This window comes from Streptomyces sp. NBC_00984 (genome assembly GCF_045162475.1).
Taxonomy (GTDB): Bacteria; Actinomycetota; Actinomycetes; order Streptomycetales; family Streptomycetaceae; genus Streptomyces.
Window position 1 is genome coordinate 3,497,190 of sequence record NZ_CP108734.1, and the last position, 454,519, is coordinate 3,951,708.

Annotated in this window: 416 protein-coding genes, 4 tRNA genes, 8 pseudogenes, 1 CRISPR repeat array and 1 riboswitch (1 of these 430 running past the window's edge); of the genes and pseudogenes, 168 read left to right on the forward strand and 260 right to left on the reverse strand. The window is 70.6% G+C overall.

What is annotated here, in order from left to right:
* A CRISPR array of direct repeats spans positions 1 to 18; the repeat unit is 29 nt (it extends 1,536 nt beyond the left edge of the window).
* Between the two features lie 43 nt (positions 19 to 61).
* Positions 62 to 1,015 carry a LysR family transcriptional regulator gene (locus OG520_RS15180; protein ID WP_406013522.1) on the reverse strand — a complete coding sequence of 318 codons (954 nt, stop codon included), beginning with the start codon at positions 1,013 to 1,015 and terminating at the stop codon, positions 62 to 64.
* A 62-nt stretch (positions 1,016 to 1,077) separates the two neighbouring features.
* Between OG520_RS15180 and OG520_RS15185 the strand changes: the two genes are divergently transcribed.
* From OG520_RS15185 to OG520_RS15200, 4 genes are all read left to right on the forward strand, one after another.
* Positions 1,078 to 2,400, forward strand: a complete 1,323-nt coding sequence (locus tag OG520_RS15185) for an MFS transporter (protein ID WP_406013523.1) — start codon at positions 1,078 to 1,080, stop codon at positions 2,398 to 2,400.
* Between the two features lie 85 nt (positions 2,401 to 2,485).
* Positions 2,486 to 3,202, forward strand: coding sequence for a L,D-transpeptidase family protein (locus OG520_RS15190; protein ID WP_406013524.1), 717 nt, complete (start codon positions 2,486 to 2,488; stop codon positions 3,200 to 3,202).
* Between the two features lie 64 nt (positions 3,203 to 3,266).
* Positions 3,267 to 4,298, forward strand: a complete 1,032-nt coding sequence (locus OG520_RS15195; protein ID WP_406013525.1) for a sigma-70 family RNA polymerase sigma factor — start codon at positions 3,267 to 3,269, stop codon at positions 4,296 to 4,298.
* 34 nt (positions 4,299 to 4,332) lie between these two features.
* Positions 4,333 to 4,626, forward strand: coding sequence for a hypothetical protein (locus OG520_RS15200; RefSeq protein WP_406013526.1), 294 nt, complete (start codon positions 4,333 to 4,335; stop codon positions 4,624 to 4,626).
* 30 nt (positions 4,627 to 4,656) lie between these two features.
* Here the strand turns inward: OG520_RS15200 and OG520_RS15205 are convergent, their stop codons facing one another.
* Positions 4,657 to 5,049: an STAS domain-containing protein gene (locus OG520_RS15205; protein ID WP_406013527.1), complete on the reverse strand. Its 393-nt coding sequence runs from the start codon at positions 5,047 to 5,049 to the stop codon at positions 4,657 to 4,659.
* A gap of 263 nt (positions 5,050 to 5,312) precedes the next feature.
* Between OG520_RS15205 and OG520_RS15210 the strand changes: the two genes are divergently transcribed.
* The gene (locus tag OG520_RS15210) at positions 5,313 to 8,633 is read left to right on the forward strand and encodes a S8 family peptidase (protein ID WP_406013528.1); all 3,321 of its coding nucleotides are present in this window, start codon (positions 5,313 to 5,315) and stop codon (positions 8,631 to 8,633) included.
* Positions 8,634 to 8,745: 112 nt separating this feature from the next.
* Here the strand turns inward: OG520_RS15210 and OG520_RS15215 are convergent.
* The 14 genes and pseudogenes from OG520_RS15215 to OG520_RS15280 all read right to left on the reverse strand — a co-directional run bounded on the left by OG520_RS15215 (position 8,746) and on the right by OG520_RS15280 (position 25,398).
* Positions 8,746 to 9,236 (reverse strand): annotated as a pseudogene (locus OG520_RS15215) (Uma2 family endonuclease).
* Positions 9,237 to 9,334: 98 nt separating this feature from the next.
* Entirely contained in the window at positions 9,335 to 10,612 is a 1,278-nt protein-coding gene (locus tag OG520_RS15220; RefSeq protein ID WP_406013529.1) for a thymidine phosphorylase, read from the reverse strand.
* Positions 10,613 to 10,744: 132 nt separating this feature from the next.
* On the reverse strand, positions 10,745 to 11,143 hold the full coding sequence (locus tag OG520_RS15225) for a cytidine deaminase (protein ID WP_266415187.1): 399 nt from the start codon (positions 11,141 to 11,143) through the stop codon (positions 10,745 to 10,747).
* Entirely contained in the window at positions 11,140 to 12,429 is a 1,290-nt protein-coding gene (locus OG520_RS15230) for an ABC transporter permease (RefSeq protein WP_406013530.1), read from the reverse strand. The genes OG520_RS15225 and OG520_RS15230 overlap by 4 nt, the downstream gene beginning before the upstream one ends.
* Complete coding sequence (locus tag OG520_RS15235; RefSeq protein WP_406013531.1) at positions 12,426 to 13,541, reverse strand: ABC transporter permease; 1,116 nt, start codon at positions 13,539 to 13,541, stop codon at positions 12,426 to 12,428. The genes OG520_RS15230 and OG520_RS15235 overlap by 4 nt, the downstream gene beginning before the upstream one ends.
* Positions 13,538 to 15,181, reverse strand: a complete 1,644-nt coding sequence (locus OG520_RS15240) for an ABC transporter ATP-binding protein (protein WP_406013532.1) — start codon at positions 15,179 to 15,181, stop codon at positions 13,538 to 13,540. Before OG520_RS15240 ends, OG520_RS15235 begins: the two co-directional genes overlap by 4 nt.
* 248 nt (positions 15,182 to 15,429) lie before the next feature.
* A complete protein-coding gene (locus OG520_RS15245; RefSeq protein ID WP_406013533.1) occupies positions 15,430 to 16,470 on the reverse strand; it encodes a BMP family protein in 1,041 nt (346 codons plus the stop codon).
* 138 nt (positions 16,471 to 16,608) lie between these two features.
* Entirely contained in the window at positions 16,609 to 17,835 is a 1,227-nt protein-coding gene (locus OG520_RS15250) for an amidohydrolase (protein WP_406016489.1), read from the reverse strand.
* Positions 17,836 to 18,033: 198 nt separating this feature from the next.
* Positions 18,034 to 18,666, reverse strand: coding sequence for a hypothetical protein (locus OG520_RS15255; protein ID WP_406013534.1), 633 nt, complete (start codon positions 18,664 to 18,666; stop codon positions 18,034 to 18,036).
* Between the two features lie 840 nt (positions 18,667 to 19,506).
* Positions 19,507 to 20,427, reverse strand: a complete 921-nt coding sequence (locus tag OG520_RS15260) for a LamG domain-containing protein (protein WP_406013535.1) — start codon at positions 20,425 to 20,427, stop codon at positions 19,507 to 19,509.
* Between the two features lie 311 nt (positions 20,428 to 20,738).
* Positions 20,739 to 21,794 (reverse strand): hypothetical protein, encoded by a 1,056-nt coding sequence (locus OG520_RS15265; protein ID WP_266415200.1) that lies wholly within the window; start codon positions 21,792 to 21,794, stop codon positions 20,739 to 20,741.
* Between the two features lie 11 nt (positions 21,795 to 21,805).
* Complete coding sequence (locus tag OG520_RS15270; RefSeq protein WP_406013536.1) at positions 21,806 to 22,741, reverse strand: N-acetylneuraminate synthase family protein; 936 nt, start codon at positions 22,739 to 22,741, stop codon at positions 21,806 to 21,808.
* 51 nt (positions 22,742 to 22,792) lie between these two features.
* Positions 22,793 to 24,028: a cytidylyltransferase domain-containing protein gene (locus OG520_RS15275; protein WP_399327360.1), complete on the reverse strand. Its 1,236-nt coding sequence runs from the start codon at positions 24,026 to 24,028 to the stop codon at positions 22,793 to 22,795.
* Positions 24,029 to 24,048: 20 nt separating this feature from the next.
* Complete coding sequence (locus OG520_RS15280) at positions 24,049 to 25,398, reverse strand: DUF6716 putative glycosyltransferase (RefSeq protein ID WP_406013537.1); 1,350 nt, start codon at positions 25,396 to 25,398, stop codon at positions 24,049 to 24,051.
* A 209-nt stretch (positions 25,399 to 25,607) separates the two neighbouring features.
* Between OG520_RS15280 and OG520_RS15285 the strand changes: the two genes are divergently transcribed.
* Both OG520_RS15285 and OG520_RS15290 read left to right on the forward strand, forming a co-directional pair.
* A complete protein-coding gene (locus OG520_RS15285; RefSeq protein ID WP_406013538.1) occupies positions 25,608 to 26,594 on the forward strand; it encodes a glycosyltransferase family 2 protein in 987 nt (328 codons plus the stop codon).
* Positions 26,591 to 27,976, forward strand: a complete 1,386-nt coding sequence (locus OG520_RS15290) for a polysialyltransferase family glycosyltransferase (protein WP_266415210.1) — start codon at positions 26,591 to 26,593, stop codon at positions 27,974 to 27,976. Before OG520_RS15285 ends, OG520_RS15290 begins: the two co-directional genes overlap by 4 nt.
* Before the next feature lie 84 nt (positions 27,977 to 28,060).
* On the opposite strand, the gene OG520_RS15295 is transcribed toward OG520_RS15290, so the two are convergent.
* From OG520_RS15295 to OG520_RS15315, 5 genes are all read right to left on the reverse strand, one after another.
* A complete protein-coding gene (locus OG520_RS15295) occupies positions 28,061 to 30,472 on the reverse strand; it encodes a glycosyltransferase (protein ID WP_406013539.1) in 2,412 nt (803 codons plus the stop codon).
* The gene (locus OG520_RS15300) at positions 30,469 to 31,986 is read right to left on the reverse strand and encodes a hypothetical protein (protein ID WP_406013540.1); all 1,518 of its coding nucleotides are present in this window, start codon (positions 31,984 to 31,986) and stop codon (positions 30,469 to 30,471) included. The genes OG520_RS15295 and OG520_RS15300 overlap by 4 nt, the downstream gene beginning before the upstream one ends.
* A 220-nt stretch (positions 31,987 to 32,206) precedes the next feature.
* On the reverse strand, positions 32,207 to 32,872 hold the full coding sequence (gene leuE / locus OG520_RS15305) for a leucine efflux protein LeuE (protein ID WP_399327350.1): 666 nt from the start codon (positions 32,870 to 32,872) through the stop codon (positions 32,207 to 32,209).
* A 61-nt stretch (positions 32,873 to 32,933) separates the two neighbouring features.
* Positions 32,934 to 33,545, reverse strand: a complete 612-nt coding sequence (locus OG520_RS15310) for a Uma2 family endonuclease (protein ID WP_399327348.1) — start codon at positions 33,543 to 33,545, stop codon at positions 32,934 to 32,936.
* 89 nt (positions 33,546 to 33,634) lie between these two features.
* On the reverse strand, positions 33,635 to 35,215 hold the full coding sequence (locus tag OG520_RS15315; RefSeq protein WP_399327346.1) for a methylmalonyl-CoA mutase: 1,581 nt from the start codon (positions 35,213 to 35,215) through the stop codon (positions 33,635 to 33,637).
* A 230-nt stretch (positions 35,216 to 35,445) separates the two neighbouring features.
* Between OG520_RS15315 and OG520_RS15320 the strand changes: the two genes are divergently transcribed.
* Entirely contained in the window at positions 35,446 to 36,378 is a 933-nt protein-coding gene (locus OG520_RS15320) for a L,D-transpeptidase family protein (RefSeq protein ID WP_406013541.1), read from the forward strand.
* 215 nt (positions 36,379 to 36,593) lie between these two features.
* On the opposite strand, the gene OG520_RS15325 is transcribed toward OG520_RS15320, so the two are convergent.
* The gene (locus OG520_RS15325) at positions 36,594 to 37,715 is read right to left on the reverse strand and encodes a hypothetical protein (protein WP_406013542.1); all 1,122 of its coding nucleotides are present in this window, start codon (positions 37,713 to 37,715) and stop codon (positions 36,594 to 36,596) included.
* The gene (locus OG520_RS15330; RefSeq protein ID WP_406013543.1) at positions 37,715 to 38,491 is read right to left on the reverse strand and encodes an RNA polymerase sigma factor; all 777 of its coding nucleotides are present in this window, start codon (positions 38,489 to 38,491) and stop codon (positions 37,715 to 37,717) included. Before OG520_RS15330 ends, OG520_RS15325 begins: the two co-directional genes overlap by 1 nt.
* 677 nt (positions 38,492 to 39,168) lie before the next feature.
* Here OG520_RS15330 and OG520_RS15335 point away from each other — a divergent pair.
* Genes OG520_RS15335 through OG520_RS15345 form a run of 3 tightly spaced genes read left to right on the forward strand, consistent with a single transcriptional unit; the run spans position 39,169 to position 51,166 of the window.
* The gene (locus tag OG520_RS15335) at positions 39,169 to 40,422 is read left to right on the forward strand and encodes an MFS transporter (protein WP_406013544.1); all 1,254 of its coding nucleotides are present in this window, start codon (positions 39,169 to 39,171) and stop codon (positions 40,420 to 40,422) included.
* Positions 40,422 to 43,892 carry a type I polyketide synthase gene (locus OG520_RS15340; RefSeq protein ID WP_406013545.1) on the forward strand — a complete coding sequence of 1,157 codons (3,471 nt, stop codon included), beginning with the start codon at positions 40,422 to 40,424 and terminating at the stop codon, positions 43,890 to 43,892. The genes OG520_RS15335 and OG520_RS15340 overlap by 1 nt, the downstream gene beginning before the upstream one ends.
* Positions 43,889 to 51,166 carry a MupA/Atu3671 family FMN-dependent luciferase-like monooxygenase gene (locus tag OG520_RS15345; RefSeq protein WP_406013546.1) on the forward strand — a complete coding sequence of 2,426 codons (7,278 nt, stop codon included), beginning with the start codon at positions 43,889 to 43,891 and terminating at the stop codon, positions 51,164 to 51,166. Before OG520_RS15340 ends, OG520_RS15345 begins: the two co-directional genes overlap by 4 nt.
* A gap of 363 nt (positions 51,167 to 51,529) precedes the next feature.
* On the opposite strand, the gene OG520_RS15350 is transcribed toward OG520_RS15345, so the two are convergent.
* Together OG520_RS15350 and OG520_RS15355 are read right to left on the reverse strand one after the other, a co-directional pair.
* On the reverse strand, positions 51,530 to 52,360 hold the full coding sequence (locus OG520_RS15350; protein WP_406013547.1) for a DUF4328 domain-containing protein: 831 nt from the start codon (positions 52,358 to 52,360) through the stop codon (positions 51,530 to 51,532).
* A gap of 114 nt (positions 52,361 to 52,474) precedes the next feature.
* Positions 52,475 to 54,082 (reverse strand): beta-N-acetylhexosaminidase, encoded by a 1,608-nt coding sequence (locus OG520_RS15355; RefSeq protein ID WP_406013548.1) that lies wholly within the window; start codon positions 54,080 to 54,082, stop codon positions 52,475 to 52,477.
* A gap of 297 nt (positions 54,083 to 54,379) precedes the next feature.
* Between OG520_RS15355 and OG520_RS15360 the strand changes: the two genes are divergently transcribed.
* The 7 genes from OG520_RS15360 to OG520_RS15390 all read left to right on the forward strand — a co-directional run bounded on the left by OG520_RS15360 (position 54,380) and on the right by OG520_RS15390 (position 59,571).
* Positions 54,380 to 54,898, forward strand: a complete 519-nt coding sequence (locus OG520_RS15360; protein WP_399327781.1) for a 2-oxo-4-hydroxy-4-carboxy-5-ureidoimidazoline decarboxylase — start codon at positions 54,380 to 54,382, stop codon at positions 54,896 to 54,898.
* A 206-nt stretch (positions 54,899 to 55,104) separates the two neighbouring features.
* Positions 55,105 to 55,485: a succinate dehydrogenase, cytochrome b556 subunit gene (gene sdhC, locus OG520_RS15365; RefSeq protein WP_072486591.1), complete on the forward strand. Its 381-nt coding sequence runs from the start codon at positions 55,105 to 55,107 to the stop codon at positions 55,483 to 55,485.
* A 5-nt stretch (positions 55,486 to 55,490) separates the two neighbouring features.
* Entirely contained in the window at positions 55,491 to 55,967 is a 477-nt protein-coding gene (locus tag OG520_RS15370) for a succinate dehydrogenase hydrophobic membrane anchor subunit (protein ID WP_124716825.1), read from the forward strand.
* Between the two features lie 29 nt (positions 55,968 to 55,996).
* A complete protein-coding gene (gene sdhA / locus OG520_RS15375; RefSeq protein ID WP_266415232.1) occupies positions 55,997 to 57,751 on the forward strand; it encodes a succinate dehydrogenase flavoprotein subunit in 1,755 nt (584 codons plus the stop codon).
* Positions 57,751 to 58,509, forward strand: a complete 759-nt coding sequence (locus OG520_RS15380) for a succinate dehydrogenase iron-sulfur subunit (protein WP_406013549.1) — start codon at positions 57,751 to 57,753, stop codon at positions 58,507 to 58,509. The genes sdhA and OG520_RS15380 overlap by 1 nt, the downstream gene beginning before the upstream one ends.
* A 177-nt stretch (positions 58,510 to 58,686) precedes the next feature.
* Positions 58,687 to 59,286 (forward strand): hypothetical protein, encoded by a 600-nt coding sequence (locus tag OG520_RS15385; RefSeq protein WP_399327327.1) that lies wholly within the window; start codon positions 58,687 to 58,689, stop codon positions 59,284 to 59,286.
* A 129-nt stretch (positions 59,287 to 59,415) separates the two neighbouring features.
* Positions 59,416 to 59,571, forward strand: a complete 156-nt coding sequence (locus OG520_RS15390) for a hypothetical protein (protein WP_406013550.1) — start codon at positions 59,416 to 59,418, stop codon at positions 59,569 to 59,571.
* 11 nt (positions 59,572 to 59,582) lie between these two features.
* On the opposite strand, the gene OG520_RS15395 is transcribed toward OG520_RS15390, so the two are convergent.
* The gene (locus OG520_RS15395; protein WP_406013551.1) at positions 59,583 to 60,092 is read right to left on the reverse strand and encodes a MarR family winged helix-turn-helix transcriptional regulator; all 510 of its coding nucleotides are present in this window, start codon (positions 60,090 to 60,092) and stop codon (positions 59,583 to 59,585) included.
* A gap of 88 nt (positions 60,093 to 60,180) precedes the next feature.
* Between OG520_RS15395 and OG520_RS15400 the strand changes: the two genes are divergently transcribed.
* The 4 genes from OG520_RS15400 (at position 60,181) to OG520_RS15415 (ending at position 63,104) form a co-directional block, all read left to right on the forward strand.
* On the forward strand, positions 60,181 to 61,407 hold the full coding sequence (locus OG520_RS15400) for an MFS transporter (protein ID WP_406013552.1): 1,227 nt from the start codon (positions 60,181 to 60,183) through the stop codon (positions 61,405 to 61,407).
* A 67-nt stretch (positions 61,408 to 61,474) separates the two neighbouring features.
* Positions 61,475 to 61,906 carry a hypothetical protein gene (locus OG520_RS15405; RefSeq protein ID WP_266415238.1) on the forward strand — a complete coding sequence of 144 codons (432 nt, stop codon included), beginning with the start codon at positions 61,475 to 61,477 and terminating at the stop codon, positions 61,904 to 61,906.
* Positions 61,907 to 61,911: 5 nt separating this feature from the next.
* Positions 61,912 to 62,346: a thiol-disulfide oxidoreductase DCC family protein gene (locus tag OG520_RS15410; RefSeq protein WP_406013553.1), complete on the forward strand. Its 435-nt coding sequence runs from the start codon at positions 61,912 to 61,914 to the stop codon at positions 62,344 to 62,346.
* A 23-nt stretch (positions 62,347 to 62,369) separates the two neighbouring features.
* Positions 62,370 to 63,104: a TetR family transcriptional regulator gene (locus OG520_RS15415; protein ID WP_399327320.1), complete on the forward strand. Its 735-nt coding sequence runs from the start codon at positions 62,370 to 62,372 to the stop codon at positions 63,102 to 63,104.
* Positions 63,105 to 63,227: 123 nt separating this feature from the next.
* Here OG520_RS15415 and OG520_RS15420 read toward each other — a convergent pair whose 3' ends face one another.
* The 3 genes from OG520_RS15420 to OG520_RS15430 all read right to left on the reverse strand — a co-directional run bounded on the left by OG520_RS15420 (position 63,228) and on the right by OG520_RS15430 (position 66,641).
* A complete protein-coding gene (locus tag OG520_RS15420) occupies positions 63,228 to 64,784 on the reverse strand; it encodes an ABC transporter substrate-binding protein (protein WP_406013554.1) in 1,557 nt (518 codons plus the stop codon).
* Positions 64,785 to 64,971: 187 nt separating this feature from the next.
* Positions 64,972 to 66,342 (reverse strand): metallophosphoesterase, encoded by a 1,371-nt coding sequence (locus tag OG520_RS15425; RefSeq protein ID WP_406016490.1) that lies wholly within the window; start codon positions 66,340 to 66,342, stop codon positions 64,972 to 64,974.
* A 53-nt stretch (positions 66,343 to 66,395) separates the two neighbouring features.
* Positions 66,396 to 66,641 carry an SCO4848 family membrane protein gene (locus OG520_RS15430; RefSeq protein ID WP_093549020.1) on the reverse strand — a complete coding sequence of 82 codons (246 nt, stop codon included), beginning with the start codon at positions 66,639 to 66,641 and terminating at the stop codon, positions 66,396 to 66,398.
* Between the two features lie 121 nt (positions 66,642 to 66,762).
* Here OG520_RS15430 and OG520_RS15435 point away from each other — a divergent pair, with 121 nt between their 5' ends.
* Entirely contained in the window at positions 66,763 to 68,016 is a 1,254-nt protein-coding gene (locus OG520_RS15435; protein WP_399327316.1) for a D-alanyl-D-alanine carboxypeptidase family protein, read from the forward strand.
* Here OG520_RS15435 and OG520_RS15440 read toward each other — a convergent pair.
* Entirely contained in the window at positions 67,964 to 68,893 is a 930-nt protein-coding gene (locus tag OG520_RS15440) for a YihY/virulence factor BrkB family protein (protein WP_406013555.1), read from the reverse strand. The two genes, OG520_RS15435 and OG520_RS15440, sit on opposite strands and share 53 nt — an antisense overlap.
* A 142-nt stretch (positions 68,894 to 69,035) precedes the next feature.
* Between OG520_RS15440 and OG520_RS15445 the strand changes: the two genes are divergently transcribed.
* Together OG520_RS15445 and OG520_RS15450 are read left to right on the forward strand one after the other, a co-directional pair.
* On the forward strand, positions 69,036 to 70,385 hold the full coding sequence (locus tag OG520_RS15445; RefSeq protein ID WP_399327312.1) for an FAD-binding protein: 1,350 nt from the start codon (positions 69,036 to 69,038) through the stop codon (positions 70,383 to 70,385).
* 64 nt (positions 70,386 to 70,449) lie between these two features.
* Entirely contained in the window at positions 70,450 to 71,319 is an 870-nt protein-coding gene (locus tag OG520_RS15450) for an SDR family NAD(P)-dependent oxidoreductase (RefSeq protein ID WP_406013556.1), read from the forward strand.
* A gap of 51 nt (positions 71,320 to 71,370) precedes the next feature.
* Here the strand turns inward: OG520_RS15450 and OG520_RS15455 are convergent, their stop codons facing one another.
* Together OG520_RS15455 and trpS are read right to left on the reverse strand one after the other, a co-directional pair.
* On the reverse strand, positions 71,371 to 71,958 hold the full coding sequence (locus tag OG520_RS15455) for a 2'-5' RNA ligase family protein (RefSeq protein WP_399327308.1): 588 nt from the start codon (positions 71,956 to 71,958) through the stop codon (positions 71,371 to 71,373).
* A 112-nt stretch (positions 71,959 to 72,070) separates the two neighbouring features.
* Positions 72,071 to 73,084 (reverse strand): tryptophan--tRNA ligase, encoded by a 1,014-nt coding sequence (gene trpS, locus OG520_RS15460; protein ID WP_107408268.1) that lies wholly within the window; start codon positions 73,082 to 73,084, stop codon positions 72,071 to 72,073.
* Positions 73,085 to 73,224: 140 nt separating this feature from the next.
* Here trpS and rocD point away from each other — a divergent pair, with 140 nt between their 5' ends.
* Together rocD and OG520_RS15470 are read left to right on the forward strand one after the other, a co-directional pair.
* Entirely contained in the window at positions 73,225 to 74,430 is a 1,206-nt protein-coding gene (rocD, locus tag OG520_RS15465; protein WP_406013557.1) for an ornithine--oxo-acid transaminase, read from the forward strand.
* A gap of 67 nt (positions 74,431 to 74,497) precedes the next feature.
* A complete protein-coding gene (locus OG520_RS15470; protein WP_406013558.1) occupies positions 74,498 to 75,295 on the forward strand; it encodes an SMI1/KNR4 family protein in 798 nt (265 codons plus the stop codon).
* On the opposite strand, the gene OG520_RS15475 is transcribed toward OG520_RS15470, so the two are convergent.
* Both OG520_RS15475 and OG520_RS15480 read right to left on the reverse strand, forming a co-directional pair.
* Positions 75,285 to 76,466 (reverse strand): glutathionylspermidine synthase family protein, encoded by a 1,182-nt coding sequence (locus OG520_RS15475; RefSeq protein ID WP_406013559.1) that lies wholly within the window; start codon positions 76,464 to 76,466, stop codon positions 75,285 to 75,287. The two genes, OG520_RS15470 and OG520_RS15475, sit on opposite strands and share 11 nt — an antisense overlap.
* A gap of 5 nt (positions 76,467 to 76,471) precedes the next feature.
* Positions 76,472 to 76,747 carry a hypothetical protein gene (locus OG520_RS15480; RefSeq protein WP_406013560.1) on the reverse strand — a complete coding sequence of 92 codons (276 nt, stop codon included), beginning with the start codon at positions 76,745 to 76,747 and terminating at the stop codon, positions 76,472 to 76,474.
* 126 nt (positions 76,748 to 76,873) lie between these two features.
* Between OG520_RS15480 and OG520_RS15485 the strand changes: the two genes are divergently transcribed.
* The gene (locus OG520_RS15485) at positions 76,874 to 77,737 is read left to right on the forward strand and encodes a hypothetical protein (protein WP_406016491.1); all 864 of its coding nucleotides are present in this window, start codon (positions 76,874 to 76,876) and stop codon (positions 77,735 to 77,737) included.
* Positions 77,738 to 77,741: 4 nt separating this feature from the next.
* Here the strand turns inward: OG520_RS15485 and OG520_RS15490 are convergent, their stop codons facing one another.
* Entirely contained in the window at positions 77,742 to 79,145 is a 1,404-nt protein-coding gene (locus OG520_RS15490) for a PLP-dependent aminotransferase family protein (RefSeq protein ID WP_406013561.1), read from the reverse strand.
* A 47-nt stretch (positions 79,146 to 79,192) separates the two neighbouring features.
* Between OG520_RS15490 and OG520_RS15495 the strand changes: the two genes are divergently transcribed.
* Together OG520_RS15495 and OG520_RS15500 are read left to right on the forward strand one after the other, a co-directional pair.
* Complete coding sequence (locus OG520_RS15495) at positions 79,193 to 79,708, forward strand: carboxymuconolactone decarboxylase family protein (protein WP_406013562.1); 516 nt, start codon at positions 79,193 to 79,195, stop codon at positions 79,706 to 79,708.
* A 76-nt stretch (positions 79,709 to 79,784) separates the two neighbouring features.
* Positions 79,785 to 80,522: an isocitrate lyase/phosphoenolpyruvate mutase family protein gene (locus tag OG520_RS15500; RefSeq protein WP_406013563.1), complete on the forward strand. Its 738-nt coding sequence runs from the start codon at positions 79,785 to 79,787 to the stop codon at positions 80,520 to 80,522.
* A 239-nt stretch (positions 80,523 to 80,761) separates the two neighbouring features.
* Here OG520_RS15500 and OG520_RS15505 read toward each other — a convergent pair whose 3' ends face one another.
* From OG520_RS15505 to OG520_RS15520, 4 genes are all read right to left on the reverse strand, one after another.
* Positions 80,762 to 82,138: a B12-binding domain-containing radical SAM protein gene (locus tag OG520_RS15505; RefSeq protein ID WP_399327292.1), complete on the reverse strand. Its 1,377-nt coding sequence runs from the start codon at positions 82,136 to 82,138 to the stop codon at positions 80,762 to 80,764.
* Positions 82,139 to 82,259: 121 nt separating this feature from the next.
* Complete coding sequence (locus OG520_RS15510) at positions 82,260 to 83,249, reverse strand: malate dehydrogenase (protein WP_399327290.1); 990 nt, start codon at positions 83,247 to 83,249, stop codon at positions 82,260 to 82,262.
* Between the two features lie 569 nt (positions 83,250 to 83,818).
* The gene (locus OG520_RS15515; protein WP_399327288.1) at positions 83,819 to 84,478 is read right to left on the reverse strand and encodes a DUF3017 domain-containing protein; all 660 of its coding nucleotides are present in this window, start codon (positions 84,476 to 84,478) and stop codon (positions 83,819 to 83,821) included.
* Between the two features lie 29 nt (positions 84,479 to 84,507).
* Positions 84,508 to 85,371, reverse strand: a complete 864-nt coding sequence (locus tag OG520_RS15520; RefSeq protein WP_266415279.1) for a bifunctional methylenetetrahydrofolate dehydrogenase/methenyltetrahydrofolate cyclohydrolase — start codon at positions 85,369 to 85,371, stop codon at positions 84,508 to 84,510.
* A 226-nt stretch (positions 85,372 to 85,597) separates the two neighbouring features.
* On the opposite strand from OG520_RS15520, the gene OG520_RS15525 reads away from it, so the two are divergent.
* Complete coding sequence (locus OG520_RS15525; RefSeq protein ID WP_266415281.1) at positions 85,598 to 86,374, forward strand: RDD family protein; 777 nt, start codon at positions 85,598 to 85,600, stop codon at positions 86,372 to 86,374.
* Between the two features lie 113 nt (positions 86,375 to 86,487).
* Here the strand turns inward: OG520_RS15525 and purH are convergent, their stop codons facing one another.
* On the reverse strand, positions 86,488 to 88,041 hold the full coding sequence (purH, locus tag OG520_RS15530) for a bifunctional phosphoribosylaminoimidazolecarboxamide formyltransferase/IMP cyclohydrolase (RefSeq protein WP_406013564.1): 1,554 nt from the start codon (positions 88,039 to 88,041) through the stop codon (positions 86,488 to 86,490).
* On the reverse strand, positions 88,028 to 88,684 hold the full coding sequence (gene purN, locus OG520_RS15535; protein WP_385325118.1) for a phosphoribosylglycinamide formyltransferase: 657 nt from the start codon (positions 88,682 to 88,684) through the stop codon (positions 88,028 to 88,030). Before purN ends, purH begins: the two co-directional genes overlap by 14 nt.
* A 319-nt stretch (positions 88,685 to 89,003) precedes the next feature.
* Between purN and OG520_RS15540 the strand changes: the two genes are divergently transcribed.
* Entirely contained in the window at positions 89,004 to 89,900 is an 897-nt protein-coding gene (locus OG520_RS15540; protein ID WP_406013565.1) for a hypothetical protein, read from the forward strand.
* Here OG520_RS15540 and OG520_RS15545 read toward each other — a convergent pair.
* Positions 89,890 to 91,590, reverse strand: a complete 1,701-nt coding sequence (locus tag OG520_RS15545) for a DUF6350 family protein (RefSeq protein WP_406013566.1) — start codon at positions 91,588 to 91,590, stop codon at positions 89,890 to 89,892. The two genes, OG520_RS15540 and OG520_RS15545, sit on opposite strands and share 11 nt — an antisense overlap.
* Positions 91,591 to 91,715: 125 nt before the next feature.
* Between OG520_RS15545 and OG520_RS15550 the strand changes: the two genes are divergently transcribed.
* The gene (locus tag OG520_RS15550; RefSeq protein WP_406013567.1) at positions 91,716 to 93,089 is read left to right on the forward strand and encodes a helix-turn-helix domain-containing protein; all 1,374 of its coding nucleotides are present in this window, start codon (positions 91,716 to 91,718) and stop codon (positions 93,087 to 93,089) included.
* 139 nt (positions 93,090 to 93,228) lie between these two features.
* Here the strand turns inward: OG520_RS15550 and sucD are convergent, their stop codons facing one another.
* The 6 genes from sucD to OG520_RS15580 form a co-directional block, all read right to left on the reverse strand.
* Positions 93,229 to 94,113 (reverse strand): succinate--CoA ligase subunit alpha, encoded by an 885-nt coding sequence (gene sucD / locus OG520_RS15555; protein WP_406013568.1) that lies wholly within the window; start codon positions 94,111 to 94,113, stop codon positions 93,229 to 93,231.
* Between the two features lie 21 nt (positions 94,114 to 94,134).
* Positions 94,135 to 95,316, reverse strand: coding sequence for an ADP-forming succinate--CoA ligase subunit beta (gene sucC / locus OG520_RS15560; RefSeq protein WP_072486624.1), 1,182 nt, complete (start codon positions 95,314 to 95,316; stop codon positions 94,135 to 94,137).
* A gap of 241 nt (positions 95,317 to 95,557) precedes the next feature.
* The gene (locus tag OG520_RS15565; RefSeq protein WP_406013569.1) at positions 95,558 to 96,814 is read right to left on the reverse strand and encodes a VWA domain-containing protein; all 1,257 of its coding nucleotides are present in this window, start codon (positions 96,812 to 96,814) and stop codon (positions 95,558 to 95,560) included.
* On the reverse strand, positions 96,811 to 99,291 hold the full coding sequence (locus OG520_RS15570) for a DUF5682 family protein (protein ID WP_406013570.1): 2,481 nt from the start codon (positions 99,289 to 99,291) through the stop codon (positions 96,811 to 96,813). The genes OG520_RS15565 and OG520_RS15570 overlap by 4 nt, the downstream gene beginning before the upstream one ends.
* The gene (locus OG520_RS15575) at positions 99,288 to 100,400 is read right to left on the reverse strand and encodes an AAA family ATPase (protein WP_406013571.1); all 1,113 of its coding nucleotides are present in this window, start codon (positions 100,398 to 100,400) and stop codon (positions 99,288 to 99,290) included. Before OG520_RS15575 ends, OG520_RS15570 begins: the two co-directional genes overlap by 4 nt.
* Positions 100,401 to 100,511: 111 nt before the next feature.
* A complete protein-coding gene (locus tag OG520_RS15580) occupies positions 100,512 to 100,958 on the reverse strand; it encodes a hypothetical protein (RefSeq protein WP_406013572.1) in 447 nt (148 codons plus the stop codon).
* Positions 100,959 to 101,090: 132 nt separating this feature from the next.
* Between OG520_RS15580 and OG520_RS15585 the strand changes: the two genes are divergently transcribed.
* The gene (locus tag OG520_RS15585) at positions 101,091 to 102,500 is read left to right on the forward strand and encodes an SWIM zinc finger family protein (protein ID WP_406013573.1); all 1,410 of its coding nucleotides are present in this window, start codon (positions 101,091 to 101,093) and stop codon (positions 102,498 to 102,500) included.
* A gap of 22 nt (positions 102,501 to 102,522) precedes the next feature.
* Positions 102,523 to 104,115, forward strand: coding sequence for a DUF5691 domain-containing protein (locus tag OG520_RS15590; protein WP_406013574.1), 1,593 nt, complete (start codon positions 102,523 to 102,525; stop codon positions 104,113 to 104,115).
* A 306-nt stretch (positions 104,116 to 104,421) separates the two neighbouring features.
* On the opposite strand, the gene OG520_RS15595 is transcribed toward OG520_RS15590, so the two are convergent.
* The gene (locus tag OG520_RS15595; protein WP_266415302.1) at positions 104,422 to 104,835 is read right to left on the reverse strand and encodes a cobalamin B12-binding domain-containing protein; all 414 of its coding nucleotides are present in this window, start codon (positions 104,833 to 104,835) and stop codon (positions 104,422 to 104,424) included.
* A gap of 329 nt (positions 104,836 to 105,164) precedes the next feature.
* Here OG520_RS15595 and OG520_RS15600 point away from each other — a divergent pair, with 329 nt between their 5' ends.
* Positions 105,165 to 106,091 carry an esterase/lipase family protein gene (locus OG520_RS15600; RefSeq protein ID WP_406013575.1) on the forward strand — a complete coding sequence of 309 codons (927 nt, stop codon included), beginning with the start codon at positions 105,165 to 105,167 and terminating at the stop codon, positions 106,089 to 106,091.
* 233 nt (positions 106,092 to 106,324) lie between these two features.
* Positions 106,325 to 107,833, forward strand: coding sequence for a M23 family metallopeptidase (locus OG520_RS15605; protein ID WP_406013576.1), 1,509 nt, complete (start codon positions 106,325 to 106,327; stop codon positions 107,831 to 107,833).
* A gap of 47 nt (positions 107,834 to 107,880) precedes the next feature.
* Here the strand turns inward: OG520_RS15605 and pcrA are convergent, their stop codons facing one another.
* Complete coding sequence (gene pcrA / locus OG520_RS15610; protein WP_406013577.1) at positions 107,881 to 110,355, reverse strand: DNA helicase PcrA; 2,475 nt, start codon at positions 110,353 to 110,355, stop codon at positions 107,881 to 107,883.
* Between the two features lie 246 nt (positions 110,356 to 110,601).
* Positions 110,602 to 110,768: riboswitch (cyclic di-AMP (ydaO/yuaA leader) on the forward strand.
* A gap of 163 nt (positions 110,769 to 110,931) precedes the next feature.
* On the opposite strand from pcrA, the gene OG520_RS15615 reads away from it, so the two are divergent.
* Positions 110,932 to 112,083 carry an NlpC/P60 family protein gene (locus OG520_RS15615; protein ID WP_406013578.1) on the forward strand — a complete coding sequence of 384 codons (1,152 nt, stop codon included), beginning with the start codon at positions 110,932 to 110,934 and terminating at the stop codon, positions 112,081 to 112,083.
* Between the two features lie 67 nt (positions 112,084 to 112,150).
* Here the strand turns inward: OG520_RS15615 and OG520_RS15620 are convergent, their stop codons facing one another.
* Positions 112,151 to 112,504 (reverse strand): hypothetical protein, encoded by a 354-nt coding sequence (locus tag OG520_RS15620; RefSeq protein ID WP_406013579.1) that lies wholly within the window; start codon positions 112,502 to 112,504, stop codon positions 112,151 to 112,153.
* Positions 112,505 to 112,818: 314 nt separating this feature from the next.
* Between OG520_RS15620 and OG520_RS15625 the strand changes: the two genes are divergently transcribed.
* On the forward strand, positions 112,819 to 113,868 hold the full coding sequence (locus tag OG520_RS15625; RefSeq protein ID WP_406013580.1) for an NlpC/P60 family protein: 1,050 nt from the start codon (positions 112,819 to 112,821) through the stop codon (positions 113,866 to 113,868).
* A gap of 107 nt (positions 113,869 to 113,975) precedes the next feature.
* Positions 113,976 to 114,737, forward strand: coding sequence for a GNAT family N-acetyltransferase (locus OG520_RS15630; protein ID WP_406013581.1), 762 nt, complete (start codon positions 113,976 to 113,978; stop codon positions 114,735 to 114,737).
* Positions 114,738 to 114,803: 66 nt separating this feature from the next.
* Here the strand turns inward: OG520_RS15630 and OG520_RS15635 are convergent, their stop codons facing one another.
* Positions 114,804 to 115,502 carry a LuxR C-terminal-related transcriptional regulator gene (locus tag OG520_RS15635; protein WP_399327253.1) on the reverse strand — a complete coding sequence of 233 codons (699 nt, stop codon included), beginning with the start codon at positions 115,500 to 115,502 and terminating at the stop codon, positions 114,804 to 114,806.
* Positions 115,486 to 116,784: a PspC domain-containing protein gene (locus OG520_RS15640; protein ID WP_385325143.1), complete on the reverse strand. Its 1,299-nt coding sequence runs from the start codon at positions 116,782 to 116,784 to the stop codon at positions 115,486 to 115,488. The genes OG520_RS15635 and OG520_RS15640 overlap by 17 nt, the downstream gene beginning before the upstream one ends.
* A 195-nt stretch (positions 116,785 to 116,979) precedes the next feature.
* Between OG520_RS15640 and OG520_RS15645 the strand changes: the two genes are divergently transcribed.
* Entirely contained in the window at positions 116,980 to 118,317 is a 1,338-nt protein-coding gene (locus OG520_RS15645; protein WP_406013582.1) for a PspC domain-containing protein, read from the forward strand.
* Here the strand turns inward: OG520_RS15645 and OG520_RS15650 are convergent.
* The 5 genes from OG520_RS15650 to guaA form a co-directional block, all read right to left on the reverse strand.
* Positions 118,312 to 118,458, reverse strand: a complete 147-nt coding sequence (locus OG520_RS15650) for a hypothetical protein (RefSeq protein ID WP_323180084.1) — start codon at positions 118,456 to 118,458, stop codon at positions 118,312 to 118,314. The genes OG520_RS15645 and OG520_RS15650 overlap by 6 nt on opposite strands.
* A 15-nt stretch (positions 118,459 to 118,473) precedes the next feature.
* On the reverse strand, positions 118,474 to 118,983 hold the full coding sequence (locus OG520_RS15655) for a DoxX family protein (protein ID WP_406013583.1): 510 nt from the start codon (positions 118,981 to 118,983) through the stop codon (positions 118,474 to 118,476).
* 124 nt (positions 118,984 to 119,107) lie between these two features.
* Positions 119,108 to 120,376, reverse strand: a complete 1,269-nt coding sequence (locus OG520_RS15660) for a hypothetical protein (protein ID WP_406013584.1) — start codon at positions 120,374 to 120,376, stop codon at positions 119,108 to 119,110.
* Between the two features lie 113 nt (positions 120,377 to 120,489).
* A complete protein-coding gene (locus tag OG520_RS15665) occupies positions 120,490 to 121,260 on the reverse strand; it encodes a class II aldolase/adducin family protein (RefSeq protein WP_406013585.1) in 771 nt (256 codons plus the stop codon).
* Positions 121,261 to 121,578: 318 nt separating this feature from the next.
* Positions 121,579 to 123,174: a glutamine-hydrolyzing GMP synthase gene (guaA, locus tag OG520_RS15670; RefSeq protein ID WP_406013586.1), complete on the reverse strand. Its 1,596-nt coding sequence runs from the start codon at positions 123,172 to 123,174 to the stop codon at positions 121,579 to 121,581.
* A gap of 358 nt (positions 123,175 to 123,532) precedes the next feature.
* Here guaA and OG520_RS15675 point away from each other — a divergent pair, with 358 nt between their 5' ends.
* From OG520_RS15675 to OG520_RS15685, 3 genes and pseudogenes are all read left to right on the forward strand, one after another.
* Entirely contained in the window at positions 123,533 to 123,850 is a 318-nt protein-coding gene (locus tag OG520_RS15675) for a chorismate mutase (protein WP_406013587.1), read from the forward strand.
* 620 nt (positions 123,851 to 124,470) lie between these two features.
* Positions 124,471 to 125,648, forward strand: a pseudogene (locus tag OG520_RS15680) (IS30 family transposase).
* Between the two features lie 277 nt (positions 125,649 to 125,925).
* On the forward strand, positions 125,926 to 126,963 hold the full coding sequence (locus tag OG520_RS15685; protein WP_406013588.1) for an LAETG motif-containing sortase-dependent surface protein: 1,038 nt from the start codon (positions 125,926 to 125,928) through the stop codon (positions 126,961 to 126,963).
* 180 nt (positions 126,964 to 127,143) lie between these two features.
* Here the strand turns inward: OG520_RS15685 and OG520_RS15690 are convergent, their stop codons facing one another.
* The 5 genes from OG520_RS15690 to OG520_RS15710 form a co-directional block, all read right to left on the reverse strand.
* Entirely contained in the window at positions 127,144 to 128,973 is a 1,830-nt protein-coding gene (locus OG520_RS15690; protein WP_406013589.1) for a GMC oxidoreductase, read from the reverse strand.
* 49 nt (positions 128,974 to 129,022) lie between these two features.
* Complete coding sequence (locus tag OG520_RS15695; protein ID WP_406013590.1) at positions 129,023 to 130,651, reverse strand: succinic semialdehyde dehydrogenase; 1,629 nt, start codon at positions 130,649 to 130,651, stop codon at positions 129,023 to 129,025.
* A gap of 140 nt (positions 130,652 to 130,791) precedes the next feature.
* Positions 130,792 to 132,465, reverse strand: a complete 1,674-nt coding sequence (locus OG520_RS15700) for a serine/threonine-protein kinase (RefSeq protein WP_406013591.1) — start codon at positions 132,463 to 132,465, stop codon at positions 130,792 to 130,794.
* 130 nt (positions 132,466 to 132,595) lie between these two features.
* The gene (locus OG520_RS15705; RefSeq protein WP_406013592.1) at positions 132,596 to 135,541 is read right to left on the reverse strand and encodes a protein kinase; all 2,946 of its coding nucleotides are present in this window, start codon (positions 135,539 to 135,541) and stop codon (positions 132,596 to 132,598) included.
* A 182-nt stretch (positions 135,542 to 135,723) separates the two neighbouring features.
* Positions 135,724 to 137,739: a serine/threonine-protein kinase gene (locus OG520_RS15710; RefSeq protein WP_406013593.1), complete on the reverse strand. Its 2,016-nt coding sequence runs from the start codon at positions 137,737 to 137,739 to the stop codon at positions 135,724 to 135,726.
* 120 nt (positions 137,740 to 137,859) lie between these two features.
* Between OG520_RS15710 and OG520_RS15715 the strand changes: the two genes are divergently transcribed.
* A complete protein-coding gene (locus OG520_RS15715; RefSeq protein WP_406013594.1) occupies positions 137,860 to 138,948 on the forward strand; it encodes a serine hydrolase domain-containing protein in 1,089 nt (362 codons plus the stop codon).
* A gap of 8 nt (positions 138,949 to 138,956) precedes the next feature.
* On the opposite strand, the gene OG520_RS15720 is transcribed toward OG520_RS15715, so the two are convergent.
* Positions 138,957 to 140,663, reverse strand: a complete 1,707-nt coding sequence (locus tag OG520_RS15720) for a glycerol-3-phosphate dehydrogenase/oxidase (RefSeq protein ID WP_399327227.1) — start codon at positions 140,661 to 140,663, stop codon at positions 138,957 to 138,959.
* A 261-nt stretch (positions 140,664 to 140,924) separates the two neighbouring features.
* Between OG520_RS15720 and OG520_RS15725 the strand changes: the two genes are divergently transcribed.
* Both OG520_RS15725 and OG520_RS15730 read left to right on the forward strand, forming a co-directional pair.
* Positions 140,925 to 142,187: a nucleotide sugar dehydrogenase gene (locus OG520_RS15725; RefSeq protein ID WP_399327225.1), complete on the forward strand. Its 1,263-nt coding sequence runs from the start codon at positions 140,925 to 140,927 to the stop codon at positions 142,185 to 142,187.
* A 105-nt stretch (positions 142,188 to 142,292) separates the two neighbouring features.
* Positions 142,293 to 142,865: a hypothetical protein gene (locus OG520_RS15730; RefSeq protein WP_406013595.1), complete on the forward strand. Its 573-nt coding sequence runs from the start codon at positions 142,293 to 142,295 to the stop codon at positions 142,863 to 142,865.
* A gap of 78 nt (positions 142,866 to 142,943) precedes the next feature.
* Here the strand turns inward: OG520_RS15730 and OG520_RS15735 are convergent, their stop codons facing one another.
* The 4 genes from OG520_RS15735 to OG520_RS15750 all read right to left on the reverse strand — a co-directional run bounded on the left by OG520_RS15735 (position 142,944) and on the right by OG520_RS15750 (position 147,303).
* Positions 142,944 to 144,068 carry a GuaB3 family IMP dehydrogenase-related protein gene (locus tag OG520_RS15735; protein WP_072486665.1) on the reverse strand — a complete coding sequence of 375 codons (1,125 nt, stop codon included), beginning with the start codon at positions 144,066 to 144,068 and terminating at the stop codon, positions 142,944 to 142,946.
* A gap of 104 nt (positions 144,069 to 144,172) precedes the next feature.
* Positions 144,173 to 145,678, reverse strand: coding sequence for an IMP dehydrogenase (gene guaB / locus OG520_RS15740; protein ID WP_266415361.1), 1,506 nt, complete (start codon positions 145,676 to 145,678; stop codon positions 144,173 to 144,175).
* A 140-nt stretch (positions 145,679 to 145,818) separates the two neighbouring features.
* On the reverse strand, positions 145,819 to 146,394 hold the full coding sequence (locus tag OG520_RS15745; protein WP_072486721.1) for a sigma-70 family RNA polymerase sigma factor: 576 nt from the start codon (positions 146,392 to 146,394) through the stop codon (positions 145,819 to 145,821).
* A gap of 297 nt (positions 146,395 to 146,691) precedes the next feature.
* Positions 146,692 to 147,303 carry a response regulator transcription factor gene (locus OG520_RS15750; RefSeq protein WP_003948568.1) on the reverse strand — a complete coding sequence of 204 codons (612 nt, stop codon included), beginning with the start codon at positions 147,301 to 147,303 and terminating at the stop codon, positions 146,692 to 146,694.
* A 412-nt stretch (positions 147,304 to 147,715) separates the two neighbouring features.
* Between OG520_RS15750 and OG520_RS15755 the strand changes: the two genes are divergently transcribed.
* A complete protein-coding gene (locus tag OG520_RS15755) occupies positions 147,716 to 148,051 on the forward strand; it encodes a WhiB family transcriptional regulator (protein ID WP_124716892.1) in 336 nt (111 codons plus the stop codon).
* Positions 148,052 to 148,134: 83 nt separating this feature from the next.
* Here the strand turns inward: OG520_RS15755 and OG520_RS15760 are convergent, their stop codons facing one another.
* Positions 148,135 to 149,025 carry a LysR family transcriptional regulator gene (locus OG520_RS15760; protein ID WP_399327222.1) on the reverse strand — a complete coding sequence of 297 codons (891 nt, stop codon included), beginning with the start codon at positions 149,023 to 149,025 and terminating at the stop codon, positions 148,135 to 148,137.
* A gap of 107 nt (positions 149,026 to 149,132) precedes the next feature.
* Between OG520_RS15760 and OG520_RS15765 the strand changes: the two genes are divergently transcribed.
* Together OG520_RS15765 and OG520_RS15770 are read left to right on the forward strand one after the other, a co-directional pair.
* Positions 149,133 to 149,807 (forward strand): MOSC domain-containing protein, encoded by a 675-nt coding sequence (locus OG520_RS15765; protein ID WP_406016492.1) that lies wholly within the window; start codon positions 149,133 to 149,135, stop codon positions 149,805 to 149,807.
* Between the two features lie 35 nt (positions 149,808 to 149,842).
* Positions 149,843 to 150,616: an SDR family oxidoreductase gene (locus OG520_RS15770; RefSeq protein WP_093540714.1), complete on the forward strand. Its 774-nt coding sequence runs from the start codon at positions 149,843 to 149,845 to the stop codon at positions 150,614 to 150,616.
* Between the two features lie 8 nt (positions 150,617 to 150,624).
* On the opposite strand, the gene OG520_RS15775 is transcribed toward OG520_RS15770, so the two are convergent.
* The gene (locus OG520_RS15775; protein WP_406013596.1) at positions 150,625 to 152,154 is read right to left on the reverse strand and encodes a right-handed parallel beta-helix repeat-containing protein; all 1,530 of its coding nucleotides are present in this window, start codon (positions 152,152 to 152,154) and stop codon (positions 150,625 to 150,627) included.
* A gap of 283 nt (positions 152,155 to 152,437) precedes the next feature.
* Between OG520_RS15775 and OG520_RS15780 the strand changes: the two genes are divergently transcribed.
* The 6 genes and pseudogenes from OG520_RS15780 (at position 152,438) to OG520_RS15805 (ending at position 159,343) form a co-directional block, all read left to right on the forward strand.
* Positions 152,438 to 153,529: a substrate-binding domain-containing protein gene (locus tag OG520_RS15780; protein WP_406013597.1), complete on the forward strand. Its 1,092-nt coding sequence runs from the start codon at positions 152,438 to 152,440 to the stop codon at positions 153,527 to 153,529.
* Positions 153,530 to 153,734: 205 nt separating this feature from the next.
* A complete protein-coding gene (locus tag OG520_RS15785; RefSeq protein ID WP_399327216.1) occupies positions 153,735 to 155,063 on the forward strand; it encodes an ABC transporter substrate-binding protein in 1,329 nt (442 codons plus the stop codon).
* Entirely contained in the window at positions 155,063 to 155,956 is an 894-nt protein-coding gene (locus tag OG520_RS15790) for a carbohydrate ABC transporter permease (protein WP_266415378.1), read from the forward strand. Before OG520_RS15785 ends, OG520_RS15790 begins: the two co-directional genes overlap by 1 nt.
* Entirely contained in the window at positions 155,953 to 156,807 is an 855-nt protein-coding gene (locus OG520_RS15795) for a carbohydrate ABC transporter permease (protein WP_326767266.1), read from the forward strand. Before OG520_RS15790 ends, OG520_RS15795 begins: the two co-directional genes overlap by 4 nt.
* A gap of 36 nt (positions 156,808 to 156,843) precedes the next feature.
* Positions 156,844 to 157,872, forward strand: coding sequence for a hydroxyacid dehydrogenase (locus OG520_RS15800; protein WP_406013598.1), 1,029 nt, complete (start codon positions 156,844 to 156,846; stop codon positions 157,870 to 157,872).
* A 293-nt stretch (positions 157,873 to 158,165) separates the two neighbouring features.
* Positions 158,166 to 159,343, forward strand: a pseudogene (locus OG520_RS15805) (IS30 family transposase).
* Between the two features lie 84 nt (positions 159,344 to 159,427).
* Here OG520_RS15805 and groL read toward each other — a convergent pair.
* Positions 159,428 to 161,053, reverse strand: a complete 1,626-nt coding sequence (gene groL / locus OG520_RS15810; RefSeq protein ID WP_399327210.1) for a chaperonin GroEL — start codon at positions 161,051 to 161,053, stop codon at positions 159,428 to 159,430.
* A gap of 98 nt (positions 161,054 to 161,151) precedes the next feature.
* Positions 161,152 to 161,460 carry a co-chaperone GroES gene (groES, locus tag OG520_RS15815; RefSeq protein ID WP_093540722.1) on the reverse strand — a complete coding sequence of 103 codons (309 nt, stop codon included), beginning with the start codon at positions 161,458 to 161,460 and terminating at the stop codon, positions 161,152 to 161,154.
* A gap of 434 nt (positions 161,461 to 161,894) precedes the next feature.
* On the opposite strand from groES, the gene OG520_RS15820 reads away from it, so the two are divergent.
* Positions 161,895 to 162,116, forward strand: a complete 222-nt coding sequence (locus OG520_RS15820) for a hypothetical protein (RefSeq protein ID WP_406013599.1) — start codon at positions 161,895 to 161,897, stop codon at positions 162,114 to 162,116.
* A 166-nt stretch (positions 162,117 to 162,282) separates the two neighbouring features.
* Here the strand turns inward: OG520_RS15820 and OG520_RS15825 are convergent, their stop codons facing one another.
* Positions 162,283 to 163,275, reverse strand: coding sequence for a polysaccharide deacetylase family protein (locus tag OG520_RS15825; protein ID WP_406013600.1), 993 nt, complete (start codon positions 163,273 to 163,275; stop codon positions 162,283 to 162,285).
* A gap of 136 nt (positions 163,276 to 163,411) precedes the next feature.
* Between OG520_RS15825 and OG520_RS15830 the strand changes: the two genes are divergently transcribed.
* Positions 163,412 to 164,665, forward strand: a complete 1,254-nt coding sequence (locus OG520_RS15830; RefSeq protein WP_406013601.1) for a THUMP-like domain-containing protein — start codon at positions 163,412 to 163,414, stop codon at positions 164,663 to 164,665.
* 15 nt (positions 164,666 to 164,680) lie between these two features.
* On the opposite strand, the gene OG520_RS15835 is transcribed toward OG520_RS15830, so the two are convergent.
* The 6 genes from OG520_RS15835 to OG520_RS15860 form a co-directional block, all read right to left on the reverse strand.
* Positions 164,681 to 165,046: a hypothetical protein gene (locus tag OG520_RS15835; RefSeq protein WP_406013602.1), complete on the reverse strand. Its 366-nt coding sequence runs from the start codon at positions 165,044 to 165,046 to the stop codon at positions 164,681 to 164,683.
* A gap of 50 nt (positions 165,047 to 165,096) precedes the next feature.
* Complete coding sequence (locus OG520_RS15840) at positions 165,097 to 165,762, reverse strand: hypothetical protein (protein WP_406013603.1); 666 nt, start codon at positions 165,760 to 165,762, stop codon at positions 165,097 to 165,099.
* Positions 165,763 to 165,793: 31 nt separating this feature from the next.
* Positions 165,794 to 166,258, reverse strand: a complete 465-nt coding sequence (locus tag OG520_RS15845) for a VOC family protein (RefSeq protein ID WP_399327200.1) — start codon at positions 166,256 to 166,258, stop codon at positions 165,794 to 165,796.
* Between the two features lie 62 nt (positions 166,259 to 166,320).
* Complete coding sequence (locus OG520_RS15850) at positions 166,321 to 167,586, reverse strand: RNA polymerase sigma factor (protein ID WP_406013604.1); 1,266 nt, start codon at positions 167,584 to 167,586, stop codon at positions 166,321 to 166,323.
* 62 nt (positions 167,587 to 167,648) lie between these two features.
* Complete coding sequence (locus OG520_RS15855) at positions 167,649 to 168,014, reverse strand: YciI family protein (protein WP_389973605.1); 366 nt, start codon at positions 168,012 to 168,014, stop codon at positions 167,649 to 167,651.
* 42 nt (positions 168,015 to 168,056) lie between these two features.
* Complete coding sequence (locus OG520_RS15860; protein WP_406013605.1) at positions 168,057 to 169,589, reverse strand: MFS transporter; 1,533 nt, start codon at positions 169,587 to 169,589, stop codon at positions 168,057 to 168,059.
* Between the two features lie 224 nt (positions 169,590 to 169,813).
* Here OG520_RS15860 and OG520_RS15865 point away from each other — a divergent pair, with 224 nt between their 5' ends.
* Positions 169,814 to 170,476 carry a TetR/AcrR family transcriptional regulator gene (locus tag OG520_RS15865; protein WP_406016493.1) on the forward strand — a complete coding sequence of 221 codons (663 nt, stop codon included), beginning with the start codon at positions 169,814 to 169,816 and terminating at the stop codon, positions 170,474 to 170,476.
* 57 nt (positions 170,477 to 170,533) lie between these two features.
* Here the strand turns inward: OG520_RS15865 and OG520_RS15870 are convergent, their stop codons facing one another.
* From OG520_RS15870 to tsaB, 4 genes are read right to left on the reverse strand one after another with little or no spacing between them, the layout of a single operon-like run.
* The gene (locus OG520_RS15870) at positions 170,534 to 170,812 is read right to left on the reverse strand and encodes a hypothetical protein (RefSeq protein ID WP_406013606.1); all 279 of its coding nucleotides are present in this window, start codon (positions 170,810 to 170,812) and stop codon (positions 170,534 to 170,536) included.
* Entirely contained in the window at positions 170,809 to 171,915 is a 1,107-nt protein-coding gene (gene tsaD / locus OG520_RS15875) for a tRNA (adenosine(37)-N6)-threonylcarbamoyltransferase complex transferase subunit TsaD (protein WP_266415409.1), read from the reverse strand. Before tsaD ends, OG520_RS15870 begins: the two co-directional genes overlap by 4 nt.
* The gene (gene rimI, locus OG520_RS15880) at positions 171,915 to 172,418 is read right to left on the reverse strand and encodes a ribosomal protein S18-alanine N-acetyltransferase (RefSeq protein ID WP_406013607.1); all 504 of its coding nucleotides are present in this window, start codon (positions 172,416 to 172,418) and stop codon (positions 171,915 to 171,917) included. The genes tsaD and rimI overlap by 1 nt, the downstream gene beginning before the upstream one ends.
* Positions 172,415 to 173,062 carry a tRNA (adenosine(37)-N6)-threonylcarbamoyltransferase complex dimerization subunit type 1 TsaB gene (gene tsaB / locus OG520_RS15885; RefSeq protein ID WP_406013608.1) on the reverse strand — a complete coding sequence of 216 codons (648 nt, stop codon included), beginning with the start codon at positions 173,060 to 173,062 and terminating at the stop codon, positions 172,415 to 172,417. The genes rimI and tsaB overlap by 4 nt, the downstream gene beginning before the upstream one ends.
* A gap of 168 nt (positions 173,063 to 173,230) precedes the next feature.
* Here tsaB and OG520_RS15890 point away from each other — a divergent pair, with 168 nt between their 5' ends.
* Entirely contained in the window at positions 173,231 to 173,791 is a 561-nt protein-coding gene (locus OG520_RS15890; RefSeq protein WP_406013609.1) for a L,D-transpeptidase, read from the forward strand.
* Positions 173,792 to 173,856: 65 nt separating this feature from the next.
* On the opposite strand, the gene OG520_RS15895 is transcribed toward OG520_RS15890, so the two are convergent.
* The 8 genes from OG520_RS15895 to glmS form a co-directional block, all read right to left on the reverse strand.
* Positions 173,857 to 174,045 (reverse strand): hypothetical protein, encoded by a 189-nt coding sequence (locus tag OG520_RS15895; RefSeq protein WP_406013610.1) that lies wholly within the window; start codon positions 174,043 to 174,045, stop codon positions 173,857 to 173,859.
* 130 nt (positions 174,046 to 174,175) lie between these two features.
* Positions 174,176 to 174,706, reverse strand: coding sequence for a tRNA (adenosine(37)-N6)-threonylcarbamoyltransferase complex ATPase subunit type 1 TsaE (gene tsaE / locus OG520_RS15900; protein ID WP_406013611.1), 531 nt, complete (start codon positions 174,704 to 174,706; stop codon positions 174,176 to 174,178).
* Positions 174,675 to 175,931: an alpha/beta fold hydrolase gene (locus OG520_RS15905; protein ID WP_406013612.1), complete on the reverse strand. Its 1,257-nt coding sequence runs from the start codon at positions 175,929 to 175,931 to the stop codon at positions 174,675 to 174,677. Before OG520_RS15905 ends, tsaE begins: the two co-directional genes overlap by 32 nt.
* A gap of 93 nt (positions 175,932 to 176,024) precedes the next feature.
* Positions 176,025 to 177,179, reverse strand: a complete 1,155-nt coding sequence (alr, locus tag OG520_RS15910) for an alanine racemase (protein ID WP_406013613.1) — start codon at positions 177,177 to 177,179, stop codon at positions 176,025 to 176,027.
* A 97-nt stretch (positions 177,180 to 177,276) separates the two neighbouring features.
* Complete coding sequence (locus OG520_RS15915; protein ID WP_399327181.1) at positions 177,277 to 177,660, reverse strand: DUF488 domain-containing protein; 384 nt, start codon at positions 177,658 to 177,660, stop codon at positions 177,277 to 177,279.
* A 51-nt stretch (positions 177,661 to 177,711) separates the two neighbouring features.
* A complete protein-coding gene (locus OG520_RS15920) occupies positions 177,712 to 179,163 on the reverse strand; it encodes an NAD(P)H-hydrate dehydratase (protein ID WP_406013614.1) in 1,452 nt (483 codons plus the stop codon).
* Between the two features lie 4 nt (positions 179,164 to 179,167).
* Positions 179,168 to 179,536, reverse strand: a complete 369-nt coding sequence (locus OG520_RS15925) for a holo-ACP synthase (RefSeq protein ID WP_399327177.1) — start codon at positions 179,534 to 179,536, stop codon at positions 179,168 to 179,170.
* A gap of 20 nt (positions 179,537 to 179,556) precedes the next feature.
* Positions 179,557 to 181,404 (reverse strand): glutamine--fructose-6-phosphate transaminase (isomerizing), encoded by a 1,848-nt coding sequence (glmS, locus tag OG520_RS15930; RefSeq protein WP_406013615.1) that lies wholly within the window; start codon positions 181,402 to 181,404, stop codon positions 179,557 to 179,559.
* Between the two features lie 245 nt (positions 181,405 to 181,649).
* Between glmS and OG520_RS15935 the strand changes: the two genes are divergently transcribed.
* The 4 genes from OG520_RS15935 (at position 181,650) to OG520_RS15950 (ending at position 185,562) form a co-directional block, all read left to right on the forward strand.
* On the forward strand, positions 181,650 to 182,252 hold the full coding sequence (locus OG520_RS15935) for an RNA polymerase sigma factor (protein WP_399327174.1): 603 nt from the start codon (positions 181,650 to 181,652) through the stop codon (positions 182,250 to 182,252).
* On the forward strand, positions 182,240 to 183,223 hold the full coding sequence (locus OG520_RS15940; protein ID WP_406013616.1) for a CU044_5270 family protein: 984 nt from the start codon (positions 182,240 to 182,242) through the stop codon (positions 183,221 to 183,223). Before OG520_RS15935 ends, OG520_RS15940 begins: the two co-directional genes overlap by 13 nt.
* Positions 183,224 to 183,555: 332 nt before the next feature.
* Entirely contained in the window at positions 183,556 to 184,551 is a 996-nt protein-coding gene (coaA, locus tag OG520_RS15945; protein ID WP_266415438.1) for a type I pantothenate kinase, read from the forward strand.
* Positions 184,552 to 184,587: 36 nt separating this feature from the next.
* Positions 184,588 to 185,562, forward strand: coding sequence for a DUF389 domain-containing protein (locus tag OG520_RS15950; RefSeq protein ID WP_406016494.1), 975 nt, complete (start codon positions 184,588 to 184,590; stop codon positions 185,560 to 185,562).
* Between the two features lie 3 nt (positions 185,563 to 185,565).
* On the opposite strand, the gene glmM is transcribed toward OG520_RS15950, so the two are convergent.
* From glmM to OG520_RS15970, 4 genes are all read right to left on the reverse strand, one after another.
* Positions 185,566 to 186,924: a phosphoglucosamine mutase gene (glmM, locus tag OG520_RS15955; RefSeq protein WP_399327169.1), complete on the reverse strand. Its 1,359-nt coding sequence runs from the start codon at positions 186,922 to 186,924 to the stop codon at positions 185,566 to 185,568.
* Positions 186,925 to 187,094: 170 nt separating this feature from the next.
* The gene (gene rpsI / locus OG520_RS15960; RefSeq protein WP_030914197.1) at positions 187,095 to 187,622 is read right to left on the reverse strand and encodes a 30S ribosomal protein S9; all 528 of its coding nucleotides are present in this window, start codon (positions 187,620 to 187,622) and stop codon (positions 187,095 to 187,097) included.
* A gap of 44 nt (positions 187,623 to 187,666) precedes the next feature.
* Entirely contained in the window at positions 187,667 to 188,110 is a 444-nt protein-coding gene (gene rplM / locus OG520_RS15965; RefSeq protein WP_072486702.1) for a 50S ribosomal protein L13, read from the reverse strand.
* A 339-nt stretch (positions 188,111 to 188,449) separates the two neighbouring features.
* The gene (locus OG520_RS15970) at positions 188,450 to 190,078 is read right to left on the reverse strand and encodes an ABC-F family ATP-binding cassette domain-containing protein (protein ID WP_385325554.1); all 1,629 of its coding nucleotides are present in this window, start codon (positions 190,076 to 190,078) and stop codon (positions 188,450 to 188,452) included.
* A gap of 58 nt (positions 190,079 to 190,136) precedes the next feature.
* Here OG520_RS15970 and OG520_RS15975 point away from each other — a divergent pair, with 58 nt between their 5' ends.
* Together OG520_RS15975 and OG520_RS15980 are read left to right on the forward strand one after the other, a co-directional pair.
* Entirely contained in the window at positions 190,137 to 190,988 is an 852-nt protein-coding gene (locus OG520_RS15975) for a hypothetical protein (RefSeq protein ID WP_406013617.1), read from the forward strand.
* A gap of 17 nt (positions 190,989 to 191,005) precedes the next feature.
* A complete protein-coding gene (locus OG520_RS15980) occupies positions 191,006 to 192,898 on the forward strand; it encodes a hypothetical protein (protein WP_406013618.1) in 1,893 nt (630 codons plus the stop codon).
* A 5-nt stretch (positions 192,899 to 192,903) separates the two neighbouring features.
* Here OG520_RS15980 and truA read toward each other — a convergent pair whose 3' ends face one another.
* From truA to rpsJ, 32 genes are all read right to left on the reverse strand, one after another.
* The gene (gene truA / locus OG520_RS15985; protein ID WP_399327163.1) at positions 192,904 to 193,758 is read right to left on the reverse strand and encodes a tRNA pseudouridine(38-40) synthase TruA; all 855 of its coding nucleotides are present in this window, start codon (positions 193,756 to 193,758) and stop codon (positions 192,904 to 192,906) included.
* A 97-nt stretch (positions 193,759 to 193,855) separates the two neighbouring features.
* A complete protein-coding gene (gene rplQ / locus OG520_RS15990; RefSeq protein WP_124716932.1) occupies positions 193,856 to 194,356 on the reverse strand; it encodes a 50S ribosomal protein L17 in 501 nt (166 codons plus the stop codon).
* A 254-nt stretch (positions 194,357 to 194,610) separates the two neighbouring features.
* Entirely contained in the window at positions 194,611 to 195,633 is a 1,023-nt protein-coding gene (locus OG520_RS15995) for a DNA-directed RNA polymerase subunit alpha (protein WP_024755423.1), read from the reverse strand.
* A 107-nt stretch (positions 195,634 to 195,740) separates the two neighbouring features.
* Positions 195,741 to 196,367, reverse strand: a complete 627-nt coding sequence (gene rpsD / locus OG520_RS16000; RefSeq protein ID WP_093897256.1) for a 30S ribosomal protein S4 — start codon at positions 196,365 to 196,367, stop codon at positions 195,741 to 195,743.
* Between the two features lie 31 nt (positions 196,368 to 196,398).
* Complete coding sequence (rpsK, locus tag OG520_RS16005; protein WP_006376016.1) at positions 196,399 to 196,803, reverse strand: 30S ribosomal protein S11; 405 nt, start codon at positions 196,801 to 196,803, stop codon at positions 196,399 to 196,401.
* A gap of 105 nt (positions 196,804 to 196,908) precedes the next feature.
* Positions 196,909 to 197,289, reverse strand: a complete 381-nt coding sequence (gene rpsM, locus OG520_RS16010) for a 30S ribosomal protein S13 (RefSeq protein WP_014047799.1) — start codon at positions 197,287 to 197,289, stop codon at positions 196,909 to 196,911.
* 194 nt (positions 197,290 to 197,483) lie between these two features.
* Complete coding sequence (gene rpmJ, locus OG520_RS16015; protein WP_003956441.1) at positions 197,484 to 197,597, reverse strand: 50S ribosomal protein L36; 114 nt, start codon at positions 197,595 to 197,597, stop codon at positions 197,484 to 197,486.
* A 60-nt stretch (positions 197,598 to 197,657) separates the two neighbouring features.
* Positions 197,658 to 197,879: a translation initiation factor IF-1 gene (infA, locus tag OG520_RS16020; RefSeq protein ID WP_003956442.1), complete on the reverse strand. Its 222-nt coding sequence runs from the start codon at positions 197,877 to 197,879 to the stop codon at positions 197,658 to 197,660.
* Between the two features lie 448 nt (positions 197,880 to 198,327).
* Positions 198,328 to 199,164 (reverse strand): type I methionyl aminopeptidase, encoded by an 837-nt coding sequence (map, locus tag OG520_RS16025; RefSeq protein WP_406013619.1) that lies wholly within the window; start codon positions 199,162 to 199,164, stop codon positions 198,328 to 198,330.
* 138 nt (positions 199,165 to 199,302) lie between these two features.
* Positions 199,303 to 199,959 carry an adenylate kinase gene (locus OG520_RS16030; RefSeq protein ID WP_266415462.1) on the reverse strand — a complete coding sequence of 219 codons (657 nt, stop codon included), beginning with the start codon at positions 199,957 to 199,959 and terminating at the stop codon, positions 199,303 to 199,305.
* Complete coding sequence (secY, locus tag OG520_RS16035; RefSeq protein ID WP_406013620.1) at positions 199,959 to 201,278, reverse strand: preprotein translocase subunit SecY; 1,320 nt, start codon at positions 201,276 to 201,278, stop codon at positions 199,959 to 199,961. Before secY ends, OG520_RS16030 begins: the two co-directional genes overlap by 1 nt.
* Positions 201,279 to 201,492: 214 nt before the next feature.
* Positions 201,493 to 201,948 (reverse strand): 50S ribosomal protein L15, encoded by a 456-nt coding sequence (gene rplO / locus OG520_RS16040; RefSeq protein ID WP_018550610.1) that lies wholly within the window; start codon positions 201,946 to 201,948, stop codon positions 201,493 to 201,495.
* 1 nt (position 201,949) lies between these two features.
* Complete coding sequence (rpmD, locus tag OG520_RS16045; protein ID WP_018550611.1) at positions 201,950 to 202,132, reverse strand: 50S ribosomal protein L30; 183 nt, start codon at positions 202,130 to 202,132, stop codon at positions 201,950 to 201,952.
* Positions 202,132 to 202,737 carry a 30S ribosomal protein S5 gene (gene rpsE / locus OG520_RS16050; protein ID WP_030914151.1) on the reverse strand — a complete coding sequence of 202 codons (606 nt, stop codon included), beginning with the start codon at positions 202,735 to 202,737 and terminating at the stop codon, positions 202,132 to 202,134. Before rpsE ends, rpmD begins: the two co-directional genes overlap by 1 nt.
* Before the next feature lie 46 nt (positions 202,738 to 202,783).
* Complete coding sequence (gene rplR / locus OG520_RS16055) at positions 202,784 to 203,167, reverse strand: 50S ribosomal protein L18 (protein ID WP_093540756.1); 384 nt, start codon at positions 203,165 to 203,167, stop codon at positions 202,784 to 202,786.
* Between the two features lie 2 nt (positions 203,168 to 203,169).
* Complete coding sequence (gene rplF, locus OG520_RS16060; protein WP_406013621.1) at positions 203,170 to 203,709, reverse strand: 50S ribosomal protein L6; 540 nt, start codon at positions 203,707 to 203,709, stop codon at positions 203,170 to 203,172.
* A 21-nt stretch (positions 203,710 to 203,730) separates the two neighbouring features.
* Entirely contained in the window at positions 203,731 to 204,129 is a 399-nt protein-coding gene (gene rpsH / locus OG520_RS16065) for a 30S ribosomal protein S8 (RefSeq protein ID WP_124716936.1), read from the reverse strand.
* Positions 204,130 to 204,353: 224 nt separating this feature from the next.
* Positions 204,354 to 204,539 carry a type Z 30S ribosomal protein S14 gene (locus OG520_RS16070; RefSeq protein ID WP_003948630.1) on the reverse strand — a complete coding sequence of 62 codons (186 nt, stop codon included), beginning with the start codon at positions 204,537 to 204,539 and terminating at the stop codon, positions 204,354 to 204,356.
* A 2-nt stretch (positions 204,540 to 204,541) separates the two neighbouring features.
* Complete coding sequence (rplE, locus tag OG520_RS16075; RefSeq protein WP_093897251.1) at positions 204,542 to 205,099, reverse strand: 50S ribosomal protein L5; 558 nt, start codon at positions 205,097 to 205,099, stop codon at positions 204,542 to 204,544.
* Positions 205,099 to 205,422: a 50S ribosomal protein L24 gene (gene rplX, locus OG520_RS16080; protein ID WP_003966949.1), complete on the reverse strand. Its 324-nt coding sequence runs from the start codon at positions 205,420 to 205,422 to the stop codon at positions 205,099 to 205,101. Before rplX ends, rplE begins: the two co-directional genes overlap by 1 nt.
* A 2-nt stretch (positions 205,423 to 205,424) precedes the next feature.
* On the reverse strand, positions 205,425 to 205,793 hold the full coding sequence (gene rplN, locus OG520_RS16085) for a 50S ribosomal protein L14 (protein WP_003966950.1): 369 nt from the start codon (positions 205,791 to 205,793) through the stop codon (positions 205,425 to 205,427).
* Positions 205,794 to 205,899: 106 nt separating this feature from the next.
* Positions 205,900 to 206,184 (reverse strand): 30S ribosomal protein S17, encoded by a 285-nt coding sequence (gene rpsQ, locus OG520_RS16090; protein WP_030977953.1) that lies wholly within the window; start codon positions 206,182 to 206,184, stop codon positions 205,900 to 205,902.
* Positions 206,184 to 206,408, reverse strand: coding sequence for a 50S ribosomal protein L29 (rpmC, locus tag OG520_RS16095; protein ID WP_124716937.1), 225 nt, complete (start codon positions 206,406 to 206,408; stop codon positions 206,184 to 206,186). Before rpmC ends, rpsQ begins: the two co-directional genes overlap by 1 nt.
* Positions 206,408 to 206,827, reverse strand: a complete 420-nt coding sequence (gene rplP, locus OG520_RS16100; RefSeq protein ID WP_014047785.1) for a 50S ribosomal protein L16 — start codon at positions 206,825 to 206,827, stop codon at positions 206,408 to 206,410. Before rplP ends, rpmC begins: the two co-directional genes overlap by 1 nt.
* A 5-nt stretch (positions 206,828 to 206,832) precedes the next feature.
* The gene (rpsC, locus tag OG520_RS16105) at positions 206,833 to 207,675 is read right to left on the reverse strand and encodes a 30S ribosomal protein S3 (RefSeq protein ID WP_093540760.1); all 843 of its coding nucleotides are present in this window, start codon (positions 207,673 to 207,675) and stop codon (positions 206,833 to 206,835) included.
* Positions 207,675 to 208,022, reverse strand: a complete 348-nt coding sequence (gene rplV / locus OG520_RS16110) for a 50S ribosomal protein L22 (protein WP_073733141.1) — start codon at positions 208,020 to 208,022, stop codon at positions 207,675 to 207,677. Before rplV ends, rpsC begins: the two co-directional genes overlap by 1 nt.
* A 42-nt stretch (positions 208,023 to 208,064) precedes the next feature.
* On the reverse strand, positions 208,065 to 208,346 hold the full coding sequence (rpsS, locus tag OG520_RS16115; RefSeq protein ID WP_023539342.1) for a 30S ribosomal protein S19: 282 nt from the start codon (positions 208,344 to 208,346) through the stop codon (positions 208,065 to 208,067).
* A gap of 12 nt (positions 208,347 to 208,358) precedes the next feature.
* On the reverse strand, positions 208,359 to 209,195 hold the full coding sequence (gene rplB, locus OG520_RS16120) for a 50S ribosomal protein L2 (RefSeq protein WP_266415473.1): 837 nt from the start codon (positions 209,193 to 209,195) through the stop codon (positions 208,359 to 208,361).
* A gap of 39 nt (positions 209,196 to 209,234) precedes the next feature.
* Complete coding sequence (gene rplW, locus OG520_RS16125) at positions 209,235 to 209,558, reverse strand: 50S ribosomal protein L23 (RefSeq protein WP_014154589.1); 324 nt, start codon at positions 209,556 to 209,558, stop codon at positions 209,235 to 209,237.
* On the reverse strand, positions 209,558 to 210,208 hold the full coding sequence (gene rplD / locus OG520_RS16130; protein ID WP_072485541.1) for a 50S ribosomal protein L4: 651 nt from the start codon (positions 210,206 to 210,208) through the stop codon (positions 209,558 to 209,560). The genes rplW and rplD overlap by 1 nt, the downstream gene beginning before the upstream one ends.
* Positions 210,209 to 210,212: 4 nt before the next feature.
* Complete coding sequence (gene rplC / locus OG520_RS16135; protein ID WP_072485542.1) at positions 210,213 to 210,857, reverse strand: 50S ribosomal protein L3; 645 nt, start codon at positions 210,855 to 210,857, stop codon at positions 210,213 to 210,215.
* A 13-nt stretch (positions 210,858 to 210,870) separates the two neighbouring features.
* Complete coding sequence (rpsJ, locus tag OG520_RS16140) at positions 210,871 to 211,179, reverse strand: 30S ribosomal protein S10 (RefSeq protein WP_003948644.1); 309 nt, start codon at positions 211,177 to 211,179, stop codon at positions 210,871 to 210,873.
* Between the two features lie 509 nt (positions 211,180 to 211,688).
* On the opposite strand from rpsJ, the gene OG520_RS16145 reads away from it, so the two are divergent.
* Both OG520_RS16145 and OG520_RS16150 read left to right on the forward strand, forming a co-directional pair.
* On the forward strand, positions 211,689 to 213,359 hold the full coding sequence (locus OG520_RS16145) for an RNA ligase family protein (protein WP_406013622.1): 1,671 nt from the start codon (positions 211,689 to 211,691) through the stop codon (positions 213,357 to 213,359).
* Between the two features lie 200 nt (positions 213,360 to 213,559).
* The gene (locus tag OG520_RS16150; RefSeq protein ID WP_406013623.1) at positions 213,560 to 215,821 is read left to right on the forward strand and encodes a poly(A) polymerase; all 2,262 of its coding nucleotides are present in this window, start codon (positions 213,560 to 213,562) and stop codon (positions 215,819 to 215,821) included.
* 136 nt (positions 215,822 to 215,957) lie between these two features.
* Here the strand turns inward: OG520_RS16150 and OG520_RS16155 are convergent, their stop codons facing one another.
* Positions 215,958 to 216,167: a DUF397 domain-containing protein gene (locus OG520_RS16155; RefSeq protein ID WP_266415483.1), complete on the reverse strand. Its 210-nt coding sequence runs from the start codon at positions 216,165 to 216,167 to the stop codon at positions 215,958 to 215,960.
* Complete coding sequence (locus OG520_RS16160) at positions 216,164 to 217,042, reverse strand: helix-turn-helix domain-containing protein (RefSeq protein WP_406013624.1); 879 nt, start codon at positions 217,040 to 217,042, stop codon at positions 216,164 to 216,166. The genes OG520_RS16155 and OG520_RS16160 overlap by 4 nt, the downstream gene beginning before the upstream one ends.
* Before the next feature lie 164 nt (positions 217,043 to 217,206).
* Between OG520_RS16160 and OG520_RS16165 the strand changes: the two genes are divergently transcribed.
* The 3 genes and pseudogenes from OG520_RS16165 to OG520_RS16175 all read left to right on the forward strand — a co-directional run bounded on the left by OG520_RS16165 (position 217,207) and on the right by OG520_RS16175 (position 218,452).
* Positions 217,207 to 217,710 carry an ATP-binding protein gene (locus OG520_RS16165; protein WP_406013625.1) on the forward strand — a complete coding sequence of 168 codons (504 nt, stop codon included), beginning with the start codon at positions 217,207 to 217,209 and terminating at the stop codon, positions 217,708 to 217,710.
* A gap of 204 nt (positions 217,711 to 217,914) precedes the next feature.
* Positions 217,915 to 218,103: pseudogene (locus OG520_RS16170) on the forward strand (helix-turn-helix domain-containing protein); the annotation flags it as partial.
* 46 nt (positions 218,104 to 218,149) lie between these two features.
* Entirely contained in the window at positions 218,150 to 218,452 is a 303-nt protein-coding gene (locus tag OG520_RS16175; protein ID WP_406013626.1) for a hypothetical protein, read from the forward strand.
* Positions 218,453 to 218,593: 141 nt separating this feature from the next.
* Here the strand turns inward: OG520_RS16175 and OG520_RS16180 are convergent, their stop codons facing one another.
* The 6 genes from OG520_RS16180 to OG520_RS16205 form a co-directional block, all read right to left on the reverse strand.
* Positions 218,594 to 219,544, reverse strand: coding sequence for a reverse transcriptase family protein (locus OG520_RS16180; RefSeq protein WP_406013627.1), 951 nt, complete (start codon positions 219,542 to 219,544; stop codon positions 218,594 to 218,596).
* Between the two features lie 321 nt (positions 219,545 to 219,865).
* Complete coding sequence (locus OG520_RS16185; RefSeq protein WP_406013628.1) at positions 219,866 to 220,222, reverse strand: hypothetical protein; 357 nt, start codon at positions 220,220 to 220,222, stop codon at positions 219,866 to 219,868.
* Between the two features lie 30 nt (positions 220,223 to 220,252).
* Entirely contained in the window at positions 220,253 to 220,723 is a 471-nt protein-coding gene (locus tag OG520_RS16190) for a hypothetical protein (RefSeq protein WP_406013629.1), read from the reverse strand.
* Positions 220,723 to 221,184, reverse strand: coding sequence for a Panacea domain-containing protein (locus OG520_RS16195; protein ID WP_376625373.1), 462 nt, complete (start codon positions 221,182 to 221,184; stop codon positions 220,723 to 220,725). Before OG520_RS16195 ends, OG520_RS16190 begins: the two co-directional genes overlap by 1 nt.
* Positions 221,185 to 221,333: 149 nt before the next feature.
* A complete protein-coding gene (locus tag OG520_RS16200) occupies positions 221,334 to 222,017 on the reverse strand; it encodes a hypothetical protein (protein WP_406013630.1) in 684 nt (227 codons plus the stop codon).
* 474 nt (positions 222,018 to 222,491) lie between these two features.
* Positions 222,492 to 222,749, reverse strand: coding sequence for a hypothetical protein (locus OG520_RS16205; protein ID WP_406013631.1), 258 nt, complete (start codon positions 222,747 to 222,749; stop codon positions 222,492 to 222,494).
* A 63-nt stretch (positions 222,750 to 222,812) separates the two neighbouring features.
* Between OG520_RS16205 and drmC the strand changes: the two genes are divergently transcribed.
* The 3 genes from drmC (at position 222,813) to OG520_RS16220 (ending at position 226,340) form a co-directional block, all read left to right on the forward strand.
* On the forward strand, positions 222,813 to 223,553 hold the full coding sequence (drmC, locus tag OG520_RS16210) for a DISARM system phospholipase D-like protein DrmC (protein WP_406013632.1): 741 nt from the start codon (positions 222,813 to 222,815) through the stop codon (positions 223,551 to 223,553).
* 59 nt (positions 223,554 to 223,612) lie between these two features.
* The gene (locus OG520_RS16215) at positions 223,613 to 224,071 is read left to right on the forward strand and encodes a GNAT family N-acetyltransferase (protein WP_406013633.1); all 459 of its coding nucleotides are present in this window, start codon (positions 223,613 to 223,615) and stop codon (positions 224,069 to 224,071) included.
* 220 nt (positions 224,072 to 224,291) lie between these two features.
* The gene (locus OG520_RS16220; protein WP_406016495.1) at positions 224,292 to 226,340 is read left to right on the forward strand and encodes a PIG-L family deacetylase; all 2,049 of its coding nucleotides are present in this window, start codon (positions 224,292 to 224,294) and stop codon (positions 226,338 to 226,340) included.
* A 148-nt stretch (positions 226,341 to 226,488) separates the two neighbouring features.
* On the opposite strand, the gene tuf is transcribed toward OG520_RS16220, so the two are convergent.
* The 14 genes from tuf to OG520_RS16290 form a co-directional block, all read right to left on the reverse strand.
* On the reverse strand, positions 226,489 to 227,682 hold the full coding sequence (gene tuf / locus OG520_RS16225) for an elongation factor Tu (protein ID WP_266415496.1): 1,194 nt from the start codon (positions 227,680 to 227,682) through the stop codon (positions 226,489 to 226,491).
* Between the two features lie 160 nt (positions 227,683 to 227,842).
* Positions 227,843 to 229,972 (reverse strand): elongation factor G, encoded by a 2,130-nt coding sequence (gene fusA / locus OG520_RS16230; protein ID WP_399327146.1) that lies wholly within the window; start codon positions 229,970 to 229,972, stop codon positions 227,843 to 227,845.
* 38 nt (positions 229,973 to 230,010) lie between these two features.
* Positions 230,011 to 230,481, reverse strand: coding sequence for a 30S ribosomal protein S7 (gene rpsG, locus OG520_RS16235; protein ID WP_007445917.1), 471 nt, complete (start codon positions 230,479 to 230,481; stop codon positions 230,011 to 230,013).
* A 2-nt stretch (positions 230,482 to 230,483) separates the two neighbouring features.
* Positions 230,484 to 230,855 carry a 30S ribosomal protein S12 gene (rpsL, locus tag OG520_RS16240; protein WP_003948652.1) on the reverse strand — a complete coding sequence of 124 codons (372 nt, stop codon included), beginning with the start codon at positions 230,853 to 230,855 and terminating at the stop codon, positions 230,484 to 230,486.
* 456 nt (positions 230,856 to 231,311) lie between these two features.
* Positions 231,312 to 235,211, reverse strand: a complete 3,900-nt coding sequence (locus OG520_RS16245; RefSeq protein WP_093540768.1) for a DNA-directed RNA polymerase subunit beta' — start codon at positions 235,209 to 235,211, stop codon at positions 231,312 to 231,314.
* Between the two features lie 129 nt (positions 235,212 to 235,340).
* Positions 235,341 to 238,826: a DNA-directed RNA polymerase subunit beta gene (rpoB, locus tag OG520_RS16250; protein ID WP_399327143.1), complete on the reverse strand. Its 3,486-nt coding sequence runs from the start codon at positions 238,824 to 238,826 to the stop codon at positions 235,341 to 235,343.
* A 619-nt stretch (positions 238,827 to 239,445) separates the two neighbouring features.
* Positions 239,446 to 239,829 (reverse strand): 50S ribosomal protein L7/L12, encoded by a 384-nt coding sequence (gene rplL, locus OG520_RS16255; RefSeq protein WP_116511090.1) that lies wholly within the window; start codon positions 239,827 to 239,829, stop codon positions 239,446 to 239,448.
* Between the two features lie 111 nt (positions 239,830 to 239,940).
* On the reverse strand, positions 239,941 to 240,471 hold the full coding sequence (rplJ, locus tag OG520_RS16260; RefSeq protein ID WP_399327141.1) for a 50S ribosomal protein L10: 531 nt from the start codon (positions 240,469 to 240,471) through the stop codon (positions 239,941 to 239,943).
* Positions 240,472 to 240,746: 275 nt separating this feature from the next.
* Positions 240,747 to 241,649 (reverse strand): hypothetical protein, encoded by a 903-nt coding sequence (locus OG520_RS16265; RefSeq protein ID WP_399327139.1) that lies wholly within the window; start codon positions 241,647 to 241,649, stop codon positions 240,747 to 240,749.
* A gap of 162 nt (positions 241,650 to 241,811) precedes the next feature.
* Complete coding sequence (gene rplA / locus OG520_RS16270; RefSeq protein WP_266415520.1) at positions 241,812 to 242,534, reverse strand: 50S ribosomal protein L1; 723 nt, start codon at positions 242,532 to 242,534, stop codon at positions 241,812 to 241,814.
* Positions 242,535 to 242,616: 82 nt separating this feature from the next.
* On the reverse strand, positions 242,617 to 243,051 hold the full coding sequence (gene rplK / locus OG520_RS16275) for a 50S ribosomal protein L11 (RefSeq protein ID WP_006126872.1): 435 nt from the start codon (positions 243,049 to 243,051) through the stop codon (positions 242,617 to 242,619).
* Positions 243,052 to 243,227: 176 nt separating this feature from the next.
* Positions 243,228 to 244,124 carry a transcription termination/antitermination protein NusG gene (gene nusG, locus OG520_RS16280; protein ID WP_399327136.1) on the reverse strand — a complete coding sequence of 299 codons (897 nt, stop codon included), beginning with the start codon at positions 244,122 to 244,124 and terminating at the stop codon, positions 243,228 to 243,230.
* Between the two features lie 73 nt (positions 244,125 to 244,197).
* Positions 244,198 to 244,485: a preprotein translocase subunit SecE gene (gene secE, locus OG520_RS16285; RefSeq protein ID WP_093540775.1), complete on the reverse strand. Its 288-nt coding sequence runs from the start codon at positions 244,483 to 244,485 to the stop codon at positions 244,198 to 244,200.
* A gap of 106 nt (positions 244,486 to 244,591) precedes the next feature.
* A tRNA-Trp gene (locus tag OG520_RS16290) sits at positions 244,592 to 244,664 on the reverse strand.
* Positions 244,665 to 244,889: 225 nt separating this feature from the next.
* Here OG520_RS16290 and OG520_RS16295 point away from each other — a divergent pair.
* Together OG520_RS16295 and OG520_RS16300 are read left to right on the forward strand one after the other, a co-directional pair.
* On the forward strand, positions 244,890 to 246,116 hold the full coding sequence (locus OG520_RS16295) for a pyridoxal phosphate-dependent aminotransferase (protein WP_406013634.1): 1,227 nt from the start codon (positions 244,890 to 244,892) through the stop codon (positions 246,114 to 246,116).
* A gap of 121 nt (positions 246,117 to 246,237) precedes the next feature.
* Positions 246,238 to 247,260: an adenosine deaminase gene (locus OG520_RS16300; RefSeq protein WP_406013635.1), complete on the forward strand. Its 1,023-nt coding sequence runs from the start codon at positions 246,238 to 246,240 to the stop codon at positions 247,258 to 247,260.
* Between the two features lie 21 nt (positions 247,261 to 247,281).
* Here the strand turns inward: OG520_RS16300 and OG520_RS16305 are convergent, their stop codons facing one another.
* Positions 247,282 to 247,887, reverse strand: coding sequence for a TetR/AcrR family transcriptional regulator (locus OG520_RS16305; protein WP_399327128.1), 606 nt, complete (start codon positions 247,885 to 247,887; stop codon positions 247,282 to 247,284).
* An 87-nt stretch (positions 247,888 to 247,974) separates the two neighbouring features.
* On the opposite strand from OG520_RS16305, the gene OG520_RS16310 reads away from it, so the two are divergent.
* Positions 247,975 to 248,610: an NAD(P)-dependent oxidoreductase gene (locus OG520_RS16310; protein ID WP_406013636.1), complete on the forward strand. Its 636-nt coding sequence runs from the start codon at positions 247,975 to 247,977 to the stop codon at positions 248,608 to 248,610.
* A 12-nt stretch (positions 248,611 to 248,622) separates the two neighbouring features.
* On the opposite strand, the gene OG520_RS16315 is transcribed toward OG520_RS16310, so the two are convergent.
* From OG520_RS16315 to OG520_RS16350, 8 genes are all read right to left on the reverse strand, one after another.
* The gene (locus tag OG520_RS16315) at positions 248,623 to 249,678 is read right to left on the reverse strand and encodes a UDP-N-acetylmuramate dehydrogenase (RefSeq protein ID WP_399327123.1); all 1,056 of its coding nucleotides are present in this window, start codon (positions 249,676 to 249,678) and stop codon (positions 248,623 to 248,625) included.
* A 124-nt stretch (positions 249,679 to 249,802) separates the two neighbouring features.
* On the reverse strand, positions 249,803 to 251,233 hold the full coding sequence (locus OG520_RS16320) for an MFS transporter (protein WP_406013637.1): 1,431 nt from the start codon (positions 251,231 to 251,233) through the stop codon (positions 249,803 to 249,805).
* A gap of 75 nt (positions 251,234 to 251,308) precedes the next feature.
* Positions 251,309 to 251,857, reverse strand: coding sequence for a TetR/AcrR family transcriptional regulator (locus tag OG520_RS16325; protein WP_399327119.1), 549 nt, complete (start codon positions 251,855 to 251,857; stop codon positions 251,309 to 251,311).
* Between the two features lie 128 nt (positions 251,858 to 251,985).
* Complete coding sequence (locus OG520_RS16330) at positions 251,986 to 252,414, reverse strand: MaoC family dehydratase (RefSeq protein WP_406013638.1); 429 nt, start codon at positions 252,412 to 252,414, stop codon at positions 251,986 to 251,988.
* Positions 252,414 to 252,866: a MaoC family dehydratase N-terminal domain-containing protein gene (locus tag OG520_RS16335; RefSeq protein ID WP_389973457.1), complete on the reverse strand. Its 453-nt coding sequence runs from the start codon at positions 252,864 to 252,866 to the stop codon at positions 252,414 to 252,416. The genes OG520_RS16330 and OG520_RS16335 overlap by 1 nt, the downstream gene beginning before the upstream one ends.
* Before the next feature lie 103 nt (positions 252,867 to 252,969).
* Complete coding sequence (gene rpmG / locus OG520_RS16340) at positions 252,970 to 253,134, reverse strand: 50S ribosomal protein L33 (RefSeq protein ID WP_003956487.1); 165 nt, start codon at positions 253,132 to 253,134, stop codon at positions 252,970 to 252,972.
* A gap of 89 nt (positions 253,135 to 253,223) precedes the next feature.
* A tRNA-Met gene (locus OG520_RS16345) sits at positions 253,224 to 253,296 on the reverse strand.
* Between the two features lie 45 nt (positions 253,297 to 253,341).
* Positions 253,342 to 253,414 (reverse strand) — tRNA-Thr (locus tag OG520_RS16350).
* 302 nt (positions 253,415 to 253,716) lie between these two features.
* Between OG520_RS16350 and OG520_RS16355 the strand changes: the two genes are divergently transcribed.
* Both OG520_RS16355 and OG520_RS16360 read left to right on the forward strand, forming a co-directional pair.
* Complete coding sequence (locus OG520_RS16355) at positions 253,717 to 255,018, forward strand: amidohydrolase family protein (RefSeq protein ID WP_406013639.1); 1,302 nt, start codon at positions 253,717 to 253,719, stop codon at positions 255,016 to 255,018.
* Between the two features lie 34 nt (positions 255,019 to 255,052).
* The gene (locus OG520_RS16360) at positions 255,053 to 255,709 is read left to right on the forward strand and encodes an SDR family oxidoreductase (protein WP_266415542.1); all 657 of its coding nucleotides are present in this window, start codon (positions 255,053 to 255,055) and stop codon (positions 255,707 to 255,709) included.
* Positions 255,710 to 255,785: 76 nt separating this feature from the next.
* Here OG520_RS16360 and OG520_RS16365 read toward each other — a convergent pair whose 3' ends face one another.
* Positions 255,786 to 256,235, reverse strand: coding sequence for a DUF523 domain-containing protein (locus tag OG520_RS16365; protein ID WP_266415545.1), 450 nt, complete (start codon positions 256,233 to 256,235; stop codon positions 255,786 to 255,788).
* Between the two features lie 88 nt (positions 256,236 to 256,323).
* Positions 256,324 to 256,405 (reverse strand) — tRNA-Tyr (locus OG520_RS16370).
* Positions 256,406 to 256,782: 377 nt separating this feature from the next.
* Here OG520_RS16370 and OG520_RS16375 point away from each other — a divergent pair.
* The 3 genes from OG520_RS16375 (at position 256,783) to OG520_RS16385 (ending at position 258,646) form a co-directional block, all read left to right on the forward strand.
* Positions 256,783 to 257,271: a YajQ family cyclic di-GMP-binding protein gene (locus tag OG520_RS16375; protein WP_399327114.1), complete on the forward strand. Its 489-nt coding sequence runs from the start codon at positions 256,783 to 256,785 to the stop codon at positions 257,269 to 257,271.
* 159 nt (positions 257,272 to 257,430) lie between these two features.
* On the forward strand, positions 257,431 to 257,931 hold the full coding sequence (locus OG520_RS16380) for a methylated-DNA--[protein]-cysteine S-methyltransferase (protein WP_406013640.1): 501 nt from the start codon (positions 257,431 to 257,433) through the stop codon (positions 257,929 to 257,931).
* A gap of 1 nt (position 257,932) precedes the next feature.
* The gene (locus tag OG520_RS16385) at positions 257,933 to 258,646 is read left to right on the forward strand and encodes an alpha-ketoglutarate-dependent dioxygenase AlkB family protein (RefSeq protein ID WP_399327110.1); all 714 of its coding nucleotides are present in this window, start codon (positions 257,933 to 257,935) and stop codon (positions 258,644 to 258,646) included.
* Here the strand turns inward: OG520_RS16385 and OG520_RS16390 are convergent.
* Both OG520_RS16390 and OG520_RS16395 read right to left on the reverse strand, forming a co-directional pair.
* Positions 258,607 to 258,879 carry a GlsB/YeaQ/YmgE family stress response membrane protein gene (locus tag OG520_RS16390; protein WP_406013641.1) on the reverse strand — a complete coding sequence of 91 codons (273 nt, stop codon included), beginning with the start codon at positions 258,877 to 258,879 and terminating at the stop codon, positions 258,607 to 258,609. The genes OG520_RS16385 and OG520_RS16390 overlap by 40 nt on opposite strands.
* 106 nt (positions 258,880 to 258,985) lie before the next feature.
* Entirely contained in the window at positions 258,986 to 259,225 is a 240-nt protein-coding gene (locus OG520_RS16395; protein ID WP_399327106.1) for a hypothetical protein, read from the reverse strand.
* A 172-nt stretch (positions 259,226 to 259,397) separates the two neighbouring features.
* Here OG520_RS16395 and OG520_RS16400 point away from each other — a divergent pair, with 172 nt between their 5' ends.
* Positions 259,398 to 259,799 carry a YccF domain-containing protein gene (locus OG520_RS16400; protein WP_266415560.1) on the forward strand — a complete coding sequence of 134 codons (402 nt, stop codon included), beginning with the start codon at positions 259,398 to 259,400 and terminating at the stop codon, positions 259,797 to 259,799.
* Positions 259,800 to 260,041: 242 nt separating this feature from the next.
* On the opposite strand, the gene htpX (OG520_RS16405) is transcribed toward OG520_RS16400, so the two are convergent.
* The 12 genes from htpX (OG520_RS16405) to OG520_RS16460 form a co-directional block, all read right to left on the reverse strand.
* A complete protein-coding gene (htpX, locus tag OG520_RS16405) occupies positions 260,042 to 260,905 on the reverse strand; it encodes a zinc metalloprotease HtpX (RefSeq protein WP_406013642.1) in 864 nt (287 codons plus the stop codon).
* 216 nt (positions 260,906 to 261,121) lie between these two features.
* Positions 261,122 to 261,577 carry an MscL family protein gene (locus tag OG520_RS16410; RefSeq protein ID WP_399327104.1) on the reverse strand — a complete coding sequence of 152 codons (456 nt, stop codon included), beginning with the start codon at positions 261,575 to 261,577 and terminating at the stop codon, positions 261,122 to 261,124.
* A gap of 94 nt (positions 261,578 to 261,671) precedes the next feature.
* Positions 261,672 to 263,282 (reverse strand): NADH-quinone oxidoreductase subunit N, encoded by a 1,611-nt coding sequence (locus OG520_RS16415; protein WP_399327102.1) that lies wholly within the window; start codon positions 263,280 to 263,282, stop codon positions 261,672 to 261,674.
* The gene (locus OG520_RS16420; RefSeq protein WP_399327769.1) at positions 263,279 to 264,826 is read right to left on the reverse strand and encodes a NuoM family protein; all 1,548 of its coding nucleotides are present in this window, start codon (positions 264,824 to 264,826) and stop codon (positions 263,279 to 263,281) included. The genes OG520_RS16415 and OG520_RS16420 overlap by 4 nt, the downstream gene beginning before the upstream one ends.
* A 27-nt stretch (positions 264,827 to 264,853) precedes the next feature.
* Entirely contained in the window at positions 264,854 to 266,899 is a 2,046-nt protein-coding gene (locus tag OG520_RS16425; protein ID WP_399327100.1) for an NADH-quinone oxidoreductase subunit L, read from the reverse strand.
* A complete protein-coding gene (gene nuoK, locus OG520_RS16430; protein WP_399327098.1) occupies positions 266,896 to 267,297 on the reverse strand; it encodes an NADH-quinone oxidoreductase subunit NuoK in 402 nt (133 codons plus the stop codon). The genes OG520_RS16425 and nuoK (OG520_RS16430) overlap by 4 nt, the downstream gene beginning before the upstream one ends.
* Positions 267,297 to 267,887 (reverse strand): NADH-quinone oxidoreductase subunit J, encoded by a 591-nt coding sequence (locus OG520_RS16435; RefSeq protein ID WP_406013643.1) that lies wholly within the window; start codon positions 267,885 to 267,887, stop codon positions 267,297 to 267,299. Before OG520_RS16435 ends, nuoK (OG520_RS16430) begins: the two co-directional genes overlap by 1 nt.
* Positions 267,884 to 268,483 (reverse strand): NuoI/complex I 23 kDa subunit family protein, encoded by a 600-nt coding sequence (locus OG520_RS16440; RefSeq protein ID WP_406013644.1) that lies wholly within the window; start codon positions 268,481 to 268,483, stop codon positions 267,884 to 267,886. The genes OG520_RS16435 and OG520_RS16440 overlap by 4 nt, the downstream gene beginning before the upstream one ends.
* Positions 268,483 to 269,451 carry an NADH-quinone oxidoreductase subunit H gene (locus OG520_RS16445; RefSeq protein WP_406013645.1) on the reverse strand — a complete coding sequence of 323 codons (969 nt, stop codon included), beginning with the start codon at positions 269,449 to 269,451 and terminating at the stop codon, positions 268,483 to 268,485. Before OG520_RS16445 ends, OG520_RS16440 begins: the two co-directional genes overlap by 1 nt.
* Positions 269,448 to 270,782 carry an NADH-quinone oxidoreductase subunit C gene (locus OG520_RS16450; RefSeq protein ID WP_406013646.1) on the reverse strand — a complete coding sequence of 445 codons (1,335 nt, stop codon included), beginning with the start codon at positions 270,780 to 270,782 and terminating at the stop codon, positions 269,448 to 269,450. Before OG520_RS16450 ends, OG520_RS16445 begins: the two co-directional genes overlap by 4 nt.
* Complete coding sequence (locus OG520_RS16455) at positions 270,779 to 271,432, reverse strand: NADH-quinone oxidoreductase subunit B (protein ID WP_399327089.1); 654 nt, start codon at positions 271,430 to 271,432, stop codon at positions 270,779 to 270,781. The genes OG520_RS16450 and OG520_RS16455 overlap by 4 nt, the downstream gene beginning before the upstream one ends.
* Complete coding sequence (locus OG520_RS16460) at positions 271,423 to 271,824, reverse strand: NADH-quinone oxidoreductase subunit A (protein ID WP_189544080.1); 402 nt, start codon at positions 271,822 to 271,824, stop codon at positions 271,423 to 271,425. The genes OG520_RS16455 and OG520_RS16460 overlap by 10 nt, the downstream gene beginning before the upstream one ends.
* Before the next feature lie 170 nt (positions 271,825 to 271,994).
* Between OG520_RS16460 and OG520_RS16465 the strand changes: the two genes are divergently transcribed.
* The 6 genes from OG520_RS16465 (at position 271,995) to OG520_RS16490 (ending at position 281,047) form a co-directional block, all read left to right on the forward strand.
* Positions 271,995 to 273,212, forward strand: coding sequence for a sensor histidine kinase (locus OG520_RS16465; RefSeq protein WP_406013647.1), 1,218 nt, complete (start codon positions 271,995 to 271,997; stop codon positions 273,210 to 273,212).
* 296 nt (positions 273,213 to 273,508) lie between these two features.
* Positions 273,509 to 274,864 carry a sensor histidine kinase gene (locus OG520_RS16470; protein ID WP_406013648.1) on the forward strand — a complete coding sequence of 452 codons (1,356 nt, stop codon included), beginning with the start codon at positions 273,509 to 273,511 and terminating at the stop codon, positions 274,862 to 274,864.
* Positions 274,865 to 274,986: 122 nt separating this feature from the next.
* Positions 274,987 to 275,661 (forward strand): response regulator transcription factor, encoded by a 675-nt coding sequence (locus OG520_RS16475; RefSeq protein WP_323180027.1) that lies wholly within the window; start codon positions 274,987 to 274,989, stop codon positions 275,659 to 275,661.
* Between the two features lie 322 nt (positions 275,662 to 275,983).
* Positions 275,984 to 277,939, forward strand: a complete 1,956-nt coding sequence (locus OG520_RS16480; protein ID WP_406013649.1) for a 2-oxoacid:acceptor oxidoreductase subunit alpha — start codon at positions 275,984 to 275,986, stop codon at positions 277,937 to 277,939.
* The gene (locus tag OG520_RS16485; protein WP_406013650.1) at positions 277,932 to 278,990 is read left to right on the forward strand and encodes a 2-oxoacid:ferredoxin oxidoreductase subunit beta; all 1,059 of its coding nucleotides are present in this window, start codon (positions 277,932 to 277,934) and stop codon (positions 278,988 to 278,990) included. The genes OG520_RS16480 and OG520_RS16485 overlap by 8 nt, the downstream gene beginning before the upstream one ends.
* Before the next feature lie 101 nt (positions 278,991 to 279,091).
* Complete coding sequence (locus OG520_RS16490) at positions 279,092 to 281,047, forward strand: APC family permease (protein WP_406013651.1); 1,956 nt, start codon at positions 279,092 to 279,094, stop codon at positions 281,045 to 281,047.
* Between the two features lie 27 nt (positions 281,048 to 281,074).
* Here the strand turns inward: OG520_RS16490 and OG520_RS16495 are convergent, their stop codons facing one another.
* Positions 281,075 to 281,434 (reverse strand): winged helix-turn-helix transcriptional regulator, encoded by a 360-nt coding sequence (locus tag OG520_RS16495; RefSeq protein WP_406016496.1) that lies wholly within the window; start codon positions 281,432 to 281,434, stop codon positions 281,075 to 281,077.
* A gap of 170 nt (positions 281,435 to 281,604) precedes the next feature.
* Between OG520_RS16495 and OG520_RS16500 the strand changes: the two genes are divergently transcribed.
* From OG520_RS16500 to OG520_RS16545, 10 genes and pseudogenes are all read left to right on the forward strand, one after another.
* A complete protein-coding gene (locus OG520_RS16500; RefSeq protein WP_406013652.1) occupies positions 281,605 to 282,465 on the forward strand; it encodes an SDR family oxidoreductase in 861 nt (286 codons plus the stop codon).
* A 118-nt stretch (positions 282,466 to 282,583) separates the two neighbouring features.
* The gene (gene rarD, locus OG520_RS16505; protein WP_406013653.1) at positions 282,584 to 283,561 is read left to right on the forward strand and encodes an EamA family transporter RarD; all 978 of its coding nucleotides are present in this window, start codon (positions 282,584 to 282,586) and stop codon (positions 283,559 to 283,561) included.
* Positions 283,562 to 283,633: 72 nt separating this feature from the next.
* Positions 283,634 to 285,211, forward strand: coding sequence for an FAD-dependent monooxygenase (locus tag OG520_RS16510; RefSeq protein ID WP_406013654.1), 1,578 nt, complete (start codon positions 283,634 to 283,636; stop codon positions 285,209 to 285,211).
* Positions 285,212 to 285,574: 363 nt separating this feature from the next.
* Positions 285,575 to 286,366 (forward strand): DUF2785 domain-containing protein, encoded by a 792-nt coding sequence (locus OG520_RS16515; protein WP_406013655.1) that lies wholly within the window; start codon positions 285,575 to 285,577, stop codon positions 286,364 to 286,366.
* A 534-nt stretch (positions 286,367 to 286,900) separates the two neighbouring features.
* Positions 286,901 to 287,194, forward strand: a pseudogene (locus OG520_RS16520) (urease subunit gamma); the annotation flags it as partial.
* 204 nt (positions 287,195 to 287,398) lie between these two features.
* Positions 287,399 to 287,704: pseudogene (locus OG520_RS16525) on the forward strand (urease subunit beta); the annotation flags it as partial.
* Between the two features lie 68 nt (positions 287,705 to 287,772).
* Complete coding sequence (locus OG520_RS16530; protein ID WP_399327763.1) at positions 287,773 to 289,740, forward strand: urease subunit alpha; 1,968 nt, start codon at positions 287,773 to 287,775, stop codon at positions 289,738 to 289,740.
* Between the two features lie 112 nt (positions 289,741 to 289,852).
* Positions 289,853 to 290,527, forward strand: a complete 675-nt coding sequence (locus OG520_RS16535) for an urease accessory protein UreF (protein WP_406013656.1) — start codon at positions 289,853 to 289,855, stop codon at positions 290,525 to 290,527.
* A gap of 26 nt (positions 290,528 to 290,553) precedes the next feature.
* Positions 290,554 to 291,249 carry an urease accessory protein UreG gene (ureG, locus tag OG520_RS16540; RefSeq protein WP_399327067.1) on the forward strand — a complete coding sequence of 232 codons (696 nt, stop codon included), beginning with the start codon at positions 290,554 to 290,556 and terminating at the stop codon, positions 291,247 to 291,249.
* On the forward strand, positions 291,246 to 292,100 hold the full coding sequence (locus OG520_RS16545; RefSeq protein WP_399327065.1) for an urease accessory protein UreD: 855 nt from the start codon (positions 291,246 to 291,248) through the stop codon (positions 292,098 to 292,100). The genes ureG and OG520_RS16545 overlap by 4 nt, the downstream gene beginning before the upstream one ends.
* A gap of 43 nt (positions 292,101 to 292,143) precedes the next feature.
* Here OG520_RS16545 and OG520_RS16550 read toward each other — a convergent pair whose 3' ends face one another.
* Both OG520_RS16550 and OG520_RS16555 read right to left on the reverse strand, forming a co-directional pair.
* A complete protein-coding gene (locus OG520_RS16550) occupies positions 292,144 to 292,533 on the reverse strand; it encodes a VOC family protein (protein WP_406016497.1) in 390 nt (129 codons plus the stop codon).
* 117 nt (positions 292,534 to 292,650) lie between these two features.
* The gene (locus tag OG520_RS16555) at positions 292,651 to 293,562 is read right to left on the reverse strand and encodes a nitroreductase/quinone reductase family protein (protein WP_406013657.1); all 912 of its coding nucleotides are present in this window, start codon (positions 293,560 to 293,562) and stop codon (positions 292,651 to 292,653) included.
* Between the two features lie 467 nt (positions 293,563 to 294,029).
* Between OG520_RS16555 and OG520_RS16560 the strand changes: the two genes are divergently transcribed.
* Positions 294,030 to 294,836, forward strand: a complete 807-nt coding sequence (locus OG520_RS16560; RefSeq protein ID WP_406013658.1) for an HAD family hydrolase — start codon at positions 294,030 to 294,032, stop codon at positions 294,834 to 294,836.
* Positions 294,837 to 294,873: 37 nt separating this feature from the next.
* On the opposite strand, the gene OG520_RS16565 is transcribed toward OG520_RS16560, so the two are convergent.
* From OG520_RS16565 to OG520_RS16590, 6 genes are all read right to left on the reverse strand, one after another.
* Positions 294,874 to 295,320 (reverse strand): hypothetical protein, encoded by a 447-nt coding sequence (locus OG520_RS16565; protein ID WP_406013659.1) that lies wholly within the window; start codon positions 295,318 to 295,320, stop codon positions 294,874 to 294,876.
* Between the two features lie 62 nt (positions 295,321 to 295,382).
* Positions 295,383 to 295,976, reverse strand: a complete 594-nt coding sequence (locus OG520_RS16570; protein ID WP_399327057.1) for a TetR/AcrR family transcriptional regulator — start codon at positions 295,974 to 295,976, stop codon at positions 295,383 to 295,385.
* A 200-nt stretch (positions 295,977 to 296,176) separates the two neighbouring features.
* Entirely contained in the window at positions 296,177 to 297,064 is an 888-nt protein-coding gene (locus OG520_RS16575) for an ABC transporter permease (protein ID WP_406013660.1), read from the reverse strand.
* Positions 297,051 to 298,034, reverse strand: a complete 984-nt coding sequence (locus OG520_RS16580; RefSeq protein ID WP_406013661.1) for an ATP-binding cassette domain-containing protein — start codon at positions 298,032 to 298,034, stop codon at positions 297,051 to 297,053. The genes OG520_RS16575 and OG520_RS16580 overlap by 14 nt, the downstream gene beginning before the upstream one ends.
* Positions 298,035 to 298,136: 102 nt before the next feature.
* Positions 298,137 to 299,387, reverse strand: coding sequence for a LolA family protein (locus tag OG520_RS16585; protein WP_406013662.1), 1,251 nt, complete (start codon positions 299,385 to 299,387; stop codon positions 298,137 to 298,139).
* Between the two features lie 266 nt (positions 299,388 to 299,653).
* Positions 299,654 to 300,664 carry a polyprenyl synthetase family protein gene (locus OG520_RS16590; RefSeq protein ID WP_399327049.1) on the reverse strand — a complete coding sequence of 337 codons (1,011 nt, stop codon included), beginning with the start codon at positions 300,662 to 300,664 and terminating at the stop codon, positions 299,654 to 299,656.
* 156 nt (positions 300,665 to 300,820) lie between these two features.
* Between OG520_RS16590 and OG520_RS16595 the strand changes: the two genes are divergently transcribed.
* From OG520_RS16595 to OG520_RS16620, 6 genes and pseudogenes are all read left to right on the forward strand, one after another.
* Positions 300,821 to 302,320 carry a peptide MFS transporter gene (locus tag OG520_RS16595; RefSeq protein WP_266415625.1) on the forward strand — a complete coding sequence of 500 codons (1,500 nt, stop codon included), beginning with the start codon at positions 300,821 to 300,823 and terminating at the stop codon, positions 302,318 to 302,320.
* 9 nt (positions 302,321 to 302,329) lie between these two features.
* Complete coding sequence (locus tag OG520_RS16600; RefSeq protein WP_406013663.1) at positions 302,330 to 304,324, forward strand: CocE/NonD family hydrolase; 1,995 nt, start codon at positions 302,330 to 302,332, stop codon at positions 304,322 to 304,324.
* A gap of 140 nt (positions 304,325 to 304,464) precedes the next feature.
* The gene (fahA, locus tag OG520_RS16605) at positions 304,465 to 305,694 is read left to right on the forward strand and encodes a fumarylacetoacetase (protein ID WP_406013664.1); all 1,230 of its coding nucleotides are present in this window, start codon (positions 304,465 to 304,467) and stop codon (positions 305,692 to 305,694) included.
* Positions 305,694 to 305,825, forward strand: a pseudogene (locus OG520_RS16610) (GPP34 family phosphoprotein); the annotation flags it as partial. The gene fahA and the pseudogene OG520_RS16610, both read left to right, overlap by 1 nt.
* Before the next feature lie 134 nt (positions 305,826 to 305,959).
* Complete coding sequence (locus tag OG520_RS16615) at positions 305,960 to 306,415, forward strand: GPP34 family phosphoprotein (RefSeq protein ID WP_406013665.1); 456 nt, start codon at positions 305,960 to 305,962, stop codon at positions 306,413 to 306,415.
* Between the two features lie 139 nt (positions 306,416 to 306,554).
* Entirely contained in the window at positions 306,555 to 307,163 is a 609-nt protein-coding gene (locus OG520_RS16620) for a Uma2 family endonuclease (RefSeq protein ID WP_399327759.1), read from the forward strand.
* A gap of 26 nt (positions 307,164 to 307,189) precedes the next feature.
* Here OG520_RS16620 and recQ read toward each other — a convergent pair whose 3' ends face one another.
* From recQ to OG520_RS16695, 15 genes are all read right to left on the reverse strand, one after another.
* Positions 307,190 to 309,184, reverse strand: coding sequence for a DNA helicase RecQ (gene recQ / locus OG520_RS16625; protein ID WP_406013666.1), 1,995 nt, complete (start codon positions 309,182 to 309,184; stop codon positions 307,190 to 307,192).
* A 150-nt stretch (positions 309,185 to 309,334) separates the two neighbouring features.
* On the reverse strand, positions 309,335 to 310,999 hold the full coding sequence (gene nuoN / locus OG520_RS16630) for an NADH-quinone oxidoreductase subunit NuoN (protein ID WP_399327038.1): 1,665 nt from the start codon (positions 310,997 to 310,999) through the stop codon (positions 309,335 to 309,337).
* Complete coding sequence (locus OG520_RS16635) at positions 310,996 to 312,606, reverse strand: NADH-quinone oxidoreductase subunit M (RefSeq protein ID WP_399327036.1); 1,611 nt, start codon at positions 312,604 to 312,606, stop codon at positions 310,996 to 310,998. The genes nuoN and OG520_RS16635 overlap by 4 nt, the downstream gene beginning before the upstream one ends.
* Before the next feature lie 5 nt (positions 312,607 to 312,611).
* The gene (gene nuoL / locus OG520_RS16640; RefSeq protein WP_399327034.1) at positions 312,612 to 314,507 is read right to left on the reverse strand and encodes an NADH-quinone oxidoreductase subunit L; all 1,896 of its coding nucleotides are present in this window, start codon (positions 314,505 to 314,507) and stop codon (positions 312,612 to 312,614) included.
* 14 nt (positions 314,508 to 314,521) lie between these two features.
* Complete coding sequence (gene nuoK, locus OG520_RS16645) at positions 314,522 to 314,821, reverse strand: NADH-quinone oxidoreductase subunit NuoK (protein WP_093543641.1); 300 nt, start codon at positions 314,819 to 314,821, stop codon at positions 314,522 to 314,524.
* The gene (locus OG520_RS16650) at positions 314,818 to 315,645 is read right to left on the reverse strand and encodes an NADH-quinone oxidoreductase subunit J (RefSeq protein ID WP_406013667.1); all 828 of its coding nucleotides are present in this window, start codon (positions 315,643 to 315,645) and stop codon (positions 314,818 to 314,820) included. Before OG520_RS16650 ends, nuoK (OG520_RS16645) begins: the two co-directional genes overlap by 4 nt.
* Positions 315,642 to 316,289, reverse strand: coding sequence for an NADH-quinone oxidoreductase subunit NuoI (gene nuoI / locus OG520_RS16655; RefSeq protein ID WP_266415643.1), 648 nt, complete (start codon positions 316,287 to 316,289; stop codon positions 315,642 to 315,644). Before nuoI ends, OG520_RS16650 begins: the two co-directional genes overlap by 4 nt.
* On the reverse strand, positions 316,282 to 317,685 hold the full coding sequence (gene nuoH / locus OG520_RS16660) for an NADH-quinone oxidoreductase subunit NuoH (protein ID WP_406013668.1): 1,404 nt from the start codon (positions 317,683 to 317,685) through the stop codon (positions 316,282 to 316,284). The genes nuoI and nuoH overlap by 8 nt, the downstream gene beginning before the upstream one ends.
* Complete coding sequence (locus OG520_RS16665; protein ID WP_406013669.1) at positions 317,682 to 320,213, reverse strand: NADH-quinone oxidoreductase subunit G; 2,532 nt, start codon at positions 320,211 to 320,213, stop codon at positions 317,682 to 317,684. Before OG520_RS16665 ends, nuoH begins: the two co-directional genes overlap by 4 nt.
* Positions 320,210 to 321,592 carry an NADH-quinone oxidoreductase subunit NuoF gene (gene nuoF / locus OG520_RS16670; protein WP_385325341.1) on the reverse strand — a complete coding sequence of 461 codons (1,383 nt, stop codon included), beginning with the start codon at positions 321,590 to 321,592 and terminating at the stop codon, positions 320,210 to 320,212. The genes OG520_RS16665 and nuoF overlap by 4 nt, the downstream gene beginning before the upstream one ends.
* Positions 321,592 to 322,422, reverse strand: a complete 831-nt coding sequence (nuoE, locus tag OG520_RS16675; RefSeq protein WP_266425506.1) for an NADH-quinone oxidoreductase subunit NuoE — start codon at positions 322,420 to 322,422, stop codon at positions 321,592 to 321,594. The genes nuoF and nuoE overlap by 1 nt, the downstream gene beginning before the upstream one ends.
* Before the next feature lie 29 nt (positions 322,423 to 322,451).
* Complete coding sequence (locus OG520_RS16680; protein ID WP_406013670.1) at positions 322,452 to 323,774, reverse strand: NADH-quinone oxidoreductase subunit D; 1,323 nt, start codon at positions 323,772 to 323,774, stop codon at positions 322,452 to 322,454.
* Entirely contained in the window at positions 323,774 to 324,502 is a 729-nt protein-coding gene (locus OG520_RS16685) for an NADH-quinone oxidoreductase subunit C (protein ID WP_266415654.1), read from the reverse strand. The genes OG520_RS16680 and OG520_RS16685 overlap by 1 nt, the downstream gene beginning before the upstream one ends.
* The gene (locus tag OG520_RS16690) at positions 324,499 to 325,053 is read right to left on the reverse strand and encodes an NADH-quinone oxidoreductase subunit B family protein (RefSeq protein ID WP_030975705.1); all 555 of its coding nucleotides are present in this window, start codon (positions 325,051 to 325,053) and stop codon (positions 324,499 to 324,501) included. Before OG520_RS16690 ends, OG520_RS16685 begins: the two co-directional genes overlap by 4 nt.
* Positions 325,054 to 325,071: 18 nt before the next feature.
* On the reverse strand, positions 325,072 to 325,431 hold the full coding sequence (locus OG520_RS16695; protein ID WP_003992243.1) for an NADH-quinone oxidoreductase subunit A: 360 nt from the start codon (positions 325,429 to 325,431) through the stop codon (positions 325,072 to 325,074).
* Positions 325,432 to 326,249: 818 nt separating this feature from the next.
* Between OG520_RS16695 and OG520_RS16700 the strand changes: the two genes are divergently transcribed.
* From OG520_RS16700 to OG520_RS16710, 3 genes are all read left to right on the forward strand, one after another.
* Positions 326,250 to 327,095, forward strand: coding sequence for a C40 family peptidase (locus OG520_RS16700; protein ID WP_399327024.1), 846 nt, complete (start codon positions 326,250 to 326,252; stop codon positions 327,093 to 327,095).
* Between the two features lie 236 nt (positions 327,096 to 327,331).
* On the forward strand, positions 327,332 to 328,570 hold the full coding sequence (locus OG520_RS16705) for an MFS transporter (RefSeq protein ID WP_406013671.1): 1,239 nt from the start codon (positions 327,332 to 327,334) through the stop codon (positions 328,568 to 328,570).
* A 114-nt stretch (positions 328,571 to 328,684) separates the two neighbouring features.
* Positions 328,685 to 330,043: an acyltransferase gene (locus tag OG520_RS16710; protein WP_406013672.1), complete on the forward strand. Its 1,359-nt coding sequence runs from the start codon at positions 328,685 to 328,687 to the stop codon at positions 330,041 to 330,043.
* 36 nt (positions 330,044 to 330,079) lie between these two features.
* Here OG520_RS16710 and OG520_RS16715 read toward each other — a convergent pair whose 3' ends face one another.
* Positions 330,080 to 330,532 carry an ATP-binding protein gene (locus OG520_RS16715; RefSeq protein WP_406013673.1) on the reverse strand — a complete coding sequence of 151 codons (453 nt, stop codon included), beginning with the start codon at positions 330,530 to 330,532 and terminating at the stop codon, positions 330,080 to 330,082.
* 257 nt (positions 330,533 to 330,789) lie between these two features.
* Between OG520_RS16715 and OG520_RS16720 the strand changes: the two genes are divergently transcribed.
* From OG520_RS16720 to OG520_RS16740, 5 genes are all read left to right on the forward strand, one after another.
* Positions 330,790 to 331,638 (forward strand): helix-turn-helix domain-containing protein, encoded by an 849-nt coding sequence (locus OG520_RS16720; RefSeq protein ID WP_385325354.1) that lies wholly within the window; start codon positions 330,790 to 330,792, stop codon positions 331,636 to 331,638.
* A 10-nt stretch (positions 331,639 to 331,648) separates the two neighbouring features.
* The gene (locus OG520_RS16725; RefSeq protein WP_350983121.1) at positions 331,649 to 331,849 is read left to right on the forward strand and encodes a DUF397 domain-containing protein; all 201 of its coding nucleotides are present in this window, start codon (positions 331,649 to 331,651) and stop codon (positions 331,847 to 331,849) included.
* 221 nt (positions 331,850 to 332,070) lie between these two features.
* Positions 332,071 to 332,472, forward strand: coding sequence for a hypothetical protein (locus OG520_RS16730; RefSeq protein WP_406013674.1), 402 nt, complete (start codon positions 332,071 to 332,073; stop codon positions 332,470 to 332,472).
* Between the two features lie 66 nt (positions 332,473 to 332,538).
* A complete protein-coding gene (locus OG520_RS16735; RefSeq protein ID WP_406013675.1) occupies positions 332,539 to 333,768 on the forward strand; it encodes an MraY family glycosyltransferase in 1,230 nt (409 codons plus the stop codon).
* 165 nt (positions 333,769 to 333,933) lie between these two features.
* A complete protein-coding gene (locus OG520_RS16740) occupies positions 333,934 to 335,094 on the forward strand; it encodes an abortive phage infection protein (protein ID WP_406013676.1) in 1,161 nt (386 codons plus the stop codon).
* Positions 335,095 to 335,127: 33 nt separating this feature from the next.
* Here the strand turns inward: OG520_RS16740 and OG520_RS16745 are convergent, their stop codons facing one another.
* Positions 335,128 to 336,414 (reverse strand): geranylgeranyl reductase family protein, encoded by a 1,287-nt coding sequence (locus OG520_RS16745; RefSeq protein WP_385325366.1) that lies wholly within the window; start codon positions 336,412 to 336,414, stop codon positions 335,128 to 335,130.
* Positions 336,415 to 336,511: 97 nt separating this feature from the next.
* On the opposite strand from OG520_RS16745, the gene OG520_RS16750 reads away from it, so the two are divergent.
* A complete protein-coding gene (locus OG520_RS16750) occupies positions 336,512 to 337,036 on the forward strand; it encodes a GNAT family N-acetyltransferase (protein WP_399327009.1) in 525 nt (174 codons plus the stop codon).
* An 82-nt stretch (positions 337,037 to 337,118) separates the two neighbouring features.
* Here the strand turns inward: OG520_RS16750 and OG520_RS16755 are convergent, their stop codons facing one another.
* Positions 337,119 to 337,811, reverse strand: a complete 693-nt coding sequence (locus OG520_RS16755) for a demethylmenaquinone methyltransferase (RefSeq protein ID WP_266415680.1) — start codon at positions 337,809 to 337,811, stop codon at positions 337,119 to 337,121.
* A gap of 138 nt (positions 337,812 to 337,949) precedes the next feature.
* On the opposite strand from OG520_RS16755, the gene OG520_RS16760 reads away from it, so the two are divergent.
* Complete coding sequence (locus OG520_RS16760; protein WP_406013677.1) at positions 337,950 to 338,681, forward strand: DUF3152 domain-containing protein; 732 nt, start codon at positions 337,950 to 337,952, stop codon at positions 338,679 to 338,681.
* Between the two features lie 23 nt (positions 338,682 to 338,704).
* On the opposite strand, the gene OG520_RS16765 is transcribed toward OG520_RS16760, so the two are convergent.
* The 14 genes from OG520_RS16765 to OG520_RS16830 form a co-directional block, all read right to left on the reverse strand.
* Positions 338,705 to 339,331, reverse strand: coding sequence for a hypothetical protein (locus tag OG520_RS16765; RefSeq protein WP_385325373.1), 627 nt, complete (start codon positions 339,329 to 339,331; stop codon positions 338,705 to 338,707).
* A 7-nt stretch (positions 339,332 to 339,338) separates the two neighbouring features.
* Positions 339,339 to 340,538, reverse strand: a complete 1,200-nt coding sequence (gene mqnC, locus OG520_RS16770) for a cyclic dehypoxanthinyl futalosine synthase (RefSeq protein ID WP_385325375.1) — start codon at positions 340,536 to 340,538, stop codon at positions 339,339 to 339,341.
* 72 nt (positions 340,539 to 340,610) lie between these two features.
* Entirely contained in the window at positions 340,611 to 342,461 is a 1,851-nt protein-coding gene (locus tag OG520_RS16775) for a serine/threonine-protein kinase (RefSeq protein WP_406013678.1), read from the reverse strand.
* Positions 342,462 to 342,716: 255 nt separating this feature from the next.
* A complete protein-coding gene (locus OG520_RS16780) occupies positions 342,717 to 343,721 on the reverse strand; it encodes a prepilin peptidase (protein WP_406013679.1) in 1,005 nt (334 codons plus the stop codon).
* A gap of 3 nt (positions 343,722 to 343,724) precedes the next feature.
* On the reverse strand, positions 343,725 to 346,658 hold the full coding sequence (locus tag OG520_RS16785) for a BTAD domain-containing putative transcriptional regulator (protein WP_406013680.1): 2,934 nt from the start codon (positions 346,656 to 346,658) through the stop codon (positions 343,725 to 343,727).
* Positions 346,659 to 346,730: 72 nt separating this feature from the next.
* Entirely contained in the window at positions 346,731 to 347,198 is a 468-nt protein-coding gene (locus OG520_RS16790) for a TadE/TadG family type IV pilus assembly protein (RefSeq protein WP_398632735.1), read from the reverse strand.
* Complete coding sequence (locus tag OG520_RS16795) at positions 347,195 to 347,623, reverse strand: TadE/TadG family type IV pilus assembly protein (RefSeq protein WP_406013681.1); 429 nt, start codon at positions 347,621 to 347,623, stop codon at positions 347,195 to 347,197. The genes OG520_RS16790 and OG520_RS16795 overlap by 4 nt, the downstream gene beginning before the upstream one ends.
* 8 nt (positions 347,624 to 347,631) lie before the next feature.
* Entirely contained in the window at positions 347,632 to 348,087 is a 456-nt protein-coding gene (locus tag OG520_RS16800) for a TadE family protein (RefSeq protein WP_406013682.1), read from the reverse strand.
* A 41-nt stretch (positions 348,088 to 348,128) separates the two neighbouring features.
* A complete protein-coding gene (locus OG520_RS16805; protein ID WP_406013683.1) occupies positions 348,129 to 348,374 on the reverse strand; it encodes a hypothetical protein in 246 nt (81 codons plus the stop codon).
* A 43-nt stretch (positions 348,375 to 348,417) separates the two neighbouring features.
* Positions 348,418 to 349,350, reverse strand: a complete 933-nt coding sequence (locus OG520_RS16810; protein WP_406013684.1) for a type II secretion system F family protein — start codon at positions 349,348 to 349,350, stop codon at positions 348,418 to 348,420.
* The gene (locus OG520_RS16815) at positions 349,347 to 350,306 is read right to left on the reverse strand and encodes a type II secretion system F family protein (protein WP_406013685.1); all 960 of its coding nucleotides are present in this window, start codon (positions 350,304 to 350,306) and stop codon (positions 349,347 to 349,349) included. The genes OG520_RS16810 and OG520_RS16815 overlap by 4 nt, the downstream gene beginning before the upstream one ends.
* A 10-nt stretch (positions 350,307 to 350,316) precedes the next feature.
* A complete protein-coding gene (locus OG520_RS16820; protein ID WP_406013686.1) occupies positions 350,317 to 351,624 on the reverse strand; it encodes a CpaF family protein in 1,308 nt (435 codons plus the stop codon).
* On the reverse strand, positions 351,621 to 352,556 hold the full coding sequence (locus OG520_RS16825) for a hypothetical protein (protein ID WP_406013687.1): 936 nt from the start codon (positions 352,554 to 352,556) through the stop codon (positions 351,621 to 351,623). Before OG520_RS16825 ends, OG520_RS16820 begins: the two co-directional genes overlap by 4 nt.
* Positions 352,557 to 352,583: 27 nt before the next feature.
* A complete protein-coding gene (locus OG520_RS16830) occupies positions 352,584 to 353,282 on the reverse strand; it encodes a hypothetical protein (RefSeq protein ID WP_406013688.1) in 699 nt (232 codons plus the stop codon).
* A gap of 530 nt (positions 353,283 to 353,812) precedes the next feature.
* On the opposite strand from OG520_RS16830, the gene OG520_RS16835 reads away from it, so the two are divergent.
* The 10 genes from OG520_RS16835 (at position 353,813) to OG520_RS16880 (ending at position 365,916) form a co-directional block, all read left to right on the forward strand.
* A complete protein-coding gene (locus tag OG520_RS16835; protein ID WP_406013689.1) occupies positions 353,813 to 354,463 on the forward strand; it encodes a hypothetical protein in 651 nt (216 codons plus the stop codon).
* Positions 354,451 to 355,494: a hypothetical protein gene (locus OG520_RS16840; protein WP_406013690.1), complete on the forward strand. Its 1,044-nt coding sequence runs from the start codon at positions 354,451 to 354,453 to the stop codon at positions 355,492 to 355,494. Before OG520_RS16835 ends, OG520_RS16840 begins: the two co-directional genes overlap by 13 nt.
* Positions 355,495 to 355,582: 88 nt before the next feature.
* Positions 355,583 to 356,914, forward strand: coding sequence for a hypothetical protein (locus OG520_RS16845; protein ID WP_406013691.1), 1,332 nt, complete (start codon positions 355,583 to 355,585; stop codon positions 356,912 to 356,914).
* Complete coding sequence (locus tag OG520_RS16850) at positions 356,881 to 357,459, forward strand: hypothetical protein (protein WP_406013692.1); 579 nt, start codon at positions 356,881 to 356,883, stop codon at positions 357,457 to 357,459. Before OG520_RS16845 ends, OG520_RS16850 begins: the two co-directional genes overlap by 34 nt.
* Before the next feature lie 81 nt (positions 357,460 to 357,540).
* On the forward strand, positions 357,541 to 358,080 hold the full coding sequence (locus OG520_RS16855; protein ID WP_406013693.1) for a hypothetical protein: 540 nt from the start codon (positions 357,541 to 357,543) through the stop codon (positions 358,078 to 358,080).
* A 15-nt stretch (positions 358,081 to 358,095) separates the two neighbouring features.
* The gene (locus OG520_RS16860; RefSeq protein ID WP_406013694.1) at positions 358,096 to 358,926 is read left to right on the forward strand and encodes a hypothetical protein; all 831 of its coding nucleotides are present in this window, start codon (positions 358,096 to 358,098) and stop codon (positions 358,924 to 358,926) included.
* 26 nt (positions 358,927 to 358,952) lie between these two features.
* Positions 358,953 to 360,242, forward strand: a complete 1,290-nt coding sequence (locus OG520_RS16865; RefSeq protein ID WP_406013695.1) for a PE-PGRS family protein — start codon at positions 358,953 to 358,955, stop codon at positions 360,240 to 360,242.
* Between the two features lie 25 nt (positions 360,243 to 360,267).
* Positions 360,268 to 360,846: a hypothetical protein gene (locus tag OG520_RS16870; RefSeq protein ID WP_406013696.1), complete on the forward strand. Its 579-nt coding sequence runs from the start codon at positions 360,268 to 360,270 to the stop codon at positions 360,844 to 360,846.
* Positions 360,847 to 360,892: 46 nt separating this feature from the next.
* Positions 360,893 to 361,159: a WXG100 family type VII secretion target gene (locus OG520_RS16875; protein ID WP_406013697.1), complete on the forward strand. Its 267-nt coding sequence runs from the start codon at positions 360,893 to 360,895 to the stop codon at positions 361,157 to 361,159.
* 290 nt (positions 361,160 to 361,449) lie between these two features.
* A complete protein-coding gene (locus OG520_RS16880) occupies positions 361,450 to 365,916 on the forward strand; it encodes an FtsK/SpoIIIE domain-containing protein (protein WP_406013698.1) in 4,467 nt (1,488 codons plus the stop codon).
* A gap of 82 nt (positions 365,917 to 365,998) precedes the next feature.
* Here the strand turns inward: OG520_RS16880 and OG520_RS16885 are convergent, their stop codons facing one another.
* Both OG520_RS16885 and OG520_RS16890 read right to left on the reverse strand, forming a co-directional pair.
* Positions 365,999 to 366,283, reverse strand: coding sequence for a WXG100 family type VII secretion target (locus tag OG520_RS16885; RefSeq protein WP_266747845.1), 285 nt, complete (start codon positions 366,281 to 366,283; stop codon positions 365,999 to 366,001).
* A 1,039-nt stretch (positions 366,284 to 367,322) separates the two neighbouring features.
* Positions 367,323 to 368,201, reverse strand: coding sequence for a menaquinone biosynthetic enzyme MqnA/MqnD family protein (locus OG520_RS16890; protein WP_266415691.1), 879 nt, complete (start codon positions 368,199 to 368,201; stop codon positions 367,323 to 367,325).
* Between the two features lie 417 nt (positions 368,202 to 368,618).
* On the opposite strand from OG520_RS16890, the gene OG520_RS16895 reads away from it, so the two are divergent.
* Both OG520_RS16895 and OG520_RS16900 read left to right on the forward strand, forming a co-directional pair.
* Positions 368,619 to 368,822, forward strand: coding sequence for a cold-shock protein (locus OG520_RS16895; RefSeq protein WP_003967102.1), 204 nt, complete (start codon positions 368,619 to 368,621; stop codon positions 368,820 to 368,822).
* 193 nt (positions 368,823 to 369,015) lie between these two features.
* Positions 369,016 to 369,843 carry a MerR family transcriptional regulator gene (locus OG520_RS16900; RefSeq protein ID WP_399327003.1) on the forward strand — a complete coding sequence of 276 codons (828 nt, stop codon included), beginning with the start codon at positions 369,016 to 369,018 and terminating at the stop codon, positions 369,841 to 369,843.
* Positions 369,844 to 369,913: 70 nt separating this feature from the next.
* Here the strand turns inward: OG520_RS16900 and OG520_RS16905 are convergent, their stop codons facing one another.
* Positions 369,914 to 371,146: an amidohydrolase family protein gene (locus OG520_RS16905; RefSeq protein ID WP_406013699.1), complete on the reverse strand. Its 1,233-nt coding sequence runs from the start codon at positions 371,144 to 371,146 to the stop codon at positions 369,914 to 369,916.
* Positions 371,147 to 371,421: 275 nt separating this feature from the next.
* Between OG520_RS16905 and OG520_RS16910 the strand changes: the two genes are divergently transcribed.
* Positions 371,422 to 374,379, forward strand: coding sequence for a BTAD domain-containing putative transcriptional regulator (locus tag OG520_RS16910; protein WP_399326999.1), 2,958 nt, complete (start codon positions 371,422 to 371,424; stop codon positions 374,377 to 374,379).
* 220 nt (positions 374,380 to 374,599) lie between these two features.
* Positions 374,600 to 374,812 (forward strand): hypothetical protein, encoded by a 213-nt coding sequence (locus OG520_RS16915; RefSeq protein WP_266415699.1) that lies wholly within the window; start codon positions 374,600 to 374,602, stop codon positions 374,810 to 374,812.
* Between the two features lie 259 nt (positions 374,813 to 375,071).
* Here OG520_RS16915 and OG520_RS16920 read toward each other — a convergent pair whose 3' ends face one another.
* Positions 375,072 to 376,628 carry a FadD3 family acyl-CoA ligase gene (locus tag OG520_RS16920; RefSeq protein ID WP_406013700.1) on the reverse strand — a complete coding sequence of 519 codons (1,557 nt, stop codon included), beginning with the start codon at positions 376,626 to 376,628 and terminating at the stop codon, positions 375,072 to 375,074.
* A 91-nt stretch (positions 376,629 to 376,719) separates the two neighbouring features.
* Here OG520_RS16920 and OG520_RS16925 point away from each other — a divergent pair, with 91 nt between their 5' ends.
* From OG520_RS16925 to OG520_RS16935, 3 genes are read left to right on the forward strand one after another with little or no spacing between them, the layout of a single operon-like run.
* A complete protein-coding gene (locus OG520_RS16925) occupies positions 376,720 to 377,868 on the forward strand; it encodes a lipid-transfer protein (protein WP_266425508.1) in 1,149 nt (382 codons plus the stop codon).
* A gap of 14 nt (positions 377,869 to 377,882) precedes the next feature.
* A complete protein-coding gene (locus OG520_RS16930; protein ID WP_385325390.1) occupies positions 377,883 to 378,323 on the forward strand; it encodes a Zn-ribbon domain-containing OB-fold protein in 441 nt (146 codons plus the stop codon).
* A gap of 6 nt (positions 378,324 to 378,329) precedes the next feature.
* Positions 378,330 to 379,103, forward strand: a complete 774-nt coding sequence (locus OG520_RS16935; protein ID WP_406013701.1) for an enoyl-CoA hydratase/isomerase family protein — start codon at positions 378,330 to 378,332, stop codon at positions 379,101 to 379,103.
* Positions 379,104 to 379,154: 51 nt separating this feature from the next.
* Here OG520_RS16935 and OG520_RS16940 read toward each other — a convergent pair whose 3' ends face one another.
* Complete coding sequence (locus OG520_RS16940; RefSeq protein ID WP_406013702.1) at positions 379,155 to 379,700, reverse strand: hypothetical protein; 546 nt, start codon at positions 379,698 to 379,700, stop codon at positions 379,155 to 379,157.
* Positions 379,701 to 379,859: 159 nt separating this feature from the next.
* Here OG520_RS16940 and OG520_RS16945 point away from each other — a divergent pair, with 159 nt between their 5' ends.
* The gene (locus OG520_RS16945) at positions 379,860 to 380,525 is read left to right on the forward strand and encodes a hypothetical protein (protein WP_406013703.1); all 666 of its coding nucleotides are present in this window, start codon (positions 379,860 to 379,862) and stop codon (positions 380,523 to 380,525) included.
* A gap of 22 nt (positions 380,526 to 380,547) precedes the next feature.
* Here the strand turns inward: OG520_RS16945 and OG520_RS16950 are convergent, their stop codons facing one another.
* The gene (locus OG520_RS16950) at positions 380,548 to 382,920 is read right to left on the reverse strand and encodes a PQQ-binding-like beta-propeller repeat protein (RefSeq protein ID WP_406013704.1); all 2,373 of its coding nucleotides are present in this window, start codon (positions 382,918 to 382,920) and stop codon (positions 380,548 to 380,550) included.
* A 161-nt stretch (positions 382,921 to 383,081) separates the two neighbouring features.
* Positions 383,082 to 383,990: a VOC family protein gene (locus OG520_RS16955; RefSeq protein WP_406013705.1), complete on the reverse strand. Its 909-nt coding sequence runs from the start codon at positions 383,988 to 383,990 to the stop codon at positions 383,082 to 383,084.
* Positions 383,991 to 384,313: 323 nt separating this feature from the next.
* On the opposite strand from OG520_RS16955, the gene OG520_RS16960 reads away from it, so the two are divergent.
* Entirely contained in the window at positions 384,314 to 384,961 is a 648-nt protein-coding gene (locus tag OG520_RS16960; protein ID WP_124717053.1) for a TetR family transcriptional regulator, read from the forward strand.
* A 120-nt stretch (positions 384,962 to 385,081) separates the two neighbouring features.
* On the opposite strand, the gene OG520_RS16965 is transcribed toward OG520_RS16960, so the two are convergent.
* The gene (locus OG520_RS16965; protein WP_399326983.1) at positions 385,082 to 385,570 is read right to left on the reverse strand and encodes a nitroreductase family deazaflavin-dependent oxidoreductase; all 489 of its coding nucleotides are present in this window, start codon (positions 385,568 to 385,570) and stop codon (positions 385,082 to 385,084) included.
* Positions 385,570 to 386,847 (reverse strand): acyl-CoA dehydrogenase family protein, encoded by a 1,278-nt coding sequence (locus OG520_RS16970; RefSeq protein WP_406013706.1) that lies wholly within the window; start codon positions 386,845 to 386,847, stop codon positions 385,570 to 385,572. Before OG520_RS16970 ends, OG520_RS16965 begins: the two co-directional genes overlap by 1 nt.
* A gap of 204 nt (positions 386,848 to 387,051) precedes the next feature.
* Between OG520_RS16970 and OG520_RS16975 the strand changes: the two genes are divergently transcribed.
* Complete coding sequence (locus tag OG520_RS16975; protein ID WP_399326979.1) at positions 387,052 to 388,221, forward strand: thiolase C-terminal domain-containing protein; 1,170 nt, start codon at positions 387,052 to 387,054, stop codon at positions 388,219 to 388,221.
* A gap of 51 nt (positions 388,222 to 388,272) precedes the next feature.
* On the forward strand, positions 388,273 to 388,956 hold the full coding sequence (locus OG520_RS16980) for a pyridoxal 5'-phosphate synthase (RefSeq protein WP_406013707.1): 684 nt from the start codon (positions 388,273 to 388,275) through the stop codon (positions 388,954 to 388,956).
* A 65-nt stretch (positions 388,957 to 389,021) separates the two neighbouring features.
* Here OG520_RS16980 and OG520_RS16985 read toward each other — a convergent pair whose 3' ends face one another.
* Together OG520_RS16985 and OG520_RS16990 are read right to left on the reverse strand one after the other, a co-directional pair.
* Positions 389,022 to 389,210, reverse strand: a complete 189-nt coding sequence (locus tag OG520_RS16985) for a ferredoxin (protein WP_385325404.1) — start codon at positions 389,208 to 389,210, stop codon at positions 389,022 to 389,024.
* 98 nt (positions 389,211 to 389,308) lie between these two features.
* The gene (locus tag OG520_RS16990) at positions 389,309 to 390,505 is read right to left on the reverse strand and encodes a cytochrome P450 (RefSeq protein WP_406013708.1); all 1,197 of its coding nucleotides are present in this window, start codon (positions 390,503 to 390,505) and stop codon (positions 389,309 to 389,311) included.
* Positions 390,506 to 390,803: 298 nt separating this feature from the next.
* Here OG520_RS16990 and htpX (OG520_RS16995) point away from each other — a divergent pair, with 298 nt between their 5' ends.
* The 4 genes from htpX (OG520_RS16995) (at position 390,804) to OG520_RS17010 (ending at position 393,798) form a co-directional block, all read left to right on the forward strand.
* Positions 390,804 to 391,727, forward strand: a complete 924-nt coding sequence (gene htpX / locus OG520_RS16995) for a zinc metalloprotease HtpX (RefSeq protein ID WP_385325408.1) — start codon at positions 390,804 to 390,806, stop codon at positions 391,725 to 391,727.
* 71 nt (positions 391,728 to 391,798) lie between these two features.
* Positions 391,799 to 392,383 (forward strand): PspA-associated protein PspAB, encoded by a 585-nt coding sequence (locus tag OG520_RS17000; RefSeq protein WP_266415737.1) that lies wholly within the window; start codon positions 391,799 to 391,801, stop codon positions 392,381 to 392,383.
* 58 nt (positions 392,384 to 392,441) lie between these two features.
* The gene (locus OG520_RS17005; RefSeq protein ID WP_406013709.1) at positions 392,442 to 393,029 is read left to right on the forward strand and encodes a DUF1707 domain-containing protein; all 588 of its coding nucleotides are present in this window, start codon (positions 392,442 to 392,444) and stop codon (positions 393,027 to 393,029) included.
* Between the two features lie 73 nt (positions 393,030 to 393,102).
* On the forward strand, positions 393,103 to 393,798 hold the full coding sequence (locus OG520_RS17010; protein ID WP_406013710.1) for a hypothetical protein: 696 nt from the start codon (positions 393,103 to 393,105) through the stop codon (positions 393,796 to 393,798).
* Between the two features lie 24 nt (positions 393,799 to 393,822).
* Here OG520_RS17010 and OG520_RS17015 read toward each other — a convergent pair whose 3' ends face one another.
* Positions 393,823 to 394,242 (reverse strand): Zn-ribbon domain-containing OB-fold protein, encoded by a 420-nt coding sequence (locus OG520_RS17015; RefSeq protein ID WP_406013711.1) that lies wholly within the window; start codon positions 394,240 to 394,242, stop codon positions 393,823 to 393,825.
* Positions 394,239 to 394,691 (reverse strand): DoxX family protein, encoded by a 453-nt coding sequence (locus OG520_RS17020; RefSeq protein ID WP_406013712.1) that lies wholly within the window; start codon positions 394,689 to 394,691, stop codon positions 394,239 to 394,241. The genes OG520_RS17015 and OG520_RS17020 overlap by 4 nt, the downstream gene beginning before the upstream one ends.
* A 202-nt stretch (positions 394,692 to 394,893) precedes the next feature.
* On the opposite strand from OG520_RS17020, the gene OG520_RS17025 reads away from it, so the two are divergent.
* Positions 394,894 to 396,081, forward strand: a complete 1,188-nt coding sequence (locus tag OG520_RS17025) for a flavin-containing monooxygenase (RefSeq protein ID WP_406013713.1) — start codon at positions 394,894 to 394,896, stop codon at positions 396,079 to 396,081.
* A gap of 30 nt (positions 396,082 to 396,111) precedes the next feature.
* Here the strand turns inward: OG520_RS17025 and OG520_RS17030 are convergent, their stop codons facing one another.
* Complete coding sequence (locus OG520_RS17030) at positions 396,112 to 396,699, reverse strand: Uma2 family endonuclease (protein ID WP_406013714.1); 588 nt, start codon at positions 396,697 to 396,699, stop codon at positions 396,112 to 396,114.
* 49 nt (positions 396,700 to 396,748) lie between these two features.
* The gene (locus tag OG520_RS17035) at positions 396,749 to 397,621 is read right to left on the reverse strand and encodes a helix-turn-helix domain-containing protein (RefSeq protein WP_406013715.1); all 873 of its coding nucleotides are present in this window, start codon (positions 397,619 to 397,621) and stop codon (positions 396,749 to 396,751) included.
* Positions 397,622 to 398,316: 695 nt separating this feature from the next.
* On the opposite strand from OG520_RS17035, the gene OG520_RS17040 reads away from it, so the two are divergent.
* Positions 398,317 to 400,548, forward strand: a complete 2,232-nt coding sequence (locus OG520_RS17040; protein ID WP_406013716.1) for an acetate--CoA ligase family protein — start codon at positions 398,317 to 398,319, stop codon at positions 400,546 to 400,548.
* A gap of 94 nt (positions 400,549 to 400,642) precedes the next feature.
* Positions 400,643 to 401,473 carry an enoyl-CoA hydratase/isomerase family protein gene (locus OG520_RS17045; RefSeq protein ID WP_406013717.1) on the forward strand — a complete coding sequence of 277 codons (831 nt, stop codon included), beginning with the start codon at positions 400,643 to 400,645 and terminating at the stop codon, positions 401,471 to 401,473.
* A gap of 71 nt (positions 401,474 to 401,544) precedes the next feature.
* Here the strand turns inward: OG520_RS17045 and OG520_RS17050 are convergent, their stop codons facing one another.
* Positions 401,545 to 402,105, reverse strand: coding sequence for a Uma2 family endonuclease (locus tag OG520_RS17050; RefSeq protein WP_406013718.1), 561 nt, complete (start codon positions 402,103 to 402,105; stop codon positions 401,545 to 401,547).
* Between the two features lie 17 nt (positions 402,106 to 402,122).
* Positions 402,123 to 402,431 (reverse strand): SDR family NAD(P)-dependent oxidoreductase, encoded by a 309-nt coding sequence (locus tag OG520_RS17055; RefSeq protein WP_406016498.1) that lies wholly within the window; start codon positions 402,429 to 402,431, stop codon positions 402,123 to 402,125.
* A 34-nt stretch (positions 402,432 to 402,465) separates the two neighbouring features.
* Between OG520_RS17055 and OG520_RS17060 the strand changes: the two genes are divergently transcribed.
* A complete protein-coding gene (locus tag OG520_RS17060; RefSeq protein ID WP_406013719.1) occupies positions 402,466 to 403,956 on the forward strand; it encodes a sensor histidine kinase in 1,491 nt (496 codons plus the stop codon).
* 34 nt (positions 403,957 to 403,990) lie between these two features.
* A complete protein-coding gene (locus tag OG520_RS17065; protein ID WP_399326951.1) occupies positions 403,991 to 404,677 on the forward strand; it encodes a response regulator in 687 nt (228 codons plus the stop codon).
* A gap of 39 nt (positions 404,678 to 404,716) precedes the next feature.
* Here OG520_RS17065 and OG520_RS17070 read toward each other — a convergent pair.
* From OG520_RS17070 to OG520_RS17080, 3 genes and pseudogenes are all read right to left on the reverse strand, one after another.
* Positions 404,717 to 405,358 (reverse strand): annotated as a pseudogene (locus OG520_RS17070) (phosphatase PAP2 family protein); the annotation flags it as partial.
* 127 nt (positions 405,359 to 405,485) lie between these two features.
* A complete protein-coding gene (locus OG520_RS17075) occupies positions 405,486 to 406,169 on the reverse strand; it encodes a DUF1700 domain-containing protein (RefSeq protein ID WP_406013720.1) in 684 nt (227 codons plus the stop codon).
* Complete coding sequence (locus OG520_RS17080) at positions 406,166 to 406,552, reverse strand: PadR family transcriptional regulator (protein ID WP_389973183.1); 387 nt, start codon at positions 406,550 to 406,552, stop codon at positions 406,166 to 406,168. The genes OG520_RS17075 and OG520_RS17080 overlap by 4 nt, the downstream gene beginning before the upstream one ends.
* Before the next feature lie 109 nt (positions 406,553 to 406,661).
* Here OG520_RS17080 and OG520_RS17085 point away from each other — a divergent pair, with 109 nt between their 5' ends.
* Positions 406,662 to 407,279, forward strand: a complete 618-nt coding sequence (locus OG520_RS17085; protein ID WP_406016499.1) for a flavin reductase family protein — start codon at positions 406,662 to 406,664, stop codon at positions 407,277 to 407,279.
* Positions 407,280 to 407,325: 46 nt separating this feature from the next.
* Here OG520_RS17085 and OG520_RS17090 read toward each other — a convergent pair whose 3' ends face one another.
* Entirely contained in the window at positions 407,326 to 408,240 is a 915-nt protein-coding gene (locus OG520_RS17090) for a LysR family transcriptional regulator (protein WP_406013721.1), read from the reverse strand.
* A gap of 187 nt (positions 408,241 to 408,427) precedes the next feature.
* Between OG520_RS17090 and OG520_RS17095 the strand changes: the two genes are divergently transcribed.
* Both OG520_RS17095 and OG520_RS17100 read left to right on the forward strand, forming a co-directional pair.
* Positions 408,428 to 409,522: a M20 family metallopeptidase gene (locus OG520_RS17095; RefSeq protein WP_399327753.1), complete on the forward strand. Its 1,095-nt coding sequence runs from the start codon at positions 408,428 to 408,430 to the stop codon at positions 409,520 to 409,522.
* Positions 409,523 to 409,603: 81 nt separating this feature from the next.
* Positions 409,604 to 410,350 (forward strand): DUF6585 family protein, encoded by a 747-nt coding sequence (locus OG520_RS17100; RefSeq protein ID WP_406013722.1) that lies wholly within the window; start codon positions 409,604 to 409,606, stop codon positions 410,348 to 410,350.
* Positions 410,351 to 410,361: 11 nt separating this feature from the next.
* Here OG520_RS17100 and OG520_RS17105 read toward each other — a convergent pair whose 3' ends face one another.
* A complete protein-coding gene (locus tag OG520_RS17105; protein ID WP_406013723.1) occupies positions 410,362 to 411,705 on the reverse strand; it encodes an MFS transporter in 1,344 nt (447 codons plus the stop codon).
* A gap of 173 nt (positions 411,706 to 411,878) precedes the next feature.
* Between OG520_RS17105 and OG520_RS17110 the strand changes: the two genes are divergently transcribed.
* Positions 411,879 to 412,211: a hypothetical protein gene (locus OG520_RS17110; RefSeq protein ID WP_406013724.1), complete on the forward strand. Its 333-nt coding sequence runs from the start codon at positions 411,879 to 411,881 to the stop codon at positions 412,209 to 412,211.
* Here OG520_RS17110 and OG520_RS17115 read toward each other — a convergent pair.
* Entirely contained in the window at positions 412,168 to 412,605 is a 438-nt protein-coding gene (locus OG520_RS17115; protein WP_406013725.1) for a DUF2809 domain-containing protein, read from the reverse strand. The two genes, OG520_RS17110 and OG520_RS17115, sit on opposite strands and share 44 nt — an antisense overlap.
* Complete coding sequence (locus tag OG520_RS17120) at positions 412,602 to 413,834, reverse strand: MFS transporter (RefSeq protein WP_406016500.1); 1,233 nt, start codon at positions 413,832 to 413,834, stop codon at positions 412,602 to 412,604. The genes OG520_RS17115 and OG520_RS17120 overlap by 4 nt, the downstream gene beginning before the upstream one ends.
* 163 nt (positions 413,835 to 413,997) lie before the next feature.
* Between OG520_RS17120 and OG520_RS17125 the strand changes: the two genes are divergently transcribed.
* Positions 413,998 to 414,981, forward strand: coding sequence for a GlxA family transcriptional regulator (locus OG520_RS17125; RefSeq protein WP_406013726.1), 984 nt, complete (start codon positions 413,998 to 414,000; stop codon positions 414,979 to 414,981).
* 20 nt (positions 414,982 to 415,001) lie between these two features.
* Here OG520_RS17125 and OG520_RS17130 read toward each other — a convergent pair whose 3' ends face one another.
* From OG520_RS17130 to OG520_RS17140, 3 genes are all read right to left on the reverse strand, one after another.
* Entirely contained in the window at positions 415,002 to 416,051 is a 1,050-nt protein-coding gene (locus OG520_RS17130) for a Zn-dependent alcohol dehydrogenase (protein WP_406013727.1), read from the reverse strand.
* On the reverse strand, positions 416,048 to 417,244 hold the full coding sequence (locus tag OG520_RS17135; RefSeq protein WP_406016501.1) for an acyl-CoA dehydrogenase family protein: 1,197 nt from the start codon (positions 417,242 to 417,244) through the stop codon (positions 416,048 to 416,050). The genes OG520_RS17130 and OG520_RS17135 overlap by 4 nt, the downstream gene beginning before the upstream one ends.
* Before the next feature lie 65 nt (positions 417,245 to 417,309).
* Positions 417,310 to 418,224 carry an SDR family oxidoreductase gene (locus OG520_RS17140; RefSeq protein ID WP_406013728.1) on the reverse strand — a complete coding sequence of 305 codons (915 nt, stop codon included), beginning with the start codon at positions 418,222 to 418,224 and terminating at the stop codon, positions 417,310 to 417,312.
* A gap of 83 nt (positions 418,225 to 418,307) precedes the next feature.
* Here OG520_RS17140 and OG520_RS17145 point away from each other — a divergent pair, with 83 nt between their 5' ends.
* Positions 418,308 to 419,234 (forward strand): cyclase family protein, encoded by a 927-nt coding sequence (locus OG520_RS17145; RefSeq protein WP_399326929.1) that lies wholly within the window; start codon positions 418,308 to 418,310, stop codon positions 419,232 to 419,234.
* Positions 419,235 to 419,296: 62 nt separating this feature from the next.
* Here the strand turns inward: OG520_RS17145 and OG520_RS17150 are convergent, their stop codons facing one another.
* The 4 genes from OG520_RS17150 to OG520_RS17165 form a co-directional block, all read right to left on the reverse strand.
* Entirely contained in the window at positions 419,297 to 419,803 is a 507-nt protein-coding gene (locus OG520_RS17150; protein ID WP_406013729.1) for an ATP-binding protein, read from the reverse strand.
* 517 nt (positions 419,804 to 420,320) lie between these two features.
* Positions 420,321 to 421,274 (reverse strand): acyl-CoA dehydrogenase family protein, encoded by a 954-nt coding sequence (locus OG520_RS17155; RefSeq protein WP_406013730.1) that lies wholly within the window; start codon positions 421,272 to 421,274, stop codon positions 420,321 to 420,323.
* Between the two features lie 7 nt (positions 421,275 to 421,281).
* On the reverse strand, positions 421,282 to 422,436 hold the full coding sequence (locus tag OG520_RS17160; RefSeq protein ID WP_406013731.1) for an acyl-CoA dehydrogenase: 1,155 nt from the start codon (positions 422,434 to 422,436) through the stop codon (positions 421,282 to 421,284).
* A 7-nt stretch (positions 422,437 to 422,443) separates the two neighbouring features.
* A complete protein-coding gene (locus OG520_RS17165) occupies positions 422,444 to 423,649 on the reverse strand; it encodes an amidohydrolase family protein (protein ID WP_399326921.1) in 1,206 nt (401 codons plus the stop codon).
* 144 nt (positions 423,650 to 423,793) lie between these two features.
* Between OG520_RS17165 and OG520_RS17170 the strand changes: the two genes are divergently transcribed.
* Positions 423,794 to 425,332 (forward strand): class I adenylate-forming enzyme family protein, encoded by a 1,539-nt coding sequence (locus tag OG520_RS17170; RefSeq protein WP_406013732.1) that lies wholly within the window; start codon positions 423,794 to 423,796, stop codon positions 425,330 to 425,332.
* Positions 425,333 to 425,376: 44 nt separating this feature from the next.
* On the opposite strand, the gene OG520_RS17175 is transcribed toward OG520_RS17170, so the two are convergent.
* Both OG520_RS17175 and OG520_RS17180 read right to left on the reverse strand, forming a co-directional pair.
* Entirely contained in the window at positions 425,377 to 425,898 is a 522-nt protein-coding gene (locus OG520_RS17175) for an EF-hand domain-containing protein (protein ID WP_399326917.1), read from the reverse strand.
* A 126-nt stretch (positions 425,899 to 426,024) separates the two neighbouring features.
* The gene (locus OG520_RS17180) at positions 426,025 to 426,399 is read right to left on the reverse strand and encodes an STAS domain-containing protein (protein WP_399326915.1); all 375 of its coding nucleotides are present in this window, start codon (positions 426,397 to 426,399) and stop codon (positions 426,025 to 426,027) included.
* A gap of 279 nt (positions 426,400 to 426,678) precedes the next feature.
* On the opposite strand from OG520_RS17180, the gene OG520_RS17185 reads away from it, so the two are divergent.
* Together OG520_RS17185 and OG520_RS17190 are read left to right on the forward strand one after the other, a co-directional pair.
* Complete coding sequence (locus OG520_RS17185; protein ID WP_406013733.1) at positions 426,679 to 427,254, forward strand: RNA polymerase sigma factor; 576 nt, start codon at positions 426,679 to 426,681, stop codon at positions 427,252 to 427,254.
* Entirely contained in the window at positions 427,251 to 428,600 is a 1,350-nt protein-coding gene (locus OG520_RS17190) for a zf-HC2 domain-containing protein (RefSeq protein ID WP_399326911.1), read from the forward strand. The genes OG520_RS17185 and OG520_RS17190 overlap by 4 nt, the downstream gene beginning before the upstream one ends.
* A gap of 22 nt (positions 428,601 to 428,622) precedes the next feature.
* Here OG520_RS17190 and purU read toward each other — a convergent pair whose 3' ends face one another.
* Both purU and OG520_RS17200 read right to left on the reverse strand, forming a co-directional pair.
* Complete coding sequence (purU, locus tag OG520_RS17195; protein ID WP_406013734.1) at positions 428,623 to 429,501, reverse strand: formyltetrahydrofolate deformylase; 879 nt, start codon at positions 429,499 to 429,501, stop codon at positions 428,623 to 428,625.
* Between the two features lie 28 nt (positions 429,502 to 429,529).
* The gene (locus OG520_RS17200) at positions 429,530 to 430,033 is read right to left on the reverse strand and encodes a hypothetical protein (RefSeq protein WP_406013735.1); all 504 of its coding nucleotides are present in this window, start codon (positions 430,031 to 430,033) and stop codon (positions 429,530 to 429,532) included.
* Between the two features lie 117 nt (positions 430,034 to 430,150).
* Here OG520_RS17200 and OG520_RS17205 point away from each other — a divergent pair, with 117 nt between their 5' ends.
* On the forward strand, positions 430,151 to 431,431 hold the full coding sequence (locus tag OG520_RS17205; protein ID WP_406013736.1) for an ABC transporter substrate-binding protein: 1,281 nt from the start codon (positions 430,151 to 430,153) through the stop codon (positions 431,429 to 431,431).
* Positions 431,432 to 431,510: 79 nt separating this feature from the next.
* On the opposite strand, the gene OG520_RS17210 is transcribed toward OG520_RS17205, so the two are convergent.
* Positions 431,511 to 432,815, reverse strand: coding sequence for a hypothetical protein (locus OG520_RS17210; protein WP_406016502.1), 1,305 nt, complete (start codon positions 432,813 to 432,815; stop codon positions 431,511 to 431,513).
* A 6-nt stretch (positions 432,816 to 432,821) separates the two neighbouring features.
* Here OG520_RS17210 and OG520_RS17215 point away from each other — a divergent pair, with 6 nt between their 5' ends.
* Complete coding sequence (locus OG520_RS17215; RefSeq protein WP_406013737.1) at positions 432,822 to 433,151, forward strand: hypothetical protein; 330 nt, start codon at positions 432,822 to 432,824, stop codon at positions 433,149 to 433,151.
* Between the two features lie 167 nt (positions 433,152 to 433,318).
* Here OG520_RS17215 and OG520_RS17220 read toward each other — a convergent pair whose 3' ends face one another.
* The gene (locus tag OG520_RS17220) at positions 433,319 to 434,701 is read right to left on the reverse strand and encodes a transcriptional regulator (RefSeq protein ID WP_399326903.1); all 1,383 of its coding nucleotides are present in this window, start codon (positions 434,699 to 434,701) and stop codon (positions 433,319 to 433,321) included.
* A 353-nt stretch (positions 434,702 to 435,054) separates the two neighbouring features.
* Here OG520_RS17220 and OG520_RS17225 point away from each other — a divergent pair, with 353 nt between their 5' ends.
* Genes OG520_RS17225 through OG520_RS17235 form a run of 3 tightly spaced genes read left to right on the forward strand, consistent with a single transcriptional unit; the run spans position 435,055 to position 438,239 of the window.
* Complete coding sequence (locus OG520_RS17225) at positions 435,055 to 435,726, forward strand: bifunctional DNA primase/polymerase (protein ID WP_406016503.1); 672 nt, start codon at positions 435,055 to 435,057, stop codon at positions 435,724 to 435,726.
* A gap of 39 nt (positions 435,727 to 435,765) precedes the next feature.
* Positions 435,766 to 436,596, forward strand: coding sequence for an ABC transporter ATP-binding protein (locus OG520_RS17230; RefSeq protein ID WP_406013738.1), 831 nt, complete (start codon positions 435,766 to 435,768; stop codon positions 436,594 to 436,596).
* Positions 436,593 to 438,239: a transporter gene (locus tag OG520_RS17235; protein WP_406013739.1), complete on the forward strand. Its 1,647-nt coding sequence runs from the start codon at positions 436,593 to 436,595 to the stop codon at positions 438,237 to 438,239. Before OG520_RS17230 ends, OG520_RS17235 begins: the two co-directional genes overlap by 4 nt.
* A gap of 97 nt (positions 438,240 to 438,336) precedes the next feature.
* On the opposite strand, the gene OG520_RS17240 is transcribed toward OG520_RS17235, so the two are convergent.
* A complete protein-coding gene (locus tag OG520_RS17240; protein WP_399327744.1) occupies positions 438,337 to 439,230 on the reverse strand; it encodes an alpha/beta fold hydrolase in 894 nt (297 codons plus the stop codon).
* Positions 439,231 to 439,992: 762 nt separating this feature from the next.
* Entirely contained in the window at positions 439,993 to 440,685 is a 693-nt protein-coding gene (locus OG520_RS17245) for a metal-dependent transcriptional regulator (RefSeq protein WP_406013740.1), read from the reverse strand.
* A gap of 209 nt (positions 440,686 to 440,894) precedes the next feature.
* Between OG520_RS17245 and OG520_RS17250 the strand changes: the two genes are divergently transcribed.
* Positions 440,895 to 441,650: an SIS domain-containing protein gene (locus tag OG520_RS17250; RefSeq protein WP_406013741.1), complete on the forward strand. Its 756-nt coding sequence runs from the start codon at positions 440,895 to 440,897 to the stop codon at positions 441,648 to 441,650.
* A gap of 25 nt (positions 441,651 to 441,675) precedes the next feature.
* Here OG520_RS17250 and OG520_RS17255 read toward each other — a convergent pair whose 3' ends face one another.
* Together OG520_RS17255 and OG520_RS17260 are read right to left on the reverse strand one after the other, a co-directional pair.
* Positions 441,676 to 442,860 carry an ATP-binding protein gene (locus tag OG520_RS17255; RefSeq protein ID WP_350983210.1) on the reverse strand — a complete coding sequence of 395 codons (1,185 nt, stop codon included), beginning with the start codon at positions 442,858 to 442,860 and terminating at the stop codon, positions 441,676 to 441,678.
* A complete protein-coding gene (locus tag OG520_RS17260; protein ID WP_406013742.1) occupies positions 442,857 to 443,645 on the reverse strand; it encodes a response regulator transcription factor in 789 nt (262 codons plus the stop codon). Before OG520_RS17260 ends, OG520_RS17255 begins: the two co-directional genes overlap by 4 nt.
* Positions 443,646 to 443,772: 127 nt before the next feature.
* Between OG520_RS17260 and OG520_RS17265 the strand changes: the two genes are divergently transcribed.
* Genes OG520_RS17265 through OG520_RS17280 form a run of 4 tightly spaced genes read left to right on the forward strand, consistent with a single transcriptional unit; the run spans position 443,773 to position 447,396 of the window.
* A complete protein-coding gene (locus OG520_RS17265; protein WP_406013743.1) occupies positions 443,773 to 444,309 on the forward strand; it encodes a hypothetical protein in 537 nt (178 codons plus the stop codon).
* A 14-nt stretch (positions 444,310 to 444,323) separates the two neighbouring features.
* Positions 444,324 to 445,364 carry an efflux RND transporter periplasmic adaptor subunit gene (locus OG520_RS17270; protein ID WP_406013744.1) on the forward strand — a complete coding sequence of 347 codons (1,041 nt, stop codon included), beginning with the start codon at positions 444,324 to 444,326 and terminating at the stop codon, positions 445,362 to 445,364.
* Complete coding sequence (locus OG520_RS17275) at positions 445,361 to 446,164, forward strand: ABC transporter ATP-binding protein (RefSeq protein ID WP_406013745.1); 804 nt, start codon at positions 445,361 to 445,363, stop codon at positions 446,162 to 446,164. The genes OG520_RS17270 and OG520_RS17275 overlap by 4 nt, the downstream gene beginning before the upstream one ends.
* Positions 446,161 to 447,396, forward strand: coding sequence for an ABC transporter permease (locus OG520_RS17280; RefSeq protein WP_406013746.1), 1,236 nt, complete (start codon positions 446,161 to 446,163; stop codon positions 447,394 to 447,396). Before OG520_RS17275 ends, OG520_RS17280 begins: the two co-directional genes overlap by 4 nt.
* A 188-nt stretch (positions 447,397 to 447,584) precedes the next feature.
* Here OG520_RS17280 and OG520_RS17285 read toward each other — a convergent pair whose 3' ends face one another.
* Together OG520_RS17285 and pdxH are read right to left on the reverse strand one after the other, a co-directional pair.
* On the reverse strand, positions 447,585 to 448,940 hold the full coding sequence (locus OG520_RS17285) for a PAS domain-containing protein (protein WP_406013747.1): 1,356 nt from the start codon (positions 448,938 to 448,940) through the stop codon (positions 447,585 to 447,587).
* Between the two features lie 369 nt (positions 448,941 to 449,309).
* The gene (gene pdxH / locus OG520_RS17290) at positions 449,310 to 449,936 is read right to left on the reverse strand and encodes a pyridoxamine 5'-phosphate oxidase (RefSeq protein WP_406016504.1); all 627 of its coding nucleotides are present in this window, start codon (positions 449,934 to 449,936) and stop codon (positions 449,310 to 449,312) included.
* A 236-nt stretch (positions 449,937 to 450,172) separates the two neighbouring features.
* Here pdxH and OG520_RS17295 point away from each other — a divergent pair, with 236 nt between their 5' ends.
* Complete coding sequence (locus OG520_RS17295) at positions 450,173 to 451,282, forward strand: citrate synthase 2 (protein WP_406013748.1); 1,110 nt, start codon at positions 450,173 to 450,175, stop codon at positions 451,280 to 451,282.
* A 66-nt stretch (positions 451,283 to 451,348) separates the two neighbouring features.
* On the opposite strand, the gene OG520_RS17300 is transcribed toward OG520_RS17295, so the two are convergent.
* On the reverse strand, positions 451,349 to 451,942 hold the full coding sequence (locus OG520_RS17300) for a TetR/AcrR family transcriptional regulator (RefSeq protein ID WP_406013749.1): 594 nt from the start codon (positions 451,940 to 451,942) through the stop codon (positions 451,349 to 451,351).
* Positions 451,930 to 452,667: an enoyl-CoA hydratase family protein gene (locus OG520_RS17305; RefSeq protein WP_406013750.1), complete on the reverse strand. Its 738-nt coding sequence runs from the start codon at positions 452,665 to 452,667 to the stop codon at positions 451,930 to 451,932. Before OG520_RS17305 ends, OG520_RS17300 begins: the two co-directional genes overlap by 13 nt.
* A 263-nt stretch (positions 452,668 to 452,930) precedes the next feature.
* On the opposite strand from OG520_RS17305, the gene OG520_RS17310 reads away from it, so the two are divergent.
* Together OG520_RS17310 and OG520_RS17315 are read left to right on the forward strand one after the other, a co-directional pair.
* Positions 452,931 to 453,494 carry a GNAT family N-acetyltransferase gene (locus tag OG520_RS17310; RefSeq protein WP_406013751.1) on the forward strand — a complete coding sequence of 188 codons (564 nt, stop codon included), beginning with the start codon at positions 452,931 to 452,933 and terminating at the stop codon, positions 453,492 to 453,494.
* Positions 453,495 to 453,660: 166 nt separating this feature from the next.
* A complete protein-coding gene (locus tag OG520_RS17315) occupies positions 453,661 to 454,320 on the forward strand; it encodes a class I SAM-dependent methyltransferase (RefSeq protein ID WP_406013752.1) in 660 nt (219 codons plus the stop codon).
* The last annotated feature ends 199 nt before the right edge of the window (positions 454,321 to 454,519 follow it).

Consider the following 454,519-nt stretch of genomic DNA (forward strand, 5'->3'; position numbering starts at 1 on the left):
GCACGCGGGGGTGGTCCTACCGCGGCGGGGACGGTGGTGGCTCCGTGCGAGGGGAGCCCGGTCAGTCCGGCAGCAGATGTCCCCGCCTCGACAGCAGGAAGCGTTTGAAGGCGGCCACCGGTGGGGTGTCGGGGTGGCCGTCCAGCCAGGCGACGCCGATTTCGCGGGCTGCCCTCGGGGCCGTGACGGTGAGTTCGACGACGCCGGGGCGGGGCACGGCGGGCGGGGGGAGCAGCGCCACGCCCAGGCCGGCCGCGACCAGGCCGCGCAGGGTCTCCGCCTCCTCGCCCTCGAAGGCTACGCGGGGGGTGAAGCCCGCCTCGGTGCACAGGTCGTCGGTGATCCGGCGCAGGCCGTAGCCCGGTTCGAGGGTGACGAACTTTTCGTCGGCGGCCTCCGCGAGGCGGATACGGCGGCGGGTGGCGAGGCGGTGGTCCTCGGGGACGACGAGGCGCAGGCGCTGTTCGTCCAGGCGGCGGGCGACGAGGTCGGGGGCGTCCGGGACGGGTGAGGTGAGGCAGAGGTCCAGGCCGCCGGCTCTCAGGCGTTCGATCATCGCCTCGCCGTAGTTCTGCACGAGCTGGAAGCGGACCCGGGGGTGGTCGGCGCGGAAGGCGCGGATGAGGGCGGGGACGGTTTCCGAGCCCATGGTGTGCAGGAAGCCGAAGGCGACCTTGCCGGTGGCCGGGTCGGCGTCGGCCCGTACCGAATCGGCGGCCTTCTCGACCTCGGCGAGGGCCCGCTCGGCGGAGCCGAGGAAGGTGCGGCCCGCCGGGGTGAGCGAGACGGTACGGCCCTTGCGGGCGAACAGGGCGACTCCCAGGTCCTGTTCGAGCCTGGCCATCGCCCGCGACAGCGTCGACTGCGGGACGCCGAGCTCCTGCGCGGCGCGTGTGACGTGCTCGTGGCGGGCCACCGCCTCGAAGTGGGCCAGTCGCGGTGCGAGCACGGCGCGAATGTCTTCTTCGTAACTACTGGGTGACAGCCGGGGCTGTGAGCTGCGTTCATGCACCATGGGATTGATTATCGCCACTTCGTGCATTGGACGCATGAAACCGGAGAGCCTACTTTCGAAGCATGCCTCCTGCCAGTACCGGGGCGTCCACCCTCACCGTGGCCGCCTCGCCCCAGCCGTCCCCCGCCGCCGCCCCCGTCGCCACCGCCGGCTCCGCCGCGCCGGACCGTCTCGAACCGGGCCGCCCCGGCTACCGCCGGATGAGCTTCGCGCTCTTCGCCGCAGGTGTCGCGACGTTCGCCCTTCTCTACTCCACGCAGGCCCTGCTGCCCGCCGTCTCCGCCTCCCTCGGCGCCACGGCCGGACAGGCCAGCTGGACGGTCTCCGCGGCGACGGGCGCGCTGGCGCTGTGCGTGCTGCCGATGAGCGCGCTCTCCGAGCGGTTCGGACGGCGGCAGATGATGACCGCCTCGCTGACGGTCGCGGTACTGGTCGGGCTGCTCGTCCCCTTCGCCCCCTCGCTGGGCTGGCTGATCGCACTGCGCGCCGTCCAGGGCGCGGCACTGGCCGGGCTGCCCGCCTCCGCGATGGCGTATCTGGCCGAGGAGGTACGGCCGAAGGCACTGGTCGCCGCGATCGGGCTGTTCGTGGCCGGCAACAGCATCGGCGGCATGAGCGGCCGTATCCTCACCGGCTGGATCGCCCAGCTGTGGGGCTGGCGCGCGGCGCTCGGCGCGGTCGGGCTGCTGGCCGCGGCCTGCGCGGTCGTCTTCCACTTCATGATCCCCAGGGCACGGAACTTCACCCCGGGAACGCTGAACCCGAAGGCCCTCGCGAAGACGGTGGGCGGGCATCTCGCCGATCCGCTGCTGCGCCGGCTGTACGCGATCGGCGCGCTGTTCATGACGGTGTTCGGCGCGGTCTACACGGTGATCGGCTACCGCCTGGTGGAGGCGCCGTTCAACCTCCCGCAGGGAGTCGTCGGCTCGATCTTCCTGGTCTACCTCGTCGGTACGGTCTCCTCCGCCGCGGCCGGCCGGCTGGTCGCCCGGCTCGGCCGCCGGGGCGCGCTGTACCTGGCCGTCTCCACCACGGCCGCCGGTCTGCTGCTCTCCCTCGCCGACCAGCTGGCCGCCGTGCTCCTCGGCCTGGTCCTGATCACGGCGGGCTTCTTCGCCGGGCACGCGGTCGCCTCCTCGTCCGTGAGCCGCACCGCGACGAAGGGCCGCGCCCAGGCGTCGGCGCTCTACCAGTCCGCGTACTACCTGGGCTCCAGCGCGGGCGGCACGCTCGGCGCGGTCGCCTTCCACGCCGGGGGCTGGGCCGGGACCGTGTCGCTGGGGCTGCTCGCGGTGCTCGGCGTCGTCTCGATCACGCTGTACGGGACGCGGGCCGCCCGCGCCGAGCGGCGCCGGCTGGTTCCGGTGGCGTCCGTACAGAACTGAGACATACGGCGCACAACCTTCCACTCCCCGACGCGCGTCTAGCAGGCGGAATCACCTCACGGCGCGCGAAGGGGAGTTGGCGTACATGAGAGTCGCGGGGAACATACGGGGAGTACGGCTGCGGCGCGGGCTCGCGCTGTCGGTCGCGGGCCTGACCGCGGTACCGGCCCTGGTGCTGGCCACCGGCGGGCAGGCGCAGGCGGCGTCCTGCACGACGTCCACCGGGCCGTACCAGAAGCAGGTCGAGAAGTATCTGCACCGGCCGGTCGACGGCAAGCAGTCGGCCGCCGACTGCAAGGCGATCAGGTCGTTCCAGAGCACGTACGGGGTCACCCCCACCATCGGGTACGCGGGTCCGGTCACCTGGCGCACGATGAAGACGATCACGGCCCAGAAGGCGGCCGGCAAGAACCCGAACAAGGACAAGAAGTGCCCCACCAACAAGGGGCGCATCGCGTGCGTGGACCTGACCCGGCAGCTGAGCTGGATCCAGGACGGCAGCAAGCTGAAGTTCGGACCCGTGCCGGTACGGACCGGGCGGGACAAGTACGAGACCCGCACCGGGTCGAAGAAGATCTACTGGCGGCACATCAACCACGTCTCGTCGATCTACCACGTGTCGATGCCGTACTCGCAGTTCTTCGACGGGGGCCAGGCGTTCCACGCGGTGGGCGTGAAGATGTGGAACCCGCCGGGGTCGCACGGCTGCGTCAACATGCGTACCGCCGACGCCAAGTCGTACTGGAATCTGCTGAGGAACGGCGACGACGTCCACGTGTACGGACGCAAGCCCGGAACGTGACCGGAATCCGGGTGGTTTCGGTACTTCACACCCCCGTTGTCAGTGGCCTGCGGTAGCTTCCGGAGTGCCGAAGTGGGCGGCGTCACAGCGCAACAGGGGTGGAGCGATGAGTGATCTGACAGCGACGACGGACATCGACAGTCGTCTGGAGGGACACCGGGTCGAGCTGACCGGTTACTGCTACCGGATGCTCGGTTCGGCCTTCGAGGCGGAGGACGCGGTGCAGGACACGCTGGTGCGTGCCTGGCGCAACTTCGACAAGTTCGAGGGTCGTTCCTCGCTGCGCTCCTGGCTGTACCGCATCGCCACCAACGTCTGCCTGGACATGCTGAACGCCGGGAACAAGCGGGCCCGTCCGGTCGATCTGACGGGCCCGACGCCGCTCGCCCAGGCGGCGCTGAACCCCCTGCCGGAGAACACCTGGCTGGAGCCGATGCCGGACGGGCGCATCCTGCCGGCGGCGGCCGACCCGGCGGAGGCCGCCGTGGCGCGGGAGTCGGTGCGCCTCGCGTTCGTCGCCGCGCTCCAGCATCTGCCGCCCAAGCAGCGCGCCGTGCTGATCCTGCGCGAGGTGCTGGCCTGGAAGGCGAGCGAGGTCGCCGAGCTGCTCGACACCTCGGTCGCCTCGGTCAACAGCGCCCTCCAGCGGGCGCGAGCCACCCTCACCGACCACGAGGGCGAGGCCGCCGACGCCGCGAATCCGCTCGACGAGGAGCAGCGCAAGCTCCTTGAGCGGTACGTGGCGGCCTTCGAGGGCTACGACATGGCGGCGCTGACCGCGCTGCTCCATGAGGACGCCGTGATGACCATGCCGCCGTTCGACCTCTGGCTCCAGGGGCACGACGACATCACCGGCTTCATGCTCTCCATCGGCGCAAGCTGTGCGGGCTCCCGCCTGGTGGCGACGTCGGCGAACGGCACCCCGGCGTTCGCGCACTACAAGCCGAATCCGGACGGGCCCGGGTTCGTGCCGTGGGCGGTGCAGGTCATCGACATCTCGGACGGGGCCATCACCGGGATGCACTGCTTCCTGGACACCCCGCGCTGGTTCCCGCTCTTCGGGCTGCCGGACCATCTCGACGCCGACGCGGCGTGACGGCGGCGTGAGGCGCGGTATACGGAACGGGCTGGTGGCCGGCTGGGTGGTACTGGCGGCCGGTGGCTGGGGGCTGACCCAGTGGATGGGCGAGCCGTCCGCCACCGGCGGCCCCGGGCCCGGTTCGGCCCGGCCCTCCGGGCCGGGCGGTGAGCCGGGGCCGCAGCCCGAGTCCGCCTGCGACGACGGCATCGGCCACTCGGCCCGGCGCCCCGCCGCCACCCCGGCCCCGCTCCTCTCGGCATCGGCGCCGCCGGTCGACGGCGGGACGGCCCGGCTCACGCAGGTGGTCTGCGTACGGGCCGAGGTGGCCGGGCGCGCGGACTGAGCGGGGCGGGGCCGGGGGCGGCTCGCACGCTCAGCCCCCGCTCTCCCCCGCCTCGGCCCCCACCCCCGTTCCCGTTCCGCACCCCACGTCCACCACGTCGGCCAGCCCGACCAGGTCGAGCAGGCCCTGCAGTTCGGGCGGCACATTGCGCAGCCGCAGTCTCCTGCCGCCCGCCCGGCGCGCGACGAGCCCCAGCCGCGCTATCGCCTCGACCAGGGCCAGATCCACGTGCACGACCCCGCTCACGTCGCAGTCCACCCCCGCGTCCGGGGCACGGACTGCGCCGTCGGGGTCGTACAGCAGCGTCTCCAGCTCGGCGCAGAGTCCCGGCACCGCGGCCCTGGTGACGCGGCCGGTGACGACGAGAAGGTTCGGGGTCATGGGTTCCACATCTGGGAGACCGGTCCGGCGGCCGAAACTCATCGCTGCCCGGCCCCCGTCCTGTCCGGGCCGTCCGGCCCGGCGAACGTCCCGTTCCCGCCCGGGATCGATGAACTTCGGTCAACTCCTCTTACCTGTGCGGTTTCTGTGAACCTTCCTCGTCAATTCCCCCTCTAGGTACGTGAACCGGTCGGCACCGGCGTCCCATCGGTGCCGACTGACCAGTGGCCCCTCGGGGGCCGCCTGATTCTCCAGGGGGAGAGTTGCGCAGACACGTGAGAAACGCGTGTGTTTCGACCGTCGCCATGGCCGCCGCCGTGGCACTCGCGGCCGGGATGACCACCCCGGCCATGGCACAGCCCGGCGCCGCCCGCTCCGGCACCGCCCGCACGGTCGGCGCCGGGTCCGCCACCGGGCACGAGCTGACGCTCATCACCGGCGACCGCGTCACCGTGGACGCCAAAGGCAAGGTCGTGTCCTTCCGGGCCGCCCACGGGCGCGAACATATACCCGTGCAGCGGCAGATACGCGACGGGCACACCCTGCTCGTCCCGGCCGACGCACACCGGCTGATCAGCTCCGGCAAGCTGGACCGCCGGCTGTTCGACATCACCGAGCTGAACCGGGCGGAGAACCGCAGGGCCCAGAAGTCGGGCCTGAAGCTGATCGTCTCCTACCGGGGCGCCCAGGCCGCGACCGCCAAGGCCGAGGTCCGGAACGCGGGCTCCACCCGGGTCGACCGGACCCTGAACTCGCTGAACGCCCAGTCGGTGACCACGCCGCAGCGCGACGCCCAGGACATCTGGCAGGCAATCACCGCCAAGGCGGCGCACAGTGCGCAGCGCACCACGGCCGCCGGTATCGACCGGGTCTGGCTGGACGGCGTGCGCCGGGCAAGCCTCGACAAGAGCGTGCCGCAGATCGGCACCCCTGCCGCCTGGAAGGCCGGTTACACCGGAAAGGGCGTCAAGATCGCCGTACTGGACACCGGTGTGGACGCCACCCACCCCGATCTCCAGGGCCGGATCCTCGGCACGAAGAACTTCACCGCCTCGCCCGACACCAAGGACCGGGTCGGCCACGGCACCCACGTCTCCTCGATCGCGGCCGGTTCGGGCGCCAAGTCGGGCGGCAAGTTCAAGGGTGTGGCCCCGGACGCCAAGCTGCTGGAAGGCAAGGTGCTCGACGACGACGGCTTCGGCGACGACTCCGGCATCCTGGCAGGCATGGAGTGGGCGGTCGCGCAGGGCGCCGACATCATCAACCTGAGCCTCGGCGGCGGCGACACCCCCGAGATCGACCCGCTCGAAGCGGCGGTCAACAAGCTGTCGGCCGACCAGGGCGTCCTGTTCGCCATCGCGGCGGGCAACGAGGGCGACGCGGCCGGTACGGTCGACTCCCCGGGCAGCGCGGACGCCGCGCTGACCGTCGGCGCGGTCGACGACAAGGACCAGCTGGCCGACTTCTCCAGCCGTGGCCCGCGCATCGGCGACGGGGCGATCAAGCCCGATGTCACCGCCCCCGGCGTGGACATCACGGCGGCGGCCGCACCCGGCTCCGCCATCGACCAGGAGGTCGGGCAGAACCCGCCCGGCTACCTGACGATTTCCGGTACGTCGATGGCGACCCCGCACGTCGCGGGTGCCGCGGCGCTCCTCAAGCAGCAGCACCCGGAGTGGAAGTACGCCGAACTCAAGGGCGCGCTGACGGCCTCGACCAAGCCGGGCGCGTACACGCCGTTCGAGCAGGGCTCGGGCCGGATCGCGGTGGACCGGGCGATCACCCAGACCGTCGTCGCCGACCCGGTCTCGGTGAGCTTCGGGGTGCAGCAGTGGCCGCACACCGATGACACCCCGGTCACCAAGAAGGTGACGTACCGCAACCTCGGCACGACCGATGTCACCCTGGACCTGGCGGTCACGACCACCAACCCGAAGGGCAAGCCCGCCCCGGCCGGCTTCTTCGGCGTCGGTGCCGACAAGGTGACCGTCCCCGCGGGCGGCACCGCGGATGTGCCGCTGACCGTGAACACCAAGCTCGGTGGCACGACGGACGGCACCTACTCCGCGTACGTCGTCGCGACGGGCGGCGGCCAGAGCGTCCGCACCGCCGCCGCGGTCGAGCGGGAGATCGAGTCCTACGACCTCACGGTCAAGACCATCGGGCGCGACGGCAAGCCCGCCCAGTTCGCCGATTCCGACCTCTTCGGTCTCACCGGAAAGGCGCTCGGCCAGTGGCTCGCCCCGACGAGCACCGACGGTACGGCCAAGGTCCGGGTCCCCGCCGGCGGATACGTACTGAACACGGGCGTCACCGTCGACCCCGAGGACTACTCCAAGGGCACCGACTGGCTGGCCCAGCCGAAGCTGGACGTCACCAAGAACCTCACCGTGACGCTCGACGCGCGCAAGGCGAAGCCGGTGAACATCACCGTGCCCGCCACCGGGACGACGTCCCTGCTGGCCGCGCCCGACCTCCAGCTCACCGCCGATGAAGGCGGCTACTCCTACGGCTGGGTCCTCGACACGTACAAGAACTTCCGCACCGCGCACTTCGGCCCGAAGGTGACCGACGGTTCGCTCTCCCAGCACTGGATCGGCAGCTGGTCCAAGGGAGCCTCGACCCGGTACGACATCGTGGCCGGCGGTCCGGTGACCCAGGCGGCCACCGGTTTCGAGCGGAAGTACACCGCCGGCCAGCTGGCCAAGGTGGGTGTCTCCCTCGGCTCGCCCGCCATACGCAAGACCGGTGAATTCGCCGCCTCGGGCATGCTGCCCGACTCGGACGGCGGCTGGTCGGCCTGGTCGTTCCACAAGATCCCCGGCAATGTCACCTCCTACGTCTCCACCGCCGACAAGGTGAAGTGGAGCTTCGACTTCGAGCAGGACGGCGGAGTCGACGCGGACGGCTACCCGGTGACCGACGCGTCGTACTCCCTCGGCGCCCCGCAGTCCTTCAAGGCGGGCAAGTCCTACACGAAGAAGGTCAACACCGCGGTGTTCGGCCCCGCGGTCAGCTCCGAGTACGGCATCCTCCGTGACGGCAACGACATCGTCGGAATGCTGCCGCTGGTGGCCGACGGGCAGGGCAACATCGGTGGTTCCGACTACAGTTCGGCCACGACGGTGCTGTACCGCAACGGCAAGAAGCTCGCCCAGAACGAGGACCCGCTGCTGGGCGACACCCCGATCGCCGTTCCGTCCGCCGCCGCCGACTACCGGCTGACGACCTCGGCCCGGCGCAGCACCAAGCTGTCCCCGGTCTCCACCCGGATCGACGCGAGCTGGACCTTCCGCTCCCAGCGGACCTCGGGCCCGGTCATGCTGCCGGTCTCCACGGTGCGGTTCACGCCCAATGTCACCGCGGACAGCAAGGTCACGGCCGGCCGGACCGCTTCCGTGCCCGTGACGGTGCAGGGCGCGGCTGCCGGGAAGAACCTCAAGTCTCTGACGGTGTACGTCAGTTACGACGCCGGCAAGACCTGGAAGAAGTCCACGGTCAAGGCGGGCAAGATCTCCGTGAAGAACCCGGCCAAGGGGAAGTCCATCTCCTACCGGGCGAACGTCACGGACAAGAAGGGCAACAAGTCGTCGGTGTCGATCTACAACGCGTACTTCGGCAAGTGAGCGCATAGCCACCCCGACCGCATGACGGCGGCCCGCCGGGACGGATTCCTCCGCCCCGGCGGGCCGCTCGCGTTTCCGGACCGCACCGGGAGGACCGGCATCGCGACATCGCTCAGCTGACCGGGAAAATCCCGGTGTCCAGGTCCAGCCCGAACGGCTGGGGCAGCGTCAGCTTCTCCCCGTACTCGACCGTGTCCAGCACCCGGTAGGTGCCGCTGTCGGGCTCCCCGTAGAGCGTGGCGGTGGGGCGGCCCGAGTGCCACGGGTCGAGCAGCAGGAACAGCTCGACACCGGCCTTCGCGTATCCGTGCACCTTGCCGATGCGGTCGTGGTTGGCGTTGGCCTGCGAGGTGATCTCGACGACGAGCCGCGCCTCCTCGGCCGGGACGCGGTTGCCCGGCCCGATCACCGCTGCGTCCGGCACGACTGCAGCAGTTCCGCGGTGGTGTTGTGGTTCTTGGACGGCGGTGGCTCCACGGTGACGATCCCCTCGATGATCTGCACCTTGCAGCCCTCGGGCGCATCCGTCTCCTCCCAGATCCGGACGAGGTCGTCCCATTCCTGACCGTGGCCCGGTGCGGGCTCGACGGCGGGTGCGCTCATGGCGGTCTCCTCCTGTCGGGGCGTCACCGAGTCCAGCACGCCGAACGGGACCGGCGGCGGTCCACCGGTCCCGTTCACCCGTACGAGGAAACCGCAGGTCAGGCGATACGTTCCCGCACCACCGGGGTGGCGGTGAAGGCCGTGCCGGCCGGGGCGATGTCGTACGCGTCGGGCAGGGCCTTCAGCGCGTAGTCGAACTTCTCGGGGGTGTCGGTGTGCAGCGTGAGCAGCGGCTGTCCGGCGGTCACCACGTCGCCCGGTTTGGCGTGCAGTTCGACGCCCGCGCCCGCCTGGACCGGGTCCTCCTTGCGGGCCCGGCCCGCGCCGAGGCGCCAGGCGGCGACGCCGATGTCGTACGCGTCCAGGCGGGTCAGTACGCCGGTGGACGGGGCCGTGACCACGTGCTGCTCGCGGGCGACCGGGAGCGTGGCGTCGGGGTCGCCGCCCTGGGCGGAGATCATGCGGCGCCAGACGTCCATCGCGGAGCCGTCGGCGAGGGCCTTCTCCGGGTCGGCGTCCTTGAGCCCGGCCGCGTCCAGCATCTCGCGGGCCAGGGCGAGGGTGAGGTCGACGACGTCCTTCGGGCCGCCGCCGGCCAGCACCTCGACCGATTCGCGCACCTCCAGGGCGTTGCCCGCGGTCAGGCCCAGCGGGGTGGCCATGTCGGTGAGCAGGGCGACGGTGCGCACTCCGCTGTCGGTGCCCAGGGCGACCATGGTGGAGGCCAGTTCGCGGGCGTCCTCGATGGTCTTCATGAAGGCGCCGGAGCCGACCTTGACGTCCAGGACGAGCGCGCCGGTGCCCTCGGCGATCTTCTTGGACATGATGGAGCTGGCGATGAGCGGGATGGCCTCGACGGTGCCGGTGACGTCGCGGAGCGCGTACAGCTTCTTGTCGGCGGGGGCGAGCCCGTCACCGGCGGCGCAGATCACCGCGCCGGTGGTGTCCAGGACGTTCAGCATCTCCTCGTTGGAGAGGTGGGCGCGCCAGCCGGGGATGGACTCCAGCTTGTCCAGGGTGCCGCCGGTGTGGCCGAGGCCCCGGCCGCTGAGCTGGGGCACGGCGGCGCCGCAGGCGGCGACCAGCGGGGCGAGCGGCAGGGTGATCTTGTCGCCGACGCCGCCGGTGGAGTGCTTGTCGGTGGTGGGCCGGGAGAGCGACGCGAAGTCCATCCGCTCGCCGGAGGCGATCATCGCGGCGGTCCAGCGGGCGATCTCGGTGCGGTTCATGCCGTTCAGCAGGATCGCCATGGCCAGCGCGGACATCTGCTCGTCGGCGACCTCACCGCGGGTGTACGCGTCGATGACCCAGTCGATCTGCTCGGGGGTCAGCTCGCCTCGGTCCCGCTTGGTGCGGATGACGGAGATGGCGTCCATATCCTGGGAGTCCTTCCGGCCGGTACGTACGGTACGCAAGAGTCCCGAATGACTCTACGCGCATAGAGAGTGGAGATGGGGGTGGCCCTCCCGACGGGCGGGAGGGCCACGGTGGACGCGCTGCGGCGCCCGCTACTTCAGGTGGTCCGGGCCGAACGCCTGCGGCAGCATCTCGTCGAGCGTGCGCAGCCCGTCCGGCGTCTCCAGGACCAGCTCGGGGCCGCCGAACTCGTACAGCAGCTGCCTGCACCGGCCGCACGGCACCAGGATCTCGCCCGCCCCGTCCACGCAGGTGAAGTGGGTGAGCCTGCCGCCCCCGGTGGCGTGCAGCTGGGAGACCAGGCCGCACTCGGCGCACAGCCCGATGCCGTACGAGGCGTTCTCGACGTTGCAGCCGGACACCGTGCGGCCGTCGTCGACGCGCGCCGCGGCACCGACCGGGTAGTGCGAGTACGGGACGTACGCACGGGTCATCACGGACCGTGCGGCGCTCCGCAGCGCCGCCCAGTCGACCTCCGCGGCGGCCGTCACTTGCCCTGGCCCTTCCGGTAGCGCATGCCGTCCGCCTTCGGCATCCGCAGCCGCTGGGCGGAGAGCGAGAGGACGAGCAGCGTGACGATGTACGGGGTGGCGCTCACGAACTCGGTGGGCACCGTGTCCGTACCGAGGTACCAGACCAGCACCACGGCGGCGATGACCGCGCTGACCACGCCCTGGACGAAGCTCTTGCGGTAGAGCTTCCAGGCCGCGAGCACGGCCAGCACGACCACGAGCAGCAGGAGCAGCGCGTGGACGGACTCGCCGCCGTTGCGCAGCTGGAGCGCGTCGGCGAAGCCGAAGAGGCCGGCGCCCATGGCGAGCCCGCCGGGCCGCCAGTTGCCGAAGATCATCGCGGCGAGACCGATGTAGCCGCGGCCGCCGGTCTGGCCCTCGTTGTAGATGTGCGAGGTGACCAGCGAGAGGAAGGCACCGCCGAGGCCGGCCATGCCGCCGGAGATGATCACCGCGATGTACTTGTACGTGTAGACGTTCACGCCGAGCGACTCGGCGGCGACGGGGTTCTCGCCGCAGGAGCGCAGCCGCAGCCCGAACGAGGTCTTCCACAGCACGAAGAACGTGAGGACGAACAGGACGATGGCCAGGATCGTCAGCAGCGACACATTGGTGACCAGGCCGCCGAGCACACCGGCCAGGTCGGAGACGAAGAACCAGTGGTGCTTCTCGATGGAGTGCAGCCAGTCGGACAGGCCCGGGATCGTCACCGAGGTGATGTCGTCGGCCGGTGGGGACTGCTTCGGGCTGCCGCCCTTGGCCGCCGCCTCGCCCGAGTTGAACCAGAGCTTGGCGAAGTAGGTGGTGAAGCCGAGCGCCAGGATGTTGATGGCGATACCGGAGATGATGTGGTCGACGCCGAAGGTGACGGTCGCGACCGCGTGCAGCAGTCCGCCGAGCATGCCGCCGACGACCCCGGCCAGCACGCCGAGCCACGGGTTGGTCTGCCAGCCGGCCCAGGCGCCGAAGAAGGTGCCCAGGATCATCATGCCTTCGAGGCCGATGTTGACCACACCGGCCCGCTCGGCCCAGAGGCCGCCGAGACCGGCGAGGCCGATCGGCACGGCCATCGCGAGCGCCGCGCTGATCTGTCCCGCCGAGGTGACGTCCTGCGCGCCGGTGATGGCGCGCACCGCGGACAGCACGAGCAGGACGCCCGCGATGATCAGCAGGACGACGGGGAAGGAGAGGCGGGTGCGGCCGCCCTTGCCGCCGGAGACCTTGGGGGCCGCGGGGGGCGGGGTGGAAGTCGCCGTGGCGCTCACGCCGACACCTCCTGCTGGTCGTTGTTACGGGCGGCCTGTGCGGCGAGTTCCGCGCCGACCTTGCTCTGCTGGCGCTTGAGTCCGTAGCGGCGGACGACTTCGTAGGCGATGACGACGCACAGGACGATGACGCCCTGGATCACGCCGACGATCTCCTTGTCGTAGCCCTCGAATTCGAGCTTGCCGGTGCCGCGCTCCAGGAAGCCCCAGAGCAGCGCGCCGAGCGCGATGCCGACGGGGTGGTTGCGGCCGAGGAGGGCGATGGCGATGCCGGTGAAACCGATGCCGACCGGGAAGTCGCCGCTGTACTCGTAGCTGTCGTTGAGGAGGGTCGGCATACCGATCAGACCGGCGACGGCGCCGGAGATCAGCATCGAGGTGATGACCATCTTCTTGACGTCGACGCCACTGGCCTCGGCGGCGGAGCCGGACTGGCCGACGGTGCGCAGGTCGAAGCCGAAGCGGGTGCGCGAGAGCGTGAACCAGTAGGCGACGCCCGCGACGACCGCGACCACGATGAAGCCCCAGACGGGCGACGGGGTGGTCGGGAACTCGAAGAAGTGCGAGGACTCCGGGAGCGGCTTGGTGGAGATCTTCGTGCCGGCCTCGTCCAGGTGGCCGAGGCGGCCCTGCTGGAGGAGGTAGCCGATGACCGCGGTCGCGATGGCGTTCAGCATGATCGTCGAGACGACCTCGCTGACGCCCCGGGTGACCTTGAGGACACCGGCGATACCGGCCCACATCGCGCCGACGATCATCGCGGTGAGGATGATCAGCGGGATCTGCAGGGCGCCGGGCAGCGTCAGCGCGCCGCCGACCGCGGCGGCGAAGAAGGCGGCGAGGCGGTACTGGCCGTCGACGCCGATGTTGAAGAGGTTCATCCGGAAGCCGACGGCCACCGCGAGACCCGCGAGGTAGTACGTCGTCGCCTTGTTGAGGATGTAGACCTGGCTGTCCGACTTCATCCCGTAGTCGAACATGATGCCGAAGGCGCTGAACGGCTCCTTGCCGGTGGCGGCCAGCACGAGTGCGGTCACCAGGAAGGCGACCACGATCGCGAGTACGGGGGCCGCGATCCCCAGGAGCAGCCGCTCCTTGTCGATCTTCTTCATCGGTCCTCTCCCCCGTCCCGGGGGTCGGTGTCGGTGCTTCCGGCGCTTCCGCCTTCGGCGCTCTCGGCGCTCTCGGCGCTTCCGGCGCTCTCGGCGGGCGAGTCGTCCGGTGCCGGTGACTCGTCCGGTGCTTCCAGGTGGCCGGTGGCCGCGCCCGTCATCGCCGAGCCGAGCTCCTCCGGGGTGATGGTCGCCGGGTCGGCGTCGGCGACCAGCCGGCCGCGGTACATGACACGCAGGGTGTCGGAGAGCCCGATCAGCTCGTCCAGGTCGGCGGAGATCAGCAGCACCGCGAGGCCTTCGCGGCGCGCCTCGCGGATCTGGTCCCAGATCTGCGCCTGCGCGCCGACGTCCACGCCCCGGGTCGGGTGCGCGGCGATCAGCAGCTTGGGGTCGTGGCTCATCTCGCGGCCGACGATCAGCTTCTGCTGGTTGCCGCCGGAGAGCGAGGCGGCGGTCACGTCGATGCCGGGGGTGCGGACGTCGTACTCGCGCACGATCCGCTCGGTGTCGGCGCGGGCGCCCTTGAGGTCGAGGAACGCCCCCTTGCTGTTGGGGCGTTCGGTGACGTGGCCGAGGATGCGGTTCTCCCAGAGCGGGGCCTCCAGCAGCAGTCCGTGCCGGTGGCGGTCCTCGGGGATGACGCCCATGCCGCCCTCGCGGCGCTTGCGGGTCGGCGTGCGGGAGATGTCGTCGCCGTCGAGGGTGACCACTCCGGCGTCGAGGTGGCGCATGCCCATGATGGCGTCGACCAGTTCGGACTGGCCGTTGCCCTCGACGCCCGCGATCCCGAGGACCTCGCCCTTGTGGATGGTGAAGCCGATGCCGTCGAGGACCGAACGCACCACGCCGTCCGGGTCGGTGGCGCTCAGCCGCAACCCGTCGACGGTCAGCATCGGCACGTCGGTGACGGTCGACTCGCGGGTCTCCGGCGACGGAAGCTCACTGCCGACCATCAGCTCGGCGAGCTGCTTGGTGGTGGTGTGCTTCGGGTCGGCGGTGCCCACCGTCGTACCGCGCCGGATCACGGTGATCTCGTCGGCGACCGACAGGACCTCGCCCAGCTTGTGCGAGATGAAGATGACGGTCAGGCCCTCGGCCTTGAGCTCGCGGAGGTTGTCGAAGAGCGCGTCGACCTCCTGCGGTACGAGGACGGCGGTGGGCTCGTCGAGGATCAGGGTGCGGGCGCCGCGGTAGAGGACCTTGAGGATCTCCACGCGCTGCCGGTCGGCGACCCCGAGGTCCTCGACCATGGCGTCCGGGCGGACCCCGAGACCGTACGAGTCGGAGATCTCCTTGATCTTCGCGCGGGCCCGGTCGCCGATGCCGTACAGCTTCTCGGAGCCGAGGACGACGTTCTCCAGGACGGTGAGGTAGTCGGCGAGCATGAAGTGCTGGTGCACCATGCCGATGCCGCGCGCGATGGCATCACCGGGGTTGTGGAACGAGACCTGCTCGCCGTCCACCGCGATGGTGCCCTCGTCCGGCTTCTGCATGCCGTACAGGATCTTCATCAGAGTGGACTTGCCGGCGCCGTTCTCGCCGACGAGGGCGTGGACGGTGCCACGGCGCACGGTGATGTCGATGTCGTGGTTGGCCACGACCCCGGGGAACCGCTTGGTGATGCCGCGGAGCTCCACGGCATGGGGACTGCTGGACGCGTTGATGGCGCACTCTCCTTGGCAGGAGCGGAGGGCGGAGGCGGTGGGAGCGTGAAAGGTATCGCGCCCGGCGGACGCTACGCGCGTAGCGCCACCGAATCGTTGGCCACCTGATGACAGGTCGCGGACCGTGTGCGTACGGCTACGGCAAGGCAGCCGGGCCGGTACGTGAAATCGGGGCCCGAGTGAAGCCGAAGCGGCTCACCCGGGCCCCGATCGACGGTGGATCAGGTCGTGGTCTTGACCTTGATGGTGCCGTCGGCGATCTTCTTCTTCGCCTCGTCGAGCTTGGCCTGGATGTCCTTCAGGTGGTCACCCGTGGTGGTCAGGCTGACGCCGTCCTTGGCCAGGGTGTACGTCTGCGTGCCGGCCAGCGGCTTGCCGTCCTTGACGGACTTGACCAGGTCGTAGACGCCGCCGTCGACGTTCTTGACGACGGAGGTCATGATCGTGTCCTTGTACTTCGCCAGGGACGGGTCGAGAGCCTGGTCGGAGTCGACGCCGATGGACCAGGCGCCCTTCTTGCCCGCGACGGCCTCGATCGAACCGGCACCCGAGCCGCCCGCGGCGGCGAAGATGACGTCGGCGCCCTTGTCGAGCATGCCCTTGGCGGCGGCCGAGCCCTTGTCGGGGCTGCCGAAGCCGGACAGGTCCGAACCGGTGGACAGGTACTGGACCTGCACCTTGGCCTTCGGGTTCGTGTCCTTGACACCCTGCTGGAAGCCCGCGGCGAACTTCTTGATCAGCGGAAGGTCCACACCGCCGATGAAGCCGACCTGGCCGTCCTTCGACTTCAGCGCGGCGGCGACACCGGCGAGGTAGGAGCCCTGCTCCTCGGTGAAGACGATGCTGTCGACGTTCTTGGCGCTCGCGACCGAGTCGACCAGGCCGAAGTTCACCTTCGGGTACTTGGCGGCGATCTTGTCGACCGCGTCCTTGTACGCGAAGCCGACCGCGACGACCGGGTTGTAGCCGCCCTCGGCGAGCGACTCCAGGCGCTGCTCACGGTCGGCGGGGGTCTCACCGGTCTTGGCGGTGAGCTCCTTGGTCTCGGCACCGAACTCGGACTTGGCCTTGTCCAGACCACGCGCGGCGGAGTCGTTGAACGAGTTGTCACCACGGCCGCCCACGTCGTAGGCCATGCCGATCTTCATCTTGCCCTTGTCGGAGCCGGAGCTCTCGGTGGACGACTCGCCGCACGCGGTGGCGGTGAGGGCGAGGGCCGCGGTGACGGTACACGCAGCGGTGATCTTGGATACCCGGCGCAAGGGAAGGCTCCTTCAAACCTGACCGAAGCGCCTCTTCCGGCGCTGGTTTCGCGGCGATCGTAACGCGCGTAGATGTCAGATAAAGCCCTGTACGGAAGCCGTTATCGGATCGTCGCGAACCAGAGGTGACGTGTCCGGTTACTGATGGTTGCCATCGAGCAACGCGGAGGCAGTGAACAGCTCGACGGCGACCGTGATCGCCTCCTCGTCGGCGTCGAAATCACCGCGATGCAGGTCGAGGCGGGCACTGTCGCCGGGCGTGCGGACGCCGAGCCGGGCCATGGCCCCGGGGACGTGTTCCAGGTACCAGGAGAAGTCCTCGCCGCCCAGACTCTGTTCGGTGTCCTCGATCGCATACGACCCGCGGCGCGCGGTCATCGCCGTGGCGAGCAGATCGATCACGGCGGCGTCGTTCACGACGGGCGGGACGCCCCGAACGTAGTCGATCACCGTCTTGGCGCCATACATCCCGGCCACCTCGTCGATCGCGGCGTGCACCAGGTCGGGGGCCTCCCGCCAGGCGGCCAGCTCCAGGCAGCGGACGGTGCCCGACAGTTCGGCGTGCTGCGGGATCACATTGCAGGCGTGGCCGGCCTCCAGCCGCCCCCAGGTGACGGCGAGCCCGGCCCGTGCGTCCACCCGCCGGGCCAGCAGCGCGGGCACCTCGGTGGCGACCTTGGCGGCGGCGGTGACCAGGTCGGTGGTCAGGTGCGGCCGGGCGGTGTGCCCGCCCGGACCGTCGAGCGACACCTCCAGCCGGTCGCAGGCCGAGGTGATCGCCCCCACCCGCAGCCCGATCCGCCCGACGTCCACCCTCGGGTCGCAGTGCACCCCGATGATCCGCCCGACGCCTTCCAGCGCCCCGGACAGGATCGTGTCGGGCGCCCCGCCGGGCAGCACCTCCTCGGCCGGCTGGAAGATCAGCCGCACGGGGTTCGGCAGCAGCCCCTGCCGGTCGAGATCGGCGAGCACGAGCCCCGCGCCGAGGACCGAGGTGGTGTGGATGTCGTGCCCGCACGCGTGCGCCCGGTCGGGGACGGTGGAGCGGTACGGGACGCCGGTCTTGGTGTCCGGGATGGGCAGTGCGTCGATGTCCGCGCGCAGGGCGAGCACGGGCCGCTGGTCGCCCTCCCGGCTCCCCACGTCACAGATCAGCCCCGTCCCCGTGTCCAGCACCCGGGGTTCGAGTCCGGCCTTCTCCAGCCGGGCCTTGATGGCCGCGGTGGTACGGAACTCCTGGTTGCCCAGCTCGGGGTGCATGTGCAAGTCGCGCCGGAAGGCGATCAGTTCGGCACGCAAGGCCTCGGGCAGGGTGCCGGGCAGCGCCTCGTCGCCGGGCGGCTGGGCATCGGAATCGCGGGACATCAACTGGTTCACCTGGTGAAGGGTAAGGCCCTTCACCCGTCAACTGACCATGAAACAAGAAAAGTTCAGCCACATAGACGAATAAATGACTGCGCCGTGGCGTGTGAGGTAATGGCGGCGTGGGTACACTCGCCCCCCTTTGCGCCATGCCCGACCACTCCGACCACCCAGGTCGGCCAGGTCGGCCATCGGGCGCCGTCAGGCGGAGAGCCCCCGGCGTACCGGCATCAGCGCCACCCCGAGGCAGAGGGCGCCGGCCGGCAGCAGATCCAGGCTCACGGCCATCAGCACGGTGCCCGCCAGCACCAGCACCGGCGCCCACGCCCGGACCAGGTCACGGCGGAGGAACGCGAGCAGGGTGACTAGGGCCAGCAGCCCGAGCCAGAACAGCATCGGCACCACGGTGTAGACCAACGGCATCACACCGGGCACGCCCTGCACCCGATCGAAGATCTCGCTCATGGCCTCTTTGTCCGCCGCGACGAACCCGGCCGCCAGGTCGATCACCGCCTGCACCACCACCGCCACCGTACCGAGCAGCCCGACCCCGGCGGCCACGTCGACGGCGACCCTCCTGCCGCCTCGCTCCCCGGCAAGCCTCCGCAGCCCCAGGAACACCGGCACGAAGGCGAGCACCCCGGCCAGGAACAGCAGATGCGCCAGCGACCACCACACCCCGGGCCCGTAATCACCGAGGGCACGCCCGGCCAGCCGCACCGCTCCGTACCCCGCCATCAGGACCGGTCCCACAAGGAGGGCCGCTCCGACCGTCGCCCGGCCCGTACCGGCTGTCCCGCTCTGTCGCTCCGTCGCCATCTGCATCGTTGTCATGCGCCGATGCTCGCGCCCGGCCGACCCTGCCCGCTATCGGGGCCTTCCCCCAACAAACCCTGGGCGCGGGCCACTTACGGGTCAGGGTGATCCATGACGCCCGGCTCGGGCTTGCGAGAGCCACCATCGGCGCGCGCCTCCGGATCGCGGGGGCAGGCTTGGTCCAGCGGTTGGTCCACCCGTCGGTCCGTCCCTGCGAGGCAGCCGTGGAAGCAGCTCGTCAGTACAACGTCCATGAGGCCAAGACCCACCTCTCGCGCATCCTGGAACAGGTGGCCACAGGAGAGGAAGTAGTGAAGCCGCTTCCGGCTGGCCGTCGAGTTGGTAGCCGCGCACCTCTTCGATGCGGTGCCGGGCGCGCCTGGGCCGGGAGGGGATCGCGGACATGTCGGCGGCGGCCTGCCGCATGCTCTCCCCGCCCGCATGCAGTTCCACGGCCACGGTCACCGCGTGCGCACCCATGATGGCGCGCCAGAACGAAGTGACCGGGTGGTAGTAACCCGCCGGGAGCCGCGCGGACATGGCGCGGGCTGTGTCCCAGTGTCCCCAGGCGCTCCCGCTGTCACCACGACGGGCCGCGGTGCAACCCGCCTCGAAGCGAAGGGCACCGGCGATGGCGAGGACGTCGTCGCCGGAGTCCGCCAGCAGCGGCTCCAGATGGGCGAGGGTTTCCATGGTCACGGCGTCGGCCGCGTCGAAATGCGCCGGCCCGCTGTCCCGATGGGCCTGAGCGGCGAGCCACGCGGCCACCCCCACGGTGTGCGGGTCCTCGGATTTCATGGCCGCGACCATGCCGCGCCGACCGGGTTGCTGCCCGGTCGGCGCCACCACTCGGCAACATCAACTGCCGGCCGGAACCTCAGTCGGAATGTCGAACCAGGTGTTGGCGAGATAGCTGACCTGGCTGCTGTTCAACGCTCCTTGGAAGATCCAGACGTCGTCGATCGTCCCGGCGAAGTACCCGCCTGCGGTGTTCGGCACCGCACGCCCCACCTGTACGGCCCCTTCGGCCCTGAACGTCCGCACATCGCCCACCCAGGCAACCTGGTCCCGGCAGGCGCTGTCGTCCGGCTGGCCGTCTCCGTCGTCGTCAGCACACCTGAATTCCTGGAGTATGCCGTTGACGTAGAGCCGGGCCTCCTTGGCGAAGCTGTCGTAGACCACCGTCAGGTGGTTCCAGTCACGGACATCGAAGAACTCCGTACTGCTGACCTGCCTGGTCACAGCCCCGGCACTGTCCTCATCGGGCAGTGTCAACTCCCAGCTTCCAAATCCTTCGAGACCAGTGGGATCCGGCTGGAAGCGCAGGTCGAAGGCGCTGCGCGTGTTTCCCGCAGCACTGATCACGGTCATCGGGTGGTCCGGTGACTCGGACGCCTGAACCCATGCGGTCACCGTGAAGCTCGAACTTGTGTCGACCGGCATGGCCGGGAGCTCGGCGTAGGAGTCGACACCGTTCAGCTGGAGACCACTGGCATCGATCGTCCCCGGCCCGAGCTGTGCTCCCCCGTGCAGGTTCATCGGCTGGGACTGCTCTACGGCGTCCGGAGTACTTGCGGGTGTACCGGCAGTCGTCTCCTCGAACTTCCAGCGCCCCTTGACCACCTGGCCCTGCTGGAACATCTGCGGCAGGCCGGTCGCGGGGCTCGAACCGGAGAGCTTCGACGGGGTCCTCGCCGGACTCCACCGAGCGATGGCCCCCTTGCCGTCCCCGGCGTCGCTACCGGCCGGTCCCACCGCCGTCGCCTGCGGTGCCACCACTCCTCCCACAATGAGGCTCAACGTGGCGGCGGCCACCACTCCAGCCCCTCTTCGACGACACGAGCGTCTCCACATAATCCCCACCCCATACGCGAGAAGATGAAGATTCCCCGAGTAAAGGGAATCCGGCAGGATCCTATGCAGAGGCCACGTACCCAACCAGAGGAATGTTCTGCATCAATTCGGCAGAACGAGACATATGACATGCAAGCGCTGTCACAGGGATGCGGCCGAGCCCACCCACGGGCCTTCCGCGTTCCGGGCGGGGGCTGGCAGCTGGGCGGGGCCGAGGGACGTTCGCCTGATACGTCCTACGCCTCCGTCACCGCCGTCGCCCGCCAGGGCGCCAGACGCTGTACGTCGCGGGCGGTCTCCGTGACGCCGCTCAGGAAGCCCTGGGCGCGGGGGGACGCCGTGTCGCGGAGCCATTCCGGGGCGATGTCGCAGACGGCGACCTTCACTTCGGTGCCGGCCAGGGCGAGGGGCAGGGTGTGGACGACCGTGGAGGGGAAGCTGAGGACCGTGCGGCCGATGGGGCCGCGGCGGGCGATGAGTTCCAGGGGGAGATCGGGGCGGACGATCTCCAGGCCGGTGGCGGCCTCCAGGGCGTGGAGCTTTTCGGTGGACTCGCGGCGGTGCGCGAAGTAGCGGGTCGCGCCGTGGGTGCGGGACAGGGACGCGACCGCCTCCAGGTACTGGTCCCGGTCGACCACGCCCGTCTCGACCAGCGACGTGCCGACCAGGTCCGCGCCCTTGGTGAGCAGCGGCGGGCCGAACCGGGCGCGGGTCCAGGCGAAGGTGTTGGGGGTGACTCTCACGCCGGGCGGAGCCTCGACCGGCATGGCCGTGAAGACCTCGACCGTACGGTCGGCGGACGGGGTGAAGCGGCTGCGGGCGCGGGCCGTGACCGGGGCCAGGACCAGTTCGCGCGGGCCCGAGCTGCCCTTGCGGTGCCAGCGCACCAGACGTTCGCCGCGCGCGAGCTGGGCGACGAACTCCATGGTGGCCGTACCGTCGTCGACCACGGTGAGGCGGCGGGCCCGGACCATGGTGAGCAGGAGTTGTACGTACCGGGAGAACGGGTCGCCGATGACGACGTGTTCCGCCCTGCGGACGAGTCCGGACAGCTCGCGCAGGCTCTTCAGAGGGGCGCCCGCGCCGCCGCGCGCCTCCTGCCAGCGGACGTTGACGCCCTCGTCGCGGGCCAGCTCCGCCATCCGGCGCAGCTGACCGCGCGACATCGGGTCGACCGGGGGGAGGACGACGACCGTGATGTCCGTGAGGACCCGGTCGCCGCCTCCCTCTGTGTAGGCCCACTCCAGGACGTTCAGGAGCTGGACCGGGCTCTCGACGAAGGCGAGGTTCACCGGTCGGCCCGTCAGACCGCGACCGGCTCGGCGGCCGGGGCCGCCTCGGTGCTCTCGGCGACGACGCCCGCGACCCGGCGGAGCTTCTTCATCGGGCCGAGCTCGGACTCGTACACCTTCTTGACGCCGTCGCCGAGCGAGGCCTCGATGGTGCGGATGTCACGGACGAGGCGGGTGAGGCCCTGCGGCTCGACGGAGGCGGCCTGGTCGGAGCCCCACATGGCGCGGTCGAGGGTGATGTGGCGCTCGACGAACGCGGCGCCGAGGGCGACGGCGGCGAGGGTCGTCTGGAGGCCGGTCTCGTGGCCGCTGTAGCCGATCGGGACGTTGGGGTACTCCTGCTGAAGGGTGTTGATGACCCGCAGGTTGAGCTCCTCGGCCTTGGCCGGGTACGTCGAAGTGGCGTGGCAGAGAAGGATGTTGTCCGAGCCGAGGACCTCGACCGCGTGGCGGATCTGGCGCGGGGTCGACATGCCGGTGGAGAGGATGACCGTGCGGCCGGTGGCGCGCAGGGCGCGCAGCAGCTCGTCGTCGGTGAGAGAGGCGGAGGCGACCTTGTGGGCGGGGACGTCGAACTTCTCCAGGAAGGCGACGGCCTCGGTGTCCCACGGGGAGGCGAACCAGTCGATGCCGCGCTTGGCGCAGTGCTCGGAGATGGCCTGGTACTCGGCCTCGCCGAACTCGACGCGGTGGCGGTAGTCGATGTACGTCATCCGGCCCCAGGGGGTGTCGCGCTCGATGTCCCACTGGTCGCGCGGGGTGCAGATCTCCGGGGTGCGCTTCTGGAACTTGACGGCGTCGCAGCCGGCTTCGGCGGCCACGTCGATCAGGGCGAGGGCGTTGTCGAGGTCGCCGTTGTGGTTGATGCCGATCTCGCCCGTGACGTAGACGGGGTTGCCGGGGCCGGCGGTGCGGGTGCCGAGGGTGCGCAGACGGGAGGTGCTCATGAGGTGTGTTTCCTTAGCTCGGATGACGTGGCGGGTTTGGGGGACCCGGGATCACTTGGGGGACTGGGTGGGATGCGTGGCCGTGAGGGTGGGGCCGAGCAGCCAGGCCGCGATCTCGCGGATGGCGCCGAAGCCGCCGGGGGTGGTCGTGACGGCGCGTGCGGCCGCCCGTACCGAGTCGTGGGCGTCGGCGACGGCGACGGGCCAGCCGGCGAGTGCGAAGCACGGCAGGTCGTTGACGTCGTTGCCGACGTAGAGGACGCGTTCGGGAGCGATGGACTGTTCGTCGCACCACTGCTTGAGTGCCTGGTCCTTGCGGTCGATGCCGTGCAGGACCGGGATGCGGAGCTTGTGGGCGCGGGCGGCGACGACCGGGTTCTGCTCGCTGGAGAGGATCAGCAGCGGCAGTCCGGCCTTGCGCAGGGCGGCGATGCCGAGGCCGTCGCCGCGGTGGACGGCGACGATCTCGCGTCCGTCGGCGTCGATGAGGACCCGGTCGTCGGTCTGCGTGCCGTCGAAGTCGAGGACGACCGCGTCGATGTCGTCGAGGGTGGGCAGCGGCGAGAGGTCGAGCAGCGGCGCGAGGGCGCGGGCACGGGCCAGGTCGTGCGGGTCGTCGATCTCCAGGACCCGCGCGGCGTCGGTGCGCACCAGGGCGGTGTGGCCGAAGAAGCGGTGGCGGTGGGTGCGGAAGCCTTCGGCGTTCATGGCGTACGCGGTGCCCGTTTCGAGGAGGTCCTCGGGGCGGTCCTGGCGCATCTGCCGGACGGACTTGTCGTGGTTGACGCCGTAGTTGTCCTCCTCGATCGCGCTGCCGTCGCGCCAGAGGAAGCCGTGGAAGGGGGCGACCGTGACCGCCGTGTCGGCGCCGTCGTGGGCGACCGCGGCGGCGACGCCGTCGATGTCCTCCCGTACGACGAAGGGGCTGGTGCACTGGACCAGCAGCACCACGTCGGCCGTCCGCTCGCGCATCGCCTCGTAGGCGTCCAGGGCGTGCAGCACCGCGTCCTCGCTGCTGGACTTGTCCCCGGCGATGGCCGCGGGGCGCTGGACGATGTGCAGCCGCTCGGGGGCGCCCAGCGTGTCGCCCGCGGCGCGGGCCGCGTCCGCGATGGCCGCGTCGTCGGTCGTCACGACGACGTCCGTGACCTCGCGGGAGGCCAGGCAGGCGCGTACGGCGCGGGCGATCAGCGGTACGCCGCCGACCTGGGCGAGGTTCTTGGCCGGTACGCCCTTGGATCCGCCGCGGGCGGGGATCACGGCGAGCACGGTGGGGGTCGGGGTCATCTCTGCTCCTGAAGTGGTGTTCACAGCTCGCCCATCCGTCGGATCACCGGGGCGACCCGCTGGACGCCCTGCCGGTACGCGCCGCGCGCCGCCTCCCGGACCGCTTCGCGGACCGCGCCGCGCACTCCGCCGGTCTCGCGGGGCCGTTCGGCTCCCGGCAGCGGGTGGCCGTCGGGAGCGAGGTGGTGGCGGGCGAGGATGCCGGGGAGATAGCCGGGGGCCGTGGCGGGCGTGTAGTAGGGGGCGAGGTCGGGCAGCCGGGCGGTGGCGAGCAGGGCGTCGACGCGGGCGCGGGCGTGGTCGTAGGCCGTGGCGTACGTGCCGTCGGCGGCGACGCCCTGGCCGGCCAGCCACTCCGGGTCGGGTTCCGGGCGGAAGCCCCCGTCCAGGTGGTCCCAGGAGGTGAGCAGGCCGGAGCCGATGAAGTGGTGGTTGCCCAGTGCCTCGCGGACGCCGAGGTCGCTGAGGACCGCGGTCGGGACGCGCCTGTGCAGGGACTCCAGCGCGGCGGTCGAGGAGACCGTGACCAGCAGGTCGGTGCGGTCCAGGACCTCGCCCATGTGCCCGTACACCAGGCGGAAGTTGGGCGGGAGGCCGCCGGGCAGCTTCTCGGCGAGCCGCTGGTACGGGAGTTCCTCGATGTGCGTGGTGTGCTCGCCGGGCTTGGAGCGCAGCTTCAGCAGCACCTCGCGCTCCGGGTGCAGCCTGGCGTGCTCGACCAGCCTGCGCAGCAGGTACATGCGGTCGTCGCGGGAGGCCGGTACGGAGGGCTGGGCGGCGAAGACGACGGTGTCGCGGCCCTCCTGCGGGCGGTGCGGCTCGCCGCCGAGGAACGGCAGGGCGGCCTCGGTGACGGCCGAGGCGTCGGCGCCCACTCCCTCGTACACCGCGCGGAAGCGCTCCGCGTCGTGGCGGGAGTTGGCGAGGACGACGTCGGCGCCGTGCCGCAGCAGCAGTCCGTCGGCGAGCTTCTCGTAGACGACGCCGACGTAGCCGGTGACGACGACGGGCCTGGCGGGCAGCCGCAGTGCGGCGAGTCCGTGCAGCATCGCCTGGACGGCTCCGCCGACCAGGGCGAGGACGACGACGTCGTACCCCTCGTCGCGCACGGTGTGCAGGAATTCGACGGCCGTCACCTCGCGCACCCGGCCGGCCTCGATACCGACGTCGCCGACCTCGGCGAGCTGGCGCGGGGTCGGGGTGGCCCGGCCGCGCAGCAGCAGTCCGCTGATCTCGACGCGCTGCGCCGACTCCCCGGACGCACCGGTGGTGAGGCGGCGCGCGGTGAGCGCGCCCCATTTCCACCGGGTGTCGGAGTCGGCGAGTACGGCTACCCGGAGGGCGGTCGTCTTTTCGGTACGTGGGGGCACGTCCCAGAACTTAGGAAGGCATTCCGATTCGCGGCCCAACGTGACGGCAACAGCTGGTTAACAGCCCGCCGACGCTTGGCGAATCGCCTTCACAAAGGGGACGCAATCGCCCACGATTCGACCCGGTTCATCATTCCGACATTCGCCGTTCACCCGCCGTCCCTTCCGGGGCCAAGGCAAATGACGGGCTCACGCCTAGCGTGAGACGGGTGGTTAAGCTCTCGGTCATCGTGCCGTTCTACAACGTGCAGACATACGCCCCCGACACCTTGAGAAGCCTGCGGGCCAACGCCCGCGAGGACTTCGAATTCATCCTCGTCGACGACTGTTCGACCGACGGGACCGCGGACATACTGCGCCGCGCCGAGGACGAGATTCCGGGGGTGGTCGTACGCAGACACAAGCAGAACGGCGGACTGGCCACCGCCCGTAACACCGGCCTGGACGCCGCGCGCGGCGAGTACCTCGCGTTCCTCGACGGGGACGACTGGCTAGCCCCCGGGTTCTACGCCGAACTCCTCGCCAGGACTGAGGAGTTGGGCTGCGACTTCGTCCGTACCGACCATGTCCAGGTCGAGGGCAGGAACCGCAGCGTGCACCGCGTCCCGCACGGCCGGCGCGGCGAGGTGCTGGACCCGCGGGACGCGATCCTGCCCGCCGGGCGGTCCACCTCGGTCGACTATCCGTACGCCTGGGCCGGGCTGTACCACCGGCGGCTGCTGGACCGCGGGCTGCTGCATTTCACGGACGGGCTGCGCACCGCGGAGGACCGCCCGTGGATCTGGCGGCTGCATCGCGAGGCCGATTCCTTCGCGGTGCTGGGGCTTCTCGGCATTTTCTACCGGCGCGGGGTCGCCTCTTCGCTCACGCAGATCGGCGACGTACGTCAGCTCGATTTCATTCGCTCGTTCGACCAGGTCATTCGGGAAACCGAAGAAGATCGTGACGCGCAGGTACTGCTGCCGAAAGCGGTCCGTACCTATTGCGCGATCATTTTCCACCACATGAGCTCGATCGAAAGGTTCGAACCCGCCGTGGCCCGCACACTGAAGTCCATGAGTGGAGCCGCGCTCAAGCGAATGCCGCAGCAGGTGCTCGACGACGCCCTCGACTCGATGGACGTGCAGCGCGCCACCCTGCTGCGCCGGCTGCGCCGCCGCCCGGCCACGGGCACCAAGGAGGTGGCCGCCGCGTGAACACCGCCCGGTCCCGCACCACGCAGATCTTCCTCGCCTCCACGCTCTACGGCACCGCCACCCTCGCCGCCGCGCTCGACGCGGGCTGCTTCCCGGACGCGGACCGCCGCATCCTGCTCGTCTCGAACAACGCGGCGGTGCCGGAGACGACGGCCTCCCTCGACGCGATGCCCGGGTTCGACGCGCTGCGCGGCCGGTTCGACGACGTGGTGTCGTGGAACACGACGATCGCCCCCTTCCACCCGGGCGGCTGGGCACCGCGCCCCGACGACGTACCCCTGTGGGAGCGGCATCTGCGCCTGGCCTGGGGGCTCGGCGACGACGACATCGAGCTCGCGGTCGAATCGATCCAGGTCAACCCCGCGCTGGCCGTCGCGCAGATCTTCACCGGCGCGCCGGTCGATGTGTACGCGGACGGGCTGATGAGCTACGGCCCCACCCGCAACAAGATCGACCCGCTGGTCGGTACGCGGGTGCGCCGGCTGCTCCACCTCGACCTGGTACCGGGGCTGAAGCCGCTGCTGCTCACGGAGTTCGGGGTGGCGCCGCAGATCGTGCCGACCGAGGTGTTCCTGAAGGTGCTCGGTGAGCTGGCGGACGCGCCCGCGGCCCAGGACGGCGTGCCGGCCGTGGAGGCGCCCGCGCTGCTGCTCGGCCAGTACCTCTCGGCGCTCGGGCTGATCAGCGCGGCCGAGGAGGAGAATCTGCATCTGCGGATGATGCGCGGCGCGGTCGCGCTCGGCCACACCCGGATCGTCTTCAAACCGCATCCCACGGCCCCGGCGCAGTGGTCGAGGGCGATGGGCGAGGAGGCCGGGAGGCTCGGTGCCGAGCTGACGGTGCTGGACGAGGGGGTGCTCACCGCACCGGTCCTCGCCGAGGTGCTCTACCAGCGGATGCGGCCCGCGCTGGTCGTCGGCTGCTTCTCGACGGCGCTGCTCACCGCCTCTCAGTTCTACGGGCTGCCGGTGGCCCGGGTCGGTACCGAGGTGCTGCTGGACCGGCTCGCCCCGTACGAGAACAGCAACCGCGTCCCGGTCACGCTCGTGGACGCGCTGGTGCCGGAGGTGACGGACCGGGCGGCCGTCGAGCGGGCCGGGACGGCGCTGGGCGCGGAGCCGGTGGATCCGGCGGAGCTGACCGGGCTGGTCACCGCGGTCGGGTTCGCGATGCAGCCGAGGATCTACCCGGAGCTGCGGCCCGCCGCCGAGCGGTATCTGGCCGCACACCTGGACACCACCACATGGCGCTATTTCAAGCGCAGGCGGCTGACCTCGCTGGCGCTGCCGGGGGCGGTGCCGGCGCAGCTCGCGTTCCTGCCGCGCAACGCGGTGGTGCGCCGGGTGGCACGGTCGGTGCGGCGCCGGGTGGTACGGCAGTAGGCATCGGGGGCGCGGGCGGGGCCGGATTCGGCGTCGGGGGCGGGGCCGGGCCCGGTACGGCGCCCCGCCCCGCTCCCGGCGCCGTCAGACGGGCACGCCGCCCTGGATCACCCTCAGGTCCGCCGCGTTGGCCTCGGTGACCTTCCAGAGTTCCCGCTGCCGGCCGTGCACATCGGCGACCGTGGCCGCGTGGTCGTCGAGCAGCCCGGCCGCCCGCTCGGTGAGCCGGGCCCCGAGGTGCCGGTCGTGGACCGAGATGCCCCACTCCGGACGGTCGATGTCGGCCAGGAAGTACGCCATCTTCGGGTGCGAGATCAGGCTGATGATCGGCGTACCGCAGCCGAACGGGATCATCCCCGCGTGCCCGCGCATCCCGATGACCAGCTTGGTGCGGGCGTAGGTGTCCCGGATCTCGTCGTTGCCGAAGTCGTACATCGGGATCACCGGCAGCGCGATCCCGTGTTCGCGCCGCAGGTCGAAGGCGATCCGCTCGTCGTCCAGCGAGTGGGCGACGCACCGGACCTCGGCCCGCTTGCCGAGCTCCCGCACCGCGGTCGCCATCTCGCCCAGGAAGTGCCCGTAGTCGTGCCCGAAGCGGAGCCCGGAACGGTCGTACGCGGCGTTGATCAGCACGGTGTCCTCGCGCCGCTCCGGGTCCGTCCAGCCGTCCACCAGCTGCCGGGTGACCGTGGTCGGGCAGGGCTGGAAGCGCACCTTGTCGTGGAGCGAGGCGGGCAGCAGGTCCCGGACCTTCTCGATGGAGCCGTGGTTGCGCAGCCCGAAGAACGAGGCCCGTTCGACCAGCCTGCGCAGGCTGGAGAGGAACCGGCCCCGCCCGTGCCCGTACGCCTGGCCGTCGAAGGCGTTGAAGCCGACCGCGTACACCATGACGGGGACGTCGATCCGGTCGAGCAGCTCGTCCGGGACGTTCCACTGCCAGCCGCTGTTGCCGTTGGGCGCGGTGTCCGGGATGAAGAGGCCGCCGCCGCCGATGACCAGGCCCCGGCGCTCGTTGACCCGTTCCAGCGCGGCCTCGTCGAAGAGCCGGTGGGCGTGGATGGAGTGCCACCGCCGCGGTCCGGTGTCCCGGCCGAAGGCCAGCCGTACGCTCTCGGGCAGCAGCTTGTCCCCGGCGTTGCCCTGGCGCTCCATGTAGAAGGCGACGTGGGCGAGCTGGCCGGAGGCGGGGCCCTCCACGGGGGCGGTCAGGTCCGTGGTGCGCTTGTGCATCAGCCGGTTGGCGCGGTGGGTGGGGTCGACCGCGAGGCCCTTCAGGGCGTACTCGGCCGCCTCGTCGTCGTCGCCGTGGATCCAGGAGATCTGGGCGAGGCGGGCGAAGGCGGTCGCGGCCCGGTTGGGCGAGGCGGTGGCGAGCAGCAGCCGGGCGCGGGCCTCCTCGTAGCGGGAGACGCTCATCAGGGCGTGGCCGAGCACCTCGTGCGGCCAGGACTCGTCGACGGGGATCCGGACCCGGCCCAGCAGATCGGCCGCCTCCTGGTACTCGCCGGCCGCGATGTGGGCGGCGGCGACCTTGCGGGCGGCCTCCGGGGACCCGGTGCGCAGCACGTGCGGGGTGCCGTAGTGGACCAGCAGGTCGTGGTGCTTGGCGCCGGGCAGCGCCACGTACGCGGAGTGGAACTCGGCGTCGGACAGCTCGAATTCGTGCCAGCGGTTCTCGGCCTCGCGGTAGCCGGCCTCGCCGCCCTGCCAGGGCTTGTGCCGCCCGGTGAAGTGCAGGATCGCGGTGGAGCCGGGGACCGGGAGGTCGCCGGAGAGCCGCCGCTTGACGAAGTTGTAGCGGGCGTCGAGCTGGACGAAGTCGCCGTCGAGCACGGCGTTGAGGATGCCCTGGTCGTGCTTGTCGAGTTCGTACGTGCCGGCCCGGCCGACCTCGTCGATCCTCGCGCAGAACGCGTCGCTCAGATACTCGCGCTGGATGACCAGGAGCCCGCTGTTGAGCTTGTGCTGCCCGTAGAAGAACTGCGGTACGGCGGCCAGTCCGTCGCGCAGCGCGAGCAGTTCACCCAGATCGTCGAGGACGACCATGTCGGTGTCCAGGGTGATCACGGTGTCGTAGTCGCGGACCCGGAAGATGTCGAGGATGAAGTAGGCCTTGCGAACCAGGTAGTTGTCCTGGTCGCCCTTGGCGTACGAGTCGTAGTGCTCGGCGTCGACCCGGCGGAAGTCGACGCGCGGGTGCAGCGCCCGGATCTGCGCGACGGACGCGGGGCGCAGTCCGTCGTGCAGGACGAGGAAGTCCTCGCAGACGTTCGGGTTGGAGAGGGCCAGGCTGCGCAGCAGGGCGAGGAAACCGGGCAGGTAGTTCTCGTCGACGAAGCTCGCGAAGGCGACCCGGCGCTTGCCGGTGAGTGAATTCGCGGGCGCGGGCGAGACGGGAAGGCCCGTGGCGGGGAGGACCGGGTCGGGGAGGTCCGTGGCGGGGAGGCCCGTGGCGGGGAGGCCCGTGGCGGACGGGGTCGTGGCGGTCGTCGTCATCGCAGTCGGATCCTCATGTCGGTGACGCTCTGGGCGCGTTCCATGACCCACGCCTTTTCGCTGGTGTACTCGTGCACGGAGGTGATGGGCATCCGCATCGCGCCGGGCAGGCGGTAGGCGCCGCTCTCGTAGAAGTCGAAGCCGATCAGGTCGATCCGGCTGCTGACGTCCAGGTGGTCCAGGAGCCACAGCATGTTGAACCCGGTGGTGGGGATGGCCGGCCAGACGTCGGCACCGACGCGCCCGATGTCGCGCAGCGGCCAGCGCAGCGACTCGTCGCCCAGGTACTGCTGGGCGCCCGGGACGAGGCGGTTGCGAAGGGAGTGCTTCCAGTCGCCGGAGACCCCGCCGAAGACCAGCCGGGTGTGCACCTTCTGGTCCCAGTTGAAGCCGTGCTTGTGGATGGTGGCGTGGATGTCGGTGCGCCGTCCGGTCGCCGCCGGGTCGATCCGGTACGAGTTGAAGCGGACGACCAGGTCGTAGCCGTCGATCTCGGCGCCCATCGAACTGCTGCCGACGCGCTGGGAGTTGGCGATGAGGCAGATCGACCGGCCCGCGATCCGGTTGCGGAACTCGCCGACCGTGGTCCACTCGACGCCGCCGAAGGTGGGGTCCTCGACCGGGCCGCGCATCCGGCTCCTGCGCTGTTCGGCGTAGAGGCCGACGATCTCGGTGAGCCGGGCCACGGCGACGGGGTCCGTCCCGGCCGCCTCCATGGCCAGCCCGAGGTACTGGGAGGTGGCCTCCTGGAGCTCCGTCACCGGGGCTCCGGTGCGCTCCTGGGCGAGCAGGGCGCCGACCAGCCGGGGCTCCGCCCGGTCCCGGTCGCCGCGCGCCTGGAGGGCCAGGCCCTCGGCCCAGGACTCGGTGACGGGGCGGGCGGCGTACTCGGCGGCGGCCGGGCAGTCCCGCTCCAGCCTCCGCAACAGCGCGTCCTGGAGCCGCGCGCCCGCCCGCAGCCCGACGACCTTGGCCGCGATGCCGAAGCCGTCGTCCTCGGTGAACGAGAGGTAGCGCTCGTACGCCTCGATGGCCGCGGTCTCCGCACCCATCGCCTCCAGCGTCCTGGCCCGCAGCCGCCAGCCGGCCCGGGAGCCCTTGCGCTGGGTCAGCACGGTGTCCCCGATGAGCATCGCGAGCTTCAGCTCGTCCTCGTAACCGCAGTCCAGCGCCTTGTTGCCGACCGCGAGCAGCGGGTCGAGCAGCTCGTCGGCGAGGGGCGCGGCGGAGGCCGCTCCCGCCTTGCCGGCGCGCCGCATCAGCGGGATCGAGGACCCGGCGGGCGCGGGTCCCGCGGGCTGCGCCGCGGCGTGCACGGCCAGCAGGTGGCGCAGCGCCTCCGCGAGTGCCGTACGCCGCCGGTCGAGCCCCGCCACCAGCTTGGTGCTGTGCGCGGCACAAGCCCGCAGGCACACGTCCACGTCGGTCGGGGTGACGGCGGCGGGCTGCGAGGCGGCGCTCCCGGGCGGGGCCGCGTCACGTTGCCGTGGCCAACGGGTGCGGGCTTCTCTCATGGCGCTCCAAGCGTCTGGTGCCCGTGGGGGGAGGGGGCGTATCCGGATGTGCGGTCACCTGAGCGCGCACGGGGCCCCGCTCCGTCGAGGGGCGGATGCTCGGCGCGCGTGATCGGTTCCGCGACACGCTAAGAAACCTGAGCGGCCGCCGGATGAACTCGCCCTTTCGGTACGGAGAACTGCCACCGCCCCCGGGCCGATGCGCTGCTCGGCGCGACGGTCAGACGCTGCTGAGCGAGAGCTTCGCCGCGAACCCGAGGAAGAGCAGACCGGCCGCCGAGGTGGCCCCCGCCGACAGCCGCTTGCGGCGGCGGAACGTGGCGGACAGCCGGGTGCCGCCGAATATCAGCATCGACAGATAGAGGAAGCTGGCGATCTGCAGCAGGGTGCCCAGCACCAGGAAGGACAGCGCCGGATAGGCGTAGGCGGGGTCGACGAACTGCACGAAGAACGAAATCAGAAACAGAATCGCCTTCGGGTTGAAGAGGCTGACCACCAGCGCCCGCCGGTAGGGCCGCTCCATCGCCGCCGCGACCGCGGGCCCGGCGTCCTCCTCGGTCAGCTCGGCCATCCGCCGGTGCCGCTCGCGCCACATGGTCACCGCGGCCCGCAGCATGCCGATCGCCAGCCAGGTCAGATAGCCCACACCGGCGAACTTGACGACGGCGAAGAGCACCGGCGTCGTCTGCAGCAGCGACGAGGCCCCCAGCGCGGACAAGGTCATCAGGACGGTGTCCCCGGTCCACACCCCGGCCGCCGCCACATACCCGGTCCGCACCCCGCGCCGGGCGGCGACGGAGAGCACGTACAGCGAATTCGGTCCCGGCAGCAGGACGATCAGCACCAGGCCGGCGAGATAGGTCGGAAGATCGGTGACACCCAGCATGAAACGGAGTGTCGCACGCGAGTACGACACTCCGTCCAGCGGGTTTCGGGAAGGCGCGGGGTCAGTCCTCGTCGCCGTCGAGGAGGCGGTCGACGGAGAGCTCCATCTCGACGCCGACCACGTCCGGCACGGTGAACGAGGTCCCGCGCTTGTGGTGCGCCTTGTTCTTGTACTCGCCGCCCCGGGGATCGCTGCAGAGGAGCACCAGGTCGTGCTTGCGGTCGGCCACGACGTAGACCGGAATGCCCGCCTGGGCGTAGTCCTCGACCTTGGGGCCGAGGTCGTCCGCCCAGTTGGTCGAGGTCACCTCCACGACCATGCGGAAGACGTGAGCGGCGTAGCAGTTCTTCATGACATGGGCGTCCTTGATGTCGGCCTCGACGACCGACAGGTCGGGAATCGCGTAGTCCTCCGGCCCGGAGGGCAACCACAACCCGACCCCCTGGACGAGTCTGAGCCCCACGGTGCGCGCCCGCGCACCGAACTCCTCACCGAGCCAAGACAGAGCCAGAGCGTGCGATACGTCCGCCGGTGGTGTCACAGTGAGCCTCCCCTGGAGAATCTCCACGCGATGCCCAGGCAGCGAGCGTGCGAGCTGGTCGGCTGCCTCGCCGAGCGTCAGCTCCGGCTGTTCCTGCACGCGCACCTGCTCCTCGTGCTGTATGACGGCCACGGCATCCTCCTTTCGGGGACCACTGTTCATGAGCTTATCCAGGTACACGGACATTCAGCGAGAGATCACCCGTGCGGGTACCCAGCGCCTCAGAACGCGTCCGACGGCACATGCCTCCCCCACACCTCGCGCAGCGCGTCGCACACCTCGCCCACCGTCGCCCGCGCCCTGAGCGCGTCCTTCATCGGGTAGAGGACGTTGTCCGTGCCCTCGGCGGCCTTCCGCAGCCGGGCCAGCGCCGTGTCCACCGCGTCCTGGTCGCGTCCGGCGCGGAGCTTCGCCAGGCGGGCCGCCTGCTCGGCCTCGATCGCGGGGTCGACGCGGAGCGGCTCGTACGGCTCTTCTTCGTCGAGCTGGAAGCGGTTCACACCGACCACGACGCGCTCCGCGCTGTCGGTCTCCAGGGCGATGCGGTACGCGGAGCGCTCGATCTCGCCCTTCTGGAAGCCGCGCTCGATCGCGCTGACCGCGCCGCCCATGTCCTCGATCCTGGCCATCAGCTCCAGGGCCGCGGTCTCGACGTCGTCGGTCATCCTCTCGACGACGTACGAACCGGCGAACGGGTCGACGGTCGCGGTGACGTCCGTCTCGTACGCCAGGACCTGCTGGGTGCGCAGGGCCAGGCGGGCGGACTTGTCGGTGGGGAGGGCGATGGCCTCGTCGAAGGAGTTGGTGTGCAGCGACTGCGTGCCGCCGAGGACCGCGGCCAGGCCCTGCACGGCGACGCGCACCAGATTGACCTCGGGCTGCTGGGCGGTGAGCTGGACGCCCGCGGTCTGGGTGTGGAAGCGCAGCATCAGCGACTTGGGGTTCTTCGCGCCGAACTCCTCTCTCATCACCCGGGCCCAGATCCGGCGGGCCGCACGGAACTTGGCGACCTCTTCGAGGATCGTCGTGCGGGCGACGAAGAAGAAGGAGAGACGGGGCGCGAAGTCGTCGACGTCCATGCCGGCCGCGACGGCGGTACGGACGTACTCGATGCCGTCGGCGAGGGTGAACGCGATCTCCTGCGCGGGCGAGGCCCCGGCCTCGGCCATGTGGTACCCGGAGATCGAGATGGTGTTCCACTTCGGGATCTCGGCCCGGCAGTACTTGAAGATGTCGGCGATCAGCCGCAGCGAGGGCGCCGGCGGGAAGATGTACGTGCCGCGCGCGATGTACTCCTTGAGCACATCGTTCTGGATGGTGCCGGTGAGCCTGTCCGCCGGGACCCCCTGCTCCTCGCCGACCAGTTGGTACAGCAGCAGGAGCAGCGCCGCCGGGGCGTTGATCGTCATGGACGTGGAGACCTTGTCCAGCGGGATCCCGTCGAACAGGACCCGCATGTCGTCGATCGAGTCGATCGCGACCCCGACCTTGCCGACCTCGCCGGACGCGATCGGCGCGTCGGAGTCGTGGCCCATCTGGGTGGGCAGGTCGAAGGCGACGGACAGGCCCGTCGTCCCGTTGGCGATCAGCTGCTGGTACCGGGCATTGGATTCCGTGGCCGTACCGAAACCGGCGTACTGGCGCATCGTCCACGGCCGGCCGGTATACATCGAGGGGTAGACACCGCGTGTGAAGGGGTAGGCACCCGGCTCTCCCAGCTTTTCGCCGGGGTTCCAGCCGTCGAGTGCGTCCGGCCCGTAGACCGGTTCGATGGGCAGTCCCGACTCCGACTCGCGCGTCATCTGCTGTGCCTCCCGCTGAAGCTGCTCAGTAAAGCTACTTGCTGGTAACCACGGTTCCCGCGACGGACTGTAGCGGCGGGCGCGAGACCGTTGGAGGGGCAGGGGCTGGGACCTTGCTCACAGCCCTCCCCCACGGCCCTCGCCGCCGCACTCCCCATCATGCGCGGGCTTTGGCAACCGGGCAGAGCGGGAATCCGTCCAAGGGGACACCGGACACACAGGGGGCCGAGATGATGGACAGCACCACCAGGAGCACGTCGCGCACCGAGACACGGGGCACGGCGCGGACCGGCAGGCGGGGCCGGACGGGGGCCGCGGCGGTGCTCGCCGTCCTCACCGTCACCGCGGCGGCCGGCTGCAAGGCACAGGCCACCGGCAGCGCACCGGCGGCCCCGTCGGCACCGCCGAGGGCCACGGCCACGACCACCGACGACGACAAGCCCGCCTCCCGGCCGCCGACGCCCGCCGCGTCCTCGCCGAAGGCCACCGCGTCGCCCACGCCGAAGCCCGACCCGCAGGGCACGACGCTGATGGCGAGCGGTTCCGAGAGCAAGCAGGTGCGGGAACTCCAGGCCCGGCTGCGGCAGATCGGCCACTTCGACCGCAGCCCCACCGGCTACTACGGCTCCGTCACGGTCGCCGCGGTCCAGTCCTTCCAGGGCAAGCGCGGCCTCTCCCGTACGGGCAGGACGGACACCCTCACCTGGCAGAAGCTGCTCGGCATGACGCACGAGCCGACGGCCGCCGAGCTGAATCCGCCGACCACCAAGCCGACCACCAAGCCGGCCGCCAAGCCGGACAAGCGCTGCATGACCGGCCGGGTCCTGTGCATCAGCAAGAACAGCCGGACGCTGTCATGGATGATCGACGGCCGCGTCGTGTCGTCGATGGACGTCCGCTTCGGCTCCCAGTACACGCCGACGCGCGAGGGCACCTTCTCCGTCTACTGGAAGTCCCGCCACCACGTGTCGACGATCTACCACACGGCCATGCCGTACGCGATGTTCTTCAGCGGCGGCCAGGCGGTGCACTACTCGGCGGACTTCGCGGCCCGCGGCTACAACGGGGCCTCGCACGGCTGTGTCAACGTCCGGGACGAGGGAAAGATCGCCTCGCTCTTCGCCCAGGTGAAGAACGGCGACAAGGTCGTGGTCTACGGATAGGGCCGACCGGCGGGAAGAGGAGGAGAAGGGGCGCGGACGGGACCGGGGGAACGTGTCCCGCCCGCGCCATGTGCGCTGAGCCGTAGGTACGGGGGGAACCCCGGCTCTGTGCGCTGCCGATGACCAGTCGGCTCACTCAGTACTGCGTCACGGCCTCGAAAAACGTCACACCTGGCGGTGGAGGGCTCGAAAAGGCCTGCCGCGTACGGTTCCGCTCAGCCGGTGGTCCGGGCCGAGGGCGTCAGGGAGACCGGGGTCTGCGGCGGCCGCACACCGTTGGCGAACCGGATCGACGAGGGCATGCCGGAGCCGAAGCCGCTGCCGCTGTTCCAGTTCGAGCTGCTGCCGCTGTTCCAGTTCGGACCGTCGTTGCCCTGCTCGTCGCCGTCGCCGTCGTCGCCCTGGTTGTTCTGGCCCTGGCCGGATCTCGCGATCACCCGGTCGCAGAACCGGTCCAGATTGCGGGCACCCTTCGCCAGTTCTTCGAGCTTGCGTCTGCGCTTGTCGTCCAGCTTGCCGTCGCGGTAGTCGCGGCAGGCCTTGAGCGCCTTGGCGTACCACTCGCCGGAGCCGGTTTTCCCGGAGCTCTCGGGCAGATCGCCGTTCCGGGGGCCGGCCGTGGAGCCGGTCGCGGCGCCGCCGGGCTTCCGGTCGTCGCCGCCCTTGTGCTCCTTCGCCCGGCCCGATCCGCCGGGATCCGGGTCACCGGCCGGGGTGGAGGGGGCCGCGGGGGGCGTGGAGGTGTCCGCTCTCGGGGAGGAGGACGGCGGTGGCTGCGGGGTCTCCTCCTCTGTGAGCCCCGAACCGAGCTCCTCGGGTGTCGCCGCTGCCGAGACGGAGGTGGCCGGCAGGGGTGCGTGCCCGCCGAACGGGCCGGGAAGCATCCCGGTCCCCGCCGCCACGGCCACCCCGCCGAGCGCACAGCCCGCGAGGGAGGCGACCAGACCGAAGCGGACGGGCCGGCTCCAGCGCGAGGAGCGGATACGGCGGGAGTCCCCGGACGGGACGGAGCCGACGAGCGTGGCCCCGATGCGTACCGGTTCGAGCATCTCGGCACCCGCCGGCCGGCCCGCATTCCCGGTGGCGCCCCTCGGCTGCGCGTTCGCCCGGGTCCTCGCACGCGCGGAGTGGCCGGCCGTGCGGAAGGCGGCCAGCGCCGCGGCCTCGCCGGGCAGTTCACCGGTGGCCGGGCGGGCGGTCCGTGCGGCTGCGTCCAGCGCGGCGACGAGCCTCTCGGCGTCCGTACACGATTGACCGTCGACGGGATCGACCGGCTCGCCGCGGAGCAATCTCTCCGCGGCGTCCTTGTCAAGCCATTCGTACCGCTCGTCGGCCATCACATGTCCTTCTGCGTCCACGGACGCGAATGCGTCACACCCGCCGGCGCCGCCAGACCGTTGCGGGCGGGGCGCTGGGCGGGCACCGCGTCGAGTTCCGCCGTCCGGCCCGCCGCGCTCCGGTGCGGGCCGGACGGGTCCGCCGGATCCCCCGCGGGAGCGGCGTCGTCGGAGTCGTCGGTGTCCGTTCCGCCGGGGTGGGAGTCGGTGCTGTCGGTGCTGTCGGCGTCCGTGCGCAACAGCTCGGCCAGCCGCTTCAGTCCCCGGTGCGCCGCGGTGCGTACCGCCCCCGGACGCTTGCCCAGCGTCTGCGCGGCGCTCTTCGCGTCCAGGCCCACGACCACCCGCAGCACCACGGCCTCGGCCTGGTCCTGCGGCAGCTGGGCGATGAGCGACATCGTGCGGCCGGTGGCCAGGGCCTCCATCGCCTCGCCGGCGGTGTCGGACTCGGCCGGCCGCTCGGACAGCTCCGACTCGTCGCCGCCGACCGCGGGGCGCCTGCCGCGCATCCGCAGATGGTCCAGCGCGCGGTTGCGGGCTATGCGCGCCGCCCAGCCGCGGAAGCGGTCGGCGTCGCCGCTGAACCGGTCGAGGTCGCGCGCTATCTGCAGCCAGGACTCGGACGCCACGTCCTCGGCGTCCGGCTCCCCCACCAGTGTCCGTATGTAGCCCAGCAGCCGCGGCTGCACAGCGCGGTACACAGTACGGAAGGCGTCCTCGTCCCCGTCCTGTGCCGCGAGTACCGCGGCAGTGAGCTCCGCGTCGTCCCCCAGCACTCCCTCAACCTGCCCTGCTGTCCCGAATCGCAGCTGGTCATCACTGCCGCGCCACCCTGCGCGACTCCGCACGCTACGTCCTCGGCGGGGGTCGCGTCCATGTCTTGTACAACCCGCAACATTCCCCGGACTCCTGGTGGTGTGACAGAAAACGCAGCGACGGCGCTGAATGGAGTACGGGGTCGTCCTACGGCCCCGCGGAAGACGACCGGGGCCTCTCCTGTGGGGGGTGGCGGCCCCGGTCGTCCTCGTTTTCCCCACCCCTCCCGACGCGCGCTCTTGACGTGAGCAGACCACTCACGTGGCCAACGCGTGACCAACCGCGTGGTCAACGCGCCGTCCGGTTCATCCGAGTTCCGTCAGAGCGGCGCGCCGCGCCGTCCCCGGAGCCGGCCTCCGAGCCTCCTCGACCCGACGCCTTCCGCAGGTGGACATCGCGCGCCCCGGCGAGCGCTGCCGGACATCGGCACCCGCTCCCACCGTTCTTCACCCGGAAATGTCAGCGGCTCGGTGTGAAGCCTGTGACAGACGGGCAAGGCTTGACGGAATTGGCAGGTACATGTGGCGAACCAGTGAACTCCTTGAGGGGGTGGGGTGTTGGGGGACCGGTCCAGCACATGAGGCCGGGGCAGCGGGCGATCGGCGCCAACTCCCCTCGTGGTTCCGAAAGGGTGTGCATGAAGCATTTCCGGCTGCTCGTTCTCGGTAACGGCGTTTCCGCTTACGGCAGTTATCTGAACATGGTCGCGCTGAACGTCTTCGTCTACGACGTCACCGGGAGCGCCCTGGCCGCAGGGCTCTTCATGGCGGTACGGCTGGGGACGAGCGTGGGGGCGGGGTTCGTGAGCGGGCGCCTCGTCTCGGCGTACGACCGCAAACGTCTGATCGTCGGCGCCGACCTCGGCCAGGCGCTGGCACTCCTGGCGCTGCTCCTGGCCCCGGAGGCCGGCCGGATCTCCTTGCTGTACTGCCTGGCCGTGGTCACCGGGGGCTGCTCGACGCTCTCGCAGGTCGCTCTGCGCAGCAGCATCCCGGAGATCGTGGGGGCCGAGCACCGGAGCCGCGCCAACGGTCAGCTGGTCACCGGCCGTTCCCTCGCCATGATCGCGGGCTTCGCCTCGGCGGGTGTGGTGGTGGCGCAGCTCGGGTACACGGCGGCGTTCGTCCTGGACGCGGTCACGTTCCTGTTCTCCGCGTCGGTACTGCTGATGCTGCCGATCCGCACGAGGGCCCGGACCGAGGGACCCGAGGCCGCCGAGGACGGCACGCCGAGCGCCGGTCACCATTCCGTCCGGTTGCTGTGGGCCGGCGCGCCGGTGCTGGTGGCGATGATCGCCGTGCGGGCCGTCGACGGGCTGGGATCCTCCTCGCACAACGTCGCGCTGCCCGTCTACTCCAGCCTGCTGGACCCCGATCATCCGGCCACCTTCATCAGCCAGTTCTGGGCCACGTGGGCGGTCGGCACCATCATCGCCCAGCAGGTGCTGGCCCGGCACACCCGCCGGACCGGGCGCACCTTGGGCGAGCGGGCCTTCGCGGTCGGCGCCTGCGTCATGTCAGGAGCGTTCATCGTCGTGTTCAGCGGGCTGCCCACCGTGCCGACACTCGCCACGGCACTCGTCGCCGGAGCGGCGGACGGAGTCACCGAGATCGTGTACGTGTCACGGCTCCAGGCGGTCCCCGACGAGCAGCGCGGACGCCTCTTCGGGCTCTCCGCCTCGGCCGAGAACGCCGGGTTCGGACTGGGGATGCTGATCAGCGGATCGCTGCTGGAGTCCTTGTCCCCGTTCCAGGTGGTCGCCTCCCTGCACGGCCTCGCCATCGTCCTGTGCCTCGCCCTGCTGACGCTGCTCGTGCTGCGCCGTTCCCCGGCCGGGCCCGACCGGGTGCGACAGCCCGGCAGCGACACCTTGCGCGAAGGGCGCGGCTGATGGGCGGCGGCGGGCACGACCCGCGCATCGCCGTGGTCGGGATGTCCTTCCGGCTGCCGGGGGCCGACACGCCGGAGGACCTGTGGCGCATCATCCGCAACGGCGAGGACCGCTTCACCCGCTTCACGAAGGACGAGCTGAAGGCCGCGGGCGTCCCCGAGGAGCTGTACCGGCGCGACGACTTCATCGGCGCCTCGGCCGTCCTGGACGACATCACCGGGTTCGATGCCCGGCACTTCGGGATGAGCGCCCGCGAGGCCCGCCTGACCGACCCCCAGCACCGCCTGTTCCTGGAGTGCGCGCAGCACGCCCTGGAGAACGCCGGCTACCCCGACGAGCGGGACGGAAAGCGGATCGGGGTCTATGCCAGCACCGGCTACCACCTGTACAACATGCAGTCCTATCTGCTCAACAACGTCCTGCCGAACGAGGACATCGCCGACTGGCTGGCCGGCATGCAGGTCCTGGTGGGCAACTACACCGACTTCAATGCGACCCGGGTCGCCTACCGGCTCGGTCTCACCGGCCCCGCCGTCAACGTCCAGACGGCCTGCTCCAGTTCGCTGGTGGGTGTGCACCTGGCCGCCCAGTCCCTGCTGCTGGACGAATGCGACATCGCGCTGGCCGGCGCCAGCGCGATCCATGTCCCGCAGGTCCTCGGCTACCACTATGTCAAGGGCTCGATCCTCTCCAGGACCGGCCGGCTCCGGGCGTTCGACGCGGCCGCGAACGGGACCGTCGGAGGCACCGGTGTCGTGGCCGTCGTACTGAAGCGGCTGACCCGTGCGCTCGCGGACGGCGACACCGTGCACGGCGTCATCCGTGGCTGGGGCATCTGCAACGACGGCGCCGGCAAGCAGGCGTTCGCGGCACCCAGTGCGCGGGGCCAGCAGGAAGCCGTACGCCGGGCGCTGGACCACGCGGGCGTCGGGGCGGACACCATCGGGTATCTGGAGACCCACGGCACCGGCACCCTCAAGGGCGATCCCATCGAGCTGGAAGGGGCGGGCGCGGCGTACCGGCAGGACACGGACCGGACCGGCTACTGCGCTCTCGGAGCCGTCAAGACCAACATCGGGCACCTCGACGTGGCGTCCGGACTGGCCGGTCTCGTCAAGGCCCTGCTGGTGCTCGGACACGGTGTGATCCCGCCGATCGGGGGCTTCAGCGATCCCAGTCCGCTGCTCGGGCTGGAGGACAGCCCGTTCTACGCACCCCGTGCCCTCCAGCCGTGGCCCGAGAACGGCACCCCCCGGCGGGCGGGTGTCACGTCGCTCGGGATCGGCGGCACCAACGTCCACCTGATCCTCGAGGAAGCCCCCGAACCCGTGCCGCGTTCCGCCACCGCGGCCCCACCGGACGTGCTTCTGGTCTCCGCGACGAGCCGGGAAGCCCTCGCCGACAACGTACGGTCGCTGCGCGCCGTGCTCCGCAGGCGGACCGCTCTGCCCTTGGCGGATCTCGTCACGACCGCCGCCCTCGGGCGCTCGCACGGCCGGCACCGGATCGCGGTCCGGGCAAGCACACCGTCCGCGCTGGCCGATGCTCTCGACGCCTGGCTCTCCGGCCCCGCACCGCTCGCGACCGCCGCGGGCCCCGTGTCGCCGGGGGACGCGCCCACCCGGGTGGTGTTCCAGTTCACCGGCCAGGGTTCGCTGCGCCCAGGAGCGGCGGCGGCCCTGTACGAACGGTTTCCCGTCGTGCGTGAGGTCCTCGACGCCTGCGAGGCGTGGCATCGCCGTCTCACCGGTGAACCGATGCTGGCCGGGCTCCTCACCGAGGGGGCAGGCACACCGGGGGCTGTCTGGCCGACCGCGACCGCGCAGCCGGCCCTGTTCGCCCTGCAGTGCGCCCTGGTCCGGCTGTGGGAGGAGTCGGGGGTCAGACCCTGGGCCGTGACGGGCCACAGCGTCGGTGAGTACGCGGCGCTCTTCGCGGCCGGGGCGCTGTCGCTCGCGGACGGCCTGGAACTCAGCACGCATCGGGGCCGGTTGATGCGGGATCACTGCGCGCCGGGCGCCATGGTGGCGGTAGCACTGGAGCGGGAGTCCGCCGCGGAGCTCGCCGCCTCGCGACCCGGGCTGGAGCTCGCCGTGACCAACGGGGAACGCTCCCAGGTGCTGGCCGGTCCCGTCGCGGACGTGGACCGGATGTGCGCCGTGCTCGATGACCGGGGCACCCCGTACGAACGCCTCGCGGTGGACCGGGCCTTCCACACCGCTGCCACGGAGCCGATGCTCGACGCGTTCGCAGCGGTACTGGCGAAGACCCCCTTCACACCGATACGGACCCGCTTCATCAGCTCTCTCGACGGCCGGACCCGTGAGCCCGGCTGGATGCCGGACCCGCAGCATCTGGTCCGCCATGCCCGCGAGCCGGTGCGCTACGACGCGTCGCTGCGTGCCGTCGCCGGTGAACGGCCCGACGTGCTCCTGGAGATCGGACCGCACACCACACTCAGCAGCCTGGCCCGCCGCTCCCTGCCGGCGGTGCGGGCGACTCCCTCCCTGCACCGGGACACCGGACTCACGGCGCTCTTCGGCGCCGCGGCGGCTCTGCACTGCGCGGGAGCGGATGTCCGCTGGGAGACGTTCCTGGCCGGCACCGGAGGGCGGCGCGTCCCGCTGCCCGGCTACCGATTCCAGCACCGACACCACTGGGTCGGGGCCCCACCCCGGCCCTGCGGACCCATTTCCCCGGCGAGAGAGGAACGCACCATGACATCAGAAGCGACGGAGACCAGGCACCTCCTGGACAGCATCCTCGGTGTGCTCTCCAGAACCTTCGGAGAGGACCTCACCTCGGTCCCGGCCGACACCCCGTTCTTCGATCTCGGTGCGGACTCGCTCCTCATGATCAACGCACTCCGGGAGATCGAACAGGAGCACCACGTCAAAGTCACGATGCGAGAGCTGTTCGACGAGACGGGAACGCCCCGGCTTCTCGCCGAACTCGTCGCCGCGCGGCTGCCCCGACAGCCCGGGACCGCCCCGCTGCCGGCCACCGCACCCGTCACCACGGGACCGGCGTCCGAAGAGCTGCCCGCCGCACCGCGCTTCGGTCCGGCAGCGGCCACCGCGCAGCCGTCCATCCCGCAGCCGTCCATTCCACAGCCGTACACGACGGAGCCCCCCTCCGCCGGACCTGTGGCACCGGCCACCCGGCAGCCGGCCGCCCGCGCTCCTCAACCGTTCGCCCCCACGCCGATACCCGCGTGGCACACCACACCACCCTCCCCCGGCATACCGCCGGTCCACACCGCGTCGACCAACGGCGTACCGCCGGTCGAACACGCCGTCGCGGACACCGGTTTCGTCACCCGGCAGGAGCTGCTGGAGCTGGCCCAACGGGTCCAGCAGCTGTCCCAGATCCAGCTCCAGATGCTCACCCAGCTCTCCCAGATCTCCCAGTTGCTCGCACTCCGGAGCAACGCGACGGCGGCCCTGACGAACGACGAGGTGGTCCGGTGAACGAGCAGGAGAGCCTCACGGCCGGCCTGGACCGGGACCTGGCCGCCATGGCCGGACTCGCCCAGCGCATCACCGAACAGATCGACGCCGGGCGAGCCATTGCCGACAGCGCACCACAGCCTCAGGCACACGGGCCGCGCGTGGTGATCGCCCCCGATGCCGGCATGGTCCGCTCCACCTCACCCCGCACTCAGCAAGAGCATCTGGACGACCTCGTACGCCGGTACACGGCGCGGACAGCGGCCTCCAGGCAACTCGCCCAGCGCCACCGCCGAAGACTCGCCGACAGCAGAGCGGTCGTCGGATTCCGCAGGTCGACCAAGGAGATGCTCTACCCCGTGGCGGCCCGTCGCGCGGAGGGCGCACGGATCGAGGACATCGACGGCAACAGCTATACCGACATCACCATGGGCTTCGGGGTGCTCCTCTTCGGCCACGAGCCCGGCTTCGTCCGGGAGGCCGTACGCGAACACCTCTCCCGAGGCATCCGGCTCGGCCCCCGCAGCGTCGAGACGGGCGGGGCCGCCGAGCTGCTGTGCGAACTGACCGGAATGGAACGGGTGGCCTTCGCCAACTCCGGTACGGAGGCCAACGCGGCGGCGATCCGTCTCGCCCGTGCCGCCACCGGCCGCGACCGGATCGTCACCTTCCAGGGCTCCTACCACGGTCATGCCGACCAGGTGCTGGGCCGGCTGGCCGGCCACGGTGCTCAGGAAGGGACCGTGCCCGTCTCCCGGGGCATCCCGCACAGTGCCGTCTCCGAGCTGACCGTCCTCGAATACGGCAGCGAGGAGGCCCTGCACGCGATCGAACGCGACGCGTCGCGGATCGCGGTGGTCATCGTCGAACCGGTGCAGAGCAGGCATCCCTCGCTCCAGCCGACCGCGTTCGTCCGCAGGCTGCGTGAACTGACCGCCCGTCACGGCATCGTGTTGATGTTCGACGAGATGCTGACCGGATTCCGCCCCGCCCTCCGTGGCGCGCAGGAGCTCTACGGCGTCACCCCGGATCTGGCCACCTACGGGAAGCTCCTCGGCGGCGGATTCCCCATCGGCGCGGTCGCCGGCCGCTCCGACATCATGGACGGGATCGACGGCGGCTACTGGACCTACGGGGACGACAGCGGCCCGACCGCCGACACCACCTTCTTCGGCGGCACCTACCTGCAGCACCCCGTGTCGATGACCGCGGCGCACGCCGTACTCACCCATCTGAAGGAACACAGTCCGCACCTGCAGGAACGGCTCAACGCCCGGACGACCGAACTGGCCACCGGGCTCAACGACTTCTTCGAGGCCGAGGAATTCCCCCTGCGGATGGGCTGGTTCGGCTCCCAGTTCCGCTTCGAGCACCGCGCCGACATGGAGCTCCTCTACTACCACCTGATGCTGCGGGGCGTGCATGTATGGGAGTGGCGCAACTTCTTCCTCTCCACGGCTCACACCGACGGCGACATCGAGCACGTGGCCGACGCCGTGCGGGGGTCGCTGAGGGACCTGCGGCAGGCCGGCTTCTTCCGTACTGGCAACACCCCGTCCCGGAGGCCCGCTCCCGGCCGGGCAGCCGTCACACCGGCGGCGGCCCTCCCGGTCCCGACGGCCGAAGCAGTGGCCGAAGCGGTGGCCGACGCGACCCCCGTTCCTGTGGCCGATACGCCCCCCGTTCCCGTGGCCGCCCCGGATTCCGCGGCGCTCACGACGCCGCGCCGCGCGGACTTCAGCCTCTACTTCTTCGGCGACTACCCGGACGACGGACCCGGCCCGAAGGAGGGCCGCTACGAACTGCTCATGGAGGCGGCCCGGTTCGCCGACCACCACGGGTTCGAGGCACTGTGGATGCCCGAACGGCACTTCAACTCGTTCGGCGGCCTCTTCCCGAACCCCGCCGTCCTGGCCGCGGCGCTGTCCCGGGAGACCCGGCGCATCCGCCTCAACGCCGGCTCGGTCGTGCTCCCGCTGCACGACCCGATCCGGGTGGCGGAGGAGTGGTCCATGGCGGACAACCTCTCCGGCGGACGCATCGGCCTCGGTGTCGCGAGCGGGTGGAACGCCAACGACTTCGTCTTCTTCCCCGAGCGCTTCGGGCCGCACAAGCAGGAGATGTACGACCGGCTGGAACAGGTGCGGAGCCTCTGGCGGGGCGAGCCACTGCGCCGCACCACCGGGGACGGCGAACGGGAGATCCGGCTCTTCCCGCGCCCCGTCCAGACGATGCCGCCGCTCTACACGGCGGTGGTCGCCAATCCGGAGTCGTACGAACGCGCCGCCGCGCACGACCTGGGCATCGTGACCAACCTGATGACCCAGGACATCGACCAGCTCAGGGACAACATCGCCCGCTACCGCCGGGCCCGTGCGCGGCACGGCCTCGACCCGGACGCCGGGCGGGTCGCCGTCCTGCTGCACACCTATCTCGCCGAGGAGCACGACACCGCCCGGTCCGAGGCCTTCGCACCGATGGCCCGCTACATGCAGGCCTCCCTGTCCCTGTTCAGCGGCGTCACCAACAGTCTCGGTGTCACCACCGACCTGAGATCGCTCAGCGAGGACGACCTGGACGTGGTCTTCCGGCGCGCCTACGGCCGCTACTGCGACCAACGGGCCCTGATCGGCGATGTGGACACCGTCCTGCCCGTGGTCGAGGCGGTGGTCGACGCGGGCGCGGACGAGATCGTCGCGCTGGTCGACTTCGGCGTCTCCGCTGACCAACTGCGCGCCGGTCTCCCCCGGCTGGACGCCCTCCGCCGCCGGCACCGGGAGCGACGGACACCCGACCCGGGTGCGCCCCTGTCGCCGGGCCAGGAGCGGATCTGGTTCCTGGAACGCCTGCTCCCGGGACGCACCGCCTACAACGAGGTGAAGGCGATCCGCCTGCGCGGTGCGCTCGACACCGAGGCGCTGCACACCGCGCTGCGTCGGCTCGTCGCCCGCCACGAGGGGCTGCGCACCGTCTTCCGGCAGGCCGGCGATTCGGCGGTCCAGCTGGTGCGGGAGGCCGCCGAGCCCGACTTCGACGTGGTGGACGGCACACTCCGGGCCGAGGCCGCCGTACAGGAGGCACTGGCGACGGAGAGCGCCCGCCGCTTCGACCTGGAGAACGGCCCGCTGTTCGTCAGCAGGGTCGTGCGCACCGCGGTCGACGAGCACGTGCTGGTCCTGTCCTTCCACCACATCGTGGTCGACGCGGCCTCGGCGACCGTCCTGTGCCGGGACCTCTCCGCCTTCTACCGGGCGGAGCGCGACGGCACGGAGGCCGGTCTGCCCGCACTGACCTGGAGCTACGCCCGGCACGCACGGGAACAGCGCGCGGCGGCGGACGGCCCCGACACCGCGCAGGACCTGGCCCACTGGCAGCGCGTGCTCGGCGGTGACCTGCCGGTCCTCGAACTGCCCACCGACCGCCCCCGGCCGGCGGAGATGACCTCCGAGGGCCGCGCCGTCTTCCGCTCCCTCGACCCCGGCCTGTCCGAACAGGTCAGGCAGCTGAGCCGCGGCCACCGCGCCACCCTGTTCATGACCCTGGTGGCCGGCTGGGCGGCGATGCTGCAACGGGTCACGGGGCAGGAGGACATCGTCATCGGCATCCCGGTCTCGGACCGGCCGCAGCGGGCCGAGGAGCTGATCGGCTTCTTCGTCAACACCCTCGCGCTGCGGGTCGACCTCGCCGGCGATCCCGGGTTCGCGACGCTGCTGGACCGGGTGCGTACCGCCGCACTCGACGCCTACGACCACGCGGGGACACCGTTCGAGAAGGTGGTCCGCGTGCTCGCTCCGCCCCGCAGGACGGACCGCACGCCGGTGTTCCAGGTGTGCGCCGAGTTCCAGTCGTCGGAGCCGTTCCGCCTCGACCTCCCGGGCATCGAGGCAGTCGCCCTGGACGCGGGCCCCGACAAGGCGCTGACCGACCTGACGGTCTACTTCACCGACCGGCCGGAGGGCGTTCGCTGTCATCTGGAGTACAACGCGGAGCTGTTCGAGCCGAGCACCGTCGACATGTTCTTCACGGTCTTCCGCGACCTTCTGGCCGCCGCCGTCGGCAAGCCCGGCACACCGCTGTCCCTGCTCGCGCGTACGGCGGTCGAGGGTGACGAGGTTCCGGAGGGCTGGGAACACGGCCCGGTCCGGCCGGTCGCGGACACCACCGTGCACGGCTGGATCGCCCGGCAGGCGGCAGAGCACCCCGCGCGGACCGCGGTGGTGGGCGAGGACGCCGTACTGACGTACCGGGAGCTGGACGAGCGAGCCGGCCGGCTCGCCGCCGTGCTCGCGGAACACCGGGCGGCCGGTGACCAGGAATCCTTGGTGGCGGTGTGGCTGCCACGCTCCGCGGAGCTCGTCGTGGCGCTGCTCGCCGTGCTGCGGGCCGGTTGCGCGTATGTGCCGCTCGACCCGTCGCTCGGTGCCGTCCGCGCCACGCAGGTGATCGCCGAGAGCGGCGCCCGCACGGTGATCAGCGGCGCGGACGGATCGGAGGACCTGCGGCTGCCCGGATCGGTGACCGTCGTCGCACCGGACGCCGTCCCCACGGGAGACCCCGGGCCGGGCACCCGGCCGGCAAGCGGCACCGGGGGCTCGTCCCCTTTCTCCGTCATCTACACCTCGGGCAGCACCGGCACCCCCAAGGGTGTCGTGCTCACGCACCGCGGCCTCGTGGACCTCTGCCAGTGGCACCACGAACGCTTCGCGTTCACCGGCGACGACCGGAGTGCCGTCGTGTGCAGCCAGAGCTTCGACGCCTCCCTCCTGGAGATCTGGCCGGCGCTGACGGCGGGCGGCACGATCGTCGTGGCCGGTGAGGCGGTCCGCCGCGATCCGCTCGCCCTGGCCCGGTGGTACGCGGACCAGGACATCGCCTTCAGCGTCCTGCCGACGGCCCTGGGCGAACAGGTGCTGCGCCTGCCGGTGGCCGATCAGCCCCCGCTGCGCCATCTGCTGCTGGGCGGCGAGGCGCTCCGGAGCCGCCCCGGGCCCGAGGCGCCCTACGAGACGGTGAACATCTACGGCCCGACCGAGACGACCGTGCTGTGCGTCGTCGATACGGTCTCGCCCGGGGCCGGCGGGCCTGTCCCGGACGACGGAGCGGGCCTGATCGCGATCGGGCGTCCGGTCGACAACGTGACGCTGCGCGTGGTGGACGCGTCGGACAAGCCGGTGCCCATCGGTGCGGTGGGGGAGCTCTTCGTCGGTGGTCCGGGGGTGGCCGCGGGCTATCTGCACCGGCCGGACCTCACCGAGGAGAGGTTCGCGGCCGCCCCGGAGAGCGGGGCGGAGGCCCGCTACTACCGCACGGGTGATCTGGTCCGCTGGACGGCGGACGGGCGACTCGTGTTCGTGGGCCGTACCGACGACCAGGTGAAGATCCGCGGATTCCGGATCGAGCCGGAGGAAGTGGCGCGGGTGCTGGGCCGTCTCGACGGTGTCCGCCGGGCGGCCGTCGTCGGCCTGCGCCGTGCGAACGGCGAGGCCTTCCTGGCCGCCTATGTGGTACCCACCGAGCCGGGCCGCGACAGTACGACGGAGCAACGGTCCCGCACGGACCGGTGGGCCGAAGAGCTGCACCACCACCTGCCGGAGTACATGGTGCCGCGCGCCTGGCGGGTCCTCACCGAACTGCCGCTGACCGGCAACGGCAAGTTGGACCGGACGCAGCTCCCGCCGGCCGATCCCTTCCTCCCGGCGGACGGCGAGGAGGCCGGCCGGGCCGGCGGCCCGTCGCCGGAGACCGAACCCCGCACCGCGGTGGAGAACGGACTTCGTGATCTCTGGGCGGCCGAGTTCGGTCTCACCGCGTCGGACGTCGATCCGGATGTCTCTCTCTTCGACCTGGGCGGACATTCGCTCACCGCGATGAGGCTGGTCAACCGGATCAGAGAGGCGTGGGGCATCGAATACCCGCTTTCGCGGCTCTACCAGGAGCCCACGCTGCGCGCCATGACGGAGTTCGTGCGCGGCGCCGGGTCGAGAAGAGTCGTCCGCCGGGGCCCGGCCAGCCAGCAGCAGTCGCGCTTCGCCACCCTGCACGCCCGCCACGCCAAGCCGCAGGTCTTCAACGTCGCCCTGCGGATCACCTTCTCCGGCCGGCTGGACCCCGGATCGCTCGGCACCGCACTCCAGCAGCTGACGGAACGTCATGAAGCGCTGCGCACCCGCCTGGTACGGGAGGGCCTCGGCTCCTGGCGCCAGGAAGTGCTCGAACCCCGCCCCCTCGACCTGCCCGTCGACGACCTCACCTCACGGCCGGAGCCGGAACGGCAGGCCGAGGTGCGACGGCTCGCCGAGCAGGCGGCGGAGACACCGCTCGACCTCTTCGAGGGGGACGTGCTCTCCACCCGCCTGCTGCACACCGGCGCCGAGGAGTGGGTGCTGCTGCTCGTGCTGCACCACTGCACCTGCGACGGATGGGCCCTGACCACGCTGCTGAAGGAACTCGCCGCGCTCTACCGTACGGCTGTCACCGGAGCCGGACACGGTCTGTCACCCGCGGCGCCGCAGCAGGTGGAGTACGCGCACTGGCAGGTCGCCCACGCGGCGGCGACCGGTGGGCGCCGCACGGACTACTGGCTGGAGGAACTCGCCGATGCCCCCTTCACGGCGGATCTGCCACTGGACCGGCCGAGGCCCGACACCCTCAGCGGGCGGGGCGGGGTCATCGAATTCACCGTGCCCGCCGAGGTCCGGGCCGATGTGGAACGGCTGGCCGTCCGGCGGGCGACCACGCCCTTCGTGGTGACCGCGGCGGCGCTCGGCCGGCTGCTGGCGGCGAAGGCGGAGCAGGAGGACGTGGTCATCAGCATCTCCTACGCGGGCCGGGAGAGCCGAGAGTTCGAGTCCCTGGTGGGCTGCACGGCCACCGGGTTCGCCCTGCGGGTCCGTGACGCGCGCGCCGGTTCCTTCGCGGCGCTGACGGACCGGGTCACCCGTACGACGGTCCTGGGCATGGAGCACGCCATGTCGCCGCGCCAGGTGGCGCCGGCGATGCGGGAGCGCAGGGGCGTCGAGATACCGGACGGCCTGGCCATCGGTCTGGCCTACGAGAGTTCGCTGGACACCGGGATCGAACTGCCGGGACTCACCACCACGGTGGCGGAGATCGCCCCGGCGGCGTCCCGGTCGGAGTTCATCATGGTGCTGACCCCGGCCGGGGGCGTTCTGGAGGGTGCCGTGGAGTACTCGGCCGACCTGTGGGACCGGGCAACGGTCGAGACGTGGACACGGGAGTACGTGCGGCTGCTGCGGGACGAGGTCGGGGAGGCGCTCGCCGACGGGGCGAACTGACCCCGGGCTGTCCCGGGACGACGGGGGGTGAGGGACGGCACGCGTGACCAGCCGCCGCCAGGAACAGGCAGGAACACCTGGCCGGTGGCTGGCCCACGCGGTAAACGAGAACCTCGACCCGGACGACAGAATGCCTGTTCAGAGGAACTTTTATGGCTCAGCCGGGCCAAGGGTGCTGCCTAAGGGCTGTCCCGTAATCCCTGGTGGATCAGCGTGCGGCGTCAGATGCGGTGCATCGCAAGGCGGAGGGACGCCCGAATACTGGATGTATTCGGGCGTTCCGACAACGCGGCGAGGTGCCGTAGCTGTCGTCGCACGCCCGCCAGGGATTACGGGACAGCCCTTAGGGCCGAATTGCATCGCTCAGTGGGCGCGGCCCCAGTGGGCGCGCTCCGTCGGACCCGGCGCGCTCAGCGGATACACACCGAGGGCCGCCCGCTCCCCCTGCATCCGGGTCAGCTTGCGCACGAAGAGGACGGCGAGCACCGCGGCCACGATGTCGAAGGCGTCGGTCGCCACCAACAGGCCCGTCGTGTCCAGGATTTCCTGCGGCTGCCCGGCCCCCCAGTACCGCCGGGCCGTGTACTGGCTGATGATCTGCGAGCAGACCCAGGCGCCCCACCACAGGTTCATCACGGTGGCCGGGACCGTGCGCCGGCTGCCGTCGGTGTTGGTCTGGGCGCTCGCGGTCCAGATGCCGCCCGCGATCCGGCGCGGCAGCACCAGGTTGCCGATCGGGACGAACCACGCCCCGACGGCCCAGCCGGGCCGCATCGACTGCATGCTCGGGTCGAACACCTCGGCGTTGAGCCGTACCCGCCGGAACCAGATGACGAAGACGACCCCGGTGGCCAGGTACGTCAGGGTCTGCAGCGAGCTCGCGGCCGCGTACAGATCATCCGCGAAGGTCACCGCCGCTTCGTCGTACGTCGCGAAGTCGTTCGCCAGTCCGGCCGCGAGCACGCGGCGGGTGTTCAGCCCCGCCGCCACGGCGAGCACATCGGCCACGGCGACGACCGCCAGCAGCACGACGACGGCCTTCGCGAGCCCCTCGGGCGAGCGCAGGTACTGCTGCGGCGCGAAGAAGGCCGGGGCGGGCGGCATCGGGGCCGCCGCCCCGGCCGGGCCTGCACAGAGCAGGCAGCGTCCGTCGGCGGTGACCGGCGGTCTGAGACGGCAGGTGGAGCAGAGCATGAAGTGGAACCCCCCAAGGTTCTGAGCGCGAACGCGAGAACGCGCGCCCCTCCCCGGAACGCGCGGCAAGCGGAACCTAGCCCCCGCCCACCCCGCTGTCCACGCCGATTCCGCTCAGCCCGCCCCGTCGATCCGTGCGGCCAGGGCCCGGAACCGGTCCCAGCTCAGCGTCGGCTTGCCCGGGACCCACAGCTTCTGGGCGGTCGCGCGCAGCGGCATCCGGATGCCCTGCGCCACCTGCGCCGGGGTCTGCGCCTGCGGAAGGTCGCCCCAGACCGCGAACCGGCCGCCGAGGATCTGGCCGGAGTAGCGCGCCGGGACCGGCTGGGTGCCGCGCAGGACGAGCGGGGTCCACTGTTCGTAGATCCGCTCGCCCGTCGGGTAGACGAAGTTGTTGGGCTGGCCGAGCACGTAATAGAGGAACTCGTCGTTGAGGTTCACCACGCGCCGTCCCTCGCGCAGATACTCCTCGGGCTGCCGGGCGCCGTACTCCTTGCCCGTCCAGTACTCGACCTCGATGTCCTTGTCGGCGTGGACGATCCCGTCGCGGAAGAAGCCGTCGTTCCAGGCCTTGGGCCGTTTGCCGTGCGGGCGCACCACCGCCGCGCGGTCGTTCAGCCAGCCGGTCGCCAGGTCCTTGATGCCGGCCTGTGCTCCGTACTTCTGCTGGGCGGCGCGCTGCAGCTGCGGATACGAGGCGGCCGGGTTCCGTGCCATCAGCGCGAGGTACTCGTCGGCGCCCAGATGCCAGTACGCGCCGCCGAACAGCTCGGTGTACTCGCCGAGGAGTTCGTCGATGAGCTTCGCCGAGCCCGGGTTGGAGATGTCGAGCGACCCGGGCGAGCGCGTGCCCGACACGTTGCGCAGCTGGAGGTCGGGGTGGGCCCGCAGCACCGCGCCGAGATGCCCCGGCGAGTCGATCTCCGGGACGACCTCGATGTGCAGCCGGGACGCGAGACCGACGATCCGGCGCACCTCCGCCTTGCTGAGGTGCTCCGGCGACACCACCTCGGGGTGGGTGTCGGACTCGATGCGGAAGGCCTGGTCGTCGGAGAAGTGCAGGCCGAGCTGGTTGAGCTTGAGGTCGGCCATCTCGCGCAGCCGGTCCTCGATCCAGGCGGCGGTGTAGTACTTGCGCGCGATGTCGAGGTTGAGGCCGCGCTGCGGCCGGTCGGGGCGGTCGCGCACCTCGCCCTCCGGCATCGCGCCGTCGGCGCGCACCGACTGCTTCAGGGTGCGGGTCCCGTAGAAGACCCCGGCCTGGTCGGGTCCGCTGATCCTGACCCGCCCGTCGTGGACGTCGAGGGTGTACGACTCCGGGGTGCCCTTGCCCGGGGCGAGGGCCAGCTCCACATCGCCCGCGCGGGCGGGGACGGCGCCCCGGTAGTGGATCTTCAGCTCCTTGGCCAGCAGCTGTCCCTCGTCCGCGAGCGTCCCGCTGCCGTCGGCGACGACGACCCCGCCGTCCGGGCCGGGCCGCCAGCCGGGGCCGCGGGCCGCGATGTGCTCCCGTACGGCGGGGATGGTGCGCGGGGCGGTGGAGAGCGGGTAGCTCCGGGTGGGCGAGGGGGCGGCCGAGGAGGGCGCGGGGGTGCGGGCGTCCGCCCCCTGGCCGGCGAGTCCGCTGTCGGAGCCTTCCGGCCAGACGACGACGGCGATCGTCGCGGCAGCCGCCGCGGTGAGGACCGCACCGGCCACGAGAGCGCCACGTGAGGGCGACATTGGTCAGAAACCTCCGATATTTACAGAAATAAGGCAGAAGCAGTGGGACAGCCGGGTATTCTCCTTTGATTACGGTTCATCAGGCGTTCCGTAACTCTCCCGTCCGGGTGAAGTTCGCGCTTTTGTCGGACGTCCGTTGCCCCTCCTCGCTAGCTTTGAGGCACATTCGTCTCTCTTTTCACCCCGCATCTGCCTGGTCTCATCCGCCCCTTCCCGCTCCAGGGTCACAGATGCCGTGCATCCGAGGAGCCCACGCTGTCCAGGTCCAGCGAGTCCCACGCCGGCCTCCCGGGGCAACTGCGGCAACCGGCCACCCGGACGGCCGTACCCGTCCAGAGCTCCGGAGCCGCGCACGCCCCGGGTCTCGACCGCTTCAACACCGTGCCGCCCGCCGAGGCCGAGGCGGCGCTGCTGGACTGTTGCGGAAGCCACCGCTGGGCGCAGCGGCTGACCGCCCACCGCCCCTATCCCGACCTGGACGCGCTGCTGGCCGCGGCCGACGAGGCGGGCTACGACCTGTCCCCGCCGGATCTCGCCGAGGCGCTCGCCGTCGAGGTCTCCCCCGGTCTGCACCACGCCGCGCCGCACTCCGCCCATCTCGCGCTGCGGGCCGCGCACGCCGCGTACGAGTCCCGCTTCGGCCATGTCTTCGTGATGTGCGTGGACGGACTGGAGCCGGCCGAACAGCCGGACCAGGTGCTCTCCGGGATCCGGGCCAGGCTGGGCCACGAATCCGACCAGGAACGGGTGGTCACCGCGGACGAGATGCGCCGACTCGCCCGGGGCCGCATCATCGAGCTGGTATCGGGTTCATAACGGAACGGGCTCGACGAACGGGGCGAGCAGCCTTTTCTAGCCCGTCCGTGCCTGTTTGATTGCCACTTTGATCACACCGCGGGCCCCCGCGCGAACGAACCGACAAACCGTCGCTACGATGGCCGGGGCCGGTGGACCGTACCCGGCCGGGTCAGACCGACAGTCAAGCCGGCCGACCCCAATCCCCGCTCCCGGAGGGTTCTTCCGTGCCGGCTGGAACGCTGTACCGCGGCCGGGAAGGCATGTGGTCCTGGGTGGCTCATCGAGTCACCGGTGTCCTCATTTTCTTCTTCCTGTTCGTACACGTCCTGGACACCGCTCTCGTCCGCGTCTCCCCCGAGGCCTACGACGACGTCGTGGCCACGTACAAGACGCCGATCGTCGCGCTCCTCGAATACGGCCTGGTGGCCGCCATTCTCTTCCACGCGCTGAACGGTCTCCGTATCGTCGCCGTGGACTTCTGGGCCAAGGGCCCGCGCTACCAGAAGCAGATGCTCTGGTCGGTCGTGGGCATCTGGGTCGTGCTGATGGTCGGGGCGCTGTACCCGGTCCTCGGCCACGCCGTACGCGAAGTATTCGGGAGCTGAGGCCAATGTCCACCGAGTCCTCCGCCGCGATCGGCTCCGTCGAGGGCGTCAGCCTGTACGACGTCGACAACCCGGCCCCGGTCATCGAGCCGCCGCGCAAGCGGACCGGCAAGACCCCCAAGGGTTCGCGCACCAACTTCGAGATGTACGCCTGGCTCTTCATGCGCCTGTCGGGCATCGTCCTGGTCGTCCTGGTCCTGGGCCACCTGCTGATCCAGCTGGTGCTGGACGGCGGTGTCTCCAAGATCGGCTTCGCCTTCGTGGCGGGCCGCTGGGCCTCGCCGTTCTGGCAGCTCTGGGACCTCGGGATGCTGTGGCTGGCCATGCTGCACGGCGCCAATGGTCTCCGTACGGTCATCAACGACTACGCCGAACGGGAGAACACCCGTTTCTGGCTGAAGATGCTGCTGTACACCGCCACGGTGTTCACCGTCCTGCTGGGCACGCTGGTGATCTTCACCTTCGACCCGAACATCCGCTAGGCGCCGGGCCAGAGGGACCAGAGGAAATCATGCAGATCCACAAGTACGACACCGTCATCGTCGGCGCCGGCGGCGCCGGCATGCGCGCGGCCATCGAGTCCACGAAGCGCAGCCGTACCGCCGTGCTCACGAAGCTGTACCCGACCCGCTCCCACACGGGCGCCGCGCAGGGCGGCATGGCCGCCGCGCTCGCCAACGTGGAGGAGGACAACTGGGAGTGGCACACCTTCGACACCATCAAGGGCGGCGACTACCTGGTCGACCAGGACGCCGCCGAGATCCTGGCGAAGGAGGCCATCGACGCCGTCCTCGACCTGGAGAAGATGGGCCTGCCGTTCAACCGCACGCCCGAGGGCCGCATCGACCAGCGCCGCTTCGGTGGTCACACCCGTAGCCACGGCGAGGCCCCGGTCCGCCGGTCCTGCTACGCCTCGGACCGCACCGGCCACATGATCCTCCAGACGCTGTACCAGAACTGCGTCAAGGAGGGTGTGGAGTTCTTCAACGAGTTCTACGTCCTGGACCTGCTGCTCCAGGACGTCGACGGGGTCAAGAAGTCCGCCGGCGTCGTCGCGTACGAGCTGGCGACCGGTGAGATCCACGTCTTCCAGGCGAAGTCGATCATCTTCGCGTCCGGCGGCACCGGCAAGTTCTTCAAGGTGACGTCCAACGCGCACACCCTGACCGGTGACGGTCAGGCCGCCGCCTGGCGCCGGGGCCTGCCGCTGGAGGACATGGAGTTCTTCCAGTTCCACCCGACGGGCATCTGGCGCATGGGCATCCTGCTGACGGAGGGCGCCCGCGGTGAGGGCGGCATCCTCCGCAACAAGGACGGCGAGCGCTTCATGGAGAAGTACGCGCCGGTCATGAAGGACCTCGCGTCCCGTGACGTCGTGTCCCGCTCCATCTACACGGAGATCCGTGAGGGCCGCGGCTGCGGTCCCGAGGGCGACCACGTCTACCTCGACCTCACGCACCTGCCGCCGGAGCAGCTGGACGCCAAGCTCCCGGACATCACCGAGTTCGCGCGTACGTACCTCGGCATCGAGCCCTACACGGACCCGATCCCGATCCAGCCGACCGCGCACTACGCCATGGGCGGCATCCCGACCAACGTCGAGGGCGAGGTGCTGGCCGACAACACCACCGTCGTCCCGGGCCTGTACGCCGCCGGCGAGGTCGCGTGCGTCTCCGTGCACGGCGCCAACCGGCTGGGCACCAACTCGCTGCTCGACATCAACGTCTTCGGACGCCGCTCGGGCATCGGCGCCGCCGAGTACGCGGTGAAGAACGACTTCGTCGAGCTTCCCGAGAACCCGGCGCAGATGGTCGAGGAGCAGATCGAGCGGCTGCGCAACTCGACGGGCACCGAGCGGGTCTCGGTGATCCGCACGGAGCTGCAGGAGTGCATGGACGCCAATGTGATGGTGTTCCGCACCGAGCAGACCATCAAGACGGCCGTCGACAAGATCGCCGAGCTGCGCAAGCGCTACCTCGACGTGTCCATCCAGGACAAGGGCAAGCGGTTCAACACGGACCTCCTGGAGGCCGTCGAGCTGGGCAACCTGCTCGACCTGGCCGAGGTCATGGCGACCTCCGCGCTGGCCCGCAAGGAGTCCCGCGGCGGTCACTACCGCGAGGACTACCCGAACCGCGACGACGTCAACTTCATGCGCCACACCATGGCGTACCGCGAGGTCTCGGCCGACGGCACCGAGTCGATCCGGCTCGACTACAAGCCGGTCGTCCAGACCCGCTACCAGCCGATGGAGCGTAAGTACTGATGGCAACCCCGATTCTGGACAAGGTCGAGGCGGAGTCCGCCGCCTCCCCGTACATCACGGTCACCCTCCGGATCCGCCGCTTCAACCCCGAGGTCTCCGACGAGGTCCAGTGGCAGGACTTCCAGATCTCGATCGACCCGAAGGAGCGTGTGCTCGACGCCCTTCACAAGATCAAGTGGGAGATGGACGGCACGCTGACCTTCCGTCGCTCCTGCGCGCACGGCATCTGCGGCTCCGACGCGATGCGGATCAACGGCAAGAACAGGCTCGCCTGCAAGACGCTGATCAAGGACATCAACCCGGAGAAGCCGATCACGATCGAGGCCATAAAGGGCCTCACGGTCCTCAAGGACCTCGTGGTCGACATGGACCCGTTCTTCCAGGCGTACCGCGACGTCATGCCCTTCCTCATCACCAAGGGGAACGAGCCGACCCGTGAGCGTCTGCAGTCCGCCGAGGACCGCGAGCGCTTCGACGACACCACCAAGTGCATCCTCTGCGCCGCGTGCACGTCCTCGTGCCCGGTGTTCTGGAACGACGGCCAGTACTTCGGCCCGGCGGCGATCGTCAACGCGCACCGCTTCATCTTCGACTCGCGCGACGAGGGCGGCGAGCAGCGCCTGGAGATCCTCAACGACCGTGACGGGGTGTGGCGTTGCCGCACCACCTTCAACTGCACGGACGCCTGCCCCCGTGGCATCGAGGTCACCAAGGCGATCCAGGAGGTCAAGCGGGCGCTGATCACGCGCCGCTTCTGACCCCCACCGGCACAACAGCCGCATCGAGGCCCCGTTCTCCGCAGGAACACTGCGGGGAGCGGGGCCTCTTGCTGCGCCGTCCGGGTCTTGGCGGTACGGTCGTGCGGAACCGGGCACCGGTTCGCCACCGGCGCAGCAGGGCCCGGGGCGCACAGGCTTGATCGAGAGCGGGGAACGTTGAGCGATCCGAATCCGTACGCGGACGACTCATACAAGTGGGGGCCGGCTCCCCAGCAGCCGGGCAATCCGCCCACCGTCGCGGACGGCCAGGGGAACCCCGGCCCGGCCACCCCCGCGTACGGCTACCCGCAGCCGCTGCCCGAGTCCGCGGCCCAGCCCGGCCCCGGCTACGGCTACCCCCAGGGGGTCGCGGCCCAGCCGACCATGCCCGGTCACGGCTTCCCGCAGCAGCCGGGCGCCCCGATGGGCGCCGGTATGCCGGTCCTGACGTTCGGTGACATCGCGGTCATGCAGGACCAGATCGTGACTCCGGCCGGTCCGATGCCGCTCAAGGGGGCGGTGTGGACGGCCACCGACCTGACGCGCACCGAGGAGAAGATCCCGACGGTGGGGATCGTGCTCGCGATCGTCTTCGCGCTGTTCTGTCTGGTCGGTCTGCTGTTCCTCCTGATGAAGGAGAAGCGGACGACCGGCTTCGTCCAGGTCTCGGTGACCAGTGGCGGGCGGCACCACTCGACGATGATCCCGGCGGTCGGCCCCGACACCTTCCCCATGGTGATGGCCCAGCTCAACACGGCCCGCGCGATGAGCATCTGACGGCCTTCGCCGACGGCCCGCCCCCGCCACACCGTCACCGTCGTCGCGCCGGACCGTGAACGGCTCGACGCGTACGCCTCGTCGGTCCGGGATCTCGCCGAGTCCACCCGGGCCCGGGGCCGGGAGATCGTGCTGCCGGACGGGCGGGCCGTCCCCGGCCTCGCCCTGGTGAAGGGCCGCCATCCGCGGCCGGGCGCCCGGTACGAGCGAGCCGCGGGCGGAGCCGGCGACTCCCTCGTCACCGACCCCGGCGACGCGACCGGCGCGGCCGGCCGGACGCGTTGAGCGCTCCCTGCTCAGTCCCAGGTGGCGCCGCCCCGGTCCTCGGCGACCACCATGACGCGCCGCAGCATGTCGTTGAGCAGCGTGCGTTCGTCCTTGTCGAGGACTCCGAGCAGCCGGTACTCCTCGTGGCCGAGGACGTCCATCGCGCCCAGCCAGGTCGAACGGCCCTCGTCGGTGAGTTCCACGTCGACCCGTCGGCGGTCGGTGGTGGAGGGCGTACGGCGGACGAAGCCGCGCCGCTCCAGCGCGTCCAGCCGGCCGGTGACGGAGGCGGGCGCGAGGTCGAGGTCGGCGGCGAGCTCGGAAGGGGCCGCCTTCCCGCCGCGTCCGGCCAGCTTGTGGAGCGTGTCGAACTCCTGGCGGTCCAGGTCGAAGTCGACCAGGGACTGTTCGCGTACCCGGCGCAGATGGACGGAGAGCTTCTTCATGCGGGTCACCGCGCCCTCGACATCGGGATCGAGGCCGGGAAGCACGGGCTTCCAGCGCTCCACATGTCCGTCGGTCCAGTCGCGTCGCTCCATGGGGAAAGCCTACGCCCGGCCCTCAACTACCCTTCGGAACCAGATATTTCGTTGACGAATAGTTCGGTACCGAAATAGGTTCTCGCGTATGCCGCACCCCTTGCGCACACGCGCCTTCCGCCTGCTCTTCGTCGGACGCACCCTCTCGCTCCTCGGCGACGCCGTCATCCCCACCGCCCTCTCCCTGGCCGTCTATCTGGCCACCGGCTCGACCGGGGCGCTCGCCCTGGTCCTCGGCTGCGCGATGGTCCCCAAGCTGCTCCTGCTGCCGCTGGGCGGCGTCGTGGGTGACCGCTTCAACGCCCGTACGGTCGCGCTCACCACGGATCTCGTACGGTGCGCGACCCAGCTCTTCGTCGGCGCCGAGCTGCTCGGCGGCGACCCGGCACTCTGGCAGATCGCCCTCGCCGAGGCGATCGGCGGCGCCGCCGGGGCGTTCGCGATGCCGACCGTCTCGCCGCTGATCCGCGGCACCGTGGCGGAGTCCGGGCTGCTGCGCGCCAACTCGCTGATGGCGGTCGTCGGCAGCTCCACCCGGCTCGGCGGGCCGGCCCTCGCCGGTGCGCTGGTCCTCACCGCGGGTCCGGGCTGGGCCTTCGTGCTGGACGGCGCCAGTTTCGCGGTGAGCGCCGCACTGCTGTCCGCCATCGAGGTCCGGCACATACCCATCCCCCGGCGTTCACTGTTCAGCGACCTCAAGGAGGGCTGGAGCGAGGTCCGCGGCCGTGACTGGTACTGGACGAGCCTGATCGCGCACGCCGCCTGGAACGGCGCGGCGGCCGTCCTGATGACGGTCGGACCGGCGCTCTTCGTCCGGGAGCTGGGCGGCAAGGGCGTCTGGGTCGCCCTCCTCCAGACCGGCGCGGTCGGCCTGCTCCTCGGCTCCCTGCTGGCCGGCCGGGCCCGCCCCCGCCGCCCGGTCCTGGTCGCCAACCTGGGGCTCGCCACGTACGCCCTGCCGCTCGGCCTGCTGGCCGCCCACGCACCCGTCGCGCTCACCATCGCCGCGTACGGCGTCGCCCAGGCCGGCCTCGGCTTCCTCGGCCCGGTCTGGGAGACCTCGGTCCAGTCCGCCGTACCGGCACACGCCCTGGCCCGGGTGACCTCGTACGACTGGCTGCTCTCCCTCGGCGCGATGCCGCTCGGCTACGCCCTGGCCCCGCTCGCGGCCTCGGCCTGGGGCGCCGAAGTGCCCCTGACCGTGGCCGCGGTGGCCGTCGGCGCGGCCTGCCTGGGGACGGCGGCGGTGCCGGGCGTACGGCGCTTCGGGGCGCCGGGCAGGCAGGCGGAGCACGTCGCCGCGACCCCGGCTTGAACATGTTCAAAAGTAGGTCTACAGTCCATGACAACAGCTTTTGAACGCGTTCAAGGGAGGGTGGGGCATGGACCTCACTGTTGTCGCGTATGTCATCTACCTGCTGATCAGCGTGGCGCTGACCGTCTGGGTCGCGCGCACGCTCAGCCGCAACGGCAAGGTGTTCCTCGCCGATGTGCTGCACGGGAACGAGAAACTCGCCGATGCCGTCAACCATCTGCTGGTGGTCGGCTTCTACCTGGTCAACCTGGGCTTCGTCACCCTCTACCTGAGGAACTCCGACGGCGTCACCGACGCCCGCGGGCTCTTCGAGGCACTGTCGGTGAAGCTCGGCGTCGTCCTGCTCGTCCTCGGTGTGATGCACCTCGGCAATGTCTATGTGCTCAACAAGATCCGCCGCCGCGGTCTGATGGAGCGTGAGCAGACCCCGCCCGTGGCCCCGCAGGGCTGGACGGGACCGGGCAACGGCCCGTGGGCGGCGCCCGCCCCGAGGGCCTGAGCGCCATGACGGACGGACCGGGCGGGCAGCGGCTCTCCGTCGAACGCCTCACGGTGCTGTACGACGCGCGGTGCCCGCTCTGCCTCCATCTGCGGCAGTGGCTGATGAATCAGCGTCAGCTCGTCCCGCTCGACCTCGTCCCGGCGGCCTCCGAGGAGGCACGCCGCCGCTTCCCCGGGCTCGACCACGCCGGGACGCTGGACGAGATCACGGTGGTCGGCGACCGGGGGCAGATCTACCGCGGGACCTCCGCGTGGATCGTCTGCCTCTGGGCGCTGGCCGAGCACCGGCCCAGGGCGCACTGGCTGACCACCCCGGCGGGCCGCCCGTTCGCCCGAGCCACCGTGCTCGCCGCCGCCAAGTACCGGTCCCTGACCGCACCGCCGTGCGGCGAGGGGGGCGGGGACGGCGCCTGTACGGTCCCCGGATCCGAGGGCTGACCGGGCCGGATACCCTCGGGGCTGTGGTGAAGGAAGCGAAGGACGTGAAGGAAGTCAAGGCTCCCAAGAGCGAGCAGACCCGCACACTCATCCTCGAAACGGCGCTCCGGCTCTTCCAGGAACGCGGCTACGACAAGACGACGATGCGGGCCATCGCCCAGGAGGCGGGCGTCTCCGTGGGGAACGCCTACTACTACTTCACGAACAAGGAGCACCTCGTCCAGGGCTTCTACGACCGGCTCGCCGCCGAGCACGCGGCGGCCGTGCAGCCGGTCCTGGACGGCGACCGGGACCTCGCGGTGCGCATGCGCGGGGTCCTGCTCACCTGGCTGGACGTGGCGGAGCCGTACCACCGCTTCGCCGCCCAGTTCTTCAAGAACGCCGCCGACCCGGAGAGCCCGCTCAGCCCGTTCTCGGCGGAGTCGGTCGCGGCCCGCGAGGCGGCGATCTCCATCCACCGGCGGTGCCTGGCCGGGTCGGACACCAAGACCGACCCCGAACTGGCGGAGCTGCTACCGCAGTTGATGTGGCTGATGCAGATGGGCCTGGTGCTGTACTGGGTGTACGACCGGACGGAGCACACCGCACGCAGCCGCCGCCTGGTCGAACGCTCCGCCCCGATCGGCGCCCGCGCCATCGCGCTCTCCAGGTTCCGGGTACTGCGGCCGCTGGTGCGGCAGATCCACGACGTACTGGAGGAATTCCTCCCCGGCACCGCGAAGCCCGGTGGCCGGGCCGGGTCCGGCGCATCGGACTAGGAACGCGGCGGGGCGACCGCCCGGCAGCGCCGGGGCGACCGCCCCTCGCCGGTCCGACGGTCCGCCGGGACCTCAGGACCGTCCGGCCCGATGGACCATCAGGATCTCAGGACCTCAGGGCCGTCAGATCCGCTTCAGTTCCCAGAGCCGCCAGAGACCGGTGCCGTCCGAGAGGTACTGCGAGCCGGAGACGTCCGTCGTGCTGACGACGTAGTCCTTCTTCTGCCACAGCGGGACCAGCGGCACGTCCTCGCCGACCTGTGCCTGGAGCTCCTTGAAGTCGGCCGCGGTGCGCCCGCGGTCGCTGTACTGCAGCGTGGAGCTGATCAGGCTGTCCACCTTCTTGCTGGAGTAGCCGTTGTGGAGGCTGTTGTCGCGGCCGACCAGCGGCTGGCTGAAGGTGTCGGAGTCCGGGTAGTCGGGGAGCCAGCCGACCGTGTACGCGTCGTACTTGCCGGCCGCGTACTCCTTCTGGAACTTCATCCAGTCGACGGCGTGGACCGTGACCTTGAACAGCCCGTCGGCCTCCAGCTGGCGGCGGAGCTCCGCGGTCTCCTTGGCGTACGTCTCGTCGCCGCCGCGGTAGCCGAAGCTGATGTTCAGCGGCGTCTGCACGCCGGCGTCCTTCATCAGTTTCTTGGCGCGCTCCGGGTCGAGCGAGGGGTAGGCGTCGAAGAACGGTGTGCTGTGCCCGACATAGCCCTGCGGGATCAGTGAGTAGAGCGGCTCGACCGTGCCCTTGTAGATACCGCTCACCAGCGGCCCCCGGTCGATGATCGAGGCGATGGCCTGCCGGACCCTCTTGTCGGCCAGCGGAGATCCCGGCCGGACGTTGAAGACGAGGTTGCGGATCTCGGCGCTGTCCGCCTCGGTGACGCGCAGGTCGGGGTCGCCGGGGTTCAGCTCGGCGAGCGTGGCCGGCGGCAGTTCGCGGTGCGTGACGTCGAGCTGCTTGGCCTTCCAGGCGGCCTGGAGTTCGTCCGACTTCTTGTAGTAGTGCACGGTGACCGGGACACCGGTCTTGCTCAGCGCGCCCCGGTACTGGCTGTTGGGGACCAGTTCCGCGATCTCGCCCGGCCGGTACGACTTCAGGACGTACGGCCCCGAGCCGTCGACGGTGTTCCCCTTGCGGAGCTTGTTCGGCGGGTAAGACTCGCGGTCGACGATCGAACCGGCTCCGGTGGCGAGCTTCTGCGGGAAGGTCGCGTCGCGCGAGGAGAGGTTGAACGTGATGGTGCGGCCGTCGGCCACCACGTTCTTGAGGCTCGGGAACAGGATCCACGGACCGACGTCCGTCTTGATCCTGATCATGCGCTCGATGGAGTACTTGACGTCGTCGGCCGTGATCTTCCGGCCGTTGGAGAAGGTCAGGTCGTCGCGCAGCTTGCACTGGTACGTCTGGAGCTTCTGGCCGATGAACCCGCAGCTCTCGGCGGCATCGGGTTCGGGGACGATCGCCCCGGACTTGAACGTCATGAGGGACTGGTAGATGTTGCTGTACATCGCCCAGGAACCCGCGTCGTACGCACCCGCAGGGTCGAGCGAGGTGACCACGTCGGTCGTGCCGACCGCGACCGGGTCGTTCTTCACCTCGTCCGAAGGGAGCAACTGCCAGGCGACGACGCCTGCGATGACCAAAACCGCGAGAATCGCGAGAATCCGTAGCCGGACCGACCGCATTGACGTGCTCTCCCTTACCAGCCCCACCTCGGCATTGTGCTCAGATCCGCACATCACCGCATGCTCGCGATCAGCCAATCACACGAATTTCACATCTGGAAGAGCAAAACTGTGACTCATAGCCTTTTGTTCGGCAGTTGAAACCTTGGGTGCATCTGGACGTCCGGAACCTGTCGTCGACGGAGAGTCACGCCCGGAGTGAAGCGAGCTCCACGACGGTGATGTCGGAGGGTGCACCGACCCGTACGGGCGGACCCCAGGCGCCCGCGCCCCGCGATACGTACAGCTGGGTGTCGCCGTACCGGTCGAGCCCGGCGCCCGTGGGATTGGCCAGATCTGCGAGGTAGTTGCCCGGCCAGAGCTGGCCGCCGTGGGTGTGACCGGAGAGCTGGAGGTCCACGCCGTGGGCGACGGCGTCATGGATGACGACGGGCTGATGGGCCAGGAGGACGGCGGCGCGGGTACGGTCCCGGTCACCGAGCGCGCGGTCGAAGTCGGGGCCCTGCCCCTCGCTCTCCCCGGCGATGTCATTGACGCCCGCAAGATCGAATCCGCTGATCTCGACCCGGTCGTTCTCCAGTGGGTGAAGGCCCAATTCCCTCACCTGGTCGACCCATTGGGCGGCGCCGGAGTAGTACTCGTGATTACCGGTGACGAAGAAATTCCCCTGCCGGGAACTCAGCCGGGCGAGCGGCTCCGCGGCCGGCCCGAGGTCCGCGACGGTTCCGTCGACGAGATCCCCGACGACGGCGACCAGATCCGGCTGGGTCCGGTTGATCGTGTCGACGATCCGCCGGGTGTGGGCGCGGCCGAGGATCGGACCGAGGTGGATGTCGCTGACGACGGCGATCCGGAAGCCGTGCGCGGAGCGCGGCAGTTTGGCGAGCGGGACGGTGATCCGCTTGACCCGCGGCCCGCGCAGCACCCCGTAGGTGCCGTAGCCGACCGTGCCGAGCCCCGCGGCGGCGGCGGCACCGCCGACGGCGCGGGCGACGAACAGGCGCCGCGTGGGGGCGTCGGGGCGGTGCGGGGCGGGGGCGTCGGCGACGAGGGTGGTCGGTGCGGCGGCACCGGGAACCGGTGGAGCGGAAGTCTCGGCATCCGAGGGGAGATTCGAGGAATTTGTACCGTTTGGGTGATCCGCTGGGGATGCGTCGTCCGCTGGGGATGCGTCGTCTGCTGGGGATGCGTCGTCTGCTGGGGATGCGTCGTCTGCTGGGGATGCGTCGTCCGCTGACGCCACGTCCGCGCCCTTCGCCCGGCCCGCGAGCACCCGGCGCAGAACCGGCCGTACCGCCTCCCCCACCAGCAGCGCCAGCGTCAGGTACAGCACGGCGGCCAGCCACAGATAGCCCGGCCAGGCCAGCACCCGCTGGAGCCAGAAGGGCGCACCGGTGCGGCCGGAGACCAGCGCGCCGATGCTCAGCAGGGGCAGGACGAACGCGGCCACCGTGCCGGCCGTGCGCAGGACGCCGCCTTCGGCCGTCGTGTCACCGACGAGACGGCGCCAGAGATAGCGGTGCACGCCGGCGAGCAGTGCGAGCACCACGATCACCATCACCGTGAGACCGGCCACTGCCACTTGCTCTCCCCCGCCCGTCGTACGGCCTGCTATGCGCGTTCGCGGCGCAGGGCCCTGACGCCACGGAACCCGATCACACCGACAGCCGTCCCCAGGAGAAAGGACGTGATGGCGAGCAGCAGATGCACCCAGAAGTACGCAGTCGGGTCACCCGCGTCGTCGAAGGCGAGTCCGCTGCCGTCCTTCCACAGGTTCTTGACGAAAGTGATCCAGATGAACCAGCTCCACACCCCGAAAGCGAGCAGGAACCAGGAGACGGGGCGGCTGAGCTTCATGGACTCAGTATCGCCGCCGCTCTCCGGCAAAGCCGCCCGGGGTGGGCTGTCCCGGCGGTACACCCGGCGGGTCAAGCCGTCCGCACCCATTTTCATATCTTCCCCCTGTACGTTTCCGACCGTGCCTGCTCTTAAAAAGACCGCGCTGACGGTCATCTCTGCCGCTTTGTTGTCCACTTTTGTTGTCAGCCCGGCATCGGCCGTCGACAAGGACACCTCCGACGACCAGCCGAAGCCGCCCGCGGGCATGTCCCAGGTCGGCGGCGAACTGCTGGGCCGGACCGGCACGCAGGTCAAGCTGGGACCGGACGCCCCGGTGCTGCCGAAGGACCTCACGGGCAGGTCCTGGATCGTCGCGGACGCGGAGAGCGGCCAGGTCCTCGCCTCGCACAACCCGCACTGGCGGCTGCCTCCCGCCTCCACCCTGAAGATGCTCTTCGCGGACACCGTGATGCCCGCGCTGCAGCCGAAGACCCAGAAGTACACGGTCAAGGACGAGGATCTCGCCGATCTCGGCGAGGGCAGCAGCCTGGTCGGCGTCAAGGAGAAGCTCACCTACACGGTCCACGACCTGTGGCTCGGGGTGTTCCTTCGGTCGGGCAACGACGCGGTGCATGTGCTGTCCGCGATGTACGGCGGCGTCCCCAAGACCGTCGACGCCATGCAGGCGCACGCCGAGGAGTTGCAGGCCCTCGACACGCAGGTGGTGTCGCCCGACGGGTACGACGCGCCCGACCAGGTCTCCAGCGCGTACGACCTGACGCTGTTCGCCCGCAGCGGGCTGCAGAAGGCGGACTTCCGGGAGTACTGCTCGACGGCCGAGGCGCAGTTCCCCGGCGCGGAGAAGAACGGGAAGCGCGAGAGCTTCGGCATCCAGAACACCAACAAGCTGCTCACCGGCGCGGGCGGCGTCGAGCCGTACAAGGGCATCGCGGGCGTCAAGAACGGCTACACCACGCACGCCGGCAACACCTTCACCGGCGTCGCCGAACGCAATGGCAAGGTGCTGCTCGTCACCGTCATGAACCCGTCGTCCGAAAAGCCCCACGCCGTCTACGACGAAGCCGCCGACCTCCTCGACTGGGGCTTCGACGCGAGCGGCAAGGTGACCCCGGTCGGCGAACTGGTGCCCCCGAAGTCCGCCACCACCGGCACCGGAACCGGGAAGGGCCCCGCGGCCGAGCAGGGCGAGGGCGAGGGCCAAAACGGCCCCGCGCAGACCGCGAAGGCCGCCGCGGCCGAGGGCGGCGGCGGAGGCGTCGGGATCGCGCTGGGCATCGCCGGAGGCGCCCTGGTGCTGCTGGCCGGCGCGGTGTTCCTGGTCAACCGGCGCTGGCCGCTGCCGGACCTGATGCGCCGCCTTCCTCGCCGCTGACGGCTTCGGACGCCTCCCCGGCGTCCTCGCTGTTCTGCGTCGCCGTCCAGGCGGCGCAGAACAGCAGCAGCTTCGCCGAGAAGTTGATCCACAGCAGCAGCGCGACCGGCACCCCGAAGGCGCCGTACATGCTCTTCGACGCCACGCTCTGCATATAGCTGCCGAGCAGCAGCTTGAGCAGTTCGAAACAGACCGCGCCCAGCACCCCGGCGACCAGCAGCCTGCGCCGCGGGGGCTCGACCCCGGGCAGCAGGGTCAGCAGATAGAGCAGCAGCAGGAAGCCGGCGAGCGCCCCCACGACCATGGCGGCCACCCGCAGCACCACACCGCCCGCACCCTGGTCCGAGATGCCCAGCAGATCGGCGGCCCAGCCGACGGCGACGGAGCCGACCGACGACACGGCGAACGTGGCGAGCGCCGCCCCGCCGAGGCCGAACAGCAGCCCCACGTCCTTGAGCTTGCGCAGGACCGGATTGCCCAGATCCACATCGTCCAGGCCCCAGACGGCACGCAGGCAGTCCCGCATCGAGCCGATCCAGCCGATGCCGGTGAAGAGCAGCAGCGCACCGGCCACCAGTCCGACCGTCCCCGCGTGGGTCACCAGGTTGTCGATGCCGAGCTGGTCGGAGATGCCGGGCACCTGCTCGGCGAGCTTGTCCTCGATCTTGTGGAGCTGCTCGGTGGAGAGCAGCGCGGCACCGATCGCCGCACCGACCGCGATCAGCGGGAAGAGCGCCAGAAAACTGATGAAGGTGATCGCGGCGGCCAGCCTGGCCCAGTGGACCCGCTCCAGCGTTTCGTAGGAGCGCCAGGCGTGCGTCGTCATCAGCCGGGAGACGATCGGCCCGATGACGGGGAGGTTTTTCAGCCAGTCCATGACGTACGACTACCCTCCCGGGCGCGGAAAACCGGCACCGGGCCCCGCTGCCGTACGGACTGACACATCCTCAATCACCCATTTCGGTGAGTGTTGTAACAAATACCTCGAAAGGGTTTTCTCGGGCGATACGGTCACCGTCATGTCTGTCGACACCGTGTCCCTGACCGGCTGGGGCCGCACCGCCCCGACGACCGCCCTGCGTTTCCGCCCCCGTTCGTACGAGGAGGCGGCGGCGACGGTACGCGGCTGCGGACCGCGCGGCTCCATCGCCCGGGGCCTCGGCCGGGCCCATGGCGACGCGGCCCAGAACGCGGGCGGCTCCGTCCTCGACATGACCGCGCTGAACCGGATCCGCACCGTCGACGCCGGGGCCGGACTCGTGGTCTGCGACGCCGGGGTCAGCCTGCACCGGCTGATGGAAGTCCTGCTGCCGCTCGGCTGGTTCGTCCCCGTCACGCCCACGACCCGTTACGTCACCGTGGGCGGCGCGATCGGCGCCGACATCCACGGCCACAACCAGCACCGCTCCGGCTCCTTCTCCCGGCACGTCCAGGAGCTGGAGCTGCTGACCGCCGAGGGCGAGATCCGTACGGTCCGGCCCGGCACCGGTCTCTTCGAAGCGACCGCGGGCGGCCTGGGTCTGACGGGTGTGATCCTCTCGGCCACGCTCCGGTGCCACCGCGTCACCAGCTCATGGATGTCGGTCGACACCGAACGCGCCGTCGATCTGGACGACCTGCTGGAGCGGCTCTGTGCCGGGGACCACCGCTACCGCTACTCGGCCGCCTGGATCGATCTCCGCGCCCGCGGCCGGGCGACAGGGCGCTCCGTACTCACCCGAGGGGAGCACGTACCCCGATACGCGCTCCCGGCGCACGCCCGGCGCACACCGCTCGCGTTCCGCCCGGGGCCGCTGCCGCCCGCCCCCGTCCTCGTGCCGGAAGCACTGCTCGGCGGCGCCCCGGCCACCCTCTTCAACGAGCTCCGGTACCGCGGCGCGCCCCGGTACCGGATCGGCGAACTCCAGAGGCTGGCCGCGTTCCTCCACCCCCTGGACGGCCTGCCGCAGTGGAACCGGGTCCACGGGCGGGCCGGATCCGTGCGGTACCAGTTCGTCGTCGGACCCGGTCAGGAGGAGGTGCTGCGCCGGATCGTGGGCCGGATCTCCCAGCGGCGCTGCCCGACGTCGAACGCCGTGCTCAAGCGGTTCGGCGCCGGCGACCCGGGCTGGCTGTCGTTCCCGATGCGCGGCTGGACGCTCGCCCTCGACCTGCCCGCCGCCCTGCCCGGCCTGGCCCGGTTCCTGGACTCGCTGGACGAGGAGGTGGCTGCGGCCGGCGGCCGGGTCTGCCTGGCGAAGGACTCCCGGCTCCGGCCGGAGCTGCTGACCGCGATGTATCCGAGGCTGGCCGACTTCCGGTCGCTGCGCGCCGAGCTGGACCCGGGCGGGGCCTTCCGCTCCGACCTGTCGCGCCGGCTGTCGCTCTGACCGCCGCCGCCCTCCGCCCTCCCGTTCCCACCCCCGACTCCCTACGCCTGCAAGGAGTGTTCCCGTGAAGGACGCCTTCGGAGCCCCGCAGTCCCTGCTCGTCCTCGGCGGCACCTCGGAGATCGCCCTGGCCACCGCACGGCGGCTGATCGCCCTGCGGACCCGCACCGTCCGGCTGGCCGGACGCCCCTCTCCCGCCCTCGACGCGGCCGCCGCCGAACTGCGCGCACGCGGCGCCGATGTCCGTACGGTCGACTTCGACGCCCTCGACTCCGCGTCCCACGCGACCACGCTCGGCCCGATCTTCGCCGAGGGCGACATCGACATGGTGCTGCTCGCCTTCGGCATCGCGGGCGACCAGGGGCGCGACGAGGAGGAACCGCTCTCCGCGGTCCGGGTCGCCCAGACCAACTACACGGGGGCGGTCTCCGCCGGGCTGGTGTGCGCCGGCGCGCTCCAGGCGCAGGGGCACGGCTCGCTGGTGGTGCTGTCCTCGGTGGCGGGCGAACGCGTCCGCCGCGCCGACTTCATCTACGGGTCCAGCAAGGCGGGGCTGGACGCGTTCACGCAGGGGCTGGGTGACGCGCTGCACGGGACGGGGGTGCATGTGATGGTCGTGCGCCCCGGCGTCGTACGGCCGGAGCCGGCCGCGGAAACGGTGCCGGCCGCACCAGCCACGCCACCGGCGGCCCGGGGCGGGGCGGCCCTGCTCGCGCCCTCGCGGATCACCGCGGCGCGGTCCGCCTCGGCCCGGTTCGCCTCGGCGCCGCTGGAGGCGTCGCCGCTCACCACGACGCCGGACGCGGTCGCGGAGGCCATCGTGACGGGGCTGCGGCGGCGTTCGGAGACGGTGTGGGTGCCCGGGTCGCTGCGTGCGGTGATGTCGGCGCTGCGGCATGTGCCGCGCCCGCTGTTCAGGCGGCTGCCGCTCTGAACCGGGGGCGCCGGGGCGCTCGGCCCGGTCGCCCGGTCGCCGGGGAGGTGCTCAGTGCAGGGAGGGCTCGTCCACGGAGGAGCCGCCCTGCGCGGGCACGGCGGACGCCCCGCCCCCGGCGCCGAACGGGAACTCGTTGATCTTGCGCCAGACGCTGTCCGAGCCCTGCTCGTACAGCGCGAAGGAACCGCAGGACCAGGACGCCTCGTAGTCGGCGAGCTCCGCGTACGCCCGGTCCATCGCCTCCTCGGCGATGTCGTGCGCCACGGTCACATGCGGGTGGTACGGGAACTGGAGCTCGCGCACCAGCGGCCCGGAGGCGTCCCGGACCCGCTTCTGCAGCCAGGTGCAGGCCGAGGCTCCCTCGACGACCTGGACGAAGACGACCGGCGAGAGGGGACGGAAGGTCCCGGTGCCGGACAGCCGCATCGGGAAGGGGCGGCCGCCCGTCGCGATCCGGGCGAGATGCGCCTCGATCGCGGGCAGGTCGGCCGCCTCGGCCTCGGTCGGCGGGAGAAGGGTGACGTGAGTGGGAATGCCGTACGCGGCAGGGTCCCCGAAGCTCGCGCGCCGCTCCTGGAGCAGGCTGCCGTAGGGCTCCGGGACCGCGATCGAAACGCCGAGCGTTACGGTCCCCACGTCGTCCTCCTCAATCCTCGATGATCAATGGCCTGTTTTCGGCCATCGACCGATTCGACTTCCCGTCGCCAGTGTGACGCCTGCGGCCGCGAAACCGCCAGGGTCCTTGGACTCAGTGCTTCGCGGGCAGAAAGCCCATCCGGTCGTACGTCAGGGCCAGGGTCTCGGCCGCGACGGCACGGGCCTTCTCCGCGCCCTTGGCCAGGATCGAGTCCAGCGTCTCCGGGTCGTCCAGGTATTCCTGGGTGCGGGTACGGAACGGTGTGACGAACTCGACCATGACCTCGGCGAGGTCGGTCTTGAGCGCACCGTAGCCCTTGCCCTCGTACTTCTGCTCCAGATCCGCGATACCGGTCCCGGTCAGTGTCGAGTAGATGCTCAGCAGATTGCTGACACCGGGCTTCTCGGCCCGGTCGAAGCGGATCACCGTGTCGGTGTCGGTGACCGCGCTCTTCACCTTCTTGGCGGTGGCCTTCGGCTCGTCCAGGAGGTTGATCAGGCCCTTCGGGGTCGGCGCCGACTTGCTCATCTTCGCCGACGGGTCCTGGAGGTCGTAGATCTTCGCCGTCTCCTTGAGGATGTACGGGTCCGGCACGGTGAACGTGTCGCCGTAGCTGCCGTTGAACCGCTCGGCGAGGTTGCGGGTCAGCTCCAGGTGCTGGCGCTGGTCCTCGCCGACCGGGACCTGGTCGGCCTGGTACAGCAGGATGTCGGCCACCATCAGCATCGGGTACGTGAAGAGTCCGACCGTGGTGCGGTCGGCACCCTGCTTGGCGGACTTGTCCTTGAACTGCGTCATGCGCGACGCCTCGCCGAAGCCGGTGAGGCAGTTCATGATCCAGCCGAGCTGGGCGTGCTCGGGGACATGGCTCTGGACGAAGAGCGTGCAGCGCTCCGGGTCGAGACCGGCGGCGAGGAGCTGGGCGACGGCGAGCCTGGTGTTCGCGCGCAGCTCCGCGGGGTCCTGCGGGATGGTGATCGCATGCAGGTCCACGACCATGTAGAAGGCGTCGTGGGATTCCTGCAGCGCCACCCACTGGCGGACCGCACCGAGGTAGTTGCCGAGGTGGAACGAGCCTGCGGTGGGCTGGATTCCGGAGAGCACGCGGGGGCGTTCAGAGGCCATGGAACTCATTGTCTCAGGTGCGGGCGGCGACCCCCGACCGGCCTGACGCGCCACAAAACACAGGTTTCCTCACCACGGATCCGACCGACGATACAAACTGGGCACCACCCCGCCCACGCCGCACGACGAACGGAGATCCCGTGTCTGCCACGGAAACCGCCATCGCCTCCGCCGAGGCGCACAGCGCGCACAACTACCATCCGCTGCCCGTCGTCGTCGCCACGGCGGACGGGGCCTGGATGACCGATGTCGAGGGCCGTCGCTACCTCGACATGCTCGCCGGCTACTCGGCGCTCAACTTCGGTCACGGCAACCGGCGCCTGATCGACGCCGCCAAGGCGCAGCTGGAGCGGGTGACCCTGACCTCGCGCGCCTTCCACCACGACCGGTTCGCCGACTTCTGTACGCAGCTCGCCGAGTTGTGCGGCATGGAGTCGGTGCTGCCGATGAACACGGGTGCGGAGGCCGTGGAGACCGCGGTGAAGACGGCCCGCAAGTGGGGTTACCGGGTGAAGGGCGTCCCGGACGGCATGGCGAAGATCATCGTCGCCGCCAACAACTTCCACGGCCGGACGACGACGATCATCAGCTTCTCCACGGACCAGGAGGCACGGGAGGACTTCGGCCCGTACACACCGGGGTTCGAGATCGTGCCGTACGGGGATCTCACGGCGCTCCGGGAGGCGATGACCGAGAACACCGTGGCGGTGCTCATGGAGCCGATCCAGGGCGAGGCCGGGGTGCTGGTGCCGCCGCCGGGCTATCTCCCCGGGGTGCGCGCGCTCACGCACGAGCGGAACGTGCTGTTCATCGCGGACGAGATCCAGTCGGGCCTGGGGCGGACCGGCAGGACCTTCGCCTGCGAGCACGAGGGGGTCGTGCCGGACATGTACGTGCTCGGCAAGGCGCTGGGCGGTGGTGTGGTGCCGGTGTCGGCGGTGGTCTCGTCGCAGGACGTGCTCGGGGTGTTCCGGCCCGGTGAGCACGGTTCGACGTTCGGCGGCAATCCCCTGGCCTGCGCGGTCGCGCTGGAGGTCATCGCGATGCTCCGCACCGGCGAGTTCCAGCAGCGGGCGACCGAGCTGGGCGAGCACCTGCACCAGGAGCTGCGGCTGCTGGTGGGCGGCGGCGCGGTGGAGGAGGTGCGCGGCCGCGGGCTGTGGGCGGGCGTCGACATCGCTCCGAGCCACGGCACGGGCCGGGAGATCTCCGAGAAGCTGATGGACCGCGGGGTGCTGGTCAAGGACACCCACGGCTCGACGATCCGGATCGCCCCGCCGCTGGTGATCAGCAAGGAGGACCTGGACTGGGGCCTCGAACAGCTCCGCGCCGTCCTGCGCGGCTGATCCCCGCACCCGCTCGCCGGGCAGGCCCGGGGCCTGTCCGGCGGCCCGCCCTGGCAGACTCCGTCCCGTGAGACCTGACCTGACACTGCTGCGGGACCTGGTCGAAGGGTCACCGGGCTTCGGCCGCGGGCCCGCGTCCGCCGTACCGGAGGCGCTGATCCGCGAGGCCGAGGCCCGCGTCGGCCCGCTGCCGCCGTCGTACCGCTGGTGGCTGGCCGCGTACGGCCACGGGCGGGCCGGGGACGCGGACATCGCGACGGTCGGGCCCGCCGGGTCCGCCGACGACCTGTACGAGGCCGTCACCGCCGGGTGGCGGCTGAGCGGCGACCGGCTGTGCTTCGCCGTCGAGCCGGACTGCGGCGACGACTACCACTTCGCCCTGGATCTGGCCGGGGAGGCCGGGGACGGGGAGTACCCGGTGGTCCGCCGTGACGGTACGGACGGGTGCGAGGACCCGGTGGCGGAGTCCTTCGCCGGATTCCTGGCCGTCCGGGCGGCGCGGTCGCGCGGGCTGCGGGACGGGCCCAATCCCGCGGTCGCCCGGCTGTGGCGGTCGACGCCGGGCGTACTGCTCGACAACGGCGTCCATGTCTACGGTCCGCACCTCATCGAGGAACGCAACGAGACCTTCGAGGTGGCCCGGTACGCGCCGCACTGGGTGCTGGTCGGGGACGACAGCGGGGGCGACGGATTCTTCATGCGCCGCCACGGCCGCGACCGCGCCTCCGTCCACCGGCTCGGACTGGGCGCGATCCGCGAGGACGTCGAGGCGGCGGGCGAACCGGTGACGGACGACCTGCTCGGCTGGCTGCGCGCGGGCGGGGCCCCGGCGGACCGAGGGCGGCCGGGGCCGACTAGAGGATGACGTGCGGCAGGAAGCGGGCGTACTCGTCGGTGACCGGGCCCTCCGATTCGCGGATGCCGAGACCGGCCGCCTCGTCCTCGACGACCCACGCGCCCAGCACCACACGGTTGCCGTCGAAGTCCGGCAGCGGCGCCAGCTCCTGGTAGCAGCACGGCTCGTCCCGCGGCGCCGCCGGGCTTCCCGGCTCGTGGATCGTGATCCCGGCCCCCTCGCGGCCGAGCAGCGGCTTGGCGACCCAGCCGCCCGACGCCGCGAGTTCGCGGGGACCGTCGAGGTAGGAGGGCAGCAGGTTCGGGTGGCCCGGGTAGAGCTCCCAGAGGATCGCCAGCAGCGCCTTGTTGGACAGCAGCATCTTCCAGGCGGGCTCGATCCAGCAGGTCGTGCCCGTACCGCCGCCGTTGTCGAGGGTGTCGAGCACATGCGGGCCGAACCGGTCGGTCGCCAGCCACTCCCACGGATACAGCTTGAAACAGCTCCGGATGAAACGGAACCGCTCGTCGACGAACCGCCCGCTCAGCCGGTCCCAGCCGATCTGCTCGACGGACAGCGCCTCCGTGTCGATGCCGGCCTGTGCGGCGGTCTCCCGCAGATAGGCGACCGTCATCAGGTCCTCGCCCAGCTCGTCGCCGTCGGAGTGCGCGAAGTGCAGTGGTCCCGGCGGCAGCAGGGCGGCCTGCCGTTTCCAGGCCGCCACGAGTCGTTCGTGCAGCGAGTTCCACTGGTCGGCACCCGGGAAGCGGTCCTCCATCCAGAACCACTGGGCGCTCGCGGCCTCCACGAGTGAGGTGGGGGTGTCCGCGTTGTACTCCAGCATCTTCGCCGGACCGGTGCCGTCGTAGCACAGGTCGAACCTGCCGTAGAGGGAGGGCAGTTCGGCACGGCGGTGCCAGGACCGCGCGACCAGTGCGGCCAGCCGGCGGTCGGTGATGCCGAGCTCGGCAAAGCGGTCCCGCTCCACGATGTGCGCGGCCGCTGCCAGACACATGGTGTGCAGTTCCTCGACGACGTCCTCCAGCGCCTCGACCTCGGGCAGCGAGAAGACGTAGTAGGCGCTCTCGTCCCAGTACGGGCGCAGCGATCCGTCCGGGTAGCGGGTGAGCGGGAAGACGATCCCCTGCTCCTCCACCGTGCGCTGCCAGTCGGGGCGCGGCTGCGTGGTGCGGCGTTCCATGCCGGTCAGCCGCCGCCGGTGCCCGAGCAGCCGAAGCCGCCGCGTTCGACCGCGGACTTGTTGAAACTGCCGCCCTGCACCTTGCCGTTCTTGCTGCTGCCGCCGTAGTAGTACGACCCCTTGCCGTCGCTCCTCTTGCACTCGTAGCTCGGCAGTCTGTCCTGGGTCAGCGGGTCGACACACCGCTTGTCCGGCTCCGAACCGCAGGAGGTGATCATCGCCGCGAGCATCCCCATGCCGCCGAGCACCACGGTGCTCGACCTCAGCCTGCGTGTTGCCATGTTTCCGTCTCCCCCGCCATACGAATCAAGCCAGTGTGGCCATTCGTCAGATTAAAGGGCCGCCGGGTGCGGCTGGAAGCGGGGACACCGAACGTCCCCAAGTAGAGTCCCCCTGTGCTTCTCGGGATGATCTGCGCGCTCGGCGCCGCCGTCTGCTTCGGTACCGCCTCGGTCCTCCAGGCCGTCGCCGCGCGGGCCGCCGCCGAGCCGGGGTCGGACGCGGGGGTCGATCCGGCACTGCTGCTGCGCGCCCTTCGCCAGTGGCGTTACCTCGCCGGACTCGCCCTGGACGGCTGCGGTTTCGTCCTCCAGATCGTCGCCCTGCGCTCGCTGCCGATCTACGCGGTGGGCGCCGCGCTGGCCGCGAGTCTCGCGGTGACCGCGGTGGTCGCCGCCCGGCTGCTGAAGGTGCGGCTGAGCGCCATCGAGTGGTCCGCGGTCGGCGTCGTCTGCGCCGGCCTCGGCATGCTGGGGCTCGCCTCCGGCGGTGAGGGCCACGGCACCGGTTCGGCGGCCCTGGGCCGGTGGATGCTGGGGATCGCCCTCGGCGTCCTGCTGATCGGCGCCGCGGCCGGACGCCTCCCGGACAAGCCGCGGGCGCTCGTGCTGGGTCTCGGCGCGGGATGCGGCTTCGGGGTGGTGGAGGTCACGGTCCGGCTGATCGACGACGTGTCGCCGTCGGCGCTGCTCGCCAACCCCGCCGCGTACGCGCTGCTGCTGGGCGGCGGTTCGGCGTTCCTGCTGCTCACCTCGGCCCTGCAACGCGGTTCGGTGACGACGGCGACGGCCGGCATGGTGCTCGGCGAGACGATCGGCCCGGCGCTGGTGGGCGTCGTCTGGCTCGGCGACCGCACCCGCGAGGGCCTGGAGTGGCTGGCGGTCGCCGGTTTCGTGGTGGCGGTGGCGGGCGCGCTGGCCCTGGCCCGGTTCGGCGAGGCCCCGGCGGACGCCCCGGGACCGGCCGTCCCCGAACGCATCAAGGGCGCGTAGGACCTCAGGGCAGCACCCGGCAGAGTGCGTCCAGGGCACCCGCCCAGGCGCTGTCGGTGGGTGTTCCGTAGCCGATGACCAGCGCGTCGCGGCCCGGCGGCGCCTCCGGGTGCCGGAAGCGCGAGATCCCCTCCAGTGCCAGCCCCTGCCACGCCGCCGACCGGAGCACCGACGCCTCGGTGCCCTCGGGCAGTTCGAGCACGGCGTGCAGCCCGGCCGCCATGCCGCTGATCCGGACACCGGGGGCCCGCTCCGCCAGTACCGCGACGAGCTGGTCGCGGCGGCGCCGGTAGTGCAGCCGCATCGAGCGCACATGACGGTCGTACGCGCCCGACGCGATGAACTCCGCGAGCGTCAGCTGGTCCAGCGCGCTCGACGACCAGTCGCTCATCCCCTTGGCCTCGGACACCTCCCCCACCAGCGCCTCCGGCAGCACCATCCACCCCAGGCGCAGCCCGGGTGCCAGCGACTTGCTCGTCGTGCCCAGGTGCACCACGCGTTCGGGGTCGAGGCCCTGGAGCGCGCCGACCGGCTGCCGGTCGTAGCGGAACTCGCCGTCGTAGTCGTCCTCCAGGATCAGCCCGCCCGTGCCGCGCGCCCAGTCCACGGCCGCGGCCCGCCGGTCGGGGTGGAGCGGCACCCCCGTCGGGAACTGGTGCGCGGGCGTCATCAGGACCGCGCCCACTCCGCGCAGACCGGACAGTTCCCCGGTCCTCGCCCCGAGTCCGTCGACCGGCAGGCAGGGCAGCCGCAGCCCGGCGTCCGTGAGCAGGTTCCAGTGCACGTCCAGTCCGTACGACTCGACGGCCACCTCCCGCACCCGCCGCCTGCGCAGCACCGGCCCCATCAGCTTCAGCGCCTGCACGAAACCGGCGCAGATCATGATCCGTTCCGGGTCCGCGTACACCCCGCGGGCCCGTGCCAGATAGTCGGCGAGCACGGTGCGCAGCTCGATGCGCCCGCGCGGATCGCCGTATCCGAAGGCGTCGTTGGGCGCGGCCGCCAGTGCGCGCCGGGACGCCTTGAGCCAGTCGGCGCGCGGGAACGTCGAGAGGTCGGGCGACCCGCTCAGCAGGTTGTGGGCGGGCCGGGACCACACCGCCCGCGCCCTCGTGGTCCTGGCCGCCGGGGGGCGCGGCTCGGCCCGCTGCGCCACCCGGGTGCCCGAGCCCTGCCGGGCGGTGAGCCATCCCTCGGCGACCAGTTCCGCGTAGGCGTCGGCGACGGTGTTCCGGGCGATGCCGAGGTCGGCGGCGAGGCCGCGGGACGACGGCAGCCGGGTGCCGGGCGCCAGGCGCCCCGTCCGTACGGCCTCGCGCAGGGCGTCCATGAGCCCGGCCCGCAGCCCTGACGCACCGGTCGTTTCGAGATGCAGGTCGGCACCAAAAGTGGCCCATGAATCTGTCACGGAAATGGACCATACCGTTGCGCCATCCACCCCGTAACGTTGTAGCCATGACGACGAACGACCACAGCCACCCGACGACCGGCCTCAACCCCGAGCACGCCCGGCGCATGCAGCCCTGGGCCGAGCTGGCCCCCGATGTCTACAAGGCCATGGTCCGGCTGGACGCGGCATCCCATAAGGGCCTCGACCCGGTCCTGGCGGAGCTGGTGAAGATCCGCGCCTCGCAGCTGAACCACTGCGCGTTCTGCCTCGACATGCACACCAAGGACGCGCTCGCGGCCGGTGAGTCCATCGAGCGGATCGTCCAGCTCAGCGCGTGGGAGGAGTCGCAGCACTTCTACACGCCCAAGGAGATCGCGGCCATCGCGCTGACCGAGGCGGTGACGGTGCTGACCGACGGCTTCGTGCCGGACGAGGTCTGGGAGAAGGCCGCGAAGCAGTTCGACGAGACCGAGCTCGCCCATCTCATCGCCGCGATCACGACGATCAACGCCTGGAACCGCTTCGCCGTGACCACCCGTATGGTCCCCGGTCACTACAAGCCGGGCGACATCAAGCACTGACCCGCCGGGCCTGCCGGGCCGGCCCGGCATGCTCGTACCGCGCACCCCACCGCTCGACACCCCACAGGAGCTCCGCGTGACCGCTTCCGTCCTCCGCGCCCTGCACCACGACCGCACCTCCGGCGACCCGCTGGTCGTCCCCGGCCCGTGGGACGCGGCGAGTGCCCGCGTCTTCGTCGACGCCGGCTTCCCGGCGCTGGCCACGCCCAGCGCCGGGGTCGCGGCCTCGCTCGGTTACGAGGACGGGGCGACGCCCGCCGACGAGATGTTCGCGGCCGTGGCCCGGATCGTGCGCGCCGTGCCCGCCTCCGTGCCCGTCTCGGCGGACATCGAGGCGGGTTACGGACTGGCGCCGAAGGAACTCGTGGAGCGGCTCCTGGACGCCGGAGCCGTCGGCTGCAATCTGGAGGACTCCGCCGACGGCGCCCTCCTCGACGCCCAGCGGCAGGCGGACCGGCTCGCGGAGGTGCGGGCGGTCGCGGGCGATGCGCTCTTCGTCAACGCCCGCGTCGACACGTACGTCGTCCGAGGCGTCCCCGACGGCACGGACCCGGTGACGGAGACGGTCCGCCGCGCGCTGCTGTACGTGGCGGCGGGCGCGGACTGCGTCTATCCGATCATGGCCCCGCCCGAGGCGCTGCCCGCACTGGCCGCCGCCGTCCCGGCCCCGCTCAACGCCTTGGCGCGGCCGGACGGCCCGACCCCGCGCCGGCTGGGCGAGCTGGGCGCCACCCGGATCACCTTCGGCCCCGGGCTGCAGCGCCGGGCCATGGCTGCCGTGCGCGAGATCGCGGACGAGGTGCTGAGGGGCTAGGGCCTGTCCGGCGGATCAGGGTCGGACAGGGCGCGGCGGCTGGTGTGGTGCATCGCAAGGCGCCGGAGCGTCCTAATAGCGGAGCTATTCGGACGTTTCGGCAACGCTGCGAGGTGCCGTGTCAGCCGCCGCGACCCCGGCCATGATCCGCCGGACAGGCCCTAGGGCGTGTCAGACCCCGCGAGACAGACGGGACTTCTCAAGCACGCCCTGGGCACCCGGGCCGACGTCCTGGGCGGTCAGGCCCGTCTGCCGCCGAAGGCCGCCAGGGTCCGCTCCAGCATCGGCATGGCCCGCACCACGTTGCGGGAGCGGATCAGGGCGTCCCAGGCGGGTTCGAACTTCTTCCAGCCGCCCGAGTACGCCAGGTGCCTGAGCCGTTCGTGCGTGCCCGGCTGGGCGGCCGCACCGCGCCAGATGTTGGACCACCGGTAGAAGTCGCGGTACGCACGCCAGTACCCGTCCTCCAGCTGGCGCGGGGTCATGCCCTTGGGGCGGTACACGACATGGCGGGTGTCGTAGAGGTCCCAGTCCCGGTGGACGATCCGGTCCTCCGCCTCCAGCTGCTTCCACAGACCGGTGGACGGATACGGCGTCATGATGTGGAAGGTGGCCGTCTCGATGCCCTGCTCGACGGCCCACTCCACCGTACGGTCGAAGACGTCCGGACCGTCGTGGTCGAGCCCGAAGACGAAGCTGGCGTTGACCATGACCCCGGCGTCATGGAGCCGGCGGACGGCGGCCGCGTAGTCCTTGCCGATGTTCTGGTCCTTGCGCCGCTCGGCAAGGTTCGCGCTGTTGACGGTCTCGAAGCCGACGAACAGGCTGCGCAGCCCCGCGTCCACGGCGCGCTCCAGCAGATCCGGCTGGAGGACGGACTTCACCGTCCCGGCGGCCTGCCAGAGCCGCCCCATTCCGGCCATCCCGTCGAAGAGCGCCTCGGCGAAGCGCCGGTTGCCGAGCAGATGGTCGTCGAGGAAGTACAGATGGCGGCCGGGCAGCCGCTCGATCTCGGCGAGCGCGTCGTCCACGGCCTGGGTGTAGAAGGACTTTCCGCCTTCGAAGAAGGCGTCCTTGTAACAGAAGTCGCAGTGGTGCGGGCAGCCGCGCGAGACGACGATCGAGTTCGGCACGAGGTAGAGCTGCCGCTTGATCAGGTCGCGCCGTACGGGCGGCAGTCCGGCCAGGGTGCGCAGCTTCGAGTCGTACCGGCGACCCGGCACCCCGTCGCGGAACTCCTTGAGGAAGAGCGGCCAGGTGTCCTCGCCCGGCCCGGTGAAGATCGTGTCGGCGTGGGCGGCGGCCTCGTCCGGGAGCGAGGTCACATGGAGGCCGCCCATGGCGACGTGGACGCCGCGGGCGCGGAAGTGGTCGGCGATCTCGTAGCCGCGCCGGGCGGAGGTGATGTACGGCTGGACGACCAGGAGATCGGGGCTGTCGAGCGCCTCGATGTCGACCCGCTCGACGTGTTCGTCGAGGAGCGTCACCTCGTCGTCCGCATCGAGGTACCCGGCGAGGGTCGCCAGGCCGAGCGGCGGGAAGAGCGAGTACTTGATGGGCCTGAACAGCGGGCTGGTCGCTTCTGTCAGGGCCGGAAGAATCATCGTCACGCGCATGACAGCCCAGACTCGGGAGGGGGTGCGGTCAGTTCCCGGCCGGGGCCGCGTGCCGACGCCGTCGCCCCCGGCAGCGGGTGCTGCCGGGGGCGACGGGGGTACGCGCGGAAGGGCGTACGGATCAGATCAGGCCGAGCTCGCGAACCGCGTCGCGCTCCTCGGTGAGCTCCTTCACCGACGCGTCGATGCGCGCACGGGAGAAGTCGTTGATGTCCAGGCCCTGGACGATCTCGTACGCGCCGTCCTTCGTGGTGACCGGGAAGGACGAGATGATGCCCTCGGGCACGCCGTAGGAGCCGTCCGACGGAATACCCATGGAGGTCCAGTCGCCCGCGGCGGTGCCGTTGACCCAGGTGTGCACGTGGTCGATGGCGGCGTTGGCGGCGGAGGCGGCCGAGGACGCGCCACGGGCCTCGATGATCGCGGCGCCGCGCTTGGCGACGGTCGGGATGAAGGTGTCGGCCAGCCACGCCTCGTCGTTGACGAGCTCGGCGGCGTTCTTGCCGGCGATCTCCGCGTGGAAGATGTCGGGGTACTGGGTCGCCGAGTGGTTGCCCCAGATCGTCAGCTTCTTGATGTCGGAGACGGCGGCACCGGTCTTGGCGGCCAGCTGCGAGATCGCGCGGTTGTGGTCGAGGCGGGTCATCGCGGTGAAGCGCTCGGCCGGTACGTCCGGGGCCGCGGCCTGCGCGATGAGCGCGTTGGTGTTGGCCGGGTTGCCGACGACGAGGACCTTGATGTCGTCCGCGGCGTTGTCGTTGATGGCCTTGCCCTGCGGCTTGAAGATGCCACCGTTGGCGGAGAGCAGGTCACCGCGCTCCATGCCCTTGGTACGCGGGCGGGCGCCGACGAGCAGGGCGACGTTGGCACCGTCGAACGCCTTGTTGGCGTCGTCGGTGATCTCGATGCCGCGCAGCAGCGGGAAGGCGCAGTCGTCGAGCTCCATCGCGGTGCCCTCGGCGGCCTTCAGGCCCTGCGGGATCTCCAGGAGACGCAGGTTGACCGGCACGTCCGGGCCGAGCAGGTGGCCGGAGGCGATGCGGAAGAGCAGCGCGTAGCCGATCTGGCCGGCTGCGCCGGTCACGGTGACATTCACGGGAGTGCGGGTCATGGCGATCTCCGTTAGACAGCTGGCGGTGGGGGTTCCTGGCCCCTGGTGCTGGACATCCCTGAATCTTGATGTGAAGAGATATCCAGCGATCAGGCTATCCGACCCGGAACCTCCCGGCCGCCCTGCCCCCTGTGGCACCGCACACAACCCGTCACACAGCGCTCACCCGGCCGAATCCCGGTCACCCGGGAGACGGCGGCCCGGTGGCGGCGCCCGTACGGCCTGCGGTCAGCGCCCCGGCCCGGTCAGCAGCACCACCGCGGCGAGGCGGTCGACGAGCCTGCGCAGCCGGCTGCCGCGCGCTCCTGGCCCACGCCCCGGGTCCGGATCTCCGTTGCCTGACGATCACACGGTGGCGGAATGGTCACTTCCGTGCCACAGGCCACAGGCATCCCTTGAACCGGCCTCACCCCGTCGACCAGGCTGAAGTCCGGACGGGGCAAGGCCGCTCAAGTCACCGCATTCCGGGGCGTTTACGTTCCGGTGGGCCCCGATACCGGTGTCCGTCCCTTCTCGGGGGAGGGGACGGGCACCGCTTCCGAGCGGCGCACCCGACCGTGCGGGCGGGCTCAGCGGATGGTGAAGTGGACCGCCTGTTCCAGGAACGGAATGTCCAGCCACGGCTTGGGCTGCGCCACCAGCGCGAGCATCACGATGAGGAAGCCGAGCAGCCCGTACGTCACCAGGTCGGTGAAGCGGGAACGTACCGCCAGCATGCCCACCGACGGCACCACGAGCCGCAGCACCGCGCCGCCGATGAGGGCGGCACCGATGAGCATCGTGCCGACCCGGAAGGCCTCGGCGAACGGATCGACCGCCACGATCAGCAGCCCGATCCCGGCCGTGCAGAGCACGGCGAGCAGCGGCCACTGACGGGCCGGGGCGGGTGCGTCCCCGGACGCGGCCCGGCCACCGCCCTCGGGGCGCGCGGTGTCCCGGGTGAGCGACGGAAACCGCCGCGACGGCCGCGTACCGCCTGCCGCCGCCTCACCGTCGGCGCCGTCACCGGTCGCGGCCACGGCCTGATCCGAGGCGGCCTCGCCGGAAGCCCCCTCGTCCGCGGTCTCGTGCGCCGTCCCCTTGTCGGCGGTCTCGTCCGCCGTCCCCTTGCCGGCCGTCCCCTCGTCCGCCGTCGCTTCATCCGCGCCCGGCGCGTCCGCGCGCGGCGGCACTGCGGACGGGCCGTCCGCCTCGGCGGCCGGGTCGGCCGGACTCGTACCAGCACCCATGGGGTTCCTTCCGGATCGGGTCGGCCGGCTCAGACGGCGCCGGCCGCGTCGCGCTCGGCCGCCTCGACCACGTTGACGAGCAGCTGGGCGCGGGTCATCGGGCCGACACCACCGGGGTTCGGGGAGATCCAGGCGGCGACCTCGGCCACGCCCGGGTGGACGTCCCCGACGATCTTGCCGTTCTCGTCCCGGCTGACGCCGACGTCGAGCACGGCGGCGCCCGGCTTCACGTCCTCGGGCTTGATGATGTGCGGCACCCCGGCGGCGGCGACGATGATGTCGGCCTGCCTGAGGTGGGCGGAGAGGTCACGCGTACCGGTGTGGCACTGGGTGACGGTGGCGTTCTCGGACTTACGGGTCAGCAGCAGCGGGATGGAACGGCCGATGGTGACACCGCGGCCGACGACCACGACATGTGCCCCGTTGATCTCCACGTCGTGGTGGCGGAGCAGCTGGACGACGCCCTGCGGGGTGCAGGGCAGCGGGCCCGTCTCGTTGAGCACGAGCCGGCCGAGGCTCATCGGGTGGAGGCCGTCGGCGTCCTTGGCCGGGTCCATCAGCTCCAGGACGCGGTTGGTGTCGATCCCCTTGGGGAGGGGGAGCTGCACGATGTACCCCGTGCACTCGGGGTTGGCGTTGAGCTCCCGGACGACGTCCTCGATCTCCTCCTGGGTGGCGGTGTCGGGGAGTTCGCGCTGGATGGAGCCGATGCCGACCTGGGCGCAGTCACGGTGCTTGCCGTTCACGTACCACCGGCTGCCCGGGTCGTCCCCGACGAGCAGGGTTCCCAGGCCAGGGGTGATGCCCTGTGCCTTGAGGGCCGCCACGCGGACGGTGAGATCGGACTTGATCGCGGCTGCGGTGGCCTTGCCATCGAGAATCTGGGCAGTCATGTCCCCATACTCGCGGATGACCCCGCCCGCATACCAATTCCGGGTGCCGAGGGCCGCACGAGGTTGCACTTGCGCAACATCCACCAACCGCGACTGGACAAACTTACATTCTGTTTATAACGATTATGGCCGCAGTGCCGCAGAAGTACCGGGGGGCGGACCACTGACCTTCCTTTCCTCCGTGCGGCCGCATCGTCCCCGCATGCACGTTGGAGGAACGCCCAAGATGAGTTTCGGCGACCCGAACCCGAATCCGAACAACCCGTACGGCCAGCAGCCGAACCAGCCGCCGCAGGGCCAGCCCGGTTACGGCTACCCGCAGCAGGCACCGCAGGGCGTCCCTCCGCAGCAGGGTCAGCCGGGCTACGGCTACCCGCAGCAGGGCCAGCCCCCGCAGGGGCAGCCGGGTTACGGCTACCCGCAGCAGCAGCCGGGCGGCACCCTCCAGGCCAACAACGGCTACATCAACGTCGCGGGCCTCGGCACCGTCGAGCTCGCCACGATGGGGCGCCGCCTGGGCGCGCGTGCGCTGGACGGCGTCGCGTACGGCATCCTCTACCTGATCTTCTCGGCGATCGGCGTCGCGAGCCTCGTGGGCGCCTCGAAGTCCATCGACGACTGCAGCGGCACCGAGTACGGCACCGCTGCCTACACCCAGTGCATGAACGACGCGACCGACGCCAGCGTCGGCATCGTCGCGGGCTTCTTCGGCTTCATCGCCGTGTTCGCGCTGATCGCGCTGCTCTACGAATGGCTGATGGTCTCCATCTGGGGCGCCACGCTCGGCAAGATGGTCCTCAACGTCAAGGTCGTCAAGGAGAGCACCGGCCAGGCCCCCGGTCTGGGTGCGGGCTTCATCCGCTGGATCATCCCGATGGTCGGCTCGCTCTTCTGCGGTCTCGGCACGCTGCTGGTCTACCTCTCCCCCTTCTTCGACAACTCGGGCAAGCTCCAGGGCTGGCACGACCGCGCCGGCAGCACGATCGTCATCAAGACGAAGTGAGCACGCTGAAGGTGTAACCACCCTCACCGCTTTGCGAAGGCCGCCAATTCCCCACTCGTTCCGGGGAATTGGCGGCCTTCTGTCATACCCGGGCTGCCCGGGTGCAACTCGTATCAGTGGAAGAAGTGCCGCGTACCCGTGAAGTACATCGTCACGCCCGCCTTCTTCGCGGCCTCGACCACCAGCTCGTCGCGGACCGAACCGCCCGGCTGGGCCACGGCCCTGACGCCCGCGGCGGTCAGGATCTCCAGCCCGTCCGGGAACGGGAAGAACGCGTCGGAGGCGGCGTACGATCCGCGCGCACGCTCCTCGCCCGCCCGCTCGACGGCCAGCTTCGCGGAGTCGACGCGGTTGACCTGGCCCATGCCGACGCCGACCGAGGCGCCGTCCTTGGCGAGCAGGATCGCGTTGGACTTGACCGCGCGACAGGCCTTCCACGCGAAGGCGAGCTCCTTCAGCTCGTCCGCGGTCAGGGCCTCACCGGTGGCGAGGGTCCAGTTGGCCGGGTCGTCGCCCTCGGCCTGGAGGCGGTCGGTGACCTGGAGCAGCGCGCCGCCGTCGATCGGCTTGACCTCGACCGGGGCGGTCGGGGCGTCGGGGCAGCGCAGCACGCGGATGTTCTTCTTGCGGGCCAGGATCTCGACCGCGCCGTCCTCGTACGCCGGGGCGACGATGACCTCGGTGAAGATCTCCGCGACCTGCTCGGCCATGGCGACGGTCACCGGACGGTTGACGGCGATGACACCGCCGAAGGCCGACAGCGGGTCGCAGGCGTGCGCGTTGCGGTGCGCCTCGGCGACGTCGTCGGCGATCGCGATGCCGCACGGGTTGGCGTGCTTGATGATCGCGACGCACGGCTCGGCGTGGTCGTACGCGGCCCGGCGCGCGGCGTCGGTGTCCGTGTAGTTGTTGTACGACATCTCCTTGCCGTGCAGCTGCTCCGCCTCGGCCAGGCCGCCGGCGCCGGAGGTGTACAGCGCGGCGGGCTGGTGCGGGTTCTCGCCGTACCGCAGGACGTTCTTCCGCTCGTACGTCGTGCCGAAGAAGTCGGGGAAGCCCGAGTCGTCGGCGGCGGCGTAGTCGTCCGCGAACCAGGAGGCCACGGCCACGTCGTACGCGGCGGTGTGCTGGAACGCCTCGGCGGCCAGGCGCTTGCGGGCGGTCAGGTCGAAGCCGCCCGCCTTGACCGCGGCGAGGACGTCGGCGTACCGCTCGGGGCTGGTGACGACGGCCACGGACGGGTGGTTCTTCGCGGCGGCGCGGACCATGGACGGGCCGCCGATGTCGATCTGCTCCACGCACTCGTCGGCGGAGGCGCCGGAGGCGACGGTCTCCTTGAACGGGTAGAGGTTGACGACCACCAGGTCGAACGGCTCCACGCCCAGCTCGGCGAGCTGCTCGCGGTGGGCGTCCAGACGGAGGTCGGCGAGGATGCCGGCGTGGACGCGCGGGTGCAGCGTCTTGACGCGGCCGTCGAGGCACTCGGGGAAGCCGGTGAGCTCCTCGACCTTGGCGACCGGGACCCCGGCGGCGGCGATCTTCCCGGCGGTGGAGCCGGTGGAGACGAGCTCGACACCCGCCTCGTGCAGACCGCGGGCGAGGTCCTCCAGCCCCGTCTTGTCGTAGACACTGACCAGGGCGCGGCGGATGGGCTTATTCACCGACATGACCGAGATGAACCTTTCGTCCCTCAATGCGATAGCCGTCACGGGCGAGCCGCCCCACGGCCTCGACGAGCAGCTTGCGCTCGATTTCCTTGATGCGTTCGTGGAGAGCGGCTTCGCCCTCCGCCGTGTCCTCCTCGGTCACCTCGACCACGCCCTGCGCGATGATCGGACCGGTGTCGACGCCGTCGTCGACGAAGTGGACGGTGCACCCGGTGACCTTCACGCCGTGCGCGAGCGCGTCGCGCACCCCGTGGGCACCGGGAAAGCTGGGGAGCAGGGCGGGGTGGGTGTTGATGAACCGGCCGCCGAACCGGGCGAGGAACTCCTTGCCCACGATCTTCATGAACCCCGCGGACACCACGAGGTCCGGGCGGTACCCGGCCGTCTCGGCCGCGAGTGCCGCGTCCCATTCCTCACGGGTGGCATGGTCCTTGACCCTGCACACGAAGGTCGGCAGTCCGGCGCGCTCCGCCCGTTCCAGGCCGACGATGCCGGAGCGGTCCGCGCCGACCGCGACGATCTGCGCGCCGAAGCCCTCGGGGTCGTCACCGATGGCGTCGAGCAGGGCTTGAAGGTTCGTACCCGAACCGGAGACCAGCACGACCAGGCGTGCCGGGGCGGTGGAGGGGGGCGGGGAGGCCACGGCTGGGCCCTTTCTCGCGTGGTGAAGCAGAGCGACGCTGATTTGTATGGTCGTACGAAAGAACCGAGCCCCTCGATACGGGGAACTCTACGAACCAGCCGACCGTCAGCAACGATACCGGCACCTCGGGGGACCCCCACGGGACGGGGGTGGGCGGCCGCCGGCCCGGCTCCGCGGTGGAGGAGCGGGTCCGGCTGACGGATATCGGCCGTTCGGGCCCCGCTCCCAGCTTTCGGCCCCTCCTGGCCGGGAGGTAGCGTCAGGGGACAGCGAACCGTCCGCAGGGCGGAAATGACGAGATGGGGAAGACGTTCACCACATGCCGGACCGACGCCGCCGCACCGCCTTCCGCCAGCCGCTGCCCGAGCGGACCTCACTGCTGATGCGGGAACGCCAGTCCCCCACGGGCTCTTCCTCTTCCTCCTCCTCTTCCGGCCAGGGGGACGACAACCCGTTCGCCGCGCCGCCCGAGAACCGGCCCGACCAGCCCTGGCAGCCCCGCCGCCCCTCGAACACCGGAAACGGCAACGGGAACGGCCAGGGCAACGGCGACGGCGACGGATCCCCCGAGGGCGGCTCCTCCGACGACCGGCCGGTCTGGGGCGGCCAGTGGAGCAGCCGACAGCCCGGTCGCCAGAGCGGCGGCTTCGGCGGCCGCCCCGGAGGCCAGGGCGGGCCGAACGGCCAGGGCGGGCCCGAGGGCAGCCCCGGCGGGCTGCGCTGGGACCCGACCGACCCCGCCCAGCGCCGCGCGCGCTACGCGCTGCTGTCCGGCATGTGGGCCTTCTTCTTCGCGCTCTTCGACTTCCCGGAGATCGCCCTGCTGCTCGGCGCACTCGCCGTGTACTGGGCGATCAGCTCGCTCCGGTCGAAGCCGAAGAGCGCGTCCGCCACGGCGGCCGCGGGCTCCGGCCAGGGGTCCGGCCCGGCTCGGGCCTCCGGTCCCGCCCAGGCGCCGGGTTCCGCTCCGGCGCCCGGATCCGTACGCGGCACCCCCGCGGCCCCGGGCGGCGGCAGGCAGCAGACCACGGCCGCGGTCAGCGGTCTGGTGACGGCGCTGCTCGCGCTCTCGATCGTCGCGACGACCTATACGGTGCAGCTGGTCTACCGCGACTACTACACCTGCGTGAACGACGCCCTGACCAAGGTCGGCCAGCTGTCCTGCAACGACCAGCTGCCGAAGCCGCTGGAGCCGTTCTTCGGCGTCAAGAACTAGGGTCTTCCGTCCCGGACGGCCCGGCCTCCTCCGGCCGGGCCGTCCGCTCGTGCCAGGGGCCGGTCGGCAGGAAGTCGTACGGCGCGAAGCCCTCGTCCGGGGCGGGCGTGCGGGCGGCGGGCGACGCGGCGCCGACCGCGAGGGAAGCCGCGACGGGCGCGCTCTCCGGGAAGCCCGGCGGCGGCGCGGACTCGTCTCCCGGCACCGGCACCGGCCCGGCCGCCTCGTCGCCGCCCCGGCGTCCCGAGCGCCACCACCACCGCCGACCACCACCGCTCGACTCCGGCGACGCCTCCCCGGGTTCGGACACCGGCTCCGCCTCCGCGGCCTTCCCCGGCGCCGCGGTGCCGGATGTCTCGGCCCCGTACGCCGCTTCCTCCCCCTCCGCCGTCACCGGCGCCGCGCCCACCCGCCACCACGCGACCCCGCCGCGCTCCCCCAGCCGCCAGGCCCGGAGCACCAACGCCCCGGGGACACCGATCAGCGCCGTCCACACCAGGGCCGCCGCACCCGTGAGCCACCACACCGGCCCGAACTCCGCCAGCGCCCGGGTGCCGAGCGGGCCCCCGGCCGCCGCCGCCAGGACCGCCGTGCCGGCCCCGCACCCCACCGCTGCCAGGGCGGCCGCCAGCGCGGTCTCCCGCAGGCTCCACACCTCCTCGCGTGCGGCGTTCGGGGGCGCGGCCCGCCGTACCGTGAACCAGGCGATCGTCGCCCCGGCCGCGACCGGCACCGCAAGGGCCGACCAGTTCAGGGCCGTTCCCGGGCCTTCGGCGGGCACCGCGGCCAGCAACGGGAAGCCGGGCAGCGCCGGGCGCCCCGAGAAGGCGAGCGGGGTGACCGTGGACGCCGTACCGAGGGCGAACCCCGGCCCGAGTCCGTACGCCGCGCCCCATACCGCCGCGTTCGGCACCAGCGCCAGCGCGAGCAGGAGCACCGCGACCCGGCCCGCCCAGTTGCCCGAGAGCTGGACGAACGACTGCTGGGCGGGCTGCGCATGCCACACCAGCGCCACCGCGACCAGCAGCGCCCCGCCGCCGAGCAGCACCGTCACCCCGGCCGCCGCCGACCGGCACACCGTCCCCGCGCGCTCCCGGAACCGGCTGCGCGCCAGCGCCTCGTGCAGGCTCGCCGGCGCCCAGGACGGCGGCGACCAGACCGGGCGCCCGGCCGCCGTCCAGACCCCTGCCGCCGCCGCACCCGCCACCACGACGGCCGACGGGAAGAGCAGCGACGGCGGGTGCACGGACAGCGGACCGTCCCACCCGTAGCCCGCGACAGCCGCCCCGACCAGCAGATATCCACCGACGACCATGACGAACGCGCCCACCTCGGAAAGTGCCGGACGCCCTTCGTCCGGCACCAGGGCGTCCCGCGCCGCACGGTGCACCAGCCGCACCGGGACCACGGTGAGCAGCAGCGGAACGAGGCCCACCGGGGCGGGGACCCCGCTGAGCGTGTCGGCTCTGATCAGCTCGGCGCCATGGGCGAGCAGCCAGAGCCCGGTCACCGCATGGAGCGCACCGCCGGGACTGCTGTCGGGCGTCGGGGAGCTGATCCACAGCGCCATGACGAGGACGGCGATCGAGCCCAGTCCCAGCCCGGCCGCAACCGCTCCACGCAGAAGGGCGAAGGCCAGCACGGCGGACCGGCCCTGCTCTGCCGACAACGACGGGCTGTTTTCGGTCACTTGGGTCACAGGGCAATGTTCCCAACGACACGCGCTTATTCCGCGTAACGGGCGAATGACCGCTGTGTCGCTCAATATGCGTTTATGTACTTTTCTACCCGGTGCAGCTCCACGGGGGGTCCTTCATGACGCAGGGTTTGACCGACACGGCCTCTGCTCCCCCGCTCCCTTCCCCCAAGGAGCGGCGCAGACTGCGCGAGGCGAAGTCACTGAGTGAAGAGCAGGTCGCGACGGCCGTGGGCGTCACCCGTGCGACGGTCCGGTCCTGGGAGACCGGCCGCACCACGCCCCGGGGGCGGAAACGCGAGGCATACGCCAGGCTGATCAACGGTGGCCGGACGAACCCTCAGGCCACGCCACCGAGCGCCCGGACCAAACCGGCCGCTCCGAACACCCGGCCGAAGGCCGCCGTCAAACGTGCGGCCCGCCCGACGGCACCGACGTCGGTCGCGAGGCTGTCCAAGCCGGTGACGTCCACGAAACCGCCATCGCGTCCGCCGGCCCCCGTCGAAGCCACCGGGAGCACCGCCATGGCCCCGACCGAGCCCGGCACCACCCCCGATCCGCCCGACGCCTCCGGCGCGTCCGCCACCCATGGCGCACCGATGGCAGCGGCGGCCCCCGCCTCCAATGGCGTATCCGCAATGCCCCAATCGGGCCCGGGGCCCGAAGCCGCCGGGCTCTCCCCCGCCGAGGCATTCGATGCCCTGTACCAACACTCCGCCGCCGGCCTCTTCCGCCAGACGTTTCTGCTGACCGGGCGCCGCAGCCTCTCCCGGGAGTCCGTGGCGCGGGCCTACGCGCTGGCCTGGGAGCGCTGGCCGGAGGTCGCGGTGGACCGGGACCCGGTGGGCTGGGTGCGGGCCGCCGCGTACGAGTACGCCATGTCGCCGTGGCACCGTCTGCGCCGCGCCCATCGCCGGCTCGACCCGCCGCCGGCCGAACCGGGTGCGCGCGCCCTGCTCGACGCGCTGCTCGAACTGCCGCCCTCGTACCGCCGCACCCTGCTGCTCTACGACGGCGTCGGCCTGGATCTGCCGGAGACGGCGGCGGAGACGGAGGCGAGCACCCCGGCGGCGGCGGGCCGGTTGACGAACGCCCGCGCCGCGGTCGCCGAGCGGCTGCCCGAGCTGGCGGAGTCCTCGACACCCACCGAGCAGTCGGCGCTCCTGAACGAGCGGCTCGGCGCGCTCGCGTCGGCCCAGCGCGCCGAATCGCTCCCCTCGCCCCTCGTGATCCGCACGGACAGCGAGCGCAAGGCCCAGCTGTGGACCCGGGCGGCCGTCTCCTTCACGGTGCTCATCATCGGCCTGACGCTGTTCACGCTGGCGACGGCCCCGACGCGGTACGAAACCCCGGAGTCACCCGCCCAGCAGGTCGGCGGGGTGCCTCCGCGAGGTGGTCCGCAGAAGCTGACGCCGCAGGACCTGAAGCTGCAGAAGAAGCTCCACGGCGAGCTCGTACGGGGTCCGGCACGGCTGACCCCCGAGGCCGGCTGAACGAACAGGCCCGCCGTTCCGCACGGACGCGACGGCGAAATGCAGAAACGGCGCGGGTCCGTACCCCTGATCGGGTACGGACCCGCGCCGTCTGTGCGGTGACGCGATACTGCGGTGCTGCTCCGGTGCGGTGGAGCGATCAGGCGCCGAGGATCTCGCGGGCCAGCTTGGCGGTCTCGGTCGGCGTCTTGCCGACCTTGACGCCGGCGGCCTCAAGGGCCTCCTTCTTCGCCTGGGCGGTGCCGGAGGAGCCGGAGACGATGGCGCCGGCATGGCCCATGGTCTTGCCCTCGGGGGCGGTGAAGCCCGCGACGTAGCCGACGACCGGCTTGGTGACGTTGGCCTTGATGAAGTCGGCCGCACGCTCCTCGGCGTCGCCGCCGATCTCGCCGATCATCACGATCAGGTCGGTCTCGGGGTCGGCCTCGAACGCCGCGAGGGCGTCGATGTGCGTCGTACCGATGACCGGGTCGCCACCGATGCCGACGGCGGACGAGAAGCCGATGTCACGGAGCTCGTACATCATCTGGTAGGTCAGCGTGCCGGACTTGGACACGAGACCGATGCGGCCGGGCTTGGTGATGTCGCCCGGGATGATGCCGGCGTTGGACTGGCCGGGGGTGATCAGGCCGGGGCAGTTCGGGCCGATGATCCGGGTCTTGTTGCCCTTCGAACCGGCGTACGCCCAGAAGGCGGCCGAGTCGTGGACGGCGATGCCCTCGGTGATGACGACCGCGAGGGGGATCTCGGCGTCGATCGCCTCGACGACGGCGGCCTTCGCGAAGGCCGGCGGCACGAAGAGGACGGACACGTTCGCGCCGGTCTTCTCCATCGCCTCGGCGACGGAGCCGAAGACGGGTACCTCGGTGCCGTCGATGTCGACGGAGGTGCCGGCCTTGCGCGGGTTCACGCCGCCGACGATGTTGGTGCCGTCACCGAGCATGAGCTTGGTGTGCTTCATGCCGGTGGCACCGGTCATCCCCTGGACGATGACCTTGCTGTCCTTGGTGAGGAAGATTGCCATGGTGTTGGAGTCCCTCGTCCCTTACTTCGCAGCCGCGGCGAGCTCGGCGGCCTTGTCGGCCGCGCCGTCCATGGTGTCCACGCGCTGAACCAGCGGGTGGTTGGCGTCGGAAAGGATCTTGCGACCCAGCTCCGCGTTGTTGCCGTCGAGGCGCACGACCAGCGGCTTGGTGACTTCCTCGCCCTTGGACTTGAGCAGCGCGAGCGCCTGGACGATGCCGTTGGCGACCTCGTCGCACGCGGTGATGCCACCGAAGACGTTGACGAAGACGGACTTGACGTCCGGGTCGCCGAGGATGATCTCCAGGCCGTTCGCCATGACCTCGGCGGAGGCGCCGCCACCGATGTCGAGGAAGTTGGCGGGCTTCACGTTGCCGTGGTTCTCACCGGCGTACGCGACGACGTCCAGGGTCGACATGACCAGACCGGCGCCGTTGCCGATGATGCCGACCTCGCCGTCCAGCTTGACGTAGTTGAGGTTCTTGGCCTTGGCGGCAGCCTCGAGCGGGTTGGCTGCGGCCTTGTCCTCGAGAGCCTCGTGCTCGGGCTGACGGAAGTCGGCGTTCTCGTCGAGAGACACCTTGCCGTCCAGCGCGAGGATGTCGCCGGAGGCGACCTTGGCGAGCGGGTTCACCTCGACGAGGAGCGCGTCCTCGGCGACGAAGGTGTCCCACAGCGTCACCAGGACCTCGGCGACCTTCTCTGCGACCTCGGCCGGGAACTTCGCCTGGGCGACGATCTCGCGGGCCTTCTCGATGTCGACGCCGTCGACGGCGTTGACCGGGACCTTCGCGAGGGCCTCGGGGGTCTTCTCCGCGACCTCCTCGATGTCCATGCCGCCCTGCACCGAGGCCATGGCCAGGAAGGTGCGGTTGGTGCGGTCGAGGAGGTACGAGACGTAGTACTCCTCAAGAATCTCCGGCGCGGTCTCGGCGATCATCACCTTGTGGACCGTGTGGCCCTTGATGTCCATGCCGAGGATGTCGGTCGCGCGGGCGACCGCCTCGTCGGGGGTGGCGGCCAGCTTGACGCCGCCGGCCTTGCCGCGGCCGCCGACCTTCACCTGCGCCTTGACGACCGACTTGCCGCCCAGCCGCTCGGTCGCCTCGCGGGCTGCCTCAGGCGTGTCGATGACTTCACCGGCCAGCACCGGTACACCGTGCTTGGCGAAGAGGTCCCTCGCCTGGTACTCGAACAGGTCCACGCGCGTCCGTCCCTTAATCAATGGTCTCGCGGTTCGTTTTCTGCGTGGGCGTGCCGCGAGGGGCAACGTGACTGCTCTGTCACTAGGAAGGCGCACACGGTGACCCGGGGTACGCGGCATGTCCATCTCGCAGGTTATCCCCGAGCTCCGCAGGACCCTAAATCGCAGATCACACCTGAGCGGTGATTACGGTCACAGATCGCGCCGGTGGCCGTGCGGCGGCGGGCGGAACGGCACCGTGTCACCGGTCGGCCTCCTTGTCCGGTACGGGAAGCGGCCGCTTCTCGATGGCCGCCGCCATCACCTCCGGGAAGAGGTCGGGGGTGCACGCGAAGGCCGGTGCGCCCAGAGCCCCGAGTGCCGCCGCGTGGTCGCGGTCGTAGGCGGGCGTGCCCTCGTCGGACAGCGCGAGCAGCGTCACGAACTGCACGCCGGAGGCCTTCATCGCGGCGACCCGCTTCAGCATCTCGTTGCGTATTCCGCCCTCGTAGAGGTCACTGATGAGCACGACCACGGTGTCGGCGGGGCGGGTGATCCTCGACTGGCAGTAGGCGAGCGCGCGGTTGATGTCGGTGCCGCCGCCGAGCTGGGTGCCGAAGAGTACGTCCACGGGGTCGTCGAGCTGGTCGGTGAGGTCGACCACCGCCGTGTCGAAGACGACGAGCCTGGTCCGCAGCGTCTGCATGGAGGCGAGCACGGCGCCGAAGACGGAGGCGTAGACGACGGAGGCGGCCATCGACCCCGACTGGTCGATGCAGAGGATCACGTCCTTCTTCACGGATCGGGCGGCCCGCCCGTAGCCGATGAGCCGTTCGGGGACGACGGTGCCGTACTCGGGGAGGTAGTTCTTGAGGTTGGCCCGGATGGTGCGGTCCCAGTCGATGTCGTGGTGACGGGGCCGGTTGATCTTCGCCGAACGGTCCAGCGCGCCGGTGAGCGTGGCCCGGGTGCGGGTGGCGAGCCGCTTCTCCAGATCCTCGACGACCTTGCGCACGACCGCTCTCGCGGTCTCCTTCGTCGTCTCGGGCATGGCCTTGTTGAGCGAGAGGAGCGTGCCCACGAGATGGACGTCGGCCTCGACGGCCGCCAGCATCTCCGGTTCGAGGAGCAGTGCGGCGAGACCGAGCCGGTCGATCGCGTCGCGCTGCATGACCTGGACGACGGAGCTGGGGAAGTACGTGCGGATGTCGCCGAGCCAGCGGGCCACCGAGGGAGCGGAGGCCCCGAGTCCGGCCGAGCGGCTGTTTCTGCCCCGGCTGCCGGGCGTGCCTCCGTCGCCGTACAGCGCGGTCAGCGCGCCGTCCATCGCGGCGTCGCGGCCGGTGAGGGTGCGGCCGGTGCCCTCCGCGCTGTCCGCGCCCAGGACCAGCCGCCACCGGCGCAGCCGCTCGTCGTTCGCCGGGCCGGACTGCGGGCCGGTGTGCGCCGGGGGCGGTGTGTGGGTGGGGGGTGGCGTGTGGGTCGGGTGCGGTGTGGTGCCGGCCGTGTCCGTGGTCATCCCGTTGCCCCCAGCGGTTCCTTGGCGTCCGTGGCTCTCCCGGCCTGCCCGGAAGGGGCGTCGCCGTCCGGGCCCGAATCGTGGTGCAGTCCGAGCAGCAGGCACAGCACCGGCTCGACCGCGTCGGCACGGGCCTCGTCCAGCCCCGGGCCGAATCCCGCTGTTGTCGTCCCGGATCCCGTGCCGACGCCGGTGGCTGCCGGTCCCCGGGCGGCCGGGCCTCGGCCCACGAGCTCGCCCAGGGTCCGCCGTACGCCCGCTTCGTACGCCGAGAAGGTGCGCCGCAGCAGCGGCAGTACGTCGGCGAAGAGGTCGGCGGGCACCCCGGTGAGCCAGGCGTCGACCAGGCCGAGCAGGCGCTCGTCGTGGACGAGCAGCATGCCTCCGCCGGCGGCTCCGCCGACGAACCCCTCGATCCACGCCGCGGCGTCGGCCGGGGGTGTGCCGGGCGAGAGGGCCAGGCCCATCAGCCGTGCCGCGTCGTCCTGCGCGAGCCGTCCTTCGTCGAGCAGCAGGCGGGTCGCGCGTCCCCGGATGACTCCCGCGACCGTGTCCCGGGCCGCGAGCCTGTGCAGTACGGCTGTCCAGCGCTCGCGCAGTCCGTCCGCGTCCGGGCCGGCGTTGGCCTGCGCGGCGCCGGTGAGCAGCCCGATCGCTGCGTGGACCCCGTCCATCCGGCCGCGCAGTTCGTCGGCGCCGTCGGCGTCGAGCCCGGTGCAGGCGGGTGGCAGCCCGACGCAAATCCGCTCGGCGAGCCCGGCCGCGACCTCGCCGAGTGCCGCGGTGTCCGTGGTCCGTACGTCGCCGTAGCGCAGGGTGCGGGCGAGGGCGGGCAGGGCGTCGGCGAGATGGCCCACATCGGCGTCGAGCGCGGCGCGGTCGGCGAGGGACCGCATCACGACGGGGAGCGCGTCGGGCAGTTCCGCGAGGAGGCACTGCTCGGCGAGTGCCGCGACCTCGGCGAGTGCGGTCGCCGAAGCGGCCTGCGACCTGGCCTTGGCGGTCGCCGCGGAGAGCACGGTGGTGCCCCAGGTCCCGGCCTCCGCGACCCGTACGTACAGCTCGGGTTCCCAGCGCAGCCGCCAGCTCTCCCGGAAGGTGCCGGTGCTCGCCCGGCCTTCGGCGGGCTCGCCCCAGCCGACGGCGAGGACGCGCAGCCGGTGGAGCAGTCGGCTGCGGGCCGCGTCGTTGTCCTTGCGCAGGTCGAGCTCCAACTCCCGCTCCAGCGCCTCCGGTTTGAGCCGGAGCGTGCGCTGTTGGCGGGTGAGGTCGCGCTGGAAGGGCACGGCGGGGGCGGTGTCCGGCACTTGGCCGAGGGTCTCGCCGACGATCAGCCGGTCCTGTACGAGCGCGAGCGGCACGTCGGAGCCCTCGCACATCACGGCCCGGATCGCGTCGGTCGTCTCGCCCAGTCCGGCGAGCGGGCGACCGCGCATGGCGGCGAGGCTGTCGGCGAGCCGGACGGCCTCGATGACATGGGCGGACGACACGAACCGGTCCTCGTCGCGCATGAGTCCGGCGACCTTCGTCATCCATCGCTCGATCGGGCGGTCCGGGGCGTCGAAGAGGTGTCCGTACCAGCCGGGCGAGTCGATGCCCGCCCCGTAACCGCTGTGCCGGGCGAGCCGCCGGTGCGACCAGGGCACCCAGGTCAGCTCGGCCTTGACCTTGGGCAGCCCCTTGAGCAGGGCACGGTCGGCGGCGAGTGTGGTCCTCGTACCGAGCGCGGGTACGTGCCAGGCACCGCAGACGACCGCGATGTCTTCGCCGAACTCCTTTCCGGCCTTGCGCAGTTGAATGCGCATATGGGCCTCCCGGACGGCGTCACGGGGGTGGCCGCCGTCGCCGTACACCTCGCGCAGAGCGGCCATCGCCTCGGCGAGCGCGGTGAACGGCTCCCGCGGGTCGACGGCTTCGCCGTCCCGGGTGCGGTGTTCGACGACGTCCTCCCACCAGCGCTCCGGGTCGTCGTAGCCCGCCGCCTCGGCGAGCACGCCGATGGGGTCGATCGGGGCCCGCGCGTCCGAGCCACCCGTATCGGGCGCGCCCTCCCCCTCTGCTCCGGTGTCCGCTCCTCCGCCTTCCGCGTCCCCTTCGCCGCCCCCACCGCCGTCCGCTTCGCGTTCCGCGGCCTGCGTCATGGCCAGGGAATTCGCCGCGGGCAGGTCGATGAACCGGATCGCAACGCCACGCTCAAGGGCCCAGCGAATCGCGACCCACTCGGGCGAGAACGCCGCCAGCGGCCAGAACGCCGCCTGCCCCGGGTCGTCGACGGCATGGGCGAGCAGCGCGACCGGTGGCCGCATCCGCTCGTCGGCGGCCAGCGGCAGCAATGCGTCGGCCTCCGGGGGCCCTTCGACGAGCACGGCCCGCGGGCGGGCGGCATCCAGCGCCGCGCGGACGGCGCGGGCCGAGCCCGGCCCGTGGTGCCGCACCCCCAGCAGCAGCGGTCCCGCAGGACGTTCGGCCCCGGTCATGCGGATACCTCGCGGCAGGCGCGGTAGAAGTCCTTCCACCCGTCCCGCTCCCGGACCACCGTCTCCAGATACTCCTGCCAGACCACGCGGTCGGCCGCGGGGTCGCGGACGACCGCGCCGAGGATGCCCGCCGCCACGTCGCCGGGGCGCAGCACCCCGTCACCGAAGTGCGCGGCGAGGGCCAGGCCGTTGGTGACGACGGAGATCGCCTCGGCCGTCGACAGCGTCCCCGAGGGGGACTTGAGCTTGGTGCGTCCGTCGGCGGTGACTCCGTCGCGCAGTTCCCTGAAGACGGTGACGACGCGGCGGATCTCGGCCGTGCCGTCCGGTGCGGCCGGGAGGTCGAGCGAGCGACCGATCTGGTCGACGCGCCGGGAGACGATGTCGACCTCGGCCTCGGGGGTGGCCGGCAGCGGGAGCACGACGGTGTTGAACCGTCGGCGCAACGCGCTGGACAGCTCGTTGACCCCGCGGTCGCGGTCGTTGGCGGTGGCGATGACATTGAATCCGCGGACCGCCTGGACCTCCTGCCCCAGTTCGGGGACGGGGAGCGTCTTCTCCGAAAGGATCGTGATGAGAGAGTCCTGCACATCGGCGGGGATACGGGTGAGCTCCTCGATCCGCGCGGTCATGCCGTCGGACATGGCGCGCATGAGCGGGCTGGGCACCAGGGCGTCGCGGCTGGGCCCGTGCGCGAGCAGCTGCGCGTAGTTCCACCCGTAGCGGACGGCCTCCTCCGGGGTGCCCGCCGTGCCCTGGACGAGCAGTGTCGAGTCGCCGCTGACGGCGGCGGCGAGGTGCTCCGAGACCCAGGTCTTGGCGGTGCCCGGGACGCCGAGGAGCAACAGGGCCCGGTCGGTGGCGAGCGTGGTCACGGCGACTTCGACGAGACGGCGCGGGCCCACGTACTTCGGTGTGATCACGGTGCCGTCCGGCAGTGCGCCACCGAGCAGGTAGGTGGCGACGGCCCACGGGGAAAGCATCCAACGGGCGGGCCGCGGGCGGTCGTCGGCCGCGGCGAGGGCCTTCAGCTCCTGGGCGAAGGCATCCTCGGCATGCGGTCGGAGAGCCTGTACGCCGACGGCGGCAGTGGTTTCGGACACGGTCATGGATCCCCCTCCGGATCGGTCGACCCGATGTGTTTCCCACCGTGCACCATGGCACTGACAATCGGCCCGGACCGCAGGTCGGGGCCGATTCACCGGCCACGTGCGGACAGTTCAGCCGGCCACCGGCGGGACGGCCACGCAACCGCCCGCGGCGAGCATGCCCTTGCCCTTCGCCTCCTTGATGACCTTGCCCTTGTGCGTGATCGAGCAGGAGACGTCGGCCCTGTTCTCGTCGACGGCGATCGGCATGACCGCGGGCGGCATGATCCCGCGCAGCGTGACGGTCTTCCGCCAGGGCAGGGTGGGCGACTCGACCGTCTCGATCTTCGGCTCCATGGCCCTGCCCCCGCCGCCGTGGAACTGGATCTCGTCGACGCCCGTGCCGGTGACCTCGTAGGTGACCTCGTACGTCTCGTCCACGGCCTTGTCCACCTGGTCGACGGTCTCGGAGCAGGCGGCGAGGCCCATGCCGAGGCCGAGAACGACGGCCGCACGGAGGGCGGTTCGGACGGTGTGCAGCTTACGGATGGTGCGGGCGGTGCGAACGGTGTGGCTCATCGGTTGATCCCCCGGATCGATGGGTCTGCTGCTCGCAGCGAATCGCAAAGGGGAAGTAAAGCCAAGATGCGTGCGTGACGGTGAAACAGCAGGTCAGGGCGATTGTCAGTGGTGCGCTCTACCGTCGTTCCCATGCTGCTATCTCACGGGGGAGAACCCTTGCGCACCGCCGGTCCGGTGGCGCGCTGGACGGTGGAGCAGGTACTGGCCCTCGCTCCGGACGATGCGTCACGCAAGGCGGGGAGCAAGCTCGGTTCGGCCGGTCCCTGGTCAGGCGGCGGGTGCGACGGTTCGGGGGCGGTGTGGGGGCTGTGCAAGGGGAGCGGGAGCAAGCCGTACCGGACGGTGGTCGACATCACCGGCCCCGCGTACAAGTGCAGTTGCCCCAGCCGGAAGTTCCCGTGCAAACACGCGCTGGGGCTGCTGCTGGTCTGGGCGTCGGGCGAATCGGCCCTGCCCGAGAGCGAGGTGCCGGACTGGGCCGGTGAGTGGCTGGCGGGGCGTCGTGAGCGGTCGGCCGAGAAGGCGGAGAAGGCGGAGAGGCACGCGGCGGACGGCGCCCCGGCCGCGGGCCCGGCCGATCCGGAGGCCGCCCGGCGGCGGGCCGAGCGCCGTGCCGAGCGGATCACCGGCGGCGCGCAGGAGCTGGAGGAGCGGCTGGCCGATCTGCTGCGCGGGGGGCTGGCGGCAGCCGATCAGCCGGGCTACGGGCTCTGGGAGGAGACGGCGGCCCGCATGGTCGACGCCCAGGCGCCCGGACTGGCCGCAAGAGTGCGGGAGTTGGGTTCCATCCCGGCGTCCGGTCCGGGCTGGCCGGTGCGGCTGCTGGAGGAGTGTGCGCTGCTGCATCTGCTGGACAGCGCCTGGCTGGGGATCGACCGGCTGCCGGAACCACTGGCCGCCACGGTCCGCACACGGGTGGGGCTGACGGCCCCCGCCGAGGGCCCGCCGGTCCGCGACCACTGGCTGGTGCTCGCGCAGTACGACACCCCGGACGGCAAGATCGTCGCGCGCCGCATCTGGCTGCACGGCAGGGAAACGGGCCGCACGGCGCTGCTGCTCTCCTTCGGGGCGGCCGGGCGCTCCCCCGGGTTGGCACTGCCGGTGGGCGTCACGATCGACGCCGAGCTCACGCCCTATCCGGGTGCGGGCCGGCTGCGGGCGGAGCTGGGCCGGCAGTTCGGGACGCCGTCGCCGTCCGGTACCCCTCCACCGGGTGACAGTGCAGCGTCAGCGATCGGCGCGTACGGACACGCCCTGCGGGAGGACCCCTGGCTGGACGCCTGGCCGGTGACGCTGCGCGAGGTCATACCCGTGCCGTCCGGGGACGGCTGGCAATTGGTGGACGCGGCGGGCGAAGCGGCTCTGCCCGTCGCCCCGCCGGCTCTGTCCCGGCCCGGTCTGTGGAAGCTCGTCGCGCTCTCCGGCGGCTCTCCGGTCACGGTCTTCGGCGAGTGCGGCCACCGCGGCTTCGACCCGTTCGCTGCCTGGTCCGCCGAAGCCGGTGACGATGCGGCGTCCGGGACCGTGCCGCTCATCTGACGTCGGATTCGAAGGGGGACCCATGCCCGGCACCATCACACCCGCTCCGTGGGAAGAGCTCGTCACCACGGCGCTTCTCGGCACCGACCGGCGCCCCGCGGGGGGAGACGGCGGGCCCACCGGCCTGCTGGACGCGGCGGCGCTCCACACCGTACGGCGCCGGGCGGGACTTCTGCCCGCCTGCCCCGCCGCCCGGCCCGAGCCGGCGCCCGCCGACCCGCGACCGCCGCTGCCCCCGGCCGCGCGGCGCAGACTCGCCCAGCTGCTGGCGGACCGGTCGGCATCGGGCGGCTCGGGCGGCCGGCGCGGTACGGCTCCCGATCTCACGGAGCTGATCCCGCAGTGGCTGGCCACCGCCAATCAGCAGGGCTTCCGGGCCCCGGCCGTACTGCTCCCGGCCCTGCTCGACGCGGCCAGGGCCCGTACGGACCTGCGGCCGCAGGCCCTGGCCTTCGCCGGGCCGCGCGGGCTGTGGCTGGCCGGGCTGAACCCCGAGTGGAAGTTCGCGTTGCGCGGCTCGTCCGGCGGCTCGTCGCTGCCCGGCCCGACGGAGCCGGAAGCGGTCGCCCGGCTGTGGGAGGAGGGCCTGTTCGCCGAGCGGGTCGCGCTGCTCGGGGCGGTTCGGGCACACGATCCCGCCGGAGCGCTCGCCCTGCTCGCGACCACCTGGACCACCGAGCGGGCCGAGGACCGGCTGATGTTCCTCGACTCGCTGCGCACCGGACTGTCCGCGGTGGACGAACCCTTCCTGGAACAGGCCCTCTCCGACCGCAGCCGCAATGTCCGCTCGACGGCCGCCGAACTGCTGTCCGCACTGCCGGAGTCGGCGCTCGCCGGCCGGATGGCGTCCCGCGCACTGTCCTGTGTGAGCCCGGACCTCACCGGCGACGAGGCCTCGGTCGCCGTGGAGGCACCGCACGAATGCGATGCCCCGATGGAGCGCGACGGAGTGGTGGCGGTGCCGCCGTCCGGGCGGGGTGAACGGTCGTGGTGGCTCGGCCAGTTGGTGGAGGCGACGCCGCTCGCCATCTGGCCGGGGCGGTTCGGTGGCCGCACCGCGCAGGAGATCGTCGGCCTTCCGGTCGCGGACGGCTGGGCCGAGGAACTGCACGCGGCATGGTGCCGGGCAACGGTGCGGCAACGGGACCCCGAGTGGGCCCGCGCACTGCTCGGCGCCCCCTCCGCCCCTCCGTCGAACGGTCCCGGTACGGCGTCGCTCGCCGAACGGTCGAAGCTCCTCGGCATACTCCCCGCGGCCGAACGGGCCGGCTGGGTGGCCGACTTCATCGCCGCGCACGGGCTGTCGGAGGCCTTCCAGATCCTGGGGGTCTGCCCGACGCCCTGGGCCGAACCGCTGGGCCGCGCGGTCGTCGACGCCCTGGACATCGCCCGGGACGCGGGCAGCTACCCCTGGAGCTTCAGCGGCGTGATGGGCCTCGCCGAACGCTGCCTGAACCCGGCCGAGGCGGACCGCCTGGAGGTCCTCACCACCACCCCGGACGAACCGGAGAACGCCTCACCGGGCGCGAACGGCTACTGGTCCGAGGCCTTCCAACGGCTGGTCTCCACCTTGCGGCTGCGCGCGGCGATGGACTCGGAACTGATCCTGGCCTGACGAAGAACGGCAGCGGAACGGGCCGGGACGGATCGGACCGGGACGGGTCAGCTCGGGCCGGGGCGGGACGGATCGGACCGGGACGGGTCAGCTCGGGCCGGGGCGAGTCGGATCGGACCGGGACGGGTCAGCTCGGGCCGGGGCGAGTCGGGCATCGGCCGGGCCTGCCCCTTGCCCCTGCCCCCTGCCTCGGCCGGAGAACCGGAGCCCCCGGGCCGGAACCCCGGCCGGGTCCGGGGCCGCGGCTGGTCCGGACCGAGACGGGCCCGGACCGGGACTGGCCCGCACCGGGACGGGCCCGGAGGGTCAGGCTTCCGCGGGGTGGCGAACGTTCGCGTTGACCCAGTCGACGATCGACGCTGTCGTGGCGCCCGGGGTGAAGATCTCCGCGACGCCCTGGTCCTTCAGCGGTGCGATGTCCGCCTCCGGAATGATGCCGCCGCCGAAGACCTTGATGTCCTCCGCCTCGCGCTCCTTCAACAGCTCGATCACCTTGGCGAAGAGCGTGTTGTGCGCACCGGAGAGGATCGAGAGGCCGATCGCGTCGGCGTCCTCCTGGATCGCCGTGTCCACGATCTGCTCGGGCGTCTGGTGGAGCCCGGTGTAGATGACCTCCATACCCGCGTCGCGCAACGCCCTCGCGATCACCTTGGCCCCGCGATCATGGCCGTCCAGGCCCGGCTTCGCCACCACCACACGGATCGGACCGGTCACACCCATCACTGCCTCCACATGCGTCTCCCGTGCCTGAAGGGCCAGGGATGTGAACGAACGTTATCTACAGCATCCCGCAAGCCGCCGTTTCGCGGTGGACGGGGAGGGGGAAATCACACGTGGGACATGTTCACCGGGCACCGTTCCCGCATCACGCGGCAGACCTGCCGTGCGGGACCGGCCGCCAGGGGAGCCGCTACGAGGTGGCCGTACCACCGCGCCGTCAGCCGCGCGGCACGGTGGTACGGCCTGCCCGGCCCATCCGGTCCGCCGGCCGCCTGCGCGCCGGAAACCACGGAGCCGCCTCCCCCGCTCGTCGAAGCAGGAGGTCGGCCATGAGGGTCCTGCCTTTCCTTCCCCTGACGCTGGGCCGGCTGTGTCCGTGCCCGGCCCGCCTGTCAACCGCTCTGCTGAAGGCCACCGCGCTGGAGCTGGTCGTTCTCGCCGGGCACGTGCTCCTCTACCCCACCGGCATCACGGGGGAACGACGGGCCACGCCACACCCGGCCGGACCGCACACCGCACCCCCCGGCGCCACCGCCACCGCCACCGCCCCGGCCGGAGCCTCTCCCCTCCCCGCCGAGGGCGACGAGCACCCCCCGGTCGTCCTTCTGCACGGCTTCATCGACAACCGTTCGGTCTTCGTGCTGTTGCGCCGCTCCCTCGCCCGGCACGGCCGACGTCACCTGGAATCGCTCAACTACTCACCACTGACCTGCGACATCCGCACGGCGGCCGAGTTGCTCGGGCGGCATGTCGAGGAGATCTGCGCACGCACCGGACACCACGAGGTCGACATCGTCGGACACAGCCTCGGCGGCCTGATCGCCCGCTACTACGTACAGCGACTGGGGGGTGACCAGCGGGTCCGCACCCTGGTCACCCTCGGCACACCACACGGTGGAACGGCCGTCGCCCCGCTGGCGAGCGCTCACCCCATCGTGCGGCAGATGCGTACGGGGTCCGCGCCGATCGAGGAGCTGCGCATGCCCGCGCCCGGCTGCCGTACCCGGTTCGTGAGCTTCTGGAGCGAGCTCGACCGGGTGATCGTCCCGGCCGAGGCGGCCTGCATCGACCATCCGGATCTCGACGCACAGAACGTACGCGTCACCGGGATCGGCCATCTCGCACTGCCGGTGCATCCGGCCGTCGCCGCCGCGGTCCGGCAGGCACTGGAATCCCGCGACCCGACGACCGAAACCATCGGAACCACAGGCACCGCAGGCACCACAGGCAAGGCAGGGGCCGCAGGGGCTGCATGAGCCGCACGGACCGGTGGAGACCCCACAAATAGAACGCGTTTCGAACATAGAGCCAAGGCTGTGTGCACAGTCCGTCGAAAGACGGCCGATTGCCCGTTTCCTGAGTTGCCCATGCCCGCCGAAGATTGTCGGCGTCACGTACCGCCGGGTACAGTCGCGGCCACTGCTCCCCCTGGGATCCCACCGCCGGAACCCAGAGCACAGGTCCTGCTGCCGAGGCGAGAGAGAAGTTGGTGAACGACCAGCACCCCCACGCCGGGTACGCCGGATACGACAGCGAAGCGACCGGCAACTTCGACAGCGATCCGCTCTTCGGCTCGCTCCCCGGCGGCCACGACGGCGCGTACGGCAGCGGCTACGGCGCCGGGCAGTCCGGATACAGCGGCCAGTACGACTCCACGCAGTGGGACACGGGTGCACACCCGACCACCTCGTACGACGCCTACTCCCCGTACGCCGCGCAGCCCCAGCAGCAGTACGAGGCGGGGCCGACGTACGAGACCACGGCCACCTGGACGCCCGCCGACTACGGCACGGAAGCGACCACGGCCACCACCACGTTCGCCGGCATCCCGGCCCAGGGCGGCGCCCCGGACACCACGGGTCAGTGGGACACCAGCGGCTGGCACACGAACGACCCGTGGGCCACGAGCGAAACGGCCGTATACGACAGCGGCGCGTACGACGCCACCGCCTGGAACACCGGCGCCACGCCCGAGCACGAGCAGCAAATCACGCAAACCGCGGAAACCGCACAGGTGTCGTACGAAGCGCCCCCGGCACACGAGGCGCACGGAACCTACGAGTCGTACGCCGACCTGGGCTCCTACGACCCCTACGAGCCCTATGTCAACGACAGCACGGACAGCGCGGTTGACCCGGGCGACGCAGATGACGCAGATGACTCGGGCGTCACAGGGCTCGCGGACGCCGCAGACGCCGCGCCCGGCTCGCGCCGCACCCTCAGCCGCCCCGCCACCCGCAACGGCGGAGGCAGCCGCAGCCGGCGGCGTTCCCCCGCGAAGCGTTCCGCACTCCTCACCGTCGCCATTCCCTCTGCCTGCGTGATGAGCGTGGCCGGAATCGCCGCGGCCTCCGTCGGCGGACTGGGCGGCGAGGACAAGAAGGACGACAACACCACCACGATGGCGGCGGCCGACCCCGACTCCGTCAAGCCGGTCGCGGCCAACAACAAGCTGGACACCCAGCTCGCCAACCTCAGCGCCGACGCCGAGAACTTCGCCGACCGCGCCAGCCGTACCCAGGAGCGCATCGACCTGCGGGAGCGGCAGGCCGCCGAGAAGAAGAAGCGCGAGGTGGAGGCCGCCCGCAAGGAGGCCCTGCGCCCCAAGTACGTCATGCCGGTCAAGCGGCACGGCCTCAGCGCGTACTTCGGCCAGGCGGGCGTCAACTGGATGTCCGTGCACACGGGCATCGACTTCCCCGTCCTGGAGGGCACGCCCGTGATGGCCGCGACGGACGGCACCGTGCGCACCCAGCTGAACAGCGCCTACGGGAACATGGCCATCGTCACCATGGCCGACGGGACCGAGACCTGGTACTGCCACCTCAGTGGCACCAAGATCCGCTCGGGCCCGGTCAAGGCCGGTGATGTCATCGCGTACTCGGGCGACACCGGGAACTCGACCGGCCCGCACCTGCACTTCGAGGTGCGCCCCGGTGGCGGACCGGCAGTGGACCCGCTGCCCTGGCTCCGCAGCCACGGCGTCAACCCGACCTGAGCCCAGCGGGGCGGGGGCCGCGGCCCCCGCCCACCCGCCGGCTCCGTCTACAGCTTCTCGACCGGCGCGTATCGCAGCAGCAGCTTCTTGGGCCGCTCGTCTCCGAAGTCGACCGTGGCCTTCGCCTGGTCCCCGACGCCCTCGACCGCCGTCACCGTGCCGAGCCCGAACTGGTCGTGCGTGACCCGGTCACCGACGGTCAGCGTGATCGTCGGCTTGTCCGAGGTCCGCCGGGTCGCGAAGCCCGAGGGTCCGGAGCGCGCACGCGACGCGGACAGCGACGACGTGATCCCCGAGGTCGGTCCGGCCGGAGCCGCCATCGGCCCGGTCCGCTTCCATTCCAGGTGCTGGTCCGGGATCTCCTCCAGGAACCGCGACGGCGGGTTGTACGAGGGCTGTCCCCACGCGCTGCGCATGGCGGCCCGGGTCAGATAGAGCCGCTCACGGGCCCGGGTGATGCCGACGTACGCGAGCCGCCGCTCCTCCTCCAGCTCCTTCACCTGGCCCAGCGCCCGCATGTGCGGGAAGACGCCATCCTCCATGCCGGTCAGGAAGACGACCGGGAATTCGAGGCCCTTCGCGGTGTGCAGCGTCATCAGCGTGATGACACCGGAGCCGTCCTCGTCCTCGTCGGGGATCTGGTCGGAGTCGGCGACGAGCGCGACCTTCTCCAGGAACTCGGCGAGCGTGCCCGTGCCCGTGGCCGCGGCCGCGCCCGTGCCCGCGTCCTCCTCGCCGGCCGCTCCCCGCTCCTGCTCGAATTCGAGGGCCACGGCGGCCAGTTCCTGAAGGTTCTCGATCCGGGTCTCGTCCTGCGGGTCGGTGGAGGCCTGCAGCTCGGCGAGGTAGCCGGTGCGCTCCAGGACGGCCTCCAGGACCACCGCGGGGCCCGCGCCCGACTCGACGATCGTGCGCAGCTCCTCCATCAGCGTGTTGAACCGCTTGACGGCGTTGGCCGACCGGGCCGCCATGCCGTACGCCTCGTCGACCCGGCGCAGCGCCTGCGGGAAGGTGATCTTCTCGCGCAGGGACAGCGCGTCGATCATCGCCTCGGCCCGGTCGCCGATGCCGCGCTTGGGCACATTGAGGATGCGGCGCAGCGGGACGGTGTCCTCCGGATTGGCGAGGACACGCAGGTAGGCCAGGATGTCCCGGACCTCCTTGCGCTCGTAGAAGCGCACGCCGCCGACGACCTTGTAGGGCAGGCCGACGCGGATGAAGATCTCTTCGAAGACACGGGACTGGGCGTTCGTACGGTAGAAGATCGCGACGTCGCCGGCCTTGGCGTCGCCCGCGTCGGTCAGCCGGTCGATCTCGTCGGCGACGAACTGCGCCTCGTCGTGCTCGGTGTCGGCGACGTAGCCGGTGATCCGGGCGCCGGTACCGGCGTTCGTCCAGAGGTTCTTGGGGCGGCGGCTCTCGTTGCGCTCGATGACCGCGTTGGCGGCGGACAGGATCGTCTGCGTGGAGCGGTAGTTCTGCTCCAGGAGGATCGTCGTCGCGTTCGGATAGTCCTCCTCGAACTGGAGGATGTTGCGGATGGTCGCGCCGCGGAAGGCGTAGATCGACTGGTCCGCGTCACCCACGACGCACAGCTCGGCCGGGGCGTCGCCCTCGCCCGCCGGGCCGACCAGCTCGCGTACGAGGGTGTACTGGGCGTGGTTGGTGTCCTGGTACTCGTCGACCAGGACGTGCCGGAAGCGGCGGCGGTAGTGCTCGGCGACGTCCGGGAACGCCTGGAGCAGGTGGACCGTCGTCATGATGATGTCGTCGAAGTCCAGCGCGTTGGCCTCGCGCAGCCGGGACTGGTACATCGCGTAGGCCTGGGCGAGCGTCTTCTCGAAGCCGTCCGCAGCCTGGCCGGCGAAGGTCTCCTCGTCGATCAGCTCGTTCTTCAGGTTGGAGACCTTGGCCGTGAACGACTTCGGCGGGAAGCGCTTCGGGTCGAGGTCGAGATCGCGGCAGACCAGGGCCATCAGCCGCTTGGAGTCGGCGGCGTCGTAGATCGAGAACGACGAGGTGAAACCGAGCCGCTTGGACTCGCGGCGCAGGATGCGTACGCACGCGCTGTGGAAGGTCATGACCCACATGGCGTTGGCGCGCGGCCCGACGAGCTGCTCGACCCGCTCCTTCATCTCGCCCGCGGCCTTGTTGGTGAAGGTGATCGCCAGGATCTGGCCGGGGTGCACCCCGCGCTCGGCGAGGAGGTGGGCGATCCGGTGGGTCAGCACCCGGGTCTTGCCCGAGCCGGCCCCGGCGACGATGAGCAGCGGGGATCCGGCGTGGACGACGGCGGCGCGCTGCTCGGTGTTCAGCCCGTCGAGGAGCGCCGCGGAGTCGATGACGGGGCGGTGCGCGCCGTCGCGGTAGTAGGCGTCCCTGGGCGGCGGGGGCCCGTCGAACACGCCCGCGAAGAGGTCCTCCGGCACCGCTTCGGGTGCGGAGTCCTCGGGGGGCGGCGGGGGCTCTTCCTCCGAGTGCTGGAGGCCGGCCAGGAAGCTGTCGTCAAAGAGGCTGCTCATCGCTTGTCGAGTCTAGGCCGCCGCACCGACACTCGGAGGCCGCATGACCAACCGCACACGACCGACGGCACACAAAGAGAGCGGGCACCCACCCCCCGTAAGGGAATCCGGCTACCGGCGCCCCGCTCCGGCAAGGTCACGAAAATGTATCGGGCATATCGAACATCAACCTTCACAGCGGCACCATGGGTTGGCTAGCGTGCTCGACCGGGCGGCCCGTACCCCCTTGAGGCGAACCACGCCGAGCGGGCGCCCCCGCCGAATCCGGGCTGCCCCCGCGGGAGTTCGGAACCGGGGACCCACACGCAGTACCGGGGTGAATCGGTCCTTATCCCCCACTCGGACCGTAGGGCAGCCTTCCGTTCCGCCCGAACCCGACAGCTAGGGCCTGTCCGGCGGATCAGGGTCGGACAGGGGCGCGGCGGCTGGTGCGGTGCATCGCAAGGCGCCGGAGCGTCCTAATAGCGGAGCTATTCGGACGTTTCGGCAACGCTGCGAGGTGCCGTGTCAGCCGCCGCGACCCCGGCCATGATCCGCCGGACAGGCCCTAGCCCGGTAGGCGGTCCACGGAAGGAGATGCCGGCCTTGGCGTCGCATCGCAAACCGCGCACCCGGGTGCGCACCACCGCACCGGCCGTCGGGCTCACCACGGCGGCCCTGGCGTCCGTGACCCTGCTCTCCACGCAGAGCGCCATGGCCGCCCCGGATCCGAAGCCCGGCGTCGAGGACGTCCAGAAGAAGGTCGACGACCTCTACCGGCAGGCGGGCACCGCGACCCAGCAGTACAACCAGGCGAAGGAAGCCTCCGCCGCCCAGCGCGCCAAGGTCGACGCCCTGCTGAACGACGTCGCGAAGCGCGCCGACAAGCTCAACGACGCGCGCAGGACGCTCGGCACCTACGCGGCCGCGCAGTACCGCAGCGGCTCCATCACGCCGAGCGCCACGTTCTTCCTGGCCGACGACCCGCAGTCGTACTTCGACCAGAGCCAGTTGATGGACCGGATGACCAGCCGGCAGCAGAAGGCGATCACGGACTTCCGTACGCAGCAGGCCAAGGCGTCGACGAAGCGCGCCGAAGCGGTGCGGAGCCTGGAGACGCTGACGACGACGCAGACCACACTGCGCACCAGCAAGCAGAACGTCCAGAAGAAGCTGGGCGAGGCGCGCACGCTGCTGTCGAAGCTGACCGCCGAGGAGAAGGCGCGGCTCGCGGCGATCGAGCGCAAGAAGGAGGCGGAGGCCAGGCGCAAGGCGCAGGAGCTGGCGAAGCGGCAGGCCGCCGCGAAGGCCGAGGCCGACCGCAAGGCCGAGGAGGCCGCGAAGGGGTCGGGGGGCGGTACGGGGACGGGCACCGGGACCGGCTCGGACAGCAGCGCCACCACCAAGGCGGAGAAGGTCCTCGCCTTCGCCAGGGCCCAGCTGGGCAAGCCGTACGTCTGGGGCGCGACGGGCCCGGCGTCGTACGACTGCTCCGGACTCACCCAGGCGGCGTGGAAGTCCGCGGGCGTGGACATCCCGCGGACCACGTGGGACCAGGTCAAGATCGGTACCCGGGTCGCCACGGCGGATCTGCGGCCGGGGGACCTCGTCTTCTTCTACGACGACATCAGCCACGTCGGCATCTACAAGGGCGACGGGATGATGATCCACGCGCCGAAGCCCGGGGCGAACGTGCGCGAGGAGTCGATCTACTACATGCCGATCTACGGCAGCGTGCGGCCGGCGTAGCGGCTCGCACCGTCACCCCCGGCCGTCGGACGGCCGGGGGCCGGGGGCCGGGGGCCGCACGGCGGGATCAGGTCCAGAGCGTGGCGATGAAGATGTTGAGCATCGTCAGCCCGCCCACCGCCGCGAAGGCGCCCTTGTCGGCCTTCTCGTCGTCCCGCTTGATGTAGACGAGCGCGAGGACGACGACCAGGACCAGCAGCTTGACGCCGATCTTGATGTTGTTCACGTGGTTGCCGTCGGCCTCGTTCAGCCCGACCAGCGCGACACCGGTGACCAGCATGGTCAGCGCACCGTGCAGCATCGCCGGGACGAACCGGGCCGTGCCCGCGCCCATCGCCTTCACCTGGGTCAGGAAACCGCCCAGCAGGGAGGCGATACCGATGATGTGCAGGGCGACGAAGACATGAATGAGTACGTCCATGAGGCCGCAGCCTAGCCCTGGCCATATCACCACTCGACAGGCAGGTACACCTTCCCGACCACTTCGCTCGCGCCTGCACCAATTGCCTTACTCTGGTGCAATTTTTCCGATCACTGGACGACATTGCCACGCCAAATTCAGACAATAAGCGTCATTACGACTCCTGCCCGTGCCCCGGGTTTAGCGTCCCTGATCAGGTGACCGGCTTCACCGCTGCTCCGTACGCGGACGGCGCACCGGTCGCCCCGCCGAGAGATCGGGCGGGCCCGCCGGTAGCCCCCGGCGGGCAGTCGTCAGGAAGGACGCACGCCCTCGTGGCAGCGCATCGAAAACCCAAGCAGCGCCCGTACACCGGCCCTGCTGCCCGCACCGCGGCAACCCTCGCCTTCGCCGGGGCCGCCACCGCCGCGGTACTGCCCGGACCGGCACACGCCGATCCGCAGCGCACCCCCGCCCAGGTCAAGGCCGAGGTCGACCGGCTGTACCACGACGCGGAGGTCGCCACCGAGCAGTACAACGGCGCGAAGGAGAAGGCCGCCGCCGCGGAGGACGCCGTCGACACCCTGCGCGACGAGGCCGCCCGCAGGACCGAGCGCCTCAACGCCTCGCGCGACGCGCTGGGTTCGTTCGCCGCCGCGCAGTACCGCACCGGCGGCCTCGGCACGTCCGTGCAGCTGGCGCTCTCCTCCGATCCCGACCAGTACCTGGAGCGGGCGTCGTACGTGGACCGGATCGGCGACCGCCAGGCCGCCGCGCTCAACAAGGTCCGGCGGCAGGTCGCCCGGATCGCCACACTGCGCTCGCAGGCCAAGGGAGAGCTGGCCGCACTGGCCGCCCGCCGGGCCGAACTGAAGAAGCACAAGGCGACGATCACGGCCAAGCTGGCCGACGCGCAGCGGCTCCTCGACCGGCTGAGCCCGCCCGAGCGCACCGCCTACGAGAACTCCGACCACGGATCGGCCGACGGCGCGCGTGCCGACCGGAGCACCGCGCGCGGCTCCGTCCGGGCGCCGAACGCCCGCGCCGCCGAGGCCGTCGCGTTCGCGTACGGGGCGCTCGGCAGGCCGTACGTCTGGGGCGCCACGGGCCCCTCCTCGTTCGACTGCTCCGGGCTCACCCAGGCCGCCTGGCGCTCCGCCGGTGTCTCGCTCCCGCGGACCACGTACACCCAGATCAACGCCGGCCGGCGCGTCTCCCGCTCCGAACTCGCCCCGGGCGACCTGGTGTTCTTCTACTCCGGCATCAGCCACGTCGGGCTCTACATCGGCAACGGCCAGATGATCCACGCTCCGCGCCCCGGAGCACCGGTCCGGATCGCGCCGGTCAACCACATGCCCTTCGCCGGGGCCACCCGGGTGGCATAGGCTCCCGTCTCCGATCCGGAGCAACCCGCCATCGGAGCTACCGCCTTCGGGCCGGACCGCCCTCGGACCGGCCCGCCGTCGCCCAACCGGCCGGAGGACAACCCCTCATGCCCATGGACACCGATGTCCAGAACCATGCCCGTACGCTCGCCCAGCGCTCCCCGGACCACCTCCGGGTCGGGCCCTTCACCGTGCGGTACAACCCCAACTGGTCGAACAAGTACGCCAATTACGCCATACCCGACCGGGACGCCGAGCCGACGGCCGAGGACCTCGACGCGCTGATCGCGGCGTTCCGCGAACACGACCGGCTGCCCCGGCTGGAGTTCCTGCCCGGCTCGGCGCCCGCGGTCGAACCCGCGCTGCTCGCCGCCGGGTTCACCGTCGAGAACCGGGCCCCGGTCATGGCCTGCGCGCCGGGCGACCTGCTGCCGCCGAAGCCTGTGGACTCCCTCACGATCGCCGAACCGGCCACCGAAGCGGAGTTCGCCGCCGCCGCGCTCGTCCAGCACCACGGATACGGCGAGACCGGCGAGCCCGAGGACGGCGTGGCGGAATGGCTGCGCACCGCGGCCCGGGGCGGCGGCGTCGCGGCCCTCGCCACGGTCGACGGCGTACCGGCGGGCGCGGGCGGCTGCTCCGTCCCGGTCGACGGCCTGACCGAACTGGCCGGTCTCGCCGTCGCCGACGCCTACCGCCGCCGCGGCATCGGCGCCGCGCTCTCCGCCCACCTGACCGCGACCGCCTTCGAGCGCGGCTGCCGGGTGGTGTGGCTGGAGCCGGGCGACGCCGATGTGGAGCGGATCTACGCGGGCATCGGCTACCGCAGGGTCGACGAGAAGCTGAACATCTCGCTCGACCCGACCTGACGCGCCCGCCGCCCGCCGACGGGCCGACGGGCCGAACCCGCAGGCAGGCCGAGCCCGTCGGCGGGCTCAGACCAGCCGTCGGGCGGTGGCCCACCGGGTCAGCTCGTGGCGGTTGGACAGCTGGAGCTTGCGCAGCACCGCCGAGACATGGGACTCGACCGTCTTCACCGAGATGAACAGCTGCTTGGCGATCTCCTTGTACGCGTAGCCACGGGCGATCAGCCGCAGCACCTCGCGCTCGCGCTGGGTCAGCCGGTCCAGGTCCTCGTCGACCGGCGGCGCGTCCGTGGAGGCGAAGGCGTCGAGGACGAAGCCGGCCAGCCGGGGCGAGAACACCGCGTCGCCGTCCTGGACCCGGAAGACCGAGTCCACCAGGTCGGCGCCGGTGATGGTCTTGGTGACATAGCCGCGGGCACCGCCGCGGATGACACCGATGACGTCCTCGGCGGCGTCCGACACGGACAGCGCCAGGAACCGCACCGGGTTCTCGACGGCCCCCATCAGCGGGGCGCAGCGGCGCAGCACCTCGACGCCGCCGCCGCCGGGCAGGTGGACGTCGAGGAGGACGACCTCGGGGCGGGTCGCCGTGATGACGTTGACCGCCTGGTCGACGTCGGCGGCCTCGCCGACCACCTCGACGCCGGTCTCCTCGGTGCGGCCGATCTCGGCCTGGACGCCGGTGCGGAACATCCGGTGGTCGTCGACGAGCACGACCCGTACCCGGCGCTCCGGGCCCCCGGCCGCCGCCTCAGTGGTCTTGGTCATCGCTCGCCCTCTCCATCTCCAGCTCGACTTCCGTGCCCCCGCCGGGCACCGGACGCAGCCGCGCCGTGCCGCCGTTGCGCTGCATCCGGCCGATGATTGATTCTCGTACGCCCATTCTGTCCCCCGGTACGGAGTCCAGGTCGAAACCCGGCCCCCGGTCGCGCACCGAGACGAAGACCGTGCGGCCCTCCACCTCCGCGTAGACCTGCACGGCGCCGCCCTCGCCACCGTACTTGGCGGCGTTCACCATCGCTTCGCGTGCGGCCTGCATCTGTGCGGTCAGCTTCTCGTCCAGCGGACAGTCGCCGACGACGACGACCTCCAGCGGGACGCCGTGCTTGTCCTCGACCTCGGCGGCGGCGCGCTTGACCGCTTCGGCGAGGGTCTCGGGTTCGTCGTCCTCGTCCTTGCCGGTGCCCTCGGGGTTGTACAGCCAGTTGCGCAGCTCCCGTTCCTGGGCGCGGGCGAGCCTGCGGACCTCGCCCGGGTCCTCCGCGTTGCGCTGGATCAGGGTGAGGGTGTGCAGCACCGAGTCGTGGACATGGGCGGCCACCTCGGCGCGCTCCTGCGCCCGGATGCGCATCGTGCGTTCCTCGGAGAGGTCCTGGGTCATGCGGACGAGATAGGGGCCGGCCAGCAGCGCGATGCCGGTGAGGACGGCGATGGCCGCGGTCAGGACGTTGCCGAGCTGGGCCGCGGAGCCGCGTACCACCATGAAGACGGCCAGGCCCAGGCCGACCAGGGCAACCCCGGCGAGCCCCCGGGCCAGATGCAGGACCCTGCGCCGGCTGCCGACCTCCATCCAGCGGGCGCGCCGGGCGTTGTCGGCCTGCCGCCACACCAGTACGGAACCGGCGCCGATCAGCAGCGTGGGCCAGATGTAGCGGTTGGCCCCGCTGCCCATGTCGACGTTGCCGACGAAGATCATGGCGCCGAAGACCAGCGCGATCAGGGCGAAGATCTGGCCCTTGTCGGGCTTGCGGAGCCGGCGCCCGCCGTCCGGGGCGGTCTCGAAGACCGAGCGCGGTGCCTCGACGCCGCCGACGCCGAGCGGGACGACGATCCAGAACACGGCGTAGAGCAGCGCGCCGAGGCCGTCCGCGAAGAACAGGCCGAGGAAGACGAACCGCACCCAGACGACGGGCAGTCCGAGATGCCCGGCCAGACCGCGCGCGACGCCGCCCAGCAGCCGTCCGTCGGCGCTGCGGTACAGCTTGCGCAGCGGTGGCTCCTCCGGTTCTGCGTTGCGGGAGCTGGTGGCTCGGGTCGTGGCGGCTGACATGCCCCGATCGTCACATGTCCGTGCGGGTGGCGGCATCAGGGTCGGCCCCCTAATCGACCCTGAGAGCACGGGCCCGGGGCGAGGGCCTGTCCGGCGGATCGAGGCCGGGCCTCAGGGGCCCGGCCGGCCAATATCAGGGATCGGCCAGGGTCGCCGCGGGTCCCGGACGGGCTCGCGGCCCGTCACCATGGAGCCATGACCGTTCCCCAGGACGCCTCCCCCGGTGTCGCTCCGCCCCCCGAACCGGCGCCTCTGCTGCGGCGCAGCCCGCAGCACAAGGTCGTGGCCGGGGTGTGCGGCGGGCTCGGCCGGTACTGCGACGTCGATCCGGTGATCTTCCGGATCGTGCTCGGTGTGCTGTCCGTGACCGGCGGCATCGGGCTGATCTTCTACGGCTTCGCCTGGCTGCTGGTCCCCGTGGACGGCGAGGAGGAGAACGAGGCGCGCAGGCTGCTGTCCGGCCGGGTGGAGGGGGCCTCGCTGATCGCGGTGCTGCTCGCGCTGATCGGCTGCGGTCTCTTCCTCTCCATGCTGGGCAACGGCGGCACGCTGGCGTTCTCCGCGATGCTGTCGCTCGCGGTCGTCGGCTTCGCCGTATGGACGCAGCACCGCAGGACCGCGGCGCCCGAGGACCCGCTGCATCCGGCCACCGCACAGGCCGTGGCGGACGCGCCCCCCGAGGTGAAGGCGCCGCCGTCGCCGGGCAGCCCGTCGTGGTGGCGGGACCCGATCGTCAAGGACGGAACGACGGGGCCGGTGGGCGCGGGCTATCTGTGGGGTCCGGCCGACGCTGTGCTCCCGCCCCGCGCGCCGAGCCCCGCGGGCGCCGCGCCGAAGGATCCGTTCCGCGCGCCCCGGCAGGAGGCCGGCACCAGGGGCCCGACCTCGATCGGCGGCGTGGTGTTCCTGTTCGCGCTGATCGCGGGAGGTCTGGGCACGGGGCTGAGCTGGGAGTCCCAGCCGTTCGGTACGAGTCTGCAGTTCGGCCTGGCCGGTGCGCTCGCGGTGTTCGGGCTCGGGATGCTGGTCAGCTCGTTCCTGGGCCGGACGGGGTTCGGCACGGTCATGCTGGCGATGATCACGGCCGCCCTGCTGGCGGGCGCGTCCGCGCTGCCCAAGAACATCACCACCCAGTGGGTGCGCGAGGGGTGGCGGCCCACCTCGGTGGCGGCGGTCCAGCCGCACTACCGGCTGGGCACGGGGGTGGCACGGCTGGACCTCACCGGGATCACGGTCCCGCGGGGCGACACCGTCGCGACGGAGGTGAACGTCGGGGCGGGCCGCGCCGTCGTCGTCGTACCGAAGGACGTGACGGTGAAGGTGGACGCGCGGGCGGGCGTCGGCGACATCACGCTGCCGGTCAGCCGACCGGGCGAGACCCTGTTCGGGGGGCCGCGCGAGGTGGACGTCGACGCCGAGCAGCGGGAACACCGGACGCTTCCGCCGCCCCCGGGCGGCAAACCGGCCGGAACGGTCGAGCTCACTCTCGAAGTCGGCATCGGACAGGTGGAGGTCACCCGTGCTGCGTCATGAGATCCGTCCCGGACGGGCGGTGGCGGGCGTGGTCATGCTCGCGCTGGCGGCGGGATACGCGGCGGACGCCGCGGGCGCCTGGGACGCCCCGTGGGTCTTCTTCTTCTCGCTGTTCTTCGGCGGCCTCTGGCTGGCCGCCACCGCGACCTGGGTGAACTACCTGATCCGTCGCCGTCGTGACGCGAGAAGGGCGTCCACGGAGAACGCCGCGCCCCCACCGAGCACCAGCGGCAGCCAGGCCATGAGGTAGGCCAGGTCGTTGCCGAAGTAGTACGGCGTGACCTGCCAGCTCACGGTCAGCCACAGGCTCAGCGAGATCAGCGCCCCGCCGAGCGCGGCGAGCCGGGTCCAGAGCCCGAAGAAGGTGCCGAGGCCGACGGCGAGCTCACCGATGGCGATGGCGTACCCGAAGGCTCCGGGGCTCTTCAGCGCGAGGTCGACGAGGGCCGGGATCGCGGACGAGTCGCGTACCGCGTGCATGGTCTCGCCGATGGAGTCGGGGCCGCTCGCCCGGAAGAAGGCACTGTCCGTCAGCTTGTCGAGCCCGGCGTAGATGAAGGTGACGCCGAGGAAGATCCGCAGGGGCAGCAGGGCATGCTCCCGCGCCACGTCCTTGAGCCCTCTCGACTCGCCCAGACCGCGTACGTTCGTGCCGTATCCCTGCATGTGGCTGTCCCACCTTCCGTAGACCCGTCACCAGACCATACGTACGCGGGGAACGCGCTGCTCACCCGGCGGGTCGTCCGGCCCGGTACCCGCCGTTCCCCCGGGTGGTCCCGGGCCCCGGCGGTCAGTCCGTCACGTCGATCTCGACCCGGTTCGTCTCCACTCCGGCGGCGGTCACGACCTGCACCTCCACCAGCCCCGGCTCGACCTCCACCGGAACCGGCACGGTCAGGACGCCGTCCGTCGGGTTGGCGAAGCCGCCGGTGACCGGGATCAGCGGCACATGCACATGGACCCGGCCGATGCGGACGACCATGCGGGCCAGCCGGTCCGGTGTCCCGGCGCCGGGCGGCACGAAGCCCGCGCCCCGGATCTCGATGTCGTCGCCGGTACGGACCGGCGCGTCCAGGTCCCCGGCCTCGCGGGCCCGGACCACCGAGAGGATCACCGGACGCCCGCCCTCCGCGTACTTCCCGGCGAAATAGGCGAGCGCCGAGACGGTGACCAGCAGCGCCAGGCCCCAGGGCAGGTCCGGCAGCTGCTCGGGCCGGCGGGCCAGGCGGACCGCGGCGAACAGCACGGCGACGGTGCTCACCAGCACGTACTGCACATCCGTGAAGCTGCCCCGCCCGGAGTCGTCGGTGAGCAGGTCGGCGGCGCGCGGCCGGTCGGCCCGCAGCTTCTGGAGGCGCCCCGACAGGGCCCGTACGGTCACCACCCGGCGTACGACGACGGCGACGGCGCACACCAGCGCGAGCACGGTCACCACGCCGGCGCCCCGGGCCAGGTCCAGCCCCTCGATCAGCGCGTCGCGCTCGGCGTGACCGGAGGCTCCCGCCAGCTGGAGCGCCAGGACGAGTACGGAGAAGACGGCGAGCAGCACCCAGGAGACGGCGACCGCCCGGGAGGTGGAGAGCCGGTTGTCCTCGCCGATCAGCGGGGCGAGGAGGCCGCCGCGGGCCCGGTGGACATGGGCGGCGCCGGTCAGCAGGCCGGCGGTGACGAGTCCGGCGACCAGCCCCGCCGTACGGGCGTTGGTCCAGCCCGCGCCGATGGCGGTGGCGGCCTCGCCGATGATCAGCAGGGCGACGCTGCCCCACACCACGATCAGGGTGCGCTGCCACACCCGGTACAGCCAGGCGTCGCCCGCCTCCCGGCCCCGTTCGGCGACGGTCCTGGCGGACTGGGTCAGCTCGTCCGAGACCCACTGTCGGGTCGCCGACACGGACTGCGCGACCCCGGGCGGCAGCCCCTGGCCCGCGGCGAGTTCGTCCCGCTTGGCCAGGAACGCGGCCACCGCGCGCCGGTGGCCCTCGCGCGCCCCGTGCGGGCAGTCGCCGCACGTGCAGCCGCCCCCGTGCGTGCTGCTCGCCCTCGCCTCGTCCAACGCCACTGAGAACGCCGCCCTTTCAAGCCCCGGTACAGCCAACTCGGCTGCTATTGCAGCGAATTGTGCCGTACGACAGGGCCGCGGACCGCATCGGGGCGGTCCGTCGGCGCGTATCGTCAGAATGTGCGACTGATCCGGCGCCACAGGGGCTGGTAGTTGATCCATGCCACCAGGTCGCTGCCCAGCTGGTCACGGGTGGCGACCGCGTCCCGGTGCTCGATCAGCACCGGTTTCCCGGCGGCCCGCGCGGCCAGTTGCACCTGGCAGGAGCGCTCCAGCGCGATGAACCACCAGGCGGCCGCGTCCACCGAGTCGCCGACGGTCAGCAGCCCGTGGTTGCGCAGCACGATCGCCTTGTGCCCGCCGAGCGCGGCGGCGATCCGGCGCCCCTCGTCCTCGTCGACGACGACCCCGGTGTACGCGTCGTACAGGACTGCGTCCTCGTAGAAGGCGCAGGAATCCTGGGTGATCGGCTCGATGAGCTCGCCGAGCGCGGACAGGGCCCGCCCGTGCACGGAGTGGGTGTGCGCGACGGCGACGACGTCCGGGCGGGCGCGGTGCACCTGCGCGTGGACGGCGAAGGCGGCCTGATTGACGTGGTGGCGCCCCTCGACGACCTGCCCCTCGCCGTTGGCCAGGATCAGCTCGTCCGGCGTGAGCCCGTCGAACGGGGCCCCGAAGGGGTTGACCCAGAAACAGTCGGTGAACTCCGGGTCCCGTGCGGTGATGTGGCCGGAGACGCCGTCCTCGTACCCGTACTCCCCGAACAGCCGGAGCGCCCCGGCCAGTCGTTCCTTGCGGTATGCGCGCTCGTCGGCCACGGATTCGTGGACGGGCGGCATCGCGAAGTGGAGCTGGTCCACGGGTATGGGTGTGGGCTCGGACATGGCGGCTCCTCGGGGCTCCCAGGGCGTACGTGCGCAGGCGCACGGGACCGGAAGTTACCGCCGGTTGCCGCAAGTGGCCAGGGTGTCGGGAAGGCTGCCCGCCTGTTTCTACGCCCGGCGGCCGTAGTCCTTGGTGAGGTCGACGTCCAGCTCCTCAGGAGATGCGCCGGCAGGCCGTTCTCCAGGAGTCACGTGGTCCGCATGGGAAACCTGGTCCGCGGACTCATGAAGACAAGAATCCGGCCCGCCCAGCTCATACGACGATGCCGCCGCCCAAACGAATGAGCGACGGCATCGGCATTGACCTCGCGGGAGGGGTCACTCCCACTCGATGGTGCCCGGCGGCTTGCTCGTCACGTCGAGCACGACGCGGTTGACGTCGGCGACCTCGTTGGTGATGCGGGTCGAGATCCGGGCGAGCGTCTCGTACGGCAGGCGCGACCAGTCGGCCGTCATGGCGTCCTCGGAGGAGACCGGGCGCAGGACGATCGGGTGGCCGTAGGTGCGGCCGTCGCCCTGGACGCCGACCGAGCGGACGTCGGCGAGCAGGACCACCGGGCACTGCCAGATGTCGCGGTCCAGGCCGGCCGCGGTCAGCTCCTCGCGGGCGATGGCGTCGGCCTCGCGGAGCAGGTCGAGCCGCTCCTTGGTGACCTCGCCGACGATACGGATGCCGAGGCCGGGGCCGGGGAACGGCTGGCGCTGGACGATCTCGTCCGGCAGGCCGAGCTCCTGGCCGACCATCCGGACCTCGTCCTTGAACAGCTGGCGCAGCGGCTCGACGAGCTGGAACTCGATGTCCTCGGGGAGGCCGCCCACGTTGTGGTGCGACTTGATGTTGGCGGTGCCGGTGCCGCCGCCGGACTCGACGACGTCCGGGTACAGCGTGCCCTGGACGAGGAAGGCGACTTCCTCGCCGCCGGCGGCGCCCTCGGCGACGATCTCGGCCTGGGCCTGCTCGAAGACACGGATGAACTCGCGGCCGATGATCTTCCGCTTCTGCTCGGGGTCGGAGACCCCGGCCAGCGCGGCCAGGAAGCGCTCCTCGGCGTCGACGACCTTCAGCTGGACTCCGGTGGAGGCCACGAAGTCCTTCTCGACCTGCTCGCTCTCACCCTTGCGCATCAGACCGTGGTCCACGTACACGCAGGTCAGCTGGGAGCCGATGGCCTTCTGCACGAGGGCCGCGGCGACCGCGGAGTCCACCCCGCCGGACAGACCGCAGATGGCGCGCTTGGTGCCGACCTGCTCGCGGATCAGCGCGATCTGCTCCTCGACCACATTGGTCGTGGTCCAGGTCGGCTCGATGCCGGCGCCGCGGTAGAGGAAGTGCTCCAGGACCTGCTGGCCGTGCGTGGAGTGCAGGACCTCGGGGTGGTACTGGACGCCGTAGAGCTTCTTCTCGTCGTTCTCGAAGGCGGCGACCGGCACGACGTCCGTGGACGCGGTGACGGTGAAGCCCTCGGGGGCGGCGGAACAGGCGTCGCCGTGCGACATCCAGACCGACTGCTCGGCGGGGGTGCCCTCGAAGAGCGTGGAGCCGGTCTTGGAGACGGTGAGCGGGGTACGGCCGTACTCACGGGCACCGTTGTCGTCGACGGTGCCGCCGAGCGTGGTTGCCATCAGCTGGAAGCCGTAGCACATGCCGAAGACCGGGACCCCGGCCTCGAACAGCGCACGGTCGAGGGAGGGCGCGCCCTCGGCGTACACCGAGGAGGGGCCGCCGGACAGGATGATCGCCCGGGGGTTCTTGGCCAGCATCTCGGCCACCGGCATGGTGGACGGGACGATCTCGCTGTAGACCCGGGCCTCACGGACGCGTCGGGCGATGAGCTGGGCGTACTGCGCGCCGAAGTCGACAACGAGAACCACGTCGGTGGTGGTGTCGGGGGCGGCGGGGGGTGCTGCTGGCACGGGCGGCCTTCCGGCGGTGAAGGGGGGTCTGTTTTGTCGATTCTACCGGGGTTGCGGAGTCCGCCGTCGTCCCGCCCGTACGGGGGTGCGGGGGCGGACTCCGCCGGGGCCCGGCCGGACCCGGTGTCTCAGCATCCGGGCCCCGTGTTGGCCCGCCCTCGGCAGCGGGGCCATACTGAGTTCCATGCAGCAGCACACGACCTTCGTCTTTACCTATGGCATCCGGCCCGCCGGCTGCCATGGTCGTGCTGCTTGATCCCAAGCAACGTTCCAGGCGCCCCGGGCCGAAAGGCCCGGGGCGCCTTGGCGTTACGGACCGGTCGGCCTCGGGGACCACACCCCACGAGGAGTCACCACCATGACCAGCACCGCCCCCGCGAAGACCGCCCCGGCGAAGACCACCGCCGAGAAGACCGGTGCGCACACCGAAGAGGCAGCCACGCTGATCGACGACGCGCGGTCCCGCATCGACACCCTCGACGACCGGATCATCGGACTCGTCCAGGAGCGGATGGCCGTCTCGGCGGTCATCCAGGAGGCCCGGATCACCTCCGGCGGTCGCCGGATCAGCCTCTCCCGCGAGATGGAGATCCTGGCCTCGTACCGGGACGCGCTCGGCAGGCCCGGCACCTCCCTCGCCATGACGCTGCTGGAGCTGTGCCGCGGCCGGGCGTGACGCCCCGCGGGCCGGAGGTCCCCCGGCGTATCCCAGTTCGGGCCGACTCTCACCCGTACGGCGCGTGACCGGGTCCGGCGCGGCTTCGTTGGTCCCGGTGTCCGTGCCAGCCAGGGGCGGCTCTGGAAGGAAACCACGCGTGGCTCCGCTGGAGCGTGTGGCGCACTGCAGGTGCGCCGTGGGACCGCGCCCCAGCGTGCGTGACCGGTCGGCAGGGGACAGCAGCCCGGTCACCCCAGGATACGGCCGGCTCCGGGGACGCCCGGAGCCGGCCGTATCCGGTTGAGATCCAGTCGAAACGGCCTGCGCGACGCGGGCCGCGTCCCGGCACCGACGTACGAAGGGCCCCGCCGACCGAACCCGGCGGGTTCTAGCGATCCCCGCAACACCCTGGATTTCAGGGAGTTGCGGGGATCGTGGATTTTGAGGAGTTGAAGGCGCGGTTCTTCGAGGCGCTGGACCGGGAGAACGGGAGTGTCTCGGGTGCTGCTCGGGCGGTTGGGGTGAGCCGACACACGGCGGCGGGCTGGGCGCGGAAGGCCGGCGTCCGTGGTCGTGGGAAGACGGGCACCAGTGGGCATCCGGGGCGGGCGGAGTACGACCGGCTTCGCGCGTCGGGGGTGCGACGACGGGATGCCGCGGCGCAGGTCGGGGTCCACGAGCGCACAGCCAAGGACTGGGACCGCGGGATCCGGAAGATCGGCAACGCGCGCCTGCACCCCGATGGGCGAGGGATCGACTACACAACGGGCATGACCAGCACCGTCGCCGTCACGTCGGCGCCCTCTCTTGCGGCAGTCGAAGCCGAGCTGCACCCACGGTTCCTGACGGTGGCCGAGCGGGAGTTGATCGCCGACATGCGTCGTGAGGGCCGCTCACTGCGGGCGATCGGACGGGCACCGGGCCGGCCGGCATCCACCGTCAAACGTGAGATCGATGCCCGTTGCGTCGAGGGCGTCTATCAGCCCCACCGGGCACAGCGGGCCTGGGCGAAGAGCCGGGCACGCCCCAAGCAGTCCAAGCTCGCCCACGACGGTCCGCTGCGCGAGTACGTCGCGGGCAAACTGCAGCAGCAGTGGTCACCCGAGCAGATCTGTCACGCTCTGGTCATGGAGTTCCCCGACGACGAGGGTATGCGGGTGAGTCCGGAGACGGTCTACCAGGCGATCTATGTCCAGGCCCGTGGCGGGCTGCGGCGCGAGATCGCACTCGCGCTGCGCACCGGGCGCACCCGCCGCAAGCCACACCGTGGCCCGGAGCAGCGCACTCGCCGGTTCGTCGACGAGATGGTGATGATCTCCGAGCGGCCTGCCGAGGTCGAGGACCGGGCGGTGCCCGGCCACTGGGAGGGCGATCTGATCGTCGGCCCCCGCAGCGAGAGCGCGATCGTGACGTTGGTCGAGCGTTCCACCCGCTACGTCATGCTCGGGCATCTGCCCGGCGGACACACCGCCGAGGAGGTCCGTGACGTGCTGGTGCCCTTGATCCAGACCCTGCCCGCGCACCTGCGCGGCTCGCTGACCTGGGACCAGGGCTGCGAGATGGCCGCGCACAAGCAGTTCACCGTCGCCACGGGAGTACCGGTCTACTTCTGCGATCCGCACTCCCCTGGCAGCGCGGATCGAACGAGAACACCAACGGTCTGCTGCGGCAGTACTTCCCCAAGAGCACCGACCTGTCCGTGCACAGCGCCGCAGACCTCGAACACGTCGCTCAGCAACTCAACGGCCGACCACGCAAAACGCTCGGCTGGAGAACCCCAGCCGAGCGCCTGCGTGATCTACTGACGACCGCATAGGCCATCAGGTGTTGCGAGGACCCCGAGAATCCGCCCAGCCGGTCCGCGGGGCCCTTTCCCGTGCGAGTGAGTCCGTTTCCCTTCGAAGCAGGGTCCGTTTCCCGTGGAAGCGGACGTGAGGGGCGTCACATAAAGGTTCTGTGAGCATCCGGACAACCATTGCGGCGGACCGCTGGTCAACCATGCGGAACCACCGGCCCCGCTCGTGCCCCCTCACGACGGGCCCGTCCCGAAACCCGTATCGCGCACCGCGCTACGCCGGACTTCCGAGGTCACCATGAAGCTTCGCCGCGCCCTGGCACTCGCCGCCGCCACGGCAGTCATCGCCCCTGCCGCGGTCCTGGCCGCCCCCGCCGCGTTCGCCGTGACGACGGACGGGACCGCTGCCGCCGAGGCCACCGGCTCGCCCTCACCGAGCGACTCCGGGTCCCCGGCGACCGATCCGAGCCCGTCCGCCTCCGCCTCCGAGTCCGCGTCCGCACCCGCCGGGGAGACCGGCGAGGAGACCGGCGCACCCGGTCCGGGCGAGACCTCCGAGAGCACCGGTCCGGCCCCGGGCGAGGCCGTCGGCGCGACCCCGAGTGATGCGGCGAGCGCCTCGTCGTCCGCCTCCCCGTCCGCCTCCCCGTCGGAGTCCGAGGACCCGGAGGAGCCGGCCGAGTGCGCCAAGTCCGACCTGGACATCTCCGTCAACGGCCTGCCCGGCCGGATCGCCCGGGGCAGCGGCTGGCACACGTTCAAGATGAACGTCTACAACTCCTCGAAGTCCGCCGTGAAGGAGATCGACTACTTCGCGGGCGCCTCCTCCGACAAGGCGGGCAACGACCTCTTCCGCTCGAAGCAGGTCAGCCTCCAGGCCCTCGACCCGGAGACCGACAAGTGGGTCGAGCTCAGCGAGGACGGCCGCGCGGTCGGTTACGTGGGCCAGTCCGACGAGATCCCCGCGGGGTACGAGGTCGGCATCCCGCTGCGCATCAATGTGAAGCCGACCGCCCCCGTCGGCGCCGGATTCACGCTCGGTGCCGGTCTGTACGTGGGCGACAAGGACTGCATGGGCGTCAGCGACGTCGCGTACAAGTTCAAGATCGTGGAGTCCGGCGGAAGCGGTTCGACACCGCAGACGGGCGGCAGCGCCCCAGTCCCGTCCACGAAGCCGGCCGACAACCCGACGGGCAAGGTGTCCGGCAGCCTCGCGGAGACCGGTTCGTCCTCCGCGCTGCCGGTGTTCGCCACCGCGGGCGGCGCGGCCGTGGTGCTCGGCGCGGGCGCGATGTTCATCGTGCGGCGCCGCAGGAACGGTGACGCCGGCGTGTGACGCGTCCGCTCACCGTGAGCATGGAGGGGCTGCACTCGGAGGGGGGTGCAGCCCCTCCCTGTTGTTCCGGTCCCCCTGATCCGACGATCCGATTCCGCTGTCCCGATTCCGCTGCGCCTGCTACGACTTCTACTACTCCTACGGCTGCTTCTACTACTCCTACGGCTGTTTCTTCGGCTTCTACGGCTGCTTCCTCGGCGGGACGGTCGGCAGCCCGAGGAACGGCAGCTTCAGCGCGCCGAAGGCGTCCTTCGGCACGGCCGGTGACCGCGGCTCGACCGCCGCCAGCCGTTCGTATGCCTCGCCCGGTGCCGGTCGCGGGTCCGCCTCGCCCTTGTTGGGCCAGAAGGACATGGCGCGCTCGGCCTGGGCGGTGATGGTGAGCGACGGGTTGACACCGAGGTTCGCGGAGACCGCCGAGCCGTCGACCACCGAGATGCCGGGGTGCCCGTGGAGCCGGTGGTACGGGTCGATCACCCCGTCGTCGGCGGTGGCGCCGATGGGGCAGCCGCCGAGGAAGTGCGCGGTGAGCGGGGTGCCCATCAGCTCGCCCACGTTCGAACCCGCGAAACCGTTGATCTCCTCGGCGAGCAGCGTGGCGCTGCGCGTCGCCTCCTCGATCTGGGTCGGGTTGGGCGCGCCGTGCCCCTGCCGGGCGGTGAGCAGGCCCTTCCCCATGCCGCCCGGCTTTCGGTACGTCGTCAGGGAGTTGTCGAGCGACTGCATGACGAGCCCGATGATGGTCCGTTCCGACCAGCGGCGGTTGGAGAGCGAACGCACGGCGAGGGTCGGGTGCTTGGCCATGTTGCCTAGCCAGCCGAGCACCCGTCGGCCGCCGTAGGGCACCTGGAGGATGGACATCGAGCCCATCGCGTTGGAGCCCTTGCCGTAGCGGACCGGCTCGATGTGGGTGTTCTCGTCGGGGTGGATCGAGGAGGTGATCGCGACTCCCCGGGTGAAGTCGGCCTTCGGGGTGCCGTGCTTCTTGCGATAGCGCCGGTCGCTGGTCTGCGAGCCGACGAGCGCCTCGGAGTTGGTACGGGTCAGCTCGCCGAGCCGGGCCGAGAGCCGGGGCAGCAGCCCCTTGTCCTTCATGGTGTGCAGCAGGGTCTGCGTCCCGTACGTGCCGGCCGCGACGACCACCTTGCGGGCGCGCAGCCGCGTGGGCTTCGCCTTCCTGCGGCGGTCGGTGGGAATGGTGACGACGTGGTAGCCGCCCTCCGGATCGTCGGTGATCGCGACGACGGAGGTCATCGGGTGGATGACGGCTCCGGCCTTCTCGGCGAGGTGGAGGTAGTTCTCGTTGAGGGTGTTCTTCGCGCCGTGGCGGCAGCCCGTCATGCATTCGCCGCACTCGGTGCAGGCCTTGCGGGCGGGGCCCGCGCCGCCGAAGTACGGGTCGGCGACCGTGCCGCCGGGCTTCGCCTTCGCCGTGCCGTCGGCGTCCTTGCCGTCGCCGAAGAAGACGCCGACCGGGGCGAGGTGGAAGGTGTCGCCGACCCCCATGGCCTGTGCTGCCGCCTTCAGATGGACGTCGGAGGGGGTCATCGTCGGGTTGAGCCGGACTCCGAGCATCCGCCTCGCCTGGTCGTAGTACGGCTTCAGCTCGTCCTGCCAGTCGGTGATGGCCGCCCACTGCCGGTCCTCGAAGAACGGCGCCGGGGGCACGTACAGCGTGTTGGCGTAGTTGAGCGAGCCGCCACCGACGCCCGCGCCGGCGAGCACCATCACATTGCCGAGCAGATGGACGCGCTGGATGCCGAAGAGCCCGAGGGCGGGGGCCCACAGGTAGTTCTTGAGGTCCCAGGAGTTCTTGGGGAGGGTGCCGGGGGTGAAGCGGCGGCCCGCCTCCAGCACCCCGACGCGGTACCCCTTCTCGGTCAGCCGCAGGGCCGACACCGCACCGCCGAAGCCCGAGCCGACGACGAGCACGTCGTAGTCGTAGGCGGCATCGTCGTCGGTCCTTTCCGGGGCAACGGGCCGATTCTGGGCAGGGCTGTCCTGGGACATGGCTCTCCTCGGTACGAAACGGGCGGAAGGTGCTGCGGTGCCACCGGGGTCAGCGCAGGCGGAACGCCTTCATCGCCTTGAGGCTGACGCTCATGAACGCCGCGTACTTCTCGTCGTCCATACCGAAGGACGGGGCGAGCGGAATCAGCCGCTGCTGGGCGACGGTCTGCGCCTCGGTGTACTTGAGGATGCCCTCGGAGCCGTGCCGACGGCCGAGTCCGGAGTCCTTCATGCCGCCCATCGGGGACTGCACGCTGCCGTACGCGGGGGCATACCCCTCGTTGATGTTGACCGTGCCGGTCCGCAGCCGGGCGGCGATCTGGTGGCCGCGCCTGGAGTCCTTGGTCCAGACGCTGGAGTTCAGGCCGTACGGGGTGGCGTTGGCGAGGGCGACGACCTCGTCCTCGTCGGTGAAGCGGTAGATGGAGACGACCGGGCCGAAGGTCTCCTCGTTGCAGACGGCCATCGGCGCCTCGACGCCGTCGAGGATGGTCGGCTCGTAGAACAGCGGGCCGATGTCGGGCCGGGCGACCCCGCCCGCGACGAGCCTGGCGCCCTTCTCGACGGCCTCCGCTACATGCCGGGTGACGGTCTCCAGCTGGCGCTCGCCGACCAGGGAGCCCATGTCGGCGCCGTAGGCGAGGGAGTTGCCGAGCCGCATGGCCTTCGTGCGGGCGGCGAAGCGGGCCACGAAGTCGTCGGCGACCGACTCGTGGACGTACAGCCGCTCGATGGAGATGCAGAGCTGACCGGCGGAGGAGAAGCAGGCGCGGACGGCGCCCGCGGCGGCCTTCTCCACGTCGGCGTCCTTCAGGACCAGCATGGCGTTCTTGCCGCCGAGCTCCAGCGAGACACCGACGAGCCGGGCCGCCGCGCCCTGCGCGATCTCGCGGCCGGTGCGGGTGGAGCCGGTGAACGAGACGTAGTCGGCGTGCTTGACGACCTCGGGGCCGACGACGGGTCCGTCCCCGAGGACGACCTGGAACACCTCGGCGGGCAGTCCGGCCTCGATCAGCAGGTCACGGGCCCACAGCGCGGTCAGCGCGGTCTCCGTGTCGGGCTTCATCACGACGGCGTTGCCGGAGACGAACGCGGGCAGCGCGTCGCCGACGGACAGCTCGAACGGGTAGTTCCACGGCGCGATCTGCCCGATGACGCCGCGCGGCTGGCGCAGCTCGGTGACCTTGGTGAGGGTCGGCACGACTCCGGTGTGCCGCTTCGGCCTCAGGTACGAACCGGCCCTGCGCCCGTAGTGGCGGGCCGCGACGGCGACGGCCTGCACCTCCTCGTGGGCGTGCAGCCGGGCCTTGCCGGTCTCCAGCTGGATGAGGTCGAGCACCTCGGCCTGGCGGCTGAGGACGAGGTCGTGGAAGCGGAGCAGTACGGCGGCCCTGGCGCGGACGGGCGTCGCGGCCCAGGCGGGCTGGGCCGCACGGGCCCGCTCGAAGGCGCTCGCCACGTCCTCGGGGGTGGACTCCGGCAGGTCGGCCAGCTTCTCCCCGGTGAAGGGGGTGTGGTTGGCCGTGCGGCCCGATCCGGCCACACCCCGGGTCAGCTGGGCGACCACCTCGGGAGTCACCACATCGGCGGCGGTGCGCACCCCCGCGGGGGCGGCGGCCACCGGGTTGGTGCCCAGCGGGGCTGCGGAGGTGGACGTGGAGGCCTGCGAGTCCGTCATGAGGGCGAGAGTACGTCCAGCCGCACGCTTTGGGTACCCGTGAGTAACGGGTTTTCACACTCCCCACAAACAAGCCAGTGATCACTGGCAACAAAGCCCCTGATCAGGAGCCCTGCCGTCGCAGCACGGCCCGGCGGGCCTCAGCCGGAGCTACCGGGCGCACGCCATCCGCGCAGCATCGTGTCGAACTGCGCCCGGGTCGTGTCCCAGTCGTCCGCCGGTCCCGTCATGTACATCGCGTACTCCGGACCGCTCTCCTCGCCGAAGTACATCTGGTCGATCGCGTGGCGCGGACCCGGATGGTCCTTGGTCTCGGTCCAGGTGAACTCCCAGAGCGAACCCGGCCGGTCCCGGTACGTGTTGGAGTGCAGGGTCTTGCGCTGGTAACCGGGAAGCCGTTTGGCGAGCTGCGTCTCCAGGCTCAGCATGTGCATGTACGGGTTCTCGAAGTCGGGTGCCGGGTCGATGCTGATCCGGATGTAGTGCACGCCGTTGTCCGGGGTGTAGTCGATCTGGTTGCCGTCCGCCCGGCGCTCCCAGCCGTCGGGCACGGTCAGGCTGAAGCCCTCGGGGTCGTTCACCCGGTGCCAGCCGTCGGGCACGTCCTTCGCCTTCACCTCGGGCTTGGCCGAGGGCGAGGCGCTGGGCTTCTCGGGGGCGGTGTTCGTGCGCCTGACCGTGTCGTCGCGCCCGGCGGTGCTCTCCGTCCGGTCCCCGTACTTCATCGCGGCGAGTCCCGCGCCACCGCCGACGAGCGCCGCGGCCGCGATGACCAGGACCACGGTGCGCCAGCGGCTGCGCCGGGCCGCCGGGGCGGGTGCCGGTGCGGGTGCGGGTGCGGGTGCGGCGGCCGGGGCCGGGGCCGCCGGGTGGGGCAGCTGAGTGGTCCCGGGCCCTGCCGGGCCGTCCGCGCCCAGGGAGCGCAGCACCTCGTCGGGGACGCTCTGCGTCGGCACGAACGCCTGCGCCGCCACGGGCGCGCGGCCCTCCATGGCGTCCAGCAGCATCCGTTCCGTCTCCGCAGCCGACGGACGCTCGTCCGGCTCCTTGCGCAGGAGCGCGGTGATCACGGAGGTCAGCGGGCCCGCCCGGCCGGGCGGCGGCGGCTCCTCGGCGACGACGGCCTGCATGGTGGAGATCGGGGACGTACGGCGGAACGGCGAACGCCCCTCGACCGCGGTGTAGAGCGTGGCGCCCAGCGACCACAGGTCGGACGCCGGTCCCGGGTCGCCGCCACGCACCCGCTCGGGCGCCAGGTAGTCGATGGAACCGACCAGTTCACCGGTCCGGGTGATGGTCGAGTCGCCCTCGATGGCGGCGATCCCGAAGTCGGTGAGCAGCACCTGGCCGTCCTTGGCGAGGAGCACGTTGCCGGGCTTCACGTCACGGTGCAGGACCCCCGCCCCGTGCGCGGCGCGCAGGGCGCTCAGCACATGGAGGCCGATCCTGGCGGCCTCGCGCGGCTCGACCTCGCCGGACTCCTTGGCGGCGTCGGCGAGGGACGGGCCGTCGACGTACTGCATGACGATCCAGGGCCGGTTGTCGTACTCGATCACGTCATGCACGGTGACCACGCCCGGGTGCGTGATCCGGGCAGCCGCGCGGGCCTCCTTCTGCGTGCGGGCGTGCAGCACGATCCGGTCGGCCTCGGCGACATAGAGACCGGCGGTCAACTCCTTGACCGCGACCGTGCGGTGCAGCACCTCGTCGTGGGCGCGCCAGACCTTGCCCATGCCCCCGCGCCCGAGAACCTCGCCCAGCCGGTACCTTCCGGCCAGCACCAGTCCCGTTTCCGTGCTCTGTGATCGATCCACGTATCCCCGCCCCGTTCCTCGGGTGCCAGATTACGGAGGGGATGCACGCCCACGGAACCTCGCACCGCCCACGAGACCGCACTGTGATGCTTGTCGCTCCGTCATCGACCGGGCCTTGTACGGAGAGGGTTCAGGGCGTCACGCGGTAGGAGGAGATGGCTTGTTCGTAGATGTCCGAAACCTTGTCGCGCCGGTTCTCCGGGCCGATGACCTGGATGACGTGGTAGCGGCCATCCACGACCATCACGAGATTGCGGGCGTAGACCTCGCGTCCCGACGCGTCCTGCCAGGTGAACTGGCCCTCCGCCATGGCCTGTCGTCCGACGTCGATCCGGCGCAGCCCGCTCGACCCCGACCAGCTGGAGTCGCGGAACTGCTGCAACTCCAGTTCCTTGTCGGCCTGGTACGCCAGCGGGTCGTTGCCGCCGGCCTTGACGGTGTCGCGTCCGGGGACGATCAGCAGGCTGAAGCCGTCGCTGCCGTAGCGGATCTGGCGGTCCGCGTTGGCGGGGCTGCGCTGCCAGCCCTTGAGCACGCCGACCTCGAAGCCCTCCGGGTCCTTGCGCAGGGTGTAGCCGGAGGCGAGCGCGACGGCGGAGCGGCTGGTCTGCGGCTGCTGCGCACCGGGTGATCCCGAGGACGTCGAGCCGCCGGACCCGCCGCTGCCGGGCTCCGGTGAACCGGACGCCGACGACGCCGGGCCCGTGGAACGGGCGCCCGGTTCACCGTCCGACTTGGGCATGAACATCACGGCGTACGCGATGGCCGCGACGAGGGCCAGCAGGATCAGCACCAGGAGCAGCCGCCCGAGCCGCCGCGGCGCCCGCCGCTCGCCGTCATGGGTGCGGGGCGGGGTGCGCAGTGCCTTGGGACCCTTGGGCTCACGCGGCACCCGGGGGGCCTGGGGAGGCCGGGGGGGCTGGGCGACCCGGGGGGCCTGGAAGGCATGGGAAGCCTTGGGGGCTCTTTCCGGCCCGGGTCCGTCCTGCCGGTCGGGCCTGTCCTTGGTGTGGCGGTGGCGGCCGTGGGCCGCGCTCCGGCCACGTCGTCTGCGGACCAGCTCGCCCCTGCGGCGCACGACGGGAAGCCGGGCGCTGTCGGCGGACGGCAGGGGCACGACGTCCAGACCGGCCTCGGGCTCGGGCGCCGAGCGCACCAGGGAGCGCAGCCAGCCGCTCAGCTCCTCGAAGTCCGGCCGCTCGGTGGGGTCCTGGCGCAGCAGGGACTCGACGACGGGACGCAGCGGGCCGCACTCCTCGGCGAAGGCGGGTGGTTCGCCACAGACCATCTGGACGAGCTCGGCGGCGTTCTCCTCGGGGTACGGGGCATGGCCCTGGACCGCGCGGTAGAGCAGGGCGCCGAGCGCCCAGAGGTCGGTGGAGGGGCCGATGGGCGGCGCCAGCCGCCAGTTCTCGTGGACGGGGCCGGCCTGCTCGGGCGCCCAGCGCTCGGTGACCGCGCCGACCACGGCGATCCGGGCCTGCCGGGCGCGCTCGGCGGCGAGCGGGGTGGCCGGGCCGCGGTAGGCGGAGCCGGTACGGCCGCTCCCGGCACCCTCGTCCCAGTGGCCCGGCTGTTGCTGTCGGCCGGGCCGGTGCGCGGGCAGTGCCGGAAGGTCGCCGTGGCGCCGGGCGTCGGCGCGCAGGGCGTCCTCGCCCGAACCTCCGGCGGGGACGGGGCGCCCGGATCCGGGGCCGTCGCTCCAGGAGCCGGTGAGGTGCAGCCGCCGCGCGGGTGGCCGACCGTCCTCGTCGTCGTCCTCGTCGTGAGGATCCGCTGCGTACGGGTCCTTGGTGTCCGGGTCGTCGGCGTACGGGGCGTCGGCGTACGGGGCGTCGGCGTACGGGACGTCGGCGTACGGGGCGTCGGTGGCGTGGCTCCGGCGAGCGGCCCGCTGCGGACGGCTGTGATCCGGGTCGGACGGTTCCGTGCCTTCCGGCCGTGCGGAACGCTGGACCGGCAGGCTGCCGGTGTCCTCCGCCTCGCCCGCCCCGGTGCGGCGCCGGTCCTCGCTGACGCGTGCGGCGGCGCGGGCGCCCGCGCGGTAGGCAGCGACGGCTCCGGCGCGCGCGGCCCGCAGGTGCGCGGCGTCTGCCGTTCCGTCGTCGGGGCGGTCACCGCCGCCGTACGGGTCGTCATCGCCGTACGGGTCACCGCCATACGGATCTTCGGCGTACGGATCACCGCCGTACGGTTCGTCATCGCCGTGGGAGTCGCCGTACGGTTCGTCATCGCCGTGGGAGTCGCCGGTCGCCCGGCCCGCCTCGATCGCGGCCGGGCCGCGTGAGGCCGGCACCTCGGCCGGAGGGGCGGGCGCGGACGGCATGGGCGGCGGGGGCGGTATGGCAGGCGGAGGCGGCGCGAACACCCCGGCCGGGCCCGTGCCGATCGCCGGGCGGCCGAACCCGCCCTCGTCGCCGAACCCGCCCTCGCGCCCGTGGCCGCTCTCGTGCCCGCCCTCGCGCCCGTCCTCGTCCTCGTCGAGTTGCGGTGTCGGTACGTACCCGCAGAGCGCCTCCTCCGCCGCCCCGGCCGCCAGGCCGGTCAGCACCACACGGCCGTCGTCACAGATCAGCACCGTGCGGACGGTGATGTTCCGGTGGGTCCAGCCGTGGGCGTGCAGCACCCGCAGCGCGGTCAGCACGTCGGAGCCGATCTCGGCGGCCCGGAAGGGATTGAGCGGTCGCTCCATGAGCAGGGCGGCGAGCGGGCGGGCCGCGACGAATTCGCTCACGATCCAGAGCGAACCCGCCTCGGCGAACACGTCGAAGACCTGGTCGAGCCTGGGGTGGTCGGGCACCTGCGCCGCCGCCTGTGCCGCTTCCACGGCGCGCCGGACCGCCGGGTCCGCGGGCGCGCGCACGGCCCGTCCGGTGGCCCGTCGGTCCGCCGGGCCGGGATCGTCGGCGTCGAGCACCTCGGCGTCCACCACCTCGGGCAACGGCACCTGCCGGACCAGGACTTCTTGTCCGCTGTAGGTGTCGAATGCCCGGGTCTCGACCATTTCGTACTCATCGGTCGAAGGCAGCGGAAGGCGGTAGCGGTCGGCAAGTACCCGACCCGCGTAGTCGTCCACGACGCCTCCCCAGAGCGCGCTGTCCCCCCGGCCACGAAGACCGCGTCCATCCATCAATTGCGGTCACTTACCGTGCAATTGACCTGCCGTTCCGGCTGCGTACGGTCTTCAGGCTCTCACGATACGTGGCAAGTGTCGGCCGCGCGGCTGGGTCGGCTCATCCCGGCCCTTTTCACCACGGGTCAGTCGATGGGCTTGAACGTGTCGAACGCGGTCTTGCGCAGCGTCCGGCACTCCGCGCCGTCCCACTCGTCCGCCTTGCAGCTGATCATGATCGCGTAGCCATGGCCGGCGTCGACCTTGAAGCCCCGGTTGAGCACATGGACCCGCTGGCCGTGCTGGGTGCGCTCGAACTGCCAGTCGGCGACGGTCGGGTAGCCGTTGTACTGGACCTTGTCGATGCCGAGTTGACGGAAGTCGTTGCTGCTGGCCGCGACGGCGGCCTTCGCCGCGTTCCAGGCCGCGGCCGCGTCGCCACCGGGCGAATCGGTGTAGTCGACCTGGATACGGGGAAAGCCACCGCTCACGTTGTAGATGGCACCGGAGTTGTCGCCCACCTTCTGGTCGAAGCGGAAGTCCTCGGGCATGGCGATCGTGAAGTGGAATTCCTTGTTCGTCACTGTCCGGAACCCGGCGGGCAGCGCGTCCCCCGGCTTGTCGCCCTTGTCGCTGCCCTTGTCGCTGTCCTTGCCGTTGCCCTTGTCCTCGCCCTGGCCCTGGCCCTGGTTGCCGCTCTGGTCCTGGCCCTTGCCCTTGCCCTGGTCCTTGCCGCTGCCGCTGCCGCTGCCGCTGTCCGTGGAACCACCGGTCGCCGTCGAGGGACCGGCCGAGGTCGACTTGTCGCCCTTGCCGTTGCCGTTGCTCGCGTCGTTCTCGTCGTTCCCGCCGAGCGTGAGCGCGAGGACCGTGCCGATCACGGCGAGCACGATCACGGCCGCGATGATCGCCAGGGTGCGGCGCGGGACCACATCCGTGATGGACGCCCTGGGCGGGGTGGCCGGTGACGTCGCCGGGCGCGGCGGCGGCACGACGGCGGAGGTCGCAGCCCCGCCGGCCGCGGCAGCCGCGGGCCGGGCGGGCTTAGCGGGGGTGTCCGCGCCACCGGCCGCGGGGGCGTCCGACGGAGGCGTCTTGGGCGCGGGCGGCGCGGTGACCGAGGCCGCGACGGCCGGTGCCGCCTTCGCGTTCCGTACGGAGCGCAGTGCGCCCCGCAGCCGGTCCCGCGTGCCCTCGCCCTGTTCCGCGGGGGTCGGCGTCGCCTTGGCACGGGGCCCGGCCGGAACCTTGGGCAGCGCCATGACCTGGGTGGCGTCGGCGGGCGGGGGCACCACCGGGTCCGGCTTCTCGGGGGCGTGGATCACGTCGTTGAGCAGGGCACGGGCGCCCGCGTCGTCGAGCCGCTGCTCGGGGTCCCTGGCGAGCAGGCCGTAGATGACCTCCTCCAGCGGACCGGCGTTCTTCGGCGGGTCGAGCGGTTCGGTCATCACCGCGGTCAGGGTGGCGATGGCCGACCCCTTGTCGTACGGCGGTGAGCCCTCGACGCTGGCGTACAGCAGTCCGCCGAGCGACCAGAGGTCGGCGGGCGGTCCCGGCTTGTGGCCGCGGGCACGCTCGGGCGAGATGTACGAGGGGGCGCCGACGAGCATGCCCGTCGAGGTGACCGACGGGTCGCCCTCGACCTGGGCGATACCGAAGTCGGTCAGCACGACCCGGCCGTCCTCGGCGATCAGCACGTTGGACGGCTTCACATCACGGTGCAGGATGCCCTCGCGGTGCGCCGAGCGCAGCACATCGAGGATGGCGAGGCCGACCTCGGCGGCACGCTTCGGCGTCAGCACGCCGTCCTCGCGCACCGCTTCGGCGAGGGACTTGCCCTCGATGAGCTCCATCACGATCCACGGCCGGTCGTCCTCGTCGACCACGTCGTAGACCGTCACCGCGCCGTTGTTGCGGATCCTGGCAATCGCCTTCGCCTCACGCAGCGTGCGCGTGATGAGCCGTCGCTTCTCGTCGTCGTCGATGGCCGAGGGGAACCGCAGTTCCTTGACCGCGACCGTGCGGCCCAGCGTCTCGTCGACGGCACGCCAGACCGTGCCCATACCGCCCCGGCCGAGCACCTCCCCGAGCCGGTAGCGCCCCGCAAGGAGACGTCCGTCCTTGTCCCGTTGGGGCTCCCGTGCCTGCTCCGCCTCCGACATGCGTCCCCTCTGCGATCAACCCGCCCTGGCAGAGCGTTCATTGTCCCTCACCCCGGCACCGGTCATGGTGCCGGGTCCGCAGGCCCGTCATGATGTGCCCGGAGGAAGGGAATCCCTGCCATGCCGATACTCAGGGCGTTGTTCGCCGCCCCGTTGGTGCTGGCGCTGTTCGTACTGGGAACAACGACCCCGCCCAGCGAACCACACCTCACCCCCGCAGCCACCTACCTGCCCCGGCTCGTCACCGAGGGCGGCGCTCCCACGGCGGCGCTGCTGGCCCATCGTGCCTCTTCCGCACCGTACGACACCTACCGCTCGACAGGCCCCAATGTCCGACGGGCGGACCGGTTCCGGGCGGGCAGCATCACCAAGACCTTCGTCGCCACAGTCGTGCTCCAACTCTTCCGGGAACGCAGGCTGCGGCTGACGGACACGGTCGAACGGCTGTTGCCGGGGCTGGTGCACGGCAACGGCAACGCCGGCCGCCGCATCACCCTGCGCGCCCTGCTCAGCCAGACCAGCGGCCTCTACGACTACACCGCCGCCCCATCGGCCCACCCCCTCTCCGCCACCGCGGCGGTCCGCGTCGCCCTGTCCCACCGTCCGACGGGTGCCCCCGGCCGCTACGCGTACTCCAACACCAATTACGCCGTACTCGGACTCGTCGTTCAACGGGTCACCGGACATCCCTACGCCACCGAGATCCGCAACCGCGTCATCACCCCTCTCCGTCTCACGGGCACCTCGCTCCCGGGCACCCGGACCGCTCTGCCCGTCCCGCACGGCCGCGGCTACACCCGCGATCCGGCCGACGGCAGCCTGCGCGACGCCACCGCGCTCGACCCGCGCACGGCGGGCGCGGCCGGCGAGCTGATCTCCACGCTCGACGATCTGAACCGCTTCTACGCGGCCCTGCTGGGCGGCCGTCTCCTCGCGCCCGCCCAGCTGGCGATCCTGCTGAACACCGGGGCCACGCACGGCGTCTACGGCCTGGGCATCTACCCGCAGAAGCTCTCCTGCGGCATCACCGTCTGGGGGCACAACGGCCATATCGCGGGCAGTTACGTCCGGACCGCCGCCACCCGTGACGGCAGACACACCCTGACGTACCGCATCGACACGGACACTCTGGCCGACGCGGAGCCCCTCGAATCCGCGCTGCTGGACGCGGATTTCCGCGACGGGACGCCGAAGCCCCGGAGTTCCTAGGGCGTGTTTCAGATCGGCACGATGTCCGGAGCCCCGAGCCGCGCCGCGTCGGCCGTGAGGTCGTCCGGCTGCCGCTGCGACTCCCGCTCCGCCTGCACCCGCTTCTCGTAGTGCTCGACCTCCCGGTCGATCTGCCCCTCGTCCCAGCCCAGCACCGGCGCCATCAGTTCCGCGCAGAGCCGGGCGCTGTTCGTGCCCCGGTCGAAGGTTTCGATGGAGATCCGGGTCCGGCGGGTCAGCACGTCGTCGAGATGGCGGGCCCCCTCGTGCGAGGCCGCGTAGACGATCTCGGCCTTCAGGTAGTCGTCCGCCGCGGGCAGCGGCTCCCCCAGCACCGGATCGCCGAGGATCAGCTCGAGGATCTGCTCGGTCATCGAGCCGTACCGGTTGAGCAGGTGCTCCACCCGGGCGACATGGAGGCCCGTGCGGGCCGCGATCCTCGCGCGGGCGTTCCACAGGGCCGGGTATCCCTCCGCCCCCAGCAGCGGTATCTCCTCGGTGACGCAGGCCGCCACCCGCTGGTCCAGGCCGTGCACCGCCTCGTCCACGGCGTCCTTCGCCATCACTCGGTACGTCGTGTACTTGCCGCCCGCCACGACCACGAGGCCCGGCAGCGGATGCGCCACCGTGTGCTCGCGCGAGAGCTTGCTGGTGGCATCGGACTCGCCGGCCAGCAGCGGCCGCAGCCCGGCGTAGACGCCCTGGACGTCGTCCCGGCTCAGGGGCGTGGCCAGGACCGAGTTGACGTGTTCGAGCAGGTAGTCGATATCGGCGCTGGACGCCGCCGGGTGCGCCTTGTCCAGGTCCCAGTCGGTGTCCGTCGTCCCGATGATCCAGTGCCGTCCCCATGGGATGACGAAGAGGACGGACTTCTCGGTCCGCAGGATCAGGCCGGTCGAGGAGTGGATGCGGTCCTTGGGGACGACCAGGTGAATGCCCTTGGACGCCCGGACGTGGAACTGTCCGCGCTCCCCGATCAGCGCCTGGGTGTCATCCGTCCAGACCCCGGTCGCGTTGACCACCTGCTTGGCTCTGACCTCGTACTCCCCGCCAGCCTCGACGTCCTCCACCCGGGCGCCGACGACCCGCTCGCCCTCCCGGAGGAAGCCGATCACCCGCGCGCGGTTGGCCACATGTGCGCCGTACCCGGCGGCGGTGCGCACCAGGGTCGCCACATAGCGGGCGTCGTCCATCTGCGCGTCGTAGTACTGCAAGGCGCCGACCAGGGCGTCCTTCTTCAGTGCCGGGGCGACCCGCAGGGCATGGCGGCGGGAGAGATGCCGGTGCACGGGCAGGCCGCGGCCGTGGCCCGACGACACCGACATCGCGTCGTAGAGCGCCACGCCGGAACCGGCGTAGAGCCGCTCCCAGCCCTTGTGCTGCAACGGATAGAGGAACGGCACCGGCTTCACCAGATGCGGAGCCAGCCGCTCCAGGAGCAGCCCGCGCTCCTTCAGTGCCTCCCGGACGAGCGCGAAGTCGAGCATCTCCAGATACCGCAGCCCGCCGTGGATCAGCTTGCTCGACCTGCTCGATGTGCCCGACGCCCAGTCGCGGGCCTCGACCAGGCCGGTCGAGAGTCCTCTCGTCGCCGCGTCCAGCGCCGTACCGGCGCCGACCACGCCCGCCCCCACGACCAGCACGTCCAGTTCGCGCTCGGCCATCGCGGCCAGCGCCTCGGCGCGCTCCGCAGGTCCCAGTGTCGCTGTCCTCACCGCTGCCTCCCGGGTAGATCGGGGTGGTCCGGCACGGGGACGCGACCCGACCCGGCGGTCGGGGCGGCCCGTGCCCACCTCTCGATTCTGTCCGCCGTCCACGACTTCGGCCACCGCCTGTGGACAACACCAGGACGACAGGAGGTCCGCAATGCGACATATAGGTCATATTTACGCCTAGTGTGACATTGCGCTGTCCACAGCGGTTGCGCTTTCTGCCCTCATGGTCCATAGACCGACCGGGAAGGACGGCCCATCCACATGCCCGCAGACCTCGCCGTCATCGGACTCGGCCACCTCGGCCTGCCTCTCGCCCAGGCCGCCGTGGCCGCCGGCGTGCAGACCATCGGCTACGACACCGACCCACGCGCCTGCACGGAACTCTCCGCGGGCCGCACCCCCGTCGAGGGATCGCTCACCGCCTCGGACGTCCGCCGGATGCTCTCGGGGGGTTTCCGGCCCACCACCAACCCGGCCGAACTGGGTCGGGTCCGTACCGCGGTGATCTGCGCCCCCGCCCCGCTCGGCGCCGACCGCACCCTCGACCTGACCGCCGTCGGCGACGCGGCCCGCGCGCTCGCCGCCCGGCTGCGCCCGCACACCACCGTCCTGCTGGAATCGGCCGTGCCGCCCGGCACCACCGAGAACTACCTGCTGCCGCTGCTCGAAGAGGGCTCGGGGCTGCGCGCCGGCCGCGACTTCCACCTCGCCTGCTCCCCCAGCCGCCTCGACCCCGGCAACCGGAGCCACGTCCACGCCAACACCCCCAAGGTCATCGGCGGCCTCACCCCCGCCTGCACCGAATCCGCCGCCGCCTTCTACGGCCGGCTCACCGACAAGGTCGTCCGGGCCCGCGGGCCGCGCGAGGCCGAGATGACGAAAGTCCTGGAGACCAACTTCCGGCACGTCAACATCGCCCTGGTCAACGAGATGGCTGTGCTCTGCCACGACCTCGGCGTCGACCTGTGGGACGTCATCCGGTGCGCCGAGACCAAGCCCTTCGGCTTCCAGCCGTTCCGTCCGGGCCCCGGCGTCGGCGGCCACGGCGCACCCGTCGACCCGGGCTACCTCCCGTACAACAGCCGCACCCCCGGCCACCCCCTGCGGATGGTCTCGCTCGCGCAGGAGATCAACGGCCGGATGCCGCAGTACGTGATCCAGCGCTGCGCCACCCTGCTGAACGAACACGGCAAGTCCGTGCGCGGCGCCCGGGTGCTGCTGCTCGGGGTCACCTACAAGCCCGACCTCGCCGACCAGGAGGGCTCCCCCGCCCGGGAGATCGCGACCCGGCTGATGGACATGGGCGCCCAGATCGGCTACCACGACCCGCACGTCCTGGACTGGCGGGTGCGCGAACTCCCGGTCCCGCGCGCCGACTCGCTGTACGAGGCGGCGTCGAGCGCCGACCTCACGGTGCTGCTCCAGCACCACCGGACGTACGACCTCCAGGGCCTCGCGGTGAAGGCCCAGCTCCTCCTGGACACCCGGGGCGCGACCCCGGCGGGGGCCGCACACCGGCTGTGAGAGCCCTTCCCCCGGGATTTCGGTGGGCGATGTCACAGGCTGCTGCTAGCCTGCGGCGTCACTTCTCGCACAGTCGTGCGCTTCCGTCCCAGGGGGGATACCACCATGAGCCAGCCCGTGCCGCCGTCGGACCAGCCGCAGCAGCCGTACAACGCCCAGCCCGGCGGCAACCCGTTCGCGGGCCAGCAGCCCGGCGCCCCGACGGGCAACCCCTTCGCGGGCCAGCAGCCCGGCGCCCCGTTCGGCGGCGCGCCGTTCACCCCGCCGGCCCCGGCACGCAACAACATCGGCCTCGGCCTGGTCGCCGCCGTCGTCGCGGCCGTGGTCGCCGCGGGCCTCTACGGGGCCATCATCGGCGCCACCAAGCACGAGATCGGCTACGCGGCCGTGGGTGTCGGCTTCGTCGTCGGCTTCGCGGCGGGCAAGGTCGGCGGCCGCAACCCCGTGCTGCCGGTCGTCAGCGCCGTGCTCGCGCTGGTCGCCGTCTACTTCGGCCAACTGCTCGGCGAGGCGATGATCGCGGCCAAGGAGCTCCCGGTCACCGTCTCCGAGCTGTTCTTCGACCACTTCAGCCTGCTGAACGAGGCGTGGAAGGCCGACTCCGACTTCATCTCGTACCTCTTCTTCGCCATCGCGGCGGTCGCCGCGTTCTCCGGCGCCAAGAAGGCCGCCGACTAGTCGCGGACCGCACCCCGCGCACACCGGAGGGCCCGGACCGCAGCTGCGGTCCGGGCCCTCCCGTCATGTTCGGAACACTCAGCGGCGGTGCTGCGAGTCCGCCACGGTGACCTCGACGCGCTGGAACTCCTTGAGGTCGCTGTACCCCGTCGTCGCCATCGCCCGGCGCAGCGCGCCGAAGATGTTCATCGAGCCGTCGGGGGTGTGCGAAGGACCGGTCAGGACCTCCTCGGTGGTGCCGACCGAGCCCAGGTCCACCAGCTTGCCGCGCGGCACGTCCTCGTGGACGGCCTCCATGCCCCAGTGCCGGCCGCGACCGGGCGCGTCCGTCGCACGGGCCAGCGGGGAGCCCATCATCACGGCGTCCGCGCCGCAGGCGATGGCCTTGGGCAGGTCGCCGGACCAGCCGACACCGCCGTCCGCGATCACGTGCACGTACCGGCCGCCGGACTCGTCCATGTAGTCGCGGCGGGCACCGGCCACGTCGGCGACCGCGGTCGCCATCGGGACCTGGATGCCGAAGACGTTGCGCGTGGTGTGCGCGGCGCCGCCGCCGAAGCCGACGAGGACACCGGCCGCGCCGGTACGCATCAGGTGCAGGGCGGCGGTGTACGTGGCGCAGCCGCCGACGATCACCGGGACGTCCAGCTCGTAGATGAACTGCTTGAGGTTGAGCGGCTCGGCGGCACCCGAGACGTGCTCGGCGGAGACCGTCGTGCCACGGATGACGAAGATGTCCACGCCCGCGTCGACGACGGCCTTGGAGAACTGCGCGGTGCGCTGCGGGGAGAGCGCGGCGGCGGTGACGACACCGGAGTCGCGCACCTCCTTGATGCGCTGTCCGATCAGCTCCTCCTGGATCGGGGCGGAGTAGATCTCCTGGAGGCGGCGGGTCGCCGACTCGACGGGCATCTCGGCGATCTCGTCGAGCAGCGGCTGCGGGTCGGCGTGCCGGGTCCACAGGCCCTCGAGGTTGAGGACGCCGAGACCGCCCAGCTCACCGATGCGGATCGCGGTCTGCGGGGAGACCACGGAGTCCATGGGAGCGGCCAGGAACGGCAGCTCGAAACGGTAGGCGTCGATCTGCCAGGCGATCGAGACCTCCTTCGGGTCGCGGGTACGACGGCTCGGAACGACGGCGATGTCGTCGAATGCGTACGCCCGGCGGCCGCGCTTGCCGCGCCCGATCTCGATCTCAGTCACGTGTGTGGCCTTTCCCTCTGCGTTTCAGCGCCTTCCAGTATCCCCGACATGCGCGCCAGGGGCGGCCCCGGGAGTCCCGGGGCCGCCCCTGGCACTGTCGGCGGCTACTTGCTGCGGCTGTAGTTCGGCGCCTCGACCGTCATCTGGATGTCGTGCGGGTGGCTCTCCTTGAGCCCCGCGGACGTGATGCGGACGAAGCGGCCCTTGGTCTCCATCTCGTCGATGGAGGCGGCGCCCACGTAGCCCATCGTCTGGCGAAGGCCGCCGACGAGCTGGTGCAGCACGTTGGCCAGCGGGCCGCGGTAGGGCACCTGGCCCTCGATGCCCTCGGGCACGAGCTTGTCGTCCGAGGCCACGTCGGCCTGGAAGTAGCGGTCCTTGGAGTACGAGCGGCCCTGCCCGCGGGACTGCATCGCCCCGAGGGAGCCCATGCCGCGGTACGACTTGAACTGCTTGCCGTTGATGAAGAGGAGCTCACCGGGAGACTCCTCGCAGCCCGCGAGAAGGCTGCCCAGCATGACCGTGTCGGCACCGGCGGCGAGCGCCTTGCCGATGTCGCCGGAGTACTGCAGACCGCCGTCGCCGATGACCGGCACGCCGGCCGCGCGGGCGGCGAGAGCGGCCTCGTAGATCGCGGTGACCTGCGGGACGCCGATACCGGCGACCACGCGCGTGGTGCAGATGGAGCCGGGGCCCACGCCGACCTTGACGCCGTCGACACCGGCGTCGATCAGGGCCTGCGCGCCGTCACGCGTCGCGACGTTGCCGCCGATGACGTCGACGCCGACGCTGGACTTGATCTTCGCCATCCAGTTCAGCGCGTTGCTGTTGTGTCCGTGCGAGGTGTCGACGATGAGAAAGTCCACGCCCGCCTCGGCCAGGCCCTGCGCGCGCTCCAGGGCCTCGGGGCTGGCCCCGACGGCCGCGCCGACGAGGAGGCGGCCCTCGGCGTCCTTGGCCGCGTTCGGGTACTGCTCGGCCTTCACGAAGTCCTTGACCGTGATGAGGCCCTTGAGCACGCCCGCCTCGTCGACCAGCGGAAGCTTCTCGATCTTGTGGCGGCGCAGCAGCTCCATGGCGTCGACGCCGGAGATGCCGACCTTGCCGGTCACGAGCGGCATCGGCGTCATGACCTCGCGCACCTGACGGCTGCGGTCGGACTCGAACGCCATGTCGCGGTTGGTGACGATGCCGAGCAGCTTGCCCGCCTGGTCGGTCACCGGGACGCCGCTGATGCGGAACTTGGCACACAGCGCGTCGGCCTCGGCCAGCGTCGCGTCCGGGTGCACGGTGATCGGGTCGGTCACCATGCCGGACTCGGAGCGCTTCACGAGGTCGACCTGGTTGACCTGGTCCTCGATCGACAGGTTGCGGTGCAGCACACCGACGCCGCCCTGCCGCGCCATGGCGATGGCCATGCGGGACTCGGTGACCTTGTCCATCGCCGCGGAGAGCAGCGGAATGTTCACGCGCACGTTGCGGGAGATGCGGGACGAGGTGTCGACTGCGTTGGGCAGCACCTCGGATGCGCCGGGCAGCAGCAGCACGTCGTCGTATGTCAGCCCGAGCGTCGCGAATTTCTCGGGCACTCCGTCGACGTTTGCAGTCATGACACCTTCCTCAAATGGCCTTGATCGGTGCGGATGTCCATGCTAACGGCCTCCGGGGGTGTCTCATTCCACGAGCAAGATCACCTGGAGGTTCTGTAGCTTCGTACGGAACCTTCCGTACGGACCCGACCGGGGTCCGCTCACTGCTCCGCGAGGGCCCGCAGCCTGCTCAGGGCCCGGTGCTGGGCGACCCGGACAGCGCCCGGCGACATGCCCAGCATCTGTCCGGTCTCCTCTGCGGTCAGTCCGACGGCGACCCGGAGAACGAGCAGCTCGCGCTGGTTGTCCGGGAGGTTGGCGAGGAGCTTCTTCGCCCAGGCCGCATCGCTGCTGAGCAGGGCGCGCTCCTCGGGCCCGAGCGAATCGTCCGGCCGCTCGGGCATCTCGTCGGACGGCACGGCCGTCGATCCCGGGTGCCGCATGGCGGCGCGCTGGAGATCGGCGACCTTGTGGCCCGCGATGGCGAACACGAAGGCTTCGAAGGGTCTGCCGGTGTCCTTGTAGCGCGGCAGCGCCATCAGCACCGCGACACAGACCTCCTGCGCCAGGTCCTCCACGAAGTGGCGGGCATCACCGGGCAGCCGGTTCAGCCGCGACCTGCAGTAGCGCAGCGCGAGAGGATGGACATGGGCCAGCAGATCATGGGTGGCCTGCGCATCGCCCTCGACGGCACGGTGCACCAGCGCACCGATCCCCGTCGTCTCGTCGTCGCGCATCGGACCATGGTGCCCCGGAGCCGTGTCATCCGTGCCGCCGCGTCCGTAGTTGTGCACCGAAGCGTTATGAGCGGGTGCGCCGGAAGTCATGTCCTGCGCCCTCCCCTTCCGCTCGACCGAATCGTTCCCCAGGAACTCCACATCTCAAGGATGCGGCATCGGCCGGGAAGCGTCACATACCGTCGGCGCGACGGGCTCCGCGATGGGAGCGGAACCCGTCCCGCGCACGTCGGTCACGTCGCCCCGTCCGCCGGAGCGCGGACGGGGAATCGATCGACTGCCGGCCACGGCCGGACCTCAGCGGACCAGGCCCCAGCGGAAGCCGAGCGCCACGGCGTGCGCCCGGTCCGAGGCGCCGAGCTTCTTGAACAGACGCCTGGCGTGCGTCTTCACCGTGTCCTCCGAGAGGAACAGCTCACGTCCGATCTCGGCGTTCGAACGGCCGTGGCTCATCCCTTCGAGTACTTGGATCTCACGCGCCGTGAGCGTCGGCGCCGCACCCATCTCGGCCGACCGCAGCCGGCGCGGGGCGAGCCGCCACGTCGGATCGGCCAGCGCCTGGGTGACGGTGGCGCGCAACTCCGCACGGGAGGCGTCCTTGTGCAGATAGCCGCGGGCACCGGCGGCGACCGCGAGCGCGACACCGTCCAGGTCCTCGGCGACGGTCAGCATGATGATCCTGGCCCCGGGGTCGGCGGAGAGCAGCCGCCGGACCGTCTCCACACCCCCGAGACCGGGCATGCGTACGTCCATCAGAATCAGATCCGAACGATCGGCGCCCCAGCGGCGGAGGACTTCCTCGCCGTTGGCCGCCGTCGTCACCCGCTCGACGCCGGGCACGGTCGCGACCGCGCGACGGAGCGCTTCTCGGGCAAGCGGGGAGTCGTCGCAGACGAGGACGGATGTCATGACCGTCCTCCGCAGCTGATGCGCGTCACCTTGAGCCTCCAGGCTGTTACAAGTCGTCACCTGTGCGGTTGACACTCTCGGACACCTGCCCGATCGCTTTTTTCGTCAACCGCTTCCGCCCTCTCAACGATGGTCACTCGAAAGAGTTACGGGTCGGACAAGCGGGTTCGGCACTCTACGTGAGGGGGCGTACACGGAGAAGAACGGCGCGGATCATCCATCAGTCAACCGAATCTTCACATGAAGGTATGCCCCATTTAGCGGGTTTTCTTCCCTTTTGCTGGTGTCTGTGGATAGATTCGCAATCAGTCATATTTACATCTACTTACACCGTAGATGTACGGTCGTGGGCACGGTCGATGACGGACGACAACGACGTTTCCGACTCAGCATGGTTTCGAGGGGACAAGCAATGGCAGATTTCTCCCGCCTTCCCGGACCCAACGCCGATCTATGGGACTGGCAACTGCTGGCGGCCTGCCGCGGGGTCGACAGTTCGCTGTTCTTCCACCCGGAGGGTGAGCGCGGCGCGGCACGCAGCGCCCGCGAGAACTCGGCGAAAGAGGTCTGCATGCGATGCCCGGTGCGTGCCGAGTGCGCGGCACACGCCCTGGCGGTACGAGAGCCCTACGGGGTGTGGGGCGGACTGACCGAGGACGAGCGCGAGGAGCTCATGGGACGGGCCCGCAGCCGGCTGATCGCGGCGGCGGCACCCTCGGGCGTTCCGTCCCCGTCCGGGCACGGCTGACCCGCCGCACCCGTACCGCAAATACAGAAACGTTTCCGCAATTCACCCGGCCACGACGAGGGGCCGGGTCATAGGCAGGCCGCTCAGCGGGCGGCCGCCAGGGACAGCCGGTCCAAGGTGGCCGCCACCGCCGGAACCTGGGCCAGGTCGGGCAGGGTCAGCGCGACGATCTCCCGCTCGATGGCCGGCTCCACCGTCACGGTGCACGCCCCCTTGGGACGTACCGACTCGATCGCCAGCTCCGGCAGCACGGCCACCCCGAGTCCGGCGCCGACCAGGCCGACCACCGCCGGGTAGTCGTCGGTGGCGAAGTCGATCCGTGGAGTGAAGCCCGACGCCTCGCAGACCTCCACGAGCTGACGGCGGCAGCGCGGGCAGCCCGCGATCCACGACTCCCCGGCCAGATCGGCGATGTCCACCGCGGCGGAGCGCGACAGCCGGTGGCCCTCGGGAACCAGGCCGATCAGCCGGTCGGTGAGCAGCGGGCGTACGACCAGGTCGTCCCATTCGGTGCCGGAGGCGCCGTACCGGAACGCCAGCGCGATGTCGCAGTCGCCCTCGCGCAGCATCTCGACCGAGCGCGGCGGTTCGGCCTCCACCAGCGAGACCCGGGTGCCGGGGTGGGCCTCGCGCAGTGCGGCGAGGGCGCCGGGGACCAGGGTGGAGCTGCCGCTGGGGAACGAGACGAGCCGGACCCGGCCGGCCCGCAGCCCGGCGATGGCGGCGACCTCCTCCTCGGCGGCGGTGAGGCCGGCGAGGATGCCGGAGGCGTGCCGGACGAGAGCCTCGCCGGCCTGGGTGAGCCGCATCTCGCGTCCCGTACGGATCAGCAGCGTGGTGCCCGCGGAGGCCTCCAGGGCCTTCATCTGCTGGCTGACCGCGGGCTGGGTGCAACCCAGTTCGCGAGCGGCGGCGGAGAACGAGCCGGTGGCGGCCACGGCGCGCAGGACACGGAGATGACGGGCTTCGATCACCCTTCAACCATAAGCGACTCTTGGGTTGGGTGTGAATTATTGCCGCGCATCTTTGAGGGTGGAATGGTTAGCGTCTCCGTATGACGTCCATCGAACCGGCAGAGCCGATGCGGCTGCTGACCGTGAATGCGGGACGGCCGAAGGCCGTCGACCACACCGACGCCCCCGGGGGCGTGACCGGCATCGACAAGCGGCCGGCCGACGGGCCCGTACACGTCACCGACCCCGGGCCCAAGGGGACCGGCGGCAGTGGTCTGGCCGGGGACGCGGTGTGCGATCTGCGCCATCACGGCGGCTCCGACCAGGCGGTGTACGCCTTCGCCCGCGAGGAACTCGACGTGTGGGAGCGGGAGCTCGGCCGCCCGCTGGCCAATGGTTCGTTCGGCGAGAACCTGACGACCCGCGGGCTGGACGTGAGCGGTGCGAGGATCGGCGAGCGCTGGCGCATCGGCCCGGATCTGGTGCTGGAGGTGACGTCGGGCCGGATTCCGTGCCGTACGTTCGCCGGTCATCTCGACGAGCCGCGCTGGGTCAGGCGATTCACGCAGGCGGCGGCTCCCGGCGCCTATCTGCGGGTGATCGAGCCGGGTGTGATCCGGGCCGGGGACCCGATCGAGATCGTGCACCGCCCGGACCACGACGTCACCGTGCAGATGGAGTTCCTGGCCGCGACGACCCGGCGGGACCTGCTGCCGGGGCTGCTCGCGGCGGGGGACGCACTGCATCCCGAGGCGCTGCGTGCCGCTCTGGAGTACGCCGAGAAGTCGGCGGCGGACGGCTGATCGCGGCGTGCCTGACAGGCACTAACGTGCCGCGTATGACGACTGCACTGATTACGGGCGCGACCGCGGGGATCGGTGCCGCCTTCGCGCGGCGGCTCGCGGCCGATGGGCACAACCTGGTGCTGGTGGCACGTGACACCGAGCGGCTGCGCGAGCAGGCGACCGAGCTGCACGACCGGCACGGCATCGAGGCCGAGGTACTGAGGGCCGATCTGTCCGAGGACGAGGGGATCGCCGCGGTCGAGGACCGGTTGACGGACCGCCGGCATCCGGTCGATCTGCTGGTCAACAATGCCGGGTTCGGCAACAAGGGCCACTATCTGGACGTGCCCATGGCCGATGAGCTGAAGATGCTGAAGGTGCACTGCGAGGCGGTGCTGCGGCTGACCTCGGCGGCCGCGGCCGGAATGCGGGAACGCGGCCGGGGCGGGGTGGTCAACGTGGCCTCGGTGGCGGCGTTCGTGCCGCGCGGGACGTACGGCGCGTCCAAGGCGTGGGTCGTGCAGTTCACCCAGGGCGCGGCGAAGGACCTGGCCGGTTCGGGGGTGCGGCTGATGGCGCTGTGCCCGGGGTTCGTACGGACGGAGTTCCACCAGCGGGCCGGGATGGGGACCGGCAACATTCCGGGCTGGATGTGGCTCGACGCGGACAAGCTGGTGGAGGCGGCCCTGGCGGACCTGGCACGGGGCAAGTCGGTCTCGGTCCCGGACCCGCGGTACAAGGCGTTGATGGGGCTCGTGAAGGTGACGCCGCGCGGCCTGCTCGGAGGGGTCACCTCCAAGACAGGCCGCAAGTACGGTCCTCAGTGAGCGGTCGGTTACCGCACCCCGCGGCCCGCGTAGGCGCCGATGTTGGGGGTGCCGGGCTTCAGTGCGTTGCCGAAGTAGTCCTTGCCGCCGTTGTTCTCGATGACGGCTCCGGCGGCGAGGGCGGGCGAACCCGCGCCGAGCCGGAAGTCGGCCCGGAGCTTCGGGTCGGCCGTGATGCCGCCGGGGTTCGGGCGGGTCATGTCGATGCCGTAGAAGGCGTTGTGGTCGAAGGAGAGCCCCGGGGTCGGGTTCTTGAAGGCGTAGCCGCCGGCGCCCTCGCTCACGAAGACGTTGTTGCGGATGGCCAGTTCGTGCTGGGTGGTGGCGGGGCTTCCGGCGTCGTCCTGGACGAGGTAGCCGGGGATCTGCTCCTTGTTGTGGAAGGTGTTGTTGTAGATCTCGGTGCCGAGGATCGGGCCCCAGCAGTTCTGGATGAGGCGGGCACCGTCGTCGCGGCTGACGTTGTAGCGGGCGACCGTGCCGATGGTCTTGGCGCCGCTGTACGGGCAGATCAGCAGGAAGCCGCCCTTGTTGTCGTGGCTGTAGTTGTACTGGAAGACGGTGTTCCGGGAGGCGCCGTCGGCGTCGAAGGACATCCCGTCGTGGGTGTTGCCGCCGCCCGAGACCTCGTTGTACTCGACGGTCGTGTCGTCGGTGTTGAAGGTCCAGATGCCCGCGTTGGCGGAGGGCGAGCGGAGCTGGAAGCCGTCGACCCGGTTGTGGTCGACGCGGGCGCCGCTGGTGGTGTCGAGCTTCATGCCGTCGCCGGCCAGGGACTTGAGAGTGTTGTGGTGGATGCGGACTCCGGTGCTGGGCGTCCACTCCCCCGGGTACACGTTCGGGTCCTGCTGCTGACCGACCAGATCGCGCTTGGAGAAGGTCGACTTGAAGTAGATGCCCTCGCGGTCGACGTCCTCGATGCGGTTGTTCCCGATGTCCAGACCGTCGTACCAGCTGGCCTTCGCCCTGCCCTCGACGGCGATGTGGATCGCGCTGGAGCCGGAGACCGTCTTGTAGTCGCCGCCGCGCACATCGTGGATGTAGAGGCCGGAGATGTCGAAGCCGCGGGCGACGCCGTAGTCGGTGAGACGGAGCCGGACGCCGTTGCGCTCGCTGCCGGGGTTGTCGGCGTTGGTGATCTCCAGCGCCTTGAGGTGCACGTACTGCGTGTTGGAGAGCAGGACGACATCGTGGGCACCCGCGCCGTCGAGCCTGGCGCGGGCCGGGCCGTTGCCGTAGTCGGCGATGGTGAACGGGGCGCGGGCGGAGCCGGTGCCCGTGGGGGCGAGGGTGCCGGTGCAGGTGGCGCCGCGCTTGAAGAGGAGCCGGTCACCGGGGCCGTAGGTGTGCGCGTTGGCCTCGGCGAGCGAGGTCCAGGGGTGCTGCTTGCTGCCGGAGGCACCGGCCGGGTCCGCGGCGCAGTCGACGTGGAAGGTACGGCCGGTGGGTGCGGCTTGTGCGGCGGTCTGGCCCGCGACGGTCAGGCCGCCGGCGGCCGTCAGGGCCGCGAGCGCCGCAGCAGTGACGCGATGTCTCACAATTCCTCCGTACGAACAGTCAGGGTCGGGGCGGACAGCCGGGGTGGGGGCGGGACGAGTCCGCATCGCCGGAATCCTGGACTTGGATTGATCGAACGTCAATGGATTGCGTTTGAATGATCGAAACTCCCATCGTTCGATCACGTTGGTCTAGGGTCTTTTATTTGGATCAGGCCGGCTCGCGAGCCCGGTCCGGTCCGAACGAAAGACCCTAGGGTCGGACAACGGCCCCGGCGCCGGCCGGACCGGGGGCCGGGCCACACACTGCGAGGGGACTGCTGCCGTGCGCGAAAGTGCTGCTGAACGTCATGACCGCCTGCTCGGACTGGTACGGGAACGGGGTTCGGCCCGGGTCTCGGACCTGGCCTCGCAGCTCGGCGTCTCGCCCGTGACGGCCCGCCGCGACGTGGAGGAGCTGGCCGGCCGCGGCCTCCTGGACCGGGTGCACGGATCGGTGTCCTGGCCGCAGGACGCCGCCCCGGGCACGGCCGCCGGACCCGGCTCCGCGGGCAGCGGCCTGGTCCTCGGCATGCTCGCGCCCTCGTCGACCTACTACTTCGCCGAGGTCATCCGCGGCGCCCACGAGGCCGCCGCCAGGGCCGGGGCCAGGCTCATCCTGCGGATCTCCGACTACCGGCCCCAGGAGGACCACGCCCGCACCGAGGGGCTGCTCTCCGCAGGCGCCGAAGGACTGCTGGTCGCACCCGGCTGGCAGGACCCGGGCGACCCCGCCGCGTTCGGCGACTGGATCGCCTCGCTGCCCGTGCCGACCGTACTGCTGGAGCGCAGGCCCACCGCGGGCTCCCCGCTGGACGGCCTGGACCGGGTCTGCTCGGACCATGCGCACGGTGTGCTGCTGGCCGTGCGTCACCTGGTGGATCTCGGGCACGGGGCGCCGCTGCTGATGGCCCGCGCGGACTCCCCGACCGCCGTCGCGGTGCGGTCCGGGTACGCGGAGGCCCTGGCCGTGCTCGGGCTGCGCGCACCGCAGGACGTGATCGATTCCGTACCGGCCGAACTCGCCCCGGACGCCTTCGAGCAGGCCGTGCGGGCGCTGCGCGAGGCAGTCCTCGCGGGGGTGGCGACGGCGGCGCTGATCCACAACGACGTGGACGCGATCCAGGTGGTGCAGCGGCTGGCCGAACTGGGCGTGCGGGTGCCGGAGGACCTGGCCCTGATCGCCTACGACGACGAGGTGGCGGCGCTCGCCGACACACCGCTCACGGCGGTGGCACCGCCCAAGCGCGAGGTGGGCCGGCACGCGACGGAACTGCTGGTGGAGCGGCTGGGCCAGAGCGCGGGCGCACCCCGGCGCCATCTGACGCTGCTGCCGCAGCTGAGGGTCAGGGACTCGTGCGGGGCGCGCCTCTCCTGATGGCCGTCCAGCAGGCCCGGGGGCAGATCCGGAGCAGGCGTTCCCGCAGCCCCCCGCCCCGGTTCCGCAGCGTACGCCCTGCACTTCCGTACGTAACTTATCTGATCTTTTTTCGATCAATCGATCTTTCGCTCTTGACTTCGGTCACAACTGGTCCAAGGATCACGGCCAACGCCAATGTCGCCGCCAGTTCAGGAGCCTCGCTGTGAGCCGCAGTCCGAGCAGAACGTCCCTCGCCGTAGTCGGCACCGCCACCGCCCTCGCCCTCCTCACGGCCTGTGGCGGCAGCGGCGACGACGATGCCTCCGCCGGAAGCGACGGCAAGCCCGTCAGCATCACCTTCTGGGGCTGGGCCAAGGGGTCCAAGGAGGTCGTTGACGCTTTCAACGCCTCGCACAAGAACATCAAGGTGGTGTACGAGGAGATCCCGTCCGGCAACGCGGGCGGATACGCCAAGATCTCCAACGCGGTGAAGGCGGGCAACGCCCCCGACCTGGTCTCCATCGAGTACCCGCAGCTTCCGGAGTACGTCAGTCAGGGCGCGCTCCAGGACATCGGCCAGTACTTCACCGACGACATCAAGAAGAAGCTGCTGCCGCAGGCGGTCGAGCTGACGACACTCGGCGGCAAGAACTGGGCCGTTCCGTTCGACGCCTCGCCGCAGTCCTTCTACTACCGCAAGGACCTGTTCGAGAAGTACGGCGTCGAGGTCCCCAAGACCTGGGACGAGTTCCGCAAGGCCGCCGAGAAGATCAAGAAGGCCGACAAGAAGGCCCGGATCGGCACCTTCTTCCCCGATGACCCGACCACGTTCCAGGCGATGGCCTGGCAGGCCGGCGCCCAGTGGTACAAGCCCGAGGGCGACACCTGGAAGGTCAGCACCGCCGACGCGGCCACCAACAAGGTCGCCGACTACTGGCAGGGTCTGCTCGACGACGACCTGATCCGCGCCAACGCCTCGTTCAGCCCCGAGTGGACCAACTCCCTCAAGAACGGCGGCACCGTCGGCTACCTCGGCGCGGCCTGGGGCGCGGGTGTCCTCAAGGGCACGCTGCCCGAGCAGAGCGGCAAGTGGGCCGTCGCCCCGATGCCCAGCTGGGACGGCAAGCCGGCCAGCGGCATGCTCGGCGGCTCCACCTTCGCGGTGACGAAGACCAGCAAGAAGGCCGAGGCCGCGGTCGAGTTCGCCACCTGGATGTCGACCACCGAGGAAGGCATCAAGGCCCGCATCGAGTCCGGTACATCGAGCGCCTTCCCGGCCGCGGCGGCGCTGCGCCCGGTGGCCAAGAAGTCCTTCGACGCCGGCTTCTACGGCGGCGAGGACATCTACCAGGTCTTCGAGGGCGCCGCGACGTCGATCGGCCCGAACTGGAACTGGGGCCCGACGACCGGCACGACGAACACCACCATGAAGGACCAGTTCGGCAAGGTCGCGAGCGGTGGCACCACCATCAAGGACGCCGTGAAGGCCGGGCACGACGCCACGGTCGCCGAGCTGACGAAGCGCGGTCTGAAGGTCGAGGACGCAGGCTGATGAAGCGCGCCCGGACGACCAGAGCCGCCGCCATCCTGCTGGGGCCCTTCTTCGTACTGTTCACCCTGGTGATGGTGCTGCCGATCGGTTACGCGGTCTGGCTCAGCCTGTTCACCGAGAAGCAGTCCGGACTGGGCTTCGGCGGCACCGAGACCGTCTTCAGCGGACTCGACAACTACACGGCGGCCCTGGGCGACCGGGCGTTCCGCGAGGGCTTCGGCGTACTCCTCGGATACTGCCTGTTCTACATTCCGCTGCTGCTCATCGGGGCCCTCGCCCTCGCCCTGCTGCTGGACTCCACGCTGGCCCGCGCCCGCCGGTTCTTCCAGCTCGCGCTCTTCCTGCCGCACGCCGTGCCCGGCATCATCGCCGCGCTGATCTGGGTGTACCTCTATACCCCGCAGCTCAGCCCGGTGGTCAGCGCCATGGAGTCCGGCGGGATCGGCTTCGACTTCTTCTCCCCCGAGGGCGCCCTTCCCTCCATCGTCAACATCGCCCTGTGGGAGTGGCTCGGCTACAACATGGTGATCTTCTATGCCGCGTTGCAGGCCATCGACCGCTCCGTGCTCGAAGCGGCCACGGTCGACGGGGCCGGTGCCTGGCGCACCGCGCTCAGCATCAAGGTCCCGCTGATCCGCTCCTCCCTCGTGATGGTCGCGCTGTTCACGGTCATCGGTTCGCTCCAGCTGTTCACCGAGCCGCTGATCCTCAACAAGGGGACCGGCTCCGCCGTCTCCTCCACCTGGACGCCGAACATGTACGCGTACACCGCGGCCTTCGAGCGCAACGACTACGGTCTCGCCGCGGCCGCCTCCATCCTGCTGGCGCTCACGGCCGCGCTGCTGTCCTTCGTCGTCACCCGCTTCACCGGCCGGAAGGGCAAGAAAGCATGAACTCCCCCGCCTCCCGCGGCCGCTGGATGTCGAAGACCGCCGTCAACGGCTTCCTTCTCCTCGCCGTCGTCTACATGCTCTTCCCCCTCGTCTGGCTGGTCACCGCCGCCACGAAGGACACCGGCGGCCTTCTCGCGGGCAACGCGTTCTCCTTCGAGGGCTTCAACCTCGGCGAGAACCTGTCGAACCTGGCCTCCTACGGCGACGGCATCTACTTCCGCTGGTACCTCAACAGCCTCATGTACGCGGGCGGCGGGGCGATCGTCTGCTCGCTGATCTGCGTCGCCGCGGGATACGCCTTCGACAAGTACGAATTCCGGGGCAAGGAGAAGCTCTTCGCCCTCGTGCTGATGGGTGTGCTGGTACCCACCACGGCGCTCGCCCTGCCGATGTACCTCCTGGCCTCCAAGACCGGCCTGGTCAACACCTACTGGTCCGTGCTGATCCCGGTGCTGGTCAACCCGTTCGGCGTGTATCTCGCCCGGGTGTTCAGCACCGGCTACATACCGAACGAGGCCCTGGAGGCCGCCCGTATCGACGGGGCCGGCGAGCTGCGCGTCTTCTGGTCCATCGGACTGCGCATGGTCATGCCGGGCTTCGTGACGGTCTTCCTCTTCCAGTTCACCGCGATCTGGAACAACTTCTTCCTCCCCCTCGTGATGCTCTCGGACCGCAAGCTCTTCCCGCTGAGCCTCGGGCTGTACTCCTGGAACACCAACACCCACGGCGAGCCGAGCTTCTACCCGCTCGTCGTCACCGGCTCCCTCCTCGCCGTCATCCCCCTGATCGTCGCCTTCGTCTCGCTGCAGCGGCACTGGAAGGCCGGACTGACCGCCGGCAGCGTCAAGTGACTCTCACCGCGAGCCCTGAGGAGTACGAGTTCCACCATGCCCCACGCCACTGACAACCGGCCGACGGCCCTGCTCGCGATGGGGCCCGGCATCGCCGACCGCCTTCTCGCCGACCGCCACCGCACCCGGCTGGCCGCCCTCACCCGTACCGACCCGGACTTCGTCGCCCACGACCTGGCCGACCCGACGCCCGAGGTGGCCGCCGCGCTCGCCGAGGCCGAGGTGCTGTTCACCTGCTGGGGAGCGACGCCGCTCACCACCGGGGTACTGGCATCCGCGCCCCGGCTGCGGGCCGTCGTGCACGCCGCAGGTTCCGTGAAGCACCACATCACCGACGCCTGCTGGGAACGCGGCATCGCCGTCACCTCGGCAGCCGGTGCCAACGCCCTGCCGGTCGCCGAATTCACCCTCGCCACGATCCTGTTCGCCGGCAAGCGGGTCCTGCACACCGCGCACCGCTACCGCGATCTGCGCGCCGGCCACGACTGGCTCGCGGAGCTCGACGGGGCCGGCAACTACCGCCGTACAGTCGGCATCGTCGGCGCCTCCCGCATCGGCCGGCGCGTGATCGAGCTGCTGCGCCCCTTCGACCTGGACGTGCTGCTGTACGACCCGTACGTGGACGGCGCGGAGGCGGCGCGGCTCGGGGTACGGCTCACCTCGCTCGACGAGCTGTGCGCGAGCAGCTCCGTCGTCTCGGTGCACGCTCCCCAGCTCCCGGAGACGCACCATCTGATCGGTGCGGCGCAGCTGTCCGCCATGGCGACCGGGACGACGCTGATCAACACGGCGCGGGGTTCGCTGGTCGACGAGGAGGCGCTGCTGTCCGAGCTGACGACCGGCCGGCTGCAAGCGGTGCTGGATGTGACGGACCCCGAACTCCCGCCTGCGCACTCGCCGTTGTACACCCTGCCCAATGTGCTGCTCACCCCGCACGTGGCGGGTTCGCTGGGCGACGAGCTGCACCGGATGGCCGACCAGGCGCTGGACGAGATGGAGCGCTTCGCGGCCGGTCTGCCGTTCGCGGACCCCGTGCACTCCGGCAGTCTGAGCCACTCGGCCTGAAACGCCCGAAGGCCCCCTGTCCCACCGTCGAGCGGGGCGGGTTCTAGCGATCCCCGCAACACCCTGGATTTCAGGGAGTTGCGGGGATCGTGGATTTTGAGGAGTTGAAGGCGCGGTTCTTCGAGGCGCTGGACCGGGAGAACGGGAGTGTCTCGGGTGCTGCTCGGGCGGTTGGGGTGAGCCGACACACGGCGGCGGGCTGGGCGCGGAAGGCCGGCGTCCGTGGTCGTGGGAAGACGGGCACCAGTGGGCATCCGGGGCGGGCGGAGTACGACCGGCTTCGCGCGTCGGGGGTGCGACGACGGGATGCCGCGGCGCAGGTCGGGGTCCACGAGCGCACAGCCAAGGACTGGGACCGCGGGATCCGGAAGATCGGCAACGCGCGCCTGCACCCCGATGGGCGAGGGATCGACTACACAACGGGCATGACCAGCACCGTCGCCGTCACGTCGGCGCCCTCTCTTGCGGCAGTCGAAGCCGAGCTGCACCCACGGTTCCTGACGGTGGCCGAGCGGGAGTTGATCGCCGACATGCGTCGTGAGGGCCGCTCACTGCGGGCGATCGGACGGGCACCGGGCCGGCCGGCATCCACCGTCAAACGTGAGATCGATGCCCGTTGCGTCGAGGGCGTCTATCAGCCCCACCGGGCACAGCGGGCCTGGGCGAAGAGCCGGGCACGCCCCAAGCAGTCCAAGCTCGCCCACGACGGTCCGCTGCGCGAGTACGTCGCGGGCAAACTGCAGCAGCAGTGGTCACCCGAGCAGATCTGTCACGCTCTGGTCATGGAGTTCCCCGACGACGAGGGTATGCGGGTGAGTCCGGAGACGGTCTACCAGGCGATCTATGTCCAGGCCCGTGGCGGGCTGCGGCGCGAGATCGCACTCGCGCTGCGCACCGGGCGCACCCGCCGCAAGCCACACCGTGGCCCGGAGCAGCGCACTCGCCGGTTCGTCGACGAGATGGTGATGATCTCCGAGCGGCCTGCCGAGGTCGAGGACCGGGCGGTGCCCGGCCACTGGGAGGGCGATCTGATCGTCGGCCCCCGCAGCGAGAGCGCGATCGTGACGTTGGTCGAGCGTTCCACCCGCTACGTCATGCTCGGGCATCTGCCCGGCGGACACACCGCCGAGGAGGTCCGTGACGTGCTGGTGCCCTTGATCCAGACCCTGCCCGCGCACCTGCGCGGCTCGCTGACCTGGGACCAGGGCTGCGAGATGGCCGCGCACAAGCAGTTCACCGTCGCCACGGGAGTACCGGTCTACTTCTGCGATCCGCACTCCCCTGGCAGCGCGGATCGAACGAGAACACCAACGGTCTGCTGCGGCAGTACTTCCCCAAGAGCACCGACCTGTCCGTGCACAGCGCCGCAGACCTCGAACACGTCGCTCAGCAACTCAACGGCCGACCACGCAAAACGCTCGGCTGGAGAACCCCAGCCGAGCGCCTGCGTGATCTACTGACGACCGCATAGGCCATCAGGTGTTGCGAGGACCCCGAGAATCCGCCCGGTGGGACAGGGGGCCTTCTGCGGCTGTGCGCCCTGAGCGGTCAGGCGTCAGTGCGAGTGGCCGTGACCGCCGTGGCCGGCCTCGGCCTCTTCCTCGGCCGGCTTCTCGACGACCAGGGTCTCGGTCGTGAGCAGCAGCGACGCGATGGACGCGGCGTTCTCCAGCGCGGAGCGGGTGACCTTGACCGGGTCGATGACGCCGGCCTTCACCAGGTCGCCGTACTCGCCGGTCGCGGCGTTGAAGCCCTGGCCCTTGTCGAGCTCGGAGACCTTCGAGGTGATGACGTAGCCCTCGAGGCCGGCGTTCTCGGCGATCCAGCGCAGCGGCTCGACGGCGGCGCGGCGCACGACCGCGACACCGGTGGCCTCGTCGCCGGTCTTGTCGAGGTTGCCCTCCAGGACCTTGACGGCGTGGACCAGAGCGGAGCCACCACCGGAGACGATGCCCTCCTCGACCGCGGCGCGGGTCGCGGAGATGGCGTCCTCCAGACGGTGCTTCTTCTCCTTGAGCTCCACCTCGGTGGCGGCACCGACACGGATCACGCACACGCCGCCGGCCAGCTTCGCGAGGCGCTCCTGGAGCTTCTCGCGGTCCCAGTCGGAGTCCGTGGCGTCGATCTCGGCCTTGATCTGGTTGACCCGGCCCTTGACGTCGCCGGGCTCGCCGCCGCCGTCCACGATCGTCGTGTCGTCCTTGGAGACGGTGACGCGGCGGGCGGAGCCCAGCACGTCCAGACCGGCCTGGTCGAGCTTGAGGCCGACCTCCTCGGCGATGACGGTCGCACCGGTGAGGGTGGCGATGTCGCCGAGCATGGCCTTGCGGCGGTCACCGAAGCCCGGGGCCTTCACCGCGACGGCGTTGAAGGTGCCACGGATCTTGTTGACGACGAGGGTCGACAGCGCCTCGCCCTCGACGTCCTCGGCGATGATCAGCAGCGGCTTGGAGCCACCGGCCTGGATGACCTTCTCCAGCAGCGGGAGCAGCTCCTGGATCGAGCCGATCTTGCCCTGGTGGATCAGGATGTACGGGTCGTCGAGGACGGCCTCCATACGCTCCTGGTCGGTCACCATGTACGGGGACAGGTAGCCCTTGTCGAAGGCCATGCCCTCGGTGAAGTCGAGGTCCAGACCGAAGGTGTTGGACTCCTCGACGGTGATGACACCGTCCTTGCCGACCTTGTCCATCGCGTCCGCGATGAGCTCGCCGACCTGGGTGTCCTGCGCGGAGAGCGCGGCCACGGCGGCGATGTCGGACTTGTCGTCGATCGGGCGGGCGGTCGCGAGGAGCTCCTCGGACACGGCCTTGACCGCGGCGTCGATGCCCTTCTTCAGGGCGGCCGGGGAGGCACCGGCGGCGACGTTGCGCAGACCCTCGCGGACGAGCGCCTGGGCGAGCACGGTGGCGGTGGTCGTACCGTCACCCGCGACGTCGTTGGTCTTGGTCGCCACCTCCTTCACCAGCTGGGCACCGAGGTTCTCGTACGGGTCGTCGAGCTCGACCTCGCGCGCGATGGTGACACCGTCGTTGGTGATGGTGGGAGCGCCGAACTTCTTGTCGATGACGACGTTGCGGCCCTTGGGGCCGATCGTCACCTTGACCGTGTCGGCAAGCTTGTTGACGCCGCGCTCAAGGGCGCGACGGGCGTCCTCGTCGAACTTCAGGATCTTCGCCATGGGAGCTGAGCTTTCCTCTCGAACGAACTGCGCCCCCGACCACCCGGCTGGTTATTCGCGGGGGCCAGGGGCGCAGAACAGAAGCAAACGTGGGTGAATTACTTCTCGATGATCGCGAGCACGTCGCGAGCCGAGAGGACGAGGTACTCCTCGCCGTTGTACTTCACCTCGGTGCCGCCGTACTTGCTGTACAGCACGACGTCGCCGGTCTTGACGTCGAGCGGAAGGCGCTCGCCGTTCTCGAAGCGGCCCGGTCCCACGGCCAGGACGACGCCCTCCTGGGGCTTCTCCTTGGCGGTGTCCGGAATGACCAGGCCGGAGGCCGTGGTCTGCTCGGCGTCGAGCGGCTGGACCACAATGCGGTCCTCGAGCGGCTTGATCGCAACCTTGGTGCTGGCGGTCGACACGATCCGGTCTCCCCCTTCGGAGATCTCACGGGGTAACAGTCTTGGGTGGCGACCAGGTCGATCCGTCGTCGCGGGTGCCGGACCTGCCAGTCGCACAGTACTGCTGGCACTCTCCAGTGGTGAGTGCCAGCACCGAGACTATGACCGGGATTAGCACTCGGTCAAGCGGAGTGCCAATTCGAGCAGTCGTGGCGTCGCCGCCGCGGCGCCTGCGCGGCGCCGGACACGCCGACCGGGGCACGGTCCGGACAACAGTCCGGACAACATGGGGACAACGTCCGGACGGACCGGACCGTTCCGTACGACCGTCCCGTCCTCGTCCCCGTCCTCGTCCCTGTCCTCGTCCCCGTCCCCGTCCTCGTCCTCGGCGGGATCGCCGCGGTGGTCGGCCTGTTCTCCGTCGCGCTGATCCGCGCGAACCGGCCCTGGGCGGGGTGATCCAGCTGCTGGCGGCGCTGGTGCTGTGCGTGGTGGCGGTGCTGGTCGGGCACGAGGACTACGGCCGCTCGCATCCGGCGCCCGCGTCCGCACCCGCCCCTTCGTACGATCCCGGCCGCACCGGCCACCAGCGCCTCAGCGGCGGCGACAACCGCGAGTGCCTGGACCCCGGGGGCCGACGGCACGCGATCACGACCATCGACCCCGGCTCGCCGTGATCACCGCGCGCCGTCGGGCCCGCCGCGGGCGTCCGCGGCGGGTGGTGCACCCGCTGCGCGGCCTTGCGGCCCAGCCGTTCGATCGGGTCCACCGACTGTGCGCAGCCGGTGGTGGTGAGGAGCGCACCGGCTGCCAGCAGTCCGGCCAGCAGCCGGCGCGCCCTGCTCATACGTAGTCCTCCAGCCGGGCCACGGCGTAGCCCCGGTCCGTGACGGTCTTCATGACCGCCCGGACCAGGTCGGCCATGCTGCCGTCCCATTCCGCACGGCCACGGAAGTGCGTGAGGATGATGTCGCCCGGGTGCAGGTCCTGGTCCTCCTCGCGCCACTCCATGTGGTCCGGGAACGCCTCGGCGTTCCAGAGGGGCACGGCCTTGATCCCGCAGGACTTCGCGATGCGGAGCGTGTCCCCGTTGTAGTTGCCGTACGGCGGGCGGAAGAGCCTGGGCCGCTTCCCGAACTGCTTCTCGATGATGTCCTGCTCGTCGCAGATCTCGCGCTTCTGCTCGGCGTGCGAGAGGCCGGGCAGATAGGGGTGGTTGAGCGTGTGGTTGTTGAGGGTGACGCCCAGCCGCTGCGCCTCGCCGAAGTACCCGTAGTTGTCGCTCACCTCGTAGTCGCTGAGGAACGCGCTGTACGGGATGTCCAGCTCGTCCATCATCTGCAGCAGCTCGGGGTCCTTCTCGGAACCGTCGTCCATCGTCAGGAAGACGACGCGGTCCTTGGTCGGGACGGTGGTGAAGACCGGCGGCAGCGAGTCGTCGTCGCCCTTCACCTCGAAGCCCTCGCGGGTGGTGATGCGCGGCTTCACGGCGGGCGGCCGCGGTGCGATCAGCGGCGGCCTGTCCAGCCCCCACTTCTTGGCGAGCCTCGCCCGCACGGCTGGGGTGAGCTGCGCGTTCTCATGGGCATCGCCGGGTACGCGGGCCCGGCCGGCGCCCTGTCCGGAGCCGCCCGGGTGTCCGGCGGCGGGGTTCGTGCCCGCCTCCGGGCCCGGGTTCCCGGCGGCGGGCCGCTCTCGGTGCTCGGCCTCGCCGCCCCCCTGCCCGCCGGACCCGGAGGCGCAGCCGGAGCCGACCGCGGCGACCAGGAGCGCAGCCAGGACGGCACAGGCGGGCCGGTGACCGCCGGAGCCCCGTCTCCGTTCGGAATGGGGCATGCCCGATCCACGCCACTTCGTGGTCATCTTTTCCTTTTGTCGAACAAGCCGCATGGCGCCGCATCCTGCCAGCACGTGATCGGCCTCCCGGCCCGACACCTCCACCGGGCCCGCCGGTCTACCCGGCTGGCTCACAATGGGGCGGGTGAACGCTCTCGCCCCGAACGACCCGTCCGCCGCCGACGACCGGTCCGACGCCCCCGACCCGCTCGCCGCCTTCATGGCCCTGCGCACCCCCGAGGGCGCCGCGCTCCTGGACGAGCTGCGGTCGTACGACCCCGCCCAGGAACTCGCCACCGCCACCCGGCTGCGCCGCAGCCACCCGGCCGCCCTGGTGTCGGCGGCGCTGGGACAGGCCCGGCTGCGGCAGCGGGCGGTGGCGAAGTTCGGTGCCGAGGACGCGTACCGGATGTTCTTCACGCCGAACGGCGTCGAGCAGGCGACCCGTACCTCGGTGGCCACCCATCGCGCGCGGCGGTTCGCGGCCGGCGGGGTGCGGAGCCTCGCCGACCTCTGCTGCGGGATCGGGGGCGACGCGATCGCGCTCGCGCGGGCGGGCGTATCCGTCCTCGCCGTCGACCGCGACCCGCTGACCGCCGAGGTGGCCCGCGCCAACGCCGCCGCGCTGGGCCTGGACGGTCTGATCGAGGTGCGGTGCGCCGATGTCGCCGACATCGACACCTCGCCCTACGACGCGGTTTTCGTCGACCCGGCCCGGCGCGGCGGCAGGGGCAGGATCTTCGACCCCGAGGCGTACTCGCCGCCGCTCTCCTGGGCGACCGGCGCCGCGCTCGCGGCCCCCCGTGCCGCCCTGAAGATCGCTCCGGGCATCCCGCACGAGGCGATCCCGGCGCAGGCGGAGGCCGAGTGGATCTCGGACGGCGGCGATGTGAAGGAGGCGGTGCTCTGGTTCGGCGAGGGCTTCGCGGCCGGTTCGTACCGCGCCACCGTGCTCCCGGCCCGAGCCACCCTGTGGTCCGGGACCCCGCTGCCCGCCCCGCCCGTCGGCCCGGTCGGCCGCTATCTGTACGAGCCGGACGGCGCCGTCATCCGCGCCCATCTGGTCGCCGACATCGTCGCGCGGTGCGAGGGCCGGCTGGTCGACGAGACCATCGCGTACATCACGAGCGACCGGCGGTACGAGTCCCCGTACACCTCCGGGTACGAGATCACCGACCGGCTGCCGTTCAACATGAAGAAGCTGAAGGCGCTGCTGCGGGAGCGGCAGGTGGGCGTCCTGACCGTCAAGAAGCGCGGTTCGGCGGTCGAACCGGAGGAGTTGCGCCGCCGGATGAAGCTCCAGGGGCCGAACTCCGCGACGGTCTTCCTGACCCGGGTGGCCGGAGCACCGACGATGCTGATCGGCCACCCGCTGACCGGCCCGGCCTGACCTGGCCGGCGGCCGTCAGGCGAGGTCGGTCAGATCGTCCGCGTACACCTGCGAGAGCGGCTGAGGGCCCACGTACTGCTGGCAGTTGCACTGCCCGGACTCGAAGCGGACCGGCTTCTTGGTCTCGTCCCAGGCCGTCGGCACCTCGATCCGCTCATGGCACTTGCCCTGCTTGTCGTGCTTGGCGAGATGGTACGTGCAGCCGCAGACCGGCTCCGGCGGCCTGTTCGCCGCGTCGAGGGCCAGCCGCTCCCGCTTGGACGCCTCAAGCAGTTCCAGCTTGCGGTCGTGCCGATTGCGCAGCGCCGTACGGACGTTGTCGACGGCCCATCCGAAGCCGCCCGTCCAGAAGATGATGAGCACCCACCAGTACCACTCCATGTCGCCCTCCCCCTGCGTGACCCATGTATCGGGTCAGGATAGGTCCGGGGTCAGCGGTGGGCGCCGCCTCCGACGGAGAACAGCGGTTCCGGAGCGCGCGCCCCGGCCAGTACGCGCGGCACCCAGCGCCGGTGGGCGAACGCCTTGACGAGGCCGATCAGTCCGACGATCCAGCCGGTCAGCCCGAGCCCCATGACCAGGACGGCCAGGCCGTAGGCGTTTCCGTCCAGCACGCCACTGGCCGGGACGGCGAAGCAGGTGTACAGCCCGGCCGCGCAGAGCGCGAAGGACATCAGCAGCCAGGCGAGGGAGGCGCCCGGCATCCGCAGTGCCGCGTCGCGTACCGGATCGCGGTCCAAGCCGCCCCAGGCGTCGAGCAGTCGGCGGATCCTGCGGTCGCGGCGCAGGCCCATGACGACGAGGATGACCGCGGGCACCACGCAGCCGACGCCCATGGCGGCGAGGACCACACCGATCGCGGCGCTGATGACGTCGTACGACTCCTCGAAGGTGATCAGCGCCGTGCCCAGCAGCAGCCAGCCGAGCGCGCAGAGCGCTCCCCACAGCCACAGCATCGCCAGCCGGCCCGGTGAGACATGCGCCTTCACCAACGCGCCGAGGACCGCGGCCCGGTCGGTCAGCAGGGCCTCCCGGTCGGGCCAGGAACGTATCTCCACGGGCGGTGGCGGTGGCGGCAGTTGTGCGCGGCGAGACATGGGGCAGACCCTACCGACCGCGCGGGCCGGCTCATGCGTTGCGCAGCGCCTCCAGGTCCAGCTTGCGCATGCCCATCATCGCCTTCATGGCCCGCGCGGCCCTGGCCGGGTCCGGGTCGGACAGCACCTCGTCGAACCCACGGGGAACGAGCTGCCAGGACAGGCCGTACTTGTCCTTGAGCCAGCCGCACTGCCCCTCCTCACCGTCCTTGGTGAACTCGGCCCACAGGGTGTCCACCTCTTCCTGCGAGGCACAGTCCACCGACAGCGAGATCGCCTCGGTGAAGGGGAACTGCGGGCCGCCGTTGAGCGCGGTGTACTCCTGGCCGGCCAGCCGGAACTGAACGGTCATGACCGATCCCGTCCGGCCCGGCGCGGCCTCGGGGTAGTACGTCGTCCTCAGCACCTTCGAGTCGCCGCCGAAGACGGACACGTAGTATTTCGCGGCTTCCTCGGCCTGGGTGTCGAACCACAGGAAGGTCGTGATCTTCTGCATGGTCTGCTCCTGTCGGGTGGCGCGGAAGGCTGTGCAGGGTAGACCCGTCCGGCGGCCGGAACTCATCGGCCGGCGCGGTCCGGATGCCCGGCGCGGTCCAGGAGCATCGCCCGTTCCCGTTCGTTGCGGGTCAGCCCGGCCGCCCGTACGAACTCCGCCCGCGCCTCGTCCGTGCGCCCCGTCCTGGCCAGCAGGTCCCCGCGGACGCTGGGCAGCAGGTGGTAGTCCTTGAGCGCCGGGTCGTCCGCCAGCGCGTCGGCCAGGGCGAGGCCGGCTTCCGGGCCCCGCGCCATCGAGACCGCCACGGCCCGGTTCAGTTCGACGACCGGGGACGGCGTGATCACGGCGAGGCGGTCGTAGAGGGCGGAGATGGTGGTCCAGTCGGTGTCCTCGTACGTCACCGCCCGCGCGTGGCACGCGGCGATGGCGGCCTGCACGGTGTACGGGCCGAGCCCGGCGCCCTCCTCGGTCGCCGCCACGGCCCGCTCCAGGGCGGCGATTCCGCGCCGGATCAGCAGGCGGTCCCAGCGGGCCCGGTTCTGGTCGGCGAGCAGCACCGGTGCACCGTCCGGCCCGGTCCTGGCGGCGGTGCGTGAGGCCTGGAGCTCCAGCAGTGCGGCCAGTCCGTGGACCTCGGGCTCCTGCTCCATCAGGCCGGCGAGCACCCGGACCAGCCGCAGCGCGTCCTCGCAGAGCGCCGGGCGCAGCCAGTCGTCGCCCGCGGTCGCCGCGTACCCCTCGTTGAAGATCAGGTAGATCACCTCGAGCACGGAACCGAGGCGGGCGGCGCGCTCCGGCCCGTCGGGCACCTCGAAGGGGATGCCCTCGCGGCCCAGGGTCCGTTTCGCCCGGACGATGCGCTGGGCGACGGTCGGTTCGGGGGCCAGGAACGCGCGGGCGATCTCGTCGGTGGTGAGGCCGCCGAGCAGCCGCAGGGTGAGGGCGATCCGGGCCCCGGTGGAGAGCACCGGATGACAGGCGGTGAAGATCAGCCGGAGCAGATCGTCGTCGATGTCGTCCGCCTCGGCCGGCTCGGGCGGCGGCACGTCCTCCAGGGCCCTCCCCACCTCGGCCAGCTTGCGCGCGTACGTCTCCTTGCGGCGTACGAGATCGATCGCGCGGTGTCTGGCGGTGGCCATGAGCCAGGCGCCCGGCCGGTCCGGGACACCTGACTCCGGCCACTGCTCCAGTGCGGCCACCAGGGCGTCCTGCGCGAGTTCCTCGGCGATGCCCACGTCCCGCACGATGCGGGTGACACCTGCGATGATCCGCGCGGACTCGATCCTGAAGACCGCCTCGACCGCCGCCGTCGTGCTTGCTGCCGTCACGGTCACTCATCACAGCAGCCGTGCCGGGTCGCGGCAAGCGGGGACGGTCACCCGACAGGCTCTCAGGGGCCCTGGGTGGCCTCGTCGATCTGGCGGACCTCGGAGGTCACGGTCCAGTTCTCCGGGTGGGACTGCAGGAACCGCCTGGTCCATTCCAGGGCCTCCTCCTTGTCCTTGACCTGGAGGATGGCGTAGCCGCCGACGACCTCCTTGGTCTCGGTGAAGGGCCCGTCGGTGTGGCTGAGCTTCCCGCCGGACCAGGTGACCCTGGTCCCCTGGGAGGTCGGGGTGAGCCCGGCCGTCTCCAGCATGACGCCGGCCTTGGTGATCTCCTCGAACAGGGCGCCCATGCGCTTCTCGAACTCGGGGTCCGGGGCGTCGAAGGGATTCTGCTCGTCGATGCGGATCAGCGACATGAAGCGCGGCATGGTGACTCCTAGGTCTGACGGGCGGGGGCTTTTCCCCGCCTCTCACCCCTGCGTCGAACGGGACCCGGCCGGATCGACAGTTCCTTGGAGATTCTTCTGAGAATTCTCCGGCCCGGCCACCGGAGCGGCCTCCGGGATGGTCTCCGGAGCCCCCGCCGCAGCCGTCCGCCCGCGTTCCGGGAGCAGCACCAGGGCCACCAGCGCCGCGACCGCGAGCAGCCCGGCGCAGACCCAGAACGCCGCCGAGTACCCGGCCGCCAGGTCGGCCGGACGGCCCCCGTCACCGGTGACCCGGGCGGCGACGGTGACCAGGACGGCGAGCCCCAGCGAGCCGCCCACCTGACGGGCGCTGTTCAGCAGCCCGGAGGCCATGCCCGTCTCGTCGGGCGCCACATCGGTCGTGGCCGCCGTGCCGAGCGGCACGAAGCACATCCCGATACCGATGCTGCAGACCAGGGACGGGCCGAGGATCGAGTAGAGGAAGCCGCCGTCGGCCCGCGCCGTCGCCGCGAATCCGGCCAGGCCGAGCGCGGCCAGGAAGCCGCCGAGTGCCAGCAGCCGTCCGGTGCCGAGCGACGCGACCGTACGGGTGGCGACGACCGAACCGGCGACGACGCCCGCCGAGAACGGCAGGAAGGCGATACCGGCGGCGGTCGGCCCGTAGTCGAGCACCTGCTGCATGTAGAGCGAGACGAAGTAGAACGCGGCGAACTGCCCGGAGCTCAGCAGCAGGCAGAAGAGATTCGCGGTCAGGACCGGCCGCCCCGTCAGCAGACCGGGACGGAGCAGCGGGGTGCGGGTCCGCAGCTCGACGACGACGAAGGCGATCAGCAGCAGTACGGCGGCGCCGAGCGTGCCCAGCGTCCGGGCCGACCCCCATGCGTCGGTCGATGTGCGTACGAGTCCGAGGACCAGCAGCGTCGTGCCCGCGGTGGCCAGCAGCGCTCCCGCCACGTCGAGCCGGGCACCGGTCCGGGCCGCGCCGCCCCGCAGTCCGCTGCGTACGGCCCCCACCAGCGCGAACCCCACGATCGGCACATTCACCAGCATCACCGCGCGCCAGCCCGCCGCATCGGTGAGCACCCCGCCCGCGAGCACGCCGACCGCGCCGCCCGCCGCACCCGCCATGCCCCACAGCCCCAGGGCGCGGGAGCGGGCGGGCCCGGCCGGGAAGGCCAGGGCGATCAGGGCGAAGGCGACCGGGGCGAGCGCGGCGGCACCGATCCCCTGCACCGCCCGCGCGGCGATCAGCCCGCCGGGCGACCAGGCGAGCCCGCCGGCCAGGCTCGCCGCGCCGAACAGCACCAGGCCCGCCGTCAGGATCACGCGGCTGCCGAGCAGATCGGCGAGCCGCCCGCCGAGCATCAGCAGTCCGCCGAAGGCCAGCGCGTAGGCGTTCACCACCCACAGCAGCCCCTGGGGCGTGAAGCCGAGATCACTGCGCATGTCCGGCAGCGCGACGTTCACCACCGACATGTCCAACGCCACCATGAACTGCACGATGAGAGCCACCACCAGCAGCCAACGTGTGTGCCGTGACTGTTCGTCCACGACGTTCCCTTCCCTCGCGGTCATCCGGTCGAACCATTACTATACGCGTATAGAAATTAATGGCGAGGGGGCCCGGGACGGCGCGGAAACAGCGGAACGGGGACAATGCCCGGGTGTCAGGGACAGAGAAGAAGCAGGTGCCGACGGAGAAACAGGTGCCGACGGAGAAGCAGGCGCCACCGAAGAAACAGGCGCCCGCGAAGAAACAGGCGCCGGCGGAGAAGCGGGCACCGGCGAGGAAACAGGCACTGGCGAAACGATCCGTCGGGCGGCCGCGCCGGCTCGATCCGGACGCGATGGTCGCCACCGCGCGCCGCATCATCGAGGAAGAGGGCGTGGACGCCCTGAGCATGCGGCGGGTGGCGAAGGAGCTCGGCTCCACACCGATGGCGCTCTACCACTACGTGCAGGACAAGGACGAGCTGCTGATGCTCACCCTGTCGGGCACCGCCGCCGCCTTCCCGCGCCCCGAGCTGCCCGAGGACCCGCGCGCGCGGCTGCTCGCCGTGGCCGTGCACATGCACGACATCCTGGGCCGGCTCCCGTGGGTGCTGGACATACTGGCGCTGGGCGAAGTGACCGACCGGAACGCGCTCTGGATGGTCGAGGAGATCATCGACTCGGCGCTCGCCTGCGGCCTCTCCCCCGCCCAGGCGGTACGCGCGTACCGGACGATCTGGAGTTACGTCTACGGCGACCTGATCTTCCGCCGGGCGGCCGAACGCCGCGCGCAGAACCCGCCGGGCAGGCGCTACTTCCCCGAGATGGTGACCGAGGAGGACGCGGCGACGCTGCCCCGGCTCGCCGCGATCAAGGACGAGTGGCGCGCGTACGCCGCCGACTACGAGGCGGCGGACGAACTCGACGCGATCATCCGGGGGCTGATCGACCGGGGAACCGCCACCGGCTGAGGGACCGGCCGACTGAGGGACTGGCCGGCCGGGGAGCCCGCCCCGGCCGAGGGCCGGTCAGCCGGCGTCGGGTCCGGCGTCACCCAGGGACTCGAAGCGCCAGCGGTGCACCGGGCGGGTGATCAACTCGGCTTCCGGTTCGGGGAGTTCGGGCAGCTCGTCGCCGTACGCGCCCGCCCACCAGGTGATGACCAGGACCCGGTCCTGCGGGGCGCGCAGCAGCTCGCGGCGGAGCGGCTCGCGGGCCAGCTCGGCCGAACGGGCCCGCGCCCACTCCAGGAGTTCGGCACCCCGGCCGGCCACGGCACGGGCCTCCCACATGAGGGCTACGGTCATGAGTAGAGGTTGTCCTTGCTGATCTCGTGGACGTGGTCGTGGTCGTGGTCGTGCGCATGGGCGCCGGGCACATGGGGGTCGGTCACCGGCAGCGAGGAGTCCGCGGACAGCTCCAGGTCCGAGGCCGGCCGGCCCCGGGCGACCATCTCCGCGCCCAGCGCCGCGACCATCGCGCCGTTGTCCGTGCACAGCCCGGGGCGCGGCACCCGCAGCCGGATGCCGGCCCGCTCGCACCGTTCCTCGGCCAGCGCCCGCAGCCGCGAGTTGGCCGCGACACCGCCGCCGATCATCAGGTGGTCGACGCCCTCGTCCTTGCAGGCCCGGACGGCCTTGCGGGTGAGCACGTCCACCACGGCCTCCTGGAAGGACGCCGCCACGTCCCGTACCGGCACCTCCTCGCCCGCCGCGCGCTTGGCCTCGATCCAGCGGGCCACCGAGGTCTTCAGGCCGGAGAAGGAGAAGTCGTAGACGGGGTCGCGCGAGCCGGTCAGGCCGCGCGGGAACGCGATCGCCTTCGGGTCGCCCTCCTTCGCCAGCCGGTCGATGACCGGGCCGCCGGGGAAGCCGAGGTTCAGCACCCGGGCGATCTTGTCGAAGGCCTCGCCCGCCGCGTCGTCGATGGTCGCGCCCAGCGGCCGTACGTCATTGGTGATGTCCGGCGCGAGCAGCAGCGAGGAGTGCCCGCCGCTGACCAGCAGCGCCATCGTCGGCTCGGGCAGCGGGCCGTGCTCCAGCTGGTCCACGCAGATGTGCGAGGCGAGGTGGTTCACCCCGTAGAGCGGCTTGTTGAGCGCGTACGCGTACGCCTTCGCCGCCGAGACGCCGACGAGCAGCGCGCCCGCGAGCCCGGGGCCCGCGGTGACGGAGATGCCGTCGAGGTCGCGGGCGCTGATCCCGGCCTCCTTCAGGGCGCGCTCGATGGTGGGGACCATCGCCTCCAGATGCGCGCGGGAGGCGATCTCCGGGACGACGCCGCCGAAGCGGGCGTGCGTGTCGACGCTGGACGCGACGGCGTCGGCGAGCAGCGTCGTACCCCGGACGATGCCGACGCCGGTCTCGTCGCAGGAGGTCTCGATGCCGAGTACGAGCGGTTCGTCAGCCATCAGTCAGTCTCTGTTTCTTGTACGTGTTCTTGTACGTGGAGGCGCATGACGAGTGCGTCGATGTTGCCCGGCTGGTAGTAGCCGCGACGGAAGCCGATCGGCTCGAAGCCGAAGCGTTCGTAGAGCTTCTGGGCCCGGGTGTTGTCGACGCGGACTTCGAGGAGCACCTCGGCGCACTCGAAGGCCGTGGCGTGCTTCAGCAGGTCGGTGAGGAGTTCGGAGCCGAGGCCGCCGCCCCAGTGGTCGCGGGTGACCCCGATCGTCTGCACGTCGGCGAGGTCACCGGCCGCGGCGAGGCCCGCGTAGCCGACGATCCGGCCGGTGACGGGGTCCTCGGCGACGACATAGCGGCGGGTGGCCCGCGGGCCGCGCGAGTGCGCCAGCTCGGACCAGAACATGCCGGCCGACCAGGCGTCGTCCGGGAACAGCTCGCCTTCGAGCTCCAGCACCGGGTCGATGTCCCACCAGCGCATCTCTCGCAGAAGGGCAGTCGTGGTCGTCACTTCGGAGTGACCACCTTGTAGTTCTTCGGCACCTGGGCGTCGGGCCTGCGGAGGTAGAGCGGCTGCGGCGGCAGCAGCTCCGCGCCCGCGGCGAGCCGCTCGGCGGCGAGGGCGGCCAGCGCTCCGGCACTGACGTGCTCGGGCTCCCGGGCGTCCGGGAACGCCTCGGGGTAGAGCACCGCGCCCGCGCCGACGACGGGGAGTCCGGCGAGCTGTTCGGCGATGTCGGCGGGCCGGTCGACGGCGGGCTCGGTGACCCGGGTGCGCGGGTCGTCGTACCGCGCCCAGTAGACCTCCTTGCGGCGGGCGTCCGTCGCGACGGCGAACGGGCCCTCAAGCCCGGCCCGGCCCGCGGCGTACGCGAGACCGTCCAGGGTGCAGAGCCCGTGCACGGGTACGGAGAGGGCGGAGCCGAAGGCCGCGGCGGTGACCAGGCCGACCCGGAGTCCGGTGTACGGTCCGGGGCCGACGCCGACGACCACGTCCGTCACGGCGTCGAGTCTCACACCGGCCTCGGCGAGGACCCGGTCGACGGCGGGCAGCAGCAGCTCCCCGTGCCTTCGGGCGTCGACCTGTCCGGACTCGGCGACGACGGAGGTCCCGTCATGAAGGGCGACGGTGACGGCGGGGGTTGCGGTATCCACGGCGAGCAAGAGCACGCAAACAGCCTACGGCTCCGCCGAGGGAGGCACGGCGCCCCGTACGGCGTCCCGGTGCGACCGGTCCCGGCTGCTACCGTCAGCGTGTTCACGCGGGTACGACGTAAACGCTAAACGCTTGTACGACATACGGAAGCGAAAGGGGCGCGCACGGTGTCTAGGGGCAGCTCGGGAATCGTGGCCGGGCTCACTGCGGCGGCGCTCGTCGCGGTCGGCGTCCTGGCCTTCCAGGCATCGGCGAACGCCCCCGACAACCTCGCGGCCCCCAAACCGAAGGCTTCCGCCACCGCCACCGAGCACGCGAGGCCGAAGGAGAAGTCGCGCCCGGCCGTGCTCCCCAAGGGCTCCGGCACCGGGACGCGGGTCGTGTACGCCCTGGCCGACCGCCGGGTGTGGCTCGTCGACGGGGACGGGAAGGTGACCCGGACGTTCGACGTCATGCCGAGCTCCCTGAATCCGCTCCCCGGCACCTACCGGGTGAACACCCCGCGCTCGGGAGCCCCCACCAAGGGCTCGGACGGCGTGATGATCGAGCACGTGGTGCGGTTCGCGATGGTGGACGACGTGGCCGTGGGCTTCAGCGCGGCGGTGGACGGCTCGATGGAGAGCCCGGACCCGACGCTGAAGACGGGTGGCGTGCGGATGTCCCGGGCCGACGGGGACGCGATGTGGGACTTCGCGATGGTGGGCACGAAGGTGGTCGTCGTCCGCTAGGGCCTGTCCGGCGTTTCGGCCCAGCCGTCGTTTTGTCCGGCTCTTATTTCGCCCCGCCCGGCTTTTCAGCCCGCCCGGCGTTCGAGGTCCGGCTCGGAACGGGGCGCGGGTGCGGCCGGAGCCCCGTCGTCGGTTCCGTCGTCCTCGTCCGCGGACGGCGGCGGCGTGGAGACCGCCGTGGCCGCGGCACAGGCCGCCAGCAGGTCCTTCATCGATGGCGGCGGCGGCACTTCACGTTCGGCGGACGTCGTCATGGATGCCTCCTGAGGCTCCGGTGGAAGGCGTGGTTAGGCAGACCTAACCAGCTCTCGTCATCCATGTGACCACGCCCGCACCGCCCGGCGCAACAATTTGCCGACAGCCTGTCGGAATCCGGCCCCGCGCTCAGACCTCGCGCAGTCCCGCCCAGCGCGCGCCGATCCCGATCAGTGTCACCTCGCGCCGCTCGTCGTCCGTGTCGCCGACCGTGCGGTCGATCACCACCTGCAGCCGGTCGTCGGACAGCTCCTCGACCTTGCCGTCGCCCCACTCCACGACCACCACCGACTCCGGCAGCGACACGTCGAGGTCCAGGTCCTCCATCTCGTCGAGCCCGCCGCCCAGGCGGTACGCGTCGACGTGGACCAGGGCCGGACCGCCGGTCAGCGACGGGTGGACGCGGGCGATCACGAAGGTGGGGGAGGTGACCGCGCCGCGCACGCCGAGGCCCTCGCCGAGGCCCCGGGTCAGCGTCGTCTTCCCGGCGCCGAGCTCGCCGGTGAGCATCACGAGGTCGCCGGGGAGCAGGACCGCGGCGATCCGGCGGCCGAGCGCCTGCATCTGTTCGGGGGACTCGACGGCCAGGCTCACGGTGACGGCGCCCGGCGCGGCGCCCTCGGTGGCCTCAGTCGCCAGGCTGTTGTGCGGTGCTTCCATGTCCGCCAACGTTAGCCGTTGACGGCACGGCCCCGATGCGTACCAGCAGGTCCGCCAGCCGGTCCGTGACCGTCTCGGGGTGCTCCAGCATCACCAGATGGCCGGCGTCCGGGACGATGACCAGCTCCGCGTCCGGGAGCTGGTCCGCGATGGTCTCGCTGTGCGAACTGGGCGTCACCAGGTCCTTGTCGCCCGCCAGGATCAGCACCGGGACGTCGCGGAAGGCGGGCAGCGCGCCGCTCTTGTCGTGTTCGGTGAAGGCCGGATAGAACTCGGCGACCACATCGATCGGGGTGGACTCGATGAGCCGCTCGGCGAACCGCTCGACCGCCGGATCGACGTCCCGCGAACCGAACGAGTACCGCTTGATCAGACCGGCGAAGAGATCGGCGGTCGCCCGGCGGCCCCGCTCCACCAGCTCCGCCTGGGAGCCGAGCGCCCGGAGCACCCCGGGCAGCACCCGCCGCACCGCGTTCACGCCCGCGATCGGCAGCCCGAAGTTGACCTCGCCGAGCTTCCCGCTCGATGTGCCGACGAAGGCGACGGCGGCGACCCGGTCCCTGATCAGCCGGGGGTACCGGTCGGCGAGCGCCATCATCGTCATGCCGCCCATCGAGTGCCCCACGAGCACCAGCCGCCCCTCGGGGGCAGCCGCTTCGATCACGGCCATCAGATCGCGGCCGAGCTGGTCGATGCCGATCGGGACGCCCTCTGCCTGGTCCCGGCCCCGCTCGGAACGGCCGTGGCTGCGCTGGTCCCAGTGGACGGTGCGGACCAGACCGCGCAGCGCCGCCCGCTGGAAGTGCCAGGAGTCCTGGCTGAGGCAGTAGCCGTGGCTGAAGACCACGGTGACGGGCGCGGGGTCCTTGCGGCCGAAGAGCCGGCGGCGGCGCGTGCCGGAGCAGACGGCGTCGCCCCCACTGCCCGCGGCGCCGCCCGCCCCGCCGTCCGGTTCGACCTCGTCGACCTCGTAGTACAGCTCGGTGCCGTCGTCGGCGGTGGCCCGGCCCGGCAGCCCGCGCAGCGAGCCGTACGGCCCGGTGGCGTCCAGGGCCAGCCTGGCCCTTCTGCGCATGCCCCGGCCGACCGTGAGCCGCTCGACCGCGACACCGGCGGCCGCGCCCGCCGCGATCACACCTATGGCGGCTCCCGCGATACCCGCCCGGCGCCAGCCGACCGCCGTAGCGGCCGTCGTCACCGCGTCCCCCGCGCTGATCTCGCTCACCGTGCCGCGCTCCTCGTCGGTCGTATCCGTCAGGTCAGGGCCGGTCTGTTCCGGTCGTGATCCGATCGTGCCTGGTCAGGGGCGCACGATCGGTCAGGACTCGGCCGGGGTCGCGTGCAGGTGCACGCGCGGTACGCGGGTGCCGATCCGGGTGACGATCTCGTACGCGATGGTGTCGGCGGCCTGCGCCCAGTCCTCGGCGCTCGGCTCGCCCCGGTCCCCCGGGCCGAAGAGCACCGCCTCGCTGCCCACCTCGATCTCGTCCCCGTCGAGGTCGACGACGAACTGGTCCATGGCCACCCGGCCGGCGATCCGCCGGGTGACGCCGCCGACCAGGACGGGCGCCCGGCCGGAGGCGTGGCGCGGGATGCCGTCCGCGTAGCCGACCGGCACCAGGCCCAGGGTGGTCTCGGCGGAGGTCGTGTAGTGGTGGCCGTAGCTGATGCCGTGGCCGGCCGGCACCTGCTTGACCAGGGCGATCGACGCGATGAGCGTCATGACGGGGCGCAGCCCGAAGTCGGCCGGGGTGCCCAGCTCGGGGCTGGGCGAGATGCCGTACATCGCGATCCCGGTCCGTACGAGGTCGAAGTGCGCCTCGGGGATGGTCAGCGTCGCCGGGGAGTTCGCCATGTGGCGCACCTCGGGTTCGACGCCCTCCTTCTCGGCGTGCGCCACCATGTCCCGGAACACGGCCAGCTGGGCGGCGATGGAGGGGTGGCCGGGCTCGTCGGCGCAGGCGAAGTGGGACCACAGGCCGGTGATCCGGACGGTGCCCGCGTCCTCGGCGGCGCGGGCGGCGGCGACCAGCTCCGGCCAGTCGGCGGGCTGGCAGCCGTTGCGCCCGAGGCCGGTGTCGGCCTTGAGCTGGATCCGGGCCGGGACGCCCGCGTCCGTGGCCGCGGCGACGACCTCGCGCAGGGCCCACATCCCGCTCACCGACACGTCGATGTCGGCCTCGATCGCCTCGCGCCAGGGACCACCCGGGGTCCACAGCCAGCACATCACCCGGCCGCCGAGTCCGGCGGCCCGCAGGGCGAGCGCCTCCTGCGGCGTCGCGGTGCCCAGCCAGGTCGCCCCGGCCTCCAGCGCGGCGCGGGCGCAGGGCACCGCCCCGTGCCCGTACGCGTCGGATTTGACGACGGCCATGAGTTGCGCGCCGCCCGCCCGCGCGCGCAGCACCCGCACGTTGGCGCGCAGCGCGGCGAGGTCGATCTCGGCACGGGCTCTCAAGGACGCTGTCTCGTTCATCGCGCCCAGTCTCTCAGAGGCGTACGGCAGGGCCCTCGGGCGGCGGGTCGGAAGGGGCCCGCGGCAGGGGGCGTCCGCCCGGCGCCGGGTGCGCACCTCAGTGATGGCGCAGCTCGTGTTCCAGATGGTCGACGATGACCGGGACATGGCTGTGGGGTACGTCCTTGACCGCCGTGATCAGTGTCACCGGGCCGCCCTCCCGGACCAGTTCGACCAGTTCCCGGACGGCCGCCGTGTGGACGGGGTCGGACAGTTCGGCGCGGTAGCGCTCGACGAACGCGTCGTAGCGGGTGGCGGTGCGGTCCTCGTGGTACCAGTCGCGGAGCTCGTTCGACGGGGTGATGTCCTTGAGCCACTTGTCGATCGCGGCCTTCTCCCTGGACTCGCCCCGCGGCCAGAGCCGGTCGACGAGGACGCGGGTGCCGTCGCCGTCCTCCTTCGGCTCGTACACCCGGCGTACGCGTACCTCGCTGCTGCCCACGGTCGGCCCTCCTGTCCGCTGCGGTCGGCTCCTGCGTGCGCCCAGGATCGCTCAGGCCCGTACGTCCCGCCACGCCGCCGGGATCGCCTCCGCGACGTCCTGGGCGGCGACGGGCGAGCCGTCGGAGGCGTGGCGGGCGGCGAGTCCGTGCAGATGGGCGCCGGCCGACGCGGCGTCACGCGGGGCGAGGCCCGCGGCCAGCAGGGAGCCGGTCAGTCCGGAGAGGACGTCGCCGCTGCCGGCCGTGGCCAGCCAGGAGGTGCCGGTCGGATTGACCCGTACGGGAGTGTCCGGGTCGTCGGTGGCGACCAGGGTCGTCGACCCCTTGAGCAGGACCGTGGCGCGGTAGCGGGCGGCCAGCTCCCGTACGGCGGCGAGCCGCCCCGCCTCGACCTCCTCGCGCGCCACGCCGAGCAGCGCGGCGGCCTCACCGGCGTGCGGGGTGAGCACGGTGGGCGCGGTGCGCGCGCGTACGGCACCGGCGTCCAGCAGCCGCAGCCCGTCCGCGTCCACCAGCACCGCGACGTCCGCCGCCAGCACGTCCCGGACCCCCTCGGCGGCCTCCGCGCCGTCACCGATTCCGGGCCCGACGACCCAGGCCTGCACCCGCCCCGCCTTCGACGGCGGCCCCGCGTGGACCAGCGTCTCCGGATGACGGGCGATCACCGCGTCCGCGCCCGGACCGACGTACCGCACGGCCCCCGCACCGCCCCGCAGCGCCCCGGAGACGGCCAGCACCGCCGCGCCCGGGTACCGCGCGGAACCGGCGACGATGCCGACGACCCCGCGCCGGTACTTGTCGCTCTCGGCGCCGGGGACGGGCAGCAGCGCGGCGACGTCCGCGTACTGGAGCGCCTCCAGGTCGGGTACGTCCGGCAGTTCGGGCCCGAGCCCGATGTCGACCAGGCGCAGCGCGCCGGCCCGTTCGGCGGCCGGGTCGACGAGCAGGCCCGGCTTGTACGTGCCGAAGGTGACGGTCGCGTCGGCGCGCACCGCCTCGCCGGGCACCTCGCCGGTGTCGGCCTCGACGCCGCTGGGCAGGTCGACGGCGACCAGGGGCGCGCCGGTCGCCGCGAAGGCCCGCACCAGCTCGGCGGCGCCCGGACGCAGCCCGCCCCGGCCGCCGATGCCGGTGATCCCGTCCACCACGAGATCGATGTGACCGCCCCAGGCGTCCGCGCCCTCCGCGACCCGCCCGCCGGCCGCGAGCAGGGCCGCGAGGCCGCCCTCATGGGCGCGGTCGGGCGAGGTGAGCACGGCGCGCACGCCGGCGCCCCGGCGGGCGAGCCGGGCGCCCGCGTACAGCGCGTCGCCCCCGTTGTCGCCGCTGCCGACGAGGAGGACGACCCGGGCCCCGTACACCCGGCCGCGCCGCCGCAGCACATCGGCGCAGGCCGCCGCCAGTCCCGCGGCGGCGCGCTGCATCAGCGCGCCCTCGGGCAGTCGGGCCATCAGGGCCCGCTCGGCGGCCCGTACGGTCTGAACGCTGTAGGCGGTACGCATGTGCTCAACCCTCCGCGATCACCACGGCGGACGCCACCCCCGCGTCGTGGCTGAGCGACACGTGCCAGTGCCGTACGCCCAGCTCGGCGGCGCGGGCGGCGACGGTGCCGCTGACCCGCAGCCGGGGCTGTCCGCTGTCCTCGACGTACACCTCGGCGTCCGTCCAGTGCAGTCCGCCGGGCGCGCCGAGCGCCTTCGCGAGGGCCTCCTTCGCGGCGAACCTGGCGGCGAGCGAGGCGATACCGCGCCGCTCGCCGCTGGGCAGCAGCAACTCCTGTTCCAGAAAGAGCCGGTCGGCCATCTGCGGCGTACGTTCCAGCGCCGCGTCGAACCGTTCGATCTCGGCCACGTCGATCCCGACCCCGATGATCACGCGTATTCCCTCATCCCTCGCTACTCCACGGTCACGGACTTCGCCAGATTGCGCGGCTGGTCCACGTCGTTGCCGCGGGCCGTGGCCAGTTCGCAGGCGAATACCTGCAGCGGCACGGTCGACACCAGCGGCTGGAGCAGCGTAGGCGTAATGGGGATCCGGATCAGGTGGTCGGCGTACGGGACGACCGCCTCGTCGCCCTCCTCGGCGATGACGATGGTGCGGGCACCGCGTGCCCTGATCTCCTGGATGTTCGACACGACCTTGTCGTGCAGCAACGACCGGCCGCGCGGCGACGGCACCACCACGACGACCGGGAGGCCGTCCTCGATGAGCGCGATCGGGCCGTGCTTGAGCTCACCGGCGGCGAAGCCCTCGGCGTGCATGTACGCGAGCTCCTTGAGCTTCAACGCGCCTTCCAGGGCCACGGGATAGCCGACATGGCGGCCCAGGAAGAGCACGGTGTCGTGACCGGCGAGGGAGCGGGCGAGTTCGCGTACCGGCTCCATGGTCTCCAGGACCCGTTCGACCGCGCCGGAGATCTCGGAGAGCTGGCGGATGACGGTGCGGATCTCGTCGCCCCACTTCGTCCCGCGGACCTGTCCGAGATACAGGGCGACGAGGTAGCAGGCGACCAGCTGGGTGAGGAAGGCCTTGGTGGAGGCGACGGCGACCTCGGGGCCGGCGTGCGTGTAGAGCACGGCGTCGGACTCCCGGGGGATGGTGGAGCCGTTCGTGTTGCAGATGGCGAGGACCTTCGCGCCCTGTTCGCGGGCGTGCCGCAGGGCCATCAGGGTGTCCATCGTCTCGCCGGACTGCGAGATCGCGACGACCAGGGTGCGGTGGTCGAGGATCGGGTCGCGGTAGCGGAACTCGCTGGCCAGCTCGGTCTCGCAGGGGATGCGGGTCCAGTGCTCGATGGCGTACTTGGCGATCATCCCGGAGTGAAAGGCGGTGCCGCAGGCCACGATGACGACCTTGTCGACCTCGCGCAGTTCGTACGGCGGGATGCGTACCTCGTCGAGGCGGAGCGAGCCCGAGCCGTCGATCCGTCCGAGGAGCGTGTCGGCGACCGCCCTGGGCTGTTCGGCGATCTCCTTGAGCATGAAGTAGTCGTGGCCGCCCTTCTCGGCGGCGGAGACGTCCCAGTCCACGTGGTACTCGCGGACCTCGGCGGGCCGCCCGTCGAAGTCGGTGACCGTGACCCCCTCGCGGCGCAGCTCGACCACCTGGTCCTGGCCCAGCTCGATCGCGGAGCGGGTGTGCGCGATGAACGCGGCGACGTCGGAGGCCAGGAACGACTCCCCCTCCCCCACCCCCACCACGAGCGGCGAGTTGCGCCGGGCCCCGACCACCGTGCCGGGTGCGTCCGCGTGCACGGCGACGAGGGTGAAGGCGCCGTCCAGCCGGCGGCAGACCTGCCGCATCGCCTCCGCCGGGTCGGCGCAGGAGGAGAAGGCCTCGGCGAGCAGATGGGCGACGACCTCCGTGTCGGTCTCGGAGGCCAGGTCGTGGCCGCGCTCGGCGAGTTCGGCGCGCAGGGCGGCGAAGTTCTCGATGATCCCGTTGTGCACGACGGCGACGCGGCCCGCGTTGTCGAGGTGCGGGTGGGCGTTGATGTCGGTGGGGGCGCCGTGGGTGGCCCAGCGGGTGTGTCCGATCCCGGTGGTCCCGGCCGGGAGCGGCGCCTCGGCCAGGGCCTTCTCCAGATTGACGAGCTTGCCGGCCTTCTTGGCGGCGGCCAGACCGCCGTCCGCGAGCACGGCGAGGCCCGCCGAGTCGTAGCCCCGGTACTCAAGGCGCTTGAGGCCCGCGACGACGACGTCCTGGGCCGACTGTCCACCGACGTAACCGACGATTCCGCACATATCGTTCCCTTCGTGGTCACCCGCCCCTCTTCTTCGCATCGTCGCAGAAGGGGAACGGGGCGGCAGGGAGGACGGCGTCCCGGGGGCGATCCGCCCGGTGCGCGCGCGGCGCGGCGACCGGGCGGACCCCGGCGAAGGGGCCGGGGCGGCATCGGGGGTGGCCGCCCCGCATACCCTGTGAACCTTTCCGGCCCCAGCGGGGAACAAGGGGTGACACGCCCACCCGCCGAGCCCCAGGAGCCGATGTGACCGGACCGCCGCCGGCCAGCCCCGACGACGATGCCGAGGTCATCGCGCAGTCGCTGGAGGAGCCCGAGATCTTCGCCGGACTCTACGACCGTCACGCACCGGACATCCACCGCTATGCCGCCCGCCGCCTCGGCGAGGGCGCGGCGGACGACATCACGGCGGAGACCTTCCTCATCGCCTTCCGCTCCCGGCGCCGCTACGACCGCTCCCACCGCAGCGCCCGCCCCTGGCTGTACGGCATCGCGGCCAACCTCATCGGCAAGCACCGGCGCAGCGAGGAGCGGGGGCTGCGGGCCCTGGCCCGTACCGGTCAGGACCCGGTGGCCGCCTCCTGGAGCGAGCGTTCCGACGACCGGATCGCCGCCCAGGCGCCCCTGGCCGTGGCGCTCGCCGCGCTCTCGCCCGGCGACCGGCATGTGCTGCTGCTCGTCGCCTGGGCCGACCTCGGGTACCAGGAGGTCGCCGAGGCGCTGGGCATCCCGCTCGGCACCGTGCGGTCCCGGCTCAATCGCGCCCGCCGCAAGGTCCGCGAAGCCCTCTGCACGGACCCCTCGTTCACGCCCGACGCCATGGAGCTGACCCCGTCATGGACGAAATGACCCAGCTGCGCGAGCTCCGCGCGGACGCGCCCGTTCCCGACCGTGGCGCGCTCGCCCCGGGCCGGCAGCGGCTCACCGAGGCCGCGGCCCCGGGTCGTCGCGTCCACCGCCTGCGGGCGGACTGGCGGGTCGCCGCGGTCGGCGCGGCCGCGGCGATCACCGTGGCCGCGGTGCTCGGCACCCGGCTCGGGGACGCCGTCGCGCCCGACCGCTCCGGACCCGCCTCGACCGCCGGGACCCTGCGGCTGGACAGCCCGGCCGAGGTGCTGAACCGGGCCGCCGACGCGCTGGAGAAGCAGCCGGCCGGGCCGGAGCCGCGCGACGACCAGTGGATCTACACCAGGACGACGCAGGCCGCGCGGGGCGACCGGAACGGCATGGCCGCCGGCCGCGTCACGTACGACCCCGACGACTGGGTTCCGTACGACAACTCCGCCGCGGCCAAGAACGGCAAGGACTCCGACTACAGCACGGCCCGCCGGGTCTACCGGGCCGCCGAGGCGCTGCCCGACGACCCGGCGCGGCTGCTGGCGAAGGTCCGCTCGTTCTATCCGACCGGCAACACGGCCGAGAGCCCGCCCGAGGCCGAGGCGCAGCACAGCTTCCGGGCGATGGGGCTGATGGTCCAGGCGTACCCGATCGCACCGGCCGCGCTCGCCCGCATCTACCGGGCCATGGCCACCATCCCCGGCGTGCACGTCACCGACCACCTGGTGAAGGACGCCGCCGGGCGCGAGGCCATCGCCATCACCCGGAAGGAGGACGGCGGCCACGAACAGCGGGAGATCCTGCTCAGCCCGCACGACTTCAGCTATGCCGGTCTGCGCTTCGTGGTCGCCGAGGACTACGCGTACACGCTCTCCGACGGCAAGGTGGAGGGCCAGACGTTCAAATTCAAGGCCGGGCAGATCCTCACGAGCGAAGCCCGGGTCGAAGCCGCCGTCGTCGACGCCAAGGGCGAGAAGCCCTGATGTCACGGGTGAGGCGCCCCGCCGTCACCGGGCGCCCCTGAACCGGGGCCGGTGTCCGCCACAGGGGTGCGGACACCGGCCCCCGCCGACGGCGGCAGGTGCCCCGGGGTGCATCATGGCGTCGCCGCCGACCGGCACCGATTCCGGCCGGTCGGCCGAGAACCGGGGGGTGGGGCGCATGTCCGGCGCCGAAGGGCCGGTCACGTCGCAACGTCCACCCCGGGAGAAGGTGGGCACACAGCCGTGAACGACGGCCGCATCACCCCTACCGCCCTCCCCTACGTGACCGAGCCCACCCCCCGCTCCGTTGAAACTCCCGCAACAATGAACCCGTGATCACTTCGCCGCCACGGAGCACCCACCGACGCGCCGAGCATGCGGCGACGCCGTACGTCGATCTGTCCCGCGCCGAGTGGAGCGCGCTGCGCGACAAGACGCCGCTGCCGCTGACCGCCGACGAGGTCGAGCAGCTGCGCGGGCTCGGGGACGTCATCGACCTCGACGAGGTACGCGACGTCTACCTGCCGCTCTCCCGGCTTCTCAACCTCTACGTCCAGGCCACCTCGGGTCTGCGCGGCGCCCTGAACACCTTCCTCGGGGACGCGGGGAACGGCCACGGCGAGCAGCGCGGCACCCCGTTCGTCATAGGCGTCGCGGGCAGTGTCGCGGTCGGCAAGTCCACCACCGCGCGCATCCTCCAGGCGCTGCTGGCCCGTTGGCCCGAGCATCCGCGCGTGGAGCTGGTGACCACGGACGGGTTCCTGCTGCCGATGAAGGAGCTCCAGGCCCGCGGCCTGATGTCGCGCAAGGGGTTCCCCGAGTCGTACGACCGGCGCGCCCTGACCCGTTTCGTCGCCGACATCAAGGCGGGCAAGGACGAGGTGACGGCGCCCGTCTACTCGCACCTGATCTACGACATCGTGCCGGACGAGCGGCTCACCGTACGCCGCCCCGACATCCTGATCGTCGAGGGGCTGAACGTGCTGCAGCCCGCGATGCCCGGCAAGGACGGCCGGACCAGGGTCGGTCTCGCCGACTACTTCGACTTCAGCGTGTACGTGGACGCGCGCACCGAGGACATCGAGAGCTGGTATCTCAACCGGTTCCGGAAACTGCGCGCGACCGCGTTCCAGAACCCGTTCTCGTACTTCCGCAAGTACACCCAGGTCTCCGAGGAGGAGGCCATGGAGTACGCGGCGACGATGTGGCGGACCATCAACAAGCCCAACCTGGTGGAGAATGTCGCGCCCACCCGGGGGCGTGCCACCCTGGTGCTGCGCAAGGGCCCGGACCACAAGGTCCAGCGGCTGTCCCTGCGCAAACTCTGAGCCTCTGAGTCCGCGAGCCTCCCGGGAGTGGCCCACGTGCTGCATCTGCGCCTGATCGTCCCCACCGACCGTACGGACGAGGTGCTGCACCTGCTGGACAGCACCCTCGGTACGACGCATCTCGTCGTGATGGCCGGGGCCGCCCGCAATCCGGCGGGTGACCTGGTGCTGTGCGATGTGGCCCGTGAGGCGGGTGACGAGCTGATTTCCGCGCTGCGCCGCCTCGGCATCGACGAGTCCGGTTCGATCACCGTCGAGAACATGGACCTGACGCTCTCCGCCCACGCCGACCGGGCCGAGGAGGCCGCGCCGGGCGAGGGCGCGGACGCGGTGCTGTGGGAGGAGCTGACGGAGGCGACCCACGAGGAGTCGACGTTCAGCGTCACGTACGTGGCGTTCCTCACCGTCGCGACGATGCTCGCCGCCTGCGGTGTGATGCTCGACAACGCGATCCTGATCGTGGGCGCGATGGCGGTCGGCCCGGAGTTCGGGCCGCTGGCCGGGATTTCCACCGCCCTGGTGCAGCGTGCTCCGCGACTGGCGCTGCGTTCCTTGTACGCGCTGATCGGCGGCTTCGCCCTCGCGATGGTGCTGACGGCCGGGTTCGCCTGGCTGATGGACGCCTTCGGGCTGTTCACCCGCTCGATGATCGAGGCCGACCGTCCGAACACGGCGTTCATCTGGAAGCCCGACGCGATGTCGTTCGTGGTGGCCTTCCTGGCCGGGATCGCCGGAACGCTCTCGCTCACCTCGGCGAAGTCCGGGGCGCTGATCGGGGTCGCCATCTCGGTGACGACCGTGCCGGCCGCGGCCAACGCGGCGGTGGCGTTCAGCTACAGCGACTACCACCAGATGTCGGGCTCCACCACCCAGCTGCTGGCGAACCTCGGCGGGATCGTGGTCGCGGGGACGCTGACCCTGCTGGTACAGAAGGCGCTGTGGGCGGCACACCGCCGCCGGACGGTCCTCGTCGCGAGGCCGTCCGGCGATCAGGGCCTGTCCGGCCGCTGAGCACTATCCCAGCGCGGACTTCACCACATCGGCCAGCCGCTCGGCGACAGCCCGCGCCTGCTCGATGTCGGCCGCCTCGACCATGACCCGCACCAGCGGCTCCGTGCCCGACTGGCGCAGCAGCACGCGTCCGGTGGAGCCCAGCTCGCGCTCGGCCTCGGCCACGGCCTCGGCGACCTCGGGGGAGGTCGCGACCCGGGACTTGTCGACGTCGCGGACGTTGATCAGCAGCTGCGGCAGCCGCTGCATGACCCCGGCCAGATCGGCGAGCGTACGGCCGGTGGCGGCGATCCGGGCCGCCAGCAGCAGGCCGGTCAGCGTGCCGTCGCCGGTCGTGGCGTGGTCCAGGACGATGACATGGCCGGACTGCTCGCCGCCCAGCGCGTAGCCCTCGGCCTTCATCGACTCCAGTACGTAGCGGTCGCCGACGGCGGTCTGGACGAGCTGGATGCCCTCCCGCTCCATCGCGATCTTGAAGCCGAGGTTGGACATGACGGTGCCGACCACGGTGTCCTTGCGCAGCTGTCCGGCCTCGCGCATGGCGAGGGCGAGGACGGCCAGGATCTGGTCGCCGTCGACCTCCTCGCCCGTGGCGTCCACGGCCAGGCAGCGGTCCGCGTCGCCGTCGTGCGCGATGCCGAAGTGGGCGCCGTGCTCCACGACGGCGGCCTTCAACGGCTCCAGATGGGTGGAGCCGCAGCCGTCGTTGATGTTCAGGCCGTTCGGGTCGGCACCGATCGTGACGACCTCGGCACCGGCCCGCGCGAAGGCCTCGGGCGAGACCCGGGCGGCCGCGCCGTGCGCCTCGTCGAGCACGACCTTCAGCCCGTCGAGCCGGTTCGGCAGGACCGCGACGAGGTGGGCCACGTAACGGTCGAAGCCCTCCGCGTACTCGGTGACGCGTCCCACACCGGCCCCGGTCGGGCGCTCCCACGGCTCACCGGTGCGGTGCTGCTGGTAGATCGACTCGATCCGGTCCTCCAGCTCGTCGGAGAGCTTGTGACCGCCGCGGGCGATGAACTTGACACCGTTGTCCGGCATGGAGTTGTGGCTCGCGGAGAGCATCACACCGAGGTCGGCGCCCAGCGCGCCGGTGAGGTACGCCACCGCCGGGGTGGGCAGCACACCGACGCGCAGGACGTCCACGCCGGCGCTGGCGAGACCGGCCACGACGGCGGCCTCCAGGAACTCTCCGGACGCGCGTGGGTCACGGCCCACCACGGCTGTCGGCCGGGTCCCGTCGAGAGTGCTCCCCTCGGCGAGAACATGCGCCGCAGCGACCGAGAGACCGAGCGCCAGCTCGGCCGTCAGATCCGCATTGGCGACACCGCGCACACCGTCCGTGCCGAAGAGTCGTCCCACTGGTGTCCTCCGAAGATGCTCCGAAACCGCACAACCAAATCAACCAAAGCAGCACAACAAGCCTATGAACGTCTTATGCCGTTATACGCCCGAGGGTGCCGATAAACGAACGCCCCGGCAGCACGAGGTGTGCCGCCGGGGCGAACGTGTAAAGCAGATGAGCAGGCGGATTAGCGCTTGCTGTACTGCGGGGCCTTGCGGGCCTTCTTGAGACCGGCCTTCTTGCGCTCGACCGCACGGTCGTCACGGGAGAGGAAGCCGGCCTTCTTCAGCGGGGCGCGGTTGTTGTCCACGTCCGCCTCGTTCAGCGCACGGGCCACGCCGAGGCGCAGGGCGCCGGCCTGACCCGAGACGCCGCCACCCGAGATGCGGGCGATGACGTCGTAGCGGTTGTCGAGCTCGAGCACCTTGAAGGGCTCGTTGACTTCCTGCTGGTGCACCTTGTTGGGGAAGTAGTCCTCAAGGGTGCGACCGTTGATCTTCCACTTGCCGGTGCCCGGAACGATCCGGACGCGGGCGATGGCGTTCTTCCGACGGCCAAGGCCGGCGGCGGGCTGCGGGTCGCCGAAGCGGGAGGCCAGCGACTCGCTGGTGTACTCGCCCTCGACGGGAACCTCGGACTCGAAGGTGGTCACCTCGGCGAAGACCTCTTCGCCCTCGGTGCCCTCGACGGGGTTCTCAACAGTGGTCTCGGCCACGATTCTCCTCAGATCTTTCTTTTGGTCTTAGGGGGAGGCCGGAACTACTGCGCGACCTGGGTGATCTCGAACGGGACCGGCTGCTGAGCAGCGTGCGGGTGCTGGTCGCCCGCGTAGACCTTGAGCTTCGAGAGCATCTGACGGCCCAGGCTGTTCTTGGGGATCATGCCCTTGATGGCCTTCTCGACGGCCTTCTCGGGGCTCTTGGCGAGCAGCTCGTCGTAACGGACGGAGCGCAGACCACCCGGGAACCCGGAGTGGCGGTACGCCATCTTCTGGGTCTTCTTGTTGCCGGAGAGGTGAACCTTCTCGGCGTTGATGATGATGACGAAGTCGCCCATGTCCATGTGGGGGGCGTAGATCGCCTTGTGCTTGCCGCGGAGGAGGTTCGCAGCCGTGGTGGCCAGACGACCCAGGACGATGTCCTGCGCGTCAATGATGTGCCACTGGCGCGTCACATCGCCGGGCTTGGGGCTGTACGTACGCACTTCGTAGCCTTCGCTTCTTCAGTGGATGGGGTCCAGACACATGGCACCTCTGAAGCGATCATGCAGCTGGGGCTCACAATGCCGGGGACGCTGCCCGTATGCGAGCCACTGGTAACTGCTCCAGAGAACCTACGTAAGGGCCCTACGCGTGAGAACGACGAAGCCAATACGCATAACAATTAACGAGACTACCCGCCCCGCCCCGGACGGGTCAAAACGTGTGGCCCCCGGCGGGCGGCAGCGGGGTTCCCCGGCCTGGCCGGCCCCGCTGCCGGGGCTTCCGTCCTCAATCGCCGGACGGGCTGGTTGGTGCGGGTTCCCGCGGGGGTGCGCCGCGCGCTACCGCGCCCGCTCCACCCGCCGCTCGTCCCACACCGGCTCCGTCGTCTCGCGTACGACCCCGTCCGAGCCGAACACCAGATAGCGGTCGAAGGACTTCGCGAACCACCGGTCGTGCGTGACGGCCATCACGGTCCCCTCGTACGCCTCCAGACCGTCCTGCAGCGCCTCCGCCGACTCCAGGTCCAGGTTGTCCGTCGGCTCGTCCAGCAGCAGCGCGGTCGTGCCGGCCAGCTCCAGGAGCAGGATCTGGAACCGCGCCTGCTGCCCGCCGGACAGCTTCTCGAAGGGCTGGTCACCCTGCCGTTCCAGCTCGTAGCGGCGCAGTACGGACATGGCGCCGCCCCGGTCCTTGGCGTGCTCCGTCCACAGGATCTCGACCAGCGTCTTGCCCAGCAGCTCCGGATGGGCGTGGGTCTGCGCGAAGTGCCCGGGTACGACGCGTGCCCCGAGCTTCCACTCCCCCGTGTGCGCGACCTGCTCGCCCGCGAGGAGCCGCAGGAAGTGCGACTTCCCCGATCCGTTCGAGCCGAGGACGGCGACCCGTTCCCCGTAGAAGATCTCCAGGTCGAACGGCTTCATCAGCCCGGTCAGCTCAAGGTTCTTGCAGGTCACCGCCCGTACCCCGGTCCGGCCGCCGCGCAGCCGCATCTTGATGTCCTGCTCGCGCGGCGGCTCCGGTGGCGGGCCCGCGTCCTCGAACTTCTTGAAGCGGGTCTGCATCGCCCGGTAGCGGGACGCCATGTCGGGGCTGATCGCCGCCTGCTGCCGCAGCCGGTGGACCAGCGCCTTCAGCCGGGCGTGCTCCTCCTCCCAGCGCCGCAGCAGCTCCTCGAACCGGGCGAACCGGTCCTTGCGGGCCTGGTGGTACGTGTCGAAGCCGGCGCCGTGCACCCACACGTCACTGCCGGCCGGGCTCGGCTCCACGCTGACGATCTTCTCGGCGGCCCTGGACAGCAGCTCGCGGTCGTGGGAGACGAAGAGGACCGTCTTACGGGTCTCCTTGAGCTTCTCCTCCAGCCAGCGCTTGCCGGGCACGTCGAGATAGTTGTCCGGCTCGTCGAGCAGCAGCACCTCGTCGGGACCGCGCAGCAGCGCCTCCAGCACCAGGCGCTTCTGCTCACCGCCGGACAGCGTGCGCACCTCGCGCCACTGCGCCTTCTCGTACGGGACGCCGAGCGCGGCCGTGGTGCACATGTCCCAGACGGTCTCGGCCTCGTACCCGCGGGCCTCCGCCCAGTCGCTCAGGGCCTGCGCGTACTTCATCTGCGCGGCCTCGTCGTCGACGGTGAGGATCAGCTCCTCGGCCCGGTCGACCGCCAGGGCCGCCTCCCGGATACGCGGCTGGGACACGGAGACGAGCAGGTCCCGGACCGTGCGCTCGTCGCGCACGGAGCCCACGAACTGCTGCATCACCCCGAGCCCGCCGCTCACCGAGACGGAACCGCCGTGCGGCTGGAGATCCCCGGCGAGCAGCCTGAGCAGCGTCGTCTTCCCGGCACCGTTGGCCCCCACGAGGGCGACCACGGCCCCGTCCGCCACCCGGAACGAAGCATCGCCGAGCAGCACCCGCCCGTCCGGTAGGTAGTACTCCAGGTGGCCCGCTTCAAGATGTCCCATGCACAGCATTGTCACGGCCCGCGAAGCCCTGGCCCAACCGGTTTACGTCTCCTCTAGGATTCGCCGCATGAGCTTTGGGCAAGGGGGGCCCTCCTGGGGGCCCGGGGGCACACAGACTCCGGACTGGGCAGCGCTGGCCGACGAGTCCGCCGCGCGCAACCGCCGCAAGAGGTGGCTGCTGATCGGCGGCGGCGTGCTCGCCACCGCGGCGATCGGCGCGATCGTGGCCACGGCCGTCATCTCGACCAACAAGAACAACAGCAACAACTCCGGCAAGAACGCGAGCGAGCTGCCCGCGCCGAGCGATCTGCCGAGCGACACCGCCGAGCCCGAGCCGTCCTTCTCCTCGGTGGCCCCGCCGCCCCCGCCGGACCCGAAGGACTACATCTCCGACGCGAAGAAGGACCGGGCGCCGATCACCGTCGACGCGTTCTTCCCCGGCAAGAAGCTGACGATGGGCAACCGGGTCTACGTCAAGGGCGCGACCCAGCAGACGAAGAACTGCGCCGCGACCACGAAGGGCGCCCTCGGCCCGATCCTCGTGAACAACGGCTGCGACCAGGTCGTCCGGGCCACGTACAGCAAGGACGGCGTCGCCGTCACCGTCGGCCTCGCGGTCTTCCGGACGGAAGCACAGGCGAAGAAGGCGGCCCGGCAGGCGAGCGGCAGCATCGCCACGCTGAGCGGCGCGGGCGTGCCGCCCTTCTGCCTGCCCGGATCGGTCTGCCGCCGTACCGCCAACTCCTACGGCCGCTACGCCTACTTCGCCATCAGCGGGTACACCGACGGCAAGAACGTCACCACGGCCGACAAGAACGCCTACGCCACCGGTGACGACCTGACGAACTTCACGTTCCGTCAGATCCGCCACCGCGGCGAGCTCCAGGCCTCGGCCGCGGCCACCACGCAGACCGGCTGACGGGGTACCGGGGATCCGTGCGCCTTCCATTCCTGCTCACCCTTCCCCGCGTGCTGCGCCACAGCGCGGCCATCGGCGCCGACCTGCCGCCGGACGAGGCCGTGTCCGTCGACGCGCCGGACCCCGCGCTCCGGGCCGCCCTGGCCTCGGCCGCCGACGGCGACCACGGCCCCGCCCGGGAGCTGCTCGCCGGGACCCGCGAGCACCGGCAGTGGGAGCTGAGGGACGGCTACGCGGCACGGCTCGCCGGGGCCGCCCTGCACAACCCCGGCTGGCTGGACGCCTGGCAGGCCGAACACCCCGAGGACCCGGACGCGGCCCTGGTCAGGGCGGATCTCGGCATCCACCAGGCGTGGGAGATGCGCTCCACGGAAAACACCGGGCAGGTCTCGCGCGACCGGTTCCGGGCCTTCTTCGCACTGCTGGAGGACGCCGCACCGGTGATCGGCAGAGCGGCCGAACTCAACCCCGCCGACCCCGTGCCCTGGCGCATCGCCCTGACCCACGCGCTGGGCAGCCAGGCCCCCCGCGAGGTCTTCGACGGCTACTGGGCGCAGGCCCTGGCCCGCGACCCGCACCACTACGGATGCCACACCGCCGCCCTCACCTACCTCTGCGCGAAGTGGCACGGCTCGCACACGGAGATGTTCGACTTCGCCGAGCGCGCGGCCGACACGGCCCCGCCCGGCTCGAAGCTGCACGCGCTGCCTCTGTTCGCGGCACTGGAGTACGTAGTTCGGTCCCCCGGCGCACCGCCCGGCCCCGACCCGTACGCGCCCCGCGTCACAGCCGCGGTCACCCGCGCCCTGGACCTCTCGGAGGCGTACGGACCGGGCAACCAGGAGGCGGCCGGCTTCCGCAACTGCCTGGCCCTGATGCTGCTGCGCACGGAGCGCTGGGACGAAGCCCTCGACGCCTTCCGCAGCATCGGCACCCACGCCACCGAATTCCCCTGGGCGTACTTCGGCGACGACCCGCGCCAGGAGTTCCTCGAAACCCGTTCCGGCACCCGCATCCAACTGGCGTCCCTGACACCCTTCTTCGGCCGACCCCCGCAGCCCCGCACCGCGCCGGCCCCAGCCCCCGGCGCCCCCTGCGCGGTGGCGATAGCGGTGGCCCGCCCTGCGGAGGTGGCGCAGGCGGCGCTGATGTGCGGCGTCTCGCTCCGCACCGCCCCCGCGACCGACAGGCACACCTATGTCGAGGCCGTCGCCGGGGCACGCCCCGCCAAGCGCTCGATCCTGTCCACGGAGGACCCGCTGACCACGGCGGCCGACAACTTCACCACCGGCGAGAAGTGGCCCACGCTGGTCCTGCGCCGCACCCCCGAGCGCTGCGGGCTCACGCTGTTCCTCAAGGGCAGGCCGCTGGCCGCCCACGAGTGGAACGCCACGTCCCCGGCCCCCGACCACGCCGCGGTCACCGCCACGGCCGAGGCCCTGGCCCGCGCCTTCGCCCTCCCGGACCCCCGCCCGCTGACGCACATACTCCGCTCCACCGGCAACCCGCCCCGCCACCAGTCGGACCTCCTGGCGGCCCTGGCCCTGCCCCCGCTCCCGCCGGGCTTCGGTGACCGCCCGGACGTCCTGGACACCCTGCCGGGCGCCCGGGTGCTCACCCGGCGGGGCCTGCTGGCCGGCATGCGTTCCACGATGACCACCCAGGACGGCGAGCACCCGGCGTCCCCGGACGCGTACGAGCCCCGCCGGCCGCGCTGGTGGCTGCTGCGCGTGCTGAGCCTGCTGCTGTTCACCGCGGCCTCGGTGCACGGCTGGGCGGCCCCCGACATCACCCCGTCCCTCGCGACGGCGTACACGCTCGCGGCCCTCTTCACGGCGGCCGGGCTGAGGCGCGCCTGGCGCCAACGGCGGGCACACACCGCCGCGGCGGCGACAGCGGACCGGGAGTAGACGTCTCAGCAGCAACCGCCCCCGGGGAGCGTGCGCACATTGCGCGCCTCCAGGGCGCGGGCGGCCAGCAACTCGTCGGCCGGGTAGGCCACTTCCTCCAGCGTCAGCCCGTGCGGACGCACCACGTGCACCCCGGGGTCCCGCACCCGGGCCGCCAGCACCTGGGCCGGCCACTCGGCCGGACGGCGCCCGTCCCCGACGAAGAGCGCCGCGCCGATCAGCGCGCGGACCATGTTGTGGCAGAACGCGTCCGCCTGCACGGTCGCCGTCAGGATCCCGGTCGCCCCGTCCCGTACCCAACTCAGCTTCTGCAGCGTACGGATGGTCGTCGCGCCCTCGCGCTTCTTGCAGTACGCGGCGAAGTCGTGCTCCCCGACCATCCGGGCCGCCGCCTCGTTCATCGCGGCCACGTCCAACGGCCGGTCGTGCCACAGCACATGACCGCGCAACAGCGGATCCACCCCGCCGGGACGATCGCAGACGCGGTAGGCGTACCGACGCCACAGCGCCGAGAACCGCGCGTTGAAACCGGCGGGCGCCGGCGCGATCCGCCAGATCCGCACATCGGGCGCCATCCGCCCGGCCATCCGCCGCAGCAGCTTGTCCGCGTGCTCGGCCCACACCTCGTCCGGCAGATCCACATGCGCGACCTGGCCCCGGGCGTGCACCCCGGCATCGGTCCGCCCGGCGACGGTCAGGTCGTACGTCCGCGAGGACCGCGTCACGGTCCGCAGCGCGTCCTCGATCTCGCCCTGGACGGTCCGCCTGGAGGTCTGCTTCGCCCAGCCCGAGAAGTCCTTGCCGTCGTACGCCAGGTCCAGCCGCACCCGTACGAAGCCGGGCTCCACTTCGTCACTCACCCAAGGGTCCTTTTCCGCAGCTACTCGCAGGTACATACGGAACGGGCCCGCACCGCCCCGAAGGGTGATGCGGGCCCGTCCAGTGGTCTCAGAACGCTCAGGCGTCCTTGGACTCGGCGTCGTCGGCCGGCTTGGCGTCCTCGACGGCCTCGGCCGGAGCCTCGTCCTTCTTGAGGGCGTCTTCCTTGACCGCACGCTTGGTGGCGGCCTCGGCCTCACCGGTGGCCTGCTGGGCCACGGTCAGCGCCTCGACCAGCTCGATGACCGCCATCGGGGCGTTGTCGCCACGACGGTTGCCGATCTTGGTGATGCGGGTGTAACCACCGGGGCGGTTCTCGTACCGCGGGGCGATCTCGGTGAAGAGCGTGTGCACGACGCCCTTGTCCGTGATCGACTGCAGCACCAGGCGACGGTTGTGGATGTCGCCCTTCTTCGCCTTGGTGATGAAACGCTCGGCGACCGGACGCAGGCGACGAGCCTTGGCCTCGGTCGTGGTGATGCGGCCGTGCTCGAACAGCGACTTCGCGAGGTTGTTGAGAAGAAGCTTCTCGTGCGCAGCGCTGCCGCCCAGACGGGCACCCTTGGCGGGCTGAGGCATGGTTTTTCTCCTTGTGTGCTGCACCGGCCGTATCAGGTACCGGTGTCAGTTCCCGCGCGGCGGACGCCACACGGAAGTCTTCGTCTGCCGCACGCACCCGACATCGGGCCTCAGCCCTAAAATCGAGCCCGTCCGGCGATCGAGGACAGAGCCCTCGCGCACGAGCCGAGATCAAGCCCGTCCGGCGATCGAGGACAAAGCCTCACCCCGGTCCGGGGCGCCCAGAAAACCCGGGCACCCCGGCCGGAGGCGGATCAGTACTGCTCGGTCTCCACGAAACCGGCGTCCGCGTCGTCGTCGGCGCCAAAGGCATCGGCGGCGGCGGTCGGGTCGAAGCCGGGAGGCGAGTCCTTCAGCGCGAGGCCCATACCGGCCAGCTTCGCCTTGACCTCGTCGATCGACTTCGCGCCGAAGTTGCGGATGTCGAGCAGGTCGGCCTCGGAACGAGCCACGAGCTCACCCACGGAGTGGATGCCCTCGCGCTTGAGGCAGTTGTACGAACGGACCGTGAGCTCAAGCTCCTCGATCGGCAGCGCCAGATCGGCGGCGAGCGCGGCGTCCGTCGGGGACGGGCCCATGTCGATGCCCTCGGCGTCGATGTTGAGCTCGCGCGCCAGGCCGAACAGCTCGACCAGGGTCTTACCGGCCGAAGCCATGGCGTCACGGGGACGCATGGCCTGCTTGGTCTCGACGTCGACGATCAGCTTGTCGAAGTCGGTGCGCTGCTCGACACGGGTCGCCTCGACCTTGTACGTGACCTTGAGCACCGGCGAGTAGATGGAGTCGACCGGGATACGGCCGATCTCCTGGCCCGCCTGCTTGTTCTGGACGGCGGAGACGTAGCCGCGACCGCGCTCGACGGTCAGCTCCATCTCCAGCTTGCCCTTGCCGTTGAGCGTGGCCAGGACCAGGTCCGGGTTGTGGACCTCGACACCGGCTGGCGGGGCGATGTCAGCAGCGGTGACCAGGCCGGGACCCTGCTTGCGCAGGTACATCACGACCGGCTCGTCGTGCTCCGAGGAGACGACCAGCTGCTTGATGTTGAGGATGAGGTCGGTGACGTCCTCCTTGACACCCGGCACGGTGGTGAACTCGTGCAGGACACCGTCGATCCGGATGCTGGTGACAGCAGCGCCGGGGATCGAGGAGAGGAGCGTGCGGCGAAGAGAGTTGCCGAGGGTGTAGCCGAAGCCCGGCTCCAGCGGCTCGATGACGAACCGGGAGCGGAACTCGTCAACGACCTCTTCGGTCAGCGACGGACGCTGAGCGATAAGCATGTTGCGTTCCTTCAGTCGTGGGCGCCCACTATTTGACGCCCCCAGATACCGACAAGGGTACGGGCGGCACGACCCCGAAGAGCCGTACCGCCCGGACCCACGAGCTACTACTTGGAGTAGAGCTCGACGATCAACTGCTCCTGCACCTGGGTGTCGATCACCTGGCGCTCGGGCAGGGAGTGCACGAGGATCCGCATCGTCGACGGCACGGCTTCGAGCCACGCCGGTACGGTGCGCTCGCCGGCCTCGGCCTGGGCCACCTGGAAGGGGGTCAGGGCCTTGGACTTCTGACGAACCTCGATGACGTCGTTCACGGCGACGCGGGCCGACGGAATGTCGGTCTTCGTGCCGTTCACGGCGATGTGTCCGTGACGCACCAGCTGACGGGCGTGGTCGCGGGACTTGGCGAAGCCTGCCCGGTAGACCACGTTGTCGAGGCGGGTCTCAAGGATGCGCAGAAGGTTCTCACCGGTCTTGCCGGTCTTCTGGTTCGCTTCCTTGTAGTAGTTCACGAACTGTCGTTCAAGAACACCGTAGATACGCGAGCACTTCTGCTTCTCACGAAGCTGAAGCAGGTACTCGCTGTCCTTGGTGCGCCCGCGTCCGTGCTCACCCGGGGGGTAAGGACGGATCTCGATCGGGCACTTCGCGCTCTCGCACTTGCTGCCCTTGAGGAACAGCTTCTGCTTCTCCCGACGGCAACGCTTGCAGTCGGCCCCGGTGTATCGCGCCATTTTCCAGTTGTCTCCGTTGCTTCAGACGGAATCAGACGCGGCGACGCTTGGGCGGCCGGCATCCGTTGTGCGGAGTGGGGGTGACGTCCTGGATCGAACCGACCTCCAGGCCGGTGGCCTGGAGCGAACGGATCGCGGTCTCGCGGCCGGAGCCCGGACCCTTGACGAAGACGTCAACCTTGCGCATGCCGTGCTCCTGCGCGCGGCGGGCGGCCGACTCGGCGGCCATCTGCGCGGCGAAGGGGGTGGACTTGCGCGAGCCCTTGAAGCCGACGTGGCCGGCGGAGGCCCAGGAGATCACGTTGCCCGCGGGGTCCGTGATCGAGACGATGGTGTTGTTGAACGTGCTCTTGATGTGCGCGTGGCCGTGAGCGACGTTCTTCTTTTCCTTGCGACGCACCTTCTTGGCTGCGCCCTGACGACCCTTGGGGGGCATGTCTTGACTCCAGATGGAGAGGGGAGGTGATCGGTCCTACAGCGAAGACCGCTGGTTGCTGCGGATGACCGGTGGCCCGGACGCCCGCAGTGCGTCCGCTGAGGACTACTTCTTGCCCGGCTTCTTCTTGCCGGCGATCGCGCGACGCGGGCCCTTGCGGGTACGAGCGTTCGTGCTGGTGCGCTGGCCGTGGACCGGCAGACCGCGACGGTGGCGGATGCCCTGGTAGCAGCCGATCTCGATCTTGCGGCGGATGTCGCCCTGGATCTCGCGGCGAAGGTCACCCTCGGTGCGGAGGTTGGCGTCCACGTACTCGCGGATCTTGACCAGGTCCTCTTCGGCCAGGTCACGAACGCGGGTGTTCGGGTTCACGCCGGTGGTGGCGAGGATCTCCTTGGACCGGGTGCGCCCGATACCGAAGACGTAGGTGAGGGCAACCTCCACGCGCTTTTCGCGCGGGATGTCAACACCTGAAACGCGTGCCATTCAATGGCTCCAGTTGTTAATTCGGGGGTCTTCCGCAGTGCCGCTCCCGATCGCCGACCGCTCGTGACGAGAGGTGGTACGCCCGGGTCCCCGGCCCCCGCCGGAGGTGTCGTCAGCCGAAGCTTGGACGGACTCTGCGTATGTACGTTTTACGTGCGTCGCGCGAAGTACTGCGAGATGCAGGGGGTCGTGCGTCAGCCCTGGCGCTGCTTGTGGCGCAGGTTGTCGCAGATGACCATGACCCGACCGTGACGGCGGATCACCTTGCACTTGTCGCAGATCTTCTTGACGCTCGGCTTGACCTTCATGGGATGTCAGGTTCTCCGGGTCAGTGCCGTCACCGCGCGGAAGCGGGGTGGAGGCAAGATCTACTTGTAGCGGTAGACGATCCGGCCACGCGTCAGGTCGTACGGGGAAAGCTCCACGACGACCCGGTCATCCGGAAGGATTCGGATGTAGTGCATCCGCATCTTGCCGCTGATGTGCGCGAGGACCTTGTGACCGTTCTGGAGTTCCACCTTGAACATGGCGTTCGGGAGGGACTCGATCACGGTGCCCTCAATTTCGATGGCACCTTGCTTCTTGGCCACGCTTCGCCTTTCGAATCGGCTACCTTGATCGACTTTCGGCATCGCATGCGGACACACTGATGCACGACAGCCGACGAGTCAGTCTACGTCAGCGGACCCCAAAAGACGAATCCGTCAAGTTTGCCCAACCGAGGAGATCCTTAGACCTCCACAAGCAGGCCAAATCCCCCATCGGGCCGGGCGCCGCGGTGCGCCGACTCAGCCCAGCGGGTCAGGAGCCACCTCGATGCCGACCCCTCCTCCACGCAGCCCTCGCGGGCTCGGCGCCGGAGCGCCTCACAGGCTTCGGCCGACTGCGCCCGGCTCCGCCCGGCGGTGCCGGCTCAGCCCAGCGGGTCCGGAGCCACCTCGATGCCGACCCCTCCTCCACGCAGCCCTCGCGGGCTCGGCGCCGGAGCGCCTCACAGGCTTCGGCCGGCTGCGCCCGGCTCCGCCCGGCGGTGCCGGCTCAGCCCAGCGGGTCCGGAGCCACCTCGATGCCGTACTGCGCCAGCTTCGCCTTGCCGCAGTCGGGGGCGGTCAGGACCAGGGGACCCTGCTCGGTGAGGGCGATCGAGTGCTCCCAGTGGGAGGACCAGGTGCCGTCCGTGGTGATGACGGTCCAGTCGTCCTGGAGCACCTCGGTCTGCGCCGTACCGAGCGAGACCATCGGCTCGATGGCCAGGCAGACGCCGGGGACGAGCTTGATGCCCTTGCCTCGCTTGCGGGCGACATAGTTCAGCAGGTGCGGGTCCATGTGCATCTCGGTGCCGATACCGTGGCCGCCGTAGTCCTCGATGATCCCGTACTTGCCGGTGGCGGGGCGGGGCTGGCGGCGGATGTAGGACTCGATCGCCTTCGAGATGTCGACGAGGCGGTTGTTCACCTTCATCGCGGCGATACCGGCCCACATGGACTCCTCGGTCACCCGGGAGAGCTCGACCAGCTCCGGAGCGTGACCGGTGCCGACGAAGGCCGTGTACGCGGCGTCGCCGTGCCAGCCGTCGACGATCGCGCCGGCGTCGATGGAGATGATGTCGCCGTCCTTGAGGACGGTCTTGTCGTCCGGGATGCCGTGGACGACGACCTCGTTGACCGAGGTGCAGATGGTCGCGGGGAACCCGCCGTACCCGAGGAAGTTCGACTTCGCGCCGTGATCGGCGATCACCTTGCGGGCGACCTGGTCCAGGTCGAGCGTGGTGGCGCCGGGCACCGCCGCCTCACGGGTGGCCGCGTGAATGGCAGCGACCACCAGCCCCGCCTCACGCATCTTCGCGATCTGCTCGGGGGTCTTGATCTGCACCATTGCGCGGCGCCTCTCTGCATCGGACTGCATCGAACGGTGATGTCTGCGGCGTACTCACACAACGATACGGCGCAAGCAGTCGGCCGCGGCGCCCATGGACGCCGCGGCCGACTGCACAAGTACTGCGGGTGTTTTCGCTCAGCCCTGGTCGGACTTGAGAGCCTCCATCGCCCGCTCGGTCACATCGTTGACCTTGCCGAGCGCGGAGATGGTGACCACGAGGTTCTGGGCCCGGTAGTAATCGATGATCGGCTCGGTCTGCGTGTGGTAGACCTCCAGCCGCGTACGAACCGTGTCCTCGGTGTCGTCGTCGCGCTGGTACAGCTCGCCGCCGCAGACGTCGCAGACGCCCTCGGTCTTCGGCGGGTTGTACGTCACGTGGAAGACGTGCGAGCCGTCGTTCCGGCAGATCCGGCGGCCGGCGATGCGCTTGACCACCTCGTCCTCGGGGACCTCCAGGTCCAGGACCGCGTCGAGCTTGGTGCCCTCGTCCTTCAGCATGGCGTCAAGGGCCTCGGCCTGACCCACGTTGCGCGGGAAGCCGTCCAGCAGGAAGCCGTTCTCGGCGTCCGGCTGGGACATGCGGTCCTTGGCCATCCCGATGGTGACCTCGTCCGGGACCAACTGACCCGCGTCCATGAAGGCGCGGGCCTGCTTGCCAAGGTCGGTGCCCTGGCTGATGTTGGCGCGGAAGAGATCGCCCGTGGAGATCTGCGGAATCGACAGGTTCTTGGCAAGGTACGCAGCCTGCGTTCCCTTGCCGGCACCGGGCGGCCCGACGAGGACGATTCGCATCAGCGGAGGAACCCTTCGTAATTGCGCTGCTGGAGCTGACTCTCGATCTGCTTCACGGTCTCCAGCCCCACACCCACGATGATCAGGATGCTCGTCCCGCCGAACGGGAAGTTGGCGTTCGCACCACCGAAGCCGGCCAACGCCATCGTCGGCACAAGAGCGATCAGACCCAAGTACAGCGAGCCCGGCCAAGTGATCCTGTTGAGCACGTAGCTCAGGTACTCGGCAGTAGGTCGACCAGCCCGGATACCCGGGATGAACCCACCATACTTCTTCATGTTGTCGGCGACTTCCTCGGGGTTGAACGAAATCGCCACATAGAAGAAGGCGAAGAAGACGATCAACAGGAAGTACGCCGTGATGTAGTACGGGTGGTCGCCCTTGACGAAGTTGTCCTTGATCCAGGTCGCCCAGCCCGCGGTGGAGTTGGAGAACTGGACGATCAGGGCGGGGATGTAGAGCAGCGAAGAAGCGAAGATGACGGGAATCACACCCGCCTGATTGACCTTCAGCGGAATGTACGTCGAGGTACCGCCGTACGACCTGCGGCCGATCATTCGCTTCGCGTACTGCACCGGAATGCGGCGCTGGGCCTGCTCGACGAAGACGACGAGGCCCACCATCACGAAGCCGATCAGGATGACGGTGCCGAATTCGATCCAGCCGTCGGCCAGCTTGCCGCTGGTCTTGATGGCCCACAGGGAGCCGGGGAAGCTGGCGGCGATCGAGATGAACATCAGGATCGACATGCCGTTGCCGATGCCGCGGTCGGTGATGAGCTCACCGAGCCACATGACGGCCGCGGTACCCGCGGTCATCGTGATGACCATCACGATGGTCGTGAAGATCGACTGGTTGGGGACGATCTGGTCGGCGACCGGGCAGCCGCTGAAGAGGGCGCCGCTGGTGGCGGTGGCCACCAGGCCGGTGCCCTGGAGGATGGCGAGCGCGACGGTCAGATAACGCGTGTACTGCGTGATCTTGGCCTGCCCGGACTGCCCCTCCTTCTTGAGCGCCTCGAGTCGGGGGATGACCACGGTCAGCAGCTGAAGAATGATGCTGGCCGTGATGTACGGCATGATGCCGAGCGCGAAGATCGTGATCTGCAGCAGTGCACCACCGCTGAACATGTTCACCAGGCCGAAGAGGCTGTTGTTGCCCTTGCTGGCCTGATCAACACAGGTCTGGACGTTCTCGTAGCTCACTCCGGGTACCGGGATGTGTGCCCCGAGCCGGTAGAGCACGATGATGCCGAGCGTGAAGAGCAGCTTCTTGCGCAGGTCGGGCGTCTTGAACGCCCGGGCGAACGCGGTGAGCACGGTGCCTCCTGCGACCCCCGCGCAAAGCGTAGAGGTGACGGTCTTGAGGATCGACGAATACGTAAACAGTCAAAGTCCCCGGGCGGGCGCCCAGGGGTTACCACACAACGACGCACGCCACCTTACCGGCGACCATGCCCCCCTAGGAACGACCAACCGGGGATGCCCCATATGAGAGGCATCCCCGGTCGGATGTTCAGGCCATCGAGTTGTCTCAGACGAGCTCGGTGACGGTGCCGCCCGCGGCGGCAATCTTCTCCTTGGCGGAGCCGGAGACGGCGTCAACCGAAACCTGCAGTGCCACGGAGATCTCGCCCTGTCCGAGGACCTTGACGAGGTGGTTGTTGCGCACCGCACCCTTGGCGACCAGGTCGGCCACGGTGACCTCTCCACCCTCGGGGTAGAGCGTCGCGAGCTTGTCCAGGTTCACGACCTGGTACTCGGTGCGGAACGGGTTCTTGAAGCCCTTGAGCTTCGGGAGACGCATGTGGAGGGGCATCTGCCCACCCTCGAAGCGCTCCGGAACCTGGTAACGGGCCTTCGTGCCCTTGGTACCACGACCGGCGGTCTTACCCTTGGACGCCTCACCACGACCCACACGGGTCTTGGCGGTCTTGGCGCCCGGGGCGGGCCGGAGGTCATGGGCCTTCAGCGGCTTGTTCTCCGCCATGTCAGTCGACCTCCTCAACCGTCACGAGGTGGCGGACGGTGTGCACCATTCCGCGGAACTCGGGGCGGTCCTCCTTGACAACCACGTCGTGCAGGCGCTTGAGCCCGAGCGAACGCAGGGTGTCGCGGTGGTTCTGCTTGCTGCCGATGTACGACTTCGTCTGCGTGATCTTGAGGCGAGCCATTACGCACCCGCTCCCGCACGTGCACGAAGCAGAGCCGCGGGGGCGACGTCCTCGAGCGGCAGACCACGGCGGGCCGCGATCTCCTCGGGACGCTGCAGGCCCTTGAGGGCCGCCACGGTCGCGTGCACGATGTTGATCGCATTGTCGGAGCCGAGCGACTTCGACAGGATGTCGTGAACGCCGGCGCACTCCAGAACGGCGCGCACCGGGCCACCGGCGATAACACCGGTACCGGGGGAAGCAGGCTTCAGCAGGACGACGCCCGCAGCCTTCTCGCCCTGGATCGGGTGAGGAATGGTGCCCTGGATGCGCGGAACCTTGAAGAAGTTCTTCTTGGCTTCTTCCACGCCCTTGGCGATGGCCGCGGGAACTTCCTTGGCCTTGCCGTAACCGACACCGACGGTGCCGTCACCATCGCCCACCACGACCAGCGCGGTGAAGCTGAAGCGACGACCACCCTTCACAACCTTGGCGACGCGGTTGATCGCGACAACGCGCTCAACGTACGCGGTCTTCTCGGCGGCAGCTGCGCCGCCGTCACGGCCCTTCCGGTCCCGCCGCTCGCCGCCACCGGCACCGCTTCCGCGGCGCTGGGGTCCAGCCATTGGATTTACCTCTCTCTGTTACGTCCGCTGTGCGTAGGAACCGGGCTCAGAACTTCAGACCGGCTTCACGGGCGGCGTCAGCCAGAGCGGCAATCCGCCCGGCGTACTGGTTACCACCGCGGTCAAACACGACGGCCTCGACGCCTGCGGCCTTGGCGCGCTCAGCGACCAGGGCGCCGACCTGCTTGGCCTGGGTGCTCTTGTCGCCCTCGCCACCACGGATGGAGACGTCCAGGGTCGACGCCGACGCGAGCGTGTGGCCCGCGATGTCGTCGATGACCTGGGCCACCATGTGGCGGTTGGACCGCGTCACGACCAAGCGCGGACGCTCCGGCGAACCGGAGATGTGCTTGCGGACGCGGATGTGGCGACGCTTGAGGGCGGCACGCTTGTAGGCGTCGCCCTTGGCGATCTTCACGCCGTATGCCATGGCTACTTACCAGCCTTTCCGACCTTGCGGCGGATGACCTCGCCGGCGTACTTGACGCCCTTGGCCTTGTACGGGTCAGGCTTCCGCAGCTTGCGGATCTTGGCCGCGGTCTCGCCGACCTTCTGCTTGTCGATGCCCTCGACGGAGAACTTCGTGGGGGACTCCACCTTGAAGGTGATGCCCTCCGGGGCCTCGATCAGGATCGGGTGGCTGTAGCCCAGGGCGAACTCCAGGTTGGAGCCCTTCGCCTGGACGCGGTAACCGACACCACTGATCTCGAGCGCCTTGATGTATCCCTGGGTCACACCGGTGATCATGTTCGCCACCAGCGTGCGGGACAGGCCGTGAAGGGCCTTGTTCTGACGCTCGTCGTTCGGGCGGGCGACGTTCAGAACGCCGTCCTCACCCTTGGTGACCTCGATCGGCGCGGCAACGGTGTGCGAGAGGGTGCCCTTGGGGCCCTTCACTGCGACCGTCCGGCCATCGATGGTGACGTCCACACCGGCGGGAACCTGGATGGGGAGCTTGCCGATTCGCGACATGAGCTATTCCTCCGTTCCCGACTACCAGACGTAGGCGAGGACTTCCCCACCTACGCCCTTCTTGCTGGCCTGCTGTCCGGTCAGGAGACCGTGGGACGTGGAGATGATCGCCACGCCCAGGCCGCCGAGGACCTTCGGCAGGTTGGTGGACTTTGCGTATACACGCAGACCCGGCTTCGAGATTCGCTTGATGCCGGCGATCGAGCGCTCGCGGTTCGGGCCGAACTTCAGCTCGAGGATGAGGTTCTTACCAACCTCGGCGTCCTCGACCTTCCAGCCGGTGATGAAGCCCTCCTGCTGGAGGATCTCCGCGATGTGCGACTTGATCTTGCTGTGCGGCATCGCGACATCGTCGTGGTACGCCGAGTTCGCGTTACGCAGACGCGTGAGCATGTCTGCGATGGGATCAGTCATGGTCATGAGTTGGCCTTCGGCCTCTCTCGCCGGGGTTTCCTGTATGCGCCATCCCTCTCCCCACTCAGAGGCAGGACGGGTGCGGTGCGGGGACCTACGGCGTAGTAAGTCGGTCTTGGGCGGCAGGCGCCCAACCCCACAAGCCTACGGCATGTGAGGCCGGACTCCTGCCGACCAGATGCTTACCGAGAGTCTCCGGTGATTCCCAACGCCCAAGGGGCGAAGGAGAATTACCAGGAGCTCTTGGTCACGCCCGGCAGCTCGCCACGGTGAGCCATCTCACGAAGGCACACGCGGCACAGGCCGAACTTGCGGTAGACGGAGTGGGGCCGGCCGCAGCGCTGGCAGCGGGTGTACCCGCGGACGCCGAACTTCGGCTTACGGGCGGCCTTAGCGATCAGAGCCTTCTTCGCCACGGTCAGTTCTCCTTGAACGGGAAGCCGAGGTGACGAAGGAGGGCACGACCCTCGTCGTCATTGGTCGCCGTGGTGACCACGGTGATGTCCATGCCCCGGACCCGGTCGATCTTGTCCTGGTCGATCTCGTGGAACATGACCTGCTCCGTGAGACCGAAGGTGTAGTTGCCACGGCCGTCGAACTGCTTCGGCGACAGACCACGGAAGTCACGGATACGCGGCAGCGCGAGCGACAGCGTACGGTCCAGGAACTCCCACATCCGGTCACCACGGAGGGTGACGTGGCAGCCGATCGGCTGGCCCTCGCGCAGCTTGAACTGCGCGATGGACTTGCGGGCCTTGGTGACGGCCGGCTTCTGACCGGTGATCGTGGTGAGGTCGCGCACGGCGCCGTCGATCAGCTTGGAGTCGCGGGCGGCGTCGCCCACACCCATGTTGACCACGATCTTGACCAGACCGGGGATCTGCATGACGTTCTCGAACGAGAACTCCTCACGCAGCTTGCCGGCGATTTCCTCGCGGTACTTCGTCTTCAGACGCGGAGTGGTGGTGGTAGCCATCAGATGTCCTCACCCGTCCGCTTGGCAACGCGGATCTTGTTGCCTTCGTCGTCGAAGCGGTAACCGACGCGCGTGACGACCTTGTTGCCGTCCTTCTCCACGACGAGCTGAACGTTGCTCACGTGGATGGGGGCCTCGGTCGTGACGATGCCACCGGTCTGCGAACCGCGAGCGGTCTGACCGGCCTTGGTGTGCTTCTTGACCCGGTTGACACCCTCGACGAGGACGCGGTCCTGAGCGGGGTAGGCCACGATGACCTTGCCCTGCTTGCCCTTGTCCTTACCGGTGATGACCTGAACCAGGTCGCCCTTCTTGATCTTCATGCTTACAGCACCTCCGGCGCGAGCGAGATGATCTTCATGAACTTCTTCTCGCGCAGTTCCCGGCCCACCGGGCCGAAGATGCGGGTGCCGCGGGGGTCACCGTCGTTCTTCAGAATGACGGCGGCGTTCTCGTCGAAGCGGATGTACGAGCCATCCTGACGGCGACGCTCCTTGACGGTGCGAACGATGACGGCCTTGACGACGTCACCCTTCTTCACGTTGCCACCGGGGATCGCGTCCTTGACGGTGGCGACGATGACGTCACCGATGCCCGCGTAGCGGCGACCCGAACCACCGAGAACACGGATGGTGAGGATTTCCTTCGCACCCGTGTTGTCGGCGACGCGAAGTCGCGACTCCTGCTGGATCACGTCTATCTCCTGATCGTCTGCCGGTTCCCGGCGGGGGCCACTCCGTCACCGGAGCGGGCCCCACCGAGCCTGGCGGAACTTGCCTGAGGGGAATGCCCCTCAGGAATTACTTGGCCTTCTCGAGGATCTCGACGACGCGCCACCGCTTCGTGGCGGACAGCGGCCGGGTCTCCATCAGGAGGACGCGGTCGCCGACGCCGGCGGCGTTCTGCTCGTCGTGCGCCTTGAGCTTGTTCGTACGGCGGATGACCTTGCCGTACAGCGCGTGCTTGACACGGTCCTCGACAGCGACGACGACGGTCTTGTCCATCTTGTCGCTGACGACCAGACCCTCACGGGTCTTGCGGAAACCGCGGTCGGTGTTCGTCTCAGTCACAGTCTTCTCGCTCATCAGGCGCTCTCCACCGTCTCGATGCCCAGCTCGCGCTCGCGCATCAGGGTGTAGATCCGGGCGATGTCCTTACGGACGGACTTGAGCCGACCGTGGTTCTCGAGCTGCCCGGTCGCCGCCTGGAAGCGGAGGTTGAACAGCTCTTCCTTGGCCTCGCGGAGCTTGTTGAGGAGCTCCTCGCCGCCCAGTTCGCGCAGCTCGGACGCCTTGGTACCGGCCGACATCACGACTCACCTGCCTCGCGCCGAACGATCCGGCACTTCATCGGAAGCTTGTGAGCAGCGCGGGTAAGCGCCTCACGAGCAATCTTCTCGTTCGGGTAGGACAGCTCGAACATCACCCGACCCGGCTTGACGTTCGCGATCCACCACTCGGGAGAACCCTTACCGGAACCCATGCGGGTCTCGGCCGGCTTCTTCGTCAGGGGGCGGTCCGGGTAGATGTTGATCCAGACCTTGCCGCCACGCTTGATGTGGCGGGTCATCGCGATACGAGCAGCCTCGATCTGGCGGTTCGTCACGTACGCCGGGGTCAGCGCCTGGATGCCGTACTCGCCGAACGCAACCTGCGTGCCACCCTTGGACATACCGCTGCGCTTCGGGTGGTGCTGCTTGCGGTGCTTGACCCTACGGGGGATCAGCATTTCGGTCAGGCCTCCGTTCCGGTGCTCTCGGCAGCCGGAGCGGCAGCGGCGGGAGCCTCGGCCTTGGGGGCCTCGGCAGCCGGAGCCGACTGCTGCTGCGGCTTGCGACCGCGACCGCCACGCTCGCCACCGCGGCCACCACGGCCGGCCGGGCGGTCAGCGCCGCCACGGGCCGGGCGGTTGCCGGCGCGGGCAGCGGCGTTCTCGGCGCGGACCTCGGCGATGTTCTTGACGTCGCCCTTGTAGATCCAGACCTTCACGCCGATGCGGCCGAAGGTCGTCTTGGCCTCGAAGAAGCCGTAGTCGACGTTCGCGCGGAGCGTGTGCAGGGGCACACGGCCCTCGCGGTAGAACTCCGAGCGGGACATCTCGGCGCCGCCGAGGCGGCCACCGCACTGGATCTTGATGCCCTTGGCGCCGGCCTTCATCGAGCTCTGCATGCTCTTGCGCATGGCACGACGGAAGGAGACGCGGGAGGAGAGCTGCTCGGCGACGGCCTGGGCCACCAGCTGAGCGTCCACCTCGGGGTTCTTGACCTCGAGGATGTTCAGCTGGACCTGCTTGCCGGTCAGCTTCTCCAGCTCGCCACGGATGCGGTCGGCCTCGGCGCCACGGCGACCGATGACGATGCCCGGACGGGCGGTGTGGATGTCAACGCGGACGCGGTCGCGGGTGCGCTCGATCTCGACCTTCGAGATGCCGGCCCGCTCCATGCCCTTCGTCATCATGCGACGAATGGCGACGTCTTCCTTGACGTAGTCCTTGTACAGCTTGTCGGCGTACCAACGGGACTTGAAGTCCGTGGTAATGCCGAGCCGGAACCCGTGCGGGTTTACCTTCTGGCCCATTACCGGGTTCCTTCCTTGCTGCTGACGACCACGGTGATGTGGCTGGTCCGCTTACGGATCCGGTAGGCACGGCCCTGAGCACGCGGACGGAACCGCTTCAGGGTCGGACCCTCGTCCACAAACGCCTCGCTGATGACCAGCGAAGAGGCGTCGGGGTGGTCGTAGTTGTGTGCGGCGTTGGCAATGGCGCTGTCCAGCACCTTGCCAACCGGCACGCTCGCGGCCTGCGGGGCGAAACGCAGGACCGCCTGAGCCTCCGTGGCATCCATGCCACGGATGAGGTCCACCACGCGGCGGGCCTTCATGGGCGTGACGCGGATGTACCGCGCCTGGGCCCTGGCTTCCATGGTTGTCCCTTCGGTGTGAGTCATAGTCGTTTCCACCCCGCGCTAGCGGCGCTTCGACTTCCGGTCGTCCTTGACGTGGCCGCGGAAGGTGCGAGTCGGCGAGAACTCGCCGAGCTTGTGGCCGACCATCGACTCGGTGACGAACACCGGGACGTGGATCTTGCCGTTGTGCACCGCGATGGTGTGACCCAGCATGGCCGGGATGATCATCGAGCGACGGGACCAGGTCTTGATGACGTTCTTGGTGCCTGCCTCGTTCTGTACGTCCACCTTCTTGATGAGGTGGCCGTCGACGAAGGGCCCCTTCTTGAGACTGCGCGGCATCTAAACCCGCTCCTAGCGCTTCTTGTTCGTCTTGCGGCGGCGGACGATGTACTTGTTCGATGCCTTCTTCGGCGAACGAGTACGACCCTCCTTCTGACCCCACGGCGAGACCGGGTGGCGACCACCGGAGGTCTTGCCTTCACCACCACCGTGCGGGTGGTCAACCGGGTTCATCGCGACACCGCGGACGGTCGGGCGAACACCCTTCCAGCGCATGCGGCCGGCCTTGCCCCAGTTGATGTTCGACTGCTCGGCGTTGCCGACCTCACCGATGGTGGCACGGCAGCGGGCGTCGACCAGACGGATCTCACCCGACGGCATACGAAGGTGGGCCATGGTGCCCTCCTTCGCCAGCAGCTGCACGGAGGCACCCGCGGAACGGGCGAACTTCGCGCCGCCGCCGGGCCGCAGCTCGATGGCGTGGATGGTCGTACCGACCGGGATGTTGCGCAGCGCCAGGTTGTTGCCGGGCTTGATGTCGGCGGCCGGGCCGTTCTCGACACGGTCGCCCTGCGTCAGGCCACGCGGCGCGATGATGTAGCGCTTCTCGCCGTCCGCGTAGTGCAGGAGCGCGATGCGCGCGGTGCGGTTCGGGTCGTACTCGATGTGCGCGACCTTGGCCGGCACGCCGTCCTTGTCGTGACGACGGAAGTCGATCACTCGGAAGGCGCGCTTGTGGCCACCGCCCTGGTGGCGAACGGTCACACGACCGGCGTTGTTACGGCCGCCCTTGCTGTGCAGGGGGCGGACCAGCGACTTCTCCGGCGTGGACCGCGTGATCTCGACAAAGTCGGCGACGCTGGAGCCACGACGGCCCGGGGTCGTCGGCTTGTACTTGCGGATACCCATTTCTCAGTCCTCGTCCGATTCCGGACGACTCGACCTCCGTCAGGAGGTCGGGCCGCCGAAGATGTCGATACGGTCGCCCTCGGCGAGGGTCACGATGGCGCGCTTGGTGTCAGCGCGCTTGCCGAAACCGGTCTTGGTGCGCTTGCGCTTACCCTGCCGGTTGATCGTGTTGACCCCGGTGACCTTGACCGAGAAGACCGCTTCCACGGCCTGCTTGATCTGGGTCTTGTTGGAGCCGGGCGCGACGATGAACGTGTACTTGTTCTCGTCGAGCAGCGCGTAGCTCTTCTCGGACACGACCGGCTTGACGAGAACGTCGCGCGGGTCCGAGTAGGTCTTGCTGGTAACGGTCGCCTCGCTCATCAGGCGTCGCTCCCTTCGGTCTCAGCGGTCTGGGGGCCAGACACGAAGGACTCGAGGGCGGCCTGGGTGAAGACCACGTCGTCAGAGACGATCACGTCGTACGTGTTCAGCTGGCCCGGCTCCAGGATGTGCACCTGGGGCAGGTTGCGGGCGGACAGCCACGCGGCCTCGTCGGCACGGTCGACGACCAGGAGCAGGTTCTTGCGCTCCGAGATCTTGCCGAACAGCGTCTTGGCGGCCTTCGTGGAGACTGCACCGTCGACCACGCCGGTGACGACGTGGATGCGGGAGTGGCGTGCCCGGTCGGAGAGGGCACCGCGCAGGGCGGCCGCCTTCATCTTCTTCGGGGTCCGCTGCGAGTAGTCACGCGGCTGCGGGCCGTGGACGACGCCACCGCCGGCGAACTGCGGCGCACGGGTCGAACCCTGGCGCGCGCGGCCGGTGCCCTTCTGGCGGTACGGCTTGCGGCCACCACCACGGACTTCGCCGCGGGTCTTGGTCTTGTGCGTGCCCTGACGGGCAGCTGCCAGCTGTGCGACAACGACCTGGTGGATCAGCGGAACGCTGGTCTTCGCGTCGAAGATCTCCGCGGGGAGCTCGACGGTACCGGCCTTGTCGCCTGCCGGCGAAAGGATGTCAATGGTGCTCATTACCTCAAGCCCCCTTGGCCGCGGTACGGACCAGGACGAGGCCGCCGTTCGGACCGGGGACTGCGCCCTTGATGAGGAGCAGACCCTTCTCCGCGTCAACCGCGTGGATGGTCAGGTTCTGGGTGGTGACACGCTCGTTGCCCATGCGACCCGCCATGCGCATGCCCTTGAAGACACGGCCGGGGGTGGCACAGCCACCGATGGAGCCAGGCATACGGTGCACACGGTGGGCACCGTGGGACGCCTTGCCACCCTTGAAGTTGTGACGCTTCATCACACCGGCGAAGCCCTTGCCCTTGCTCTTGCCCGTGACGTCGACCTTGACGCCGGACTCGAACACCTCGGCAGTGACTTCCTGGCCCAGCGTGTACTCGCTGGCGTCAGGGGTGCGGAGCTCCACCAGGTGGCGGCGCGGGGTCACGTCGGCCTTGGCGAAGTGGCCCTTGAGGGGCTTGTTCACCTTGCGGGGGTCGATCTCGCCGAAGGCGATCTGGACTGCCTCGTAGCCGTCGTTGTCGTTCGTGCGGACCTGGGTGACGACGCAGGGCCCGGCCTTGACGACGGTCACCGGGACGACCCGGTTGTTCTCGTCCCAGACCTGGGTCATGCCGAGCTTCTCGCCCAGGACGCCCTTAATGTTCTTAGCCATCTCGCGCGTCACCTCAGAGCTTGATCTCGATGTCGACGCCGGCCGGCAGGTCGAGACGCATCAGCGAGTCAACCGTCTTCGGCGTGGGGTCGAGGATGTCGATGAGGCGCTTGTGCGTGCGCATCTCGAAGTGCTCGCGCGAGTCCTTGTACTTGTGCGGCGACTTGATGACGCAGTACACGTTCTTCTCAGTGGGCAGCGGCACCGGGCCTGCGACCGACGCACCAGTGCGGGTCACCGTCTCGACGATCTTCTTCGCCGAGGAGTCGATGACCTCGTGGTCGTAGGCCTTGAGCCGGATGCGGATCTTCTGTCCCGCCATGGCTACTAGTAGTCCTGTCTCTCGTAACGCTCTGGAACCCGGGGGCTCTCCTGACTCCACCTCCGACCCACGCGGTCGGGCGTGTCGCATCCCCTCTACGCAGATCTCCCGAAGGATTTCCCAACCAAGGGGGTGCGGGCCCGAGGACCGCAGGACCGGGGGCGAAACACCCACCGGGCGCCTGGCCGGTGCCCCACTGACGCTTCCCGGAAGATTCCCGTACGTCCGACCCGCGAGGGATCGACGAGTACTGTGGGACTCGCTTCCGGTCCTCCCGGCGGGAGGCGCGCAGCATTGACACTCAGCCGAGCAACCTGGTCAGTGTGCCATACGGGGCGTGAGCCTGGCCAATCGGGCGGAGGATCTTACCCCCCGTGCTCGCTCGGTCAAACGCGGGCGCGCAGCGGGAGCCGTGCCGGGCGCCGCTCATCGTAATTCGGTCGAGTGTCGTACGGCCCCGCCCCTACAGTGACCGGCCGGGCAAACCGTCGTCACCAGGGGCATCGATCATGCGTACGCACTATCCGCGCACCGCGCATCTGCCCTGGTCCCCCGGAGCCACCTCGGACGACGTACGGATCGCGGACCTCTCCGCGCTGACCGGCCGCGAGGTCGTCGTCACCGAGAAGCTGGACGGCGAGAACACCACGCTCTACGCCGACGGGCTCCACGCCCGCTCCCTCGACTCCGCGCACCACCCCTCGCGGGGCTGGGTGAAGGCGCTCCAGGGGCGGGTCGGGGCGCGTATCCCCGACGGGTGGCGGGTCTGCGGCGAGAACATGTTCGCGCGCCACTCGATCCCGTACGACGGCCTGGAGAGCTTCTTCTACGGCTTCTCCGTCTGGGACGGGGAGCGCTGCCTGGGCTGGGACCGGACCGTGGCGTTCCTGCGGGGACTGGGGATACCGGTGCCGCCCGTGCTGTGGCGCGGCGTCCTCGACGCCCGTGCCGAGAAGCTGCTGCGGGCGCTGAAGCCCGACACCGGACGGCAGGAGGGGTACGTCGTCCGGCCCGTGGACGGCTTCGGCGCACCGGACTTCGGGCGCCTGGTGGCCAAGTGGGTGCGGCCAGGCCACGTGCAGACCGATACGCACTGGATGCACGCCGCCGTCGTGGAGAACGGGCTCGGCCCGGCCGCCGCCCTGTGGGCCGTACGGTCCGGAGCGCCGGTCGACGCGGCGGCCCTGGCCACCGCCACGGGCACGGACGCGGGAGACGCCGGGGCCGCCCGCGCGATGGGCGACGCCCTCGACGCACTGGGCCGGACGGGCGAGGACCGGCTGACCGGGGTGCTCGCCGCGCTGCTGCACCGTTCCCGCCGCACCGGACTCGTGCCCGCGCTGGTACCGGCGCTGGGGATGCCGCTCGCCCGCCGCGTCGCGGACCTCGTCGGACTGCACCCCGCGCTGCACCGCCCGTACCCGGACGAGGAGCGCCGCACCGGGCTGGTCCGGATGTCGTTCGCCGCCGATCTGCCACTGCTGCACGCGCTGGCCGCCACGGTGGCGGACACCACCGGGGCGCGCGAGCAGGTGGAGTGGTCGGCGCTGCACGCGGAGGGCCTGGCGGAACCGGCCGGGCTGCGGGAGGCCTTCGCGGGGCTGGACCCGGAGAGCGCCGACCGCTGCTGGGCGCAGGCCCGTGAGGCGTATGCCCTGGGCCGGGTCACCACCGCCGAGGAGGCGGTCGCCGCGACCTGGCGCTGGCGGGCCGGGGACTTCCCGCGCCTGGTCCATCTGGTCGGCCCGTCCGGCAGCGGCAAGAGCACCTTCGGGCGTGCGCTGCCCGGCGTCGACACCTACCTCTCACTCGACGATCTGCGCCTGGCCCGGGGTTCGCGCGCCGATCAGAAGGCCAACGGGGACGTGCTGCGCGAGGGGCTCGACCGGCTGGACGCGGCGCTCACGGCGGGCTCCACGGTCGTCTGGGACGCCACCTCGCTCAACGCGCACCAGCGCTCCCTGGTGCACGCGGTCGCCCGGCGCAGGGACGCGCTGCTCACCCACGCCGTGGCCCTGGTCGGCGAGGCGGAGCTGATCCGCCGCAACGGACGTCGCAGCCACCCCGTGCCGGCCGAGGTACTGACCTCGCAGCTGCACAGATTCGTGCCCCCGTACCCCGGCCAGGCGCACCGCACCTGGTACATCGGCGCGAGCGGAACCGTGGAGGACAGGGCGTAGGGCCTTCCGTCTGGATCAGGCCGGATCAGGGAGCGGGGTCCGGTGCCGTGAATCGCAAGGCGGAGGAGGGAGTCGATGGGGTCTCCCCTGCTCGAGCGGAGTCGAGAGCTTGGGGAAGGAGCCATGGCGAGTGACGACAACGCCGCGAGGCGTGGCACCGGGGCACGCGAGCCCGGCATGATCCAGACGGAAGGCCCTGAATGCGTACCAGCGAGGAGATCTACCACCGGGTCCGCTGGGACGCCCGGTTCGATCCGGCGCGCTTCGTACTGGGCGTGGCGCAGCGCGGGACCGTGCCCAAGCGGGTGCCGCTGCCCCGCTTCACGCCCGGCGGGGACATCCCCTGGCACCGGGTGCTGTTCTTCGAGGCGGACGGTGAGCTGGTGTGGGACCGGTCCTCGGGCGTGGACCGGATCGACGCGACGGACGCCGGGCGGGTGCGCGCCCCGCGCCGGCTGCCGTCCCCGTACTTCGTCTCCCGCACGCCGCACGCGTTCTCGGTGTCCGATGCCGCCTGGACGCCCGTGCCCGAGGACGCACCGGCGCCCGCCCCGGCCTCCGGCCCCCTGACACTGCTGACCTGGAACACCCTCTGGGACCGCTACGACAGCGACCGCATCGACACCGCCCGGCGCCGGCCGCTCCTGCTCGACGCCCTGCGCGCCGCGGACGCCGATGTCATCGCGCTCCAGGAGGCCGAACCCGCCCTGCTCGCGCTGCTGTTGGCGGCGCCCTGGGTCCGCGGGGGCTACACGCTCTGGGCCGACCCGGCCGGCCGGGATGTCGCCGACTGCGGTCTGCTGCTGCTCAGCAGGGTCCCGGTGCGCGAGGCGGGTCTGCACGCTCTCGGCCCGCACAAGGCGGTCGCGGCCGTCGTCGTGGAGACCGCGGAAGGACCGGTCACGGTCGCCGTCACCCATCTCAGCAGCGACCACTCGGCGAACGGCTCCGGTCGACGCGATGCCGAACTGACCGATCTGGCAACGGGGTTGGCGGCGGTCGAGGGCGATGTGGCGCTGCTCGGCGACTTCAACGACGGCGGGGACACCCCACAGGACCGGCTGGGGATGACGGACGCCTGGAGCCGGGTGCACGGCGCGGACGACCGGACGCCCACCTTCGACCCGTCGGTCAACCCGCTGGCCGCCGTCTCCTCCCTGACCGGGCGGGTGTCCCGGCTGGACCGGGTGCTGGTCCGCTCGGAGCGGCTGCGGCCCGTCTCGGCGGTGCTGCTGGGCGACGTGCCGACGCCGGACGGGCTGTACGTCTCGGACCACTTCGGGGTGCGGGTGGAGCTGGCCGCCGACGCTGCGGAGGAGGTCCGTACGGACGCCGCGGAGGAGGCGTGCGCGGCCGATGCCGTGCGCCGGGTGGCCGCCGCCCTGCCCGAAGGGCGCGTCCACCTGGCCGGCTCGCGGCGGATGGGCTGTGCGCTGCCCGGCGCGGACGTGGACCTGGTCGCGGCGCTGCCCGGTGCCGTGGATCCGCCGGGGGTACGGGAGCGGCTGGCCGCGGCCCTGCCGGACGCCGTCGGCCTGCGCGAGGTGACGGGTGCCCGCGTACCGGGGCTGCGCTTCTCGCTCGGCGGGCTCGGGGTGGACCTGGTGACCGTGGCGACGGGCGCCCTCCCCCCGGCCGAGGCGGTGGCCCGGCGCGCCGAGCTGGGCGAGGCGGCGGCCACGGCGCTCAGCGCGGTGAGCGACGCGGATGCCGTGCTCGTGGCGGCGGACCCGCACCGGGCGGCGTTCACCCGGCTCGCCCGCACGGTGAAGGCATGGGCGCGGGCGCGCGGCCTGGACTCCGCCCCGTGCGGCGGGCTGCCCGGCCTCGCCTGGTCCGTACTCGCGGCCCGTACCGCCCACGAGTCGGGCGACCTGCCACCGCTCCCCCTGCTCAGCAAGTTCTTCGCGACCTGGGCCACCTGGGACTGGGACCGCGCGGTCGACCCCGGCACGGCCGCCGGGACCGGTGGGCTCCCCGTCACCGTGCTGACCCCGACCGCCCCCGTCCGCTCCTGCACCGCACAGGTCTCCCCGGCCGGCCGCGACCTCCTCACCGAGGAGCTATTCCGCGCCTGGGAGATCCTGGAGTCCGCCGACGACACCGGCCCCGTACCGCAGCACACCCTGCTCCGCACCCCGCCGCCGCTGCACACGCAGCACACTGCCTGGGCCCTCGCCTCCGTACGGCCCGGCCCCGACGAGGGGCGGCTGCGCGGCCGCCTACTCGCCCTGGCCGCCGCCCTCGCGGAGGCGGGCGCCCCGGACTCCCGTATCTGGCCGCGCCCGCTCACCGCCGACGGCCTGGCGGGATACGTGATCGGCCTGGGCGCCACGCCGCCCGACGGGCACCGGCTTGCGGAGATCGGGGCGGAGATCCTGCGCGGCATCCCGGAAGCCACGTTGGCCCGGGTGGAACCGTCCGCTCTCCGGTCGGCCGGAGACCCGGCGTTCGCCCTCTGACGGATTGGTCGGCGTTCCTTCCCGTACCGACCCCTCCGCCCCAGGGCGGAGGACGGCATCCAGGACAGGATCTTCTGACAGCGGCGCGCCCCCGGTCCGGCATCAACCGGGCTCGGAGGCGCGAGTGCGTGTGGGATCAGTGCCCGGCGGCGTACGAGACGAAGCCCGCCCACGCACCTGAGGCGAAAGCGAGCCGGGCCCCCTGCGCGTTCTTGGAGTCGCGCACGAGCACCGCGCCCGGGGTGGACGCGACCTCGACGCAGTCACCTTCGTTGCCGTTGCTGCTGTAGCTGCTCTTGAACCAGGCCAGCTCAGAAACGTCCTGCGTGGAAGTCCTGCGGATCATGTCTCTCCCAGCACTTGCTCGATGAGGGCCAGAGTCTCCCGGGGCGTGAGAGCCTCGGCCCGGATGATGCCATACCGCAGTTCAAGGATACGGAGTTGCTTCGCGTCGGTCACCCGGCGCCCATTGAACGCCCCGTGCGAACGCCCCACCGCCGAACCGTCCTTGAACTTCAGCACTTCGATGTCCCCGTCCATGCCGGGATGCGCCTCGCGGCACGTAGGCATCACCTGGAGGGTGACATTGCGCAACTGTCCGATCTCCAGCAGACGTTCGAGTTGTCGCCGCCACTCCATTGTGCCTCCGATGGGCCGCCTGAGTGCCGACTCTTCTTGGACGAAACTGAGAGCAGGTCCGGGCGACCGCTCGAAGATCGACTGCCGCGCCATGCGCGCGGCTACCATCCGTTCCACCTCGTCCTGCGAGTACGAGGGCTGCCGAGCCTCGAACAGCGCCCGCGCGTGGCCCGGAGTCTGCAACAGCCCATGCAGGCCGTGCGCCACGTAGGCCGCAATCTCGACCGACTTCGCTTCCACGCCCGCCAGATCCCGTACCTTCTTCGGGTACCGGACCTCCGCCACGTCCTGCTTCATCGCCGCGAGCTTCCCGCCCGCGCCGAGCACCCGGTCCGCCCTGTCCAGGAACTCCGGCCGGGGGATTCGACGGCCGCCCTCCACCTTGTAGACCAGGTCCTCCCCGTACCCGATCGCGGACCCGAACTCGCCGGCCCGCAGCCCCGCCGCCTCCCGCCACGCCTTGATCTGGCGGCCCACTGCCGCGACCACCGCCACCCCCGACTCGTCATCGGGATCGACGTCCCAGCCCGGCTCGTCCGCCCCGGCGTCGCCGCGCTCCGTACCGGTCTCATCCACGCTCATCCGTGCCCCACTTCCGACGCGCTTGCCGTTCTTGGCCCAACCCCTGGTGTCCCCAGCACGTCACCCCGGACAGCCGGGACAGCACTGGACAAGCACGGGACAATCGCCGTACGTAAGGGGCTCGTTGCTGTTCACGGTACGCAGGCACGGCCACGCTGAGTGACGTGAACCAACACATCACCCGAACCGAACATTCCGCTCCCACCCGACAGTTCACCGTGTTGCTCTCCCCCACCCGCCGAGGCGCGCGGCTCGCCCGTCTCCTCGCCACGGCGCATCTGGGCAACTGGGGGATCGTCTGCGAACCGGCCGCGCACATCGTCGCCGAGCTGGCCACCAACGCCGCCGCCCACGGCCGCGTACCCGGGCGGGACTTCCAACTCGGCCTCACCGCCCACCGCGACGAGCTCCTGCGGATCGAGGTGACCGACACCCGGGGCGAGCAGCTGCCTCCCACGCCCGGTACCACGTCCGCCCCCGCCGACGACTCGGAATCCGGGCGCGGCCTGCTGATCGTCGAGGCACTCGCCGACCGGTGGGGCATCGATGTCGGGCCCGTCCCGCGCAAGACGATCTGGGCCGAACTCGACCTCGTACCGCGACCGCTCCACCGGGTCGCGGAAACCCACGACCCGGTGAGCCACGTCCTCGCGTTCCACGACGCATAAAGCTTTAAAGAACCTGGAGAAAATACCCTCCCCACCCAAACCCGACCCCGTCACTCACTCGGGTGACATGGGGCAACTGGGCTGGATTTCATACGGGTTGGCTGGCATATGCTCGCCGCGACAACTCCAGACACGCGACGGCCCCCGACCGAGATTCGCACTCTCAACCGGGGGCCTGACCACCGAGGAAGAAGACGCTTCCCGATGGATACCCCGCAGATTACCGCGCCCCCGTGCGCCCCGTCCCACGTACCCGGAGACGCCACACCGTCGTCCGGTGTCATCCACATCAACTTCCGGCATGCCGCAGGCTTCACCGTCATCGGCAACCACCTCGCCCAGCACCGCGGCCTCTCCCTCGCCGCGATCGGGCTCGCCGCCCACATCCAGTCAGGGCAAGAAAGGCGCGCGCAACACAGTCGAGTCCTATGTGGATGCCTTGAATTCACGCAACGCGGATGATCTGATCGAAGTGGGCGGCGTTCCTGACGACTCCCGGGCTCGCCGGGAAGCCGGTCGGATCCTCGCCGACAAGGGTGGTCGAGGACTCTCGATCACGGAGATTCAAATTGACCTCGACATGGGGCCGGATGCCGGATCGGCAAAGCTGACAGCGAAAGAGAAATCCGGCAAGACAGCACAGGACTCATTCAGCGTGGTGAGGGTGGACGGCACGTGGCACCTGACCATCTTCACTGACAGGCCGGTTCCGTCCGGCAAGGCGACATCGTCAACGGAGTAGCTGTACCCGATGTGCCGGAATCACCTCCCAGGGTGCCCGCCCTGGGAGGTGCGGCATGGCAGCCCCGCGCAGCGCGGCCTGACGACCGTCGGCCGCTCCGCCCTCAACGACAAACGCTGACGCCGCGCTGCGGTACCGCTCTCAGCCGAGCGGCCGGCCCTGCGCGTCCAGGATCGACCGCCACCGCTCCCGCACCGGCTCGGCCCACGCGGCCTCCGTGCCGAGCGCGTAGGCGATGAGGCCGTCGACGTGGTGCACCAGGCCTGCGAGAGATGCGAAGTCACGGTGCTGCTGGTGGGCGCGGAGCCCGAACTTCTCGATGCCGTACAGATGGCTCAGGACCCGGGACTTGAAGTCGGGAGCGAGGCGCGGGGTGTCACCGTCGACCAGAAGCCCGAGCACCGACCGGCGGGCGCCCGGCGGCACGATCCGGGTCTTGCGGGCGTTGACGGTGAATCGGTACGCCTGCACGGCGTGGCTGAGCTCCCTGAGCGCGGAGACGGCCGACGGCCGGGAGAAAGGGGTGCCTGCGGAGAAGACCATGTCGTCCGAGTAGCGGGTGTAGACGAGGCCGCGGCGGGCCGCGATGCCCGACAGACGCTCGTCCATGGCTCGGACCACAAGATTCGCGAGCACCCCGCTGGTAGGCGCCCCCTGCGGGAGCGACCCTCCCCAGCCGCCCTGATAGGCGGTGATCTTCGGGTAGCGGCCCTTGCGCACCGGGTCGACCTCGTCACGCCGGTCGTCCCAGGTGCAGAGCCGTGACAGTTCGTAAGCCACCAGTGGCTGATACCCCTGGGCGCGGAACACCTGGTGGACACGGCGCTCGCCGACCGAACCGAAGAAATCACTGATGTCGATCTTGATCAGCCACTGCGCACCGAGATGCCGACGGGCACAGTCGACCACCGAACGTCCCTTGACGTAGGCGAAAGCGTCCCGGTGCACGGGCAGCCGGCCGAGCAACTCGTGCAGGAGCCACCGCTGAGCGGTCATGAGTTCCAGATCGGGAACCAGTAGTTTCCGGGGACCCCGGTCGGCCTTGCCCGGCAGGTGAACCGGCTGGTAGCGGGCGCCGCGACGCTCGACCACGTGGCGAAGACTCCGGTACGGGATTCCGGTCAGGTGCGCCAGATGCCCCAACGTAACTATGGGCGGCAGGCCGCGCGCTCGCGCATCAGCGGACTGGCGGACAGCACGCTCAGCCGTGCGTGCGGAGCGCGGTTCCGGAACGGACCGGAGATAAAGGTGAGGGGAGGCGCTGACCATCTACCTTTACTTTCCTCCCGGCCCGACCGTCGCCGGTCACGCGGAAGTTGATTCACGGACGGCACCCACGGTGCCGCCCTGCCCCCGGGCTCTTGTGAAGGAGACCCGGTCGGCCGGTCCCGACGGAACCGGCGGTACTAGATCTCAGCGCCCCTCCCTGAGCGACACAGGGTAGTAGGGGGCATCACTGTCGTACAGTCCGGTGGCCACACATGAGCCACAACAACACCGGCCGGTAGAAGGCGGGTTGGCAGGACCCCGCTGTGCCCTGGCCGGCCTTCCTACGGCGTCTCCGAGCAGCAACCGGCCCGCGTCCGTCAGATGGCGGCGCCGGATCAGTTCGAGCTCGGCGGCGCGATCGAGCACCGCGCCCAGGGGCCAGGGCTCGTCGATCAACACCTGCGCCAGGCCTGTGTCGTGCCGCACTCCCTGAGCCAGGGCGTGCAGCAGCTTGCGCACAGCTGCGGCCGACGGGACCGGCGTCGGATTGAATTCGGGCACCTGCGGCTCCCTCTCGGACAGACGGACCGGTCAGGTGTGCTTGAGCTTCGACGGATACACCTCGTGGAGGGGATCCCACCACAACACGTGGAAGATGTTGTCGGTCAGGAATCCATACAACCGCTGCGTGCCAGTGAACCGTAGACGCTGGATCTTCGTCGCGTCACCGAAGCCGATCGCAGCCAGCCGCGCCACGGCCTCCTTGCACAGGCCGCCGGGCAGTTCGTACTCCTTGAAGAAGTCACCAGTCCTACGTAACTCACTGAGAGTCATCGTCTCGCAGTCCCGAAGCTTGGTCAGCACCTCACACAACGTGGCCGAATCCATGCGGTCGAACCCCCAGGGACCGCCGTGGTCGACGTGGGTGAACCGCCAACACACCCGGTCGTCCGAGGCGGCCGCGCCCGACAGAAGTAACCGGACACCACCGATCCGCTTCTCTCGCACCGCCCCGCTGGGCGGGAGCGCCAACTTCTTCTTGGCCCGTCCCCCCTTGGGCATCAGCCGTTGTGCTCCTCGTGCTCGGCCAGCGCGCCGAAGAAGTCGGCGATGTCCTCATCGAGCAACGGCTCGTTGCTCCGCACCAGATCCGGCGCCTGGGCCCGGCCGCGGGCTTCGACCCACGGGCCGGTCCGATGGGTCATCTCCGACAGCTCATGTGCGGAGTACACGCGCATGTTCTCCAGCACGATGTCGACCGATTCCCGCTCCTGGTCGTCCAGCTCCGCCGGGTCACCCTCGATGTCCCCGCGCTTCAGCTCGAAGCGGCCGCGGTGCTTGCTGTACAGCTCCGGCGCGACAGGCCCGTTGGCCCACGCCTCGAAACGCTCGGCAAACAGCGGGCGGTCCTCCCAGGCCAGGTGATAGCCGTAGGAGAAATAGCAGAGCTTCTGCAGCTTCATGGCCGACATCGGTGCGGCCTTCACCAGGATGTACGCGGCTACGTCGTGCACGGTTGCCATGGTCGGTCCCCTCTGGTCCTCGCCGCCACCCTAGAGCCGCACGCCCCCATCGACATCCTCTGAGCTCCCGGGCGGGGAGGATCCCCCCTGTCGGTCCAGCGTACGGGCGAGGTCGGACAACGAGAACGGAACGAACCGCGCCGGCTGTCTCATTCGGACACATGGCGCACCGTGAACGAAACGATGTTCTCCATACCCGCGACCCCGCTCTGGGCCGTGACGTCACCCCGCACCATGACCTCGTCGCCCCGGCGGTGAGCCTCGGCCGCCTTGCCGTAGTCGCGCTCGTCCAGGGACATCCTGACCCTGCGCGCCCTGCGGCCGTCCCGGTCGTCGAAGTACCCGGCGATGGTGACCGCGCCCGGCCCGTACGGAAGCTCACGGTGCAGGCGGACCACCGACCCCAGCAATGTCATGTCCGTGTGCCCCAGCCGGGCCCGCAGGTCCTTGGCCCCGGCGTCCAGGGCTGCCAGCTGAGGGGAGGTGAGCCGGATGCGCTCGGTTGCCTGCTCCACCGGCAGATCCGCCGACCAGGTGAAGTCGAGTGAGAACCCCGGCCCTTCGTCACCGCCGATCTTGACCAGGGCCTCGCAGAGATTCGCCGACAGACCACCGGGGGTGAACCGTGAGAAATCGGCCAGCTCGTCGCGCTGAAGGGTGAGATTCGCTGCTTCCCTGCAGATCAGCGCCGCGTAAAGACCCCGGGTGACCCTCCTCGCGAACGGTTCCGCGCGGGAGCCGTGGTCGAAGAGGAACGCCTGAGCGGGGGCCTCGGGCAGCGGGGTGTGCACGGCGACGACATAGCTGCCCACCCGGGTCTGGTCCAGCCGCACCGAGGCGACATGGTCCTTGACCAGCTGCGGCTTGTTGGCAGGGCTGCACCGGCTGGGGCTCCGGCGCCGCCACCGCGGCCGCGGCCGATGTCATCAGATCCCTCAGGCCGGCCAGGGCGGGGACCAGCTCCACCAGCGGAGCGGTTCCGGACGGTCCCGGCGGGGTGAGCCGGAGGAACTGCCAGTCGGCGGAAGGGAGCGCCATCTCACGCAGTACGTCGGCGGGCAGCCGGGCTTCCACCACGGACAGGGTCTCCACCAGATCGGCGACGCGGTCCGCGTAGTCGCGGGGGCCGCGGTCCAGCGGCACCATCACCTCGTACGGTTCGCCGGACTCCCCCGGGGCGTCCAGCACCCAGAGCTGCCCACGGCCGTAGTCCCTGAAGGGTGACCAGCCACGGCCTCGCAGACAGCGCAGCAGAGAGGACGTGGCCAGGTCGTTCACCTGGCTGAACTCCGCATCGGAGATCGCGATCATGACACCCCCAGCTTCTCTCGGAACTCAGGGCCGAAGAGACCGTGCAAGGTCTCCGTGGTGAGCAGATTGGCCTTCGGCACCGAGACGGTCAAGCTGCTCTCCTTGGGCCGATCCACGTTTTCGTGGTCGTGGAAACACGCCCAGTAGGCGGCGTGCCTCAGCAGCAGCCCCTCGTGGGTCGCCTGCACCCACTCGTCGGAGTCCTCCGGCACCACGACCAGGAACGCCGCCGAGACCTCGTGCGAGCGTGGCAATCACTACCTGGACCGTGCGCTGCTCGTCGAGACACTGGCCGGCGATCTCGGTGCGTTCCTGTCATGACTGGCCGGCTGCCGGCACTTCTCGCAGCCCTCGGCCGACGCCTCCCGGCCGAGCGGCTGGCCAATCTCCTGCATCACCTCAACGCGGCTGAGGGACCGGACAGCCCACTGCTCGACCGATGGTCCGCCAACCATCCGGCAGCCGGCCTCTCGGTCCGGTTGAGCACGCTCCGCAAGGCATGGCGGGACGAGTCATCTCAACTGCCCGGGTCAGCTCTCGCTCTTTCCCTGGCCACGGCAGCCGCAGCCGAGGAAGGCATGGACCCACCTGCTGAGCTCGTGGTGAGCGGTCCGACAAGCCCGGCGATCCCGGTCCGCCTGACAAGCGGCATCGCCGTCGACGTCATACGTTCCGCCCGCGAATCCCTGCTCATAGCAAGCTTCGCGGCCTACGGCATCACTGAGATCGTGGCGGAACTCCACGCAGCCTCCGAGTGGAACGTCCGCATCGATCTGCTCCTGGAAGAATCGACTGCGGCAGCACGCGCCTTCGGTCCGCTCGGAGAACAAGTCCGGATCTGGCACCGGGCAGGCGGCGCCGATCACACGAGTCTTCACGCCAAGGTCATCGCCGCAGACCGCCACACGGCACTGTTGGGCAGCGCGAACCTCACAAGTCGCGGCCTCAGCCGCAACGTCGAGATCGGTGTCGTCCTGCGCGACTCACGAGCGGTCGGCAGGCTGGTCGACCACCTGCGCTGGTTGACGGGCCCCGAGGGACTTCTCCGCAGATCCTGAGCTTGCCCGGTCAGTGCCCGGCCTCGGCCCCCGCGTTCGCCCTCTGACACACTCCGGCCATGCCCGTACGCACCACCGCGGCCTGGACCCTGCGCCCCGCCCGGCCCGAGGACGTCGAGACGATCGCCGAGCTCAGGGCCACCGTGATGCGCCCCGACCTGGAGCGGCTCGGGCGCTACGACGAGCACCGCGTACGACAGCGGCTGCGGGACAACTACGCGCCGGAGCACACCTCGGTCGTCGTCGCGGACGGGGAGCTCGCGGGCTGCGTCACCCTGCGCCCTGTCGAGGGCGGGCTGTGGCTGGAGAACTTCTATCTCTCCACCGCCCTCCAGGGAAGCGGCATCGGCACCGCGGTGCTCCGCTCGCTGCTCGCGCGGGCCGACGAGGAGGGCGCGACCGTACGGCTGGACGTGCTGCAGGGCAGCGCCGCCCGCGCGCTCTACGAACGGCACGGGTTCACCGAGGAGCGGCAGGACCCGGTCGACGTGTTCATGGTGCGTACACCCGCGAGTTGAGCTGTTCGGGTCACACCCGTGGATACCCAGGCAACCCACCCCGGAGAATCTCCGTCTCTCCCCCCGCAGCAGCGGCTCGCCCCCCGCCGCGACCTGCACGGATTCGGCACGCGGCACAGGGCCGCACAGCCGCCCGCTGCGGGGGAAGTGGACGGAGCACGGTGTGACGGATCGACCCTCGTTGCGCGCATCCCGGTCGGGAGTGCCGCGGCGCACTGTGATGGCGGCGGCCGGCACGACCGGCCTGGCGGCCCTCACCGCCTGCACGGCGCCCTCGCCGCCCCGCCGCCGCGATCCCGCCGCGGACCCGATGCCCGGACTGCCGATCAGCACCTCGCACCCGGCCCAGATGATGCAGATCCTCGCCCACCCGGACGACGACCTGTACTTCATGAACCCGGACACCCAGCAGGCCCTCGACGCCGGGACCCCGCTGGTCTGCGTCTATCTGACCGGCGGCGAGGCCACGGGCATCAATCGCGCGCCGGGCCGCCCGCTGCCCGCGCCGGACAAGGCCGCGTACTCCTCCGCGCGTCACCAGGGGCTCCGCCAGGCGTACGCGACCCTGCTCGGCCTCGGCAGGTTCACCCCGTGGCACAAGTCCGTCCTCGAGCTGCACGGCGGCCACCGCGCCGAGATCAACACCCTCCGATACCGGGGCCGCAGGGTCGAGCTGATCTTCATCAACACCGCCATGCACACCTCGTACGGGCGTCTCGGACTGCCCAGCCTCTGGCAGGACCGTCGCCTGGTCCTGCCGACCGTCGTCGCCGAGGGCTCCCCGCTGAAGAAGGCGGGTTCGTACACGTACGACGGGCTGATCGACGTCCTGGTCGGGCTGTTCGACCGGTACCGGCCGAGCATCCTGCACACCATGGACCCGGACCCCGACATCCAGCACAGCAGCGAGGCGGTCCGCCGCCGGGACAGCGAGCAGCGGGGCTACTCCGACCATCCCGACCACACCGCCACCGCGCTGTTCACCTGGGCGTCGCTGATCCGGTGGGTGGCAGGGACCACCACGAGCGGCGGCGAGGTGCCGAGCTTCGCCACCACGGCGTTCCGGGGCTACTACAACCGGCACTGGCCGAAGAACCTGCCGCCCGCCGTGCTGGCCGAGAAGGCCTCGCACCTGGTGCCGTACGGTGGCTCGGCCGACTGGCGGTGCGGCAACCCGGCGGGCTGCGGGGACTACGGCGTGGGCGGCAACCGTCCGCTGACCAACCGGAAGGGCTGGGTACGGTCCACCCACTACCGCTACCCGGGCCCCCGGCCCGCCGTCGCCGCCGAACCGGACGGCCGGCTCGTCACGTACGGGGTGCTGGGCCTGCGGGCGGTGCGCCGGCGCGAGAGCGCACCGGGCAGCGGGGAGTGGGACGCGCCGGACGACCTCGGCGGCGGCCCGCTCGCCCCGGTCCTGGGCAGCGCGACGCTGCCGGACGGTCGCCATCTGCTCTTCGGGCTGCGGTTCTCGGCGCTCAGCGGGCACGGCGCGGACAACGAACGCGAGATCGTCGCGCTGGAGCAGCGCTCCCCCGGCGGCGCCTTCCGCGCCTGGCAGGGGCTGGGGAACCCGGTGCGCGACCACGACGGCGGGCGCCGGATCGGTGTCCCGGTCGCGGTCGCCGCGCCCGACGGGCGGGTGCATCTCTTCGTGCGGAACGCGGAGAAGGGCGTCAGTACCCGGGTACGGGACACGGCCGGCCGGTGGAGCGGGTGGCTGGACATGGGCGGCGGCGAGATCCAGGACGGGCTGAGTGCCGTGGTGGACGCCGAGGGCTGTGTCCATGTCTTCGCGGCAGGCCATTTCGCGGTGCATCACTGGACGCAGGACACGCCCGGCGACGCGCTGACCGCGCGCACCCAGATCACCGGGGTGCCGGTGCCCGGGGACGGTCCGGCGGCGCTGCCGGGACCGGACGGGAGCATCGAGCTGTTCTACCGCGCGGCGGCGAAGGCCGCCCTGACGACCGTACGGACCGGGGAGACGGCGGACGAGACCGGCATCGACGGATACGGGCGGCTGATCCGGGACCGGGCTGGCTTCGACGGGTACGGCCCGGTGGCCGCCGCCGGGACGCCGGGCGCCCCGGTGCTGCTCGGCCGTACCGCCAAGGGCCTCCTCCAGCTCCGTACGCCGGGCGGGCTTCTCGTACGGCGGCGCGGTCCGGTGGCGCTGGACGGGCCGGTCCTGCACGTCGGGCAGGACGGCCGGGCGACGGTGGTGGCCCTGGGGCCCGACGCCCTGCCCTGGCTCTGGCGCCCCTGAGGGAGGGGCCGTGCGGCGGGTCGGGGCCGCACAAGCCCCCGGGCCCCGCCCGTACACATGACGAAGGGCCCCGGTCCACCGCTTGCGCGGCGGGCCGGGGCCCTTCTCGGTGCTCTGTGCGGAGCAACCAGGTCAGACAGTCAGGTAATTACTTGACGATCTTGGTGACCTGGCCGGCGCCCACGGTCCGGCCACCCTCACGGATGGCGAACTTCAGGCCCTCTTCCATGGCGACGGGCTGGATCAGCGAGACGTTCATGACGGTGTTGTCGCCCGGCATGACCATCTCGGTGCCCTCGGGAAGGGTCACAACGCCCGTCACGTCCGTGGTACGGAAGTAGAACTGCGGGCGGTAGTTGTTGAAGAAGGGGGTGTGACGGCCACCCTCGTCCTTCGACAGGATGTAGGCCTGGGCCTCGAACTCGGTGTGCGGCGTGACCGAACCGGGCTTGATGATGACCTGGCCGCGCTCGACGTCCTCGCGCTTGATGCCACGGAGGAGCAGACCGACGTTCTCACCGGCCTGGCCCTCGTCGAGCAGCTTGCGGAACATCTCGATGCCGGTGACCGTGGTGGTGGTCTTCTCGGTCTTGATACCGACGATGTCGACGGTCTCGTTGACCTTGAGGATGCCACGCTCGATACGACCGGTGACGACGGTGCCACGACCGGTGATCGTGAAGACGTCCTCGATCGGCATCAGGAACGGCTTGTCGACGTCACGCTCGGGCTGCGGGATGTTCTCGTCGACGGCCTTCATCAGGTCGAGGACGGTCTGGCCCCACTCCTTGTCGCCCTCGAGCGCCTTGAGCGCCGAGACCTTGACGACCGGCAGGTCGTCGCCCGGGAACTCGTACTCGGAGAGGAGCTCACGGACCTCGAGCTCGACGAGCTCCAGGATCTCCTCGTCGTCCACCATGTCAGCCTTGTTCAGGGCGACGACGATGTACGGAACGCCGACCTGGCGGGCCAGGAGCACGTGCTCCTTGGTCTGCGGCATCGGGCCGTCGGTGGCGGCGACCACGAGGATGGCGCCGTCCATCTGCGCGGCACCCGTGATCATGTTCTTGATGTAGTCCGCGTGACCCGGGCAGTCGACGTGCGCGTAGTGACGCGACTCCGTCTGGTACTCGACGTGCGCGATCGAGATCGTGATACCGCGCTGGCGCTCCTCGGGAGCCTTGTCGATCTGGTCGAAGGCCGAGGCCTCGTTCAGGTCCGGGTACGCGTCGTGCAGCACCTTGGTAATGGCGGCCGTGAGGGTCGTCTTACCGTGGTCAATGTGACCGATGGTGCCGATGTTGACGTGCGGCTTAGTCCGCTCGAACTTCGCCTTCGCCACTGGGTCCTCCTGTGGAGTGGTTCTGTACGCCTTGCTTCATCGGCGCCAGGTGATCTTTGCTGGGATGCCGGGGCCGGGGGCATTCACCGCATTGCTTGCGCTCTGCGACGAATGCCCCACCAGGCTCCGGTGACAAGCCTAAAGCGTGAGCTCGGGAGAGTTACTCGCCCTTGGCCTTCGCGATGATCTCCTCGGCGACGTTCCGCGGAACCTCGGCGTAGGAGTCGAACTGCATCGAGTAGCTTGCGCGACCCGAGGTCTTGCTGCGGAGGTCTCCGACGTAGCCGAACATCTCCGAGAGGGGCACGAGGCCCTTCACGACGCGAGCGCCGCTGCGCTCCTCCATGGCCTGGATCTGGCCACGGCGGGAGTTGAGGTCGCCGATGACATCGCCCATGTAGTCCTCGGGCGTGGTGACCTCGACGGCCATCATCGGCTCGAGGAGCACGGGGGACGCCTTGCGAGCACCCTCCTTGAACGCCTGCGAACCGGCGATCTTGAAGGCGAGCTCGGAGGAGTCGACCTCGTGGTAACCACCGTCGAGAAGGGTGACGCGGACGCCCACCATCTCGTAGCCGGCCAGGATGCCGAACTGCATGGCTTCCTGGGCACCCGCGTCCACCGAGGGGATGTACTCACGGGGGATGCGGCCACCGGTGACCTTGTTGACGAACTCGTAGGACGCGTCGCCACCCTCGATGGGCTCAAGGGCGATCTGCACCTTCGCGAACTGGCCGGTACCACCAGTCTGCTTCTTGTGCGTGTAGTCGATGCGCTCGACGGCCTTGCGGATCGTCTCGCGGTACGCGACCTGCGGCTTGCCGACGTTCGCCTCGACGCGGAACTCGCGCTTCATGCGGTCGACGAGCACCTCGAGGTGAAGCTCGCCCATACCACCGATGATGGTCTGGCCGGTCTCCTCGTCGGAGTGCACCTGGAAGGACGGGTCCTCCTCGGAGAGGCGCTGGATGGCGACACCCAGCTTCTCCTGGTCACCCTTGGACTTGGGCTCGATGGCGACCTGAATGACCGGCGCCGGGAAGTCCATGGACTCCAGGATGACCGGCTTCTTGTCGTCACACAGCGTCTCACCGGTGGTGGTCTGCTTCAGGCCCATGACGGCGATGATGTCACCGGCGCCCACCGACGCGATCTCCTCACGCTTGTTCGCGTGCATGCGGTAGATCTTGCCGATGCGCTCCTTCTTGCCCTTGACCGAGTTCAGCACCGCGGTGCCGGCCTCGAGGCGACCGGAGTAGATCCGGACGAAGGTGAGCTTGCCGAGGTGCGGGTCGCTCGCGATCTTGAACGCCAGGCCGGAGAACGGCTCGTCGTCCGAGGGCTTGCGCTTGACGACAACCTCGGGGTCCTTGACGTCGTGGCCCTCGATGGCCTCGACGTCCAGAGGGGAAGGCAGGTAGCGGACGACCGCGTCGAGCAGGGGCTGGACACCCTTGTTCTTGAACGCCGTGCCACAGAACACCGGGGTGACGGTGACGGAGTCGGCGCCGCCCTTCGATGCGAGGGTGATCCGGCGGATCGCCTCGTGCAGCTGCTCCTGGGTGGGCTCCTCGCCCTCCAGGTACAGCTCCATCATCTGGTCGTCGTTCTCGGAGACGGCCTCGAGGAGCTTGCCGCGCCACTCGTTGGCTGCCTCGATGTGGGTGTCCGGGATGTCGACCGTGTCGTACATCTCGCCCTTGAGGGCCTCTTCCGGCCACACGAAGGCCTTCATCGACACGAGGTCGACGACGCCACGGAAGCCGGCCTCGGCACCGATGGGGAGCTGCATGACCAGCGGAACCGCACCGAGGCGGTCGACGATCATGTCGACGCAGCGGTGGAACTCGGCACCGGTGCGGTCGAGCTTGTTGACGAAGCAGATACGCGGCACGCCGTAGCGGTCCGCCTGACGCCAGACGGTCTCGGACTGCGGCTCGACGCCGGCGACACCGTCGAACACGGTGACGGCACCGTCGAGGACGCGGAGCGAACGCTCCACCTCGACGGTGAAGTCGACGTGACCCGGGGTGTCGATGATGTTGATGGTGTGGTCAACATCATTGAGCGGCCAGTGGCAGGTCGTCGCGGCGGACGTGATCGTGATGCCGCGCTCCTGCTCCTGCTCCATCCAGTCCATCGTGGCAGCGCCGTCGTGGACTTCACCGATCTTGTACGAGACGCCGGTGTAGAACAGGATCCGCTCAGTGGTGGTCGTCTTGCCCGCGTCGATGTGGGCCATGATCCCGATGTTGCGGACCTTGGCCAGGTCAAGCGAAGTGGTGGCCATAAGGCTCAATCTTCTCTCGGTCTCGATGTGGGTAGCGACTACCAGCGGTAGTGCGCGAAGGCCTTGTTGGACTCGGCCATCTTGTGGGTGTCCTCGCGCTTCTTGACGGCAGCGCCAAGACCGTTGGAGGCGTCGAGCAGCTCGTTCATGAGGCGCTCGGTCATGGTCTTCTCACGGCGGGCGCGGGAGTAGCCCACGAGCCAGCGCAGGGCGAGGGTGGAGGCACGACCGGGCTTGACCTCGATCGGCACCTGGTAGGTGGCGCCACCGACACGGCGGGACTTGACCTCGAGCGAGGGCTTGACGTTCTCAAGCGCGCGCTTCAGCGTGATGACCGGGTCGTTGCCGGTCTTCTCGCGGAGGCCTTCCATGGCGCCGTACACGATCCGCTCGGCGGTGGAACGCTTGCCGTCCAGCAGGATCTTGTTGATCAGCGAGGTGACAAGAGGAGAGCTGTAGACCGGGTCGATGATGACCGGGCGCTTCGGGGCGGGGCCCTTACGAGGCATTCTTACTTCTCCTTCTTGGCGCCGTAGCGGCTGCGGGCCTGCTTGCGGTTCTTGACACCCTGGGTGTCGAGCGAGCCGCGGATGATCTTGTAACGAACACCCGGCAGGTCCTTCACACGGCCACCACGCACGAGCACGATCGAGTGCTCCTGCAGGTTGTGTCCCTCACCCGGGATGTAGGCCGTGACCTCGATACCGGAGGTCAGACGCACACGCGCGACCTTACGGAGTGCCGAGTTCGGCTTCTTCGGGGTGGTCGTGAACACACGCGTGCAGACGCCGCGGCGCTGGGGCGAACCCTCGAGCGCGGGCGTCTTGTTCTTCTCGACCTTGTCCTGCCGGCCCTTCCGGACCAGCTGCTGGATCGTAGGCACTACTTCTCCGGTTTCTGTGTGCCGTTCGTGAAACTAACCTGGAACGTCACCGACCCACGCGGTCGGGTGTGTCGAATACTGCAGGCTTCTGCCGCAAGGCAGAAGGAGCGCAGATTGCGGTAGCCACTGACGGGCTCGCCATGCGGTTGAGGACACGCACACGAGCCCAGGCACACCCCAGGCACAAGGTCTGAGCGTACCTACCTCGTCGACTCCGGTCAAAACAAATGCTGTCCACCGGGACACGCCAGGACGAGTGCCCGGCTTGTCCCGACCCGTACGCCTGGCCACCGCACCCCCGTGCGGCCCTCCACAGCCCCGTACAGGGCCTCCGAGGCCGGTTGCCGGGCCGCTCGGAGGCTCCGTGCGGCGCACGGCAGTGACGTATCACACGCCGGAGGGCGGCCACCCCGTACGAAACGGGATGACCGCCCTCCGGTCGGTCAAGCGACTCGCTTACTGGTTGTACGGACCGTAGTCGTAGTCCTCCAGCGGAACGGCCTGGCCGGAGCCCGTGCCGAACGGCGAGTAGTCGATGTCGTCGTAGCCGACGGCCGAGTACATCGCGGCCTTGGCCTCCTCGGTCGGCTCGACCCGGATGTTGCGGTAGCGGGACAGACCCGTACCGGCCGGGATGAGCTTACCGATGATGACGTTCTCCTTGAGGCCGATCAGGGAGTCGGACTTGGCGTTGATCGCCGCGTCCGTCAGGACCCTGGTCGTCTCCTGGAAGGAAGCCGCGGACAGCCACGACTCCGTCGCCAGCGAGGCCTTGGTGATACCCATCAGCTGCGGACGGCCGGAGGCGGGGTGACCGCCCTCGGTGACCACACGACGGTTCTCGGTCTCGAACTTCGAGCGCTCGACGAGCTCGCCCGGCAGCAGCTCCGCGTCGCCGGACTCGATGATCGTCACGCGGCGCAGCATCTGCCGGATGATGATCTCGATGTGCTTGTCGTGGATCGACACACCCTGCGAGTTGTAGACCTTCTGGACCTCGCCGACCAGGTGGACCTGGACCGCGCGCTGACCGAGGATCCGCAGCACGTCGTGCGGGTTGGTGGCACCCACGGTGAGCTTCTGGCCCACCTCGACGTGGTCGCCCTCGCCCACCAGCAGACGGGCGCGCTTCGAGATCGGGAAGGGGATCTCGTCGCTGCCGTCGTCCGGCGTGACCACGAGCTTCTTGGTCTTCTCGGTCTCCTCGATCCGGACCCGGCCCGCGGACTCCGAGATCGGGGCGACACCCTTGGGCGTACGGGCTTCGAAGAGCTCGACGACTCGGGGCAGACCCTGGGTGATGTCGTCACCGGCCACACCACCGGTGTGGAAGGTACGCATCGTCAGCTGGGTACCGGGCTCACCGATGGACTGGGCGGCGATGATGCCGACCGCCTCACCGATGTCGACCAGCTTGCCGGTGGCGAGCGAGCGTCCGTAGCAGAAGGCACAGGTGCCGACCGCGGACTCACAGGTCAGGACCGAACGGGTCTTGACCTCCTCGACGCCGGCGCCCACCAGGGCGTCGATCAGGACGTCACCGAGGTCGACGTTGGCAGGCGCGATGACCTTGCCGTCGACGACGACGTCCTCGGCGAGCATGCGGGCGTAGACCGAGGTCTCGACGTCCTCCGTCTTGCGGAGCACACCGTCCGCACCCTTGACGGCGATCTTCAGCTTGAGGCCGCGGTCGGTGCCGCAGTCCTCCTCGCGAATGATCACGTCCTGCGAGACGTCCACCAGACGACGGGTCAGGTAACCCGAGTCGGCGGTACGCAGGGCGGTGTCCGCCAGACCCTTACGGGCACCGTGCGTGGAGATGAAGTACTCCAGAACGGTGAGGCCCTCACGGAAGGACGCCTTGATGGGACGCGGGATCGTCTCGTTCTTGGCGTTGGACACCAGACCACGCATACCGGCGATCTGACGCATCTGCATCATGTTTCCTCGGGCACCCGAGTCAACCATCATGAAGATGGGGTTCGTCTTGGGGAAGTTCGCGTTCATCGCCTCGGCAACCTCGTTGGTCGCCTTGGTCCAGATCGCGATGAGCTCCTGCGTGCGCTCGTCCTTGGTGATCAGACCGCGCTCGTACTGCTTCTGGACCTTCTCGTCCTGCGCCTCGTAGCCGGCGACGATCGCCTTCTTGGCCTCGGGGACCACGACGTCGGAGATGGCCACGGTGACACCGGAACGGGTCGCCCAGTGGAAGCCCGCCGCCTTCAGGTTGTCGAGCGTCGCCGCCACGATGACCTTGGGGTAGCGCTCGGCGAGGTCGTTGACGATCTCGGAGAGCTGCTTCTTGCCGACCGAGTAGTCGACGAACGGGTAGTCCTCGGGCAGCAGCTCGTTGAAGAGCGCGCGGCCCAGGGACGTACGCAGCCGGAACGTGTCGCCCTGCTGGTACTCCTGCTCGCCTTCCTCGGCGACCGGCGGCACCCAGCCGCGCGGCGGGATGGTGCCCACCGGGAAGCGGATGTCGACCTTCGCCTGGAGCGACAGCTCGCGGGCGTCGAAGGCCATGATCGCCTCGGCCGTGGAACCGAAGGAACGGCCCTGGCCGATGACCTTGCGCTCCTCCTCGTCCGTGGTGAGGAAGAACAGGCCCAGCACCATGTCCTGGGTCGGCATGGTGACGGGACGACCGTCGGCCGGCTTCAGGATGTTGTTCGAGGACAGCATCAGGATGCGGGCCTCGGCCTGCGCCTCCGCGGAGAGCGGCAGGTGCACGGCCATCTGGTCACCGTCGAAGTCCGCGTTGAACGCGGTGCAGACGAGCGGGTGGATCTGGATGGCCTTGCCCTCGACCAGCTGCGGCTCGAAGGCCTGGATGCCGAGGCGGTGCAGCGTCGGCGCACGGTTCAGGAGAACCGGGTGCTCGGCGATGACCTCTTCCAGGACGTCGTACACGACCGTGCGGCCGCGCTCGACCATGCGCTTGGCCGACTTGATGTTCTGCGCGTGGTTCAGGTCGACCAGGCGCTTCATCACGAACGGCTTGAAGAGCTCCAGCGCCATGGCCTTCGGCAGACCGCACTGGTGCAGCTTGAGCTGCGGGCCGACGACGATCACGGAACGCGCGGAGTAGTCCACACGCTTACCGAGAAGGTTCTGACGGAATCGACCCTGCTTGCCCTTCAGCATGTCGCTGAGGGACTTGAGCGGGCGGTTGCCGGGACCGGTGACCGGGCGACCGCGGCGGCCGTTGTCGAACAGCGCGTCGACGGCCTCCTGCAGCATCCGCTTCTCGTTGTTCACGATGATCTCGGGGGCACCGAGGTCAAGGAGACGCTTGAGGCGGTTGTTGCGGTTGATCACGCGGCGGTACAGGTCGTTCAGGTCGGAGGTCGCGAAGCGGCCACCGTCCAGCTGCACCATCGGACGCAGGTCCGGCGGGATGACCGGCACGCAGTCGAGCACCATGCCCTTGGGCTTGTTGCTGGTCTGCAGGAACGCGGAGACGACCTTGAGGCGCTTGAGCGCACGGGTCTTCTTCTGGCCCTTGCCGGTACGGATGATCTCGCGGAGGCGCTCGGCCTCCTCGTCGAGGTCGAAGGACTCCAGGCGCTTCTGCAGGGCGGCGGCACCCATGCAGCCGTCGAAGTACGTGCCGAAGCGGTCACGCAGCTCGCGGTAGAGCAGCTCGTCGCCCTCCAGGTCCTGGACCTTGAGGTTCTTGAAGCGGCTCCACACCTCGTCGAGGCGGTCGATCTCGCGCTGCGCACGGTCGCGCAGCTGCTTCATCTCACGCTCGGCACCTTCGCGCACCTTGCGGCGCACGTCGGCCTTGGCGCCCTCGGCCTCCAGCTCGGCCAGGTCGGTCTCGAGCTTCTTGGCGCGGGCTTCCAGATCGGCGTCGCGGCGGTTCTCGATCTGCTGACGCTCGACGGAGACGTGCGCCTCCAGCGACGGCAGGTCGCGCGTACGGCGCTCCTCGTCCACGAACGTGATCATGTACGCGGCGAAGTAGATGACCTTCTCGAGGTCCTTCGGCGCGAGGTCGAGGAGGTAGCCCAGGCGCGACGGGACGCCCTTGAAGTACCAGATGTGGGTGACGGGAGCGGCAAGCTCGATGTGGCCCATGCGCTCACGACGCACCTTGGCGCGCGTGACCTCGACGCCACAGCGCTCACAGATGATGCCCTTGAAGCGGACACGCTTGTACTTGCCGCAGTAGCACTCCCAGTCCCGGGTCGGACCGAAGATCTTCTCGCAGAAGAGTCCGTCCTTTTCGGGCTTGAGCGTGCGGTAGTTGATGGTCTCCGGCTTCTTCACTTCGCCGTGGGACCAGGTCCGGATGTCGTCCGCGGTGGCAAGGCCGATCCGCAGCTCGTCGAAGAAGTTGACGTCGAGCACTTGTCGTCAATCCCTCTTTCGGGGGTTCGAGCCCCCTCGCGTCAGGCGAGAAATCGGGGCACTTCAGCAATGGTCTGAACGGGTCCGGGGAGAGCCGGCCGGATCACTGGGATCCGGCCGGCCAACCCGTCAGACCTCTTCGACGCTGCTCGGCTCGCGCCGGGACAGGTCGATACCGAGCTCCTCCGCCGCGCGGAAGACGTCCTCGTCCGTGTCGCGCATCTCGATGGACATGCCGTCCGAGGACAGCACCTCCACATTGAGGCAGAGCGACTGCATTTCCTTGATGAGCACCTTGAAGGACTCAGGGATACCCGGCTCGGGGATGTTCTCGCCCTTGACGATGGCCTCGTAGACCTTCACGCGGCCGGTCACGTCGTCGGACTTGATCGTCAGGAGCTCCTGGAGGGCATATGCGGCGCCGTAAGCCTCAAGGGCCCACACCTCCATCTCACCGAATCGCTGTCCACCGAACTGAGCCTTACCACCCAGCGGCTGCTGGGTGATCATGGAGTACGGGCCCGTCGAACGAGCGTGCAGCTTGTCGTCGACGAGGTGGTGCAGCTTCAGGATGTACATGTAGCCGACCGAGACCGGGTCCGGGAACGGCTCGCCGGAGCGGCCGTCGAACAGGTTGGCCTTGCCGGAGGGCTGTACCAGGCGGTCGCCGTCGCGGTTCGGGATCGTGGCCTCGAAGAGACCGGAGATCTCGTCCTCGCGCGCACCGTCGAAGACGGGGGTGGCGACGTTGGTGCCGGGGGCGACCTGGTCGGCGCCGATGGCCTGCAGGCGCTTGGCCCACTCGTCACCGAGGCCGGAGACGTCCCAGCCGCGGCTGGCGAGCCAGCCGAGGTGGATCTCCAGGACCTGTCCCGGGTTCATTCGGGACGGGACACCCAGCGGGTTGAGGATGATGTCGACCGGGGTGCCGTCCTCCAGGAACGGCATGTCCTCGATCGGCAGGATCTTCGAGATGACGCCCTTGTTGCCGTGACGGCCGGCGAGCTTGTCACCGTCGGTGATCTTGCGCTTCTGCGCGACGTAGACGCGAACCAGCTGGTTCACGCCCGGCGGCAGCTCGTCGCCCTCTTCGCGGTCGAAGACGCGGACGCCGATGACCTTGCCGATCTCACCGTGCGGCACCTTCAGCGAGGTGTCGCGCACCTCGCGCGCCTTCTCACCGAAGATCGCGCGGAGCAGGCGCTCCTCGGGGGTCAGCTCGGTCTCACCCTTGGGCGTGACCTTGCCGACGAGGATGTCACCGGCGACGACCTCGGCACCGATACGGATGATGCCGCGCTCGTCGAGGTCGGCGAGGACCTCTTCGGAGACGTTCGGGATGTCCCGGGTGATCTCCTCCGGGCCGAGCTTGGTGTCACGGGCGTCGACCTCGTGCTCCTCGATGTGGATCGAGGAGAGGACGTCGTCCTGCACGAGGCGCTGCGACAGGATGATCGCGTCCTCGTAGTTGTGACCCTCCCACGGCATGAACGCCACGAGCAGGTTCTTGCCGAGGGCCATCTCACCGAACTCGGTGGCCGGACCGTCGGCGAGGACCTGGTCGGCGACGACCCGGTCGCCCTCGGAGACGACAACCTTCTGGTTGACCGAGGTGCCCTGGTTGGAGCGCATGAACTTGGCGATGCGGTACGTGGTGTACGTGCCGTCGTCGTTGGTGACGGTGATGTAGTCCGCGGAGACCTCCTGGACCACACCGTCCTTCTCGGCCTTGAGCACGTCGCCGGCGTCGGTGGCGCAGCGGTACTCCATGCCGGTGCCGACGAGCGGGGCCTCCGACTTGATCAGCGGCACCGCCTGCCGCATCATGTTCGCGCCCATGAGGGCACGGTTGGCGTCGTCGTGCTCCAGGAACGGGATCATCGCGGTCGCGACGGACACCATCTGGCGCGGCGAGACGTCCATGTAGTCGACGTCCGTGCCGGGCACGTAGTCGACCTCGCCGCCACGGCGGCGGACCAGCACGCGGGACTCGGCGAACCGGAGCTCGTCGGTCAGCGGCGCGTTGGCCTGCGCGATGACGAAGCGGTCCTCCTCGTCGGCGGTCAGGTAGTCGACCTCGTCGGTGACCTGGTCGTCGACGACCTTGCGGTACGGCGTCTCGATGAAGCCGAACGCGTTGATCCGGCCGTAGGAGGCCAGCGAGCCGATCAGACCGATGTTCGGGCCTTCCGGCGTCTCGATCGGGCACATGCGGCCGTAGTGCGAGGGGTGCACGTCACGGACTTCGAAGCCGGCCCGCTCACGGGAGAGACCACCCGGGCCCAGCGCGTTGAGACGACGCTTGTGCGTCAGGCCCGACAGCGGGTTGTTCTGGTCCATGAACTGGGACAGCTGGCTGGTGCCGAAGAACTCCTTGATGGAGGCGACGACCGGCCGGATGTTGATCAGGGTCTGCGGCGTGATCGCCTCGACGTCCTGGGTGGTCATGCGCTCGCGCACGACGCGCTCCATACGGGCGAGACCCGTACGGACCTGGTTCTGGATCAGCTCGCCGACGTTGCGGATACGACGGTTGCCGAAGTGGTCGATGTCGTCGGTCTCGACCATGATCGAGCGACCGGACTCGCCGACCGTCTCGGTCTCACCGGCGTGCAGCTTGACCAGGTACTTGATCGTCGCGATGACGTCGTCGCTGGTGAGCACACCGGCGTCCAGCGGCTCGTCGGCGCCGAGCTTCTTGTTCACCTTGTAGCGGCCGACCTTCGCGAGGTCGTAGCGCTTCGGGTTGAAGTAGAGGTTCTCGAGCAGCGTCTGAGCGGCCTCACGGGTGGGCGGCTCGCCCGGACGCAGCTTGCGGTAGATGTCGAGCAGCGCGTCGTCCTGGCCCTGGGTGTGGTCCTTCTCCAGGGTGGCGCGCATCGACTCGTACTCGCCGAACTCCTCCAGGATCTGCTCGGTCGTCCAACCGAGAGCCTTCAGGAGAACGGTGACGGACTGCTTGCGCTTGCGGTCGATGCGGACACCGACCATGTCGCGCTTGTCGATCTCCATCTCCAGCCAGGCACCCCGGGACGGGATGATCTTGGCGGAGAAGATGTCCTTGTCGGACGTCTTGTCGATGGAGGAGTCGAAGTAGACACCCGGCGAGCGGACCAGCTGCGACACGACGACACGCTCGGTGCCGTTGATGACGAAGGTGCCCTTGTTGGTCATGAGCGGGAAGTCGCCCATGAAGACCGTCTGGGACTTGATCTCGCCGGTCTCGTTGTTGGTGAACTCGGCGGTGACGAAGAGCGGGGCGGCGAACGTGAAGTCGCGCTCCTTGCACTCGTCGATCGAGTTCTTCGGGGGCTCGAAGCGGTGGTCGCGGAAAGTCAGCGACATCGACCCGGAGAAGTCCTCGATCGGCGAGATCTCCTCGAAGATCTCTTCCAGGCCGGACTTGGTCGGGACGTTCTGTCCACTGTCCAGAGCAGCCTCGACGCGAGCCTTCCATGCGGCATTGCCGAGGAGCCAGTCAAAGCTCTCGGTCTGCAGCGCGAGGAGGTTCGGAACCTCGAGGGGCTCCTTGATCTTTGCAAAGGAGATGCGCAGCGGGGCGGTGCTGGCACCGTTGTTCGTATTCGCGGTCGAGGCGTTGCGCGAGGCGGCCAAGAGGGGGTCCTTCCGAGGGCTCGGACTCACTACGCGCGTACCGGTCCCAAGCCGGACACGATGACAGTCGGTTCCTGATTCGACCGAAGAAGGCCAGGTCAGAGACGATCAGTCATCGGTGCTCAAGCGAGGGCATGCCCCTGGTGACGGGCAGGAGGCAGCTAACAGGCAGCGCAAAGGGTCAGTGTAGCCAAACGGCACACTGATGTCCAGTCGGGGTTCTCAGAGACCCACGTTGCTCTCAACAGCTGTTCTCAACACCTATGGCTAGCCCTTGCGCGTGGTGCGCTCTTCTTTACTGCCCGCTTCGCCCACGATCCATGCCTCGGATTCGGATCGATGTGACGACGCGTCCTGAGAATTGCGCGCCGCGTGCGGTTCGTCAAGGCCCCCCTGCGGGGACAAAGCCCCGAGGTCCTCACCCGACCGCCTCCCGGCGCCGGTCGGCCGCCCCCGAGAGGCAACGGCGAAGATCACCATACTCGTCGGCGCGGGAAGAGCAAGGCAGCCGCCTCGGGTACGCCGAAGGGCGACCACCCGGATGGGTGATCGCCCTTCGTCAGATGACGTCCGCGCCGTGCGGCACGGGGCGCCAGAAGGAGTCAGCAGACTCCCTGAGTCACTTGACCTCGACGGAAGCGCCGGCGGCCTTGAGGGACTCGGCAGCCTTCTCGGCGGCCTCCTTGGCGACCTTCTCGAGGACCGGCTTCGGGGTGCCGTCGACGAGGTCCTTGGCCTCCTTCAGACCCAGCGAGGTCAGCTCACGCACGACCTTGATGACCTGGATCTTCTTCTCGCCGGCGCCGGTGAGGATGACGTCGAACTCGTCCTGCTCCTCGACGGCCTCAGCGGCGGCACCCGGGCCGGCCGGACCGGCGACGGCGACGGCCGCGGCGGCGGTGACGTCGAACTTCTCCTCGAAGGCCTTCACGAACTCGGAGAGCTCGATGAGGGTCATCTCTTCGAACTGCGCGAGCAGGTCGTCCTGGGACAGCTTCGCCATGATGGCGTCCTTCCACTAATTCGGCAGGTGCCGGAGTTACATGTAGGCGGGCGTACGTTCGGCCCGCTGCGACCGTCGCCCTAGGGAGCGACGATCATTGCGCGAGCCGAATTACTCGGCACCGCCCTGCTCGGCCTGCTTGGCACGAAGCGCCTCCGCGGTGCGGACGAACTTCGACGGGAGCGCCTGGAAGACCTGAGCAGCCTGAGTCTGCTTGCCCTTCATGGCGCCCGCCAGCTTGGCGAGCAGAACCTCGCGGGACTCGAGGTCCGCGAGCTTCTTGATCTCATCCGCGGTCAGCGCCTTACCGTCAAGGACACCGCCCTTGATGATGAGGTTGGGGTTTTCCTTGGCGAAGTCACGAAGACCCTTCGCCGACTCCACCGGGTCACCGGTGATGAAGGCAACCGCCGTCGGACCAGTGAACTGGTCGTCCAGCGAAGTGATCCCGGCCTCGTTGGCCGCAATCTTGGTCAGCGTGTTCTTCACCACGGCGTACTGGGCGTTCTCACCGAGCGAACGACGCAGCGTCTTGAGCTGCGCCACGGTGAGACCCCGGTACTCGGTCAGCACGGCGGCGTTCGAGCCGCGGAACTGATCCGCGAGCTCGGCTACCGCGGCAGCCTTGTCGGGCCTTGCCATGAGCGTCGGCCTCCTTCCGGGTGATGAGGACCGCTCAGAAGGGGCCTGGAAAGACGAAACGCCCCGGCGCAGGCGCCAGGGCGTAGCTCGACCGAACGAAGTCCGGGAGCTTTCCACAGTCACCTGCGCAGGTCGCCCGTACTCAACGGATCCTTCGGTCACTGTTCCCTCTTGCGAGAGCGCAGCAACGACCAGCGGTCTTTGGCTTCTGTAGGAGAGTACGCGACCGAAGTCGCGCCGAGCAAATCCGTCCCGCTCGGGGCGGCCCGGGAGGTTCAGGACGCGCCCGAACCGGCTCCCTGCTGCTGCTTCAGCAGCTCGGCGAAGTCGACCGTGTCGGCGGCCGGGGGCTGCTCGACCGAGACCTTCGTTCCGTAGTCGCTGTAGTACACCGTCGAGTTGAGCTCGCCGGTCTTCATCTGGCCGCGCTCGGTCTTCTTGACCAGCAGATCGTTGTCGTCGACCCAGATGTCGACCGTCTCCGTGGTGATGCCGGCGTCGCTCAGCTGCTTCTTCAGCTGCTCCAGCTGGTCGGCGTCGAGCTCGGAATTCTTCGCGGTCAGAGCGGCGACGTCGACGGTGCCGGAGTAGTGCGTGGCGGAGACGCCCCGTACATCCTCCTTGCCGACCTTCTTCACGTCGCCGGAGGCCAGCAGCGACTTCACGCCCTGGTCGGGGGTGGTGTTCTGCATCTGCTGCTTCATGGCCTCGCCGGAGGCGCCCGCTATCTTGGCGAGGTCGGCGTAGCCGTAGCTGATCCAGTGCTTGCCGCCGGTCTGCTTCGCGAAGCCGTCGCCCATGTTGACGACGTAGCCGTCCTTGAAGTAGCGGGCCTGCATCGTGCCGGTGCCGCCGGTCTGCTTCATGGCGTCCGCCATGCTGCCGCCGGTGTAGGTGATCTCCATGGCGCCGGTGAGACCGTCGGTCCAGTCGATGGTGCCGCTCTGCTCCATGGACATGGTGGTGCCCATCTGGGTGGTGCCCTCGACCTTCGCCGAGCTCTCCCCACCGGTCTTCTTCTGTACGTCGAGCAGCGCGGCGATCGGGTCGGCCTTCACGACGCCGCCGCCGTTGTTGTCGCTCTTGCCGCCGTCCGATCCGCTGCAGGCCGCGACCGACGTCAGCGCCGCTGCCGCCGCCACCGACAGACACACGCGTCGCACGGTATTGGTCCTCATGTCCGCTTCCACCCCTCGTTCGGCTCTGTCGGGGCCTCACGCTAACGCACGGCTCGGACACAGCCCCCGGCAATACGGATACAAGGACGGGCCCCGCACCTCGAAAGGTTGCGGGGCCCGTCAATGTCACACGTGACGCGGCTTGCTGCCGAGCGCGAGGGCTCAGACGGCGGCCGGGTCCTCCTCGACGAGGAGGTTACGGGTGCGGTTGGCGTCCAGCGGGATGCCGGGGCCCATCGTGGTGGCCAGGGTGGCCTTCTTGATGTAGCGGCCCTTGGCGGCGGACGGCTTCAGACGGAGGATCTCCTCCAGCGCCGCTGCGTAGTTCTCCACCAGCTTGGTCTCGTCGAACGAGGTCTTGCCGATGATGAAGTGCAGGTTCGAGTGCTTGTCGACGCGGAACTCGATCTTGCCGCCCTTGATGTCGTTGACAGCCTTCACGACATCGGGGGTGACGGTGCCGGTCTTCGGGTTCGGCATCAGACCACGCGGACCGAGCACCCGGCCGAGGCGGCCGACCTTGCCCATGAGGTCCGGGGTCGCGACGACGGCGTCGAAGTCCAGACGACCCTTCGCCACCTCGTCGATGAGCTCGTCGGCGCCGACGATGTCGGCGCCCGCGGCTTCCGCGGCCGCAGCACGGTCACCGGTCGCGAAGACCAGGACCCGGGCGGTCTTGCCGGTGCCGTGCGGGAGGTTCACGGTGCCACGGACCATCTGGTCGGCCTTGCGCGGGTCGACACCCAGGCAGAACGCGACCTCGACGGTGCCGTCGAACTTGGTGGAGGCGGTGTCCTTGGCGAGACGGACGGCCTCGAGCGGCGCGTAGTTGCGCGACCGGTCGACCTTGGCGTCCGCAGCGCGGAGGTTCTTGCTGCGCTTCACTTCTACTCCTGTTGGTTTCAGGGTGTGGAGTCGTGGTGCGGGCCAGCGCTTGGCCCTACCACTGAGGATCTGAGGGGCTGAATCAGCCTTCGACCGTGATGCCCATGGAACGGGCGGTGCCAGCGATGATCTTCGACGCGGCGTCGAGGTCGTTGGCGTTCAGGTCGGGGAGCTTCGTCGTGGCGATCTCACGGACCTGGGCAGCCGTCAGCTTGGCGACCTTGGTCTTGTGCGGCTCGCCGGAGCCCTTCTCCACGCCCGCGGCCTTGAGGATCAGCTTCGCGGCCGGCGGAGTCTTGGTGACGAAGGTGAAGGAACGGTCTTCGTAGACCGTGATCTCCACCGGCACGACCATGCCGCGCTGCGACTCGGTCGCGGCGTTGTAGGCCTTGCAGAATTCCATGATGTTGACGCCGTGCTGGCCGAGCGCGGGGCCGACCGGCGGGGCCGGGTTGGCCGCACCAGCGTTGATCTGGAGCTTGATAAGCCCCGTGACCTTCTTCTTCTTGGGAGGCATTGCTCTCTCCGGGTCCTAGTGAGAGTGTTTCGCCGCCGTCCGATCATCCGGATGGAGGCATACCGCACAACGATAACGGGTATAGCTGCGCGACCAAAAACCGAGCAGGTCAGACGGGCTTCACAGCCGGTCTGACCTGCTCGGTAGGCATGTGTCCAGAAACTGGCGGGAAGCCGCTAGTTCTTCTGGATCTGGTCGAAGCTGAGCTCGACCGGGGTCTCGCGGCCGAAGATCTCGACGAGACCCTTGACCTTCTTCGAGTCGGCGTTGATCTCGTTGATCGTCGCCTGCAGCGTCGCGAACGGGCCGTCGGTGACGGTGACCGAGTCGCCCACCTCGAAGTCGAGCACCTGGACCTCGACCTTGCGGGCCGGAGCCGGCTTGCCCTCGGCCTCGGCGGCCTCGCGGGCGGCCTTCTCCTCGGCCTCCGGGGCGAGCATCTTGACGATCTCGTCCAGGGTCAGCGGGTACGGGTCGTAGGCGTTGCCCACGAAGCCGGTGACGCCGGGGGTGTTGCGGACGACGCCCCAGGACTCGTTCGTCAGGTCCATGCGCACCAGGACGTAGCCCGGGAGCTTGTTCTGGCGGACGTTCTTGCGCTCGCCGTTCTTGATCTGGACGATCTCTTCCTCGGGCACTTCGGCCTGGTAGATGAAGTCCTCGACGTTGAGCGAGACGGCGCGCTGCTCCAGGTTGGCCTTCACGCGCTTCTCGTAACCGGCGTACGTGTGGATGACGTACCACTCGCCGGGAAGGCCGCGCAGCTCGTCACGCAGGGCCGTGACGGCGTCGACGGGGGCGGCCGGCTCGGCCTCTTCCTCGTCGCTCTCGGAGTCGGCCTCGGCCTCTTCCTCGTCGTCCTCGTCGCTCTCGGAGTCGGCCTCCGCGGCCTCTTCCTCGTCCTCGACGTGCAGGGCGGCCTGCTCGGCGGGCTCACCCGCGGCGGCGTCGGCAGCTTCGGCCTGGTCCGGCTCCTCGGCGTCCGCCGCCTCGACGATGTCGAGCTCGTCCTCGGCGGACTCGAAGGCGCCCGCCGTCGGCTCGACGGCGTCGTTCAGGTTCGGGTCAGACACGGTGGCTGCTTCTTCCTGGATACAAATGGGTGGAACATGCGAAAGGGGCGCCCATGAGGCGCCCTCCGCGGGATCAGCCGAAGACGTACTTGATGACCCGCTGGAATCCGAAGTCAATCACGGTAACCAGACCGATCATGACGACGACGAAGACAATCACCACTGTGGTGTAAGTCGTCAGCTGACTGCGAGTCGGCCAGACGACCTTGCGCAACTCGGCGACGATCTGGCGGTAGAACAGCGCGAGACGGCCCAGAGGGCCCTTCTTTCCGCGCTTGCCGCCCTTCCGGGTCTTCTTCTTCGACTCGGGTACTTCATCCTCGGCATCAGGCATGTCGATGGAGCCCACGGCGTCCGTCACGCTTCTCACCTGATTCCGGGTCATGGCCGTGCCGCGCCCGGTGGAGCCGCACGGCGGTGCATTGAAGTACGTACATGCGCACACATCCTGGCGAAGGAGTGTGTAGCAGGGCCGGAGGGACTTGAACCCCCAACCGCTGGTTTTGGAGACCAGTGCTCTACCAATTGAGCTACGACCCTTTGTGGTTTCCACCAACCTACCGCATCTCCCCGGATGGTTCCGATGCGGAAACGGTGCGGCTGGTGAAGGCCAACGACAGGTGAGTGTACGTGTTCAGCGGCCCGGCGTCGAACAGATAGCTTCCGACCGCTCCTGGTCGCATCTTGTCCGCATGCTGTCCGGGTGGTGTCCGGTCCCTGAAACCCCTGCGCCGACAGGGATCACGGTCTGGGACCATGGGGGCCATGAGCGCTGCAACTTCCCCCTCCGAGCGCCGGGTCTCCGCCCGCATCGGTGCGATCTCCGAATCCGCCACCCTCGCCGTCGACGCCAAGGCCAAGGCCCTCAAGGCCGCCGGCCGTCCGGTGATCGGCTTCGGTGCCGGTGAGCCCGACTTCCCGACCCCCGGCTACATCGTCGACGCCGCGGTCGAGGCCTGCCGCACCCCGAAGTACCACCGCTACACCCCGGCAGGAGGGCTCCCGGAGCTCAAGGCCGCCATCGCCGAGAAGACGCTGCGCGACTCCGGCTACGCGGTCGACACCTCGCAGATCCTGGTGACCAACGGTGGCAAGCAGGCCATCTACGAGGCGTTCGCCGCGATCCTCGACCCGGGCGACGAGGTCATCGTCCCCGCTCCGTACTGGACCACCTACCCCGAGTCGATCCGGCTGGCCGGCGGCGTCCCGGTGGAGGTCGTGGCCGACGAGACCACCGGCTACCGGGTCTCCGTCGAGCAGCTGGAGGCGGCGCGCACCGAGCGCACGAAGGTCGTCCTGTTCGTCTCGCCGTCGAACCCCACCGGCGCCGTGTACAGCGAGGCCGACGCCGAGGCGATCGGCCGCTGGGCCGTCGAGCACGGCCTGTGGGTGCTGACCGACGAGATCTACGAGCACCTGGTCTACGGCGACGCGAAGTTCACCTCGCTGCCCGCGATCGTGCCCGAGCTGCGCGACAAGTGCATCGTGGTCAACGGTGTCGCCAAGACGTACGCGATGACCGGCTGGCGGGTGGGCTGGATCGTCGGCCCCAAGGACGTCGTCAAGGCCGCGACCAACCTCCAGTCGCACGCCACGTCCAACGTCTCCAACGTGGCCCAGGTCGCCGCGCTGGCCGCCGTCTCCGGAAACCTGGACGCGGTCGCCGAGATGCGTACCGCCTTCGACCGGCGCCGGCAGACCATCGTCCGGATGCTCAACGAGATCGACGGGGTGCTGTGCCCGGAGCCCGAGGGCGCGTTCTACGCGTACCCCTCGGTGAAGGAGCTGCTCGGCAAGGAGATCCGCGGAAAGCGTCCGGCCACCTCTGTGGAGCTGGCGGCGCTGATCCTGGACGAGGCCGAGGTCGCGGTCGTACCGGGCGAGGCCTTCGGTACGCCGGGCTACCTGCGGCTCTCGTACGCCCTGGGCGACGACGACCTCGTCGAGGGCGTCTCGCGGCTCCAGAAGCTGCTGGCCGAGGCCAAGGCGTAGCGCGTCCCGCACGTTCGGTGGCGACCCCCGGCTCCGGCCGGGGGTCGCTTCTCTGTTCGGGCGTCAACTCGATGGGGAAAGCGGCTACCGCTCGACCCCACGTGTGCGGCAGGATCTTGGGATGGAGCGTGATGTACGGCTGTTGCCCAAGGCCCACCTGCACCTGCATTTCACCGGGTCGATGCGGCCGACGACCCTGCTCGAACTCGCCAACAAGTACGGCGTGCATCTGCCGGATGCCCTGACCGGCGGCGAGCCGCCGAAACTGCGGGCCACGGACGAGCGCGGGTGGTTCCGCTTCCAGCGGCTCTACGACATCGCCCGGTCCTGCCTCAGGGCCCCCGAGGACATTCAGCGGCTGGTGCGCGAGGCGGCCCAGGAGGATGTCGCGGACGGCTCCGGCTGGCTGGAGATCCAGGTCGACCCCACCTCGTACGCCCCGCTGCTCGGCGGGCTGATCCCGGCGATCGAGATCATCCTGGACGCGGTGGACAGCGCGTCGCGCGAGACGGGTCTGCCGATCCGGGTGGTGATCGCGGCCAACCGGATGAAGCATCCGCTGGACGCCCGCACCCTCGCCCGGCTCGCGGTGCGGTACGCGGACCGGGGTGTGGTCGGGTTCGGGCTCTCCAACGACGAGCGCCGCGGGATGGCCCGGGACTTCGACCGGGCCTTCGCCATTGCCCGCGAGGGCGGTCTGCTGGCGGCGCCGCACGGCGGTGAGCTGTCCGGCCCCGCCAGTGTGCGGGACTGCCTGGACGATCTCGACGCGGCCCGGATCGGGCACGGCGTACGGGCTGCCGAGGACCCGCGGCTGCTGCGCAGACTGGCGGAGCGCGGAGTGACCTGCGAGGTCTGCCCGGCGTCGAACGTGGCGCTGGGCGTCTACGAGAAGCCCGCCGATGTCCCCCTGCGCAAACTGTTCGAGGCCGGGGTGCCGATGGCGCTGGGCGCGGACGATCCGCTGGTCTTCGGTTCCCGGCTGGCCGCGCAGTACGACCTCGTGCGACGCCATCACGCGTTCACGGACGAGGAGCTCGCGGAGCTGGCCCGCCAGTCGGTACGGGGCTCCGCCGCGCCCGCCCCGGTACGGGCGGAGCTCCTGGCGGGCGTCGACGACTGGCTGGCGAAGCCCGCGGGATAGGACCGGTCCGGCCCCGGGGACTCAGACCCCGACGCCCCGCATCAGCACGCTCGCCAGGGACGCGGCGAACACGTCGAGGGACTGCGGCGGCGCACCGCCCACTGTGGCCTCGTAGGCGAACGCCCGCTGCACGCAGGCCCCCAGCAGCAGCGACGCGGCCGCGTAGGTGTCCGCGTCGGCCCGCACCCGGCCGGCCGCCTGCTCGGAGCGGAGGTAGGCGTCCAGGCCGCGGATGGGCATGTGCGGGCCGGTGCCGAGTTCTCTCATCGCCTCGTTGTGGCGTTCCTTGAGCCTGGGCTCGGCGTACAGCGAGGCGGCGATCGGGAAGCTCTGCTCGTAGAAGAGTGCCGCCTGGCGGGCGATCTCGGTGAGGTTCTGCTCGACGGTGCGCTCCCCCGATCCCGGGGAGGCGATGAGCCGTTTCAGCAGCGGGTTGAGCCTGGGCAGCCGTTCCTTGAGCACGGCCACGAACAGCTCTTCCTTGCTCGCGAAGTGCTTGTAGAGCGCGGCCTCGGAGCAGCCCGCGGCTCTGGCGATCTCCTTGGTGGTGGCGCGGGCCAGGCCGATGGTGAGCATCAGCTGGTGGGCGGCGTCGATGATGCGGACGCGGGCCGGCTTCTGCTCCATGTGCACTCCAGCGAAGCTTGACGAGTTGGTGAGTATCCACTCACTCTATGGGTGAGTGAGTACTTACCCGCCCTGGGAGGGTGCGCAATGAGGATCACGGTGTTCGGCGCGACGGGCGGCGTCGGTCAGGAGATCGTCCGCCAGGCGGTGGCGGCGGGCCACGAGGTGACGGCGGTGGTCCGTGACCCGGCGCGGCTGCCCGTCCCGCTCTCCGACGTACAGGTCCACACGGCCGCGCGCATGGACGAGCCGGAGGAGCTGCGCGAGGCGGTCGCGGGCCGGGACGCGGTGCTCTCCGCGCTCGGTTCTCGCGGCCGGAAGGCGGACGGGGTCGCCGAGCGGCTCACCGGGGCGGTCCTGGCGGCGATGGAGGCCGAGGGGGCGCGGCGGCTGCTGGTGGTCAGCGCGGCCCCGGTCGGCCCCCGGCCGGCCGACGACCCGCTGCTGGACCGGCTGGTCCGCAAGGGGGTCGGGGCGATCCTCAAGGAGGTCTACGCGGACCTGACGCGGATGGAGGCCGCGCTGGCCCGGAGTGCGACGGACTGGACGTCCGTACGGCCGCCGAAGCTCACCAACGGGCCGCTGACGGGGACGTACCGCACGGCCGTCGGCAGCACTCCGCGCAGCGGCCGGACCATCTCGCGCGCCGATGTGGCGCACGCGATGCTGGCGCTGGTCGACGATCCGGCGTCGGTGAAGCAGGGCGTGGGCGTGGCGTACTGAGCGGCGCGGCCGCTACAGGCTCACGCCGACCGTCACGGGTTCGTTGACGAGCGTGACGCCGAATGCCTCGCGGACTCCGGAGACGACCTCGCGGGCGAGCGCGAGGAGGTCCTCGGTGGTCGCCTCGCCACGGTTGGTGAGGGCGAGGGTGTGCTTGGTGGAGATACGGGCCGGCCCGGTGCCGTATCCCTTGGTGAATCCGGCCTTGTCGATGAGCCAGGCCGCCGAGGTCTTGATGCGTCCCCCGTCCGCGGGGAAGGCGGGGGGCGTCACCTCGGGGCCGAGCCGGTCCTTGGCGCGGGCGAGGAACGCCTCGTACTCCGCCTCCTCCAGGATCGGGTTGGTGAAGAAGGAGCCCGCCGACCAGGAGTCGTGGTCCTCCGGGTCCAGCACCATGCCCTTGCCGGCGCGGAGCCCGAGCACCGTTTCCCGGGCGGCCGCCGCGGGCACGCGCTCGCCCTGTTCGACGCCCATGGCGCGGGCCGTCTCGGCGTACCGCAGTGGCGCGGACAGGCCGCCCGCGTCCTCCAGCTCGAAGCGGACACGCAGCACCACGAAACGGTCGGGTTCGGCCTTGAAACGGCTGTGCCGGTACGAGAACGCGCAGTCGGCGTTCGGGATGGTGACCGTTTCCCGCGTGTACCGGTCGTAGGCGACGACCTCCGTGATGGTGGAGGAGACCTCCTGGCCGTACGCGCCGACGTTCTGGATCGGGGTCGCACCTGCGGAGCCCGGGATTCCGGCCAGGCACTCGATGCCCGCGAGACCGGCTTCGACGGTGCGGGCCACGGCGTCCGTCCAGATCTCACCGGCGGCGAGTTCCAGTGCCGTGCCGTTCAGTGCGAAGCCCTCGGTCGCGATGCGCAGGGCGGTGCCTTCGAAGCCCTTGTCGCCGATGACCAGATTGCTGCCGCCGCCGATGACGAGGAGCGGGGTGCCGCTCCCGTCGGCCTCGCGCACGGCTTCGATCACCTCGGCGTCGGTCGTCGCCGTGAGGAGGCGGGCGGCGGGGCCGCCCAGCCGGAAGGTGGTCAGGGGGGCGAGGGGGGCGTCATGGAGTTCCTGCACGGGGACAAGGGTACGGTCCGTGCCCCCGCCGCTCGGGCGGGGCCACGGACCGTGCGCGCGGAAGCGCGGCTCAGAGCCTGTCGGGTGACCTCCGACCGGGCGGACGCGGTCACCCGACAGGCTCTCAGGCGGCGACGGCGGCACGCTTCTCGACCACCGCGGACTCCGGGGCCGAGGTGCCGCGGCGGCCCGGGATCAGCAGGGCGGCAAGGGCGGCCAGAGCCACCGCCGAGGCACCGATCCACACCGCCGGAACGGTCCCGTCCGTGAAGGATCGGGCGGACTCGTAACCGCCCTGCGAGGAGAAGACCGTGGCGAGCACGGCGACCCCGAGGGCTCCGCCGACCTCGCGCAGGGCGTTGTTGGCACCGGAGGCGATGCCCTGCTCCGCGGGGCGGACGCTGGACATCACGAGACTGGCCGCGGGTGCGAAGTACAGGGCCATGCCGGCCCCGCCGACGATCAGGCCGGGCAGCTGCGAGACGTACGAGGCGTCGGGCGCGATGATCGCCGCGAAGAATGCGAGGCCGACCGCCTGGAGGACGAGTCCGGCCACGACCACCGGACGGCCGCCGAACCGGTCGGCGAGCATCCCCGCAACGGGCGCGACCAGCATCGGCATTCCGGTCCAGGGCAGCATCCGCAGGCCGGCCTCGGTGGGCGAGTAGCCCAGCACGCCCTGGAAGTACTGGCTGAGCAGGAAGATCGAACCGAACATGCCCAGGAACATCAGCATGCTCGCCATGTTGATCCCGAAGAACGCGCGGTCACGGAAGAGCCGCATGGGCAGCATGGGGCGCTTCGCGCGGAACCCGTGGTGGATGAAGCCGGCTATGAGCGCCCCACCCACGATCAGCGCGCCGAGGACGGTGGGGCTGGTCCAGCCGTCGGAGTTGGCGTTGACCAGGCCGTAGACGATGCCGAACAGTCCGCCGCTGACCAGGAGCGTGCCGGGGATGTCGAGCCGTGCGTCCGGCGCGTACGACTCCGTCAGGCGCAGCCGTGCCAGCGGCAGCAGGGCCAGACCCACCGGGACGTTCAGCCAGAAGATCCACTGCCAGGACAGGTGCTCGGTGAGGCTGCCGCCGATCAGGGGCCCGCTGGCCACGGCCAGTCCGGTGACCGCGCTGAAGATGCCGAGCGCGGCGCCGCGGCGGGCGGGCGGCACGGCGGCCGTGAGCAGGGTGAGCGTCAGCGGCATCATGATCGCGGCGCCCACGCCCTGGACCGCCCGGAAGGCGATCAGTTCGTTGATCCCCGGCGAGAGGGCGGCCGCGGCGGAGGCGCCGGTGAAGACGGTGAGCCCGGCGAGGAAGAGCCGGCGGCGGCCGAACCTGTCGCCGAGGGCCGCCCCGAGCATCAGCAGGACGGCGAAGGTGAGGGTGTAGGCGTTCACCGTCCATTCCAGCTCGGCGAGCTCGCCGCCGAGGCTCTTGCGGATGGAGGGCAGGGCCGTGGTGACCACGAGGTTGTCGAGGGCCGCCATGAATCCGGCGACGCTGGTGATGACAAGGGCCCAGACCGCTCCCGAGCGGCCTGCTGTGTGCTGGTTCACTGCTCCCCCTGGGGGTTAGTTATCAATGACTAACTTCTCTGGGCAGAAAACCGGGCGGAACCCGGGTCGCACTGTTCAGGCGATCGGCCTGGCCGCGTCGTAGAACCCCGACCAGACCCGGTGCTCGGCCGGGAAGCCGAGCGAGGCCAGTGTGTTGATGAGCATTCCGTACGCGAAGAACGTCGTCGTCTCCTCGACGTCGGCGCCGAGAGCGAGGTGGACGTCGCCCCACATCTCGACCCAGGCGGCGCGCACCGTCTCTCCGAACTCGTGATCCCCCGCGGCCCTGGCACTCGCCACGGCCGCGTACGTCTGCATCTGCATCTGGAGCTTTTCGGGGTCGTCGACGATGAGCCGCTGGTACGCGGCGGCCATCGCCGTCACCGCCGCGTCGCCCTTGAGCCCCTCCGCGGCCTCGGCGAAGACCTTGCGGGTGTCCGCGAAGCACCGCTCGACGGCCGCGAGGAACATGGCCTGCTTGTTGGGGAAAAGACGGAAGAGGTACGGCTGCGAGACACCGACGCGCTTGGCGATCACCTCGGTGGAGGTGGCGCTGTAGCCACCGCGGGCGAACTCGATGATCGCCGCACGGATGACGCTCTCACGCCGCTCTTCTGCACTCATCCTTGCCATGCGAGAAAGTTAGTACTCAATCACTAACTTAGTCAACCGGTCCGCCCCACGAGCAAGGGCACGGCCCCGTGGACCGTGCCCTTACTTGCGTCGCGTTACATGCGTCGCGCGGTGCGGCCTCAGCCGAGCCGCACCACCGCGCGGGACATGCCCAGCACCTTCTTGCCCTCGCTCATGGCCGTCAGATCCACCCGCACCTGCTTGTCGTCCAGCAGGGCGGCGACCTTGGCGCTGACCTCGATCAGGGCGCCGTCGTCGTCGTTCGGCACGACGACCGGCTTGGTGAACCGCACCCCGTACTCGACGACCGCGCCCGGGTCGCCGGCCCAGTCCGTGACCACCCGGATCGCCTCGGCCATGGTGAACATGCCGTGCGCGATCACATCCGGCAGTCCGACCTCGCGGGCGAACTTCTCGTTCCAGTGGATCGGGTTGAAGTCGCCGGAAGCGCCCGCGTACTGCACCAGCGTCGCCCGGGTCACCGGGAAGGACTGCGTCGGCAGCTCCGTACCGACCTCGACCGACTCGTATGCGACCTTCGCCGTCATCACGCCTCCTCGGCGGCGCGCGCCACCAGCTTCGTCCACGCGGTCACCACATGCTCACCGGACTCGTCGTGGACCTCGCCACGGATGTCCAGGATGTCGTTGCCCGCCAAGGACTTGATGCCCTCGATGGTCGAGGTGACCGTCAGCCGGTCCCCCGCCCGGACGGGGCGCACATAGGCGAACTTCTGGTCGCCGTGCACCACCCGGCTGTAGTCCAGGCCCAGCTGCGGATCCTGCACCACCTGCCCGGCGGCCTTGAAGGTGATCGAGAACACGAAGGTCGGCGGGGCGATCACATCGCTGTGGCCGAACGCCTTGGCGGCCTCGGGGTCGACGTACACCGGATTCGTGTCGCCCACCGCCTCGGCGAACTCGCGGATCTTCTCCCGGCCGACCTCGTACGGCGGGGTGGGCGGATAGGTCCGCCCCACGAAGGACTGGTCGAGCGCCATGAGCTCGCTACCTCCTGATGAAAGATGAACAGGCCGAAGAACAGCCTTCATACAACGACACGAGGCCGCCCCCAATGGGGACGGCCTCGTGTACGAGCCTGTTTCAGCGCGTTTCGCGGTGCGCAGTGTGCGAGTTGCAGCGCGGGCAGTGCTTCTTCATCTCAAGACGGTCCGGGTTGTTACGCCGGTTCTTCTTGGTGATGTAGTTCCGCTCCTTGCACTCCACGCAGGCCAGCGTGATCTTCGGGCGGACGTCGGTGGCAGCCACGTGAGTGCTCCTTGGACGGACGGATGGACGGATGAACGCAAAAAAGAGTAGCCGATCGAAGGACCGACCCCACAATCGGCTACCGTAAGTAGCGGTGACCGGACTTGAACCGGTGACACAGCGATTATGAGCCGCTTGCTCTACCGACTGAGCTACACCGCTTTGATGACGAGTCCCCCCGCCGAAGCGGGGTTTCCCGATCACCAGAGCCCCAATGCGGAATCGAACCGCAGACCTTCTCCTTACCATGGAGACGCTCTACCGACTGAGCTATTGGGGCGAGCGATGAAGACATTACACGGCTGTCGCCGATCGCCCAAATCCGTTTCGAAGGCCCATCCGGCGGCCTTGATCGACACCCCGCCGATCCCGTGATCGACAGCCCTGGAGACCGTCCGCCGGCCGCCTGAGCAGCGCCTCGGCCTCCCCGCGAGGCACCCTCCGCCGCAATCGTGCACCCGCGCCCCACGCATCCCCAGGGCCACACCGGTACGACTATTTCGCTCCTCCTCGAACCCGGCCGAACACGCCCCTAGGCTCGATTCACTCTGCGTGATCTTGTCCCCATTTCCCAGGAGCGCGATGCCCGACAGCCAGCCGTGGCAGCCGGACGACCACGCCGCCGACGCGGCCGATGCGTCCAGCAGCCCCGACACCGTCACCTCGGCCGGGGCCGGCCTGGTGCTCTGCGGCGCCCGTCTCACCGACGGCCGCGTCGTGGACGTACGGCTCGGCGGCGGCCGCATCGAGGCCGTCGGCACCGCGGGCAGCCTGACCGCACCCGGCCCCCGGATGGACCTGCGCGGCTATCTGCTGCTCCCCGCCCCCGCCGAACCCCACGCCCACAGCGACACCGCGCTCACCGCCGACGGCACGGGTCCCGGCACCCCGGGACCGGTGTCGCACCGCCCGGAGGACATCCGGCGCCGCACCATCGAGGCCGCCCTGCTGCAGCTCGGCCACGGCGCCACGGCGCTGCGCTCGCACGTGCGGATCGGGGACGTCCAGGGCCTCGCCTCGCTCGAAGCCGTATTGCAGGCACGCCGTTCGCTGAGCGGACTGGCCGACCTGACCCCCGTCGCCGTGCCCCGGCTGCTCACCGGCGTCGCGGGCGCCGACAACCTGGCCATGCTGCGCGACGCGGTGAAGATGGGGGTCGGTGCGGTCGGCGGCTGCCCGGACCTCGATCCGGACCCGGCGGGGTACGCGGAAGCCGTCCTGGAGGTCGCCGCCGAACAGGGCTGCCCCGTCGATCTGCACACCGACGGCGACGATCCGGCCCGGCTCGGCCGGCTGGCCGCCATGGCCGGCGGGCTGCGGCCCGGCGTCTCCCTCGGCCCGTGCGCCGGCCTCTCCCTGCTCCCCCCGCAGGCCGCCGCCCGCGCCGCCGACCAGCTGGCCGCGGCCGGGGTGACGGTGATCTGCCTCCCGCAGGGCGGCTGCTGCGGCACGGAGGGCCGGGGCACCGCGCCCGTGCGGCTGCTGCGGGCGGCCGGGGTGCGGGTCGCGGCGGGCAGCGGGGCGCTGCGGGACATCGCGAACCCCGTGGGCCGCGGCGATCCGCTGGAGGCCGCCTATCTGCTGGCCTCGCAGCACGGGCTGCCGGCCACGGAGGCGTACGAGGCGGTGTCCTCGGTGGCCAGGGCGGCGACGGGGCTGCCCGGCGTCAGGGTCGAGGCGGGCTTCCCGGCCGAGCTGCTCGCCGTGCGCGGGGAGCAGCTCCCGGGCGCGCTCTCGCTCGCCTACAGCCGGATCGTGGTGCATCGCGGGCGGGTGGTGGCGCGGACGAGCGCGGTGCGCGAGTACGGCGACTCCGAGACCGTCGTCGCCCTCGGCCTGCCCCACCAGGAGAGACCGGATTCCGGTACCTGCGGCGGGCCCTGAGCGCGGCGGGCCGTCGCGGCGTACGGTCGTGACCATGCGCATTGTCATCGCAGGTGGACATGGTCAGATCGCACTGCGGCTGGAGCGGCTGCTCGCCGCGCGCGGGGACGAAGCCGTGGGCGTGATCCGCAATCCGGACCAGGGCGAGGACCTCCGGGCGGCGGGTGCCGAGCCGGTCGTCCTGGATCTCGAATCCGCCTCCGTGGAGGAGGTGGCGCAGGTGCTGCGCGGCGCCGACGCGGCGGTCTTCGCGGCCGGTGCGGGCCCGGACAGCGGCTCGGCACGCAAGGAGACGGTGGATCGCGGGGCGGCGGTGCTGTTCGCGGACGCGGCGGAACGGGCGGGCGTACGGCGCTACGTCGTGGTCTCTTCGATGGGCGCCGACCCCGACCACCCGGGCGACGAGGTCTTCGACGCGTATCTGCGGGCCAAGGGCGCGGCGGACGCGTACGTGCGCTCCAGGGCCGCGCTCGACTGGACGATCCTGCGCCCCGGCATGCTGACGAACGACGCGGGCAAGGGGACGGTCCTGCTGACCGCGTCGACCGGTCGCGGGCCGGTGCCGCGCGACGACGTGGCGGCGGCGCTGCTGGAGCTGCTGGAGACCCCGGCGACGGCGGGGCTGACGCTGGAGCTCATCTCGGGGAACGTGCCGGTGGCGGTCGCGGTCAAGGACATCGCGGGGAACTGACCGGGCGGGCCGGGGCGGCCGTCCGGCGCCGCGGGGCGTCGGACCCGGCCGCGCGGGCTTCCCGGGCGACAGCCTCTCAGGCGCCCGGTGCCGGGCGGACGGCGATGCCGTGGCGCTCCAGCAGCGCGGCGGTGACGCCGTCGCCCTCGCGGAGCTCGCCCGTGAACGTACCGTCATAGACCGTTCCGCGCCCGCAGGAAGGGCTGCGCGCCATCAGCAGCGCCTCGGTGCACCCGGTCCGGCGCGCGGCCTCCAGCGCCCTTTCCGCGCCGTCCACGAACTCCTCCGTCACGTCGTGCCCGGTGTCGTCGACAACGCGGGCGCGGCCGTCCAGCACGTCGTGGCCGTCGCCGCCGGTGATCTCGGCGGGGCGGCGCGGGGTGGGCAGTCCGGCGGAGACCTCGGGACAGAAGGCCACGGGGCGTCGGTCGCCGATGGCCGCGGTCACCGCGGCGGAGGCCTTGCCGCGGCCGTCGAAGCGGCAGGGCACGCCCTGCAGACAGGCGCTGACCAGTACGGATTCCATGTTCACGGCCCTTTCGCGGTCGTACGGTCTCGCGGCCTCGCAGCAGCAAACAAAGAAGGCCCCTGTCTGAGACAGGGGCCTTACCATGTGGCGGCGCCAGGGTTCGAACCTGGGTAGGCTGAGCCGGCAGATTTACAGTCTGCTCCCTTTGGCCACTCGGGCACACCGCCAGGGATTGCTGCCGTGAGAACCGCTTTTCGGCGGTGCTCCGTGGCAACGACGTAAACGATACCCGATGCCCAGGGGTGCTTCGCCACCCGATTGATCAGCGGCCCGCTCGGGCGCGGGTGGCCAAGGGCTGTCCCGTAATCCCTGATGGATCAGCGTGCGGCGTCGGATGCGGTGCGCCGCAAAGGCGGAGGGATGCCCGAATACTGGATGTATCCGGGCGTTCCGACAACGCGGCGAGGTGCCGTAGCTGATGCCGCACGCCCGCCGGGGATTACGGGACAGCCCTTAGGCTTTGATCGGCGACGCGGGGCCGGCAGGCCCGCCGCCGCCCGTATGCACCCCGTTTCCGAACCCCCTATACAAGGAGCCACACGTCATGGCCGACTCCAGTTTCGACATCGTCTCGAAGGTCGAGCGGCAGGAGGTCGACAACGCCCTCAACCAGGCCGCCAAGGAAATCTCGCAGCGTTACGACTTCAAGGGCACCGGCGCCTCGATCTCCTGGTCCGGCGAGAAGATCCTGATGGAGGCGAACGGCGAGGAGCGGGTCAAGGCGATCCTCGACATCTTCCAGTCCAAGCTGATCAAGCGCGGCATCTCGCTGAAGTCGCTGGACGCGGGCGAGCCGCAACTGTCCGGCAAGGAGTACAAGATCTTCGCCACGATCGAGGAGGGCATCTCCCAGGAGAACGCCAAGAAGGTGGCGAAGGTCATTCGCGACGAGGGCCCGAAGGGCGTCAAGGCGCAGGTCCAGGGCGATGAGCTGCGGGTCAGCTCGAAGAGCCGGGACGATCTGCAGGCCGTGCAGGCGCTGCTGAAGGGCCAGGACTTCGACTTCGCCGTGCAGTTCGTGAACTACCGGTAGGTTTCGCCCCTTCGGTGTGCGGAGCGGGACGCTCCGCTCCGCACCCGGGGCGCGATGTCCGAAAACCGCCGGTCACGCCGGAGCGAGGAACGCAGACTTGTCCATGTCGGGCGACGATCCAGTCGAATCCCGGCATGACGTGCAGGAAAGGGACGAGTCATGACCATGTACGCAACGGTCGACAGCCCGCTGGGTGAACTGCTGCTGGTCGGCGAGGAGACCACCGGCGGGGTGGCGCTCGCCTCGCTCTCGCTGCCCGGCCAGAAGGGCGCCGCGGTCGTCCAGGACGGGTGGATCCACGCCCCGGAGGCCTTCGCGGGGATCGCCGCTCAGCTGCGGGAGTACTTCGCGGGGCGGCTGACCCGCTTCGACATCGTGTACGCGGACGGCGTGGGCACCGACTTCCAGCGCCGGGTGTGGGCCGCCCTGGACACCGTCCCGTACGGGGAGACCGTGTCCTACGGGCAGATCGCCGAACGCGTCGGCACCCCGGGCGCGGGGGTACGCGCCGTGGGGACGGCGATCGGGCGCAATCCGCTGCTGGTCGTGCGGCCGTGCCATCGGGTGATCGGCGCGGACGGGGCGCTGCGGGGTTACGCGGGCGGCGTGGAGCGCAAGGAGCGGCTCCTGGGGCTGGAAGGCGCCCTGGCGGTGCGTTGAGATGTCCGGACTCTTCCCGAGGCCTCGTACCGTCGTCGCGCCGGGAGCCGTGCATGTGCCGGAGTGGCTGTCGCCGGAGCGCCGGCGGGAGCTGGTGGCGGCCTGCCGGGAATGGGCGCGCGGGCCCGTGCCCCTGCGGCACACGGTCCTGCCGGGCGGCGGGGTGATGTCCGTGCAGACGGTCTGCGTGGGGTGGCACTGGCAGCCGTACCGGTATTCGCGCACGGCCGACGATGTGAACGGCGCGCGGGTGGCCGAATTCCCCGACTGGCTGGCGGCGTTGGGGCGCGAGGCGCTGACCGCGGCGTACGGGGACGAGAGTCCGGTACGGACGTACGCGCCGGACACCGCGCTCATCAACTTCTACGACGGGGCGGCGCGGATGGGCATGCACCAGGACAAGGAGGAGCGGTCCGGCGCTCCGGTGGTGTCGCTCAGCATCGGCGACACCTGCGTCTTCCGCTTCGGCAACACGGAGAACCGCGGAAAGCCCTACACGGACGTGGAGTTGGCCTCGGGCGATCTGTTCGTGTTCGGCGGGCCGTCACGTTTCGCGTTCCACGGCGTGCCGAAGGTCTGCCCCGGGACCGCCGATCCCGCGACGGGGATGAGCCGCGGCCGGCTCAATGTGACCCTGCGCGAGACCGGATTGGGCGCCTTCGGCACGGACGGGCGTCAGCGGCGTTCGCGGGAGTTCCCGAACAGCAGCCGGTAGAGGATCAGCAGGACCAGCGAACCGCCGATGGCGGCGATCCAAGTGGCCGTGTCGAAGAAGTCGTTGTCGATGGGGCGGTCGAGGAAGCGCGACGATATCCAGCCGCCGAGGAAGGCGCCGACGACGCCTATGAGGGTGGTGCCGACCAGGCCGCCCGGGTCGCGGCCCGGTAGCAGGACCTTGGCGATGACTCCGGCCACCAGTCCGAGAATGATCCATCCGATAATGCTCATGCGTGCGAACCTACCCGTCACTCGTTTCTGAAATCCAAGACGCCCGTGCCTGTGACGTGGTTGCCTGCGCGCTCCATGAGCGGGCGGCGCCCCGGCCGCCCATGGGTCAGGTGCGGGCGCTGAACTCCGGCCAGGGCGCCGGATCGGCCGTTTCGTCCTCGGACTCCTCGGAGTACCACGCGGTGCCGTCCAGCCAGCCGCCGAGCCGCCGGGCGAGGTCGGGCTGGTCCGCGTACCAGGTGTGCCCCGGCCCATCGGCGTCCGGCAGGAGGAGGTGCCTCTCCCGGCGCGAGGCGGTGCGGGCGGTCTTCTCCGCGGCTGCGAGCAACTGCTCGGTGTCGTTCATGCGTTCATGGTGAATGACGGCACTGACAGTGGGCGGGACCGCGGGGCTACGGGCTGTCCGCCTGCGCTCCTCGTCACTCCACGGGCCCGTTCCGGTTACTGCTGTCCGTGACCGGGGCTGATACTGACCATGCAGAGCGACGACGGGCAAAACCCTCGGAAGGCGAGTGACCATGAAGCTCATACAGCTGATCCTGAACATCCTGTGGGTGGTGCTCTGCGGGTTCTGGATGGCCCTCGGCTACCTCGTCGCCGCGATCATCTGCTTCGTGCTGATCGTGACGATCCCGTTCGGCATCGCGTCCCTGAGGATCGCCGGATACGTGCTGTGGCCGTTCGGGCGGACGACCGTGGAGCGGCCCGACGCGGGTGCGCCGTCCTGCGTCGGCAATGTGATCTGGCTCGTCTTCGCCGGGTGGTGGCTCGCGCTGGGGCACCTGATCACCAGCATCCCGCTGTTCGTGTCGATCATCGGTATCCCCTTCGGCTGGGCGAACCTGAAGATGATCCCCATCTCGCTGATGCCGCTGGGCCGCGAGGTGGTCCCGAGCGACGAGGCCTTCGGCGCCCGCTGATCGCTCCGAGCGGCCCCGGACTTCTCGTCCGGGGCCGCTCGCGTGAGCTGGTGCGGCGATGGAGTCCCGACAGCCTCTCAGAGGCTGTCGGGTGACCTCGGATCGGAAAAGCGGACGCGGTCTGGTGCGTGCGATTCCAAGGCGAAGGAGGGAGGCGACGCGGAGCGTCGTCGACCGACGACAACGCGGGAAGCGTGCGTGCCAGGGCGTGGCCGCCCGGTCCGAGGTCACCCGACAGCCTCTCAGGGGCGGGGGCCCGCCATCTGCTCCAGCCGGGCGATGCGCTCCGCCATGGGCGGATGCGTCGAGAAGAGTTTGGACATGCCCTGGCCGGGGCGGAACGGATTCGCGATCATCATGTGGCTCGCGGTCTCGATCCTCGGCTCCGAGGGGAGCGGGAGCTGTTTCGTTCCTGCGTCGAGCTTGCGCAGGGCACTGGCCAGGGCCAGCGGGTCGCCGGTCAGCTGGGCACCGGAGGCGTCCGCCTCGTACTCACGGGAGCGGCTGACAGCCAGCTGGATGACGGACGCCGCGATGGGGCCTAGGATCATGATCATCAGCATCCCGAGGATCCCGGGTCCGTCGTCGTCGTTGGACCGGCCCACCGGGATCAGCCAGGCGAAGTTGACCAGGAACATGACGACGGAGGCGAGCGCTCCGGCGACGGACGAGATCAGGATGTCGCGGTTGTAGACATGGCTCAGCTCGTGTCCCAGTACGCCGCGCAGCTCCCGCTCGTCCAGGATCTGCAGGATGCCTTCGGTGCAGCAGACCGCGGCGTTGCGCGGATTGCGCCCGGTGGCGAAGGCGTTGGGGGCCTGCGTCGGGGAGATGTAGAGCCGGGGCATGGGCTGGCGGGCGGCGGTGGAGAGCTCGCGGACCATGCGGTAGAGCTGTGGTGCCTCGAACTCGCTGACGGGGCGGGCCCGCATGGCCCTGAGCGCCAGCTTGTCGCTGTTCCAGTACGCGTAGGCGTTGGTGCCGACGGCTACGAGGAGCGCGACGATCAGGCCCGTACGTCCGAAGAAGCTTCCGATGACGATGATGAGTGCGGACAGTCCCCCGAGGAGTACGGCGGTTCTCAGCCCGTTGTGCCGGCGGTGCACGGTACGCCCTCCAAATGGTGCGGCAGGGGAACCCTCTGCTTGGTGGTCTCCACTCCCCCAGTGGAGCCTCCCGTACAGGTCAACGCGAGGCGAGAGGAGCTAGTTCCCTTGTGCGCGCCGCCGCAGGGCAGGGCCTGTCCGGCACTTGCGGGCCGGATCAGGCTCTGGGCCGTACGGGTCAGTGGCTGTGCGCGTACCGGTCCGGTGCCCGGTGGCTCAGCGCTGGGCGGGGAGGCCGGCGACCGCGAGGGCCTCGGGGTCCGGCTTGATCTCGCTGGTGCAGTGGGCGCAGCGGGAGGCGATGGCCGGGATCTCGGTGTAGCAGCGGGGGCAGTCGCGCAGGGCCGCCTTGATGTCGACCTTCTCCGTCTTGGCGAAACGGTTCTGGACCTTCGCCATGGGAACCACGACGCCGAAGTAGAGGACCGCGGCGGTGATCAGGAACGCGATGGCGGCGGCCAGGAACTTCCCGTACGGGAAGATCGCGCCCTCGACCGAGAACTCCGCCGAGCTGAAGTCTCCGACGGAACCGGTGGCGAGGCCGATCAGTGGGGTGATGAAGGCCGTGCTGAAGCCGGTGACGACCGCGGTGAACGCTGCTCCGACGGCCAGCCCGATGGCCATGGAGATGACGTTTCCGCGCAGGATGAAGTCCTTGAACCCGTTCAGCACTGCTCTTGCTCCTCTGAAATGCGTATGTGTGGGGGGTGTGCGGGCAAGACCTTGCCCTGTACGGGCCGTCCCGGGCAAACCGATCTTCGGTATGTCAGAAGAGATTGACGGCGGCGAACCTGAGGACTGTCTGCGGAGCGCCTGAGAGCACCACACCGGCCACGGCGGTGAGCGTGATCGCGACAGTGAGGGAGGCCGGGGCTCCGTGCCTGGTGGGGGCGGGTGCGGAGCCGTCCGCCGGGGTCTCGTCGCGGGCCGCCGCCGGGGCTCCTTCCGCAGCCTCCTCCGGGGCGCGGAAGAGCGTCGCGGTCCACTGCAGGTAGTAGTAGAGCGCGATCACGACGTTGACGGCCATGACGACGGCGAGCCAGCCGAGTCCGGCGTCGACGGCCGCGGAGAAGACCGTGACCTTGGCGAAGAGGCCGATGATGCCGGGCGGCAGGCCCGCCAGGCAGAGCAGGAAGAAGGCCATCGCCAGGGCGGCGAGGGGGCGGGTGGCGTACAGGCCGCGGTAGTCGGTGATCCGGTTGCCGGGGCTGGTACGGGCGACCAGGGCGGCGACCGCGAAGGCCCCGAGGTTCACGACGGCGTACATGAGGGCGTACGCGACGGTGGAGCCGATGTGCTCGTCGCTGGAGTACGCGGCGGCGGCGATCGGCACCAGCAGGTAGCCGGCCTGGGCGACGGACGACCAGGCGAGCAGGCGCACGGCGCTGCGTGCCCGGCCGGCGTTCTGGCGCAGGGCGGCGACGTTGCCGATCGTCATGGTGAGCGCGGCGATGACGGCGAGGGCCGGTCCCCAGACATCGGCGTACGCCGGGAACGCGACCACGGTGACGAGGATGAGGCCGGAGAAGCCGACCGCCTTGCCGACGACCGAGAGGTAGGCGGCGATCGGCAGGGGGGCGCCGATGTACGTGTCGGGAACCCAGAAGTGGAAGGGCGCGGCGGCCGTCTTGAACGCGAAGCCGACCAGGGTGAGGGCGACGCCCGCCTTGGCGAGGGTGTCGAGCTGACCGGGTACGTCGTCGAGCCGGGCGGCGATCTCGGTGAGGTGCAGGGTGCCGGTGGTCGCGTACACGAAGCTGACGCCGAGCAGCATGACGGCGGTCGCGACGACGGAGGAGAGGAAGAACTTCAGGGCGGCCTCGGAGGACCGCCGGTCGCCGCGCTTGATGCCGACGAGCGCGAAGGCGGGCAGCGAGGCGACTTCGAGGGCGACGACGAGGGTGGCGAGATCGCGGGCGGCGGGCAGCAGTGCGGCGCCGGACGCGGAGGACAGCAGCAGGAACCAGAACTCGCCGGCGGGGAGCTTGCGGGTGTCGCCGAGCGAGAGCAGGGCGGTGAGCAGGGCGCCGCCGAGCACGAGGGCCTGGATGACCAGGGCGAAGTGGTCGGCGGTGTAGCTGCAGGCGTCGGCGGAGCCGGATCCGGTGGCCGCCGCGTTGAGGCAGAAGGTGGAGCGGTCGCCGTCGCGCAGCGGGACGAGGAGGGCCAGGGCGGCGACGAGCCCGGTGATGGTCAGCGCGCCGAGGAGCGGTTTGCGGCGCTCGGGCAGGAAGAGGTCGGTGACCAGGACGATCAGCGCCATGGCCGCGACGACGACCGGGGGTGCGATCGCGAGCCAGTCGACGGACTGGATGAGGCTGGTGGTGCTCTCGGCCGCGGTGGTGACGAGGTCCGGGGTGACGACGGCTGTGGTCACGACTTGCCTCCTGCGAGGAGCTTCTGCACGGCCGGGTCGGTGAGGCCGAGGAGGACGGCGGGCCACAGACCGGCGAGGACGGTGAGCGCGACGAGCGGGGTCCAGGCGGCGAATTCGTACGTCTGGACATCGGCGAGCTGCGGCTCTTCGCGCTTCTCACCCATGCAGACCCGGCGTACGACCATGAGCATGTACGCGGCGGTGAGCAGGGTGCCGAACGCGGCGATCGACATGAAGGTGAGGAAGGCGGGCCGGCTGAGGCCGTCGGCGGGGTCGAAGGAGCCGAACAGGGCGAGCATCTCGCCCCAGAATCCGGCGAGGCCCGGCAGGCCGAGGGAGGCGACGGCGGCGAAGGCGAGGAGGCCGCCGAGGCGGGGTGCCCGGCCGTAGAGCGCGGCTCCGGTGGCCCCGGAGAGGGTGTCGAGGTCGGCGGTGCCGTACCTGTCCTTGACCGCGCCGACGAGGAAGAACAGCAGGCCCGTGATGAGGCCGTGGGCGATGTTGGCGAAGAGCGCGCCGTTGACTCCGGTGGGCGTCATGCTCGCGATGCCGAGGAGCACGAAGCCCATGTGTCCGACGGAGGAGTACGCGATCAGGCGCTTGAGGTCGCCCTTGGAGCCGGGGCGGACCAGCGCCAGGCAGGCCAGCGATCCGTAGATGATGCCGACGACCGCGAAGGCGGCGAGGTAGGGCGCGAAGGTGTGCATCCCGTCGGGGGCGATGGGGAGCAGGATCCGGACGAATCCGTACGTGCCCATCTTCAGCAGGACACCCGCGAGGAGGACCGAGCCGACGGTCGGGGCGGCGGTGTGGGCGTCCGGCAGCCAGCTGTGCAGCGGCCACATCGGGGTCTTCACGGCGAGCCCGATGCCGATCGCCAGAACGGCGATGACCTGCACGGACGAGGTGAGCCCACGGCCGTTGTCAGTGGCGAGTGCCACCATGTCGAAGGTGCCGCTCTTCAGTCCGATGAGGAGCAGGCCCAGCAGCATGACGACCGAGCCGAGCAGTGTGTAGAGGATGAATTTCCAGGCGGCGGCCTGCCTCTGCGCACCGCCCCAGCGGGCGATGAGGAAGTACATCGGGATGAGCACCATCTCGAACGCCAGAAAGAACAACAGCAGGTCGAGGACGGCGAAGGTCGCGAGGGTGCCGGACTCCAGGACGAGCAGGAGAGCGACGAAGGCCTTCGGGGAGGGGCCCGCGGGCAGCTTGAAGTAGCTGTAGAGCGCGCAGAGGAAGGTCAGCAGCGCGGTCAGTACGAGAAGGGGGAGCGAGATGCCGTCGATGCCGAGATGGATGCGGACGTCGAGCGCCGGGATCCAGCTGATGTCGGTGGTGGCCTGCATCTTCGACGGGTGGTCGTGGTCGAAGCCCGCGGCGAGGACGATCGCGGCGACGAGGATCGCGCCGGTGACGGTCACGCCGTGGCGGAGCACGGCCTGGTCGGGGCCGGTTCCCTTCAGTCCCGGCGGGGCCGGCAGCAGGGCGGCCACGGCGCCGACGAGCGGGACGACGACGATGAACGCGAGAAGGAACTGCATCACGGATTCACTGATATCGATCACGGCTCACGACCCGGCGTTGGTGTTGGCGAAGACGACGGCGGCGATCACCAGGACCAGGGAACCCGCGAGCAGCGCGCCGAGGTAGGTCTGCACGTTGCCGGTCTGGGCCCGGCGGACGGCGGTGCCGAGCCAGCGTGCGCCGGTGCCGGAGCCGCGTACGTAGGTGTCGACGACCTCGCGGTCCAGGAAGCGGACGAGGCTCGCCGCGGCCTGGACGGGGCGGACGAACAGCGCCGTGTACAGGGCGTCGAGGTGGAAGCCGGCGGCGGCATGGTGGTGGAGCGGGCCGAGCAGCAGGCGGCCGGGGTCGGCCGGGTCGGGGGCGTCCCCGTCGGCTCCGTAGGCGGCGGTGTGTGCCGTCATGGCCTGGGCCTCGATGAGGGCGGGTTCGGCTTCGGGGTGGGCGACGACGGTGCCGACGGGGGTACGGGCGGCGAGCGCCGAGGTGTGGCGCCAGGCGCCGTAGGTGACGAGGCCGCCGACGAGGCCGACGCCCGTGGAGAGGACGGCGGTGGTGACGGTCGGGGTGAGGCTGTGGCCGTCGAACCAGTCGGTGATCGTGCCGACGGTCAGTCCGAAGGCGATGGTGGGGACGGCGAGGACCCAGAGGACGGCGGTCATCGCGACGGGCTGCCTGCCGTGGTCGGGGGCCTCGGCGCCGCGGCCCCGGAAGGCGAGGAGCCAGAGGCGGGTGGCATACGCGGCGGTGAGGACGGCGGCGAGCAGTCCGGCGACGAGGACGGTCCAGCCGGCGGCGGCCGGGGCGACGTGCCGGTCCCCGAGCGCGGTGTGCTCGGCGGCGACGAGGACGGCTTCCTTGGAGAAGAAGCCGGCGAACGGAGGGATGGCGGCGAGCGCGAGCAGGGCGACGGTCATCGTCCAGTAGGCGTCCGGGATGCGCTTCGGCAGGCCGCCCATGCGGGACATGGCGGCCAGCGAGTTGGTCCCGGCGGCGTGGATGACGACGCCGGCCGCGAGGAAGAGGACGGCCTTGAACGCTCCGTGGGAGAGGAGGTGGAAGACGGCGGCCCCGCGGTCGCCGACGGCCAGGGCGCCGGCCATGTAGCCGAGCTGGCCGATCGTCGAGTAGGCGAGGACCCGCTTGATGTCGTCCTGGGCGAGGGCGGCGAGTCCTGAGCCGATCATCGTGATCGCCGCCATGACGGCGAGTACGACGAGCGCCGCGCCGGACTGGGCGAAGACGGGGAGGAGCCGGGCCACGAAGTAGATACCGGCGGCGACCATCGTCGCGGCGTGGATGAGCGCGGAGACGGGGGTGGGGCCGGCCATCGCGTCGGGCAGCCAGGTGTGCAGGGGGAACTGCGCCGACTTGCCGGCGACGCCCGCGAGGAGCAGCAGGGCGATGAGGGTGGGATGGTCCAGGCCGCCGTTGGCGACGGCGCCCAGGATGCCGGTGATGCGGAAGGTGCCGGTGTCGGCGGCGAGCGCGAACAGGCCGATCAGGAAGGGGACGTCGCCGAGCTTGGTGACCAGGAAGGCCTTGAGGGAGGCGGCGCGGGCTTCGGGCGTCTCCCAGTAGTGGCCGACGAGGAAGTACGAGCAGATACCCATGATCTCCCAGCCGACCAGGAGCACCATCAGGTCGCCCGAGTAGACGACGAGCAGCATCGCGGAGGTGAAGAGGGAGACGAGGGCGGCGTACGAGGGGTAGCGGGGGTCGTCGCGCAGATAGGCGGTCGAGTAGATCTGCACACACGTCGCGACGAGTCCGACCAGGACGGCGACGAGGACCGCGAAGCCGTCGAGGTGCAGGGCGAGGTCGATCGGGACCGAGCCGGTGGGGGTGAGCTGGGTCGCGGCGTCGATGGCCCGGCCGCCGCCCTGGCGTGCGGCGACGACGGCGGCGATGACGGCGGCGGCGAGGGTGGGCAGTACGGCGAGGGGCCGTACGAAGCCGGGGGCAAAGAGAAGCGCGCGAAGCCCCTTCTCGGGGCGGCGGCGGGAGACGGGCGGGCCGGACAGGAGACCGGCCGCGGCGCCCAGGAACGGAAGGAGGGGGACAAGGACGGCGAGGGTCGTGGTGGTCACGCGGTGGCCTCTGCCTTCTTTGCCTTCCCTGCCGCAGCAGTGGCCTGGTCTTCGGTGCCGGACTCGTCGTCCGGGAGGGCTTCGGCGGCGTCGGTCTCGGCGGTGTCGCGGAGGCGGTCGACGTCCGAGCTGCCGCGGTTGCGGTACACGGCGAGGACGATCGCCAGGCCGATGCCGATCTCCGCCGCCGAGATGGCGATGGTGAAGAGGGTGAGGGCCTGGCCGGAGTGCAGGGCGTCGCGGAGCCAGACGTCGAAGGCGACCAGGTTGAGGTTGACGGCGTTGAGCATCAGCTCGACGGACATCAGGACCAGGATCGCGTTGCGACGGGCGAGCACTCCGTACAGCCCGGTGCAGAAGAGGAGGGCGGCGAGCACGGCGGGATAGGCGAGGTGCATCAGCTCTGCTCCTTACCGCGCTTGCGGGACAGGACGATCGCGCCGACGAGGGCGGCGAGCAGCAGGACGGAGAGTGCTTCGAACGGCAGCACCCAGTGCCGGAAGAGGAAGGAGCCGGTCACGTCGGTCGAGCCCCGGGCCGGTCCGTCCAGGTCGATCCAGGTGGTCCGGAAGGCGTCGACCACGACCCAGACGAGCGCGCCGGCGGAGGCGACCGCCACGGCGAGGGCCGCCCAGCGGTTGCCCGAGTCGGCGTCCGGGGAGCGGCCGATGGGGGCCCTGGTGAGCATCAGCCCGAAGAGAAGGAGGACGACCACGGAACCGACGTAGATCAGTACCTGCACCCAGGCGATGAACTCAGCGGTGAGCAGGAGGTACTCGACGGCGAGACCCCCGAGCGCCACGACCAGCCAGAGGGCGGCATGCACCAGCTGCTTGGTCGTGACGGTGACGAGGGCCGCGCCGAAGGTGGCGATGCCGACGAGGACGAAGGCGATCTCGATGCCGGTCGGGGAGAGGAAGCCGGAGTGGGCCGGCTGGGCGGCGAGGGCGGTGTGAGCGGAGTGGGCCGCGGTGACTGCGAGTGTCACTCCTCCCCCTCTGCTTCGCTCTGGTTCTGCTGGGTTTCCTGTGCCTGCTGGGCCTGCTGGGCTTCCTGGGCGCGGTGGGCTTCGAGTTTCTCCGCCGTCTTGCGGGCGGCGGCGATCTCCTTCGGTTCCTCGGCGCCCGGGTCGAGCGCCGGCGGTTCCGGCACCGTCCACATCCATGCGCGGAGCTTGTCGCGCTCATGGGTGAGTTCGAGGATGTCCGTCTCCGCGTACTCGAACTCCGGCGACCAGAACAGCGCGTCGAAGGGGCACACCTCGATGCAGATACCGCAGTACATGCAGAGCGAGAAGTCGATCGCGAAGCGGTCGAGGACATTGCGGCTGCGCTCGCGGCCGCCCGGGGTCGCGGCCGGCACCGTCTCCTTGTGGGAGTCGATGTAGATGCACCAGTCGGGGCACTCACGGGCGCAGAGCATGCAGACCGTGCAGTTCTCCTCGAACAGCGCGATGACGCCGCGGGAGCGGGGCGGGAGCTCGGGCTGGACGTCCGGGTACTGCGCGGTGACCGTCTTCCTCGTCATCGTCCGCAGGGTGACGGCCAGGCCCTTGGCCAGGCCTGAGCCGGGGATCGGGGGCATCAGCTGATCGCCACCTTCACGATGCCGGTGAGCGCGATCTGCGCGAGAGCGAGCGGGATGAGCGTGGTCCAGGCGAGCTTCTGCAGCTGGTCCTCGCGGAGCCGGGGGTAGGACACCCGCAGCCAGATGACGACGAAGGCGAGGACCGCGGTCTTGAGGAGCGTCCAGACCCAGCCGAGTCCGTCGGCGCCGAACGGGCCGTGCCAGCCGCCGAGGAAGAGAACGGTGGTCAGTCCGCACAGGACGACGATGCCCGCGTACTCGGCGAGCAGGAACAGGGCGAAGCGCAGGCCGGTGTACTCGGTGTACGCGCCGAAGATGATCTCCGAGTCGGCGACCGGCATGTCGAACGGCGGGCGTTGCAGCTCCGCGAGTCCGGCCACGAAGAAGACCAGCGCGCCGACGATCTGCCAGGGCAGCCACCACCACTCGAAGGCATTGAGGATGCCCGGGAGGGAGACGGTGCCGGCCGCCATCGCGACGGAGGCGGCGGCGAGCAGCATCGGCAGCTCGTACGCGAGCAGCTGGGCGGCGGTACGGAGGCCGCCGAGGAGGGAGAACTTGTTCGCCGACGCCCAGCCGGCCATCAGCGAGCCGAGGACTCCTACGCCCATGACGGCGAGCACGAAGAAGATGCCCGCGTCGACGACCTCCCCGACCGCGCCCTCGCCGGGGCCGATCGGGATGGCGACGAGTACGAGGAGGTACGGGAGCAGCGCGACGGCCGGCGCGAGCTGGAAGATCCGGCGGTCGGCCTCGGCCGGGACGATGTCTTCCTTCTGCGCGAACTTCACGCCGTCCGCGACGAGCTGGGCCCAGCCGTGGAAGCCGCCGGCGTACATGGGGCCGAGGCGGCCCTGCATATGGGCCATCACCTTGTGCTCGGTCTGCCCGACGACGAGCGGGAGGACCATGAACACGGCGAAGACGATGACGAGGCGGAGGGCGACGTCCAGTACGTCGTTCACGCGGTATCGCCTCCGGCGGGGGGGTCGGGGGTCGCTGGGGTTTCTGGGGTTTTCGGGTGCGCCGAGGGTTCGGGGTGGTTCGCGGGGGTGGTATCGGTATCGGGGGTGGCGTCGGTGTCGGTGCCGGTGTCCGCGTCGGGGGTGCCGCTGCGCTGGGCTTCTCCCCTACCCGCCCCTTCCCGAACCGGGGTCTCCGCCCCCGGACCCCCGCTCCTCAAACGCCGGAGGGGCTGAGTGGCCCCGCCAAGGCCGGGAGCGGCCGGGTCCGAAATGGTCCCGTCCGGCTGGGGAGCACCCGAGTCCGCCCCCGCACCCGCATTCGCGTCGAAAGCCGGGCGGGCGTGGTGCCACGGGGCATCGCTGGTTCCGGAGTTCGGCTCCGCTGCCCCGGTCCCCGTGCCCGTATCGGTCCCCGTATCGGTCCCCGTACCCGTCCTGGTGCCCGTACCCGGCTCCGTCCCCGCACCCGTCCCTGTCCCCGGCGCCGCTGTCTCCGCCTGCCCGCTCGTCGGCTGCTGGCTCGCCGAGCCCTGGGATGCGCTCCGGGTACGGCGCGGGGTCGTGGTCCGGGGTGTCGTTTCCGTACCCGTACCCGTACCCGTACCCGCTTCCGGGGCCGGGGTCGCCGCCGCCGCTGCCGTCCGCTGGGCGGCCGAGCCCTCGCTCGCGCTGCGGGTGCGGCGCACCGGGCGGTCGCCCGCCGCTCGCGGGGTGCGGGCCGGGCGGGACGGGGCGGGCGGGAGCTGGCCCTTCAGAGGGCCCCATTCGTTCGGGTCGGGGACGCCGGGCGGCAGCATCGTGCGCCGCTTCGGGCCGCCGTGCTCCGACTCGCCCGGCTCCTTAGCGCCGGGCCAGGCCTTCGCGACGCGCGCCGCCAGCACGAAGTCCTTGCGCAGCGGGTGGCCCTCGAAGCCCTCGGGCAGCAGCAGCGGCACCAGGTGCGGGTGACCGTCGAAGCCGATGCCGAACATCTCGTGCGTCTCGCGCTCGTGCCAGGCGGCGCCCGCGTAGACATCGATCGCGGTGGGAAGGACCGCCGCCTCGTGCGGAACGGTCGTACGGATCATGAGCCGACGGACCTTGCCCCCGGCCAACGCCACGACATGGGCGCAGACCCGGAAGCCGGTGCCCGGTTCGTCGACCGCGCTCAGCCAGTCGAAATACGTGCAGCCCAGCCGGTCGCGGGCCGTTTCGAGGGCGGCGATCCAGGCGGCGGCCGGCACGTCGACGGTCAGCAGGTCGTACGCGTACTCCGCCGTCGCGTCCTCGCCGAAGAGCTCGGCGGCGGCGTCGGGCAGCCGGTCGTAGGCGTCGGCAGGGGTGGTGGTCATGCGCGGTCCTTCCCCGGGGCCGGGGCCGACGCCGGGTTCTGCGGGGGCGCGACCAGGCCGCTGCGCAGGGCGGCGGTGGAGGGACGGCTGCCGCCGCCCGTCGCGTACCGCTCGCCCAGCGACTCCCGGGCGATCTTCTCCTGGAGCTTGAGAATGCCCTGGAGCAGCGCCTCCGGCCGGGGCGGGCAGCCGGGGACGTAGACGTCGACCGGGATGATCTGGTCGACGCCCTTGGTCACGGAGTACGAGTCCCAGTACGGGCCGCCGCAGTTGGAACAGGCGCCGAAGGAGATGACGTACTTGGGCTCGGGCATCTGCTCGTACAGCCGCTTCACCGCGGGGGCCATCTTGTCCGTCACCGTGCCGGAAACGATCATGAGGTCGGCCTGGCGCGGGCCGGGCGCGAACGGGATCACGCCGAGCCGGATGAAGTCGTGCCGGGCCATGGAGGCGGCGATGAATTCGATGGCGCAGCAGGCGAGCCCGAAGTTGAAGACCCAGAGGCTGTAGCGGCGGCCCCAGTTCAGGACCACCTTCATCGGCTCGGGCGCCAGGCGCGACAGGACGCCGAGCCGCTTGGGCTCCGGCAGGAAGGTCGGCACGGGCTGCGGTTCGGATCCCTCGTCGGCCTGCGGGCTGGTCACGTCCATTCGAGGACGCCCTTCTTCCATGCGTAGAGCAGTCCTACGGCCAGGAAACCGAGGAAGATGAACATTTCGACCAGCGTCGTCGCCCCGTATCCGGGTGCGGCGAATACGGTCGCCCACGGAAACAGGAAGATCGAGTCGACGGCGAAGATCACGTACAGGAAGGCATAGACGTAATAACGGACCTGGGTATGTGCCCATCCTTCACCCACTGGATCCACACCGCACTCGTACGTCAGGAGCTTTTCCGGCGTCGGGACCACGGGGCGCAGCAGTCGGCCGGCCCCGAAGGCGACGGCGACGAACAGCACGCCGATCACGGCGAGCAGTCCGACCACTGAGTAACCGTGGAAGTAGTCCGACGCGAGAACGGTCGATTCCGGCAGGTCCGCCACGTCCGCCCCTCGCTCCCTCGAATCCGTCCGGTGATCTGTACGCACGGGAGTCTAGGCCCTGTTAAAGAGACGGTAAGCAGCCTCGTCGGACAAGGGGTGGGGTTATCCCTACTTCACCTCACCCATGAGCCCCATGGCGTGCGCCGGTCCGGCCCGGCAGGCTGGGGCGTATGACCATGAGCCCCCAGGTGCCGGACAACGACCGGCCACCGCCCGCCCGCCTCATCCTCGACCGTTGGACCTGGAAGGAGATCGGCCATCTGCTGGCCAATCTCCCCATAGCCATTGTCGGGTTTGTTTACACGGTTGTCATGATCGCTGTCGGCGTGGGACTTGCGGTCACGGTGATCGGTCTGCCCCTGCTCGCCCTCGGGCTGCACGGGGCGCGGCTGATCGGCAAGGCCGAGCGGGGCCGGGCGCGGGCGATGCTCGGGGTGCGGATCGACGAACCGAGCCCGATGGATCTGTCCCGCCGGGACAAGGGGTTCTTCTCCTGGCTGTGGTCGAGCATCAAGGACCCGGTGGGCTGGCGGACCGTGCTGTACTCCTTCATCCGGCTGCCCTGGGGCGTACTCACCTTCGCGGTGACGCTCGTGAGCCTCATCGTGCTGTGGCCGGTGCTCCCCCATGTCGCGCGGCTCCTCAGCAACGTGGACCGGTCGATGGTGCGCGGGCTGCTCTCGCCCTCCGACGAGCTGGAGCGCCGGATCGCCGAGCTGGAGTCGGACCGGGGGGTGGTCGTCGACACGGCCGCCGCCGACCTGCGCCGCATCGAACGCGACCTCCACGACGGCGCCCAGGCCCGCCTCGTCGCCCTCGCCATGGGCCTCGGCCTGGCGAAGGAGAAGCTGACCGACGACCCCGAAGCCGCGGCCCGCATGGTCGACGAGGCCCACGGCGAGGTCAAGGTCGCCCTCCAGGAACTGCGCGACCTCGCCCGCGGCATCCACCCCGCCGTCCTCACCGACCGCGGACTCGACGCCGCACTCTCCGCCATCGCCTCCCGCTGCACCGTCCCCGTCGCAGTGAGCGTGGATCTGCCGGGGCGTCCCGCGGAGGCGATCGAGGGCATCGCGTACTTCACGGTCTCCGAGCTGCTCCAGAACGTGAGCAAGCACAGCGCGGCGCGTTCGGCGTCCGTCGAGGTGTGGCGCTCCGGGGAGCGGCTGATGCTCCAGGTCACCGACGACGGACGGGGCGGGGCCCGGATGGACGGCGGTACGGGAATGGCGGGGCTGGCCGAGCGGCTGGGCGCCGTCGACGGGCTGTTCGTCCTCGACTCACCGGTCGGCGGACCCACGACGGTCACCGCGGAACTGCCCTGGCGGAACCGTGAGCAGCGGAAGGACAAGGAGCCGAGCAATACGGGGGCGGCCGAGCGCCGCTAGCCTCCCCCGCCGAGCGCCACCAGCGCAGCCCGGTCGAGCGCCACCAGCTTCCCTGCCCGAGCGCCGCCAGTGCAGCCCGCCCGAGCACCGCCACCTTCCCCGCCCGAGCGCCGCCAGTGCAGCCCGGTCGAGCGCACCAGTACAGCCCGTGCATGGCCGTACGCACCCCTCGATGGTGGGGAAAACCCCCGGCCGAAGAGGGATACCCCCCTCATGGCGGGCCGGCCCGCGAGGCAGCACCCTTGTCATAACGGCAACAGACCGCTGATGAAGATGAGAAGAAACGGACAGCACCCATGGCCACGGCATACGGACCGGACACTCGGGACCACCAGCGGTCCGGAGCCGGCTTCGGGGACCATCCCCCGGTGAAGCACTTCTTCCCTGCCGCGCTGCGCGCCCCCGTCGAGGGCAGGACCTGGCGCGAGCTCACGTACCTGCTGCTGAGCCTGCCGATCAGCGTGGTCCTGTTCGGCCTCTCGATCACCCTGACGACGCTGGGCGTCGGCATGCTGATCACCTTCCTCGGGGTTCCGATCCTGGCCGGCGCGCTGGCCATGTGCCGCGGCTTCGGCGCGATGGAACGGGCACGGGCGCGCGGGCTGCTGAAGGTGGACGTGGCGGCCCCGGCGCCGGTGCGCGGCAGGACCGGCGGCCTGATGTCCTGGATGGGCGCGATGCTCAAGAGCGGGGCGTCCTGGCGGCATCTGCTCTACACACTGCTGCACATGCCGTGGGCGATCTTCGCCTTCTCCGTCGCGGTGACGTTCTGGACCATCGGGTGGACCGCGTTCACCTACCCGCTGTGGCGCTGGGTCTTCCCGGCGTACACGGGCCAGGGCGGCATTCAGCTGTACAGCGACCGGGCCCATGACGTCCGCCTCGACTCCTCCGTCGAACTGGCCCTGACCAGCGCGGTCGGCCTGGTGTTCGTCCTCGTCACGCCGTGGATCATCCGTGGTCTGGTGAGCGTGGACCGGGTCATGGTGGCCGGGCTGCTCGGGCCGTCCCGGCTGGCGACCCGCGTCTCGGAGCTGGAGTCGGACCGGGGGGTGGTCGTCGACACGGCCGCCGCCGACCTGCGCCGCATCGAACGCGACCTCCACGACGGCGCCCAGGCCCGCCTCGTCGCCCTCGCCATGGATCTGGGCCTGGCGAAGGAGAAGCTGACCGACGACCCCGAAGCCGCGGCCCGCATGGTCGACGAGGCCCACGGCGAGGTCAAGGTCGCCCTCCAGGAACTGCGCGACCTCGCCCGCGGCATCCACCCCGCCGTCCTCACCGACCGCGGACTCGACGCCGCACTCTCCGCCATCGCCTCCCGCTGCACCGTCCCGGTCAACGTCGAGGTGGACCTGGCCTCCCGGCCGGCCCAGGCGATCGAGGGCATCGCGTACTTCACGGTCTCCGAGCTGCTCCAGAACGTGAGCAAGCACGCACGGGCGACCCGCGCGTCGGTCGATGTGTGGCGGGCGGCGGACCGGCTGATGCTCCAGGTCACCGACAACGGGCGCGGCGGCGCCGATGTGTCGTCGGGCAGCGGGCTCGCCGGGCTGACCGAGCGGCTGGAGGCGGTGGACGGTGTCCTCGTCGTGGATTCCCCGCAGGGCGGCCCGACCCGGGTCACGGCCGAGCTGCCGTGGCGCGGCTGAGCACGGCTGAGCACGGCGAGCACGGCTGAAGTCCACCCGGCGGCCGACGACAGCAGGGCGCCGATGCTGGGATGCTGGAGACCGTAGATGCGGGACCAGCGAACAGTGGGGGATACGGCTTCATGGTGGAGGACAGGGTGCGAGTAGTCATCGCCGAGGATTCGGTGCTGCTCCGGGAAGGTCTCACCCGGCTGCTGACCGATCTGGGGCATGACGTCGTCGCCGGAGTGGGGGACGCCGAGGCGCTGATCAAGACGGTGAGCGATCTGGCGGGGCAGGACGCGCTGCCCGATGTGGTGGTCGCCGATGTGCGGATGCCTCCGACCCACACCGACGAGGGTGTGCGGGCGGCCGTGCGGCTGCGGAAGGACTATCCGGGGATCGGGGTGCTGGTCCTTTCGCAGTACGTCGAGGAGCAGTACGCGACCGAGTTGCTGGCCGGGTCCAGCCGGGGCGTGGGATATCTGCTGAAGGACCGGGTCGCCGAGGTCAGGGAGTTCGTGGACGCGGTGGTCCGGGTGGCGCAGGGCGGGACGGCGCTGGACCCGGAGGTGGTGGCGCAGCTGCTGGGCCGGAGTCGTAAACAGGACGTCCTGGCCGGGCTGACGCCGCGCGAGCGCGAGGTGCTCGGCCTGATGGCTGAGGGGCGGACGAACTCCGCGGTGGCCCGGCAGCTGGTGGTGAGCGACGGCGCCGTGGAGAAGCACGTCAGCAATATCTTCCTGAAGCTGGGACTGTCCCCCAGTGACGGGGATCACCGCCGGGTGCTGGCCGTTCTGACCTACCTGAACTCCTGATGAACTGACACCCTGTCAGATATCTGGTGGAGGTCACCGCGGGGAGCCGGCCCCGGCCGCCGCGGTGACCGGGGCGGGGTGCCGGTACCGGTACCGATGAACGTCATCGGGGTCCTAGCACCAAAGGATGAGTGCACAGCGTCTTCATCGAACGGCTGGGGGGCTTGCAAAACATGACAAACCGGTATCAAATCGCGTCCCAAAATGGCGTCCACCCTTTGATCGGTCCAGGGAAGGCGACCCTTACCGACGTAGGGTGGGCATGGGGACCGTCGGCGGGCCGGCGGGACCCGAGCCGCCGCCCCGAGGGAGGTCCAGTTCAGTGACCAGCCAGGTCAGTAGCCCAGCCGAACAGGCCGATGAGGCCAGCGAGGCGCTCGTCGGGGGACAGCGTGCCCCCCGCCCCGATCATGCGGGCGCCGGCGAGAAGGAGATCCGCCGTCTCGACCGGGTGATCATCCGCTTCGCGGGTGACTCCGGAGACGGTATGCAGCTCACCGGCGACCGCTTCACTTCGGAGACCGCGTCGTTCGGGAACGATCTTTCGACGCTGCCGAACTTTCCCGCCGAGATCCGCGCCCCCGCAGGGACCCTGCCGGGGGTTTCTTCGTTCCAGCTGCATTTCGCGGACCACGACATCCTCACGCCGGGGGATGCGCCGAACGTCCTGGTCGCGATGAACCCGGCCGCGTTGAAGGCGAACATCGGCGATGTGCCGCGCGGGGCGGAAATCATCGTGAACACCGATGAGTTCACCAAGCGGCCGATGGCGAAGGTCGGCTACCCGACCAGTCCGCTGGAGGACGGGTCGCTGGACGGCTACCACGTGCATCCGGTGCCGCTGACGACGCTCACGATCGAGGCGCTGAAGGAGTTCGGGCTCTCCCGCAAGGAGGCCGAGCGGTCGAAGAACATGTTCGCGCTGGGTCTGCTGTCGTGGATGTATCACCGTCCGACCGAGGGGACCGAGGCGTTCCTGCGGGCGAAGTTCGCGAAGAAGCCGCAGATCGCGGAGGCGAACGTGGCGGCGTTCAGGGCCGGATGGAATTTCGGGGAGACGACGGAGGACTTCGCGGTCTCCTACGAGGTGGCGCCCGCCTCGCAGGCCTTCCCGGCGGGTACGTACCGCAACATCTCGGGGAACCTCGCGCTGTCGTACGGGCTGATCGCCGCGTCCCGGCAGGCGGACCTGCCGCTGTACCTGGGCTCGTACCCGATCACTCCGGCCTCCGACATCCTGCACGAGCTGAGCAAGCACAAGAACTTCGGGGTGCGGACCTTCCAGGCGGAGGACGAGATCGCGGGGATCGGGGCGGCGCTGGGAGCCGCGTTCGGCGGATCCCTCGCCGTGACCACCACCTCCGGGCCCGGGGTGGCGCTGAAGTCGGAGACGATCGGGCTCGCCGTCTCCCTGGAACTGCCGCTGATCGTCATCGACATCCAGCGCGGCGGCCCGTCCACCGGCCTGCCCACCAAGACCGAGCAGGCCGACCTGCTCCAGGCGATGTACGGGCGCAACGGCGAGGCCCCCGTCCCGGTCGTGGCCCCCAGGACCCCGGCCGACTGCTTCGACGCCGCGCTCGACGCCGCCCGCATCGCCCTGATCTACCGCACCCCCGTCTTCCTGCTCTCCGACGGGTATCTCGCCAACGGCTCCGAACCGTGGAAGATCCCCGAGACCGACGAGCTGCCCGACCTGCGGGTCCGGTTCGCCAACGGCCCCAACCATGAACTGGCTGACGGCACCGAGGTGTTCTGGCCCTACAAGCGCGACCCGCACACCCTGGCACGCCCCTGGGCAGTGCCCGGCACCCCTGGTCTCGAACACCGCATCGGCGGCATCGAGAAGCAGGACGGCAGCGGCAACATCTCCTACGACCCGGCCAACCACGACCTCATGGTCCGCACCCGCCAGGCCAAGATCGACAACATCGAGGTTCCCGACCTCCAGGTCGACGACCCCTCCGACGCCAGGACCCTGGTGCTGGGCTGGGGCTCCACCTACGGCCCCATCACCGCCGCCGTACGCCGGCTCCGCGCGGCCGGACAGCCCATCGCCCAGGCCCATCTGCGCAACCTCAACCCCTTCCCGGGCAACCTCGGCGACATCCTCAAGCGCTACGACAAGGTCATCGTCCCCGAGATGAACCTCGGCCAGCTCGCCACCCTCATCCGGGCCAAGTACCTCGTCGACGCCCGCAGCTACAACCAGGTCAACGGCATGCCGTTCAAGGCCGAACAGCTCGCGACGGCACTCAAGGAGGCCATCGATGCCTGACGCCAACCAGCTCCTGCACCTGGTGCCCAAGGCCGAGGCCAAGCAGTCCATGAAGGACTTCAAGTCGGACCAGGAAGTCCGCTGGTGCCCCGGTTGCGGCGACTATGCCGTCCTCGCGGCCGTCCAGGGCTTCATGCCCGAGCTCGGCCTCGCGAAGGAGAACATCGTCTTCGTCTCCGGGATCGGCTGCTCCTCCCGCTTCCCGTACTACATGAACACCTACGGGATGCACTCCATCCACGGCCGCGCCCCGGCCATCGCCACCGGGCTCGCCTCCTCCCGCCGCGACCTCTCCGTCTGGGTCGTCACCGGCGACGGCGACGCCCTGTCCATCGGCGGCAACCACCTCATCCACGCCCTGCGCCGCAATGTGAACCTCAAGATCCTCCTGTTCAACAACCGGATCTACGGCCTCACCAAGGGCCAGTACTCCCCCACCTCCGAAGTCGGCAAGATCACCAAGTCCACGCCGATGGGCTCCCTGGACGCCCCGTTCAACCCGGTCTCCCTGGCCATCGGCGCGGAAGCATCCTTCGTCGCCCGCACCATCGACTCCGACCGCAAGCACCTCACCAGTGTCCTGCGCGCGGCGGCCGACCACCCGGGCACGGCGCTGGTGGAGATCTACCAGAACTGCAACATCTTCAACGACGGCGCGTTCGAGGCCCTCAAGGACAAGGAACGCGCCCAGGACGCCGTCATCCGCCTCGAACACGGACAGCCCATCCGCTTCGGCACCGACAACACCAAGGGCGTCGTCCGCGATCCCGGCACCGGCGACCTCCAGGTCGTCACCGTCACCCCGGAGAACGAACAGCAAGTCCTGGTACACGACGCCCACGCGGCCTCCCCGACCACCGCCTTCGCCCTCTCCCGCCTCGCCGACCCCGACACCCTCCACCAGACCCCCATCGGCGTCCTGCGCGACATCGACCGCCCCGTCTACGACACCCTCATGGCCGACCAGCTCGACACCGCCGTCGAACAGCACGGCAAGGGCGACCTCGCCGCCCTCCTCGCCGGCAACGACAACTGGACCGTCGTCGGCTAGTTCCTCTCGTTTGGATCATGCCGTCGCCGGACGGGCTGAATTTCGGCCCGTCCGGCGATTGCGTACCGGGGGTACGGCCGGCCACCGCGCACGATGTGGCCATGAGCCTCGACCGTCCCGTGTACCGCATCAAGCGGCGTCTGCTCGGCAAGCCGCTCACCACCGAGCGCATCAGCGAGGAGAAGCTGAACAACCGGACGGCGCTCGGCGTGCTCGCCTCCGACTGCATCAGTTCGTCCGCGTACGGCTCCGAGGAGATGCTCCGGGTTCTCGTACCCGTCGTCGGAGCCGCCGCCTTCACTCTTCTGATGCCGGTGACCGGCGCGATCCTGCTGGTACTGCTGCTTCTGACGCTCTGTTACAGCGATGTCGTCATGATCTACACCCGGGCCGGCGGGTCCTATGTCGTCGCACGGGAGAACTTCGGGCCGAACATCGCGCAGATCGCCGCCGTGGCACTGCTCGTCGACTACATCGTCACCGTCGCCGTCCAGGTCTCGGCGGGCACCAACGCCCTGATCTCGCTCGCCCATCTGGCCGGCGGCGCCTTCACCGGCCTCGACCACCTCCAGCTCCCGGTCTCCGTCGGCGTCATCGCGCTGCTCGCGTACGGGAATCTGCGCGGGATCCGCGAGGCGGGCCGGACCTTCGCGCTGCCCGCCTATCTCTTCATGGCCGCCGTCGGTCTCGTCCTCGTCGTCGCCGCGGTGCGCGGGCTCACGGGCGAGCTGCCGCGCGCCGATCTGCACGCCGCCGGGGTCGTACCGCTCGGCACCCCGGGCAACGGCTGGCTCTACGGCGCCTCGCTCTTCATCGTGCTGCGCTCGTTCGCCAACGGCGGCTCGTCCCTCACCGGGCTCGAAGCGATCTCCAACGGCATCTCCGCGTTCCGCGAACCGCAGGGCCGCAACGCCCGCCGCACCCTGATCACCATGAGCTGTGTGCTCGGCGTCCTGGTCCTCGGCGTCTCCACGCTGGCGCACTTCACCCATGCCGTTCCCTACACCGACGGCACTCCGACCGTCATCGCGCAGGAGGCCCATCTCGCCTTCGGCGGCGGGCTGTTCGGGACGGCCGGGCTGGTCTTCGTACAGCTGGCGACCGCACTGGTCCTCTACACCGGCGCCAACACACCGTTCACCGGCTTCCCGTTCCTCGCCAGCTTCGTGGCCGAGGACCGGTTCCTGCCGCGGCTGCTGACCCGGCGCGGGCACCGGCTCGCGTTCTCCAACGGCATCATCGCGCTGACCGTCGTCTCGCTGGCACTGCTGCTGGCCACCGGGGCCAGCGTGGACAAGCTGGTGGCGCTGTACGCGATCGGCGTGTTCACCGCCTTCACCATGGCCGGGGCCGGTCTCACCGCGTACCACCTGCGGCGCCGGGAGCGGTTCCGCCGGGTCAAGATCACGGTCAACGGGCTCGCCGCGGTCATCTCGGCCGCCGTCGTGCTGATCTTCGCGGTCACCAAGTTCACCGAGGGCGCCTGGCTGGTCGTGGTGATCTTCCCGCTCGGTGTGTGGGCGCTGACGCGGATCAACCGCGAGTACCGGCGCGAGGCCGCGGCGCTCCAGAGCCTCCAGCCGCCGGGGGCCGACCGGCCCCTGGGCCTGCGCCATCTGGTCTTCGTCCTCGTCGAGACGCTGGACCTGGCGACGATCAAGGCACTGCGGTACGCGCACGAACTGCACCCGGACGAGATCCGGGCCGTGCACTTCGCGATCGACGAGGCGCACGGCAGACGGCTGGCCGCCCAATGGGAGGCGACGGCCGCCACCTCCGTCTCCCTGGAACTGGTGGAGTGCCCGGACCGGCGGCTGCGCCACGCGATGAAGGAGCTCGCCACCCGCACCACGGAGGACGGCCGGACCTCGCTGACGGTGCTGGTGCCGCGGCGCTTGTACGCCAATGTGCTCGGGAAGCTGCTGCACCGGGGCACGGGCGAGCAGATGGCGAAGGCGCTGGGGCAGCTGCCGCACGTGGCGGTGACGATCCTGCCGTTCGACGTGTCGCGCGCGCTGCGCACCCTGGAGGAGGGACAGGCACCTCAGCCGGATTGACCGTGCGGGCCCTACGGGGCGTGTGCCTCAGCGGGACTTGCCCTGCAGGGCGTGCGCCTTCCGTTCGTCGTACGTCTCGCGCGCCGCCCGCACCGCGTCCAGGCGGTGTTCGGTCCAGCGGGCCAACGCCCACACCTGCTCGGCCGCCTCCCGGCCCAGGTCGGTGAGCGTGTAGTCGACCCTCGGCGGGATCACCGGCTTCGCGTCCCGGTGCACGAAGCCGTCACGCTCCAGCGTCTGAAGGGTCTGGGCCAGCATCTTCTCGCTGACGCCACCCACCTCGCGGCGCAGCTCGCTGAAGCGGTACGAGCGCTCCAGCAGGGCGGCGAGGACCAGGACGCCCCAGCGGCTGGTGACATGTTCGAGCACCAGCCGGGAGGGGCACATCGGCCGGTTCACGTCGGGCCGCACGGCCGGTTCACTCACGTTCACACCAGTACCTTACTTCAAAGTGGGTACTTTCGATTGGTTAGTGCACCCCCTACAGTGAGTCGTACGAGCCCGAACACGGACAAGTGCCACAAGTGCCACAAGTGCCACCCAGGAGGAGAAACCCCATGAGCATCGTCGTCACCGGAGCCACCGGAGAGCTCGGCCGTCTCGTCGTCGAGGAGCTGCTGGCCACCGTGCCCGCGAGCGAGATCGCCGCCGTCGTGCGCAACGCGGAGAAGGCCGCCCCGCTCGCCGCCCGGGGCATCGAACTGCGCGTCGCGGACTACGACCGGCCGGAGTCCCTCAAGGACGTCTTCCGGGCCGGCGACCGGGTCCTGCTCATCTCCGGCAGCGAGGTCGGCAGGCGCGTGCCGCAGCACACCGCGGTCATCGACGCGGCCAAGGCGGCGGGCGTCGCCCAGCTCGCGTACACCGGCGTACTGGGCGGCCCCGACGCCGACTTCCAGCTGGCCGACGAGCACAAGGTCACCGAGCAGCTGATCCTCGACTCCGGGCTGCCCCACACCTTCCTGCGCAACGGCTGGTACACCGAGAACTACACGGCGAACCTCGCCCCGGTCCTGGAGCACGGCGCCGTCGTCGCCAACGCGGGCGACGGGCGGGTCGCCTCCGCCACCCGCGCCGACTACGCCGCCGCGGCCGCCGCCGTGCTGACCGGCGAGGGCCACATCGGCGCGGTCTACGAGCTGAGCGGCGACGTCGCCTGGTCGTTCGCGGAGTACGCGGCCGCGGTCGCCGCCGCCACCGGCAAGGAGATCGCGTACAAGAACGTCCCGGCCGCCGTGCACCAGGAGATCCTGGTCGGCGCCGGCCTGCCCGAGGGCTTCGCGGCGATCCTCGTCGACGTCGACGAGGCGATCGGGCGCGGCCTGCTCGCCGCCACGAGCGGCGACCTGGCCCGGCTGATCGGCCGTCCGACGACGCCGCTCGCCGAGACGGTGGCCGCCGCGGTGGCAGCGGCGTAACACCGCTCCCCCACACCTCAGGGGCCCCATGTCATGACCGTATTGCGATACGGCCATGACACGGGGCCCTTCCCGGCGCTACCGTCGTGCAGTTGACGCAGACACGCATGGAGGGCCCGTGAAGGGGATCAACGAAGAACGGGCGGGACTCCTGTCCGGCATCGGCGCCTACGGCCTGTGGGGGCTCGTCCCGCTCTTCTGGCCGCTGCTGAAGCCGGCCGGCGCCATCGAGATCCTCGCCCACCGCATGGCCTGGTCCCTCGGGTTCGTCGCCATCGCGCTGCTGGTGCTGCGCCGCTGGTCCTGGATCGGCGAGCTGCTCCGGCAGCCGAGGAAGCTCGGTCTGATCTCGGTGGCCGCGGCCACGATCACGGTCAACTGGGGCCTGTACATCTGGTCCGTGAACAACGGCCATGTCGTCGAGGCGTCGCTCGGCTACTTCATCAATCCGCTGGTCACCATCGCGATGGGCGTCCTGCTCCTCGGCGAACGGCTGCGCCCCGTGCAGTGGGTGGCGGTCGGCACCGGTTTCGCGGCAGTGCTGGTCCTGGCGATCGGCTACGGGCGGCCGCCGTGGATCTCGCTGACCCTGGCGTTCTCCTTCGCGACGTACGGACTGATGAAGAAGAAAGTCAACATGGGCGGCCTGGAGTCGCTCACCGCCGAGACCGCCGTGATGTTCGTGCCCGCGCTCGGCTATCTGCTGTGGCTGGGCGCCCGGGGCGAGTCGACATTCGCCTCCGACGGCGCGGGCCACGCGGCACTGCTGGCCTCGGCGGGCCTCGTCACGGCCGTCCCGCTCATCCTGTTCGGCGCGGCGGCGATCCGGGTACCGCTCTCCACACTGGGCCTGTTGCAGTACCTGGCACCGGTCTTCCAGTTCGTCCTCGGCATCCTCTACTTCCACGAGGAGATGCCGCCGGAGCGGTGGGCCGGGTTCGCCCTGGTGTGGCTGGCGCTCACCCTGCTGACCTGGGACGCGTTCCGGACGGCACGGCGGACGAGGGCCCAGGTGCGCGAGGCACGGCAGGCCGCGCAGCAGGCGACGCGGCCGAATCCACCGGCCGACGAGCCCGCTCCACAGATAAAGCTGTAGTCGTTACCTGGTTGCTTTTTTAACTCAGTTGCGTTTCTCTGGATGTCCATGGACCGTGACCGAGGAGCTCTCATGCCCGCAACCGCACCCACCGCCGCCACCCCCGACCCCGACCCCGACCCCGTACTGATCGTCGGTTCGGGTCCGACCGGCCTGACCCTCGCCTGCGATCTGGCACGGCGCTCCGTCGGCGTACGGATCATCGACAAGTCCCCCGAATTCCCGCGCAGTTCACGGGCCAAGGGCCCCAACCCCCGCTCCCTGGAGGTGCTGGAGGACCTGGGCGTCGTCAACCGGGTCCTGGCCGTGGGATCGGCACCGCTGATCATGCGCAAGTACCGCAACGGACTGCCGGTCGCCGACGCCGACCCGTTCGAGTCCTCGCACCCGACGCCGGACGTCCCGTACGACCGGGGCGCGCTGATCGCCCAGTGGCAGCTGGAGGAGATCCTGCGGGACCGCCTCGCGGAGTACGGCGTGCACGTCGAGCTCGGCTCCGAGGCGGTCGGCCTGTCGCAGGGGCCCGAGTCCGTGACCGTCGCCCTCGCCGACGGCCGGAGCATCGAGGCGCGGTACGTGGTGGGCTGCGACGGCGGCCACAGCGCGGTGCGCAAACTGCTCGGCGTCCCGTTCGAGGGGAAGACGGCCGAGGAGCAGTCGATGGTCTGCGGGGACGTGGAGGTGGACGGCCTCGACCGCGGCATCTGGCACCAGTGGTTCGACGAGGACGGGGCCGTGCTGCTGTGCCCGATCCCGGGTACGCGCACGGGCTGGTGGTTCCAGGCGGGACCGGAGCGGGACGCGGCGGGAGCCCTTGTGCCGCCGTCCCTCGAAAGCTTCCAGCGCCTGTTCGCCAAGCACACCGGACTCCCGGGCGACCGGCTGTCGCACGCGACCCTGCTGTCCACGTACCGGGTCAACGAGCGCATGGCCGACCGCTACCGGGTGGGCCGCGTGCTCCTGGCCGGGGACGCGGCGCATGTGCACTCCGTCGCGGGCGGGCTGGGCATGAACACCGGCATCCAGGACGCGTTCAACCTGGGCTGGAAGCTCGCCCGGGTCGTCGAAGACCGGTCGGCACCCGGGCTGCTGGACACCTACGAGGAGGAGCGGCTGCCCGTGGCCTCCTGGACGCTGGACATCACCGCCGAGCGACTGCGGGCGACCCTCGAAGCGATCCGGCAGCCGAGCGGCGGCCTGGACTCGGCGATCTCCGGGGACACGGCGGGCCTGGGCCTCGGCTACCACTGGAGCTCGCTCTCCACCACCGGCTCCACCCCCCGGCTGCGGGCGGGCGACCGCGCCCCGGACGCCCCCTGCCGCAACGCCGGAACGGGCGCGCCGACCCGTCTGTTCGAGGCGTTCGCGGGCCCGCACTTCACCCTGCTGGGCTTCGGCCCGGACACGGCGGAGGCCCTGCGGGCGGCGGAAGCGGCGTACGGCGACGCGGTGCGGGCGTACGGAGTGGACGCGGGAGCCCCGCACGACCTGACCGACGACGCGGGCCACGCCCGCACCGCGTACGGCGCCGAGCCCGGTACCGGCCTCCTCGTCCTGGTCCGCCCCGACAACCACGTGGCCCTGATCGCCCCGGCCCCGGAGAGCGGGGCGGTCGGGGACTACCTCGACCGCCTGGGCCGTACGGCCTGACGACGGGGAGCCCCTGCGGCTGCGGGTGCTGCGCGGGCTCCGGGGTCGGTGGCCGGCCGGGCGTGGAGCTCGACGGTGGCCTCGACGACGACCGGCCGAGGGTGATCCGGACGCTGGGCTCAGCGCCGGTTTTCGTTCCATGTTCCAAGCGCCGCGTGACCAGTGGTCCGGCTTCGGCCGGTCACGGACCCGTGGCGACCGCGCGCTGGACCGAGTCGCTGCGCATCACCCTGTCCGGCTTCGGCGGCAGGGTGATACGGACGCCAGAACTACCGAGTCCGGTCCGGCAGTTGACGGGTCGAGGCGGATACCTGGACATAATTCGCAGGCGTGCGGCAACGGCAAGGACCTACTCTGCCCGCCATGACCAACTGGAAGAACGTCGAGGCCGCCGACTGTGCCGTGCCCGCTGACCGGCCCCTGGACGACCTCGTCCGCGAGCTGTCCCGTGCCCTGGCAGATCCCGATCCGCTGGTCCGGGACGGCGCGCCCTACACCGTCCTCGCGACCTGGATCGCCCGCGGGGCGATCGGGACGTCCCGGCGGCTGGAGCTGGGGGACGAGATGGCCACCCGGTTCACCGACCCGCAGGTCGAGGCGCGCACCTTCGCACCCCTCGTGCTCAACATGCTGGTGACCTCGGGGGACCTCAAGGCCGGCTGGGTGGACGCGTTCGAGCAGTGGTACCCGGCGGAGCAGGATCTGCGCGGCCACGACGAGACGCTCGGCTGGCTTCACGCGGTGGCACACGGCGCGGACCTGCTTGCCGGCTTCGGTCGCCACCCCGAGGTGGCGCCGGTACGGATGCTGGACCTCGCCGCCGCACGGCTGACGGCGCCCACCGGCCACGTCTACGACCAGATGGAGGACGACCGCCTGGCGCGGGCGATCGCCCGGGTCCTCACCCGCACCGACCTGAGCGAACGCGATGCCGTCGGCTGGCTGGATCCGATCGCCGACCGCTTCGGAGCCGACCGCATCAGCACCCCGGTGCCCGCTCACATCAGCAACTGCCTGCGCACCCTTCGCCTGCTCTACATCCTCGCCGACCGGGGCGTGCGCCCCACCAGCGAACTGCCCGCAGAACCCCTCCACCACCGCGACGCGGTCAAGTCCGGCATCGCCACCGTCCTCGACCGGATCGTCAGACGCTGACCGACGGCGGCTCCTCGAACTGCCTGCCCCGTCGTCGCGAACGCTCTCGGCTACCACGACAGGGACACCAACCGCTTCCTCAAGGAGACCGGCGGGACGCGGAGCAGGGCGGCACCTACACGGCGCTCACCGACCCTGAAGGCAACGAGTTCCTCGTCCGGGGCATGCGGCCCGGACGAGGGGACGGAACCTTTCTGGTCAGTGCCGGACGCAGCCGGACGTGTCCTGCGCCCTCAGCTCGGCCGGCCGCCGCTGGTACAGGGGTCCGGCCACGTGTGCGGCCCGCGCCTGAGCTGCCGGAGTTCGGCACCGTCCGAACGCTTCGGCAGCCTCGGCTTATACGGCCGGAAGGCCAGAGACTGCACACCGCCCGACTCGATTTCACCTGATCGTGTACGCGATCAGGTGACGTGTCCTACTCGATGAACTCTGCCGCTCATGATCGGTGAGCGACCGGCGCCACCCGAGGACGTGCTCCGTGTCCTTCCGCAGGCCCGGCCGCTGGCCCTGCCCGTTCAAGAGAAATGGCTCATCGTGCATTTGACTCCGCATGAGCAGGAGCGCCTGCTGATCCATGTGGCGGCTGACGTGGCGCAACGGCGCCGCAGCAGCGGGCTGCTCCTCAACTACCCCGAGGTGATGGCCCTGCTGACGGCGCACGTCTTCGAGCAGGCACGGGCCGGCCGAACAGTCAGCGACGTCATGGACTCGGGCCGGCAGTTGCTGAGCCGGGACGAAGTGATGGTCGGCGTTCCGGAGATGATCAAGAACGTTCAGGTGGAGGCCACTTTTCCGGACGGCACCAAGCTGGTCACCATCCACGATCCCTTCCCGGAGGCAACCGAGGAGCCCGAGGTCCACCCGGGCAAGGTCGAGCACCCCCGGCCGCCCCGCAAGCCGGGCTGCCCGGTCGACTGCGACGGCGGCAGTGGCAACGATGCGCCGTCGTGCTGTGACAAGTGCCGGGACGCGGAGTCCTGGTACAAGGCGATCGAGTTCAACGCAGACCTGCAGGAGGACGCCACCACGCTGCCGGGTGAGGGCAGGACGAGGATCAGGGTGAAGAACATGTCGGACCGCCCCGTCCAGGTCGGTTCCCACTATCACTTCGCCGACGTCAACCCGGGGCTGAAAGTCCTCAGGGTCGAGGTCCCTTCCGGTCCGGAACTGGAGTCGCCCCAGGAGCTCAGGGACTGCGAGGCGGCGCGGATGCGGCGGCTGAACATCGCCGCGGGTACGTCCGTGCGCTTCGAGCCGGGCGACGAGTGCTGCGTCGAGCTGGTGGAGATCCAGGGGGATCGGCAGGTCAAGGGACTGCGCGAGGTGGCGCACCGGTGAGCAACAACAAATCCACCCCGCCCAGCAGCAGGTCGGCGAGGTCGCCGGAGAACGCGGCGCCGAGCAACGTGCTGAAGCGGGCCGATTACGCCGCTCTGTACGGGCCCACCGCCAGGGACCGCGTCCGTCTGGCCGACACCGCCCTGACCATCGAGATCGAGGCGGACTGGAGCGGCGGTCCGAAGCACAGCGGTAACGAGATGATCTTCGGTGGCGGAAAAGTGATCCGGGAGTCGATGGGAATGTCCCACATCCCCAGAGACGGGGACGCTGAAGGCCGCACGCCCGTGGACACGGTCGTCACCGGTGCGCTGATCCTCGACTGGTGGGGTGTCGTCAAGGCCGATGTCGGGCTCCGCGACGGTGCGATCGTCGCGATCGGCAAGGCGTACAACCCCGAGACGATGGACCCGATCCCGGACGACGAGTTCGAGATGCCGGACCGTACGTCCCCGAGCGACAAGCTGCCGGAGACGGTGCAGCCGACGAACTTCGTGGTCGGTCCGAACACCGAGGTCATCTCCGGCAACGGGCGGATCCTCACCGCGGGAGGTGTGGACACCCACGTCCATTTCATCTGTCCGGAGCAGATCCACGAGGCCCTCGCCTCGGGCGTGACCACGCTCATCGGCGGCGGCACCGGCCCCGCCGAGGGCAGCACGGCCACCACCGTGACCCCGGGCAAGTGGCACATCACCCGGGTCTTCGAAGGCCTGGACGCGTACCCGGTCAACATCGGCCTGCTCGGCAAGGGCAGCACGGTGAACGCGGATGCCCTCAACGAACAGGTCGACGCAGGCGTCATCGGGTTCAAGGTCCACGAGGACTGGGGAGCCACGCCCGCCGTGATCGACGCGGCACTGGACGTGTGCGAAAGCCGTCAGGTCCAGCTGGCCCTGCATGCCGACTCGCTGAACGAATCCGGCTTCCTGGACAGCACCCGCGACGCCTTCACAAGAGACGGCAGAAGGCGTTCCGTCCACATCTTCCACGTCGAGGGCGCCGGCGGTGGCCACGCCCCGGACATGATCGAACTGGTCAAAGAGAAGAATGTGCTGCCCGCTTCGACCAACCCGACCCGCCCCCTGACGGTGAACACCGTCAAGGAGCACGTCGACATGATGGTGGTCTGCCACCACCTCAATCCGGACATTCCGGCGGACATGGCCTTCGCCGACTCCCGCATCCGGCCGTCCACCATGGCCGCGGAGGACCTCCTCCACGACATGGGCGCCATCTCGATGATGTCCTCCGACGCCCAGGCGATGGGACGCATCGGCGAGATGGTCATGCGCACCTGGCAGACCGCACACGTCATGAAATCCCGATACGGCCCTCTGCAGGAGGACCTCGCCAACGCGAAGGTCCGCCCGATCGCGGACGACGCCGACCACTCCCACAACGCGGAGAGGCTGATCCCGAACGACAACTACCGGGCGCGCCGCTACGTCGCGAAGTACACGATCAACCCCGCGATCACTCACGGCATCGACGGTCACGTCGGTTCCGTGGAGACCGGGAAGCTCGCCGACCTGGTGCTCTGGGAGCCGAAGTTCTTCGGCGTCAAGATGCACATGGTCCTCAAGGGCGGGCAGCTCGCCTACGCGCAGGTCGGCGACGCCAACGCATCGATCACGACACCTCAGCCCTTCCTGCCGCGACCGGTCTGGGGCTCCACCGGCCGTTCCCCCCTGAGCAACTCGTACAACTTCGTGGCACCGGGTGTGGCCGACGAGCTCAACTCGCGAGTCGTCACTGTCCAGGACAGCGGCGGGAACGTCACCGAGATGACGACCGGTGGGCTCGGCCTCGGCAAGAAGTTCATGGACATCTCGACGAGCATCCGGGACGTCACCAAGGCCGACATGAAGCTGAACGACACGGTGCCGGAGAGTCTCCACGTCGACCACAACAGCTTCGAGGTCACCATCGGCGGTGCGACCACGGGGGACGCCCGCACGGAACTCAACGGAGCGACCGTGCCGCGATCGTATGTCACTGAAGTCCCCATGGCTCAGCGGTACTTCCTCTTCTGACCGGCCTCTGCCCGGACGGCGACGCCGTCACCGCAGCAGTGGTCCGGGCAGGCACCCGTGCCTGCCCGGACCACTGCGCCATCCGACCTCGCGAAAGGCAGCCGGATCGCCCATGAGCCGTGCCGCACTGCTCCTGCTGGCCGACGGCCGCTTCCCTGCCGGCGGGTACGCCCACTCCGGCGGCGTCGAAGCCGCGGTCGCCCACAAAGCCGTACACGACATCGACAGCCTCGAAGCCTTCTGCCGCGGGCGCCTGCACACCACCGGTCTGACCACGGCCGGCCTGGCTGCCGCGGCCGCCGCCGGATGCGACCCCCTGATGCTGGACGACGCCGCCGACGCACGCACCCCCGTCCCCGCGCTGCGCGCCGTGGCCCGCAAGCTCGGCCGGCAGATGATGCGCGCGGCACGCGCCACCTTCCCGTCCGCCGAACTCGACCGGCTGGCCGCCGAGCGACCCCAGGGTGCCCATCAGCCCATTGTCCAGGGCATCGCCGCCCGAGCCGCCGGGCTCACCCCGGAGGACGCCGCCTGTGCCGCAGCGTACGAGGCCGTCGGCGGCCCGGCCACCGCAGCGGTGCGCCTGCTCAGCCTCGATCCCCTCGCCGCCTCGTGGCTGCTGGCACGCCTGAGCACGGAGGTCGACACCGTCGCTGCGAACGCCGCCGGCGCGGCGGCCCGCGTGGAGACCGAAGGTCTTGACGCCCTGCCGTCGGCGTCCTCTCCGCTGCTGGACATCACCGCGGAACAGCACGCCGCCTGGACCGTGCGGCTCTTCGCCTCTTGAACCTACCCACACCCCCTGGAGCTTCCATGCACCTCGATCACCCCGTGACCATGCCCCACCGCCACACCTACAGCGCCGAGCCGCTGCGCGCGGACGGCAGCCTCCGCGCCTTCCGCGTCGGCCTGGGCGGTCCCGTCGGTTCCGGCAAGACCGCCAGCGTCGCCGCGCTCTGCCGCACGCTGCGCGACACACTCTCCCTCGCCGTCGTCACCAACGACATCTACACCCGCGAGGACGCCGAGTTCCTGCTGCGCGAGGCCGTGCTGCCGCCCGAGCGGATCACCGCGGTGGAGACCGGAGCCTGCCCGCACACCGCGATCCGGGACGACATCTCCGCCAATCTGGAGGCCGTCGAGCACTTCGACGAGACCCTCGACCCCCTCGATCTCGTGCTCGTCGAGTCCGGTGGCGACAACCTCACCGCCACCTTCTCCAAGGGCCTTGTCGACGTGCAGATCTTCGTCATCGACGTTTCCAGCGGCGACGACATCCCCCGCAAGGGAGGACCCGGCATCACCACCGCCGACCTCCTCGTCGTCAACAAGACCGACCTCGCTCCGCACGTCGGTGCCGACCTCGCCACCATGGCAGCCGACGCCGAACGGCAACGCGGCGCCCTTCCCGTCGTCTTCACCAGCCTCACCTCCGACGACGGCATTCGCGAGATCGCCGACTGGATCACCGGGCACCTCACCCGGTGGCGTGCGAAGGCGGCGGCATGAGCTCCGGCTCCCGACTCGCCGAGCCCGATACCCCGCTCGATCCCGCCGTCCCCGCCGCCGACACCGAGGCATCCCCCGGACACCCGGACGGTGTGCATGCCACCGCCCGCATCCGGGCCACGTACAACGGACGCGTCACCACGCTCCCGCAGCTGCGCAGTGACGGCCCGTTCCATCTGCGCCGCATGCGTACCGGCGGACGGGCTGCCACGGTGGGGATCATCGGTGCGATGAGCGCCCCGCTCGGCGGCGACCGACTCGCCCTCGACATCACCGCCGAAGACCGAGCCGAACTGGAGGTCACCACGGCCGCCGCCACGCTCGCCCTCCGCGGTCCCACCACCGCGCCGGCCACCTACGACGTACGGCTGACCGCTGGGGAGCACGCCGGCCTGCGCTGGCTGCCACAGCCGCTGATCAGCGCCGCCGGCAGCAATCTGCACCAGACCTGCACCGTCAGCCTTGCCGCGACCTCGCGACTGCTGCTGCGCGAGGAGCAGATCCTGGGCAGAGCCGACGAGGAGCCGGGCCGCCTCGTCAGCCGCATCCGGGTCCACCACGCCGGCCGCCTGCTGCTCGACCAACGCACCGCCTACGGGGACCCGGCGCCCGGGTGGGACGGCCCCTCGGTCCTGGACGGACACCGCGCCGTCGGCCAACTCCTCGTCGTGAACCCGGAGCTGGACGTCAGCCGTGCCCCCGTCCTGCTCCGCGAAGGGATCAAGGACGGCTGTGCGGTCCTCGCGCCTCTGGCCGGCGGCCCGGCGCTGCTCGCCACCGCTGTCGCCCCGTCCTCCTCGGCTCTGCGGGAACTGCTCGACGAAGCGCTCAGGCACGCCCTCGGCGAGTAGTGCAGAGGGCTCGGGTCCCGCCGTTCCCGCCCCGCCCGGCCGGTCAGTCCCCCACCACGTCCTGCGGGTACCAGCGCAGCTCGACGGTGTTGCCGTCCGGGTCCTGGACGTACACCGACTGCGCCTCGCCCCGGGCGCCGGAGCGGGAGACCGGGCCCTCCAGCACGGTGAAGGCGCCCGCGTCGATCACCTCCTGCCAGTCCAGCGGCTCGACGACCAGGCAGATGTGGTCGACGTTCGACTCATGGCGCGGTCGGCCCAGCAGATCGATGATCATCGTCGGGCTGACCCGCACCGACGGGAACGGGCACTCCCCCGCCCGCCACTCGTCCACCTTGATCGGCTCCAGGCCGAGGGGACCGCAGTAGAACTCCAGGGATCGTTCGACGTCCTGCACGTTGAGCACCAGGTGGTCGAAGTCCTTGACTCTCACTCGCACGGCACAGCCTTTCACCGCTCGGAAGCGGTTCGGTTCGCTTCGGTTGGGTTCGGTTGGGTTCGGTTGGGTTCGGTCGCTTCGGTTCGGTCGCTTCGCTTCGATGCATTCGATTCACGGGGCCGGAGGAGCCGGCGGCCACGGGACCCCGGCCAGCAAGGGCACGATCTGCTCCTCCTCGTAGTCGAGGTGCGCGTTCAGTTCCGTGGACATCCTGTCCAATTCGGCGCGGAAGCGCTCGGGTTCGGCGATGCCGATGTCCGCCAGCAGGGCCGCCAGCTCGCCCTGGATGCGGGCGACCGTGCGGTGTTCGTCGGCGAGCCGGGCGAAGGTGTCCGTCAGGTGCGGGTGGTAGCGGGCGATGCCGGGGAACAGGTGGGCGTCCTCGCTGGTGTGGTGGAACTCCAGCGCCTGGCAGAACGCCAGGCAGCGCTGCCTGATCTGCAACCCGAGGCCGGGAACAGGTGGCGCGCCGGGGCCCCGGTGGGCGGCCCGTGCGACGAAGTGGGCGTCCACCTCCGCCTTCACCTGGCGCAACTGGCCCCGCAGCCAGGTGTGGACCTCCATCACCTTGTCGGCGAGGGTGCTGACCTCGCGCGGGGCCTCCCAGCCGTCGGGCTCGGCACGTTCCAGCACCACGACCGGGAGGAGCCGGGTGGTCCGGGCCTGGTAGTCGGCGTAACCGGGCGCGGCCTTCACCGCGTGACCGAACAGTTCCTCGCGCCGCGCCCCCTCCGCGGGGACCGCGAGGGCCTGGAACGTACGGGTGCCGAGCTCCACCCGGACCACGGGGTGGGCGAGCAGGTTGTGGTACCAGTCGGGGTGGTGCGGGGCGCCGAGGTTGGAGCCGATGACCAGCAGCGCGTCGCCGTGGCGGACGTGGCCGAGGGGGGTGGTGGTCTCCTTCCCCGACCTCGCGCCGGTGGTGGTCAGCAGGAGCAGGTCCCCGCCTTCGAAGGGACCGCCGACCTTACCGCCGTTGGCGCGGAACTCCTCGATGACGGATTGATTGAAAGGTGTGGGCATACGTTCTGTGTCTCCGTGGGAACGGGTGATCGCGATGCGCGGCCCATGACGGTGCACGGTGCCGGGGCATGCGGAAGGGGAGAGTGCGACCAGCGGTCGCCGCTGCGTCGGGTACGGGTGTGTCAGATACCGGGCGCGGAGTATGAACTCATGACGGGCCCCTCGGTGAAGGGTGTTCGCCCGAGCACCGGCCGGCCCACTGCTCTTTGGCCGGCGTCACGCGACACCGGGTTCATTACACGCACCCCGGCGGGGGCCTGTCAACGCGCGCCCGTCCGCGCTCCGGACGCTCCCAGGGTCTTTCGTTTGGGTCAGGCCGGGCTCGCGTGCCCCGGCACCGCGCCTCGCCGCGTTGTCGTCGGTCGCCGACGCGCCGCGTCGACTCCCTCCTCCGCGTTGCGATGCACGGCACCGGACCCCGCTCCCTGATCCGGCCTGACCCAAACGAAAGACCCTAGTCTTGTGCCATGCCCATCCCGCCCGCATATGCCCTTGTCGCCACCGACCTGGACGGCACCCTGCTGCGCCGCGACGACACCGTGAGTCCTCGCACCCGCGCCGCACTCGCCCTGGCCGCCCGCGCCGGGGCCCGGCATCTCGTGGTCACCGGGCGCCCCGTGCCCGGGATACGCGGACTGCTCGCCGAACTGGGCTACCGGGGACCGGCGGTGTGCGGTCAGGGGACCCAGTTGTACGACGCCGGGTCCGGGCGGCTGGTGCGTGCGCTCACCCTGGACCGGGAGGCGGCCGACACCGCGCTCGGCAAGATCGAGGCCCAGGTGGGGCCGGTCTTCGCGGCCGTGGACCAGGACGGGCCCGAGGGGCGGACCCTGATCGAGCCGGGGTATGCGATGCCCCATCCGACACTGCCCGCCCAACGGACCCGGCACCGCCACGAGTTGTGGTCCGCGCCGGTCGTCAAGGTGCTCATCCGGCACCCGGAGCTCACGGACGACGCGCTGGCCGGGGCGGCCCGTGATGCCGTCGGCGATCTCGCCACCGTCACGCTCTCCGGCCCCGGCACGGTCGAGCTCCAGCCGTACGGCGTCGACAAGGGGACCGGGCTCGCGCTGGCCGCCGAATACCTCGGCGTGGCCGCCGACTCCACGATCGCCTTCGGTGACATGCCCAACGACCTGCCGATGTTCCGCACAGCCGGGTACGGCGTGGCCATGGCCAACGCCCATCCGCAGCTGCGGGACGCGGCGGACGAGGTGACGTCGTCGAACGAGGGCGACGGCGTCGCGGAGGTGCTGGAGCGGGTGTTCGGCTGAGAGCCTGTCGGGTGACCTCGGATCGGATGGCGGGGTGTCAGAGCGACATGAGGCAGTAGAGCCGGTGCGGCTCGGGGCGGGCCCGCGCCTCCTCGGCCAGGTCCGCCAGTTCGTTCAGGAAGTCGGCCAGCTCGCCGGGCGGGGATTCGCCTCCGAACTCCTCGATGTGCGACCAGGCCTCGGCCACCGCCGTGAACCCGCCGGGCCTCGCGGCCGCCAAGGCGTCGCGCAGCTCGTCCGTGAGCGTGACCAGCCAGCGGGAGTCGTCCTCGGGGGAGCTGAGCAGCCGGTTGAAGCGCGGCAGCGACGTGACGTCGTCGTACGGCGTGCCGGTGAGCAGACTCTCGGCCTGGCCCAACTGCACGTACGGGTCGATGCCCTTGACCGGGAGCAGGGGGAGACCGGCCGCCTCGACACCCTGGTCGAAGGTCGCCCTGGCCGTCGGGTCGTCCGGTGCGCTGAAGTAGTCGTACAGGTTTCCCATGCGCCGCATGCTCGCACGCGCGTCTGACAGTCGGCCCGGCCCCGGTGCGTCCCGCCCGGCCCTCACGGCTCCGGCGGCACCCCGATCGCCCGCAGCACATGGGCGACCAGTGCCGCGATCTCCTCCTCGCCCTGTATCGGTTTGCGCAGGAGGTGGCGGTAGTACATCGGGCCGTACAGCATCTCCACGGCCAGCGGAAGATCGGCGTCCGGCGGGATCTGCCCCTGTTCCTGGGCCCGGCGCAGGCGGGCGACCGCCTCATCGAAGCGGGGGTCGACCAGCTTCGCCCGGACGGTCTGCGCGAGTGCGTCGTCGTGGTGCATCTCGGAGAGGATCCCGGCGTACGCGGGGCCGAAGGGCGGCGTGGAGATGAGCTTCACCCCGCCCATCAGATTGGCCCGCAGATCGGCGGCGATGTCGCCGGTGTCGGCGAACGGCGTCGTGCCGACCAGCGCGTCGGTGAAGGCCTCCAGGATCACCGCACTCTTTGACGGCCACCAGCGGTAGATCGTCTTCTTGCTGACACCCGCTCTGGCCGCGATGGCCTCGACGGTGACGCGGCCGTACCCCTTCTCCGTGCACAGTTCGAGAGCGGCCTCCAGGGTCGCCCTTCGTGATCTCTCGCTGCGACGCTGCGAACTCGGCGATGTGATCATTCGGTGAGCATAAGCGTGTTCGAGCCGACCCTTGTTGACAGTGTGTCGCCAGAGGTCGAACAATACCCAGGCGGAAACGGAACGTGCCGTGTCGTATCGTTCCTGCAGTTCGCACCGTTCGTGCCGTTCGTGCCGCGACGAGCCGATCGGGGGACGGCTCGCCCGGCCGACGGCGCGAGTGGGGTGTTGCACCCCGTGCGTCAGGCGGTGATGTCCTTCGCCGTGAAACGGGCCCAGGCCGCCGAGCCGAACACCGCCGCGTACAGGCCCTGAAGCCCCAGGTTCTTGACCACTTCGTCCCAGTGGACGGGGTCACGCAGAAGGTCCGCGTACGACATCCAGTAGTGCGGGAAGAGATACGGATGCATCCCGCTCAACTGCGGGATGCCGTCCATGATCTGCACGGTGATCAGCAGCCCGACGGTGGCGGCCATGGCCGCGATGCCGCTGCTGGTGAGGGTCGAGACGAACAGGCCGATCGCCGCGAACCCGACCAGCGACGCCGCGACCACCACCGCGACCAGTCCGGCCCGCAGCAGCCCCTCGCCGAACCCGATCCGCGTCCCCGAGATGGTCGTGACCTCGCCGACGGGGAAGAGCAGCGCGCCCACGGCGAGCGCGGAGAGGGCCACCACCAGGGTCGCGACCAGGCAGAACACCAGCACCGAGGCGTACTTCGTCAGCAGCAGCCTGGTCCGTCCGGCGGGGGCGACCAGCAGATAGCGCAGCGTTCCCGCGTTCGCCTCGCCCGCGACCGAGTCCCCCGCGACGACCCCGACGGCCATCGGCAGGAAGACCGGGAGCGTCACGGCGAGGGCGGCGAAGACCAGGAAGAGGCCGTTGTTGGTGACCTGGGAGAGGAACGCCGGGCCTCCCCCGCCGCCGCCCGGTCCGGGCGAGGAGCCGTGGTTCGTCTCGATCCGCACCGCGATCCCGATCAGCACGGGCACGGCGGCCAGCACCCCGAGCAGCGCGAGGGTGCGCCAGCGGCGGAGCGTGGTGGTCAGTTCGGAGCGGAGGATGCCGAAGGTCCACAGCGGACTCGGTGCCCTCCCCGCCCCGGCGACTGCGGTTTCAGCCTGCGACATCGAAACCCTCTCCGGTGAGTGCGACAAAGGCGTCCTCCAGCGAGGCCCGTTCGATACCGAAGGACCTCAGGCGTACGCCGGCGTGCACCAGCGCCGCGCTGAGGTCGGCGAGTTCGACGTCGCCCGGCGGGGCCTCGGCGGTCACCCGGTCGCCGTCGACCGCGATCCCGGTGACGCCCAGTTCCTTGAGGACCCGGGCGGCGTCGCCCGGGTCGGGGGTGGTGACGGCCAGCCGGCCGCGGGCGCCCGCCGCCAGTTCCGCGACCGGGCCCTGGATGATCAGCCGGCCCCTGGCCATCACCGCGGCATGCGTGCAGACCTGCTCGATCTCGTCGAGGAGGTGCGAGGAGAGGAAGACGGTGGTGCCGTCCGCCGCCAGTTCCCTGACCAGGGTGCGGATCTCCCGCATGCCCTGCGGGTCCAGGCCGTTGGTCGGCTCGTCGAGGACGAGCAGGCGGCGCGGCTGGAGCAGGGCGGCGGCGAGGCCGAGGCGCTGCTTCATGCCGAGCGAGTACGCCCTGGCCTTCTTCCCGGCCGCCGCGGCCAGCCCGACCCGGTCCAGGGCGTGGCCCACCCGGGACCGGCGGGTACGCGGATCGGCGGTCGGGTCGGCGGAGTCGTACCGCAGCAGATTGTCCCGGCCGCTCAGGAAGCCGTACAGCGCGGGCCCCTCGATCAGCGCGCCGACCTGCGGGAGCACGGTGCGGGCGGCGCCCGGCATGGTGTGGCCCAGGAGCCGCGCGGTGCCGGACGTCGGGTCGATCAGGCCCATCAGCATCCGGATGGTGGTGGTCTTGCCCGAGCCGTTGGGGCCGAGGAATCCGAAGACGCTGCCGCCGGGGACGCTGAGGTCGAGGCCGTCGACGGCGAGCTGGCCGCCGCGGTACCGCTTGGTGAGGCCCCGGGTCTCGATCACGGCTCCCGGCTCGGTGACCGCCCTCGGTTCGACGACGGTCCCGGACTCTGTCATGCGTACTCCCCATGGGTCGGGCAGGCGATGGCGGACCGCCCCGCCGTACGGAGCGTACGGCGGGGCGGGTGAGCGGTGCGGGAAGCGCGGCGCGCCCCGGCGTCAGGAGGCGTTGTTCGCCGCCTGGACCAGCGCGTCCTTGGTGACCGCGCCGACGTACACCTTGCCGTCGTCCGTCATCAGGGCATTGACCAGGCGGGTCTTGAAGACCGTGCCCGAGCCGAACGTGCCGGAGACCTTGTCGCCCAGCGCGTCCAGGAACTGCTGGGCCTCGGCCGGGACGTCGCCCGACGCCTTCGAGGGGAGCCCGGTGCCGCCCGGGGTCGTGATCTCGGCGATGGCGCTCCAGCCCTTGCCGATGACCTTGGTGTCCTTGGCCTCCGGTCCCCCGGCGCCCAGTCCCTCGGCACCCGGGATCAGGCCGTCGAGGCCCTTGTCGGCCTTGTGCTGCGCCTTCGCGTCGTCGGCCTCGGTCACCTCGGTGCCCTTGGGCGGGGTGAACGTGAACGAGGAGGCGTCCGGCTTCGAGAAGTCGACCTTGGTGAATCCGGCGTCGACTACGGCCTTGCCACCGGCGCTCGGAAGCAGCGTGAACTTCAGCGGCACGCCGTTCTCCGCGTCGACCGCGATCGTGACCGAACCGATCGTGGAACCGCTCTGCTTCGGCTTGAGGACCAGCTTGTACGCGTCGCGCCCGGCGACCTGCGCGGTGCCGTCGACCGTCACCGACGTGGTGGGGCCGGCGGCCTTCAGTACCTGTTCGGCGAGTGCCTTCGGGGTGGTGGGCATGTCCTCGGGAACCGGGTGCCCGGACTTCTTCCCGGCGTCCTGGCCGGCCCGGTCCTCGGTGGCGTGGTAGGCCTCGTCGGACTTGCTGTCGTACGCCCAGACCTGATCGCCGTTGCGGATCAGGCTGTACTCGGACGCGTTGTCCAGGATCGACAGCCGCTGCTTGTCGGGACCGTCGGCGGCCACCCGGAGGGTGTGCGTGCCGGAGGCCAGCTCGGTCATCCGCTCCTGCGGATCGGCGCTCGAACCGCCCTTGCCGCCCCCGCCGCCCGGGGCGAAGGAGCCGGCCAGACCGCCGAGCGACGGGATGCCGAGGTCCGTGCTGACCTTCACCGTGCCGGAGAGCCGCTGGGTGTCCGAAGCGGCGATCTTCTCGATGAGCTGCTGTGCGCTGATCTTCGGCAGATCGGGGTCGCCGGAGCTCGCGAGCGCCGGGACCAGCCCGATCGTCGCGGCCGCAACTCCCGCCACCGCGACCGGGACGATGTAGCGCGCCGCCTTGCGGCGGGCGACGGCGGTGCCCCTGGTCCCGCCGTTGGTCTCTGCGCTGTCGTTCGGTGCCATGTGTGCCCTACCTCCGTGGTCGGCGGCTTCCGTCCGGTTGCACTCGTCCACTCCGTGCCGCCATTCTCACCCGGTTTGGTCAGGAGTGGTTGTTCTCCATCTGACCAAACCGGCGGCGCGGAAGCGTCAGCCCCCGGGAGCAACTCCGCGTACCTCTTCGGTATGACACCGGACGGCGATTGCTCCCCCGTCCAGTAGGGGACGCCACGACGGCGGCCCGGAGCCTGTCGCGTGGCCGCCCGGTCCGGAGGTCACCCGACAGGCTCTCAGCCCGCGCGGTGCACCACCGCGTCGCACAGCTCCCGCAGTGCGGCCTTCGCATAGCCCTCGGGCAGCGGCGTCAGCGTCGCGCGCGCCTCCTCCGCGTACCGGACGGTGTCCCGTCGGGCCTGCTCCAGCGCCGGGTGGGCGCGCAGCCTGCGCAGCGCCTCGGCGTGCCGGGCGTCGTCGCTGAGGTCGCCGTCGAGCAGCTCGACGAGCTCCAGGTCGTCCGCCTTCCCGTCGGCTGCCGCCTGCGCCCGCAGGTGGAGCACGGGGAGCGTCGGGATGCCCTCGCGCAGATCGGTGCCCGGAGTCTTGCCGGACTCGTGGGAGTCGGACGCGATGTCGAGTACGTCGTCGGCGAGCTGGAAGGCGACGCCGAGCCGCTCCCCGTACTGGGTGAGGATGTCGACCGCCGAGTCGTCCGCGCCGGCCATCATCGCGCCGAACCGGCAGGCCACCGCGATCAGCGAGCCGGTCTTGCCGCGCATCACTTCCAGGTAGTGCTCGACCGGGTCACGGTCGTCGCCCGGCCCCGCGGTCTCCAGGATCTGGCCGGTGACCAGCCGCTCGAACGCCTCCGCCTGGATGCGTACGGCCTCCGGTCCGAGGTCGGCCAGTATGTGCGAGGCGCGGGCGAAGAGGAAGTCGCCGGTCAGCACGGCCACCGAGTTGCCCCAGCGGTTGTTGGCGCTGTCCACGCCGCGGCGCACGTCCGCCTCGTCCATCACGTCGTCGTGGTAGAGCGTCGCGAGGTGCGTCAGCTCGACGACGACGGCCGCGGGCACGATGCCGGGCGCGTCCGGGTCGCCGAACTGGGCGGCCAGCATGGCCAACAGCGGCCGGAAACGCTTGCCCCCGGCGCGCACGAGATGCTGCGCGGCCTCCGTGATGAAGGGCACGCCGCTCTTGGTGGCATCGAGCAGCCCGGACTCGACAGCAACCAACCCGGCCTGGACATCGGCCTCAAGTGCCTGGTCCCGCACGCTCAGCCCGAACGGCCCGACGACGGTCACGAGGGGATCTCCTGTCTGCTGACGATCACACGGAATGTCGATGTGTCGCTGTCATCACTCAAGTCAGCGTATCCGGTCCCCTTTGGATCACCGTGGGCGCCTTCCCGCCACCGCCGGTATGTTCGAGATCAGCTCATACGATCAGGAGTTCTCCCTTTGTCCCACACGGCCACCGACACCGAACCGAGTCAGCCGCCGCCGGAAGACGACCATGCCTTTTTCGGCCAACCACGAGGGCTGATGACCCTGTCCGGCCTGGAGGTCTGGGAACGCTTCTCGTTCCTGGGCATGCAGGCGATCCTGGTCCTCTACTTCGCGGACACGGTCGCCCGCGGCGGCATGGGCATGGAGGCGGGCACCGCCGCGTCGGTCTCGGCCGCCTACGGCACCCTCGTCTACCTGGTCTCCGTCGCCGGCGGCTGGCTGGCCGACCGCATCCTCGGCTCGTACCGCGCCGTCCTGTACGGCGGAATCCTCATCGCCTGCGGGCATTACGCCATGGCGGTGCCCACCGACACCATGACCTGGGTCGGCCTCGGCCTGATCAGCGCCGGAACCGGTCTGCTCAAGCCCAATGTGGCGACCATGGTCGGCAAGCTCTACCGCACCGACGACGAGCGCCGCGACGCCGGCTTCGCCCTCTATTACATGGGCATCAACATCGGGGCGTTCCTCGGCCCGCTGGTCACCGGCTGGCTCGGGGACCACGCGAGCTGGCACTGGGGCTTCTCGGCCGCCGCCCTCGGTATGACCCTCGGTCTGATCCAGTACGTGCTGGGCCGGCGTCACCTGGCCGGGCGAAAGCACAGCGCCGAATTCGCGCTGGCACCAGCACCCATGCGCCGCGCCATTCGGCTGATCGTCGTCGGCGCCGTCGTGGTCGCCGCCGTCGCCACCGCGCTCGCCCTGGCGGGCTGGCTGACCATGGACCGCTTCGTCGACCTGCTCACCCTGATCTCGGTGATCGCACCGGTCGTCTACTTCGTGGTGATGTTCCGCAGCCCCCGGGTCACCTCGGAGGAACGCGGCAGGCTGCGCCCGTACGTGGTGCTGTTCCTGGCCTCCGTCGTCTTCAACTTCATCCTGTTCCAGGCGTACTCGACGATGATGCTGCTCGCGTCGACCAACGCCCGTACCGAGATCTTCGGCTTCCATTTCCCGGCGAGCTGGTACGCCTCCGCGCTCGGCGCCTTCGAGGTCGCGCTCGCCCCGGTGGTCGCCACCGTCTGGGCCCGGATGGGTCCGCGCCAGCCGCACGCCTCCAACAAGATCGCGATCGGGGTGATCCTCGGCGGGCTGTCCTTCCTGCTGATGGTGCTGCCGACCTCCGGGCACTCCGGCGACACCTACAAGATGGCCGCCTGGTGGATCGTCGGCTCGTACCTGCTGCTCGGCCTCGGCGACATCCTGCTGGAGACCTCCGGCATGTCCGCGACCACCAAGCTCGCCCCCAAGGCGTTCGCCAGCCAGACGATGGCGCTCTGGTTCCTCTCGCTGGCGCTCGCCAACGGCATCCAGGCACAAGTCGTGAAGCTGTACGGCGAGGTCTCCAACCCCGCCTACTTCGGTGTAAATGGCGCAATCGCGGTGGTGGCCGGTGTGGCCGTCATCGCCGCGGCACCCTGGCTCAAGCGCACCATGCACCCCGTCCACTGAGGTACCGCCATGCACATCCGCACCACATTCCCGTATGACACCACCCATGAGGACGTCCGCATCCCGCTGCCGGACGGCACCCGGCTGTACGCCCGGATCTGGCGGCCCGTCACCGACGAGCCGGTGCCCGCGCTGCTCGAATACCTGCCCTACCGGCTGAGCGACTGGACGGCGCCGCGGGACTGGCAGCGCCACCCCTGGTACGCGGGCCACGGCTACGCCTCCGTCCGGGTGGATGTGCGCGGGCACGGCAACAGCGAGGGCCTGCCGGGTGACGAGTACGACGCGACGGAGCTGGCCGACGGCGTCGCCGTCATCCACTGGCTGGCCCAGCAGCCGTGGTGCTCCGGCCGGGTCGGCATGTTCGGCATCTCCTGGGGCGGCTTCAACTCGCTCCAGATCGCCGCGCTGGCCCCCGAGCCGCTGAAGGCGATCGTCACCGTCTGCTCGACCGACGACCGTTACGACAACGACGTCCACTACATGGGCGGCTCGGTCCTCGCCGTCGACATGCACGCCTGGGCGGCCACCATGCTGGCCTTCGTCTCCCGGCCGCCGGACCCGGCGCAGATCGGCGACGGCTGGAAGGACATGTGGCTGAAGCGGCTGGAGGCCGTCGACCCGTTCATCCACACCTGGCTGGCGCACCAGACCCGCGACGACTACTGGAAGCACGGCAGCGTCTGCGAGGACTACTCCGCGATCCGGGCGAACGTCCTCGCGGTGGGCGGCTGGCACGACCCCTACCGCGACACCGTCCTGCGGCTCGTCGAGCACCTCGACCCGGACCGGGTCCGCGGGCTGATCGGGCCCTGGTCGCACCAGTACCCGGACCGCGGTCTGCCGCCGGGGCCGTCGATCGGCTTCCTCCAGGAGACGCTGCGCTGGTGGGACCAGCACCTGAAGGACAAGGACACCGGCGTCATGGCCGAGCCGCTGCTGCGGTCCTGGATCAGCGAGTCGCACCGCCCCGCCACGGTGTACGAGACGTTGCCCGGCCGCTGGGTCGGTGAGAACAGCTGGCCGTCCCCGGACATCGCGCCGGTCGCGTACGCCCTCCAGGGCGGCCCGCAGATCGTCGACTCGCCGCAGCAGACGGGGCTGGACGCCGGGCGCTTCTTCCCGTTCGGCAACGACGCCGACCTGCCTCCCGACCAGCGCGACGAGGACGCCAAGTCGGTCTGCTTCGAGTTCCCGGTCGAGGACGCCCCGATCGAGATCCTCGGCCGCCCCCGGGTGAAGCTGCGGATCCGGATGGACGTGCCGCGCGGCCAGGCGGTCGCCCGGCTCTGCGACGTCGCACCGGACGGCTCCTCCACGCTGGTCACCCGGGGCGCGCTCAACCTCTCCGCCCGCAACGGCCGCGACCGCGCGGAGGACTGGCCGGTGGGCGGCACCGAGGACGTGACCTTCGAGCTGAACGGCATCGGGCACACCTTCCCGCCCGGCCACCGGATCAGGCTCGCGGTCTCCTCCTCGTACTGGCCGTGGATCTGGCCGCAGGCCGGGTCGGTGGGCTTCGTCCTGGACGCCGACGGCAGCCTCGTCGAATTGCCGGTGCGCCGGTCCGCCGAGGAACCCGTGATCCGGTTCGAGGAGCCGGAGCAGTCGGAGCCGCTCGGCGTCGTGTACCCGGTGACGCTCGACGAACAGCGCCCGGAGCGGCTGGTGGTCCGCGATGTCGCCAAGGGCGAATGGCGGTTGGAGGTCGACCCGCGCTACGGCGGCACCCGGGTCTACCCGGACGGCCTGGAGTTCACCGAGGACGCCCTGGAGACGTACACGGTCCAGGAGAACGACCCGCTCTCCGCACGCACCCGCTCCGACTGGGCGATCCGGCTGCACCGGCCGGAGATGGCGTGGGACGTACGGGTCGAGACGCGCTCCGAGATCAGTGCGGACGACACCGACTTCATCACCTCCGACGAGGTGGTCTGCAAGGAGGGCGGCGAGGTCGTCTTCCACCGCACCTGGGAGAAGCGGATCCCGCGCACGGCGGGCTGAACCGAACCCACCGCCGTGCCCCGCACACCCGGGGCACGGTGGAACTTTCCGGGCATCAGGAGCAGTTGGGACACTCCCGCGAGAGGGTGGCACCGACGTAACGTGTCCCCCAAGCGACCTGGAAAGCGAGGCAGCAACACATGCCCGAGCAGAGCAGCCCGCTCGATCTGGCCGAGGGCGACCCCTTCGGTCCGCACAACCTTCCCTACGGAGTGTTCTCCACCCCCGACCACCCCGAGGACCGCCGGGTCGGCGTCCGCATCGGCAATCACGTACTGGACGCCGGAGCCGCGGCACACGCGCTCGGCTCGCCCTACGCGCAGCTCCTCGCGCAGCCGGACCTGACCGCGCTGCTGTCGGCGGGCCGCACCGCGTGGCGGGACGTCCGCCGGGCGCTGACCGCGTGGGTGACGGTCCCGGCGCACCGCGCGGACATCGAACCGCTGCTGCACCCGGTCGATTCCGTGACGCTCCATCTGCCGTACGCGGTCGCGGACTACGTCGACTTCTACGCGAGCGAGAACCACGCCACCAACGTCGGAATGATCTTCCGGCCGAACGCCGAGGCGCTGACACCCAACTGGAAGCACCTCCCGATCGGCTACCACGGCCGGTCCGGCACCGTCGTCGTCTCGGGCACGGACGTGGTGCGCCCGTCCGGCCAGCGCAAGGCACCGGCCGACGCGGCCCCGGTCTTCGGCCCCTCCGTCAAGCTGGACATCGAGGCCGAGGTCGGCTTCCTCGTCGGCGTGGGCTCCGAGCAGGGCCGCCCGGTCCCGCTCGGCGACTTCCGCGACCATGTCTTCGGGCTCTGCCTGCTCAACGACTGGTCGGCGCGGGACATCCAGGCCTGGGAGTACGTCCCGCTCGGCCCGTTCCTCGGCAAGTCCTTCGCCACCTCCGTATCGGCGTGGGTGACACCGCTGGAGGCCCTGGAGTCGGCCCGCATCGCACCCCCGGCGCGCGACTTCCCGCTGCTCCCCTATCTGGAGGACGCCGGTGAGGAGGAGGCCGGCGGCCTCGACCTGCGGATCTCCGTCGCGATCAACGGGGAGGTGGTCGCCGAGCCGCCGTTCGCCACGATGTACTGGACGGCGGCCCAGATGCTGGCCCAGATGACGGTGAACGGCGCGTCGCTGCGCACCGGCGATCTGTACGGCTCCGGCACGGTCAGCGGCGCCGAGCCCGGCCAGCGCGGCTCCCTCCTGGAGCTGACCTGGAACGGCCGCGACCCGCTGGACCTCCCGGACGGCAAGCGCACCTTCCTGGAGGACGGCGACACGGTGACGATGACCGCCTGGGCCCCGGGCCCGGACGGCACCCGGGTGGGAATCGGCGAGGTCACAGGACGGATCGTTCCCGCATCATGATGCCGCCCACCCCGGAGCTCACGCTCCCCGAAGAGCTGCTGCTGCTCGCGCTGGACCCGCGGCGCGGCAAGCCGTACTGCTCCGGCCGTTCCCTGGAGTACGCGACGGCGGGCGCGGTCCTGCGGGAGCTGGAGCTCCAGGGCCGGGTCACCGGACAGCACGGCCGGATACAGGTGCTGAACCCGCTCGCTCCCCCGGACCCGCTGCTCGCTCAGGTCCTGGGGAGCCTGTCGGCCCCGGGCACGGGCCGGCGACCGCCGCCGCCGTGCGGGCGTCGGCGGTCGGCACGGTCTCGGGCGACACCGACACCCGGCGGTGGGTCCGGCAGACCGGCCGGTACGTCCAGGAACTGTGCCTGGAACACCTGGTGCGCCGCTCGGTCCTGCGCAGGGAGACCCACCGCTTCCTCGGCCTGCTGCCGTACCACCGGCACCCGGCGGCGGACCCGGCCCTGTCGCTCGCCGTCCGCGACCGCTTCGTGGCCGCCGAGGCCGCCGGTTTCCCGGACCCGCGCAGCCGGACCCTGGCCGCCCTGGTCTCGGCGGTCGGCCTGTCGGGCGCGGTGGCCCGGGGCGGCCTGCGGCAGCGTTGGGCGATGTACAGCCTGGTGACCGAGGAGTGGACCGCGGAAGCGGTGTACCGGAACGTCCGCCAGGACCGGGCGAACCGGAACCGCAGAAGCCACATCAGCGGCGGGGGCGGGTCCTCCGGGGGCGACTGAGCGGGGACGGGGGCCCCGGGGCGACCCGGGAGCCCGCTGGTCAGCGGTGCGTGAGGCGTTCACACGTTCGGGGGAGCCATGTCCTGTTCCCGGCGGATACGCTGGAAAGTCCCACGAGACTCTGCGTCATGGAGCACTGATGAGCGTCGAACCCGAGGCCCCCGAGCCGCGGTGGGCGGTTCCGCCCGTGGGCGGCTGGACCGCCGATGACCTGGACACACTCCCGAATCTGCCTCCGCACACGGAGCTGATCGACGGGAGCCTTGTTTTCGTGAGTCCGCAGACCCTGTTCCATTCACGGGCGGTCAGCTTCTTCGAATGGCAGCTGCAGTCGCTGGTGCCGCACGACCTCGAGATCGTGCGCGAGTTCACCATCGACATCGACCGCTACAACCGGCCCGAACCCGATGTGATCGTCGTGGACGGCGAGATCATCCAGGACCCGAGCCAGACCCGCTTCCCCGCCGAGTCCGTACAGCTGGCCATCGAGGTCGTTTCCCCGGAATCCCTGACCCGGGACCGGGAGACCAAGCCCATGAAGTACGCGCGGGCGAAGATCCCGCACTACTGGCGGGTGGAGAACCACGACGGCCGGGCGGTCGTCTACGTCTTCGAGCTGGAGCCGTCGACCGGGGCCTACACCTCCACCGGCATTTTCCACGACCGGATGAAGGTCTCCGTCCCCTTCCCCGTCGATCTCGACCTCACCGCGATCACCCCACGCCGCCGGGCGGCGGACCCGCAGTAGATCCGTCCGCCGCCCGCCCGTACGGCTCACTCGTACTCGGGCGGCTCCTCGTCCCAGCCGAACTCGGGGGCGGCTTCGGAGGACGCCAGGGTCGCCGGGGCCGGTGCGGGGGCGGCTTCGCGGGCCGGGGCCGGTTCCGCAGGGGCCGGCGCCTGGGTCTCCCCGAACGTCGCCAGCACCTCCAGCACCCCCTCGCCGTACGTCGCCAGCTTCTTCTCGCCCAGGCCGCTGATCCCGCCCAGCGCGGACACCGAGTCCGGCCGCACCGTGGCGATCTCGCGCAGCGTCGCGTCGTGGAAGATGACGTACGCCGGGACGCCCTGCTCCTTCGCCTGGGCGCCCCGCCAGGCCCGCAGCGCCTCGAAGACGGGGACGGCCTCGGGAGCCAGCTCGGCGGCGGCCGCCTGCGACTTCGACTTGCGTTCGGCCTTCGTGGCGCGCGACGCGGGCTTCGGCGCCTCCTTGCGCAGCAGCACCTCGCGCTGCCGGCCGAGCACCGAACCGCTCTCCTCCGTGAGCACCAGCGTGCCGTACTCGCCCTCGACCGCGATCAGCCCCTGGGCGAGCAACTGCCGTACGACGCCGCGCCATTCGGCCTCGGCCAGCTCCTCGCCGATGCCGAAGACCGAGAGCTGGTCGTGATCGAACTGGATGACCTTGGCCGTCTTGCGGCCGAGCAGGATGTCGATGATCTGGCCCGCGCCGAACTTCTGCCCGCGCTCCCGCTTCAGCCGCACCACGGTCGACAGCAGTTTCTGCGCGACCACCGTGCCGTCCCAGCTCTCGGGCGGGATGAGGCAGGTGTCGCAGTTGCCGCAGTCCGCAGTGGTGGGTTCCTGGCCGAAGTACGTCAGCAGCTGGGCGCGGCGGCACCGGACCGTCTCGCACAGGGCCAGCATCGAGTCGAGGTGGGAGGCCGCGCGGCGGCGGAACGCCTCGTCGCCCTCGCCGCCCTGGATGAGCTTGCGCTGCTGGACGACGTCCTGGAGTCCGTACGCCATCCAGGCCGTGGACGGCTGCCCGTCACGGCCGGCGCGGCCGGTCTCCTGGTAGTAGCCCTCGACCGATTTCGGCAGGTCGAGGTGGGCGACGAAGCGTACGTCCGGCTTGTCGATGCCCATGCCGAAGGCGATGGTCGCGACGACGACCAGGCCCTCCTCGCGCAGGAACCGGGACTGGTGGACGGCGCGCGTGCCCGCGTCGAGCCCCGCGTGGTACGGGACGGCCTCGATGCCGTTGCGGCAGAGGTACTCGGCGGTCTTCTCCGTCGAATTGCGCGAGAGGCAGTAGACGATGCCCGCGTCCCCGGCGTGCTCGTCCTTGAGGAAGGAGAGCAGCTGCTTCTTCGGCTCGGCCTTCGGCACGATCCGGTACTGGATGTTGGGCCGGTCGAAACTGGCGACGAAGTGCTTGGCGTCGGGCATGCCAAGGCGCTGGGTGATCTCCTGGTGCGTGGCGTCGGTCGCGGTCGCCGTCAGGGCGATGCGCGGTACGTCGGGCCAGCGCTCGCCGAGGACGGAGAGAGTCAGATAGTCCGGGCGGAAATCGTGACCCCACTGGGCCACGCAGTGCGCCTCGTCGATCGCGAAGACGGAGATCTCGCCGCGCGAGAGCAGCGCGAGTGTGGAGTCCAGGCGGAGCCGCTCCGGGGCCAGGTAGAGCAGGTCGAGCTCACCGGCGGCGAACTGGGCCTCCATCGAGCGGCGCTCGTCGAAGTCCTGCGTGGAGTTGATGAAGCCGGCCCGCACCCCGAGCGCCCGCAGCGCGTCCACCTGGTCCTGCATCAGGGCGATCAGGGGTGAGACGACGATGCCCGTACCCGCTCTGACCAGGGCCGGGATCTGGTAGCAGAGGGACTTGCCGCCACCGGTCGGCATGAGCACGACGGCGTCCCCGCCCGCCACCACGTGGTCGACGATCGCTTCCTGCTCGCCGCGGAACGCCTCGTACCCGAACACCTTGTGCAGCGTCCGCCGTGCGTCGCTCTCGGTCACATCCATGGTCCCGCCCGTCGTGCCCATCGCTCTGTCCCCCGGGTCCGTCCCGCGTCCTGCGTATTGCCGTCGTCCCCTGCCACGATAGGCGCCGCCTACGACAACGCCGGACGGGCTTGACTTCTCAAGCCCGTCCGGCGCCGTTCCAGCCGTGTGTCCGTACGCTGTGTCCGTGCGCTACCTCACGAACACTCCTGCCTGGCTCGCCAGGTCCAGGAAGTACTGCGGGGCCAGGCCCAGCACCAGCGTGACCGCGACTCCGACCGCGATCGTCGTCATCGTCAGCGGGGACGGGACGGCGACCGTGGGGCCGTCCGCCTTCGGCTCGCTGAAGAACATCAGCACGATGACCCGGATGTAGAAGAACGCGGCGATGGCCGAGGAGATCACACCGACCACGACCAGTCCGCCCGCGCCGCCGTCCGCCGCGGCCTTGAACACGGCGAACTTTCCGGAGAAGCCGGAGGTGAGCGGGATACCGGCGAAGGCCAGCAGGAACACCGCGAAGACCGCGGCGACCAGCGGCGAGCGCCGGCCGAGCCCCGCCCACTTCGACAGGTGCGTGGCCTCGCCGCCCGCGTCGCGCACCAGGGTGACGACGGCGAACGCGCCGACCGTCACGAAGGAGTACGCGCCCAGGTAGAAGAGGACCGACGAGATGCCGTCCGGGGTCGTCGCGATCACACCGGCGAGGATGAATCCGGCGTGGGCGATCGAGGAGTAGGCCAGCAGCCGCTTGATGTCGGTCTGGGTGATGGCGACGATCGCACCGCCCAGCATCGTGACGATCGCGACGGCCCACATGACCGGGCGCCAGTCCCAGGCGAGGCCCGGCAGCACCACGTACAGCAGGCGCAGCAGCGCACCGAACGCGGCGACCTTGGTGGCCGCGGCCATGAAGCCGGTGACCGGGGTCGGGGCGCCCTGGTAGACGTCCGGGGTCCACATGTGGAACGGGACGGCGCCGACCTTGAAGAGCAGCCCGGTGAGGATCATCGCGCCGCCGATCAGGAGCAGCACGTCGTTGCCCATGGTGTCGGCGAGTGCCGGGTCGATCCGGGTGACGGAGCCGTCGACCACGTTGGCGATGGCCGCGTACGAGACGGAGCCCGCGTACCCGTAGAGCAGGGCGATCCCGAAGAGCAGGAATGCCGAGGAGAAGGCGCCGAGCAGGAAGTACTTCACCGCGGCCTCCTGCGACATCAGCCGCTTGCGGCGGGCGACGGCGCACAGGAGGTAGAGCGGGAGGGAGAAGACCTCCAGGGCCACGAAGAGCGTCAGCAGATCGTTGGCCGCGGGGAAGACCAGCATGCCGGCCACCGAGAAGAGGACCAGCGGGAAGACCTCGGTGGTGGTGAATCCGGCCTTGACCGCCGCCTTCTCGCTGTCGCTGCCGGGGACCGAGGCGGCCTGGGCGGCGAAGGAGTCGACGTGGTTGCCGTGCGAGGCGGGGTCGAGCCGCCGCTCGGCGAAGGTGAAGACGGCGACCAGTGAGGTCAGCAGGATGGTGCCCTGCAGGAACAGCGTCGGCCCGTCGATCGCGATGGCGCCCATCGCGGCGATGTGCGCCTTCGTCGTGCCGTATCCGCCGGCCGCCAGTCCGACGACCGCGGCGAACGCGGCGGCCAGCGCGACGACCGTGAGGAAGACCTGCGTGTAATAACGGGCCCGGCGCGGCACGAATGCCTCGACGAGTACGCCCACGACGGCGACACCGATCACAATGAGGACCGGGGCCAGTTGGGTGTACTCGATGACCGGCGCCTTGAACTTCTCGACCGGGGCGGCCGATGTCACCCCGCCCGCCATTGTCCACAGGCTGTGGACAGCTGTTGCGCTCACTTGGCGGCCTCCACCTCAGGCTGGGGGTCCTTCTTCTGGACGTCCGACATGGTGTGCTGCACCGCCGGGTTGACGATCTCGGTCAGCGGCTTCGGATAGACACCCAGGAAGAGCAGCAGCGCGATCAGCGGAAGGACCACCACCAGCTCCCGGACCTTGAGGTCCGCCATGCCCTGGACCTCGGCCTTCACCGGGCCCGTCATCGTCCGCTGGTAGAGGACGAGGACGTAGAGCGCGGCGAGCACGATGCCGGTCGTGGCGATGATGCCCGCCGCCGGATACGCGCTGAACGCGCCGACCAGGACCAGGAACTCACTGACGAACGGGGCGAGTCCGGGCAGCGACAGGGTGGCCAGACCGCCGATCAGGAAGGTGCCGGCCAGGATGGGCGCCACCTTCTGCACCCCGCCGTAGTCGGCGATGAGCCGCGAACCGCGGCGGGTGATCAGGAAGCCCGCCACCAGCATCAGCGCGGCGGTCGAGATGCCGTGGTTGACCATGTAGAGCGTGGCACCGGACTGGCCCTGGCTGGTCATCGCGAAGATGCCCAGGATGATGAAGCCGAAGTGCGAGATCGACGCGTAGGCGATCAGCCGCTTGATGTCGCGCTGGCCGACGGCGAGCAGCGCCCCGTACACGATGCTGATCAGCGCCAGGACGATGATCACCGGCGTCGCCCACTTGCTGGCCTCCGGGAAGAGCTGGAGGCAGAAGCGGAGCATCGCGAACGTGCCGACCTTGTCGACGACCGCGGTGATCAGGACGGCGACCGGGGAGGTCGCCTCGCCCATGGCGTTGGGCAGCCAGGTGTGCAGCGGCCACAGCGGGGCCTTCACCGCGAAGGCGAAAAAGAACCCGAGGAAGAGCCAGCGCTCCGTGCCGGTCGCCATGGAGAGCGAGCCGTTCGCGCGGGCCTCGGCGATCTCGGAGAGCGAGAACGTCCCCGCGACCACGTAGAGCCCGATCACGGCGGCCAGCATGATGAGTCCGCCGACGAGGTTGTAGAGCAGGAACTTGACCGCGGCGTACGAGCGTTGCGCCGCCGCGTTCTCGTCGCTGCCGCTGTGTGCCCGGTCCCCGAAGCCGCCGATGAGGAAGTACATCGGGATGAGCATGGCTTCGAAGAGGATGTAGAAGAGGAAGACGTCGGTGGCCTCGAAGGAGAGGATCACCATCGCTTCGACCATCAGGATCAGGGCGAAGAAGCCCTGGGTCGGACGCCATCGATACGGCTTCGTCTCGTTGGGGCCTCCCCTGCTCGAACTCTGTTGAGAGCTTGGGGAAGGGTCGGCGTCGTGCCAGCCGGCCAGGATGACGAAGGGGATCAGCAGGGCGGTGAGCGCCATGAGCGCCACCCCGATGCCGTCCACACCCAGTTCGTACCGGACGCCGAAGTCCTTGATCCAGGCGTGCGATTCGGTGAGCTGGTAGCGGTCGCCGCCGGGCTCGAAGCGGGCGAGCGCGATGCCCGCCAGCACGAGTGTGGCCAGCGAGAAGACCAGCGCCAGCCATTTGGCGGTGGTGCGCCGGGCAGCCGGGACGGCGGCGGTGGCGACCGCGCCGATCGCCGGGAGCGCCGCCGTCGCTGTCAGGAGGGGAAAGGACATGGTGATCAGACCGCCCTCATCAGCAGGGTCGCGGCGATGAGAACCGCCGTACCGCCGAACATCGAGACCGCGTAGGAGCGGGCATAGCCGTTCTGCAGCTTGCGCAGCCGGCCGGAGAGCCCGCCCATCGAGGCCGCCGTGCCGTTGACGACGCCGTCGACCAGGGTGTGGTCGACGTACACCAGGGAGCGGGTGAGGTGCTCGCCGCCGCGGACCAGGACCACGTGGTTGAAGTCGTCCTGGAGGAGATCGCGGCGGGCGGCCCGGGTGAGCAGCGAGCCGCGCGGGGCGACGACCGGCACGGGCTTGCGGCCGTACATCGCCCAGGCGATGGCGACGCCGATGACGAGCACCACCATGGTGGCGGCGGTGACCGTCGTGGCGCTGACCGGCGCGTGTCCGTGGCTGTGGCCGGTGACCGGCTCCAGCCAGTTCAGGAAGCGGTCGCCGATGGAGAAGAAGCCTCCGGCGAAGACCGAACCGAACGCCAGGATGATCATGGGGATGGTCATCGACTTCGGGGACTCGTGCGGATGCGGCTCGTGGCCCTCCGCGTCGGGCTGCCAGCGCTTCTCGCCGAAGAACGTCAGCAGCATCACGCGCGTCATGTAGAACGCGGTGATCGCGGCGCCCAGCAGGGCCACCGAGCCGAGGATCCAGCCCTCGGTGCCGCCCTTGGCGAACGCCGCCTCGATGATCTTGTCCTTGGAGAAGAAGCCGGACAGGCCGGGGAAGCCGATGATCGCCAGATAGCCGAGGCCGAAGGTGATGAAGGTGACCGGCATGTACGTCCGCAGGCCGCCGAACTTCCGCATGTCGACCTCGTCGTTCATGCCGTGCATGACCGAACCGGCGCCGAGGAAGAGCCCGGCCTTGAAGAAGCCGTGCGTCACCAGGTGCATGATCGCGAAGACGTAGCCGATCGGGCCGAGCCCGGCGGCCAGGATCATGTAGCCGATCTGCGACATCGTCGACCCGGCGAGGGCCTTCTTGATGTCGTCCTTCGCACAACCGACGATCGCACCGAAGAGCAGCGTGACCGCTCCGACGACCACGACGACCAGCTGCGCGTCCGGCGCGGCGTTGAAGATCGTGCCGGACCTGACGATGAGGTACACGCCCGCGGTCACCATGGTCGCGGCGTGGATGAGGGCCGAGACCGGGGTCGGGCCCTCCATCGCGTCACCGAGCCAGGACTGCAGCGGCACCTGGGCCGACTTGCCGCAGGCCGCGAGCAGCAGCATCAGGCCGATCGCCGTCAGCTTGCCCTCGCTCGTCTGCCCCGTCGCTTCGAGGACGGGGCCGAAGGCGAAGGTGCCGAAGGTGGTGAACATCAGCATGATCGCGATCGACAGGCCCATGTCGCCGACGCGGTTGACCAGGAATGCCTTCTTGGCGGCCGTGGCCGCGCTGGGCTTGTGCTGCCAGAAGCCGATGAGCAGGTACGACGCCAGACCGACGCCCTCCCACCCGACGTACAGCAGCAGGTAGTTGTCGGCGATGACCAGGATCAGCATCGCCGCGAGGAAGAGGTTCAGATAGCCGAAGAAGCGGCGCCGGCGCTCGTCGTGCGCCATGTAGCCGATCGAGTAGATGTGGATCAGGGTGCCCACACCGGTGATCAGCAGCACGAACGTCATCGACAACTGGTCGAGCTGGAAGGCCACATCGGCCTGGAAGCCCTCGACCGGGATCCAGCTGAACAGCTTCTGGTGCAGTGCCCGGTCCTCCGCGCCCTTCCCCAGCATGTCGAGGAAGAGCACGACACCGATGACGAACGACGCGGCGGCGAGCAGGGTGCCGACCCAGTGTCCGGCGCGGTCCAGTCGTCGGCCGCCGCAGAGCAGGACCGCCGCTCCGAGCAGAGGCGCCGCGACGAGCAGCGCGATCAGGTTCTCCACGATTCAACGTCCCCTTACAGCTTCATCAGGCTGGCGTCGTCGACCGAGGCCGAGTGGCGGGAACGGAACACCGACACGATGATCGCGAGCCCGACCACGACCTCCGCCGCGGCGACGACCATCGTGAAGAAGGCGATGATCTGGCCGTCGAGATTGCCGTGCATCCGGGAGAAGGTCACGAACGCGAGGTTGCAGGCGTTGAGCATCAGCTCCACGCACATGAACACCACGATCGCGTTCCGCCGGATCAGCACCCCGGCCGCACCGATGGTGAACAGCAGGGCTGCGAGATAGAGGTAGTTGACCGGATTCACTTGGCGACCTCCTCTTCTTCGTTGTCACGGCCGAGCCGTTCCTCGGAGCGCTGCTCCAGCGCCTTGAGCCGGTCCAGCGACTCGTCCGACACCTCGCGGATCTGGCCGCGGTTGCGCAGCGTCTGCATGACGGTGAGCTCGGAGGGCGTGCCGTCCGGGAGCAGACCCGGGATGTCCACGGCGTTGTGCCGGGCGTAGACACCGGGGGCGGGCAGCGGCGGCAGCTGCTTTCCGCGTACGCGCTCCTCGGACATCTCCCGCTGGTTCTTGGCCCGTTCGGTGCGCTCCCGGTGGGTGAGCACCATCGCGCCGACCGTCGCCGTGATCAGCAGGGCGCCGGTGATCTCGAAGGCGAAGACGTACTTGGTGAAGATGAGGCTGGCCAGCCCCTCGACGTTGCCGCCGTGCTCGGTGTTGGCGGTGCCGAGCCCGTTGAAGCTGTTCAGCGAGGCGTTGCCGATGCCCGCGATGAGCAGGACGCCGAAGCCGAGCCCGCAGCCGGCGGCCAGCCAGCGCTGCCCCTTCAGGGTCTCCTTCAGCGAGTCGGCCGCGGTGACGCCGACGAGCATGACCACGAAGAGGAACAGCATCATGATCGCGCCGGTGTAGACGACGACCTGGACGATGCCCAGGAAGTAGGCGCCGTTGGCGAGGTAGAACACCGCAAGGACGATCATGGTCCCGGCGAGGCTCAGCGCGCTGTGCACGGCCTTCTTCATCAGTACGGTGGACAGCGCGCCGATCACGGCGACGACGCCGAGCACCCAGAACTGGACGGCCTCACCGGTCGAGGTCTGGGAGGCCGCAGCGGCCAGGGCGGTCATGCGCCCACCCCCTGCGCCGAGCCGTTGTTCTCGCTGTGCGCGTCGGCCGGCTTCTCGCCCTTGGAGACGGCGGCCTGGGGCTCCGTACCGGGCGCCGCCTCGGTGACGAGGCCCCGGTAGTAGTCCTGTTCGTCCATCCCGGGGAAGATCGCGTGCGGAGTGTCGACCATGCCTTCCTCCAGACCCGCGAGCAGCTCGTCCTTGGTGTAGATGAGGCTTTCGCGGGTGGTGTTGGCGAGCTCGAACTCATTGGTCATCGTCAGCGCCCGGGTCGGGCAGGCCTCGATGCACAGTCCGCAGAGAATGCAGCGCGCGTAATTGATCTGGTAGACGCGGCCGTAGCGCTCACCCGGGGAGTAGCGCTCCTCGTCGGTGTTGTCCGCGCCCTCGACGTAGATCGCGTCCGCCGGGCAGGCCCAGGCGCACAGCTCGCAGCCGATGCACTTCTCCAGACCGTCCGGGTGACGGTTGAGCTGATGCCGGCCGTGGAAGCGCGGCGCCGTCACCTTCGGCGTTTCCGGATACTGCTCGGTCAGCCGCTTCTTGAACATGGCCTTGAAGGTCACGCCGAAGCCGGCGACGGGGTTCTGGAACTTCTCCCCGGAGGCCCCCGAGGACCCCGAGGGCTCTGATGACTCAGACACCGTCCGCCTCCTTTCCGTCACTCGGATGTTCGTCACTCTGAGTATCCGACCCACCACTGACAACGAGCTCCCGCTCGCCCCGCGGCCTGCGGCGCGGCACCGGCGGCAGGGTCTGTCCGGGCAGCGGCGGCACCGGGAACCCGCCCGCCATCGGGTCGAACGCCGGCTCCGGTCCGGCCTCCGCCTCGGCGGCCCGGCCCTTCTTGTCGCGGAAGATGTCGGCGACGAAGGAGATCAGCAGGATCGCGATCACGGCCCCGGCCACGTACAGCACGATCTTCGTGAAGTCGTAGCCCTCGTTGCGCAGCGCCCGCACCGTCGCGACCAGCATCAGCCAGACCACGGAGACCGGGATCAGGACCTTCCAGCCGAGCTTCATCAGCTGGTCGTAACGGACCCGGGGCAGCGTGCCGCGCAGCCAGATGAAGAAGAACAGCAGCAGCTGGACCTTGATGACGAACCAGAGCATCGGCCACCAGCCGTGGTTCGCGCCCTCCCAGAAGGTGCTGATCGGCCACGGGGCCCGCCAGCCGCCCAGGAACAGGGTCGTGGAGACCGCGGAGACGGTGACCATGTTGACGTACTCGGCGAGCATGAACATCGCGAACTTGATCGACGAGTACTCGGTGTTGAAGCCGCCGACCAGGTCGCCCTCGGACTCCGGCATGTCGAACGGGGCACGGTTGGTCTCGCCGACCATCGTGACGATGTAGATGATGAAGGAGACCGGCAGCAGGATGATGAACCAGCGGTCTTGCTGCGCCTCCACGATCTTCGAGGTCGACATCGACCCGGAGTAGAGGAAGACCGAGGCGAACGCGGCGCCCATCGCGATCTCGTAGCTGATCATCTGCGCGCAGGAGCGCAGACCGCCGAGGAGCGGGTACGTCGATCCGGACGACCAGCCGGCCAGCACGATGCCGTAGATCCCGACCGAGGCGACCGCGAGGATGTAGAGCATCGCGATCGGCAGGTCGGTGAGCTGCATCGAGGTGCGGTGCCCGAAGATCGAGACCTCGTTGCCGGACGGTCCGAACGGGATCACCGCGATCGCCATGAACGCCGGGATGGCGGCGACGATCGGGGCGAGCACGTACACGACCTTGTCGGCCCGCCTGACGACGACGTCCTCCTTCAGCATCAGCTTGATGCCGTCGGCGAGCGACTGGAGCATGCCCCAGGGTCCGTGCCGGTTGGGGCCGATGCGCAGCTGCATCCAGGCGACGACCTTGCGCTCCCACACGATGGAGAAGAGCACGGTCACCATCAGGAACGCGAAGCAGAACACCGCCTTGATGACGACGAGCCACCACGGGTCGGTGCCGAACATCGACAGGTCCTCGGCGGCGAGCACGGCACTGTGGGGTGCCGCGGCCAGTTGAGCGAAGGCACTCACGCCCCCACCTCCGGTGTGACGTCGGGAGTACCCGGTGCGGCGGGGCCGATCCGGACCAGACCGCCGGGCCGGGCGCCGGTGTCGGCCGGGACGCCCCGCCCGACGGAGTTCAGCGGCACCCAGACCACCCGGTCCGGCATGTCGGTGACCTTCAACGGGAATGCGACGCTGCCCGCCGGACCGGTGACGGCCAGCAGATCGCCGTCCTTCACACCCGTCTCGGCCGCGGTGGTCGCGGACAGCCGGGCGACCGCGGCGTGCCGGGTGCCGGCCAGCGCCTCGTCGCCCTCCTGGAGCCGGCCCAGGTCGAGCAGCATCCGGTGGCCCGCGAGGACCGCCTCGCCGTCGCCGGGCCTGGGCAGCGGCTGCGCCTGCTCGTTCGGTTCGGTGGCGTGCGCCCCGGTCCAGCCGCCGAGCCGGTCCAGCTCACGGCGTACGGACTTCAGGTCCGGCAGCGCGAAGCGACCGGCTCCGTCGGCGCCGGTGACGCGGCCCATCGCGTCGGCCAGCATGTGCAGCACCCGGGCGTCGCCCGGCGCGAGCGTGCGCGTCATCTGCTCGGGCTTCAGCGCCGCCTCGAACATCCGCGCCCTGCCCTCCCAGTTGAGGAAGGTGCCGGACTTCTCGGCCACCGCGGCGACTGGGAAGACCACATCGGCGCGCTCGGTGACCTCGCTCGGCCGCAGCTCCAGCGAGACCAGGAAGCCGACCTGGTCCAGTGCCTCCAGGGCCCGTGCCGGGTCCGGCAGGTCCACGGTCTCGACCCCGGCGACGAGCAGCGCGCCCAGTTCGCCGGTGGCCGCGGCCTCGACGATCTGGCCGGTGTCGCGGCCGAAGCGGGACGGGAGTTCGGCGACGCCCCAGGCGGCCGCCACCTCGCCCCTGGCCCGCGGGTCGGTCGCCGGACGGCCGCCGGGCAGCAGCGACGGAAGCGCGCCCGCCTCCACCGCGCCGCGCTCGCCGGCCCGGCGCGGGATCCACACCAGCGCGGCCCCGGTCGCGGTGGCCGTCCGTGCCGCGGCGGTGAGCCCGCCCGGCACCGCGGCCAGCCGCTCACCGACCACGATCACGGCGCCCTCGCCGCGCAGCGCCTCGGCCGCCGCGGCTCCGTCGCCGTCGAGCCCGACACCGCCCGCGATGGCGTCCAGCCACTCGGTCTCGGTGCCGGGGGCGGCGGGAAGCAGCGTGCCGCCCGCCTTCTCCAGGCCGCGGGTGGCGTGCGAGGCGACCGCGAAGGTGCGCTGTCCGTGCTTGCGGTTCGCCTTGCGCAGCCGCAGGAAGACGCCGGGCGCCTCCTCCTCCGACTCGAACCCGACCAGCAGCACCGTCGGGGCCTTCTCCAGCGAGGTGTACGTGACACCCGCGCCGTCCAGGTCCCGGCCGCGCCCGGCCACGCGGGCGGCCAGGAAGTCGGCCTCCTCGCTGCTGTGGACCCGGGCCCGGAAGTCGATGTCGTTGGTGTCCAGCGCGACCCGGGCGAACTTGCTGTACGCGTAGGCGTCCTCGACGGTCAGCCGGCCGCCGGTGAGCACGCCCGTCCGGCCGCGCGCGGCGGAGAGGCCGGCGGCCGCGGCGGCCAGCGCCTCGGGCCAGCTCGCCGGTTCCAGGACGCCGTCCGCGTTGCGCACCAGCGGAGTGGTGAGCCGGTCCCGCTGCTGTGCGTAGCGGAAGCCGAAGCGGCCCTTGTCGCAGACCCACTCCTCGTTGACCTCGGGGTCGTTGGCGGCGAGCCGCCGCATGACCTTGCCGCGCCGGTGGTCGGTGCGGGTCGCGCAGCCGCCCGCGCAGTGCTCGCACACCGACGGCGAGGACACCAGGTCGAAGGGCCGGGAGCGGAACCGGTACGCCGCCGAGGTCAGTGCCCCGACCGGGCAGATCTGGATGGTGTTCCCGGAGAAGTACGACTCGAACGGGTCGCCCTCGCCCGTACCGACCTGCTGGAGCGCACCGCGCTCCAGGAGCTCGATCATCGGGTCGCCCGCCACCTGGTTGGAGAACCGGGTGCAGCGCGCGCAGAGCACGCACCGCTCACGGTCCAGCAGCACCTGGGTGGAGATCGGGACGGGCTTCTCGAACGTGCGCTTCTTGCCGTCGAAGCGGGAGTCGGAGCCGCCGTGCGACATCGCCTGGTTCTGCAGCGGGCACTCGCCGCCCTTGTCGCAGACCGGGCAGTCCAGCGGGTGGTTGATGAGCAGCAGCTCCATCACACCCTTCTGGGCCTTCTCGGCGACCGGCGAGGTGAGCTGCGACCTCACCACCATGCCGTCGGTGCAGGTGATGGTGCAGGACGCCATCGGCTTGCGCTGGCCCTCGACCTCGACGATGCACTGGCGGCAGGCGCCGACCGGGTCGAGGAGCGGGTGGTCGCAGAAGCGCGGGATCTCGATGCCGAGGAGTTCGGCGGCCCGGATGACCAGGGTGCCCTTGGGCACGCTGATCTCGATGCCGTCGATGGTCAGCGTGACCAGGTCCTCGGGCGGGATGGCCGCCTCGCCGCCCCCGGAGGGCGCACTCGTGGTGACTGTCATGCGTTCACCCCCTGGTGAGCGTTCTTGTCGTCGGCCCAGACGGTCGACCTGGCGGGATCGAAGGGGCAGCCCTTGCCCGTGATGTGCTGCTCGTACTCCTCGCGGAAGTACTTCAGCGAGGAGAAGATCGGCGAGGCGGCTCCGTCGCCGAGGGCGCAGAAGGACTTGCCGTTGATGTTGTCGGCGATGTCGTTCAGCTTGTCGAGGTCGGCCATCTGTCCCTTGCCGGCCTCGATGTCGCGGAGCAACTGGACCAGCCAGTAGGTGCCTTCGCGGCAGGGCGTGCACTTGCCGCAGGACTCGTGGGCGTAGAACTCGGTCCAGCGGGTGACCGCCCGCACGACACAGGTCGTCTCGTCGAAGCACTGGAGCGCCTTGGTGCCGAGCATGGAACCGGCGGCGCCGACGCCCTCGTAGTCGAGCGGTACGTCGAGGTGTTCGTCGGTGAACATCGGGGTCGACGAGCCGCCCGGGGTCCAGAACTTCAGCCGGTGGCCGGGGCGCATGCCGCCACTCATGTCGAGCAGCTGGCGCAGCGTGATGCCGAGCGGCGCCTCGTACTGTCCGGGGCCCGCGACATGCCCGCTGAGCGAGTACAGCGTGAAGCCGGGGGACTTCTCGCTGCCCATCGACTTGAACCAGTCCTTGCCCCGGTTCAGGATCGCGGGAACCGAGGCGATGGACTCGACGTTGTTCACCACAGTGGGGCAGGCGTACAGACCGGCGACCGCGGGGAAGGGGGGTCGCAGCCGGGGCTGGCCACGCCGTCCTTCGAGAGAGTCGAGCAGTGCGGTTTCCTCACCACAGATGTACGCGCCGGCACCGGCGTGCACCGTGAGTTCCAGATCGAGCCCTGAGCCCAGGATGTTCGTCCCCAGATAACCCGCCTCGTACGCCTCTCGTACGGCCTCGTGCAGACGTCGCAGCACGGGGACGACCTCACCGCGCAAGTAGATGAACGCGTGCGACGAACGGATCGCGTAACAGGCGATCACGATGCCCTCGATGAGGCTGTGCGGGTTGGCGAACAGGAGCGGGATGTCCTTGCAGGTGCCCGGTTCCGATTCGTCGGCGTTGACAACTAGATAGTGCGGTTTGCCGTCGCCCTGCGGGATGAACTGCCACTTCATCCCGGTGGGGAAGCCCGCGCCGCCGCGGCCGCGCAGGCCGGAGTCCTTGACGTAGGCGATGAGGTCGTCCGGTGACATGGCGAGGGCCTTGCGCAGTCCCTCGTATCCCTCATGGCGCCGGTAGGTCTCCAGGGTCCAGGATTCCGGCTGGTCCCAGAAGGCGGAGAGGACGGGGGTGAGCAGTTTCTCGGGGCTGCCCCCGTTTCCATTGCCGCTTCCATTGTCGTTGATCTCGGTCGCCAACGTCATCACTCCCCCTCCTCGGCGGTCGGGCCGGCCGGGTGGTCCGGGTCGGAGGCCGAGGTCTGCTGCGGTGCGTCGTGCGAGCTGAGGTGCTCGGACGGCGACGGGTCGTGGGGCTGGCCGCCGCGCGGGGCGCTGCCGCGCGGCGCGACGACGCGCGGGTGCGGGTCCTCGCCCTTGGCGAGCCGGAGGCCGATCAGCGAGGCGGGGCCCGCGCCGCCGGAGGCTTCGACGGCACCGGGGCGCTCGTCGGGGAAGCCGGCCAGGATCCGGGCGGTCTCCTTGTACGAGCAGAGCGGGGCGCCGCGGGTGGGTTCGACGGTGCGCCCGGCGATCAGGTCGTCGACCAGGTGGGTCGCGCTCTCGGGCGTCTGGTTGTCGAAGAACTCCCAGTTGACCATCACCACGGGTGCGAAGTCGCAGGCCGCGTTGCACTCGATGTGTTCGAGGGTGATCTTCCCGTCCTCGGTTGTCATGTCGGGCCCGTCGTTGCCGACGCCGAGGTGCTCCTTGAGCCGGTCGAAGATGGCGTCGCCGCCCATCACCGCGCACAGGGTGTTGGTGCAGACACCGACCTGGTAGTCACCGCCGGCCCTGCGCCGGTACATCGTGTAGAAGGTGGCGACCGCGGTGACCTCGGCGGTGGTGAGGCCGAGCAGCTCGGCGCAGAACGCCATGCCCGTACGGGAGACGTAGCCCTCCTCGGACTGCACCAGGTGCAGCAGGGGCAGCAGGGCGGAGCGGCTGTCGGGGTAGCGGGCGATCACCTCCTTCGCGTCCGCTTCGAGCCTGGCGCGCACCTCGGCCGGGTAGGCGGGGGCGGGGAGCTGCGGCATCCCCAGACTGACTTCCTGACGTGCTTCGGTCACCGGTCGACGCCTCCCATCACGGGGTCGATGGACGCGACGGCGACGATGACGTCGGCGACCTGGCCGCCCTCGCACATCGCCGCCATGGCCTGGAGGTTGGTGAAGGACGGGTCGCGGAAGTGGACCCGGTAGGGGCGGGTGCCGCCGTCCGAGACGACATGCACGCCGAGTTCGCCCTTGGGGGACTCGACCGCGGTGTACGTCTGTCCGGCCGGGACCCGGAAGCCCTCGGTCACCAGCTTGAAGTGGTGGATCAGGGCCTCCATGGAGGTGCCCATGATCTTCTTGATGTGGTCGAGCGAGTTGCCGAGCCCGTCCGGACCGAGCGCGAGCTGGGCCGGCCAGGCGATCTTCTTGTCGGCGACCATCACGGGGCCGGGGGCGAGCCGGTCGATGCACTGCTCGACGATCCGCAGCGACTGGCGCATCTCCTCCAGGCGGACGAGGAAGCGACCGTAGGCGTCGCAGCTGTCGGCGGTGGGGATGTCGAACTCGTAGTTCTCGTACCCGCAGTAGGGGTCGGTCTTGCGCAGGTCGTGCGGGAGCCCGGCGGAGCGCAGCATCGGTCCGGTGACGCCGAGGGCCACGCAGCCGGTCAGGTCGAGATAGCCGACGTCCTGCATACGGCCCTTGAAGATGGGGTTGCCGGTGGCGAGCTTGTCGTACTCCGGCAGGTTCTTCTTCATGGTCTTCACGAACTCGCGCAGCTGGTCGATCGCGCCGGGCGGCAGGTCCTGGGCGAGTCCGCCGGGGCGGATGAACGCGTGGTTCATGCGCAGGCCGGTGATCAGCTCGAAGAGATCGAGAACGAGTTCACGATCGCGGAAGCCGTAGATCATGATCGTGGTGGCGCCGAGCTCCATGCCGCCGGTGGCGATGCACACCAGGTGCGAGGAGATCCGGTTGAGCTCCATCAGGAGCACGCGCAGGATGGTGGCCCGGTCGGGGATCTGGTCCTCGATGCCGAGGAGCTTCTCGACGCCCAGGCAGTACGCCGCCTCGTTGAAGAAGGGCGTCAGATAGTCCATGCGCGTGACGAAGGTGGTGCCCTGCGTCCAGTTCCGGAATTCGAGGTTCTTCTCGATGCCGGTGTGGAGGTAGCCGATGCCGCAGCGGGCCTCGGTGACGGTCTCGCCGTCGATCTCCAGGATCAGCCGCAGCACGCCGTGCGTGGACGGGTGCTGGGGGCCCATGTTGACGATGATGCGCTCGTCGTCGGACTTGACCGCGGACTCGACGACCTCGTCCCAGTCGCCGCCGGTGACTGTATATACAGTCCCCTCGGTCGTCGCCCGGGGCGTTGCGTGGGGAGTAGACATCAGGAGTACGACCTCCGCTGGTCCGGAGCCGGGATCTGGGCGCCCTTGTACTCGACGGCGATGCCGCCGAGCGGATAGTCCTTGCGCTGCGGGAAGCCCTGCCAGTCGTCCGGCATCATGATCCGGGTGAGGGCGGGGTGCCCGTCGAAGATGAGCCCGAAGAAGTCGTAGGTCTCGCGCTCGTGCCAGTCGTTGGTCGGATAGACCGCGACGAGGGACGGGACGTGCGGATCGCTGTCCGGGGCCGACACCTCCAGGCGGATCAGCCGACCGTGCGTGAGCGAGCGCAGGTGGTAGACGGCGTGCAGCTCACGGCCCTTGTCGCCGAGGAAGTGGACGCCGCTCACCCCCGTACAGAGCTCGAAGCGCAGCGCCGGGTCGTCGCGCAGGGTCTGCGCGACCCGGACGAGGTGCTCGCGGGCGATGTGGAAGGTGAGTTCGCCGCGGTCGACGACGGTCTTCTCGATGGCGTTGGCGGGAAGCAGGTCCTGTTCCTCCAGGGCCCCTTCGAGCTCGTCGGCGACTTCGTCGAACCAGCCGCCGTACGGACGGGACGTGGCGCCCGGCAGGGTCACGGTGCGGACGAGGCCGCCGTAGCCGGAGGTGTCACCGCCGTTGTCGGCGCCGAACATGCCCTTGCGTACGCCGATGACCTCGCCGGTCTCGTCGCGCGGCGCGGGCACGCCGTTGTTGTTGCTCTGTTCGTCGTGGTTGTCGTTCCCGCTCATCGCAGCAGCCCCTTCATCTCGATCAGGGGCAGTGCCTTGAGTGCCGCGTCCTCCGCCTCGCGGGCGGCCTCCTCCGCGTTGACCCCGAGCTTGGAGCTCTGGATCTTCTGGTGGAGCTTGAGGATCGCGTCCATCAGCATCTCGGGCCGCGGCGGACAACCCGGCAAATAGATGTCAACCGGAACAATATGATCAACACCCTGAACAATGGCGTAATTGTTGAACATTCCGCCCGATGATGCGCAAACTCCCATGGAGATCACCCACTTGGGGTTGGGCATCTGGTCGTAGACCTGCCGCAGGACGGGAGCCATCTTCTGGCTGACCCGCCCTGCCACGATCATCAGATCCGCCTGCCGCGGCGATCCGCGGAAGACCTCCATCCCGAAACGGGCCAGGTCGTAGCGCCCGGCCCCGGTCGTCATCATCTCGATGGCGCAACAGGCGAGGCCGAAGGTGGCAGGGAAGACGGAGGACTTCCGTACCCAGCCGGCGGCCTGCTCGACAGTGGTCAGCACGAAGCCGCTGGGCAGCTTCTCTTCGAGTCCCATGGTGTGCCCCTCAGCCCCTCAGTCCCATTCCAGGCCGCCGCGACGCCACACATACGCGTAGGCGACGAAGACGGTGAGCACGAAGAGCAGCATCTCCACGAGCCCGAAGATCCCCAGGGCGTCGAAGGTGACCGCCCAGGGATAGAGGAAGACGATCTCGATGTCGAAGACGATGAAGAGCATCGCCGTCAGGTAGTACTTGATGGGGAAGCGGCCGCCTCCGGCTGGAGTGGGGGTGGGTTCGATACCGCACTCGTACGCTTCGAGCTTTGCCCGGTTGTACCGCTTGGGGCCGATAAGCGTGGCCATGACCACGGAGAAGATCGCAAACCCTGCCCCGAGGGCGCCGAGCACGAGGATGGGCGCGTAGGCATTCACGCTCCTCGCTCCTTCCAGTCGTCCTTGACCGTTGGACCGCATCGGGCGACCGGCTCACCGCCTCACCAAGATCGTGCACATGTGAGGCAGTTCACAAGCCCGACTGCCCCGCATCCTATGCCCGCCATCCTGTGATCTGCGACACGGGGTACGACAACGCCTTTGTGATCTCCACCACCTGACGAAGGATCATGAAGTCGGATGAGCGGTGATCTTCACACACGAAGCGGCCGAGTGATCACGAGACGTGACATCTGATGCTGTTACCGCTGGTCAAACGGTTGCCGCTCTATCAAGAGATAGCCATACCAAGCAAATTGGCGATGGACACCCCGGGGTGATAGGGAACCCGCCACCCTCCGGACTCGATCACTCGCCCCCCGACCCGCCCCCCGTTCACCCGGCCCCGCCCGGACCGATCGAACTCACCCCGGGGAGGGGGTCGCGGGGAGCGAAGTGGACACACGGGAGCATTTACGATCATCGGCATGAACGGGATATCTCCCCCCGCCCGGCGGCACCTTGGACGCATGGCGCATAACCGCCCCTCGCGCGCCGGTCGCGCTGTGACCTGCGTCACTCCATCGAGGCTTCGATAAAAGCGGGCTTGGCCATCGGTGTGAACGGATGGTAAGCGGCGGGCAATTCGGGCGTATTGCCGAAAGTCCGTGATCACAGCGGTGATCAGGCATGACCGTTTTGCCCGCTACGGCGTCAATAAGGGCGCCGGGAAAGCGGATTCACAGATTCCGGACGTAACTGTGTCGCAACACACGTTTCTTGATGGGAGCCCCGAGGCCCTGATAGCGCTAGTACCCATGTCCCACACCGCTCACATACCCAGCCACCGGAAGCCCCGCCGAAACGCCTCGAAGACGGCGCTGCGGGCCGGAGTTGCCGGTGGCGTCCTCAGCACCATCGCGGTCGCAGGCGCTGCCGGTCCGGCCCAGGCCGAGCCGGTGACCCAGACCATCGAGATGCCCACCATCACCTCCGGGCTCTCCACCGCCGTCGCCGCGTCCGCCCAGGCCACGCAGCAGGTCGCCCAGGACCTGCAGACGCAGGCCCAGGAGGACGCCGCAGCCGCCACCGCGGCAAAGACCGCCAAGAAGGCCAAGGCCGAGGCGGTCCGCAAGGCGGAGGCCAAGAAGAAGGCGGAGGCGGCCGCCAAGGCCAAGGCGGAGGCCGCCGAGCGCGCTTCCCGCTCCACCGCCCGTACGACGCTCAGCGCGACCTCCGGCTCCACCGCCGGCACGGCCGCGTCCACGTCCTCCTCTTCCTCCTCCTCTTCCTCCTCGTCGAGCGCGACCGGCTCCGCCGCGGCGATCGTCGCCTTCGCGCAGGCCCAGGTCGGCGACGCGTACGTGCCCGGCGGCACCGGCCCCAACTCGTGGGACTGCTCCGGCCTCGTCCAGGCCGCGTTCCGTTCGATCAACGTCGACCTGCCGCGCGTCTCGCAGTCCCAGTCCACCGTCGGCACCCAGGTCTCGCTGAGCAACCTCCAGCCGGGCGACATCCTGTACTGGGGCAGCGCGGGCAGCGCGTACCACGTCGGGATCTATGTGGGCAACGGCCAGTTCGTCGGTGCGCAGAACTCCAGCACCGGTGTGGTGCAGCGCCCGCTGTCCTACGACCCGCCGTCGGGCGCGGTCCGCGTTCTCTGATTCGACGGAACCCCTGGGTTCACGGATTCACAAGCGCCTTCGCGGCGCGCGGCGAAGGGCCGTCACTCCCCCGCTCGGGAGCGACGGCCCTTCGCCGTTTGCGGTCCACCAGCAAAAACGCGACATCAACCCTGCCCGGCGACGTTGACGTCGCGAACCTGCCGGACACCGTCCACCGCCGCTTGTGAACTGGGGCGAACAGCCCTCGCGTCACCGAGCACAGGACGGCCCCCGCCATGACCACCCCCGCGGCCACCACCCCCACCGAACGCACCGCCCTCCCTCCCCGCACCCCCTTACGCGGTCGGCTCGCCGTCATCTCCGTCATGCTGGGCATCTTCTCGATCGTCACCACCGAGATCCTGCCCATCGGCCTGCTCACCTCGATCGGGTCCGACTTCGCCGTCTCCGACGGCACCGCGGGCCTGATGATGACCATGCCCGGACTTCTCGCGGCGGTCTCCGCCCCCTTGGTCACCGTGGCGACGGCACGTGTCGACCGGCGCCTGATGCTCTGCGCCTTCATGCTCCTGCTGGCCCTGGCCGACTTCCTCACCGCCGCCGCGACCGACTACCGCCTCGTCCTGGTCGCCCGGGTGATGGTCGGGGTCACCATCGGCGGCTTCTGGTCCATCGCGGCCGGACTGGCCGGCCGGCTGGTCCGCCCGGCGTCGGCCGGCCGGGCGACAGCGGTGATCTTCTCGGCCGTCCCGCTGGGCTCCGTGCTCGGCGTTCCCGCCGGTACGTTCATCGGCGGCCTGGCCGGCTGGCGGACCGCGTTCGTGGTCATGGGGGTGCTGAGCATGGGCGTGCTGGCCCTGATGCTCCTGGTGGTCCCGCCCCTGCCGCCGACGCAGGTCACCCGCGCGAGCCTGCTGCGCACCGTGCTCAACCGCCCCGGCACCCGGTTCGCCCTGCTCCTCACCTTCCTCATCGTGCTGTCGCACTTCGCGACGTACACGTATGTCACCCCCTTCCTGGAGCAGGTCACGCACGCCGGTCCGACGATGATCACGGTGTTCCTGCTGGTCTACGGCGCCGCCGGGATCGTCGGCAACTTCGTCGGCGGCGCACTCGTGACGCGCCGCCCGCGCGCCGCGGTCGCCCTCGCCGCGGGACTGATCGCCGCCGCGACCGCGCTGCTCCCGGTCCTGGGCAGGTGGGAGGCCGGAGCCGTCGCGCTGCTGGTCGTCTGGGGTGTCGCCTACGGTGCGGTGCCGGTCTGCTCACAGACCTGGTTCGCCAAGGCCGCGCCCGACGCGCCCGAAGCGGCGTCCGTCCTCTTCACCGCGTCCTTCCAGGCCACCTTCGCCCTCGGCGCCCTGGCGGGCGGAGCCGTCCTCGACCGCCTGTCCGTGTCGGCGGTCATGCTGCTGGGCGGCGCGGTCGCGGCTCTCGCGGTGGTCGTGGTGGTCGCGACGATCGTGACGGGGACAGGCCCGGGGCGCCTCGGCGTCCGGGGGCGCCGGGGGTGAACCCCGCCGGGGCCCGGTGGGGAGAACCCCACCATGGCACGCAGTGCTGGCACCCCAATGAATTCGGGGGACTGCTTCACTGCCTCTATCGCCTGCTGACTGCACGATGATTGCATGCAGCAAACCCCCGCTCATTCGCCCGGTCGCGGTCGCGATCCATTCATAGACGTCATCAGAGCGCTGTGCGTGCTGGCCGTGATCTCCCAGCACTGGCTCATGCCCGTACTGTCCTATGAGAATGGGCATTTGAGCACCGGGAATGCTCTCGCAAGTCCCGGCTGGTGGATTGTCACCTGGCTGACGCAGGTCATGCCCATGGTGTTCTTCGCCGGCGGGGCCGCCAATTTCTTCTCGTTCCGATCGGCGAAATCGGTGCGCACCTGGCTCCGGAGCAGAATTGCGCGTCTCCTGGTGCCGGTCATACCCCTGGCAGCCGTGTGGCTGCTGCTTCCCCACGCGTTGATCGGCGCGGGGGTGCCTGAGCAACCGGTGCTGATGGCGGGCAAAATAGCCGGCCAGCTGCTGTGGTTCCTCGCCGTCTATGTGCTCGTGGTCGCGCTCACGCCGGTGATGTTCAGGTCGTACCGCCGGTACGGATGGCGTGTGATCGGCGTACTCGCCGTCTGCGCCCTGGCCGTCGATGTACTGCGCTTCGAGGTCAGCCCCGCGATCGGTTTCGTGAACGCCCTGTTCGTCTGGCTGGCGGCCCATCAGTTCGGCTTCCACTACGCCGACGGCGGCCTCCGCCTGCGGAGCGGGTGGGCATCGGCGGGTGTGGCCGCCATCGGCTTCGGACTCACCGCGGCCGCTGTGTTCTTCGGGCCCTACCCCGCATCCATGATCGGAATGCCCGGGGCCCCGGTCTCCAACATGAGCCCGCCGACCGCCCTGATGCTGTCACTGACGATCGGCCAGCTCGGGCTCTGGCTGACTCTCAAGCCGGTCATCACGCGATTCGCCGAACGCCCACTGGCCACCACCGTCCTGCAATGGTGCGGAACCCGCTTCATGACCCTGTATCTCTGGCACATGCCCGCACTCGTGATGACAGCGGGAATTGCAACGGTCGGACTCGGATTCGCGACACCGACGCCCGGCAGCCCGATGTGGTTCGCGGTGGCACCGCTGTGGGTCGGCGTTTCGGGGATATTCCTGGTGACCTTCACCAGAATTTTCGGCCGGTTCGAATTCCGTCGCCGTTCCGGTGCGGCATCGGACATGAGCCTCGGCAAGGTCGTTCTCGCGGCCGTGCTTTCCGCCGGCGGCCTCCTCGGACTCGCCGCGCAGGGGTTCATTTCCCCGGGAAACCCGCTCACCCCGGTGCTCTGGGTACTGCTGGTACTGACGGGGCTGCTCGTCGTACGGGAGAAGAACACCCCGAAGGCCGTTGTCGCGCAGGGCTCTCGCACCGTGCCCGTCCAGTTGGCCGTGCGACAGGAAGGTACCGGGGTGCTCTCCCGGCAGGGCACCTGACAGGAGCCTCGCACTCTTCGTGCGGGCAGGGGCGCCTCAGCCTCCGGAGGCGGAGAGGGTGAACCACACCGTCTTCGAGTGCGGCGACCGCGCCCCGTACGCGGTGGTCCCCCACCGGGCGGCGAGCCCCTCCACGAGGAGGAGCCCCCGGCCGCCCTCGTCCGCGCCGGTCTCCGTCCCCGGGGTACGCGCGGGCAGGCGGCCGGGTTCGTCGTCCGTGACGTACACGGTCACCTGCCGCCGGTTGACGGTGACCTCCACCCGGACCTGCGGCGAGTCCGTATGGCAGTACGCGTTGGAGACGACCTCGCTCGCACAGAGCCGGGCGTCGTCGACGAGGCGTGGGTGCCCGGTGGCCCACAACACCGTCGCCACGAAGTCCCGCACGATCTTGGGGGCGGTGGGGGCGTTCGGCGCGACGAGCCGGTACCGCTCACCGCGTTGCGGAAGGTAGGGGGCGGGTGGCGGAGGAGCGGTTACGGAGGTCATGGCGCGGTCTCCCTGCGTGAGGCGGTCTCCGGGGCGTCGTGCGGTGGGCATGGTCCGTGGCATTGGCCGATTCCCGTGAGCGCTCAACTCGCCTGCGGGTGGCTGCACTTCGGTCCGGTCGAGCCTCGGCTCGACATCACAGGACGCTAGGGCACAACAGTGGGACGGCGCAACAGTGGGACGTCCGTAGCACCCATACGAGTGGACCAGTGGTACGGCTGAGCGGCACACTCGTACCCGCACGAAGGGGAGGGCCCATGCCACCAAGGAGCTACCCGACCGCCAGGCAGCGGCGGTTGGGTGCGGAACTTCGCAAGCTGCGCGAGCGTGCGGGAATGTCCGGGAGCGAGGCGGCCGCGTACCTGGGCGGCGAGCGAGCCCAGATCAGCCACATCGAGTCCGGCCGGTACGGAGTGAGCAGCGAACGGGTACGCCGGCTGGCGGCCCACTACTCGGCGTCCGACAAGCACCTGGTCGACGCCCTGGCCGAGATGGCCGACGAACGCACCAAGGGATGGTGGGACGACTACCGCGGAATACTCTCGCCCGGATTCCTGGACCTGGCGGAGCTGGAGCACAAGGCGTCCTACATCCGCGCCATCCAGACGCTCAACATCCCTGGTGTGTTTCAGACGGAGTCGTATGCGCGAGCCATCATCCGGAGCGGGATCACCGACCTTCCCGCTGACGAGCTGAGCGCCCGCGTCGAGCACCGCACCAGACGGCGCGACATTTTCGACCGCCCCAGGCCGACCCCGTTCGAGGCGTTCATCCATGAGGCCGCGTTGCGGATGCGGTACTGCGACCCCGAGACCATGCGGGCGCAACTCGCCTTCCTGCACGAGGTTTCCACCTGGCCGTCCGTGACGATCCGCATCATCCCGTTCGCCAGGCAGATCACCGGTTCAGTAGACTCGACGCTGTACGCCGGTGCCAGCATCCCGGCACTCGACACCGTCCAGCTGGACAGCGCCTTCGACGCAGGCTTCCTGGACGCCGAGGCCCAGTTGGCGCGATACCGAGCCCTCCTCGACTCCATCGAGTCCGTCTCTCTCGACACGGAGGAGTCCGCACAATTCATTCAACGCATCGCACAGGAAATGTGAGTCCACCCGCATGACCGACGCAATCAACTGGCAGAAGTCTTCCTTCTCGGGGGCAGGCGACAATCAGAGCTGCATCGAGCTGGCACCCGTCGACGGCTCGATCAAGATGCGCGAGAGCGATGACCCCGACATCGTCGTCACCACGAGCGTCGCCAAGCTGCGCGCATTCGTGCTCGGCGTGAAGGCCGGGGAGTTCGACCACCTGATCTGAGCACGGCCCGCAAGCGCCCTCCGGTTCGAACACCGGGGGGCGTTCTGCATATCCGGCGCAACATAGGGACGTCACACTGTTGCACCGCAGCCACCCGCAACGCTACCGTCGCTCTGCGTCGCCGCGTTACGGGGGCCACCCGCCCCCCGCCTGCCGCGCGGCGCCACACCCCCCTGCCCCCGCGCCATTTGGCGCGCACCGCTGCGATCGGACGGTCGACGATGCGTACGCCCCTCACCCCCTTATCGCCGGTCGTCGGACACGGCTACCGGTTCGAGGCCCTCCGCTACGGCCCCGCCACCGGCTTCGTCCCCGAGCCGATCGACCTGCGCATCCTGGCCACGCCCCGAGAGGCCGTCCGCGCCATCCGCGTCCAGCTCCGGGCGAACCATCTCTTCGGCCTCACGCCGCGCGAACTGATCCGCGCCCACCACTGGTCGGAGCAGGGCGGCTGGGTGCAGGCCCTGGGGGCGCTCCACCGCGGCGAGCCCTGCGGGTTCACGCTCATGCTGCGCGGTGGCCGGCACATCGAATGGCACGTCCGCCCGCTGACGTACGTATCGCTCGACACCCGCACCCACCACCGTCCCGCCCCACGCCCCGCCGCACAGAAATCTGTATGAGTTAGGCTCGCCGGGGCGCAGCGAGGGCATCGATCGGGCTCAGGTATCGGCCCGCTGGGCCGGAATGTGAGGCCGCCCGTGCGGGATTACTTGCTCATGCTGTTCATCACGGCGGCCGTGACCCATCTCCTGACCGGCCCCGTACGGAAGTTCGCGATCTCGGTCGGCGCGATGCCCGAGATCCGGGCGCGGGACGTCCATCGCGAACCCACTCCGCGCCTCGGTGGCGTGGCCATGTTCGGCGGGCTGGTGGCCGGACTGCTGGTCGCCTCTCACCTGCCGCACCTGGAAGGCATCTTCACCCAGAGCTCGACGCCGCGGGCACTGCTGTCCGGCGCCGCGCTCATCTGGATCCTGGGTGTCCTGGACGACAAATGGGGCGTCGACTCGCTGGTCAAACTCGGCGGCCAGGTACTCGCGGCCGGGGTGATGGCGTTCCAGGGACTGACGATTCTCTGGCTCCCGGTGCCGGGCACCGACGGGATCTACCTCTCCGACTGGCAGGGCACGCTGCTGACCGTGGGACTGATCGTCGTCTCCATCAACGCGGTCAACTTCGTCGACGGGCTCGACGGGCTGGCCGCCGGCACGGTGGGCATCGCGGCGACGGCGTTCTTCCTGTACGCCTACCGGCTCTGGTACGGCTACGGGATCGAGGCCGCCGCGTCCACCACGCTGATCTCCGCGATCCTGGCGGGCATGTGCCTCGGCTTCCTGGTCCACAACTCTCATCCGGCCCGGATCTTCATGGGTGACTCGGGCTCGATGCTGCTCGGCCTGCTCATCGCCGGGTGCGCGGTCTCGGTGACGGGCGAGGTCGACCCGAGCCTTCTCAGCCAGTCGGTGGACGGCAGGTCCGGGTCGGCCGCGATGGTGCCGGTCTACATTCCGCTGATGCTGCCGCTGTCCGTCATCGCGCTGCCCGTCGCGGACCTCGTGCTCGCCGTCATAAGGCGTACGTGGAACGGAATGTCCCCCTTCGCCGCCGACAAGGGCCACCTCCACCACCGCCTGCTCCAGCTCGGCCACTCGCACCGCCGGGCCGTGCTGCTCATGTACTTCTGGTCGGCGCTGTTCTCGTTCGGGATCGTGGCCTACTCGGCGCGGGGCGCCAAGTCCTGGATGCTCTTCGGGGTCGCGTTCGTCTGCGCGGTGGGCCTGATCCTGCTGCTCCAGCCCCGTTACGAGTCCGGCCTCACCCGCCGCCTGCTGCCGCGCAGACCCCGGGGCCGCGTGGTCGCCACCGGCGGAAAGCGCGCCGGGGCCGACGAGGAACGCCGGGTTCCGGCCCGGTGACCGTGGTGCTCCGCTCGCGCCGGGCGCCGCGACCTAAGTAGCCGCTGCCTGCGCCTGGTTCATCCCTTGGTCGCGCACCCGCAGACTTTCGGGGGACGCCCGGTCCCGCACCCGCTCGGCAGACTGGCGGCGACACGCGAACCGCCGACCGACCGGGGAGTCAGAGTGCATCGCGACGAGCGCAGTGGAGGAATCAGCCGGGCGAGGTTCCTGGCCGGGGCGGGGGCGATCGGGACCGCGGCGGCGGCCGGATCGTTCCTGACCGGCCCGTCGGCCTCGGCCGCCGCGACCGACCGCCGAGGCGGGCACAGGAGCGGCAAGGGCCTGACCCATCGAGGGGTCTGCTACACGATCGGCGCGGGCGAGACCCCCGGCACCGCGTGGAGCGCCACTCGCATGCGCGAGGACCTCCGGGCCATCAGGAACGACCTGCACGCCACCTCGATCGAGGTGACGGGCGACGGCGTCGACCGTCTCAACGCCACCGCGTCCGAGGCCGCCGAGCTGGGTCTACACATCTGGCTCCAGCCGACCCTGGGTGACCGCCCCGCGTCGGAGATCCTCGACCACCTCGCGGAGACCGGCCGGCACCTGGAACGGCTGCGCCGCCAGGGCGCGCGGGCCGACCTGAGCGTGGGCTGCGAGTTCTGGCTGTTCGTGCCGGGCATCGTGCCCGGCGACGACGCACAGGAACGGATCCACAACCTGATGGCCGGCACCTACGACCCGGAGCGGATGATGCGCCGCCTGTCCGCGTTCACGGCACGGGCCGCCGCGGTCGGACGGTCGGCCTTCGGCGGCAAGCTGTCGTACGCGGCCGCGCAGGACGACGAGGTCGACTGGAGCCTCTTCGACATCGTGGGCATCGACTACTACTCGTACTTCCCCGACCGCGCGGACTACGTGCGCGAGCTGCGCTCGTACCTGCGCTGGGGCAAGCCGCTGGCGATCACGGAGTTCGGCACCTGCACGTACGCGGGGGCACCCGAGCAGGGCGGCATGGGCTGGGACACCGTCGACTACACCAAGCAACCGCCCGAGATCAAAGGCGACCTGGTACGCAGCGAACGCACCCAAGCCGCCTATCTCACCGAACTCCTGGGCGTCTTCGAGGAGATGGGCCTGTACGCCGCAATGGCCTTCGAGTTCCTGACCCCCGACGCCCCGCACTCCCCCGTCCCCCGCTACGACCTGGACATGGCGAGCTACGCCGTGGTGAAGCCGATCAAGGACCGGTTCGACGCCCCGGAGTCCGACTGGCACTGGGAACCGAAGCAGGCCTTCCACGCACTGGCGCGTTGCTACGGACGAGCGGGCCGCCGCTGACGGGCGCCGTCCGGAGCGCCGCCCCCCAGCGGCTCAGGCCTTCGGGGCCACCTTGGACAGCCCGTTGATGATGCGGTCCATCGCGTCGCCGCCCGTGGGGTCGGTGAGGTTGGCGAGCATCTTCAGGGTGAACTTCATCAGCAGGGGGTGCGTCAGGCCGCGCTGGGTGGCGATCTTCATGACCTTCGGGTTGCCGATCAGCTTCACGAAGGCGCGGCCCATCGTGTAGTAGCCGCCGTAGGTCTCCTTGAGCACCTTCGGGTAGTTGTTCAGCGCCAGTTCGCGCTGGGCCGGGGTCGCGCGGGCGTGGGCCTGGACGATGACGTCCGCGGCGATCTGGCCCGACTCCATGGCGTACGCGATGCCTTCGCCGTTGAACGGGTTGACCATGCCGCCCGCGTCACCGACGAGCAGCAGGCCCTTGGTGTAGTGCGGCTGGCGGTTGAAGGCCATGGGGAGGGCGGCGCCGCGGATCGGCGTCGTCATGTTCTCCGGGGTGTAGCCCCAGTCCTCCGGCATCGACGCGCACCACGCCTTGAGGACCTCGCGCCAGTCCAGCTCCTTGAACGCGGAGGAGGAGTTGAGGATGCCGAGGCCGACGTTGGACGTGCCGTCGCCCATGCCGAAGATCCAGCCGTAGCCGGGCAGCAGCCGGTCCTGGGGGCCGCGCCGGTCCCACAGCTCCAGCCAGGACTCCAGGTAGTCGTCGTCGTGGCGGGGCGAGGTGAAGTACGTACGCACGGCCACGCCCATCGGGCGGTCCTCGCGGCGGTGCAGGCCCATGGCGAGCGACAGCCGGGTGGAGTTGCCGTCGGCGGCGACGACGAGCGGGGCGTGGAAGGTGACCGGGGTCTTCTCCTCGCCGAGCTTCGCGTTGACGCCGGTGATGCGGCCGGTGCGGTCGTCGACGATCGGGGCGCCGACGTTGCAGCGCTCGTGCAGCCGCGCGCCCGCCTTCTGCGCCTGGCGGGCCAGTTGCTCGTCGAAGTCGTCGCGCTTGCGGACCAGCCCGTAGTCCGGGTACGAGGCGAGATCGGGCCAGTCCAGCTGGAGGCGGACGCCGCCGCCGATGATGCGCAGACCCTTGTTGCGCAGCCAGCCGGCCTCTTCGGAGATGTCGATGCCCATGGAGACGAGCTGCTTGGTGGCGCGCGGGGTGAGGCCGTCGCCGCAGACCTTCTCGCGGGGGAAGGCCGTCTTCTCCAGGAGCAGGACGTCCAGTCCGGCCTTGGCGAGGTAGTACGCGGTGGTGGAGCCGGCCGGGCCTGCCCCGACGACGATCACATCCGCGCTGTGCTCGGAGAGGGGCTGCTCGGTCACGGTCGGATCTCCCGAAGGCTCGAAATCGCGTGCCGCGCGGCACCTGTCCCGTGCAGTCTATGGGGGTTCGCTGATCAACTTTCCGAAGGGTTCCCCGATGTCGACCGTGCTTCCCGGCGCTCCCTCCGTACAGCTGCGCGTCCCCACCGACGAGGACGCGTTGTCCTGGCACCGCGCCTTCGACGATCCCGAGGTGATGGAGTTCTTCGGCGGTGCGTCGGAGGAGCTCTCGATGTACGAGGAGTGGACCGCCCGGCAGCGCAGATTCGACGCCGAACTCGGCTACTGCCTGTGGACGGTGCTGGGCGAGGACGGCGAGGTGGCCGGCTTCACGGGCGCCCAGCCCTGGCCGCGGACCGAGTACGGGCCGGTGGGCGAGATCGAGATCGGCTGGCGGCTGGCCCGGCCGGCCTGGGGCCGGGGCTACGCCACCGCCGCCGCGCGCCTCACGCTGGAGCGGCTGCGCGCGGCCGGGGTGGAACGGGTGGTGGCGACGATCGACGCGGGGAACGAGCGGTCGATCGCCGTGGCCCGGCGGCTGGGGATGGAGCGGGCCGAGAGCTTCACGACGCCGCGGCCGGGCCAGGAGGTGGTCTGCTTCCGGACGACCCTGACGCCGTGAGCGCGGGCGTCAGCCGGTGTCGTCGAGGGACCAGGTGGACAGGGCCGCCCGGTCCGTCGGCGGAAGTCGCCGAACCGTTGCCTCAGGGGCGTACGCCCCGGTGCAGCGCCACCACACCGCCGGTGAGGTTGCGCCAGGCGACCTTCGACCAGCCGGCCCGCTGGAGCGCGGCCGCGAGTCCCGCCTGGTCGGGCCAGGCGCGGATGGATTCGGCGAGATAGACGTACGCGTCGGGGTTGGACGACACCGCGCGCGCGACCGGCGGCAGCGCCCGCATCAGGTACTCGGTGTAGACCGTGCGGAACGGCGCCCAGGTCGGCTGCGAGAACTCGCAGATCACCACCCGGCCGCCCGGCTTGGTCACCCGGTACAGCTCGCGCAGCGCCGAGTCCGTGTCCTGGACGTTGCGCAGCCCGAAGGAGATGGTCACCGCGTCGAAGGTCTCGTCGCGGAACGGCAGCCTGGTGGCGTCGCCCGCGGTGAAGGGCAGCCAGGAGTTGCGCTTCTTGCCCTCCTGGAGCATGCCGAGGGAGAAGTCGCACGGCACGACGTACGCGCCGGTCGCGGCGAACGGCAGCGAGGACGTCGCCGTGCCCGCGGCCAGGTCGAGGATCTTCTCCGCGGGCCGGGCGTGCACCGCCTTCGCGACCTCCTTGCGCCACAGCCGGGCCTGGCCGAGTGACAGCACGTCGTTGGTGAGGTCGTAGTTCGCCGCCACGTCGTCGAACATCGTGGCGACTTCGTGCGGCTGCTTGTCCAGGGAGGCTCGGGTCACCCGTCCATTCAAGCAGCCCGGTCCGCGGCACTCCGCGCCGGTCGCAAGTCGTTATCCGGGTGGACTGAACCAATCGCTTCCACCGACAGTCAGTACAGAGGGGGCACAAGAGCCGCCGGGATCCAGGGGGGAGCCCAGATGTCCGCACGAGGCGCACGCCTCCGGCCGGGGCCGGAAGGCCGCCGAGGACGCCTGTTCGCCGTCGTCGTCACGGCGGCGCTGATCTGTGCCGTCGCCGCGCTGGGGCCCCGGTGGAGCAGCGGTGCCGACGGCAAGGCGCCCACGCCGTCCGCGTCCGGGAGTTCGCCGGCCACCGGCACGTTCACCGTCGCCCGCGCGGGCGCCCCGGACCCCGGCAAGGGCAAGGGCAGGGCCAGGGCGTACCGCGTCGAGGTGGAGGACGGCTCGGGCGTCGACCCGGACCGGGCCGCCGCCGAGATCGCCCGGATCCTGGCCGCGCCACGGGGCTGGTCGCACCACGGCGAGCACACCTTCCGCCGGGTCTCCGAAGGACCGGCGGGACTCGTCATCCGTATCGCCACCCCCGCGACCACCGACGCCCTCTGCGGGAAGGGCGGCCTCGACACCCACGGCGAGGTCAACTGCCGGGTCGGCACCGACGTGATGGTCAACCTCAAGCGCTGGCAGCAGGGATCACCCGAATTCCACGGCCCGCTCGCCGAGTACCGGGCCCTGATCATCAACCACGAGGTCGGCCACTGGCTGGGCCACGGTCACGAGACCTGTCCGGGCAAGGGCCGCCCCGCGCCCGCGATGATGCAGCAGATCTACGGGCTGAAGGGGTGCGTCTCCAACGCCTGGCCGTACGACGCCGAGGGCCATTACCTGGGCGGCCCCGCGGTGCCGTGAGCCGGCCCCGCCATGCGGACGCCTCAGCTGCGGCGGAAGACCAGCCGTCCGCCGAGCACCGTCGCCACGCAGCTCCCGGCGCCCTCGGTGCGCAGCGCCGCCGGGTCCGGTACGCCGAACACCGCCAGATCCGCGGGCCCGCCGACGGCCAGGGCGGTCGCGAACGCCTCGGCCGGCTCCGGTACGGACGCCAGCGGGTCGAGCGACACGTGTTCCGGCACCGGGCCGGGGGCGTGGACGCGCAGTCCCGAGCGGGCGACCGCGGTGCGCACGGCGGGGCGGGCGAAGGGGCCCCGGACGGCGGTCGTGCCGTGCCGCAGCATCCGTTGCAGGCCGCGCCGGGCACTCGCGCCCCAGCGGGCGTCGTCCATGGAGAGTGCGGTGAGCGCGTCGCCGGTCAGCGGGTCGGTGCCGAGCTCGTCGGCCTCGCGCGGGTCCGGGTGGTAGGCGGCCTCCAGCAGGGCGGGGGCCGCCGCGTTCAGCAGCCCCGGGGTGATCAGCCCGGACCAGCGCCGGGTCCGGGCCCCCGGACGGGCGGCGGTCAGCTCCCCGTACGCACCGATGGCGACGACCACGCCGCCGTCCACGGCCACGGCGTCCGCCCCGTCCGGGGCACCGTGCACCGCGTCGGCGGCATGAACGGTCAGCAAGGCTGCCTCAGTTGGCGTTGAGGAGCTTCAGCTCCGGGTGTGCCGTGCCGCCCTCGATCGCGGTGGACGAGATGTGCGAGACGACGCGCTCGTCGACCGGGTCGTTCGCCGGGTCGTCGTGGACGACGAGGTGCTCGTACGTGGTGGCGCGCTGGGCCGGCACCCGGTCCGCCTTGCGGATCAGGTCGATGATCTCCAGCCGGTTGGAGCGGTGTTTGGCACCGGCCGAGGAGACGACGTTCTCCTCCAGCATGATCGAGCCGAGGTCGTCGGCGCCGTAGTGCAGCGACAGCTGGCCGACCTCCTTGCCGGTGGTCAGCCAGGAGCCCTGGATGTGGGCGACGTTGTCGAGGAAGATCCGGGCGATGGCGATCATCCGCAGGTACTCGAAGAGCGTGGCCTGCGTCTGCCCCTTCAGCTTGTTGTTCTCGGGCTGGTACGTGTACGGGATGAACGCGCGGAAGCCGCCCGTCCGGTCCTGCACGTCGCGGATCATCCGCAGGTGCTCGATGCGCTCGGCGTTGGTCTCGCCGGTGCCCATCAGCATGGTGGAGGTGGACTCGACACCGAGGCGGTGGGCGATCTCCATGATCTCCAGCCAGCGTTCGCCGGACTCCTTGAGCGGGGCGATCGCGGTACGCGGCCGGGCCGGCAGCAGCTCGGCGCCGGCTCCCGCGAAGGAGTCGAGGCCGGCGGTGTGGATGCGCTGGACGGCCTCCTCGACGGAGACCTTGGAGATCCGGGCCATGTGCTCGACCTCGGAGGCGCCCAGCGAGTGGATGACCAGCTGCGGGAACGCCTTCTTGATCGCGGAGAAGTGCTCCTCGTAGTACTCGACGCCGTAGTCCGGGTGGTGCCCGCCCTGGAACATGATCTGCGTACCGCCGAGTTCGACGGTCTCCGCGCAGCGGCGCAGGATGTCGTCGAGGTCGCGGGACCAGCCCTTGGCGGTGTCCTTCGGCGCGGCGTAGAAGGCGCAGAACTTGCAGGCCGTGACACACACGTTCGTGTAGTTGATGTTGCGCTCGATGATGTACGTCGCGATGTGCTCCGTACCGGCGTAACGGCGGCGGCGTACGGCGTCGGCGGCGGCACCCAGCGCGTGCAGCGGCGCCGAACGGTAGAGGTCGAGCGCCTCCTCCGGAGAGATCCGACCGCCCTCGGCGGCTCGGTCGAGGATGGGCTGGAGGTCGGCCTTCTCGGTCACCGGGCTGTCACCTTTCGGCGGTTTTTCAACGGATCTACGGACCGGTTCAGCGTACGCCAGCCCCTCTCGGGGTCAGCCGCCGGACCGGGTGAGCGTGCCGTACGGGCGTCCCGCGCCGCTCCCCTCGGACCGGAAACGCAGGGTGCCGTCGGCGGCCCGGGTGAAGTGGACGTCGGTGGTGGTGGAGGTGCACAGGGCCGGGGTGCTGGGCCGGTCCGGGTCGGTGCGTTCGTGGAGCGTCAGTTGCTCGGCGGTGCCGGAGGTGAGGCCGGCGACGCTGTTGCAGCTGACGGTGACCCCGAGGCTGGTGATCTCGGTGTTCATCCGGACCACGTCCGTGCCCGTCTTCCCCGCGGTGAAGACGGCGGTGAGCGTGCCGTGCGGCTGCCCGGTCGTCTTCTCGGTGACCGGGCCCTTCCAGGTGCCGATGAACTCCTTCGGGAGTTCGGTGATCTGCTCCGGGCTGCCGGTGCCCGAGTCCGCGGGCTGCGACGGCCGGCCGGTCGGGGTGGCGGCGGGCGGGGTGCTGCCGACGTTGCCGTGCTCGGCGTTGCTCCGGCCGCCACCGCCCGGCATCAGGTCGAAGACGAACGCGCTGCCCACGGTCACGGCGGCGAGCGCGCCCGCCACCGCGAGGGCGACGGTGCAGCTCAGCCTCCGGCCCCGGTCCGCGTCCGGCCGGGCCGGGCCGGAGTCCGCGCTGACGGTGACGGAGAAATGGGGGTCGGACGCGCGTTGTCCGGGCAGCCCGGACGCACCGGTCCGCGGCGACGGCCCGGACGCCCCCGATGTCCTGGCCGGCTCGCCCGCGCCCGCGGTCACGGGCCACGAGGGCAGTACGCCCGGATGGGACAGCCGGGTCGGGTCGTGCGTGGGGAAGGGCTCGGCCGGCGACCCGAACCCGCCGCCCACGACCCCGGCCCCGCTCGCCCCATCGGCGCCGTCCAGGCCGTAGGCACCGCCGGCGCCGCCCGCATCCCAGGCCGCGCTGCTGAACGGCACCGGCCCCGACTGCACCGGCGCGTCCTGCGGCTCCAGGTCCAGCAACGCGACCGCCGCCTGGCTGACCTCGCGCACCAGTGGTCCGGGCAGCCAGCCGGCCGCCACCAGCGCGGCGGCTCCGCCCGGCGCCAGCCGCCGGGCCAGTTCCATGGGTGTGGGCCGGTCCTCGGGCTCCTTCTCCAGGCACCTGGCGACGACCTCCCGCAGGTCACCCTCCAACTCCCCCAGCTCCGGCTCCTCGTGCACCACCTTGTAGAGGAGTACGGCCGAGGAGTCGCCGAGAAAGGGAGCGGTACCGGTCGCCGCGTACACGAGCACCGCGCCGAGCGAGAAGACATCGGCCGCGCCCGAGATATCGGTGCCCCGGATCTGCTCCGGGGCCATGTAGCCGGGCGAGCCGACCGAGACCCCGGTGGAGGTGAGCGAGGCGGTGGCGCCGATCGCGTGCGCGATCCCGAAGTCGATCAGCCGCGGGCCGTCCAGGGCCAGCAGTACGTTGGACGGCTTCACATCACGGTGGATGACGCCCTGTTCGTGCACCGCGGCCAGCGCCTCGCCGAGTCCGGCGCCCAGCGTCCGTACCGCGTTCTCGGGCAGCGGCCCGTGCTCGGAGACCGCGGCGGAGAGCGGCGGGCCGGCCACGTAACCGGTGGCGACCCACGGAATGGGCGCGTCCGGGTCGGCGTCCAGAACGGGGGCCGTCCACTGCGCACCGATCCGCCGTGCCGAATCCACCTCGCGCCGGAAGCGCGCGCGGAACTGCTCGTCGAGGGCGAAATGCGGGTGCACGACCTTGACCGCGACGGTGCGCCCGCCGGCGCTGCGCCCCAGATAGACCCGGCCCATGCCGCCCGCACCGAGCCTGCCGAGCAATCGATAGGCACCGATGGTCAGCGGTTCGCCGGCTTCCAGCGGCTGCATATGAACTCCCCCTGTGGACCGGCCGGACCTCCGACCGAAGCCTAGGGGCGAAGGTCATCGGGTCACAGGGAAACCATCCGCCGATTTCACCCCTACGGGAACGAACAACGGCTTTCGACACAACAAAAGGCGTGAATGCGTCGTTCACCCGAGCAATTCCGGTACACGACCGGGACTCTCCCCGGACATCATCCGGGAATCGGCTATTCGACGCGTATTAACCCGAATCGATAGCCGGGCCGGGAGCCGCACCGCTCACACCAGCCCGCCGTACAGCACGCCGGCCAGGGCCCCACAGATCATGAAGGGGCCGAACGGGAAAGCGGCCTTCCGGCTCGCCCGGCGCAGCAGGATCAGGCCGAGGCCACAGCCGGCGCCTACGACGAAAGCCACGGCGGTGCCGGCGAAGAGCACCGGCCAGCCGTACCAGCCGAGGACCTGCCCCAGGGTGAGGGCCAGCTTGACGTCGCCGAAACCCATTCCGTCGGGATTGATCAGGAAGAGCAGGAAGTAACAGCCGCCGAGGGCGAGCCCGCCGAGCAGCGCCGTGGGCCACGAACCGGCGGCGGCAGGCAGTGACGCGGTGGCGCCGAGCAGGACGGGGGTCCCCGCCGCAAGCGGAAGCGTGAGGGTGTCGGGCAGCCGGTGCACGGCTCGGTCGACGAGACTCAGCAGGGTGCCGAACGGCGCGAGCAGCAACCAGACCACCAGCTCCGGCCGGGCGCCGACGGCCGCGGCGAGGCTCCCGCAGACCAGCGCGGTGGCGACAGCAGGCATATAGAGGGCGGGCCGCAGGGCCGCACCGGGCCGCACCCCGTCGCGGCCGGCTGTGGGGACGCCCGAGTCGCCGCCATCCGTGACGAGACCCGAGTCCCCGTCAGCCGTACCGGGACCCGGCCCACAGCCATCGGCCCTGCCAACGCCCGAGGAGCCGCCCATGCCGCCGGCCGACATGTCGGCGCCCGGGCCGAGATCCGTACCGCCGGCACCGTCCGGCACCTTCCCCGGCCCGCGGCTGACCGCCGCCCCCGCACCCGCACCCGCACCCGCACCCGCACCGACCGGCTGACGCCTCGCACACCGCACGCATGCCGGAGGGCCGAGCCAGCCACGGGCCGGGCCCGTCAAAGGGTGGCCGGAGGGGCAGGCCGTGCGCCAAGGGGTGCCCGGCTCGACGGCGAGACGGTACGCGGCGCGCGGCACGAGGAGCCCCGTGCCGGCGCCCCACAGCGCGGCCGCGAAGATCGTCGGCACACTCATGGGTCAGCCGGCCGCCGCATCGGCGTCACGCCAGGTCGGCAGCAGCTCGTCCAACAGCGCTTCCGTACGCGGCGGCAGCCCCCGGCCGGCGGCGGCCGGCTGGTTGGCCTGGGCGCCGAGGGACGCGGCGAGCACTGCCAGGCGCTCGGTATCACCCGTGGCGTGGGTCGCGCGCAGCAGCTCGTTCCACAGCCGCTCGTCGGTCGGCGACGAGGACAGTGCGGCGGTGAGCGCGGCGACGGCCTGCTCGGGTCGGCCCTGTTCGAGGTGGTGTTCCGACAGATCGAGGGCCACGTCCGCGACGAGCAGGGGCAGCTGGGCGTCGACGATCTCGTGGGAGAGCCAGCCGTACCGTCCCTCCGGCCGGTCCACCAGCAGCGGGCCGCGGACGAGCTCGAGCGCATCGGTGAGCAGCCGCTCCCGCACGGCCGCGTTCCGGGCCCCCCTGCCCTGGGTCGCTTCATGGTGGAGCGAGCGCAGCACGTCGAGGTCGGAGACGACGGAGACAGCGAGCGTGAGACGGCCCGCCGGGTCCAGGCGCAGGCGAGGAGTACCGTCCGGGTCGGCACCGAGCCACTCACGCATCCGCTCGACGAGCGCGTCCCTTACGTCCTCGGTCACCCCGCGTGGCCACAGCGACGCGGCGAGCACCTGCGGATGCACACCCTCGCGGTGCAGCAGGAGCAGCGCCAGCGCCTCGTGCAGAAGCACACTGCGCTCGCTGTCGGGGGCGTCGATACCGATGAGCTCGTACGTTCCGACGAGCCGGGCATAGACCGCCGGCCGGCCACGCTCTGTGATGTCGACGAGGAACCGGCTGGTGGACGGGTCGGGGTTCGGATCGTGGTCGGGCTCGGCGTCCTTGAAGAGCTGGACCACCGCGTCGTGCTGTGCTCGGGGCAGCATCTGAGCCTTGAGTTCGAGACCGAGCAGTGGGGCGAGCAGCCGGCCGTCGGAGGTCACCTCCAGCTGCCAGACCGCTCCGGGCAGATAGGTCGAGCCCGTGCCGACGAGATAGCCGATGCCCAGTCGGCCCGCGTCGGAGGCGAGTTCGGTGAGCCGCGCGGCCTGCGTCCCGGTCGGTTCGGCGGCGAGCAGGACGAGGTGCGGCGCCCAACGATTGTGCTGGGCGTGGCCGGTACGACCAGTGAGGACGGAGTCGTGCCCGGCTGCGCCCAACGCGCCGCGGCGCTGCCGGGTCTCGGCCTCCATGACCTCCAACAGGTCCTCGACCCCTTCGAGATGACGCAGTCGGGTGGGGGCAAGTGCGCCGAGCTCCTTGCCGAAGCCCACCAGCGTGACGGTCATCCGGTCCGACCAGCCGCTGGTGGCCAGTTCCGCGGCGATCGAGGCCATCACGGCGGCGCGGTCCTGTGCGGCTCCGGTCAGCGAGACGACACCCGGTACGGACTCCAGGTTCAGCAGCAGACGGGAGTCGTCGTGAGTGCCCAGGCTGACAAGGCCGGGGTACGGGGACGCGGTGTCACTGTCCCCGTACACTCCGGCGGCGGATTTCTCCAAGTGCCAGAAGGTGGCGTCCTGGCCCTCCTGCCACGGAGCGGGTGGCTGGCCCTCCCGGCGGCCGAGCTGAAGGTGCAGTTCGCCGTCGGTCAGCCAGGCCGCGTACACGACCGGCAGCGGGCGGGACTCCGCGGTGAGCGCCTCGGACAGACCACGCAGGGACCGGTCCAGGAGACGCACGGCCTCGGGGTCGGCACCGACCAGCAGCGCGTCCTGGACATCGGCGGCGGCACCGGTGGGCACGGGCGGCTCCATGCCGCCCCGGCCTGTGACAGTGCTCATCGCGGACTGCCACAGCGCGGTACGGCGCCGGTGGCCCAGGGCCGCGAGCAGTCCTGCGGCGAGCAGCGGGGAAGCGATGAGGGCCTCGGGGAGACCGTAGGAGGAGTCGCCAGCGACCGGCGTCGCGACCTCGGTGCCGGACTCCGAGCCGGTGTCCGGGGCGGCTGGCCGCTGTGCGGGCAGGGCGATCTGTGCGGTGTCGGTGTCGACACCACGACGACCGCCCTCGTGCCGGTCATCGCCCTGCTGTGCGCCGCCGCCCTGTGCCTGGTCTCCGGCATCGGCGTACTCCTGGATCTGCTGCCGTACTTCCTCGGAGACCTTTGGCGCCTCGTACGGCATCTCGACGACATCACCGCCGTGGGCGTCCGCGGGCATCTCCATGATCCAGCCCGGCCGGATGAGGCTCGCCTGCGACAGCTTCGAACCGTCCGGCTGCACACGATCCTTGTTGAGCTGGTAGATCTCCTTGTATCGGCGCCCGTCCCCCAGATGACGTTCGGAGACCTCCCAGAGCGAGTCGTGGTGCCGGCCTTCCGGAGGCTGGATCCGGTAGAACTTGGTCCCCTGCTCCTTGGCACTCTCCGCCGTTCGCTTCGCGCCTTCGGCGCGCTCTGCCGCCTTCTCCCGCGCCAGCTCCTGCGCTTGCTCGCCGGGAGTCTGCTGCGCAGCCGACGCCACCGTCGGGCGGCTCTGCCCTTCCAGAGTCTGGCCGAGCTGCGAGAGACCGGGGGTGAAGCTCGCCGCCCCCGCCGTCACCAGCAACAGGGCCGCCACCAGTTGCCGAGCGAGGACCTGGCTCGCCCCGGCGCCGGGGACCCGGGTCGGCATGCCGACCCCGGAGACGGCCGCCTTCACCTCGACGAGGACGCAGGCGGTGAACTGCGCCCACGCCAGCCAGACCACCACCGTCAGAACGCTGATGAACGTGTCGACCGTGATCTGCCGCTGGAACATGTCCAGCGAAGGCATCTCGTCCGGCAGCGGCCAGCCCACGAAATACGCCAGCGCCCCGGGCACGCCGACGACGAGGGAGGCCAGCGCGACGAACGCGAGAAATGCCTTGACGAAGTCGCCGAGGGTCCGCCGGGGCGGTCTCGGGCGGCTGCTCGTACGGGAGGTGGTGCGTGCCATAACAGGCTTCCTGTGGAGGAGGACGGTGGAGTAGCGGCGGGGGGTCGGGGCGGTCGCTTTCCGGCTTCCGGGCTACCCGGCGACGGACTCGGCGGCCGATCTGCCGTGCACAGTCAGCGAGCCGCCGAAGAGGATTCCGGTCAGCACAGGCCGGTAGGTGAGCTGGATCTCGACCTCGACCCGTCGGGCGTCGGCCGCCACACAGCGCGAGGCCGCGACATCCTGTCCCGTCATTCCCTCCTCCCGGGCGAAGGCGCGTACCCGGGCGGCGCAGTTGCCGGAGTTGATGGGAGCCGAACCACCGGAGCCGTCGTACAGGGCGTCCCGGTCGATGTCCTGCGCCGCGTATCGGGCGGCCTGTTCGGCGATGTCCGCGGCCCGTTCGCGCTGGGAGATCGCCAGCCCGCCGTCGATCACGAACGCGGCCAGGGCCATGAAGAGCAGCGCGAAGATGATGACGGCGCCGGCGCCCGAGCCCCTGTCGTCCAGGTGTTCGCGCCGTGCCGCCCACCGAGAGCGCACCAGCTCCTGCGCCGTCATGCGGCCCTCCGGAAGGGGTCGAGCGGCGAGGTGGACCGGCCGGTGAGGGTGGTCGGGATGTCGAGACCGAGCATGCCCAGACCGCGGACCTCGCAACTGACCTCGACGGTGAAGAACCCGCCGGGCTCGAAGCCATCGCTGATCTTGTTCACCGTCACCGGTCCCGCGCACACATCGGCGAGATCGGCTGCCGCCGCCTTCCTCGCCTCAGCCATCGCGTTGCTGCGGTCCTTCTGGATCGAACCGGCACGGGCCGCGTCCCGTGCGGCGCCGTCGACCGCGCCCCGGCCGTCGACGAGCTGCCCGAAGGCGACGAGGACTAGAATGAAGAGGATCACAACAGGCGCGAGGATGACCACCTCGATCGTGGACAGGCCACGGTCGTCGGCGGCCCGGGCCCTTATCCGCTCGCGCGCGCGGCCCATCAAGTGAGTCAGCCCCCTTCCGGTACGAAACGCTCCACCGGCCCCTGTGACTGTGCGTGGACCGTCAGGTCGAGCCCTGGGAAGACGCTCGGCACCCTCGCGGTGATCTCCACGCCCACCGTGTCCGGCTCGGGCCGGTACGTCCGCACCACGGGCAAGAGGACCAACTGCGGGCCCAACTGCTGGATGTAGCTGTCGGCGACCACCCGCGCCTTGCCCCGCCACCCGCCCGGGTTCTCGTCCGCCTCGGCCCGCGCCTCGCGCGCGCCCGCCTGGGCGGCGGCCTGCGCCACATGGTCCGCGAAGGAGTACAGCGCGAACTGCACCGTCGCGAAAATCATGAAGAACAGGATGGGGGTCAGCAGGACGAACTCGATCGCGGTCGCGCCGGAGTCACCGCGGGTGGAGGCGACCTCCACCCGGCGGCGTACGGCGGTGCGCAACCGGTCTGCGAAACGGTTCATGGCATCGGAAAGGGGAAGTTCGACCGTCAACATCCCTCCGGTCAGCAGGTCTTGCCGGCGTCGGCGCCCGTGATGCACTCGCCGACCTTGGTGGCACCGTCCTTCAGTGCGAGATTGATGATCGCGGCGACCACGCCGACGATCGCAACCACGACCGCCGAGATGATCACCCACTCGACGGCGGACGCGCCGCGGTCGAGCTCGCCCGAGCGGGCACGCTGCACCCTGCCCCGCAGGAAGGTGAGCAGGAAGTCGACGGCCGGATGGCTGATGCGGGGTCCGTTCATGGTTTCGGGTCCTCTCGAAGAAGCGGCAGGTGGGTTACGAAGATCAGCTGACCTGGAAGACACGTACGGCAGCCGGGAAGATCAGGAATACGAGGAAGCCGGCGCAGAGCAGCAGCTGGGCGACGAGCATCGACTGTGACTTCTCGCCCGCACTGCCCTCGATCTGGGCCATCTCCCGGTGCCGCATCGTCTCGGCCCGGGAGGCCAGGGACTCACGCACCTTCGCTCCGTCGTCGGCGACGAGCGCCAGGGAGGCCGAAAGGTCCTTCAGCTCGTCGACGCCCAGCTGTTCACCGAGCCGGCCGAGCGCCTGCCACTGGCTGGTACCGGTGATCCGGGCATCCGACAGGGTGTTACGGATCCGCCGCAGCGCCCAGCCGTCGCTCACCTCGGCCGCGGCCATCAGCGCTTCGGGCAGACCACGGCCGCCGGCCAGGTTCATGGCGACCAGGTCGAGATAGGCCCCGATGACGCGCCGCAGGTCACGGCGCTTGTCGGCCGCGTCCCGGCGCACTTCGAGGTCCGGCAGGAAGAAGAACACGCCCGCGCAGGCCAGGGCCATCCAGATCGGGATGACCGGGCCACTGCCGAAGCCGAGAGTCCAGACGATCGCGAAGAGGAACGGCCCGAAGAAGAGGCCGACCGCGCTCAGCAGGATCTTGGTCGCCAGGAAATTCTCCCAGCTGCGTTCGAGAACCGACAGATCGGCTCGTAGCGAGTGCTGTTCCCAGCCTTGCTGCACATAGAAGTCGGCGACGCGCCCGCCCACGCGGGCGCGCAGTGAGCCCAACCGCCCGGAAGTCACCTCCGCGGCGCCTCGGAGGTCCGTCTCGTACGCCGTGCCACGCGCTCGCATGGCGTCGATACGGGCCACGGTCGCGACCGCGCCCCGCTTGGACGGCATCATCGCCCGTACGAGTGCGTAGATGCCGAGACCGAGGACGGCCCCGATCACCACTGGCAGGGTGAGGTTCATCGCGGGGAGACCTCCTCTCGCCCAGGCTCCGGCGACCGGGGCGACTGGGGGCGTACGAAGCGCACCGCCACGTCGTCACGGACAAGGAAGCGCTCGGGGGTCTCGATGGTGGAAAGCTTGCGCAGCCACCAGAAGCCCAGGGCGAACAGACCGCACACGCACATGAGGACGAGCTGTCCGAGCGGCGTGCCGTACGGGGACACGAAGTCCCGGTTGAAGACCGCGAGTCCGAGGACGAAGGCGACGCTGACGCCGACGACGATCTGCACACTGCGCCGGGTGCTGGACCGTTGGGCCATCACGCGCTGCCGCATGTCGACCTCCTCGCGGGCGGACTTGGCCAGGGCGCCGAGGACCTGGCGCAGGCCGGGACCACGCAGCCGTGCGTTGAGGATCAGGGCCGCGACGATGATGTCCGCGGAGGCGTCGTCGATCTCGTCGGCGAGCGTCTGCAGCGCGTCGGGCAGCGGCGTACGCGCCCTCAGCCGGTCCACGAGCGCGTCCAGATGAGAACGCAGCGCGGGCGCGGCGGCCCGCGCCGAGGCGGGGATGGCCTGTTCGAGGCCGACCGCGCCGGCGATGGTGTCGCGCAGCGACTCGGTCCACGCCGCGAGGGCCTCGACCCGACGCATCGCGGCCCGCTCTTCGGCGGCGCCGCCGAAGAGGCGGTCCCAGAAGAAGACGAGCACGCCGGCGGCGATGCCCGCCACGGCCCAGCGGGTCAGCAGCAGGATGACAAGGCCGGCCCCGATTGCGATCGAGCCTCGGCGCCCGGCGAACCGTACCAATTCGGCAAGGCGTTCACTCGATCTGGCCTTCTCGTGGGCCGCCTTCGCGGGTACGCCACGGAGGGCGAGGACGAGGAGGGCGATGCCGCCTCCGACGACGACCCCGCATACCAGGCCGTACAGCACGGGCAGCGAGAAGACGCCCCCCATGGAGAAGATGTCGTTCATGTCTCTCCGCTCACCCCCAGGATCCGCTGGGGCGGTAGCCGTACGCGGCCAGCTCCTCGACGCACGCGAGGGGTGCGTGCGGAACGACCCTGCCGTCGGAGGTCTCGGCGAACACCTCGCTGGACAACACGCGGCCGTCGACACCGTTCACTTCGCGTACGGAGGTGACCAGGCGGCGCAGCGTGCCGCCCTTCTGGAAGTCGTTGCGGCGCTCGACGAAGACCACGAAGTTGATGGCGCCGGCCACCAGCATCTGACTCGCCTCGATGGGCAGCCGCTCGGTGGCCTGCAACGCGTAGGTGGAAACACGGGTGAAAACCTCGCTTGAGCTGTTGGCGTGGATCGTGGAGAGGGAGCCGTCGTTGCCTTGCGACATCGCGTTGAGCATGGTGACGATCTCGTCGCCGAGCACCTCGCCCACGATGACGCGGGACGGGTTCATACGCAGGGAACGACGCACGAGCTCGGACATCATGATGGCGCCGTGCCCCTCGGAGTTGGGCAGCCGCTCCTCGAAAGCCACGACGTTGGGGTGCAGCTCGGGGAACTGGTCGAGGCCCAGCTCCAAGGCCCGCTCGACGGTGATCAGTCGCTCCTGCGGAGGAATCTCGTTGGCGAGCGCGCGCAGCAGCGTGGTCTTTCCCGCATTGGTCGCGCCCGCGATCATGATGTTTTTACGGGCCCGGACCGCACAGGCCAGAAAGTGTCCCAACTCCGGGGTGACCGTTCCGTTCCCGACCATGTCGGACATGAAGACCTTGCCCATCCGGGCGCGCCGGATGGAGAGCGCCGGCCTTCGGGTCACGTCCATGACCGCCGACAGCCGGGAGCCGTCGGGCAGCCGAAGGTCGAGCTGGGGGTTGGCGGAGTCGAAGGGCCGCGAGGACAGGCCCGAGTACGCGCCGAGGACCTGGATCAGCTCGATGAGCTCCTCGTCGGTCTCGGCCACCGGCTCCCTGCGGACCTCCTTGCCGTCCGCGTACCCGACGAAGACCTGATCGCAGCCGTTGATGTCGATGTTCTCGACCTCGGGGTCGTCGAGCAGCGGCTGCAGCCGACCCACCCCGAAGAGCGCGGCGTGCACGGCGGCCGCGAACTGCTCTTCGGTCTCGGCGTCGAGCGGAGTACGGCCGGCGTTGATCTCGGCCCGCGCGTACTCCTCCAGTATCTGGGCGATGACGGCCCGCGCGTACTGGCGCTCGTCCTCGCCGGACATCTGGGGGACGCCGGACGCCTGGTCCAGCCGACGCTGCTCGGCGATCCGGTCTCCAGCGTCCTGACGGAACCGCTTGACCAGCTGGTGGTCGATGGCGCTCATCGACGCGCACCGGGAATCGGGCCCTGAGCCGGTCCGGGCATCTGCCCCGGCATCTGGCCGGGCATCTGGCCGGGCATCTGGCCAGGCATGTTCCCCGCCATCTGCCCGGGTGCCGCCCCTTGAACGGGGAACGTCCAGGCGGCGCCGTACTGCTGGTAGACGTCACGGGCGATCTGCCGGGCGGACCGGATCAACAGCGACTTGTCGAGCCGGCCGCGCTTGCGCCCTGCCAGTTGCTCGGCCCCGGCCTGGTCGTGGGCCAACGTGCCCATCACGCGGGCGACGGACTGCGCACCGATCAGCATGCTGTCGACCTGGTTGGCGACCTTCGCCGAGTCGCCGGGATCGGCGACCAGCAGGACGCCGATGAGCGGGGTCGCGAGCTGGGCGCCCCCGCGCGACGAACTGTGCAGCCGGGTGGAGAGCGCGAGGGCCCGGTCCCGTACGCGGGCGATGCTCTCCGGCTGCGTACGTGCGACGAGCAGCACCAGACTGGCATGCGCGAACAGGTCGAGGACAGGGGTCTCCCCACTGATCCGCCCGCAGTCGGCGATGACGTCGGCGGGGGCCTGCGGGGATTCCGCCAGCGAGGCGAAGGCACGGCCGAGCAGGGGCCACTGCCCGACGAGGCCGGCGGCCTGCTCGGACGAACCGATGCCGACGAGGACGTCGAGGCCGCCCGACAGCGTCTGGGAGTGGTCCCAGAGCTGGTCGGGGGCGAGCCCGCGGCGCGCGGTCGCGGCGATCGAGAGCATGCCGGCGTTGGGGTTCAGCGGGCCGCCGTGGGCGGCCTGGCTGCGGTAGACGAGGTCGCCGCCGGCGGGGTCCGCCTCGGCGAGCAGCACGCGGCGCGGCCAGACGGCGGAGAGCGCGACGGCCGCGGTGGTGACACCCGGCGACCCCTTGTCCGCCGCGAGCGCGATGAGCGCCATTTCTTCTGCTTTCTGTGCGCTCGTGAATCAGCTGGTGCCCGAGGGAACCAGCACCAGGGCGACCTGACCGGTCGCGGCGGCCTGGGTCAGCGCCGCGACGTCGGAGCTGCTGACCATGACGGTGACGGGCAGGCTGCCACTGCCGATGGTCGAGTCGTCGCCCTTGACGATGTCGTTGACCTTGGCGTCCTGCACGATCAACGCGTTGGCGTTGCTGCCGCCGCTCTTGTCCGTGTCGGCGCCGACGCGGTACGCGGAGACCCGGTCGCCCACCTTGATCCCCGCCGGGTACTGACCCTCCTTGAGGGCGAGCCCCACGAAGGCCTTCCCGTCCGGCAGCCCCGCCTTGTCCGAGAACATCTGCCCGATGGCGACGGTGCCTGCCACCAGCGTGTTCTTGGCCTGGAGCTTCTTCAGGGCGTTCCGCTGCTCCCACCGGACGTAGTTGACGCTCGGATCGTCCGCGACCATCACGGGGGCGATGGAGTCGTCGGTCACGGCCTTCCCGGCCGGTACATCCGCGGAAATCCGCACGACCTCGATCCGCTCACCGGCCCGCAGCACGAGCACGGTCGCACCGAGTGCGCCGACGAGAATCAGCAGTACGGCGAGCGCGGCAAGCGCGGGCTTGCGTTCACGCGCGGGCGACGGAAGCCGCTCACCTGCATGCTGGGCCGGCCCGGAACTCCGCTGGTTCCCCGCCCCCGTACGGTCCTGCACCTTCACGCAACCGCTCCCCGTTTACCACCACAGACAATTCGGCCATTTACCAACGCGTCAGGACTGACGGGTGAGTTGACCGGGACTCATGAGACACCAAAGACCCTTGCACCGTAGCAGTCGCACATATGTAGCATCAAGGCACTCCGGCGATACCCGCGAGGCCCGCAAGGCAGTTCATCTTTCACTCATCCCGCGACATGCCCGGCACCACGGTTGCGACCTGCGCACTAGCGAACCGAACTCTGCCTGCCCCCGCCCCCATTGACTGGCAACGGCACACGGCCACACCGACAAGATCCCGGCCGCATGAACGGTTTCGCACCGAATGAGCCAAGCGGGGTCAGCCATCCGACCGGTGCGCGGCGGCGCATCCGCCAGGTCGGAGTTCGCCGCACAACCCACCTCCCGATGACGCGCCTATCGGGCAGATCCATGCATGCCGGAAGGATCGCCGAGTTCACGATGGCGAAACCAAGGGCGGCCCGGATAGCGTCATGTTGCTTCTGACATCAGTTGACCCACGGGAGTCGCCAGTGAACCGCCGCACGTTGCCCATTGCTACCGCACTGACCGCAGCAGCCGTCCTGCTCCTGACTGCGTGCGGCAGCGACGACAAGCCCGAGGCCAGCGACAAGATCACGGGCGTCGACAAGGGCGAGACGAAAACTGGAACGCCAACGGCCATCCCGACGGGTGGGGCGAACCGTCCACAGATCACCCTCCCCAAGGATGTGCAGAACGTCTTCGAAAGCTGGAAGACAGGCGATCCCACGAAGGATGCGGTCCTGTCAGACGTCAGTCAGCGCATCAACGCGACCGATGCCGCTATTGCGAAGGGCGATTCCAACGCTCCAGCCCTCCCCTTCTATTACCAGGGAGACGGGTTGATCGGCGCAGCTGATTGGATTCAGGGCTACAAGAACGACGGCCTGTCCATCACCGGAACGACTCGATACTTCAAGCCTAAGATCGAAATGCTCAGCAAGACGTCCGCAGGTGTTGTCTATTGCTCGGACGAGAGCAAGGCGTACAACAAGGACCGCAAGTCGGGCAAGGTCGACAAGTCCCCTGCCTCGAAGGATTCGTACGTCTACTACAGCACCAGGCTGGACAAGGACGATCAGGGAATCTGGCAGACCGCCAAGCTGACCTCGAAGAGGGGACACGAGGCATGCACCCCGTGAACACTCTCGGAAAGTGGCTGCTGGTGGGCACAACGGCAGCCGCCCTCGCATTCGTACCCGGAACTGCGGTCGCGGACAAATCCCGCGGCGACGGCTCTCAGGGCAATGTCAAGACATCCGCCAAGCGGGACGGGCACACCCTCACCTCGCTGATCAGCTACTCCGGGGCCACGAAGGGCACATCCGGTAAGTCTTCCGGAGGCCTCGCCCCCACCGGGAACTGGACCCCGCCCGCCTGCTGGTACGAACCGCGGACAGCGGCGGAGTTCAAGAAGTACATGGAGGGAATGTTCACGTCGACGGTGAACGCACCCGGCATGCCCAACTACGCCAAGACAGCCGTCAGCCAGTACCGGGACATATACAAGGACGGCAAATACAAGGACTACAACCTGGACAAGGCCGACGAAGGCGCCTTCTGGGTCTCCGTCCAGGACGAGGATCGCTGGGACGAGCCCGGCGCGTGGACCTGCAGCGAGCTGCCCTTCTGGGTCAAGACCGGTGACACCCCCCAGGTCAAGAACAGCGTCACGCCCGATGTTCTCGCCCAACTCGCCTACAACCAGGTCGATGTCCCGGAGACCAAGGTGAGCCTGGCCCCGGCCGACAACACCAAGGTCAACCTCCCGACCTGGGCCTGGCTCGACAACGCGACCTTCAAGCCGGTCTCCGTCACGGCTTCTCTCAACGCCGGCGGTGTCAACCTCCAGTCAACCGTCACAGCGACGCCGGTCTCCCTCCGCATCCAGCCCGGTACGAAGGACGCGACGCTTTACCCCGGCAGCGGTGAGTGCACCTTCCAGAACGGCCACATCGGCACCCCGTACACCAAGGGTGACGCCGACAAGACCCCGTCGTGCGGAGTCACTTACCTGCGGTCTTCAGGAAGCGGCTCGTACCGACTCCAGGCGACCCTCACCTGGAACGTCGAATGGACCGGCTCCGGCGACGCGGGCGGCACCCTCCCCACCGGCACGTTCGGCACCACCCAGAACATCACCGTCCAGGAAATCCAAGCCATCAACCGCTGAATGGCTTCGCACGTGCGGAATCGCCCCTGCGCTGCCTCGCCGCCGCGCGAGGCAGCGCTGATCTCCGAGACCGAAGGAAACCGGCAGGGTGCGGAATGTAAATCCGGATGACCTGGATCAGCTCGCCAAGCTGTTCGATGGCAAGGGAGGCATCCAGGACAAGCTCAACGAGGCGTTCAGCAGAGCTTCGAACCTCGGCGTGGACAGCACGGTGACCAGCCTCAAGCCGTTGCGGTCCTGGGTGACCGACACGGCACCGGATCTCCGCAAGCGCGCCGCCATCGCCCGACTGGACAAGGACGACTCCGAAGCCAGTGCCAAGTGGGCGGGATTTGACGCCAAGGACCTTCTGAAGGCCGGTCTCATCTACAAAGCGCCGGACGTTCTACTGCTGGCCAACGCCTTGGCCAGCAGCGATAACTCGGATGCGGACGCTTTCCGCCGTAAGTCGAGGGAATCCCTGGACGAGTGGGTCGACCGGCTACGGGCCCACGCGTTCGCCTCGACCCCCGCACTCAAGCCGTACGAAAAGGATATCGAGAAGTACCTCGGAACGTACGGGAACGTGACGGGGTTCATCGCGCACAGCGGGTCGGCAAGCTTCCACGGCGGGAATCTCGCCAGGATCCTGGTCGGCAACTCGATCGCCCAGGGCGGGTGGGCAAACGGGGCCAAGATGTGGACTGCCAGAAAAATGATCGATATTTCTAGACGCTATTCCTGGGCCCCGAGCAGAGTCGCCATGTGGGGGCGAGATCTCCGTCGGTGGGAGCCACCAATTCGTTCACTCGCCGCACCTGGATCTTGGCTTCCCAGCAAGCTTGGCGCGCTGGCCTCGGGCAGTTCCGCCTACCAGGACATCAACCGTTTCCCGCTGGCCAGCACCTACATCGGCGGTCGGATCGGAATGGGCCTGGACTGGGTGCGGCGCAGCGGCGTGATGGACTCGCCCCTGCTGTTCAGCATCACGGGAAACAAGGCGATCAACTTCCTGATGGGGTCCGGCCAACGTCTGGGCCCAAGGCAACCCGGCGAGCCACTTCGGAAGCAGAGAGTCCGGCGCCAAGTACGTCGCAGATGTCGCCGAAGTCGGCTTCAACGCATCCCTGACCGCCGCGACAGTAGCCCCCAACCCCTTCACGATCGGGGCAGTCGCCGTTACCGGAGCGGTCTGGGCCGGCGCCAAAGTCGTCGAACACTGGGACGACATCCAGGACGGCGCAGCGAAGGCCAGGGATTGGGTGGGCAACAAGACTTCGGAGATCGGGTCGAACATTTCTTCCAGAGCGAAGGATCTCGCAATAAAGGCAAACCCGATGAACTGGTTCTGACGTACGAGTTCCAGACTCTCGGTAATTCTTTGACACGTGGAAAGAAGGCACCGGCATGGGCGACTTCGAATTTGAAATGGAGCCGCTGACCGACGAATGGGCCAGCGGATACCGTGGCACGGTAGGACCCTTCGGCAGTGTCAACGTGTGCTCCAAAATCAGCAAGCCAGGAGAGGAATCGACTCGACAGGTGGTCCTTGAGGGTTCACAATTCCCGGACACTCTCTTCAGTGGAGGCGTTGGAGTAATGCCCTCTCTGGACGGTGGCTGGCTGAAGGTGGACGGCAGTCTCGTCGGCATGGATTCGAAGGTCACCGGGATCCGAAAGGGATCGCGCTGGCTGGAGCTGGTTCACCGCGAACGTCACTACCTCTATACCTCGGCGGGGGAAACCAGAGAGGCCCGGCTGCACCGGGAAGGGTCCACTGTCACGTTGGACCGCGGGCGGTTCGTTTCCCACGTTGGCGGATTTCGGATGGGCAAGGCTGAAGGAGACGTGGACACCACAGATCTGGCCATCGCACTGGTCCTGGAAGAGGTGGACAGATCCGCCCTGAGCATTACGGGCGCGCTCTTTGCTATCCCGAGGAACGTACTGTTCGGGCGCCAGCGGGACGAGGGGCAGGCGCCATGACACGCATGACCCGAGAGCGAGGGCGCCCACGATCTCAGCAGAGCCCTCAAATCCCATACATCAACCACTGAAAGCTCCCACATGTACACCGAAAAGCTCCCCAAAACCTGGTCCGCCATCTGCATCGGCATCTATCTCGCCGGTGTCGCCTACATGGGGTTCGACTCGATCCCTGAGGACACCGGGCCCTGGCTCATCGTCTCTGCGGTCTTCCTCCTCATCCTCGTGCCCTGCCTCTCCGTACCGATCTCGAAGGCCATCTACAACCGCATCCAGATCGACCCGGCGCAGAACATCCTCCGCGTCGGCCGGGAGCGGATGGCTCTGACGAATGTGGACCCGGCCTCCGTCCTCCATGAAATCCAGCAGCAGCCCATGAGCCACGCTCAGCGATACGCCGCGTCTCTGGCCAACGTCGACGCCCCCGTCCCGGGGCTCCGGGCAGCCGACCGTGGCGCACCCCGCCTCGTGGGCGGCGGCTGGGGCGTTCCCATGGGGATGGACAGCGTCGAAATCCGTACACGGCAGGGCGAAAGACTCTCCATTGCCACGCACAGCCGGATGGCCTTCCTCACCGCACTGGCCAACGCCACCACCAGCGGAACACCCGAAAACCGATAGGAGAGGATGAGCGGCATGCCTTCCTTTGACAGCTCCCGAGGCCGCTTCCGGCTGGCCGACCGTCACATTGCCGTGCTGGCTCACCTCCTGGACAAGGAGACGCCTCCGGCCGAGCTCTTCCACTCCCTGGGCGAACTGCAGCAAATCGGTCTCGTCGGCCCGGAGGGCGAACTCTCGCCGCTGCTCCGCGACCTCCTGACCGCTCTTGCCAATCCTCTGGTCCTGATCCAGGCCGAGGTGACCGGTCAGCACGGACCGCTGAACCACGGTGTCGTGGTGGGGCAGGACACCGTGTTCTCCCACGACGGCTGGCCCGGGGACGAGGAGTCCGAATACGTTCCCATCCAGCCCAGCACTCTGGTGTGGGAGCTCGCTCGCAAGGTCAAGCTGCAGAGCGTCGACATCGAAGAGTCCGAGCTGCTCGGCGTCCCCGAGATCAAGGCAACGATGGGCGCGCTGGACGCGGCGTTCACTGCTCTGGAACAGGCGTCGGACGACATGGACGCCACCAGGACGGCTGTCATCGCCGCCGTTTCCGGTGCGAGCGACCTGGCTGAGCCCGAGCTGTCCGCCCTGGCCGAGCTGACCATGTCCCTCAACTCCACCTGGCGCATCACCACTACCTGGGGCGGCAAGCCGGGATCGGACTCGGTGCGGAGCATCGCGGTGTGGGACTGCGGGCGCCACGGCAACTGGGAACGCGTGCAACCCCAGGAGCCCATCCAGGACGGGCAGATCGGCCCCGACACCACGCTTCAGGTCGTCCGGACCAGTTCCCGGGATCTTTGGGACAAGATCGCCGACCTGCTCCCCGACAAGGAAGAACTCGCCTCAGGCAACGCGTAACCGTAGGACATCACTGGGGGACCACCGTGCGAAACGTCAACGCAGACGATCTGGATCAGCTTGCCAAGCTCATAGACGGCAAGGGCGGAATGGGAGACAAGCTCACCGAAGCCCTGAGCCGGGCCTCCACGCTCGGGGTCTCCGACCGGCTTTCCCAGATCAAGCCGATGCGCACCTGGGTCACCGACACCGGCCCGGACATGCGCACCCGTGCGACCAAGGTCAGGGAGGAGACGCTGCTCGAACGGGGCCACCGGGAGACGTACAGCGACTGGCTGGCGCGCATCGAGGCCCACTACCTGGCGAAGGTGCCCGGCCTCAACAAGTACAGCGAGAAGGAGATCGAAGAGGTCCTGAACGACATATCGGACGTCGCCACCGGATTGAAGATCGGTGGCCTCACCCTTACTTCGGGGTTCGGTATGGCGAACGTGCTCCTCAGGAACTCCTGGCACAGCGGCTGGCTGCGGGGCATCGTGGATTCCGGGCGGCTCGGCAGCAGACTGCAAGGCCTTGCTCCGGGAATTCTTCGCTCCCTCTCTTCCCCCGGGAGCTGGCTTCCCGGCCAGCTGGCGGGTCAGGTCAGCAGCCGCAGCGCGCTCTACCGGGCCCTCAGCCGGATCCCGTTCACCGCAACACACGAGGCGAGCCTGTTCGGCACCGCCTGGGATGCGGCGCGCGGTCTCCCCGTCCTGAACTCCCCCTTCGTGAGCAGGGGCATCAACTTCATTGTCGGGTCGGATGCCGCAGCCTCGCTGTACGGCGGAGTCACTCACTCCGGCGCACTCGTCCAGCGGGCTGCCAACGCGAACCTGTTCAAGGTCTGGCGCAGCGCGTCCTACTTCCAGAAGCTCTCCAACGCCCGGCCCTCGATCATCGCCGCCGGCAAGACCGCCTCCCCGTTCCTCAAGGGGCTCGGCGCGGCAGGGAAGACCGCTGGATTCCTGCGTGGCGCCGGCATAGCAAGCTCCGCCCTCGCGACCGGCGTGAGTGTCGCCAACGTCGTGTCCCAGGGAAACCCCGTCGATGCCTTCAAGGAGAAGGGAGCCGGATATGTGGCCGACGTGGCCGAGGTCGGCTTCAATGCCTCGCTGACGGCTGCGATGGTTGCCCCGAACCCCTTCACGATCGGGGCGACAGTCGTATTCGGCGGGGTGTACGTCGGCGCGAAGGTCGTAGAGCACTGGGATGACATCAAGGACGGAGCAGGAAAGGCCAAGGACTGGGTCGGAGACAAGGCCTCGAAGGTCGGCTCCGGGATCGCGAGCGGCGCAAAGAGTGTCGCCAAACACGCAAACCCCATGAACTGGTTCTGACTCAAGGTGAAGAACGGATGAAGGAATGAGTGAAATCAAGTTCGAACTAAAACCATTCACTACAAAGCAAGAGTCCGGCCGTAAAGGGCTCGTGGAGCCTTACGGTGAAGTGAGTCTTGGTTACGCGCGCAAGAAATGGTCAACCTCCACCGCGAACCCGATCGAGCTTCGCCTTCACGGTGCGAATATGCCTGACGCCACGTACACGTCACTCGGCGTGCATCGCCCCACGCTGAAGAATCCACACCTCCTCCTCGGCAGCACACCCGTCGAGCTGTCCTTCAAAAGTCGCGCTTTCCGAAAGAAAGACCGCGTACTGAGGCTGTCCTGGCTGGACCGCACGTACGACTACGCCGTAACGGGCGTCAACAAGGGATCCATCCTCCGCCGCCCCGGAGTGGAAGTCTCCATTGAACGCAAGAAGAACCCGTCCGGAAAGGGACTCAGCAGCTGGGGGACCGCGACCGGGGAGAGCGACGCCATCGATCTGGCGCTGGCCATCATCTTCGAGGAGGTCGATACGATGGACCTGACAACCTATGCGGCAACACTTGAGGTTATTAACAAGGCGATTACTCCTCGGAGACACGAACCGATGGACTGAATCGACCAGTGCGGACGAAACCTAACCAAACGGGGAGACTGAGGAAATGGCAGACCCGGAACTCCAAGAGCTCACCAGGCGCGCAGGCCAGCTCCGCAGCCTCGCCGACCACATTGCGAGCATTGTCGACGCCCCGCACACCTACGCCACCGCCACCATGAAGACCTGGAAGGGCCCCCACGCCGAGCGCACGCGCGGGGAGTTGAAGTCCTGGCGGACCAAGTGCGACACCGTGGCGGAGGCGCTGCGCGAAGAGGCCCGTACGTGCGACCAGTCGGTCAAGGACGCCCGGCAGAAGCAGAAGACGTCCTGAACCGTCAGCGGTCGTTGAGCCGCGTGGAAGTCCATGCGTCATCCGTGAACGCGTGTCCGTGAGCGGTGTCCGTGGACGTGTGTCCGTGAGCTGGTGTCCGTGGACATGTGTCCGTGGTGGACGCGCGTCCGTGGACGCGCGTCCGTGGGCATGCAGCCCCGAGTGCGCAGCCACGGGCCTGCGCCCGAGCACATGCAGCCATGAACGCACGTCGTCCGTGAACGTGCAGCCTGAAGTGAACGCGCATCCATGAAGTGGTGGTCCGACAGCGGGCCGGGAGGAAGTAGTCCATGCGAGTCCTGGTGACGGTCGTGCGGGAGGGAGTTGCCCCCCAGGACCTCCTGGTCACCCTGGAGGAGGAGGCGACCGCCGCGGACGTGGCGGTCTGCCTGGCCGGTGGCGGCGGGCATGCGTCCGGTGCGGGGTACGGGCAGGCGCCACCCCAGGCCGTCGTTCCCCTCCGGTCCGAGTGGAGCAACCGGATACCGGGGCCCCGCGACGCCGGGATTCCGCCCGCGCTCTGGGTCGACGGCCATCGGTGCGCACCGGATCTGCCCGCACGGTCCGTGCTCCGCGACGGTGTCCGCGTCACCACGGACGACGCCATCGGTCCGTTCATGCGGGCCGGGGAGCCCACCGGGCGGTACGAACTCCATGTCAGCGGCGGCCCCGGTTCCGGGCATGTGGCCCGCGTCCAGGTCGGCAGATCGACCGTCGGTTCCGGTTCGGCGTGCACCCTTTCCCTCGCCGACCGCTCGCTTCCCGCGCTCGCTCTCGAACTCTCGGTCGGCCTGGACGGGGCTGTCACGCTCCATCCCCGGGAAGGCGTCTCCCCCACCCTCGGGGACCAGGTGGTCACCGAGGACTGCGACTGGCCCGTGGGCGCGGTCGTCCGCGTCGGTGACTCCGTCATCGGGCTGCGCGAGCCGCAGGAGCCGGATGCCCACCTGGCCGCCACGGAGGACGGCGGCTACGCCTACAACCGGCCTCCTCGGCTGTCGCCACTGCGCCGGCACCCCCGCCTCGTCGTCCCCGTCGAACCCGTGAAGGGCGAGGGGCCACGCCTCCAGCTGCTCGCCTCGATGATCCCGGCCTTCTTCGGCGTGGGCATGTACTTCATGACCAAGCAGCTCTACACGCTGCTCTTCTGCGCCATGAGCCCGCTCATGATGATCGGCTACTGGGCCGGCGAGGCCCGCCACGAACGCAAGCGGCACAAGCGGGCGGTCAAGCAATACAAAACGGACAGTGCCGAGTACGCGACCAAGCTGACCGAGCTCGGCAAGGAGGAGCAGCGCGAGCGCCGGGAAGCCCATCCGGATCCGGCCGAGTTGCTCCTGTGGGCCACCGGCCCGCGTCGCCGGCTCTGGGAACGCCGGATCGTGGATCCCGACGTGCTGCAGCTCCGGGCCGGGCTCGCCGCTCTCCCCTCGGACGTCGAGCTGCGCTCGGCCAACGGCGGTGCTCTCGACGAGTCGGTGCAACCGCCGGTCCTCGCGGACGTCCCCGCCGTGCTGCCGCTCGCCGAGCTGGGCGTCGTCGGTGTCGCGGGGGACCGCGGCTCCGCCCTCGGTGTCGCGAACTGGCTGGTCGCGCAGGCCGCGATCCTGCACAGCCCCCGGGATCTCGCGCTCGTCGTGCTCTCTTCGTCGCCGGATGCCCAGAACGTCTGGACCTGGGTCCACTGGCTGCCCCACACCACCCCCCAGGCGGGACAGAACTGTCTTTCGCTGGTCGGCTCCGACCCCGAGGCCATGGGACGCCGGGTCCAGGAGCTGCTCGCCGAACTGGAGCGCAGGAAGGCGGCATCCCAGGGGTTCGGCTCGGCCGGGCGGCTGAGCCCGGATCCCTACACGCTGATCGTTCTGGACGGGGCGCGTCTGCTGCGACGCATCCCCGGAATGCCGCAACTCCTCAAGGAGGGGCCTCTTTTCGGCATGTTCGCCCTCTGCATCGAGGAGGACGAGCGCCTGCTGCCCGAGGAGTGCAAGGCCGCCGTCAGCGGGCGGCCCGACGCCCCGCACCATGTCGACATCAGCGGCGGAGGGCTGGAGGCCCTGGGCAACGTACTGGCGGATCAGGTGTCGACGGCCTGGTGCGAACTCGTCGCCCGGTCGCTGGCACCCGTACGGGATGTGAGCCAGGACGACGCCAACGCGGCGCTGCCCACCGCGGCGCGCCTGCTGTCGCTGCTCGGGATGCCCGACCCGGCGGGTGCGGATGTCGCCGGGGTCTGGAAGCGGGGCGGGTCGACGACCGAGGTGCCGATCGGCATCGCGGCAGACGGCGCCTTCATGCTCGACATCAGGCGCGACGGCCCGCACGCCCTGGTGGCGGGTACGACCGGAGCCGGTAAGTCCGAGCTGCTCCAGACGATCATCGCGTCGCTGGCCGTCGCCAACCGGCCCGATGCGCTGAACTTCGTCCTGATCGACTACAAGGGCGGCAGCGCGTTCATGGACTGCGCCCGGCTTCCGCACACCGTCGGCATGGTGAGCGACCTCGACGCGCACCTGACCGAACGAGCGCTCGCCTCCCTGGCCGCCGAGCTCAAGCGGCGCGAGGAGATTCTCTTCGAGACGGGCACCAAGGACATCGAGGACTACGGCGACACCCGAAGGCTCCGCCCCGAACTGGAGCCGATGGCCCGACTCGTCCTGATCATCGACGAGTTCGCCTCGCTCGTCGCCGAGCTGCCCGACTTCATCGCGGGCCTCGTGGACATCGCCAGGCGAGGGCGCTCCCTCGGAGTGCACCTCATTCTGGCGACCCAGCGTCCGGCGGGTGTCGTCAGCCAGGACATCCGGGCCAACACCAACCTGCGCATCGCACTCCGGGTGACGGACAGCACCGAGTCCACGGACGTCATCGAGGCGCCCGACGCCGGGGCCATCGCGAAGTCCACGCCGGGCCGGGCATACGTCCGTTCCGGCGCGCAGTCCCTCGTGGCCGTCCAGTCGGCCCGTATCGGCGGCCGGCGTCCGAGCATCGGCACGGACCGGCCCAAGGCCGTCGCGGCCCCCGTGGACTGGAGGACCTTCGGCCGCCCGGCGCCCCGCGCAGCCGAGGGCGAGAACGACGGGACGATGGTCACCGACCTCAGCCTGCTGGTCGACGCGGTACGCGACGGTGCGGAACTGATGGGATTCGGCCCTCAGCCGAGCCCCTGGCTTCCGCCGCTGCCCGAGCTGTTGTCGGTCGGTGACCTGCCGGTGGCCAGTACCGCGCCGGAACCCGGCGACGAGGTCGCCCCGATCCGGATGGGACTCACGGACCTTCCCGCGGAGCAGGACCGCGCTCCGCTGACGCTGGACCTCGTCCACGGCGAGCACATGATGCTGATCGGCGGGGCACGGTCGGGCCGCTCCACCGCATTGCGCACCCTCGCCGGTTCACTGGTCGCCACCACCTCGCCGAGGGACGTGCACCTCTACGGCATCGACTGCGGAGCCAATGCGCTGCTGCCACTGACGAGGCTGCCGCACTGCGGGGCCGTGGTCACCCGTGACCAGCCCGACCGGGTGCGGCGGCTGCTCGGCCGGCTGACCGACGAGATCTCCCGCCGCCAGCAACTCCTCGCCATGCAAGGGCTTTCGAGCGCCGCAGAGCAGCGGGCGGGGGCGGCCCCCGCGGACCGGCTGCCCTGGATGGTGCTCCTCCTGGACGGCTGGGAGGGGTACACCTCGGCGCTGGAGAGCATCGACTACGGCCGCCTCATCGAGATGATCATCAAGATCTTCCGGGAGGGCGCGGCCGTGGGGGTGAAGGTCGTCATGACCGCGGACCGGAGCGGGTTCAGCGGCCAGGTCTCCCCGTCGTTCGGCGACAAGCTCATCCTGCGGATGACCGACAGCAGCGACTACACGCTGGCAGGCCTGTCCACCCGGGAGACGCCCAAGAGCATGCCGTCCGGCCGGGCGCTGCGCATGACCGACCACGGGGTCCAGGAGAGCCAGATCGCGCTCCTGACCCCCGACCCGGCCGGACAGGCCCAGGTCGCGGCCCTGCGGGACATCGGACAGGAGGCGCTGCGGGTTCACGGCGTTCCGCCTCGCGGCCTGCGGCCGCTCCAGGTGGACGAACTGCCCATGCGGTTCACCGCCGCGGAAGCCAGGGCGCTCGACCCCGCGTTCACTCCCCCGTCACCGCTCTGGGCGCTCTTCTGCGTGGGCGGCGACGAACTGGAGCCGATCGGCATCGACTTGGAGGAGTCCGGACCCGGCTTCCTCGTCGCGGGTCCCCCCAAGTCGGGCCGTTCCACCACCCTGCTCCTGGCGGCGCGCACCCTGCTGGACCAGCAGGTGCCCCTGATCCTCGTGACTCCCCGGCGCTCACCGCTCCGTACGCTGGAGACCGAGCCGGGTGTCCTCGGCGTACTCGACTCGGAGAGCTCGGCGAAGGATCTCGCCGAGCTGACCAGCCGCACGAACGGCACGTACGCGGTCGTGGTCGACGATGCCGAGATGCTCTACGACTCCGAGCTCGACACGGCCCTCGAAGAGGTCGCGCAGAGCGGGCGGGACGGCGGGATCGGCATCATCGCCGCCGGCGCCACGGACACGCTCGGTTCGCAGTACCGGGGGTTCGGTGTGGAGGTCCGGCGGTCGCGCCAGGGCCTGATCCTCTCGCCCCAGAGTGCGTCGGACGGCGAGCTGTTCAACATGCGGCTGCCCAGCCCAGGCAGCGGCCCCACGGGACGCGGCCTGCTCATCCGCAATGGCCAGGCGATGCCGGTCCAGGCACTGCTCGACGCCTAGTACTCCAGCCCCCATCGGCGGCAGAGAAATGCCGGGGTGGCCCCGTCGGGCCACCCCGGCATCAACTCGTCCGGGCCGCCTACTACCTGGTGGCCTCGTCGATCCGGTCGTGGCTGCTCTTCGCGGACTTGTGCGCGTCGCCGAGGGAGTTGGCGAGCTTGTCAAGGTGCGGCTTGAATCCAGTCCAGTCGTCACGGAACCGGTCGGCGCCCGGACCCTTCCAGTAACCGTGACTGTCTTTGGACTTGCTGTCCAGCAGAGTGATCAGGTCGCGGACCTCACCCTCCTTCTTCTGAAACGCTTCGTACAGGCTCTTGAGCTCTGTGAGACTTGCACCGCGGTCGATGCCGCCGGGTCCACCAGCCACTTGAGACCTCCCCGTGTCGCATACGCAAACAACTTCAGCTGTTCCAGGGGACGCTACCGCATCACACGCAACGCTTGGTAAGAAAACAGATGGTCGGAAGAGTAAGGCGACCGTCCGCTTCGGAACCCGCCATGACACACCCCACCGGCCCCATGCCCTGACGTCCCTCTGCTGTCTGCTGGGCGTCCCTGCGGGCTTCCCCGCCGAAGCCTCCTGCGGCTCGAGTCGAATCGCCGTCGGACGCCAGGTGCATGTCATCGTCGCGGTGACTTCCGCGCAGCCAATGGTCGGCTGCGCGTGAAGTCCATACGTTCCGTGATGTGCAGCATCCGGCACGTGCCCGAGTCCGGGGCCCCGCAGCGGATCACCATCGTGAGCGCATGGCCCCGACCGCTGAGCCCTCCGTGGGCCGCATTACGACGACGCGGAACCGTACGGAGCCATCCGATCACCCACCAGGCCCTCCTCTCTTCCGTCATCACCCGCCGCGCCCATAAGCACCCGGAGCCCGCCATGAAACGCCTGCCCAGGATCCTCGCCGCGGCCCTCGCCCTCGACCCCGCGACCGCTCTGGCCATCGGCTGCCCCGAGGCGGTATTTCGACCCGAAATACGCGAACCGCAGCTTTCCGGTCCTCGTCGCACTGCCTGACGGAATCGGTTATCGACGAATTACTGGATGGGCACAGACCTCAAACCCCGGTCGAGCATCAGCACGTGGTCGAAGGAGGGAAAAGTCTTCTGTTCATTGTGACGCCCGCTCCCAACCCGGACGACAAGTACTATTAGAACGGAGGTGGTATTCCGGGGCAACTAGAAATGGACACCTGGCTGACCGAGGACGTGCCGCATTTCGTCCGGGCGAGTTTCCCTACCTTCAAGTCCCGAGAACCGCACCAAGGGCTCGATGAAGACCCGCCTCCAGGTCACCCAGGGCGGCGGGTCCAACGCCAAGAGCTATGTGCGGGGCATGGGGGACGGCTCGATCACGCGGATCAGCCGGCACACGCAGAGGGCCCCATCCCCGCCCCGCCGCCTGGTCAGCCGCCGAGCAGCTCGACCTTCACGTCCGCCGGGAAGCCGGTCGTCGGACCGACCCGGCGCGCGAACTCCTGCACGCCCGCCAGCTGGTCCGGGCCGAAGCGGAAGTCCAGGGTCGTGAAGTACCGCTCCAGCACCTCCGAGTCGAAGGCCTCCCAGCGCGCCGCCTGTTCCGCGACCTTGGTGACTTCCTCCAGGGAGAGGTCCCGCGAGGCCAGGAACGCCTCGTGCACCTTGTTCACCTGGTCGGGCCGACTCGCCAGATAGTCCTTGCGGGCCGCCCAGACCGCGAAGACGAACGGCAGCCCGGTCCACTCCTTCCACATCCGGCCCAGATCGTGGACCTGGAGGCCGAGCCGGGGCGCGTCGTGCAGGTTGGCGCGCAGCGCGGCGTCGCCGATCAGCACGGCGGCGTCCGCCTCCTGCATCATCAGGCCGAGGTCCGGCGGGCAGGTGTAGTAGTCCGGGCTGACCCCGTAGCGCTCGGCGAGCAGCAGCTGGGCCAGGCGGACGGAGGTGCGCGAGGTCGAGCCGAGGGCCACCCGGGCCCGGTCCAGCTGGTCCAGCGGCACCTGCGACACGATCACGCACGACATGACGGGCCCGTCGCAGCCCACCGCGATGTCGGGGAAGGCGACCAGGTCGTCGGCGTTGCGCAGGTACTCCACCAGCGTGACGGGGCCGATGTCCAGATCGCCTCCGATCAGCTGCTCGCTGAGCTTCTCCGGGGTGTCCTTCGAGAGCTCCAGGTCGAGCAGGGTCCCGGTGCGTGCCAGTCCCCAGTACAGGGGGAGGCAGTTCAGGAACTGGATGTGGCCGACGCGCGGCCGGATGCGACGGTCGTCGCCTGCGACGGTTGAGACGCTTGAATTGTCCACATCGCGAGGCTAGACCCGTGGCGCGATCCGGACGGCACCGGGGGCGCGGGGCGCACCCGGTCTCATTCCCCGGGAGTGCGCATCCCACCGTGCGGATACGCGGATGTCGTCCCGGGGTCCCCCGGGACCGCTTCCGGGGCACCCCGAAGGCGTCCTCCGTACCCCTCGAAGTCGCCGCAACGACACCCTCCGGTACGGCCACTTCGTCAGCTCATCGGCACGGCAATCAAACATCCGAGTGAAGTGATCTTTCCCTCTACCGTTCGATACACGCTGCGTGCTAGGCTCGACGCAAGTTGCAGTTTGGTTTCCCTTGCAGTACAGAGCCTGCGGAGCATGTAACCCGCAGGCTTTTGTAGTTTTCAGACTTCTTTGCAGGTTCTGGAGCAGGGCAACCCTTTGGCCCAAGGAGGGCTTATGGCTACCGGAACCGTCAAGTGGTTCAACGCTGAAAAGGGCTTCGGCTTCATCGCCCAGGACGGCGGCGGCCCGGATGTCTTCGTCCACTACTCCGCGATCAACGCGTCCGGGTTCCGCTCCCTCGAGGAGAACCAGGTCGTGAACTTCGACGTCACTCAGGGACCCAAGGGTCCGCAGGCTGAGAACGTCACCCCGGCCTAGTTGCCCGGGTCGGCCGATCGCGGCCGGCTAGTAGTACCCAAGGAGCCCCGCTCCTCCGCCTCGGCGGGGAACGGGGCTCCTGCCTTTTCCGTTCCTTCTCGTCTTCCGACGCCCGCCTTTTCTTCCGATGCCCGGCCGCAGGGCCGCGACGCTTGACCTTGACACCGTGTGAAGCGGTGCGCTGGGAGACATCATGTTCACCATCGGAGACTTCGCCCGGTACGGACGGGTGTCGGCCCGGATGCTGCGTCACTACGACGCCATCGGGCTGCTGCACCCCGACCGCACCGACCCCGCCACCGGCTACCGCTTCTACGGTGCCGCCCAGCTCGCCCGTCTCAACCGCGTCATCGCCCTCAAGGATCTCGGCTTCACGCTCCAGCAGGTGCAGGCCATCCTCGACGAGCAGGTGGGGCCGGAGGAGCTGCGCGGGATGCTGCGGCTGCGCCGGGCGGAGCTGGAGGAGGCCATGAGGGCGGCGGCCGCGCGACTGGCGCAGGTCGAGGCGAGGCTCCGGTCGATCGAGAGCGAGGGACGCATGTCCGTGGACGATGTCGTCGTCAAGAACGTCGCCGCTGTACGGGTCGCCGAGCTGGCCGGCACCGCGGCCGGCTACGAGCCGGAGGACATCACTCCGGTGATCGGGCCGCTGTACGACCGGCTGTTCCCGTTGCTGGGCGAGGCGGGCGTCAGTCCGAGCGGTCCCGGGATCGCGTATTACGAGGACGCCCCGGAGGGCGGCGGCGCGGTCGTCGTCCACGCGGGGGTCACGGTGTCCGCCCCGGTGGGCCCGCTGGGCGAGACCGGGATCACGGTGGTCGAGCTGCCCCCGTTCGAGGCCGCGACCATCGTCCACCGGGGTTCGATGGACGGCGTGCTGCCGACCGCCCAGACCCTGGCCCGCTGGATCGACGCCAACGGCTACCGGTCGGCGGGATACACCCGTGAGATCAGCCTGGAGTGCCCCGAGGACCGGGACAAGTGGGTGACGGAGCTCCAGGAGCCGGTCACCAAGGCCTGACCCGCTCCGGAGACACATGGTGGGAAAAGAACGTGACACTCGACGCCTGGAGTGTCACGTTCTTTTCTCCCTACCGTCCTCCTCCGGGCCCCGCCCACAGCCCGTCGTCCGTCAGCCCCAGCAGATCGATCGCGTTGCGGCGCACGATCCGGTCCACCACATCGGCGTCCAGATGCCCCATCTGCGCCTCGCCGACCTCGCGCGACTTGGGCCAGGTGGAGTCGGAGTGCGGGTAGTCCGTCTCGTACAGGACGTTCCCGACGCCGATCGAGTCCAGGTTCTTCAGCCCGAAGGCGTCGTCGAAGAAGCAGCCGTAGATGTGCTCGGCGAACAGCTCCGACGGCGGGCGGTGGACCTTGTCGGCGACGCCGCCCCAGGCCCGGTTCTCCTCCCAGACCACGTCGGCGCGTTCGAGGATGTACGGGATCCAGCCGATCTGGCCCTCCGCGTACATGATCCGGAGGTTCGGGAACCGTTCGAACTTGCCACTCATCAGCCAGTCGACCATCGAGAAGCAGCAGTTGGCGAAGGTGATGGTGGACCCGACGGCGGGCGGGGCGTCGGCCGAGGTGGACGGCATCCTCGAGGACGAGCCGATGTGCATCGCGATCACCGTCCCGGTCTCGTCGCAGGCCCGCAGGAACGGATCCCACTCGTCCGTGTGAATCGACGGCAGCCCGAGGTGCGGGGGTATCTCGGAGAACGCCACCGCGCGCACGCCGCGCGCCGCGTTCCGCCGGACCTCGTCCGCGGCCAGCTGTGCGTCCCAGAGCGGGATCAGGGTGAGCGGTATGAGCCGGCCCCGCGCCTCGGGCCCGCACCACTCCTCGACCATCCAGTCGTTGTACGCGCGCACTCCGAGCAGCCCCAGTTCGCGGTCCTTCGCTTCGGTGAAGGTCTGTCCGCAGAAGCGCGGGAAGGTGGGGAAGCAGAGGGCGGACTGGACGTGGTTGACGTCCATGTCGGCGAGCCGGTCGGGGACCGAGAACGAACCCGGACGCATCTGCTCGTACGTGATGATCTCCAGCTTGATCTCGTCCCGGTCGTAACCGACCGCGGTGTCGAGCCGGGTGAGCGGGCGGTGCAGGTCCTCGTACACCCACCAGTCGCCGATCGGCCCGTCGTCGCCCTTCGCACCCATCACGGGCGCGAACTTTCCGCCCATGAAGGTCATTTCCTTGAGCGGTGCGCGGACGATCCGCGGGCCGCGGTCGAGGTACTTGGACGGGAGCCGGTCCCGCCAGACATGAGCGGGCTCCACCGTGTGGTCGTCCACCGAGATGATCTTCGGGAAGGTCTCCATGTTCTCCACGGTAGCGCCGATCTGACGAACCGTCAGCTATCTGGACCGGACCCCGTTCCGTAATCGTTGTCGAGGGCTTGTGCAGAGAGTCACCCACTGCTGACGTGCCCACCCAAGACAAGGCAGACTGTTGAGCGCGATACCAGCGGTACCGAGCAATCCGGATCCACCCGCCCCGTACCGGCACATGGGCGGGCAATCCAGGCGGACGGCATCAACAGGCGGCATCGGCACGATGGGCAGCACCGGCGGGGCGAGCAGGGCAGGGGGCAGCAATGGACCGTGACAACGGACCGCACGTGCGTGTTCCGGAGCAGCGTGCTCCGCGACAGCGGTCGGCGGGCGGCGTCGATCTGCGCTTTTCCGTACTCGGTCCGGTACGGGCATGGCGGGACGGCGAAGCGCTGTCCTCCGGCTCGCCGCAGCAGCGGGCCCTGCTGGCGGCGCTGCTCCTGCGCGGCGGCCGCACGGCCACCGCCGCCGAACTCATCGACGCCATCTGGGGCGACGAACCGCCCTCGCAGGCGCTCGCCACCATACGTACGTACGCCTCCCGGCTCCGCAAGGTCCTCGACCCGCAGACGCTGGTCAGCGACGCCGGTGGATACGCGATCCGGGCCGGCCACGACGCCCTGGACGTGACGGTGGCCCAGGAACTGGCGGCCGACGCGGAGAAGGCCCGCGCCTCCGGCGACCGCTACCAGGCCCGGACCCTGCTCGACAAGGCACTCGGGCTGTGGGACGGCGAGGCCCTGGCCTCCGTGCCCGGACCGTACGCCGAGAACCAGCGCACCCGCCTGGAGGAATGGCGGCTCCAGCTCACCGAGTCCCGCCTGGACCTGGATCTGGAGGTCGGCTGCCACGCGGAGGCGGTCTCCGAACTGACCGCGCTCACGGCCGCGCACCCCCTGCGGGAACGGCTGCGCGAACTCCTGATGGTCGCCCTGTACCGCAGCGGCCGCCAGGCCGAGGCGCTGGCCGTCTACGCCGACACCCGCCGGCTGCTCGCCGACGAACTGGGCGTCGACCCGCGCCCCGAGCTCGCCCAGCTCCAGCAGCGCATCCTGCGGGCCGACGAGGAACTCGCCCACCCCGCGGACGAACCGGCCCCGGCCCCCGCGCCGGTGCGCCCCGCCCAGCTCCCGGCCACCGTCCCGGACTTCACCGGCCGTGCCTCCTTCGTACGCGAACTGGGCGACCGGCTGGCGACCGCCGAGGGTTCGGTGATGGCCGTCTCGGCGCTGGCCGGCATCGGCGGCGTCGGCAAGACCACTCTCGCCGTGCACGTCGCCCACCAGGCACGCCAGCACTTCCCGGACGGCCAGCTGTACGTGGACCTCCAGGGCGCGGGCGCACGGGCCGCCGAACCGGAGACGGTCCTCGGCGCGTTCCTGCGCGCCCTGGGCACCGCGGACTCGGCGATCCCCGACTCCCTGGACGAACGCGCCGCCCTGTACCGCTCCACGCTCGACGGCCGCCGCATCCTGGTCCTCCTCGACAACGCCCACGACGCGGCGCAGGTCCGCCCGCTCCTGCCCGGCACCGCGGGCTGCGCGGCGCTGATCACCAGCCGCGTCCGGATGGTCGACCTGGCCGGTTCCCATCTGGTCGACCTGGACGTGATGTCCCCCGAGGAGGCGCTCCAGCTCTTCACCCGCATCGCGGGCGAGGAACGCATCAACTCCGAGCGCGAGGCCGCCCTGGACGTGGTCGCCGCCTGCGGCTTCCTCCCCCTGGCCATCCGCATCGCCGCCTCCCGCCTGGCCGCCCGCCGCACCTGGACGGTCTCCGTCCTGGCCGCCAAGCTCGCCGACGAACGCCGCCGGCTGGACGAACTCCAGGCCGGCGACCTCGCGGTGAAGGCCACCTTCGAACTCGGCTACGGCCAGCTGGAACCCGCCCAGGCCCGCGCCTTCCGCCTCCTCGGCCTGGCCGACGGCCCCGACATCTCCCTCGCCGCGGCGGCGGCCCTGCTCAACCTGGAGGCCCACGCGACGGAGGACCTCCTGGAGGCCCTGGTCGACACCAGCCTCCTGGAATCGGCCGCCCCCGGCCGCTACCGCTATCACGACCTCGTGCGCCTCTACGCGCGTTCCTGCGCCGAACGGGACGAGGAGTCCCCGGAGGAGCGGGAGTCGGCGCTGTCGCGGCTGCTGGACTTCTATCTGGCCACGGCGGCGGGGGTGTACGCGCTGGAGCGGCCGGGGGACCGTGCCGTCGACCACCTGGTGGCCACCGAGCACCCGGGGCTCGAATTCACCGACGGGCCGGAGGCCGTGGACTGGCTGTACAGCGAGGCCGATTCGCTGCTTGCCTGCGCCCATCAGAGTGCGTCGAGCGGAATGCTGCAGCGTGCCGTCGACCTGCTCTGCGCGGCAAAGGACCTCGCCGAGTCGGGTGCGAACTCCCGCCAGTACGAAACCACCGGTGCGGCCCTGCGCGACGCGGCGAGGGCCGCCGCCGACCCTCACTCCGAGGCGCGGGCCCGTGCCTCGCTGTCCACCGTCTACCTCGTCTCCGGCCGCTTCACGCTGGCCGACGAGGAGGCACGGCACGCAATGGATCTGGCCGAGAGCACCAAGGACCCGATCCCCGCGTGCTGGGCACCCAACGATCGCGGCATCATCGCGTTCTACCAGGGGAGGCACGAAGAGGGCGAGAAGTTCCTGCAGGCGGCCATAGACAACTACCGCGCGGACGGAAACCTGGTCGGCGAGGCATCCGCACTGTGCAATCTCTCGCGCATCCACGTGAACATGAACCGCACGGCCAGCGCGGTCGAGCTCGCCCAGCAGGGCACAGCCATCTTCGACGGGGTGGGACTCAGTCTCCGCACGGCCAACGGTCGCTTCGCGCTGGGCATCGCGCTGACTCAGGCCGGAAGGCCGACCGAGGCCCTGAAGGAGCTGGACGAGGCGCTGCGCGTGTTCCAGGGCAACCGTCAACGGCTCTGGGAAGGCTCGACCCACTTCCGCATGGCGGAGGCACACCTGGCCGACGAGCGCCCCGCGCAGGCGGCTCAGCACGCGGAGCAGGCACTGGCTCTGCGCGTCATCGGAGGCGAATGGATGCGGGGCAACGTTCTGATCACCCTGGGACACGCCCTCGAACGCCTCGGCCAGATCGATCGGGCACATGCATGCTGGACCGAAGCACTGGCCATCCACGAGCAGTTCGGAGCCGTGGAGGCGGACAAGGTCCGGGCACTCCTCAACCCGGTCAGTGCCGCCTGAGGCACCGGAACCGGCAGAGAGCCGTCGGCGTTCATCGAACGTTTATCGCCACTCGTCATTCTTAAGCCCATCGATCCGTCGCGTCGGGGGGCAGGCGGGTTGCACGGGGGACCACACCGCTAGGGTGAACGGCCCTGACATGCCCGTCCGACGGCCCACGGGGGAGTCGCCGGACGGGCATCGCCGACCGAGCAAGCAAGATCTCTGGGAGTTGACAGGCATGAGCGACGCACTGAAGCCGAAGACCGGTGGCGCCACCACTCAGGAGAACCACGCCGGCAGCCCGAGCAGCGGTGACAGCGCCGTCAAGCCGCTGGAGAACCACGCAGGCAGCGTGACCGAGGACATCACGACCCTGGAGAACCACGCCGGCAGCACGCCGAAGGACCTCCTCAAGACGCAGGAGAACCACGCGGGTTCCGAGAAGGCCTGAACGTCACTCGACGGGGAGGCGGCCGCGGCGGCGCGGAGGGGGAGCCGTCGCGGCCGCTGTACGTCCGGGGGGACGTACAGCCGCCACCGGCAGAGGGGCACGAGCCACGGCTCGTGCCCCTCTCCGCGTTCACCGCTACGGCCCCCGGACCAGCACCCGCCCCCGCTGCCCGCCCCGCGATCACCGCGAGGGCCGCGCCGATGGCGCACTTGTGGCCGTGCAGACCTGTGTCCCGGCCGTCACCCTGAGCCCTCCCCTGCTACCCCCGCCCCCGCAACTCCCCCTTCACCACCTTGCCACTGGCGTTGCGCGGCAGTTCGGTCACGAACTCCACCGCCCTGGGGACCTTGTAGTTCGCCATCTCGCGCCTGGACCAGGCGATCAGGTCGTCGGCCGTCACCGTCGCGCCCGGCCTGCGCACCGCGTACGCCTTGCCCACCTCGCCGAGGCGGGGGTCGGGGACGCCGATCACCGCGACGTCGGCCACCTCCGGGTGCAGGCCCAGGAGCTGTTCTATCTCGGCCGGGTACGCGTTGAAGCCGCCGACGATGAACATGTCCTTGATCCGGTCGGTGATCCGCAGGTTGCCCGCCTCGTCGAGGACGCCCACGTCGCCGGTGTGCAGCCAGCCGTCCGGGGTGATCGCGGCGGCCGTGGTCTCCGGGTCCTCGAAATAGCCCTGCATCACGTGGAAGCCGCGGACCAGGACCTCGCCGGGCTCGCCGGGCTCGGCCAGGACGCGGATCTCGGTGTCCGGGATCGCGCGGCCGGAGGTCGATGCGATCGTCCGGGCCGGGTCGCTCCGGCGGCACATCGTGACGATGCCGCTCGCCTCGGAGAGGCCGTACGCGGTGAGGACCGTGGCGATGCCGAGCTCCGCGCGCAGGCGTTCCACCAGTTTCAGGGGGACCACCGCCGCGCCCGTCACCACCAGACGGAGGGCGGAGAGGTCGTGGGCGGAGCGCGCCGGGTGGTCGAGGAGGGACTGGTGGAGGGTGGGCGGGCCGGGCAGCACCGAGATGCGTTCGGCGGCGATGTTGGCCAGGGCCGTGTCCACGTTGAAGACCGGTTGCGGGACCATCGTCGCGCCCCGCATCAGGCACGCGATGATGCCCGCCTTGTAGCCGAAGGTGTGGAAGAACGGGTTCACGATCAGATAGCGGTCGCCCTCGCGCAGATCCGCCAGTTCGCTCCAGATCGCGTAGCAGCGCAGGGTCTGGGCGTGGGTGATGACGGCGCCCTTGGGCCGGCCCGTGGTGCCCGAGGTGTAGATGATGTCGGAGGGGGACGCGGGGGCGATGGCGTCGGCGCGGGAGCGTACCGCCGCACCGGACACCCCCTCCCCCGACGCCAGGAAGTCCTTCCAGGCGACGTAGTCGTCGGGGGCGGCGTCCGCCAGCACCACCACCTTTTCCAGGCAGGGGAGTTCGGCCTCCGCCCGGCGCAGCGACGCCACGTACGACGTGCCGAGGAAGGTGCCCGTGACGAAGAGGAGTTTCGCCCGGCTGCGTTGCAGGATGTACGCCGCCTCGGTGCCCTTGAAGCGGGTGTTGAGGGGGACGAGGACCGCACCGGCCGTCACCGCTCCCAGCGCGGAGACGATCCAGTCCAGGGTGTTCGGGGCCCAGACCGCGACCCGGTCCCCCGGTTCGACGCCCGAGGCCATGCACGCGGCGGCGGCCCGCTCCACGCGGTCGCCGAGTTCGGCGTACGAGATCCGGGTGCGGCCGTCGACGACCGCCTCCCGGTCCCCGTACCGCCGCGCCGCCGTCCGTACCAGCTTCGGGATGCTGCCCCACTCCTCGTCGCCGCGCATCGGTCGCCCTCCTGACGCAGTAGCTGACTATCCGTCAGATTAGCTGTAGCCTCAGCCGCTGTCAGCAGTCATGACGGCCTGGGAGGTGGCGGTGACGGCACTCAAGGACGCGGCAGCGATAGCCGGCATAGGGCAGACGGCCTTCGCGAAACAACTGCCGGAATCCGAGAAGACCTTGGCCTGCCGGGCCATCGTCGCGGCGCTCGACGACGCGGGCATCGACGCGTCGGAGGTGGACGCGTTCGCCTCGTACACGATGGAGGAGACCGACGAGGTCGAGATCGCCAAGGCCATCGGGGCGGGCGACGTCACCTTCTTCAGCAAGGTGGGGTACGGGGGCGGCGGCTCCTGCGCGACGATCGCGCATCTCGCCGCCGCCGTGGCGACGGGGCAGGCGGGCGTCGGGGTCGCCTGGCGGTCACGGAAGCGGGGGTCGGGGCCCCGGCCCTGGAAGAACACCGCCGTGCAGCTGCCCACCCCCGCCCAGTGGACCCGCCCGTACGGACTGCTGCGGCCGGCCGACGAGATCGGGATGCTGGCACGGCGGTACATGCACGAGTACGGGGCGACCCGCGACCACCTCTTCAACGTCGCCCTCGCCTGCCGCAACCGCGCCAACCAGAACCCGGACGCGGTGATGTACGAACGGCCGCTGACCCGCGACATGTATATGACCTCGCGCTGGATCAGCGAGCCGCTCTGCCTCTTCGACAACTGTCTGGAGACGGACGGGGCGCTGGCCTGCGTCATCGTCTCCGCCGAGCGGGCCCGCGACTGCCGGCAGAAGCCCGTGTACATCCACTCCGTCGCCCAGGGGCTGCCCGCCCAGCATCACGGGATGGTCAACTACTGGAACGACGACCCGCTCACCGGCCCGGCCTGGACGGCCGCCCGGCAACTGTGGAAGCAGGCCGACTTCGGCCCGGACGATGTCGATGTGGCACAGATCTACGACGCGTTCACCCCGCTCATCCCGCTCTCCCTGGAGGGCTACGGCTTCTGCGGGCGCGGCGAGGGCGCCGCGTTCACCGAGGGCGGGGCGCTGGAAAGCGGCGGGCGACTGCCCATCAACACCGGGGGCGGCGGGCTCAGCGAGGGGTACGTGCACGGCTTCAACCTGATCAACGAGGGCGTCAAGCAGTTGCGCGGCATCTCCACCGCCCAGGTCCCGGACGCCGGGACGTGCCTGGTCACCGCCGGTGAGGGCGTTCCCACATCCGCCGTACTGCTGAGGAGCTGAGGAAGTTGACCGGGATGGATGCTCTGCTGCTGCCCGTCGTGGACGAGGACGGCGCCCCCTTCTGGGAGTACGCGGCCCGCGGTGAACTCCGCGTCCAGGCGTGCGCCGCCCCGGAGTGCGGACGGCTCCGCTTCCCGCCCCGGCCGTGCTGCCCGCACTGCCGGTCCTTCGAGAGCGAGTGGCGGCCGATGAGCGGACGCGGCCGCATCTGGTCCTACGTGCTGCCGCATCCACCACTGCTGCCCGCGTACGCCGCCCAGGCCCCCTACAACGCGGTCGTGGTCGAGTTGGCGGACGCCCCGCAGATCCGGCTGGTCGGGAATGTGGTGAGCGGTCCGGACGCCCCGCTGGACTCGGTGGATCCCGCGCGGCTGCGGATCGGTGCGCCGGTGCGGGCGGTGTTCTGCCCGGCCGGTCCCGGGGCGACCCTGGTGCGCTGGCTGCTGGAGAGGTGAGGGGCGATGGCGCTGCGCACGGAGACGGACAAGGAGACCGGGGTCGCGCTCGTCACCCTCGACCGGCCCGGGAAGCACAACGCGATCGACCTGGCCACGGCCGCCGAACTGGCCGCCGCCTGGCGGGCGTTCCGCTTCGACGACGGAGTGCGTGCCGTGGTCCTCACCGGTGCCGGCGGCCGGGCCTTCTGTACGGGGATCGACCGGGACGCGGACGTGCCGCAGCCCTCGTCCCCGTACACGATCGACGATCCGCTGCTCACGATCGGGCCGAAGGCGAACGACCTGTGGAAGCCGGTGATCGCGGCCGTGGAGGGGATGGCCTGCGGCGGGGCGTTCTATCTGCTGGGCGAGGCGGAGTTCGTGATCGCCTCCGAGGCGGCGACGTTCTTCGACCCGCACACGACGTACGGCATGGTCAGCGCGTACGAGGCGATCTCCATGGCACAGCGGATGCCGTTCGGCGAGGTGGCCCGGATGTCGCTGATGGGGACGGCCGAACGCATCTCGGCCCGCCGCGCGTACGAGACCGGGCTGGTCAGCGAGGTGACGGCGCCCGGCGGCGCGGTGGACGCGGCGCTGCGGGCGGCGGGCGTGATCGCCTCGTACCCGACCGAGGCGGTGCAGGGGACGGTACGGGCGGTGTGGTCCGCGCGGGAGGCGGCCAGGGCGCAGGCCATGGCCCACGCCCCGCATCTCATCGCGCTCGGGAATCTGCCACCGGAGCGGCAGGCCGGGCTGTTCCGGGGGCGGGGCGGCAGCGAATTCCGGACGCGCTGACGGGCCGGCCGGCGGGCGCCTGACGGTCCGCCCTGCGGGCCCGCCGACGGGTCAGTAGCTCAACTCCGCCTCGACCCGGCACTTCTTCACCTTGGAGACCTTGCGCGGGTCGTCCATCCGCACGGAGACGGTCTCGGTCTCGCCGCCCACGACGTCCACGGTGGCGTAGCCGATGTCGATGGCGTTGCCGCGTGCGTTGAGGAAGGCCACCTCGACCTTGTAGGTGTGGGAGCCGGTGGCGTTGGCGGTGAGCCTGACGGTGGAGGTGGTGACGGCCTTGCGCTTGCCCTTGCGGGGCTGGGCGCAGCGGAAGACGTACGCCTGGGGCTCGTCGGACGCCGTGGCGCTCGGGGTCTCCGTCGCATAGTCCGTACCGCCGGAGGAGCTGCTCGACGAGTCGTCATCGTCGTCGTAGTCGCTGCTGTGGTAGCTGCCGTTGCTCTTCTTGGAGTTGGAGCAGCCACCGCCGCTGCTGCCGCTCGAACCGCCGCTCTTGCTCTTGCCGCTGCGGCCGCCGTGTCTGGAGGTCGAGAAACCGGTGAGGGCGAGTACCACCACGACCAGTACCGCGGAAAGCTTTATGTGCTGCCGCATCATCGATGCAGCCCCCCTTGTGTTGTTGTCCGTTTCTGCAGTTGTCGAACGACCGTGCGTCACGCTAGCCCAAGGTGGCGAGGGCCCGGGGCCGGGCGTAGCGTCGAGCCCGAGAGCGGTGCAGAGCTGTGACGCCGGTCCGTGGCACGCAGGAGGCCGATGATGATCCGCAACGTCCTCGGCTCGGTCCTCGCTCTCGCCGGAGCGGCGGCCGCCGTGCTGAGCCCCTTCCGTGACTGGTACGACGGTCGCCTCGGGCGTCACTACCGGGTCGACGAACTGTTCACGGGCATCACGGACAGCCGGCCCGGACCGCTGGGTTCGATCCTGATCGCGTTCCTCTTCGCCGCCGTGCTGACGGTGGCGGGTGTGGTGCTGCGGTCGCGGCTGCTGGTGGCGGTGGCGGGTGTGGTGGTGCTCGGGTTCACCGTGCTGTGGATGGTGCGCCAGGGGGAGTCGGAGGGCAGTCTGACGGTCGCGGGCGACGGTTCCGGGCTGGGGTGGGGCGTGGCCGGGGCGGCGGCGGGCGGGGTGCTGCTGCTGTTGGGGGCGGTGGTGATGTCCGGGCGGCACGGTGCCGGGCGACGGTCCGTCCGCAAGGGGCACAACCGGCCGTACGCGGCGCCCGGCTCGGAGAACCCGGACACCTGGCCGCCGACGCAGGAGCCGGGACCGTCCGTGCAGACGAGCACGCTGCCGGAGCCCGAGCCGGAGCTGTACACGGGGCCGGATCCGGAGAGCCGGGGCACGGGCGACCGGGATACGGCGCCCTACCCGGTCATACCGCCGGACGAGGGCCCGGACGCGGACGGGCGCCCGCGCCCGTGAGGCCCGCCGGGCCCGACGCGGCCTACGTCCTGGCCCGGCTGCCCGTGCCCGTTCCCTTCAGCGCGTCCAGCGCGTACACGCAGCGGTCCTTGCTGCACGCGTACACGACACCGCCCTGCGCCACCGGCGAACCGGTGATCTCGCCGCCCGTCGCCAGCTTCCAGCGGAGCTGGCCGCCCGCCGCGTCCAGGGTGTACAGGACATGGTCGGCGGAGCCGAAGTGGACCCGGCCGTCGGCGACCACCGGGGCGCCCACCACCTCGCCGCCCGCCGCGAACCGCCACTTCGGGGTGCCGGTGACCGCGTCGAGCGTGTAGAGCGCGCTGCCGCTGCCGACGTGGACGTTTCCGGCCGTCACCAGGACCGGTTCGATCGACTGGCGGGCCTCCGTGGCGATGCGCCAGCGGTCCTTCCCGGTCGAGGCGTCGATCGCGTACACCGTGCCGAGGTAGTCGGCGAGGTACACGCCGCCGCCGGTGACGGCGGGGCCGGGCGCGAACGCGGGCGGGGAGAGGAAGACGGCGGGCGACTCGAAGTGCCAGCGCACGTGCCCGGACGCGTTGTCCACGGCCAGGACCCGGGCCCCCGCGCTGACATAGACGAAGCCGTCCGGCGCCGCGGTCACCCGGACCGGCACACCGCCGCAGGAGGCCGCGTCGCCGATGGGGTACGACCAGCGCTCGACGCCGGTGCGGGCGTCGACGGCGCGCAGCCGGGCGTTCTGCCAGAGGTAGACCGTGCCGTCGTGGATCGCGGGTCCGGCCTCCGCCGTCTCGAAGTCGGTCTGTACGCCGCCGCTCTCCCACAGCTTCTCGCCCGTGGACGCCTCCCAGGCCTGGACGCCGCCGCCACGCGTTCCGGTGACGACGGTGCCTCGGTCGGCCTTGAGGGAGTAGACCCAGGCATCCGTCTGGAGCCGCCACCGCTCGGCACCGCTCGTCGCGTCCAGGGCATACAGGGACGGCCCGTCGGAGGCGTGGATACGGCCGCCCTCGACGGCCATCACCCAGGCCACGTCCCGGGTCTTGAACTGGCGCCGCCCGTTGCCGACGTCCAGGGCGTGCACCTCGAACGACGTGACGTAGAGGAGGTCCCCGACGACGACGGGCGTCCCCCACACGTCGTTGGACATCCGGAACCGCCAGGGCCGCCAGCGGTCCGGGCCGGGCGGCGGGGGCTCCGGCGGATGCGCGGGTCCGGGTACGGGGGCGGGGGCGGCCTGGGCGGAGCCGTTCACCCCGACGGGCGGGCGCACCCAGCCGGTCGCGGGACCGGCGCCCGCGGTGGCCGTGGCGGCGGCCCGTACGTCCTGGGCCCGCGGGCCGGGGCCGATCGGCACCTTCGCACCGGGCAGCCGCACCGGACCGCCCGCGTCGGGCGCGGGCGCCGGGCCGGCGGCCGGGGAGCGCAGATCGGCGCCGCTGCGCCAGGCGGTGTCCCGGTCGGCGCCCGGCGGCTGCTGGGGCGGCGGCGGCACCGGGGCGGGCGCGGCGGTCTTCCGTCCGCCGCGGCGCAGCTCGATCATCGCGGTGGCGGAGGTCGGCAGCCACGCCGAGGCCGTACCGCTGTCGTCGCCGCCGGAGGCGAAGAGGTGCGGGGCGAGCTGGGCCTGGAGGTCGGCGGGGGTGGGCCGCAGCCCGGCGTCCATCTGCATGCAGGACTCGATCAGCGGCCGCAGCTCGCCGGGCAGGCCCTCCAGGTCGGGGCCCTCGCGCAGCAGCATGAAGACCGTCTCGACGGGGTTGGCTCCGTGGAACGGGGCGTGGCCGGTGGCGGCGAAGACCAGCGTGGAGCCGAGCGAGAAGACATCGCTGGCACCGGTGACGCTGCGCGAGTCCCGGGCCTGTTCGGGCGACATGTACGCGGGCGTGCCCACGGCGACGTTCGTCATGGTCAGCCGGGTGTTGGAGACCCCGGACGCGATCCCGAAGTCGATCACCCGCGGGCCGTCCTCGACGACGAGCACGTTCGACGGCTTCATGTCGCGGTGGACGAGCCCCGCGCCGTGGATCGACTGCAGCGCCTCGGCGATCCCGGCGGCCAGCCAGCGCACCGCCTGGACCGGCATGGGCCCGCACTCACTCACTATCTCTTCCAGCGAGGGGGCCGGCACATAGGCGGTGGCCAGCCAGGGCACGGCGGCGCGCGGGTCGGCGTCCACCACCGCGGCCGTGTAGAAACCGCTGACGGCGCGGGCGGCCTCCACCTCGCGCGTGAAGCGGACCCGGAACAGCTGGTCCTCGGCGAGCTCCGTACGGACCGTCTTGATCGCCACGCGTCGGCCCGAAGCCGAGCGGGCGAGATAGACCAGCCCCATGCCACCGGCACCGAGCCGTCCCAGCACCTCGAACGGGCCGATCCGCCTCGGGTCGTGCTGCGTCAGCTGCTCCACCACTTGCCCTGCCACCTCCCCGTACGGGCCTCAGGAACAGAAGCCCGCGAAAACCCGCCCTGTACGGCGTCTCACCACTGGGCACCACCCGGCGGTGCGCACCCCCGATTCTTCCTGGCTGAGGCCCTGGTTGCGAACCCGGGGGCGGATCGGGGTGTCACAGCTCACTCTGCCGCCTTCTCGGACACAGGGGGTTGAAGTACGGCGAAAACGGCGCCCTGATCGTCCTGGAGGACCGCCATCCGCCCGTACGGGATGTCGAAGGGCGGCGCGGAGATACGGCCGCCGAGGCGTACGGCGTTCCCGGCGGCGCTGTTGCAGTCCTCGACGGCGAAGTAGCTGAGGAAGTAGCTGGGCATCTCCGCCGGGAACGCGTCGGTGATGACGCTGCGGCCGCCGACCGCGGTGTCCGGTCCGGGCTCGGTGCCCGCCGGGGACCACATACGGAAGCCGGGACCGGAACCGGCCGCGCCCGGTTCTCCCTCGCCCGGTTCGCCCGTGCCCGGTTCACCCGTGCCCGGTTCACCCGTGCCCGGTTCGCCCTCGCCCGGTTCGCCCGTGCCGGAGTCGTCGGGTTCGGGACCCGGGGAGAGTTCCGTGCCCTGGAAGCCGAAGACCTGCTCGTAGAAATCGTCCACCCGGTCCTTCTGGCGGGTGTAGACCTCGGTCCAGCAGAAGGAGCCGGGTTCGTTCTGCTTCTGGAAGCCCTCGCGGTCACCGGCCTGCCAGAGCCCGAAGACCGCTCCGCCGGGGTCGGCCGCCTGGGCGAGCACTCCGGCCCGGCCGGCCCGGACGGGCTCGGTGATCACCTGGCCGCCCGCCTCCCTGATCCGGGCGACGGACGCCACGATGTCGTCGGTGGCGAAGTAGATCCCCCAGGCGGTGGGCATCCGGCCGTCCTGCTTGGCGGCGAGTGCGGCGACGAGCCTCCCGCCGCTGAAGGCGTCCGCGTACGGCCCCTCGCCGGCCCGGAAGGTCCAGCCGAACAGCTCACCGTAGAAGCGCTTGCCCGCTTCCAGGTCGGGCAGCTGCACATCCACCCAGCACGGCGCGGATCGCGCGAATGCGGCCATGGGCCCGGGTCCTTCCGTGATCCCGCGTCGCTCGCGGTACGTGGCAGTGACGCTCGTCACAGCAAACGTAACCGCGGGTCGCCCGCATCGCGCTCCGACCGTTCACATCGAACTGATTTTCGATAGAACCTCGACGGAAGGGTTCCATGCTCACGGCATCACGGAAAGTTATCCACGGAAGTTATCCACAGGCTGTTGATAAGACTTATCGCTCCGTGGTGCGCATACGTCGAAATCCGGCCACTCCCCCCACCGCGTCTGCGGTGATCCCCATTTGCAGTCGGCCGAATCGCGCTCCGATCACCCCTCGGTAAGCTGACGGCATGACAGGACAAGTGCGCACCGTCGACGGCCGCGTGGCCGGTCGACGCGGACAGGCGACGCGGCAGAAGCTGCTCGACTGCCTCAGCGAGATGCTCAGCTCCTCGCCGTACCGGGACGTCAAAGTCATCGACGTCGCCCGGAAGGCGGGGACTTCACCCGCGACCTTCTACCAATACTTCCCCGACGTCGAGGGCGCCGTCCTCGAAATCGCCGAGGAAATGGCCAAGGAGGGCGCCGGGTTGACCGAGTTGGTCGCCGGCCGCTCCTGGGTCGGCAAGGCCGGCTGGCAGACGGCCGAAGAACTCGTCGAGGGATTCCTCGACTTCTGGCGGCACCACGACGCGATCCTGCGCGTGGTCGACCTCGGTGCGGCCGAGGGCGACAAGCGGTTCTACAAGATCCGCATGAAGATCCTGAACTCGGTCACCAACTCCCTCACCGATTCGGTGAAGGAGCTCCAGGCCAAGGGCAAGGTCGACAAGGAGGTCAGCGCCGCGGCGATGGCGGGCTCCCTGGTCGCGATGCTGGCCGCCGTCGCCTCGCACCAGAAGGGCTTCACGACCTGGGGCGTGAAGCAGGCCGAACTCAAGCCGAATCTCGCCCTGTTGGTACATCTGGGCATCACCGGCAAGAAGCCGACGAGGTAGCACCGGCGCCGACGGCCCCTTCCCCACCGGGTATCGCGCGGCCGTCCCGGGCGCTCCAGGTCCTGTCTCACCGACGGCGGACCACGCGCGTGGTCCGCCGTCGGTGCACCCGGACCGTGTTCAGGAGCCGTCCCGCCCGCGCAGCCTGAAGAGCCGGATCTCCCGGTCGATCCGCGCCTGGTAAGTCGCGTACGGCGGCCAGAACTTCAGCGCCGCCCGCCACACCGTTTCACGTTCGGCACCCTCCAGCAGCGTGGCGTGCACCGGAATGTCCCGGCCCCGCCAGTTGACGACCGCCTTGTCCGGACCGGCCAGCAGATTCGCGGTCCAGGCCGGGTGCCCCGTGCGGCCGAAGTTGCTGCCGACCAGAATCCAGCTCCGCTCCGCCCCCTCCTCCGGCATGCAGGCCAGCGGAGTGGTTCTGAGCTGCCCGCTCCTCGCCCCCGGCACGGTCAGGATCAGCCCCGGCAGCATCCGGGCGCTGAGCAGCACCTTGCCGCGCGTGAGCCGGTGCACCGTACGGTCCATGGCGGGGACGACATGCGGGGCGACCCTCGCGAACGCGCGGGTGGCGGAGACCTTCTGCATCAGCCGGACGCCGGGCGCCATCAGACCGCCACCTGTTCGGCCGGTCCCGGGGCGGCTGGGTGCGGCGCTCCCGAAAGCGGCGCTCCCGGCAGCTGTGCTCCCGCCGGTGGCGCCCCCGACGGCGAGGGCGCGAACAGCCCGGCCCGCTGCGCCGCGTGGTCGCGGAGCCGGTGGACGGGGCCGAAGAGCAGTTCGTCGGCCGCGGCCCGCTTGAAGTACAGATGCGCCTCGTGTTCCCAGGTGAAGCCGAGCCCGCCGTGCAACTGGACGGCCTCGGCGGTGGTGACCCGGAGCGCCTCCAGGGCCTGCGCGAGGGCGAGCCCCCCGGCGGTGGCCGGGTCCCAGGCCGCGTAGTACGCCGCGGAGCGGGCCGCCTGCACCTGTACGTACAGATCCGCGAGGCGGTGCTTCACGGCCTGGAAGGAGCCGATAGCCCGGCCGAACTGCTCGCGCGCCTTGACGTATTCGACCGTCCTGTCCAGCGCGCTCACCGCCGCCCCCACCGCCTCCGCGGCGAGCAGCGCGGCAACCGGGTGGCCGGCCGAGACGAGTGCCCCGGTGATGTCCGCGGTGTCGTCCGCGCCGAGGAGTTCGGCCTCGGTGTCGCGGAGTTCGATCCGGGCCAGCGGGCGGGTCTCGTCGAGCGAGGTGCGGCGGGTGCGAGCGACTCCGGCCGCCGTCTCCGGGTGGACCAGGAAGAGGAGCGTACGGCTGCGCGGGAAGCCTCCGGCGTGGGCCGCGACCAGGAGGAGTCCGGCGCTGTGCCCGTCGAGGACCCGGTCGGCCTCCCCGTACAACCGCCAGCCCTCCGCACCGGCGACCGGCCTGGCCTGCATGCCGCCCGCCCGGCCGCCGCCCGCCCAGGCGCCGTCGGTGGGGTCGCCGATGAGGCCGAGGGCGGTGGCGAGCGAGCCGCCGGGGACGGCCAGGGTCGCGGTCAGCTCACCGGCCGCGATGCGCGGCAGCAGGGCGGTGCGCTGGGCGTCGGTGCCGCGTGCGGCGATCAGGGGCGCGGCGAGCGCGGCGGTGGCGATCAGGGGCGAGGGCAGCAGGGCACGGCCGGTCTCCTCGCAGGCGACGGCGAGCTCGGTGAGACCGCAGCCGACGCCTCCGTACTCCTGCGGGAGGGCGAGTCCCGGCAGCCCGAGGTCCTGGGCGAGCCGTCGCCACAGGTCCGCGTCGTACCCGTCGGCGGTGCCCACGGCGTTCCGGACGTCGTCGGGTGCGCAGCGTGCGGCCAGCAGTTCGCGCAAGGTGCGGCGGATCTCGTCCTGTTCCGCGGTGAAGGCGGCATCCATCGTCGGACTCCTTCCCCTCAGGGGCCTCCGGCCCCTGATCTGACGGTGCGTCATGTTAGGGGCGAATCCCCGAGATGCCCAGAGTCGCGCACAGGAGGGGGCGACGGGGGCCGGAAGGCCCCGGCCCGGGGGGCGGAGGGAATCGAAGGATCCCCGCTCCACCGGGCGGTCCCCCCGTCATGAATCTGATGTACCGTCAGATTCATGCCTTCTTCCCACCGCAAGGTCGCTGTCGTCGGCATATCCCTCGCCGACTGCGGACGCGTCGACTCGGCCACGCCGTACGCCCTGCACGCCCAGGCCGCCCGCCGGGCGCTGGCCGATTCGGGGCTGGACCGGTCCGTCGTCGACGGTTTCGCCTCCGCCGGACTCGGCACGCTCGCCCCGGTCGAGGTCGCCGAGTACCTGGGCCTGAAACCCACCTGGGTGGACTCCACCGCGGTCGGCGGCTCGACCTGGGAGGTGATGGCGGCCCATGCGGCGGACGCCATCGCGGCGGGCCACGCCAATGCCGTACTGCTGGTGTACGGGTCGACGGCGCGTGCGGACATCAAGGCGGGCCGCCGGACCTCCAACCTCTCCTTCGGGGCGCGCGGCCCGCTCCAGTTCGAGGTGCCGTACGGGCACTCGCTGATCGCCAAGTACGCGATGGCCGCCCGCCGTCACATGCACGAGTACGGGACGACCCTGGAGCAGCTCGCGGAGGTCGCGGTCCAGGCACGGGCGAACGCGGCGGCCAACCCGGACGCGATGTTCCGGGACCCGGTCACGGTGGACGACGTGCTGTCGGGGCCGATGATCGCGGACCCGTTCACCAAACTGCACTGCTGCATCCGCAGCGACGGCGGCTGCGCGGTGCTGCTGGCCGCCGAGGAGTACGTGCCGGACACGGCCAGGGCGCCGGTGTGGATCCTCGGCACGGGTGAGCACGTCTCGCACTCCACCATGTCCGAGTGGGACGACTTCACGGTCTCCCCCGCGGCGGTCTCGGGCCGGCTGGCGTTCGAACGGGCGGGGGTGCGGCCCGCGGACATCGATCTCGCCGAGATCTACGACGCGTTCACCTACATGACGCTGGTGACGCTGGAGGACCTGGGGTTCTGCGCGAAGGGCGAGGGCGGCGCGTTCGTGGAGAAGGGCCGGACCGGGCTGACGGGCGAGCTGCCGGTGAACACCGACGGCGGTGGCCTGTCCGCCTGCCATCCCGGGATGCGCGGGCTGTTCCTGCTGGTGGAGGCGGTACGCCAACTGCGCGGCGAGGCGGGCGAACGCCAGGTGCGCAGGGCCGGCGGCCGGCTCCCGGAACTGGCGGTGGCATCAGGGACGGGCGGCTGGTTCTGCTCGTCGGCCACGGTGGTGCTGGGGCGGGGATGAGGGGCGTGGCTCCCGCAGCGGTACGGGGCGGGCCCCGCCCCGTACCCGGCCATGCGCTGCAATGGGGGCATGACCGAAACACACCAGAGCTTCCTGGACCTGCTCCACGCCCAGCGCGTCTGGGACGTGGAGCTGCCCGCCTTCGACCCGGCCACCGCGCCCCCGGCCCCGCTCCCCCTCTTCCACCGCTGGTTCGCCGAGGCAGTGGCCGCCGGGCAGGCGGAGCCGCACACGATGTCGCTGGCCACCACGGACACCGAGGGACACCCCGACGTGCGGACGCTGATGCTGCACGACGCGGACGAGCGCGGCTGGCACTTCGCCACCCACCGCACCAGTGCGAAGGGCCGCCAGCTCACCGCCCGGCCGTACGCGGCGCTGGGCTTCTACTGGCCGGCCCAGGGCCGGCAGCTACGGGTGCGGGGGCCGGTCACCGCCTGCACGCCCGCCGAGAGCCGGGCCGATCTGCACGCCCGCTCGACCGGGGCGCTCGCATCGGCGCTGACCGGGTCGCAGAGCGAGGTGCTGGGCTCGTGGGAGGAGCTGACCCGCACCGCCGACGCCGCCTGGGAACGGGCGCGGGCCGAGCCGGACGCGGAGGTCGCGAGCTGGACCCGGTACGTGGTCGAGGCGCGCGAGGTCGAGTTCTTCCAGGGCGACGCGGCACGCCGGCACGTACGGCTGCGCTACCGCGGGCGGGGCACCGCCTGGACCCGGGAACTGCTCTGGCCCTGAGAGGCTGTCCCCCGCCCGCCCGTGCCCGCACGGCCCCGGCCGTACGGGCACGGTCCGGCGGCCCGTCAGTCGAGGGAGATCGCCTGTACCGGGCAGACGCGGACGGCCTCCTTCACCGTGGCGCCGTCGAGAGCCGCTTCGTAGCCGGGCAGCAGCTCGCTGAACCCGTCGTCGTCCTGGGTGAACACCTTCGGTGCGGTGAGCGCGCACTGGCCGGCGCCGATACACCGGTCCCTGTCGATACTGATCTGCATCCCAGCAGAACCTTCCGGTCGCATTTCGATCACCATGTTCCGATCACCATGTTCCGACACCGTGTTTCGATCACCGTGTTTCGATCACCGTGTTCCGATCACCAGGTCACGGGCAGTTCGAGCAGGCCCTGGATGGTGTCACCCGGTTTGAACGGGATTTCCTCGGCGGGTACCGCCAGCCGCAGATCGGGAAGGCGATCGAAAAGCGCGGGCAGCGCGATCTCCAGCTCGGCCCGTGCCAGATTCTGGCCCAGGCACTGATGGACTCCGAACCCGAAAGCGACGTGATTGCGCGCGTTCCGGCCGAGGTCCAGTTCGTCCGGTGACTGATACACGGTCTCGTCCCGGTTGATCACCGACGTGGTCAGGATGACGCCGTCCCCCGCACGGATGGTCACCCCACCCACTTCGATGTCCTGAACGGCCACCCGCGAAATCCCGTCGGCTATCGACAGGAAGCGGAGCAGTTCCTCGACCGCGGAAGGCATCAGGCCGTCGGATTCGCGCATCCGGGCCAGCTGGTCAGGATGCTGGAGCAGCGTGAACGTACCGAGCGAGATCATGTTCGCGGTCGTCTCGTGCCCGGCGATGAGCAGGATCTGGGCCAGCCGCACCAGCTCGTCGTGGTCCACGGCCCCGGTCTCCAGCTGCTGGACGATGAGCTCGTCGAGCAGTCCTTCGCCGGGGGTGGCCCGCTTCTTCTCGATCAGCACACGGAAGTACTCGTCGAGCGCTTCCCGAGCCGACTCGACGTCCGAGGACGCCGGGCCGCGGAGCAGCTTGCGCGACTGTGCCTGGAAGAACTCGTGGTCGTCGTAGGGCACCCCGAGCAGCGCACAGATGACCATGGAGGGCACGGGCAGGGCGAAGGCCTCGACCAGATCGGTCGGCGGGCCCTGCTCGACCATCGTGTCGAGCAGCCGGTCCACGGTCTCCTGGATCTGCGGCCGGAGCGCGGCCGTCCGCCTGACCGTGAAGCTCGGGATCAGCATCCGGCGCTGGACGTTGTGCTCCGGATCGTCGACGCCGAGCAGTTCGACGCGCCGCAGGGTGGTCCCGGCCAGCCGCTCGGCGAAGAACGGGAACGCGGGGTTCTCCCGGTCGGACGACAGCCTCTGGTCCACCAGGAGCGAACGTGCCTCGGCGTGCCCGGTCACCAGCCACACCGTACGGCCGTCGAAGAGCCGAGCGGGGGACACCGGCTGCTGCCCCCGGTGCTCACTGCGATATCCCGTCGGCGGGTGATAAGGACAGGTGCGGTTCTGCGGAAAGGAGACGGTCTCGGCGTCTGCCATGGCGGACCTCGCAAAGAGATGGGGGTGTCCTACCGATCTCCGACCACTAGATGCCTCAGGCACCTAATGGGTCTAGGTGTTGTTCGGCCAAATGTCCTCGGAGAGATCCATTGTCCGTCCGCCGGGCCGAGCGGGCATTTCGAGACACCCATTCGCCTGGCACATAACGAGCCACCGCACGGAATCTCCGCCCCACCGCGCCCCCACATCTCCCCCGCGCCTCTCCCCCGCATCGCTTATCTCCGCTTTCCATATGAAAGGGGCAAGATGGAAGGCACTAGGGCGACTGGAGGCGACGATGAGCCGAACCCGTTCCCGAACCCGTTCCCGTTACGCCCCGGACAGCGGGTTGACCACACGCATGGTCGGCACCATGTTCCTGATCGGCCTGTTGTACGTGGTCCTGGTCGGCGTACTGCTCGCCGTGCTGCGCGGCGCCTGGCCGATCATTCTGATTCTCGTCGGTGGCATGTTCATCGCGCAGTTCTGGTTCAGCGACCGCATCGCGGCGTTCAGCATGGGAGCCCGTGAAGTCACCCCGGAGGAGGCGCCGGAGCTGCACGGCGCCGTCGACCGGATTTGCGCTCTTGCCGATATGCAGAAACCGCGCGTGGCCATCGCCCAGAGCGACGTGCCGAACGCCTTCGCGACCGGCCGCAGCGAGAAGACCGCTCTCGTCTGCGCCACCACCGGGCTCCTGCGCAGACTGGAACCCGCGGAGCTGGAGGGTGTGCTCGCGCACGAGATGTCGCATGTCGCGCACCGCGATGTCGCCGTCATGACGATCGCCTCGTTCCTCGGCGTGCTCGCCGGCATCATCACCCGGGTCGCCCTGTGGGGCGGGCTCTCCCGCAACAGCCGGAGCAATGACCCCATCGGCATCGCGATCATGCTGATCCCACTGGTCAGCGCGGTCGTGTACGCCCTGAGCTTCCTGCTGACGCGGCTGCTCTCCCGCTACCGCGAGCTCTCCGCCGACCGCACCGCCGCCCTGCTCACCGGCCGCCCCTCCGCGCTCGCCTCCGCCCTCACCAAGGTGAGCGGCCAGATGGCCCGCATCCCGACCGAGGACCTGCGCAAGGCGGAGCCGTACAACGCCTTCTACTTCGTCCCCGCGTTCTCCTCCAAGGAGAGCCTGAGCCGGCTGCTCTCCTCCCACCCGACCCTCGAACAGCGCCTCGACCAGCTGGCCCGCATCTCCGCCGACCTCGCCCGTCCGTGAGGAACGCCCGAGGCGACACCCGAAGCGGCACCCGAAGGACCACCCGACAAGCAACGCCCGGAGGAACGCCCATGGGTCTTCTCGACACCATCCTCGGCCGCAGCAAGCCGGTCCGCCCCGACCTCGACCAGCTCTTCGCCGTCCCCTCCGCCGCCCTCACCCTCCAGGCCGGCGCGGGCTTCACGCCGACCGGTCTCGGCTCGGTCTGCTTCGCGGGCGTCGAGGGCGGCACCTTCGCCCGCCTCCAGCAGGACGTGCGCGAACTGCTCGACGCCGACACCGGCCGCGGCGGAATCCCGGTGGAGTTCAGCCAGGACACGTACGGCTACACCTGGCTGCTCTCCCGCCGCCCGGCCGACGACACCGCCACGCTGGTCAACGACCTGCACGCGGTCAACACCCTGCTCCAGGACGGCGGGTTCGGGCCGCACCTGCTCTGCTCCCTGATCGGCTTCCGGGACGAGCGGGACCGTCCGCTGGCCCTGGTCTACCTCTACAAGCGCGGCACGTTCTACCCCTTCGCCCCCGTGCCCGGCGGCGCCGAGAAGCGGGACAACCAGCTGGAGTTGCAGGTCAGAGCGGTACTCGGGGACGACCTGCGGATGGAGAAGGACCTGGCCCGGTGGTTCCCGGTGTGGGGGGCGCCGGGGCTGTGACGCGGGGAGGCCCGATGACCGGGGGCCCGGCGCCGCACCCGCCCGTATCATCGCTTCCATGACTGCTGAGCCCGCCCGTTCCGCCGACCGTATGCGCGCTTCGGATGCCGATCGCGAGGCGGTGGTCGAGCAGTTGCGGGAGGCGGCGGCCGAGGGCCGCATCGACATGGACGAGCTGGACACCCGGCTCGGGCAGGCGCTCTCCGCCAAGACCTACGCCGAACTGGCGCCCCTCACCGAGGACCTGGTCCCCATCGAGGTGGCGAAGGGCGAGCCGCTGGTCCTCAAGGGCGGCATGCACGGCGTGACGCGCTCGGGCGTCTGGAAGGTGCCCCCGGTGATACGCGCCCAGGGCGGCATCGGCGGCGTCCGGATCGACTTCACCCGCGCCGAGTGCCGGCTGCGTGAGATCGCGCTGGAAGTGCGCGGAGAGATGGCCGGGGTGAAGATCGTGATCCCGGAGGGCTGGACCGTGCACACGGACAGCCTGGACCAGGGACTCGGCGGCCTGAAGGACAAGACCACGGACGAGCGGACCCCCGGCGCCCCGCTCCTCCGGCTGACCGGCTCCTGCGGCATGGGCGGCGTGGTCGTACGCCACCCCAACTTCCGCGAACGGCGCAAGCTGCGCGGCATCGAGTCCTGAGTACGCGTACCTAGTCCTTGCCGGGTGACCGCGCCCATCCGGCGCGTTCCTCCGGCGGCATACCGTCCCTCGTATGCCCGAGGAGACCGCACCCACCGACACCACGCCCGCTCCGACCCCCGCCCCGACCGAGGCCGGCTCGCCCTCTTCCGTTCCCGGGGCCGTCGGATGCGGCTGCGCCGCGCTCCTCCTCGTACCCGTTCTCGCTCTGGTCGCCCTGCTCGCATGGTTCTTGTCCGGGTCGACGGACATGCCCCGGGTCGCGCCCGAGGAGATGGCGGACCGCGCCTTCCAGCGCTCCCAGGAGGCGTACGACCTCGTGGGGTTCGAGCGCACCGTGGAACCGGGGGTCGAGAAGATCGGCGTCAGCACGGAGAACACCCTGGACTCAGGCTACTGCTGGGGCGGAGGCCTGCTGGAGGACAAGACCATCGACGGCGCCTATCAGATGAGCCACGTCTGGGCGCTGGACCACGTGCCCGCGAACCAGGCCGTCTCCGGCCTCCGCAGGCTGCACCGGCAACTCAAGGATGACGGCTGGGAGGTCACGTCCTACCGTGAGGGCGGGAAGAGCAAGTCCTGGGACCTGTACGTCCGGCGGGACGACGGGGACGAGCGGATGTCCTTCACCTGGTACCAGGACCGGGAGTACTTCATCGGCCGTGCCTCCGTGCCCTGCGCCTACGACCCCGAGTGGAAGGACGGCGATTCCGGCCCCGCAGAGGTCGACCGGACGCCACCCGCTCTCGAACCCGCACAGCGGAAGTAGGGCGGGCTGTCCGGCGAAGCGCGCTCAGCAGTCTCCGGGGTGGAAGACCGCAACGGCCTCCCTCCCCTCCTCCCCCCGGAAGGCCACCCGCAGCGCCATGCCGATGGCGAGAGCGGACTCCTCGCACCCCACGATCTCCGTCATCATCCGCGGGCCCTCGGTCAGGTCGACCACGGCGGCGACGTACGGGACGCGGGCGCCGAACGGTGGCAGGTCGTTGCGGTGCACGACGGACCAGGTGTAGAGCGTGGCGTCTCCGCTCGCCCGCTCCCAGGTGACGTCCTCGCTCCAGCAGTGCGGGCAGAACTCGCGCGGGTAGTGGTGCGCGCGCCCGCAGGCGCGACAGCGGCGCAGCAGCAACTTCCCCCGGGCGGCGGCGTCCCAGTACGGGCGGGTGAAGGCGTCGGGTTCGGGAAGGTCGAAACGTACGGGGGCCTCGGTCACGGGAAGAGTCCGATCGCTGCGTCGAGGGACCAGGTCTGCCAGGACATCGCGAACAGCGCGACGAACGAGATGAGCGCCATCATGGCGTTCTGCCCCTGCTCGGCCCAGTCGTGGATCATCAGCACGAGATAGAGAAGGTTGAGGAGGAGTCCCGCGGCCAGCGCGACGGGGGTGAGGAATCCGGCGATCAGGCCGAGCCCCAGGGCGAGTTCGGCGTACACGACGATGTAGGCCATGACCTTGGGTCGCGGGGCGACGATCCTCCGGAAGCCGGTGCGCACGGCCGGCCACCGGTGCTTGCCCGCGACGTCCGCGGCCCAGGCGATGCCCGTACCGCGTTCGAACCAGCCCTTCTTGTCCTTGTGTCGCCAGCTCTCCAGCCACCACAGGCCGAGGCCTATCCGGAGAACGGCGAGCCACTCGGCTCCGCCGAGCCAGATCGTCTGCATGGGGCCTCCCGTGGCCTCCCGTTCACTGAATCTGACGGTACGTCAGTTCACCCGATGGCGGGCAACTCGCGCAAGAGGCGCGCAAGGAGTGCGCAGGAGGTGAGCGGGAAACGGACAACGGACGTACACCCGTGATCAATTCGCAATCGATTCCGGTCTTGACCGAGACCCATCAACCGGGTGCGCGATTACGCTCCGAACCATGCCCGACAGCGCACTTACCGCCGGTAGCTCCCTATCGGCCCAGACCGACCTCACCGAGGACCGGCCCGTATACGTCATCGGTGGCGGTCCGGGCGGTCTCGCCGCCGCGGCGGCCCTGCGCGAGCAGGGTGTACGGGCGGTCGTGCTGGAGAAGTCCGGGAACGTGGGAGCGTCCTGGCGCCGTCATTACGACCGGCTGCACCTCCACACGACCCGGCGCCGGTCCGCGCTGCCGGGGCTCGCGATGCCGCGCCGGTTCGGACGCTGGGTGTCCAGGGACGATGTGGTGCGCTATCTGGACAAGTACGCCGAGCACCATGAGCTGGAGGTGGTGACGGGCGTCGAGGTGTCCCGGATCGACCGCGCCCCGGACGGCAGGGACTGGCAGTTGACCGCGACCGGTGGCCGGGTGCTGACCGGCCGGGCCGTCGTCGTCGCCACCGGCTTCAACCACACCCCGCGCATCCCCGACTGGTCCGGCCTCGACACCTTCACCGGCGATCTGGTCCACGCCTCCGACTACCGCAACCCGGCCCCGTACGCGGGCAAGGACGTCCTGGTCGTCGGGATCGGCAACACGGGCGCGGAGATCGCCGTCGACCTGGTCGAGGGCGGGGCGTCCCGGGTACGGATCGCCGTGCGCACCGTGCCGCACATCGTGCGCCGCTCCACCGCGGGCTGGCCCGCCCAGTCGACCGCCGTCCTGGTACGCAGGCTGCCGGTCCGGCTGGTCGACCGGGCCGCGGGCCTGATGTGCCGGGTCTCCGTGCCCGACCTCGCCGCGCAGGGCCTGCCGCGCCCGGACACGGGCCTGTACTCACGGGTCAAGGACGGCGCCATCCCGGTGCAGGACGTGGGGCTGATCGACGCGGTGAAGCGCGGCCGGGTGGTGCCGGTGGCGGCCGTCGAGTCGTTCGACGGGGACGCGGTGGTACTGGCCGACGGCGACCGGATCACGCCGGACGCGGTGATCGCGGCGACCGGCTACCGGCGGGGCCTGGAAGGGCTGGTCGGCCACCTCGACGTGCTGGACGCCCGGGGCCGGCCGGTGGTCCACGGCGGCCGCACCCCCAAGCAGGCACCCGGCCTGTACTTCACCGGCTTCACCAACCCGATCAGCGGCATGCTGCGCGAACTGGCCCTGGACGCGCGGAAGATCGCCAAGAGGGCGGCGCGCAGGCACTGAGTCCGGACGGGACTGGCCTGCCCGTGGGCCTCAGGCGTACAGCGGCAGTCCGTCGGTCGAGATCGTCCACTCGCCGATGGTGACGTCCTCGCCGTACACGAAATCCTTGCGGATCGCGTAGCGCGGGCCTTCGGGCGTCGTGTGGATCTCGGAGAGGACGGCACCCGTGCCTGTGCGGGGGTCGAAGACCGCGTAGACGGGGACACCGAGCAGGGGGTAGTCCCGCATCTTGCTCACCCAGTCGTTGTCCGGATTGGACTGGGAGACGACTTCGACAGCGGCGATGAGCGTACGGGGATCGAAGGATCCCTGCCCCTCCATGTCGACCTCGGCAATCACCATGATGTCGGGGTGGCGCATGATGCCTTCCTGCGCCCCTTCGACATCAGGCGTCCCCGTATGCGCCACGATCTCGTCCGGCATCGACTTCTCCAGGCGACGGCTCACCCGGGCAGCGGTCAGCTCATGGGGACGCCCCGGAGCCATCATGTCGTGCACGATCCCTTCTTTGGTGATCTCGAACTTTCCGGGAACGTCGTCCTGCATCTGCTCGACGATGTCGCGCATGGCCCGGTAGTGGAGCGAATCCCGCTGTGCGTGGTCCGGGGCGTTGGCCATGGCGTGCGCTCCTCGTCTGTGCCTGGGGGCAAGGGTCGTCACGTTCATGCTAGGCGGCCTCCTTCAGGTCGGTTCGGCACTCGCGGCAGTGGCCCGGCTCGGGGGCGCGGAAGGCCCGGTCGCAGCCGTCGCAGTTCTGCAGGGGGTCTCGGCGCGGCGCGGCCTCCTCGGCCGGGGCCGTGGGCAGGGGTGGCGGCAGGAGCGCGGTGAGGCGGTGGGCGAGGAGGCCCGCCGGGCGGGTCAGCGGTTCGGGCAGGTCAGCGACGAGGGTGCGGCGTACGGCATCGGGGTGGGCGTCGCGTTCGAACCAGGCGGCGACGGCGGGGGCCAGCCGACAGATGTCCTCCTCGCCGAGCAACAGCCGGGGTTCGTGGCGTCGCAGGTCCGCCAGGAGATCGAGGGCCGCGCGATGGCGGTCGAGGTCGTGGACCTCCGGCCGGGGCAGCGACGGGCACGGCGGTAAGGGGGCGGGAGCGGGTGTGCTTGCCTCCGGCCGGGGCACGGGGGCCGGGCGGACGGGCCTGGGTTGCGGCTTCAGCTGCGGCTGCGGCTGCGGCACTGCGGCGCGGCTCGCACCGCCGGTGACGGGCTGGTTGTACGAGACCGTACGCGTGACGACCCGGCCGCTGGGGAGGCGCTCCCGGGTGCGCTTCAAATAGCCGTGGGCCTCCAGCTCGCGCAGGGCTGCGGCGATCCGGGTCTCGCTCTCCGGGAAGCGTTCGGCGAGGTGCTTGATGCCGATCCTGGCTCCGGCGGGCAGCGACTGGATGTGGGCGGCGAGCCCGATCGCGGTGAGGGAGAGCTCGCTGTGCTGGGTGAGGTGATTGCCCACGACCGTGAAGCGGCTGGTGTGCCGGGTGTTGAGGTGTACGACACCGGATGACGGGGCGCGCGAGGGCGCGCTAATCTGCGGGGTATCCATCGGGAAGCTCCTACTTCCTCGTTGGTCAGGCCCTCGTTCAGGATTGCCGTCCTGGCCGAGGGCCGTCGCATGTCTGGGGTTGCTTGGGCGAGCATATGCCAGCCAACCGGCCGCAACTCCAGTCGAGTTGGGGAAGCTCACCCGTGTGAGTGACGGGGGCGGGGTGGGGTTGGGTTGGGAAGGTTTTTCTCCCCGGTTCTTAGATCTTTGACGTCCCGCGCTACCGCGTCGCGGCTCCCCACGCCGTGGTTCACCGGGTCGCGGTCCACCGGGTCGCGGCTGCCGCGACCCGGTGGAGCCGGTCACCGTACGAGGTCGAGTTCGGCCCAGACCGTCTTGCGCGGGAACGGGCCGGGGACGCTTCCCGGCTGAAGTGGTTCAGGAGCAGCGGCGGGAGCAGCGGCGGTTGTAGTGGCGGTTGCAGTGGCAGGAGCGGTGGCGATGGGAACGACTACGTCGAGCCGCCGTCCGCGGCTGCCGTCCGCCGGCCGAGCAGCCGTCGCGAGCGGCGGCATGCGCGCGGGCCCGGCCCGTGACAGCGGGCGTCCCGACGCCTCCGGCATCCGGCCCTCTCCCAGCCTTTGCCTGCACACCCATTCCTGACGCGCCGTCAGTTCAGTAACCTGACAGAGTGTCAGCTTTGGGCTGGCCGGGCACGATCACCCGACGGACCTCGAGCAGGAGTGGGCGGAACGATGCTTGGATCGACTCACGGCACCCTCACCACCGACTTCCGCGCCAGGGTGGTGGCCTGCGGCGAAGAGCCGCATGCCGCCGTCCACAGCATGACGGTCGACGCCGCCACGGAGTGCGTCCTGGACGTCAGCGGCCGACCGCTGCACGCGGCCGTGCCGGATCTGGACCGGTTCTTCCGGCCCGGGTCCGTGGCCGTCATCGGCGCCTCCGACGCCGAGGGACGGCCCAACACCGGCATCACCCGGCAGCTGATCGGCTGGGCCGAGCGGGTCGGGGCGCGGCTGTATCCCGTGCACCCCACCAGGGAGTCCGTGTTCGGGCGGGCCTGTTCTCCTTCCGTCGCGGAGCTGCCGGAGCAGGTCGATCTGGCCGTGCTGCTGGTCGGCGATCCGCTCCCGGTGATCGAGGAACTCGCGCAGGCCAAGGTGCGGTTCGCCGTCGCCTTCGCCTCCGGGTTCGCCGAGACCGGCGAGGAAGGCGCCGCCGCCCAGGCACGGCTGGCCGCGGCGGTGGAGCGGTCCGGGCTGCGGCTGCTCGGGCCGAACACCAACCTCAACGCCTTCGAGAAGTTCCGGGACGATCTGGACGGGCCGGCCATCGCGCTGATCACCCAGTCCGGTCACCAGGGCCGCCCCGTCTACACCCTTCAGGAGCTGGGCGTGCGGCTCTCGCACTGGGCGCCCACGGGCAACGAGGCGGATCTGGAGACCGCCGACTTCATCTCGTACTTCTCGCAGCGTCCCGAGGTCGGGGCCATCGCCTGTTATGTGGAGGGGCTCAAGGACGGGCGCTCCTTTCTGCTGGCCGCGGACCGGGCGGCACGGGCCGGGGTTCCGGTCGTGGCGGTCAAGGTGGGGCGTACGGAGACGGGGGCCAGGATGGCCGCGTCACACACCGGCAAGCTGACCGGCGCCGACCAGGTGGTGGACGCGGCGATGCGGCAGTTCGGCGTGATCCGGGTCGACGGGCTCGACGAGCTCCAGGACACCGCGGCCCTGCTCGCGCGGGCACGGAAACCGCAGGCCGAAGGGGTCGTCGTGTATTCGATCTCGGGCGGCACGGGCGCGCACTTCTCGGACCTGGCCACCGGCGCCGGGCTGAGCCTGCCCACCCTGTCCGAGGCGAAGCAGCGCGAACTGCACGAGTGGATCCCCGGTTACCTGAACGTGGCGAACCCGGTCGACAACGGGGGCCATCCGGTGGGCGACTGGCGCGGCCGGAAGATCATCGACGCGATACTCGCCGACCCCGGCGTGGGGGTGCTGATCTGTCCGATCACCGGCCCCTTCCCCCCGATGAGCGACAAGCTCGCGCAGGACCTGGTGGACGCGGCGGAGACGACGGACAAGCTGGTGTGCGTGGTGTGGGGCTCGCCCGTCGGCACGGAGGAGGCGTACCGCACGACGCTGCTCGGCTCGTCCCGCGTCGCCACCTTCCGTACCTTCGGCAACTGCATCACCGCTGTGAAGGCCTACCTGGACCACCACCGGTTCGCCGCGTCCTACCGCTCCCCCTTCGACGAGGCGCCCCGCACGCCTTCGCCCTCGTTCCGCAAGGCGCAGGCACTGATGCGTCCGGGCCACCAGCTGAGCGAGCACGCGGCGAAGCAACTGCTGCGGGCGTACGGAATCCGTGTACCGCGCGAGCAGTTGGTGACCAGCGCCGCGGCGTCCGTCCGGGCCGCGGGGCTGGTCGGCTACCCGGTGGTCATGAAGGCGTCGGGCGCCCGGCTCGCCCACAAGACCGAACTGGGCCTGGTCAAGGTCGGGCTCACCTCCGCGAGCCAGGTGCGGGACGCGTACCGCGAACTGACCGACATCGCACGGTACGAGGGCGTCGAGCTGGACGGGATCCTGGTCTGCCAGATGGTCGAGCGGGGTGTCGAGATGATGGTCGGCGTCACGCAGGACGCGCTGTTCGGGCCGACGGTGACGGTCGGGCTCGGCGGCGTACTGGTCGAGGTGCTGCACGACGCGGCGGTACGGGTGCCGCCGTTCGGCGAGGACCAGGCGCGGTCGATGCTGGGCGAACTGCGCGGCCGGGCCCTGCTGGAAGGCGTGCGCGGCGGTCCGCCGGTGGATGTGGACGCGCTCGTCGAGGTCCTGCTGCGGGTGCAGCGGATGGCGCTGGAGCTGGGCGACGACCTCACCGAGCTGGACATCAACCCGCTGATGGTGCTGGGGCGGGGGCAGGGCGCGGTGGCGCTGGACGCGCTCGCCGTCTGCCGCTGACCGACCGCGCCGCCGGCGCCCGACCTGCTCGCCCTCGCGGCCACTGCCGCACCCGCTACCGCGCTCATCACCGCTATCGCCCAGGAGCTGCCCCATGCCGTCCTCCCCCGAAGACATCACCGAGTCCGCCGACCCGCTCCGTTCATTGGTACTCCACGCCACTGACAACGGCGTCTCCTGGATCACGCTCAACCGGCCCGAGGCGATGAACGCCGTCACCTGGGAGCAGCGGGAACGCGTCATCGGCCTGCTCGCCGAGGCCTCCGCCGACCCGGCGGTCCGGGCCGTCGTCCTCACCGCCACCGGCCGCGGCTTCTGCGCGGGCGCCGACCTGCGCGGCGCCCCGGCGGCCGGCGAGCGGGTGCCGGGCGATGTGGCCCGGACGATCCGGCTCGGCGCTCAGCGTCTGATCGCCGCGATCCTGGACTGCGAGAAGCCCGTCGTCGCGGCCGTCAACGGCACGGCGGCCGGCCTCGGCGCCCACCTCGCGTTCGCCTGCGATCTGGTGCTGGCGGCCGAATCGGCGAAGTTCATCGAGGTGTTCGTACGCCGCGGTCTCGTGCCCGACGGCGGCGGCGCGTATCTGCTGCCGCGGCTGATCGGCCCGCAGCGCGCCAAGGAGCTGATGTTCTTCGGCGACTCGCTCCCGGCGGCGGAGGCGGAACGCCTGGGGCTGGTCAACCGGGTGGTGAAGGACGAGGAGCTGGCGGGGACGGCGCGGGCGTGGGCGCAACGGCTGGCCGAGGGGCCGACCCGTGCGATCGCCCTCACCAAGCAGCTCGTCAACGCGTCGATGGACACCGACCGGTCGACGGCGTTCGCCGCCGAGGCCATGGCCCAGGAGATCAACATGACGACGCAGGACGCCAACGAGGGCGTGGCGAGCTTCGTGGAACGGCGAGTGCCGAAGTACCGGGGGATCTAGATTCTTCCGTTCGGATCAGGCCGGATCTGGGCGCGGTCCCCGCGAGCCCGGCAGGATCCGGACGAGAGGCCCTAAGGCCTCAGGCCGCTGGTGTCCAGGTCCAGGTCGAACGGGTGCGGCAGCCTCAGAACCGCACCGAACGGGTGCGGGCCGTCCACGTGGGTGTAGCCCAGGTGACCCGGCTCGGAGAACAGGGTCGCGCTGCCCTCGATCCGGTCGACGAGGAGATACAGCGGGGCGCGGTACTCGGCGTAGCGTCGCCGCTTCACGACACGGTCGGTCTCCGCATTCGACTCCGACGTGACCTCCACGACGAGCAGGGTCTGATCGGGGAGAAGGGCTCCGCCTCCCTTCGCCAGTCCCTCGGGCACGACGGCGATGTCGGGGACGTACCAGTTCGACGAACCGGGCAGGTCCAGATTGCCCGAGCCTTCGACGCAGCCGAGTTCGTCCACGCGGTCCTCGATCTGCCGACGGACGACTCGGGCCGCCCGTTCGTGGTCCCAGGTCGGCGTCACGGGCTCGATGATCCCTTCGATGATCTGGGCGCGGTCCCCGCGGATCCTCTGCACCGCGAACTTCAGGGCGCGTTCGGAATCGATGCCCTGGCTGTAGTCGGGCGCACTGGTCATTGGGTGTCTCCTCCCGCTCAGCCGGTCCGGCAACTCAGAGTAGCGCCCCACATCTCCGTGAGCCGGGTGCGCAGTTCGTCGTAGGCGGGGTCGGGCGCGGTCTCCGTGGTGCCGGCGGTGAACAGGCCCGTGGCGTAGCCGCCCATCTGCACGGTGGTGACCTTGATCCCGAACTGCTCGACCTCCATCGCCGGCGCCTCGCTGACCGAGTCGAGCGCCGCCTTCCCGGCCCCGTAGAACCCGACGGAGGCCATGCCGCCGCCGCTGCCCATCGACGTGATCCGAAGGAGGCGCCCGGAGCCCCGCGCGCGCAGGTGGGGGATCACGGCCTGGGCGACCCGACGCGCCCCGCGCGAGGGAATGGGCAACGGTGACTTTCGGCAGTGTCGGGGCGCTCCCCGGCTGCGTACGGTCGTCCGGGTGGACAGAGTGACGATCAGCGGTGCGGTCCGGCGGGCCGTCGTCGCGCCGGGGAATCTTCTGGCCGTCGGTGCGGCGGTCTGTGTCGGGCTGAGCGCGGTCAGCCCGTGGTGGGCCCTGCCCGCCGCCGCGGCGGCGTTCTTCGCGGGCCGGGAGCCGGGAAGGACCGGGCCCACGGTCCTCGTGCTCGTCGCGGTGGTGGCCGGCGGCGTGGTGGCGGTGGCACTGGTGCCCTCCTGGCTGCTGATGGCGGGGCGGTTCGTCGCGGTGGTGGCGGTGGCCGCGATGCTGCCGTGGTTCGCGGGGCGCTACTGGCGCCAGTACCAGGAGCTCGTCCGGGCGGGCTGGGAACGGGCGGGCCGGCTGGAGCGCGAACAGCGGCTCGTCGCCGAGCAGGCGCGGTCCCGGGAACGGGCCCGGATCGCCCAGGACATGCACGATGTCCTCGGGCACGACCTCAGTCTCATCGCCCTGTCGGCCGGTGCCCTCAAACTGGCCCCCGGCCTGGACGAGGCGCACCGGGCCGCGGCCGGGGAGATCCGGGCCCGCGCGGCCGCGTCGGTGGAGCGGCTCGGCGAGGTGATCGGCCTGCTGCGCGAGGAGGCGGACGACGAGCCTCCGCAGCCGCCCGGCACCGGCATTCCCCGGCTGGTCGAGGAGGCCGCGGCCGCCGGGCTCGCGGTCGGCCTGCGGATCGAGGGGGACGCCGGCACCATGCCCCCGTCGACCGCGCGGGCCGCCCACCGGGTGGTCCAGGAGGCCCTGACCAACGCGGCCAAGCACGCGCCGCGGGCGCGGGTGGACGTACGGGTGACGCACACGGCCGGGGAGACGACGGTCCGGGTGGAGAACGGGCCCGCGCCCGCGCCGTCCCGCGCCGAGGACGTCCCGGGGACCGGGCGGGGACTGATCGGGCTCGACGAACGGGTACGGCTGACGGGCGGCACCTTCGCCCACGGCCCGTACGAGGGCGGCTTCGCGGTCACCGCGCGGATACCGCACACCGCGCCCGCCCACCGGCCGCCCGCCGCACCGAGGCCCGCTCCCCCGGCCCTGCCCCCGGAGCACCGGCACGCCCGCAGCCGCGCCCGCCGGGCGCTGGCCCTCGCGGTCGTACTGCCCCTGGTGGCATGGGCGGTGCTGAGTGCCGCCCTGATGGCCTGGGACATCCGCTCGGCCCGGCAGTCCGTACTGGACCCGGGCGACTACGCCCGGCTGCGGGTGGGACAGGATCGGGAGTCGGTCCGGCGGCTGCTGCCCGACCGCGAGACCACGCAGCGGCCCGGGGTGGCCGGGGAACCGAGGGGAGCAGGCATCACATGCGCGTACTACGCGATGACGGCGGACCGCTTCGACGACCGGTCCGGAGACGCCTACCGGCTCTGCTTCCGGGACGGCCGGCTGATGTCCAAGGAGGCCCTGACCCCATGAGTGCGCCACGCGGGGAAGGAACGGTGAGCGGCCGGTGATCCGGGTGCTGATCGCCGACGACGAGCCGATGATCCGCGCGGGGGTGCGCTCCGTGCTGTCCACCGATCCGGACATCGGCGTCGTCGCCGAGGCCGCCGACGGACACGACGCCGTGGAGCTGGTACGCCGCCACCGCCCGGCCGTCGCCGTGCTCGACATCCGGATGCCCGGGATGAACGGCATCGAGGCGGCGGCCGAGATCCGGCGCACCGTGCCGGAGACGGGGGTCGTGATGCTCACGACCTTCGGTGAGGACGACTACATCCTCCAGGCGCTCGGAGGCGGCGCCGCCGGTTTCCTGATCAAATCGGGCGAGCCCGAGGAGCTGATCGCGGGGGTCCGCGCGGTGGCCGACGGGGCCGCCTATCTGTCACCGAAGGTCGCGGCGCGGGTCGTCGCCCATCTCTCGGCGACGGGCGCGGGCGCCCTGGCCGGCCGCCGCACCGCCGCCCGGGAACGGGTCGGCGCGCTCACCGGCCGGGAACGCGACGTACTGGCCTTCCTCGGCAGCGGGCTGTCCAACGGCCAGATCGCCCGGCGGCTCCATCTGGTGGAAGGGACGGTCAAGGCGCATGTGAGCTCCATCCTGGCCCGGCTGGGCGTGGACAACCGGGCCGCCGCGGCCGTCGTCGCCCACGAGGCCGGGATCGTCGCGCCCCCGCAGCCGCCTCCCGAGCGCTGACGCCGCGGTCCGGGCGAGCGGCAGGAACGCGAGCAGCACGGCCGCCACCACCGAGGCCCCGAGAACCGCGCCGGCCAGCACGTCGTGCGGGTAGTGCGCCCCCACCACGACCCGCAGCAGGGCCGCCGCCACGGCCACCGGCAGGGTGACGGCGGCGAGGCGCGGGCGCAGCACGGCCAGGCCCACCGCGAGCCCGGCGGCCAGGGTGGCGTGGTTGCTCGGGAAGGACCAGTCGCCCGGCGGCGGGCACTCGGCGGCCGTCTCCGCGATGCCCCGCAGGGCCCGGCAGGGGCGTTCCTCGTCCACCACCAGCTTCGCCGCCTCGCTGACGGCGTACGCCGCCACGGTGCCGATGCCGGTGAGCACGGTGCCTGCGGACATCCGGGTGTCCCCGCGGCGTACGGCGCTCCACCAGGCCCACACCAGCAGCAGGCCGAGGACCACCAGGGTGCCGTCGGTGGCCGCCTCCAGCAGGGGGCCCGTCCAGGAGGGCGCCTCGGCCACCGCCCCGGTCACCGATCGGTACAGGGACGCCGAGGCGCCGTCCGTCACCTCCACGGCACGGGCCGAGCCCAGGCCGCCTGGGGCGAGCGCCAGGACGGCCGCCGCCCCCGAGGCCAGGACGACGCAGGCGAGCAGTGGCCGCCCGGTCCGGGTTCTGCTTCCGGTTTCTCGTCTCATGGGATGTGAACCTAGAAGCGGCGAGGGGCCGCGGACCCGGGCCGAACGGCAGGGCCCACCCCTGACGAACGTCAGGGGTGGGCCCTGCCCGGGACCACTGCCCGGGACGGCTGAGCCCCACTCGGGACTACGCAGCCACGGCGTCCGCGCTGCTCCGCACCCGCCAGAGCCAACCCGCACCGGCGAGCGTCACGACGGCCGTCGCCGCGACAGCCGTCCAGTACTCGGACTGCGACGGATCGTTGGGGTAGCTGAAGAGGAACCAGGCGACGTTCATCAGCGAGGGTGCCAGCGTGGTCAGCGCGAAGCCGGTCCACTTCTGGCTCCTCGTCCAGTGCCGGGACCTGAACAGCACGACGGCTCCGGCGACCTTCAGTGCGAAGCCGAGCGGCACCCAGAGGTAGCCGAGACCGAAGGCGAGCACCGGCAGCAGCACCACGAGCCACGCGGGCGAGCGGCGCGCGGGCGTCTCCTCCGCCCCGGTGCCGGGACCGGCGACGGCACCCGGACCGGCGACGGCACCGGGAGCGAGCCCGGGGCCGGACCCGGACTCCTGGAGCGCGGTGGCGGCGATGGTGCGCGGGTCACCCAGCTCGCGCAGAACGTCCCGGTCACTGCCGCCGGGCCGCTCGGCGAGCGCGATCTCGATGTGCTCGGCGAGATCGGCCACGAGCTCCTGCCGGCGGTCCGCCGGAAGCGCCGACGCCTCGCGCTCGACCGCCGCGAGGTAGTCCCGGACCAATGCGCTCCCGGCGCCGCTTCCGGCACTCCCGGTGCTCCCGGCACTCTGCGACTTCTCGGTGTTCATCATTCGGTCTCTCCAGATACCTGCGGGTGCGTCTTCGGCGCAAGAAGGTGATCGACGGCATTCCGGAAAGCGGGCCATGTTCCCGTGAACTCCGCGAGCGCGGCGCGTCCGGCCTCGGTCAGCTCGTAGTAGCGCCTCGGGGGGCCCGAGGCGGACTCCTGCCAGGTGGTGACGACGAGTTGGTCCCGTCGCAGCCGCGACAGCAGGGGATACACCGTGCCCTGGCTGGTCGCCAGTGCCCCGGTCTCCTCCAGCTCCCGCAGCAGCTCGACCCCGTACCGCGCCCCGTCACGCATCAGGGCGAGTACGCAGTACTCCAGCACGCCCTTGCGGAGCTGGCTCTCGGCCTTGCTCGCGGAGCGGTTGCTCGGACCACCTGGTTCCATGCAATGCAATGTACCTTGCCGCGCACAGGCATGTCCAAGCTGCCGGTCCCCGCCCCTTCCCAACTGATGGGTCGTCAGCTCTAATCGAAGGGTGATGGGACACGCAGGCATGGCCGCCATCGCCGTCCGGTACCTCAGGTCCGTCGGCGCCGCCACCACCGCAGGGCCGGCACCGGTCGATGCGCTGCCGCGCCCGCATCTGCGAGCCGTCGCCGCCGATGAGCGGCCGCCCGTCGACCCGGGCGAATTCCGCCGCGTGCTGGGGAGCTTCGCCAGCGGCGTCACCGTCGTCACCGCGCACGACCCGGACGACCCGCAGGGCCCGGCGGGCTTCGCCTGCCAGTCGTTCGCCTCACTCTCCCTCGACCCGCCGCTGGTCACGTTCATGGTCGCCCGTACGTCGACGACCTGGCCGCGCATCGCGCGCGCCGGGGCCTTCTGCGTCAACATCCTCGGAGCGCACCAGGGCGCGCTGTGCCGGGGCTTCGCGGTGAGCGGCGCGGACAAGTTCGCGGGGGTGGCGTACGAGTCCGCCCCGGTGACCGGGTCGCCGCTGCTGGACTCCGTGGCGGCCTGGGTCGACTGCCGCGTCCAGGCCGTCCACACCGGGGGCGACCATCTGATCGTCGTCGGCCGGGTGGAGGCATTGGGGGCGGCGGCGGACGGGGTCGATCCGCTGCTGTTCCACCGGGGGGTGTTCGGGCGGTTCGGGCCGCTCGACGGGTGAGCGCGCACCGCGACTGGGCCCCGTACCGCCCCGGCGGACCGGCTGTTCAGCGGAGGGGGTCGCGCGGAACGGCTTCGTGCAGCAGGTCCCGCAGCGCCAGTGCCGCCGGAAGCGGGGCGGCGGGCAGCGCGACATGTACGGTCCGGCGCGGGGCGAGGTCGCCCAGCCGGCAGACGGCGAGTTCGGCGGGGACCGCCCAGGTGGCGAGCGAGGGGACCAGCGCAACCCCCAGCCCGGCCGCCGCGTAGCCGAACTTGCCGGTCCACTCGGCGATCCTGGTGATCCGCTTCGGCTTGAATCCGGCCCGGTCGCACACCTCGGCAAGCATCATCGGCCGGTCGGCGGACACGTCCTGGAGCCAGGTCTCGTCGCGCAGTTCGCGCAGCTCGATCGTCCCGGCCCCGGCCAGGCGGTGGTCGCGCGAGAGGACGACGAACAGCTCGTCCGCCAGCAGCACCTCCGTCGTGACGGCGTCGACCGACGGCAGACCGGACGGGTAGTCGCTGACCACGGCCAGGTCCAGCGCCCCCTCCGCCAGGCGCCGCATCAGCTCACCGGTCCGGCCCTCGGCCGCGACGACCTCGACCTCCGGCCTGGACCGCACGAACGCCCGCAGCGCGGCGGGCACCAGCGAGATGTTGGCCGTGGCGAACGCCCCCACGCGCAGCCGCCCGCCCCGCCCGGCATGGATCACGGCCATCTCGTGCTCCGCGCTCGCCAGCCGCGCGAGCACCTCCACCGCGTGCCGGTGCAGTGCCTGGCCGGCCGGGGTCAGCCGTACGCCCCGGGCGAGCCGTTCGAAGAGCGGACCGCCCGCCCGTTTCTCCAATGAGGCGATGCGCCGGGACACCGCGGACTGCGTGTAGTCGAGCCGGACCGCGGCCTTCGTGAACGATCCGGTGTCGGCCACCGTCACCAGCAGACGCAGTGCGTCGATCTCGAACACATTCCTCCCCGGCATGGCTCACATGCAATCTAGTCGCTGGTGGAATGCCTTGTCCGGCCCTAGCGTCGAGGAACGGGGCCGGACAGCAGTGCCGCCCCACGAACTTCCCCTATCAACTCCCAGGAGGAGACGTGTCGTTACTGCCTGCCACCGAGTCCGGGCGGGGCCGGTGACCGCGGGAGCCGCGGTCTCGCTGCCCGCGATGCTGGCCGATCTGGAAGAGCTCGTGGTCTGTGAGTCCTTCTCGGCCGACCACCCGGCGCTGGCCCGCAGCGCCGAGGTCGTCGGCGCCCAGGGCGAGAGACTGCTGGGCCGGGCACCGGAGACGATCGTGGTCGACGGGGTGCCCCATCTGCGGTGGGTCTTCGGCACACCGCGGGTGCTGCTGGTGGGGCACCACGACACGGTGTGGCCGACGGGTTCGCTGGAAACACATCCCTGGTCGGTGGCCGACGGGATGGCCCGGGGCCCCGGGGTCCTCGACATGAAGGCGGGTCTGGTGCAGATGTTCCACGCGCTGGCCTCCCTGCCGTCCCCGGACGGCGTGTGCGTGCTGGTCAACGGGGACGAGGAGGTCGGTTCCCCGACCTCCAGGGGCCTGATCGAGGAATCCGCGCGCGGCTGCGCGGCGGCCTTCGTGCTGGAGGCGTCCGCCGATGCGGAGGGCGCCCTCAAGACCGCCCGCAAGGGCACTTCGCGGTACGAGGTCGAGGTGCACGGCAGGGCCTCCCATGCCGGTCAGGAACCGGAGAAGGGGGTCAACGCGGCGATCGAGGCCGCCCACCAGGTCCTGGCCATCGCCGGTCTCGCGGCCTCGATGGGCCCCACCGGTTCGGTACTGGGGAACCCGACCGTCACGCCCACACTGCTGTCGGCCGGCAGCACCCTCAACACCGTGCCCGCCCGAGCGAAGGTATCGGTGGACGTGCGGGTGCCCACCACGGCGGCGCAGGACCGGATCGACGTCCTGATGCGGGGGCTGACCGCCCGGACACCCGGGGCACGGCTGCGCGTACTGGGCGGCAGGAGGCGGCCCCCGATGGAACCGGGCTCCTCCGCCGAACTGTTCGCCCTCGCCCGCGAGATCGCCTCGGAGCTGGGGCAGGAACCACTGCGGGGCGTGGCCGTGGGCGGCGCGTCGGACGGCAACTACACCGCGGGCGCGGGCGTCCCGACGCTGGACGGCCTCGGTGCCGTCGGCAGCGGCGCCCACGCGGACAGCGAGCATGTCGCGGTCGGGCAGATGGTCCCCCGTACCCGGCTGCTCGCCCGGCTGATCGCGCGGACGAGGGGATGACCCGCGCACCCCGCACGCGGTCCGGCCGTGAAAACGGCCGGACCGCGTCCGCGTCCGGCGTACACACGAGGGAGAAAGTCCATGGCAGCAGCACCGAACGCCCTGCCCGCGGAGGCCGCCGAACTGGCCTCCACCCACCGACTCGGCGCGCTGGAGGGCACGTTCGCCCCCAAGCGCCTGAACAGACTGCTCTTCGCCCTCTATATCTTCACGACGCTCTACCTGCTGGCGATCCTCGTGATACCCGGCCTGCTGTTCTTCTGGTGGCTGCGCCGGAATCCGGACTTCAGCCGAAAACAGGCCGCCAAGCGTCTCCACCTGTTCGAGAACGGAATGATCGTGCACCCGCAGTCCGGCGACGGCGTGGTCGTCATCCGCTGGGATTCCGTGCGGCTCTACCAGGACATCACCCAGATGATCATCAACGGCATCCCCGGACCCACCGAGTACGCCTACTCCGCGGTGGGTCCGGGCCGTGCCAGTGCGAGGATCACGCACTTCTACGAAGGCCCCGAGACCTGGGGGCCCCATATGCAGCAGGCCATTCTCCGCGCCCAGGGACCGGCGGTCCTGGAATCGGTCCTGGACGGCGGGCCGGCCGACTTCGGGGACCTCTCGCTCTCCCGGACCGGCCTGACCGCCAGGGGGAAGGGCGACCTCTCCTGGTCCGAGGTCCAGGAGATCCAGGTCGTGGCGGGCCGGGTCCGGGTCATGAGGACCGGCGGCTCCGGCCTCTGGTGCGGCGTCGCGGTCAGCGACATCGCGAACCTCCACGTCTTCCTGGCCGTCGCCGAGCGCCTCTCCGCCGCGCACGGCCCGGCGGCCTGAAAAGCCCGCCGTCAGCCGAGCCCGACGGCGGCGTCCGAGGGTTCCCGGACCCGGCGGATCACCAGCGCCATCAGCGCCGCCGTCGCGCACAGCGCCCCCGACGCGTACCAGACCATGTCGTACGAGCCGAACACATCGCGCGCCACTCCGCCCAGGAACGCCACCAGCGCCGCCCCCACCTGATGGGAGGCCAGCACCCAGCCGAAGACGATGGCGCTGTCCTCCCCGTACTGCTCACGGCACAGGGCCAGCGTCGGCGGGACGGTGGCGACCCAGTCCAGGCCGTAGAAGACGATGAAGAACACCATCGGCGGATGCACCGACGGCGCCATCAGCATCGGCAGGAAGAGCAGCGAGACGCCGCGCAGCGCGTAGTAGACGGCGAGGAGCCGCCGGGCGTCGAAGCGGTCGGTGAGCCAGCCGGAGAAGACGGTGCCGATGATGTCGAAGACCCCGATGACGGCGAGCAGCGAGGCCGCGGCGGTGATGGGCATGCCGTGGTCGTGGGCCGAGGGCACGAAGTGCGTACGGATCAGACCGTTGGTCGAGGCCCCGCAGATCGCGAACGTACCGGCCAGCAGCCAGAAGGGTCCGGTGCGCGCCGCGTCGATCAGTACGTGTACGGTCCGCCGCGCCGCCCCGCGCGCGGGTGCGGGCTTCTCCGCGTAGGTGCCGCCGTACGGGGCGAGGCCCACGTCGGCCGGGTGGTCGCGGAGCAGGAACCAGACGAACGGGACGACGACCAGGGCCGCGAGCGCCACCGTGACCGAGGCCGGGCGCCAGCCGTGTTCCTCGACGATCCAGGCGCACAGCGGCAGGAAGACCAGCTGCCCGGAGGCGCCCGCCGCGGTGAGGATGCCGGTGACCAGGCCGCGCCGGGCCACGAACCAACGGTTGGTGACCGTGGCGGAGAACGCCAGCGCCATCGAGCCGGTACCGAGGCCGACGAGCAGGCCCCAGTAGATCATCAGCTGCCAGGAGGCCGTCATCCATACGCTGGCCAGCGCCCCGGCCGCCACGGTGCTGAGGGCGACGACGACGACCCGGCGGATGCCGAAGCGGTCCATCAGCGCGGCGGCGAACGGTGCGGTGAGCCCGTACAGCGCCATGTCGATGGAGACGGCGAGTCCGATCTCCCCGCGCGACCAGCCGAACTCTGTGTTGAGCGGGTCGATGAGGAGGCCGGGGAGGGAGTTGAAGGCGGCGCCGCCGATGATCGTCACGAAGGTGACGACGGCGACGGTCCAGGCGCGGTGAACACGTCGGCGGGAGGGGCGGCCGGGGGGTGCGGGGGTGGCCTGCCGGTCGTCGTCCCGGGCGGCGCTTTCGGTTGTCTGGGTCACGTCATTCAGCATCGGGCCGCGGCACTTCTCCCCACGAGTGGCCCGAGGGACACCCTTCGCAGGGATCGGGCCACCGGGATCGTCGCCCCGCGGTCCGGACGGGCGGGCCGGTGTGCGCGTACGATCGCCAGTCGGCCGACGGGCCGGGCCCGCCGGCCTCGTCTCGCACCGATCCGGGGGATTCCATGCAGTGGGCAGCACGCCAGCACTTCCACCACCGCTCCGCGCTGATGCAGACCTGGGGCGCCGTACTGCTGCTCATCGCCTGCGCCCTGTGGGTCTGGCTGGGCTTCCTGCTGGCGGACCAGCAGGGCATGTACTGCTACCGCGGCATGTCGTCGGTGTGCGAGGTGGAGAGCGACGTACCGAAGCAGCTGACCGTCCTGGGCATCTCCGCGCCCCTGTCCGTCCTCGGTGCGGGGCTGCTGGTCGCGGGCAGTGTGCGCAGGCAGACCAGCGCCCATGTCTTCGAGGTCATCGAGATGCAGAAGTCCGAGGAACGCAGCCGGAAGAAGTGACCAGGGCCGTCACCGCCCAGGCGAACCCCGCCCCCACCGCGTACCAGAGCAGATCGGGTGCGTTGAAGGTCGAGCCGAGCACCAGTCGCGCCACCGTGCTGTGCCGGGAGAGCTCCGCGGGCACCCCGGTCAGTTGCAGCAGCTCCACCGCCCAGCTGAACGCCAGCCCCGCCCCGGCCGTGACGACCGGCCGCGCACCGGGCGCGATCACGGCGACCAGGGCGCAGACCAGCACCGTGTAGAGCGCGTCCCCGGCGTACTTGGCGAGGTCGCCGTCCGTGAACGCCCTGACCCCGAGCCCGGCGAGTACGGTCAGCACGGCGGCCCCGGCCGCGACCGCGCGTGCGCGCGGGCCCGTCCGGGGCGCGGCCACCGGCCCCCCGCCCCCGGTCACGCGATCCGCTCCAGCCGGCTGATCGGCCGGGCCACCAGCAGTACCGCCACCACCACCATGTTGATCACCGCTCCGGCCAGCAGCACCTCGGGCGCCCCCACCTGGTCCGCGACCGGTCCCGCCAGCGCCCGGCCCGCCGCCAGCATCAGCAACGAGCCCGCCACGTCGTACGCGTGCAGGCGGTTCAACGCCTCGGGCGGCACATGGGTCTGGACCGTCGTCGACCACATCACCAGCCAGAACGCGAACGCCGCACCCGCCACGAACTGCCCCGCCCCGAGCGCGGGCACCGGCAGCCCGAGGCCCAGCACCAGCAGGTTCACACAGACCCCGGTCAGCGCGACGGCCCCGGCCGCGAGCGGGCGGCGGGGCCTCAGGCGCAGGGCGAGCAGCCCGCCGACGACGCTGCCCGCGCCGTTCACCGCCATCATCACGCCGTACGTCCCCGAGCCGTGCGCCTCGGTGACCTCGACCGCGGTGAGCGGCAGCATCGGGCCGAGCACCATGAAGCCGTACACCGTCCAGATCGCGATCACCCCCCACAGCCAGCTGCGGGCCCGGAACTCCCGCCAGCCGTCGACCAGTTCGGCGACGAAGCCGCCGCGCTGCGCGTCGTCCGACGGGGCCGGGGCGAGCCGGAGCAGGAACAGGCAGAGGCCGGAGACCAGGAACGTCGACGCGTTCGCCGCGTAGACCGCCCCGGCGCTGGCCAGCCCGACGAGCATGCCCGCGAAGGCCGGGCCCGCCATGGTCATCAGCGCCTCGGAGACCCTCAGCACCGCGTTGCCCCGCTGCACGTCCGAGGCCACCCGGGGCACGGTCGAGGCGACGCCCGGCTGGAAGAGCGCGGCGCCCACCCCGGCCACCGAACTGAGCGTGTACACCACCCACAGCGGCGGGTTCCCGGTGGCGAAGGAGAACGCCAGCACCGAGGCCCCGACCAGCCGCAGCGCATCCGCGATGATCATCATCCGGCGGGGGGTGAACCGGTCCGCCAGTACGCCGCCGAAGAGCACGAAGAGCGCCAGCGGCCCCATCCAGGCCGCGAGCGCGAAGCCCACCGAGGAGTGCGGCCGGCCGGCCCCCAGCAGTCCCGCGGTGAGCGCCACCGGGATCATGCCGTCACCGAAGAGCGCGGCGGTGCGGGCGACGAAGAAGAGCCGGAAGTTACGGTTCCAGACCCCTTCCGACCGGCCATCGCCCAGGCCGTCGCCCGAGCCGCCGCCCAGGCCGCCACCCCTCGCACCCAAACCGGGGGAACCGGACAAAAGGGGCTGCACACCATCGCGTTCGACGGCGGGAATGCGCGGGTGCTCCGCTGACTTTTCCTTCACAGGAGTGACATGTATCAGGCTTGAGGTCTATACCACTAGGGGTGAAGGGAGTCCGCCAATGCCGCACCGAATCGCCGTCCTGGCCCTCGACGGGCTGCTCCCCTTCGAACTGGGCATCCCCCAGCGGATCTTCGGCCGCGCGTTCGGCATCGAGCCGCACAACGAGGGCCGCAGTCTGTACGAAGTCGTGACCTGTTCCGTCCGCCCGCCGGGCCCGGTCCGTACCGACGCGGACTTCACGATCACCGTCGAGCGCGGGCCCGAGGCCCTGGCCACCGCCGACACGGTGGTGATTCCCGCCAGTTACGAACTCGGCCCGGTCCACTCGGAGGGCAGGCTCACCGAGGAGCTGGCCGCCGCGTTCGCCCACATCAGGCCGGGGACCCGGATGGTCTCGATCTGCACGGGCAGCTATGTGCTGGCCGCCGCCGGATATCTCGACGGGCGCCCCGCCACCACCCACTGGTGGCACGCCGACCACTTCCAGCAGCTCTTCCCCGGGGTCCGGGTCGACCCGGACGTCCTGTTCATCGACGACGGGGACGTCCTGACCTCCGCCGGGGTCGCCGCCGGGATCGACCTCTGCCTGCACATCGTGCGCCGCGACCACGGCACCGCCGTCGCCAACGACGTCGCCCGCCGCACGGTCGTGCCCCCGCACCGGGACGGCGGGCAGGCGCAGTACATCCAACGCCCGGTGCCCGAGAACCGGTTCGCGACCACGACCACCGCGCGCACCTGGGCGCTCGGGCGGCTGGAACGACCGATCCTGCTGCGCGACATGGCACAGCAGGAGTCGATGAGCGTGCGGACCTTCACCCGCCGGTTCCGGGAGGAGGTCGGGGTCAGTCCCGTCCAGTGGCTGACCCGGCAGCGGGTCGAACGGGCCCGGCACCTGCTGGAGTCGACGGACCTGTCGATCGACCAGGTGGCACGGGAGGCGGGTTTCGGGACGCCCACGTCGCTGCGGCAGCATCTCCAGGCGGCGCTGGGGGTGTCCCCCACGGTGTACCGGCGCACCTTCCGCGCCGGGAGGGTCTGAGAGGCTGCGCGTCCGGAAGGTCAGAACACCAGCACGCCCCGTGCCACCCGGCCGTGGTGCGCGTCGTCCGCCGCCTTGGCGAAGTCCTCCACCGGGTAGGTGGTGGTGACGAGCTCGTCCAGGAGCAGCCGGCCCTCCCGGTACAGCTCCGCGTAGAGCGCGATGTCCCGCTGCGGGCGCGAGGAGCCGTACCGGCAGCCCAGGATCGACTTGTCCAGGAACAGCGACGAGACGAGGAACGACGCCTCCACCGTCGCCGCCGGGACGCCCAGCAGGATCGCCTGGCCGTGCCGGTCCAGCAGGTCGATCGCGGTACGGATCAGCTCCGTACGGCCCACGCACTCGAAGGCGTGGTCGGCGCCGCTCGGCAGGATCTCCCGCACGCCGTCCGCCGACGTCAGGAAGTGCGTCGCGCCGAACCGCCGGGCCGCCGCCTCCTTCGCCGGGTTGGCGTCGACGGCGACGATCGTCAGCGCGCCCGCGATCCGGGCACCCTGGATCACGTTGAGCCCGATGCCGCCGGTGCCGATCACCACGACCGTGTCGCCCCGGTCGACCTTCGCCCGGTTGAGCACGGCTCCGACGCCCGTCAGCACCCCGCAGCCGATCAGGGCCGCGGAGGTCAGCGGGATGTCCGCCGGGATCTTCACCGCCTGCACGGCCTTGACCAGGGTCCGTTCGGCGAAGGCGGAGTTGGACGCGAACTGGTAATACGGCTTCCCGCGCCGTGCGAACGGCTGCCCCGGCCGCCCGATCGCCTTGCGGCACATGGTCGGGCGCCCCCGGTCGCACTGGGCGCACGCCCCGCAGTTGGCCAGCGTGGACAGCGATACGTGGTCGCCGGGCGCCACATGGGCGACGCCCGCGCCGACCGCCTCGACCACGCCCGCGCCCTCGTGCCCGAGCACCACCGGCGCCGGGAACGGGATCGTCCCGTCGATCACCGAGAGGTCGCTGTGGCACAGCCCGGCCGCGGCCACCGCCACCAGCACCTCGCCGGGACCCGGATCGCGTATCTCCAGATCGTCGACGGCCTCGGTCCGCTTGCCGTCGAAGACGACGCCTCTCATCTCGGCTCCCTCGGTAGGCCGAGCACCCGCTCGGCGATGATGTTCCGCTGGATCTCGTCCGAGCCGCCGTAGACGGTGTCGGACCGGGTGAACAGGAACAGGCGCTGTGCCTCGTCGAGTCCGTACGGTGCCTTCGCCGACCAGTCGTCCGGGCCGACGGCCGCCGCCGCGCCCCTGACCTGCACGGCCAGCTCGCCCAGGCGCTGGTGCCAGCCGCCCCAGAGCAGTTTCGCCACACTGGGCGCGCCGGGGTCGCCCGTGGAGCCGAGGGTGCGCAGGGCGTTCCAGCGCATGGTCCGCAGCTGGGCCCACTGCCGTACGAGGCGTTCGCGCAGGACCGGGTCGGTGACGGAGCCGCTGTCGACGGCCGCGCGGACCACCCGGCCCAGTTCGGCGGCGAAGCCGATCTGCTGGACGAGCGTGGAGACGCCGCGCTCCAGGGCCAGCAGGCCCATGGCGACCGTCCAGCCGTTGCCCTCGCCGCCGACGCACTCCTCGGCGTGCGCCCCGTCGAAGAAGACCTCGTTGAACTCGCTGGTCCCCGACATCTGACGGATCGGCCGCACCTCGATCCTGCCGGGCTGGTCCATCGGCACCAGCAGGAACGACAGGCCGTGGTGGCGGCGGGAACCGGGCTCCGTGCGGGCCAGCACGAAGCACCAGTCGGCCTCCCTCGCCAGGGACGTCCAGATCTTCTGCCCGGTCACCCGGTGGCCGCCGCGGCTCCGGTCGGGCACCGCGGCCGTGCGCACCGCGGCGAGGTCCGATCCGGCGTCCGGCTCGCTGTATCCCTGGCACCAGAGCGCGTCGCCGCGTGCCACGGCGGGCAGGAAGCGCCGTTGCTGTGCCTCGCTGCCGTAGGCGATCAGGGTCGGGGCGAGAAGGTTCTCGCCGATGTGGCCGACCCGGGCGGGGGCGTCGGCGCGGGCGTACTCCTCGGCCCAGACGACCTGCTGGGTAAGGCTCGCGCGGCGGTTGCCGTGGCCGGCGCCGCGGTTCTCCCAGCCGAGGCCGATCCAGCCGTCGCGGCCGAGCTCGCGCTCCCATTCCCGGCGGATCGCGACGCCCTCGTGCTCGCTGCCGGGGCCGCCGGTGCCGGCCGCCGCCGCGTACGCCCCGACGAGGTGCGCTTCCAGCCAGGCACGGGCTTCCTCGCGGAACGCGGTGTCGTCGGGGCCGAAGCTGAAGTCCACGGTGCCTCCTGACTGTTGCCGCTCACCATCGAGCCCGTCCGGGGCGGAGCCCCGGCGGGCGGGGCTCATGCGTTCGGCCGCGCCTTCGCCGCGGCCGCCGCGGCCATCTCCTCCAGTCGCGCCAGCATCGGCATCGGGTCCGTGCCCACCGTCCCCGGCAGGAAGTCCGCGATCCGCTCCGGGGTCCAGGCCCCCTCCACGTAACCGGCCCTCAGTTCCCTCGGCTGGGCCCAGACCGCGATCTTCGGCCCCGCGACCGTGTACACCTGGCCGGTGATCTTCTCCTGGCGGGCCCGTTCACTGAGCAGGTAGACGACGAGCGCGGCAACGTCCTCCGGCTCGCCGATCTCCTTGAGTTCCATGGGGACGTTGGCGGACATCCGGGTCCGGGCGACCGGGGCGACGGCGTTGGCCGTGACGCCGTACTTGTGCAGGCCGAGCGCCGCGCTCCGCACCAGCGAGATGATCCCGCCCTTCGCGGCGCTGTAGTTGGCCTGGGCGACGCTGCCCTGGTGGTTGCCGCTGGTGAAGCCGATCAGGGTGCCGCCGCCCTCCTGCTTGCGCATCACCGCCGAGGCGGCCCGGAAGACGGTGAAGGTGCCCTTGAGGTGGGTGGCGACCACCGGGTCCCACTCCTCCTCGGACATGTTGAACAGCATCCGTTCCCGCAGGATCCCGGCCACGCAGACGACCCCGTCGATCCGCCCGAACCGCGCGAGCGCCGTGTCCACGATGCGCTGGCCGCCCGCCATCGTGGAGATGTCGTCGGCGACCGCCACCGCCTCGCCGCCCGCCGCCCCGATCTCCTTGACGACCGACTCGGCCACCTCGCTGCTCGGCTCGCCGCCCTCGATGGAGACGCCGTAGTCGTTGACGACGACCCTCGCCCCCTCGGCCGCCGCCGCGAGCGCGACCGCCCGCCCGATGCCGCGACCGGCACCCGTCACGGCCACCACCTTGCCTGCCAAGAAGTTCCCCATGCCCGGCCCCTTCCCGCGGTTTCTGACGGACCGTTAGATTTTATGGGCCATCAGGTCCACGAGCACAAGCCCCAGGAGGCGCCATGTCACTGCCGGCCGAGTTCCACGACATCGCGAAGCGGGTCAACAACTGGGGCCGCTGGGGCGCCGACGACGAGATCGGGACGCTCAACCTGATCACCGACGCCGTGGTGCGCGAGGCCGCGGCCACCGTCCGCACCGGTCTGCGGATCCCGCTCGCGCTCCCCCTCCAGCAGGACGGCGTACAGAGCGGGCTGATCCCCGGGCGGATCAATCCGCTGCACACCATGGTCCAGATCAACCAGGAGCTCTTCGGCCCCGGCACCGTCGCCACCAGCGACGACACGGCGGTCCTGAGCCTGCAGACGGCCACCCACTGGGACGCCCTCACCCATGCCTCGCACTCGGGGAAGATCTACAACGGCCGCCCGGCCGCGACGATCACCGCACACGACGGCGCCCGGTTCAGCGGGATCGACAAGGCGCCGCACATCGTCTCGCGCGGGGTGCTGCTCGATGTGGCGCGCGCCCTCGGCACGGACCGGCTGCCCGGCGACCACGCCGTCACCCCCGAGGACCTGGACGCGGCCGAGGAGCTGGCGGGGGTGCGGGTCCGGTCCGGAGACATCGTGCTCGTACGGACCGGGCAGGTGCAGGTCTATCTGGCGGGCGACAAGCAGGCGTACGGCTATCCCTCGCCCGGCCTGTCGATCCGGACGCCCGAGTGGTTCCGCGCGCGCGATGTGGCGGCGGTCGCCAATGACACCCTGACCTTCGAGATCTTCCCGCCGGAGATCGACGACCTGTGGCTGGGGGTGCACGCGCTGGACCTGGTCGAGATGGGCATGCCGCAGGGCCAGAACTGGAACCTGGAAGCACTGTCCACAGCCTGTGCGCAGGAGAAGCGGTACGCCTTCCTGCTCTCCGCGATGCCGGAACCGTTCGTCGGTGCGACCGGCACCCCGGTCGCACCGGTCGCCATCCTCTGACCGGCCGTCCCCGAGGGGACCGGCCGGCGCCACACAGCGGCCCGGAACAACTGCTTTAACCTTTATGCAAGATTCGTGGCGACCTGCGACGCCTTGCGCGCATCGCGGTCCGCGTCCTTCGCGCCCTTCGCACCGGAGTGCAGTGGCCGCTGGATCAGCGGCGCACCCCGGTCGACCTCGCACCAGATGCGCTTGCCCGCACCCTCGGGCTGCCAGCCCCAGCGGTCGGCGAGGCCGTCGACCAGCTCCAGGCCCCGGCCGTTGGTGTCCTCGCCCGCCGCGTGGCGCTGCTGCGGCGGGCGACAGCTGGTGTCGGCCACCTCGACCCGGACGGTCCCGGCCGCACCGGCCGTGCCCGTCAGGCCGAACAGCATGCGCAGCACGGCCGGACACCCGGTGTGCACCACCGCGTTGGTGACCAGCTCCGAGATCAGCAGGATGAGCGTCTCGGCCAGCGGCTCGTCGTCCCTTATCCCGGACCCGACCAGTCTCGACCGGGCCCATCTACGGGCCCGCCCGACCTCCGCGGGATCCGGCCCGACCTCCAGCTGAACCTGAAGCACCTGCACCGCTCACACCATCCGAACCGGCGGACACATCGCCTCGCGCCTCCTCAGGGTCACGGAACGTGATTCCCCTGCGAGACAGCATGGTTGACGTACAGTCACCGCAACAAGCGCTTCGGGCATATTCCAGCGCGAAGGAGTACGCGTAGTGCATACTGTGCGACGCGCGCTGCGGGAAGTCGAACAGAGGCGCGTCGAGGCCGCGGGAGCCGCCTCCCGGGCACGCCCGGCGCTTCTGCCTGGAACGCGAGCAGGGCACCTCTTCCGGTCCGGAGTCGCCGCACGGGCAACACCCGGATCGCCCGGTTCCAGTTCCTGTCGCATCCAACGGAGCGTACCCGAGCCCGGCGCCGACTCCGCCCCGTGACGGAGGACGGAAAGGGCGCGGGCCGGAGCCCGCGCCCGCCGACTGCACTGTGTAACTCCGCAGTGTGAGGCTCCCACCTCTGGCTGTCACATTCATGCACCAGGCATTCGTCCGCTTCCGGGCGCCCGAAGCCTGCACGGAACCCGTCCGGCTTCAGCACAGGTCCCCCGCAAGCACCTCCTCGGCCGCCGCCGCCGTCAGCCACTGCCCGGACCGCAGCCAGGCCCGTTTGAGGTGCAGGTGAACATCTGATTCCCAGGTGAAGCCCATGCCGCCGTGCACCTGGAGGCAGTCCCGCGCGTTGCGGACCGCCGCGTCGTCGGCGAGCAGCTTGGCGCCCGCGATCTCGACCGGGTCCGCGGTGACGGCCGCCGCGTACACGGCGCAGCGGGCCAGCTCGGCGCGGACCAGCATCCCGGCGCACAGGTGTTTGACCGCCTGGAAGGATCCGATCGGCGATCCGAACTGTTCGCGCGTACCGGCGTGTTGGACGGCCATCTCGGTCGTCCGGGCGGCACTGCCGAGCTGTTCGGCGGCGGCGAGCAGGGCCCCCTCGTCGCGCAGCCGCTCGCCCCCGGGCAGCGGCTCGCCGGCCTCCACGGGGCCCGCGATCCGCCACAGCGGCGTGAACGGGTCGACCGAACGTACGGAGTCGGCCGTGTCCCGTACCCGCGCGGCGTCCCGCAGCGCGCCGCCGGACACCCGCGGCGCGCCCCCGGGGCCTAGGACGAGCAGCGCGTCCGCCTCCCCCAGGTGTGCCACCGGCTGCCCCGGGTCGAGCACGGCGACCACCGCCTCGCCCTGCGCCGCGCCCTTCACCGGACCGGCCGCGAGATGGGTGGCGATCAGTGGCCCCGGCAGCAGCGAGCGCCCCACCTCCTCGAAGAGGAGGGCCGATTCGGGCAGCCCCAGGCCGACACCCCCCTCCGCCTCCGGCAGCCGCAGCGCGAAGAACCCGGCCTCGCCGAGCTCCCGCCACAGCGCCCGGTCGATACCGGTACCGGCGTCGAGCGCGGCCCGCATCCGGTCCCTGCCGAAGCGTCCGGCGAGGAGTTCCCGCACCCCCGCCCGCAGGGCCCGCTGGTCGTCCGAGAGCTGGAAGTCCACAGTCCGCTCACCGCCCCTTCGGCAGGCCGAGAATCCGCTCGGCGACGAGGTTCCGCTGGATCTGCGAGGTGCCGGCCGCGATGGTGTAAGAGAGCGAGGAGAGCCGGTCCAGCACCCACTCCCGGTCCAGATCCGCACTGTCCGCGCCGAGCACCTCGGCAGCCGCCTCGTACAGCTCCTGGCGGGCGTGCGAGTACCGCAGCTTGAAGACCGAGCCCCCGGTCCCGGGGACACCGCCGGTGCTCTGCGCCTCGCTGACGTTCCACTGGGTGAGCCGCCACAGCGCCCGGAATTCGGCGTTCAGCCTGCCCAGCCTGCGGCGCAGGACCGGGTCGTCCCAGCGTCCGCCGCGCCGGGCCTCGGCCGCCAGTGCCGCCAGGGTGCGGCGGCAGGCGACGACCTCGCCGACGAACGCCGTTCCGCGCTCGAAGGAGAGGGTGACCATGGTGACCCGCCAGCCGTCGTTCTCCGCGCCGACGCGGTGGGAGACCGGCACCCGGACCTCGTCGAGGAACATCTCGGCGAACTCGGTGGATCCGGCGAGGGTGCGCAGCGGGCGGACGGTGACCCCGGGCGCGTCCATCTCCATCGCGAGCCAGCTGATCCCCCGGTGCTTGGGCGCCGCCGGGTCCGTACGCACCAGCAGCTCGCACCAGTCGGCGACCTCCGCGTGCGAGGTCCAGATCTTGCTGCCGCTCACCACGTAGTGGTCGCCGTCGCGCACCCCCCTGGTCCGCAGCGCGGCGAGGTCCGAACCGGCTCCGGGCTCGCTGAACCCCTGGCACCAGATCTCGTCGCCGCGCAGCACCGGCGGCAGCCAGCGGGCCCGCTGCTCCGTGGTGCCCTCGGCGGCGATCGTCGGGCCGGCGTGCAGCAGCCCGACGAAGTTCGCGCCGACGTACGGGGCCCCGGCCCGCTCCGTCTCCTCCAGGAAGATCAGGTACTGGGTCGGGGTCGCGCCCCGGCCGCCCGCGTCGACGGGCCAGTGCAGACCCGCGTAGCCCGCGTCGTACAGCATCCGCTGCCAGGCCGTGTCGTACGCGCGGCGCCCCGGCCAGTCGTCGGGGCCGGGCTTCGCGGGCAGTCGGGGGAGCACGGCGGCCAGCCACTCGCGCAGCCGCGCCCGGAACTCCTCTTCCTCCTCCGTGTACGCGAGGTCCATCGCGCGCCTACTTCTCGCGGTCCCGGTCCAGGTCCAGACCGAGCATCCGGATCGCGTTTCCGCGCATCAGTTTGTAGACGGTCTCGTCGTCCAGCCCCTTGACGTGGTCGAGGGCGACCTCCCTGGTGTGCGGGAAGGTCGAGTCGACGTGCGGGTAGTCGGTCTCGAAGGTGGCGTTGTCCCGTCCGACGACGTCGAGCGAGGCGACGCCGTGCTTGTCGCGGAAGAAGCAGCAGAACATCTGCCGGTAGTAGTACGTGGACGGCGGCTCGGGGATCAGATCGCGCACCCCGCCCCAGGCCCGGTGCTCCTCCCAGACGTCGTCGGCGCGCTCCAGGGCGTACGGGATCCAGCCCATCTGGCCCTCGCTGTACGCCAGTTTCAGCCGGGGGAACTTCACCAGGACCCCGCTGAACAGGAAGTCCATCATCGAGGCCATGGCGTTGTTGAAGGAGAGGCTGGCCTGTACGGCGGGCGGGGCGTCCGGTGACGCGGCGGGCATCTGCGAGCTGGACCCGATGTGCATGTTCACGACCGTGCCGGTCTCCTGGCAGGCGGCGAAGAACGGGTCCCAGTAGCCGGTGTGGATCGACGGCAGCCCGAGGTAGGTGGGGATCTCCGAGAAGGTCACCGCCCGCACCCCGCGCGCCGCGTTCCGCCCGATCTCCGCGACGGCCAGGTCGATGTCCCAGAGCGGGATGATGCAGAGCGGGATCAGCCGGCCGCCGCTGTCGCCGCACCACTCCTCCACCATCCAGTCGTTGTAGGCGCGGACGCAGGCGAGCGCGACCTCCTTGTCGTGCGCCTCGGCGAAGGTCTGGCCGCAGAAGCGCGGAAAGGTGGGGAAGCAGAGGCTCGCCTCGACGTGGTTGAGGTCCATGTCCTTGAGCCGCTCGGCGGGGTCCCAGCAGCCGGGCCGCATCTCCGCCCGGGTGATCCCCTCCAGCGTCATGTCGTCGCGGTCGAAACCGACGGCGGCGATGTTGCGCTTGTACGGGAACTTCAGGTCCTCGTAGATCCACCAGTCGGTCGGCGGGCCGTCCGGGTCCATCGTGATCACGTACTTGCCGCCCGTGTACGCCAGCTCTCCGATGCCCGCGGTGAGCGGCTGCGGACCGCGCTCGCGGTACTTGGCGGGCAGCCAGGTCGAGAAGAGGTGCGGCGGCTCGATCACATGGTCGTCGACGCTGACGATCCGAGGCAGTTCCGTCATGGTGTCCCCTTCGGCGCACGCTTTTCTGATGACCCGTCAGATTGACGTCGCCCTCAGGCTAGCCCCGCACCCCTGGACCGACAAGGCGCGGCGCTCTACGCTCTCCGCACTATCTGACTGTCCGTCAGCTGTGAGGGGTTCGCCGTGACCGAGACCGCGCACGCCCTGGGTGCATCGGGCACCTTCTGGGAACTCGTCGAACGCCGGGCCGGCCTGACCCCGGACCGCCCGTTCCTGATCCAGGACGACCGCACCCTGACCTTCGGCGAGCTGCGCACCCGCGGCGAGCGGGTCGCGGCCGGGCTGTGGGAGATGGGCGTGCGCCCTGGCGGCGTCGTCGCCTGGCAGCTGCCGACCCGGATCGAAACGGTGCTGCTGTCGTTCGCGCTGACCCGGATCGGGGCCGTGCAGTCGCCGGTCATCCCGTTCTACCGGGACCGCGAGGTGGGGTTCGCGCTGCGCGAGTCGAAGGCGGAGTTCTTCGCCGTACCGGGCACCTGGCGCGGCTTCGACCACACGGCGATGGCCGGACGCCTGGCGACGGACCGGCCGGTGACGGTGTTCGAGGCGTACGCCTCGCTGCCGGACGGCGATCCGTCGGCGCTCCCGCCACCCCCCTCGGACGGCACGGCGGTGCGCTGGATCTACTGGACCTCGGGCACCACCTCCGACCCGAAGGGGGTGCTGCACACCGACCGCAGCCTGATCGCGGGTGGCTCCTGCCTGGCCCACGCGCTGCATCTGTCGGCCGACGACATCGGCTCGATGGCCTTCCCCTTCGCCCATGTGGCCGGCCCCGACTACTCGGTGATGCTGCTCCTGTACGGCTTCCCGGCGGTCCTCTTCGAACACTTCGCGATGCCGGACGCGCTGGAGGGCTACCGGCGGCACGGGGTGACGGTCGCGGGCGGCTCCACGGCGTTCTACTCGATGTTCCTGACCGAGCAGCGCAAGGACCCGGACCGCAGACTGATCCCCACCCTGCGGCTGCTGGCGGGTGGCGGGGCCCCGAAGCCGCCGGAGATCTACCACGCGGCGGTACGGGAGATGGGCGTCCAGCTCACCCACGGATACGGGATGACCGAGGTCCCCATGATCACGATGGGCGCCCCCGACGACACGGTGGAACACCTCGCCGAGACGGAGGGGCGTCCGCCCGCGGGCATGGAGATCCGGATCACCGACGAGGACGGCAAGCCGCTGCCCTGCGGCACGGACGGCGAGGTGCGGTTGCGCGGGGCGGCCGTCTGCTCGGGCTATCTGGACCCGGCGGCGTCCGCGGCGGCGTTCGACGCGGAGGGCTTCCTGATCACCGGCGATGTCGGCCACGTCAGGGAGAGCGGGCATCTGGTGCTCACCGGGCGGCTGAAGGACATCATCATCCGCAAGGGCGAGAACATCTCCGCCAAGGAGATAGAGGACCTGCTGCACCGGCACCCGGACGTCGGGGACGCGGCGGTGATCGGGCTCCCGGACCCGGAGCGTGGCGAGCTGGTCTGCGCGGTCGTGGAGCAGCCGGCGGACGCCGCGCCGCTGACGTTGGCGCAGGTCACGGGGTATCTGCGGACCGAGGGGCTCTCCGTGCACAAGCTGCCGGAGCGGCTGGAGGTGGTGGCGGCGCTGCCGCGCAACGAGGCCCTGCGGAAGGTGCTGAAGTACCGCTTGCGTGAGCAGTTCGCCTGACGGGCTGCGGGGGGTGCGGGGCGGGCCCCGCACCCCCCGTGGTCCTACGCGTCCGGGGCGAACACCGTGAAGTAGTCGGCGAACGCCGACACCGCCTCGTCCTCCGTGATCCTGCCGTCCTGGTCCGCGTCCAGGCTTCGCGCCGCGAGCGCCGCCGCCCCGGCGCTCGCGCCCAGCACCTGGAGCGCCCGCTCCAGGGCGGGTACGGACGCGGCGCCCCGGTCGTCCCGGTCCGCCACGGCAATCGCCGCGCGCAGGAAGGGGCGGGCGATCTCCGCGAAGCGCTCCGGATTGTCGCGCAGCCGTTTGACGGCCCCGCCCACGAACTCCTCACGGGTGACGCGCTGGTCCCCGTCGACATCGGCGATGCCCGCCATGCCCTGCCAGAACGCCTCGGCCCCGGTGTAGAGCGCCTGGCCCTTGTCGCAGCGCGCCGTCGTACCGAATTCGGCGAGCAGACGGGCGGCGGCGGCACTGAAATCCGCGCGATCGATGTATCCGTTGCCGTCCTGGTCGAAGGCGGCGAAGCGGAAAGCGATCTTGCGCTCATACTCTGCGCTGTCCATGCGGGGAGCGTACGACGCCGGAAGGCGTCACGTGTCACTTACGCGCTCCGCCGGTGTGACAACCCGGTCGTCGCGCCCTGCCCGCGGGACGCCTCGCCCGTTCGCGCGCGGCGTCCCGGGCCGGCTTCACGCGGAGAGCGGCCGGGACCGCTCGTCGACGGCCGCGTCCCAGTCGGGGTAGACCTCGAAGAGACGGCGTACGCCGAGCGCGGCGAGCACCCGGTTGACGTGGGAGCCCTCCTCCGCGCCCCGGGCCGGCAGGATCAGCCGCAGCCGTCCCCCGCAGGAGCGCATCAGCCGGCGGGAGGCGATCAGCACGCCGACGCCGCTGGAATCGCAGAACAGAACCTCGGAGAGGTCGAGCACCACATCGTGGCGGCCGGCGGCGACCGCGTCGTGGACGGCCTGACGCACGGCGGGCGACGTCAGCAGGTCCAGTTCGCCGCGTATGTGCAGTACGGTCCATTCGCCCTGCACGGTCTCGGCCACTTTGAGTGTCACGCCACTGGGCCTCTCGTTCCGGGGCTTCCGACGATCCGGAAGTTTCCGTTCCTTCTCGCGGCTGCCCCGGCCGCACCCCTATGAAACACCGAGCGACCTGTCAGGACACAACCGGATTCGGGCAGAAATGATCGCTTTGGCTCCGATTCCACCGACGCGCGGCGACGCATTCCCTATCATCCCGGGCCTCTTCAGGGGCGTACTTGCCGCAAAGGGACGTACATCTTCTGTGCTGCCGACTACATTCGGTGTGACGAGGGGAACAGGGCTGGGGGTCGCATGGCTAGAAACGCACCACCCCGCTGGGACCGCAAGATGCAGCAGCGGCTGGCACGCGGTGAGGCGGCGGCTCTCGGCGAGCTCTACGACCGGTTCGCCTCGCTCGTGCACAGCCAGGCCCACCGGATGCTCGACGACGAGACCGCCGCCGACCTGGTGACCCGCGAGGTCTTCGGCTACGTGTGGGAGAACCCCGGCGCGTACGACCCCAAGCAGGGCTCGATGCGTTCCTGGGTCGCCCGGCTCACGCACCGCCAGTCCGTGCGGCGGCTGCGCGAGGAGGACGGCCTCCGCGGCGGCCCGGTCGACGACGGCAGCGGGCTGGAGGAGCGGGTGCACCGGGCCACGGTCGCGGCCCGCGCCGACTACATCGTCGCGTCCATGCCCGCCCCGCTGCGGGCCGCGCTGGAGCTCGCGTACATCCAGCGCCGGGACTACCGGCAGACCGCGGCCGACCTCGGGGTCACCGAGGACGAGGCCCGCCGCCGGCTCCGGCTCGGCCTGCAACTGCTCTCCACCGCACACACCCGCCCGCTCGAAGGGACGTCGCCGCCCGGATACGGACGGCCCCTGTGACCGGCGACGACGCGGACGGACGCGAGGACGGCGGACGCGACGACGAGGTGCGGGGCGCGCGGCGCATACCGCGCCCACGGTCCGCCGCGGACGACCTCGACCTCTCCGCCGTACCCCTGCCGCCGCCCGTCCCCGCCTCCCCGCCCGAGGGACCTCGACCGCCCCCGCGGCCGACGACACCGGAACCGGAATCCACCGTGGCGCCACCGGCCCCATCGGACCCTCCGCTGCTGGCGCACCGCGTCCTCAAGGCGCTCCTCGGCGCGTGGGCCCTGGCGGCCTGCTCGGCGGAGGAGACCGAGGCCGTCGAGGCGCATCTGACCGAGTGCGCCGCCTGCGCGGACGAGGCCCTGCGGCTGCGCGACGCGGTCGGGCTGCTGCACACCGACCGCAGCCTGGACCTCGATCCGACGCTGCGCAGCCGGGTGATCGACGCCTGTCTGAGCCGTCGCCCGGCCAATATCCCGGTGCCGGACTGGGCCGCCCCGTACGACGCGGAGACCGCGCGGCTCGACGCGCTGCTCCGTGACATCGGCGACTCGGAGTGGCACGCCCCGGTGCGGCTGAAGTGGTTCGAGAGCGAGCAGGAGACCACCCGCAAGACCACGGTCGCGGGCGTCATCGGCCATCTCATGGCCGTCGACGGGCTGGTCGGCTCCGCCCTCGGCCTCGAAGTCCCGCTCGGCGACGGCGCCCTCGGCCGGGGCGCCGACTGGCCGCTCTCCCCCACCGCACGCACCGAGAAGTACTGGTCCGCGGCCCGGCGGCCGCCCACCCGCCGGATCCACGAACCGTGGCGCGAGCAGAGCCACGCGCTCATCCGCACGGTGTCCTTCGCCGGCCGCGGGGTCTCCGAGCTCTCCGTCTCGTACGGGGACTTCGCCCTGCCGATGCACGATGCCCTGCTGGACCGGGCCTTCGAATGCTGGGTGCACGGCGGCGACATCGCGGTCGCGGTGGACTATCCGTACGAGGCGCCGTCCGCCGCCCACCTCAACCGGATGATCGACCTGGCGGCCCGGCTGCTGCCCGCCGCCCTCGCCGAGCGCCGCAGGACCGGGCTGGCCGGGCCCGCCCGCCATCTGGTGACGGCCGGTTCACCGGGCCGTTCGCTGCATCTGGAGGTCGAGGGCTCGGGCGGCGGCGACTGGTACATCCCGCTGGACTCCCCGGCCGCGCTCGGCTCCCCCGCGCACACCGTGGCGCAGGTCGCGCTGGACGGCGTGGAGTTCTGCCAGCTGGTGGCCGGGCACGTGGCACCGGTGGAGGCGGCGGCCGGTCAGGAGGGCGACCGCGAGGCGATCCGCGACGTGCTCTTCGCCGCGGCCTCGCTCAGCCGTCTGTAGGGCCGCCTCCCGCAGCGGGTCCCTACGGGAAGATCACCGTACGGCGACCGTTGAGCAGGATGCGGCGCTCCGCGTGCCACTTCACCGCCCGCGCCAGCGCCTGGCACTCCACATCGCGCCCGAGGGCGACCAGCTGGTCCGGCGTGACGCCGTGGCCCACCCGCTCGACCTCCTGCTCGATGATCGGCCCCTCGTCGAGGTCCGCGGTCACGTAGTGCGCCGTCGCACCGATCAGCTTCACACCACGGGCGTGCGCCTGGTGGTACGGCTTCGCGCCCTTGAAGCTCGGCAGGAAGGAGTGGTGGATGTTGATGATCCGGCCGCTCAGCTGCTTGCAGAGGTCGTCCGAGAGGACCTGCATGTAGCGGGCGAGGACGACCAGCTCGACGTTCTCCTCGCGGACCAGCTCCAGCAGCTGCGCCTCCGCGGCGGCCTTGGTCTCCTTGGTCACCGGGATGTGCCGGAAGGGGACGTTGTACGAGGCGACGAGCTCGGCGAAGTCCGTGTGGTTGGAGACGACGGCGGCGATCTCGATCGGCAGCGCCCCGATCCGGGAACGGAACAGCAGGTCGTTGAGGCAGTGCCCGAACTTGCTGACCATCAGCACGACCCGCATCCGGTCCGAGGAGCGGTGGATCTGCCAGTCCATCCGGAAGGAGTCGCCGACCGCGGCGAAACTGGCCCGGAGCTTCTCCAGGGTCACCGGGGCGTCCGCCGAGAAGTGCACACGCATGAAGAACAGGCCGGTGTCGTGGTCACCGAACTGCTGGCTGTCCTCGATATTGCAGCCGGTCATGAAGAGATAGCTCGACACGGCGTGCACGATGCCCTTTTTGTCGGGGCAGGAGAGCGTGAGGACGTACTGCTCGGAGGCGGTCTCGGCAGGCTGCGGCGCGGTCATCCCCGTAGCGTGCCACACCGGCCCGCTGTCAGGCCGACCTGGTCAATATGCGGAGCACGTCGAGGGAGCGCGGCGGCGTACCGGGGTCCTCGCCGTCGTTGCCGGCGAGCAGCACATGGGCCTCGCGGGCGGCCCGTACGGCCTCCGGCCAGCCGTGGTGCTCCAGATACGCCGAGACGGGGGCGTCCGCCCCGACCTGGTGCATGATCCGCAGCACCCGGAGCACCGCGACGTCCACGAGGGCGGCCTCGTTGGTGTCACGGAAGATCGTCCCGATGTACTTCTCGGCGGACCAGTTGTCCAGCCAGGTGTCCTCGACCAGGCGGTAGACGGCGTCGGTGACGTCGCCGTACCCCTCCCGGCCGGCCAGCCAGCACTCGTGGTGGAAGACGGGGTCGGAGAGCATGTGCAGCGCCGAGCGCACGTTGCTGCGCCAGCGCCACCAAGGCATGTCATTCAGCGGCATGCCGCCCATGGTGGAGGAGCGACGGCCGCGACGGGAAGAGTTCTCCGAACCTTGCTGCACGGTCATCGATCGTACGTTCCCTTTTCGGCCCCCCGCACCGGCCCCCGCAATTCACCTGGATGTCACTGAGCGTTGAGCGGTGCACACTGCGGCGTTACCCCGGGGCCGGAAATGTTCATGCCCATGACCGGACGGCGACGCCCCACCTCCCCCCGCCCCTACAAGCTCCTCACAAGTACGGCGGCGGCCGGGGCGTTGCTGGTCACCGGTTGCGGCGCACTCCCTGGGGCCACGGGGGGCTCCAGGGAGCCCGTCACCGTGGTGACGTGGGCCCCCAGTGGCGTCGCGGGGCCGGACTCGGTGAACATGGCGGGCGTGACCGCCATGGCGCGCACCTATGCCCGCTGGGCCAACGGAAACGGCGGGCTGGACGGTCACAAGCTGCGCGTCGTCACCTGCGACGAGGACGACACCTCGATCGGCGCGGCGAACTGCGCTCGGCTGGCCGTCAAGGAGAAGGCGGTCGCGGTCGTCGGCTCGTACAGCCGGCACGGCTCGGCGTTCATGCCACCGCTGGAGGCAGCCAGAATCCCCTACATCGGTGGTTACGGCGCCTCCGACGAGGAGTTCAGCAGCTACAACTCCTATCCGGTCAACGGCGGCCAGCCGGCCCTGCTCGCGGGCAACGCCCGGCAGCTGGCCCGCAGTTGCGAGCGGGTGTCCGTGGTCCGGCCCGACACCCTGAGCGGCGACGACCAGGCCTGGCTCCTCAGGACCGGCCTCACCGAGGCCGGCCGGCCCGCGCCCGCCGACATCCGGGCGCCGGAGTCGGCCACTTCGTACGACGCGGCCGCCGGACCGGCGCTCCAGGCGGCAGGGGCCTCCGACGGCTGTGTGACGGCCGTGCTCGGGAAGCGTACGGGGACCTTCTTCGACTCCTTCCGGCGGCTCGAACCGTCGTCCGGGAGCGTCCGGATCTCCTCCGTGCTCGGCAGCGTCGACCAGCCGCTGATCGACAGCACCGGCGGCCGGAACAGCCCGTTCGAGGGGGCCTACATCACCGGCTGGTACCCGGACACGGGCGACGCCCGCTGGGACGGGATGCGGAACGTGATCCGCAAGCACGCCTTCGGCGACAACCGGATCGACCCGGACGACACGGGCGTGCAGACCACCTGGATCGCGTACACCGTGCTGAAGGAGATCGTGCAGGCGATCGACTCCCCGCAGATCACCTCCTGGAAGCTCACCTCCGCCCTCAACGAGGGCACCCCGGCCGAAACCGGCGGCCTCACCCCGGTGCTGCGCTGGAGCTTCAAGGACGTGCTGGGCTCGTCCGCCTATCCGCGGATTGTCAACACCGGGGTGACGTTCCAGGTGGTCCGCGACGGACGGCTCGTCGCGGACCGGAAGGGATTCATGGACATCACGAAGACGCTGTCGGACGCCAGCGCGAGGAGCTGACCGCCGCGCTCCGGCGTGTACGTCCGCGGCGCGGGCGTTCCGGGGCGGGGCGGTCGGCCCGCCCCGCCCCGCCCCGCCGTCACAGCTCCGTCGCCGCCCGGCGGGTCAGCCCGTACTTCGACGCGATCGAGTTCCACAGCCCCGACGCCTCCCGCTTCGCCTTGCTCGCCTCGCCGCTCTGCACGGTGGCCTGCTGCGTCTCGGAGGTCGTACGCGCCTTCCCGTGCTTGCACACCTTCTTGCCGTTCTTGGCCTGCCCGGCCCATGCGGCATAGTGCTCGTCGGCGGCGGCGGACGCCTGCCAGGCCTTGGTGAGGGAAGAGGTCAGCTGCGCGTGGTTCGGCAGCTTGTCGACGGACAGCCCCTGGAGCCGGGTCACCAGATCGCGGCGCTGCTGGGCGGCGCCCTTCAGATCGGTCACGGCCTGGTCCAGATCCGTGCAGCTCTTGGTCTTCTCGACGGCCCCGACAACCGCGGCACGGCTGTTGTTGCTGTCCGCCAGCAGCTTGTCGAGCGCCTCGGCCTGCGACTTCGCCGGATCGGCCGGAGCCTGCTTCGAGGTCTCCCCGGCGGGTGAACTCGCCGCGGCGACCGCCTGCTTGTCGTCCTTGCCCTTGTCGTCGCCGCCGCTCAGCAGCGCACCCGCGCCGAGACCGACGACGGCGCAGCCGGCCACGACCGCCGCGATGAGCGTGACGTGCGCCCGCTTCTTGCGCGGCCCCGCCGGCCCCTGCGGTTCCTCGTCCACGGGCTGGTACGGGGGCTGCGGGGCCTGGGGCGACTGCGGGGGCTGCTGGGCACCCCGGTACTGCTGCCCGGGGTCGAGCCGGGGCATCTGCTGGGTGGAACCCGCCGGCTCGTCGCTGCGGAACAGGTTGTCGAACTCGGCGGGCGGCTGCCGGTCACCCGGGGTTCCGGGCCTGATGCCGTACGGGGCGCCGCCGGGGACCGGCGGGATGAACTGGGTCGACTCGGCGTCGCCGCCCTGACCGGGCTGCTGCGGGTACGCCTGCGGCTGCTGCTGCGGCGCCGCGTGGCCGAGGAACCGGGTCGACTCCGCGGGGTTCTCCGGCGGCAGCCCGCCCGGCGCGGGCCCACCGGCCACCGGCGCGATGTACTGCGTGGCCTCCGCGTCCCCGCCCATGCTCATCCCGGGCACGGCCTCGGGCGGCAACGGCTGCGCGAACGACTGCGGGGGCTGCTGGGCGTACGGGGGCTGCTGAGTGTATGGAGGCTGCTGAGTGTATGGAGGCTGCTGGGCGTGCGGCGGCTGCTGGGCGTGCGGCGGCTGCTGAGTATGCAGAGGCTGCTGGGTGTACGGAGACTGAAGCTGCTGCTGGGGCTGCTGGGGCTGGACGGGCGGCAGCGGCTGGGCCTGCGGCATCTGTGCGTGCTGCTGCACGGGCGGCTGCCCGTACCCCTGCCCCGGCTGGACCTGACCGTACTGGCCCTGCCCGTACGCTCCCTGCCCCTGGGCGTGCGGCTGGGGCTGGGGCTGCGGCTGGGACTGATGCGAGGCGTCCTGGTGCGCCGTCTGCGGCCCCCAGGGCTGCCCCCACGGCTGGCCGCCCGCCGGGGCGGCCTGATCCGCGGGCCCCCCTGGTATCCAGGGCTCGCCGCCACCCGCGGGCAGCACGACACCTTCGTGCGCGGGCCGTACAGCAGGGAGCTGCTGTTCGTCACCCTGTCCGCTCTGCGTCACCGGGACTCCTACGTGTAAACCTACGGAATCGTCGGCTCACGCTATCGGGTGGTTGCCGCCGTTCGCCAAGCGTGTGTTGTCACTCACCAGCCCTTCACAGGCGCTGTAACGCTCAGCGCTCTCAAGACGCAGTTGAGGGGCGACCGAACGACAGCGCCGCATTCGAGCCCCGGTACCGGCCCCGGTCAGGCCGCCTGGAGCTCCAGCCGCGCGCCGAACTCGCGCACCGCCGCCTCGTCCCCGTACGGGAGCAGCCGCTGCTGGAGATCGTCCAGATACTCCGCTCCCCGGCTGGAGCGCACCGACCCCAGCAGCTCCATCGCCCGCGTGCCCGTGTGGCAGGCCTGCTCCACCTCGCGCATCTGGACCTGGGCCGTGGCCAGGAGCACCAGACCGATGCCGCGGCGGCGGGCCCGGGACTCCGGGTGGCCGGCCAGGGACTCCTTCGCCCGGCGCGCGGCGGCCTCCGCCTGGCCGAGGTCGCGGTGACAGTGCGCCAGCTCGTCCGCGAGATAGGCGTGGTCGAAGTGGGCGATCCAGTCGGCGTCGTCGCCCGTGTCCGCCTCGGCCTGCTCCATGGCCGTCAGCGCGCGGCCCGTCACCGCCTGGCAGGTGCGGGCGTCGCCGAGCAGGGCGTGTCCGCGTGCCTCCGCCGCGTAGAACATCGCCTCCGCCCGCGGGGTCACGCGCCCGCGCGCGCCCTCCTGCGCGGCCCGCGCCAGCTGGGCGATCTCCCGGGGATTGCCGAGCTGGGCGGCGAGATGGCTCATCGAGGCGGCCAGCACATAGCCGCCGTACGCCCGGTCGCCCGCCGCCTGGGCCAGGCGCAGCGCCTGGATGTAGTAGCGCTGGGCGAGCCCCGGCTGGCCGGTGTCGACCGCCATGTACCCGCCGAGTTCGGTGAGCCGCGCGACCGCCGCGAACAGCTGTCGGCCGACCGATTCGCGGTACGCCCCGGAGAGCAGTCCGGAGACCACGCTGTTGAGGTAGTGCACCAGGACCGGCCGCACATGTCCGCTGCCGAACCGGTGGTCGAGGTCGACCAGCGCGGTCGTCATCGCCCGCACCGCCGCCACGTCCGACATCCCGACGCGGGCCCCGGCGGCGCGTGCCACCTGCGGGTCGGCTCCGCTGATCAGCCAGTCGCGGCTGGGTTCGACGAGCGCGGAGGAGGCGACCGCCGAACCGGACAGGAAGTCGCGGCGGCCGACATCGCTGCGCCACAACTCGCAGACCTGCTCGATCGCGCCGATCACGGTCGGGGCGAACTGCAGGCCGACGCCGGACGCCAGATTCTTGCCGTTGGCCATGCCGATCTCGTCGATCGTGACCGTACGGCCGAGCTTGCGGCCGAGCGCCTCGGCGATGATTCCCGGTGCCCTGCCGCGTGGTTGCTGTCCGCGCAGCCAACGGGCCACGGACGTCTTGTCGTAACGCAGGTCGAGCCCGCGCTCCGCGCCGACCATGTTGACGCGGCGGGCGAGGCCGGCGTTGGAGCATCCGGCTTCCTGAATGAGCGCCTGGAGCCGTTCGTTCGGCTGGCGTGCGACGAGAGGCCTGGCTGCCATGTTTCCCCCTGAGGCCGCAGTGATCATTGAGCCGATCACTGCCCGGCGAATACGCGGAAAATGCACAGATTCATCGTGTTCGTCACGTGCGTCGTGTTCCTTGTCATTCATGTCGGCATATGACAGAGGCCGACCGTTCCGGACCCGCACATCGGCTGCCCGGCGGTTGCCCGTATATGGCTACCCGCCCTGCGGGGCACCGCCTCACGCGCGCCCCCGCCCATGCATCCATGCGCCCCGTGTGCCGGATCGATACGCCGTGGCCGCACCCGCCACGCCCGTAACCCCGAGTGTTGGCCGTAGTTGTGCTCTGCGTGGAAGAGCCCATCGGAGTCGAAGAGCCCGTCGTCGTCATGGAAGCCGCGAAGGTCCCCCGGCAGCGGGGCGAGCAACTGCTCGACGCAGCGGTGCGGTACGCCGAGGAGCGGCACTGGGACGTGTGCCCGGGTACCTGGCTGGAGGCGGTGGAGGGGGCCGAGCGGTGCTCCTGCGGAGACACCGGCTGCGCCGCCCCCGGGGCCCACCCCGCCGGACCGGACTGGGCGGGCCGGGCGACCGGAAGCGGTGCCGCGGCCCGCCGGATGTGGTCCAGGCACCCGAAGGCGTCGATCCTGCTGCCCACCGGGCGTGCCTTCGACGCGATCGACGTACCGGAGTCGGCCGGCTTCCTGGCGCTGGCCCGGATGGAGCGGATGGGCCTGCCCCTCGGCCCCGTCACCCGCAGCCCCGACCGGCGGATGTTCTTCCTCGTGCTGCCGGGCGCGGCGGCCAAGTCGGACGAACTGGTACGGAAGTTGGGCTGGCGGGCCGCCGCCATCGATCTGGTCGGCCGCGGCGAAGGCCACTACGTGACCGGTCCGCCGACCCGGGTCGGCGGGCGCGGGGCGGTGCAGTGGGCCCGCCACCCCACCCCCGCCAACCGGTGGCTGCCGGACGCGGAAGAGCTCATCAGCCCGCTCGCCTACGCCTGTGCCAGGGAGGCGGCCGACGCACGCACACGCCACCGGCAGAGCACACTTTCGTAGGGTGGTCCCGAAAACGGGGACACCGAAAGGCAGTGCATCATGCAGGACCGGGCAGAGACCGACAGAGCGGCACGGGCGGGTGAGGCGGGCGGACCGGCCACGCCGCCGCCCGCCGTTCGCGTACAGGGGCTGTGGAAGCGGTTCGGGGAACAGACCGCGGTGGCCGGGATCGATCTGGAGCTGCCCGCAGGCAAGTTCATCGGCCTGGTCGGGCCCAACGGCGCGGGCAAGACCACCACGCTGTCGATGGTCACCGGGCTGCTCCGCCCCGACCAGGGGACCGTCGAGGTGGCCGGCCGCGACGTGTGGCGCGACCCGGTCGAGGTGAAGAGCAGGATCGGCGTGCTCCCGGAGGGACTGCGGCTCTTCGAGCGCCTCTCGGGACGCGAACTCCTCGCGTACACCGGCAGATTGCGAGGATTGCCGGGAGCCGAGGTCGACAAGCGGGCCACCCAGCTCCTCGACGTGCTCGACCTGGCGGGCGCCCAGCACAAGCTGGTCGTCGACTACTCGACCGGCATGCGGAAGAAGATCGGGCTCGCGGCCGCGCTGCTGCACAACCCCGAAGTGCTGTTCCTGGACGAGCCGTTCGAGGGCGTCGACCCGGTCTCGGCACAGACCATCCGCGAAGTCCTGGAGCGGTACACCGGCTCGGGGGCGACCGTCGTCTTCTCCAGCCATGTGATGGAGCTCGTCGAGTCCCTCTGCGACTGGGTGGCCGTCATGGCGGCCGGCACGATCCGGGCCCAGGGCACCCTGGCCCAGGTGCGTGGCGAGGCGTCCTCGCTGCAGAACGCCTTCCTCGAACTCGTCGGCGCGGGCTCCCGTGCCACCGGCGACTCCCTGGACTGGCTGGGCGGCAAGCGATGAGCGTGCTCGACGCCCCCGTGGGGACCGCCACCGGACCGGCCGGCGGCGGCGAGGGGCTCGTCGGCGTCTTCGTACGGCTGAAGCTGACCCTGCTGCGCAACGGGCTGCGTCAGTCGTCCGGGCGGCGGGCCGCGTACATCACCTCCGTCGTCGTCACCCTGCTGATCGCCGCGGGCCTGCTGATCGGGCTGATCGCGCTGCACGGGCACGCCCACACCGGCGCCTTCGTCGTGCTGCTGGCGGGAGTGGTGGCGGTCGGCTGGACCGTGATGCCGCTGTTCTTCCCGAGCGGCGACGAGACCCTCGACCCGAGCCGGCTGGTGATGCTGCCGCTGCGTCCGCGCCCGCTGGTCGGGGCGCTGCTGACGGCCTCGCTGGTCGGGATCGGCCCGCTGTTCACGCTCTGCCTGGCGGCCGGATCGGCCTTCGCGGTGGCGCACGGGGCGGCCGGCGCGGTGTTCGCCGTGGTGGCCGCGCCGCTCACGCTGCTGGTGTGCGTGACGCTGACACGGGCCGTGGCCACGGCCAACACCCGACTGCTGACGTCACGCAAGGGCCGCGATCTCGCGGTGCTCAGCGGGCTGGTGATCGCGGTGGGCTTCCAGGTCGTCAACTTCGGTGCGCAGCGGCTCGGTCAGGCGGGCGGGCTCGCCGCGCTCGAACCGGCCGCGGACGTGGTGCGCTGGCTGCCGCCCGCCTCGGCGGTCGGGGCGGTGGACTCGGCGTCGCGGGGCTCGTACGGACAGGCCCTCGTACAGCTGCTGCTGTCCGTCGCGGCGCTGGTCGCGCTGCTGTGGCTGTGGCAGCGGAGCCTGGTGAAGCTGATGACGGCCCCGGACGGTTCGACCCTGGCCGCCGCCGGGCCGGCCCGCGAGAAGGCCGGCAAGGACGGCTCCAGGCTCTCCGCGCTGCTGCCGCAGGGGCGCACGGGTCCGGTGATGGAGCGCAGTCTGCGGTACATCGCACGCGACCCGAAGACCAAGGCCGCCTGGACCACGGCGCTGGCGATCGGGCTGATCGTGCCGATCCTCAACGCGCTCCAGGGCACCGGCTCGATCTACTTCGCCTGTTTCGCCGCCTGGATGCTCGGCATCCAGATGTACAACCAGTTCGGGCAGGACACCTCCGCGTTCTGGATGGTGGCGCTGACGATCTCCTCCACCCGTGACGCCTATCTGGAACTGCGGGCGCGGGCCCTGGCGTTGCTGCTGATCACGCTGCCCTACACGGTCGTGGTGACGGTGGTGACCGCCGCGGTGCTCGGTGACTGGGGCGACCTGCCGGAGGTCATGGGGCTGTCGTTCGCCCTGCTGGGCGGGATGCTGGCGACGGGCGCGGTGGCGTCGGCGAACTTCCCGTACTCGATCCCGCAGGACGGGGCGTTCAAGAACGTGGCGCCGGGGCAGGGCGGGCTCGCCTGGATCTCGATCTTCGGCGGCATGGTCTCGGCGGGTCTGCTCTGCGCGCCCGTGATCGCGGTGACGATCTGGCTGCACGTCGCCGACCTGGAGCAGTGGCTGTGGCTGCTGCTGCCCGTGGGCGGTGTGTACGGGGCGCTGATCTCCTGGGCGGGGCTGCGGCTCGCCGCTCCCCGCACGGCGGACCGGCTCCCGGAGATCCTGGCGGCGGTCAGCAAGGGCTGAGGACCGCCGCCGCAGGACCGTCCGCGTCGCTCCGTCTCCTCGTCGCTCCGTCGCTTCGTCGCTCCGTCGCACGGTCGGCCTCGTCCCGGCTGCTCCGTTACGTCGAGACGGGCTCGCGGTCGTCCTGGGGGTCCTCGGCGAACTGCTCCAGGAAGGGTTCGACCGCCGCGCGCCAGCCCTCGGGCTGGTCGTAGTGGACGAGATGGCCGGCGTCGGCCACTTCCGCGTACTGCCCGCGCGGCAGTACGCGGACCATCTCCTGGGCCTCCGCCCGGCCCAGCTCGCCGTCGAGGCCGCGGAGCACCAGGGTCGGGCAGCGGACCTGCGCCAGCTCCTCCCAGTGCGCGTCGAACACCCAGGTCGCGCGGGACTGGAGCATCTGGCGGCGGGAGAAGACGGGGCGCCAGCCGTCGGCCCGCTCGGCCATCACCTCGGCGAAGAACTCGCCGCGGGCCGGGTTGGGCCGCTCCACCCAGGGATCGTCCTCGCCGAACCACTTCCGTACGTCGGAGAGCGTCGCGAACGGCACCGGCCAGGTCTTGAACCAGTCCTCCCACTCGCGCTGCGAGGCCGCGCCGAGCGCGGAGGCCCGCATGTCGCAGACGACCAGGGCCCGGACGAGATCGGGGCGCTTCGCGGCGAGCTGCCAGGCCGTGAGCGCTCCCATCGAATGCCCGACGAGGGTGACGGGGGCGAGCCCGAGCTGTTCGATCGCCGCCTCGGCGTCGGCGACGTACGCATCACGGGTGTACGGGCCTTCGGCCGGCTTGTCGCTGCGGCCGTGCCCGCGCTGATCGAGGCCGACGGCCCGGTGCCGCTCGGCGAGCCAGCGGGCGGTCGGGGCCCAGTGCGCGGCCCGGCCCATCAGGCCGTGGAGCAGTAAGACCCCGGGGGCGCGCTCGCCCTCCGCGCGCCCCTTGGGCGGGTCGGCGAACTCCCAGGCCGCGAGGCGTACGCCGCCGGTCCCGGTCACATCGATGCGCCGCACCATATGTCCTGGCACCCCCTTCTGGTCCTCGATCATCGCTTGATCCACTGCTCGATCACCGCGTGGTCGCGTCACGCCAGACTATCGAACTTGTATTCGAAAACAGGGTTCCGCCATCCAACACCGCTCGTTCGAGTGACCGCCTCCAAGGATTGACCGCGGCAGCGGAGGGGAGACCTTCTCCTGGAGGCGGGCCACTCGGGGATGAGGGCCCGTGGGGATTGGCCTTGAGAGCTCGGGGCTCCAGGTCAAAGCAGGGGAGGACAGGCCCCGGCGCCGCGAGGCGCCGGGGCCCTCTGTCTTCCGGGGAGCCGTCGGCGCCGGTGTGCATCGGCGGGCGGCGGCACAGGTCTCGCGGGCGGCGGTGCGCGAGGCGCGGGTACGCCCATGGGCGGTTCTGTGCCATGCACGCGTACGCCTGTGGGCGCTTCCCCGGGCACCGACGCGCGATGCGCGGACGGCCGGGACCGTGGCAGCCACTCTTCGGTACGCGTGCCGGACACGCCGGTACGACGGGCGCATGCGCCTGCTCCCTCCCCGACCGCGCGGCCAGATGGCCGACACTCTCAGGTATGCCTCAGGCACAGCCTGGCACGTGATCCGTCCGGGCGCTGCAATTCCGGACGGAAAAAGGGAAAGCCGACGTCACGCCGGGGCGCCCCGGCGACGGCATTCGGCCAGGCGGCGCCCAGCGGCGTCAGCCGGCCAGGACGGGCGCCCCTCGGCGGCATCCGCCCAGGGGCGCCCACCCGACGGTGGTACTGCTCAGCGCTTGCCCACGAACACGTGCGAGGCGACCTCGGCGTCCAGCTCCGCCGCCTCGCCGCTGCTGCCGACCAGCACGCCACCGGGCGACTGGGTCACGCTGACCACGGAGCCGGGCTGCACACCCGCGCGCCGCAGCGTGTACATCAGCTGGGCGTCCGTCTGGATCGGCTCACCGATCCGGCGCACGACCACCGTCTTGCCCTCGACGCCCGGGTCGAGCTCCGACAGGCTCACCATGCCCTCTTCGAGGAACGGGTCGGCCTCGGCCTTCTCGCCCAGCTCCTCCAGGCCCGGGATGGGATTCCCGTACGGGGACTCCGTCGGGTGGCGCAGCAGCTCCAGCACCCGCCGCTCCACGGCCTCGCTCATCACATGCTCCCAGCGGCATGCCTCGGCGTGGACCTGCTCCCACTCCAGACCGATCACGTCGACGAGCAGGCACTCGGCGAGCCGGTGCTTGCGCATCACACGCGTCGCGAGGCGGCGCCCCTCGTCGGTCAGCTCCAGGTGCCGGTCGCCCGCGACCTGCACCAAGCCGTCACGCTCCATGCGCGCCACCGTCTGGCTGACCGTCGGACCGCTCTGGTCCAGCCGTTCCGCAATCCGGGCGCGCATGGGGACCACGCCTTCCTCTTCGAGTTCGAGGATGGTGCGGAGATACATCTCCGTGGTGTCGATCAGTCCGGACATTCGTGCCCCTCGATGCTGTGACATGAAAAACGTCGTGCGCTGGCCCTGACCCAATTCTGACGCATACCGCCGACAACCGTGCCGCACCGGCCGAACGCCGTGCAGCGGAGCCGCGTGGGCGGTATTGACATGTCACTGGTCCAGACCGCAACGTGATCCGCGGCACGGACACCCGTGAGCACTTCCTCCCGCCGGAAAGGGCCTCCTCGATGAGCGACAGCAAGCTGGCCGGTCAGTTCTTCGACGCAGCGATCGGCCTGCTGGAGCGGGTACGCGACGAGGAGTCCGGCAACATCGCGGCCGCCGGTGCGGCGATCGCCGACACCGTCGCGGCGGGCGGCAGGCTCTTCGCCTTCGGCGCCGGGCACTCCTCCCTCGCCGCGCAGGACGTCGTCTACCGGGCGGGCGGCCTCGCCCTGATGAACCTGCTGGCCGTGCCCGGGAGCGTCGGCGTCGACGTCATGCCGGCGCCCCTCGGCTCGGCACTGGAGCGGGTCAACGGGCTGGCGGGCGCGGTGCTCGACTCCAGCCCCGCAAAGGCGGGCGACGTCCTCGTGATCATCTCGCTCTCCGGGCGCAACGCGCTTCCGGTGGAGATGGCGATGAATGCGCGGGCGCTCGGCCTGAAGGTCATCGGCGTCACTTCGGTGGCGTACGCGCACGGCACCCGGTCCCGGCACGGCTCGGGCGGCTTCCTGCGGGACCACTGCGACATCGTGCTCGACAGCAAGATCTCCCTCGGCGACGCGGAGCTGACCGCCGAGGGGGTCGAGGCGCCGTTCGCACCCGCGTCGACGGTCGTCACCAGTGCGGTGATGCAGGCGATGATGGCCGCCGCGGTGGAGCAGCTCGTGGCGCGGGGGATCGAACCGCCGATGCTGCGGTCGGGAAACGTCGACGGCGGTCACGAGTGGAACGGGCGCGTCATGACGGAGTACCGGGACCGGATCTTCTACCGCCACTGATCGCACCGGGCCGCCGGCCGCCCCGCTACGGGCACGTCGGCAGCACGGCCCGGACCGTCAGTCCGCCGCCCGGGTTCGCCGTCGCACTCGCCTCGCCGCCGTGCGCCCTCGCGATCGACGCCACGATGGAGAGCCCCAGACCGGCCCCCTCACCGGGAGCGTGGCGGCGGGCCTGCGCCCGGCGGAACGGCTCGAACAGCAGGGGCACGGTCGCCGGGTCCACCACCGGCCCCGTGTTGGCGACCTCCAGACCGCCCGGCCCCACCCGGACCCGTACCGTCCCGCCGGGGTGGTTGTGGCGCAGCGCGTTGGCGACCAGGTTGTGCACGAGGTGGTCCAGCAGGACCGGGTCGCCCTCGACCGACAGCGGCCGGACCTCCGCCTCGACGGTGATGGACCGTCCCTTCGCCTCCGCCTCCAGCGCCTCGGTCACCGTGGCCGCGGTCGCGTCCAGTTCGACCCGTTCGCGCCGCCGCAGGCCCTCGTCGGAGACCGCGAGGAGCAGCAGTCCCTCGATGAGCTGCTCGCTGTCGGCGGCGGTGTCGATGAGCTTGTCCCGGATCCAGGCGACCTTCTCGGGCGACGGGTCGTCGGCGAGGCCGATCTCGGCTGCGGCCCGCTGCACGGCGAGCGGGGTGCGCAGCTCGTGGGCGGCGTTGGCGGCGAACCGCTGCCGGGCGGCGACCAGCTCCTCGATCCGGTCGAGCATCCCGTCGAAGGTGTCGGCCAGTTCCTTGAGCTCGCCGGGCGGGGCCTTCAGCGCGAGGCGTTCGTGCAGGTTGCTGCCGGAGAGCCGGCGGGCGCGGGCGGTGATGACGCCGACCGGCCGCAGCACCCGGCCCGCCATCCACCAGGCGAGCGCGACGGAGAGCGCCGAGTAGACGACGAGGGAGACCCCGGAGACCGTCAGCAGCTGGCTGAGCGCGGCGTCCCCGGCGGCGGTGCTGACCCGCTGCGCCACCGCGTACTGCCCGGGTTGCATGACCACGGTCTGCGCCCAGTCCGACGACGGCAGCGCGGGCGCGGTGGCCATGCCCGACCGGACGGCGGAGGCGGTGGCCCCGGCGGGGACCGCCGGGGCCACCGCGGTCAGCACACTGGCGTAGAGGCCCTCGCTGACCAGCAGGTAGACCAGCCCCACCAGCAGGGCGCCGGCCAGCACCAGCAGTCCGCCGTACAGCGCGGTGAGCCGGGCGCGCTCGCTGCTCACCGGCCCTCCCCCGGCCGGTCCGCGGAGCCGTCGTCCGGCTGGCCCGCCGGCCCGTGGACCGGTCCGGCCGCGTCACCGCCCCCCGGTCCGCTCGCGGGGCCCTGGCTCCCCGGCCCGTCGGCGAGGCCGTCCCCGATGCGGTAGCCGGCACCCGGGACCGTCTCGACCACCGGGGGCGCGCCCAGTTTGGCGCGGAGCTTGGACAGCGTGACCCGGACCGCGTTGGTGCGGTAGCTGGTGTCCTCCTCCCACACCTCCTCGATCAGGTCGTCGCCGCTGACGACCGCGCCCTCGGCCCGCAGCAGGGTCTCCAGCACGGCGAACTCCTTGCGGGAGAGCGAGAGGTAGCGGCCGTCGCGGCAGACCTGGCGGCGGGCGGTGTCGAGCGTCAGCCCGGCCCGTTCCAGGACCGGTGGGAGAGCGGGGCGGGCGCGGCGGCCGAGCGCCAGGACCCGGGCGAGGAGTTCGTCGTACGCGAACGGCTTGGTCAGGTAGTCGTCGGCGCCGAGCCCGAGGCCGGCCACCCGGTCCCGTACCGTCCCGGACGCGGTGAGCATCAGGATCCGGGTCAGCAGGCGCATGCCGACGACCCGCCGGCACACCTCGTCGCCGTGCAGCCCCGGCAGATCGCGGTCGAGGATCATCACGTCGTACGCGCCGAACCGAAGCCGGTCCAGCGCCGCCGGGCCGTCGGGGGCGATGTCCACCGCGACGGCGTCACGGCGCAGCCCCTCGGCGATCATCCCGGCCAGGAATTCCTCGTCCTCCACCACCAGCACACGCATGGGTTCTGTTTAACCCAAAGCGATGTTTCGCCGGTGTAAGCATCCGGACTGAGAGAAACGAAACCGCGTCCTCGCACACGCTCGGGCCGTACGCACCCGGCCTGTCAGCAACGGACGAGGAGCCCCCATGAACCCGACCATTTCCCGCCGGACCACCTCCCGCGCCCAAAGTCGCGGCGTCGCCGCCGCCTGCCTGATCGCCGCCGCCGTCGTCCTGTCGGCCACCGCCTGCTCGGGCGACGGGGGCGGAAGCGGAAGCGGAACCAAGAGCGGCGGATCTGCTTCGGACACCAAGAAGACGGACGAGGACCAGGCCCTGGAGCACCGCAAGTGCCTGCGGGAGCAGGGCCTGGACGTCCCGGAGCCGAAGCCGGGCGAGAACAGCCACGGAATCACCATCGGCGGCGGCGGCAAGAGCAAGACGGAGATGGAGAAGGCGTTCAAGGCCTGCCGGGACAAGGCGGTCGGCGGCGGGCCCAAGGAGCTCACCCAGGCCGAGAAGGACAAGGCGGTCGCCTTCGCCCGGTGCATGCGCAAGAACGGCTTCGACATGCCCGACCCGAAGTTCGACGGCGGGGCGATGCAGGCGGCGCCCATGATGAAGCCGAAGGACATGAAGAAGTTCGAGAAGGCCAACGCGGCGTGCGAAAGCGTCGGGCGGTGAGGCGCGGACGGGCCATGGCGGCCGCTGCGGCGGTGCTCGCCGTGACGGCCGGGTCACTGGCTCTCACCCGGTTCGGCTCCGCCGAGGAGACGGGTGGCCCGAAGAACACCGGGCTGCCCCCGGCCACCGCCGCGGTCGAGCGCGGCGACCTGCGCGACAGCGCCCAGGCGGACGGGACGCTCGGCTACGACAAGCAGCGCAAGGTCAACGCGGGTGCGGCGGGCACCATGACCTGGACCCCGCGCACCGGCTCGACCGTCAAGCGGAACGAGCGGCTGTACGAGGTCGACGGCCGGGCGGTGTGGCTGATGTACGGCTCGGGACCGATGTACCGGACGCTGAAGCCGGGCGACCGGGGCCGGGACGTGGAGCAGTTGGAACGCAATCTCGCGGAACTCGGCTACACCGGCTTCACCCCGGACGACGAGTACACCGAGCTGACCGCGGCCGCCGTCAAGCGCTGGCAGGAGTCCCACGACAGCAAGCGGACCGGAACGGTGGGGCCGCAGGACATCGCCTTCGCCCCGGGGGAGGTCCGGATCAAGAGCGTCGATGCGGCCGTCGGCGAACTGGCCCAGCCCGGCGCTCCGGTCCTCACCACGACCGGCTCCGAGCGCATCGTGACGTTCGAGCTCGATGTAGCCGAGAGCCGGCTCGCCAAGGCGGGTACCAAGGTCACCGTCGATCTGCCGGACGGCAGCAGCGCGACCGGGGCGGTCTCCTCGGTCGGCCGGACGGCGAAGCCCGGCGACGACCCGCAGGACAACAGCCCCAAGGTCGCCCTGACCGTCTCCTTCGACAAGCCGGAGAAGGTCGGCGGCTTCGACCAGTCGCCGGTCACGGTGAACCTGGCCGGCGAGCTGCACAAGGACGTCCTCAGCGTCCCGGTGAACGCGCTGCTCGCGCTGCCCGGCGGCGGCTTCGGCCTCCAGGTCGTCCGGGGCGGCACGGTCCGCGATGTGAAGGTCGAGCTCGGCATGTTCGCCGAGGGCCGGGTCGAGGTGTCCGGCGGCGGGCTGCGCGAGGGCATGAAGGTCGGGGTGCCGAAGATATGAGCACGGTCGTCGGCCTCAGGGGCGTCACCAAGGAGTACCCGGGCCCGGTCGCCGCCCTGCGCGGGGTGGACCTCACCGTCGAGGAGGGCGAACTCCTCGGCATCGTCGGCCCGTCCGGCTCCGGCAAGTCCACGCTGCTGCACATCATCGGCACCCTGGACCGCCCCACTGCCGGGTCCGTCCACATCGCCGGGCACGACGTGGCGGCGCTCTCCGACCGCAGGCTCTCCGCACTGCGTGCCCAGCACGTCGGCTTCGTCTTCCAGGCGTTCCACCTGGTGCCGGGCGTCAGCGCCCGCGACAACGTCGCGGAGGGCCTGCTGTACTCGGGCCTTCCCCGTGCCGCACGCCGCCGCAGGGCCGCCGCCGCGCTGGAGCGGGTCGGGCTCGCCGACCGCCTCGACCACAAGCCGCACCAGCTCTCCGGCGGACAGAAACAGCGGGTCGCCATCGCGCGGGCCGTCGTGGGGGAACCCGCGCTGCTGCTGGCCGACGAACCGACCGGGGCGCTCGACTCGGCGTCCGGGGAAGCGGTGATGAAGCTGCTGCGCGACCTCAACCGGGAGGGCGCCACCATCGCGGTCATCACGCACGACACCGAGATCGCCCGGGGCCTGCCGCGCGAGGTACGCATCCGGGACGGCCAGGTGGTCGCGGACGTACGCAATCCGTCCGTGGACGTACCCGATCCATCCACGGACGTACCCGATCCGTCGACGGGAATGCGCGATTCCTCCATGGATGTGCGCGATGGATCCGGGAACGGCCGCTCCCCCGCCGCGACGGGGGCGGACCAGTGAGGGCGCGGCGCGCGGACCGCGAGGCCGACGGCCGGGGCCGGGGGCGGCTGAAAGCGGCCCGGCTCCGCCCCCGGGACGTGCTGCACGTCGGCTCGGCGGGGCTGCGCAGCCGGCCGATGCGGGTCGTGCTCTCCGCCCTGGGCATCGCCATCGGCATCGCGACGATGATCTCGGTGGTGGGCATCTCCGCCTCCAGCCAGGCCCAACTGCTCCGGGAACTCGACAAGCTGGGCACCAACCTGCTCGTGGCCTCCCCCGGCGATTCGATGTTCGCCGGGCAGGACGTCGAGCTGCCCGAGGACGCGGTCGGGATGGTGGGCCGCATCAAGGGCGTCCAGGAAGTGGGCGCGACCGCCGACCTCGACACGACCGCACGCCGCAACGAGAAGATCGACAAGGACGATACGGGCGGGATCACCGTCAAGGCGACCACCGGCGACCTGCTGCGGGTGCTGCGCGGCGAGGTCCGCAGCGGCAGCTGGCTCAACAACGCGACCGGACGCTACCCCTCCGTCGTGCTCGGCCATGTCTCCGCGGAGCGTCTCGGCATCACCGCTCCGGGCCAGCAGGTGTGGCTGGGCGACCGGTACTTCACCGTGGTCGGCATCCTCGCCCCGCTGCCGCTCGCGCCGGAGATCGAACGCTCCGCCCTGATCGGCTGGGAGGGTGCGAAGCGCCTGCTGGGCTTCGAGGGCCACCCGACGTCGGTGTACGAGCGCTCGGCCGACGCGGCGGTGCAGGACGTGCGCAAGGTCATGGCGGCGACGGTCGACCCGCAGAACCCGCAGAACGTGAAGGTCACCGACCCGTCGTCGGCGCTCCGGGCGAAGGCGGCGACCGAGGGGGCGTTCAGCAGTCTGCTGCTGGGCCTGGGCGGCATCGCGCTGCTCGTCGGCGGCGTCGGGGTCGCCAACACCATGATCATCTCGGTGCTGGAGCGGCGGTACGAGATCGGCCTGCGCCGTTCGCTCGGCGCGACCCGGGGCCAGATCCGCATCCAGTTCGTCACGGAGTCGCTGATGCTCTCCGGCCTGGGCGGCCTGGCGGGCGTGGCGCTCGGCGCGGCGGCGACCGGGGTGTACGCGTACTCCGGCGGGCTGCCCTGGGTGGTGCCGCCGTGGGCGGTCGGCGGTGGCTTCGGTGCGACACTGGTGATCGGCACGATCGCGGGCCTCTACCCGGCGGTGCGGGCGTCCCGCCTCTCACCGACGCTGGCACTGCACGCGGCGTGAGGCTGGGCTCCGGCCGGGGTCGGTGCCGGGCTCCGGCCGGGGTCGGTGCCGGGCTCCGGCCGGGGTCGGTGCCGGGCTCCGGCCGGGGTCGGTGCCAGGCTCCGGCCTGGGTCGGTGCCAGGCTCCGGCCTGGGTCGGTGCCGGGCTCCGCGACGCGGCCCGGCGCACCCCTGGCCGGAGCGCGTCGCCTACGGCCGCTCCGTCACCTGCGCCAGGTCGACCGCCCCCGCGACCCGGGCCGCCACCGTCTCCGCGTACGCCGCGTCGGGGCGCTCGAACGCGGTGCGGTGGGCCGAGCGCAGGAAGGTCACCACGCCCAGCGTGCGCCCCCTGCTCCGCAGCACCGCACACAGCGCGTGCGCGGAATCACCCGGCCACTGCCGCTCGGCCGCCCACACCCCGGCCCCGGGCCCGGCGCCCGCGCTGGCCCGTACCGAACCCGTACGGTCCACCGCCTGAAGAGCCGGATGCCCCGCCGCGTACCGCAGCGGAATGGAGCCGCCGGCCACCGGCAGGCACGGACCCGGCTCACCGGAGGGGGTCGCCGCCACCCGCACCAGCCGCTCCCCCGCCACCAGATCGACCAGCGCATGGTCCGCGAAGCCCGCGAGCGCGTAGTCCAGACAGGATGTCGCCGCCTCCATCGGGTCCTCGCACTCGGACGCCGACCGCGAGGCCCGGTGCAGCTGGTTCGAGCGGAACCGCACCCGGTCCGCCTCCTGCGCCGCCAGCCGCTCCACCGTCACGTCCTGGAACAGCCAGCCGACCCCCAGCGGGACCGGCTCCTCGGCGAGCGGCGACGCCAGCTGCAGAAATCCGCTGCGCCAGCAGCGCCGCCGGTCCCCCTCCGCCGTCCGCAGCGTCACCCACAACTCGGCGGGCGCCGGTGGTGCGCCCTCGGCGAGCACGTGCTGCAAGGCGCCCTCCAGATCCTCGACGCCCTGCACGATCAACTCCCCCAGCGGGCGCCCCAGCATCGTCTTGCGACCGCCGCCCAGCGCCCGTGCCGCGTGCGCGTTGACGACCGTCGGCCGCAGATCCGCGTCGACCAGCACCACACCCCAGGACGCGTCCTGGAACAACGCCTCGCTCAGCGCGATCGACCGCTCCAGATCGATCTGCGCATGCGCCTCGCTGAACGCGCAGTACACCCCGGCCGGTCTGCCGTCCGCGCCCCGGACCCCGGCCGACTGGGTCCGTACGAGCACCCGGCCGCCGTCCTTGCGCAGCAGCGCGAACTCGTGGACGCGGCGGCCCGGTCCGTCCATGGCCGCCATCAGCCGCTCCCGCACCTCATCCGCGTCCGCCCGCCGCACCGCCCACCCGGCGAACCCGAGCCGCCCCACGGCCTCCTCGGCGGACCAGCCCAGAATCCGCTCGGCCTCGCGGTTCCAGTGGGTGATCGTGCCGCCCGCGTCGAAGGCGCAGAGCGCGGCGTCCATCCCGTCGAGCAACGCGGCGAGCAACTCGGCCCCGGACCCGGCCTTCGGCCCCTCGTCGGGCCCGAGCGCCTCGGTCGTTCCACCGCTTGTGGACGCACTCACCCCATACCCCCCGCAGGACGCATCCGGCATTTCCGCACGTCAGACCATTGAACTCGAACGTGCCCCGGCACACACCGACTTCCCGGAAATCGGCTGCCGCATTAATTCGCTTGTGCGGCGCCGGGGACGTTCCTAGGCTGCTGCTACACGCGAAAGGAGGTGTTCCAGAAGTGATTTCTTCTCGGACTCGTGAGGTGGCTGCGGGCTGACGCCCGTTGTCGCGCACTTTGCAGTGCAGGCCGGTCATCGGCCAATCCCAAGCAGTCACCGACCCGCAGGCTCGCCGGTAAGTCCGGCCGGCTCCTCCGCAAGGAGGAACCAGAGCCTGCGGGTCTCTGCATGTCCGGGCGGGACACCCTCAGGGGCCCCTCAGGGGCACAGGCGCTCGACGCGCCACTGCTCGCCCTCGCGTACGTACCTCAGCCGGTCGTGCAGCCGGTTCTCGTGGCCCTGCCAGAACTCGATCGTGTCGGGGACGACGCGGAAGCCGCCCCAGTGCGGGGGCGCGGGGATGTGTTCGCCCTCGGGGTAGCGGGCCGCCAGTTCCTCGTATCGGGCGAGCAGCTCTTCGCGGGAGCCGATCACCGTCGACTGGGGGCTCGCCCAGGCGCCGAGCTGGGAGCCGTGCGGGCGGGTGCGGAAGTAGGCGACCGTCTCGTCGCGGCCGGTCCGGCACGCCTTGCCGGTGACGATGACCTGGCGGGCCATCGGGTGCCAGGGGAAGAGCAGCGAGACGTACGGGTTGACGGTCAGTTCGCGGCCCTTGCGGGATTCGTAGTTGGTGAAGAAGACGAAGCCGCGCGCGTCGTACTTCTTCAGCAGCACGGTGCGTGAGGACGGCCGGCCCTCGGGGGTGGCGGTGGAGACCACCATGGCGTTGGGCTCGTGGAGCAGCCCGCCGACGGCGACCTGCCGGAACCAGTGGGCGAACTGCTGCATCGGGTCGGCGGCCAGCGTGTCCTCGGTGAAGCCCTCGGAGCGGTACTGCTCGCGCATGGCGGCCGGATCGGTGGTGGAATCGGAGGGGGAGTCTGCGGTGGGCACGGGGTCATCCTGCCGCAGCGGTCGAGCGGGCCCGGCGAGGAGGGGTGGCGAGCGATCCGGGCGGCGTCGCGGCGGCGTCGATCCGGGGGGCTGTGCCGGATGTCACGCTTCCCCGCGTCGGGGGAACCCGCCAGTATCTTGAGCAGGCCACTGTGGCCTCCGCAGAGCCGTCGACCGAGGGAGCCGCCATGTCCGACTTCGTACCGGGACTAGAGGGAGTCGTCGCGTTCGAGACGGAGATCGCCGAGCCGGACAAGGAAGGCGGTGCGCTCCGTTACCGGGGTGTCGACATCGAGGATCTCGTCGGCCATGTGTCGTTCGGCAACGTCTGGGGTCTGCTGGTCGACGGGGCGTTCAACCCCGGACTGCCGCCGGCCGAGCCGTTCCCGATCCCGGTGCACTCCGGGGACATCCGGGTCGATGTGCAGTCCGCGCTGGCGATGCTCGCGCCGGTGTGGGGCCTGAAGCCGCTGCTCGACATCGACGAGGAGACGGCGCGCAACGATCTGGCGCGGGCCGCCGTGATGGCGCTGTCGTACGTCGCCCAGTCGGCGCGCGGGCAGGGGCTGCCGATGGTCCCGCAGAGCGAGATCGACAAGGCGCAGTCGGTGGTCGAGCGGTTCATGATCCGCTGGCGCGGTGAGCCGGACCCCAAGCATGTGAAGGCCGTCGACGCGTACTGGACGTCGGCCGCCGAGCACGGCATGAACGCCTCGACGTTCACCGCCCGGGTCATCGCGTCGACCGGCGCCGATGTGGCGGCGGCGCTGTCGGGCGCGGTGGGTGCGATGTCGGGGCCGCTGCACGGCGGTGCGCCGTCCCGGGTGCTCGGCATGATCGAGGAGATCGAGCGGACCGGCGATGCCACCGCGTACGTGAAGAAGGCCCTGGACAAGGGCGAGCGCCTGATGGGCTTCGGGCACCGGGTCTACCGGGCGGAGGACCCGCGGGCTCGGGTGCTGCGGCGCACGGCCGAGGAGTTGGGCGCGCCGCGCTTCGAGGTGGCGCAGGCGCTGGAGAAGGCCGCACTGGAGGAGCTGCACGCACGGCGCCCGGACCGGGTGCTGGCGACGAACGTGGAGTTCTGGGCGGCGATCATGCTGGACTTCGCGGAGGTCCCGGCGCACATGTTCACGTCGATGTTCACCTGCGCGCGTACGGCGGGCTGGTCGGCGCACATCCTGGAGCAGAAGCGGACGGGGCGGCTGGTGCGTCCTTCGGCGCGGTACGTGGGGCCGAGTTCGCGTGATCCCCGGGAGATCGAGGGGTACGACCAGCTCGCGGATCTGGGGAACTGAGCGCCGTTCCGGACCGCCGGGCGGGGCGGGACGTTGTCCGGTCCCGCCCGTTCCGGTCCGCCGCGGTCAGTCGAGTGCGTCGTCCAGCAGCGACGCCCACTGCGCCACGACCCTCTGACGCCGGGCCGTGTCGTCGGTGAGGACGTTGGCGAGGCCCAGGCCGCGGGCCATGTCGAGGAGGCCCTGGACGGTTTCGCGTACGCCGGGCTTCGTCTCGTCGGCGGTGAGGAGTTCGACGGCGATGCGGTGGGTCTCGCGGCCGACGCGGGCTTCGAGTTCGCTGACGCGGGGGCGCAGTTGTGGCTCGTTGGAGGCGGCCACCCAGAGTTGGAGGGCGGCGCGGAAGAGCGGGCCGGTGTAGAGGTCGACGAGGGCGGCAACGACGTCCGTGCGGCCCTGGACAGGCAGGGCGCGCAGGGCGGCGGAGCGTTCCTCGGCGACGTATTCGACGGCTGCGGTGAACAGGTCCTCGCGGGTGGGGAAATGGTGCTGGGCGGCGCCGCGCGAGACGCCCGCGCGTTCGGCGACGACGGAGACCGTGGAGCCCGCCCAGCCGTGTTCGGCGAGGCAGGCGACGGCGGCTTCGAGGAGCCGGCGGCGAGTTGCGCGGCTGCGGTCCTGCTTGGGGGTCCGGTCGGTGGGGGGCGTCACAACTCCCATGCGGGATCCCGTCGTTCGAGGAAGGCCGTCATTCCTTCCCGGGCCTCGGCGGAGGCGAAGAGGGCCGCCGAGCGGGCGATGAGGTCTTCGGCATGCTGGTCGAAACTTTCCAGCACAGTAGCCGTGACCAGCTCCTTCGATGCCGCCAGCCCCTGGGGTGACGCCTTGCGCAGCCCGTCCAGGACGGGGGCGAGGCCCTGGTCCACCTCCTCGGCGGCGAGCGTGATCAGGCCGATGCGGGCCGCTTCGGTCGCGTCGAAGCGTTCGCCGGTGAGGTAGTAGCGGGCGGCGGCGCGTGGGTCCGTGCGGGGCAGCAGGGGCAGCGAGATCACGGCGGGGGCGAGGCCGAGCCGGGATTCGGTGAGGGCGAACGAGGCCTCGGGACCGGCCGCGGAGATGTCGCAGGCGCCGAGCAGGCCGAGGCCGCCCGCCCGGACGTGGCCGGTGACCCGGGCGACGACGGGCTTGGGCAGGGCGACGATCTGCCGCATCAGGGCGACGAGGGCGTGCGGCTCGGGCGGTGCGGTGAGGTCGGCGCCCGCGCAGAAGGTGTTGCCGGTGTGGGTGAGGACGACCGCTCGTACGGTGTCGTCGGCCGCGCACGCGTCCAGGGCGGTGGAGAGCTCGCCGACGAGTGCCGCGGAGAGCGCGTTGCGGTTGGCGGGCGAGTCGAGGGTGAGGGTGGTGATGCCCCGGTCGTGGGTGGGTGGGGCGAGCCGGCTCATCGGTCACTCTCCTTGCTGCGGGGACGTCACGTCGAGCGTGGCAGCGGGAGCAAGAACAATCAAGCACGCTTGCATGATTCCCCCTGTCGTCGTACCTCCCGGCGCCGCGCAAGCGCGACCGGGGATTCCGCACGCCCGCCCACCTGCTCCAGGGCCTCCCGGAATCGTTCTTCGGGTCGCCTAGGCCGTGGTGGGGCGCCTCGCGGCCCTTCCGAGAACGCTCTCTGTGGTGGGCGGCTCCGAGCGGCGTCCCCCGGAATCCGATGGTGCGAAGCGGCTTCGACGTCGAGGATCGTCGGATGCATGAGGTGAAACTGTCCGACGGGACCATCACTCTGTCGCCACTGCGCCTGGACGATGTGGAGGCGCATCTCGCGGGGGAGGATGAACTGCTGGTTCGCTGGCTCAACGGCGGCCCCGGCACGCGCGAGGGCGTTGAAGCGTACTTCCGGCACTGTTGGGAGCAGTGGGGCACTGGCGGGCCGCTCCGCGCTTTCGGCATCCGGGTGGGCTCCGACGAGGCGCTGGCGGGAACGGTCGACCTGCGGTTCGCGGAAGAGGGCCTGGCCCCCGGCCAGGTGAATGTCGCCTACGGCCTCTACCCCTCCTGGAGGGGGCGGGGCCTGGCTACCCGCGCGGTCCTGCTGGCGTCGCACTACGCGGCCACCGAGGGTGGCGAGGAGGCGGTGATCCAGGTCGATCCGGAGAATCGCGCATCCGCCGCAGTCGCGCGGCGGGCAGGGTTCAGCCCCGGCGAGCAGCCGCCCGGCAACGGCGGCACACGGTTCGACTGGTACATCCGGGACCTGCGCGACGATCCGCAGTGACGACCAGCGGTTGCGGGCCAGCCCCCGGCCGGCAGATCCTCACCGCCGGTGGGGTCGAAGCGGCTCCGGCGCGGGTCATGCGGCGGCACGTGTACGACGCCGTACCGCACGTTCCCGGCCGGCTCCCCGAAGTCAGGCGCTGCGGGGCTTCGTTACAGTCGTCCGCATGCCTAACGTCTCCTACCTCGCCGCCGTCCGGAAGTCCTACGACACTGTCGCCTCCGCCTACTTCGAACGGGTCAAGTCCCCGGCGGAGTTGGATCCGCTGTCGCGGGGGATGCTGGACGTCTTCGCGGAGACGGTGCGAACGGCCGGTCTCGGGCCCGTCGCCGACCTGGGGTGTGGTCCCGGAAGGGTCACGGCCCACCTCGCCGAGCGGGGCGTGCCCGCGTTCGGCATGGACCTGTCGCCCGCCATGATCGAGCTGGCCCGTGACGCCCACCCCGATCTGTCCTTCGGCGTCGGCTCGATGACCTCGCTCCCGATCGCGGACGACGCCCTCGGAGGCGTCCTCGCGTACTACTCCACCCACCACACGCCGCCGGAGCTGCTGCCGGTGGTGTTCGGCGAGTTCCACCGGACCCTCGTGCCCGGAGGCCATGTGATGCTGGCCGGGCACGTGGGGGTCGGCCAGCATCTGCGTCCCACGCAGGCGTACGGCGGTCTCCCGGTGTCCTACGAGTCCTACCTGCTGCCGCCCGACCGGCTCGCCGAGCTCCTGAAGCAGGCCGGGTTCGTCCTCACCGCACGGCTGGCGGAGGAGCCCGGTGAAGGGGCCGAGAGGTCCTTCGCCACCTTCCTCGCCCGCAAGCCCGAGCGGCCTTGAGACCCGGGGGGCCTTGAGGGACGTGCCCCACCCAGTCAGGCGTCCGGTCTCTTGCCAGCCAGGGCTTCGCTAAGGCCGAGCGCTTCCTCACTTCACGAGCATTGCCTGCGCCTGTGGCGGTTCACCGCCTGCTCACAGCAACGCCCCCGCACGGCCGTCTTCGGCTGTACGGAGGCGCGTTGGCGTTTCGCGGAGCAGT

What these genes read in the sequence shown, in the direction of transcription:
- OG520_RS15180 (WP_406013522.1), bottom strand. Translation starts at nt 1,015, where the DNA reads ATGGTGCATGAACGCAGCTCACAGCCCCGGCTGTCACCCAGTAGTTAC.
- OG520_RS15185 (WP_406013523.1), top strand. Translation starts at nt 1,078, where the DNA reads ATGCCTCCTGCCAGTACCGGGGCGTCCACCCTCACCGTGGCCGCCTCG.
- OG520_RS15190 (WP_406013524.1), top strand. Translation starts at nt 2,486, where the DNA reads ATGAGAGTCGCGGGGAACATACGGGGAGTACGGCTGCGGCGCGGGCTC.
- OG520_RS15205 (WP_406013527.1), bottom strand. Translation starts at nt 5,049, where the DNA reads ATGAGTTTCGGCCGCCGGACCGGTCTCCCAGATGTGGAACCCATGACC.
- OG520_RS15210 (WP_406013528.1), top strand. Translation starts at nt 5,313, where the DNA reads ATGGCCGCCGCCGTGGCACTCGCGGCCGGGATGACCACCCCGGCCATG.
- OG520_RS15220 (WP_406013529.1), bottom strand. Translation starts at nt 10,612, where the DNA reads ATGGACGCCATCTCCGTCATCCGCACCAAGCGGGACCGAGGCGAGCTG.
- OG520_RS15235 (WP_406013531.1), bottom strand. Translation starts at nt 13,541, where the DNA reads ATGAAGAAGATCGACAAGGAGCGGCTGCTCCTGGGGATCGCGGCCCCC.
- OG520_RS15250 (WP_406016489.1), bottom strand. Translation starts at nt 17,835, where the DNA reads ATGTCCCGCGATTCCGATGCCCAGCCGCCCGGCGACGAGGCGCTGCCC.
- OG520_RS15255 (WP_406013534.1), bottom strand. Translation starts at nt 18,666, where the DNA reads ATGACAACGATGCAGATGGCGACGGAGCGACAGAGCGGGACAGCCGGT.
- OG520_RS15270 (WP_406013536.1), bottom strand. Translation starts at nt 22,741, where the DNA reads ATGAGCACCTCCCGTCTGCGCACCCTCGGCACCCGCACCGCCGGCCCC.
- OG520_RS15275 (WP_399327360.1), bottom strand. Translation starts at nt 24,028, where the DNA reads ATGACCCCGACCCCCACCGTGCTCGCCGTGATCCCCGCCCGCGGCGGA.
- OG520_RS15295 (WP_406013539.1), bottom strand. Translation starts at nt 30,472, where the DNA reads ATGACGACGACCGCCACGACCCCGTCCGCCACGGGCCTCCCCGCCACG.
- OG520_RS15300 (WP_406013540.1), bottom strand. Translation starts at nt 31,986, where the DNA reads ATGAGAGAAGCCCGCACCCGTTGGCCACGGCAACGTGACGCGGCCCCG.
- leuE (WP_399327350.1), bottom strand. Translation starts at nt 32,872, where the DNA reads ATGCTGGGTGTCACCGATCTTCCGACCTATCTCGCCGGCCTGGTGCTG.
- OG520_RS15315 (WP_399327346.1), bottom strand. Translation starts at nt 35,215, where the DNA reads ATGACGCGCGAGTCGGAGTCGGGACTGCCCATCGAACCGGTCTACGGG.
- OG520_RS15320 (WP_406013541.1), top strand. Translation starts at nt 35,446, where the DNA reads ATGATGGACAGCACCACCAGGAGCACGTCGCGCACCGAGACACGGGGC.
- OG520_RS15325 (WP_406013542.1), bottom strand. Translation starts at nt 37,715, where the DNA reads ATGGCCGACGAGCGGTACGAATGGCTTGACAAGGACGCCGCGGAGAGA.
- OG520_RS15335 (WP_406013544.1), top strand. Translation starts at nt 39,169, where the DNA reads ATGAAGCATTTCCGGCTGCTCGTTCTCGGTAACGGCGTTTCCGCTTAC.
- OG520_RS15340 (WP_406013545.1), top strand. Translation starts at nt 40,422, where the DNA reads ATGGGCGGCGGCGGGCACGACCCGCGCATCGCCGTGGTCGGGATGTCC.
- OG520_RS15350 (WP_406013547.1), bottom strand. Translation starts at nt 52,360, where the DNA reads ATGCTCTGCTCCACCTGCCGTCTCAGACCGCCGGTCACCGCCGACGGA.
- OG520_RS15355 (WP_406013548.1), bottom strand. Translation starts at nt 54,082, where the DNA reads ATGTCGCCCTCACGTGGCGCTCTCGTGGCCGGTGCGGTCCTCACCGCG.
- OG520_RS15370 (WP_124716825.1), top strand. Translation starts at nt 55,491, where the DNA reads ATGTCCACCGAGTCCTCCGCCGCGATCGGCTCCGTCGAGGGCGTCAGC.
- sdhA (WP_266415232.1), top strand. Translation starts at nt 55,997, where the DNA reads ATGCAGATCCACAAGTACGACACCGTCATCGTCGGCGCCGGCGGCGCC.
- OG520_RS15380 (WP_406013549.1), top strand. Translation starts at nt 57,751, where the DNA reads ATGGCAACCCCGATTCTGGACAAGGTCGAGGCGGAGTCCGCCGCCTCC.
- OG520_RS15395 (WP_406013551.1), bottom strand. Translation starts at nt 60,092, where the DNA reads ATGGAGCGACGCGACTGGACCGACGGACATGTGGAGCGCTGGAAGCCC.
- OG520_RS15400 (WP_406013552.1), top strand. Translation starts at nt 60,181, where the DNA reads ATGCCGCACCCCTTGCGCACACGCGCCTTCCGCCTGCTCTTCGTCGGA.
- OG520_RS15405 (WP_266415238.1), top strand. Translation starts at nt 61,475, where the DNA reads ATGGACCTCACTGTTGTCGCGTATGTCATCTACCTGCTGATCAGCGTG.
- OG520_RS15410 (WP_406013553.1), top strand. Translation starts at nt 61,912, where the DNA reads ATGACGGACGGACCGGGCGGGCAGCGGCTCTCCGTCGAACGCCTCACG.
- OG520_RS15420 (WP_406013554.1), bottom strand. Translation starts at nt 64,784, where the DNA reads ATGCGGTCGGTCCGGCTACGGATTCTCGCGATTCTCGCGGTTTTGGTC.
- OG520_RS15425 (WP_406016490.1), bottom strand. Translation starts at nt 66,342, where the DNA reads ATGGTGATCGTGGTGCTCGCACTGCTCGCCGGCGTGCACCGCTATCTC.
- OG520_RS15430 (WP_093549020.1), bottom strand. Translation starts at nt 66,641, where the DNA reads ATGAAGCTCAGCCGCCCCGTCTCCTGGTTCCTGCTCGCTTTCGGGGTG.
- OG520_RS15440 (WP_406013555.1), bottom strand. Translation starts at nt 68,893, where the DNA reads ATGGACTGGCTGAAAAACCTCCCCGTCATCGGGCCGATCGTCTCCCGG.
- OG520_RS15445 (WP_399327312.1), top strand. Translation starts at nt 69,036, where the DNA reads ATGTCTGTCGACACCGTGTCCCTGACCGGCTGGGGCCGCACCGCCCCG.
- trpS (WP_107408268.1), bottom strand. Translation starts at nt 73,084, where the DNA reads ATGGCCTCTGAACGCCCCCGCGTGCTCTCCGGAATCCAGCCCACCGCA.
- OG520_RS15475 (WP_406013559.1), bottom strand. Translation starts at nt 76,466, where the DNA reads ATGGAACGCCGCACCACGCAGCCGCGCCCCGACTGGCAGCGCACGGTG.
- OG520_RS15480 (WP_406013560.1), bottom strand. Translation starts at nt 76,747, where the DNA reads ATGGCAACACGCAGGCTGAGGTCGAGCACCGTGGTGCTCGGCGGCATG.
- OG520_RS15485 (WP_406016491.1), top strand. Translation starts at nt 76,874, where the DNA reads ATGATCTGCGCGCTCGGCGCCGCCGTCTGCTTCGGTACCGCCTCGGTC.
- OG520_RS15495 (WP_406013562.1), top strand. Translation starts at nt 79,193, where the DNA reads ATGACGACGAACGACCACAGCCACCCGACGACCGGCCTCAACCCCGAG.
- OG520_RS15505 (WP_399327292.1), bottom strand. Translation starts at nt 82,138, where the DNA reads ATGCGCGTGACGATGATTCTTCCGGCCCTGACAGAAGCGACCAGCCCG.
- OG520_RS15510 (WP_399327290.1), bottom strand. Translation starts at nt 83,249, where the DNA reads ATGACCCGCACTCCCGTGAATGTCACCGTGACCGGCGCAGCCGGCCAG.
- OG520_RS15515 (WP_399327288.1), bottom strand. Translation starts at nt 84,478, where the DNA reads ATGGGTGCTGGTACGAGTCCGGCCGACCCGGCCGCCGAGGCGGACGGC.
- OG520_RS15520 (WP_266415279.1), bottom strand. Translation starts at nt 85,371, where the DNA reads ATGACTGCCCAGATTCTCGATGGCAAGGCCACCGCAGCCGCGATCAAG.
- OG520_RS15525 (WP_266415281.1), top strand. Translation starts at nt 85,598, where the DNA reads ATGAGTTTCGGCGACCCGAACCCGAATCCGAACAACCCGTACGGCCAG.
- purH (WP_406013564.1), bottom strand. Translation starts at nt 88,041, where the DNA reads ATGTCGGTGAATAAGCCCATCCGCCGCGCCCTGGTCAGTGTCTACGAC.
- OG520_RS15540 (WP_406013565.1), top strand. Translation starts at nt 89,004, where the DNA reads ATGCCGGACCGACGCCGCCGCACCGCCTTCCGCCAGCCGCTGCCCGAG.
- OG520_RS15550 (WP_406013567.1), top strand. Translation starts at nt 91,716, where the DNA reads ATGACGCAGGGTTTGACCGACACGGCCTCTGCTCCCCCGCTCCCTTCC.
- sucD (WP_406013568.1), bottom strand. Translation starts at nt 94,113, where the DNA reads ATGGCAATCTTCCTCACCAAGGACAGCAAGGTCATCGTCCAGGGGATG.
- OG520_RS15565 (WP_406013569.1), bottom strand. Translation starts at nt 96,814, where the DNA reads ATGACCACGGACACGGCCGGCACCACACCGCACCCGACCCACACGCCA.
- OG520_RS15570 (WP_406013570.1), bottom strand. Translation starts at nt 99,291, where the DNA reads ATGACCGGGGCCGAACGTCCTGCGGGACCGCTGCTGCTGGGGGTGCGG.
- OG520_RS15575 (WP_406013571.1), bottom strand. Translation starts at nt 100,400, where the DNA reads ATGACCGTGTCCGAAACCACTGCCGCCGTCGGCGTACAGGCTCTCCGA.
- OG520_RS15580 (WP_406013572.1), bottom strand. Translation starts at nt 100,958, where the DNA reads ATGAGCCACACCGTTCGCACCGCCCGCACCATCCGTAAGCTGCACACC.
- OG520_RS15585 (WP_406013573.1), top strand. Translation starts at nt 101,091, where the DNA reads ATGCTGCTATCTCACGGGGGAGAACCCTTGCGCACCGCCGGTCCGGTG.
- OG520_RS15590 (WP_406013574.1), top strand. Translation starts at nt 102,523, where the DNA reads ATGCCCGGCACCATCACACCCGCTCCGTGGGAAGAGCTCGTCACCACG.
- OG520_RS15595 (WP_266415302.1), bottom strand. Translation starts at nt 104,835, where the DNA reads ATGGGTGTGACCGGTCCGATCCGTGTGGTGGTGGCGAAGCCGGGCCTG.
- OG520_RS15600 (WP_406013575.1), top strand. Translation starts at nt 105,165, where the DNA reads ATGAGGGTCCTGCCTTTCCTTCCCCTGACGCTGGGCCGGCTGTGTCCG.
- pcrA (WP_406013577.1), bottom strand. Translation starts at nt 110,355, where the DNA reads ATGAGCAGCCTCTTTGACGACAGCTTCCTGGCCGGCCTCCAGCACTCG.
- OG520_RS15615 (WP_406013578.1), top strand. Translation starts at nt 110,932, where the DNA reads ATGCCGGCCTTGGCGTCGCATCGCAAACCGCGCACCCGGGTGCGCACC.
- OG520_RS15620 (WP_406013579.1), bottom strand. Translation starts at nt 112,504, where the DNA reads ATGGACGTACTCATTCATGTCTTCGTCGCCCTGCACATCATCGGTATC.
- OG520_RS15630 (WP_406013581.1), top strand. Translation starts at nt 113,976, where the DNA reads ATGCCCATGGACACCGATGTCCAGAACCATGCCCGTACGCTCGCCCAG.
- OG520_RS15635 (WP_399327253.1), bottom strand. Translation starts at nt 115,502, where the DNA reads ATGACCAAGACCACTGAGGCGGCGGCCGGGGGCCCGGAGCGCCGGGTA.
- OG520_RS15640 (WP_385325143.1), bottom strand. Translation starts at nt 116,784, where the DNA reads ATGTCAGCCGCCACGACCCGAGCCACCAGCTCCCGCAACGCAGAACCG.
- OG520_RS15645 (WP_406013582.1), top strand. Translation starts at nt 116,980, where the DNA reads ATGACCGTTCCCCAGGACGCCTCCCCCGGTGTCGCTCCGCCCCCCGAA.
- OG520_RS15655 (WP_406013583.1), bottom strand. Translation starts at nt 118,983, where the DNA reads ATGCAGGGATACGGCACGAACGTACGCGGTCTGGGCGAGTCGAGAGGG.
- OG520_RS15665 (WP_406013585.1), bottom strand. Translation starts at nt 121,260, where the DNA reads ATGTCCGAGCCCACACCCATACCCGTGGACCAGCTCCACTTCGCGATG.
- OG520_RS15675 (WP_406013587.1), top strand. Translation starts at nt 123,533, where the DNA reads ATGACCAGCACCGCCCCCGCGAAGACCGCCCCGGCGAAGACCACCGCC.
- OG520_RS15685 (WP_406013588.1), top strand. Translation starts at nt 125,926, where the DNA reads ATGAAGCTTCGCCGCGCCCTGGCACTCGCCGCCGCCACGGCAGTCATC.
- OG520_RS15690 (WP_406013589.1), bottom strand. Translation starts at nt 128,973, where the DNA reads ATGTCCCAGGACAGCCCTGCCCAGAATCGGCCCGTTGCCCCGGAAAGG.
- OG520_RS15695 (WP_406013590.1), bottom strand. Translation starts at nt 130,651, where the DNA reads ATGACGGACTCGCAGGCCTCCACGTCCACCTCCGCAGCCCCGCTGGGC.
- OG520_RS15710 (WP_406013593.1), bottom strand. Translation starts at nt 137,739, where the DNA reads ATGTCGGAGGCGGAGCAGGCACGGGAGCCCCAACGGGACAAGGACGGA.
- OG520_RS15715 (WP_406013594.1), top strand. Translation starts at nt 137,860, where the DNA reads ATGCCGATACTCAGGGCGTTGTTCGCCGCCCCGTTGGTGCTGGCGCTG.
- OG520_RS15725 (WP_399327225.1), top strand. Translation starts at nt 140,925, where the DNA reads ATGCCCGCAGACCTCGCCGTCATCGGACTCGGCCACCTCGGCCTGCCT.
- OG520_RS15730 (WP_406013595.1), top strand. Translation starts at nt 142,293, where the DNA reads ATGAGCCAGCCCGTGCCGCCGTCGGACCAGCCGCAGCAGCCGTACAAC.
- guaB (WP_266415361.1), bottom strand. Translation starts at nt 145,678, where the DNA reads ATGACTGCAAACGTCGACGGAGTGCCCGAGAAATTCGCGACGCTCGGG.
- OG520_RS15745 (WP_072486721.1), bottom strand. Translation starts at nt 146,394, where the DNA reads ATGCGCGACGACGAGACGACGGGGATCGGTGCGCTGGTGCACCGTGCC.
- OG520_RS15750 (WP_003948568.1), bottom strand. Translation starts at nt 147,303, where the DNA reads ATGACATCCGTCCTCGTCTGCGACGACTCCCCGCTTGCCCGAGAAGCG.
- OG520_RS15755 (WP_124716892.1), top strand. Translation starts at nt 147,716, where the DNA reads ATGGCAGATTTCTCCCGCCTTCCCGGACCCAACGCCGATCTATGGGAC.
- OG520_RS15765 (WP_406016492.1), top strand. Translation starts at nt 149,133, where the DNA reads ATGCGGCTGCTGACCGTGAATGCGGGACGGCCGAAGGCCGTCGACCAC.
- OG520_RS15770 (WP_093540714.1), top strand. Translation starts at nt 149,843, where the DNA reads ATGACGACTGCACTGATTACGGGCGCGACCGCGGGGATCGGTGCCGCC.
- OG520_RS15790 (WP_266415378.1), top strand. Translation starts at nt 155,063, where the DNA reads ATGAAGCGCGCCCGGACGACCAGAGCCGCCGCCATCCTGCTGGGGCCC.
- OG520_RS15795 (WP_326767266.1), top strand. Translation starts at nt 155,953, where the DNA reads ATGAACTCCCCCGCCTCCCGCGGCCGCTGGATGTCGAAGACCGCCGTC.
- OG520_RS15800 (WP_406013598.1), top strand. Translation starts at nt 156,844, where the DNA reads ATGCCCCACGCCACTGACAACCGGCCGACGGCCCTGCTCGCGATGGGG.
- groL (WP_399327210.1), bottom strand. Translation starts at nt 161,053, where the DNA reads ATGGCGAAGATCCTGAAGTTCGACGAGGACGCCCGTCGCGCCCTTGAG.
- OG520_RS15825 (WP_406013600.1), bottom strand. Translation starts at nt 163,275, where the DNA reads ATGCCCCATTCCGAACGGAGACGGGGCTCCGGCGGTCACCGGCCCGCC.
- OG520_RS15830 (WP_406013601.1), top strand. Translation starts at nt 163,412, where the DNA reads ATGGGGCGGGTGAACGCTCTCGCCCCGAACGACCCGTCCGCCGCCGAC.
- OG520_RS15835 (WP_406013602.1), bottom strand. Translation starts at nt 165,046, where the DNA reads ATGGAGTGGTACTGGTGGGTGCTCATCATCTTCTGGACGGGCGGCTTC.
- OG520_RS15840 (WP_406013603.1), bottom strand. Translation starts at nt 165,762, where the DNA reads ATGTCTCGCCGCGCACAACTGCCGCCACCGCCACCGCCCGTGGAGATA.
- OG520_RS15845 (WP_399327200.1), bottom strand. Translation starts at nt 166,258, where the DNA reads ATGCAGAAGATCACGACCTTCCTGTGGTTCGACACCCAGGCCGAGGAA.
- OG520_RS15855 (WP_389973605.1), bottom strand. Translation starts at nt 168,014, where the DNA reads ATGCCGCGCTTCATGTCGCTGATCCGCATCGACGAGCAGAATCCCTTC.
- OG520_RS15860 (WP_406013605.1), bottom strand. Translation starts at nt 169,589, where the DNA reads ATGACCGCGAGGGAAGGGAACGTCGTGGACGAACAGTCACGGCACACA.
- OG520_RS15870 (WP_406013606.1), bottom strand. Translation starts at nt 170,812, where the DNA reads ATGACCGTAGCCCTCATGTGGGAGGCCCGTGCCGTGGCCGGCCGGGGT.
- tsaD (WP_266415409.1), bottom strand. Translation starts at nt 171,915, where the DNA reads ATGGCTGACGAACCGCTCGTACTCGGCATCGAGACCTCCTGCGACGAG.
- OG520_RS15895 (WP_406013610.1), bottom strand. Translation starts at nt 174,045, where the DNA reads ATGACGACGTCCGCCGAACGTGAAGTGCCGCCGCCGCCATCGATGAAG.
- tsaE (WP_406013611.1), bottom strand. Translation starts at nt 174,706, where the DNA reads ATGGAAGCACCGCACAACAGCCTGGCGACTGAGGCCACCGAGGGCGCC.
- alr (WP_406013613.1), bottom strand. Translation starts at nt 177,179, where the DNA reads ATGAACGAGACAGCGTCCTTGAGAGCCCGTGCCGAGATCGACCTCGCC.
- OG520_RS15920 (WP_406013614.1), bottom strand. Translation starts at nt 179,163, where the DNA reads ATGCGTACCGCCTACAGCGTTCAGACCGTACGGGCCGCCGAGCGGGCC.
- glmS (WP_406013615.1), bottom strand. Translation starts at nt 181,404, where the DNA reads ATGTGCGGAATCGTCGGTTACGTCGGTGGACAGTCGGCCCAGGACGTC.
- OG520_RS15940 (WP_406013616.1), top strand. Translation starts at nt 182,240, where the DNA reads ATGGACGAAATGACCCAGCTGCGCGAGCTCCGCGCGGACGCGCCCGTT.
- OG520_RS15970 (WP_385325554.1), bottom strand. Translation starts at nt 190,078, where the DNA reads ATGCTGTGCATGGGACATCTTGAAGCGGGCCACCTGGAGTACTACCTA.
- OG520_RS15975 (WP_406013617.1), top strand. Translation starts at nt 190,137, where the DNA reads ATGAGCTTTGGGCAAGGGGGGCCCTCCTGGGGGCCCGGGGGCACACAG.
- rplQ (WP_124716932.1), bottom strand. Translation starts at nt 194,356, where the DNA reads ATGCCTCAGCCCGCCAAGGGTGCCCGTCTGGGCGGCAGCGCTGCGCAC.
- OG520_RS15995 (WP_024755423.1), bottom strand. Translation starts at nt 195,633, where the DNA reads ATGCTTATCGCTCAGCGTCCGTCGCTGACCGAAGAGGTCGTTGACGAG.
- rpsD (WP_093897256.1), bottom strand. Translation starts at nt 196,367, where the DNA reads ATGGCGCGATACACCGGGGCCGACTGCAAGCGTTGCCGTCGGGAGAAG.
- rpsK (WP_006376016.1), bottom strand. Translation starts at nt 196,803, where the DNA reads ATGCCCCCCAAGGGTCGTCAGGGCGCAGCCAAGAAGGTGCGTCGCAAG.
- rpsM (WP_014047799.1), bottom strand. Translation starts at nt 197,289, where the DNA reads ATGGCACGCGTTTCAGGTGTTGACATCCCGCGCGAAAAGCGCGTGGAG.
- rpmJ (WP_003956441.1), bottom strand. Translation starts at nt 197,597, where the DNA reads ATGAAGGTCAAGCCGAGCGTCAAGAAGATCTGCGACAAGTGCAAGGTG.
- map (WP_406013619.1), bottom strand. Translation starts at nt 199,164, where the DNA reads ATGGTGCAGATCAAGACCCCCGAGCAGATCGCGAAGATGCGTGAGGCG.
- OG520_RS16030 (WP_266415462.1), bottom strand. Translation starts at nt 199,959, where the DNA reads ATGCGAATCGTCCTCGTCGGGCCGCCCGGTGCCGGCAAGGGAACGCAG.
- rplO (WP_018550610.1), bottom strand. Translation starts at nt 201,948, where the DNA reads ATGGCGGAGAACAAGCCGCTGAAGGCCCATGACCTCCGGCCCGCCCCG.
- rpmD (WP_018550611.1), bottom strand. Translation starts at nt 202,132, where the DNA reads ATGGCTCGCCTCAAGATCACGCAGACGAAGTCGTACATCGGCAGCAAG.
- rpsE (WP_030914151.1), bottom strand. Translation starts at nt 202,737, where the DNA reads ATGGCTGGACCCCAGCGCCGCGGAAGCGGTGCCGGTGGCGGCGAGCGG.
- rplR (WP_093540756.1), bottom strand. Translation starts at nt 203,167, where the DNA reads ATGGCATACGGCGTGAAGATCGCCAAGGGCGACGCCTACAAGCGTGCC.
- rplF (WP_406013621.1), bottom strand. Translation starts at nt 203,709, where the DNA reads ATGTCGCGAATCGGCAAGCTCCCCATCCAGGTTCCCGCCGGTGTGGAC.
- rpsH (WP_124716936.1), bottom strand. Translation starts at nt 204,129, where the DNA reads ATGACCATGACTGATCCCATCGCAGACATGCTCACGCGTCTGCGTAAC.
- rplE (WP_093897251.1), bottom strand. Translation starts at nt 205,099, where the DNA reads ATGGCTACCACCACCACTCCGCGTCTGAAGACGAAGTACCGCGAGGAA.
- rplX (WP_003966949.1), bottom strand. Translation starts at nt 205,422, where the DNA reads ATGAAGATCAAGAAGGGCGACCTGGTTCAGGTCATCACCGGTAAGGAC.
- rpsQ (WP_030977953.1), bottom strand. Translation starts at nt 206,184, where the DNA reads ATGAGCGAGAAGACTGTGACTGAGACGAACACCGACCGCGGTTTCCGC.
- rpmC (WP_124716937.1), bottom strand. Translation starts at nt 206,408, where the DNA reads ATGTCGGCCGGTACCAAGGCGTCCGAGCTGCGCGAACTGGGCGGCGAG.
- rplP (WP_014047785.1), bottom strand. Translation starts at nt 206,827, where the DNA reads ATGCTGATCCCCCGTAGGGTCAAGCACCGCAAGCAGCACCACCCGAAG.
- rpsC (WP_093540760.1), bottom strand. Translation starts at nt 207,675, where the DNA reads ATGGGCCAGAAGGTAAACCCGCACGGGTTCCGGCTCGGCATTACCACG.
- rplV (WP_073733141.1), bottom strand. Translation starts at nt 208,022, where the DNA reads ATGGAAGCCAGGGCCCAGGCGCGGTACATCCGCGTCACGCCCATGAAG.
- rpsS (WP_023539342.1), bottom strand. Translation starts at nt 208,346, where the DNA reads ATGCCGCGCAGTCTCAAGAAGGGGCCCTTCGTCGACGGCCACCTCATC.
- rplB (WP_266415473.1), bottom strand. Translation starts at nt 209,195, where the DNA reads ATGGGTATCCGCAAGTACAAGCCGACGACCCCGGGCCGTCGTGGCTCC.
- rplW (WP_014154589.1), bottom strand. Translation starts at nt 209,558, where the DNA reads ATGAGCGAGGCGACCGTTACCAGCAAGACCTACTCGGACCCGCGCGAC.
- rplD (WP_072485541.1), bottom strand. Translation starts at nt 210,208, where the DNA reads ATGAGCACCATTGACATCCTTTCGCCGGCAGGCGACAAGGCCGGTACC.
- rplC (WP_072485542.1), bottom strand. Translation starts at nt 210,857, where the DNA reads ATGGCTAAGAACATTAAGGGCGTCCTGGGCGAGAAGCTCGGCATGACC.
- rpsJ (WP_003948644.1), bottom strand. Translation starts at nt 211,179, where the DNA reads ATGGCGGGACAGAAGATCCGCATCCGGCTCAAGGCCTACGACCACGAG.
- OG520_RS16145 (WP_406013622.1), top strand. Translation starts at nt 211,689, where the DNA reads ATGCGTACGCACTATCCGCGCACCGCGCATCTGCCCTGGTCCCCCGGA.
- OG520_RS16150 (WP_406013623.1), top strand. Translation starts at nt 213,560, where the DNA reads ATGCGTACCAGCGAGGAGATCTACCACCGGGTCCGCTGGGACGCCCGG.
- OG520_RS16155 (WP_266415483.1), bottom strand. Translation starts at nt 216,167, where the DNA reads ATGATCCGCAGGACTTCCACGCAGGACGTTTCTGAGCTGGCCTGGTTC.
- OG520_RS16160 (WP_406013624.1), bottom strand. Translation starts at nt 217,042, where the DNA reads ATGAGCGTGGATGAGACCGGTACGGAGCGCGGCGACGCCGGGGCGGAC.
- OG520_RS16190 (WP_406013629.1), bottom strand. Translation starts at nt 220,723, where the DNA reads ATGCCCAAGGGGGGACGGGCCAAGAAGAAGTTGGCGCTCCCGCCCAGC.
- OG520_RS16195 (WP_376625373.1), bottom strand. Translation starts at nt 221,184, where the DNA reads ATGGCAACCGTGCACGACGTAGCCGCGTACATCCTGGTGAAGGCCGCA.
- drmC (WP_406013632.1), top strand. Translation starts at nt 222,813, where the DNA reads ATGACTGGCCGGCTGCCGGCACTTCTCGCAGCCCTCGGCCGACGCCTC.
- OG520_RS16215 (WP_406013633.1), top strand. Translation starts at nt 223,613, where the DNA reads ATGCCCGTACGCACCACCGCGGCCTGGACCCTGCGCCCCGCCCGGCCC.
- OG520_RS16220 (WP_406016495.1), top strand. Translation starts at nt 224,292, where the DNA reads ATGGCGGCGGCCGGCACGACCGGCCTGGCGGCCCTCACCGCCTGCACG.
- fusA (WP_399327146.1), bottom strand. Translation starts at nt 229,972, where the DNA reads ATGGCCACCACTTCGCTTGACCTGGCCAAGGTCCGCAACATCGGGATC.
- rpsG (WP_007445917.1), bottom strand. Translation starts at nt 230,481, where the DNA reads ATGCCTCGTAAGGGCCCCGCCCCGAAGCGCCCGGTCATCATCGACCCG.
- rplL (WP_116511090.1), bottom strand. Translation starts at nt 239,829, where the DNA reads ATGGCGAAGCTGTCCCAGGACGACCTGCTCGCGCAGTTCGAAGAGATG.
- rplJ (WP_399327141.1), bottom strand. Translation starts at nt 240,471, where the DNA reads ATGGCAAGGCCCGACAAGGCTGCCGCGGTAGCCGAGCTCGCGGATCAG.
- OG520_RS16265 (WP_399327139.1), bottom strand. Translation starts at nt 241,649, where the DNA reads ATGAGGACCAATACCGTGCGACGCGTGTGTCTGTCGGTGGCGGCGGCA.
- rplK (WP_006126872.1), bottom strand. Translation starts at nt 243,051, where the DNA reads ATGCCTCCCAAGAAGAAGAAGGTCACGGGGCTTATCAAGCTCCAGATC.
- OG520_RS16295 (WP_406013634.1), top strand. Translation starts at nt 244,890, where the DNA reads ATGAGCGCTGCAACTTCCCCCTCCGAGCGCCGGGTCTCCGCCCGCATC.
- OG520_RS16300 (WP_406013635.1), top strand. Translation starts at nt 246,238, where the DNA reads ATGGAGCGTGATGTACGGCTGTTGCCCAAGGCCCACCTGCACCTGCAT.
- OG520_RS16305 (WP_399327128.1), bottom strand. Translation starts at nt 247,887, where the DNA reads ATGGAGCAGAAGCCGGCCCGCGTCCGCATCATCGACGCCGCCCACCAG.
- OG520_RS16310 (WP_406013636.1), top strand. Translation starts at nt 247,975, where the DNA reads ATGAGGATCACGGTGTTCGGCGCGACGGGCGGCGTCGGTCAGGAGATC.
- OG520_RS16325 (WP_399327119.1), bottom strand. Translation starts at nt 251,857, where the DNA reads ATGAGTGCAGAAGAGCGGCGTGAGAGCGTCATCCGTGCGGCGATCATC.
- OG520_RS16330 (WP_406013638.1), bottom strand. Translation starts at nt 252,414, where the DNA reads ATGACGGCGAAGGTCGCATACGAGTCGGTCGAGGTCGGTACGGAGCTG.
- OG520_RS16335 (WP_389973457.1), bottom strand. Translation starts at nt 252,866, where the DNA reads ATGGCGCTCGACCAGTCCTTCGTGGGGCGGACCTATCCGCCCACCCCG.
- OG520_RS16355 (WP_406013639.1), top strand. Translation starts at nt 253,717, where the DNA reads ATGCCCGACAGCCAGCCGTGGCAGCCGGACGACCACGCCGCCGACGCG.
- OG520_RS16360 (WP_266415542.1), top strand. Translation starts at nt 255,053, where the DNA reads ATGCGCATTGTCATCGCAGGTGGACATGGTCAGATCGCACTGCGGCTG.
- OG520_RS16365 (WP_266415545.1), bottom strand. Translation starts at nt 256,235, where the DNA reads ATGGAATCCGTACTGGTCAGCGCCTGTCTGCAGGGCGTGCCCTGCCGC.
- OG520_RS16375 (WP_399327114.1), top strand. Translation starts at nt 256,783, where the DNA reads ATGGCCGACTCCAGTTTCGACATCGTCTCGAAGGTCGAGCGGCAGGAG.
- OG520_RS16380 (WP_406013640.1), top strand. Translation starts at nt 257,431, where the DNA reads ATGACCATGTACGCAACGGTCGACAGCCCGCTGGGTGAACTGCTGCTG.
- OG520_RS16385 (WP_399327110.1), top strand. Translation starts at nt 257,933, where the DNA reads ATGTCCGGACTCTTCCCGAGGCCTCGTACCGTCGTCGCGCCGGGAGCC.
- OG520_RS16390 (WP_406013641.1), bottom strand. Translation starts at nt 258,879, where the DNA reads ATGAGCATTATCGGATGGATCATTCTCGGACTGGTGGCCGGAGTCATC.
- OG520_RS16395 (WP_399327106.1), bottom strand. Translation starts at nt 259,225, where the DNA reads ATGAACGACACCGAGCAGTTGCTCGCAGCCGCGGAGAAGACCGCCCGC.
- OG520_RS16400 (WP_266415560.1), top strand. Translation starts at nt 259,398, where the DNA reads ATGAAGCTCATACAGCTGATCCTGAACATCCTGTGGGTGGTGCTCTGC.
- OG520_RS16420 (WP_399327769.1), bottom strand. Translation starts at nt 264,826, where the DNA reads ATGCAGTTCCTTCTCGCGTTCATCGTCGTCGTCCCGCTCGTCGGCGCC.
- nuoK (WP_399327098.1), bottom strand. Translation starts at nt 267,297, where the DNA reads ATGCACCTCGCCTATCCCGCCGTGCTCGCCGCCCTCCTCTTCTGCACC.
- OG520_RS16440 (WP_406013644.1), bottom strand. Translation starts at nt 268,483, where the DNA reads ATGCCCCCGATCCCCGGCTCAGGCCTGGCCAAGGGCCTGGCCGTCACC.
- OG520_RS16450 (WP_406013646.1), bottom strand. Translation starts at nt 270,782, where the DNA reads ATGACCACCACCCCTGCCGACGCCTACGACCGGCTGCCCGACGCCGCC.
- OG520_RS16455 (WP_399327089.1), bottom strand. Translation starts at nt 271,432, where the DNA reads ATGGACGTGACCAGCCCGCAGGCCGACGAGGGATCCGAACCGCAGCCC.
- OG520_RS16465 (WP_406013647.1), top strand. Translation starts at nt 271,995, where the DNA reads ATGACCATGAGCCCCCAGGTGCCGGACAACGACCGGCCACCGCCCGCC.
- OG520_RS16470 (WP_406013648.1), top strand. Translation starts at nt 273,509, where the DNA reads ATGGCCACGGCATACGGACCGGACACTCGGGACCACCAGCGGTCCGGA.
- OG520_RS16475 (WP_323180027.1), top strand. Translation starts at nt 274,987, where the DNA reads ATGGTGGAGGACAGGGTGCGAGTAGTCATCGCCGAGGATTCGGTGCTG.
- OG520_RS16485 (WP_406013650.1), top strand. Translation starts at nt 277,932, where the DNA reads ATGCCTGACGCCAACCAGCTCCTGCACCTGGTGCCCAAGGCCGAGGCC.
- OG520_RS16490 (WP_406013651.1), top strand. Translation starts at nt 279,092, where the DNA reads ATGAGCCTCGACCGTCCCGTGTACCGCATCAAGCGGCGTCTGCTCGGC.
- OG520_RS16495 (WP_406016496.1), bottom strand. Translation starts at nt 281,434, where the DNA reads ATGTGCCCCTCCCGGCTGGTGCTCGAACATGTCACCAGCCGCTGGGGC.
- OG520_RS16500 (WP_406013652.1), top strand. Translation starts at nt 281,605, where the DNA reads ATGAGCATCGTCGTCACCGGAGCCACCGGAGAGCTCGGCCGTCTCGTC.
- OG520_RS16510 (WP_406013654.1), top strand. Translation starts at nt 283,634, where the DNA reads ATGCCCGCAACCGCACCCACCGCCGCCACCCCCGACCCCGACCCCGAC.
- OG520_RS16515 (WP_406013655.1), top strand. Translation starts at nt 285,575, where the DNA reads ATGACCAACTGGAAGAACGTCGAGGCCGCCGACTGTGCCGTGCCCGCT.
- OG520_RS16535 (WP_406013656.1), top strand. Translation starts at nt 289,853, where the DNA reads ATGAGCCGTGCCGCACTGCTCCTGCTGGCCGACGGCCGCTTCCCTGCC.
- ureG (WP_399327067.1), top strand. Translation starts at nt 290,554, where the DNA reads ATGCACCTCGATCACCCCGTGACCATGCCCCACCGCCACACCTACAGC.
- OG520_RS16545 (WP_399327065.1), top strand. Translation starts at nt 291,246, where the DNA reads ATGAGCTCCGGCTCCCGACTCGCCGAGCCCGATACCCCGCTCGATCCC.
- OG520_RS16555 (WP_406013657.1), bottom strand. Translation starts at nt 293,562, where the DNA reads ATGCCCACACCTTTCAATCAATCCGTCATCGAGGAGTTCCGCGCCAAC.
- OG520_RS16560 (WP_406013658.1), top strand. Translation starts at nt 294,030, where the DNA reads ATGCCCATCCCGCCCGCATATGCCCTTGTCGCCACCGACCTGGACGGC.
- OG520_RS16565 (WP_406013659.1), bottom strand. Translation starts at nt 295,320, where the DNA reads ATGGGAAACCTGTACGACTACTTCAGCGCACCGGACGACCCGACGGCC.
- OG520_RS16570 (WP_399327057.1), bottom strand. Translation starts at nt 295,976, where the DNA reads ATGATCACATCGCCGAGTTCGCAGCGTCGCAGCGAGAGATCACGAAGG.
- OG520_RS16575 (WP_406013660.1), bottom strand. Translation starts at nt 297,064, where the DNA reads ATGTCGCAGGCTGAAACCGCAGTCGCCGGGGCGGGGAGGGCACCGAGT.
- OG520_RS16580 (WP_406013661.1), bottom strand. Translation starts at nt 298,034, where the DNA reads ATGACAGAGTCCGGGACCGTCGTCGAACCGAGGGCGGTCACCGAGCCG.
- OG520_RS16585 (WP_406013662.1), bottom strand. Translation starts at nt 299,387, where the DNA reads ATGGCACCGAACGACAGCGCAGAGACCAACGGCGGGACCAGGGGCACC.
- OG520_RS16600 (WP_406013663.1), top strand. Translation starts at nt 302,330, where the DNA reads ATGCACATCCGCACCACATTCCCGTATGACACCACCCATGAGGACGTC.
- fahA (WP_406013664.1), top strand. Translation starts at nt 304,465, where the DNA reads ATGCCCGAGCAGAGCAGCCCGCTCGATCTGGCCGAGGGCGACCCCTTC.
- OG520_RS16620 (WP_399327759.1), top strand. Translation starts at nt 306,555, where the DNA reads ATGAGCGTCGAACCCGAGGCCCCCGAGCCGCGGTGGGCGGTTCCGCCC.
- recQ (WP_406013666.1), bottom strand. Translation starts at nt 309,184, where the DNA reads ATGGGCACGACGGGCGGGACCATGGATGTGACCGAGAGCGACGCACGG.
- OG520_RS16635 (WP_399327036.1), bottom strand. Translation starts at nt 312,606, where the DNA reads ATGTCCTTTCCCCTCCTGACAGCGACGGCGGCGCTCCCGGCGATCGGC.
- OG520_RS16650 (WP_406013667.1), bottom strand. Translation starts at nt 315,645, where the DNA reads ATGACCGCCCTGGCCGCTGCGGCCTCCCAGACCTCGACCGGTGAGGCC.
- OG520_RS16665 (WP_406013669.1), bottom strand. Translation starts at nt 320,213, where the DNA reads ATGACAGTCACCACGAGTGCGCCCTCCGGGGGCGGCGAGGCGGCCATC.
- nuoF (WP_385325341.1), bottom strand. Translation starts at nt 321,592, where the DNA reads ATGACGTTGGCGACCGAGATCAACGACAATGGAAGCGGCAATGGAAAC.
- nuoE (WP_266425506.1), bottom strand. Translation starts at nt 322,422, where the DNA reads ATGCCGCAGCTCCCCGCCCCCGCCTACCCGGCCGAGGTGCGCGCCAGG.
- OG520_RS16680 (WP_406013670.1), bottom strand. Translation starts at nt 323,774, where the DNA reads ATGTCTACTCCCCACGCAACGCCCCGGGCGACGACCGAGGGGACTGTA.
- OG520_RS16685 (WP_266415654.1), bottom strand. Translation starts at nt 324,502, where the DNA reads ATGAGCGGGAACGACAACCACGACGAACAGAGCAACAACAACGGCGTG.
- OG520_RS16690 (WP_030975705.1), bottom strand. Translation starts at nt 325,053, where the DNA reads ATGGGACTCGAAGAGAAGCTGCCCAGCGGCTTCGTGCTGACCACTGTC.
- OG520_RS16700 (WP_399327024.1), top strand. Translation starts at nt 326,250, where the DNA reads ATGTCCCACACCGCTCACATACCCAGCCACCGGAAGCCCCGCCGAAAC.
- OG520_RS16705 (WP_406013671.1), top strand. Translation starts at nt 327,332, where the DNA reads ATGACCACCCCCGCGGCCACCACCCCCACCGAACGCACCGCCCTCCCT.
- OG520_RS16710 (WP_406013672.1), top strand. Translation starts at nt 328,685, where the DNA reads ATGCAGCAAACCCCCGCTCATTCGCCCGGTCGCGGTCGCGATCCATTC.
- OG520_RS16715 (WP_406013673.1), bottom strand. Translation starts at nt 330,532, where the DNA reads ATGACCTCCGTAACCGCTCCTCCGCCACCCGCCCCCTACCTTCCGCAA.
- OG520_RS16720 (WP_385325354.1), top strand. Translation starts at nt 330,790, where the DNA reads ATGCCACCAAGGAGCTACCCGACCGCCAGGCAGCGGCGGTTGGGTGCG.
- OG520_RS16725 (WP_350983121.1), top strand. Translation starts at nt 331,649, where the DNA reads ATGACCGACGCAATCAACTGGCAGAAGTCTTCCTTCTCGGGGGCAGGC.
- OG520_RS16730 (WP_406013674.1), top strand. Translation starts at nt 332,071, where the DNA reads ATGCGTACGCCCCTCACCCCCTTATCGCCGGTCGTCGGACACGGCTAC.
- OG520_RS16750 (WP_399327009.1), top strand. Translation starts at nt 336,512, where the DNA reads ATGTCGACCGTGCTTCCCGGCGCTCCCTCCGTACAGCTGCGCGTCCCC.
- OG520_RS16760 (WP_406013677.1), top strand. Translation starts at nt 337,950, where the DNA reads ATGTCCGCACGAGGCGCACGCCTCCGGCCGGGGCCGGAAGGCCGCCGA.
- OG520_RS16775 (WP_406013678.1), bottom strand. Translation starts at nt 342,461, where the DNA reads ATGCAGCCGCTGGAAGCCGGCGAACCGCTGACCATCGGTGCCTATCGA.
- OG520_RS16780 (WP_406013679.1), bottom strand. Translation starts at nt 343,721, where the DNA reads ATGAGTGTGCCGACGATCTTCGCGGCCGCGCTGTGGGGCGCCGGCACG.
- OG520_RS16785 (WP_406013680.1), bottom strand. Translation starts at nt 346,658, where the DNA reads ATGGCACGCACCACCTCCCGTACGAGCAGCCGCCCGAGACCGCCCCGG.
- OG520_RS16790 (WP_398632735.1), bottom strand. Translation starts at nt 347,198, where the DNA reads ATGACGGCGCAGGAGCTGGTGCGCTCTCGGTGGGCGGCACGGCGCGAA.
- OG520_RS16795 (WP_406013681.1), bottom strand. Translation starts at nt 347,623, where the DNA reads ATGGGCCGCGCGCGCGAGCGGATAAGGGCCCGGGCCGCCGACGACCGT.
- OG520_RS16800 (WP_406013682.1), bottom strand. Translation starts at nt 348,087, where the DNA reads ATGAACCGTTTCGCAGACCGGTTGCGCACCGCCGTACGCCGCCGGGTG.
- OG520_RS16805 (WP_406013683.1), bottom strand. Translation starts at nt 348,374, where the DNA reads ATGAACGGACCCCGCATCAGCCATCCGGCCGTCGACTTCCTGCTCACC.
- OG520_RS16810 (WP_406013684.1), bottom strand. Translation starts at nt 349,350, where the DNA reads ATGAACCTCACCCTGCCAGTGGTGATCGGGGCCGTCCTCGGTCTCGGC.
- OG520_RS16815 (WP_406013685.1), bottom strand. Translation starts at nt 350,306, where the DNA reads ATGAACGACATCTTCTCCATGGGGGGCGTCTTCTCGCTGCCCGTGCTG.
- OG520_RS16820 (WP_406013686.1), bottom strand. Translation starts at nt 351,624, where the DNA reads ATGAGCGCCATCGACCACCAGCTGGTCAAGCGGTTCCGTCAGGACGCT.
- OG520_RS16825 (WP_406013687.1), bottom strand. Translation starts at nt 352,556, where the DNA reads ATGGCGCTCATCGCGCTCGCGGCGGACAAGGGGTCGCCGGGTGTCACC.
- OG520_RS16840 (WP_406013690.1), top strand. Translation starts at nt 354,451, where the DNA reads ATGCACCCCGTGAACACTCTCGGAAAGTGGCTGCTGGTGGGCACAACG.
- OG520_RS16850 (WP_406013692.1), top strand. Translation starts at nt 356,881, where the DNA reads ATGGGCGACTTCGAATTTGAAATGGAGCCGCTGACCGACGAATGGGCC.
- OG520_RS16855 (WP_406013693.1), top strand. Translation starts at nt 357,541, where the DNA reads ATGTACACCGAAAAGCTCCCCAAAACCTGGTCCGCCATCTGCATCGGC.
- OG520_RS16860 (WP_406013694.1), top strand. Translation starts at nt 358,096, where the DNA reads ATGCCTTCCTTTGACAGCTCCCGAGGCCGCTTCCGGCTGGCCGACCGT.
- OG520_RS16870 (WP_406013696.1), top strand. Translation starts at nt 360,268, where the DNA reads ATGAGTGAAATCAAGTTCGAACTAAAACCATTCACTACAAAGCAAGAG.
- OG520_RS16875 (WP_406013697.1), top strand. Translation starts at nt 360,893, where the DNA reads ATGGCAGACCCGGAACTCCAAGAGCTCACCAGGCGCGCAGGCCAGCTC.
- OG520_RS16880 (WP_406013698.1), top strand. Translation starts at nt 361,450, where the DNA reads ATGCGAGTCCTGGTGACGGTCGTGCGGGAGGGAGTTGCCCCCCAGGAC.
- OG520_RS16895 (WP_003967102.1), top strand. Translation starts at nt 368,619, where the DNA reads ATGGCTACCGGAACCGTCAAGTGGTTCAACGCTGAAAAGGGCTTCGGC.
- OG520_RS16900 (WP_399327003.1), top strand. Translation starts at nt 369,016, where the DNA reads ATGTTCACCATCGGAGACTTCGCCCGGTACGGACGGGTGTCGGCCCGG.
- OG520_RS16905 (WP_406013699.1), bottom strand. Translation starts at nt 371,146, where the DNA reads ATGGAGACCTTCCCGAAGATCATCTCGGTGGACGACCACACGGTGGAG.
- OG520_RS16910 (WP_399326999.1), top strand. Translation starts at nt 371,422, where the DNA reads ATGGACCGTGACAACGGACCGCACGTGCGTGTTCCGGAGCAGCGTGCT.
- OG520_RS16915 (WP_266415699.1), top strand. Translation starts at nt 374,600, where the DNA reads ATGAGCGACGCACTGAAGCCGAAGACCGGTGGCGCCACCACTCAGGAG.
- OG520_RS16920 (WP_406013700.1), bottom strand. Translation starts at nt 376,628, where the DNA reads ATGCGCGGCGACGAGGAGTGGGGCAGCATCCCGAAGCTGGTACGGACG.
- OG520_RS16930 (WP_385325390.1), top strand. Translation starts at nt 377,883, where the DNA reads ATGGATGCTCTGCTGCTGCCCGTCGTGGACGAGGACGGCGCCCCCTTC.
- OG520_RS16935 (WP_406013701.1), top strand. Translation starts at nt 378,330, where the DNA reads ATGGCGCTGCGCACGGAGACGGACAAGGAGACCGGGGTCGCGCTCGTC.
- OG520_RS16940 (WP_406013702.1), bottom strand. Translation starts at nt 379,700, where the DNA reads ATGATGCGGCAGCACATAAAGCTTTCCGCGGTACTGGTCGTGGTGGTA.
- OG520_RS16945 (WP_406013703.1), top strand. Translation starts at nt 379,860, where the DNA reads ATGATCCGCAACGTCCTCGGCTCGGTCCTCGCTCTCGCCGGAGCGGCG.
- OG520_RS16955 (WP_406013705.1), bottom strand. Translation starts at nt 383,990, where the DNA reads ATGGCCGCATTCGCGCGATCCGCGCCGTGCTGGGTGGATGTGCAGCTG.
- OG520_RS16960 (WP_124717053.1), top strand. Translation starts at nt 384,314, where the DNA reads ATGACAGGACAAGTGCGCACCGTCGACGGCCGCGTGGCCGGTCGACGC.
- OG520_RS16965 (WP_399326983.1), bottom strand. Translation starts at nt 385,570, where the DNA reads ATGGCGCCCGGCGTCCGGCTGATGCAGAAGGTCTCCGCCACCCGCGCG.
- OG520_RS16970 (WP_406013706.1), bottom strand. Translation starts at nt 386,847, where the DNA reads ATGGATGCCGCCTTCACCGCGGAACAGGACGAGATCCGCCGCACCTTG.
- OG520_RS16975 (WP_399326979.1), top strand. Translation starts at nt 387,052, where the DNA reads ATGCCTTCTTCCCACCGCAAGGTCGCTGTCGTCGGCATATCCCTCGCC.
- OG520_RS16980 (WP_406013707.1), top strand. Translation starts at nt 388,273, where the DNA reads ATGCGCTGCAATGGGGGCATGACCGAAACACACCAGAGCTTCCTGGAC.
- OG520_RS16985 (WP_385325404.1), bottom strand. Translation starts at nt 389,210, where the DNA reads ATGCAGATCAGTATCGACAGGGACCGGTGTATCGGCGCCGGCCAGTGC.
- OG520_RS16990 (WP_406013708.1), bottom strand. Translation starts at nt 390,505, where the DNA reads ATGGCAGACGCCGAGACCGTCTCCTTTCCGCAGAACCGCACCTGTCCT.
- htpX (WP_385325408.1), top strand. Translation starts at nt 390,804, where the DNA reads ATGAGCCGAACCCGTTCCCGAACCCGTTCCCGTTACGCCCCGGACAGC.
- OG520_RS17000 (WP_266415737.1), top strand. Translation starts at nt 391,799, where the DNA reads ATGGGTCTTCTCGACACCATCCTCGGCCGCAGCAAGCCGGTCCGCCCC.
- OG520_RS17005 (WP_406013709.1), top strand. Translation starts at nt 392,442, where the DNA reads ATGACTGCTGAGCCCGCCCGTTCCGCCGACCGTATGCGCGCTTCGGAT.
- OG520_RS17010 (WP_406013710.1), top strand. Translation starts at nt 393,103, where the DNA reads ATGCCCGAGGAGACCGCACCCACCGACACCACGCCCGCTCCGACCCCC.
- OG520_RS17020 (WP_406013712.1), bottom strand. Translation starts at nt 394,691, where the DNA reads ATGCAGACGATCTGGCTCGGCGGAGCCGAGTGGCTCGCCGTTCTCCGG.
- OG520_RS17025 (WP_406013713.1), top strand. Translation starts at nt 394,894, where the DNA reads ATGCCCGACAGCGCACTTACCGCCGGTAGCTCCCTATCGGCCCAGACC.
- OG520_RS17030 (WP_406013714.1), bottom strand. Translation starts at nt 396,699, where the DNA reads ATGGCCAACGCCCCGGACCACGCACAGCGGGATTCGCTCCACTACCGG.
- OG520_RS17035 (WP_406013715.1), bottom strand. Translation starts at nt 397,621, where the DNA reads ATGGATACCCCGCAGATTAGCGCGCCCTCGCGCGCCCCGTCATCCGGT.
- OG520_RS17040 (WP_406013716.1), top strand. Translation starts at nt 398,317, where the DNA reads ATGCTTGGATCGACTCACGGCACCCTCACCACCGACTTCCGCGCCAGG.
- OG520_RS17045 (WP_406013717.1), top strand. Translation starts at nt 400,643, where the DNA reads ATGCCGTCCTCCCCCGAAGACATCACCGAGTCCGCCGACCCGCTCCGT.
- OG520_RS17050 (WP_406013718.1), bottom strand. Translation starts at nt 402,105, where the DNA reads ATGACCAGTGCGCCCGACTACAGCCAGGGCATCGATTCCGAACGCGCC.
- OG520_RS17060 (WP_406013719.1), top strand. Translation starts at nt 402,466, where the DNA reads ATGGGCAACGGTGACTTTCGGCAGTGTCGGGGCGCTCCCCGGCTGCGT.
- OG520_RS17075 (WP_406013720.1), bottom strand. Translation starts at nt 406,169, where the DNA reads ATGATGAACACCGAGAAGTCGCAGAGTGCCGGGAGCACCGGGAGTGCC.
- OG520_RS17080 (WP_389973183.1), bottom strand. Translation starts at nt 406,552, where the DNA reads ATGGAACCAGGTGGTCCGAGCAACCGCTCCGCGAGCAAGGCCGAGAGC.
- OG520_RS17085 (WP_406016499.1), top strand. Translation starts at nt 406,662, where the DNA reads ATGGCCGCCATCGCCGTCCGGTACCTCAGGTCCGTCGGCGCCGCCACC.
- OG520_RS17090 (WP_406013721.1), bottom strand. Translation starts at nt 408,240, where the DNA reads ATGCCGGGGAGGAATGTGTTCGAGATCGACGCACTGCGTCTGCTGGTG.
- OG520_RS17095 (WP_399327753.1), top strand. Translation starts at nt 408,428, where the DNA reads ATGCTGGCCGATCTGGAAGAGCTCGTGGTCTGTGAGTCCTTCTCGGCC.
- OG520_RS17100 (WP_406013722.1), top strand. Translation starts at nt 409,604, where the DNA reads ATGGCAGCAGCACCGAACGCCCTGCCCGCGGAGGCCGCCGAACTGGCC.
- OG520_RS17105 (WP_406013723.1), bottom strand. Translation starts at nt 411,705, where the DNA reads ATGCTGAATGACGTGACCCAGACAACCGAAAGCGCCGCCCGGGACGAC.
- OG520_RS17110 (WP_406013724.1), top strand. Translation starts at nt 411,879, where the DNA reads ATGCAGTGGGCAGCACGCCAGCACTTCCACCACCGCTCCGCGCTGATG.
- OG520_RS17125 (WP_406013726.1), top strand. Translation starts at nt 413,998, where the DNA reads ATGCCGCACCGAATCGCCGTCCTGGCCCTCGACGGGCTGCTCCCCTTC.
- OG520_RS17130 (WP_406013727.1), bottom strand. Translation starts at nt 416,051, where the DNA reads ATGAGAGGCGTCGTCTTCGACGGCAAGCGGACCGAGGCCGTCGACGAT.
- OG520_RS17140 (WP_406013728.1), bottom strand. Translation starts at nt 418,224, where the DNA reads ATGGGGAACTTCTTGGCAGGCAAGGTGGTGGCCGTGACGGGTGCCGGT.
- OG520_RS17145 (WP_399326929.1), top strand. Translation starts at nt 418,308, where the DNA reads ATGTCACTGCCGGCCGAGTTCCACGACATCGCGAAGCGGGTCAACAAC.
- OG520_RS17160 (WP_406013731.1), bottom strand. Translation starts at nt 422,436, where the DNA reads ATGGACCTCGCGTACACGGAGGAGGAAGAGGAGTTCCGGGCGCGGCTG.
- OG520_RS17165 (WP_399326921.1), bottom strand. Translation starts at nt 423,649, where the DNA reads ATGACGGAACTGCCTCGGATCGTCAGCGTCGACGACCATGTGATCGAG.
- OG520_RS17175 (WP_399326917.1), bottom strand. Translation starts at nt 425,898, where the DNA reads ATGGACAGCGCAGAGTATGAGCGCAAGATCGCTTTCCGCTTCGCCGCC.
- OG520_RS17185 (WP_406013733.1), top strand. Translation starts at nt 426,679, where the DNA reads ATGGCTAGAAACGCACCACCCCGCTGGGACCGCAAGATGCAGCAGCGG.
- purU (WP_406013734.1), bottom strand. Translation starts at nt 429,501, where the DNA reads ATGACCGCGCCGCAGCCTGCCGAGACCGCCTCCGAGCAGTACGTCCTC.
- OG520_RS17200 (WP_406013735.1), bottom strand. Translation starts at nt 430,033, where the DNA reads ATGACCGTGCAGCAAGGTTCGGAGAACTCTTCCCGTCGCGGCCGTCGC.
- OG520_RS17205 (WP_406013736.1), top strand. Translation starts at nt 430,151, where the DNA reads ATGACCGGACGGCGACGCCCCACCTCCCCCCGCCCCTACAAGCTCCTC.
- OG520_RS17210 (WP_406016502.1), bottom strand. Translation starts at nt 432,815, where the DNA reads ATGCCGCAGGCCCAGCCGCTGCCGCCCGTCCAGCCCCAGCAGCCCCAG.
- OG520_RS17220 (WP_399326903.1), bottom strand. Translation starts at nt 434,701, where the DNA reads ATGGCAGCCAGGCCTCTCGTCGCACGCCAGCCGAACGAACGGCTCCAG.
- OG520_RS17225 (WP_406016503.1), top strand. Translation starts at nt 435,055, where the DNA reads ATGGAAGCCGCGAAGGTCCCCCGGCAGCGGGGCGAGCAACTGCTCGAC.
- OG520_RS17230 (WP_406013738.1), top strand. Translation starts at nt 435,766, where the DNA reads ATGCAGGACCGGGCAGAGACCGACAGAGCGGCACGGGCGGGTGAGGCG.
- OG520_RS17235 (WP_406013739.1), top strand. Translation starts at nt 436,593, where the DNA reads ATGAGCGTGCTCGACGCCCCCGTGGGGACCGCCACCGGACCGGCCGGC.
- OG520_RS17240 (WP_399327744.1), bottom strand. Translation starts at nt 439,230, where the DNA reads ATGGTGCGGCGCATCGATGTGACCGGGACCGGCGGCGTACGCCTCGCG.
- OG520_RS17245 (WP_406013740.1), bottom strand. Translation starts at nt 440,685, where the DNA reads ATGTCCGGACTGATCGACACCACGGAGATGTATCTCCGCACCATCCTC.
- OG520_RS17250 (WP_406013741.1), top strand. Translation starts at nt 440,895, where the DNA reads ATGAGCGACAGCAAGCTGGCCGGTCAGTTCTTCGACGCAGCGATCGGC.
- OG520_RS17260 (WP_406013742.1), bottom strand. Translation starts at nt 443,645, where the DNA reads ATGCGTGTGCTGGTGGTGGAGGACGAGGAATTCCTGGCCGGGATGATC.
- OG520_RS17265 (WP_406013743.1), top strand. Translation starts at nt 443,773, where the DNA reads ATGAACCCGACCATTTCCCGCCGGACCACCTCCCGCGCCCAAAGTCGC.
- OG520_RS17270 (WP_406013744.1), top strand. Translation starts at nt 444,324, where the DNA reads ATGGCGGCCGCTGCGGCGGTGCTCGCCGTGACGGCCGGGTCACTGGCT.
- OG520_RS17275 (WP_406013745.1), top strand. Translation starts at nt 445,361, where the DNA reads ATGAGCACGGTCGTCGGCCTCAGGGGCGTCACCAAGGAGTACCCGGGC.
- pdxH (WP_406016504.1), bottom strand. Translation starts at nt 449,936, where the DNA reads ATGCGCGAGCAGTACCGCTCCGAGGGCTTCACCGAGGACACGCTGGCC.
- OG520_RS17295 (WP_406013748.1), top strand. Translation starts at nt 450,173, where the DNA reads ATGTCCGACTTCGTACCGGGACTAGAGGGAGTCGTCGCGTTCGAGACG.
- OG520_RS17300 (WP_406013749.1), bottom strand. Translation starts at nt 451,942, where the DNA reads ATGGGAGTTGTGACGCCCCCCACCGACCGGACCCCCAAGCAGGACCGC.
- OG520_RS17305 (WP_406013750.1), bottom strand. Translation starts at nt 452,667, where the DNA reads ATGAGCCGGCTCGCCCCACCCACCCACGACCGGGGCATCACCACCCTC.
- OG520_RS17310 (WP_406013751.1), top strand. Translation starts at nt 452,931, where the DNA reads ATGGTGCGAAGCGGCTTCGACGTCGAGGATCGTCGGATGCATGAGGTG.
- OG520_RS17315 (WP_406013752.1), top strand. Translation starts at nt 453,661, where the DNA reads ATGCCTAACGTCTCCTACCTCGCCGCCGTCCGGAAGTCCTACGACACT.